The organism is Mesorhizobium sp. M8A.F.Ca.ET.218.01.1.1 (assembly GCF_004791165.1).
GTDB lineage: Bacteria > Pseudomonadota > Alphaproteobacteria > Rhizobiales > Rhizobiaceae > Mesorhizobium.
In genome coordinates, this window is record NZ_SRUZ01000004.1 from 171807 (window position 1) to 561170 (window position 389364).

The 389364-nt window shown below is 62.3% G+C and carries 377 protein-coding genes, 3 tRNA genes and 7 pseudogenes; 211 read left to right on the top strand and 176 right to left on the bottom strand.

The genetic code is table 11. The features are described 5' to 3' along the window. Positions 1 to 91 precede the first annotated feature (91 nt). From EN861_RS16815 to EN861_RS16825, 3 genes are all read left to right on the top strand, one after another. The gene (locus tag EN861_RS16815; RefSeq protein ID WP_189343655.1) at positions 92 to 1081 is read left to right on the top strand and encodes an AraC family transcriptional regulator; all 990 of its coding nucleotides are present in this window, start codon (positions 92 to 94) and stop codon (positions 1079 to 1081) included. A 60-nt stretch (positions 1082 to 1141) separates the two neighbouring features. Next, the gene (locus tag EN861_RS16820) at positions 1142 to 2350 is read left to right on the top strand and encodes an MFS transporter (RefSeq protein WP_127279122.1); all 1209 of its coding nucleotides are present in this window, start codon (positions 1142 to 1144) and stop codon (positions 2348 to 2350) included. A 179-nt stretch (positions 2351 to 2529) separates the two neighbouring features. Next, on the top strand, positions 2530 to 2796 hold the full coding sequence (locus tag EN861_RS16825; protein WP_027029131.1) for a hypothetical protein: 267 nt from the start codon (positions 2530 to 2532) through the stop codon (positions 2794 to 2796). 123 nt (positions 2797 to 2919) lie between these two features. On the opposite strand, the gene EN861_RS16830 is transcribed toward EN861_RS16825, so the two are convergent. The 4 genes from EN861_RS16830 to EN861_RS16845 all read right to left on the bottom strand — a co-directional run bounded on the left by EN861_RS16830 (position 2920) and on the right by EN861_RS16845 (position 6736). Then, complete coding sequence (locus EN861_RS16830; protein ID WP_127279123.1) at positions 2920 to 3471, bottom strand: hypothetical protein; 552 nt, start codon at positions 3469 to 3471, stop codon at positions 2920 to 2922. A gap of 124 nt (positions 3472 to 3595) precedes the next feature. After that, positions 3596 to 4681 (bottom strand): TIGR01620 family protein, encoded by a 1086-nt coding sequence (locus EN861_RS16835; RefSeq protein ID WP_127279124.1) that lies wholly within the window; start codon positions 4679 to 4681, stop codon positions 3596 to 3598. Continuing rightward, complete coding sequence (locus EN861_RS16840; RefSeq protein ID WP_135864441.1) at positions 4678 to 6156, bottom strand: YcjX family protein; 1479 nt, start codon at positions 6154 to 6156, stop codon at positions 4678 to 4680. The genes EN861_RS16835 and EN861_RS16840 overlap by 4 nt, the downstream gene beginning before the upstream one ends. A 76-nt stretch (positions 6157 to 6232) precedes the next feature. Further along, on the bottom strand, positions 6233 to 6736 hold the full coding sequence (locus EN861_RS16845) for a histidine phosphatase family protein (protein ID WP_127281061.1): 504 nt from the start codon (positions 6734 to 6736) through the stop codon (positions 6233 to 6235). Between the two features lie 277 nt (positions 6737 to 7013). Here EN861_RS16845 and dksA point away from each other — a divergent pair, with 277 nt between their 5' ends. Then, positions 7014 to 7430 (top strand): RNA polymerase-binding protein DksA, encoded by a 417-nt coding sequence (gene dksA / locus EN861_RS16850; RefSeq protein WP_006202025.1) that lies wholly within the window; start codon positions 7014 to 7016, stop codon positions 7428 to 7430. 127 nt (positions 7431 to 7557) lie between these two features. Here dksA and EN861_RS16855 read toward each other — a convergent pair whose 3' ends face one another. Continuing rightward, the gene (locus tag EN861_RS16855) at positions 7558 to 8295 is read right to left on the bottom strand and encodes a flagellar biosynthetic protein FliO (protein WP_135864443.1); all 738 of its coding nucleotides are present in this window, start codon (positions 8293 to 8295) and stop codon (positions 7558 to 7560) included. Positions 8296 to 8624: 329 nt separating this feature from the next. Between EN861_RS16855 and EN861_RS16860 the strand changes: the two genes are divergently transcribed. Continuing rightward, positions 8625 to 11201, top strand: coding sequence for an ATP-binding protein (locus EN861_RS16860; protein ID WP_135864445.1), 2577 nt, complete (start codon positions 8625 to 8627; stop codon positions 11199 to 11201). 87 nt (positions 11202 to 11288) lie between these two features. Then, positions 11289 to 12002 (top strand): DeoD-type purine-nucleoside phosphorylase, encoded by a 714-nt coding sequence (locus EN861_RS16865; RefSeq protein WP_127278244.1) that lies wholly within the window; start codon positions 11289 to 11291, stop codon positions 12000 to 12002. A gap of 379 nt (positions 12003 to 12381) precedes the next feature. Here EN861_RS16865 and EN861_RS16875 read toward each other — a convergent pair whose 3' ends face one another. After that, entirely contained in the window at positions 12382 to 12789 is a 408-nt protein-coding gene (locus EN861_RS16875) for a hypothetical protein (RefSeq protein ID WP_127278245.1), read from the bottom strand. Positions 12790 to 13132: 343 nt separating this feature from the next. Between EN861_RS16875 and urtA the strand changes: the two genes are divergently transcribed. From urtA to EN861_RS16905, 6 genes are all read left to right on the top strand, one after another. Next, entirely contained in the window at positions 13133 to 14413 is a 1281-nt protein-coding gene (urtA, locus tag EN861_RS16880; protein ID WP_245512064.1) for an urea ABC transporter substrate-binding protein, read from the top strand. A 107-nt stretch (positions 14414 to 14520) separates the two neighbouring features. Further along, positions 14521 to 16137 carry an urea ABC transporter permease subunit UrtB gene (urtB, locus tag EN861_RS16885; protein ID WP_135864449.1) on the top strand — a complete coding sequence of 539 codons (1617 nt, stop codon included), beginning with the start codon at positions 14521 to 14523 and terminating at the stop codon, positions 16135 to 16137. Beyond that, positions 16134 to 17369, top strand: coding sequence for an urea ABC transporter permease subunit UrtC (gene urtC, locus EN861_RS16890; RefSeq protein WP_135864451.1), 1236 nt, complete (start codon positions 16134 to 16136; stop codon positions 17367 to 17369). The genes urtB and urtC overlap by 4 nt, the downstream gene beginning before the upstream one ends. Positions 17370 to 17375: 6 nt before the next feature. Next, positions 17376 to 18122 carry an urea ABC transporter ATP-binding protein UrtD gene (gene urtD, locus EN861_RS16895; protein ID WP_135864454.1) on the top strand — a complete coding sequence of 249 codons (747 nt, stop codon included), beginning with the start codon at positions 17376 to 17378 and terminating at the stop codon, positions 18120 to 18122. A 69-nt stretch (positions 18123 to 18191) separates the two neighbouring features. Then, positions 18192 to 18887, top strand: a complete 696-nt coding sequence (gene urtE / locus EN861_RS16900) for an urea ABC transporter ATP-binding subunit UrtE (protein WP_127278250.1) — start codon at positions 18192 to 18194, stop codon at positions 18885 to 18887. Positions 18888 to 19147: 260 nt separating this feature from the next. Further along, positions 19148 to 19324 (top strand): hypothetical protein, encoded by a 177-nt coding sequence (locus tag EN861_RS16905; protein WP_084636783.1) that lies wholly within the window; start codon positions 19148 to 19150, stop codon positions 19322 to 19324. A gap of 39 nt (positions 19325 to 19363) precedes the next feature. On the opposite strand, the gene EN861_RS16910 is transcribed toward EN861_RS16905, so the two are convergent. The 8 genes from EN861_RS16910 to EN861_RS16945 all read right to left on the bottom strand — a co-directional run bounded on the left by EN861_RS16910 (position 19364) and on the right by EN861_RS16945 (position 27425). Continuing rightward, positions 19364 to 20512, bottom strand: coding sequence for a GGDEF domain-containing protein (locus EN861_RS16910; protein ID WP_127278251.1), 1149 nt, complete (start codon positions 20510 to 20512; stop codon positions 19364 to 19366). A 182-nt stretch (positions 20513 to 20694) separates the two neighbouring features. Then, a complete protein-coding gene (locus EN861_RS16915; protein ID WP_127872541.1) occupies positions 20695 to 21501 on the bottom strand; it encodes a DUF72 domain-containing protein in 807 nt (268 codons plus the stop codon). Between the two features lie 28 nt (positions 21502 to 21529). Further along, the gene (locus tag EN861_RS16920) at positions 21530 to 22036 is read right to left on the bottom strand and encodes a GNAT family N-acetyltransferase (RefSeq protein ID WP_135864456.1); all 507 of its coding nucleotides are present in this window, start codon (positions 22034 to 22036) and stop codon (positions 21530 to 21532) included. Beyond that, positions 22036 to 24957, bottom strand: coding sequence for an excinuclease ABC subunit UvrA (gene uvrA / locus EN861_RS16925; protein ID WP_127872539.1), 2922 nt, complete (start codon positions 24955 to 24957; stop codon positions 22036 to 22038). Before uvrA ends, EN861_RS16920 begins: the two co-directional genes overlap by 1 nt. A 702-nt stretch (positions 24958 to 25659) precedes the next feature. Further along, on the bottom strand, positions 25660 to 25911 hold the full coding sequence (locus tag EN861_RS16930; RefSeq protein ID WP_245512065.1) for a hypothetical protein: 252 nt from the start codon (positions 25909 to 25911) through the stop codon (positions 25660 to 25662). A 113-nt stretch (positions 25912 to 26024) separates the two neighbouring features. Beyond that, entirely contained in the window at positions 26025 to 26630 is a 606-nt protein-coding gene (locus EN861_RS16935; protein WP_135864461.1) for an ATP-dependent Clp protease proteolytic subunit, read from the bottom strand. 22 nt (positions 26631 to 26652) lie between these two features. Then, a complete protein-coding gene (locus tag EN861_RS16940) occupies positions 26653 to 27114 on the bottom strand; it encodes an SRPBCC domain-containing protein (protein ID WP_135864464.1) in 462 nt (153 codons plus the stop codon). Beyond that, positions 27111 to 27425, bottom strand: coding sequence for a metalloregulator ArsR/SmtB family transcription factor (locus EN861_RS16945; protein ID WP_135864466.1), 315 nt, complete (start codon positions 27423 to 27425; stop codon positions 27111 to 27113). The genes EN861_RS16940 and EN861_RS16945 overlap by 4 nt, the downstream gene beginning before the upstream one ends. Before the next feature lie 226 nt (positions 27426 to 27651). On the opposite strand from EN861_RS16945, the gene EN861_RS16950 reads away from it, so the two are divergent. Both EN861_RS16950 and EN861_RS16955 read left to right on the top strand, forming a co-directional pair. After that, positions 27652 to 28176 (top strand): single-stranded DNA-binding protein, encoded by a 525-nt coding sequence (locus EN861_RS16950; protein WP_023773877.1) that lies wholly within the window; start codon positions 27652 to 27654, stop codon positions 28174 to 28176. Positions 28177 to 28291: 115 nt separating this feature from the next. Further along, complete coding sequence (locus EN861_RS16955) at positions 28292 to 28717, top strand: OsmC family protein (protein ID WP_135864468.1); 426 nt, start codon at positions 28292 to 28294, stop codon at positions 28715 to 28717. Between the two features lie 17 nt (positions 28718 to 28734). On the opposite strand, the gene EN861_RS16960 is transcribed toward EN861_RS16955, so the two are convergent. The 3 genes from EN861_RS16960 to EN861_RS16970 form a co-directional block, all read right to left on the bottom strand. After that, entirely contained in the window at positions 28735 to 29364 is a 630-nt protein-coding gene (locus EN861_RS16960; protein ID WP_127280359.1) for a MarC family protein, read from the bottom strand. Between the two features lie 123 nt (positions 29365 to 29487). Then, entirely contained in the window at positions 29488 to 29937 is a 450-nt protein-coding gene (locus tag EN861_RS16965) for a hypothetical protein (protein ID WP_135864470.1), read from the bottom strand. A 166-nt stretch (positions 29938 to 30103) separates the two neighbouring features. Next, on the bottom strand, positions 30104 to 30637 hold the full coding sequence (locus EN861_RS16970) for a hypothetical protein (protein ID WP_135864472.1): 534 nt from the start codon (positions 30635 to 30637) through the stop codon (positions 30104 to 30106). 85 nt (positions 30638 to 30722) lie between these two features. Here EN861_RS16970 and EN861_RS16975 point away from each other — a divergent pair, with 85 nt between their 5' ends. Then, positions 30723 to 31553, top strand: coding sequence for an AraC family transcriptional regulator (locus EN861_RS16975; protein ID WP_135864474.1), 831 nt, complete (start codon positions 30723 to 30725; stop codon positions 31551 to 31553). Between the two features lie 24 nt (positions 31554 to 31577). Here the strand turns inward: EN861_RS16975 and EN861_RS16980 are convergent, their stop codons facing one another. Further along, positions 31578 to 32198, bottom strand: coding sequence for a ParB-like protein (locus EN861_RS16980; RefSeq protein ID WP_135864476.1), 621 nt, complete (start codon positions 32196 to 32198; stop codon positions 31578 to 31580). Beyond that, on the bottom strand, positions 32195 to 33889 hold the full coding sequence (locus EN861_RS16985; RefSeq protein WP_245512043.1) for a SulP family inorganic anion transporter: 1695 nt from the start codon (positions 33887 to 33889) through the stop codon (positions 32195 to 32197). The genes EN861_RS16980 and EN861_RS16985 overlap by 4 nt, the downstream gene beginning before the upstream one ends. 210 nt (positions 33890 to 34099) lie before the next feature. Between EN861_RS16985 and gyrA the strand changes: the two genes are divergently transcribed. Further along, on the top strand, positions 34100 to 36901 hold the full coding sequence (gyrA, locus tag EN861_RS16990) for a DNA gyrase subunit A (protein ID WP_135864480.1): 2802 nt from the start codon (positions 34100 to 34102) through the stop codon (positions 36899 to 36901). 59 nt (positions 36902 to 36960) lie between these two features. On the opposite strand, the gene EN861_RS16995 is transcribed toward gyrA, so the two are convergent. Then, complete coding sequence (locus EN861_RS16995) at positions 36961 to 37113, bottom strand: hypothetical protein (RefSeq protein ID WP_015317717.1); 153 nt, start codon at positions 37111 to 37113, stop codon at positions 36961 to 36963. A gap of 194 nt (positions 37114 to 37307) precedes the next feature. Between EN861_RS16995 and coaD the strand changes: the two genes are divergently transcribed. The 8 genes from coaD (at position 37308) to EN861_RS17035 (ending at position 43442) form a co-directional block, all read left to right on the top strand. Then, on the top strand, positions 37308 to 37808 hold the full coding sequence (coaD, locus tag EN861_RS17000) for a pantetheine-phosphate adenylyltransferase (protein ID WP_127872530.1): 501 nt from the start codon (positions 37308 to 37310) through the stop codon (positions 37806 to 37808). A 17-nt stretch (positions 37809 to 37825) separates the two neighbouring features. Beyond that, positions 37826 to 38413 (top strand): peptidylprolyl isomerase, encoded by a 588-nt coding sequence (locus EN861_RS17005; protein WP_135864483.1) that lies wholly within the window; start codon positions 37826 to 37828, stop codon positions 38411 to 38413. A 26-nt stretch (positions 38414 to 38439) separates the two neighbouring features. After that, positions 38440 to 38952, top strand: a complete 513-nt coding sequence (locus EN861_RS17010; RefSeq protein ID WP_135864486.1) for a peptidylprolyl isomerase — start codon at positions 38440 to 38442, stop codon at positions 38950 to 38952. 12 nt (positions 38953 to 38964) lie between these two features. Beyond that, positions 38965 to 39414, top strand: a complete 450-nt coding sequence (locus tag EN861_RS17015; RefSeq protein ID WP_127872528.1) for a DMT family transporter — start codon at positions 38965 to 38967, stop codon at positions 39412 to 39414. A gap of 6 nt (positions 39415 to 39420) precedes the next feature. Further along, the gene (queA, locus tag EN861_RS17020) at positions 39421 to 40509 is read left to right on the top strand and encodes a tRNA preQ1(34) S-adenosylmethionine ribosyltransferase-isomerase QueA (RefSeq protein WP_127872527.1); all 1089 of its coding nucleotides are present in this window, start codon (positions 39421 to 39423) and stop codon (positions 40507 to 40509) included. After that, the gene (locus EN861_RS17025) at positions 40499 to 40768 is read left to right on the top strand and encodes a hypothetical protein (protein WP_127872526.1); all 270 of its coding nucleotides are present in this window, start codon (positions 40499 to 40501) and stop codon (positions 40766 to 40768) included. The genes queA and EN861_RS17025 overlap by 11 nt, the downstream gene beginning before the upstream one ends. Then, positions 40761 to 41891 carry a tRNA guanosine(34) transglycosylase Tgt gene (gene tgt / locus EN861_RS17030; RefSeq protein WP_127279993.1) on the top strand — a complete coding sequence of 377 codons (1131 nt, stop codon included), beginning with the start codon at positions 40761 to 40763 and terminating at the stop codon, positions 41889 to 41891. Before EN861_RS17025 ends, tgt begins: the two co-directional genes overlap by 8 nt. 153 nt (positions 41892 to 42044) lie before the next feature. Further along, complete coding sequence (locus EN861_RS17035) at positions 42045 to 43442, top strand: hypothetical protein (RefSeq protein ID WP_127872525.1); 1398 nt, start codon at positions 42045 to 42047, stop codon at positions 43440 to 43442. Between the two features lie 15 nt (positions 43443 to 43457). Here EN861_RS17035 and EN861_RS17040 read toward each other — a convergent pair whose 3' ends face one another. After that, complete coding sequence (locus tag EN861_RS17040) at positions 43458 to 43877, bottom strand: DUF4864 domain-containing protein (RefSeq protein ID WP_127872524.1); 420 nt, start codon at positions 43875 to 43877, stop codon at positions 43458 to 43460. A gap of 270 nt (positions 43878 to 44147) precedes the next feature. Here EN861_RS17040 and EN861_RS17045 point away from each other — a divergent pair, with 270 nt between their 5' ends. The 16 genes from EN861_RS17045 (at position 44148) to glpK (ending at position 60696) form a co-directional block, all read left to right on the top strand. Next, entirely contained in the window at positions 44148 to 44384 is a 237-nt protein-coding gene (locus EN861_RS17045; RefSeq protein ID WP_010909609.1) for an Lrp/AsnC family transcriptional regulator, read from the top strand. A 171-nt stretch (positions 44385 to 44555) separates the two neighbouring features. Further along, positions 44556 to 45968 (top strand): circularly permuted type 2 ATP-grasp protein, encoded by a 1413-nt coding sequence (locus tag EN861_RS17050; protein WP_167531426.1) that lies wholly within the window; start codon positions 44556 to 44558, stop codon positions 45966 to 45968. Positions 45969 to 46103: 135 nt separating this feature from the next. Then, positions 46104 to 47045 (top strand): alpha-E domain-containing protein, encoded by a 942-nt coding sequence (locus EN861_RS17055; protein WP_127280446.1) that lies wholly within the window; start codon positions 46104 to 46106, stop codon positions 47043 to 47045. A gap of 7 nt (positions 47046 to 47052) precedes the next feature. Next, a complete protein-coding gene (locus tag EN861_RS17060) occupies positions 47053 to 47847 on the top strand; it encodes a transglutaminase family protein (protein WP_135864489.1) in 795 nt (264 codons plus the stop codon). Between the two features lie 31 nt (positions 47848 to 47878). Continuing rightward, positions 47879 to 48610, top strand: a complete 732-nt coding sequence (locus EN861_RS17065; RefSeq protein WP_127280448.1) for a peptidase — start codon at positions 47879 to 47881, stop codon at positions 48608 to 48610. 115 nt (positions 48611 to 48725) lie between these two features. Then, positions 48726 to 50138 (top strand): aspartate aminotransferase family protein, encoded by a 1413-nt coding sequence (locus EN861_RS17070; RefSeq protein ID WP_127872520.1) that lies wholly within the window; start codon positions 48726 to 48728, stop codon positions 50136 to 50138. A 128-nt stretch (positions 50139 to 50266) separates the two neighbouring features. Next, positions 50267 to 51034 (top strand): DeoR/GlpR family DNA-binding transcription regulator, encoded by a 768-nt coding sequence (locus tag EN861_RS17075; protein ID WP_127281059.1) that lies wholly within the window; start codon positions 50267 to 50269, stop codon positions 51032 to 51034. 137 nt (positions 51035 to 51171) lie between these two features. After that, a complete protein-coding gene (gene glpD / locus EN861_RS17080) occupies positions 51172 to 52698 on the top strand; it encodes a glycerol-3-phosphate dehydrogenase (RefSeq protein WP_127872519.1) in 1527 nt (508 codons plus the stop codon). 41 nt (positions 52699 to 52739) lie between these two features. Next, positions 52740 to 53819, top strand: a complete 1080-nt coding sequence (locus tag EN861_RS17085; protein ID WP_135864491.1) for an ABC transporter ATP-binding protein — start codon at positions 52740 to 52742, stop codon at positions 53817 to 53819. A gap of 10 nt (positions 53820 to 53829) precedes the next feature. Next, positions 53830 to 54897: an ABC transporter ATP-binding protein gene (locus EN861_RS17090; protein WP_135864493.1), complete on the top strand. Its 1068-nt coding sequence runs from the start codon at positions 53830 to 53832 to the stop codon at positions 54895 to 54897. Further along, positions 54898 to 55764, top strand: coding sequence for a sugar ABC transporter permease (locus EN861_RS17095; RefSeq protein ID WP_127280974.1), 867 nt, complete (start codon positions 54898 to 54900; stop codon positions 55762 to 55764). Between the two features lies 1 nt (position 55765). Further along, entirely contained in the window at positions 55766 to 56683 is a 918-nt protein-coding gene (locus tag EN861_RS17100; protein ID WP_135864495.1) for a carbohydrate ABC transporter permease, read from the top strand. Continuing rightward, on the top strand, positions 56683 to 57021 hold the full coding sequence (locus EN861_RS17105) for a hypothetical protein (protein ID WP_135864497.1): 339 nt from the start codon (positions 56683 to 56685) through the stop codon (positions 57019 to 57021). The genes EN861_RS17100 and EN861_RS17105 overlap by 1 nt, the downstream gene beginning before the upstream one ends. Beyond that, positions 57018 to 57305: a DUF2160 domain-containing protein gene (locus EN861_RS17110; RefSeq protein ID WP_127278379.1), complete on the top strand. Its 288-nt coding sequence runs from the start codon at positions 57018 to 57020 to the stop codon at positions 57303 to 57305. Before EN861_RS17105 ends, EN861_RS17110 begins: the two co-directional genes overlap by 4 nt. Positions 57306 to 57385: 80 nt before the next feature. Continuing rightward, entirely contained in the window at positions 57386 to 59113 is a 1728-nt protein-coding gene (locus tag EN861_RS17115; RefSeq protein ID WP_127278378.1) for an ABC transporter substrate-binding protein, read from the top strand. Positions 59114 to 59205: 92 nt separating this feature from the next. Continuing rightward, entirely contained in the window at positions 59206 to 60696 is a 1491-nt protein-coding gene (gene glpK, locus EN861_RS17120; RefSeq protein ID WP_135864499.1) for a glycerol kinase GlpK, read from the top strand. Positions 60697 to 60768: 72 nt separating this feature from the next. Here the strand turns inward: glpK and EN861_RS17125 are convergent, their stop codons facing one another. Further along, on the bottom strand, positions 60769 to 61236 hold the full coding sequence (locus tag EN861_RS17125) for a BA14K family protein (protein ID WP_135864501.1): 468 nt from the start codon (positions 61234 to 61236) through the stop codon (positions 60769 to 60771). A 258-nt stretch (positions 61237 to 61494) separates the two neighbouring features. Here EN861_RS17125 and EN861_RS17130 point away from each other — a divergent pair. Further along, a tRNA-Lys gene (locus tag EN861_RS17130) sits at positions 61495 to 61570 on the top strand. Positions 61571 to 61689: 119 nt separating this feature from the next. On the opposite strand, the gene EN861_RS35465 is transcribed toward EN861_RS17130, so the two are convergent. Beyond that, complete coding sequence (locus EN861_RS35465; protein ID WP_189343656.1) at positions 61690 to 61851, bottom strand: hypothetical protein; 162 nt, start codon at positions 61849 to 61851, stop codon at positions 61690 to 61692. Between the two features lie 389 nt (positions 61852 to 62240). On the opposite strand from EN861_RS35465, the gene EN861_RS17135 reads away from it, so the two are divergent. Next, a complete protein-coding gene (locus tag EN861_RS17135; RefSeq protein ID WP_135864503.1) occupies positions 62241 to 62444 on the top strand; it encodes an Arc family DNA-binding protein in 204 nt (67 codons plus the stop codon). Here the strand turns inward: EN861_RS17135 and EN861_RS17140 are convergent. The 10 genes from EN861_RS17140 to EN861_RS17175 form a co-directional block, all read right to left on the bottom strand. After that, positions 62410 to 62694: a hypothetical protein gene (locus EN861_RS17140; RefSeq protein ID WP_135864505.1), complete on the bottom strand. Its 285-nt coding sequence runs from the start codon at positions 62692 to 62694 to the stop codon at positions 62410 to 62412. The genes EN861_RS17135 and EN861_RS17140 overlap by 35 nt on opposite strands. A gap of 57 nt (positions 62695 to 62751) precedes the next feature. Further along, the gene (locus tag EN861_RS35470; protein ID WP_189343657.1) at positions 62752 to 62919 is read right to left on the bottom strand and encodes a hypothetical protein; all 168 of its coding nucleotides are present in this window, start codon (positions 62917 to 62919) and stop codon (positions 62752 to 62754) included. Beyond that, complete coding sequence (locus tag EN861_RS17145) at positions 62916 to 63224, bottom strand: hypothetical protein (RefSeq protein WP_135864507.1); 309 nt, start codon at positions 63222 to 63224, stop codon at positions 62916 to 62918. Before EN861_RS17145 ends, EN861_RS35470 begins: the two co-directional genes overlap by 4 nt. Beyond that, complete coding sequence (locus EN861_RS17150) at positions 63221 to 63466, bottom strand: hypothetical protein (RefSeq protein WP_135864509.1); 246 nt, start codon at positions 63464 to 63466, stop codon at positions 63221 to 63223. The genes EN861_RS17145 and EN861_RS17150 overlap by 4 nt, the downstream gene beginning before the upstream one ends. Continuing rightward, entirely contained in the window at positions 63463 to 64821 is a 1359-nt protein-coding gene (locus EN861_RS17155; protein ID WP_135864511.1) for a hypothetical protein, read from the bottom strand. The genes EN861_RS17150 and EN861_RS17155 overlap by 4 nt, the downstream gene beginning before the upstream one ends. Before the next feature lie 58 nt (positions 64822 to 64879). Next, positions 64880 to 65086, bottom strand: coding sequence for a hypothetical protein (locus tag EN861_RS17160; RefSeq protein WP_135864513.1), 207 nt, complete (start codon positions 65084 to 65086; stop codon positions 64880 to 64882). 170 nt (positions 65087 to 65256) lie between these two features. Then, the gene (locus EN861_RS35475) at positions 65257 to 65400 is read right to left on the bottom strand and encodes a hypothetical protein (protein ID WP_189343658.1); all 144 of its coding nucleotides are present in this window, start codon (positions 65398 to 65400) and stop codon (positions 65257 to 65259) included. Beyond that, entirely contained in the window at positions 65397 to 65678 is a 282-nt protein-coding gene (locus tag EN861_RS17165; protein ID WP_135864515.1) for a hypothetical protein, read from the bottom strand. Before EN861_RS17165 ends, EN861_RS35475 begins: the two co-directional genes overlap by 4 nt. Further along, complete coding sequence (locus EN861_RS17170; protein WP_135864517.1) at positions 65675 to 65959, bottom strand: hypothetical protein; 285 nt, start codon at positions 65957 to 65959, stop codon at positions 65675 to 65677. The genes EN861_RS17165 and EN861_RS17170 overlap by 4 nt, the downstream gene beginning before the upstream one ends. A gap of 232 nt (positions 65960 to 66191) precedes the next feature. After that, positions 66192 to 66806 carry a hypothetical protein gene (locus EN861_RS17175; RefSeq protein WP_135864519.1) on the bottom strand — a complete coding sequence of 205 codons (615 nt, stop codon included), beginning with the start codon at positions 66804 to 66806 and terminating at the stop codon, positions 66192 to 66194. 109 nt (positions 66807 to 66915) lie between these two features. Between EN861_RS17175 and EN861_RS17180 the strand changes: the two genes are divergently transcribed. From EN861_RS17180 to EN861_RS17325, 31 genes are all read left to right on the top strand, one after another. After that, positions 66916 to 67143: a hypothetical protein gene (locus tag EN861_RS17180; protein WP_135864521.1), complete on the top strand. Its 228-nt coding sequence runs from the start codon at positions 66916 to 66918 to the stop codon at positions 67141 to 67143. Then, complete coding sequence (locus EN861_RS17185) at positions 67136 to 67381, top strand: hypothetical protein (RefSeq protein ID WP_135864523.1); 246 nt, start codon at positions 67136 to 67138, stop codon at positions 67379 to 67381. The genes EN861_RS17180 and EN861_RS17185 overlap by 8 nt, the downstream gene beginning before the upstream one ends. After that, on the top strand, positions 67381 to 67758 hold the full coding sequence (locus EN861_RS17190) for a hypothetical protein (protein ID WP_135864525.1): 378 nt from the start codon (positions 67381 to 67383) through the stop codon (positions 67756 to 67758). Before EN861_RS17185 ends, EN861_RS17190 begins: the two co-directional genes overlap by 1 nt. Beyond that, entirely contained in the window at positions 67691 to 68218 is a 528-nt protein-coding gene (locus EN861_RS36305) for a hypothetical protein (RefSeq protein WP_245464491.1), read from the top strand. Before EN861_RS17190 ends, EN861_RS36305 begins: the two co-directional genes overlap by 68 nt. After that, a complete protein-coding gene (locus tag EN861_RS36310; RefSeq protein ID WP_245512044.1) occupies positions 68215 to 68478 on the top strand; it encodes a DUF2312 domain-containing protein in 264 nt (87 codons plus the stop codon). The genes EN861_RS36305 and EN861_RS36310 overlap by 4 nt, the downstream gene beginning before the upstream one ends. After that, positions 68478 to 68918: a hypothetical protein gene (locus EN861_RS17200; RefSeq protein ID WP_135864526.1), complete on the top strand. Its 441-nt coding sequence runs from the start codon at positions 68478 to 68480 to the stop codon at positions 68916 to 68918. The genes EN861_RS36310 and EN861_RS17200 overlap by 1 nt, the downstream gene beginning before the upstream one ends. Continuing rightward, the gene (locus EN861_RS17205; protein ID WP_189343659.1) at positions 68915 to 69745 is read left to right on the top strand and encodes a hypothetical protein; all 831 of its coding nucleotides are present in this window, start codon (positions 68915 to 68917) and stop codon (positions 69743 to 69745) included. Before EN861_RS17200 ends, EN861_RS17205 begins: the two co-directional genes overlap by 4 nt. After that, entirely contained in the window at positions 69742 to 69921 is a 180-nt protein-coding gene (locus tag EN861_RS17210; RefSeq protein WP_135864528.1) for a hypothetical protein, read from the top strand. Before EN861_RS17205 ends, EN861_RS17210 begins: the two co-directional genes overlap by 4 nt. Further along, positions 69918 to 70601, top strand: coding sequence for a DNA cytosine methyltransferase (locus EN861_RS17215; RefSeq protein WP_135864530.1), 684 nt, complete (start codon positions 69918 to 69920; stop codon positions 70599 to 70601). The genes EN861_RS17210 and EN861_RS17215 overlap by 4 nt, the downstream gene beginning before the upstream one ends. Continuing rightward, a complete protein-coding gene (locus tag EN861_RS17220; RefSeq protein WP_135864532.1) occupies positions 70598 to 71755 on the top strand; it encodes a toprim domain-containing protein in 1158 nt (385 codons plus the stop codon). Before EN861_RS17215 ends, EN861_RS17220 begins: the two co-directional genes overlap by 4 nt. Then, positions 71755 to 72339, top strand: a complete 585-nt coding sequence (locus EN861_RS17225; RefSeq protein WP_135864534.1) for a Gp49 family protein — start codon at positions 71755 to 71757, stop codon at positions 72337 to 72339. The genes EN861_RS17220 and EN861_RS17225 overlap by 1 nt, the downstream gene beginning before the upstream one ends. Continuing rightward, the gene (locus EN861_RS35480) at positions 72299 to 73558 is read left to right on the top strand and encodes a hypothetical protein (RefSeq protein WP_135928192.1); all 1260 of its coding nucleotides are present in this window, start codon (positions 72299 to 72301) and stop codon (positions 73556 to 73558) included. Before EN861_RS17225 ends, EN861_RS35480 begins: the two co-directional genes overlap by 41 nt. 82 nt (positions 73559 to 73640) lie before the next feature. Next, entirely contained in the window at positions 73641 to 75539 is a 1899-nt protein-coding gene (locus tag EN861_RS17235) for a hypothetical protein (RefSeq protein WP_135864536.1), read from the top strand. Further along, on the top strand, positions 75539 to 75805 hold the full coding sequence (locus EN861_RS17240) for a hypothetical protein (RefSeq protein WP_135864538.1): 267 nt from the start codon (positions 75539 to 75541) through the stop codon (positions 75803 to 75805). The genes EN861_RS17235 and EN861_RS17240 overlap by 1 nt, the downstream gene beginning before the upstream one ends. Before the next feature lie 672 nt (positions 75806 to 76477). Beyond that, positions 76478 to 77125: a hypothetical protein gene (locus EN861_RS17245; RefSeq protein ID WP_135864540.1), complete on the top strand. Its 648-nt coding sequence runs from the start codon at positions 76478 to 76480 to the stop codon at positions 77123 to 77125. A gap of 302 nt (positions 77126 to 77427) precedes the next feature. Further along, positions 77428 to 79041, top strand: coding sequence for a hypothetical protein (locus EN861_RS17250; protein WP_135864542.1), 1614 nt, complete (start codon positions 77428 to 77430; stop codon positions 79039 to 79041). A gap of 76 nt (positions 79042 to 79117) precedes the next feature. After that, the gene (locus tag EN861_RS17255) at positions 79118 to 79483 is read left to right on the top strand and encodes a hypothetical protein (RefSeq protein ID WP_135864544.1); all 366 of its coding nucleotides are present in this window, start codon (positions 79118 to 79120) and stop codon (positions 79481 to 79483) included. Next, positions 79437 to 79631 carry a hypothetical protein gene (locus EN861_RS17260; protein ID WP_135864546.1) on the top strand — a complete coding sequence of 65 codons (195 nt, stop codon included), beginning with the start codon at positions 79437 to 79439 and terminating at the stop codon, positions 79629 to 79631. Before EN861_RS17255 ends, EN861_RS17260 begins: the two co-directional genes overlap by 47 nt. A gap of 3 nt (positions 79632 to 79634) precedes the next feature. Beyond that, positions 79635 to 81242, top strand: a complete 1608-nt coding sequence (locus tag EN861_RS17265) for a portal protein (protein ID WP_135864547.1) — start codon at positions 79635 to 79637, stop codon at positions 81240 to 81242. After that, a complete protein-coding gene (locus tag EN861_RS17270) occupies positions 81239 to 81607 on the top strand; it encodes a hypothetical protein (RefSeq protein WP_135864549.1) in 369 nt (122 codons plus the stop codon). The genes EN861_RS17265 and EN861_RS17270 overlap by 4 nt, the downstream gene beginning before the upstream one ends. Continuing rightward, positions 81604 to 82566, top strand: a complete 963-nt coding sequence (locus tag EN861_RS35485; RefSeq protein WP_189343660.1) for a hypothetical protein — start codon at positions 81604 to 81606, stop codon at positions 82564 to 82566. The genes EN861_RS17270 and EN861_RS35485 overlap by 4 nt, the downstream gene beginning before the upstream one ends. 161 nt (positions 82567 to 82727) lie before the next feature. Continuing rightward, positions 82728 to 83642, top strand: coding sequence for a phage capsid protein (locus EN861_RS17280; protein WP_135864551.1), 915 nt, complete (start codon positions 82728 to 82730; stop codon positions 83640 to 83642). 67 nt (positions 83643 to 83709) lie between these two features. Then, entirely contained in the window at positions 83710 to 84390 is a 681-nt protein-coding gene (locus EN861_RS17285) for a hypothetical protein (protein ID WP_135864553.1), read from the top strand. A 66-nt stretch (positions 84391 to 84456) separates the two neighbouring features. Beyond that, a complete protein-coding gene (locus EN861_RS17290) occupies positions 84457 to 85101 on the top strand; it encodes a hypothetical protein (RefSeq protein ID WP_135864555.1) in 645 nt (214 codons plus the stop codon). Beyond that, the gene (locus EN861_RS17295) at positions 85095 to 87581 is read left to right on the top strand and encodes a hypothetical protein (RefSeq protein WP_135864557.1); all 2487 of its coding nucleotides are present in this window, start codon (positions 85095 to 85097) and stop codon (positions 87579 to 87581) included. Before EN861_RS17290 ends, EN861_RS17295 begins: the two co-directional genes overlap by 7 nt. Continuing rightward, entirely contained in the window at positions 87581 to 88150 is a 570-nt protein-coding gene (locus EN861_RS17300; protein WP_135864559.1) for a hypothetical protein, read from the top strand. Before EN861_RS17295 ends, EN861_RS17300 begins: the two co-directional genes overlap by 1 nt. A gap of 94 nt (positions 88151 to 88244) precedes the next feature. Further along, positions 88245 to 91100 (top strand): phage tail tip lysozyme, encoded by a 2856-nt coding sequence (locus EN861_RS17305; RefSeq protein WP_135864561.1) that lies wholly within the window; start codon positions 88245 to 88247, stop codon positions 91098 to 91100. Beyond that, positions 91100 to 93340 (top strand): hypothetical protein, encoded by a 2241-nt coding sequence (locus EN861_RS17310; protein WP_135864563.1) that lies wholly within the window; start codon positions 91100 to 91102, stop codon positions 93338 to 93340. Before EN861_RS17305 ends, EN861_RS17310 begins: the two co-directional genes overlap by 1 nt. A gap of 3 nt (positions 93341 to 93343) precedes the next feature. After that, on the top strand, positions 93344 to 93622 hold the full coding sequence (locus EN861_RS17315; protein ID WP_135864565.1) for a hypothetical protein: 279 nt from the start codon (positions 93344 to 93346) through the stop codon (positions 93620 to 93622). Next, entirely contained in the window at positions 93622 to 96159 is a 2538-nt protein-coding gene (locus EN861_RS17320; protein WP_135864567.1) for a hypothetical protein, read from the top strand. Before EN861_RS17315 ends, EN861_RS17320 begins: the two co-directional genes overlap by 1 nt. Positions 96160 to 96216: 57 nt before the next feature. Then, complete coding sequence (locus tag EN861_RS17325; RefSeq protein WP_135864568.1) at positions 96217 to 98670, top strand: hypothetical protein; 2454 nt, start codon at positions 96217 to 96219, stop codon at positions 98668 to 98670. On the opposite strand, the gene EN861_RS17330 is transcribed toward EN861_RS17325, so the two are convergent. Further along, complete coding sequence (locus EN861_RS17330; protein ID WP_189343661.1) at positions 98667 to 99491, bottom strand: methyltransferase domain-containing protein; 825 nt, start codon at positions 99489 to 99491, stop codon at positions 98667 to 98669. The two genes, EN861_RS17325 and EN861_RS17330, sit on opposite strands and share 4 nt — an antisense overlap. Before the next feature lie 182 nt (positions 99492 to 99673). Between EN861_RS17330 and EN861_RS35850 the strand changes: the two genes are divergently transcribed. The 3 genes from EN861_RS35850 to EN861_RS17345 all read left to right on the top strand — a co-directional run bounded on the left by EN861_RS35850 (position 99674) and on the right by EN861_RS17345 (position 101166). Further along, a complete protein-coding gene (locus tag EN861_RS35850; RefSeq protein WP_135864572.1) occupies positions 99674 to 100468 on the top strand; it encodes a phage tail tip lysozyme in 795 nt (264 codons plus the stop codon). Further along, the gene (locus tag EN861_RS17340; RefSeq protein WP_135864574.1) at positions 100465 to 100755 is read left to right on the top strand and encodes a hypothetical protein; all 291 of its coding nucleotides are present in this window, start codon (positions 100465 to 100467) and stop codon (positions 100753 to 100755) included. Before EN861_RS35850 ends, EN861_RS17340 begins: the two co-directional genes overlap by 4 nt. A 96-nt stretch (positions 100756 to 100851) precedes the next feature. Continuing rightward, the gene (locus EN861_RS17345) at positions 100852 to 101166 is read left to right on the top strand and encodes a hypothetical protein (RefSeq protein WP_135864576.1); all 315 of its coding nucleotides are present in this window, start codon (positions 100852 to 100854) and stop codon (positions 101164 to 101166) included. An 824-nt stretch (positions 101167 to 101990) separates the two neighbouring features. On the opposite strand, the gene EN861_RS35495 is transcribed toward EN861_RS17345, so the two are convergent. Next, complete coding sequence (locus EN861_RS35495) at positions 101991 to 102476, bottom strand: hypothetical protein (protein ID WP_189343662.1); 486 nt, start codon at positions 102474 to 102476, stop codon at positions 101991 to 101993. A gap of 177 nt (positions 102477 to 102653) precedes the next feature. Between EN861_RS35495 and EN861_RS17360 the strand changes: the two genes are divergently transcribed. The 5 genes from EN861_RS17360 (at position 102654) to EN861_RS17380 (ending at position 108832) form a co-directional block, all read left to right on the top strand. Then, entirely contained in the window at positions 102654 to 103715 is a 1062-nt protein-coding gene (locus EN861_RS17360; protein ID WP_135864578.1) for a glycosyltransferase family 4 protein, read from the top strand. Between the two features lie 45 nt (positions 103716 to 103760). Further along, positions 103761 to 105923 carry an amylo-alpha-1,6-glucosidase gene (locus EN861_RS17365; RefSeq protein WP_135864876.1) on the top strand — a complete coding sequence of 721 codons (2163 nt, stop codon included), beginning with the start codon at positions 103761 to 103763 and terminating at the stop codon, positions 105921 to 105923. Positions 105924 to 106029: 106 nt separating this feature from the next. Then, positions 106030 to 107820, top strand: a complete 1791-nt coding sequence (locus tag EN861_RS17370; RefSeq protein ID WP_135864580.1) for a trehalose-6-phosphate synthase — start codon at positions 106030 to 106032, stop codon at positions 107818 to 107820. Further along, a complete protein-coding gene (gene otsB / locus EN861_RS17375; protein WP_135864878.1) occupies positions 107820 to 108623 on the top strand; it encodes a trehalose-phosphatase in 804 nt (267 codons plus the stop codon). The genes EN861_RS17370 and otsB overlap by 1 nt, the downstream gene beginning before the upstream one ends. Then, complete coding sequence (locus EN861_RS17380) at positions 108620 to 108832, top strand: hypothetical protein (RefSeq protein WP_127278356.1); 213 nt, start codon at positions 108620 to 108622, stop codon at positions 108830 to 108832. The genes otsB and EN861_RS17380 overlap by 4 nt, the downstream gene beginning before the upstream one ends. A gap of 7 nt (positions 108833 to 108839) precedes the next feature. Here EN861_RS17380 and dprA read toward each other — a convergent pair whose 3' ends face one another. From dprA to EN861_RS17400, 4 genes are read right to left on the bottom strand one after another with little or no spacing between them, the layout of a single operon-like run. Beyond that, on the bottom strand, positions 108840 to 109973 hold the full coding sequence (gene dprA, locus EN861_RS17385; protein ID WP_135864582.1) for a DNA-processing protein DprA: 1134 nt from the start codon (positions 109971 to 109973) through the stop codon (positions 108840 to 108842). Continuing rightward, the gene (plsY, locus tag EN861_RS17390) at positions 109970 to 110557 is read right to left on the bottom strand and encodes a glycerol-3-phosphate 1-O-acyltransferase PlsY (RefSeq protein WP_135864584.1); all 588 of its coding nucleotides are present in this window, start codon (positions 110555 to 110557) and stop codon (positions 109970 to 109972) included. The genes dprA and plsY overlap by 4 nt, the downstream gene beginning before the upstream one ends. Before the next feature lie 54 nt (positions 110558 to 110611). Continuing rightward, positions 110612 to 111898 carry a dihydroorotase gene (locus EN861_RS17395; RefSeq protein ID WP_135864586.1) on the bottom strand — a complete coding sequence of 429 codons (1287 nt, stop codon included), beginning with the start codon at positions 111896 to 111898 and terminating at the stop codon, positions 110612 to 110614. After that, the gene (locus EN861_RS17400; protein WP_135864588.1) at positions 111895 to 112875 is read right to left on the bottom strand and encodes an aspartate carbamoyltransferase catalytic subunit; all 981 of its coding nucleotides are present in this window, start codon (positions 112873 to 112875) and stop codon (positions 111895 to 111897) included. Before EN861_RS17400 ends, EN861_RS17395 begins: the two co-directional genes overlap by 4 nt. A gap of 170 nt (positions 112876 to 113045) precedes the next feature. Here EN861_RS17400 and EN861_RS17405 point away from each other — a divergent pair, with 170 nt between their 5' ends. From EN861_RS17405 to EN861_RS36315, 3 genes are all read left to right on the top strand, one after another. Further along, on the top strand, positions 113046 to 114674 hold the full coding sequence (locus tag EN861_RS17405) for a DNA alkylation response protein (protein WP_127278351.1): 1629 nt from the start codon (positions 113046 to 113048) through the stop codon (positions 114672 to 114674). Between the two features lie 122 nt (positions 114675 to 114796). Next, the gene (locus tag EN861_RS17410; RefSeq protein ID WP_135864590.1) at positions 114797 to 115345 is read left to right on the top strand and encodes a hypothetical protein; all 549 of its coding nucleotides are present in this window, start codon (positions 114797 to 114799) and stop codon (positions 115343 to 115345) included. Next, positions 115345 to 115686, top strand: a complete 342-nt coding sequence (locus EN861_RS36315) for a DUF6105 family protein (protein WP_127278349.1) — start codon at positions 115345 to 115347, stop codon at positions 115684 to 115686. The genes EN861_RS17410 and EN861_RS36315 overlap by 1 nt, the downstream gene beginning before the upstream one ends. Here the strand turns inward: EN861_RS36315 and ruvX are convergent. Continuing rightward, on the bottom strand, positions 115604 to 116110 hold the full coding sequence (ruvX, locus tag EN861_RS17420; protein ID WP_135864592.1) for a Holliday junction resolvase RuvX: 507 nt from the start codon (positions 116108 to 116110) through the stop codon (positions 115604 to 115606). The genes EN861_RS36315 and ruvX overlap by 83 nt on opposite strands. A 123-nt stretch (positions 116111 to 116233) precedes the next feature. Between ruvX and EN861_RS17425 the strand changes: the two genes are divergently transcribed. The 6 genes and pseudogenes from EN861_RS17425 to EN861_RS17450 all read left to right on the top strand — a co-directional run bounded on the left by EN861_RS17425 (position 116234) and on the right by EN861_RS17450 (position 120695). After that, positions 116234 to 116941, top strand: coding sequence for a metal-dependent hydrolase (locus EN861_RS17425; protein WP_135864594.1), 708 nt, complete (start codon positions 116234 to 116236; stop codon positions 116939 to 116941). A gap of 24 nt (positions 116942 to 116965) precedes the next feature. Then, positions 116966 to 117384: pseudogene (locus EN861_RS17430) on the top strand (hypothetical protein). Positions 117385 to 117472: 88 nt separating this feature from the next. Beyond that, positions 117473 to 117760: an Asp-tRNA(Asn)/Glu-tRNA(Gln) amidotransferase subunit GatC gene (gatC, locus tag EN861_RS17435; protein ID WP_127280125.1), complete on the top strand. Its 288-nt coding sequence runs from the start codon at positions 117473 to 117475 to the stop codon at positions 117758 to 117760. A 7-nt stretch (positions 117761 to 117767) separates the two neighbouring features. After that, positions 117768 to 118223, top strand: coding sequence for a GNAT family N-acetyltransferase (locus EN861_RS17440; RefSeq protein ID WP_127280124.1), 456 nt, complete (start codon positions 117768 to 117770; stop codon positions 118221 to 118223). Continuing rightward, positions 118223 to 119788 (top strand): amidase family protein, encoded by a 1566-nt coding sequence (locus tag EN861_RS17445; protein WP_135864596.1) that lies wholly within the window; start codon positions 118223 to 118225, stop codon positions 119786 to 119788. The genes EN861_RS17440 and EN861_RS17445 overlap by 1 nt, the downstream gene beginning before the upstream one ends. Before the next feature lie 109 nt (positions 119789 to 119897). Then, positions 119898 to 120695 carry a YdcF family protein gene (locus EN861_RS17450; RefSeq protein ID WP_135864598.1) on the top strand — a complete coding sequence of 266 codons (798 nt, stop codon included), beginning with the start codon at positions 119898 to 119900 and terminating at the stop codon, positions 120693 to 120695. On the opposite strand, the gene EN861_RS17455 is transcribed toward EN861_RS17450, so the two are convergent. Continuing rightward, positions 120668 to 121387 carry a DUF599 domain-containing protein gene (locus EN861_RS17455; RefSeq protein ID WP_135864601.1) on the bottom strand — a complete coding sequence of 240 codons (720 nt, stop codon included), beginning with the start codon at positions 121385 to 121387 and terminating at the stop codon, positions 120668 to 120670. The genes EN861_RS17450 and EN861_RS17455 overlap by 28 nt on opposite strands. Positions 121388 to 121560: 173 nt before the next feature. On the opposite strand from EN861_RS17455, the gene EN861_RS17460 reads away from it, so the two are divergent. The 3 genes from EN861_RS17460 to EN861_RS17470 all read left to right on the top strand — a co-directional run bounded on the left by EN861_RS17460 (position 121561) and on the right by EN861_RS17470 (position 124420). Next, entirely contained in the window at positions 121561 to 122964 is a 1404-nt protein-coding gene (locus EN861_RS17460) for an L-serine ammonia-lyase (RefSeq protein WP_135864603.1), read from the top strand. A gap of 76 nt (positions 122965 to 123040) precedes the next feature. Next, entirely contained in the window at positions 123041 to 123478 is a 438-nt protein-coding gene (locus EN861_RS17465) for a DUF1489 family protein (protein ID WP_135864605.1), read from the top strand. Between the two features lie 240 nt (positions 123479 to 123718). Beyond that, positions 123719 to 124420 (top strand): DnaJ domain-containing protein, encoded by a 702-nt coding sequence (locus EN861_RS17470; RefSeq protein ID WP_127280383.1) that lies wholly within the window; start codon positions 123719 to 123721, stop codon positions 124418 to 124420. A 46-nt stretch (positions 124421 to 124466) separates the two neighbouring features. Here the strand turns inward: EN861_RS17470 and EN861_RS17475 are convergent, their stop codons facing one another. Then, on the bottom strand, positions 124467 to 125915 hold the full coding sequence (locus tag EN861_RS17475; protein WP_135864607.1) for a D-alanyl-D-alanine carboxypeptidase: 1449 nt from the start codon (positions 125913 to 125915) through the stop codon (positions 124467 to 124469). A gap of 285 nt (positions 125916 to 126200) precedes the next feature. On the opposite strand from EN861_RS17475, the gene EN861_RS17480 reads away from it, so the two are divergent. From EN861_RS17480 to EN861_RS17495, 4 genes are all read left to right on the top strand, one after another. Then, positions 126201 to 126530, top strand: a complete 330-nt coding sequence (locus tag EN861_RS17480) for a phasin family protein (protein ID WP_095774324.1) — start codon at positions 126201 to 126203, stop codon at positions 126528 to 126530. Positions 126531 to 126808: 278 nt separating this feature from the next. After that, entirely contained in the window at positions 126809 to 127138 is a 330-nt protein-coding gene (clpS, locus tag EN861_RS17485) for an ATP-dependent Clp protease adapter ClpS (protein ID WP_010909565.1), read from the top strand. A gap of 6 nt (positions 127139 to 127144) precedes the next feature. Next, positions 127145 to 129613 (top strand): ATP-dependent Clp protease ATP-binding subunit ClpA, encoded by a 2469-nt coding sequence (gene clpA / locus EN861_RS17490; RefSeq protein WP_127872496.1) that lies wholly within the window; start codon positions 127145 to 127147, stop codon positions 129611 to 129613. Positions 129614 to 129677: 64 nt separating this feature from the next. After that, positions 129678 to 130319: a chloramphenicol phosphotransferase gene (locus EN861_RS17495; protein WP_245512045.1), complete on the top strand. Its 642-nt coding sequence runs from the start codon at positions 129678 to 129680 to the stop codon at positions 130317 to 130319. On the opposite strand, the gene EN861_RS17500 is transcribed toward EN861_RS17495, so the two are convergent. The 5 genes from EN861_RS17500 to EN861_RS17520 all read right to left on the bottom strand — a co-directional run bounded on the left by EN861_RS17500 (position 130274) and on the right by EN861_RS17520 (position 134681). Next, positions 130274 to 131533 (bottom strand): phosphatase PAP2 family protein, encoded by a 1260-nt coding sequence (locus tag EN861_RS17500; protein WP_135864609.1) that lies wholly within the window; start codon positions 131531 to 131533, stop codon positions 130274 to 130276. The genes EN861_RS17495 and EN861_RS17500 overlap by 46 nt on opposite strands. Positions 131534 to 131640: 107 nt before the next feature. Continuing rightward, on the bottom strand, positions 131641 to 132075 hold the full coding sequence (locus tag EN861_RS17505) for an HIT family protein (protein WP_127278897.1): 435 nt from the start codon (positions 132073 to 132075) through the stop codon (positions 131641 to 131643). Positions 132076 to 132203: 128 nt separating this feature from the next. Further along, positions 132204 to 133418 (bottom strand): GNAT family N-acetyltransferase, encoded by a 1215-nt coding sequence (locus EN861_RS17510; protein ID WP_135864611.1) that lies wholly within the window; start codon positions 133416 to 133418, stop codon positions 132204 to 132206. Between the two features lie 55 nt (positions 133419 to 133473). After that, positions 133474 to 134202, bottom strand: a complete 729-nt coding sequence (locus EN861_RS17515; protein ID WP_127872564.1) for a glycerophosphodiester phosphodiesterase — start codon at positions 134200 to 134202, stop codon at positions 133474 to 133476. A gap of 14 nt (positions 134203 to 134216) precedes the next feature. After that, positions 134217 to 134681, bottom strand: a complete 465-nt coding sequence (locus EN861_RS17520) for a RidA family protein (protein ID WP_135864613.1) — start codon at positions 134679 to 134681, stop codon at positions 134217 to 134219. A gap of 138 nt (positions 134682 to 134819) precedes the next feature. On the opposite strand from EN861_RS17520, the gene EN861_RS17525 reads away from it, so the two are divergent. From EN861_RS17525 to tsf, 5 genes are all read left to right on the top strand, one after another. Further along, entirely contained in the window at positions 134820 to 135650 is an 831-nt protein-coding gene (locus tag EN861_RS17525; RefSeq protein WP_135864616.1) for a cell envelope integrity EipB family protein, read from the top strand. A gap of 36 nt (positions 135651 to 135686) precedes the next feature. Continuing rightward, the gene (locus EN861_RS17530; protein ID WP_127277856.1) at positions 135687 to 135965 is read left to right on the top strand and encodes a DUF4031 domain-containing protein; all 279 of its coding nucleotides are present in this window, start codon (positions 135687 to 135689) and stop codon (positions 135963 to 135965) included. Next, a complete protein-coding gene (locus EN861_RS17535) occupies positions 135962 to 136573 on the top strand; it encodes a LysE family translocator (protein WP_135864618.1) in 612 nt (203 codons plus the stop codon). Before EN861_RS17530 ends, EN861_RS17535 begins: the two co-directional genes overlap by 4 nt. A gap of 177 nt (positions 136574 to 136750) precedes the next feature. After that, positions 136751 to 137533 (top strand): 30S ribosomal protein S2, encoded by a 783-nt coding sequence (gene rpsB / locus EN861_RS17540; RefSeq protein ID WP_023777441.1) that lies wholly within the window; start codon positions 136751 to 136753, stop codon positions 137531 to 137533. A gap of 110 nt (positions 137534 to 137643) precedes the next feature. After that, on the top strand, positions 137644 to 138564 hold the full coding sequence (gene tsf, locus EN861_RS17545; protein ID WP_027142611.1) for a translation elongation factor Ts: 921 nt from the start codon (positions 137644 to 137646) through the stop codon (positions 138562 to 138564). Positions 138565 to 138577: 13 nt separating this feature from the next. On the opposite strand, the gene EN861_RS17550 is transcribed toward tsf, so the two are convergent. Continuing rightward, positions 138578 to 139513 (bottom strand): LysR family transcriptional regulator, encoded by a 936-nt coding sequence (locus EN861_RS17550; RefSeq protein ID WP_135864620.1) that lies wholly within the window; start codon positions 139511 to 139513, stop codon positions 138578 to 138580. Positions 139514 to 139629: 116 nt separating this feature from the next. Between EN861_RS17550 and EN861_RS17555 the strand changes: the two genes are divergently transcribed. From EN861_RS17555 to lpxB, 13 genes are all read left to right on the top strand, one after another. Next, positions 139630 to 140157, top strand: coding sequence for a nuclear transport factor 2 family protein (locus tag EN861_RS17555; RefSeq protein ID WP_127872489.1), 528 nt, complete (start codon positions 139630 to 139632; stop codon positions 140155 to 140157). A gap of 35 nt (positions 140158 to 140192) precedes the next feature. Next, positions 140193 to 141302, top strand: a complete 1110-nt coding sequence (locus tag EN861_RS17560) for an aldo/keto reductase (RefSeq protein ID WP_127277851.1) — start codon at positions 140193 to 140195, stop codon at positions 141300 to 141302. 153 nt (positions 141303 to 141455) lie between these two features. Next, entirely contained in the window at positions 141456 to 142178 is a 723-nt protein-coding gene (gene pyrH / locus EN861_RS17565; RefSeq protein WP_027142616.1) for a UMP kinase, read from the top strand. A gap of 108 nt (positions 142179 to 142286) precedes the next feature. Further along, positions 142287 to 142841, top strand: a complete 555-nt coding sequence (gene frr / locus EN861_RS17570) for a ribosome recycling factor (protein ID WP_027142617.1) — start codon at positions 142287 to 142289, stop codon at positions 142839 to 142841. A 32-nt stretch (positions 142842 to 142873) separates the two neighbouring features. Then, on the top strand, positions 142874 to 143608 hold the full coding sequence (locus EN861_RS17575) for an isoprenyl transferase (protein ID WP_127277852.1): 735 nt from the start codon (positions 142874 to 142876) through the stop codon (positions 143606 to 143608). Further along, entirely contained in the window at positions 143605 to 144420 is an 816-nt protein-coding gene (locus EN861_RS17580) for a phosphatidate cytidylyltransferase (RefSeq protein ID WP_135864622.1), read from the top strand. The genes EN861_RS17575 and EN861_RS17580 overlap by 4 nt, the downstream gene beginning before the upstream one ends. A 97-nt stretch (positions 144421 to 144517) precedes the next feature. After that, entirely contained in the window at positions 144518 to 145660 is a 1143-nt protein-coding gene (gene rseP, locus EN861_RS17585; RefSeq protein WP_127277854.1) for an RIP metalloprotease RseP, read from the top strand. 217 nt (positions 145661 to 145877) lie between these two features. Next, positions 145878 to 148253 carry an outer membrane protein assembly factor BamA gene (gene bamA / locus EN861_RS17590; protein ID WP_127277855.1) on the top strand — a complete coding sequence of 792 codons (2376 nt, stop codon included), beginning with the start codon at positions 145878 to 145880 and terminating at the stop codon, positions 148251 to 148253. A gap of 73 nt (positions 148254 to 148326) precedes the next feature. Then, positions 148327 to 149382, top strand: a complete 1056-nt coding sequence (lpxD, locus tag EN861_RS17595) for a UDP-3-O-(3-hydroxymyristoyl)glucosamine N-acyltransferase (RefSeq protein WP_135864624.1) — start codon at positions 148327 to 148329, stop codon at positions 149380 to 149382. Next, positions 149375 to 149842 carry a 3-hydroxyacyl-ACP dehydratase FabZ gene (gene fabZ, locus EN861_RS17600; protein WP_015317790.1) on the top strand — a complete coding sequence of 156 codons (468 nt, stop codon included), beginning with the start codon at positions 149375 to 149377 and terminating at the stop codon, positions 149840 to 149842. The genes lpxD and fabZ overlap by 8 nt, the downstream gene beginning before the upstream one ends. Positions 149843 to 149855: 13 nt before the next feature. Then, positions 149856 to 150689, top strand: coding sequence for an acyl-ACP--UDP-N-acetylglucosamine O-acyltransferase (gene lpxA, locus EN861_RS17605; RefSeq protein WP_135864626.1), 834 nt, complete (start codon positions 149856 to 149858; stop codon positions 150687 to 150689). Further along, the gene (gene lpxI, locus EN861_RS17610; RefSeq protein ID WP_245512046.1) at positions 150676 to 151578 is read left to right on the top strand and encodes a UDP-2,3-diacylglucosamine diphosphatase LpxI; all 903 of its coding nucleotides are present in this window, start codon (positions 150676 to 150678) and stop codon (positions 151576 to 151578) included. Before lpxA ends, lpxI begins: the two co-directional genes overlap by 14 nt. Continuing rightward, on the top strand, positions 151568 to 152740 hold the full coding sequence (gene lpxB, locus EN861_RS17615; RefSeq protein WP_127279456.1) for a lipid-A-disaccharide synthase: 1173 nt from the start codon (positions 151568 to 151570) through the stop codon (positions 152738 to 152740). The genes lpxI and lpxB overlap by 11 nt, the downstream gene beginning before the upstream one ends. A gap of 42 nt (positions 152741 to 152782) precedes the next feature. On the opposite strand, the gene gltA is transcribed toward lpxB, so the two are convergent. Together gltA and gltX are read right to left on the bottom strand one after the other, a co-directional pair. Further along, entirely contained in the window at positions 152783 to 154105 is a 1323-nt protein-coding gene (gltA, locus tag EN861_RS17620) for a citrate synthase (RefSeq protein WP_015317794.1), read from the bottom strand. Positions 154106 to 154288: 183 nt separating this feature from the next. Beyond that, on the bottom strand, positions 154289 to 155713 hold the full coding sequence (gene gltX, locus EN861_RS17625) for a glutamate--tRNA ligase (RefSeq protein ID WP_127279455.1): 1425 nt from the start codon (positions 155711 to 155713) through the stop codon (positions 154289 to 154291). A gap of 103 nt (positions 155714 to 155816) precedes the next feature. Here gltX and EN861_RS17630 point away from each other — a divergent pair, with 103 nt between their 5' ends. Beyond that, positions 155817 to 158273 (top strand): ComEC/Rec2 family competence protein, encoded by a 2457-nt coding sequence (locus EN861_RS17630; RefSeq protein WP_127872483.1) that lies wholly within the window; start codon positions 155817 to 155819, stop codon positions 158271 to 158273. Here the strand turns inward: EN861_RS17630 and lexA are convergent. Together lexA and EN861_RS17640 are read right to left on the bottom strand one after the other, a co-directional pair. Continuing rightward, positions 158267 to 159010, bottom strand: coding sequence for a transcriptional repressor LexA (gene lexA, locus EN861_RS17635; RefSeq protein WP_127280511.1), 744 nt, complete (start codon positions 159008 to 159010; stop codon positions 158267 to 158269). The genes EN861_RS17630 and lexA overlap by 7 nt on opposite strands. 410 nt (positions 159011 to 159420) lie before the next feature. Next, the gene (locus EN861_RS17640; protein ID WP_127280510.1) at positions 159421 to 160194 is read right to left on the bottom strand and encodes a GntR family transcriptional regulator; all 774 of its coding nucleotides are present in this window, start codon (positions 160192 to 160194) and stop codon (positions 159421 to 159423) included. Positions 160195 to 160347: 153 nt separating this feature from the next. Between EN861_RS17640 and EN861_RS17645 the strand changes: the two genes are divergently transcribed. The 4 genes from EN861_RS17645 to kynU are packed head-to-tail and all read left to right on the top strand — an operon-like array spanning position 160348 to position 164385. Next, positions 160348 to 161334 (top strand): ABC transporter substrate-binding protein, encoded by a 987-nt coding sequence (locus tag EN861_RS17645; RefSeq protein WP_127280509.1) that lies wholly within the window; start codon positions 160348 to 160350, stop codon positions 161332 to 161334. Between the two features lie 60 nt (positions 161335 to 161394). After that, positions 161395 to 162174, top strand: coding sequence for an ABC transporter ATP-binding protein (locus EN861_RS17650; protein ID WP_127872482.1), 780 nt, complete (start codon positions 161395 to 161397; stop codon positions 162172 to 162174). A gap of 5 nt (positions 162175 to 162179) precedes the next feature. Next, entirely contained in the window at positions 162180 to 163103 is a 924-nt protein-coding gene (locus tag EN861_RS17655) for an ABC transporter permease (protein ID WP_127279653.1), read from the top strand. A 34-nt stretch (positions 163104 to 163137) separates the two neighbouring features. Then, positions 163138 to 164385 (top strand): kynureninase, encoded by a 1248-nt coding sequence (gene kynU / locus EN861_RS17660; RefSeq protein ID WP_127872563.1) that lies wholly within the window; start codon positions 163138 to 163140, stop codon positions 164383 to 164385. A 58-nt stretch (positions 164386 to 164443) separates the two neighbouring features. On the opposite strand, the gene kynA is transcribed toward kynU, so the two are convergent. After that, complete coding sequence (gene kynA / locus EN861_RS17665) at positions 164444 to 165280, bottom strand: tryptophan 2,3-dioxygenase (RefSeq protein WP_127279652.1); 837 nt, start codon at positions 165278 to 165280, stop codon at positions 164444 to 164446. Then, positions 165277 to 166902 carry an AMP-binding protein gene (locus EN861_RS17670; RefSeq protein WP_127279651.1) on the bottom strand — a complete coding sequence of 542 codons (1626 nt, stop codon included), beginning with the start codon at positions 166900 to 166902 and terminating at the stop codon, positions 165277 to 165279. Before EN861_RS17670 ends, kynA begins: the two co-directional genes overlap by 4 nt. A 310-nt stretch (positions 166903 to 167212) precedes the next feature. Between EN861_RS17670 and EN861_RS17675 the strand changes: the two genes are divergently transcribed. After that, positions 167213 to 168043 carry an alpha/beta hydrolase gene (locus EN861_RS17675; protein ID WP_127279650.1) on the top strand — a complete coding sequence of 277 codons (831 nt, stop codon included), beginning with the start codon at positions 167213 to 167215 and terminating at the stop codon, positions 168041 to 168043. 46 nt (positions 168044 to 168089) lie between these two features. On the opposite strand, the gene glp is transcribed toward EN861_RS17675, so the two are convergent. The 5 genes from glp to EN861_RS17700 are packed head-to-tail and all read right to left on the bottom strand — an operon-like array spanning position 168090 to position 173492. Then, a complete protein-coding gene (glp, locus tag EN861_RS17680; RefSeq protein WP_127872480.1) occupies positions 168090 to 169295 on the bottom strand; it encodes a gephyrin-like molybdotransferase Glp in 1206 nt (401 codons plus the stop codon). Continuing rightward, positions 169295 to 169777: a cyclic pyranopterin monophosphate synthase MoaC gene (moaC, locus tag EN861_RS17685; RefSeq protein WP_127281213.1), complete on the bottom strand. Its 483-nt coding sequence runs from the start codon at positions 169775 to 169777 to the stop codon at positions 169295 to 169297. Before moaC ends, glp begins: the two co-directional genes overlap by 1 nt. After that, entirely contained in the window at positions 169777 to 170589 is an 813-nt protein-coding gene (trpC, locus tag EN861_RS17690) for an indole-3-glycerol phosphate synthase TrpC (RefSeq protein ID WP_127872479.1), read from the bottom strand. Before trpC ends, moaC begins: the two co-directional genes overlap by 1 nt. Before the next feature lie 3 nt (positions 170590 to 170592). After that, positions 170593 to 171603: an anthranilate phosphoribosyltransferase gene (gene trpD, locus EN861_RS17695; RefSeq protein WP_127872478.1), complete on the bottom strand. Its 1011-nt coding sequence runs from the start codon at positions 171601 to 171603 to the stop codon at positions 170593 to 170595. Then, the gene (locus EN861_RS17700; RefSeq protein ID WP_135864631.1) at positions 171600 to 173492 is read right to left on the bottom strand and encodes a peptidyl-prolyl cis-trans isomerase; all 1893 of its coding nucleotides are present in this window, start codon (positions 173490 to 173492) and stop codon (positions 171600 to 171602) included. The genes trpD and EN861_RS17700 overlap by 4 nt, the downstream gene beginning before the upstream one ends. 143 nt (positions 173493 to 173635) lie before the next feature. Here EN861_RS17700 and tpiA point away from each other — a divergent pair, with 143 nt between their 5' ends. The 5 genes from tpiA to EN861_RS17725 all read left to right on the top strand — a co-directional run bounded on the left by tpiA (position 173636) and on the right by EN861_RS17725 (position 178848). Beyond that, positions 173636 to 174406, top strand: a complete 771-nt coding sequence (gene tpiA / locus EN861_RS17705) for a triose-phosphate isomerase (protein WP_127281035.1) — start codon at positions 173636 to 173638, stop codon at positions 174404 to 174406. 167 nt (positions 174407 to 174573) lie between these two features. After that, the gene (secG, locus tag EN861_RS17710) at positions 174574 to 175050 is read left to right on the top strand and encodes a preprotein translocase subunit SecG (RefSeq protein ID WP_127280483.1); all 477 of its coding nucleotides are present in this window, start codon (positions 174574 to 174576) and stop codon (positions 175048 to 175050) included. Positions 175051 to 175262: 212 nt separating this feature from the next. After that, positions 175263 to 176393: a L,D-transpeptidase gene (locus EN861_RS17715; RefSeq protein WP_127280484.1), complete on the top strand. Its 1131-nt coding sequence runs from the start codon at positions 175263 to 175265 to the stop codon at positions 176391 to 176393. A gap of 269 nt (positions 176394 to 176662) precedes the next feature. Continuing rightward, complete coding sequence (locus tag EN861_RS17720) at positions 176663 to 178300, top strand: CTP synthase (protein WP_127280485.1); 1638 nt, start codon at positions 176663 to 176665, stop codon at positions 178298 to 178300. A gap of 8 nt (positions 178301 to 178308) precedes the next feature. Further along, positions 178309 to 178848: a DUF1697 domain-containing protein gene (locus EN861_RS17725; RefSeq protein ID WP_135864633.1), complete on the top strand. Its 540-nt coding sequence runs from the start codon at positions 178309 to 178311 to the stop codon at positions 178846 to 178848. Positions 178849 to 178884: 36 nt separating this feature from the next. On the opposite strand, the gene EN861_RS17730 is transcribed toward EN861_RS17725, so the two are convergent. Beyond that, positions 178885 to 180342 (bottom strand): NCS1 family nucleobase:cation symporter-1, encoded by a 1458-nt coding sequence (locus EN861_RS17730; protein WP_135864635.1) that lies wholly within the window; start codon positions 180340 to 180342, stop codon positions 178885 to 178887. A 251-nt stretch (positions 180343 to 180593) separates the two neighbouring features. Next, a complete protein-coding gene (locus EN861_RS17735) occupies positions 180594 to 181496 on the bottom strand; it encodes a LysR substrate-binding domain-containing protein (RefSeq protein ID WP_135864637.1) in 903 nt (300 codons plus the stop codon). A 260-nt stretch (positions 181497 to 181756) separates the two neighbouring features. Between EN861_RS17735 and EN861_RS17740 the strand changes: the two genes are divergently transcribed. The 9 genes from EN861_RS17740 to EN861_RS35500 all read left to right on the top strand — a co-directional run bounded on the left by EN861_RS17740 (position 181757) and on the right by EN861_RS35500 (position 190768). Then, entirely contained in the window at positions 181757 to 183271 is a 1515-nt protein-coding gene (locus tag EN861_RS17740) for a leucyl aminopeptidase (RefSeq protein ID WP_127278962.1), read from the top strand. A 38-nt stretch (positions 183272 to 183309) separates the two neighbouring features. Further along, positions 183310 to 184215 (top strand): proline iminopeptidase-family hydrolase, encoded by a 906-nt coding sequence (locus EN861_RS17745; protein WP_135864639.1) that lies wholly within the window; start codon positions 183310 to 183312, stop codon positions 184213 to 184215. 18 nt (positions 184216 to 184233) lie between these two features. After that, entirely contained in the window at positions 184234 to 185895 is a 1662-nt protein-coding gene (locus tag EN861_RS17750; RefSeq protein WP_135864641.1) for an ABC transporter substrate-binding protein, read from the top strand. Positions 185896 to 185951: 56 nt separating this feature from the next. Beyond that, positions 185952 to 186968, top strand: a complete 1017-nt coding sequence (locus EN861_RS17755) for an ABC transporter permease (RefSeq protein WP_135864643.1) — start codon at positions 185952 to 185954, stop codon at positions 186966 to 186968. Beyond that, positions 186968 to 187939, top strand: a complete 972-nt coding sequence (locus EN861_RS17760; protein ID WP_135864645.1) for an ABC transporter permease — start codon at positions 186968 to 186970, stop codon at positions 187937 to 187939. The genes EN861_RS17755 and EN861_RS17760 overlap by 1 nt, the downstream gene beginning before the upstream one ends. Next, entirely contained in the window at positions 187936 to 188895 is a 960-nt protein-coding gene (locus EN861_RS17765; protein ID WP_135864647.1) for an ABC transporter ATP-binding protein, read from the top strand. Before EN861_RS17760 ends, EN861_RS17765 begins: the two co-directional genes overlap by 4 nt. Positions 188896 to 188903: 8 nt before the next feature. Continuing rightward, on the top strand, positions 188904 to 189890 hold the full coding sequence (locus EN861_RS17770; RefSeq protein WP_135864649.1) for a dipeptide ABC transporter ATP-binding protein: 987 nt from the start codon (positions 188904 to 188906) through the stop codon (positions 189888 to 189890). Positions 189891 to 190031: 141 nt separating this feature from the next. Beyond that, positions 190032 to 190334, top strand: a complete 303-nt coding sequence (locus EN861_RS17775; protein ID WP_127276844.1) for a DUF982 domain-containing protein — start codon at positions 190032 to 190034, stop codon at positions 190332 to 190334. Between the two features lie 266 nt (positions 190335 to 190600). Then, entirely contained in the window at positions 190601 to 190768 is a 168-nt protein-coding gene (locus tag EN861_RS35500; protein ID WP_189343663.1) for a hypothetical protein, read from the top strand. Between the two features lie 62 nt (positions 190769 to 190830). Here the strand turns inward: EN861_RS35500 and EN861_RS17785 are convergent, their stop codons facing one another. The 6 genes from EN861_RS17785 to EN861_RS17810 form a co-directional block, all read right to left on the bottom strand. Continuing rightward, positions 190831 to 192021, bottom strand: coding sequence for a hypothetical protein (locus EN861_RS17785; RefSeq protein ID WP_245512049.1), 1191 nt, complete (start codon positions 192019 to 192021; stop codon positions 190831 to 190833). A 31-nt stretch (positions 192022 to 192052) separates the two neighbouring features. Then, positions 192053 to 192997, bottom strand: coding sequence for a DUF2950 family protein (locus EN861_RS17790; protein WP_135864653.1), 945 nt, complete (start codon positions 192995 to 192997; stop codon positions 192053 to 192055). Between the two features lie 23 nt (positions 192998 to 193020). Next, positions 193021 to 194361, bottom strand: a complete 1341-nt coding sequence (locus EN861_RS17795) for a DUF3300 domain-containing protein (RefSeq protein ID WP_135864655.1) — start codon at positions 194359 to 194361, stop codon at positions 193021 to 193023. Between the two features lie 116 nt (positions 194362 to 194477). Then, positions 194478 to 194849, bottom strand: a complete 372-nt coding sequence (locus EN861_RS17800) for a response regulator (protein ID WP_135864657.1) — start codon at positions 194847 to 194849, stop codon at positions 194478 to 194480. A gap of 61 nt (positions 194850 to 194910) precedes the next feature. Continuing rightward, positions 194911 to 195516 (bottom strand): response regulator, encoded by a 606-nt coding sequence (locus EN861_RS17805; RefSeq protein ID WP_135864659.1) that lies wholly within the window; start codon positions 195514 to 195516, stop codon positions 194911 to 194913. Continuing rightward, a complete protein-coding gene (locus EN861_RS17810) occupies positions 195513 to 197345 on the bottom strand; it encodes an ATP-binding protein (RefSeq protein WP_189343664.1) in 1833 nt (610 codons plus the stop codon). The genes EN861_RS17805 and EN861_RS17810 overlap by 4 nt, the downstream gene beginning before the upstream one ends. A gap of 317 nt (positions 197346 to 197662) precedes the next feature. On the opposite strand from EN861_RS17810, the gene EN861_RS17815 reads away from it, so the two are divergent. The 8 genes from EN861_RS17815 (at position 197663) to EN861_RS17850 (ending at position 206068) form a co-directional block, all read left to right on the top strand. Then, positions 197663 to 199993, top strand: coding sequence for an arylsulfatase (locus tag EN861_RS17815; RefSeq protein ID WP_135864663.1), 2331 nt, complete (start codon positions 197663 to 197665; stop codon positions 199991 to 199993). 141 nt (positions 199994 to 200134) lie between these two features. Continuing rightward, the gene (locus EN861_RS17820) at positions 200135 to 201031 is read left to right on the top strand and encodes a Na+-dependent transporter (RefSeq protein WP_135864665.1); all 897 of its coding nucleotides are present in this window, start codon (positions 200135 to 200137) and stop codon (positions 201029 to 201031) included. A gap of 50 nt (positions 201032 to 201081) precedes the next feature. Next, complete coding sequence (locus tag EN861_RS17825) at positions 201082 to 201990, top strand: formylglycine-generating enzyme family protein (protein WP_127276828.1); 909 nt, start codon at positions 201082 to 201084, stop codon at positions 201988 to 201990. Between the two features lies 1 nt (position 201991). Continuing rightward, positions 201992 to 202390 (top strand): DUF1622 domain-containing protein, encoded by a 399-nt coding sequence (locus EN861_RS17830; protein WP_135864667.1) that lies wholly within the window; start codon positions 201992 to 201994, stop codon positions 202388 to 202390. Between the two features lie 52 nt (positions 202391 to 202442). Continuing rightward, complete coding sequence (locus EN861_RS17835) at positions 202443 to 203198, top strand: transporter (protein ID WP_245512050.1); 756 nt, start codon at positions 202443 to 202445, stop codon at positions 203196 to 203198. Positions 203199 to 203327: 129 nt separating this feature from the next. Continuing rightward, positions 203328 to 204290, top strand: coding sequence for an HAD family hydrolase (locus tag EN861_RS17840; protein ID WP_245512051.1), 963 nt, complete (start codon positions 203328 to 203330; stop codon positions 204288 to 204290). 78 nt (positions 204291 to 204368) lie between these two features. Beyond that, on the top strand, positions 204369 to 205037 hold the full coding sequence (locus EN861_RS36320) for a DUF202 domain-containing protein (protein WP_135864669.1): 669 nt from the start codon (positions 204369 to 204371) through the stop codon (positions 205035 to 205037). 221 nt (positions 205038 to 205258) lie between these two features. Then, positions 205259 to 206068 carry a transporter gene (locus tag EN861_RS17850; RefSeq protein ID WP_127277768.1) on the top strand — a complete coding sequence of 270 codons (810 nt, stop codon included), beginning with the start codon at positions 205259 to 205261 and terminating at the stop codon, positions 206066 to 206068. Positions 206069 to 206322: 254 nt separating this feature from the next. Here EN861_RS17850 and EN861_RS17855 read toward each other — a convergent pair whose 3' ends face one another. Continuing rightward, positions 206323 to 207039: a hypothetical protein gene (locus tag EN861_RS17855; RefSeq protein ID WP_245512066.1), complete on the bottom strand. Its 717-nt coding sequence runs from the start codon at positions 207037 to 207039 to the stop codon at positions 206323 to 206325. Between the two features lie 1425 nt (positions 207040 to 208464). Between EN861_RS17855 and EN861_RS17860 the strand changes: the two genes are divergently transcribed. Further along, positions 208465 to 209562 (top strand): polyamine ABC transporter substrate-binding protein, encoded by a 1098-nt coding sequence (locus EN861_RS17860; RefSeq protein WP_135864673.1) that lies wholly within the window; start codon positions 208465 to 208467, stop codon positions 209560 to 209562. 44 nt (positions 209563 to 209606) lie between these two features. Here EN861_RS17860 and EN861_RS17865 read toward each other — a convergent pair whose 3' ends face one another. From EN861_RS17865 to EN861_RS35865, 4 genes are all read right to left on the bottom strand, one after another. Next, positions 209607 to 211352 carry an adenylate/guanylate cyclase domain-containing protein gene (locus tag EN861_RS17865; protein WP_189343665.1) on the bottom strand — a complete coding sequence of 582 codons (1746 nt, stop codon included), beginning with the start codon at positions 211350 to 211352 and terminating at the stop codon, positions 209607 to 209609. 101 nt (positions 211353 to 211453) lie between these two features. Next, entirely contained in the window at positions 211454 to 213238 is a 1785-nt protein-coding gene (locus EN861_RS17870; protein WP_135864677.1) for an adenylate/guanylate cyclase domain-containing protein, read from the bottom strand. Between the two features lie 485 nt (positions 213239 to 213723). Further along, positions 213724 to 214707, bottom strand: a complete 984-nt coding sequence (locus EN861_RS35860; protein WP_210235188.1) for a hypothetical protein — start codon at positions 214705 to 214707, stop codon at positions 213724 to 213726. Positions 214708 to 214754: 47 nt separating this feature from the next. Continuing rightward, positions 214755 to 215447 carry an adenylate/guanylate cyclase domain-containing protein gene (locus tag EN861_RS35865; RefSeq protein WP_210235189.1) on the bottom strand — a complete coding sequence of 231 codons (693 nt, stop codon included), beginning with the start codon at positions 215445 to 215447 and terminating at the stop codon, positions 214755 to 214757. Between the two features lie 373 nt (positions 215448 to 215820). On the opposite strand from EN861_RS35865, the gene EN861_RS17880 reads away from it, so the two are divergent. Both EN861_RS17880 and EN861_RS17885 read left to right on the top strand, forming a co-directional pair. After that, positions 215821 to 216453: a tyrosine-type recombinase/integrase gene (locus EN861_RS17880; protein WP_135864679.1), complete on the top strand. Its 633-nt coding sequence runs from the start codon at positions 215821 to 215823 to the stop codon at positions 216451 to 216453. Positions 216454 to 216675: 222 nt separating this feature from the next. Further along, positions 216676 to 218400 (top strand): adenylate/guanylate cyclase domain-containing protein, encoded by a 1725-nt coding sequence (locus EN861_RS17885; RefSeq protein ID WP_135864681.1) that lies wholly within the window; start codon positions 216676 to 216678, stop codon positions 218398 to 218400. A gap of 287 nt (positions 218401 to 218687) precedes the next feature. Here EN861_RS17885 and EN861_RS17890 read toward each other — a convergent pair. From EN861_RS17890 to EN861_RS17900, 3 genes and pseudogenes are all read right to left on the bottom strand, one after another. After that, positions 218688 to 219513, bottom strand: a pseudogene (locus EN861_RS17890) (aldo/keto reductase). Positions 219514 to 219584: 71 nt separating this feature from the next. Next, on the bottom strand, positions 219585 to 220466 hold the full coding sequence (locus tag EN861_RS17895; protein ID WP_135864683.1) for an NmrA family NAD(P)-binding protein: 882 nt from the start codon (positions 220464 to 220466) through the stop codon (positions 219585 to 219587). A gap of 33 nt (positions 220467 to 220499) precedes the next feature. Next, the gene (locus EN861_RS17900) at positions 220500 to 221783 is read right to left on the bottom strand and encodes a serine hydrolase domain-containing protein (protein ID WP_135864685.1); all 1284 of its coding nucleotides are present in this window, start codon (positions 221781 to 221783) and stop codon (positions 220500 to 220502) included. A gap of 188 nt (positions 221784 to 221971) precedes the next feature. Between EN861_RS17900 and EN861_RS17905 the strand changes: the two genes are divergently transcribed. Together EN861_RS17905 and EN861_RS36325 are read left to right on the top strand one after the other, a co-directional pair. Beyond that, positions 221972 to 222871, top strand: a complete 900-nt coding sequence (locus EN861_RS17905) for a LysR family transcriptional regulator (protein WP_135864687.1) — start codon at positions 221972 to 221974, stop codon at positions 222869 to 222871. Positions 222872 to 223620: 749 nt separating this feature from the next. Continuing rightward, a complete protein-coding gene (locus EN861_RS36325) occupies positions 223621 to 224112 on the top strand; it encodes an NAD(P)-dependent oxidoreductase (protein ID WP_281041219.1) in 492 nt (163 codons plus the stop codon). A 25-nt stretch (positions 224113 to 224137) separates the two neighbouring features. On the opposite strand, the gene EN861_RS17915 is transcribed toward EN861_RS36325, so the two are convergent. The 3 genes from EN861_RS17915 to EN861_RS17925 all read right to left on the bottom strand — a co-directional run bounded on the left by EN861_RS17915 (position 224138) and on the right by EN861_RS17925 (position 226917). Beyond that, entirely contained in the window at positions 224138 to 225010 is an 873-nt protein-coding gene (locus tag EN861_RS17915; RefSeq protein ID WP_135864688.1) for a DUF1194 domain-containing protein, read from the bottom strand. Positions 225011 to 225091: 81 nt separating this feature from the next. Further along, the gene (locus tag EN861_RS17920; protein WP_135864690.1) at positions 225092 to 226225 is read right to left on the bottom strand and encodes a helix-turn-helix transcriptional regulator; all 1134 of its coding nucleotides are present in this window, start codon (positions 226223 to 226225) and stop codon (positions 225092 to 225094) included. Between the two features lie 293 nt (positions 226226 to 226518). Further along, on the bottom strand, positions 226519 to 226917 hold the full coding sequence (locus EN861_RS17925; protein WP_135864692.1) for a hypothetical protein: 399 nt from the start codon (positions 226915 to 226917) through the stop codon (positions 226519 to 226521). A gap of 51 nt (positions 226918 to 226968) precedes the next feature. On the opposite strand from EN861_RS17925, the gene EN861_RS36330 reads away from it, so the two are divergent. Both EN861_RS36330 and EN861_RS17930 read left to right on the top strand, forming a co-directional pair. Next, positions 226969 to 227259 carry a helix-turn-helix transcriptional regulator gene (locus tag EN861_RS36330; protein WP_245512053.1) on the top strand — a complete coding sequence of 97 codons (291 nt, stop codon included), beginning with the start codon at positions 226969 to 226971 and terminating at the stop codon, positions 227257 to 227259. Positions 227260 to 227395: 136 nt separating this feature from the next. Next, the gene (locus tag EN861_RS17930; RefSeq protein ID WP_245512054.1) at positions 227396 to 228319 is read left to right on the top strand and encodes a hypothetical protein; all 924 of its coding nucleotides are present in this window, start codon (positions 227396 to 227398) and stop codon (positions 228317 to 228319) included. 229 nt (positions 228320 to 228548) lie between these two features. Here the strand turns inward: EN861_RS17930 and EN861_RS17935 are convergent, their stop codons facing one another. Both EN861_RS17935 and EN861_RS17940 read right to left on the bottom strand, forming a co-directional pair. After that, the gene (locus EN861_RS17935; RefSeq protein WP_135864695.1) at positions 228549 to 228851 is read right to left on the bottom strand and encodes a YdhR family protein; all 303 of its coding nucleotides are present in this window, start codon (positions 228849 to 228851) and stop codon (positions 228549 to 228551) included. 85 nt (positions 228852 to 228936) lie between these two features. Further along, complete coding sequence (locus EN861_RS17940; RefSeq protein ID WP_135864697.1) at positions 228937 to 229644, bottom strand: helix-turn-helix domain-containing protein; 708 nt, start codon at positions 229642 to 229644, stop codon at positions 228937 to 228939. Between the two features lie 456 nt (positions 229645 to 230100). Between EN861_RS17940 and EN861_RS17945 the strand changes: the two genes are divergently transcribed. From EN861_RS17945 to EN861_RS35505, 3 genes are all read left to right on the top strand, one after another. After that, on the top strand, positions 230101 to 230553 hold the full coding sequence (locus EN861_RS17945; RefSeq protein WP_135864699.1) for a DUF4440 domain-containing protein: 453 nt from the start codon (positions 230101 to 230103) through the stop codon (positions 230551 to 230553). Positions 230554 to 230638: 85 nt separating this feature from the next. Then, on the top strand, positions 230639 to 230857 hold the full coding sequence (locus EN861_RS36335; RefSeq protein WP_245512055.1) for a hypothetical protein: 219 nt from the start codon (positions 230639 to 230641) through the stop codon (positions 230855 to 230857). Between the two features lie 967 nt (positions 230858 to 231824). Then, on the top strand, positions 231825 to 231974 hold the full coding sequence (locus EN861_RS35505; protein WP_189343676.1) for a hypothetical protein: 150 nt from the start codon (positions 231825 to 231827) through the stop codon (positions 231972 to 231974). A gap of 334 nt (positions 231975 to 232308) precedes the next feature. On the opposite strand, the pseudogene EN861_RS17955 reads toward EN861_RS35505, so the two are convergent. Beyond that, positions 232309 to 232623 (bottom strand): annotated as a pseudogene (locus tag EN861_RS17955) (transposase domain-containing protein); the annotation flags it as partial. Between the two features lie 21 nt (positions 232624 to 232644). Between EN861_RS17955 and EN861_RS17960 the strand changes: the two are divergent. From EN861_RS17960 to EN861_RS17980, 5 genes and pseudogenes are all read left to right on the top strand, one after another. Then, positions 232645 to 232899: pseudogene (locus EN861_RS17960) on the top strand (IS110 family transposase); the annotation flags it as partial. 1042 nt (positions 232900 to 233941) lie between these two features. Then, complete coding sequence (locus EN861_RS17965; RefSeq protein ID WP_245512056.1) at positions 233942 to 236680, top strand: caspase family protein; 2739 nt, start codon at positions 233942 to 233944, stop codon at positions 236678 to 236680. A gap of 17 nt (positions 236681 to 236697) precedes the next feature. After that, complete coding sequence (locus EN861_RS17970) at positions 236698 to 236967, top strand: hypothetical protein (protein WP_135864701.1); 270 nt, start codon at positions 236698 to 236700, stop codon at positions 236965 to 236967. A 141-nt stretch (positions 236968 to 237108) separates the two neighbouring features. After that, positions 237109 to 238206 carry an OmpA family protein gene (locus tag EN861_RS17975; protein WP_135864703.1) on the top strand — a complete coding sequence of 366 codons (1098 nt, stop codon included), beginning with the start codon at positions 237109 to 237111 and terminating at the stop codon, positions 238204 to 238206. A 41-nt stretch (positions 238207 to 238247) separates the two neighbouring features. Continuing rightward, positions 238248 to 239453 (top strand): caspase domain-containing protein, encoded by a 1206-nt coding sequence (locus tag EN861_RS17980; RefSeq protein ID WP_245512057.1) that lies wholly within the window; start codon positions 238248 to 238250, stop codon positions 239451 to 239453. A gap of 53 nt (positions 239454 to 239506) precedes the next feature. Here EN861_RS17980 and EN861_RS17985 read toward each other — a convergent pair whose 3' ends face one another. After that, positions 239507 to 239974 (bottom strand): hypothetical protein, encoded by a 468-nt coding sequence (locus EN861_RS17985; protein ID WP_245512058.1) that lies wholly within the window; start codon positions 239972 to 239974, stop codon positions 239507 to 239509. A gap of 283 nt (positions 239975 to 240257) precedes the next feature. On the opposite strand from EN861_RS17985, the gene EN861_RS17990 reads away from it, so the two are divergent. Further along, positions 240258 to 240761, top strand: coding sequence for an OmpA family protein (locus EN861_RS17990; protein WP_135864711.1), 504 nt, complete (start codon positions 240258 to 240260; stop codon positions 240759 to 240761). Positions 240762 to 240844: 83 nt separating this feature from the next. On the opposite strand, the gene EN861_RS17995 is transcribed toward EN861_RS17990, so the two are convergent. From EN861_RS17995 to tagH (EN861_RS18030), 8 genes are all read right to left on the bottom strand, one after another. Further along, positions 240845 to 242077 (bottom strand): caspase domain-containing protein, encoded by a 1233-nt coding sequence (locus EN861_RS17995; protein WP_135864713.1) that lies wholly within the window; start codon positions 242075 to 242077, stop codon positions 240845 to 240847. Positions 242078 to 242307: 230 nt separating this feature from the next. Then, positions 242308 to 244737, bottom strand: a complete 2430-nt coding sequence (locus EN861_RS18000; RefSeq protein ID WP_135864715.1) for a M23 family metallopeptidase — start codon at positions 244735 to 244737, stop codon at positions 242308 to 242310. After that, positions 244734 to 245234 carry a DUF1036 domain-containing protein gene (locus EN861_RS18005; protein ID WP_189343667.1) on the bottom strand — a complete coding sequence of 167 codons (501 nt, stop codon included), beginning with the start codon at positions 245232 to 245234 and terminating at the stop codon, positions 244734 to 244736. The genes EN861_RS18000 and EN861_RS18005 overlap by 4 nt, the downstream gene beginning before the upstream one ends. A gap of 12 nt (positions 245235 to 245246) precedes the next feature. Beyond that, on the bottom strand, positions 245247 to 247943 hold the full coding sequence (locus EN861_RS18010) for a serine/threonine-protein kinase (RefSeq protein ID WP_135864717.1): 2697 nt from the start codon (positions 247941 to 247943) through the stop codon (positions 245247 to 245249). Next, positions 247940 to 248719 carry a protein phosphatase 2C domain-containing protein gene (locus EN861_RS18015; RefSeq protein WP_135864720.1) on the bottom strand — a complete coding sequence of 260 codons (780 nt, stop codon included), beginning with the start codon at positions 248717 to 248719 and terminating at the stop codon, positions 247940 to 247942. Before EN861_RS18015 ends, EN861_RS18010 begins: the two co-directional genes overlap by 4 nt. Before the next feature lie 135 nt (positions 248720 to 248854). Continuing rightward, a complete protein-coding gene (gene tssM, locus EN861_RS18020) occupies positions 248855 to 252385 on the bottom strand; it encodes a type VI secretion system membrane subunit TssM (RefSeq protein WP_189343668.1) in 3531 nt (1176 codons plus the stop codon). Continuing rightward, complete coding sequence (gene tssL, locus EN861_RS18025) at positions 252385 to 253899, bottom strand: type VI secretion system protein TssL, long form (protein WP_135864724.1); 1515 nt, start codon at positions 253897 to 253899, stop codon at positions 252385 to 252387. Before tssL (EN861_RS18025) ends, tssM (EN861_RS18020) begins: the two co-directional genes overlap by 1 nt. Positions 253900 to 254191: 292 nt before the next feature. Beyond that, the gene (gene tagH, locus EN861_RS18030) at positions 254192 to 255256 is read right to left on the bottom strand and encodes a type VI secretion system-associated FHA domain protein TagH (protein ID WP_135864726.1); all 1065 of its coding nucleotides are present in this window, start codon (positions 255254 to 255256) and stop codon (positions 254192 to 254194) included. Positions 255257 to 255504: 248 nt separating this feature from the next. Here tagH (EN861_RS18030) and tssI point away from each other — a divergent pair, with 248 nt between their 5' ends. From tssI to EN861_RS18045, 3 genes are read left to right on the top strand one after another with little or no spacing between them, the layout of a single operon-like run. Further along, a complete protein-coding gene (gene tssI / locus EN861_RS18035; RefSeq protein ID WP_135864728.1) occupies positions 255505 to 257832 on the top strand; it encodes a type VI secretion system tip protein TssI/VgrG in 2328 nt (775 codons plus the stop codon). Between the two features lie 7 nt (positions 257833 to 257839). After that, positions 257840 to 258265: a DUF6484 domain-containing protein gene (locus EN861_RS18040; protein WP_135864730.1), complete on the top strand. Its 426-nt coding sequence runs from the start codon at positions 257840 to 257842 to the stop codon at positions 258263 to 258265. Between the two features lie 39 nt (positions 258266 to 258304). After that, the gene (locus EN861_RS18045; protein WP_135928193.1) at positions 258305 to 259438 is read left to right on the top strand and encodes a hypothetical protein; all 1134 of its coding nucleotides are present in this window, start codon (positions 258305 to 258307) and stop codon (positions 259436 to 259438) included. Positions 259439 to 259472: 34 nt separating this feature from the next. Here the strand turns inward: EN861_RS18045 and EN861_RS18050 are convergent, their stop codons facing one another. The 18 genes from EN861_RS18050 to tssA form a co-directional block, all read right to left on the bottom strand. Next, complete coding sequence (locus tag EN861_RS18050; protein ID WP_135864734.1) at positions 259473 to 260519, bottom strand: hypothetical protein; 1047 nt, start codon at positions 260517 to 260519, stop codon at positions 259473 to 259475. Next, positions 260507 to 261598 (bottom strand): DUF2169 domain-containing protein, encoded by a 1092-nt coding sequence (locus tag EN861_RS18055; protein WP_135864735.1) that lies wholly within the window; start codon positions 261596 to 261598, stop codon positions 260507 to 260509. The genes EN861_RS18050 and EN861_RS18055 overlap by 13 nt, the downstream gene beginning before the upstream one ends. A gap of 3 nt (positions 261599 to 261601) precedes the next feature. Then, complete coding sequence (locus tag EN861_RS18060; protein ID WP_135864746.1) at positions 261602 to 262087, bottom strand: hypothetical protein; 486 nt, start codon at positions 262085 to 262087, stop codon at positions 261602 to 261604. Positions 262088 to 262099: 12 nt separating this feature from the next. Further along, positions 262100 to 262549 (bottom strand): hypothetical protein, encoded by a 450-nt coding sequence (locus tag EN861_RS18065; RefSeq protein WP_135864748.1) that lies wholly within the window; start codon positions 262547 to 262549, stop codon positions 262100 to 262102. Positions 262550 to 262552: 3 nt separating this feature from the next. Continuing rightward, positions 262553 to 263419, bottom strand: coding sequence for a DUF4150 domain-containing protein (locus tag EN861_RS18070; RefSeq protein WP_135864750.1), 867 nt, complete (start codon positions 263417 to 263419; stop codon positions 262553 to 262555). Beyond that, positions 263419 to 263961 (bottom strand): type VI secretion system-associated protein TagF, encoded by a 543-nt coding sequence (gene tagF, locus EN861_RS18075; RefSeq protein ID WP_135864752.1) that lies wholly within the window; start codon positions 263959 to 263961, stop codon positions 263419 to 263421. Before tagF ends, EN861_RS18070 begins: the two co-directional genes overlap by 1 nt. Then, positions 263943 to 267485 carry a type VI secretion system membrane subunit TssM gene (tssM, locus tag EN861_RS18080; RefSeq protein ID WP_135864754.1) on the bottom strand — a complete coding sequence of 1181 codons (3543 nt, stop codon included), beginning with the start codon at positions 267483 to 267485 and terminating at the stop codon, positions 263943 to 263945. Before tssM (EN861_RS18080) ends, tagF begins: the two co-directional genes overlap by 19 nt. A 1-nt stretch (position 267486) precedes the next feature. Further along, positions 267487 to 268815 carry a type VI secretion system protein TssL, long form gene (gene tssL / locus EN861_RS18085; protein WP_135864756.1) on the bottom strand — a complete coding sequence of 443 codons (1329 nt, stop codon included), beginning with the start codon at positions 268813 to 268815 and terminating at the stop codon, positions 267487 to 267489. 4 nt (positions 268816 to 268819) lie between these two features. After that, positions 268820 to 270154 (bottom strand): type VI secretion system baseplate subunit TssK, encoded by a 1335-nt coding sequence (gene tssK / locus EN861_RS18090; protein ID WP_135864758.1) that lies wholly within the window; start codon positions 270152 to 270154, stop codon positions 268820 to 268822. Positions 270155 to 270194: 40 nt separating this feature from the next. Next, the gene (gene tssJ, locus EN861_RS18095; protein ID WP_135864760.1) at positions 270195 to 270647 is read right to left on the bottom strand and encodes a type VI secretion system lipoprotein TssJ; all 453 of its coding nucleotides are present in this window, start codon (positions 270645 to 270647) and stop codon (positions 270195 to 270197) included. A gap of 3 nt (positions 270648 to 270650) precedes the next feature. Further along, positions 270651 to 272102 (bottom strand): type VI secretion system-associated FHA domain protein TagH, encoded by a 1452-nt coding sequence (tagH, locus tag EN861_RS18100; RefSeq protein ID WP_135864762.1) that lies wholly within the window; start codon positions 272100 to 272102, stop codon positions 270651 to 270653. Further along, positions 272099 to 273166: a type VI secretion system baseplate subunit TssG gene (gene tssG / locus EN861_RS18105; RefSeq protein WP_135864764.1), complete on the bottom strand. Its 1068-nt coding sequence runs from the start codon at positions 273164 to 273166 to the stop codon at positions 272099 to 272101. The genes tagH (EN861_RS18100) and tssG overlap by 4 nt, the downstream gene beginning before the upstream one ends. Continuing rightward, positions 273130 to 275004, bottom strand: a complete 1875-nt coding sequence (gene tssF, locus EN861_RS18110) for a type VI secretion system baseplate subunit TssF (RefSeq protein ID WP_135864766.1) — start codon at positions 275002 to 275004, stop codon at positions 273130 to 273132. The genes tssG and tssF overlap by 37 nt, the downstream gene beginning before the upstream one ends. A gap of 1 nt (position 275005) precedes the next feature. Further along, positions 275006 to 275758, bottom strand: coding sequence for a type VI secretion system baseplate subunit TssE (gene tssE, locus EN861_RS18115; protein WP_135864767.1), 753 nt, complete (start codon positions 275756 to 275758; stop codon positions 275006 to 275008). Further along, positions 275745 to 276194, bottom strand: coding sequence for an Hcp family type VI secretion system effector (locus tag EN861_RS18120; RefSeq protein WP_027047140.1), 450 nt, complete (start codon positions 276192 to 276194; stop codon positions 275745 to 275747). The genes tssE and EN861_RS18120 overlap by 14 nt, the downstream gene beginning before the upstream one ends. Positions 276195 to 276276: 82 nt before the next feature. Further along, complete coding sequence (tssC, locus tag EN861_RS18125) at positions 276277 to 277782, bottom strand: type VI secretion system contractile sheath large subunit (protein ID WP_135864770.1); 1506 nt, start codon at positions 277780 to 277782, stop codon at positions 276277 to 276279. 3 nt (positions 277783 to 277785) lie between these two features. After that, positions 277786 to 278322: a type VI secretion system contractile sheath small subunit gene (gene tssB, locus EN861_RS18130; protein WP_010910843.1), complete on the bottom strand. Its 537-nt coding sequence runs from the start codon at positions 278320 to 278322 to the stop codon at positions 277786 to 277788. A gap of 5 nt (positions 278323 to 278327) precedes the next feature. After that, positions 278328 to 279503 carry a type VI secretion system protein TssA gene (gene tssA, locus EN861_RS18135; RefSeq protein WP_135864888.1) on the bottom strand — a complete coding sequence of 392 codons (1176 nt, stop codon included), beginning with the start codon at positions 279501 to 279503 and terminating at the stop codon, positions 278328 to 278330. A 331-nt stretch (positions 279504 to 279834) separates the two neighbouring features. On the opposite strand from tssA, the gene tssH reads away from it, so the two are divergent. Next, a complete protein-coding gene (gene tssH / locus EN861_RS18140) occupies positions 279835 to 282672 on the top strand; it encodes a type VI secretion system ATPase TssH (RefSeq protein ID WP_135864772.1) in 2838 nt (945 codons plus the stop codon). A 506-nt stretch (positions 282673 to 283178) separates the two neighbouring features. On the opposite strand, the gene EN861_RS18145 is transcribed toward tssH, so the two are convergent. Then, the gene (locus EN861_RS18145) at positions 283179 to 284240 is read right to left on the bottom strand and encodes a site-specific integrase (RefSeq protein ID WP_135864773.1); all 1062 of its coding nucleotides are present in this window, start codon (positions 284238 to 284240) and stop codon (positions 283179 to 283181) included. Positions 284241 to 284355: 115 nt separating this feature from the next. On the opposite strand from EN861_RS18145, the gene dusA reads away from it, so the two are divergent. Then, positions 284356 to 285354 (top strand): tRNA dihydrouridine(20/20a) synthase DusA, encoded by a 999-nt coding sequence (gene dusA / locus EN861_RS18150; protein WP_135864775.1) that lies wholly within the window; start codon positions 284356 to 284358, stop codon positions 285352 to 285354. 2 nt (positions 285355 to 285356) lie between these two features. Here dusA and EN861_RS18155 read toward each other — a convergent pair whose 3' ends face one another. Both EN861_RS18155 and EN861_RS18160 read right to left on the bottom strand, forming a co-directional pair. Continuing rightward, complete coding sequence (locus EN861_RS18155) at positions 285357 to 286061, bottom strand: TIGR02281 family clan AA aspartic protease (protein ID WP_135864778.1); 705 nt, start codon at positions 286059 to 286061, stop codon at positions 285357 to 285359. Positions 286062 to 286071: 10 nt separating this feature from the next. Next, positions 286072 to 286302, bottom strand: coding sequence for a DUF1289 domain-containing protein (locus tag EN861_RS18160; RefSeq protein WP_135864890.1), 231 nt, complete (start codon positions 286300 to 286302; stop codon positions 286072 to 286074). A gap of 197 nt (positions 286303 to 286499) precedes the next feature. Between EN861_RS18160 and EN861_RS18165 the strand changes: the two genes are divergently transcribed. Next, on the top strand, positions 286500 to 287498 hold the full coding sequence (locus tag EN861_RS18165; protein ID WP_135864780.1) for a nicotinate-nucleotide--dimethylbenzimidazole phosphoribosyltransferase: 999 nt from the start codon (positions 286500 to 286502) through the stop codon (positions 287496 to 287498). Positions 287499 to 287518: 20 nt separating this feature from the next. Here the strand turns inward: EN861_RS18165 and EN861_RS18170 are convergent, their stop codons facing one another. Both EN861_RS18170 and EN861_RS18175 read right to left on the bottom strand, forming a co-directional pair. Continuing rightward, positions 287519 to 288046, bottom strand: a complete 528-nt coding sequence (locus tag EN861_RS18170) for a GNAT family N-acetyltransferase (RefSeq protein ID WP_135864782.1) — start codon at positions 288044 to 288046, stop codon at positions 287519 to 287521. Positions 288047 to 288098: 52 nt separating this feature from the next. Continuing rightward, the gene (locus tag EN861_RS18175) at positions 288099 to 289619 is read right to left on the bottom strand and encodes an ATP-binding protein (protein ID WP_127277774.1); all 1521 of its coding nucleotides are present in this window, start codon (positions 289617 to 289619) and stop codon (positions 288099 to 288101) included. A 76-nt stretch (positions 289620 to 289695) separates the two neighbouring features. Between EN861_RS18175 and EN861_RS18180 the strand changes: the two genes are divergently transcribed. The 4 genes from EN861_RS18180 (at position 289696) to EN861_RS18195 (ending at position 292177) form a co-directional block, all read left to right on the top strand. Next, positions 289696 to 290319, top strand: a complete 624-nt coding sequence (locus EN861_RS18180) for a thermonuclease family protein (protein WP_127277775.1) — start codon at positions 289696 to 289698, stop codon at positions 290317 to 290319. A 32-nt stretch (positions 290320 to 290351) separates the two neighbouring features. After that, a complete protein-coding gene (locus tag EN861_RS18185; RefSeq protein ID WP_127277776.1) occupies positions 290352 to 290963 on the top strand; it encodes a glutathione S-transferase in 612 nt (203 codons plus the stop codon). Next, positions 290903 to 291577, top strand: coding sequence for a uracil-DNA glycosylase family protein (locus tag EN861_RS18190; protein WP_127277777.1), 675 nt, complete (start codon positions 290903 to 290905; stop codon positions 291575 to 291577). Before EN861_RS18185 ends, EN861_RS18190 begins: the two co-directional genes overlap by 61 nt. Positions 291578 to 291685: 108 nt before the next feature. After that, entirely contained in the window at positions 291686 to 292177 is a 492-nt protein-coding gene (locus EN861_RS18195) for an Lrp/AsnC family transcriptional regulator (RefSeq protein WP_006205209.1), read from the top strand. A 9-nt stretch (positions 292178 to 292186) separates the two neighbouring features. Here the strand turns inward: EN861_RS18195 and EN861_RS18200 are convergent, their stop codons facing one another. From EN861_RS18200 to moaA, 14 genes are all read right to left on the bottom strand, one after another. Further along, the gene (locus tag EN861_RS18200) at positions 292187 to 292750 is read right to left on the bottom strand and encodes a DUF3299 domain-containing protein (protein WP_127277778.1); all 564 of its coding nucleotides are present in this window, start codon (positions 292748 to 292750) and stop codon (positions 292187 to 292189) included. 46 nt (positions 292751 to 292796) lie between these two features. Next, positions 292797 to 293372 carry a GNAT family N-acetyltransferase gene (locus EN861_RS18205; RefSeq protein WP_127277779.1) on the bottom strand — a complete coding sequence of 192 codons (576 nt, stop codon included), beginning with the start codon at positions 293370 to 293372 and terminating at the stop codon, positions 292797 to 292799. Further along, positions 293332 to 294036: a DNA alkylation repair protein gene (locus tag EN861_RS18210; RefSeq protein ID WP_135864785.1), complete on the bottom strand. Its 705-nt coding sequence runs from the start codon at positions 294034 to 294036 to the stop codon at positions 293332 to 293334. The genes EN861_RS18205 and EN861_RS18210 overlap by 41 nt, the downstream gene beginning before the upstream one ends. Before the next feature lie 6 nt (positions 294037 to 294042). Then, positions 294043 to 294912, bottom strand: a complete 870-nt coding sequence (locus EN861_RS18215; protein ID WP_127279905.1) for an NAD(P)-dependent oxidoreductase — start codon at positions 294910 to 294912, stop codon at positions 294043 to 294045. A 124-nt stretch (positions 294913 to 295036) separates the two neighbouring features. Then, positions 295037 to 295861: an ABC transporter permease gene (locus EN861_RS18220; protein ID WP_127279906.1), complete on the bottom strand. Its 825-nt coding sequence runs from the start codon at positions 295859 to 295861 to the stop codon at positions 295037 to 295039. Then, positions 295858 to 296574 carry an ABC transporter permease gene (locus tag EN861_RS18225; RefSeq protein ID WP_127279907.1) on the bottom strand — a complete coding sequence of 239 codons (717 nt, stop codon included), beginning with the start codon at positions 296572 to 296574 and terminating at the stop codon, positions 295858 to 295860. The genes EN861_RS18220 and EN861_RS18225 overlap by 4 nt, the downstream gene beginning before the upstream one ends. Positions 296575 to 296649: 75 nt before the next feature. Further along, positions 296650 to 297435: an ABC transporter substrate-binding protein gene (locus EN861_RS18230; RefSeq protein ID WP_127279908.1), complete on the bottom strand. Its 786-nt coding sequence runs from the start codon at positions 297433 to 297435 to the stop codon at positions 296650 to 296652. 158 nt (positions 297436 to 297593) lie between these two features. Next, a complete protein-coding gene (gene mobB, locus EN861_RS18235) occupies positions 297594 to 298103 on the bottom strand; it encodes a molybdopterin-guanine dinucleotide biosynthesis protein B (protein WP_127279909.1) in 510 nt (169 codons plus the stop codon). After that, a complete protein-coding gene (mobA, locus tag EN861_RS18240; RefSeq protein ID WP_127279910.1) occupies positions 298100 to 298732 on the bottom strand; it encodes a molybdenum cofactor guanylyltransferase MobA in 633 nt (210 codons plus the stop codon). The genes mobB and mobA overlap by 4 nt, the downstream gene beginning before the upstream one ends. Positions 298733 to 298917: 185 nt before the next feature. Beyond that, entirely contained in the window at positions 298918 to 299289 is a 372-nt protein-coding gene (locus EN861_RS18245) for a hypothetical protein (protein ID WP_135864787.1), read from the bottom strand. A gap of 167 nt (positions 299290 to 299456) precedes the next feature. Then, complete coding sequence (locus EN861_RS18250; protein ID WP_135864790.1) at positions 299457 to 300377, bottom strand: DMT family transporter; 921 nt, start codon at positions 300375 to 300377, stop codon at positions 299457 to 299459. Between the two features lie 179 nt (positions 300378 to 300556). Continuing rightward, positions 300557 to 300916, bottom strand: coding sequence for a hypothetical protein (locus tag EN861_RS18255; RefSeq protein ID WP_127279947.1), 360 nt, complete (start codon positions 300914 to 300916; stop codon positions 300557 to 300559). Between the two features lie 137 nt (positions 300917 to 301053). Then, positions 301054 to 301506: a hypothetical protein gene (locus tag EN861_RS18260; RefSeq protein WP_245512060.1), complete on the bottom strand. Its 453-nt coding sequence runs from the start codon at positions 301504 to 301506 to the stop codon at positions 301054 to 301056. A gap of 76 nt (positions 301507 to 301582) precedes the next feature. Next, the gene (moaA, locus tag EN861_RS18265) at positions 301583 to 302578 is read right to left on the bottom strand and encodes a GTP 3',8-cyclase MoaA (protein WP_127279945.1); all 996 of its coding nucleotides are present in this window, start codon (positions 302576 to 302578) and stop codon (positions 301583 to 301585) included. A 192-nt stretch (positions 302579 to 302770) separates the two neighbouring features. Here moaA and EN861_RS18270 point away from each other — a divergent pair, with 192 nt between their 5' ends. Together EN861_RS18270 and EN861_RS18275 are read left to right on the top strand one after the other, a co-directional pair. After that, positions 302771 to 303124 (top strand): DUF971 domain-containing protein, encoded by a 354-nt coding sequence (locus tag EN861_RS18270; protein ID WP_127872450.1) that lies wholly within the window; start codon positions 302771 to 302773, stop codon positions 303122 to 303124. Positions 303125 to 303187: 63 nt separating this feature from the next. Next, entirely contained in the window at positions 303188 to 303799 is a 612-nt protein-coding gene (locus EN861_RS18275; protein ID WP_135864793.1) for a pyridoxamine 5'-phosphate oxidase family protein, read from the top strand. Between the two features lie 23 nt (positions 303800 to 303822). On the opposite strand, the gene EN861_RS18280 is transcribed toward EN861_RS18275, so the two are convergent. Next, positions 303823 to 304275, bottom strand: a complete 453-nt coding sequence (locus tag EN861_RS18280; RefSeq protein ID WP_127279942.1) for a MarR family transcriptional regulator — start codon at positions 304273 to 304275, stop codon at positions 303823 to 303825. 47 nt (positions 304276 to 304322) lie between these two features. Between EN861_RS18280 and EN861_RS18285 the strand changes: the two genes are divergently transcribed. After that, positions 304323 to 305234 carry an alpha/beta fold hydrolase gene (locus tag EN861_RS18285; RefSeq protein ID WP_127872448.1) on the top strand — a complete coding sequence of 304 codons (912 nt, stop codon included), beginning with the start codon at positions 304323 to 304325 and terminating at the stop codon, positions 305232 to 305234. 7 nt (positions 305235 to 305241) lie between these two features. Here EN861_RS18285 and EN861_RS18290 read toward each other — a convergent pair whose 3' ends face one another. After that, positions 305242 to 305640 carry a rhodanese-like domain-containing protein gene (locus tag EN861_RS18290; RefSeq protein WP_135864795.1) on the bottom strand — a complete coding sequence of 133 codons (399 nt, stop codon included), beginning with the start codon at positions 305638 to 305640 and terminating at the stop codon, positions 305242 to 305244. Between the two features lie 59 nt (positions 305641 to 305699). Then, positions 305700 to 306314, bottom strand: a complete 615-nt coding sequence (locus tag EN861_RS18295; protein ID WP_135864798.1) for a TetR/AcrR family transcriptional regulator — start codon at positions 306312 to 306314, stop codon at positions 305700 to 305702. Positions 306315 to 306414: 100 nt separating this feature from the next. Between EN861_RS18295 and EN861_RS18300 the strand changes: the two genes are divergently transcribed. Then, positions 306415 to 307161, top strand: a complete 747-nt coding sequence (locus EN861_RS18300) for a 3-oxoacyl-ACP reductase family protein (protein WP_127872445.1) — start codon at positions 306415 to 306417, stop codon at positions 307159 to 307161. Positions 307162 to 307372: 211 nt separating this feature from the next. Continuing rightward, positions 307373 to 309259, top strand: coding sequence for a murein L,D-transpeptidase (locus tag EN861_RS18305; RefSeq protein ID WP_127872444.1), 1887 nt, complete (start codon positions 307373 to 307375; stop codon positions 309257 to 309259). A 3-nt stretch (positions 309260 to 309262) separates the two neighbouring features. On the opposite strand, the gene EN861_RS18310 is transcribed toward EN861_RS18305, so the two are convergent. The 5 genes from EN861_RS18310 to EN861_RS18330 all read right to left on the bottom strand — a co-directional run bounded on the left by EN861_RS18310 (position 309263) and on the right by EN861_RS18330 (position 312145). Then, on the bottom strand, positions 309263 to 309739 hold the full coding sequence (locus tag EN861_RS18310) for a hypothetical protein (RefSeq protein WP_135864800.1): 477 nt from the start codon (positions 309737 to 309739) through the stop codon (positions 309263 to 309265). A gap of 115 nt (positions 309740 to 309854) precedes the next feature. Then, positions 309855 to 310598 carry a lysozyme inhibitor LprI family protein gene (locus EN861_RS18315; RefSeq protein ID WP_135864802.1) on the bottom strand — a complete coding sequence of 248 codons (744 nt, stop codon included), beginning with the start codon at positions 310596 to 310598 and terminating at the stop codon, positions 309855 to 309857. A 121-nt stretch (positions 310599 to 310719) separates the two neighbouring features. Then, positions 310720 to 310977, bottom strand: coding sequence for a PepSY domain-containing protein (locus EN861_RS18320; protein ID WP_127280102.1), 258 nt, complete (start codon positions 310975 to 310977; stop codon positions 310720 to 310722). Between the two features lie 272 nt (positions 310978 to 311249). Then, positions 311250 to 311324, bottom strand: a tRNA-Val gene (locus tag EN861_RS18325). A 137-nt stretch (positions 311325 to 311461) separates the two neighbouring features. Next, positions 311462 to 312145, bottom strand: a complete 684-nt coding sequence (locus EN861_RS18330) for a phosphoglycolate phosphatase (protein WP_127280103.1) — start codon at positions 312143 to 312145, stop codon at positions 311462 to 311464. Between the two features lie 248 nt (positions 312146 to 312393). Here EN861_RS18330 and rpiA point away from each other — a divergent pair, with 248 nt between their 5' ends. From rpiA to gor, 3 genes are all read left to right on the top strand, one after another. Further along, the gene (gene rpiA, locus EN861_RS18335) at positions 312394 to 313125 is read left to right on the top strand and encodes a ribose-5-phosphate isomerase RpiA (protein ID WP_127280104.1); all 732 of its coding nucleotides are present in this window, start codon (positions 312394 to 312396) and stop codon (positions 313123 to 313125) included. Beyond that, a complete protein-coding gene (locus EN861_RS18340) occupies positions 313112 to 313738 on the top strand; it encodes a DUF2059 domain-containing protein (RefSeq protein WP_135864805.1) in 627 nt (208 codons plus the stop codon). The genes rpiA and EN861_RS18340 overlap by 14 nt, the downstream gene beginning before the upstream one ends. 119 nt (positions 313739 to 313857) lie before the next feature. Continuing rightward, the gene (gene gor, locus EN861_RS18345) at positions 313858 to 315249 is read left to right on the top strand and encodes a glutathione-disulfide reductase (RefSeq protein ID WP_127872437.1); all 1392 of its coding nucleotides are present in this window, start codon (positions 313858 to 313860) and stop codon (positions 315247 to 315249) included. Positions 315250 to 315305: 56 nt separating this feature from the next. On the opposite strand, the gene mgtE is transcribed toward gor, so the two are convergent. From mgtE to EN861_RS18365, 4 genes are all read right to left on the bottom strand, one after another. Then, on the bottom strand, positions 315306 to 316670 hold the full coding sequence (gene mgtE / locus EN861_RS18350) for a magnesium transporter (protein WP_127872436.1): 1365 nt from the start codon (positions 316668 to 316670) through the stop codon (positions 315306 to 315308). Positions 316671 to 316940: 270 nt separating this feature from the next. Then, a complete protein-coding gene (locus EN861_RS18355) occupies positions 316941 to 318833 on the bottom strand; it encodes an ABC transporter ATP-binding protein/permease (RefSeq protein WP_167531431.1) in 1893 nt (630 codons plus the stop codon). A gap of 491 nt (positions 318834 to 319324) precedes the next feature. Further along, positions 319325 to 320005, bottom strand: a complete 681-nt coding sequence (locus tag EN861_RS18360) for a DsbA family protein (RefSeq protein WP_135864810.1) — start codon at positions 320003 to 320005, stop codon at positions 319325 to 319327. A gap of 16 nt (positions 320006 to 320021) precedes the next feature. Continuing rightward, positions 320022 to 321842 carry an extracellular solute-binding protein gene (locus tag EN861_RS18365; protein WP_135864812.1) on the bottom strand — a complete coding sequence of 607 codons (1821 nt, stop codon included), beginning with the start codon at positions 321840 to 321842 and terminating at the stop codon, positions 320022 to 320024. Between the two features lie 232 nt (positions 321843 to 322074). On the opposite strand from EN861_RS18365, the gene EN861_RS18370 reads away from it, so the two are divergent. After that, the gene (locus EN861_RS18370) at positions 322075 to 322704 is read left to right on the top strand and encodes an invasion associated locus B family protein (protein WP_135864814.1); all 630 of its coding nucleotides are present in this window, start codon (positions 322075 to 322077) and stop codon (positions 322702 to 322704) included. Between the two features lie 85 nt (positions 322705 to 322789). Here the strand turns inward: EN861_RS18370 and hspQ are convergent, their stop codons facing one another. Beyond that, positions 322790 to 323113: a heat shock protein HspQ gene (gene hspQ, locus EN861_RS18375; protein WP_189343674.1), complete on the bottom strand. Its 324-nt coding sequence runs from the start codon at positions 323111 to 323113 to the stop codon at positions 322790 to 322792. Positions 323114 to 323261: 148 nt separating this feature from the next. Further along, on the bottom strand, positions 323262 to 324476 hold the full coding sequence (locus tag EN861_RS18380) for a UbiH/UbiF family hydroxylase (RefSeq protein WP_135864816.1): 1215 nt from the start codon (positions 324474 to 324476) through the stop codon (positions 323262 to 323264). Positions 324477 to 324548: 72 nt separating this feature from the next. Here EN861_RS18380 and EN861_RS18385 point away from each other — a divergent pair, with 72 nt between their 5' ends. The 8 genes from EN861_RS18385 (at position 324549) to EN861_RS18420 (ending at position 332887) form a co-directional block, all read left to right on the top strand. Continuing rightward, the gene (locus EN861_RS18385; protein ID WP_127280771.1) at positions 324549 to 325478 is read left to right on the top strand and encodes a DUF2182 domain-containing protein; all 930 of its coding nucleotides are present in this window, start codon (positions 324549 to 324551) and stop codon (positions 325476 to 325478) included. Between the two features lie 14 nt (positions 325479 to 325492). Beyond that, complete coding sequence (locus EN861_RS18390) at positions 325493 to 326107, top strand: DUF1326 domain-containing protein (protein ID WP_135864818.1); 615 nt, start codon at positions 325493 to 325495, stop codon at positions 326105 to 326107. Further along, entirely contained in the window at positions 326080 to 326922 is an 843-nt protein-coding gene (pcsA, locus tag EN861_RS18395; protein WP_127280773.1) for a phosphatidylcholine synthase, read from the top strand. The genes EN861_RS18390 and pcsA overlap by 28 nt, the downstream gene beginning before the upstream one ends. A gap of 27 nt (positions 326923 to 326949) precedes the next feature. Then, positions 326950 to 327927: a quinone oxidoreductase gene (locus tag EN861_RS18400; protein ID WP_135864821.1), complete on the top strand. Its 978-nt coding sequence runs from the start codon at positions 326950 to 326952 to the stop codon at positions 327925 to 327927. 216 nt (positions 327928 to 328143) lie between these two features. Beyond that, positions 328144 to 329721, top strand: coding sequence for an ABC transporter ATP-binding protein (locus tag EN861_RS18405; protein WP_189343669.1), 1578 nt, complete (start codon positions 328144 to 328146; stop codon positions 329719 to 329721). Next, positions 329718 to 330848: an ABC transporter permease gene (locus EN861_RS18410; RefSeq protein WP_135864825.1), complete on the top strand. Its 1131-nt coding sequence runs from the start codon at positions 329718 to 329720 to the stop codon at positions 330846 to 330848. Before EN861_RS18405 ends, EN861_RS18410 begins: the two co-directional genes overlap by 4 nt. Then, the gene (locus EN861_RS18415; protein ID WP_135864827.1) at positions 330848 to 331768 is read left to right on the top strand and encodes an ABC transporter permease; all 921 of its coding nucleotides are present in this window, start codon (positions 330848 to 330850) and stop codon (positions 331766 to 331768) included. Before EN861_RS18410 ends, EN861_RS18415 begins: the two co-directional genes overlap by 1 nt. Positions 331769 to 331819: 51 nt before the next feature. Then, positions 331820 to 332887 (top strand): BMP family ABC transporter substrate-binding protein, encoded by a 1068-nt coding sequence (locus EN861_RS18420; RefSeq protein ID WP_127277286.1) that lies wholly within the window; start codon positions 331820 to 331822, stop codon positions 332885 to 332887. A 76-nt stretch (positions 332888 to 332963) separates the two neighbouring features. On the opposite strand, the gene rimO is transcribed toward EN861_RS18420, so the two are convergent. The 6 genes from rimO to EN861_RS18450 form a co-directional block, all read right to left on the bottom strand. After that, positions 332964 to 334277 (bottom strand): 30S ribosomal protein S12 methylthiotransferase RimO, encoded by a 1314-nt coding sequence (gene rimO / locus EN861_RS18425; RefSeq protein WP_127277288.1) that lies wholly within the window; start codon positions 334275 to 334277, stop codon positions 332964 to 332966. Positions 334278 to 334435: 158 nt separating this feature from the next. Further along, complete coding sequence (locus EN861_RS18430) at positions 334436 to 335122, bottom strand: TerC family protein (protein ID WP_127277290.1); 687 nt, start codon at positions 335120 to 335122, stop codon at positions 334436 to 334438. Between the two features lie 180 nt (positions 335123 to 335302). Continuing rightward, positions 335303 to 335710, bottom strand: coding sequence for a DUF930 domain-containing protein (locus tag EN861_RS18435; RefSeq protein WP_167531434.1), 408 nt, complete (start codon positions 335708 to 335710; stop codon positions 335303 to 335305). 56 nt (positions 335711 to 335766) lie between these two features. Next, the gene (locus EN861_RS18440; protein ID WP_127277292.1) at positions 335767 to 336465 is read right to left on the bottom strand and encodes a DUF2161 family putative PD-(D/E)XK-type phosphodiesterase; all 699 of its coding nucleotides are present in this window, start codon (positions 336463 to 336465) and stop codon (positions 335767 to 335769) included. A 101-nt stretch (positions 336466 to 336566) separates the two neighbouring features. Further along, positions 336567 to 337373, bottom strand: a complete 807-nt coding sequence (locus tag EN861_RS18445) for an alpha/beta hydrolase (protein ID WP_127277294.1) — start codon at positions 337371 to 337373, stop codon at positions 336567 to 336569. 119 nt (positions 337374 to 337492) lie between these two features. Further along, the gene (locus tag EN861_RS18450; protein WP_127277296.1) at positions 337493 to 338359 is read right to left on the bottom strand and encodes a sterol desaturase family protein; all 867 of its coding nucleotides are present in this window, start codon (positions 338357 to 338359) and stop codon (positions 337493 to 337495) included. Positions 338360 to 338685: 326 nt separating this feature from the next. Between EN861_RS18450 and EN861_RS18455 the strand changes: the two genes are divergently transcribed. Beyond that, positions 338686 to 338922, top strand: a complete 237-nt coding sequence (locus EN861_RS18455; RefSeq protein ID WP_127277298.1) for a hypothetical protein — start codon at positions 338686 to 338688, stop codon at positions 338920 to 338922. A gap of 53 nt (positions 338923 to 338975) precedes the next feature. Here EN861_RS18455 and EN861_RS18460 read toward each other — a convergent pair. After that, a pseudogene (locus EN861_RS18460) lies at positions 338976 to 339904 on the bottom strand (LysR family transcriptional regulator). 133 nt (positions 339905 to 340037) lie between these two features. Between EN861_RS18460 and EN861_RS18465 the strand changes: the two are divergent. Continuing rightward, a complete protein-coding gene (locus EN861_RS18465) occupies positions 340038 to 340751 on the top strand; it encodes an SDR family NAD(P)-dependent oxidoreductase (RefSeq protein ID WP_135864829.1) in 714 nt (237 codons plus the stop codon). A gap of 99 nt (positions 340752 to 340850) precedes the next feature. Here the strand turns inward: EN861_RS18465 and EN861_RS18470 are convergent, their stop codons facing one another. Together EN861_RS18470 and EN861_RS18475 are read right to left on the bottom strand one after the other, a co-directional pair. Next, a complete protein-coding gene (locus EN861_RS18470; protein ID WP_127872417.1) occupies positions 340851 to 341084 on the bottom strand; it encodes a hypothetical protein in 234 nt (77 codons plus the stop codon). A 182-nt stretch (positions 341085 to 341266) separates the two neighbouring features. Next, positions 341267 to 341356, bottom strand: a tRNA-Ser gene (locus EN861_RS18475). A gap of 265 nt (positions 341357 to 341621) precedes the next feature. Here EN861_RS18475 and EN861_RS18480 point away from each other — a divergent pair. The 4 genes from EN861_RS18480 to EN861_RS18495 all read left to right on the top strand — a co-directional run bounded on the left by EN861_RS18480 (position 341622) and on the right by EN861_RS18495 (position 345911). Next, complete coding sequence (locus tag EN861_RS18480; RefSeq protein ID WP_127277302.1) at positions 341622 to 342845, top strand: septal ring lytic transglycosylase RlpA family protein; 1224 nt, start codon at positions 341622 to 341624, stop codon at positions 342843 to 342845. A gap of 94 nt (positions 342846 to 342939) precedes the next feature. After that, on the top strand, positions 342940 to 344103 hold the full coding sequence (locus EN861_RS18485; RefSeq protein WP_189343670.1) for a D-alanyl-D-alanine carboxypeptidase family protein: 1164 nt from the start codon (positions 342940 to 342942) through the stop codon (positions 344101 to 344103). A gap of 81 nt (positions 344104 to 344184) precedes the next feature. Then, the gene (tmk, locus tag EN861_RS18490; protein ID WP_127277306.1) at positions 344185 to 344859 is read left to right on the top strand and encodes a dTMP kinase; all 675 of its coding nucleotides are present in this window, start codon (positions 344185 to 344187) and stop codon (positions 344857 to 344859) included. Beyond that, positions 344856 to 345911 carry a DNA polymerase III subunit delta' gene (locus tag EN861_RS18495; protein WP_127277308.1) on the top strand — a complete coding sequence of 352 codons (1056 nt, stop codon included), beginning with the start codon at positions 344856 to 344858 and terminating at the stop codon, positions 345909 to 345911. The genes tmk and EN861_RS18495 overlap by 4 nt, the downstream gene beginning before the upstream one ends. A 64-nt stretch (positions 345912 to 345975) precedes the next feature. Here EN861_RS18495 and EN861_RS18500 read toward each other — a convergent pair whose 3' ends face one another. Together EN861_RS18500 and EN861_RS18505 are read right to left on the bottom strand one after the other, a co-directional pair. Further along, entirely contained in the window at positions 345976 to 346839 is an 864-nt protein-coding gene (locus EN861_RS18500; protein WP_135864831.1) for a hypothetical protein, read from the bottom strand. After that, positions 346836 to 347882 carry an aminotransferase class I/II-fold pyridoxal phosphate-dependent enzyme gene (locus EN861_RS18505; protein ID WP_135864833.1) on the bottom strand — a complete coding sequence of 349 codons (1047 nt, stop codon included), beginning with the start codon at positions 347880 to 347882 and terminating at the stop codon, positions 346836 to 346838. Before EN861_RS18505 ends, EN861_RS18500 begins: the two co-directional genes overlap by 4 nt. A gap of 408 nt (positions 347883 to 348290) precedes the next feature. On the opposite strand from EN861_RS18505, the gene metG reads away from it, so the two are divergent. Genes metG through EN861_RS18525 form a run of 3 tightly spaced genes read left to right on the top strand, consistent with a single transcriptional unit; the run spans position 348291 to position 351462 of the window. Then, positions 348291 to 349844, top strand: a complete 1554-nt coding sequence (gene metG / locus EN861_RS18515) for a methionine--tRNA ligase (RefSeq protein ID WP_135864834.1) — start codon at positions 348291 to 348293, stop codon at positions 349842 to 349844. Continuing rightward, the gene (locus tag EN861_RS18520) at positions 349844 to 350644 is read left to right on the top strand and encodes a TatD family hydrolase (RefSeq protein WP_135864835.1); all 801 of its coding nucleotides are present in this window, start codon (positions 349844 to 349846) and stop codon (positions 350642 to 350644) included. The genes metG and EN861_RS18520 overlap by 1 nt, the downstream gene beginning before the upstream one ends. Continuing rightward, positions 350641 to 351462 carry an MBL fold metallo-hydrolase gene (locus EN861_RS18525; protein WP_127280979.1) on the top strand — a complete coding sequence of 274 codons (822 nt, stop codon included), beginning with the start codon at positions 350641 to 350643 and terminating at the stop codon, positions 351460 to 351462. The genes EN861_RS18520 and EN861_RS18525 overlap by 4 nt, the downstream gene beginning before the upstream one ends. A gap of 219 nt (positions 351463 to 351681) precedes the next feature. On the opposite strand, the gene EN861_RS18530 is transcribed toward EN861_RS18525, so the two are convergent. Next, entirely contained in the window at positions 351682 to 352341 is a 660-nt protein-coding gene (locus tag EN861_RS18530; RefSeq protein ID WP_127280978.1) for a DUF1629 domain-containing protein, read from the bottom strand. A 457-nt stretch (positions 352342 to 352798) separates the two neighbouring features. After that, positions 352799 to 352876: pseudogene (locus tag EN861_RS18540) on the bottom strand (PhnA domain-containing protein); the annotation flags it as partial. A gap of 309 nt (positions 352877 to 353185) precedes the next feature. Between EN861_RS18540 and EN861_RS18545 the strand changes: the two are divergent. Together EN861_RS18545 and EN861_RS18550 are read left to right on the top strand one after the other, a co-directional pair. Beyond that, positions 353186 to 353458: a helix-turn-helix transcriptional regulator gene (locus EN861_RS18545; protein ID WP_127280787.1), complete on the top strand. Its 273-nt coding sequence runs from the start codon at positions 353186 to 353188 to the stop codon at positions 353456 to 353458. 137 nt (positions 353459 to 353595) lie between these two features. After that, positions 353596 to 354336 (top strand): annotated as a pseudogene (locus EN861_RS18550) (YoaK family protein); the annotation flags it as partial. A gap of 76 nt (positions 354337 to 354412) precedes the next feature. Here EN861_RS18550 and EN861_RS18555 read toward each other — a convergent pair. Next, positions 354413 to 355138 carry a fused MFS/spermidine synthase gene (locus EN861_RS18555; protein WP_135864836.1) on the bottom strand — a complete coding sequence of 242 codons (726 nt, stop codon included), beginning with the start codon at positions 355136 to 355138 and terminating at the stop codon, positions 354413 to 354415. Between the two features lie 293 nt (positions 355139 to 355431). Between EN861_RS18555 and EN861_RS18560 the strand changes: the two genes are divergently transcribed. From EN861_RS18560 to EN861_RS18605, 10 genes are all read left to right on the top strand, one after another. After that, a complete protein-coding gene (locus EN861_RS18560; RefSeq protein ID WP_127872387.1) occupies positions 355432 to 355746 on the top strand; it encodes a helix-turn-helix transcriptional regulator in 315 nt (104 codons plus the stop codon). Further along, positions 355746 to 357764, top strand: coding sequence for a hydrogenase 4 subunit B (gene hyfB, locus EN861_RS18565; RefSeq protein ID WP_135864892.1), 2019 nt, complete (start codon positions 355746 to 355748; stop codon positions 357762 to 357764). The genes EN861_RS18560 and hyfB overlap by 1 nt, the downstream gene beginning before the upstream one ends. Then, positions 357755 to 358711, top strand: a complete 957-nt coding sequence (locus EN861_RS18570) for an NADH-quinone oxidoreductase subunit H (protein ID WP_127278786.1) — start codon at positions 357755 to 357757, stop codon at positions 358709 to 358711. Before hyfB ends, EN861_RS18570 begins: the two co-directional genes overlap by 10 nt. After that, on the top strand, positions 358711 to 359373 hold the full coding sequence (locus EN861_RS18575; RefSeq protein ID WP_135864838.1) for a hydrogenase-4 component E: 663 nt from the start codon (positions 358711 to 358713) through the stop codon (positions 359371 to 359373). Before EN861_RS18570 ends, EN861_RS18575 begins: the two co-directional genes overlap by 1 nt. Beyond that, positions 359370 to 360821 (top strand): hydrogenase 4 subunit F, encoded by a 1452-nt coding sequence (locus tag EN861_RS18580; RefSeq protein ID WP_127278784.1) that lies wholly within the window; start codon positions 359370 to 359372, stop codon positions 360819 to 360821. The genes EN861_RS18575 and EN861_RS18580 overlap by 4 nt, the downstream gene beginning before the upstream one ends. 11 nt (positions 360822 to 360832) lie before the next feature. Further along, on the top strand, positions 360833 to 362350 hold the full coding sequence (locus tag EN861_RS18585; protein ID WP_127278787.1) for an NADH-quinone oxidoreductase subunit C: 1518 nt from the start codon (positions 360833 to 360835) through the stop codon (positions 362348 to 362350). Positions 362351 to 362362: 12 nt separating this feature from the next. Further along, entirely contained in the window at positions 362363 to 362902 is a 540-nt protein-coding gene (locus EN861_RS18590; RefSeq protein WP_135864840.1) for an NADH-quinone oxidoreductase subunit B family protein, read from the top strand. Positions 362903 to 363272: 370 nt separating this feature from the next. Further along, a complete protein-coding gene (locus EN861_RS18595) occupies positions 363273 to 363809 on the top strand; it encodes a DUF983 domain-containing protein (RefSeq protein WP_135864842.1) in 537 nt (178 codons plus the stop codon). A gap of 94 nt (positions 363810 to 363903) precedes the next feature. Next, positions 363904 to 364176 (top strand): helix-turn-helix transcriptional regulator, encoded by a 273-nt coding sequence (locus EN861_RS18600; RefSeq protein ID WP_127278781.1) that lies wholly within the window; start codon positions 363904 to 363906, stop codon positions 364174 to 364176. Positions 364177 to 364726: 550 nt separating this feature from the next. Then, positions 364727 to 365638, top strand: a complete 912-nt coding sequence (locus EN861_RS18605; RefSeq protein ID WP_135864844.1) for an agmatinase — start codon at positions 364727 to 364729, stop codon at positions 365636 to 365638. 49 nt (positions 365639 to 365687) lie between these two features. Here EN861_RS18605 and EN861_RS18610 read toward each other — a convergent pair whose 3' ends face one another. From EN861_RS18610 to EN861_RS18630, 5 genes are all read right to left on the bottom strand, one after another. Continuing rightward, the gene (locus tag EN861_RS18610) at positions 365688 to 366572 is read right to left on the bottom strand and encodes an aldose 1-epimerase family protein (protein ID WP_127280957.1); all 885 of its coding nucleotides are present in this window, start codon (positions 366570 to 366572) and stop codon (positions 365688 to 365690) included. Positions 366573 to 366762: 190 nt separating this feature from the next. After that, on the bottom strand, positions 366763 to 367479 hold the full coding sequence (locus tag EN861_RS18615) for a Bax inhibitor-1/YccA family protein (RefSeq protein ID WP_135864846.1): 717 nt from the start codon (positions 367477 to 367479) through the stop codon (positions 366763 to 366765). Positions 367480 to 367503: 24 nt separating this feature from the next. Further along, on the bottom strand, positions 367504 to 368277 hold the full coding sequence (locus tag EN861_RS18620; RefSeq protein ID WP_127281243.1) for an anti-sigma factor: 774 nt from the start codon (positions 368275 to 368277) through the stop codon (positions 367504 to 367506). Next, positions 368274 to 368792, bottom strand: coding sequence for a sigma-70 family RNA polymerase sigma factor (locus EN861_RS18625; protein ID WP_245511781.1), 519 nt, complete (start codon positions 368790 to 368792; stop codon positions 368274 to 368276). Before EN861_RS18625 ends, EN861_RS18620 begins: the two co-directional genes overlap by 4 nt. Positions 368793 to 368894: 102 nt before the next feature. Next, positions 368895 to 369506, bottom strand: coding sequence for a histidine phosphatase family protein (locus EN861_RS18630; protein WP_135864848.1), 612 nt, complete (start codon positions 369504 to 369506; stop codon positions 368895 to 368897). A 129-nt stretch (positions 369507 to 369635) separates the two neighbouring features. Here EN861_RS18630 and EN861_RS18635 point away from each other — a divergent pair, with 129 nt between their 5' ends. Together EN861_RS18635 and mazG are read left to right on the top strand one after the other, a co-directional pair. After that, positions 369636 to 370820: an amino acid aminotransferase gene (locus tag EN861_RS18635; RefSeq protein WP_135864894.1), complete on the top strand. Its 1185-nt coding sequence runs from the start codon at positions 369636 to 369638 to the stop codon at positions 370818 to 370820. 89 nt (positions 370821 to 370909) lie between these two features. Further along, entirely contained in the window at positions 370910 to 371734 is an 825-nt protein-coding gene (gene mazG, locus EN861_RS18640) for a nucleoside triphosphate pyrophosphohydrolase (RefSeq protein ID WP_127872376.1), read from the top strand. Positions 371735 to 371796: 62 nt separating this feature from the next. Here the strand turns inward: mazG and hflX are convergent, their stop codons facing one another. The 8 genes from hflX to dusB all read right to left on the bottom strand — a co-directional run bounded on the left by hflX (position 371797) and on the right by dusB (position 381926). Further along, positions 371797 to 373185 carry a GTPase HflX gene (hflX, locus tag EN861_RS18645; protein ID WP_135864850.1) on the bottom strand — a complete coding sequence of 463 codons (1389 nt, stop codon included), beginning with the start codon at positions 373183 to 373185 and terminating at the stop codon, positions 371797 to 371799. Beyond that, a complete protein-coding gene (gene hfq / locus EN861_RS18650; protein ID WP_006202172.1) occupies positions 373186 to 373431 on the bottom strand; it encodes an RNA chaperone Hfq in 246 nt (81 codons plus the stop codon). Between the two features lie 144 nt (positions 373432 to 373575). Continuing rightward, the gene (locus EN861_RS18655) at positions 373576 to 374439 is read right to left on the bottom strand and encodes a D-amino-acid transaminase (RefSeq protein ID WP_127279996.1); all 864 of its coding nucleotides are present in this window, start codon (positions 374437 to 374439) and stop codon (positions 373576 to 373578) included. Positions 374440 to 374535: 96 nt separating this feature from the next. Continuing rightward, positions 374536 to 375897, bottom strand: a complete 1362-nt coding sequence (locus EN861_RS18660; protein WP_015317919.1) for a sigma-54 dependent transcriptional regulator — start codon at positions 375895 to 375897, stop codon at positions 374536 to 374538. Then, entirely contained in the window at positions 375887 to 378172 is a 2286-nt protein-coding gene (locus EN861_RS18665) for a PAS domain-containing sensor histidine kinase (RefSeq protein WP_167531435.1), read from the bottom strand. Before EN861_RS18665 ends, EN861_RS18660 begins: the two co-directional genes overlap by 11 nt. Before the next feature lie 129 nt (positions 378173 to 378301). Beyond that, positions 378302 to 379762 (bottom strand): nitrogen regulation protein NR(I), encoded by a 1461-nt coding sequence (gene ntrC, locus EN861_RS18670; RefSeq protein ID WP_027142746.1) that lies wholly within the window; start codon positions 379760 to 379762, stop codon positions 378302 to 378304. Next, the gene (locus tag EN861_RS18675; RefSeq protein WP_127872374.1) at positions 379759 to 380901 is read right to left on the bottom strand and encodes a nitrogen regulation protein NR(II); all 1143 of its coding nucleotides are present in this window, start codon (positions 380899 to 380901) and stop codon (positions 379759 to 379761) included. The genes ntrC and EN861_RS18675 overlap by 4 nt, the downstream gene beginning before the upstream one ends. Then, positions 380898 to 381926: a tRNA dihydrouridine synthase DusB gene (gene dusB / locus EN861_RS18680; protein WP_135864852.1), complete on the bottom strand. Its 1029-nt coding sequence runs from the start codon at positions 381924 to 381926 to the stop codon at positions 380898 to 380900. The genes EN861_RS18675 and dusB overlap by 4 nt, the downstream gene beginning before the upstream one ends. Before the next feature lie 140 nt (positions 381927 to 382066). Between dusB and EN861_RS18685 the strand changes: the two genes are divergently transcribed. Then, positions 382067 to 383296 carry a bifunctional 2-C-methyl-D-erythritol 4-phosphate cytidylyltransferase/2-C-methyl-D-erythritol 2,4-cyclodiphosphate synthase gene (locus tag EN861_RS18685; protein ID WP_135864854.1) on the top strand — a complete coding sequence of 410 codons (1230 nt, stop codon included), beginning with the start codon at positions 382067 to 382069 and terminating at the stop codon, positions 383294 to 383296. Then, positions 383293 to 383784, top strand: coding sequence for a CinA family protein (locus EN861_RS18690; RefSeq protein WP_135864856.1), 492 nt, complete (start codon positions 383293 to 383295; stop codon positions 383782 to 383784). The genes EN861_RS18685 and EN861_RS18690 overlap by 4 nt, the downstream gene beginning before the upstream one ends. A gap of 37 nt (positions 383785 to 383821) precedes the next feature. On the opposite strand, the gene EN861_RS18695 is transcribed toward EN861_RS18690, so the two are convergent. From EN861_RS18695 to EN861_RS18730, 8 genes are all read right to left on the bottom strand, one after another. Next, positions 383822 to 384607, bottom strand: coding sequence for a putative phage abortive infection protein (locus EN861_RS18695; RefSeq protein WP_135864858.1), 786 nt, complete (start codon positions 384605 to 384607; stop codon positions 383822 to 383824). A gap of 144 nt (positions 384608 to 384751) precedes the next feature. Beyond that, positions 384752 to 385210 carry a type II toxin-antitoxin system RatA family toxin gene (locus tag EN861_RS18700; RefSeq protein ID WP_127872369.1) on the bottom strand — a complete coding sequence of 153 codons (459 nt, stop codon included), beginning with the start codon at positions 385208 to 385210 and terminating at the stop codon, positions 384752 to 384754. A gap of 36 nt (positions 385211 to 385246) precedes the next feature. Further along, positions 385247 to 386212 carry a lipoyl synthase gene (gene lipA, locus EN861_RS18705; RefSeq protein ID WP_127872368.1) on the bottom strand — a complete coding sequence of 322 codons (966 nt, stop codon included), beginning with the start codon at positions 386210 to 386212 and terminating at the stop codon, positions 385247 to 385249. Between the two features lie 137 nt (positions 386213 to 386349). Continuing rightward, on the bottom strand, positions 386350 to 386607 hold the full coding sequence (locus EN861_RS18710) for a GlsB/YeaQ/YmgE family stress response membrane protein (protein WP_027142753.1): 258 nt from the start codon (positions 386605 to 386607) through the stop codon (positions 386350 to 386352). A gap of 99 nt (positions 386608 to 386706) precedes the next feature. Beyond that, positions 386707 to 388152 carry a dihydrolipoyl dehydrogenase gene (gene lpdA / locus EN861_RS18715; protein ID WP_127872367.1) on the bottom strand — a complete coding sequence of 482 codons (1446 nt, stop codon included), beginning with the start codon at positions 388150 to 388152 and terminating at the stop codon, positions 386707 to 386709. Between the two features lie 15 nt (positions 388153 to 388167). After that, the gene (locus EN861_RS18720; RefSeq protein ID WP_127872366.1) at positions 388168 to 388803 is read right to left on the bottom strand and encodes an SGNH/GDSL hydrolase family protein; all 636 of its coding nucleotides are present in this window, start codon (positions 388801 to 388803) and stop codon (positions 388168 to 388170) included. A gap of 4 nt (positions 388804 to 388807) precedes the next feature. Further along, the gene (locus EN861_RS18725) at positions 388808 to 389221 is read right to left on the bottom strand and encodes a hypothetical protein (RefSeq protein WP_127872365.1); all 414 of its coding nucleotides are present in this window, start codon (positions 389219 to 389221) and stop codon (positions 388808 to 388810) included. Between the two features lie 14 nt (positions 389222 to 389235). Next, a partial coding sequence (locus EN861_RS18730) for a 2-oxo acid dehydrogenase subunit E2 (RefSeq protein WP_135864863.1) occupies positions 389236 to 389364 on the bottom strand: 129 nt, incomplete at its 5' end.

Here is a 389364-nt window from a genome sequence, read left to right on the forward strand (position 1 = left end):
CAGGGCCGGCAGGGGTGCCGTCGAAGCGATTCCCCTGGTGGAACAACGGTCTCCGCTTGCCTGTCGGACGATTGGTGTCTATATCTGCCCAATGCCTGACCATTCGTCCCGGTCGTCTTCGGCGCCACATATTCCGATGGATGCGCTCAGCGAAGTCCTGCAAGACTTTCGCTTGAGTGGCGTCAACTATGGCCGATGCGAGCTCCGACATCCGTGGAGCATCGCCTTTCCGGAGCAACCGCTCCTTCGTTTTCACTTTGTAAGTCAGGGTCCATGCTGGATCCATACCGAAGCGCAGGGATGGCATGAGTTGCGCAATGGCGATTTGGTGCTGCTGCCGCAAGGCATCGCCCATCGGCTGGCTAGCGCGCCGGACGTCGCAGGCGGCTCGCTCGATGATTGCCAGGTGACCAAGTTGGGGGGCAACGTCTGCGAAGTCGTGCGGGAAGGCACGGGCGCGACAAGCACCCTGTTCTGCGGCTCCATGACCTTGGGCGCCTGTGCGCTTAACCCATTGATCGCGTTGATGCCACCTCTCATCAAGGGTTGCGACGTTGCCGGCAATGACCCGGTCGTTGGTCCTTTGCTGGCGGCAATGACCGCGGAGGCCGCGCAACCGCAGATGGGCAGCGCCACCATCTTGTCGCGTATGGCGGACTTGCTGACAGCCCGGCTCATTCGTTGCTGGGTCAATTGCACGGGAACTTCGACCACCGGTTGGCTCGCGGCCATCCGCGACCCTCATATCGGCCGCGCTCTGGCAGCCATGCACCGAGACCCCGGCCATAACTGGACGCTCGAAAGCCTCGCCGGCCTGGCGGGCCAATCGCGCTCGATTTTCGCGGAGCGCTTCAGCGCCGTATTGGGAGAAGGCGCGGCACGCTATCTCGCCCGTCTGCGCATGCAGCTTGCCCGCGAGTTGTTGGGACAAAACGGCTTGTCGGTGGCCGAGGTTGCTACCCGCTTGGGCTATGATTCCGAGGCATCCTTCGCTCGCGCCTTCAAGCGCATCACCAATGTCTCGCCGGGCGTTGTGCGTCGCACAATTCCTGGACGAATAGACATGAATTTCGGATTTTGAGATACATATCATCCGAAAAGACTCGTTTATGAAAGATCTCCAAACTTTGGAGATCCTTCCGTGACTGACACAACATTACAGCTTGAAGACGCGGCGATAGACCTTGATGCCGCCGCGCCGGCGACGTGGAGCGCAACCACATGGTTCGCGGTCCTTTCGTTGGCGGCAACCAGCTTTGCGCTGGTGTCCGCCGAATTCCTGCCGGCAGGTCTGTTGACGCCGATGGCGCGCGATCTCGGCATCAGCGAGGGGACGGCCGGGCAGGTGGTCACCGCCACCGCTTCCGTCGGCGCCGTGACGGCCATGTTGAGCAATGTCCTCATCGGCCGATTGAACCGCAAGACGGTGCTTGTCGGCCTCATGGCCCTGGCGGTCGGTTCCAACATTCTTGCGGCGCTGGCGCCCAATTTCTGGCTGTTATTGTTGGGCCGGGCCGGACTGGGGATCGCTCTCAGCGCTTTCTGGGCACTTTCGGTCGCCGTCGTGGCGAGGCTGGTTGGCGCCAATGCGACGGGGCGGGGCATGGCGATCGTCACCCTCGGCGTCTCGCTCGCAACAATTGCCGCACCGTCGATGGGCGCGTTGATCAGCGATTGGCTGGGTTGGCGCAGCGCCATGGCCATGACGGCGGGGTTGGCCTTGCTTGCCATGCTGCTGCAGTTGCTCAGCCTGCCGACCTTGCCTGCAACGGCAAGCAATAGTCTTGCAGACGTCTTTCGGCTGACACGGCGGCGTGGCATTCAACTCGGTATGCTCGCCATCCTTTTGCTGATGACGGGGCATTTTGCCGGCTCGGTCTATGTGCGTCCCTTTCTCGAACACGTGACGCTCCTTGCAACCGGGCCAATTGCCCTGGCATTGCTCGGATTTGGCATCGCGGCTGTGATCGGCAATATTGCCGGTGGCCGCATGGCCGACGCCAATATCCACGTGGCTCTCGTGGTTACGGCCGCATTGATGGCGTTCGCGGCGCTGGCATTGGTGCTTTGGGGCGTGCACATCGGCGTTGCCTTTGGGTTCGCCACCCTGTGGGGTTTCGCCTTCGGCATGGCGCCTGTGGTGCTGCCGACAAATCTGTCTCGCGCGGCGCCTGACGCGCTGGAAGCAGCCGGCAGCCTGATGGTCGCCTCCTTTCAGGTCGCCATCACCACCGGTGCGGTTGTCGGCGGTTATGTTGTGGACACCTATGGCCCGACAGCGCCTTTGACCGTGACGGCCATCCTTGCCGCATCGACGGCCGTCTTGGCGCTGCTACAACCGCGTAGCTGAACTTTGCCGCCGCCGACACAGCAGCCTGAATCCGGCCGTTGGCGATATTGCAGGCGCGCTACACAAGTTAACGTCGGTAACGCGTTGCATCTTGCCACAATCGAAGGCTAAGCACGCTCGGCTTCGGCCATTGGGGGTGAGCGGCGATCAAGTCGCGCCCTTTTGAGGAGATGACTGACATGAAGAAGTTTTTGCTCGTTGCCGTCGGGCTGGCGGTGCTTGCCGGTTCGGCCTGTTCAAAGGCGCCGGAATGCACGACCGAGATCGCAACCAAGAAAGCGCAGGACATGGCCGCCGCGCTGCAGGAGGCGATCACCAAGGACCCGTCCAAGGCGGCTGACCTGACCGCCAAGGTCCAGGCGGTGACGACCAAGTATCAGGGTTCCACGACCTTGGCCGACGCCTGCAAGGCCTATGACGAGGTGACCGCCGCGATCAAGGGCTGACGCCCGGTTCGTTTGTTTCAAAGGAGGCGGTGGCGATGGGCTGCCGCCTCTTTTGTTTGGGGGTATCCCAGCAATGCCAAGAACCATCCGGAATTGCTTAAAGAAATGGAGGCGGGGTGCGCCTCAGTTCGGCGTGATGGAGCCGACTTCGACGGCATCGACTCGCTTAAGGCTCATGCCGATCACCGGCACCAGTTGGTCCTGAACGCGCACGGCGACCGTCACCGTCATCGAATTGTCGTCGGGAATGCGTGCCTGCATGACGCCGCGCAGCTGGTTGCGGTTGATGGTGAAGACCACCTTGCGGGCGTCGACGACATTGCCGCCGATGATATCGAGCCCGGCACCGGCCGAGCCGCCCATGAAGGAACCCTTGTAGTCGCGGCCGTTGCGCTCGATCTTGGCCGACATCGGCTGGGTGAACATGCCGACCCGGCAGCCGCCGTCAAGCGTCATGCCCGTCTTGCCGTCGGGGGTGGAGCCGGTGAAGCTGCAGTTGAATTTCGTGCCCTTGTACTTGCCGGCGACGATTTCGCCGGGGCCGACCCACTTGCCTTCGGCCGACTGGAAAAACTGCTTGTCCGGCTCTCCGGCGCAAGCCCCGGAGGCAATACCGGCGACTGCTGTGATCGCCGCCGCCAGGGGCAAGATGCTGGACAGAATTACGCTTTTCATCGACGACACCCGGCAACAACGAGGCTGTTTGAAACCGGTTTGACCATGAAGAAGATTGGTTAATGCTTCGTCACCTCAGGGGCCTCGAAAGCGCAATCCCATCGTGCCGCGAAAGAGGCGCTCGTCATTTGTCGGGTGCGTTTGTTTCGGCGTCTTTCCTTGTCGCAAACGACGTCAGCGCGGCGAGGAAATCGCCCAGTCCCGGGCGCTTGGCAGCGCTGAAGGGCAGGGGGCGCGCCGTCTCCATGGCGGCGATGCCGATGCGCGCCGTCATCATGCCGTTGACGACGCCTTCGCCGAGCTTGGCCGAGAGGCGCGCCGCCAGGCCGTGGCCGACGATCTGTTGGACAAAGCTGTCGCCGACGGCAATCGAGCCGGTGACCGCCAGATGCGCCAGCACACTGCGCGCCAGGCGGAAGAAACCCAGCGTTCCGGGTCGTCCGCCATAGAGTTCCGACAGCCGGCGGATGAGGCGCCCGGCCTCAAAGACGACATAGGCGACGTCGACGAGCGCGCGCGGGCTCACCGCCGTCACCAGCGAGACGCGCTTGGCGGCCTCGAGGACCATCACCTTGGCCCTGGCATCGAGGGGGCCGAGGATTTCCGCTTCCGCCAGGCGTACCAGACTGGCGCCGTCGATGATCTCGCCGCGCAATTCGGCCAGCGCGCGCCGGCCGGCCGCGGTCTCGGGTTTGGCCGCGACAAAGGCCGACAGTTCATCGACCACAGATCGCGCCGCTTTCGGATCGTCACGCGCGATGGCGTCGAGGGCTCGCTTTTGCAGCTTTTCGACCTCGGCGAGCCGGGCGATCGCCAGGGATTCGCGAATCAGGATCACCAGAAGCGCCAGCAACGCTGTCGCCGCCATGCCGGCGGCGAGCCAGCCCAGCCATTCGGCGCGGGCAAAGAGATCGCGTATCAACTGGTCGGTCCACAGGCCGACAGCCAGCGAAACCAGCACGCCGAAGGCGCCAAAGAAGATGCTGCCGAGAACCGAGCGTTTTCGGGGGGCGACCGACGGCGACGGCTCGGCGGCAATAATGTCCGGTTCGTCGAAGACGTCGACCTCCGCCGGGATGACCAGCGCCACATCGGCCTTCACCGAGCGTGGTTTGCGCGACGGTTCGGCCTGGCGGGCTCGTGGCGCGTCTTGTTTCGCCGCGGCTTCCGGCTCGATACGGAATGCCGCCGGTTTGCGGGGCGCTGTCATGCCAAATGGTCTCCGATCAGGAACTGCAGGGCACGGTCGAGCCGGATATGCGGCAGCGACAGCGTGACGCCTTCGGCCGTGCGTTCGAGTTTGGGCGGACGGAACCGGACGAAGCGGATTGCCGGGTCTGTGGAGTCCTGCCTGTGGTCCGGTCCCGAAAGATCGAAAACAGCATCAATTTTTTCCGGTAAATCACCAGGAAATATAGCTGTTTCCGTCTTTCCGTCGAAGGTTTCGCCATTGATCTTCTCGCCGGCGATCGGCGTGCCGATGATAACAGGCAATGTTTCCCGGCCCTGCTTGACGGTGCCTTCGCGGGTCGCGCGCACGGCCGCCATCGCGACCACGTCGACATCGGCGCCGGTGAAATTCGCCCGCGCCACGGCGCGGTCGGCCAGGCGCCGCACGATCGCCTGCAGCCGGTCATGGCTTTCGTGGTGCAGATGATCGGCCTTGGTCGCGGCAACCAGGATGCGGTCGATACGCCGGGAGAAAAGGTCGGTGAGGAAGCTGCCCCGGCCGGGGCGGAAGCAGTTGAGGATCTCGGTGACGGCGCGCTCCAGGTCGGCCATCGCGCCAGGCCCGGCGTTCAGCGCCTGCATCGCGTCGATGAGTACGATCTGGCGGTCCAGACGCGTGATATGCTCGCGGAAGAACGGTTTGACGACATGTGTCTTGTAGGCCTCGTAGCGCCGTTCCATCATGGCATGCAACGACCCGTTGCGCGCGCGCCTGTCGCCGAGGCCGGCCAGCGGCGCGAAAGTCAGCGCGGGCGAGCCTTCAAGGTCGCCCGGCATCAGGAAACGTCCTGGCGGCAAGGTCGAAAGCGCTCGCTCGTCGAGCTTGCATGCCTTGAGATAGGCGGCGAAGCTCTCAGCCAGCCGGCGTGCCGTCATTTCGTCGGCGTCGGCATTCGGGTCGATTTCCGTCGAGATCGCCCGCCAGGCCCGCGACAGGTCCTCGCGCACCGGCAACGTGGCCATTTCGAGGGCTTCTCGCGAAAAATCGGCGAAGGATTTGCCGAGCAGCGGCAGGTCGAGCAGCCATTCGCCGGGGTAATCGACGATGTCGACCGACAGCTTGCCCGACGAGAACATACGGTTCCAGCCGGAGGCCGATTCATATTCGATCGTCAGCCGCAGTTCAGAGATGGCGCGGGTCGAGTCCGGCCAGACGCGATCGTTGACCAGAGCGGCGATGTGGTCCTCGTACTGAAAACGCGGCACGGCGTCGTCGGGCTGCTGTTCGAGGAAGGCGCGCGCGATACGCCCCGATTTCTGCGCCTCGAACAGCGGCAGGCGTCCGCCGTGGATCAGATTGTGGACGAAGGCCGAGATGAAGACGGTCTTGCCCGCGCGGGATAGACCCGTGACACCCAAGCGCAGCGATGGAGAAAAAAGTCCGGTGGCACGTCCCGACAATGTGTCGAGGGCAATTCTTGCCTCGTCGGTGAAGGTGGTCAGCGATGATGCCAAAATATGCTCTCTCGGACTTGCGTCCGCCCGATATAGGCGGTGGAACCCGGCTTTGAAATGGCGCTGGACATCGGCATCAGAGATCGGCCGGTGTCAGGAAGGCTTCGAGATAGCCCGCTCCCTGGGCCGCTTTCGCCAGATTGCCGGGGAAACGGACGACGGCGAGGCCCGAGGTCGGAAAGCCATGATTGAGCATTGCCCGCTCCGTCTCGCCACCATCGCCCGACACCGCCATGGCGAGATCCTCCGTCATCGGGTTGTGGCCTATGACCAGCAACGAGCCGGATCCGCCATGATCCCGGACGAGCCGGAGATAGCCGGCCGCGTCTTCGCTGTAGAGTGTGTCGAAAAACAGCACCTTGCCCGTGTCCGTCTGACCGGCCAGTCCCTCGAGCGTTTCCCTGGCGCGTTTGGCGTTGGAGCACAGCGTCAGGTCCGGCACATAGGAACGGGATCGCATCGCGGCCCCCATCTTTTCGGCATCGGCGCGGCCGGATGCGTCGAGCGGACGATCGAAATCACGCATGCCCGGCAAGGCCCAGCCGGCCTTGGCGTGTCGCAACAGATAAAGCCTGCTCACTCAACCTCCAATGACGCCCGAAAGCCGAAGTCCTGCCGCGATTAGCCACGAGAAAAGCATCGCGCACAATGGTGCACGTTCTTCGGCGCGGCGAATCACTTGCGGGGGCAAGCGGCGAAGATCGTCCTACTTTCGCCATCGAAACAGATCTATCCCGCTCCGGGGAAGGCTGCGGGCGCACTTTAACAATTGCGTGAGCCGGTGGCTGATTGCGCTTGTGCAGGCGTCTGGCGGCGAATATATAGGCGCCAAATTTGGGGCTGTTTGGGTGAGTCGAATGAACGACATCGTTACCGCCGATTACGTACCCTCCGAAGACGAGCCGTTCATGAACGAACGGCAGAAATCCTACTTCCGCCTAAAGCTCGTCACCTGGAAAAATGACATTTTGCGCGAAGCGCGCGAAACCCTCGAAATCCTGCAGCAGGAAAACGCCAACCATCCCGACCTCGCCGACCGCGCCTCTTCGGAAACCGACCGCGCCATCGAGCTCAGGGCCCGCGACCGTCAGCGGAAGCTCATCTCGAAGATCGATTCGGCACTACAGCGCATCGACGAAGGCACTTATGGCTATTGCGAGGAGACCGGTGAGCCGATCGCGTTGAAGCGGCTCGACGCCCGCCCGATCGCTACCTTGTCGATCGAAGCGCAGGAGCGGCATGAGCGCCGTGAAAAAGTCTATCGCGACGACTGACAGTAGCGCTGCATCGATTTCCAAATGGCCGGTTTTCCGGCCATTTTTGTTCGATGTCGCCGCGCATGCCAAAGCGCGCTTGAACATCGACCGGTTCAATTCACCGGCAGGCCACCCTGGGCGCAAATCATCTCTTCTGGCTTGAGAGTTCGCCCAAAAGCCTCGTCATTTCATCATCGAGCGACGGCGGCGCCTTGGCTGCCGGTTTGGCCGCCGGACCGCCGGACCGTGGTTGGTCCAGCGAAACCTCGAGTTCCTTCATCAGCGTGTCGTCGATGCTGTCCTGCGGCGGCGGTGGCGCGTGCCTGACGGCATTGGCATTGGCGGAGCCGTAGGCGGGCAGCGGCGTGACATTGGTCGACTGATAGATTTGCGCCGCCGGTTTCGCTGCGGGAGCCGGTGGCGGTGCCGCCGGGCGCTGGCGGGCGGGCCCTGCCACCGGCTGCGGAGCGGGTGGTTGTCTGGGAGGCGCGGGAGCGGGCTGCGGCGGCCGCGGCTTCGCGACCGGGGTCCCGGCCGCCGGGACAGGCTGCGGGCCGCCATCCCCGGTCAATGCCGGACGGCGCGGCGCGGCGAGGCGGATGTCGCGTTCGACAACGACGTCGGTCGGGCCGCCGATCAGGAGCAGATGTTCGATGTCGTCGCGTCGCACCAGCACCAGTCGGCGATGGCTGTCGACGGCGGTGGCGTCCATGACGGCGAGCCGCGTCTTGCGGTTGCGGCCACCGGCGACAAACGTCCCGAAGGTCAGGTTGCGCACGAGCCTGACGATGATGAGAACGATGACCAGCAGGATCAGCGCCGCGAAGGTCCACAGGAGTGCCGCCGCATAACCGGGGCCCGCCACGCTATCCAGCCACTGCATTGGTTTCCCCTGATCGGTTTTGGAAAGTGACGCGACACTAGACCGTTGCGACTGGCCACCGCAAGTTGCCTTTCACGCATCGTGAACAGCTTGAAACACAGGGAAGGCCGCTCGACATCATTTTTATCTGACATTTGCCGCCCGGGCCTTTTCCGGACTAGGAGAATATGATTCAACCGGCTAAAGCGCGTCGCGCTGAAACGGATTCATGCGACGCGCTTCAGGTCCTTGTTTTTCATGCGTGACGTTTTCCCAAAACCGAAGTCACTTTTGGGCGACATGCATTAGGGGCGGGTGTCGGAACCTCGGATTTCACGAGCAGGGGGCATATGGCCAAGGAAGCGCGCGGCGATTTCTATCCGGTACCGATCGTCGACCAGAATACGCGACCGGGCGCGGTCACCCGGCTTATCATCTTCATCGTCGTTCTGACGGGCGCGGCCATCGTCTTCGGCCTTTTCCGCGAGCGCCTCGGCGATCCCTTCCTGCTCGGCATGCTCGGCGTGCTGGCGATGATCGGTGTCGGCTTCCTGTTCGCGACCGCGATCGGCTTCGTGCAGATCACACCGCGCTCGACGGGCGACGAACTGTCCAAGGCTTTCGTCGATTCGATGGGCCAAGGCCTGCTGGTCACGGACACCAAGGGTCGCGTCGTCTACGCCAACCGGGCTTATGCCGATATGACCGGGGCCACCTCGGCCGCCGATCTGAAGACCGTCGAAGGATTGCTCTCGGATGTCCCCGAGGCCTCGGTGACCATTTACCGGCTGGCGTCCGGCTTGCGTGACGGGCAGCCGGGCGATGGCGAGTTCAGGCTGGCGCAATCGATCCGGCCCGGCGCTGAACCGGGCGCCCGCTGGTACCGGGCGCGCGCCCGCGCGTTCAGCGTTCCGGGCCAGCGGTTGCCGATGCTGGCCTGGCAACTCGCCGATATTTCGCAGGAGCGGGCCGAGCAGGAGCGTTTCTTCCTCGATCTGCAGAAGGCCATCGATCACCTCGACCACGCGCCGGCCGGTTTCTTTTCGGCCGATCAGGACGGCCGCGTCACCTACATCAACGCCACGCTCGCCGGATGGCTGGGCATCGACCTTGCCAGCTTCACGCCCGGCGCCGTCACCTTGCCCGATATCGTTGCCGGCGACGGCATGGCGCTGGTGCGCTCCGTCAAGGCGGATCCCGGCACGACGCGCAATGCGGTCATCGATCTCGACTTGACGACGATGACCGGCGAGGCGCTGCCAGTGCGCTTCATGCACCGCGTTTCGGCAAGCCGCGAGGGCGTCGGCGGCCCGACGCGCACCATCGTGCTCAACCGTACGCAAGGCGAGGATGCCTCGGCCGATCTGCGCGCTTCGGAAGTGCGCTTCACCCGCTTCTTCAATTCGACGCCGATGGCGATCGCCGGTGTCGATGCCAGCGGACGCATCCTGCGCACCAACGCACCTTTTCTGTCGCTGTTTTCCTCGGTCGTCGACCGCGATGCCGTGGATCGCCGCGTACGGCTCGACACGGTGATCCATGACCGCGACCGGCCGGCCTTTGCCGCGGCGTTCGAGAAAGCCCGGCAGCGGCAGGCCGATATCGAACCGATCGACACCGTGCTGCCCGGCAACGAAGAACGGCACATCCGCTTCTACGTCAATGCCGTCGCCGACGGTACCGGCGGCGAAGGGGCCGAGGAATCGGCCATCGTCTACGCCGTCGAGACGACCGAGCAAAAGGCGCTCGAAGGGCAGATGGCGCAAAGCCAGAAGATGCAGGCCGTCGGCCAGCTCGCCGGTGGCATCGCGCACGACTTCAACAATGTGCTGACCGCCATCATCATGGCGTCGGACCTGCTTTTGACCAATCACCGGCCGTCGGATCCGTCCTTCCCCGACATCATGAACATCAAGCAGAACGCCAACCGGGCCGCCTCGCTGGTCAGGCAGTTGCTGGCCTTCTCGCGCAAGCAGACGCTGCGGCCGGAAGTGCTGAACCTCACCGACGTGCTCGCCGATCTCAGGATGCTGCTTGCCCGGCTGGTCGGCAACGACATCAAGCTCAAGGTCGACCACGGCCGCGACCTGTGGCCGGTCAAGGTCGATATCGGCCAGTTCGAGCAGGTGGTGGTCAACCTGGCGGTCAACGCGCGCGACGCGATGCCGGCGGGAGGCGATCTCACCGTGCGCACACGCAACGTGACCGCCGAGGAGTCCAAGACCTTCCCGTATCGCGAACTCGCGGCCGCCGACTATGTGGTGGTCGAGGTCGAGGACACCGGCTCAGGCATCGCGCCCGACGTGCTGAAGAAGATCTTCGAGCCGTTCTTCACCACCAAGGAGGTCGGCAAGGGTACGGGCCTCGGTCTGTCCATGGTCTACGGCATCATCAAGCAGACCGGCGGTTTCATTTTCTGCGATTCCGAAGTCGGCAAGGGATCGACTTTCCGCATCTTCCTGCCACGTCACATCGCGGAAGCGAAAAAGGCGGCCGAACCCGGTGAAGCACCGGCCGCCGCGGCAGTCAAACTGGCCGATAGCATCAAGGACCTGTCCGGGTCGGCGACGGTACTGCTGGTCGAGGATGAGGACGCCGTGCGCATGGGCGGCATGCGGGCACTGACCTCGCGTGGTTACACCGTCCACGAGGCGTCCTCCGGCGTCGAGGCGCTGGAAGTGTTCGAAGCGCTCGGCGGCAAGGTCGATATCGTCGTTTCCGACGTAGTGATGCCGGAAATGGACGGGCCGACGCTGCTCGGTGAATTGCGCAAACGCCAGCCGGACATCAAGTTCGTCTTCGTCTCCGGCTATGCCGAGGACGCATTCGCCAGAAACCTGCCGGCGGAGGCGCATTTCGGCTTCCTGCCAAAACCGTTCTCGCTCAAGCAACTGGCTACGATCGTCAAGGATGTGCTTGAATCTTAGGTATTTCCAATGCCGCGCCCCTTGCACAACGCGGTAACAACGCCATGATTATTGGCAATATAGCAGGCGGGCTTGGGGGAGCAGCTGTTGACGCCACACATCGAGGCAAGCAAGGGCGACTACGCCGACACGATTTTGTTGCCGGGCGACCCGCAGCGCGCGGAGTGGATGGCCGGCACGTTCCTCGACACGCCGCGTTGTGTCAATCGTCGTCGCGGTGCGCTTGGCTTTACCGGCTCGTTTCGAGGCAGGCCCATCAGCATTCAGGCGACGGGTATCGGTGTTTCATCGTTCCTGATCTATGCGCATGAATTGCTTGATTATTATGGCGCTCGGACACTGATCCGCACCGGTACCTGCGGTGGCCTGAGCGCCGAGGCAAAGCTGCGCAGCCTTGTGATCTCGCAATCGGCACGGCCTGAAGACACTGAGAACGGCCGGGTCTTTGGCCTTTACGAGGCTGATGTCGGCCCGGATCCGGCGCTGCTCGCTTGCGCATTGGCCAAGGCAACCGAACTCGGCATCGACCACCACGCCGGCCTGACAGCCTGCACCGACATATTCTACCATCCCGACCCACGTGCCCGCTATGCCGACGCCAGGGCGCTCGGAGCGCTGGCCGTAGACATGGAAACCAGCGCTCTCTATCGCATCTCGGCGCATTTCGGCGCGAGGGCATTATCGCTGCTGACCGTGGTCGACAATCTGCTCACCGGCGAACAGACCGACTATTCCGAACGCCAGGAGCTTTTCACCGACATGAGCCGCCTGGCGCTCGAAATTGCCACGGAAGCGCGCTAGGCGGCCTCGCGCAACGATCGTTGTTTCATAGCCATCGGCGGCGGCGTGGGTCTTGTCGTAGACGCGTCATCGCCGAGCGCGTTTCGCGCCGCACGCTCCTGAAAGGCAGCCTTGCATCCAGCGCATTGATCGCCGGCGGCAGCTTTGTCGGCTCGTTGTTTGCCGGCGAAACACATGCGGTCGCCGCTCTTTCGACACTCGGCTTTCCCGAGTTGAAGCGTCGCGAATGAAGGGGGAGGATGAAGACGGGGAATTGGCCATGGTGTCGGCCTCTCGAGGTGGATGTGACGGCGCACCGCTGCCTATCCAGTTTCGGCAACATCCAGATGACACGGCAGACGTGCAGACTCCCAAGGCAGCCCCGATGGGAGGCGAAGGCCTACTGATTGCCTCCCTTGGTGCAGGTCGAGGCGGTGAAGGCCCCGTCGGGTTGCTTCATGATGATGTCGAAGGAGGGCGGGTTCTGGCCGTCCAGGGTTGCCTGGGTCATCGAGAGCGCGTTGCCGCCGGCGGTATAGCCGCCGAGCGGGCCCAGCCACGAAATCACACCGTTTGCATCCATCTGATAGTTGTAAGCCTGTTGGGCGGTACCGAAGGTGACGGGGCCTGTGTAGGCGTTTCCCTTGATGGTGATGTCGCCGAGGTTGAGGAACAGGCCGAGCAGATAGACTTCGCAGTGATAAGTGCCATCGGGCATCTTGCCATCGCTGAAATCGGCTCGTGCCGCTCCGGTTGCCGCCGCCACAGACAAAATGCCGATGAATATGCGTGAAATGCCTGATGTCATGACGTCGTCCGTTTGAACGACAAGCTTGCCCTATTTTCGTGCCGCGCCGCAACATTTGTCGTCCGCGACACGTGCGCCAAGGTCAAAATATAGGCACGTGTCAAAAATGAGCTAAAATTAGGCATACGCCTCGTGCGCTGCGCAAATTTCCCTCAATCATTTTTTAACCGGCTCTCTTATCTCTGTTCATTCTAATGTATCAACTAACTGATAACGTTCGGTTAGTTTGCTATTTTCAGCAAGCCGGCAGCGGTTGGCACGGGGGTTGCATCGTAGTGTTGCGGTGCAATCAACCAGCTTGGGAGTCTTCGGTATGAGGGGTAATTTCTCGACAATAACAAAAATGGTCTCGGCGGGCGTGGTCGCCGCCGGTTTGATGATATCCGCTCCGGCCAGGGCTGCCGACGACACGATCAAGGTCGGCATTCTCCATTCGCTGTCGGGCACAATGGCGATTTCGGAGACGACGCTGAAGGACGCCATGCTGATGCTCATCGACGAGCAGAACGCCAAGGGCGGCCTGCTCGGCAAGAAGCTTGAAGCCGTCGTCGTCGATCCGGCTTCCAACTGGCCGCTGTTCGCCGAAAAGGCGCGCGAACTGATCTCCAAGGACAAGGTCGCGGCGGTGTTCGGCTGCTGGACCTCGGTGTCGCGCAAATCGGTGTTGCCGGTGTTCTCCGAGCTCGACAACATCCTGTTCTATCCCGTCCAGTATGAGGGCGAGGAAAGCGAGCGCAACGTGTTCTACACCGGTGCGGCTCCAAACCAGCAGGCCATTCCGGCCGTCGACTATCTGATGAGCAAGGACGGCGGCTCGGTGAAGCGCTGGGTGCTGGAAGGCACCGACTACGTCTATCCGCGTACCACCAACAAGATCCTCGAAGCCTATCTGAAGTCCAAGGGCGTCGCGGCCGAAGACATCATGACCAACTACACGCCGTTCGGTTTTTCCGACTGGCAGACCGAAGTTTCGGCGATCAAGAAGTTCGGTTCGGCCGGCAAGAAGACCGCCGTCGTCTCGACCGTCAATGGCGACGCCAATGTTCCGTTCTACAAGGAACTCGGCAACCAGGGCATCAAGGCCGAAGACATCCCGGTCATGGCCTTCTCGGTGGGTGAGGAAGAACTTGCCGGTCTCGACGCCAAGCCGCTGGTCGGCCATCTTGCGGCCTGGAATTATTTCGAGAGCGTCAGCACGCCCGAGAACAAGAAGTTCATTGCCGACTGGCACAAGTTCATCAAGAACAACAAGCGCACCACCAACGACCCGATGGAAGCCCACTATATCGGCTTCAACATGTGGGTGAAGGCGGTTCAAAAGGCCGGCACCACCGATCCGGACAAGGTCATCGATGCCATGGTCGGCGTTTCGGTGCCGAACCTGACCGGCGGCTATTCGACGATGATGCCGAACCATCACATCACCAAGCCGGTGCTGATCGGTGAAATCCAGGCCAATGGCCAATTCGAAACGGTTTCGAAGACACCGGGCCTGGTGATGGGCGACGAATGGTCCGACTACCTGCCCGACTCCAAGGACCTGATTTCCGATTGGCGCGCGCCGCTCAGCTGCGGCAACTTCAACGTCAAAACCGGCAAGTGCGGCGGCAAGGGCACGAACTGATCCTCCCCGGGCTGGACCTTCGGGTCCACGCCCAAGACCGCGCGCGTCCGGACAGTTCCTCCACTGTCCGGACGCCAACTTCAACCTTCAATGGTCACCGAAAGCCGATGAAGATTCTCCACGCGATTGGCCTGACGCTTCTGTTCCTGCTGACGACGCTGTCGTCTTCGGGCGCTGCGGAAGCCGATCTGCGTGCCATCATCGCCAAATTCGCGACAGTAACGGACTTTTCCGAAACAGGAGCTGTCGTTCAAGAGTTGACGGCCACAGGCGATCCGGCTGTCGAACGGCCGCTTGCTGCATTGGCGGACGGCAATCTTTACGTTCGTACGGCCGACTCGATGGTGTTTGTCGGCAAGGAAGGCGACGAAAACGTCCAGCTTTTCGACCCGCTGAGCGGCGAGCCAGCAGGCGAGGCCTCCGAGGACGACATAACCAAGATCAGCGTCAACAACACGTTGCGCCGCACGATCCGCGATGCATTGGGCACGTTGACGCTTGGTTCCAAGGATCCGACGGTCCGCATCGCCGCCGCGGACACCATGTTCAAGACACCGGACGCCGCCAATATCGGCCCGCTCGACGCAGCCATCGCCAGTGAAAGCGTGGCAAGCGTCAAGGCTTTGCTGGAACAGGCGCGTGCCGCTTCCATTCTGGTTTCAGACAAGCCCGACGCAGACAAGCTCGCCGCAATCGCCCTGATCGGTGCGCGCGGCGACCGCGATGCTGTTTCGCTGCTCACCTCGGTCGAGGCCAACGCCTCTGGAGCGGTCAAGGACGCGGCGACGGCTGCGATCGCAAACATCAATTCGACGCTGGCCTTGTGGGATGCCGGCCAGAACATCTGGTATGGGATATCGCTGGGTTCGGTGCTGCTGCTGGCAGCGATCGGGCTTGCGATCACGTTCGGCGTCATGGGCGTCATCAACATGGCACATGGCGAGATGGTGATGCTCGGCGCCTACACGACTTTCGTCGTCCAGCAGGTGATCCGCACGTCCTTTCCCGGCCTCTTTGACTGGTCGCTGGTGATCGCGCTGCCGCTTGCCTTCCTGGTTGCGGCATTCGTCGGTCTCATCATCGAGCGCGGCGTCATCCGCTTTCTTTACGGCCGGCCGCTGGAGACGCTGCTGGCGACCTGGGGCGTATCGCTGATCCTGCAGCAGGCGGTGCGCTCGATCTTCGGACCGACCAACCAGGAGGTCGGCAATCCGTCCTGGATGTCCGGCTCATTCGACGTCGGACAACTGGCCATCACCTGGAACCGGCTGTGGATACTGGTGTTCGCGCTCACGGTGTTCGGCATGTTGGTCTACGTGATGAAGCGCACGCCCTGGGGCCTGCAGATGCGCGCAGTCACCGCCAATCGGCGCATGGCCGCCTCGATGGGCATCAGGACGCCGTGGGTCGACGCGCTGACTTTCGCGCTGGGGTCCGGCATTGCCGGTATTGCAGGCGTCGCGCTCAGCCAGATCGACAATGTTTCGCCCAATCTCGGCCGCGGCTACATCATCGACAGTTTCATGGTCGTCGTCTTCGGCGGTGTCGGCAATCTCTGGGGCACGCTGGTCGGCGCCTTCTCGCTCGGCATTGTCAACAAGGTTCTCGAACCCTATGCCGGCGCCGTGCTCGGCAAGATCGTCGTGCTGGTGCTGATCATCCTTTTCATCCAGAAGCGCCCGCGCGGCCTGTTCGCGCTCAAGGGCAGGGCGGTGGAAGCATGATGTCAGGACGCTTCTTCGCCGCGGGTGCCAACCGCCGCATCGCCATCACCATTTTCGCCCTGCTGGCGGTGGCCGTCATCGTGCCGCTGCTCAACCTGGCTGTTTCGCCAACCAGCGCCTTCTACGTGCCGTCCTACATAGTCGCGCTGACCGGCAAGTATCTCTGCTACGCGCTGCTGGCGCTGTCGCTCGATCTGGTCTGGGGCTATTGCGGCATCCTTTCGCTTGGCCACGGCGCCTTCTTCGCGCTCGGCGGCTATGCGATGGGCATGTATCTGATGCGCCAGATCGGTTCGCGCGGCGTCTATGGCAATCCGATCCTGCCTGATTTCATGGTGTTCCTGAACTACAAGCAATTGCCGTGGTTCTGGACCGGGTTCGACCATTTCTGGTTCGCGGCAATCATGGTGCTGGCGGTGCCCGGCCTGCTTGCCTTCGTCTTCGGCTGGTTCGCCTTCCGCAGCCGCGTCACCGGCGTCTATCTCTCGATCATCACCCAGGCGATGACCTATGCGCTGCTGCTCGCCTTCTTCCGCAATGACATGGGCTTCGGCGGCAACAACGGGCTCACCGATTTCAAGGATATTCTGGGCTTTAACGTGCAGGCCGACGCGACCCGTTCGGCGCTGTTCGCGGCCAGCGCGGTAATGCTCGCGCTCGCCGTTTTCATCACCTGGGCGATCGTCGGCTCCAAATACGGCAAGCTGCTGATGGCCGTGCGCGACGCGGAGAGCCGCACGCGGTTCCTCGGCTGGCGGGCGGAGAACGTGAAACTGTTCGCCTTCACCGTTTCGGCCGTCATGGCAGGCATTGCCGGCGCGCTCTACGTGCCGCAGGTCGGCATCATCAATCCCGGCGAATTCGAACCGTCCAATTCGATCGAGGTGGTGATCTGGGCGGCGGTGGGCGGACGCGGCACCATCGTCGGGCCGATCATCGGCGCGCTGCTCGTCAATGCCGGCAAATCCTGGTTCACCGGTGTGCTGCCGGAATTCTGGCTGTTCGCGCTGGGCGGCCTGTTCGTCGCCGTCACCTTGCTCCTGCCGAAGGGCATAATCGGCATGTGGGACAGTTGGCGCGGCAATGCCAGGGCATTGCGCGTAGCTTCCCTCGCTGACGAAGCCGGCACCGAGGTGAGAGTCGCATCCGCCACCTCGAAGCCTGCTCGATCGCCGGCGAGAAATCCAGGCGAATGGTCCTGGTCTGATCCCGAACCGCAGGCTGCGGAGTAAGCGGCCATGAGCAAGTCCAACACAATCCTCTATCTCGACGGCGTCTCGGTATCCTTCGACGGCTTTCGCGCCATCAACAATCTGTCGCTGGTGCTCGACAAAGGCGAGATGCGCGCCATTATCGGCCCCAACGGCGCCGGCAAGACGACGATGATGGACATCGTCACCGGCAAGACGCGACCCGACGAAGGCGAAGTGTTCTTCGACGGCCAGGTGGACCTCACCAGGCATGACGAAGCCGAGATCGCCATGATGGGCATCGGCCGCAAATTCCAGAAGCCGACCGTCTTCGAAAGCCACACGATCGAGGAAAACCTGATGCTGGCGCTGAAGGGGCCGCGCTCGATCTTCCCGGCGCTGTTCCACCGCCAATCGCCCGCCGAGACGCGACGGATCGACGAGATTCTTGGCATCATCCGGTTGGGCGACAAGCGTCATGACCTGGCGGCCAATCTTAGCCACGGCCAGAAGCAGTGGCTTGAGATCGGCATGCTCTTGGCCCAGGATCCGAAGTTGCTTCTGGTCGACGAGCCGGTCGCCGGCATGACCGATGCCGAGACCGAGGAAACCGCGCGGCTGCTCAGGGACATCGCCCGTGACCATTCGGTCATCGTCGTCGAGCACGACATGCATTTCGTGCGCGAACTCGGCGTCAAGGTCACCTGCCTGCATGAGGGCTCGGTGCTCTCCGAAGGGACGCTCGATTTCGTATCGGCCGACGAGCGCGTCGTCGAAGTCTATCTGGGGAGATGAGCATGGTCTGGCGGGTGCAATTCCATCACTTCGACATGTCGTTTCTTCGGTTCTGGAGAAGGCGCTGACATGCTCGAAGTTTCCAATGCCACGCTCCATTACGGCGCCGCCCAGGCGCTGCGTGGCGTGTCGCTGAAGGCGGCTGCCGGCCAGATCACCTGCGTGCTCGGCCGCAACGGCGTCGGCAAGACAAGTTTGATGAGATCGATCGTCGGCCATCACCGGCTGACGAGCGGAAGCGTTGCCTTCGAGGGGAAGGCGCTCGACCGGAGCGCGGCGTATGACCGCGCCCGGTCGGGCATCGCATTCGTGCCGCAGGGCAGGGAGATCTTTCCGCTGCTCAGCGTGCGCGAAAACCTCGAATCCGGCTTCGCGCCCTTGAGGCGCGCCGACCGCGACGTGCCGGCGCACGTCTTCGAGCTGTTTCCGGTGCTGAGGCAGATGCTTGGCCGCCGTGGCGGCGATCTTTCCGGCGGTCAACAGCAGCAGTTGGCCATCGGCAGGGCGCTGGTAATGCGGCCGAAGCTGCTGGTGCTCGACGAGCCGACCGAAGGCATCCAGCCCTCCGTTATCAAGGACATCGGCCGCGCCATACGTTATCTGCGCGACCAGGCCGGCATCGCTGTGTTGCTGGTCGAACAGTATCTCGACTTCTGCCGAGAGCTTGCCGACGAGGTCAACATCATGGATCGCGGCCAGATCGTCCACACCGGCCCGGCGCAAGATTTAGACCGGGCTGATGTTCGCAAATTCCTCACGGTCTAGAATCGGCACTGGACTTCAGTTGAAGATTTGAAGTTCTTGGCAAGTCCAATATTTCTTCCATCCATCATCCGCGTCTCTGGCACACGCGATGTCGCATGCTAGTCTTTTCCAGGCTTTGTGAGTCGGCCGCTTCCGTATCAGTCTGGTTATCGCAGATCGAGGCGCGGCGAAGGTTCTGCAAGTTCCACGCAAGCAAGGCTTCCTAGCTTCCCGATCTCTGTCGTTCAAACGCGTTTGGGCACACAGGCTAAGGGACAGCCATGGAACGTTACGTCGAGGACTACCAGAAGCGGCGGCTTACCGAACGTGTCGACATCATTGCCGCCATCAATATCTTGAGGTCACAGGGCTGCGACTACGATGATCTGATCGAGGAGATCACCAAGGTCTTCTACGTCGACCTCGATGCCTTCAATGAAATCGTCATGGCCGCCTAGGGGCAGTCTTCGATCACAGACTCGCCATGATGCGAGTGATTAGCTCGCGCGCCGGAATGGCGAGGCGATGACGCGGTTGCGGCCTCCGCGCTTGGCGTCGTAGAGCGCCTTGTCGGCGGCGCTGAGCACCTTGTCCAAGCTGAGGCCCTCCTTGCTGCCAAACGCAAATCCGGCGCTGACCGTGCAGGTGAGCGAGCCGGTTTCGGTTTCTATCAACCGCATCGCGAAAGCCGCCCGGATGCGCTCAGCTGATTCCTCGACCGTCTCCGGCAGAGTGCGCCTCAGCACCAGTGCGAATTCCTCGCCGCCCATGCGCGCGGCGACGTCGGCCGATCGAAGGTTGGCTGCCAACTCTCTGGCGAACACCTTCAGCACCTCGTCGCCCGCCGCGTGGCCGAATTCGTCGTTGATGGCTTTGAAATTGTCGAGGTCGAAGACGACCACGGCGGTAAAGGCGCCGACCGGAATATGGCCATGCATGTCGAACAGGGCGCGCCGGTTGAGCAGGCCGGTCAGGGGATCCGTCAGGGCGTTGCGGTGGTGGTGCCGCGCCAGACGCCCCTGGTTGAGGGCAAGCGAAAGTGCCCCAATACCCGTCATGCTGGCGATCACCACGATCAGGCTGAGCTCTTCCGCCCAATTGCTTGGCGCGTGGCCGAGCACTAGTTTTCCGTCCCAGGCGAGAACCATGGCGCAGAGCGAGAAGGACGTGGCCGTGGCCGAATAGAGCGTGGTGATGCCGATCGTCAAGGCGGGCGCCTCATCGCGGCCTCTCCAATATTCGAACGCCGTGGCGAACAGGAGCAAGGCGGCGAACATGTTCTCGAACATGAAGCCGAGGCCGTCATAGCCCAAAGCCATGGGAGGCAGCGCTATCGCCAGGGAAACGCAACCCCACAGCGCCCGCGGCAGCGGCGAGCCGCCGGTGCGGAACTGATAGGCGGCACCCAGCATGGCCGAAAAGCCGATCAGCAGGAACGCCGAGGTGGCGATGCCGAGCAGGCGCCCGGGCATGTCGATATAGGCGTCATAGATGAAAATATCGCCAACCACGAACACCAGGCTGATCGCCCATGTCAGCAGGAACTTTTCCGAGCGGGCGGTCAGCCACATGCCGAACAGCGTCAGGCTGAGGCAAGCGGCGGAGAAACCGACAGCGAGCAGAAGTGAAGTGTAGTCGAGCGACATGCCCCTCTTTCCCTGCCGGCGACGGCTCCAGCTCTGCAGCTTGGCGTCGGAGTATTCATGCGGCAAGGAAGTGTCGATAAGGTTACGATCACGGCGAAGATGCCCAGGAATAGGCGCTTTGCTGCGCCCAAAACGCATGGGCGACGCACTATAGTGGGTGCTGGAAACCGACTGATGCTTTTTCAGTCGCTTACGCGCTTCATCAGCGCCATTGCCCCGAACGGCGCGCGCACCTTGCCCTCGGTGATGAAGTAGAGGAAGACGTCGCGCGGCTGGACCGGGGCGTCGGTAGCGGGGTCGGCGCGCCGCAGATCGGCCGGCTGCTTGCCTTCCGCCCAGATTTTTGCGCGCGCCGCCCATTCGTCGATGCCCTTTGGCGTGTAGCAGTCGGGATTGTCGTCGCTGCCGGTCTGCAACCGCGCATAGACGAAATCGCCGGTGATATCGGCGATGTCAGGATATTTGGCATGGTCGGCATAGACGATCGCCGCCTTGTATTTGCGCGCGAGTGCGGCGAACTCCGGCACGATGAAGCTGTCGTTGCGCACTTCGAGCGCGTGGCGCAGCGCGACGCCGTCCTGCTTTTCCGGCAGCAGTTTCAGAAACGCCTCGAAATCGTCAGGGTCGAATTTCTTGGTCGGCGCGAACTGCCACAGGATCGGGCCGAGCTTGTCGCCGAGCGCGGCCACGCCGGAACCGAGGAAACGCATCATCGATTCACCGGCTTCGCCCAGCACACGCCGATTGGTGACGAAGCGGTTGCCTTTCAGCGAATAGACGAAACCGTCTGGCGCCTCGTTGGCCCATTTGACGAAGGTCGGCTCCTTGAAGCTCGAATAATAGGTGCCGTTGACCTCGATGCTCGGCACTTGCCGGCTGGCGTAGTTCAGTTGCTTGGCCTTCGACAACTTGTCCGGATAGAAGGACGTGTCCCAAGGCTCGAAGGTCCAGCCGCCCATGCCGGCGCGGATTGTTCCCGATTTGCTCATCGTCGTCCTCCCAGATTTCTAAAAGCGATCAAGCCGCGGTGGGCCTGTCGACGGGTTTGGCCATGTCGACCAGTACCCACCCTGGCCGATAGGGATTGGGTCGGCGACCCGTTTCGTGAAAACCATAGGCGAGATAGAGCGCGATGTTCCGTTCCATCTTGGCGTTGGTGTAGAGCCGCACCTCCGGCAGGCCCCACAGACTTGCCTGTTCATCCGCGTGATTGAGTAACGCGATGCCAAATCCCTTGCCTTGGGAGCCGGGGGCGACCGCGACGGAGAAGATCATGACGTGGTCGGGATGGCGCTCCAGCGTGATTAGCCCGGCAAGCGTGGCGTCCCTCTCCAGCAGCCAGACCTCGCCCTGGGCGACGCGCGGTGCGTAGTCCTCGGTAACCGGGATCGGTGGCGCGTCGAGTATCGCGTTGTAGGGGGCATAGGCCGCTTGAGTCAGCGCGACGATCGCGGCGAGATCTTCTGGGCGGGCAAGCCTCACGCCAAAGCTGCTCTGGACCGTGATGCGACCATCCCTACCCATCACTCCGCCGCTTCGCGCTTGCCCCCCGGGCGCCGTTCCAGAAGCTCCTTGAGGAACTGGCCGGTGTAGCTGCGCTTCTCCCGCACGATTGCTTCCGGCGTTCCAGACGCGACCAGCTCGCCGCCGCCATCACCGCCTTCGGGACCGAGGTCGAGCACCCAGTCGGCGGTCTTGATCACTTCGAGATTGTGCTCGATGACCACCACCGTGTTGCCCTGGTCGACCAATTCGTGCAGCACTTCCAACAGCTTGGCGACGTCGTGGAAATGCAGGCCAGTGGTCGGCTCGTCGAGGATGTAGAGCGTCTTGCCCGTCGCCTTGCGCGACAGTTCCTTGGCCAGCTTGATGCGTTGCGCCTCGCCGCCCGACAGCGTCGTCGCCTGCTGGCCGATATGGATGTAGCCGAGGCCGACCTGCTTCAGCGTGTCGAGCTTGTCGCGCACGCCAGGCACGGCGGCGAAGAAATCGACGCCTTCCTCGACGGTCATGTCGAGCACGTCGGCGATCGACTTGCCCTTGAACAGGACGTCGAGCGTCTCCCTATTGTAGCGCTTGCCGTGGCAGACATCGCAGGTGACGTAGACGTCGGGCAAGAAGTGCATCTCGATCTTGATGACGCCGTCGCCCTGGCAGGCCTCGCAGCGGCCGCCCTTGACGTTGAACGAGAAACGTCCCGGCTGGTAGCCGCGCGCCTTGGCTTCCGGCAGGCCGGCGAACCAGTCGCGGATCGGCGTGAAGGCGCCGGTATAGGTAGCGGGGTTCGAACGCGGCGTCCGCCCGATGGGCGACTGGTCGATGTCGATGACCTTGTCGAGGAATTCCAGCCCCTCGATGCGGTCGTGTTCGGCCGGATGCTCGCGCGAACCCATGATGCGGCGCGAGGCCGCCTTGAACAGCGTCTCGATCAGGAAGGTCGACTTGCCGCCGCCCGACACGCCGGTGACGGCGGTGAAGGTGCCGAGCGGGATTTCGGCGGTGACGTTCTTCAGATTGTTGCCGCGCGCGCCGACAACCTTCAGGCGCCGGTTCTTCTTCGCCTCGCGACGCACGCCGGGCGTCGCTACTTCGAGCGCACCCGACAAATATTTGCCGGTGATCGAATTGGGGTTGGCCATCACCTGCTGCGGCGTGCCCTGGGCGATGATCTCGCCGCCATGGATGCCGGCGGCCGGACCCATGTCGACGACATAGTCGGCATGCAGGATGGCGTCCTCGTCATGCTCGACGACGATCACCGTGTTGCCGATGTCGCGCAAATGCTTGAGCGTGTCGAGCAGACGCGTGTTGTCGCGCTGGTGCAGGCCGATCGACGGCTCGTCCAGAACGTAGAGCACGCCGGTGAGGCCCGAGCCGATCTGCGAGGCCAGCCGGATGCGCTGGCTTTCGCCGCCCGACAGCGTGCCGGAATTGCGCGACAAAGTGAGATAGTCGAGACCGACATCGTTGAGGAAGCGCAGGCGCTCCCGGATTTCCTTCAAGACGCGGACAGCGATCTCATTCTGCTTGTCGTTGAGCTGCGCCGGCAGGTCGGTAAACCAGCGATCGGCATTGCGGATCGACTGTTCCGTCACTTCGCCGATATGCTTGCCGCCGATCTTCACCGCCAGCGCTTCAGGCTTCAGCCGATAGCCCTTGCAGGCCGGGCAGGGCGTTGCCGACATGAAGCGCTCGATCTCCTCGCGCATCCAGGCGGATTCGGTTTCCTTCCAGCGTCGCTCGAGATTGGGGATGACGCCTTCGAAGGTCTTGGTCGTCTTGTAGGAGCGCAGGCCGTCATCATATTGGAAGGTGATTTCGCGCTCGCCGGTGCCGCGCAGGATCGCCTCCTGGGCCTCGGCGGAAAGATCCTTGAACTTGTCGCCGAGCTTGAAGTTGTAGGCCTTGCCCAATGCCTCGAGCGTCTGCGAGTAATAGGGCGAGGTCGACTTCGCCCACGGGCTGACGGCGCCGTCGCGCAGCGACACGTTCTCGTCGGGCACGACGAGGTTGGGATCGATGGCGCGCTGGCTGCCGAGACCGTCGCAGGTCGGGCAGGCGCCGAACGGGTTGTTGAAGGAGAACAGCCTGGGTTCGATCTCCGGAATGGTGAAGCCGGACACCGGACAGGCAAATTTTTCCGAGAACAGGATGCGCTCATGCGTCTCGTTCTTGGATTTGTTGACCGAATCCTCGCCGGTCTGGCTGGCGTCGAGCGGCTTGTCGGCGAACTCGGCCACCGCCAGCCCCTCGGCCAGCTTCAATGCCGTCTCGATGGAGTCGGCGAGACGCGTGGCAAGGTCGCCGCGCACGACGATGCGGTCGACGACGACGTCGATGTCGTGCTTGTATTTCTTGTCCAGCGCCGGCACGTCGGCGATTTCATAGAAGACGCCGTCGACCTTGACGCGCTGGAACCCCTTCTTCTGCAACTCCAGCAGTTCCTTGCGGTATTCGCCCTTGCGGCCGCGCACGATGGGCGCCAGCAGGAACAGGCGCGTGCCTTCCTCGACCGCCAGTACCCGGTCGACCATCTGGCTGACCGTCTGGCTCTCGATCGGCAGGCCGGTGGCCGGCGAATAGGGCACGCCGACACGGGCAAACAGAAGCCGCATATAGTCGTAGATCTCGGTGACGGTGCCGACCGTCGAACGCGGGTTCTTCGAGGTGGTCTTCTGCTCGATGGAGATGGCCGGCGAAAGGCCGTCGATCTGGTCGACGTCGGGCTTCTGCATCATTTCGAGGAATTGCCGTGCATAGGCCGAGAGGCTCTCGACATAGCGGCGCTGGCCCTCGGCATAGATGGTGTCGAAGGCGAGCGATGATTTGCCGGAGCCCGACAGGCCGGTCATGACGATCAGGCTGTCACGCGGCAGGTCGAGATCGACATTCTTCAGATTGTGTTCGCGCGCCCCGCGAATGGAAAGGAATTTATGGTCGGCCATCGCCGGTCGCCGCCTCAGATCTGGAATTCATGGGATTGGCGGGTTTTTCCCGGCCATCCCCTATGTAGGTCTTTTTGCCGCCACGTCGAGAGACGCCACAACTCCCGACAGAAGTCGTTTAACCGTCTTTCGCGCGAAGGGGCAAGCGCAAAGAACAAAGACCGAACACGCTCCTGACAAAGCTGTGCGGAAACTGACCCTGACGTAACCTCCCGGCGATCACATTTTTCCGTAACCGGCTATTGATGGTTGACGCGACCGGCTCACGGGGGCAGTCTCCAGAGGTCAGCGAAGCCGGCCGTCTTTCGATGGCCTCGCCGCCCCAAGGCGGCCTGCGAGACGCCGCAGGCATTTGCGATTTGCGCTTCGCGATGGCAATGTCGCAACGGACAAAAGGAGCGGAGCATGACGCCACCGGACAGTCCCCCAGGGCTCCACGTCTCGTTGGAGCCGAGGCAGGCATAAGTGCCAGGGTATAGCGTTTGCGCCACCAGACAAACCGTGACCTGCCATATCCCCCAAAATTAGAGACTGTTAGTCGGATCGTCGGCTGAATGCCGCGAAGCATCCGAAATCCAACGCCGGCAGTACACTCCCGGCAAAAAATGGATTTGAGATCCAGAAAAGCCCCGTCCGTTTGCCCCAGGCACGGCGGGGCTATTCTTTTGGGCGGGCTCGAGTTTGCAGGACCGATCTTTTGCCCTACCTGGGCGGCTTGATCCCGCCAACCCCGACATCGACCGTGATGCTGCCGGAAATCCTGACATCCGTATCGCCGATCTTGAACTGCCCGTTGCCGCTGCTAGGGAATGCGTCGTCGGGTTCGGGCACCGGGGCTGGCTTGGCGATGCGATAGTCGCCGCTCACGCCGGGCAGGGCGCCTTTCCGAGCCGACGACGAGGCGCCGTCGGCAAGTGCCGCACAGGAGAAAAGGCCGACGATGGCGAGCACCATGGTGGCTGTGACACGGTGCAATGGTCTTGATCGATGTGCGTCGGTCATCCCCCTGTTATAGGGACCTGCCGCCACTTGAACCAGACCGGTATCGTCAAATCTTCGTTCTCGGGTCACGCCGCCTTTTTGCGGGTGTCGAAAACATGGTCGACAAGGCCCCATGCCTGGGCCTCGCGGGCCGTCATGAAATGGTCGCGGTCGAGCGTGCGTTCGACCTCTTCATAGCTGCGGCCGCAATGCTGGGCGTAGAGTTCGGTCATGTGGCGCTTGGTCTGGCCGATGCGTTCGGCATGCCGCTGGATGTCGGAAGCTTGGCCCTGGAAGCCGCCGAGCGGCTGATGCAGCAGGATGGTGGCATTGGGCAGCGCGATCCGGCGCCCGGCCGTGCCCGCCATCAGCAGGAACGATCCCATCGACGCGGCAAAGCCCATGCACACGGTCGACACCGGGCAACTGATATATTGCATCGTGTCGTAAATGGCGAAGCCGCTGGTCACCATGCCACCCGGCGAGTTGATGTAGAGCGAAATCTCCTTCTCGGGATTGTCCGACTCCAGCGACAAAAGCTGCGCGCAGACTAGCGCTGAGACGCCGTCGTTGATCTCGCCGTTGATGAAGACGATGCGCTCGCGCAGCAGCCGCGAAAAAATGTCAAATGCACGTTCGCCGCGGCTCGATTGCTCGATCACCATCGGCACAAGACTGGCAACACCGCTCATTTTTCTTCTCCAATTTCCGTGTTCAGGCCGCGCGCAGCAGAAGATGCGGCGTGTTGCTCGCGGCGATGAGCTTTCCGGCTCCGCGCAGGGAAAGCCGGCAGCCGGCGCTCGTCATGGTAACGGCCGCCTTGCGAGCAAAGCCGTCATGGACGATGCGCAGATGCGTGCCGCCCGAAACGGTGCGGGCGAGTGTGAAGGTGACGGTGCTGTCGAGCGGGTGCTGTCGCGCCGCATCGTCCGACTGTTCCCGCCAGGAATAGCGCAGCAGACGCTCAGGCTCGGCGTCGAGGATCTCGCACTCGATCGCCGCGTCGGGCCCGGCGAAGGCAAAGCGGCTGCCGGTCTGTGGCCTGATATCATTCGGCATCATCCAGGCGGCGAGCAGTTCCGGCACGGTCAGCGCCCGCCACACCTTTTCCGGCGGCTCGGCTAGGTCATATTCGAATTCGATCGCATCCGGTGCGACTTCGCGTTGGCTCTTCATTGATCCATGTCCTTCAAAACCGTCTTCAGCCTTTCGATGCGCTCCGGCCAGAACGTCCGGTAGCGTTCAATCCAGGAGAGCAGCGGGGCAAGCCCCTGCGGATCGGCGCGGTAATAGGCGTTGCGGCCGGCCCGCCGCTCGACCACGAGACCGGCACCGCGCAGCACCGCCAAGTGCTGGGACACGGCCGGCTGCGACACAGTCAGGCCGCAGCGCAGTTCCGACACGCTCATCTCGCTTGTCGCGAGCCGCTCGAAGACGGCACGGCGTGTCGGGTCGGCCAGGGCGCGGAAAATCTCTGCTTCGATCATGGCAAAAGCATAAGTCGATACTTATTGATTTGGCAAGCGCTGTTTTGCAACCCATATGAAGGCCTTGGCCATTGCTGCCATTCCTTGACAATCAGCGGCGGTGCATATAGGAACGAAAAGGGAACAAAAACCTTGTGGGAAAAGCCAGCCTTGGCAGGCGGCTGACGTCCGTAGCCTGTAAGGTGCTGCGACAAAAATTTGTTTCGGATGAGCGCGGAGAAATATCATGGCGGGTAGCGTCAATAAGGTCATTCTGGTCGGCAATCTCGGCGCGGACCCTGAAATCCGCCGCCTGAATTCGGGCGAGCCGGTCGTCAACATCCGCATCGCCACCTCGGAAAGCTGGCGCGACAAGAATTCCGGCGAGCGCAAGGAAAAGACCGAGTGGCATAACGTCGTCATCTTCAATGAGGGCATCGCCAAGGTGGCGGAGCAATATCTGAAGAAGGGCATGAAGGTCTATGTCGAGGGCCAGTTGCAGACCCGCAAATGGCAGGACCAGACCGGCGCCGACAAATACACGACCGAAGTCGTGCTGCAGAAATTCCGTGGCGAGCTGCAGATGCTTGACGCGCGCGGCCAGGGTGAGGGCGGCCAGGTCGGCGGCTACAGCGGTGGCGGCAGCAGCCGCGGGTCGGATTTTGGCCAGTCGAGCCCGAATGAAGGGTTCAACCGCGGTGGCGGCAATGCTCCCAGGGGCGGCGGTGGCGGCGGTTCGTCGCGCGAACTGGACGACGAAATTCCGTTCTGATCGGGAGCCGCACCAAACGGCGAATGCTTGTGCTTGATATGCCCCGAGGGTCCTGCATGGACTTTCGGGGTTTTGCATTGTTGATTTGGGAACAAAGGACTGAAAGGACAGGGCGATGAAGGCACGGGTAAAATGGGTCGAGGAGCGCACCTTCGTCGGCGAATCCGGCAGCGGCCACAAGGTCGTATTGGGAACCGCGTCCAGCCCGGACGGCAAGACCCCGGGGCCGAGCCCGATGGAACTGGTGCTGATCGGCACCGGCGGCTGTTCGGCCTATGATGTCGTCCACATCCTTGAAAAGGGACGCGAGGCGATCGAGGACTGTGTCGTAGAACTCGACGCCGACCGGGCCGAGACCGACCCGAAGGTGTTCACCCGCATCCACATGCATTTCATCGTCAAGGGCCGCGCGCTGTCGCGCGACAAGGTCAAGCGGGCGATCGATCTGTCGATCGACAAATATTGCTCGGCTTCCGCCATGATGGCCAAGACGGCCACGCTTACGCATGACTTCGAGATCGTCGATACGACAGCGCAGTAGGGCCGCAGGGATACCGTTCAACTAGCCATCAGCGCCTTGATGCCGTCGGCGACAAACTGCACCGCCAGCGCCGCCAGAATAACGCCGAGCAGGCGGGTCAGGATCGAGCGGCCGGTCTGGCCGAGGATGCGGTCGATGCGCTCCGACAGCACGAACACCAGATAGGTGATGGCGAGGCAGACGAAGATGATGCCGACCAGCGCCGCCTGTGCGGCAAAGCCCTGAAACGAGCCGGAGAGCAGCACAGTCGCCGAAATCGCACCGGGACCGGCGATCAGCGGGATTGCCAGCGGGAAGGCGGCGATGTTGTGGATCATGTCCTTAGTGATGGCGACGTCGCCGATCTTCTCCTTGCGGTCCTGGCGGCGCTCGAACACCATTTCGAAGGCGATGAAGAACAGCAGAAAACCACCTGCTACGCGGAAGGCCGGCAGCGTGATGCCGAACACCGACAGGATCGAGGCACCTGCGATCGCGAACAGCGCCATCACCAGGAAGCCGATGATCGAGGCGCGTACGGAGACCTGCTGGCGCTCGTCGCGATTCATGCCGCGTGTCACGGCGAGGAACAGCGGTGCCAGCCCGGGCGGATCGATGGTCACGAGAATGGTGACGAAGGCATTGAACAGGCTGTCGAAACTCGGCATCGCTGACCCCTCCCGCCGGGCCGAGCCCGCACTCCGATATTGGTAGCGCAAAGCCCGGTCGATGGGAACTGTCGGAGGGGCCGGAGACTTCGATGCGGTAGGGCGCGTCGCGGCGAAACGGATTCAGGCGACGCGCTTTGTCCGGTGGGCTAAATGTTCATAGGTGATTTGCCAGGGGTGGCTCTCGGAAGGTCTTTCCTCGCCGATCCAATGGAAGCTGTTGGCAGTGATCTCGGTGAAACGCCATCGAGTTTGCAGACCGCGCGAGTCATCGCCGATCTGGACAATGTCCTTACCCTCGGCCCGCCCGATCTGGCGCGAGTAATCTTGGTTGAGCGGATCATTCCAGATGATGTGCCAGCCACCGATCCCAGGATCGAAGATGCGCAAAGTCGTGCCATACATGGTGGACCGCGCAGGGCGCCTGGGCCTGATCCAGATGTCCTGAATCGCGCGGCCTTCGAGTACCCAGCCGAAATGGCATTCTCCGGTCCATTTCTGGATCGTGCCGTCGTCAAAGTGGTGGACCGTGTCCATTTCCCAGCTTCCGATCAACCATCCATAGAGGTCCATGTCTTTCGCTCGGTCGGCTGGGGGAGCCTCGGATACGAGAGCAGTGAGAAACGAAGAAATGGCCATTGTCACGAGGCCGTTTCGCATCCGGCACATTGGGCGTCGCGGATGCCGATCGAGACATGATCGAACATGTTTTTCTCCATTCTTACAATGATGTGCTGCTTCAGCTTGTAGTTACTCGCCGCGCCAGGAATTCGACCTCGAGGTGCCAGTCCGCGCCATCGTGCGAGCGCTCGCCGAGCCAGCGGAAGGAATTCTCGGTGATCCGCGAAAAGCTCCAGCGCACCGATGACCCGGTGCCGTCGGCGCCCACTTGTACGATGGTGTCGCCCTCGGCGCGGCCAAGCTGGCGGCTGTAATACTGGTTGCGCGGGTCGCTCCAGAAAATGTGCCAGGCATCGGCGCTTGGGTCATAGACCCGCAATGTCGTGCCGTAAAAAGTCCATTTGCCGAGCGAAGGCGAGGGGCCGGCGTCGCGCGCGGGCAGGATCCAGACATCCTGGATCGCCCGGCCTTCCAGCACCCAGCCGAAATGCACCTCGCCGCGGCCGGTCAGCACCGTGCCGCCCTCGAGATGCCGAGAGGCGTCAAATGTCCAGGCACCGACGAAGCGGCCGTAGAGGGCCAGTTTTTCAGCGAGCCCTTCGATCGGTCCGGGACTGTGCAAGGCTTCGGCAAATGAGGATTGGTCGACCATGGCTGCGGCCTCTTCTTGTCAGGAGACCGCGAGGAATAGGCGCTGGCAGGGTTCTGGGCTTGGGAAAAGTTGCTATATTTCGGTCATGACGGCGACCGCGAATACCCTTGCATCCGGACCTGACTGGCATGTGGCGGATGTCATCTGCACGGCCAGCGCCGGCGATCGGCCGTTCGAGGAAGCACATCGGGATTTTTGCGTCGCGGCGGTCACCGGCGGCTCGTTCCGCTACCGCGCGCAGCAAGGCACGGCAATGCTCGCGCCAGGCAGTCTCCTGCTCGGCAATTCCGGCACCTGCTACGAATGCGGGCACGAGCATGGCAGCGGCGACCGTTGCCTCTCCTTCCATTTCGGGCCGGCCTATATGGACCGGATCGTGGCTGATGTGCCGGGCGCCAGGACGCTCACCTTCGCGGCGCCACGCCTGCCGCCGTTACCGGCCCTGGCGCCGTTGCTGGCCGAGGCGGAAGCCGCACGCGACCTGGCCGACGCGGACGCCTTCGAGGAACTCGCCTTGCGCATCGCGGGTGCCGCCATGGCTACAATCTCCGGCGCCGCGCATGCCGGGTGCGGCCCAAGCCGCCGCGATCAGAAAAGGGTTGCCGAGGCGGTGCGGCGGATCGAACTGGGTGCCGACGGACCGATCTCGCTTCCAGCGTTGGCGGATGAGAGCGCGACCAGCCCCTATCATTTCCTGCGCACCTTCCGGCAGGTCGCCGGCATGACGCCCTATCAGTACCTGCTCAGGACCCGGTTGCATCGCGCGGCAGTGCGATTGCGCACGTCGAACGATGCCATCTCGGCAATTGCTTTCGAGACCGGCTTCAACGATCTGTCGACCTTCAACCGCCGGTTTCGGCGGGTCATGGGCGAGACCCCGGGCCGCTATCGCGCCATGCGCGCGGGCAGCGGCTGAAAAGTTGCGTCACCACCCGTGGCATCAGTCCATGGTCGGCCCGCACCAGCCGGGCAGATAGTCGGCGTCCTTGCCCCTGGCCAGCACGAGTGCATCCTTCATCGCCTGGTCGAAATTTTTCGCCACCGCGCCTTTGTCGATGCGCCGGCGCAGGAAATCCGCCCACAGGAATTCGCTGAACGGCGTGGTGTCCTTGGCGTAGCCACCCAGCCGGCGCAGTTCGCCAGCCATGCTCCGGTAAGGGTCGTCGACCAGTTCGCCGATGGTCTTCGGCAGGGCGGCATAAGCCCGGCGCTGGCCGTTTTCATCGAATGGATGCATCCAGCCGCGGTTGTCGAGCATGAAAAGGAACGCGTCCTTGTCCAGTGCCGACAGGTCGCTGATCACCGTCACGAGCACATCCTTGACGCCTTCCTCGATCAGGGCGCGGGCGAGATGATGGTGATCGGTGACGTAGTTGCGGTTTTTCGGGCCCAACACGACCGGGATCATGTGCTTGCCCAGAAAGGCGCCTGTGTTCGCGGCGCTCTGCGAGCGGACCATCTGGCGCTTGAGATCCACCTCGCGCATCCCGACCGTAATTTGCGTTGGCCGCAGTTCCTTGACCGGGACCGGGGTCACCAGCGGCTCTCTCAGGACGATCATGGTGTACTCTCCTGGTTTTCCGGCGGGCCGGAATGCAGAGCCCTGATGGCGGCATCGACGCTGTGGAAGATCCGCTGCGGGCCGACGAGATCGATGATGCCGAACCGCGCAAGGGCTGCCTGGGCACGCACCGATTCCATCCGAGCAATGGCGAATATTGCGCCCGCATTGCGGCAATGGGTGATGGTTTCGATCAATGCCTGGGCGGCGGTGTAGTCGATTTCGACAATGTTACTGGCCTCCAGCACGACGAGTTTCACATCGCCCTTGCGGGCGTCGACCAGATCACAAAAGCCGCGTTTGAAACCGTCGGCATTGACGAAGGACAATGGCGCCTGGAACGCCGCGACCAGCACGCCGGGGAGTTGTTCGCCAGCGCTCGGCTTGCCCGGCGGCCACCAGACGGAGGTTCCCGGGACCTGTTCAAGTTCGATCGGCAGCGTCTGGGTCGCGCTCCAGATTCCGTGCAGCAGCGACAGGCCGATGCCGACCGCCACGCCGGTCTCGATGGGCAGCACGACGATGGCCGCCATGGTGATCAGGATCAATGCGAATTCGACCGGCGCTTGCCGGTAGACACTGGCGAAAACCTTCCAGCGCAGAATGTGCTGGGCGACGAACATCAGGACCCCGGCGAGGGCGGCCTGCGGAACATCGGCGAGCAGGCCGCCGCCAAAGGCGCCCAGCGCCACAACGAGCGCCGCGGCAATGAGGCTCGAGAGTTGCGAGCGGCCGCCCGACTGGGAGACGATTGCCGTGCGTGGTGGGCTGGCGTTGACGGCGAAGGCGCCGAACAGGCTCGACGCGATGCTGCCGGCGCCGGCACCAACGAAATCGCGATTGACGTCGGGCGCGTCGCCCTGCGGAGCGAAGGAACGGGACGTGGCGGCCGTCTGCACCATGACGACGATGGCGATCAGCAATGCCAGCGGAACGAGCGCCTGCACGTCGTCGAGACCGGCCAGTGGCAACCCTGCCCGCGGCAGGCCATTCGGCAAGGCACCAAGCACCTCGACGCCATGATCCTTGAGGCCGAAAATGGCGACCGCTGTCGTGGCAAGCACCATGCCGATCAGCGCGCCGGGGATGCGGGCGCTGATAAGCTCGGAAAACAACACGATTGCGAATACCCCAAGGCCGAGCGTCAGGCTCCAGGGGTTGGTGAGATGGAGGCTGCTGGCGATTTCGCCGATGCGCTGCACGGTTTCGCCGCTTTCCGCCGGCAGGCCGAGCAGTCCAGGCAATTGTGAAACGATGATATGGACGGCGATGCCTGCCAGAAAGCCAGTCGTGACCGGCACCGAGAGCAGGTCGGCAATCCAGCCGAGGCGAAAGACGCCGCTCAGCATCACGATCAGCCCGACCATCAGCGCCAGCGTGGCGGCCAGCGCCAGATAATGCGGTGAGCCTGATGATGCGAGCAGCGCCAGGCTGCCGGCAAACAAAGGCGTGATGGTCGAATCCGCGCCGGACGAAAGGTGGCGATTGGCGCCGAACAGCGCAAACGCCACCGAACCGGCGACAAAGGCGAAAAATCCAACCTCGGGCGCAAAGCCGCCGAGCCTGGCTGTCGCCATCTGCTCGGGAATGGCGATCGCGGCCAGTGTCACGCCCGCGATCAGATCGCCATTGAAATCCCGGGGCGTCCAACCGTGCAGCGCCCGCAAAGGCAGCCATGAGCTCCAATTCATGGTGATCGCGGCTTTTGCTTGGGGAGTTGGTCCATTACAGGCTTTTGCCTTGGTGGCGGCGAAAAGCGTAACGGCCATATCGTCGCAATTAGCGGTATCCTTTTGAAATTACCACTAAAAATGACACTGGAAAAGTGCCGTGAACATTGGAGTTTCGGCCGTGCTTCCTATATAAGCGGTCAGTGATTCCTGATTAGATTGTGATCCGATTTGACCGACCAAAAGACACCGCGCGGCGCCGACGGCGGCCCCACCGGCATCGAACCCATCTCCATCATCGAGGAGATGCAGAGTTCCTATCTCTCTTACGCCATGAGCGTGATCGTCAGCCGTGCGTTGCCAGATGTGCGCGATGGCCTGAAGCCCGTGCACCGCCGCATTCTCTACGCGGCGCATGAGAGCGGCTACCACTGGAACCGCAAATACGTGAAGTCGGCGCGTCCTGTCGCCGACGTGATGGGTAAATACCATCCGCATGGCGATGCCTCGATCTATGACGCCTTGGTGCGCATGGCGCAGGACTGGTCGCTGCGTGTGCCCTTGATCGACGGGCAAGGCAATTTCGGCTCGATTGACGGCGATCCGCCGGCGGCGATGCGCTATACCGAATCGCGCCTGACCAAGGTCGCGCATGAGCTTCTGGAGGATATCGACAAGGACACCGTCGATTTCCAGGACACTTATGATGCGTCGGACACCGAGCCGAAGGTTCTGCCGGCGCGCTTTCCCAATCTGCTGGTCAACGGCTCGGGCGGCATTGCCGTCGGCATGGCGACCAACATCCCGCCGCACAATCTCGGTGAGGTCTGCAACGCCGCCATTGCCGTCATCGACAATCCGGCGATCGACCTGCCGGCGCTGATGGAGATCATTCCGGGCCCTGATTTCCCGACCGGCGGCATCGTGCTTGGCCGCTCCGGCATCTACAGCGCCTATTCCACCGGCCGTGGCTCAATCGTCATGCGCGGCAAGGTCAACATCGAACAGCGCGGCAATGACCGTGAATCGATCATCATCACCGAGGTTCCCTATCAGGTGAACAAGGCCTCGATGATCGAGAAGATGGCCGAACTGGTGCGCGACAAGCGCATCGAGGGCATTTCCGACATTCGTGACGAAAGCGACCGTCAGGGTTATCGCGTCGTCATCGAACTCAAACGTGACGCCGTTGCCGACGTCGTCCTCAACCAGCTCTACCGGTTCACGCCGCTGCAGACGTCTTTCGGCGCCAATATGGTGGCTCTGAACGGCGGCAAGCCGGAACTGCTGAACCTGACCGACATGCTGACGGCATTCGTCACCTTCCGCGAGGAGGTGATCAGCCGGCGGACTAAGTTCCTGCTCCGCAAGGCGCGCGACCGCGCCCATGTGCTGGTTGGTCTAGCCATCGCCGTCGCCAACATCGACGAAGTGATCAAGCTTATCCGCACCGCGCCGGATCCGCAGTCGGCGCGCGAGCAGTTGATGGAGCGGCGCTGGCCCGCGGGCGACGTTGAATCGCTGATCCTGCTGATCGACGATCCACGCCATCGCATCAACGAGGACGGCACCTACAATCTGTCCGAGGAACAGGCGCGCGCCATCCTCGAACTGCGCCTGCAGCGCCTGACAGCGCTGGGCCGCGACGAAATCGCCGATGAGTTGAACACGATCGGCGACGAGATCAAGGACTACCTCGACATCCTGTCGTCTCGCGCGCGTATTCAGCAGATCGTCAAGGACGAACTCGCCGCCGTGCGCGACGAGTTCGGCACGCCACGCCGCACCGAGCTCACCGACGGTGGCGCGGACATGGAAGACGAGGACCTGATCCAGCGCGAGGACATGGTCGTGACGGTGAGCCATTCCGGCTACATCAAGCGCGTGCCGCTTTCGCTCTACCGGGCGCAGCGCCGCGGCGGCAAGGGTCGCTCCGGCATGTCGACCAAGGAAGAGGATTTCGTCACCCGGCTGTTCGTCGCCAACACGCACACGCCGGTGCTGTTCTTCTCCTCGCGCGGCATCGTCTACAAGGAAAAGGTCTGGCGCCTGCCGATCGGCAACCCGCAGTCACGCGGCAAGGCACTGATCAATATGCTCCCGCTGGAGCAGGGCGAGCGCATCACCACGATCATGCCGCTGCCCGAGGACGAGACGAGCTGGGGCGAACTCGATGTGATGTTCGCCACCACGCGGGGCACCGTGCGCCGCAACAAGCTTTCCGACTTCGTCCAGGTCAACCGCAACGGCAAGATCGCCATGAAGCTGGAGGAGGAGGGCGACGAGATCCTCGGCGTCGAGACCTGCACCGACAATGACGACGTGCTTTTGACCGCCAGCTCGGGACAGTGCATCCGCTTCTCGGTCGGTGACGTGCGCGTCTTCCAGAGCCGAAACTCGGTCGGCGTGCGCGGCATCACCATGGCTGACACCGACCGCATCATCTCAATGTCGGTGATCGAGAATGTCGATGCGCCGCCGGCTGAACGCGCCGCCTACCTTAAGCGTGCCGCGGCCGAACGGCGGCTTGCCGCGGGCATCGCCGCCGGTGAAGAGGAAGAGATCGCGCTGACCAATGAAGAGGTCGGCGAGGAGACGGAGCTTTCCGACGAGCGCTACGAGTTCCTCAAGGCGCATGAGCAGTACGTGCTGACGGTCACCGAATACGGTTACGGTAAGCGCTCTTCGTCCTATGATTTCCGCCTGACTGGACGCGGCGGCAAGGGCATCCGCGCCACAGACGTGTCGAAGACGGCCGAAATCGGCCGTCTGGTGGCAACTTTCCCGGTCGGCAATGACGATCAGATCATGCTGGTGTCGGACGGCGGCACCGTCATTCGTGTGCCCGTCAATGGCATCCGTTTCGCTAGCCGCGCCACCAAGGGCGTGACCATCTTCAACACGGCTGAAGGTGAAAAGGTGGTTTCGGTCGAACGGATTTCGGAGCCACAAGCGGACGAGGAAGCGGAAGAGGTCGAGGGTGGCGCGGAGCCCGGTTCGACGCCTGACGGCAGTCCGGATAACAGCGAATAGTCGTTGGTTAGCATAGTAACGCCGGCCTGTGGCCGGCGCGGCAGCAAGTCGACAATAGCTTAGTAGTGACGATACGGCTTGCGCAGGCCGAAGCCTTCGAAGCGTTTGGTGGTTGCCTTGACGCGAATGCGCTGCGCCTCCTGATGCAGCCCGAATACTGTGGCGATCAGCATGGCGACGGTCATTGCGGTGGCGAGCATGTAGATCAGCATGTGCGTGTTCTCCTGCGCCTTACAACGGATATATGGGGCTTTGGTTTCATCTTATTAAGGGTGCAACCTAGTGAACGCTGCGTGAAGGCTTCGTGATCAGCGTATTCATCTGTCGTTCATGTGCCGGAAAAGGTTCACGGGCCGCCTGCCGATCGGATTTGCCTTTGTGAGAGAGGCTCGCTAGAAGCTCCGGCATGACCGAACGCATCGCCCTTTACGCCGGCTCCTTCGACCCGCTGACCAACGGCCATCTCGATGTGCTGAAAGCGTCACTGGCGGTTGCCGACACTGTCTATGCGGCGATTGGCATTCATCCGGGCAAGAAGCCGCTGTTCTCCTTCGACGAGCGGGTGCGGTTGATTGAAGCCGCCACGAAAGCCGAATTCGGCCGCGATGGCGCCCGCATCAAAGTGGTCGCTTTCGATGGGCTGGTGATCGATGCCGCCAGAAGGGAAGGCGCCTCGATCATGATCCGCGGTCTGCGCGATGGCACCGACCTCGACTACGAAATGCAGATGGCGGGCATGAACGAAACCATGGCGCCGGAGTTGCAGACGGTTTTCCTGCCCGCCAGCCCGTCGGTGCGAACCATTACCGCCACACTTGTGCGCCAGATAGCCTCGATGGGCGGCGACATCCGCCCCTTCGTGCCGGCGGCCGTGGCCGGTGCGCTCACCGCAAAATTCGCGAAATAAGCTCGGAGAAAATCCTCATGCAGCTCAAAAGGCTCGCCTCATTCCTTGTTGTGCTCGCCGGTCTCTTGACCGCGTCCGTTTCCGCCTATGCTGCAGACCCGGAAAACACCATGATCATCACGCTGAAGGGGGGCGACGTCACCATAGCGTTGCGCCCCGATCTGGCACCCAAGCATGTCGCGCAGATCAAGAAGCTGGTGCGCGATCATGCCTATGACAATGTGGCTTTCCATCGCGTCATCGACGGCTTCATGGCGCAGACCGGCGACGTCAAGTTCGGCAACATGGAAAAGGGATTTAACGCCCAGGCCGTCGGCACCGGCGGCTCGGACCTGCCCGACCTGCCGGCCGAATTCTCTCAGACCGAGCGCTACAAGCGTGGCGTGGTCGGCATGGCCCGCTCGCAGGATCCGAACTCCGCCAATTCGCAGTTCTTCATCATGTTCGCACCGGCACCGCCGCTCGATGGCCAATATACCATCGTCGGCAATGTCGTCAGCGGCATGGAGCTGGTGGACAAGATCAAGAAGGGCGACGAGGCGGACAATGGCACGGTTGCCGATCCCGACCGGATGATCAAAGTGCGCATTGCCGCCGACAAATAGTTCCATTTTACAAAAGGATATCTGACATGGCTGAGATCAAGGACCGCGAGAACGCGCTCATCATGGAAACGACCAAGGGCGAGGTCGTCATCGAACTGTTTCCCGATTTGGCCCCCGGCCATGTCGCCCGCATCAAGGAACTGGCGCGCGAAGGCGCCTATGATGGCGTCGTCTTCCACCGCGTCATCGAAGGCTTCATGGCGCAGACCGGCGACGTCAAGTTCGGCAACTCGAGCAAGCCCTCGTTCGCGCCTTCCCGCGCGGGCATGGGCGGCTCGGAAAAGCCTGACCTGAAGGCAGAGTTCTCCAACGCGAACCACGGTCGCGGCACCTGCTCGATGGCCCGTTCGCAGAACCCGAACTCGGCCAATTCGCAGTTCTTCATCTGTTTCGACGATGCCGCGTTCCTCAACCGCCAGTACACGGTCTGGGGCCAGGTCATCGAAGGCATGGAGAATGTCGACAAGATCAAGCGCGGCGAGCCGGTGCAGGATCCCGACAAGATCGTGTCGCTGAAGGTCGCGGCAGACGTCAAGTAAGGCGAAACGACAATGATGGGCGTCGTCTGGTCGCTTCTCGGCATCCTGTCCGGCGCCTTCATTGCGATTCAGGCGCCGATCAATTCGCAGCTGGCGCGCGGCCTGGGTCTCCCGGTCGCGGCGGCCGCGTTTTCGTTCCTGTCGGGCGCGGTCGTGCTCGGCATCATCTCGGTAACGGTGGTGAAGCTGCAAGGCATTTCGCTTGACTGGAAGGCGCCGGCGCCGTGGCTGTTCGTCGCCGGGGGCATGCTCGGCGGCTTCTATGTCACGCTCTCCACCATCTTGACGCCACGCATCGGCGCCGCCGCCCTTATGGCGTTCCTGGTGGCCGGTCAGTTGCTCGCCGGCATGCTCATCGACCGCGTCGGCTTCCTCGGTGTCGCGGTGCGTGAAATCTCGCTCGGCCGCATCGCCGGCGCCGTGCTTCTGCTGGCCGGAGCGCTGCTCGTTCGGCTGTTTTGATTCCCGATGCGCGTCGACCTCTTTGATTTCGACCTGCCGGAAGAGCGCATCGCGCTTCGCCCGGCAGAGCCGCGCGACAGCGCCAAAATGCTCGTCGTCGAGCCGGGCAAGGGGCTGGAGGACCGGACGGTTGGCGATCTGCCGTCGTTGCTCCGCGCCGGCGACGTGCTGGTCTTCAACGACACCAAGGTCATTCCAGCGCAACTGAAAGGCATCAGGCGGCGCGGTGAAGCGGCTGCGCAGGTCGAGGCCACGCTGCACATGCGCATGGCTCCAGACCGCTGGCTGGCGTTCATGCGGCCGGGAAAGCGCATCGCCGCCGGTGACCGCATCCATTTCGGTCATGACGGCAATTCCTGTTTCCTTGGCCAGCTCGATGCCACGGTGATCGAAAAGGGCGAGGGCGGCGAAGCGTTGCTCGGCTTTGATCTATCCGGGCCCTTCCTCGACGAGGCGCTGCACGCGGTCGGCCACATTCCGTTGCCGCCCTACATCGCCTCGAAGCGCGATGACGACGAGCGCGACCATGCCGATTACCAGACCATCTATGCCCGGGAAGAAGGTGCGGTAGCGGCGCCCACCGCTGGCCTGCATTTCACGCCCGAGCTTTTTGCGGCGTTGGACGCCAAGGGGATCGAGCGCCGCTTCGTCACGCTGCATGTCGGCGCCGGCACGTTCCTGCCGGTGAAGGCGGACGACACCGCCGACCACAAGATGCATGCCGAGATCGGCTCGGTCAGCGAGGCGACCGCCAGCGCGCTCAACGCCGCGAAGGCGAGGGGTGGGCGCATCATTGCCGTCGGCACCACCTCGCTGCGTCTGCTGGAAAGCGCGGCGCGTGACGACGGTACGGTGGCGCCATGGTCCGGACCGACCGACATCTTCATCACGCCCGGCTACCGCTTTCGCACCGCCGACATGCTGATGACCAATTTCCATCTGCCGCGCTCGACACTGTTCATGCTGGTTTCGGCCTTCAGCGGTCTCGATACGATGCGTGCCGCCTATGCGCATGCCATTGCGAACCGTTACAGGTTCTACTCCTATGGCGACGCAAGCCTGCTTTACCGAGCGGAGATGAGCGATGGACGATGATCTGCAAACCCTCGATCGCGAAAGCCTCGTCGCGGAAGTGAAAAAGCTGCGCGCCGGTATTCGCGCGCACCGCGATACATCAGGCCATGATCTGTGCTGGCATCACCCCGATCTGTGGGATCTGCTGCCTGAAAAGACCGAGCCGGCGATCGCCGTGCCACCCTGGCCCAAATTCATGCGCGGCTGCATCCAATACCGCCAGTCGCTCGACAGGCAGGCGCCGGGTGCGCCGGTCCACGACAAGGAATTCAATGGCTGAGACGTTCACCTTCAAGGTGCTGGCGACCGATGGCAAGGCGCGGCGCGGCCTGATCGACATGCCGCGCGGCGAAATCCGCACGCCGGCCTTCATGCCGGTCGGCACCGGTGGCACCGTGAAGGCCATGTACATGGACCAGGTGCGCGGCGTCGGCGCCGACATCATCCTGGGCAACACCTATCACCTGATGCTTCGCCCTGGCGCCGAACGTGTCGCGCGGCTTGGCGGTCTGCACGAATTCGCCCGCTGGCCGCACCCGATCCTGACCGACAGCGGCGGATTCCAGGTGATGTCGCTGTCGAAGCTGAGGAAGCTGACAGAGAAAGGCGTCACCTTCCGTTCGCACATCGATGGCGCGGCTTATGAGATGTCACCCGAGCGTTCGATCGAGATTCAAGGCCTGCTCGATTCCGATATTCAGATGCAGCTTGACGAATGCACGGCGCTGCCGGCCGAGTTGAAAGAGATCGAGCGCGCAATGGACCTGTCGCTGCGCTGGGCGGAGCGCTGCAAGACGGCGTTCGGCGACCAGCCCGGCAAGGCGATGTTCGGCATCGTGCAAGGTGGCGACAACGCCGCGCTCAGGGTGCGTTCGGCGCAGGCGCTGAGCGCGATGAACCTCAAGGGTTATGCCGTCGGCGGCCTGGCTGTCGGCGAGCCGCAAGCGGTGATGCTCGACATGCTCGACATCACGTGCCCGGAACTGCCTGACAAAAAGCCGCGCTACCTGATGGGCGTGGGCACGCCGGACGATATCCTGAAATCGGTGGCGCGCGGCATCGACATGTTCGACTGCGTGATGCCGACGCGAGCCGGCCGGCATGGTCTTGCCTATACCAGGCGCGGCAAGGTCAATCTGCGCAACGCCCGTCACGCTGACGATCCGCGCCCGCTCGACGAAGAGAGTGATTGCCCCGCTGCGCGCGACTATTCGCGCGCTTATCTGCACCATCTGGTGCGTTCGCAGGAGGCGCTCGGGGCGATGCTGCTGACCTGGAACAATCTTTCCTACTACCAGAAGCTGATGCAGGACATCCGGGCCGCGATCGAGAGCGGCACCTTCGAACTGCGCTCGGGCGAGATATCCGAGGGTTGGGCCAAAGGCGACCTGCCCGTACTTTGAATTGGGATCCGAGCACACTCTTTCTAAACATAACCAAGAGTAATTGTTCCGAGCTATATTCAGGCAAGGGGCAAGAAACTGTCCGCAACAGCAGACCCATCTGTCGACAATTCTAAATTAGCACTGCATAATTCGCATGCTAGTGTCCTGCGTTTGGCAACGCGCAAGCATCGTGGTGTCGGCCCGGCGATTGCCGCGATCGCAGCAATCGGCCTTTTCTTGCGATTGATGGGTGCGCGCGGCGATCTCTGGCTGGACGAGATCTGGAGCTTCTTGCTGCTCGAGCCGCTTACCTCGATCGATCAGATATTCTGGCGCGTAAACCACGACAACAATCATTTCCTCAATTCGATCTACCTGTACCTGATCGGTCCTTATGCCTCGCCATTGCTTCAGCGCGGCTTGTCGATTGCGCTCGGCGTCGGCACAATCATTGCCGCAGCCGTGGCTGCGCAAGGCCGATGGGCTGGTGTCATCACAAGCATGCTGTTTGCGGTGAGCTATCCGATGGTCCATTACGGCTCCGAGGCGAGAGGCTATGCCGGGCTGGTGCTGTTCACGCTCCTCTCGGTCGTGTTCCTGGAACGCCGGTTCGACACAGGCCGTTCAGGCATCGCATTCGCGGTCATCGTCCTTCTCGGGTTTTTGTCCCACCTCACGATGGTAGAAACGGTGGTGGTTCTGGTGGCCTGGAGCGCCTGGCTCATCTGGCGGCGCACCGGCAGTCTGGGTCGCGTCAATGTCGAACTGGGGCAGATTTTCACGCCGGCATTCCTTGCTTTGCTGCCGCTAGCCGCCTGCGTAACGATCGGCAGCCAGACGTTTGGCTTCAAGGTCGGCGGCGTTTCGCCGTTCTCGCTCCAGGCCTTCGTCCAAGGCTACGGCGGAATGATCCGCTGTCTGTTCGGCTTGCCGCCTTGGATCAGCAACTTGGCCTGTATTGCCTTGGCCTGCGGCCTTGTCTGCGTCTTTGCCGGTATTCGGCGCGATCGGCGGGCCAGTCTCTATGTCATCGGGATTATCGGACTGCCTATTCTGATGGCGGCAGCACAGCTGCCGACCCTCGATTTCCCGCGCTACTTTCTGGTCAGTGCAACATTGCTGTTGCTTTGCGCGGGCGAGTTGCTTGCGCTCGGGTTCGCCGCCGCTGGCATATATCGGCTTGTTGCCGTCGGGGGGCTGGTGGCAATCCTAGCCGGCACGATGACGTTTCTGTTGCCATTCTACGAAAAGGGACGCGGATCCTATGCTGTCATCGTTGAGGAGATGACGCGCAATGGCGCAACGAGCTACGCCAGCAATCAAGATTTTCGGATCGCGGTGATTGTCAACTATTTTGCCAAACGGCTGGGACGCCAGTCATTGCTCGTCGCGGCCGACAAGATATGTGACGAGCGTCCGTCCTGGCTGATCCTCGAGGGCGCCGTGGACCAGCAGCCGGAGCATGTCGCCGCCCCGTCCGGCTGCCTGTTGACCTATGATCGCGTCGATGCCTCGACGAGTTGGGGACTGTCGGGGCAGGGCTGGACGCTCTATCAACGCCAGGATTGAAGTGAGCGAACTGGTTCAGGAGCTCAGCGAATTCGAGGCGCGCAGGCTGCAGCCGGTGATCTGGAATGTGCCGTCGGGCTGCTGCTGAAGCGTGTAGACCGCCTCATAGTCCTTGCCGTCGGGGCCAATGATCAGCACCTGCTGGACGATCGAACCCGGGCCCGTCTGCTCGACCTTGCCGAAAGAGTAGGACCGTGGCTTGCGCACAGGCGGGTAGCCGTTGGTCACCATGTTCATGAAAGCATCGACGGTCGGGAATACCTGCTTCACGTTCGGAGCGGCGAAGCTGTAGGCCTTGGCGCCGTCATCGGCGATGAGGGCCTTCAATTGACCGTCGATGACGGCTTGGCCAGCCTTGATCTCGGCATCGCCGGCAAACGCCTGGGAAGCCAGCATGAGCGAAACGAACGCGAATGCGAAAAAGCCGCGGCGCATGGCCTGTCTCCACCGTCCCTCGAAAAGCCGCCTCCAGAAAAGCTGTTGCGGAGGCATCCTAACATACGGGTGACGGCGCTTCACGGTTTCAGCGGCCGCCAATATTCGTCCCGGCTAGGCGGATTCCTCGAGCGCGGCATGCCGGTTGCGAAGATGCGCGAGGCCGTGGCCAAGGCCCGCGCCGGCTAAGTGCGCATTCCAGCGCTTGAAAGCCCGCCTCCAGTCTGCCAGAAGGGCCGCTTGAACGTGGACGTTTAGCGGGACGAAGCCATGAAGGCGTTTTTCGTGCAGATCAAATGCGAGCTGGGCAAATCCTACGAGGTTGCCAGCGCGCTTGCCGACGCCGAGATTGCTTCGGAAATCTACTCCACCGCCGGCAATTACGATCTGCTCGCCAAATTCTATGTCGATGATGAGGAAGACGTCGGCCATTTCGTCAACGAGAAGGTGCAGATTCTTCCCGGCATCAAGGACACCTTCACCGTCGTCACCTTCCGCGCCTTCTAGTCGCGAAGCGGATTTGCCCGGGCACGAGGCAAAGCCTGATCAAGCGCATATTTCAGCTGCCTCAATTTTAGGCAGCCGCGACATACTCATCGTCAGGTTCTTCCAAATCGCCGATTGCGCTTGATTTTCTCCGGCGACGCCAGTGAAATGGCGTCACAGGGGAGTATGCGATTGGCAGCGTTCGATGAAATGCTTCCGGAGGTCTCCGGACTTAGAAGACCGTATTCGGCTTACGATCGCTGGCTGAAGGAGCAGGATCCAGCCAGACTTACCGAAAAGATGCAGGACGCCGAACGCGTCTTTCGCAAGACCGGCATCACTTTTGCCGTTTATGGCGAGCAGGAAGCATCTGAGCGATTGATCCCGTTCGACATCGTTCCCCGCATCATTTCAGGCAATGAGTGGCGCCGCCTGACGCAAGGCATCGAGCAGCGCGTACAGGCGCTGAACGCCTTCCTCGACGACATCTACCATCGCCAGGAAATCCTTCGCGCCGGCCGCGTCCCAAGGGACTTGATTGCCAAGAACGAGGCTTTCCTGCCGGAAATGATCGGCGTGCGGCCACCGGCCGGCGTCTACACCCACATTATCGGCGTCGACATCGTGCGCATCAGCGAGGACGAGTTCTACGTGCTGGAAGACAATGCACGCACGCCGTCCGGTGTCTCCTACATGTTGGAGAACCGCGAAACGATGATGCAACTGTTCCCCGAGCTGTTCCAGAAGATCAAGGTGCGGCCGGTGGAGAACTACCCGCAGCTGCTGCGCCAGTCGCTGGCGGCGGTGCGGCCGCAAGGCACCAAGGGGGCGCCGACCATCGCGGTGCTGACGCCCGGCAGTTTCAATTCTGCCTATTTCGAACACGCCTTCCTTGCCGACCAGATGGGGGTGCAGCTTGTGGAGGGACAGGATCTGCGCGTCGTCGACGGCCATGTCGCGATGCGTACGACCGAAGGCTACAAGCAGATCGACGTTCTCTACCGCCGCGTGGATGATTCTTTCCTGGACCCGCTGACCTTCAGGCCGGATTCAGCTCTTGGCATACCCGGCATCATGGATGTCTACCGCGCCGGGAACATCACCATCGCCAATGCGCCGGGAACCGGCATTGCCGACGACAAGGCGATCTATTCCTACATGCCGGAGATCGTCGAATTCTACACCGGCCGCAAGGCGATCCTCGGCAACATCCCGACCTGGCGCTGTTCGGAACCAGACAGCCTGAAATATGTGCTCGAACACATTGATGAGCTCGTCATCAAGGAAGTGCACGGTTCCGGCGGCTACGGCATGCTGGTCGGCCCGGCTGCAACCAAGAAGGAATGCCAGGATTTTGCCAAGAAGCTGCAGGCCAAGCCGTCTAATTACATCGCCCAACCGACGCTAGCGCTCTCGACCTGTCCGATCCTGACTGACAAGGGCCTGGCGCCGCGCCACGTCGACTTGCGGCCTTATGTGCTGGTTTCCGATCGCATCCAGATCGTGCCTGGTGGGCTGACGCGCGTTGCGCTGAAGGAAGGCTCGCTGGTGGTGAATTCCTCGCAAGGCGGCGGCACCAAGGACACCTGGGTGCTGGATGATTGAGATGGGTGAGTAGGGGATAGTCAGTCGTGAATAGTGGAAGCAGAGGGGACAGGGAAATGCCATATTCCGTTGAGATTCAGTCGCTTGCCATTCCCTACTCGCTATTCCCTGCTCACTAGCCCGAAGGGCCATTCCATGCTTCTCGGCCGCACCGCCAACGGGCTCTACTGGATGAACCGCTATATCGAGCGGGCCGAAAACATGGCGCGGTTGGTCGATGCCGGCCTGCGCATGGCGCTGACCCGCACTCAAAGCGCCTCGGAGGAGTGGAACTCCGTGCTGCTCAGCGCCGGCTCCGACGCTGCCTTCACGCAGAAGTATTCGGACTATTCGGCGGCGAATGTCGCTGATTTCCTGCTGCGCGACACGTCGAACCCTTCAAGCACGATGTCGTCGATCGAGACCGCCCGCAACAATGCGCGCATGGTGCGCACCGCGCTGACGCGCGAGACCTGGGAGAGCATCAACGAAGCCTGGATGGCGCTGAAACGGATGCTGGCGAGGCCGATCGACGAGCGCGACCTGCCCAATGTGCTCGATGCGATCAAGCGCGAGACAGCGCTGATCCGTGGCTCGTTCTACGGCACCATGCTGCGCAACGAGATTTTCGACTTCTCGCAGCTCGGCACCTATGTCGAGCGCGCCGACAACACGGCGCGCATTCTCGACGTGAAATACTACGTGCTGTTGCCGTCGATTTCATGGGTCGGATCGAGCCTGGACAACTACCAGTGGGAATCGATCCTGCGTTCGGTGTCAGCGCATCGCTCCTATCGCTGGGTCTACGATGCCGACTACAAGCCCACCAACATCGCCGACTACCTGATCCTCAATGTGCGCATGCCGAGGTCGCTGACCTTCTGCTATCGCTTCCTGGCCGAGCATCTGAAGTTCCTCGGCGACGACTATGGCGAGCGTCATGCCTGCCACGCGACCGCGGAGAAGACCCAGACGATGCTGCGCGCGGGATCGATCAAGGACATATTCGACGCGGGCCTGCACGAGTTCCTGGCCGGGTTCATTCGCGACAACACCAGGCTCGGCGACGAGATCGCGCAGGACTACAGGTTTTATTGAGGAAGCCATGCGGCTGAAAATCACTCACCGGACCGAATATCGCTATGACGCGCCGGTGCAATATCTACTTCAGAGGCTGCGGCTGCTTCCCATGAGCGGGCCGACACAGACAGTGCTGTCCTGGGCGCTGAAGGTCGAAGGCGCGCGCGAGGAAGTGCGATTTACCGACCATTACGGCAACGACAACAGGCTGTTGAGCGTCGAGGGTGACAACGACGTGATCACGGTCGAGGCTTCGGGCGAGGTGGTGACGCGCGATACGTCAGGCGTTTGCGGGCCACACCAAGGTTTCGCGCCACTCTGGTTGTTCGCGCAGGAGACCGCTTTGACCACCATAGGCGGCGGCATCCGTGATCTTGCCGAGGCGGTGGGCAAGGGGACCGATCTTGAAAGGCTGCATCGGCTGATGGCCGCAATCGGCGAACGCGTCGCCTACACGCCCGGCACCACCAATGCGACGACCGCAGCCGAGGAAGCCTTGGCGCTGAAGACCGGCGTTTGCCAGGACCATAGCCACATCTTTGCCGCCGCCGCGCGCGCCATGGGATTTCCGGCCCGCTATGTCAGCGGCTATCTGATGATGGATGCTGCGGTGGAACAGGCGGCGAGCCACGCCTGGGCCGAAGCCCATGTCGCGGGCCTCGGCTGGGTTGCCTTCGATCCCGCCAACGGTATTTCTCCCGATGAACGCTATGTGAAGGTGGCTACCGGCCGCGACTACCGTGACGCTTCGCCGGTGTCGGGAATTCGGCTGGGACAGGCGGAAGAACTGCTTGCGGTCACCGTCACGGTAGAGCAGTAATCCCCTCAGGATTGCTGCCTCAAGAGATTCTATGACCTATTGCGTCGGCCTCAAGATCGATCGCGGGCTCGTGTTCATGTCGGACACGCGCACCAATGCCGGCATGGATTCGATCTCGACCTTCAAGAAGATGCATGTGTGGGAGCAGCCGGGCGAGCGCGTCATCGTCTTGATGTCGGCCGGCAATCTGGCGACGACACAGGCCGTGGTCAGCCTACTCGACGAGCGCACCAAGGCGGTGACCGACCGCCACGAGAAGCTGCTCGAAACGCCATCCATGTACCAGACGGTGCGGCTGGTCGGCGACACGGTGAAAGAGGTGATCGCGCAATCGTCGCCCGCCGGCGAGAAGGCCGATTCCTATTTCAATGCCTCCTTCATCCTCGGTGGGCAGATCAAGGGCAGCCCGCCACGCCTGTTCATGATCTATCCCGAAGGCAATTTCATCGAGTCGACCGACGACACGCCGTTCTTCCAGATCGGCGAGACCAAATACGGCAAGCCGATCATCATCCGCGCCTATGAAAAGACGATGAGCCTCGCCGAGACGGTTAAACTCTTACTGGTGTCGTTCGATTCGACGTTGAAATCGAACCTGTCGGTCGGCTTGCCGCTCGACCTGCTTTTCCTGGAACGGGACGCCTTTCAGGTCGGCCTGAAAAAGCGGATCGGCCAGGACGATCAGTATTACCGCACAATCTCCGATGGATGGTCGAATGCCCTGAAGACGGCGTTCGCCAGCCTGCCGGATTTCCCCGGCTAGTTTTGCCTATCTCGCCATTCGACGGCGGTTGCAAATATTTCACATGTTAATTAATATGATCTTGAAGAGCGGGCGGCTGCCGCCGGCCACGAAAGATCATGTCGGGAGGAACAAGATGAACAATGACGATTTCCGGCAATGGTCGCAACGCGCCGCCGACTGGGGTGCCGACTATCGCAACAATTTGCGTGAGCGGCCGGTGCGGCCATTGGTCGAGCCGGGCGACATTTTCAGGAGCATCGAGGCGTCGCCGCCCGAAGACGCCGAACCGATGGACAGAATCTTCGCCGATTTCGAAGCCAAGATCGTACCGGGGATGACACATTGGCAGCACCCCCGCTTCTTCGCCTATTTCCCGGCCAACGCGGCGCCGGTTTCGGTGGTGGCGGAATACCTGGTGTCGGCGATGGCCGCGCAATGCATGCTTTGGCAAACGTCACCGGCGGCGACCGAGCTTGAAACCCGCACCGTCGACTGGATGCGCCAGGCGCTCGGCCTGCCAGAGGGCTTTTCCGGCGTGATCCAGGATTCGGCCTCGTCGGCGACACTCAACGCCGTGCTGACCATGCGCGAGCGGGCGCTCGGCTGGCAAGGCAACAAAAAGGGTTTGGCCGGGCAGGGGCGGTTGCGCATCTATTCTTCCGACCAGGTGCACACATCGATCGACCGGGCGATCTGGGTCTCGGGCATCGGCGAGGACAATCTCGTGCGCGTTCCGGTCACCGGCCGTTTTCGCGCCATGGACACGGCAGCCCTGGAAGCAGCCATCATCGCCGACCGGAAAGCCGGCATGCTGCCTGCTGGTATTATCGCCTGTGTCGGCGGCACCAGCACCGGTGGCACGGACGATATTGCAGCGGTTGCGGAGGTTGCCAGGCGGCACGGGCTCTACCTGCATGTCGATGCCGCCTGGGCCGGGTCGGCGATGATCTGCCCGGAATACCGGCATTTCTGGTCTGGCGTCGAAGGCGCCGATTCGATCGTCTTCAATCCGCACAAATGGCTGGGCGCGCAGTTCGATTGTTCGATCCAGTTCCTGCGCGACCCCTCGAGCCATGTCAGGACGCTGGCCATCAAGCCCGACTATCTCAAGACGCACGGCCATGACGGCATCATCAACTACTCGGAATGGTCGGTGCCGCTCGGCCGGCGCTTCCGCGCGCTGAAACTGTGGTTCTTGCTGCGCGCCCATGGACTGGAAAACCTGCGAACCATGATCCGCAACCATGTCGCCTGGAGCGAAGGCCTCGCCACGCGTCTGGCAAGGGAGGTGGATTTCGAGATCGTCAGCGAGCCGATGCTGTCGCTGTTTTCGTTCCGGCACAAGGCGGCTTCGGACACCGATGCCGACGAGCACAATCTGCGGCTGGTCAATGCGATCAACGACGATGGCCGCATCTACCTGACGCAAACGAAAGTCGATGGAAGGGTGGCGATCCGCTTCCAGGTGGGCCAGTTCGATGCGACGGCGGAAGACGTCGACGCGGCTTTCACCGCCATTACCGAAATTGCACGCGCCGTGGCCTGAAAAAGGCTGGATCAAGGTCGCGCCGAGGTTCCCTCGTACAATCATCGGATTTCGTTAGCCGGCTTGTGCCTTTTCATCGGTTTCGTTTTCGACTATAAGCAAGAAAAACGAAAACGGGAGCTTGCTTGATGTATCTGTCGCCGCGCCATGCCGAGATCATCCAGATGGCTAAGGACAACGGCCGCGTGCTGGTCGACGATCTGGCCACGCATTTCAATGTGACGCCGCAGACCATACGCAAGGACCTCAACGATTTGTGCGACCAGCGGCTGCTTTCGCGCATCCATGGCGGCGCCTTGTTCCCGTCCGGCATCGAGAACATGGAGTATGAAGCCAGGCGCAAGATCGCGGCCGACGAGAAGGAAGCGATTGGCCGTGCGGCGGCGAGGCTGATCCCCGACAACGCCTCGCTGTTCATCAACATCGGCACCACGACGGAGGCGGTCAGCAAGGCGTTGCTCGATCATAACGGCCTGATGGTTATCACAAATAACATCAATGTTGCCAATAGGATGCGCATCTATCCTTCGATCGAGGTGGTGATTGCCGGTGGTGTGGTGCGCGGTTCGGACGGGGGTGTCGTCGGTGAGGCGGCGGTCGATTTCATCAGGCAGTTCAAGGTCGATTATGCTGTCATCGGTGCCTCCGCGATCGATCATGATGGAGCGCTGCTCGACTTCGATTTTCGCGAGGTGAAGGTGGCGCAAGCGATCATCGCCAATGCCAGGCATGTCATCCTGGTATCCGACCAGACCAAATTCGAGCGTACGGCGCCGGTACGCATCGGTCATCTGTCGCAGGTCAACACGTTCATCACCGATCGCTGCGAGATCGCTTCGGTGCGCAAGATCTGCCAGGAGGCCGAGGTTCAGCTGATCGAGACGTCGCCTGCCTGAGGTCTTTTATCGTCTTCTCGCCGCTTGTTCACCGGCTTGTGATATTTCGTTTGACATTCGTTATGAGTTCGAAATAATTCCGCTACGGTTTCGCAAAAGACCCAAAATGGTGCAGTGCGAAATCGTGGAGGAATTAAGTGGACCCATCTTCAGTCCGGGACATTTTCGTCATAGGCGGCGGTATTAACGGCTGCGGAATCGCTCGTGATGCCGTTGGCCGCGGGTTTTCGGTCTTTCTCGCCGAGATGAATGACCTCGCCAGCGGAACCTCGTCCGGTTCGACCAAGCTGATCCATGGCGGGCTGCGCTATCTCGAATTCTACGAATTCCGCCTGGTGCGCGAGGCGCTCATGGAGCGCGAGGTTCTGTGGAAGAACGCACCGCACATTATCTGGCCGATGCGCTTCGTGCTGCCCTACGCCAGGGGCCTGCGACCCGCCTGGCTGATCCGGCTTGGCCTGTTCCTTTACGATCACATTGGCGGGCGCAAATTGCTGCCGGCGACCAGGACGCTCGACATGGCAAGCGACCCGGCGGGCAAGCCTTTGAAGCCGCTGTTCAAAAAGGCCTTCGAATATTCCGATGGCTGGGTCAACGATGCGCGGCTGGTGGCGCTGAATGCACGTGACGCTGCTGACCGGGGCGCAACCATCCGGACCCGCACGAAAGTGGTTGGAGCCCGCCGCGAAGGCGGGATCTGGACGATAAAGATCGAGAACCTGCAAACCGGCGAGACCGAAGAGGTCAAGGCACGGTTGCTGGTCAATGCGGCGGGGCCCTGGGTAGACCACGTGCTGTCCGGCGTCGTCGGGCAGAATGACGTTCACAACGTGCGCCTCGTGCAGGGCAGCCACATCGTTATCGCCAAGAAGTTCGACGATCCGCGCGCCTATTTCTTCCAGAACAGGGATGGCCGCATCATCTTCGCTATTCCCTACGAGGACGAGTTCACGCTGATCGGCACCACCGACCGGGATTATCCCGGCGATCCGCACGATGTGAAGATCAGCGACACCGAAATCGACTATCTCTGTGCCGCGGCGAGCGAGTATTTCGCGGTTCCCGTCAAGCGTTCGGACATTGTCTGGACCTATTCGGCCGTGCGTCCGCTCTATGATGACGGCGCCTCCAAGGCGCAGGAAGCGACGCGCGACTACGTGCTGAAGGCCGATGGCGGCGAGGGCGCCGCACCGCTGGTCAACGCGTTTGGCGGCAAGATCACCACCTACCGCCGGCTGGCGGAATCAATGCTGGAGAAGATCGAAGGTTTTCTCGGCAAGCGCGGCAAGCCGTGGACATCTGATGCGCCGCTGCCTGGCGGCGATTTTCCGGCCACCGGTTTCGATGCGCAGGTGGCGAAGCTGAAAAGCGCCTACCCTTTCCTCGACCAGCGTTTGGCGCGCCGGTTGACCAGGCTTTACGGGACGCGTGCGCAGGTTCTGCTCGGCTTGGCCAAGTCGATTGCCGATCTCGGCCGCAATTTCGGCGGCGATCTGCACGAGGCCGAGGTGCGCTATCTCGTTGAAAACGAATGGGCCGTCACGGCGGAAGATGTGCTGTGGCGACGGACCAAGCGCGGTCTGCATCTTAGCCGCGAGCAGGTCTCGGCACTCGATGAATTCATGCGTGGCATAAGCCGGCAGCATGTCGCGGCCGCCGAATGAAGAGGTTTTGAGCTGATGCGGAAAGCCTGGGAGGAGGCGTCATGCTGGAACTGAGGAACGTCACCAAGACGGTCGGTGCGGTCGAGCACATCCGCGACGTGTCGCTGACGCTTCAGCACGGCTCGCTCAACGTTTTGCTCGGGCCCACGCTTTCCGGCAAGACCAGCCTGATGCGGCTGATGGCCGGCCTCGATGTGCCGACTTCCGGCTCGGTCTGGTTCGACGGCCAGAATGTCACCGGCACGCCGGTGCAGAAGCGCAAGATCGCCATGGTCTACCAGCAGTTCATCAACTATCCGGCGATGACGGTCTATGACAACATCGCCTCGCCGCTCAGGGTGGCCGGTGTCGAGCAGGGCAAGATCGACAGCCAGGTGCGCGAGGCGGCAGCTCTCCTCAAGCTGACGCCCTATCTCGACCGCACCCCGCTCAGCCTGTCGGGCGGCCAGCAGCAGCGCACCGCGCTGGCGCGCGCCATCGTCAAGAATGCCAGCCTGGTGCTGCTCGACGAGCCGCTTGCCAACCTCGACTACAAGCTGCGCGAGGAATTGCGGGCCGAACTGCCGAGGATCTTTGCCGCTGCCGGCACAATCTTCGTCTACGCCACCACCGAGCCGCATGAGGCCCTGCTGCTCGGCGGCAACACGGCAACGCTGTCGGAAGGCCGCATCACCCAGTTCGGGCCGACCATCGACGTATTCCGCAAGCCGGTTGATCTGGTGACGGCCAGGACGTTCGCCGATCCGCCGCTCAACAGCATCGTGCTGGCCAAGAAGGGCGCGGACTTTCTGCTCGAGGGCGGCGTCAAGCTGCCGGTGCCCGCCGAACTCGTCGGCATCGCCGATACGAACTATACGATCGGCTTTCAGCCGCACCATCTTTCGCTCGACCGGCCCAATGCCGCCGCGGTGCCGGTACGGGCAAAGGTCACCATCACCGAAATCACCGGGTCCGAGAGCTTCATCCATCTCGACTTTGCCGATGCCCGCTGGGTGATGTTGACCCACGGCATCAGGGATTTCGAGACAGACGCGGTGGTCGAAGTGTTCATCGATCCGCGTCACATCATGGTCTTCGACGAGCACGGCCGGGCTATGACCGCGCCGAAGCTGGCGGCTTAGGAGGGGCGATATGGCACGCATCGACGTCAACCACGTCAGGCATTCCTATCTGCCGAACCCGCGCACGGATGCCGATTTCGCGTTGCGCGAAGTGCATCACACGTTCGAGGATGGCGGCGCCTATGCGCTGCTTGGGCCGTCCGGCTGCGGCAAGACCACGCTGCTCAACATCATTTCAGGGCTGCTTCATCCCTCGCATGGCCAGTTGCTGTTCAACGGCAGGGACGTGACCAATTTGTCGACGCAGGAGCGCAACATCGCGCAGGTGTTCCAGTTCCCGGTCATCTACGACACCATGACGGTCTACGACAATCTGGCGTTCCCGCTGCGCAATCGCGGCGTGCCGGAGGCCGACGTCGACCGCAAGGTGCGCGAGACGCTGGAGATGATCGACCTGGCCTCATGGGCGAAGAAGAAGGCGAGGGGCCTGACCGCCGACCAGAAGCAGAAAATCTCGCTCGGCCGTGGCCTGGTGCGCTCGGACGTCAACGCCATCCTGTTCGACGAACCGCTGACCGTCATCGATCCGCACATGAAATGGGTGCTGCGCTCGCAGTTGAAGCAGCTTCATCGCCGCTTCGGCTACACGATGGTCTATGTCACGCACGACCAGACCGAGGCGCTGACCTTCGCCGACCAGGTGGTCGTCATGTATGATGGCGGCATCGTGCAGATCGGCACGCCGGCGGAACTGTTCGAGCGGCCGCGTCACACTTTTGTCGGCTATTTCATCGGCTCGCCAGGCATGAATGTCGTGCCGGTGGCAATCGAAGGCAGGACGGCGACGCTCGGCTCGCAACGGATCGAATTGCCTGGAGTGCCCAAGGCCAGCGCCGGGGCCGTCGAGCTTGGCATCCGCCCGGAATATGTACGGCTCGGCAGCGACGGCATGGCCGTTTCAATCACCAAGGTCGAGGATGTAGGCCGCCACAAGGTGGTGCGCGCCAAGCTGGAGGGCCGCGAGATCGCGGCCGTCATCGGGGAGGACGAAACCGTTCCGGCCGAACCGAAGGTGCGGTTCGATCCGGCCGGCATCAACATCTATGCCGATTCCTGGCGTGTCGAGATGGGGGCATAGATGGACAAGACCTGGAATAACAAGGCCTGGTTCCTGGTGCTGCCGGTGCTTGTGCTGGTGGCCTTCACCGCCGTCGTCCCGCTGATGACGGTCGTCAACTATTCGGTGCAGGACACATTCGGCAACAACGTCTTCTTCTGGGCAGGTACGGAGTGGTTCGAGGAACTGCTTTCATCCAGCCGATTCTGGGAAGCGATGGTCCGCAACCTGGTCTTTTCCTTCATCATCCTTGCGATCGAGGTGCCGCTTGGCATCTTCATCGCGCTCAACATGCCTAAAAAGGGCTGGGGCGTGCCGGTGTGCCTGGTGCTGATGTCGCTGCCGCTGCTGATACCGTGGAACGTGGTCGGCACCATCTGGCAGGTGTTCGGGCGCAGCGACATCGGCCTGATGGGCTACTACCTCAACGCCATCGGCATCGACTACAATTATGTGCAGGATCCGTTCGACGCCTGGGTCACGATCATCGTCATGGACGTCTGGCACTGGACCAGCCTTGTCGTGCTGCTCTGCTATGCCGGCCTGGTCTCGATCCCCGACGCATTCTACCAGGCGGCCAAGATCGACGGTGCGTCGCGCTGGGCGGTCTTTCGCTACATTCAGTTGCCGAAGATGCAACGCGTGCTGCTGATCGCCGTTCTGCTGCGGTTCATGGACTCGTTCATGATCTACACCGAGCCCTTCGTCGTCACCGGCGGCGGTCCGGGCAACTCGACGACGTTCCTGTCGATCGACCTCGTCAAGACGGCACTCGGCCAGTTCGACCTTGGCCCGGCGGCGGCGATGTCGCTGGTCTACTTCCTCATCATCCTGTTGTTGTCGTGGGTGTTCTACACCGTGATGACCAACTACGACGCGGAGCGCTGAAATGGCTGGCGCCAACGAACGCACCGAGCGCAATGCAATGAACGGGACCGCCGCCGAAGGGCTCGCCAGTTCGCTCTCACAGAGCGAACTCGACAGGCGGATGCGCCGGCGCGGCGAGGAGTCGCGCTGGTGGTGGATCGTACCGACGCTCTACATCATCGTTCTGCTGCTGCCGATCTACTGGCTCATCAACATGAGCTTCAAGACCAATGCCGAGATCGTCAACTCGCTGACGCTTTATCCGCACGCGCCGACGATCGCCAACTACGTCACCATCTTCACGCAGAAGGCCTGGTATTCCGGCTACATCAACTCGATCACCTATGTCGTCATGAACACGGTGATTTCGGTATCGGTGGCTCTGCCGGCGGCTTACGCTTTCTCGCGCTATCGTTTCCTTGGCGACAAGCATCTGTTCTTCTGGCTGCTGACCAACCGCATGGCGCCGCCGGCCGTGTTCGCGCTGCCGTTCTTCCAGCTCTATTCGGCTTTCGGCCTCATCGACACGCACATAGCGGTGGCGCTGGCGCACTGCCTGTTCAACGTGCCGCTGGCGGTGTGGATCCTGGAAGGCTTCATGTCGGGTGTACCGAAGGAAATCGACGAGACCGCCTATATTGACGGCTATTCGTTCCCGCGCTTCTTCCTCAAGATCTTCATGCCGCTGATCGCCAGCGGCATCGGCGTCGCCTGTTTCTTCTGCTTCATGTTCTCATGGGTGGAATTGCTGATCGCGCGCACGCTGACCACCACCGACGCCAAGCCGATCGCCGCCACCATGACCCGCACGGTCTCGGCCGCCGGCATGGATTGGGGCCTGCTCGCCGCCGCCGGCGTGCTGACGCTGATCCCCGGCGCGCTCGTCATCTGGTTCGTCCGCAATTACATCGCCAAGGGCTTTGCCCTGGGGAGGGTATAATGGTCGCGGGTGACGTCAAAATCTCCGAGCTGCGCCAACTGACCAACAGTCTGTTTGATGGTCTTGAAGATCAAGGCATTGACAGCATCCATGTGGCGCAAAGCCAATACTGGAAGGTCTATTTCACCGATGCGTTCCAAGCCGAAACTCCGACTTGTGTCATGGGGGACGTGTACGACGACCTCAACGATGTACGTGCGGAAGTCGACAAAGCTCGAGAAGACGAAACGATCTCGTGGCACGCATTCATGCACCTCGCCGGTTTGATCAACTTGGTCGCTTATGCCGCTGAAAACGGTGAGTTCGTGAAGTCTGCGGCAATGGAGGCGCGGCAATGAATCTAGACCTCTCCTGGATGGCCTGGACGTGGCCGACCGCGGCTTTCTTCGCGACCATTCTGCTACTGCTGTGCGGCATGGCCGCCTGGGAATACGCCTCGCCGGGCGGCAATCCGCGCGTCGGCATCCTGCGCTTCGAGACGACGCGCGGCGACCGTCTTTTCCTGTCGCTGCTTGGCAGCGCCTTTATCCATCTCGCTTGGCTGGGTCTTGTCGGATCCAACCTGTGGTGGGCTCTCGCTCTCTCCGTGGTCTACGCCATCGGCGTGTTCCGCTACGTATAGAGGGGGAAACTGTTGGAGCGGCCGCGTGCCGGCGACCGCTCCAGATCGCACTTGAAACCTTGAAACTGTGGAGGAAACTAATGCGACGTCAATTTTTAACATCAACGACCGCCATTGTCCTGTTGCTCGGGGCAGGCAACGCCTATGCCGGGATGGACGAGGCGAAAGCGTTCCTGGACAAGGAGATCGGCCCGCTGTCGACGCTCTCGCGCGCCGACCAGGAAGCCGAGATGCAGTGGTTCATCGATGCCGCGAAGCCTTTCGCCGGCATGGACATCAAGGTGGTGTCGGAAACCATCGCCACCCACCAGTATGAATCGCAGGTGCTGGCGCCGGCCTTTACCGCCATCACCGGTATCAAGATCACGCACGACGTCATCCAGGAAGGCGACGTTGTCGAGAAGATCCAGACCCAGATGCAGACCGGCCAGAACCTCTATGACGGCTGGGTCAACGATTCCGACCTGATCGGCACCCACTGGCGCTACCAGCAGGTGCGTAACCTGACCGACTGGATGGCGGGCGAGGGCAAGGATGTCACCAATCCCAACCTCGACCTGAAGGATTTCATCGGCACCTCCTTCACCACCGCTCCCGACAAGAAGCTCTACCAGCTGCCCGACCAGCAGTTCGCCAACCTCTACTGGTTCCGTTACGACTGGTTCAACGACGAGAAGAACAAGGCCGACTTCAAGGCCAAATACGGCTACGACCTCGGCGTGCCGGTCAACTGGTCGGCCTATGAGGACATCGCCGAATTCTTCACCGGCCGCGAGATCGACGGCAAGAAGGTCTATGGCCACATGGACTATGGCAAAAAGGATCCGTCGCTCGGCTGGCGGTTCACCGATGCCTGGCTGTCGATGGCCGGCAATGGCGACAAGGGCCTGCCGAACGGCCTGCCCGTCGACGAATGGGGCATCAAGGTCGACGAGAATTCGCGTCCTGTCGGCTCCTGCACGGCGCGGGGCGGCGACACGAATGGACCGGCGGCCGTCTACTCGATCCAGAAGTACCTCGACTGGCTGAAGGCCTACGCGCCGGCCGAAGCGCAAGGCATGACCTTCTCGGAATCCGGCCCTGTGCCGGCGCAGGGCGCGGTCGCGCAGCAGATCTTCTGGTACACCGCCTTCACCGCTTCGATGGTCGACGCCGGCGCCAAGGCGGTGCTGAATGACGACGGCACGCCGAAGTGGCGCATGGCCCCGTCGCCGCACGGCGTCTACTGGAAGGACGGCATGAAGCTCGGCTATCAGGACGTCGGTTCCTGGACGCTGATGAAGTCGACGCCGACCGACCGCGCCAAGGCCGCATGGCTCTACGCGCAGTTCGTCACCTCGAAGACCGTGGACGTGAAGAAAAGCCATGTCGGCCTGACCTTCATCCGCGAGAGCACGATCCACGACAAGAGCTTCACCGAACGCGCGCCGAAGCTCGGCGGCCTGATCGAGTTCTACCGCTCGCCGGCCCGTGTCCAGTGGTCGCCGACCGGCACCAACGTGCCTGACTATCCGAAGCTGGCACAGCTCTGGTGGCAGGCGATCGGCGATGCCTCGTCCGGCGCCAAGACGGCGCAGGAAGCGATGGACTCGCTCTGCGGCGAGCAGGAAAAGGTCATGAGCCGCATCGAGAAGTCGGGCGTTCAGGGCGATATCGGCCCGAAGATGGCCGAAGAGCATGACCTCGCCTACTGGAATGCCGACGCGGTCAAGAAGGGCAATCTCGCGCCTCAGTTGAAGATCGAGAACGAGAAGGAAAAGCCGATCACCATCAACTACGACGAACTGGTGAAGAGCTGGCAGAAGTGAGACTGTCCATGCGGGCGTTCGCGCCCGTGTGAAATTGGGGGAGGCGGCGCGTTGCCGTCTCCCCTGTTTGTGTCGAGGCGGAGGACTTCGGAATGAGTGGTTTTGTGCTGGCGATCGACCAGGGCACGACATCGACCCGGGCGATACTGTTCGATGACCGGATGAAGGTCGCGGGCACCGGCCAGAACGAATTCAGCCAGCATTATCCGGCGTCGGGCTGGGTCGAGCACGACCCGGAAGAAATCTGGGCAAGCGTCGTGACCACCGTGAAGGCCGCACTGAAAAAGGCCGGCCGTACGGCTGCTGATGTCGTGGCCATCGGCATCACCAACCAGCGCGAGACCGTCGTCGTCTGGGACAGGGCGACGGGCAAACCGGTCCACAACGCCATCGTGTGGCAGGATCGGCGCACCGCACCGCTGTGCCAGAAGCTCAAGAAGCAGGGGCTCGAGAAGAAATTCACCCGCAAGACAGGGCTGCTGCTCGACCCCTATTTCTCGGGCACCAAGATCGCCTGGATGCTGGACAAGGTGAAAGGGGCAAGGCGGCGCGCCGGGAGAGGCGAATTGCTGGCGGGTACCATCGACAGTTTTTTGATCTGGCGGCTGACCGGCGGCAAGGTTCATGCCACCGACGCCACCAACGCCTCACGCACGCTTGTCTACAATATCGAGAAGAATGCCTGGGATGAGGAACTGCTTTCCATCCTGCGCATCCCGGCCGCGATGCTGCCGGAGGTCAAGGATTGTTCTGATGATTATGGAATCACAGAGAAAAATCTGTTTGGCGCCGAGATAAGAATCCTCGGCGTTGCCGGCGACCAGCATGCCGCAACCATCGGGCAGGCCTGCTTCGAGCCGGGTATGATGAAATCCACCTACGGCACCGGCTGTTTTGCGCTGCTCAACACCGGCAGCGATCTGGTGCGCTCGAAGAACCGGCTGTTGACGACCATTGCCTACCGGTTGAACGGCAAGACCACCTATGCGCTGGAAGGCTCGATTTTCATTGCGGGTGCCGCGGTGCAATGGCTGCGGGACGGCATCAAGGTGATCGGCAAGGCCGAGCAGAGCGGCAAACTGGCTGCCGAGGCCGATCCGACGCAGAACGTCTATCTGGTTCCTGCTTTTGTCGGGCTTGGCGCGCCGCATTGGGACGCCGAGGCACGCGGCGCCATCTTCGGGCTGACCCGAAATTCCGGTCCTGCCGAGTTCGCCCGAGCGGCTTTGGAATCAGTCGCTTACCAGACCCGCGACCTGCTCGATGCCATGCACAAGGATTGGAAGGGCGCCAAGGCAAAGACCGTGCTCAGGGTCGATGGCGGCATGGTGGCGTCGGACTGGACCATGCAGCGCCTCGCCGACATCCTCGACGCGCCGGTCGATCGGCCGACAATCCTGGAGACGACCGCGCTGGGGGCGGCCTGGCTCGCCGGCTCGAAGGCGGGCGTGTGGCCCGCGGCGCAGGAGTTCGCGAAAAGCTGGGCGCTCGAGCGACGGTTCAAGCCTGATATGGACGCATCCAATCGTGCTGCGAAACTAGCAGGCTGGCGTGATGCAGTGCGCAGGACACTGAGCGCATAAAGGAAGGCCCGCGCCGTTTCCGACGCGGGCCTGGAGCTCACACTTTCAGGCCACTCATACTCACTTTGGGGATCAGTAAGGCGAACGGCACTCCCGACGAGGGCCATTGTTCGGCTGGAAAGAGTTGTCCGAAGCGCGGTAGCTCCGATAATGATTGTAGCACCACTGCACATGGGCATTGCCTTCATAGACGCGGTTGTTCTCGTTGACGATCGCGCCGGTGATCAGGGCGCCAGTCGCGAAGGCAGCGAGCGGGAACCAGTAATCGCCATGACGGCGGTAGCCGGGGTGATATTCCCGATAGCCGCGATGACCATTCCAATACATGTCACCGTTGCGACTGAAGCTGCGATTGCGCGAGAAATTGCGGTCGAAGGAGCGGTTTCTCCTCCACTCCCGATATTGCACTGTCTGCACCTCCGGCGTTGCCGCCTGGGACAAAGGCACGTAGGCGGGCTGGGCGTTGACCGGAACCACCTCCGCCGCGACGAATGTGGCGGAAAGCGTGGCGGCAAGCAGGCCCGTTGTGATTCTATTCATTGGTCTTCTCCTCGGGGGTTTGGCGTACGTCCCTTTGGCGAAAAACGATGGTGCGTCGGATTTGTTCCGCCGTGTTGGCAGCCGCTGCCCGACCGAAACCAAATCCGCCGGGCTGCTCACCTCAGCCCGGGGAACAAAAGCAAGGGGCAGCGACTTAGGGCAAAGAGCGGGTTTGGAACCCATCTTTTCCGGTTGACCGGTCGCGGCACTCTCCCTATGTTCCGCGCAATTTCGGGGGCGGCCTTTTCGAGCCCGCGGGAGCGCGTAGCTCAGCCGGTAGAGCAACTGACTTTTAATCAGTAGGTCTCGGGTTCGAACCCCGACGCGCTCACCACAGTTTCACGTGGAACATCAAGCACTTGGCATTTTGGCTGATAGAACAGAGCCGGAACCGTGCGAGAAAAAAACGGCCGTGCGAGATATTTTTCTCGCACGGCTGTTCCGCTATCGTTCCTATGCCGCGTGGCGCAGGATTCGGGTGACGTCTCGATCCGCGTCCCTGATCTTGTCCAGGGCGGTGTAGCAGAGCGTCACCGCCGAGTGGCGCAACAGCTCGTGCTGGTGGTCCTCGACGTTTTCGGAAATGAAGATGAGGGCGTTTAGTAGGTCTCTCATCTCCGCTAGCTGCTGGTCGATACGGTTGACCGCATCTTCTTGATGTCTATGCACTGCACTGGCTTCCCGTGATGTTGGCGCACGCCGGCCTCTCTGACGGCCGGCGCTGGCTGGTTGGGGGAACCGAACTTAAAACCTCCTTGCGAAATATTTGCCGCTCCTTCCCGTCCCTCACAGGAAGCCGCATGACCCCGCCGCTGGTCTTGCCCGGCCCGCTTCTGTGGCGGGTTGCCCATAGGGTAACGACATAACCGGTTGTATCAATCACCTAAGTGTTACCGGGTGTTGCGCCATGTGATTAGCGGGGATAAGCAGGCCCACATGTGGGCCATCCGGCCCATGCGTGGCCGCATTTCTCGCTGTTAAGGATTGCGCCATAAGAGCGGGCAATGCCCGAACAGACCATCACCTTGCATGCCCGCATTCCGGCCGCGCTGATGAAGCGGCTGAAGATCGCCGCCGCTGAAAACGGCCGCAGCCAGAACGGCGAATTGCTGGCTCGCCTGGCGACGTCCTTCGAGCTTGACGGACCCGACCGCGCCCAGGCGCTGGCGCTGGTCAACCAGTTGGCGGCGCTGCTGGAAAAGCCGTAGCGAGATAGCAGCCGACGACAGTGAAGTGGTTGCGCACGGTGTTGCCGCAAGGCATGCAGCGCAGATGCCGCTGGCCGACAAAGCGCAGCTGCTCGCCGCCGCCCCAGCGCCGCTCGATGCGGTGGCGATCGACCGGGCCGACATGGCCGCAGACCAGGCAGCGGCCGCCGAGAATGTAGGCCGGCGGGATGTCGCGAAAGCTGATCGCATAATAGGCCTTGCCGGGCACGGCATCGAAGAGCGGATCCATCGTTCCGATTTCGTTCCGCGCGGCGATGGCGTCAAGCGGGCAAGGAAAATATTCCGGCTAGCTCCCCTGGCTGATGGCGAGGAAGCGGGCAAGGTCGGCCTGCTTCTTCGGCAGCTTGCGGGCCTTGCCGTCCTTCCAGAGGTAGACGGTGTGCCAGCCATCGGTGGAATAGTAGACGCGACCGTCGACCATTTCGACCGTCTCGGCGCCAGCGGGGATTTTCATTTGCTGATTTTCACCGATGACGACATGGGAACGATGACGTTCATCATGGCATCGAGCCGCAGCTGCTCGAGCACGAAGATTTCCTCGGCTGTCCAGCCATCAGGTCCGCGCGGCGGCAAGCCCATGTCCCGGCGGTCGCGATCGGTGATGATCTCCACCCCATGCTGATGAAACACGTTCAACATGCGGTCAAAAGCTTCATGCTGGCAGTTGTGAGGGATGAAGTCGCGGATCTCCCTCCACACGGTATTGGCGACCGACATAGCGCGATTCATCCGGTGTTCTAGGCGCGGTTCCTCGCTCATAGTCCAATCTCCGTTTCGCCGATGTCGCGGCGCGCCTGCGCGATCGTACGGCGATAGGACTCAACCATCTCGGTGTTGAGTGTCGCAGCAACCACCTTGGCGGCGCCTTCCGTCGAAAAGCTCTGGTCGATCTGCTCAATGTGTCGCCCAGCCGGATGACTGTCGTCTAGGCGTCGCGCCAGCACAAAGGATTTGCGATCGGCTGACGGCATCACCTGCCAAAGCGGAACATCGATTTTCACAGCCCAATCTCCGTTTCGCCGTCGGCTTCGTGCCAAGCGATCATCTTGCGGATCGCCTCGTCGGCCATTTCTGGGTGCCGCGCCAGATAGTGTTTCAGGATGCGCGTGGCGCTGTCGAAGCTGTGCCCGGTGATCGAGCAGATTTCGGGCACGGTGGCGCCGGCCAGCGCCAGCCAGGTCACGGCGGTGTCGCGCAGGTCCGGCTCGATGAAATCCTTGAGCGTCGGGCAAGGCTTGATCAGCCAGTCGACGCCGTTCTCCGCGCGGATACCGCGCACGGCCATGTCGCGCACCTCGGCGAAGCGGTGGCTGTAGACCTGGCCCTGATAGGTCTGCCACAGGCATTTCTCAAAACGCTTGTCGACCAGCTCGTTGAGGATGATGCGGGCAAAGCGGCGCTCGATCGCGGCGCGTTCCTCCGGCGTCTCGGCGCCCAGCAGGGCTTCGGCGCGCGCGGCGGCGCGGCGCAGTTTCGAGGCGGCAAGCCGCTTTTCCAGCTCGGGCGCCTCGCGGATGGCGACGACGGCGCCGGTCTTGGCCTGGCGGAACACGCGGCGCTTGTTCAACAGGCCGCGATCCTCCAGCGCCAGCCGGTCGCCCTGGCGCTGGCCGGTCCAGACGCCAAGCAGCGTCATGTCGCCGACCTCGTGCCAGCCGACATGGTCGGCAACGGCCACAAGCGTCTCGATCTCGGTGCGGGTGCCGAAGCGCACGCGCGGCGGCGGCGTCGCCATGCCGAGATCCTGCGCCGGGTTGACGCCGCCGTTCATGCGGAATTTCGTCTTGCCGCGCCGCTTGGCCCAGCCCAGCGCCACCGACAGCGTGGCGATCGTGCCGCGCGCCGTGGCGAGGCCGCGCGACGCGACCAGCTCTTCATAGACGCCGAAGACGATGGCCTGCTCCAGCGCGTCGACCGGCGAGGCCCACAGGTCCGGGTGGTCGTTCTCGATGACGCGTGCCTTCTGCTTGAAATCCACGATCGACTTCGGCGCATAGACGATGCGCGCCGCCACCTGGCGCCGGCGCAGTTCGGCATCATGCGGCAGCTTGAACTTTGGCGAGCGATACCAGTCCTCGAACATCTGGCCGACCGTGAACAGCGCCGGCCTGCCGTAGCGGGGTGCTGCGATCGCGGTTGCCGTCTTCGGCTTCTCCTGCTCGGCCTTGCGGGCGGCCGCCAACGTCTTGCAGAAGGCATCGGACCAATCCACGGCCTCGCCGCGGCTGAACCAACGGCCGTCCGCGTGGCGCAAGTCATTGGCCTGGTGGCCGGCGGCGCGCAGCTGCGGCCCTGGCGAAAAGCGCGGCCGGCCATCGCGCCATGCGACGTGGGGATGCGATGTGAACTTGGGCATGGTGTGGCTCCTACACGCGCGAGGGTGAATCGCGCCGGCGGGTTTGTCAAAGGCGGCTTCAGTCCGGCTCGTAAGGGAACGTCGTCACCGGACCGTCGCTCGGCTCGCCTGTGTCGAGATAGACCACGGGCGCGCCCTCCAGGCAGGCGGCATGGCAGGTGCCTAGCTCGATGTCCGTGGCGCAGCTGTCACCGGCCGAAAATCCAACCAGGCAAACCGGGCAAAGGTCCAGCCTGTGCAATGCGATCCGCGTTCCCGATTTCATACTGCTCTCCTGAAAAAAATACGCCGGGCGCCATTCACGGCCGCCCGGCAGGTTGCGCCCTCGACCGACAGGAAGGGGCGGTTCGTGAATTCAGGCCCGGCGGGTACGCATGGGGAGGGAACAATCCCGCCGGGCTTGGCCGGCCGCTGGGGGGAAGCGGCCGGCGGGGTTCAGTGATCGTCACGGACATCGAAGCCGAAGCGCTTGGGGCGCGGCAGGAGGTAGCCGACCAGCAGGAAGACGCCGGCGAGGCCGACCGCGCACAGCGCGCCAAGGCCGATCATCGCCCAATAGGCTTGTTCGGTGGTCATCATGTCCGCTTCCTTCCCGCGCGCTGTTCGATGACGCCATGGAGGTTGAGGCCCGAGCCGGTCAGCACCGGGCAGCTGGCATTGTCGAGGCGCACGAGGCCGAGGCCCTGCAGCGAGCGCACGATGTCGAGGCTGACAGAGGCCGGCGGGCGGCCGTAGCCGTTCGGCCGGCGGTAAAGCCGGGTGGTCTTGATCAGGTTGACGGCGCGGCGCTGCTGCGATGACAGCGTGGCCGGGTCGATCTGCGTGTTGGCGGCAAGTGCCGCCATTGGGGCCGTCATGTGTTCACTCCATTGTAGCGGGCGCGCAGCGCGGCGGCGGCGTTCGCCACCAGATCGGCTGCGCCCTCGTTCTGGTTCGCGGGCAGCGGCTGGGGTGCGACGACCCCGCCCGAACGCAGCCACACTTCAACCGCCCGACGCGGCCAGACATCGCCGGTCGAGATCTTGCGCGGGAAACCCTGCTCGAGGTGCAGCCGCAGCCAGCGGCGCTTCAGCCAGGACGGCTTGCGGCCGAGCGCGGCGGCAACCTCTTCGAGGCCGGCTGTTTCGTTGGAGAGCATGGCAGGCGTCCCGCTTGAGTCGCTGCCTACAATAAGCAAATTCGCTTATCTTGCAATATGGAATGTTGAAGCGCGCTTACATGCGCTTATCGGCGTCCAGCGATGCCGCATAAAAAGCCATGGCTTTTGTCAATTGCCCGATTCGCGAAAAGCCATGGCTTTTGTAAAGTGCGCGACTCGCGAAAGGCCATGGCTTTCGTCAACTGCGAAAGGCCATGGCTTTTGTTAAGTGCTAATGGCGGGGACGGATGACGCCGACTTCAACGCCCATGATGACGACGCGGTCGTCGTCTACCTGCTCGGGCCGAGACGGGCCGAGCTTGGAAGAATGGGTGGTGATGAATGGCGCCTCATAGCGCCGCATTACCGTTTCGGTGCGCTGTGTCACCAGGTCGGTGAGCTGGGCAAGCACGATATCGCCAGCCTTTGGCCGGCGGTTCTGGTCGATCAAGACGATATCGCCCGGCAGAATGCCAAGCAGATCAAGCGCCCAGCCCTTCATGACCCAGGCATCAACGCCATTTCGGTTGCCCTTGTGCGCGGCGATCGCGGTGGCCACCCATGAGGGGAGCGGTTCGTCGCGCTCCATGTCGTGGGGTAGCGTCTCGCTTTCGCCGAAGCCGGGAAGCCGGCGTTGGCCGGGCATCACGTTCTTGGGGATGCCGGAATAGGTGGCGATCGCGTCAAGCGTGCGGTCGGTAACCGTAAGTCGTCCGGACTTGTCGTTCATGTAGCGGGTGACGGTCGACGCCGCCATGCCCGAATTCAGCGACAGCTCCGACAACGACAGGTTCATGTATCGGGCGACCGCCTCGATCCATGCCTTCGTGTCGTGCTGCTGGCTCATGCCGCGCACAATAGTTGGGGAACTCGCTACAACACGCACGCACACACGCCTTGCATAATCAGCATATTCGCTTATCACGATGAGCAAGTTAACGGCAAGGTGATTCGCGGTGTTGGAATTTTCGGACATCGAAACGCGTCGGGCGGCTGCTCGTATCGATCAGAACGAACTGTGCCAGCGGGCCAACGTTCACTTCATGACCTATTCGCGGCTGAAGAACCGGCCGGGCAAGCACGGCGCGACCGAACGCACACTGAAGCGGCTGCATGTCGCGCTCGATGCGCTGGTGGTCGAGCGGAAAAGCGCACTCAACGAAGAGGTACAAGGCAATGGATGATCCACGGGAGATCGCGCGGCGTCGTGCGATGGCCGCGCAGCTGGTGCGTGACCAGGTGCTTGCGCAATCCTTCGCCGACATGCCGGCGCCGACGGCGCGCCAGAAGCTGACGGCTAGTCATTATCAGCTGTCGTCCAGCGCCTCGCCGCTGGTGCTGGCCGGCGCCGGACGCAACGCGATCACGGCGGCCGATCTGGCCCGCGCCGCGCAGCATCGTCCGCGTTTCGGGCAAAGCTGATGCGCGCCATGGCCGTGTTCGTCGACGTGCCGAACCGGGAGCTTCCGGTGGGGGCACGGCGCGTGGTCGGCCTGATGGAAGACAATGCCACGGTCGGCGTGTGCGCCATGCGCGACGGCGACCGCATCGTCAACACCGAGATCGAATTCAACCTGGCCGAGGCCGCGCGCCTGGCCGAGCTGATCCTGTCGGGCGACCAGCGGGCCAAGACCACGCCCGGGCTCGCGCGCATCCTTTCCGCCTCCGTCGCCATGTTGTTCCGCGTCTCGATCGCGGCGGGGGCTCTTCAACGCCAGCAAGAGGCATTCGATGGCGGAGACGCTGGACATCTGGACGATCAACAAGAGGCGGGCGGTGAAGAAGATCCCGATAGCTGATCTCTGCCAGCAGGCCGGCATCGGGGTGACCGCGTGGTTTCGCGCCATGAAGGGCACCACGGAAATGCGCCCCGAGACGCTGGCCAAGCTCAATGCGGCGCTCGGCCGGGGCAAGATGGCCTTTGCCGGCGAGCCCGGCCCGGCGACGACGCATGGCGCCTACAAAATGTGCCTGGCCTATGCCGCGCGCGAGCTGAACAGGAACCCGAAGGTGGTGCTGGCCAGCGACCCGGCGCGCAAGGCGACCAGCGACCCGCAATGGCTGGAAGCGGCCGAGGTGCGGCGGCTGGCCTTCTGGCTGGCGACGCGCCTGCTGGGCTTCGCGCAAGCCGATGTCGGCCGCGCCGCCGGCGTGACCCGCGCCGCAGTCTCCACCGCCGTGCAGGCGCTGGAAGACGAGCGCGACCACGACAAGCAGCTCGACAAGCTTTTGAACCACATCGAGGAGGTTTTCGCGTGACCACAGGCGACATCACCGACACCACGCAGACCGTCGCCGCCGGCCAGCTGCGCGCCATCATCGAGCGGATCGAGCGGCTGAACGAGGAAGCCAAGGCGATCGGCGACGACAAGAAGGAGATTTTCGCCGAGGCGCGCGGCAGCGGTTTCGACACCAAGGCTATCAAGACCCTGATCCGCCTGCGCGCCATGGACCCGTCGCAGCGGCAGGAAGAGGAAGGCATTCTCGACCTCTACATGGCCGCGCTGGGGATGCTGTGATGGGCGCGGCAGAAACAAGTGCGACATTCGGGATAGTTTTCGACGCGCTGGCCGTGTTGTTCAGCGGCGGTCATTGCCCAAAGCCCGGTTGCATAGGTGAGGTCGCCGCCGGCGACTATGTGCTGTCACACGACGACGGTACCAGCCTTTATTCGATCGCTGCCTATGTCTGGCACGATGACTTCGATGATGTGGGTTTGGTTGCGGATACTGCACGCGTTGCCGGGGCGTGCGATGTCGTTATTTCGCATATTCTTCACGACACACTCAATGACGAAACTGGCGGGCGAACGATAGACAATACGCGCGCTTGGAACATTGATGTTTGGATCGCCCCGGCCGAAGGCCGCAAGCCCGACCGGGCGTCGGCCGGCCAGGCCGCCCAACCGGAGGGCCAGCCGCCGGCAGGCGGCGATGCGGCCCGTGAGGCCAGCCAGTGAACGCCCGCACCAGCTCGACGGCTGTCATGGCGCGGCGGGTCGAGCCGGCGGACAGTCTGGATTTCTTCCCGACGCCGCCTTGGGCGACGCGGGCGTTTTGCGCCCATGTGCTGCCGCGCTTCGAGCTGCGCGACCCGGCGACGGACAAATTCCCGATGATGGCGGCCGACCCGTGCTGTGGCCAGGGGCACATGGCCATGGTGCTGCGCGAGAATTTCCCGGTGGTGACGGCGACCGACATCTTTGACTATGGCTTTGGCGGGGTGACCGATTTCCTGCATCCCGACCATGCCCAGGCGCCGCGCGACTGGTTTTTCTTCAATCCGCCGTTCAATCTCGGCATCGAGTTCGTGCTGCACGGGCTGGAGCTGGCGACGCGCGGCGTGGCCGCCCTGGTGCGCACGGCTTTCCTCGAAGGCGAGGGGCGGCACGAAAAACTGTTCAAGCGGCGGCCGCCGAACCTGATCGCGCAGTATAGCGAGCGCGTGCCGATGCATCGCGGCCGCTGGGTGGTGAACGGCAAGAGCGCAACCGCCTATGCCTGGCTGGTGTGGCACAAGCCCAGCCCGCGCGTGACCGACCCGGCCTTCATGTGGATCCCGAAAAGCCGGGTGGCGCAGAGCCGGCCCGACGACTGGCTGAATTTCGGCGGCTGCTGGGACCTGCCGAAAAACCATGCCGTGATGCGCGCGATCGAGGCGCTGAAGAAGCCGAAGCCGTATCGCGAACCGGTGCTGACGCTGGCGCAGGTCCGCGCCGAAATGGAACGCGAGCGCCACCCGGCCAGTATGGGCGATATCGCGCGTGAGCTGGGGGCGATGTTGTGAACGACAGGCCGAGCGTCTTTCAGCTGTTCTCCGCATTCGATGAAGCCGCCCAGGCGTGGGGGTATCAGGCGGACCAAGGGACGGGCGAGCAGCTGCAGCGCGCGCGGCTCGAATATGAGCAAGCCAAAGGCGAACTTCTCCAGCGACTAATGGAAACGCGGGAGGCGCAGCCGTGAAAGCTCTTGACCTGTTCTGCTGCGCGGGGGGGGCATCCGACGGGCTTGTTGCCGCCGGCTTCGATGTAACCGGCGTCGATATCAAGCGGCGCCCGAACTATCCGCACAAGTTCATTGAGGCCGATGCCGTGACACTCGACATCGACCTTTCCGAATTCGATTTCATCTGGGCCTCGCCGCCTTGCCAGCGCTACAGCGTGGCGACCAAATCGCAGGGCGAAAAGTTCAACCCCGACGACTATCCCGACCTTGTCGACCCGATCCGCCAGAAGCTGAAGGGGCACCCCTTCACCTGCATCGAAAACGTGATGGGCGCGCCGCTGCGGCGCGATCTGATCCTGACCGGCCCGTCTGTCGGCCTGACCCGCATCGAGCGCAAACGCGTGTTCGAACTCTCGTTCCTCTGCCTCAATCCCGGCGCGCCGGGCTTGCCGCGATCGGTGTGGAAGAGCGGCGAGGCCATCACCATCACCACGTCGCTTTCCTGCAAGAGCCATTTCTACCCACGCAAGCGGGCCGGCAAGCCCGGCCGCGTGCCGGCGTGGGAAGCCTGCGAGGCGATGGGCATCACGCGGCCGATGACGGCGCATGAAGTCGGCGAGGCCATCCCGCCGGCCTACAGCGAGTTCATCGCCCGCGAGGCCATTCGGCAGGGTTGCGGCCAGCGGATGGCGGCATGACCGGCGACCTCGACGTGATCAAGGCCGGGCTGATCGACCGCATGGAAGAGGTGTGCGCCAAGCTTCTGCCGCATGGCAAGGTCGAGGCCGGCCAGTGGGTGAGTTTCAACCCGGTGACCGGGGACCATCGCGCCGGGCGCGTGCCGGCCTTGAAAGTGCGGCTGCGCGGCGGCGTGGTGGGCGCCTGGAAGGATTGGCGCAGCGGCGATTCGGGCGATGCGCTGCGCCTGGTGGCCTACATCCTGGCGACCGACACATCGGGCGCCATGGTGTGGGGGCGCGACTTCCTCGGGCTGCGCACCATGACCCGCGCCGACCGCGAGAACATGCGCAAGGTGGCGGCGCAGAAGGCGCAGACGCGCGAGCGCGACGATGCCCGCCGGCGCGAGGAAAAGCTGCTCAATGCCGACCGGCTGTTCAACGCCCGCCAGGGCGAGAAGGATATCGGCCCGTGCCAGATCCCGTTCGGCGTCCACAAGATCGGTGAGAACACCACAGCCGAGACGCATGCGCTGGCCTATTTCGCCGCCCGAAACTGCGCGCTGGAAGACATCGAGACGTTCACGGCCTATTCGACGCGCGTGGCGCCGGCGGTGGAATGGTGGAAGGGCGCCAGCTGGAAGCGCGACAGCGGCGGGCGCCAATACAAGGCCGAGCGCGGGCCGCTCTATCCCGCCATTCTGTCTGCGATGCGCAACCGCATGGGCATCGTGACGTGCTGCCACTTCACCTTCCTCGACCCGAACCGGCCGGCGAAAGCGCCGGTGGAGCCGGCCAAGCTGATGTATGGCGAGGCGCTTGGTTCAGTGATCGAGATCGCCACCGGCCCGAGCGGCAAGCCGTTCTGGATGACGGATGAACCGCACCCGCTGATCATCGCCGAGGGCCGCGAGACGGCGCAGAGCTTTGCGGCCGCCGGCGTGCCGGCGCGGATATGGGCGGCCGGTTCGCTCGCCGGCGTCGGCAAGGCGCCGGTGGATTTGCCTTGCGTCTCCTGGGTGCTGTTCGCCCGCGACAACAACGCCGGCAATCCCCAGGCGCAAAAGCAGTTCGAACAGGCACTGGCCGGGCTGGAAAGCCACGGCAAGCGCGTCGTCGTGGAAGCCAGCCACGTCGGCGACGATTTCAACGACCTGGCCAAAGGAGAAGAGTGATGACTACCGGAAGCCTGGAAGCTGGCGACGCGGCCGCTGCCGCCGTTGCCAAGACCGATCGGCGGGTGACGCTGGCAGCGATGGAAGCCAAGGTCGAACACGTGCAATATTTTCATCCCGATATCGCACCAGAGCTGACCATTTGCGTGATGAAGCTGACCAATGGCTTCGTGCTGGTCGGCAAGAGCGCGCCGGCCGACCCGGCCAATTTTAACCAGGAGCTGGGCCGAAAATTCGCCCGCGAGGACTGCATTCGCCAGATGTGGCCGCTGGAAGGCTACCTGCTGCGCGAGCAGCTGTCCGAACCAAGCCACCACGATGGCGAAGCCTACATCGCAGGTGATCAAATCCGCGTCGGAGTGAACATCGCTAATCTTCCCAAGATTATCGAAGCAAACCCCGCCTGGTCGGATGAGTTCGTCGTCAGCGATGTGGGCGAAGCGGCCAGATCAATTGTTCGCCGCCTCAACGACGAAGAAGAGGACGGCACAACGCTTATCCATCGCGCGTTCGACAAAGCTGCTGAAACCGCCCTTGAACAGGGTGACGACGGTTTCGACGAACAAGCAAACGAGGAGGATTGAAATCATGGCACGCAACAAGGGAAAGAACCGCAATGCATCCAATCAGCGTTCCCCAAACCAAGCCGTTTCTGGCGCCGCAGACGAAAATCGAGCCGGTGCACAGACTCGCATGGCTGTGGATACCGCCGCTGAAAATCAAGGCGATACAGGGGCTCCGGAAGCGGGCGAGGCGGCAAGCGCTGGAACGGCTGCTGGAGTGGCCGGCGAACAAGATGCGGCTGCAGCTGCTGGCACGGCTGGCGCGGCCGCAACGGAAGCATGGGACCCCGCGCTCGGCTCGATCAACGATGCCGTCAAACACAGGTTCGATGAAGCCGGCGAGATCAACAAGGCGTTGAAGGAAAAGAATGATGGCGGAGCGACGCAACAGGCTGTTGAAGGTGCAGAAGCAGCCGCCACACAAGGGGCCAGTCTATCTGACGGGCAAGCAGGCGGCGGTGAGCCGGCTGTTTCGGACGCTGGCGGTGATCAAGATGCCGCCGATGACGGAGCAGGACAGGGAGCGGATGCGGGCGCTGGCGGCGAAACCGTCGCGCCGCTCTACCAGTCTCACAAGCAGGTCCGCGCTCTCAAGCTGACCGACATCGAGCGCAACAACGATACCGGCCAAGTGCTGTTGACGCCGGAAGACAAGCGCTATGCGCCGTTCGAAGTGTCTGCGGGCTGGTACGCGCGATACGGCGGCGACGATACCGACACTGGGTATTATGTCCTGTACAGCGACGGCTTTTCGTCGTGGTCGCCGACCAAGGCTTTCGAGGAAGGCTATACGGCAATGCAGGAAGCTGGCGCTTCCGACGCGGCACTCACCCTCGACGGCACATTGCGGACCGAGCTACTGGCGCGGCGTTGCGCCCGTGCTGCGCGAGAGTTTGCCGGCGGCGTCGAACCCGGCCAGTTGTTCGACCGGGACGAAGCCGCCATCATGGCCGCTTTCGTGCGCGCCAATCCCGACGCGCCGGTGCTGGCCATGCTCAACCAGCTGACGCTGGTCAAGCGTTATCCGCGCACGGTGCCGAACCGGGCGGATGAATTCGTGCTGTCGCTGTTCCATGCCGCTTGCCTGGGCGCGCACCGCTTCGAGGCCGAAACGGCAATGGACGAACAGTATGCGCTTGACGCCGAGGCAGCGGCCAAGGCCGCCGGTGGCTGGCCCGGCGAGCAGTCCTACAAACCGCAGGATGCTGGTTTTGCGCCGACGGGCTTTTCCCCGCGCTAGGTCTGCCCCGGACCTCGCGCCTTTGCCCGCCGGTGGGTGAATACGCCGGCGGGCTTTTTTTCTCCGCAAGCATGGAATGACGATGGCAAAGGCGCAGACACAGACGGGCTCCAAGGCAATCCGCGCGATTTTCGCCGATGCCAAGGCGGCGGCCGAGGATAGCGGCCAGTTCCTCGATCCCGATCCCAACCTGCCGCGCGACGGCATCAAGCCCGGCCAGTGGGAAGGCGCGCCGCACGATCGCCTGCCGCCGGCGTGCCCGGTGACGGTGATTGGCCGCGACGCCGAGGGCACGGTCTACTGCACCACGGCCACCAACGATTTTCGCGCGATCGAGCGCTGGGACGCACCGACGCTGACCGGGCTATTCGCGCCCTACCTCAACACCATGATGTGGGCGTGGCCGGCCTTCGGCGAGGCAAAGGTGTTCGACCCCGATACCGGCGAGGAACGCAAGATGCTGGTGGTGAAGCGCATCGAGATCCAGAAGGTGATGATGGCGCTGCAGGCGGAAGCCGCGCGCCGGCCGCTGTTCGACCCGGCCAAGCAGCGGCGCGGCCGTGGCGGCTGGCGCGACAAGCAGGACGGCTTCATCTGGCATTCCGGCAGCTGGCTGTGGAGTTCTGTCGGCAAGGGCACGCACACCAAGCTGGAACGGGCCAAGCCGGGCGAGCATGAGGGGTTTTTGTACACGCGCCAAGCCAGCGCGATCGAGCCCTGGCGCGAGCATGTCACGCAGGAGGAAAGCCCGGCGCGCAGGATCCTGGCCGATGTCGACACATGGAACTGGCAGCGCAAATATCTCGACCCGATCCTGCTGGTTGGCTGGATCGCCACCGCGATCATGGGCGGCGCGCTGAAAGCCCGGCCCGTCGTGTTCACCACGGGCGGCAAGGGCGTCGGCAAGTCGACGCTGCAGGAGCTGCTGCAGAACGCGCTCGACCAGGTGGTGACGACTTCGGTCAACACCACGGCGGCCGGCATCTATCAGCGCGCCAAATGGGATTCGCTGCCGTTCATGGTGGATGAGTTGGAAAGCAAGCCCGGCTCGACCAGGGCGGAAAGTGTCATCGAGCTTGCCCGCGTCGCCTATACCGGCGGGGATATCAGCCGCGGCGGGCAGGACCACGAGGCGACCAGCTTCAAGGCGCAACAAAGCTTTCTGTTTTCGGCCATCAATGCGCCGCCCATGGGTAGCCAGGACAAGAGCCGGATGGCTGTGCTGAACCTGTCGCAGCTCGACAAGAAGAACGGCATTGGCAGGAAAGTGGTGCTGAAGGCCGAGACGGACGGGCGCATGATGCTGCGCCAGATCATGGACGGCTGGCAGGATTTCAACGAAAGGCTGCTGCCGAACTATTGGGAGGCGCTGGCCGCCCAGGGGCTCGATGCCCGCGCGATCGACACGTTCGGCACGCTGCTGGCGGCGGCCGAGCTGCTGTGCGGGCCGGCGGCGCTGGAAGATCTCGGCCTGCCTGTCACCGACCATGTGCGACTGGGCGAGATCGTGGCGGCCGCGACGGCCGTCGAGCGAGCCGAAACGATGGACAACTGGCATGCCTGCGTCGACCATCTGTTCCAGTCCTCGATCGAGGCGTGGCGCGATGGCGTCAAGCCGATGATCGGCGGCATTGCCGAGGCCATGCTGGCCGACAACAAGCCTTATCCCGAGGGGATGACGGCGAGCGATGCCCGCGCCCGGCTGTCGCTGGTTGGCCTCGGCGCGATCGACAGGCGCAAGGTGGCGCCCGATGTCGGCCCGTGCATTGCCGTGCCGGCCGACAGCCCGCAGTTGCGCAGGATCTTCGCCGACACCGACTGGCACAAGGGCGTGTGGTTCTCGGCGCTGAAACAGGCGCCGGCCGACATCGTGCTGCGCGACAAGGGGAACCACCAGGTGGTGAAGATCAACGGAAGCGCCAAAAGGTGCCTGCTGATCGATCTGGAAGCGTTCATGAAGTTCGCGCAAGGGGTTGAGTGATGGCGCGGCCTCGCCTTTGCGAGGATTGGGGCTGTCCGTCGAAATGGTCATGCGCCAAGGCGCTGTGCCGATCGCGCGAATATTGGGCGATGTCCGAACGGCCGCTAGAGCTGTTCAAGGGCGACCGCCGGCGCCATCAGGATGCTTGCGCAGAGTATGAGCGCGACAAAGCCCGCGCCTGGTTGAAAGACGCGTTCACGGCCCGAGGCGGGCCTATGCGGCCAGAGATTCCCGAGGACTATCAGGGGCTGAAGCTCGTCCAGTAGCTGGCGCGCGACCAGCGCGCCTTGCAGCGCGCCCACGCCCGCTAGCGAGGCTGTGAGCGCACCCCAGCGCCTCCCGAACGATCAAGCGCCGCCCTGGTGCGCGTGCCGGTGCCACGCGTCGCGCCTCAAATGATCAGCAGCCCGGCAGGGCTGCACCGCTTTAGTCTCTCCCGCCCACTGGAAAATGGATGATCCCGCGCCCCGACACGCGCGCGTCATCGATCGAGATTCGCGCGAATTTTTCGCCAGCATCTGCCGCTGTTTCCAGCCATTCGCGCGTCCGCATTTGACGCCCAAAGCCCCCGCCCAATCAGGCGCTAATCAGGTTCCGCCGCGCGTTTCCATGCTGGCAGTTGACGCACGTGGCGACCGGCGAGGTTTGAAGCGCCGCCGATGGGTTCGGGTGGCGTTACCGGGTTACATCCGGGTTGCGTATTTCGTAACCGGAAAACACCAAGGAAATCAAATACATGACTGCGACGGTTACGGGTTACCCTAGGAATGCCACCTCGCTACGCGCGCGCGCGCATGCGTATATATGAACGTAACCATGTAACATGTAACCCGAGGTGTATATCCATTTGAAAAGCCTATCGAAAAGCCGGTTGCAAAGCGGTTACCTCGATGCCGGATCGGCAACCGGAATAAAAAATTGCCCTGGGAGACATTCGCATGGCCGATGCAGCTGAAAAGGGGCATCAAGACGCACGCACACCGGGCTCCGGCGGCGACCAGGCGCCGCCGGCCGATCTGCCCGGCGCCGATCCGCTCGACCTGATCGCTGGCTTGCCCGATGGCGAGGGCGATGACGTTCTGGCGCTGGCGGCGGAACTCGTTGCTGCGCCGAGTCGGGCGCGGGGGAGGCCGCAAGGTGCGGCAAACCGCAAGAATGGCGACATGATCCGCTACCTCCAAGCGCGCGGCCATCGCGACCCGATGGTGACGCTCTCGATGATCCAGTCGGCGGACTTCGGTGCGCTGTGCAAGGCTGTCGGGGCCGAGACCGCCAAGCACAAGATTGCGGTGCTGGGCATCATGCGCGGCGCGGCGGCCGACCTGCTGCCATACCACCACGGCAAGAAGCCGCAGCAGCTGGAGCTGATCGGCGACGGCAGCAAGCGGCCATTGATGGTCATTGGCGAAATGAATGTGGCCGTCGCCGGAGATCTCGGGTTCATGAGCGCTGGCATTCCGCCTGATGCGAAGATCGTGGAAAATCAACCACTTAGCCCAGCGCCTGCCGTGCGACAAAACGAGGACGTGTCGCACGATGAGGCTAACGCATTGAATGCGCTCGATAAAACCGGGATAGACAACTGATCGCAAATCAGTTGCGGAATTGAAAACCGATATCGTTCCGGCCTCTCACGTGCACGTGCGCGAGGCCGGCGGATCGCCTGCCGTGGTGCCTCGACCCCGCCCCCTGGTCGATCGGCAGGCGAGGGCGGCGGCTTCGAATTTCGAAAACCGCACCCCCCACCCACCCCCCACGGGGGTGCGGTCGCACACACACCGCCAATTCCGGCGGCTCGCACTGGACTCGCTGGCGGCGGAAATAAATTCGCTGCGGTGAAATCGGGACGCGGGCGCGTGGGCGCCGGCCATTGCGAGGGTCGAGGGTCATGGGTCAGGGTGCAGGTTTCGATCTCATCAGGCGCTACAAGGAACCGGGTCCAGTCGCCGCGGCGTACATCTTGAGCCAAGGCCCCATCGACCTGATCATGGGTCCGTGGGGTAGTGGCAAGACCGTCGCCAGCATCTTCAAAATCGTGCGCCACGCGGGCGTGGATTTCCCGATTTGCCGCGACGGCATCGTGCACGTGCGCTGGGCGGCCATCCGCGACACCTACCGCGAAATGGCCAAGACCGCGCTGGCATCGTGGCTCGAAGCTTTTCCGAAGGGCGGCCCCTACACGGCCTCCGACAAGGATGCGTTCTCCGGCGGCCAGGACCGCCCAGTCAAGCACATCCTCGAATGGGAGATCGCGCGCAAATGGTACTCCGGCCGGGGCCAGTGGGATTTGCGGGCCACCAAGGTGCGGCTGGAAATGGAGTTCGGCGCGATCGGCGAGCAGAACCTCGACAGCTTTTTCAAGGGTTATGAAATCTCGGGCGGCTGGCTGAACGAATGCGACCTGGTGCATGAGGATGCGCCGGGCCGGCTCTACGGCCGAACCGGCCGCTACCCGCCGCGCGCCGAGATCATGGAATGGGAGGGCGAGCGGCTGGGATGGTCGAAAGACCCCGACAGCGGCCGCGAGACGATCAATGTGCCGCGCGTCGTTTGCGGTGACTACAACCCGCCCGACGAATCGAACTGGACCTACAAGCGCCACATCGAGGAGCCCGAGAAATGGTCGGGGCACCACTTTTTCCAGCAGCCATCGGGCCTGTCGCCGCAGGCTGAAAACCGCGTCGGCAAGACCCGGCATCAGTATGAGGAAGAGGAACGCCAGTTCGGCGGGCCGGATGCGCCGGAAGCGCGCCGCAACGTGCATGGCATGTATGCGCCAAAGGCCGCCGGTACCGTGATCTTCAGCCGGTTCAATATCCTGCGCAACAAGGCAGGCGAGCCGCTCCCGATCGTGCCCGAGCTGCCGTTCTACATGGGAATGGACGCCGGCGGCCGGCCGGCCTGCGGGCTCGGCCAGTTCATGCCGAACGGCCAATTCCGCATGCAGCGCGAGGTGGTGTCCGACCCGAAGATCGTAACCGGGCCGGCACGCTTCGCCGCCAACATCCAGGAAGTGCTGCTGCGGGACTATCGCGGCATGCGTTGCGGGGGCGCCTGGGCCGATCCGTCGAGCTGGTACGGCGCCGACAAGGCAGCGGGCGAGCTGGCTTGGGTCGAGACGGTGCAGATGGCGCTGCAGATCCCGATCCTGCCGACGATAAGCAACGACCTCGGATCGCGCTTCGAAGCGGTTGATTGGTATCTCGCCGACATAGACGCCAACACGCCGCGCCTGCTTGTCGACCCCGGCTGCAAATATACGCTGCGTGGTTTCGTCTCGCAGTATCAGCTGACGAAACACTCCACGCTCGGCAAGACTGACGGCCTGCAGGTGGAGAAGAACGAATATTCCCACATCATGGAGGGGTGGCAGTATCTGTTCTTCGGCTATCGTGGCCCGACCGCTGTGCGGAAGGAAGCCGCCCAGATGGGCAGGCCTGCCAACGTCGTGCCGCTGCGCTCCATCACGGCCAAAACCGATTTCGATGTCTTCAGCCGTTGAATGGCGCCTGGTCTCGCCGGCGTCTCGCGCGGCCACGCTGTCCCTCGCGGGCGCAGGTGCGCGTGTGAGGCGGTTGGTGCTGGCGCAGGTGCGCAGCTCGCAGGTCGAGACGGTCGGGATCTATCGCGGGGAAGAGTGTCTAGCGGTGGCCTATTTCGGGCGGCATGGCTGGCGCCGGCGCGAATTCGCTCTGTCGATCGCGCCCGAGGCGGCGCCGCACATGCGCAAGCTGGTCCGCATCGCGCAATTGACGCTTTTTGCCATGGCCGAAACTCACCTCATCGTCGCCAACGTCCATCCGGCCAACCTCGCCGGCCAGCGCATGGCGGCTCTGGTCGGCTTCCGCGCGGCCCGGCTGAAACAGCCCGGCGTGTGGGTTTTGAGGAAAGAGCGACATGGGCAATCTGTTGAACCCCGGCAAGGCGGCGGCCAAGGCCGCTGAAGAACAGAGGGCGACGCAGGCGGTGGCCAATGACCGCCAGCTTGCCGAGCTGCGCAACCAGGACGCCAACAGCGGCGCGACCAGGCGCAACCCGCGCGGCCGCCGGCTGTTCGTAGGCGATGCCGCCTCGAAATCCGATTTGAGCTGATCCATGGCCGAGGCCGCGAACGACGACGGCACGCCGGTCGAAAAGCAGCGCCAGCGCTCGAAGAAGCTCTGGGAAGGCCGCGCCGCATGGGATGCCATGTATTGCGAGGCCTATGATTACGTGCTGCCGAACCGGCGGCCGGGCGGCATGGGCAAGACCAAGCGGCCGACCCAGCAGATTTTCGACATGACAGGGCCGAACTCGGCCATGCATTGCGCCGGCGAGATCCAGCGCCAGATTTCGCCGGCGCAGACGCCGTTCAACGTCGAGTGCGGCCCGCTGGTGGCGCAGAAGCTGACGGCGGCGGAAAAGACGCTGTGGGATGGCCAGCTGCAGGGCGTTGCCAATTTCGTCTATCCGTTCTTCAAGACCGGCGACTATGACACCGCCATGCACGAGGCCTGCACCGACCTCACGGTCGGCACCGGCTTCGTCATGCCATTGCGCGGCCCGTCGATGGACCAGCCGTTGCGCTTCGTGTGCATTCCGGCCGACGAATGCGCGATCGGGCAGGACGCCTGGAGCCGCGTCAACTTCGTCTCGTGGAAACGCATGTTGGGCCGCGAGGCCATACTCGAGGCGTGGCCGAATGGCTCTCACACGCAGGAGTTCAAGGAAGCGGCGAAAAGGGACCCGTACACGGAAATCACCGTCTACCAGGACTTTTACCGTCTCCCGGACGGGCGCTGGCGGTTCTGCGTCTATCTCGACCGCGAAGGCGGCTTTATCGAGCAGGAAACCTACCGTACCCAGCCGGTGGCGGCGATGCGCTTCTATCGCTGGCCGGGCGAGGCCTATGGGCGCGGCCCGGTGCTGTTCGCGCTGCCGACCATCAAGACGGTCAACAAGGCGCAGGAACTGACGCTGAAGGCGGCCGCCATCCAGCTGCTTGGCATCTGGGGCTTTCGCGCCGGCGGCACCTTCAACCCCGACACGGTGCGCGTCGGGCCGGGCGAGTTCTGGCCGATGCAGTCGACCGGCGGCATCCTCGGCCCCGACGTGCAGCGGCTGGACACCGCCCAGGCGCGCTTCGACGTCGCCAAGATGATCATCGGCGACGGCCAGCGCCAGATCCGCGAGGCACTGCTCGACACCCGCATCTACGACGACGGCGGCACGCCCGATTCGGCCAGTCAGGTGGCGGCCACGGTGGCGCAGAATGCCAACGTCCATGTCGGGGCCTATGGGCGCCTCAACCTCGAAGGCACACAGGTCATCGTGCCGCGCGCGATGGAGATCCTGGCCGAATGGAGGATCCTGCCGGAGCTGATGAGCTTCAATGCGCTGATGACGTCCATGTACATCAACTCGCCGATGATGGCGGCGCTGAAGGCCGATCAGCTCAAGGCCAGTGTCCAGTTTTATCAGATTGTGGCGGCGGTGCGCGGCGTCGATCGCGTCAACGAAGAGATCGCGATTGATCGCTACCTCGATCGCACCCGCAACGGCCTGCTTGTGCCGACCGACATCCTGACCACGTCGCAGGAACGCGAAGCGGCCAAGCAGCAGAACGACGCGCGCGAGCAAGCGGCGGTTGCCGCCCAGGCCGCCATCAAGGCCGCGCCGAATGTGGTCGACGCCCTCGCACAGCCCGAGGCGCAAGCAGCATGACCAGCGGACCATTCCCGTTTGGCCGCCAGATGGCGGCCGTCGACCAGTTGCTTGCCGGCGAGCCGGATTGGGAAGGCCTTAGCCAGGCGTTTTACCCGGCCAAGACGGCGGATAATTTCGACCCCGGCGCCGACATCAAGCAGGTGCTTTACCACCTCTACAACACGGTGGACGGCCGCCGGATCATCGAATGGCTGGCCGATCTCACGGTGCGGGCGCCGTATCCGCATGTCGGCCAGTCCAAGGACAGCGTCATGATCGCCGCGGCTAAACACGAAGCCCGCGTCGGCGTCGGCCTGGTGCTGTTCCGCGCGATCGCCGATGGCGAAGAGCTTTACAAGCAGAGCAAAGGAGCCACGACATGAAATCTCTACTCGAAAAATATCTGCCGCTGCGCAACACCGATGGCGGTGGCGCGGGCGGTGCCGGCGCTGGCGCCGGTGGGACTGGCGGCGGCGCTGGCGGCGCCGATGCCGGGGCGGCGGCGGGCGCGGACAAGGATGGCTCCAACGCGGCCGCCGCCGCTGCAGCTCCCGCAGCTGCGGCAGCAGCCGGGCCATATCGGCCGCAAGGCATGCCTGACACGATGTTCGGCAAGGACGATCGCGAGACGATCGACAAGATGCACACCGCCTTGAACGGCTACCGCACGCGCGATGCCGAGCGCCAGGTGCCCGACAAGGTCGACGCCTACAACGCTTTCGACGCCGCCCAGGCGCCGGAAGCCATCCGCGCCTATCTGCCGGAAGCCGCCAAGAGCCCGGCATTCGCCGCCGCCGCCAAGGTGGCGATGGAACATGGCGTGCCGGTCAAGACCATGCACGCCATCACCACGGCCGCCTATGCCGGCCTGCAGGAAGCGGGCCTGCTTGAACCGCTGGTCAACATCGAGGCCGAGCGCACCGCGCTGCTGCCCGACAGCGCCAAGAACCTGCCGAAGGCCGACCAGGACAAGGCCATCGATGCGCGCATGCAGGCCAATGAGGATTATATCAACCTCCTGACCAAGCCGCCTGTCGATGCGGCCGGCAAGCCCATTCCAGGCGGCAAGCCGCTGCTCGATGCCAAGGTCGGCGAACACGCGCTGTTGATGCTGATGGACACCGCGCAGGGAAACCAGTTCCTCGAAGCGATCCGGGGCCAGATGACCGGCGAAGGCCGCGCCCAGCCCTTCGGCGGCAGTGGCAGCAATCCCGCCGCGCAGACCGCGCGGGATGCGCTCAAGGCACGCTCGGCGCTGCCTGAAAACACAGTCGGCAATGCGAAGTTCGATCGTGCCTCATGGGATCAGCTCATGGCCGACTATCAGAAGCTGGGTTCCTGATAGCCCCCGCAATTGACGCGCGTGCCGCGCCCGCATGCTCGGCACGCGCAACCAAGGGAGCGACCCGGCGGCGGCGGGCTATCCTTCACCGGACCCTGCAAGAGCCGGCTCCATCGGCCCCGAGGCTGCTTTGAACAGCAACCTAATGAAGGGGTTTTCCCATGGCAGACATTCAGGCTTGGTACCGCGAGGTCATCAAGGACAAGGTTACAATCAAATTCCAGGCGCATGGCGGGCTGCTCGACGGCACCATGATGGCTGGCGACACCCAGGCCAACACGGTCAAGTTTCCGATCGCCGGCCGCACCACGGTCTACGAGCTGACCGGCGCCATCGAGCCGGTTCCGACCGGCACGCTCGACCTGACCACCGTGCAGCTGACGATGCGCGATTTCGAGGCTTCCGGCTGGTGGCGCACGCAGGACGCCTACAAGGCGGGGCCGAGCGAACAGAACACGCTCGCCAACCTCATCACCAAGGCGGTGCGCCGCAAGCGCGACGGCTTGAAGATCGACGCTCTGACCACCTTCTGCAACGCCAATGCCGGCGGCGAAATCATCACCATCGGCACCGGCGCCGAGATCCCCGACATCGTCCATTTCGAGACGGGGCGGGCGCAGATTGCCGGTACCGGCGCGGATGACGATGAAAACGGCGCCGGCATCTTCTGCATGCTGCCGGCGATGTGGATGACACAGCTGTGCTTCTACAGGGAATTCGCTGACGCACAGTGGGTTGGTCTGGAAAACGCGCCGTTCTCCAAGACCCAGCGCATGCGCATGAAGACGGTGCGCAGCGTGAACTACATCGAAGGCCCGGACGAGTATTTCACCGAATACACGCCCGGTTCGCTCGAAGCCTTCATGTGGCATCACGATTCCATGGGCGCCGAAATGCCCTGGAACCAGGAAAACACCGATATGACGCAGGACAAGACCAAGCAGGGCTCGCCCTACTTGATCAAGGCCGGCCTCGGCGGTGCAGCGCTGGGCGTGCAGGAAAAGGGCGTCAAGCGCTTCCGTCTCGCCAAGATCCTGGCGCCGACCCGTCCGGTCACCAACACCCACGCGGTCTAATCGGCCAGCCGGCGGCGCTTCGGCGCCGCCCGCTTTCACGGAACAACTCAACCAAGGAACAAAGCAAATGGCTGGTTTCAACATTCGAGCGCTGACGCTGCTCTCTTCGATGAACTACTTCCCGCAGGCGGGATCGAACCCGAACATCTTTACCTACGGCACCACCGACGCCTTGGCCACCATCCTGACGGACGGCTATTTCAACACCGCCCGCGACAAGGGCAAGATCAAGGTCAACGACATCATCATCGGCATGGCCAATGCCGGGGGCGTCGGCGTGCCCTTTTCGATCAAGTTCACGACCGTGCCGGGGTCCGGTAATGTCGTCTCGGCGCTGGTCGACCTCGCCAGCGGCGCGGCCGGCGGCGCGGGCCATGGCATTCAGGTGCTGCCGTTCTTCTTCAACCTGGCCGAAATCGCGGCGAACGGCGACCTGCTGACCAACTATGTGCCCGGCTACAACTTCAAGATCGAAAAGGTTGACTGGCGCCAGTCGAAGGCGGTGACCACCACCGCCAAGCTGGCGACCATCAACATCGAGATCAACACCACCGACCTGACCGGCGGTGTTGTCGCGCTGACCTCGGCGGCCTGCACCCCCGCCGGCGTTGCCGTCGCGGGCACTGCCGTCACCGCCAACAATGTCGGCGGCCCGACCGACAGCTTCTCGATCGAGGCCAGTGGCGTCACGGCCTTTGCCGAGGGCTCCGGCTGGTTGCTGATCTCGCTGCGCAACCTCGACGGCTAACCGCCGCCGCTTCCAACGGGCCGCTTCGGCGGCCCGCTTCGTCCAAGTCCGCGCAGAGGGAAAGTCATGGCCGATACGGCGATCGACAAGGCACAAATCGTCAACTGGGCGCTGGTCGAACTCGGGCTGGCGCCCAATTTCTCGATCGACGATCAAACGCCGCTCGGCGGCTTTGTCGACATCTTCTGGCCGCGCGCGCTGGCGCGCTCGTTCGGCCTGCATGACTGGACCTTCTGCCGGCGGACTGTTCAGCTCACCCGGCAGGCGGCCACGCCGGTGACCGGCTATACCTACGGCTTCGATCTGCCGGGCGATACCGTTGGGCCGGTGCTGAAGTTTTTGTCAGATCCACGCCGCGATACGCCGATCCGCGATTTCACCATCGAGGGCAAGACAGTGTTCTGCGATGAACCTGTGGTCTATGCCCGCTGCAAGGTGATGGTCGAACCCGAGGATTGGCAGCCGCAATTCGCCGATGCCTTTGCCCTGCTGCTCGCCTCCTACCTCGCCATTCCGCTCACACAGGATGTCGACCTGAAAAACGACAAGCTGGCGGAAGCGGTCGGCACCCGCTCGGAAGGCGGCACCGGCGGCATCTTCGGCCGCATGATCGCCCAGGACCGCGCCGCCGCGCCCGTCGCCACGCCGGCAACGACCGACATGCTGCAGGGCGGCCGCACCGGCGGCGGTGATTGGTACGGCAAATGGTAGCGCGGCCGGCATCGCCCACGCGCTCCTGCAATGCCGGCGAATTCACGCCGGAAGCGAAAAGCCGCGTCGACATCAAGCAGTATTATTCGGCCGGGCTGGCGTTCAAGGGCGTCGAGCCCGTGCCGCAGTCTGGTTACCGCCGCATGGGTGGCTCGCGCCGCAAGGGCGAATGGCGCCGGGCGCTCTCCGCGCGTGCCATCACCAGCCCGACGCCGACCTTCGGGCCGCACACGGGAACGCAAACCATCTGGACCGGCACGGTGGCCGGGACCGTCGCGACGGTGCTGATGTCGGCGCTGGCGATCGACAAGGGCACCGCGACCTTTGTCTGCGAAGCCTTCGTCGGCGGCGTCTGGGTGCAAGTGGCCGGGCCGTTCGCGGTCAAGACCGGCACGCCAGTGACGCGGCTGGCGGCGTTCGCGCCGGGCGCGCAGAAGGCCGCGACCTCGATCCGCATCCGCGCCACCTTTTCACTCGCCGCCACCACGGTTTCGGGCCTGACCGTCGCGGCCTCCTTCGAGAGCGGCACGGCCGAACGCCCGCGCTTTGTCGACCTGACCACCGACCAGGGCGATGCCCTGGCCTGTTTCGTGACGGCCGGGATTGCCGATTTCTTCACCGAAAGCGCCGGCTATGTCGGCTCGGCTAGCCTGCCGACAGTGACGGCCGCGATGCTGCCCGACCTCGGCTTTTACGGCGAGGCCAGCACGATCGGCATTTTCCACGCCACGCTGGAAACGGTGCGGCTGTTCCTGGCCACGCCTGGCCAGTTGCAGGACTGGCGTGCGGATCTCTGGCCCTATGATCCGGTGCCCAGCGCCGATCTTGGCGGGGACTATGCGAAGACTGACGACAAGTGGGACTTTTCGATCCGCTGGGATAGCAGCGTCGGCTATGTCAGCTTGAGCGTGACGGTGAACGGCGAAACGACACCGGCGGTGTTCGTGCCGCGCACAGGCGACGGCGCGCCTGCCGATATCGACCCCGACACGCCCGACTGGCCGCTGTTCGCGACGCAGGTGCAGACCGCGATCCGTGCGCTGCCGACCATGTCGAGCGGCCTCACCGTCGCCGCCGGCACCGGCTTTTCCGGCTTCAAGAATTTCAGCGTCACCTTCGGCGGCGACCTGTCCGGCGAGGAATACGAGTTTTCCGCCATCATCGCCAACACCGCCGACGCCTCGGTGCTGCCCTATCACACGCAGATCGGCAAGACCGAGACCGAGGCGGTGTTTTCGACCGCGCGCGGCTGGCCTGGCGGCGCTGTGCTGGTGCAGGACCGGATGGACTATTTCCGCATTCCGGCGGTGGGCGGCGCGATGGCGCTTAGCCGCATCGGCGAATATTTCGATCTCAACATCGAGGGCACCACGGATGCGGCTGCGCGGCTGGACAAGCTGCGCTCGCAGACCTCGGAAGCCATCCTGCACGTCAAGGAATCGACGTACATGTTCGTGTTCACCGATCGCGGCGTGTACTTCATTTCCAACCGCACGATCGAGCGCAACACGCCCTTGAATTTCGTGCTGGCCAGCGAGATCGGCGCCCAGCCCAATTGCCGGCCGTTCACGCTCGAAGGCGAAGTCTATTACGTCGCCATCACGCCCAAGGGGCTCGCCTTCGCCTCGAGCGGCGGCAAGCAGGTGCTGCGCGTCTCGGAAACGGTGACATCGGCCAGCGCCAGCTTCAACGCCGACCCGATATCGCTGCTCGCCTCGCATCTGGTCGACCAGGTCATTCGCGCGGCATCGCAGCGGCCGGAAACCGACCTCGACGCCTCGAAGGGCTGGCTGATGCGCGGCGACGGCCGGCTTGTCGCCGGGCAGATGATCCGCAATCAGGAAATCGTCGGCTTCTGCGAATGGCTGGCGGCGGCCGGTGGCCTGGTGCGCGAAATCGGCGTCGACGGCAAGAACCGCCTGTGGGTGGCAATCGAGCGCACCGGCCGCACCTCGATCGAGATCTACGACACCTCGATCTACCTGCAGGACGCGATTGATGTGACGCCCGACCTTGCCGGCGTGATTTCCGGCCTGCCGTATGAGGAAGGGGCAGAGCTGTGGGCCAAGGCCGATGGCTACGTGCTGGGGCCGTTCACCGTCGCGGGCGGCTCGATCGCGCTTGGCGATGCCTATGCGGCCGCGCTCGTCGGCCGATGGGTGCCGCCGCGCTGGGAATCGATGCCGCAGGTGCTGGTGACCGGCAATGATGACGTGATCCTGCGGCCGGGCCGCATCCACACCATGCACGTCAACATCGCCGACACCGACTCGATCGCCATCGGCGCCAATGGCCAGACGCCGCAGGACGTGCCGCTGCATGACACCAACGACCCGACCGACACGCCGATGCCGCTGAAGACGAAGCTGGTCACAGCCGCCGGCCTTCTCGGCATGGTCGAGGGCACAACCGCCGTTATCACGCAGGTTCGCCCCGGCGAGCTTCGCGTGCGCGACATAGCCATGGGGACGAAACTCTGATGGTCGCTCTTCTTGCCGGTGGACTGACAAGCCTGTTTGGCGGTGGCGCGGCCGCTGCCGGCACCACGGCCGCAACAGCCGCGACCACGACGGCGGCGGCCGGCACCACGGCGGCGTCGGGCATTTCGCTGGCCTCGCTGCTGCAGGGCACGGCTACGGTGCTTGGCATCGTGTCAGCGGTCGGCGCCGGCAATGCCGAGGCGGCGCAGAACGAAATGGCGGCGAACGACGCCGAGAGCGAACAGAGCCTGGAGACGTTGCAAGGCATCAGCAGGCGCACCTCGATCCGCAAGCAGATGGCAGACGCGCTGGGCGCCGAGGACGTGGCCTATGCCGCGTCGGGCGTCGACCTGTCGTTCGGCACCGCCAAGGCGGCGCGCACCGATGCCTACCGCGAGGCCGACCTTGGGTTGACCACGTCGACTGGCACCGAACAGACGCGGATTTCGCGCCTAGTCGAGCGGGCGAAGAACTATCGCGCCATGGCCAAGCAGGCCAAGGCCGGCGGCATCCTCAACGCGCTGACTGGCGGCGCCGACACTTTGCTTTCCTTCAACCAGCGGGGCTGACCCATGTTTCTTTGCCTCACGCGCCGCAGGCGCTCCGGCGGGGCGGCTGACGACAGCCGGGCCGCAGTCGCGGCCGCCATTTCGGAGGCCCTCAATGGTTAATCGTCAACGCGAGCCGGTTTCCTATCGCCCGTTCCGCACCGAACCCGTGCTTGCCGATGGCCTGCTTGCCGTCGAGCGGCCGGGAGGCGGCCTGCTGCAGCGCGCCAGCGAGGGCTTGTTTCGCCTCGCCGGTCAAGCGGGCCAGATCGCCGATCGCCAGGCCGAACGGCAGGGCGCCATGGCCGGCGAGCAAGCGGCGCTGGCAGGGCGGCCGACAGCGGATTTCCAGCCCGGCAGCGACGGCAGCGAAGTCTCGGTCGGCGAGACCGGCGCCAAGGCCGCCGGCGGTTCACGCTCGGGACTTGCGGCGCGCGGCAAGGCCTATCTGATGAGCAAATACGGCGTGTCCAACGAATACGCCTCGGGCCTGATCGGGCAGTTCGCCGCCGAAAGCAATTTCAACGTCGACGCCATCAACCGCAATGACGGCGCCGACGGGTCGCACTCGATCGGAATTGGCCAGTGGAACGGCCGCCGCGCGCGCAATCTGAAGGCATTCGCCGCCAATGCCGGCAAGCCGGTCAACGATTTCGAAACCCAGCTCGACTTCGCCATGCACGAGCTGAAGACATCGGAAGCCGGCACCGGCCGCCGCCTTGCCGCCGCGCGCACGGTCGAGGAAGCGACCGCCGCGGCTGTCGGTTTCGAACGGCCCCAGGGCTGGACGCCGCAGAACCCGACCGGCGCGCTGGGCTGGAAACACCGCCTGGCGGCGGCAAGGTCGGTCTACGGCACGGCGGTGGCAGCGGCCGGTGGCGCAGCGCCGGCGCCCGACACCACGGCGAGCGTTGCCGCGTCCACCAATCCGGCGCCGGCGACGCCGGACAAATTCACGATCGGCGGCGGAACTTTCCGGCCGACCGGCACCGACACGATTCGTGGGCGGGCGTTCGATGAGGCCGGCACCAAGACCTATCTGCAGATGGTCGACAGTGAAATGCGCTCGACCACGCAACAGGTTTTCCAGAAGTATCGCGACGATCCAGTAAAGCTGCAGCAGGCGCTGGGCGACCTCAAGGGCGCGCTGGCCAAGGATCACGTCTTTCCCGAGATCCAGGCGGATTACGAAGTGGGCTTCGACCGCCTGGCCGGCAGCTACATGGGGCAGGCGCGCGAAAATCTGGCGCGCAAGGTGGAAGCGCAGGACCGCGCCTCGTTCATCGATCGCACCAACGAGCTGGAAACCAACCAGCAGCGCCGGCTGGCCGACTTCGACCCCGGCAGCGCCGACGCCGCCAATGCCGTGGCGGCCGACCAGGCGGCGATTGACGATCACTACGACGACGCGGTGCGGCGCGGCATTCTGGCGCCCGACGACGCCGAGAAGGCCAAGATTGTCAGCCGCCGCAATTCGGCGCTGTCCTACTACGCCAAGCAGGCCGAGACGCTGGACGCCGACGGCATCGCCACGATGAAAAAGGAAATGACCGCCGACTTCGCCGATGGCGGCATTGCCGGGCTGGACGGCGATGGCTGGTCGACGCTGTCGACCGGCCTCGACAAGTTGGAAAAGCAGAAGCGCAGCCTGGCCAAACGGCAGGAGACCGATTTCCGCAAGCGCGGCGATTCGATGGCGTTGCGCCTGCAGCAGGGCCTTGAGATCGACCCGGCCGAGCTGTCGCAGATGATGCTCGACACGTCGGCCACGCCGGGCGGCAAGGCGATCATGCAGGAGACGTTTTCGAAGATTTCCGCCGCGCGCGCCATCAACGACATGAGCCTTGCCCAGGCAACGGCCCATGTCGCCGGCCTGCGCAAGCAGTATGGCGACAATGCCACCGCCGAGCAGGGGCGCACGCTGGCCTTTGCTGAAAAGATGCTCGACGCCAAGCGCAAGGCCATCACCACGGACAGCGTCAGCTACGCCGAAAAGCAGGGCATCGTGCCGCCGACGCCGCCATTGACCGACGCGCAGACGCCCGACGACATGGCCTCGATCGTCTCCCAGCGGGCGCAGTCGGCCGAGGACGCCGCCAAGGAACTCGGCGTGACGCCGCGCTATCTCAAATCAGGCGAGGCGCTGGCGCTGTCGAAAGCGATCAAGGCCGACCCGAGCAAGGGCGCCGCCATGGCTGGCGCGATCGTCGCCGGCGCCGGCAATTCGGCGCCGCAGGTGCTGTCCGAGTTCGGCAAGGATGCGCCAATGATCGCCGAGGCCGGCGCCATCATTGCCGTCAACGGTTCGCAGCGGGCGGCCGAGGATGTCATTGCGGGCTACGGCAAGAGCGCGGACGGCAAGCAGATGAAGGGCCTGAAGCCCGACGCCGCGCAGCAGCGCTTCAATGGCGTGGTCGGCTCGGCCTTGGCCGCCCAGCCGGAAGACGCGTTGCAGATCGGCCGCGCCGCCGCCTCGATCGCGCGCAAGCGCATCACCGAGGAAGGGCTTGACCCGACGTCGGACGAAGCGGTTGCCGTGCAGGACCAGGCGCTGCAGGAAGCCGCCGGCGCTGTCTACGATCGCGGCGTGCAGTATGGCGGCTTTACCGACACCGGCGCCGGCTGGTTTTCGAGTGGCGCCAAGGTGTGGGTGCCGAACGAAATCCGCGCCGACATGTTCGACCAGGTGCTTGGCGCGGTGACCGATGACGATCTTGCCGCGCTGAAGGTACAGCCGAAGGGCGGCATCGCCGCCGGCCGGTTCGGCAATGTCCGCGTCCAGCAGGGCGGGGCAGCGACGTTGCGCGGCGCGCGGCCGGTCGCGGTCAATGGCGGCTTTGCTTTCGCGGTCGGAGATCCCGGCGGCAACGACCCGCAATGGATCATGGGCAGCGACGGCAAGCCCTACGTGCTCGACATCGTCGCCTTGCGCGACCGGCTGGCGCCGCGTGTCCCGGGAGCGTTTCGCTGATGTTCCTCTACAAGACGCAATTCGGGGAAAACCCGACCTTCGCGCCGAATTTCACCGACACGATGGCGCATGAGGACGAACAGCGCCAGGCGGCCGACGATCTTTGGAACACCACGCGCGAGCTGCAGCGCTACAAGGAAAACTCCAACGCCGAGGATACGGCGCTTGGCGAGGCCTACGATCGCCGCAACAAGGCGATCTTCGACGCCACCGGCGTGCAACTGCCGAACCCGCGCCGCGATTTCTCGACCGAAGATTTGCAGGAAGGCGCGCGAATCTCCGACGCCGGCGGCGATCCGTGGGCGGTAATGCAGCGCAGCGAAGCCGCCTGGCAGGAGAAGGCCACGGCGCTGGCGCGCGAACGGCCGCAATTCGCCGACATCATCGGCGCCGATCGCCCGATCGGTGATGACGCAGCGGCGATCGCGCGCGGGGCGGAAGCGGCGGCCGGCAAGGCGGCCGCGCGGGCGGATGCCGCCGGCGTCGGCGGCTTGCGCCAGCTGGGCGCCAATCTGGGCGGCGGCATCGCCGGTTCGATCCGCGACCCCATGCAGATCGGCGCCATGTTCCTGGGCGGTGGCATTTCCTCGCCGGCGCGCTCGTTCGGCTGGCGCTTGCTGGAATCGGTGTTCACCGAAGGCGCGGTCAATGGCGGCATCGAGGCCGGCGTGCAGGCGTCCAGCTGGGACTGGAAGCAACGCGCCGGGCTGGAACACAGCGTCGGCGGCTCGCTCGGCCAGGTCGGGCTGGCGACGCTGTTCGGCGGCGGCCTGGGCGGCCTGCTGGAAGGCGGGCGCACCGTGTTCCGGCTGTTGGGCAAGGCCGCGCCCGAGGAAGCGCTGCAGCGGGCCGCTGCGGGCACGCCAGAGGCAGGCGACACCAAGGCGATTGCCGACGCGCTCGGCGTCAAGCTCGACGCCGACAGCGCCCGTGCGGCCGAGCTGGCGGCCGAACAACCGCACCTCGATGCCGAAGCCTTCGGCCCGCCACCGGCCGGCATGGACGCAGGCGAGGCCGAGCGGCTGGCCTCGCAGGCCTTGCGCGAGGCGGACGGGCCTGACGCGCAGCTGCGCGCCGAGGCGACCGACCGCATCGTGCAGTCGGAATTTCCGTTTGGCGCCGCGCCGCCGCGCCCTGTCAGCCTGATGCAGTTTCTCGCCAGCCGATCGGTCGGAGGAGTCAAGGACGAAGGCGGCGCGATAGCCTCGCTGGGGCTGTCGCGCAAATTCGTTCCCGGCGGCGGCTCGCTGGTGCGCAAGACCGGCAAGAGCCTTGACTACGCCCGCGAGGCGGCGGCCGAAGCCGGCTATTTCGATCACCTCTATGGCGACCCGGCCACGGCCGTGGCGCGCTCGACGCCGGACGATCTGTTGCGCGCGATCGAGCGCGAGCATGGCGGCGAGCCGGTGTTTTCGCCGCGCAACGACGGCGGCCGGATTTTCGACTGGCAGGAGTACCAGGCCGGCCGGCAGCGGCAGGACGCATTCCGCCGCGTGGTCGATGAAGTGCAGGGCGCGGCCGATGAACTCGGCATCGATCACCAGATTGACGATTCGGTGCTGACCAGGGCGGCCGCCCTTGTGGACGATGAAACCGACGCGGTGACGGCGCTTGAGCGCGCGCTTGATGAGGATTATAGGAATTATGCCGACGCGCTTTCGGAGCGCGGAGAGGAACCGATCGATGCCACAGACATCCCATTCTTTGACCAGGCCGGGCAAGACAGCGGCGCAATCGCTGGCGCTGGCCGAGCGGCTGGAGAAACGGGCGGCGACGGCGCACCCCGAGGACGCGGCGCAGATGCAGCGCATGGCCAAGAGCTATCGCGTGCTGGCGCAAATGAAGAGCCGCAAGGCCTAAGACAGCCGGGCTCTACGCCGGAGCCGGCCACGCCGGAAGCGGCCGACACCGCTGCCCTGGTGCTGCAGGAAGCTCGCAAACCCTCCGACAGTGAAGCCACGGCCGCCGGCGAACAGACGCTGCTCGACGGCGTGAAACCCGTTTCGACCAAGGAAAAGCTCGAAGCGCAGGGCGCCAAGCCGTTGAAAGGCGGCGACAAGGCTTTGCCCGAGGGCGGCCTGTTCGATCTGGAATCGCGCAAGCAGCTCGATATCTGGGACGCCATGCCGGCGGCCAAGGAAGCGGACGGCACCACTTTACACGCCACGCATGAAACCATGATCGCCGATGCCGACAGGACCGAGTTTTTCGGCGACCTCATTGCCAGTTGCAAGGATTGAGCCATGGCCAAATATCGCAAGAAGCCCGTCGTCATCGAAGCCATCCGGTGGCTAGGCAAGGGTGACAACAACCGAGTGATGAACTGGCTCGCCCAGCAGAAAGCGAATGTCGATGGCTGGATTTTCCACGATACCGACATCACCATCCCGACGCTAGAAGATGGGGCCGACCGCCGCGCCAAGCACGTTGCTTCCCCCGGCGACTGGATCATCAGGGGCGTTGCCGGCGAGTTTTACCCTTGCAAGCCTGATATCTTCGACGCGACTTATGAGGCAGTTTGATGGGCCTGAAAGACTGCCTGATTTCCGCCGTCGACCAGAAGGCGATCACCAAGGAAGAGGCGGCCTATCTGTCGGATGAGTTCGACAGCAAGTTCGCGCAGCATCGCAACGGCATGAGCGAGGACGCGGCCAAGGCGCGGGCGCGCAAGGATCTCGAAATGCAGCTGATGGCCGAGGCGCGCGAGAAGCGCCGGCGGGCTGACCTGACCGAGGCGCGGCGCATCGGCATCAAGACCTATCTGCAGGGCTACCGCGACCGCGCCGGCAACGCCAACGTGTTCGAAGGCGCGATGGCGCTGCTCTCGCATTACGGCTTTCGCGGCGCATCGAGCGTGCGCGGCCGCACCGAAGCCATCATCGCAGGCGCGCAGAAGAACCTAGACGAAGTGATGTTGACCTTCGAGCGCAAGGGATTTCTCGGCAAGCGCGCCAACCGGGCGATCGAAGGCGACCTGGTGAAGGAACTGCACGGCGAGGCGTCAGGCGATGCCACCGCCAAGCAGCTGGCCCGCGCCGTGTCCCAAGTGTTCGAGGACCTGCGCCAGCGCTTCAACGCCGCCGGCGGCGCGATCGGCAAGCTCGAAAACTTCGGCCTGCCGCACAGCCACGATCGGTTGCTTGTCAAGGCCGCCGGCCGCGAGGGCTGGAAAGCCGCGATCCGGCCGCTGCTCGACGCGGACCGCATCATCAACCCGCTGACCGGCCAGCCCGTGGGCGCGGCCGGCATCGACGCTGCGCTTGACCATGTCTATTCGACCATCGTTAGCCAGGGCCGCGCCGACATGACGCCGCAAGCGGTGCGGCGCGGCCTTGGCGCGATTGCCACCCAGCGCCAGGAAGAGCGGTTCCTTGTGTTCAAGGACGCCGCGAGCTGGGCGGAATACAACAAGAAATTCGGCCGCGGCGACGTGGTGCAGGCGATCTTCAACCACGTCAACGGCATGGCCCGCGACATTGCCTCGATGGAAATTCTCGGGCCGAACCCGGCCGGCATGGTCGAATATCTGAAACAGGTGGTCGGCCACGAGATTGGCAAGAAGGAAGCCGGCCTGCCGAACCTCGCCGCCGAGGCCAGGGTGTTCAAGAACAGTCAGGCCAAGGTGGCCGAATACCGCATCGACAGCCTGTGGCAGAACATGCGCGGCCGGGGCGAAGTGGCGAGCGGCCTTGCAAATTTTTCCTCCAGCCTCAAGAACGCGCTGACCGGCACGCAGCTGGGCAGCACGGTGTTCCTTGCCGCCGGCACCGATCCTTTCGTCGCGCGCGCTTCGCGCAAGCTGGCCGGCCTGCCGGTGACCGTGACCATGGGCAAGATGCTGCAGCAGATTTCGGGGCAGAGCCGGCGCGAGATCTACCGATCGGGCATCATCTGGGAAGATTACCTGCACGTGATGCAGGATGAATTGCGCTTTGCCGGCCCGGCCGTCGGCGCCGAGTGGTCGCGCTGGATTGCCGATCGCGGCGTGACCTGGTCGGGGCTGCAGCCGCTGACGGTCGGCCGCAAGCTGGTCGAGGCGCGCGCCTGGCAACAGCACATTGCCGACATGGCCGACAAGAATTTCGCCCAGCTCGACCCGCGTTTTCGCACCGCGCTGGAAGGTTTCGGCGTTACATCAGACCATTGGGAAATCTGGCGCCAGTCGGCCGACCCGGCCGGCTTCGTCACCCAGCGCCAGATCGAGCTGAATGGCGGCGCGGTGACCTATCTCGACATGGCGGGCGGCGCACTGCAGTCTCCGGCGCACATGGCCGAGGCCAAGGCGCTGGCTCACCGGGCGGCGGCCGAGAAACTTTCGGAAGTGATCACCAGCTGGTCGGAACGGTCGGTGCCAGCAGGCACGCCGAACGCCCGCTCACTGATCACCGGCAAGGCAGAGCGCGGCACGCTGGGCGGCGAGCTGCTGGATTACTTCCTGCAGTACAAGAGCTTTGGCCTTTCCTTCACAGCGCTGCAGCTCGAGGCGATCGGCGAAATGGCGGCCTTGCGCGGCGGCGGCAAGGGCCGGCGCTCCGGCCTGGCCTATTTCGCCGCCATGGCCGTGCCGCTGACGCTTGGAGGCGCGTTCTACATGCAGCTCAAGAGCCTGCTCGATGGCAAGAAACCGGAAGACATGAACCCGGCGACCAACCGCAGTTTCTGGATCCGCGCCGGCCTGCAGGGTGGCGGCTTCGGCCTGTTCGGCGATTTCGTCAAGGCCGGCGAAAACCGCTTCGGCCAGACGATGACTGAAGCGCTGGCCGGTCCGGTGCCGGCGTTCCTGTCCGACACGCTGGGGCTGACGGTCGGCAATCTGCAGGCCGTGGCATCAGGCGAGAAGGCCAATGTCGGCCGCAACGCGGTGCGCTACCTCGGCCGCTACACGCCTTTCCTCGCTTCGCATTGGGCGACGCGCGGCGCGTATAACCGCCTGGTGCTCGACAATCTGCAATGGCTGCTCGACCCCGAGGCCGACAAGAGCTTCAAGGCCAAGATCGGCCTCGCCAAAAAGAACGGCACGCCGTATTTCGTCAAGCCCGGTCGATACACGCCGCAGTGAGCAATTGACGCGCGCGCGCGCAAGCCATGCTGCAGCCTCATTTCATGAGGATTTGCCATGGCCGCGACCCCCTACATTCTGCCGCGTGAGAAGCGCGAATCGGCCGTTGCCGTTGGCAATGGCACGGTCGGCCCGTTCGGGCCTTCGCTCTACAAGATCTTCGACACCGCCGACGTGACGGTGTGGGCCAAGGCGACCGGCGAAACGGTTTACACCGATGTGACGGCGAGTTGCACGATCGCCAAGACCAATCCGGCCGCCGCCTACGATACGTTCTCGGTGACCTTCGGCGCGGCCGTGCCGGCCTCGACCAGCTGGTACCACCAGGCGCGCCGCACGGCCGAGCGCAGCGTGGCGGTGACCAAGGCCGGCGTGCTGGTGGCAGCCGAGCTGGAAAAGGAACTGTCCAAGCAGGCCAGCGCGCAGAGCGAATTGCGCAGGGATGTCGACCGGGCGGTGCGGGTGAATGTGGGCGCCGATCCGATCACGATCGTCGGCGGTCTGGCAGGGCAGGTACCGGCGTTCAATGCCGGCGGCGATCTGGTGCCGATGACGCCGGATGCCGCAACGGTCGCATCCGTGGGTCTGCCGCCCGGGCCGGGCGCCGACACCTTCCTGCAGCGCAACGGTGCCGACACCAACTGGATTTCCCGCACTGCCGCCCAGGTGCTGCAATCGCTTATTCCCGGCTTTGCCGCGTTGTGGGCGAGCGTGCTTGCACTTGCGACCTTTGCCGAGGCGTGGGTAGCCCTCCGGCTCAATGGCTCGCTGTCGACGCGGGCGCTGATCAAGGCGCTGGTGCCGCAAGCCGGCCTATCGGTGCTGCTTACGGAGGCGCGGCGCAGCGGGCAGTTCGTCTGGACGCTTGGCGACTTCTCGGCGCAGATTGCCGCCGATACTGTGGAAGGGATGTTCCTGAAAGCCGACAGCGTCGCGGCGACGGTCGGCGCTTGGGTGCGGCAGACGGACTACCTTAACCCCGGCATGTTCGGCGGCGTCTCTGACTGGACCGGCGTCGCCGGCACCAGCACAGACAACGTGGTCGCGTTGCAACGCATGATCGACATTGCCAAGCTGACCGGCCTGCCGATGGTTATTTCGAACGGGCCTGGCTTCTACTGCAATGGGACGCTGTCCGCCTCGAACATGGATTTTATCTTGGCGGCAAACTTCGGCACCGGTCGTATTGTATTCGGCACCGGCGCGACCGATGGCCTGGTGATATCGCAGGATAATTTCGAGCACGCCACACACATCACGTCGCCGACACTCACGACGATCGGGCAGGAAACCGGGGCGGCGCTCAAGCTCACCTACGGGACAGTCGACAGCACCAACAACCGAAACCAGCCGCGGTGCCGGATCATCGATCCTGACATTCGCGGCGAGGTTCTGACGTCCCATGGCTGGCAGGATGGCATCGTGCTGACGGACGTTCACCGGCCTGAAATCGTTCGCCCTTCCGTGACGGGCCGCCGGGATACCGGTTTCACCGATTTTCGCAGCTTCAACAAGATGCGCTATGGGATCCGCGTCGTTGGCTCGGTAGGCGCGATCCCCAGCGATATTCGCATCATGCAGGCGCGGGTCGATCATGCGCAGGAAGGTGTGTCTGCGTCGGGCGAAGTTGAAGGCTTACTGGTCACCGAACCGGTGATGGTGGGCGTCCTGGCCGGCGTCAAGGTGCGCTACACCTCACAGCGCCCGTGGGTGCGGATCGAGGGCGGTCATATCAACTGCTTTGAGTTCGGCGTGGACATGCAGAACGCTCCACAGGCGAAAATTCTCGACATGCTGATCTACAAGTATCAGACAGCAACGCTGGCAACTGTGGGTGTGAAACTTGACGGTTGCCATTACTCCAAGGTCCGCGACCTCACTCTGATCAATAATGCCTCCACCAGCGCCGTGGTCAACGGCGAGTGGGATGGCGTGCAGATTGTCAATTCGGACTCGTGCACGATCGACGACATCACGCATGACAAGCCATCGCGCACCGTGGCTATTTCTGGCACGGCGGCCAATTGCGAGACGCGCAATATCCGCCAGAATGGTGCGTTCACCGGCGCCACAGTGGCCGAATATCTGGACACATCCTCGAACGCCAACCGGCGCATCGGCGATGGTCGCAAGATCTTCTCTGCCGGGAACAACGCCATCACCGTCACGGCGGCACAGACGACCGTCGTTACGACGCCGTCGCTCAACGTCAACAAGGGTGAGCGCTACCTTGTGACCGGCATGATCAACACGACGAAGGGAGGCACGGCCGGCGACTTCCTGACCATCCTGGCAAAATCGGGATCGGCCACGGCGGCGTTTGGCGGCAACCGTTCCAGCTGGGTCGAGCGTACGGCTCAAGCGGTCAGCGCCACCGTCTCGCATTCGGTATCCGCCGAGGTCGAGGTGACGGCCAGCGGCACGCTCACGATCGCACTGGCCGGGCAAGCCTCGGGCAGCAACTCCGACGTGCTTGCGGGCGACGCACAGCTGACTGTGGAAATGATCTAGGCGGCTTCCAGCACGGCCGTGAATTCCAGGTCGCCAGGGGCCGTGTCGTTGACTTCCACGACATTGAAAGCAAGCTCCCCTTTCTGCCGCAGGCCTACAACGATGTCGCGAAAACTCGCCGGCGTGAATTGCCAGCGATGCACATCGATATACCCGCCCTGGGCATCCTGGTATTCTTTCAACGCTTTGGCGGCAAACGGAATGATGGCATCGAAATAACTGGGGCTTGCGTGATCGCCAGCCCAGTGGCGCCAGGCTTCGCTGTGGGTGGTAAAGGCTCGATGCTCAATGACTTTCGTCAGCGGGTGCCTTGTGTCTCCCTTGGCCTCGATGATCGAATGCAGGCTGCTTTCGGTCAGGAAGTGATCGCAGCAATAGCGCTTGTCCGGTATGTCGAGGAAGTACTTGCCGCCCGGCCGCAGTATGCGGTGAACCTGTCTGAAATGGGCGATCAAGTCGGGCTGGTGCTCGATACAGTGGCAACTCACGACGGCGTCGAACTGATCCGCCACTATGCCAAGGTCGCCAACCGGTGAGACGTAGCGAATGTGGGGAACGGTTGAAGGATCGTATCCGACCTGCATGGCGCGCGCGCGCAGCTGCTCGGTGGTCATGACATCGAAGTAGCTTACGTTTTCCCCTCGCACGCAAGGATTGTTGAAAGGGCCGATCTCAAGGACGGAAGTAACGGCATTTGGGACAGACGCAAAATCGCGCTTGTTTTTAAAGGTCGCGGCTAAGGGACTTGGTGAGGCCGACAGGAAAGCCCATGCCGGAAATGGAAAATGGGAAAGGATCGAGGTCAGACCAGCGTGCCACACTTTTTTTGTGCCTCCCAAAAGTAGAACAGTGCCGAATGCCTAGACCATAGCTCGCTACTCTTCCAGCGCAATTGACGATTCACCAACAGCCTTAGCCTCCGGCTCACCAACAACAAAGGTGGGCCACGATGGCAAGCAAGGGCAAGGCACAGGATCTGTTTCGTTCGAAGGCGCCGTGGATCATGGCGCTGCTGATCAGGGACTTCAAAATCGGGCTGGACGATTCCGCCGCAATCCTCGGCAATCTCGGCCATGAAAGCGGCGGCTTCGCCTCGCTGCAGGAAGCCAAGCCGACCGTGCCTTCCTCGCGCGGCGGCTATGGCTGGCCGCAGTGGACCGGCCCGCGCCGGCGCAGCTATGAGGCCTATTGCCAGCGCGCCGGCCTGCCAGGCACCAGCGACCAGGCGAACTACGGTTTCCTGTTCTCCGAGCTGAAAGGCCCGTACCGCGCGGCGATCGGCAAGCTGCAGGCGGCGCGCACGCTGAATGCCAAGGTCAAGGCCTTCGAGCTGGCCTATGAGGCGGCCGGGGTGAAGCACTACGAGAGCCGCAACCAGTGGGCGGCCGTCGCGCTCGATGCCTGGCACCAGGCGGGCGGCGCTCCGTCTCTGCCGGATTGGGCCTTGCGCGCCGCAGGCAGGCCCGCCAGCACGCAAGAGCAGGCTCCGGCGGATCCGCAGCCCGCGCCTGCCCCGCAAGCGCCTCCCAGCGCCCCGCCTGTGACCGAACCTGTGGTGGTGCAAAAGCCGGTCGTGGTCGACCCCGGCGAGCTGCACAAGCCGGTGACCAGGACCAAGACCTTCTGGACCTGGCTGCTGACCATTCTCGGCGCGCCGCTGGCCGCGTTCGGCGGGCTCGATTTCCGGGTGCAGCTGGTCATCATCGGCCTGATCGTGGCGTTCGGGATCTACGGCATCGCCAGGCGCGCCCAGCTCGCCCAGGCGGTGCGGGATCTGCGCACGAGCATCGAGGGATGATCGCGGCACTGCTCAAGGCGGCGCTGTCGCCGGCAGGGAAGGCGCTGGGGGCGCTTCTCCTTGCCGGCTCGCTACTGGGCGGGCTCTACGCCTGGGCCTATTCCAGCGGCCGCGCCGCCGGCCGCGTCGAGCAGCTGCAGGACACGGTCAAGGCTTACGAGAAACGAACGGGGATCGACAATGAAACTGACAGTCTTGGCAGGGTTGATCTGTGCATTGAGCTTGGCGGGTTGCGCGACGAGTGCGAGCAACTGCGCGGGCTGGACGCCACCGCCAAAGCCCAATAGCCCGGCACGCCTGGCGGCCGAGGAAGAACCTTTGTCGCGCTGGGTCGTTTCAACCAGGCGCTATGGCGTGGCGCAAGGCTGCTGGAAGGCGATCTGATGACCGGGTCCGACCTTGCGGCGCTGATCGGCATTGCCGGCACGATCGTCGGCATCATCGTGGCGATCGTCGCCTCGCACCGCACAACCGGCGACAAGATCCAGAAAGGCGATGATGCGCTGCACGAGCGCATCAACCGCGTGCGCGACGAATATGTGCGGCGCGTCGACCTCGACAGCCACATGGTGCGCATCGAAACCAACGTGAAGGAACTGCGCGAGGAAGGCCGCGAGGGAACCCGCGAAATCAACCGCCGGCTCGACCAGGTGCTGACCACTTTGCAGCCCAGGCCGACGCCGCGCGGCCGGTCATGATCCGACGCGATCGTGCGAGAAATCGAAAGGCCTATTTTATAACATATTGATTTTGTTTGTTTAATCACGAACTTTTAATCAGTAGGTCATGGGTTCGAATCCCATCGCGCTCACCAAATGCATCTGGTCTCAGTATCCGTAAATCTGTGTCCGCTCGGTATTCGCAAATTTGAGGCGGGCAGGCCCAAGGCTTTCCGCGATCACACCATAGGCTAACGCGATCACACAGTTCACAATAAAACTACAAGCGGTCGATTCCTTCAGGGATGTAGCCACTCCAAAAGCCCGTCGCAGGTCGCTCCTGTGGCGGGTTTTTCATTAACCAGGGACTGAGGGGCCACGGCGTACGGCATTGTGACCGTCAGCGCCCCGTGCAGCCTTGCACTAGTCGCTGGGGGACAAGCAATTGGCTGTCGCGCATTTGAACCCCGTCCATGTATTTTAGCATCTGCTTGAATTTCTTCTGAAGCAGGATCATGATGCAACAGGTTTGAAGGGGGTAAAGCGTCATGGAATTCGCAAGCTGCTATGACCAAAGCGCGAGCATCTTTGCGGCAACGATGTTCTTGAACATCACGGCGTTTTTCATAATTCTGGCCGCGTTTGCCGTTGCACGGCTGGTTGTAATATCCGGCGAAGGTTCCGTGAACCGGCTTCAGATCGCGTAAAGCCCCCGGAGGCATATGGCCGGAAAGAAGGTGATCGCGGTCAAGGACTGGACTTGCGCTATAAGCGACGAGCTTGGCCGTGTGGTCCTGACGATCAACCGACTTAGGGTGACGGGGTTTCGTTATGATGACGACGCCCCGACGAGCAGTGACCCCTTAGACGCTCCGTGACAGGTGCACATCCAGAACGGCAGCCTTCTTGGCAATCAGTCCTTCCAGATCCGCGTCGGATCGCTTGGTGCCGGTTCGTTCGCGCAGCAGGGAGATCACCGCGCTCATCGAAAGCTGGGCGGTACGACCGCTCAGGATGGCATCCACCGCGCCGGCAACATCCGGGGTGTCCGTCGGTGCTCGCATGATCGGTTCCTTTCTGTTCAGCTCGGCCTCGGCGCCGTCGGCCGGTCCCCGCACACCCCGGTCGAAGATGACGGCCAGGCCGTTCTTCACGGCGAGGGCGGCGACCATGTCGTCAAGTTCGTGATCGGAAAGTGCTGGCTCCGAAGGATCGGGTTTCAGGGTTCTGCGGATCACTCGGGCAGCCTGGTCCGTCGACACAAAGCCAAAGTGCCGTTTTCTGGCCTCGACATATTGTTCGACGATCATGCTCAGGCGCCGGGCTGCGATATCCCTGGGTTGCTGCATCTGGACCTCCTTCGGCTGCGGTAAGCGCAGGCCGGCATTACCGACAGGAAATAGGGCGGCTGGTCGAATCAAACAGGGGACGGATCGATCATTCGACGCATCTTCCAATGATTCAGGAACGATCCCGGCCCTGATGCATTTTGGCTCTATGACCAGCTCATTGAGGGACGCCGGGACATGAAGATTGCCCACGTCGCACCACTCTACGAGTCGGTGCCGCCAAGACTCTACGGGGGCACCGAACGCATCATCTCATATCTTACCGAAGCTCTCGTCGGCCTCGGCCACGACGTGACGTTGTTCGCCAGTGGCGACACGAAGACCTCCGCCAGACTGGTGCCGTGCCGCGAAAGGGCGCTTCGTCTCGATCCCCGTCCGCTGAAGTCCGAGATCGCGGCGCATTTGTCGATGCTCGATGAAGTGAGGAAACGGGCCGACGATTTCGATGTCGTCCATTTCCATCTCAGCCATTTCCTGCATTTTCCGTTTTTCCGTGATATGCCGCAGCGCACGGTGACGACCCCGCATGGCAGGCTGGATTACGCGGACCTCGCGCAGGCCTATGACCGGTTTCCGCGGTTTCCCATGATTTCCATATCCCGCAGCCAGCGGGCGCGGTTCGCGTCCGCGAATTGGCTGGCGACAATCCATCATGGGCTGCCGCTTGGGCTTTATGAGCCCGATTTCGAGGCAGGCACTGATGGCGCCTATCTGGCGTTCCTCGGCAGAATGTCGCGCGACAAGCGGCCGGACCGGGCGATCGAGATCGCTCGCCGCACCGGCCTGAAACTGAAGCTCGCCGCCAAGATCGGCGATGGCGACCGCGCCTATTTCGAGGAAGTCGTGCAGCCGCTGATCGATGGCGACCGGGTCGAGTATGTCGGCGAGATCGACGAGGACCAGAAGGGCAGGTTTCTGGGCAATGCGGCCGCTTTGCTGTTTCCCATCGATTGGCCCGAACCCTTCGGGCTTGCGGTGATCGAGGCCATGGCCTGCGGAACCCCAGTCATGGCCTGGAGTTGCGGGGCCATGCCAGAGATCATCGATTATGGGGTCACCGGCTTTGTCGTCGAAACCATCGAAGATGCCGTCGCCTCGATGCCCGCTCTCCTGCAACTCGACAGGCGAAGAATAAGAGCGGTCTTCGAAAGGCGGTTTTCCGCCGACAGAATGGCCAGGGATTATGTCGCGGCGTATTCGCGGCTGAGCAATGGCGTCGAGCAGAGCAGAGCCTCGTAGACCTTCAACCCGTTCGGAAACCAGCACGGGACAATCTTCTTGACCATTACCCAACTCGACGAGCGCAAGCTCGATCCTGCCATAGCACTGGCTTCCCTGGACGAAACCGCCCCCAGGGAGCCGCATCGGCTTTATGCTCTCAAGCATGGCGATTGCTTTGCGGTCGCCGATGCCTATGGCGACATACGTGGCGCCGGCGACGGCTTCTTCCGCGACGACACGCGTGTGCTTTCGGAATTTCGCCTGACTGTTGGCGGGCGGTCGCTGTCGTTGCTTGGCGCATCGCTCAGCCAGGACAACGTCCTGTTCACCACCAACCTGACCAATCTGCCGATCGAGAGCACCGCGAGCCGCCAGATTCCGCAGGGTGCGATCCATATCGAGCGCGCCAGGCTTCTGTGGGAGGAAAGGCTGTATGAACGCATCACGCTCTCCAACTACAGCCGGGAGCATTCGACGGTCCTGGTGTCGCTGCGCTTTGGTGCCGATTTTCGCGACATGTTCGAAGTCCGTGGCTCGACCCGCTCCAAACGCGGCACCGCCCACACGGCCGAGATCGATCGGAACTCGGTCGTGCTCCGCTACGAAGGCCTGGACAAGGTGGTACGGACCTCCGCGATATCGTTTTCGCAGACGCCCGATCAATTGACCTCCGAGCGGGCGGATTTCTTCATCGCGATTACCAAGCGAAGCAGCCAGACGCTTTACGTGGAAGTGGGCGGCGAGACGCCAGACCGCCCCGAAAGCCGGCGGTTCCGGGCTGCCGCCGCCCGTGCCCGTTTCGGCATGCGCGCAAAGCGCCGGCACGGGGCGACACTGCACAGTTCGGGCCGCGTCTTCAACGATTGGATGGAGCGGGCCCGCGCCGATGTGGCGTTGCTCACGACGGAATTGGCGACCGGCCCTTACCCCTATGCCGGGATTCCATGGTTCTCCACCGCCTTCGGCCGGGACGGCGTGATCTCAGCTCTGCAGATGCTTTGGCTCAATCCCGGCCTGGCTCGTGGTGTGCTTGCCTTTCTCGCCCAGCACCAGGCGACCGAGACCTCCCCCTTCAGCGATTCCGAACCCGGCAAGATCATGCACGAGACCCGCAAGGGCGAGATGGCGGCGCTGAGTGAGTTGCCGTTCGGCCGCTATTATGGCGGCGTCGACACGACGCCGCTCTACATCCATCTCGCCTGCGCCTATGCGGACCGCACGGGAGACACGGCTTTCATCGATGGCCTTTGGCCATCGCTGTGCGCCGCCGCCGAGTGGATCGAGACAGCCAGTCGTTCGACAGGGTTCCTTACCTACCAGCGCGCCGCCGAGTCCGGCCTTGCCAACCAGGGATGGAAGGACAGTTTCGATTCCGTCTTCCATGCCGATGGCCGCATTCCGAAAGGACCGATCGCGCTGGTCGAGGTGCAGGGCTATGTCTTTGCAGCGTTCCAGGGATTGGCAAAGCTTGCACGGCTGCGCGGCGAAGAGGAGCGGGCCGAAAATTGGGAAATGCGCGCCGATGTCATTCGCCAACAAGTCGAACGCCATTTCTGGATCGAGGACCTCAGCTACTATGCGCTGGCGATCGATGGCGATGGCCAACCCTGCAAGGTACGCACGTCCAACGCCGGTCACCTGCTGTATGTCGGCCTTCCCGATCCGGATCGCGCACGCATGGTCGCCGACCAGCTGCTGTCGGCTTCATTCCATTCCGGCTGGGGGCTGAGGACGCTGGCTGACGACGCGATCTTCTTCAATCCGATGTCGTATCACAACGGGTCCATCTGGCCGCACGACACCGCGATCTGCGCCGCCGGACTGGCGCGCTACGGCATCCGCGACAGCGTGGTGCGGTTGATGAGCGGGACTTTCGAATCCGCGGTTCATTTCAACATGCGGCTGCCCGAACTGTTCTGTGGGTTCACGCGCGCGGCCGGCGAAGCGCCGATTGCCTATCCGGTGGCTTGCCTGCCGCAGGCCTGGTCCGCAGGCTCCGCCTTCATGCTCATGCAGGCCTGCCTCGGCCTTCAGATCGACGGTGGGACGAACGAAATTCACGTGACCCAGCCGCGCTTGCCGATCGGTATCGACAATCTCGTCATTCGTCATCTCTCGGTAGGACATGTGGCGGTGGATCTGACGTTTCAACGCGTGGGAGATCGTGTCGGCGCCTTCCTTGCGGATGCGCATGAGGGACTGGTGCCTCTGGTGGTCAGGAGTTGAAAAATCGGAACCATCATGTGTGCGGAACGTTGGATCACCACGCCAAGGATGCCGGAGTTCCTGTCGGTGGATCTGCCGCATCCCATTGAAAGGTAATCAATTCGAAATGCCCGACAACAGTTCGTACCTGGTCGTCCCTTCGGCCGCACCGTGGCTATTCATTCTCGCAATTGTCGGTATCTTATGCATCGCGCTTGCGGTGGTGGTGTCACGGGCGCTTCGGGCCAGAAACACGAAGCGCGCCAGTCTCGAACCAGGACCCGTTCGCGGTCCATTGCCGGAATTCGAAAAGAACGGGCAATCCGCGACCGCCGCGCTTGTCCAATGGTCGCCGGAAACTCTGCGTCACATTTTGGCGAAGGAACTTCCCGATGCGCAGGTGATCGTGGTTTCAAATCGCGAACCCTACATTCATAACCGCAAGGGGGACGATATCCAGCTGGTCGTGCCTGCCAGCGGGCTGGTTTCAGCGCTGGAGCCGATTACGCGCGCCTGCGCCGGCACATGGATCGCCTATGGCGGCGGTTCGGCCGATGCGCTTGTCGTCGATGAAAATGACCGCGTCGAGGTGCCGCCTGAAAACCCATCCTACACGTTGCGCCGCGTCTGGCTGAGCGAGGAAGAACAGCAGGGCTATTATCTCGGCTTTGCCAATGAAGGGCTCTGGCCGCTCTGCCACATAGCCTTCACCCGGCCGATATTCCGCGCCTCCGACTGGGAGGCCTATGAGACGGTCAACCGCAAATTCGCCGACACCGTCGTGGCGGAGGCCCGCAACGAGCGGCCCATCGTGCTGGTCCAGGACTATCACTTCGCGCTGTTGCCGCGGATGATCCGGGAGCGCCTGCCGGAAGCGATCATCATCACCTTCTGGCACATTCCGTGGCCGAATTCCGAGGTGTTCAGCATCTGTCCATGGCGCGAGAAGATTCTCGAAGGACTGCTGGGCAGTTCAATCGTCGGCTTTCACACCCAGTTCCATTGCAACAACTTCATCGACAGCGTCGACCGCTTCCTGGAGAGCAGGATCGAGCGTGAGGATTCCGCCATCTCCTATGGCGGCCAGATCAGCCTGGTTCACGCCTATCCGATTTCAATCGAATGGGAGCCGCCGCATCTGAGCAAACTGCCTGCCGTTGCAGAATGTCGCCAGCTCATTCGCGAGAAATTCGGCCTGGCCGAGAACGTCAGGCTGTGCGTCGGCGTCGAACGCCTCGACTACACCAAGGGCATCCTCGATCGTCTCAACGCGCTCGATGAGCTGCTGACGCTGCATCCGGAATGGATCGGCAAGGTCGCGTTCCTGCAGATCGCCGCGCCCAGCCGCGGCACCTTGCCTGCCTATCAACAATTGTATGAGGAATGTCTGCGCCATGCCGAGGATATCAACCAGCGCCATGGTCGTGAAGGCTATACCCCGGTGGTGCTGGTGACCGAACATCACTCGCAAACGCAGGTGTACGAGATTTACCGGGCCGCCGACGTCTGCATGGTCACCAGCCTTCACGACGGCATGAACCTGGTTGCAAAGGAGTTTGTCGCGGCCCGCGAGGATGAACAGGGCGTGCTGATGCTCAGCATGTTCGCCGGCGCGTCGAAGGAATTGCTGGAGGCGCTGATCGTCAATCCCTACGACGCGGCGATGATGGGCGACGCCCTGCTGCAGGCCTTGACCATGTCACCGGAAGAGCAACGTCAGCGCATGCGACGCATGCGCGAGGTCGTGCGCGAAAACAATGTCTATCGATGGGCGGGCAGCATGCTGTTCGATGCGGCGCGCCTGCGCAAGCGGGATGCGGTCGATCGTGCCGTCAGCGCCGCCCCACGTTCTCCTGGTCCCAGTTCTCCCGGCAATGTGATATCGCTGCTCGACCGCAAGCGCGTGGCGGCCCTGTGATGTCGACATTGTCAAACTTGACCGTACCCAAAGTCCCGCAGGGTGCGTGGGCCTTGTTCCTCGATATCGACGGCACGCTTCTCGAACATGCCGCGCATCCCGATGCGGTGGTTGTCGGCGATGAGTTGCGGACGCTGTTGGTGGGGCTCGAATTGCAATTGGACGGAGCTCTGGCGTTCATCACGGGGCGGTCGATCGCTGCTGTCGATCATCTTTTCCAGCCCCTCAGATTGCGCGCCGCCGGGCTTTACGGTCTTGAGCACAGGCTCGCGCGTGATGGGCCGGTCGAGGCGGCGGGAGAGCCCGCCGACATCGCCGCACTTGCCGAGGAGATCGAAGCGGAGCTGGATAGTGCGGACGTCTATATCGAGCGCAAGGGTCCGATCCTGGCAATCCACACACGAGCGGCACCGCACTTGTTGCAGCGCGCGACGCAACTGGTCGAGCAGGCGCTGGACAGGTTGCCCGCGGGGTATCGGGTGCTGGCCGGCAATGCCGGCGTCGAATTGATGCCGTTGGAGGCGGCGAAGGGAGCGGCAATCAGGCGCTTTTTGGATCTGCCAGCTTTCGAGGGGAGGCGGCCGGTGTTTCTGGGCGACGACACATCCGACGAGAATGGTTTCGAGGCCGTCAATGAGATGGACGGCATTTCGATCCGGATAAAACCGCGCGGACCGACAGCGGCGCGCCATGCGCTGGCCGACGTCGGCGAGGCTTTGGCTTGGCTGGGTGCGGTGAGCCAGAGCAAGTTGGATGGATCGACCGGTCTGGTCCATCCCTTGAACCGAAGGAGTCGGCGATGACCCAATTCACCAGTCTCATCCAGGAGATGATGCCTGCTTGGCTACGCCGGCGCTCGGTCCCGAATGCGCACGAGAGCGAGCCGAGTTTGGATCCGTCGCGCCCGCGGGACGCGGACGAGGTCTGGCGCCAGTTTGTCCAAAAGGATCTCTTTGGCGCCGACACACAGGATCACGCCGAGGCGGAGGATAAAAAGACCGACCGCCACTGAGGGCGGATTAGCCGTCCCCGAAAACCAGCGATACATTGCCGCCGGCGTGGCGTTCAAGGCGGCCGGCGAGGTCGAGTTCAAGCAGCACCATGAAAACCTGGGCCGGGTGCAGGCCGGTGTGACGGATGATTTCGTCGACCGGCACCGGCGTCGGCCCCAGCGCTTCGATCACCTTGGCCCGGTCGCTCTCGCCTGGTGGCGCCGTGGCCGAAAAGTCGGGCGGGTCTTCAAACGGCGGCGGATCAGGTGTTCGCATGCCGGTCAGCGGAAGGATCGCCCTGGAAATGTCCGAAGCCTCGGTGACCAGCGTGGCGCCGTCCTTGAGCAGGCCGTTGGTACCGGCGGCGCGCGGATCGAGCGGGGAGCCAGGCACGGCAAAGACCAGTCGGCCCATCTCGCCGGCAAGCCTGGCGCTGATCAGCGAGCCTGAGCGCTGCGCGGCCTCGACCACGACCAATCCAAGGGCGGCACCGGCGACAAGGCGGTTGCGGCGCGGGAAATCCTGGGCGCGTGGCTGCCAGCCGAACGGCATTTCCGAGATGATGGCGCCACGCTCGGTGATGTTATCGCACAGGCCGGCATTTTCGGGCGGGTAGGGCAGGTCGAGGCCACCGGCGAGCACTCCGACCGTGCCGGTCAAGAGACTGCCCTGATGCGCCGCCGTGTCGATGCCGCGCGCCAGGCCGGAGATGATGCCATAGCCGTCTCCTGCGAGATCGGCTGCCAGCATGCGCGCCATCTTGATGCCGGCAAGCGACGCGTTGCGGGCGCCGACGATCGCAATCCCCGGCAACCGGAACACCGCGGCGTTACCCTTGACCGCCAGCAGCGGCGGCGGATTGTCCATGCTGCGCAGCAGCGGCGGATAGTCTGCCTCGCCGATGCCGACAAAGCGTGCACTGATCCGCCGCGCGGCCTCCATCTCGGCCTCGGCTTCGGCCAGCGAAGGGATGCGCACCATCCGGTTGGCGCCACCGGAAATCATCAGTTCCGGCAGCATTTCCAACGCGACCTCGGCCGAACCGAAACGGTTGATCAGGTCGCGAAAGGAGGCCGGGCCGACATTCTGGGTGCGGATCAGCCGCAACCAGCTCAGCCGCTGGCGATCGGTGAGACGCGGCCCGGCGGCCGGTTCGCTCACCCCTTGGCTCCGATCTTGCCTTCGGTGCCGGCAATCAGCCGCGAAATGTTGGCCCTGTGCTTGATGAAAACGATGATGCTCATCACCACGAACAGCGCTGCAACCTGGGGTGTGCTCATGACGTAGAGGGCGATCGGGACGACGACGGCCGCCGTCAGCGCTGCCAGTGAGGAGAAGCGAAACAGAAAAGCCATCACCAGCCAGACAACGGCAAAGATCAGCGCCACCTGCCAGGCGAGGCCGATCAGCACGCCGAGATAGGTCGCGACGCCCTTGCCTCCTTTGAACCCCAGCCATGCCGGAAACAGGTGCCCCAGAAAAGCGCCAAGGCCGGCCCAGACCGCTGTTTCAGGCGCGAAATGGCCTGCTATCAGCACGGCGGCCGTGCCCTTCAGCGCGTCAAGCAGCAAGGTCGCGGCGGCAAGCCCCTTGTTGCCGGTGCGCAGCACATTGGTGGCGCCGATATTGCCGGAGCCGATCTTGCGCACGTCACCGAGGCCGGCCGCGCGGGTAAGCAGCAGGCCGAACGGAATTGAGCCCAGCAGATAACCGAACACCAACGCCAGGATCAGGCCATAAGTCATTGTTTCCCCCGCATTTCCCCCGGCCATGCTCCATGTCGCATGGCTATTGCCGGCTCAGGCGGAAAACACTGTGCGGCCCGCCACCAGCGTTTGCAAGACCTTGCCTTGCAGGCGTGCGCCTTCGAAACAGGTGTTTTTCGAGCGCGAGCGGATGCCGCTTTCACTGACGATCCAGGGTTCATCGAGATCGACAAGCGCCAGGTCGGCTGCCGCGCCCGGCTTCAGCGTGCCGCCGGGCAATCCGAACAGCCTCGCCGGCGCGGTGGACAAGGTTTCGATCAGCCGGAGCAAAGGCACATCGCCATTGTGGTAGAGCCGCAAGGCGGCGCCCAGCAGGGTTTCGAGGCCGATGGCTCCGGCCGCGGCGTCGGCGAAGGGCAGGCGCTTGGTGTCGACATCCTGCGGATCATGCGAAGAGACGATGACATCCACCGTACCGTCCTTGACCGCCTCGATGACAGCCAGCCGGTCTTCCTCGGCGCGCAGCGGCGGCGTCAGGCGGAAGAAGGTGCGGTATTCGCCGACGTCGTTTTCATTGAGCGACAGATTGTGGATCGACACGCCCGATGTCACTGCCGCTCCGTCGGCCTTCGCCCGTGCCATGGCGCTTGCCGCCATTGCCGTCGAGATCTTCGCGGCATGGTACGAACCCCGCGTCAGCCGCGCCAGCGCAAGGTCACGCTCGAGCGGGATGGATTCGGCTTCACGCGGAATGCCGGAAAGGCCGAGCCAACTGGCATACAGGCCTTCATTCATGACGCCCGATGACCCAAGGTCGGCATCCTGCGTTTCATGGACGATGGTGGCGCCGAAATCGCGCGCGTAGGTCAGCGCTCGGCGCATCACCAGCGCGCTCGATATGGTATGCCGGCCATCGGTGAAGGCGACCGCGCCGGCCTCGCGCAGCAGGCCGAACTCCGTCATCTCGCGCCCGTGGAGGCCCTTGGTGATGGCTGCGGCCGGAAAGATGTTGACGACGGCCGTATCCTTGGCGGTGCGCAACACGAATTCGACGAGCGCCACATTGTCGATCACCGGGTCGGTGTCGGGCATCATGACGATCGACGTCACTCCGCCGGCGGCCGCGGCGACACTCGCCGAAGCGATGGTTTCGCGATGCTCGCCGCCCGGCTCGCCGATGAAGACCCGGCCATCGATCAAACCTGGCATGATCGCCTTGCCGGCGCAGTCGATTGCCGTGGCGCCTTCGGGGACGCCCTGGTTCAGCGCCGCCTTGCCCGCGGCAACGATTTTCTTGCCATCGACTATGACGGAGCCGACTTCGTCGATGCCGCGCGAAGGGTCGACGATGCGAGCGCGTTCAAAGACAGTCGTGCTCATGCGCCGCGACCCTCTTGATTGCGGCCCTCTTGATTACGACGGGGATCAAGCAGCGCTTCCATCACCGCCATGCGCACGGCGACACCCATTTCCACCTGTTCCTGGATGACGCTTTGCGGGCCGTCGGCGATTTCGGAGGCGATCTCAACACCTCGGTTCATCGGGCCGGGATGCATGACCAGCGCGTCATCCTTGGCCGCCTTCAGCTTCTCGGTATCAAGGCCGAAATAGCGGAAATATTCGCGCACCGACGGCACGAAGGCGCCTTCCATGCGCTCGCGCTGCAAGCGCAGCATCATCACCACATCCGCGTCCTTCAGGCCTTCCGCCATCGAGCGGCAGACGATCACGCCCATCCTGTCGATGCCCGAGGGCAGCAGCGTCGAGGGTGCCACCACCCGCACCTGTGCGCCGAGGGCGTTGAGCAGCATGATGTTGGAGCGCGCCACGCGCGAATGCAGGATGTCGCCGCAGATCGCCACGATCAGCTTCGACAGCGGACCCTTGGCGCGGCGGATGGTGAGCGCGTCGAGCAGCGCCTGTGTCGGGTGTTCATGCGCGCCGTCGCCGGCATTGACCACCGAGCAACCGACCTTCTGCGCCAGAAGGGCCGCCGCGCCCGCCGACTGGTGGCGGATGATCAATATGTCGGGCCGCATGGCGTTCAGCGTCATCGCGGTGTCGATGAGCGTCTCGCCCTTCTTCACCGAGGAACTCGCCACCGACATGTTCATGACATCGGCGCCAAGCCGCTTTCCAGCCAGTTCGAACGAGGACTGCGTGCGGGTCGAGGCTTCGTAGAAGAGGTTGATCTGGGTGCGGCCGCGCAGCGTCGAGGTCTTTTTCTCGGACTGCCGCGAGATCGCGACCGCCCGATCCGCCCTGTCGAGCAACAGCTCGATGTCGGCGGGCGAAAGATCGCTGATGCCCAGAAGATGGCGGTGAGGATAGAGTGGCAGGGACGAAGCGTCGGTCATCTCAAGGGGCTGCTATAGGGTGCGGATTTCGCGCCCGCAAGCACCCGCTTTGCATTGACGCCGTTCTCCCCGGTATTTTCGTCGCGCGGGCAGCAACGCTTGGCTATATCTAGCCGATGGCCTCGGATTCGAGGCTTTCCGACGATAAGGCCTTTCTAGAAGGATTGGGCGTGACCGACGACGTAACGAACCAGCCGCCGCCGCTGACGGGCGGCAACGCCTGGCGAGGCGATCCGTTGCTGATCCAGCTTGCCGAGCGCTTTTCCGATCCGGTGCGCAAGGATCTCGACGGGCTTGGCCGTTTCGTGCTCACGCAAGAAGCGCAGGAACTGGCGCGCCTCGCCAATGTCGAGACGCCAAAACTCAGGACGCACGATCGCCAGGGACGGCGCATCGACCTGGTCGAATTCCATCCGGCCTACCACGCGTTGATGCGCCGTTCGGTGGCCAACGGCCTGCACTCCTCGGTCTGGGAAAATGGCGACGCCGAGATTGGCCGCCGCCATCAGGTGCGGGCCGCGCGTTTCTACCTGACGGCGGAACTCGAGACCGGGCACCTGTGCCCCATCACCATGACCAGCGCCTCGCTGGCGGCATTGATGGCCAGCCCAAAACTGTTTCGCGAATGGGCGCCGCGGGTGACGACGCGCAAATACGACCAGAGCCAGAAGCCGCCGGTCGAGAAGACCGGACTGACGCTCGGCATGGGCATGACCGAGAAACAGGGCGGCACGGATGTGCGGGCCAATGTGACCAGGGCGGAACGCGTCGGAAGCGGGTTCTACCGCCTGTCGGGACACAAATGGTTCATGTCGGCGCCGATGTCGGATGCCTTCCTGGTGCTGGCGCAGGCGCCGGAGGGGTTGTCGTGCTTCCTGGTGCCACGTGTGCTCGGCGACGGGTCGGGCAATGGCTTTCGCTTCCAGCGGCTGAAGGACAAGCTCGGCAACCGCTCCAACGCGTCTTCCGAGGTTGAGTTCGTCAACGCCATCGGCGAGATGGTCGGCGAGCCCGGCGCCGGCGTCAAGACGATCATGGACATGGTGACGCTGACCCGGCTCGACTGCGCGGTGGCGTCTTCGGCGATCATGCGGGCGGGGCTGGCCGAAGCGATCCATCATGCCCGCCATCGCCAGGTGTTCGGAACCAACCTGATCGAGCAACCGCTTATGCAGCGCGTGCTGGCCGACATGGCGCTCGATGTCGCCGCGGCGACCGCGCTGTCATTCCGGCTGGCGCGTTCCTTCGACGAGGCGGCGAGCGATCGCGGCGAGGCGGCCTTCGCCCGCGCCATGACGCCGGTCGTCAAATACTGGGTCTGCAAGATCGCGCCGCCGCTGCTTTACGAGGCGATGGAATGCCTTGGCGGCAATGGCTATGTCGAGGAAGCTCCACTCGCCCGCTATTACCGTGAAGCGCCTGTCAACGCGATCTGGGAAGGATCGGGCAATGTCATGGCGCTCGACGTGCTGCGCGTGCTTGGCCGCGCGCCCGGCCTTTTCGAAGAGGTGCTGGGCGGCATCGACCGCGACCTCGGCGCCGGCGGGCGCGGCACGATCGGTGTTCTGAAGGCGGCCATGCAGGTGGCTTCGACCGACGAGGGCTCGGCCCGGCTGCTTACGGAACAGCTTGCGCTGTCGGCGGCGGCCGCCGAGTTACGCCGACTGGGGGCAGGGCGGATCGCCGATGCTTTCGTCGAGACGCGGCTCGCGGGCCAGTGGCGCAATACCTACGGTATGCTCGATTCGCGTCACGATGCGCGCATGATCATCGATACGCTCTATCCGCCGGTGAATTGACGCGATGCCGGTCATCGGGGGCGTTGCCGATCCCCGCCGTCGCCGTTAACCTTAACAAATGGTTTCCGTTGCGGCGGCGAACCGCAAAGCCCACTGTCATTCCTGTCGAAGCAGGAATCACGATGCGACACGTATTGACCTCCTTTCTGTCGGTGCACTGGGCGATCGTTTTCGCTCTGCTCGCGCTGATCTGTATCGATGGAAATCGAGGCGTGGCGGCGGCTCTTGGCGTACTCGGCGTGACCGTCGAGAGCGCCCGATTGATCAATCTGGAGAACATCGTCGTGGTCGCTCCACTGGCGACCGCATTGCTGGTCGTGGCGGTGCTGTTCTTCTGGGCCTTTGTCGATACGCTGATCAACGACGCGTCCAGCCCGGGTGCCGACAGCGTCGTTCGCATCGCCTTTATTTCCGCTTCCGGCGTGATGTCGATGATCCTGATCGGCGGCGCTGCCCAAGGCATCAACGGTCTGTTCATGGTGGTGGCTGTGCAATTGGCCGCACTCCTGGCCTCCTATGTCGCGATGCTCGCCGAGCGGCGTTCGGTAGCCGCGTTGCATGAGGACGATTTCCACGCCACGGCGCACAGCATGGCGAAGGCCGCGGCGCATAATTCACTGCTGTCCCTGATATCGGGTCGGACTGGCTCGAACGGAAAGGGAGGCCGCTGATGCGTTACATCTTCGGAATGTGGGCCGCCCCGATGGCAATTTTCTGGGGCTGGTTCTATCTATCGGCCAACGACATCAATTTCGGCTACGTCATGTTCAGCCGGCAGACGCACGACTTCTTCTTCCAACTCTACGGCCAGATTCTGGGCATCGACCCATCGATCATCCCCGGAATGGTGGCGAAGACTTGCGTCTTCGACGGGCTTCTGCTGACGGCCTTGTGGGCATTCCGCAGGCGTCGCGAGATTTTGGGCTGGGTCAGCCGGCGCTGGACGGGTCCGGTTCGGTTCGACCGGCTGCATCGAGCGACTGAAGCCGGTCCAAAACTCCCTGCAGAATAAAGGCGGCTGCCGCCGAATCGATCTTGCCGGCGCGTTTGGCGCGCGAGAAGTCCATTTCGATCAGCGTCCGTTCGGCCGCGACCGTCGATAGCCGCTCATCCCAGAACACGAAGGGCAGGTCGCTCAGTTGCGCCATGTTGCGCACGAAGGCGCGCGATTTCTGGGCGCGTGGGCCTTCGGATCCGTCCATGTTGATCGGCAGTCCGATCGCCACCGCGCCGACATTCTCCTTCTCCAGCAACGCCAGAAGGACGGCGGCGTCGATCGAGAATTTCTTTCTGAGGATGACCGGGCGGGGATGAGCGAAGGAGAACCCCCGGTCGGAAACCGCGACGCCGATCGTCTTGTCGCCGAGATCGAGCCCTGCCAGGGTCCTGCCGTCGGCGAGGCGCGCCGGCAATTGCTCAATCGTGATGACAGCCAACGGTTTCCCTCGTCTTTTCGGTAGCACGCGTCTTTTCGAATGCGCGGCGGACACTATACCCTTTGATCTCGGGGCTAGCGGCGTTCTATCCTCTGGCTCGACAAAAATCGAGGAAATGCATTGATGAAATTGACCTGGTACGGCCACTCGGCGTTCCGCATCGAAACCGGTGCCGCGAAAATCCTGATCGACCCTTATTTGATCGGCAACCCGTCCTGGACCGGCGGTTGGGAAGAGCCTGCCGAAGGGATCACGCATGTTCTTTTGACACACGGGCACAGCGACCACATCAGCGGCGCGCTGGAAGTGCTCGGCAAGAGTGGCGCTCAACTGGTCGCCAATTTCGAAATCTGCATGTACCTAGTCGGCAAGGGCGTCAGCGACAAGAAGATCAATCCCGGCAACATCGGCGGCACGGTCGATTGCGGCGGCTTCACCACCACCTTTGTCCAGGCGCTGCACTCCTCCTCGTTTGGCGAAGATGGCGGCAGGAACGTCTATCTCGGCAATCCGGGCGGGCTCGTCCTGCATTTCCCGGATGACCGCACGCTCTATCATATGGGCGATACCGATATCTTTTCCGACATGGCGCTGATCAACGAACTGCACGAGCCGAAGATCGGCATTGTCCCGATCGGCGACCGCTTCACCATGGGCGGCGCGGTGGCGGCCCTTGCCTGCCGCCGCTTCTTCAAGTTCGACACGATTGTCCCTTGCCATTTCGGCACGTTTCCGATGATCGATCCGACGCCCGAAAAGTTCGAAGCCGGCTTGGAAGGGTCCGGCGTCAAGGTCGCGTTGCCGAAAATTGGCCAAGCGATTACCATCTAGAAACAACGAAAGCGGAACAAATCCATGGCGTTGGGGCGATCTCTTTGCGTTTCGATGGTTGTCGCGGCGTCGCCCGCGCTCGCCGCCGATGATTTCATCGACGGCGTCTATCTGCAGTCCGAGGAGCTTTTGTGGACAGGCCAGGAAGGAGACGCTGCAGACGCTTGTCGATGCCGGCAACAATCGTGCTTTCGGTGCATGGCCTGCAGGGCGTCGAGTATAGCTGCGAGTTCGTTCAAGTCAGCAAGGCGACGGGCTCGCCCAGCTGGGCGGTGACGGCCATCTGCCAGGAACCGGGCTACGTCTTTCCGGATGTCCTGTCGGTGACGCGGATCAGCCCGACGCAGCTCGATCTCGTCTCGGTCCGACCCATCGACGATGAGAGCGAGGCGAGCGGTAACAGCGGCAGCTATTATCTCTGCGAAGGCGTTGCCCTGCCATGAAGCTGTTTGCCCGATTGTCGGCCGGCGCATGTTGCGCGCCGCGCGCCGCGCCGCTATAGCGCGATCTGGTTTTTCCCGAGGCAAATACATGTCCGTTGATGTCAAGACAGTGAAGCGCGTCGCGCATCTCGCCCGCATCGCGGTGAGTGAGGAAGATGCCGAGCGCATGACCGGCGAGTTGAACGCCATTCTGGGCTTCGTCGAACAGTTGAACGAGGTCGATGTTTCCGGTGTCGAACCGATGACCTCGGTGACGCCGATGGAGATGAAGAAGCGCGCGGATGCCGTCACCGACGGCAACAAGGCGGCCGACATCGTCGCCAACGCGCCGGCGACCGACGAGAATTTCTTCCTCGTGCCGAAGGTCGTGGAGTAAGGCGCCGATGGCAATCGAGATCGCCATGGAGACGCCGCTGCAGGACGACGTGCGCGGCCTGGTGAGAGAGCTCAACGAAACCTTGCTCGAATTGACGCCGCCGGAGCATTGCTACCATCTGACTGTCGAGCAGATGGCGGGGCAGGACACGACGGTTTTCATCGCTCGCGACAATGGGATCGCCATTGGTTGCGGCGCGCTGAAGCGGCACGGCGACGCGATCGGCGAGGTCAAGCGCATGTATATCAGGCCATCGCATCGCGGCCGCAAGCTCGGCGCCGGGATCGTCGAGCGGCTTGAGGCGCTGGCGCGCGATGAAGGATTGAAGCGGCTGGTGCTGGAGACCGGTGACCGCCATCCGGCCGCCTGGACCGTCTATGAACGTGCCGGGTTCTCGCGCTGCGGGCCGGTGCTCGATTATCCCGATTCCGAGTGGTCGGTGTTTTACGAAAAGAGCCTATGATGAGCGACCTGACCCAACTAACGATTTCGCAGGCCCGCGCCAAGCTGCGCGCCAAGGAAATCAGCGCGACTGAGCTGACGGAAAGCTATCTCTCGGCGATCGATCGCGCCAATGGCACGCTCAATGCCTATGTCGCGGTGACCGGCGACAAGGCGCGCGAGATGGCCAAGGCGTCGGACGCCAGGCTGCTCAAGGGCGAGGGCGGTGCTCTGGAAGGCATCCCGCTTGGGATCAAGGACCTGTTCGGTACTGAAGGCGTCCATACCCAGGCCTGCAGCCATGTGCTCGACGGCTTCAAGCCGCGCTATGAATCAACCGTCACCTCCAATCTGTGGGCCGACGGCGCGGTCATGCTGGGCAAGCTCAACATGGACGAGTTCGCCATGGGCTCGTCCAACGAGACCTCCTACTATGGCCCGGTCATCAACCCGTGGCGGCGTTCGCGCCTCGATACGGTGGTGATGCCGACGACACATCAGGGGGATGGCGGCTTCGTGTCGGCCGGCGGCACGAAGACCCAGCGTAGCCTCGACAATGCACAGCTGGTGCCGGGTGGGTCTTCCGGTGGTTCGGCGACTGCCGTCTCGGCGTTTCTGTGTGCCGGTGCGACGGCGACCGACACCGGCGGCTCGATCCGCCAGCCAGCCGCCTTCACCGGCACGGTCGGCATCAAGCCGACCTACGGCCGCTGCTCGCGCTGGGGCATCGTCGCCTTCGCCTCGTCGCTCGACCAGGCCGGGCCGATCGCTCGCGACGTGCGCGACGCCGCCATTCTTTTGAAATCCATGGCCTCGGTCGATCCGAAGGACACGACGTCCGTCGACAGGCCGGTGCCGGACTACGAGGCTGCGATCGGCAAGCCGATCAAGGGCATGAAGGTCGGCATTCCCAAGGAATACCGCGTCGAGGGCATGCCGGAGGAGATCGAGGCCCTGTGGCAGAAGGGCATTGCCTGGCTCAGGGATGCCGGCGCCGAGATCGTCGACATCTCCCTGCCGCACACCAAATACGCGCTGCCGGCCTATTACATCGTGGCTCCCGCCGAGGCGTCGTCCAACCTCGCCCGCTATGACGGCGTCCGCTACGGCTTGCGCGTGCCAGGCAAGGACATCGTCGAGATGTATGAGAAGACGCGTGCCGCCGGCTTCGGCCGCGAGGTCAAGCGCCGTATCATGATCGGCACTTATGTGCTGTCGGCCGGCTACTACGACGCCTACTATCTGCAGGCACAGAAGGTGCGCAATCTGATCAAGCGCGACTTCGAAAACGTCTTCGCCGCCGGCGTCGATGTCATCCTGACCCCGGCTACACCGTCCGCCGCATTCGGTATCGCCGACGAGGACATGGCGGCCGATCCGGTCAAGATGTATCTCAATGACATTTTCACCGTCACCGTGAACATGGCCGGTCTGCCCGGCATTGCGGTGCCAGCCGGGCTCGACCCCAAGGGGTTGCCGCTCGGCTTGCAATTGATCGGCAGGCCGTTCGAGGAAGAGACATTGTTCCAGACCGCCGCCGTCATCGAGCAGGCGGCCGGCAGATTCCAGCCGGAGAAGTGGTGGTAAGGGTATCGCTCGTCTGACGCATGCCCCCGAAAATCGCGATCGATTTTAGGATAGGATCATGCATGAAACTGAAGCATTACGGCGTCCTTGACGCTGTAAGGGTTGAGCGATGTTCTACTATCTTTCCAAGGTCTTCTGGTTTTTCATCCAGCCACTCAACCTGACAATCTTCCTGCTTTTGGCGGGGCTGATCGCGGGGATGATCGGCCGGCGGCGACTTGCCGTCACCGGCAGTGTGCTGGCGTTTTTGATCCTTGCGCTGTCGGCCTGGACGTCGCTCGGCGCCATGATGCTCAATCCGCTGGAGGAACGCTTTCCAAAGCCGTCGCTGCCGGAGGAAGTGGACGGCATCGCCGTGCTCGGCGGCGGCTTCGAGGGCGCTATCAACCTCGTGCGCGGCGGCCATGAATTGAACAGCAGCGGCGATCGCATGGTCGAGACCGCAATCCTCGCCCGGCGTTTCCCGCAGGCAAAAGTGGTGGTCTCCGGTGGAAACGGCTCACTGTTCTTCGATGGCGAAGGTGATGCCGACACGGCGCCACGCCTGCTCGAGGCGCTGGGTGTACCGGCTGACCGTCTGATCCTCGAAGACAAATCCCGTAACACTTACGAGAACGCGGTCTTCAGCCGCGAACTGGTCAAACCCAAGCCGGGCGAGACATGGCTGCTGGTGACATCAGCCTTTCACATGCCCCGCGCCAAGGCGCTGTTCGACAAGGCCGGTTTTCCAACCGTTCCATGGCCGGTCGACTATCGTACCTCGGGCAAGGAAGGCATCGGCCTGTTCCGAGACAACCCGTCCGACTCGCTGCAGGCGACCACGATGGCGGTTCGCGAGTGGATCGGACTTTTGGCCTATTGGCTTTCCGGGCGCATCGATCAGCCGTTTCCGGCGCCGGGCGGCTGACCGATGACGGCGCGCCGCGCTGCCGAGAAGAACTGGCGCCGCACCAGGACGGCCAGCAGCAGAAGCGTCGACAGCACGAACACCAGGGGATCGACGAACCAGCCGAGATAGCCGATCGAGAAGAACACGCCGCGCAGGCCCGAGTTGAAATGCTTGCCGGCCAGCATGTTCATCTGCGTCGCGCGCCACACGGCCGTTTGCGTGACCGGATTGCGCGAGGCTTCGCCATGCGGGATCGGCACCGCGCCGATCAGGATCGAGCAATAGTTGAACAGCCGGTAGGCCCAGCCGAACTTGAAGAAGGAAAAGGCGAGAATCAGCACCAGGCCCAGCACCTTGATCTGAAAAGCGGCTCGATCCGGCACGCCGCCCAGCGGGAGGTCGCTGAGAACCTCGATGACGCGGTCCGACGCGCCAAGCAGGGCGAAACAGCCGCCGAGCGCGATCAGCGAACTGGAGGCGAAGAAGGCGGTTCCCTGCTGCAGGCCGCTCATGATGGCGGTGTCGACGATGCGGATCTCACGCTCGGCCATGGTGCGCATCCAGGCCTCGCGCTGCGCATTCATGGCGGTCGTCAGCGACATGCGGCTAACCAGCTTGCCATCGGACGCGAGCGTGTGCAGCACCCACGCAAGGAGGAAAAAGCCAAGCGCCGCGAGATCGGCCGCCGACAGATAGGAGGAATCGCCCATGGTTGAGTTTACCATATCCCGCGCGATCGCTTCGATCGCCGCATATGGCGACAGTTAATCAATGTCGCTGCCGGAGCAAACAAGGTCGGCAGGTGTTGCGCCGCGATTGTCAAAAGAGCGGAAACATCCCGGGAATTCCTATATGTAGTCCTCGACGTGACCCAGGAGACAGCGTGTTCCTTTCCGTTTTCGACCTGTTCAAGATCGGCATTGGCCCTTCGAGCTCGCACACGATGGGTCCGATGACGGCCGCGCGCCGCTTTCTCGACGAGGTCGCGGGCGACGACTGGCCGCGCCCCGCCGGCGCCAAGGTCGACCGCATCGGCGCCAGCCTGCATGGCTCGCTCGCCTATACCGGCATCGGCCATGGCAGCGACCGTGCCGTCATTCTCGGCCTTGCCGGCCAGACGCCGCAAACGGTCGACCCCGACCAGGCCGACGGCATCATCAGCCGCATCACTGCCGACGAGCTGATTTCACCGCCCGGTCACCCCTCCTACCATTTCGACCCGGCCACCGATCTGGTGCTCGACCGCAAGACGCCGCTCACCGGTCACGCCAACGGCATGGCGTTCCATGCCTACGACGCCGGCGGTCGCCTGCTGCTCAAGCGCATCTACTATTCGATCGGCGGCGGGTTCGTGGTTTCGGAAGAAGAGCTGCAGCGGATGAAGGTCAAGGGCTCGGTCACGACCGAGGGCAAGAAAGTGCCGTATCCCTTCAAGAACGCGGTCGAGATGCTCAAGATGGCGGCCAAGAGCGGCCTTTCCATCGCCGACATGAAGCGCATCAACGAGGAAACGCAGATGTCGCGCGAGGAGCTCGACACCGGCCTCGACGCCATCTGGGGCGCCATGAAGAGCTGCATCGACCGCGGCCTGTCGCAGGACGGAATCATGCCGGGCGGGCTGAAGGTGCGGCGGCGCGCCAGGCAGCTCCATGACAAATTGCAGGAGCAGTGGCAGCAGAACCGGCCGAACCCGCTGCTCGCCAATGACTGGCTGTCGATCTACGCGATGGCCGTGAACGAGGAGAATGCGGCCGGCGGGCGTGTCGTCACCGCACCGACCAACGGTGCGGCCGGCACTCTGCCGGCGGTGCTGCGCTACTGGCTGCATTTCCATCCCGAGGCCGACCAGCCGAGCATCCGCGATTTCCTGCTGACGGCAGCGGCCGTCGGCGGCATCATCAAGTCCAATGCGTCCATCTCCGGCGCCGAGGTCGGCTGCCAGGGCGAGGTGGGCTCAGCTTCGGCGATGGCGGCCGCCGGCCTGTGCGCCGTCATGGGCGGCACGCCCGAACAGGTCGAGAATGCTGCCGAAATCGCGCTCGAACATCATCTCGGCATGACCTGCGACCCGGTCGGCGGGCTGGTGCAGGTGCCGTGCATCGAACGCAACGCGCTGGGTGCCGTCAAGGCGGTCACGGCCGCGTCCCTGGCGATCAAGGGCGACGGCGTGCATTTCGTGCCGCTCGACGCCGCGATCGAGACCATGCGCCAGACCGGCCTCGACATGAACGAGAAGTACAAGGAAACCAGCCTTGGCGGTCTTGCCGTCAATGTCGTTGAGTGTTGAGATCTGGCCCAAACCGGCACTGTGGAGAAGTCCGCCAGGCCGTTGACGTCCTGGCGCCCCGGGCTAACCTTAGCGCATGGCTCTCAATCTCCTAAAGCTTTGCGTCGGCTGCGACAGTGTCGAGGATCTCGAAGACTGGATCGCCTTCCGTCTCGACGAGCGCCGCCTGGCCGGCGAACCAGCCGAACACTGGCACACCACCCGCATGGTGCCGACACGTGGCGACGAGGTCACCGATGGCGGCTCGCTCTACTGGGTGATCAAGGGCAGCGTGCAATGCCGGCAGTTGATCACGGAGATCCGGCCGTTCACCGATGACGATGGCATCGTCCGCTGCCATTTGATGCTCGATCCTGAGGTGGTGCGCACCGACTGGCAGCCGCGCCGCGCCTTCCAGGGCTGGCGTTATCTGAAGCCAACGGACGCCCCGGCGGATCTCGGCAAGGGCAAGGCGGGGCTGGTCGAGATGCCGCCGAAACTCAGGCGCGAACTCGCCGATCTCGGCCTGCTCTAGACATTTCTGGCCCTCAAACTTGCTTCGCACTGGACTTGCAAGCGACGCGACGACGCCACATCTTGAAATCCATGCGCGAGGAAGAACTGTCGAAGTCGACACAGGCCGCGGCGTTGGAGAACCAGCTCGTATGATGGTCCTCTTCCAGCGGGGTAAAGGCCATGATTCTGGCGCAGAAAAAGTGTTGAAGGACATCACGCGGCTGTCCAGGCGGACAGGATATCTGCGGGGCGATGGGAAATGTTAGGCGCAATTATCGTTGTGGTCGCGTTGTTGCTGGTGCTCCTGGGGTTGGCCATGGCCTTTCTCCGTGCGGATCCGGCGCAACTCGCAAGCGGGATGAGAACCTTGGGGCCGATCCTGCTGGCGCTGATCGGCGGCGCCGTGCTCGTGGTCGGGCGTCAAGGCATCGGCGGCATCATCCTGTTCGTGGCAATCGCCTGGTATGGCGCCACGCGTACCGGGCGCCCAAATGCCAGGCCAATTGCTGGAAAACGCTCAACCGTGCGGACAGCGGCACTCGAGATGGAACTCGATCACGATACGGGCGGCCTTGAAGGGCTGGTTCTTGCCGGCCGCCACGATGGCAAGATGCTTGGCTCGATGACCCAAGCGGAATTGCAGCATCTCTACCGCGAGCTCTCCGGCGATCCGGAGAGCCGCCAACTGCTAGAGACGTATCTTGACGGCAGATTTCCCGTCTGGCGCAAAAACGCTGAGACGAACGGTGGCGAAGGGCTGGGTGTTGCGCCAGGTCCGGGCGCCATGACTAAGGAGGAGGCCTACAAGGTCCTTGGTCTTGAAGCGGGGGCCGCCGCGGCGGATGTCCGCAAGGCGCACCGCCGCCTGATGCAGCGCCTGCACCCCGACATCGGCGGCACGTCTTTCCTGGCGGCGCGGATTAACGAAGCCAAGGACGTCTTGCTCTCCAATCACAACTAGTCTCCTTCGACGCAATATTCTTCCGGGAGAAATCTTCCACGCAGTCCTATTGCTGGACGGCGTAGCACTCGATTTTCTTCTTCTTCAAAGCGGTGCAGGCCTTCCAGGCGGCGTCCTTCGACCCAAAGCCGCCGAAACGGGCGCGGTAGTAAGTGACGCCGCCCTTGTCGAAAGCGGCGGTGAAGCCGGAAGCGTCGGCCAGCACCTTGGGAGCCTGCTTGGTGGTCTTGTCGAGGAAAGCCTGAGCTTCGGACTGGTTGGGCGAGGAGGCAACCTGAATGGCCCAGCCTGACGGAACCGAGGCGGTGCTGACCGGATCGACGGCGGCCGGGGCGGGCTCGGCATAGGCGGCCACGACCTGCGCGGTGGCAACCTTGGGGGCGGAGACGATGACCGTCTTCACCTTCTTTGCCGGAACAACCAGCTTGGGCGCCTCTGCCTCGGCTGTATCCTCGTCCTCGCTGTCGCCCTGGGCAACTGTGGCGTCGTCCGCGACAGCCGTGGTCGTGTCGTCCGCGACAGCCGTATCGGCTTCCGCGACGGCCACCGGCTTTTCGTCCGGGGTCGGCGCGTCGTGCTTGGGCAGGAGAACCTTCGCAAGTGCCTTGATTGGATTGCTGTCCGCCTTGGCGACCAGATCGCCGGCACCGCGGGTCGAGGCCCTCGGCAGGTAGGTGTTGATCAGGCCAGCCATCTGGTTGTCGCGGCTGCCGCCCGACGTGCCGCCCATGACAACGGCGACAAGGCGGCGGTTGCCGTCATTAACGGACGAGACGAGATTGAAGCCAGAGGCGCGGGTATAGCCGGTCTTGATGCCGTCGACGCCCTTGATGCGCCCGAGCAGGCGGTTGTGGCCATTGATGCGCTGGCGACCGTAGAGAAAGGACCGCTGCGCGAAATAGCCGTAGTACTGGGGGAAATGTTCCCGCAGCGCGATGCCGAGCGTGGCCATGTCGCGCGCGGTGGTGAACTGCCCCGGATCCGGCAGGCCGTTGGCGTTGCGGAAGACGGTGCCGTCCATGCCGAGCTGCCGCGCCTTGGCCGTCATCATGCGGGCGAAATTGGTTTCGTTGCCGCCGATCATTTCGCCAAGCGCGGTCGCCGAGTCGTTGGCCGACTTGGTGACTATCGACAGGATCGCCGTCTCGACCGTGACCGATCCGCCCGGCTTTACGCCCAGTTTGGTCGGTGCCTCGGCGGAGGCATGGGCCGAAAACACGACTGGCGAGTTTCTGCTGATCTTGCCCTTCGCCATCGCTTCGAAGGTCAGATAGAGCGTCATCATCTTGGTCAGCGAGGCAGGATAGCGCCGGCCATCCGCGTTTGCCGAATAGAGCACCTTGCCGGTCTTGGCGTCGACGACGATGGCCGCTGACTTTGCCGCGAGCGACGATGCCGCATCCGCGACGACGAATGTCATCGCCATGGCGAGGATCATGATCGTTTTGAGAGGGGACGCGGATTTGGAAACGATGCCCGACAACGCCTGACGCACTGGTAGTTCCTTTGAATTTCTCGTTGCGCTGGAGGCGGCAAAGGGATCCTGCCTCGCTTCCGGCCAAGCTAGCGGGGCAGCGTTACCAATCCGTTTATGGTAACCGCCGCGTTCACCATTTTCTGGTGGTTTGAGCCTTCCTTTATTCGAATTTTAGCCATTGCCGGTGCCGGCGGGGTGGCGAGCCCTTGAATTCTTGACTTTTGTGCGGCGCACAATGTATTATCATGCATTGCACAACGGCGCTCGGGGCAGGGCGCTTCAACCGTCCAGGGAGAGTATGAAATGACCCAGACCTATGAGGACTTCAGCAAGTACGGCAAGGAGTTCGCCGACACCGGATTGAAGAGCTTCGCCTCTTTGTCCAAGGGCGCGCAGGCGATCGCCACCGAGGCCGGCGAATACACCAAGAAGAGCTTCGAAGCCGGCAGCGCCGCGTTCGAGAAGCTGTTCTCGGCCAAGTCGCTGGACAAGGCGATCGAGATCCAGTCCGACTATGCCAAGCAGTCCTACGAGGCGTTCGTCGCCGAGGCCACCAAGATTGGCGACCTCTATGCCGAACTCGCCAAGGAAGCCTACAAGCCGTTCGAATCGATCGTTGCCAAGGCGAAGTAATTTTCGCCCGACAATTTTCAAGATCCGGCCCTTCGTGGGTGGGGCAGAACCCGGTCGTGGAAACGCGACCGGGTTTTTTCATGCCAGTTTCCGATCCGCGACAGCGTAGCGCTTCACGAATGCGAAAATCCGCCAAGTTGGTCACCTAGCCATATTGTCAGCTAACCAGAAGGGCTTAAAATCGTCCATCGAACACCTACATGTCGAACTCGCATGAGGATTCGAAGAGGCAGGATTACGTGACGATCGGTTTGACTGCCACGAGACGAGTGGCGCGGATGCAAAACGGCGGCGGCGACGGCAATGAGGCCGGCCGCGGGACGGCCGTTATCACGCGCACCAAAACCAAGACCAAGAAGCCCAGCCTTTACCGGGTCCTCATCCTCAACGACGACTACACTCCGATGGAGTTCGTGGTTCACGTGCTGGAACGTTTTTTCCAGAAGGACCGCGAAGCCGCCACACGCATCATGCTTCATGTTCACAATCATGGAGTGGGCGAGTGCGGGGTCTATACATTCGAGGTGGCCGAGACCAAAGTGTCCCAGGTCATGGATTTCGCCCGACAGAATCAGCATCCGCTGCAATGCGTGATGGAGAAGAAGTGAGGTAACATGCCGGCTTTCTCCCAAGGCCTGGAAAAGGCGCTTCATCAAGCGCTGACGCTCGCCAACGAGCGGCACCATGAATATGCAACCCTTGAACACCTGCTGCTCGCGCTTATCGACGACACCGAGGCGGCCGCCGTCATGCGCGCTTGCAACGTCGATCTCGACGAGCTGAAGCATACCGTTCTGACCTACATCGATACCGAGCTCGACAATCTGGTCACCGGCTACGATGAGGATTCCAAACCGACGGCCGGTTTCCAGCGCGTGATCCAGCGCGCGGTGATCCATGTGCAGTCATCCGGCCGCGAGGAAGTGTCGGGTGCCAACGTGCTCGTCGCCATCTTCGCCGAGCGCGAAAGCCATGCCGCCTATTTCCTGCAGGAACAGCAGATGACCCGCTACGACGCGGTCAACTACATCTCGCATGGCATCGCCAAGCGCCCGGGCGCGTCCGAGAGCCGCACCCCGCGCGGCGCCGACGACGAGCAGGGCGGCCAGAACGGCGCCGAGCCGCAGGAGGAAGGCGGCAAGAAGAAGCAGCAGCAGGACGCGCTGACGGCTTACTGCGTCAACCTCAACAACAAGGCCAAGGCCGGCAAGATCGATCCGCTGATCGGCCGCGAGAGCGAGATCAACCGCACCATCCAGGTGCTGTGCCGCCGCTCCAAGAACAACCCGCTCTATGTCGGTGACCCCGGCGTCGGCAAGACGGCGATCGCCGAAGGCCTGGCCAAGCGCATCGTCGAGGGCGACGTGCCGGAAGTGCTCCACAATGCCACCATCTTCGCTCTCGACATGGGCACGCTTTTGGCCGGCACGCGCTATCGCGGCGATTTCGAGGAACGGCTGAAACAGGTCGTCAAGGAGCTCGAGGATTATCCGGGCGCAGTGCTGTTCATCGACGAGATCCATACGGTGATCGGCGCCGGCGCGACTTCGGGCGGCGCGATGGACGCGTCGAACCTGTTGAAGCCGGCTCTGTCGTCGGGTGCAATACGTTGCATCGGTTCGACCACCTACAAGGAATTCCGTCAGTTCTTCGAGAAGGATCGTGCGCTGGTGCGACGCTTCCAGAAGATCGACGTTAACGAGCCGACCATCGAGGACGCCATCGAGATCATGAAGGGCCTGAAGCCCTATTATGAGGAATTCCACAAGGTGAAGTTCACCAACGAGGCGATCAAGGCCTCGGTGGAGCTGTCGGCGCGCTACATCAACGACCGCAAGCTGCCGGACAAGGCGATCGACGTGATCGACGAGACCGGCGCCTCGCAGATGCTGGTGCCGGAAGCCAAGCGCAAGAAGACGATCGGCATCAAGGAAATCGAAGCGACGATCGCTACCATGGCGCGCATCCCGCCGAAGACGGTTTCGGCCGATGACGAGAAGGTGCTGCAGGGCCTGGACATCGAGCTCAAGCGCGTCGTCTATGGCCAGGACACCGCCATCACCGCGTTGACCTCGGCGATCAAGCTGGCACGTGCCGGTCTGCGCGAACCGGAGAAGCCGATCGGCTCCTACCTGTTCTCTGGGCCAACGGGTGTCGGCAAGACGGAAGTCGCCAAGCAGCTGGCCGCCTCGCTGGGCGTCGAACTGATCCGCTTCGACATGTCGGAATACATGGAACGCCACACCGTCTCGCGGTTGATCGGCGCGCCTCCCGGCTATGTCGGCTTCGATCAGGGCGGCCTTTTGACCGACGGTGTCGACCAGCATCCGCACTGCGTGCTGCTGCTGGACGAGGTCGAAAAGGCGCATCCGGACCTGTTCAACATCCTGTTGCAGGTTATGGACCACGGCAAGCTGACCGACCACAACGGCAAGCAGATCGACTTCCGCAATGTCATACTGATCATGACCACCAATGCGGGCGCATCCGATGCGCAGCGCGCGGCGATCGGTTTCGGTTCGACCAAGCGCGAAGGCGACGATGTCGAGGCGATCAACCGGCTGTTCACGCCGGAATTCCGCAATCGCCTCGATGCGATCATTCCGTTCGGCTCGCTGCCGGTGCCGGTCATCCACCAGGTGGTACAGAAGTTCGTCATGCAGCTGGAAGCCCAGCTTTCAGAGCGTGGCGTCACCTTCGACCTGTCGCCGGACGCGATCGCCTGGCTCGCCGACAAGGGCTATGACGAACGCATGGGTGCGCGTCCGCTCGGCCGCGTCATCCAGGAGCACATCAAGAAGCCGCTGGCCGACGAGGTGCTGTTCGGCAAGCTGAAGAAGGGCGGCACGGTGCGCGTCACCGTCGAGAAGAAGGAAACCGGCGAGACCGGCCTCAAGCTCGAATCGCTTGCCGACGAGGCGCCGGTGAAGCCGAAGAAGGAAGAGCCGGAAGACGCGCCGAAGCCACCCAAAGCCGTGGCCAGGAAGCCCGCGGCAAAGAAGGTCGTGGCGCAGAAATCGGAGCCCAAGGGCAAGGACGGCGGCAAGCGCAGCCTTGTACCGCAACTGCCCAGAAAGGGCTGAGCCTGGCGAAAGTCAAAAAAGCCCCGGAAACGGGGCTTTTTTCATGGGAACAATGAGGTGGCGCGTGGCCGGGCAAATCATCATCCTCAACGGCGCGCCGCGTTCGGGAAAGTCGAGTATAGCCGAGGCCATCGGGGAGAGCTTTGACGGTCCATGGATGAATCTAGGCGTTGACAGCTATGAGCAGATCACGCCGCCGCGATATCGTCCCGGAATAGGCCTGCGCCCTGGCGGCGAGCGGCCCGATCTGGAAGTTTTCGTGCAGCGCTTCTATGCGGCCCTCTATGAATCGATCGCGGCGCATAGTCGATTGGGGCTGAATGTCGTTGCGGATGTCGGCCACCACGACGCTTATTCGAAACCGCTCCACATCCTGGCCGATTGCGCGAGGCGGCTCGCCGGCCTGCCGGTCCTGTTTGTTGGCGTTCGCTGCCCGATCGAGGTCATCATGGAAAGGCGCGCCGCCAGCGCCGCGGGCGGGAACTACGTTACCGGCGCGCCCGGTGATCCCGTGCCTTTGCCTGTACGCCTGTGGCAGGGAGAAGTGCACCGGCCTGGCGTGTATGATTTGGAAGTCGATACGTCACGCCTCGGTGCCGGGCAATGCGCGGATGCGATCCGCCAGCAGTTTCTGAAGGGAGTGGTGGCGCCAACGGCGTTTCAGAGGCTTTCGGATCCGGCTTTTGCGGCGCTCCGGTCTTCCTGATCCAATTGTCCCCAAATGATTTGGCGTGGATAAGCGCCGTCGTCCATGGCCAGGCCATCGGCCGGTTGCGGCGTTAAACAAATGAGTGGCAGCGCGCCGAGGCCGGACAGCTCTTCCAAAACGGTAATAGTTCTTGCGTCCGCCCGGGACAACGCCGCGCCGGTGATTTTCCAGATCGCAAGGGCAATAAGCGCGCCGGCGTAGCCGTCAATGGCATAGTGCCAGCCAAGGACCACCGAACCGAGCATGATGAGCACCGCGAATATCCACATCAAAGTGCCAAGGCTGACCGATAGCCTGGTCGCATAGAGGGCAATGAGCACGGCCGACGCGACATGCATGGAGGGAAATGCCGATATGCCCATGCTGCCCGAAGGCAAACCCTGATAACCGTCCCACAACCTGTCCTGCAGGGAAAGGGCCCAGATCGGATACTGCCGATTTGCCGATTGAAGTGCGTCCATCAACGGTTGATAGAGATCGCCAAGGCCGAGCCTGGCGTAATAGCAAGGGCCGGCCGATGAGAATATCAGGGCAATGCCGAAGCCGCCTATCAGCCAGACCAGCATGAAGCTGAGCAGAAACTGATGTCGCAGCAGGGAATCGCGAGCCGCCGCGACGCTTGAAAAGATCGCCGAGAGCAGCACCACGAACCAAAGATTGTAACAAAGATTGAGAAAATGAACGGCCAGGGGGCTTTCCACGATCCACCAGACCCATTGGTAAGTAGGGCGGCCGAAATGCAGGCCGACGCTGAATTGTGCAAAGGCTTGGTCCCAGGAGAAAGGCGCCAGCAACGCGATCGCTCCTTTCAGTACCGTGAAGCCGGATATAAAAGCCATGATCGCGACCAGCCCGTTCACGCCGTTGGCGATGCGCCTTCGATCAGACAGCAACTCCCAGAATGAATTCAGGAAAAGACGGAGCGGCGAGGTGGCGCCGTCGACAATGGCCAGCCATAACAGGCGGAATGCCGCGTAGACACATCCGACAACCCAGGAATACACCCCCAGGTAGAAGCCGTATTCGACAAGCAGTCCAAAATCCGGCCGGTTGCCGACCCGGGCGCCAATCATGAAACTTAGTCCGAGTGTAAACAGGGCGACCGCATGAATAGCGCGGTGGCGATAAAATGATTCGGCCAAAAGATGCACGAAGGCGCCGCTCGCGCTGGCGCCAGGCTGCCTGCCTAAAGTTTCCGAAATATCCCGCATCGCCCGTCCTCCGCGAAAACATGCCCCGGAAAGGCTTGCAAAGGTATGAACAAAGTAATCGCAGGCTGTAATACAGGCGACACCATGATCTGCCGGTTTATAAAGGATTAAAATCCGCTCTGGAGGGCGCCGCGGATCTTGTCTGCGTTCCGCGCCAGCACTTCCGGATTCTCCATCGGGCCCGTGTGCGGTTTCAGGGGGATGCCGTCGAAGCGCGGGATGACATGGACATGCAGGTGATAGACGGTTTGTCCGGATGCAGGCTCATTGAACTGCATGATGGTGACGCCGTCGGCATTGAAAGCCTTCCTGACCGCCTGTGCCACTTTCTGAACGACCGTGAAAAGGAGGGCGAATGTCGAGGGCTCGGCGTCGAGCAGATTGCGCGACGGCGCTTTCGGCACCACCAGCGTATGGCCTGGTCCTTGCGGCATCACATCCATGAAAGCCACGACAGCCTCGTCCTCGTACACACGGTGCGAGGGTATTTCGCCGCGCAGGATTTTGGCGAAGATGTTGTCGGTGTCATAGGCCTCAGTCATGGCGAACGCTCCGGAGTGTGCCTTTGCCGTCCGGTGTAACGAAGCCGCCTCCGAGCGGCAAGACGAAGCTGCGGGGAGATCGATCGAGATCGACCATGCCGGCCTCGACGAGCGCGCGATGAGGCCGGCTATTCCTCGAGATCTTTGCGGAACGGGGTATGCTCCTCCAGATACTCGCCCATCCGCTCCACCTCGCGCCGTTCGCGCCCGAGATAATCGGCGACCGCTTTGCGCAGGCCGGGGTGGGCAATGTAGTGCGCCGAATGCATGGTCACAGGCCGGTAGCCGCGCGCCAGCTTGTGTTCGCCTTGCGCACCCGCCTCGACCACCTTCAGCTTGCGTTCGATGGCGAAGTCGATGGCCTGGTGGTAGCAGACCTCGAAATGCAGGTAGGGGTGGTCCTCGATGCAGCCCCAATTGCGGCCGTAGAGCGCATCGGAGCCGATGAAGTTGATGGCGCCGGCAATGTAGCGCCCGTTGCGCCTGGCCATCACCAGCAGAATGTCGTCCGCCATGCGTTCGCCGATCAACGAGAAGAACTGGCGGTTCAGGTAGGGGCGGCCCCATTTGCGGCTGCCAGTGTCCATGTAGAAGGCGTAGAAGTCGTCCCAGGCCTTTTCGGTCAGGTCCTTGCCGGTGAGCCAGTCGATCGTGATGCCATCGGCGAGCGCTTCGCGCCGTTCCTTCTTCATCGCCTTGCGCTTGCGCGAGGCAAGCGTGGCGAGGAAGTCGTCATAGGTGGAAAAGCCTTCGTTGAAGAAGTGGAATTGCTGGTCGGTGCGATGCAGGAAGCCCGCAGCCTCAAGCGTCGCGACGTCGCTCTCCTGCGCGAAAGTGACATGTGCCGAGGATACGCCGAGCTTGTCGGTCACCATTTTGAGCCCGGCGGCAAGGCCGGCCTTCACTGCATCCTGATCCTCGCCTTTGCCGACCAGCAGGCGAGGGCCGGTGACGGGCGTGAACGGCACGGCACTTTGCAGTTTGGGATAGTAACGGCCGCCGGCGCGCTCGAAGGCATCCGACCAGCCATGATCGAACACATATTCGCCCTGGCTGTGCGACTTGAGATAGCAGGGAACCGCACCGAGCAGCCTGCCTTGCGCAGTCTCCAGCCGCAGGTGATGGCCTTGCCAGCCAGTGCGCCGAACGGCGCAGCCGGAATCCTCCAGAGCGCTCAAAAAAGCGAATGAAACCAGCGGGTTATAGCCGACTTCCGCGTCGCCGCGCGTGGTCCCGGCAAAGCCATTCCATTCATCGCAGGTAAAGGCGCCTATACCGGCGGCGATGCGGATCGCATAGTCCGCATTCGCCGTTTGTCCGTCGCCGTCGTCGCCCTGATCCATGAGGCTTATTTAAGCTCCATTCGGGCCGCTACAAGTCACGTTTCGGGCACCCTCTTCAGGCGACTTTGACCAAGTCGGGTTCGAAGCCTTCGAACGTCATCTGATCGGCATATCTAAAGGTCAGGTCGACCGCCGGCTGGTCATGCACCGTCCAGGTGATGACAGGCATTTTGAGCTTTTCGCGCACGAAGCTGACAAACGGGTTCGGCAGATCGCCGGCGGCGTAGGAGGTGAAGGAGAGCTCGTGCGCCAGCATGGAGAAATGCGCTTCGATCAGCTTGGCGTCCTTACCATAGGCGGTCAATCCAGCCGGAATGCCGGGCGCGTGTTTGGGGAAATCGCGGATCAGCCAGTGATCGAACGACATGATCGCAGCCTTGCCCTTGTAGCGCTTCAGCATCTTGCCGACGCGTGCCACCAGGCCTTCATCGCGACCGGGAGTTCCTTTCAGCTCGACGACCATAGGCACACGGCCGTCGACGAGGTCGAGCGTTTCCTGCAGCGTCGGCACGTGATCCGCCGTGCCGCCAACCTTGAGCGCGGTAAGTTCGGCGGCGCTCCGTTGCCAGACGAACCCGTCCTGCCCGGTCAACCTTTGCAGATCATCATCATGGATGACGATGGGAACGCCATCCGACGACAGATGCACGTCGCATTCGATCGCGTAGCCGCGTTCGGCCGCGGCTGCGAAGGCGGAAAGCGTGTTTTCCCAGCGCGTCTTGTTCATGTCGTGAAAGCCGCGATGGGCAACCGGCCGGGCAGTCAGCCAGGAGAGGTCGGTCATGTCTGCACCTTCACTCATTCGACTTCGAAGACCGCTTCGATCTCCACCGCGGCATTAAGCGGCAGGGAGGCGGTACCGACGGCGGAGCGTGCGTGCTTGCCGCCTTCGCCGAGCGCGGCAACCAGGAAATCGGAGGCGCCGTTGGCGACCAGATGCTGCTCGACGAAATCGGGGGCCGACGCCACGAAGACGGTGATCTTCACCAGGCGGCGGATCTTCTCGAGGTCGCCAAGTGCCGCCTTGGCTTGCGCCAGGATGTTGATGGCGCAGTATTTCGCCGCCTCCTTGCCGCTTGCCGTGTCGACGTCGCGGCCAAGCAGGCCGCTCGCCTGCAGCTTGCCGTCCTTGAGCGGCAATTGTCCCGCCGTGAACAGCAGATTGCCGGTCCTGCAATAGGGCACGTAGTTGGCGGCGGGCGCGGCGGCAACAGGAAGCGTCACGCCGAGATCACTTAGCCGCTTTTCGATTGTTTCACTCATTGCTTTTCCCTATTGCTGGAAGGTGCCGCGCTGGCCGGGCCGAAATTGCTATTTTTGCCTCGCTTCCGCCACGACTTTTTTTAAGCTGGACCATCTTTCCCTGCGGCCTGCCATCAGCCGCGACGATTGGAGTACCTCATGCGCGCAACGCGCCTTGCATTCCACGCCGTTCTGTTGTCGGCGCTGTTCCCCGTGGGCTCCGCTTTCGCCGTACCGGCGCTGCAGGCGCATCGTGCCGTCTACGATCTCACCCTCAAGAAGGCGGATGATCGCTCCGGCATCACCGGCATCACCGGCCGCATGGTCTACGAGTTCAACGGCTCGGCCTGCGAAGGCTATACGGTGAAATTCCGTTTCGTCACCCAGATCGCGACCAACGACAACACGAAGCTGACCGACCAGCAGACCACCACGTTCGAGGACGCGGAAGGCAAGATGTTTTCCTTCGTGACGAAGTCCTTCGTCGACCAGAACCTCGATAAGGAGGTCAAGGGCGTCGCGACAAAGAATGCCAAGGGCCTGAAGGTCGATATCGACAAGCCGGAGAAGAATAGTCTCGAACTCGCTGCCACCCAGTTCCCGACCCAACATCTGGTCGAGCTGATCGGCAAGGCCGAAAAAGGCGAAAACTTCTACCAGACCAACCTGTTCGATGGCTCGGAGGACGCCAACAAGGTGATGACGACCACGGTTGTCGTCGGCAAGAAGACCGAGGCCGACAAGGCCGATCCGGAAGCGCCGGCACTGGCGAAGCTTGCCGCCGACAAATATTGGCCGGTCGACATCGCCTATTTCGACGACAGCACCCAGAACGGCGAGGAAGTGCCGGAATACCGGATCAGCTTCAAGCTGCACGAGAACGGCATCACTCGTGATCTCGTCATGGACTATGGCGACTTCTCGATGACCGGCAAGCTGGTCAATCTGTCGCTGTTCGACCAGACAAAGCCTTGCCCGGTATCGAAATAGCGGCGATGCGCGAGTGAGCTGGCCGTGGCGGGCTTGATGGCGGTCTATGTCGATGCGGCGATCTGGAAGTGGGCCGGCCATCGCTGGTGCCACCTGATGGCCGACGACACCGACGAGCTGCACCGGTTCGCATCGCGGCTTGGCGTGAAGCGCTCGTCCTATCAGGGGCCGCCCAGGACATCGGCGCCACACTATGACATCACCGGTTTCGAGCGCGACCGCGCGGTACGGCTCGGCGCCATCGAATGCAGCCGCGAGGAGATCGTCGCGATCTTCCGGCGCGTGCGGGTGCCCAACGGAAAGGCCAAACTATGACACTAAAGGCATTTCTTGCTTATTGCGCCGCTGTCACGCTCGCCGCCGCCACACCGGGACCCGCGATGTTCGCCGTCATCACCAATGGCGTGTCGCGTGGTTTCCTCCGCGCCTTCATAGCCGGCGTTGGGGTCGCCGCCGGCGATGCCGTACTGGTCACCCTGGCCCTGCTCGGGCTGGTGGCCCTGGCCCAGACATTCGAATGGATCTTCCTCCTGCTGAAATATGCAGGCGCCGCCTACCTGATTTTTCTCGGCGTCAGGATGTGGAGGGCTTCGACCGCGCAAACGAACGAGCCGCAGGCGGCACCGACGAGATTGTCGCGGTTCTTCTTCCTTGGTGCGTCCATTGCGCTGGGGAATCCGAAGGCGATTCTGTTCCATGCCTCGATCATGCCGTTGATTCTCAATCTCGACACGCTGACATTTGTCGACGGCCTGCTGGTGGTGGCCGTGGTCATCAGCGTCAATATCCTCACCATGGGTGTCTATGCCGGGCTTGCTGGCCGGGCTTCGGGCTGGTTCAGGACGCCCTGGCGCATGCGGCTGATGAACAGGTTTGCCGGCAGCGCCATGATCGGCACCGGAGCGCTGATTGCCGCACGCTAGGCGTTAAAGCGCTACACGGCTTGCGTTTGCAGCACTTCCCCTCTATATGCGCGCTCATTCCACACACGGACTTTGGTGTCTGCCCGGGAGAAATCCGGCTGAGACCTCCGGTGGCGTTCGAGGATTTCGGTCCACAAATGCCTGTGTCCGTGGAGGCTAACCGGAAAGGAAATGAGAATGGCACTGCCTGATTTCAGCATGCGCCAGCTTTTGGAAGCTGGCATTCACTTCGGCCACCAGACCCACCGCTGGAACCCGAAGATGGCGCCTTACATCTACGGCGCCCGCAACAACATCCACATCATCGACCTCTCGCAGACGGTGCCTTTGCTGCACCAGGCGCTGAAGCAGGTTTCCGACACCGTTGCCAAGGGCGGCCGCGTGCTGTTCGTCGGCACCAAGCGGCAGGCGTCCGACATCGTCGCCGATGCGGCACAGCGTTCGGCCCAGTACTACGTCAATTCGCGTTGGCTCGGCGGCATGCTGACCAACTGGAAGACGATCTCGAACTCGATCCAGCGGCTGCGCAAGCTCGACGAGATGCTGGCCGGCGAGGCGCAAGGCCTGACCAAGAAGGAACGCCTGAACCTCGACCGTGAGCGCGAGAAGCTCGACAAGGCGCTCGGCGGCATCAAGGACATGGGCTCGACGCCCGACCTGATGTTCGTGATCGACACCAACAAGGAGGCGATCGCCATCCTCGAGGCGAAGCGTCTCGGCATCCCGGTCGTCGCCATCATCGATTCGAACTGCGATCCGGACAAGATCGACTTCCCGATCCCCGGCAATGACGACGCGGCCCGCGCCATCCAGCTCTATTGCGACCTGATCGCCAAGGCTGCGATCGACGGCATCGCCCGTCAGCAGGGCGCGCTCGGCGTCGACATCGGCGCTTCGGTCGAAGCTCCGGTCGAACCGGCGCTCGATCCGGCTCCGGCGTCGGAAGCCCCAGAGGCTTGATAATCGAAGGCCGGCTTGCGGCCTTCATCTTTCTCATATTTTGGCACGCTAAACAGACGCACCGTCGAGATTCGATGGTGCGTCGGCGCATTTGAAACAAAGAGGCGACAATGAGCATTTCGGCTGCACAGGTCAAAGAACTCCGCGACTTGACCGGCGCGGGCATGATGGACTGCAAGGCGGCGTTGAACGAGACCAACGGCAACATGGAAGAGGCCGTCGACTGGCTGCGCAAGAAGGGCATTTCCAAAGCCGACAAGAAGGCCGGCCGCACTGCCGCCGAAGGCCTGATCGGCGTCGACAATGGCGTGCGCGAAGCTGCCGTCGTCGAGGTGAATTCCGAGACCGACTTCGTCGCCCGCAACGCCGCCTTCCAGGAAATCGTCGCCAACGTCGCCAAGGTGGCGCTTGCCTACGGCACGACCGAGGCTGTGGCTGCGGCGAAGTATCCGGGCTCCGACAAGTCGGTCACCGACACCATCAAGGACGCTGTCGGCACCATTGGCGAGAACCTGGGCTTCCGCCGCTCGGCCAAGCTGACCGTTCCGCATGGCGCGGTTGCGACCTACGTCCACAATTCGGTTGCCGATGGCCTTGGCAAGCTCGGCGTGCTGGTCGCGATCGAGACCACCGGCAACGAGCATGCCGCCAATGCCTTCGGCCGCCAGGTCGCCATGCATGTCGCCGCCACCAATCCGATGGCGCTGACCGCCGAGCAGATCGACCCGGCAGCGGTCGAGCGCGAGAAGGCCATCTTCTCCGACCAGGCGCGCCAGTCCGGCAAGCCGGAAGCGATCATCGAGAAGATGGTCGAGGGTCGCCTGCGCAAGTTCTATGAAGAAGTCGTGCTCTTGAAGCAGGCGTTCGTGCTCAATCCCGATATCACCGTCGAGAAGGCGCTGAAGGATGCCGAAAAGGAAATCGGCGCGCCCGCCAAGATCACGGCCTATCTGCGCTTCGCGCTTGGCGAGGGCATCGAGAAGGAAGAGTCCGATTTCGCCGCGGAAGTCGCTGCGGCGGTCAAGAAGTAAGCGTCCTACCGCATTATTGCGACTGTGTTTTTCGGCCTGATGTCCGCAAGGATGTCAGGCCGATTTCGTTTGCGGTGTCGATAAAGGCCCTGAGCTTCGGCGCCATCGCGGCGCGGCGCGGGAAGTAGAGGAAAAGGCCGGGTTCCTCGATCGCAGATTGCGGCAGAACCTGCACCAGGCGCCCGGCCGCCAGATCCGCGCGCGCCAGCGGCTCGAACATATAGGCGAGGCCGACGCCAGCGAGCGCCAGATCAATGGCGGCCAGCGAGTCCGTCACGATGGCCGTACCGCTGGTTTCCATGACCACATCCTTGCCATCCCAGGTCAAATCCCAGCGATAGAGGGCACCCGAGCGGACAAGCCGGTACCCGATGCAATTGTGGTTCGCGAGATCGGCCACGCTGCGCGGACGCCCACGTCGTCCGATATAGGCGGGAGAGGCGACGACGACGACTTTGAAGGGCGGCGTCAGTCGGATGGCCACCATGTCCTGCGCGATCATCTCGCCGAGCCGGATGCCGGCGTCAAAACCTTCGCCGACGATGTCGACCAATCCCTGATCGGCAAAAACCTCCACCGTAATGTCGGGATAGCGCTCGGCCATCGCGGCGACGACCGGCGTCACCGCCAATGGGATCGCGATGTTGGAGGCATTGAGCCTGAGCAGGCCAGACGGCCTGCCCTTGACGCTGCGGATGCGGTCCATCTGCTCGGCAATGTCCTGGAGGGCAGGGGCGGCCGTTTCCACCAGCGCCTTGCCGGCCTCGGTGAGCGAAACGCTGCGCGTCGTGCGCGCAAACAGCGGCTGGCCGATCCGCTCCTCGACGAGGCGCACCGCATGGCTGACCGCCGACGGGCTCATACCGAGTTCGGCCGCCGCAAGCGCGAAGCCGCCGCGCCGTGCAACGGCGACGATGACAGGCAGATGAGAGAGCAGATCCCGATCCATTCATGAATGATATCGCATGGTCCTTGCGAACAATGCAATCTAATCGATGCCAAGACACCGATCCATATTGTCGCCGACACATCCGCGGTTGGCTGATGGCATTGAGGAGAAGAGACATGAATGCGTTGAAGCACGTAACTTTCGCGGCCGGCGTGGCGCTGTCACCGGTCGATGCCGGCGGGGCGGAACCATCCGGCTGGCAAGCGCTCGCGGACGAACGCGCGGTCATCCGCATCGCCGATGCCATCGACCGCGCCGTCGACGCGCAGGACTGGAAGCGCGCGCGCTTCTATTTCGCGGATCGGGTCACCGCCGACTTCAGCAGCCTGTCCGGGCAGCCCGCGGCCAACATTGCGTCCGACGATCTGATCGGCGCCTGGGCCGGCAATCTCAAGGGCAGCAAGACCAGCCTGCACCTGCGCACCAATCACCAGGTCGTTCTCGAGGCGGACAGCGCGACCGTTCTGTCGAACGGCTATGCCTGGAACCGGATGGAGGGCAATGGCGATCCGCTGTGGGAAGTCTGGGGCACGTATGAGCACCACCTGACACGTTCTGGCTCCGTCTGGAAAGTCGATGGCTTCACCTTCCGCATGACGCATGAACGCGGCAATCCCTGGGTCAAGGCGACCCCGGGCCAATGACGCCCGCACCAACCGGATCAGGATCGGAAAAGACAATGACGATGAGCTACTACACACTCGGCAACAGCGGCCTGCGCGTCAGCCGGCTGGCGCTGGGCACGATGACCTTCGGCACGGAATGGGGCTGGGGCGCGGACCGGGACACGGCGCGCGCGATGTTCGACGCCTATGTCGAGGCTGGCGGCAATTTCTTCGACACCGCAGACCTATATACCGGCGGCACGGCCGAGACCTGGCTCGGTGAATTCGTGGCCGAGCGAGGCTTGCGCGACAAGGCGGTGATCGCCACCAAATTCACCATGAACTCGAACCCCGGCAATCCCAACGCCGGCGGCAATGGCCGCAAGAACATCATGCGTGCCGTCGACGCCTCGCTGAAGCGGCTGGGCACCGACTACATCGATCTCTATCTCATGCATATCTGGGACAGGCTGACGCCGGCCGAGGAAGTGCTGCGGACCCTCGACGATCTGGTTCGGGCGGGCAAGATACGTCACATCGGCCTGTCCGACGTGCCGGCCTGGTATGCCGGACGGGCTCAGGCGATCGCCGAACTGCGCGGCTATGAGCCGATCTCGGCGTTGCAGCTCGAATACTCCCTGGCGGAGCGTGCCATCGAGCATGAATTCGTGCCGTTCGGGACACGCCATGGCGCCGGCATCATGGTCTGGAGCCCGCTGGCCAGCGGGCTGTTGAGCGGCAAATACCGCCCGGCGCAAGCGGGCAATGCCGGCCGGCTCGACGGCTTCCGCAACACCACCCATCCAGGCTTCCAGAAATTTACCGAGCACAACTGGGCTGTTGTGGCGGAGTTGGAGAAGGTCGCCGCCGAGCTCGGCCGCGGCATGGCTCAGGTGGCGCTCAACTGGGTGGCGACACAGCCAGGAATTGCCACCGTCATCCTTGGAGCAACGAGGCTTTCGCAGTTGCAGGACAATCTCGCGGCGCTCGATTTCTCCATACCGCCCGCGCTTCGCCAGCGGCTGGACAAGGTGAGCGGCACGCCGGCGCCGTTCCCGCATTCCTATTTCGGTCCCGAGATCCAGGTCCGTGTCGCCGGCGGTGTCGTGACCGGCGACAAGCCGTCCGGTTATGCATTGCCGGTGGTGGTCGAAGGCGAGGCCGTTGCCATCAGCAGCAATTGATCCAAAAAGCCTGGAATTTTGCACAAGGGCGCGGCGTGACATCGCTGCGCCCTTCGTGTATCCGGTCAACCCGTCATGACAGCACCGCCGGACGAAGCAGGAGGCCTTTTTTCGCCTTCGGAGCTTGCCGCGCCGGGATTTTCGAGGAACCAGATGACGGTGAAGCCCCTCTACCGACGTGTTCTGCTGAAAGCTTCGGGCGAAGCGTTGATGGGCGAACAGCATTTCGGCATCGACGTCTCGGTCGTCGACCGCATTGCCGGCGACATCGCCGAGGCGCGCGCGCTGGGCATCGAGGTGGGTGTCGTCATTGGCGGCGGCAATATCTTTCGCGGCGTGGCCGTCGCCTCCAAGGGCGGGGACCGCGTTACCGGCGACCATATGGGCATGCTTGCCACGGTCATCAATTCGCTGGCGCTGCGCACATCGCTGAACAAGATCGGCGTCGACGCCGTCGTGCTGTCCGCGATCGCCATGCCCGAGCTTTGCGAGAGCTTTTCGCAGCGCCAGGCGACCGCCTACATGAACCAGGGCAAGGTGGTGATCTTCGCCGGCGGCACCGGCAATCCGTTCTTCACCACTGATTCGGCTGCCGCGCTCCGTGCGGCCGAAATCGGCGCCGACGCGCTGTTCAAGGGCACGCAGGTCGACGGCGTCTATTCGGCCGACCCGAAAAAGGACCCCAGCGCGACGCGTTTCGAGCGCATCAGCCACGCCGAAGTCATAAATCGCGGGCTTTCGATCATGGATACGGCTGCGATTGCACTTGCGCGCGAAAACAACATTCCGATAATCGTCTATTCGATCCACGAAAAGGGCGGTTTCGGGGATATTCTGAGGGGCGGCGGCCGCTGTACGGTCGTCGCGGACGAGTGATCCGGGGCCTGATCCCGAAGAAGGGAAGCCGGGTTTCGAAATCAGGCTCGAACACGGGGCCTTGCCCCGAAGCAGTGAACCCGCGGCAGACGGGTCGAGGAGACTAAAATGAGTGGTGAGTACGACGATCTCAAGCGGCGCATGGATGGGGCAATCGCGGCGTTCAAGCATGATCTGGCCTCGCTGCGGACCGGCCGCGCGTCCAGCAACCTGCTCGACGCGATCCAGGTGCAAGCCTATGGCACCACCATGCCGATCAATCAGGTGGCCAACGTCACCGTGCCGGAGCCGCGCATGATCTCGGTCTCGGTCTGGGACAAGTCGATGGTCGGCGCGGTCGACCGCGCGATCCGGGAATCCAATCTGGGCTTCAACCCGATCGTCGACGGCACCAATCTGAGGATTCCGCTGCCGGAGCTCAACGAACAGCGCCGCAAGGAGCTGGTCAAGATTTCGCACGGCTATGCCGAGAACGCGCGTGTCGCCGCGCGCCATGTGCGGCGCGACGGCATGGACTTCCTGAAGAAGGCGGAGAAGGACGGCGACATCAGCGAGGACGACCAGCGCAAGCGTTCCGACCAGGTCCAGAAACTTACCGACGAAACCATCAGCACCATCGATCATCTGCTTTCCGACAAGGAAGCTGAAATCATGCAGGTTTAGGGTTGGCCCTTGGCTGATCCGAAAGCGAGATCATGACAACGCCCGCGCATGTCGCGATCATCATGGATGGAAATGGACGCTGGGCCAAGGCGCGCGGCATGCCGAGGCTCGCGGGTCATCGCGCTGGCGTCGAGGCGCTGCGCAAGGCGGTGCGCGCCGCCCCCGGTCTCGGCATCTCCTTCCTGACCGTCTATGCTTTCTCGTCGGAGAACTGGTCGCGGCCGAAGTCCGAGGTCAGTGACCTTATGGGTCTGTTGAAGCTGTTCATCCGTCGCGACCTTGCCGAGCTACACCAGAGCGGCGTGCGGGTCAGGATCATCGGCGACCGGGCAGGGCTGCAGGCGGACATCAGGGGACTGCTCGAGGAAGCCGAATCGCTGACGATCAACAACACCTCGCTGACGCTGGTGATCGCCTTCAATTACGGCGGGCGCGACGAGATCGTCCGCACCGCGCGCAAGCTTGCCCTGGCCGTGGCGCGCGGTGAAATCGATAGCGAGGCGATCACCGCCGAAAGCTTTGCCGGCTCTCTCGACACGCAAGGCATTCCCGATCCGGAGCTGGTCATCCGCACCAGCGGCGAGCTTCGCCTGTCCAACTTCCTCTTGTGGCAGGCTGCCTACAGCGAACTCGTCTTCCTGCCCTGCTACTGGCCGGACTTCAATCGCGAGCACCTCGCCGAGGCCTTGCGCGAATATGCCGGCCGCGAGCGCCGCTTCGGCGGACTGGACCCGCAAGACGTCGCTTCGCGACCGGCCGCGGGATGAGCAACCTTCAGCTGCGTGTGATTTCGGCGGTCGTGCTCGCCATTGTCGCCCTTGGCCTGACCTGGCTTGGCGGCCTGCCTTTCCGGCTGCTGTGCGCGGTCATGTCGGCAATGATCTTTTATGAGTGGACACGTATGTCGCGGCCCGCCGCGGCCGACGGGCTTGGTTTGCTGCCGGAAGCGCTGATGGTCATTTTCGTCGGCGCCTTGATCGCTGGCCTGTCCGCATTGTGGCTGCTGCCGCTGGTCGTGATTCTGGTTGCGATAACGGCGACCAGCGCGGGAATTCGCAAAATCGGCCAGTGGGACGCTGGCGGCCTTGCCTATGCCTGCGCGTCGGGCCTGTCGCTTGCCCTGCTGCGCGATGGCGACCATTCGGGCCTCGTCGCCATTCTGTTCCTGTTCGCGGTCGTCTGGGCAACCGACATTTTTGCCTATTTTGTCGGACGCGCTGTCGGCGGGCCTAAACTGGCGCCGTCGATTTCGCCAGGCAAGACGCGTAGCGGCGCGTTCGGCGGGGCGGTCGGTGGCGTCGTCGCGGGACTTCTGCTGGCAGCCATTGCTGGCGCCGGCAACCTGGCGTTGCTCGGCCTTGTGGCGCTGGTGCTGTCAGTTGTCGCCCAAGCCGGCGACCTGTTCGAGTCCTGGGTCAAACGGCGGCACGGTTGCAAGGATTCCGGCGTGCTCATTCCTGGCCATGGCGGCATCATGGATCGCGTCGACGGGCTTGTCGCGGCCGCTCTTGCCCTATACGTCATCGGTTGGATTTCTGCGGGTGCCGACCATCCGGCACAGGGGCTGTTTCCCATTTGAATGCTGTCATGCCACGATCTGGCGCCGACGTGCCTTGGATTCGCCTGGATTGATGTCACAGTCACGCCGCGACCGCGGAAGAACTTGAGGGCCTGAGTTGAACGAGATTCTTCACGCGATTTTCAGCACCGAAGGCCTCTTTCTCGGCACGCTCGTGCCGTTTCTCTTCGTGCTCACCGTGGTGGTGTTCGTTCACGAGATGGGCCACTACCTCGTTGGCCGCTGGTGCGGCATCGGGGTCAAGGCCTTCTCGATCGGCTTCGGTCCGGAGCTCATCGGCTTCAACGACAGGCATGGCACGCGCTGGAAGCTTTGCGCCATACCGCTCGGCGGTTACGTCAAGTTTGTCGGCGACATGAGCGCCACCTCCAGCCAGCCGACATCGGAAGAGCTCGAAACGCTGACCGACGAGGAACGCAAGGTTGCCTTCCACACCCAGGCGATCTGGAAGCGCGCGGCAACGGTGGCGGCCGGGCCGCTGTTCAACTTCCTGCTGGCGATCGTGGTCTTTTCCGTGCTGTTTGCCTCCTATGGGCGTTATGTCGCGGAGCCCATGGTGGCGGAGGTTACCGCCGACAGCCCGGCGGCCAAGGCCGGCATTTTGCCTGGCGACCGATTCGTCAGCGTCGACGGCAGCAAGGTCGAAACTTTCGGAGACGTGCAGCGGCTGGTTTCGGGCCGGGCCGGCGACACCATCACCTTTGTCATGCTGCGCAACGGCAAGGAGGTCACGGTGACCGCGTCGCCGCGGCTGATGGAGCAGGAGGACGCGCTCGGCAACAAGGTCAAGGTTGCGGTGATCGGCGTCGTCAACAACAAGGAACTCGGCCAACCCCGTCTCATCACCTACACCCCCGTTGGGGCGGTCGCGGCGGCGGTTGAGGAAACGGGCCACGTCATCGAGCGCACCGGACAGTTCCTGCAACGCTTCGCGGTCGGGCGCGAGGACAAGTGCCAGCTGGGTGGCCCGGTCAAGATCGCCGACATGGCCGGCAAGGCTGCCAAACTCGGTTTCGAGTGGCTGGTGCAGCTTGTCGCGCTGCTGTCCGTGGGGATAGGCATTCTAAACCTTTTGCCGATTCCCCCCCTCGACGGCGGCCATCTGTTGTTCTACGGGGTGGAGGCCGTCATCCGCCGGCCAGTGTCGGAACGGATGATGGAAATGGCCTATCGGGCTGGTCTGCTTGTGGTGCTGTGCTTCATGGGGTTCGTGTTCTGGAACGATCTCTTTGGGTGCTGAAATCATGAAGGAATTTGGCCTGGGCATGGGCGATGTTGAGACGCCGTTTACCATGCACGGGGATATGAGTGACGCGAAAGCCACGCAACAGGGTTAAGTAAATACAAATTAACCAGAAGCCTTGCGTGTAGGGAAAATCCGGTTAATACGGTAGGGGAAATGACCGCACGTCCGGTTTTCTCGCCGTGGGGACTACGAGAAAAGGTTATTAAGCCCGATGAAGGCAGCATCCAAGTTTCTAAACGCCGCGTCAGCGGCGGCACTGTCCGCCGCTCTGGTCGTACCAGGTGCGTTCGCAGTGCAGTTCGTTGCCACATCGGCGGCCGAAGCCGCTGTCGTAAGCAGGGTTGAGGTGAGCGGCAACCAGCGTGTCGACGCCGATACCATCCGCAATTACATCACCATCAAGCCGGGCAAGGCTTTCTCCAGCTCCGATGTCGACGCCGCGGTCAAGGCGCTGTTCGGCACCGGCCTGTTCTCGGATGTCCAGATCAATCAGGTCGGCTCGACCCTGGTGGTCAAGGTTTCGGAATACAAGGTCGTCAACCAGGTGCTGTTTCAGGGCAACAAGAAGCTCAAGGACAACGCGCTTCAGGCAGCGGTTCAGCTGAAGCCGCGCGGCACGTTCTCGCAGGCCACGCTCGATTCGGACGTCGAGGCGGTCAAGGCCGCTTACAGGCGCATCGGCCGTGACGATGCCGGCGTGACCGCGCAGGTCATGGAGCTCGGCGACAACCGCGTGAACGTGGTCTTCCACGTCACCGAAGGCGATCGCACGCAGATCGCGGCAATCAATTTCGTCGGCAACAGCGCCTATTCCAGCCGCCGCCTGTCGGATGTGATCAACACCAAGCGTTCATCCTGGGTCTCGTTCATCCTGCGCGATGACGTCTATGACGAAGACAAGCTGCGCGCCGACCAGGAATTGCTGCGCCGTTTCTACTACAATCACGGCTATGCCGATTTCCAGGTCGTGTCCGCCGTCGGCGAACTCGACAATGCGACCAACAAATACACGGTCACCATCACCGTCCAGGAAGGCGATCGCTATAATTTCGGCGACATCAGCGTCGAAAGCACGATCCCGGAAGTGGACTCCAAGTCGCTGGAATCGGTGGTCGAAACCCGCAAGGGTGATGTCTACAACGCCAAGGATGTCGAAGACTCGATCATCGCGTTGACGGAAAAGGTAGCCGGTTCCGGCTATGCCTTCGCGCAGGTGACGCCGCGCGGCGACCGCAACTTCGAGAACCACACGATCTCGGTTGTCTACACGGTGGACCAGGGCACCAAGGCCTATGTCGAGCGCATCGAGATCCGCGGCAACGATCGTACGCGTGACTATGTCATCCGCCGCGAATTCGATGTCAGCGAAGGCGACGCGTTCAACCAGGTGCTCATCCAGCGCGCGAAGAAGCGCCTGGAAGACCTGAATTATTTTGACAAAGTCGACATTTCGACCGTGCCTGGCTCGGCCCCTGACCAAGTCGTGCTGGTCGTCGACGTGGTCGAGAAGTCGACCGGTGAGTTCTCGATCGGCGCCGGCTATTCGACCGGTGGCGACGCGGCCGGACCGTCGGTCGAAGGATCGATCACCGAGCGCAACTTCCTCGGCCGTGGCCAGTTCATCAAGCTGTCGGCCGGCGGCGGCAAGAACTCGCGTGACTACAGCCTGTCGTTCACCGAGCCTTATTTTCTCGGGCGGCGCATCGCTGCCGGTTTCGACATCTACAGGTCGACGCGGGAATACAACAACAACTACGACAGCGACACCACCGGCGCGACGATCCGCTTCGGGCTGCCGATCACCAACAGCATCACGACCCAGTTGGCGTATAATATCTCGCAGGAGAAATATAAGGTCGACGATAGTTGCGGTCCTACCTCCATCGGAGATCCCGACGGCAGCTGTAACATCTCACAGGCCATTCTGGACGGCATCGAGCAGAGTCCGTGGATCAAGTCTTCGGTCAGCCTGGGGCTGGTCTACAACACGATCGACGACATGAAGAACCCGCATGAGGGGATCTACGCCAACACGACCGTGGAGGTCGCGGGTCTCGGTGGCGATGCCAAATTCGTGAAGATCACCGGACGGGGCAGCATCTATCAGACGCTGTCCGAACAGCTTGACCTTGTCGGGCTCCTTTCGGGCGGGGCCGGTCATGTCGAGGGATATGGCAACGGCGACCTGCGCATCTTCGATCACTTCCAGAGCAACGACCGCATGATCCGCGGCTTTGCCTATGGTGGTATCGGCCCGGTTGCCAGCGACACCAGCGGTGACCACCTGGGTGGCACGACCTACTTCAACGCTTCGGCCGAAGCCCAGTTCCCGCTGCCGGTTGTTCCGGAGAGCTTCGGCTTGCGTGGCGCGGTGTTCGCCGATGCGGCGACGCTCTATGGCAGCAAGCTTGCGACTGGGCTGGTCGATCAAGATTCTACCGGCATGAAGTTGCGCGCCTCGGTCGGTCTCGGCCTGATGTGGGCCTCGCCCTTCGGCCCGATCCGTATCGACTATGCGATCCCGGTCAGGAAAGAGGCGAGCGACGACGTGCAGGAATTCAACTTCGGCATATCGACCCGCTTCTGATCGGCGGCCAACGATGCTCCCGGGTTTTGGATCCGGGAGAAATGTTCCGACCTAGCTGGATATAGCTTCTGGAATGACCGATCCGGTGTTCTTCGCGCCATCACGCCGGTATACGGCGGCCGAAGTCGCGAATCTGACTGGCTCGGTGCTTGTCGATTCGGGCCAATCCGACGTTTCGATCGAAGCGTTGGCGCCAGCCAGTGAAGGCGGCGCCAACGCGCTCGTCTTCGTCGATGGCAGGCGTAATTCCGCGCTGATGCCGTCGCTGCGGGCGGCTGCGGTGCTGTGTCCGGCGGAATTCGCGAACAAGGCGCCTCCCGGCATCGCCGTCCTGATCCATCCGCGGCCGCAACAGGCTTTCGCGCTGGTTGGGCGCCTGCTGTTCCCGACAGCCGCCACGCCGGGGCCGATGACTGGCGAAACCGGCGTTTCGCCGCATGCCCATGTCGACCCGACCGCGCATGTCGAAGCCGGCGTCGTCATCGAGGCCGGCGCCGTCGTCGGGCCTGGCGTCTCGATCGGCAGCGGCACCGTCATTGCGCCGAACGCCGTCATCGGACAGTCCTGCCAGATCGGCCGTGACGGATATGTCGGCCCGGGCGCCAGCATCCAGTACGCACTGATCGGCAATCGGGTCATCATCCATGGTGGGGCCAGGATCGGCCAGGACGGCTTTGGCTTTGTCGGCGGCGCCAAGGGCCCGGAACGGGTCCCGCAAATCGGACGCGTCGTCATCCAGGATGATGTCGAGATCGGCTCCAATTCCACAGTCGATCGCGGCGCGATGTCCGATACGATCATTGGGCAAGGCACAAAGATCGACAATCTCGTGCAGATCGCCCATAACGTCCGCATCGGTCGCAATTGCATAGTGGCCGGGCTTTCGGGTATTTCCGGTTCCGTGGTGGTGGGTGACAATGTCACTATGGGCGGCGGCGTCGGGCTTGCGGATCATCTGACGATTGGTACAGGTGCCAAGCTTGCCGCCAGAAGTGGATTTATGAGCAATGTTCCCGCCGGCGAGATATGGGGTGGCTATCCGGCACAGCCGATGGCGGAAGCCATGCGAGAGATAGCCATGTTGCGCACGATGGCCAGAGCACGCAAGCAGGGCAAGGACAATGGCTGACATGGTGGCGGCGACAACGCTGGAAGCGGTTGACATATTGGGGCTGATGAAGCTCCTGCCGCACCGTTACCCCTTCCTCATGATCGACCGCATCGTGGACATCGATGGTGACGACTCCGCTATCGGCATCAAGAACGTGACCATAAACGAGCCGCATTTTCAGGGGCATTTCCCGGAGCAGCCGGTGATGCCGGGCGTGCTCATCGTCGAGGCCATGGCGCAGACGGCCGGCGCCATCTGCATTCGCAGCCTCGGGGCGTCGAAACCGTCGCTGGTCTATTTCCTGACCATCGACAACGCAAAATTCCGCAAACCGGTCGTTCCCGGCGACCAGTTGAAGATCCATGTCAAGAAAATCAAGAAGCGCGGCAACCTGCTCAAATTCGCCTGCGAAGCCCTGGTCGAAGGTACCAAGGCGGCCGAGGCCGAGATTTCAGCCATGATGGTCACCGGCGACTGACGATCGAGTGCCTATGAAAATCAAGACGTCAATCCATCCTTCCTCCGTCGTCGAAGAAGGCGCCCAGATCGGCCAGGGGGTACGCATTGGGCCGTTCTGCCATGTCAGCGCCGATGCCGTGATCGGCGACGGTGTCGAACTGGTCAGCCATGTCTCGGTGATGGGCGCTACCACTATCGGGGCGTCGACCAAGGTCTATCCGATGGCGATCCTGGGCGCGCCGCCGCAGAATACCAAGCACAAGGGCGGCCGCACCACACTCGTCATCGGCGCCAACTGCACCATCCGCGAAGGCGTGACCATGCATGTCGGCACCGACACCAGCCGCGGCGAAACGACGGTGGGCGACAATGGCAATTTCCTTGCCTACGCCCATATCGCCCATGATTGCGCCGTCGGCAAGAACGCCACCTTCGCCAACGGCGCGACGCTGGGCGGACACTGCGAAATCGGTGACAACGTCTATATTGGCGGCCTCAGCGCCGTCCATCAATTTGTGCGCGTTGGCGACAACGCCTTTCTTGGCGGGTGCTCGGCTTTTGTTGGTGATGTCATTCCCTATGCCATCGCGGTCGGCAACCGCGCCAGCTTGCGCGGCTTGAACATCATCGGCCTCAAGCGCGCCGGTTTGCCGCGTTCCGAAATCTATCTGCTGCGCAAGGCCTACAAGACGATCTTCGACCGCTCCCGCACCGTCGGTGAGAATATCGAGTTCGCCAAGGCCGAGTTCGCCTCGTCACCAACTGCAATGAAGATCATCGATTTCATCACCAGTCGCGGCAAGCGGCACTATGCGGTGCCATCGCTAAAGGGCGGCGATGGCGACGTCACCGATGACGAAGGCTGAGGCCAGCTCGGCAGGCTTCGTTCTCGCGCCGGGCGCCAGGGTCGGCATCATTGCCGGCGGCGGCAGCCTGCCGGTCGAAGTCGCCGAAGGGCTGGCGGAGGGCGGACATCCGCCCGTCATCATCTTGGTCGAAGGCCAGGCCGACCGTCAGTCCGAGCTCACGGTCTATGAGCATGAAAGCCTTGCCCTGGAAGACATCGGCTCGCTGGCTGCCTTGCTGAGGCGCCGGCGGATCAGCCATCTCGTGCTTGCCGGCGAGATCAGGCGCAGGCCGCGTCTGATCGACATGCGCCCGAGCTTCGGCCTGCTGGCTGTGATATCCTCCGCCGCCATGGCGCTTGCGCGCGGCGATGACGGCCTGTTGAAGATATTGACCCGAGGCCTGGAGGCGCGCGGCATCAAGGTCGTCGGCGCGCACGAAGTCGTGCCGAAACTTGTCGCGACTGAGGGGCCGCTGACCAAGGCAGTGCCGCGAAAGTCGGACTGGCGCGACATCGAGGCGGCGCATGCGGCGGCAAAGGCCATCGGCGCGCTCGACATCGGCCAGGCCGCTATTGCGATCGGCGGTCGCGTCATTGCCCTGGAAGGCATCGAGGGCACCGGCGGTCTGCTCGAGCGGACGCAGCAACTGCGTGGCCATGGCAGGCTCGCCGGCAAAACGCGCGGCGTCCTGGTTAAATGCGCCAAGCCCGGCCAGGAACTGCGCGCCGATCTTCCCTCTATCGGCCCGCAAACGGTCGAGGCGGCGCATGAAGCCGGCCTTGCCGGCATTGCCGTCGAAGCCGGCCGCTCGTTGATCCTCGAAGGGCCGACTGTCGTTGCGCGCGCCAATGCGCTCGGTCTGTTCGTGATCGGCCTGCCGGCCGCGGGGCCTGCCCATGGCAGCTGAGAAGCCGCTGAAGATCGCGATCGTCGCCGGCGAAGAATCCGGCGACCTGCTTGGCGCCGACATCGTCCAGGCCCTGAAACGCATGACCGGGCGCGAGGTGCGCCTCGTCGGCATTGGCGGGCGGCATCTGCGGGCGCTTGGGCTGGCGCCGCTGTTCGACGGATCAGAGATCGCACTGATGGGGCTCAGCGCCATCCTGCGCGACCTGCCGCGCCTGATGCGGCGGATCAGCCAGACGGCAAGTGCCGTCGCCGCTGAAAAGCCCGACTGCCTCATCACCATCGACAGCCCTGACTTTTCGCTGCGCGTCGCCAAAAAGGTTCGAGCCGCCGATCCGAACATCCCGATCGTCCACTATGTCTGCCCGAGCGTCTGGGCGTGGCGGCCGGGCAGGGCGGCGGCGATGAAGCCCTACGTCGACCACATACTGTGCATCCTGCCTTTCGAAGTGAAGGAACTCAGCCGCCTCGGTGGCCCGCCCGGCACCTATGTCGGACATCGCCTGACGCATGATCCCGGCGTACTTGGCGCGGCCAAGGCGCAAGGCCAGCCGCGCGATCTCTCGGGCGATCGTGTCAAGACGCTGCTCGTCCTGCCGGGATCGCGGCGCGGCGAAGCGAGCCGGCTTATTGGTCCGTTTGGTGAGACGGTCTCGGCATTGCGGGCGCGCGGACATCGCTTGCGCCTGCTGTTGCCGACGGTGCCGCATGTCGCTGACCTGATCAAAACATCGGTCGCTCGCTGGGATGAAAAGCCTGAGATCATCCTTGAGCCTGAGCGCAAATGGCAGGCCTTCGGCAAAGCCGATGCGGCACTGATCGCCTCGGGAACAGTGTCGTTGGAACTGGCGCTGTCCGGCGTGCCGATGATCTCGTGCTACCGGCTCGATCCGGTGATGCGCATGGCCCAGGGGCTGGTCACGGTGTGGAGTGCGGCCCTGCCCAATCTGATTGCCGACCAGATCGTGGTGCCGGAGCACTACAACCAATATGTGCGGCCGCGCTATCTGGCGCGGCAGCTCGAGGCGCTGTTTTCAGACACCGGCTACCGAGCCTGGCAGAAGGACGGCTTTGCGGAAGTGGCAAGGCGGATGGCGACCGACAGGCCCTCCGGCGATATCGCTGCGGAGGTGGTGATGGGGTGCATCAAGAGCAATCAGTAGGCAGTGGGCAGGCCTATTCCCTACAGCCCAATCCCTATTGCCTCATCTCTTCGCAATCGGTACGTAGTCGCGCTCCGGCGCGCCGGTGTAGAGCTGGCGCGGGCGACCGATCTTCTGGCGCGGATCCTCGATCATTTCCTTCCACTGCGCGATCCAACCGACCGTGCGGGCGACCGCGAACAGCACGGTGAACATGGTGGTGGGGAAGCCCAGCGCCTTCAGCGTGATGCCGGAGTAGAAGTCGACGTTCGGATAGAGCTTCTTCTCGATGAAATAGGGATCGGTCAGCGCGATCTTTTCCAGCTCCATCGCGATGTCGAGCAGCGGATCATCCTTGATGCCGAGCTCGCCCAGGACCTCATGCGCCGTCTTCTGCATGATCTTGGCACGCGGATCGTAGTTCTTGTAGACGCGGTGGCCAAAGCCCATCAACCGGAACGGATCGTTCTTGTCCTTGGCACGGGCGATGAATTCCGGGATATGATCGACATGGCCGATCTCGCCCAGCATGTTGAGCGCCGCTTCGTTGGCGCCGCCATGGGCCGGGCCCCACAAGCAAGCGATCCCGGCGGCAATGCAGGCGAAGGGGTTGGCGCCCGAAGAGCCGGCGAGACGAACGGTCGAGGTCGAAGCGTTCTGCTCGTGGTCGGCGTGCAGGATGAAGATGCGCTCCATGGCGCGCGCCAGCACCGGGTTGATCTTGTATTCCTCGCACGGCACGGCAAAGCACATATGCAGGAAGTTTGCCGCGAAACCGAGATCGTTCTTCGGGTAAATGAAGGGCTGGCCGATGTGGTACTTGTAGGCCATGGCCGCGATCGTCGGCATTTTGGCGATCAGGCGCATGGACGCAACCATGCGCTGGTACGGGTCGGAGATGTCGGTCGAGTCGTGATAGAAGGCCGACAGCGCGCCAACCACGCCGCACATCACCGCCATCGGGTGCGCGTCGCGGCGGAAGCCGGTAAAGAAGCGCGACATCTGCTCGTGCACCATGGTGTGGCGCGTCACGCGGTAATCGAAATCGTCCTTCTGCGCCTTGGTGGGCAGTTCGCCGTAGAGCAGGAGATAGCAGACTTCGAGGAAATCGCCATGTTCGGCCAATTGGTCGATCGGGTAGCCGCGGTGCAGGAGGATGCCGGCATCACCATCGATGAAGGTGATTTCCGACTCGCAGCTTGCCGTCGAGGTGAAGCCGGGGTCATAGGTGAAAGCGCCGGTGGTGCTGTAGAGCGAGGCGATGTCGATGACGTCAGGTCCGACCGAGCCGCTTCGCACCTTGAATTCGTGGGTCTTGCCGGCGAATTCGAGCGTTGCCGTGGCCTCTTGGCCGCCCACATCCAGTTTTTTCGCAGCTTCGGTCATTGCAAACTCCTTCTTGTTTCCTCATGCCGGCAAAGGCAAATTCCGCAGAGCGACACGTCGAAATCACCGCAATGCGCGTCTTCGCCACCGCATTCTAGGAGGTGCGTGCCAGATTGGGCCAAGACATAATGTTGCACTGCGAAACGCGCCTTTCAATGCCAATCTTCTTGGGCCAGTTTGCTGCTAATCGATTTGATCCGCTATGCGGGCCAGGCTTTCCTCACGCCCCAGCACGGCCAGCACGTCGAATACGCCCGGTGAAGTGCTTTTGCCGGTCAAGGCAGCACGCAACGGCTGGGCCACGGCACCAAGCTTATGGCCGCCAGTCAGGGCGTACTCGCGGATGGCGGCCTCAGCCGTGGCCGCCGTCCACTCACCCGACAGCGACTTCAAAGCTTCGTGAGCGCCGCGCAGGATCTTGCGGGCATCGTCATTGAGCAGGAGCGCCGCCTTGTCGTCGATCGGCAGCGGCCGCGCGGCAAACAGGAAGGCAGCGCCGTCGACGAGCTCGACCAGCGTCTTGGCGCGCTCCTTCAGGCCCGGAAGGGCTGCCAGCAACTGCGCCTTGTTCTTCTCGTCGAGGCGCGCCGCCATCGCCGGGCCGCCCTCCAGATAAGGCAAGGTGGCGATGAAAATGTCGAACAATTCGGAATCGGCCATGCGGCGCATATGGACGCCGTTCAACGCCTCGAGCTTAGCGAAATCGAAGCGCGCCGCGCCCTTGTTGACGTCGCCGATGTCGAACCACGAGATCATGTCCTTGATCGACATGATCTCGTCGTCGCCATGGCTCCAGCCGAGACGCGCCAAGTAATTGAGCAGGGCCTCCGGCAGATAGCCCATGGCGCGATAGGCCTCGACACCAAGCGCGCCGTGGCGCTTCGACAGTTTGGCGCCGTCGGCGCCATGGATCAGCGGGATATGCGACATCGAAGGCACGTCCCAGCCCATGGCGTTGTAGATCACGGTCTGGCGGGCGGCGTTGGTCAGGTGATCATCGCCACGGATGATGTGGGTGACGCCCATGTCGTGGTCGTCGACGACGACGGCGTGCATATAGGTCGGGTTGCCGTCCGAGCGCAGGATGATGAAGTCGTCGAGATCCTTGTTGGGGAAGCGCACCTCGCCCTGGACCCGATCCTGCACCACCGTCTCGCCCTCGGTCGGTGCCTTGATGCGGATGGCGCCCCTGACGCCGGCGGGTGCCTCCGACGGATCGCGCTCACGCCAGTGGCCGTTATAGCGTGGCGGCAGGCCCTTGGCGCGTGCTGCCTCGCGCATCGCCTCGAGCTCGGCTGAAGTCTCGTAGCTGTAATAGGCCTTGCCCAGCCGCACCAGTTCCTCGGCCACCTCACGATGGCGCGGCGCCCGCTCGAATTGGGAAACCGCATCGCCGTCCCATGACAGGCCGAGCCAGGTCAGGCCGTCGAGAATGGCTGATGTGGCCGCATCGGTCGAACGCTCCCGATCGGTGTCCTCGATGCGCAGCAGCATCGTACCGCCGGTATGCTTGGCATAGAGCCAGTTGAACAGTGCCGTGCGCGCGCCGCCGATGTGCAGATAGCCGGTCGGCGAGGGGGCAAAACGGGTGATGACCTTGTCGGACATGGAACTCTCGGAAAACGTCTGAAGCTGGGTGCGGAGGGCGCGGACTTTCGCGCTTCGCGCGTTCATGTAGCATAGGGTGTCGAGGGCGCAAGGGGCAGACCCGATGACTGGACGAGGCCGGGGCTCGGATCGGGGCGAGGGCGCCATTGTCGGCGTCAGCGAACGGTCCTTGTTTGCGACGCCTCCGGCGATCCCGCTGCCATCGCCGCTCGTGGCTGCGCCCGCAACCCAGCCGTTGCAAGCGGGCTTGCCGGCGCCAACTCCGTCTCCTGCCGCACGCAGGATCGTGCGCGCGCGCCGGCAAATCGGCCGGATATCCTTGCTTCGCCTGCGCCACGGCTTGGCCAAGGCGGCGGAGCTGGAACTTGACCGGGGCATCGCCTTCCTGCTGGTGCCGGTCTGCCTGGCGGTTGGGGCGATCGGCTACTTTTCGCTGGCGACCGAGCCCGATTTTGCAAAGCCTGTCGCGGTCATGGTGCTGGCGGCGACCTGTGCATTCGTCTCGCGTTCCTGGCCGAAAACCCATCTGTGTTTCATGGCAGTGCTGTTGTGCGCGCTGGGCCTGCTCGCGGCGAAGGTCGAAACATGGCGAGCAGGAACCCGGATGCTGGGTTCGGAAATCTCGACTCAATTGACCGGCCGCGTGGTCTCGCTCGAGGAGATGGAGAGCGGCCGTATCCGGTTGACCATGGACGTGATTTCGACCGCCCGGCCGAAATTGCGCTATGCGCCGGAAAGGGTCCGGCTTTCGGCACGCAAGATACCGCCGGAAATGACCGCTGGCTCGCTTATCACAGGCTACGCCAAACTGCTGCCGCCGACCGGTCCGGTGCGGCCGGACAGCTACGACTTCTCCTTCGACAGCTATTTCGCAGGCATCGGCGGCAGCGGCTTCTTTCTCGGCAATCCAACGGTTGTCGCTACCGACGATGGTGAGATGTCGCTGCCAGCCCGTCTTTTTTCAAGCATCGAAAACGCCCGCGAAGCCATCGCCGACCACATCAGGGGCAGCATCGGCGGCGCCGAAGGCGAGATCGCGGCGGCGCTGATCGTCGGCGTGCGCGCCGGCATTCCCGATGAAATCAACGAAGCGATGCGGCGTACCGGCATCTATCACATCATTTCCATTTCGGGACTGCATATGGCGCTGGTCGCCGGCACCATCATGGGTCTGTTGCGCGGTGCCTTCGCGCTGTTTCCAGACTTTTCCGCGCGCCGGCCGGTGAAGAAATATGCGGCCGCCGCCGCACTTTTCTCGATCGCCGCCTATCTCGTCATTTCCGGTGTCGTCGTTGCGGCCGAACGCAGCTTCATCATGCTGGCGGTGATGCTGATTGCCGTCTTGTTCGATCGCGCGGCGCTCACCATGCGCAACCTGGCCATCTCGGCGATCGCCGTTATCCTGGTTTCCCCGCACGAGGTCGTCGGCCCGAGCTTCCAGATGTCGTTCGCGGCAACCGCGGCCCTTGTTGGCGCCTATGCCGGCTGGGCGGACCACCGCGCTGGTAAGACGAGGCCACCGTCGCCAAAGCGGTCACTACCCGGGTTCCTGACGCGAAAATTCCTGCTGGCGACAGGTGGATTGGCCATGACCTCCATCATTGCCGGCAGCGCGACGGCGCTGTTTGCCATCTGGCATTTCCAGCGCGTATCGCCGCTCAGCCTGTTCGCCAATCTGGCCGTCATGCCGATCGTGTCGGTGGTCGTCATGCCTTTTGCGGTCCTCAGTTCGCTGGCGATGCCCTTCGGCGCCGACGGCCCGTTTCTCTACGTGATGGGCAAAGGCCTGACAGCGATGATCGCCGTATCGTCATGGATATCGGAGCGCTCGCCAATCGATGGGGTAGGTCTGATCTCGCAGCAATCCGTGCTGCTGGTGGCCGTCGCGCTGGTCATCGCGACGATGGCGACGACCTGGCTGCGGCTCGCGGCACTGCCATTCGCACTTGCCGGTCTGTTGACTGTGTCGGACATACGCACGCCCGACGTGCTGATCTCGGAAGACGCACGGCTGGTCGCACTGCCGATCGGCAATGGCGAACTGGCCGTCAACCGGGAACGTCCGAACGAATTCGCGGCCGACAACTGGAAACGCGCTCTGGTCTCCGAAACAATCGTCAAACCGGAAATGTTCGACAAGGCGGACGGGCAATTCGATATTGCCGCTCCCACCGACCTGCCGCAGGGATCGCCGTTCTATTGCCGCGAAGGCCTTTGCCTTGCCAGGCACCCTTCCGGCGCGATCGTCGCCTATGTCGAGGATCGCAAGAACACCTGGAAAGCCTGCGCCTTCGCCGACCTGATCGTCGTCAATGACGCGACCGCCTATGACGCCTGCCACAATCCGCTGGTTGTCGTCGTCACGAAACGGCAGCTCGCCCGCAAGGGAAGTGCTGCCGTCTTCTTCGATCCCCAGTCGGCCACAACCCCGGCTGTGATCGAATTCGCTGTCGACGGACCATACCGGCCCTGGCACGAGCAGCGAAAATTCTCACGCGAGGCGAGGGGGCTGCCGCCCTATAAAAAGCCAGACAAGTCCGATGGCAAACCGGCTCAGTAGCGCCTGATCAGCCCGACCAGCTTGCCTTGTACCTTGACTCTGTCCGGCCCGAAAATACGCGTTTCGTAGGCTGGATTGGCGGCTTCGAGCGCGATCGAGGCGCCTTTACGGCGGAACCGCTTCAGCGTCGCTTCCTCCTCGTCGACCAGCGCCACGATGATTTCGCCCGGACTTGCCGTGTTCGCATTGCGGATGATGACCGTGTCGCCGTCGAAGATACCAGCCTCGATCATCGAGTCACCCTTGACCTCCAGCGCATAGTGCTCGCCGCCCATGATCATATCCGGCGGCACCGAGATCGAATGCGTCTGATGCTGGATGGCATCGATCGGCACACCGGCGGCGATACGGCCCATGACCGGGATGGACACGGCTGAAACCACATCGTCGTCATTGCCGGCCGCGGGCAGACGCGAAGGCGCCGTCGCCGGCTTGAGCTGGCGGCCAAGATTGTTTTGACCAAGGCTGCCCTGGATGACGCTGGGCGAAAATTTCTTTGCCGCGTTCAGGCCGGGCGCGATCGAATCCGGCAGCCGCAGCACCTCCAGCGCGCGCGCCCGATTGGGTAGCCGGCGAATGAAGCCGCGTTCCTCCAGCGCCGTGATCAGGCGATGAATCCCGGATTTGGAGGCAAGATCGAGCGCTTCCTTCATCTCGTCGAAGGAGGGCGGTATCCCGCTTTCCTTGAGCCGTTCGTGGATGAACATCAGCAGTTCATGTTGCTTGCGTGTCAGCATGGCGGCCCCCAAGGCATTGAACGAAGGTCTGAACCAGAATCGAAAAAACAAACCCAGAACAAACACTATCTGTTCCAGTTGTGTTCCGCAACCGTTTAAAGTTTAATGAATTTGTTAAGGCTGCGGATGTTTTTTGTCCGCTACGGCGGGCAGAAGCCGACCTTTTCCGCCATCGGCAGGCCCATTGAAATCGTTATGGTTAATGGCCTGTGGCCCATCCGCTCCCGAGTTTGGCGTCAGCCGTTCGGAAGGCTTTCCCCGGGCGGATTGTATAATTTATCGGTCCGTTATTCGCGGAACGAAACGAAACCAAAACGCCAACGACTGGCAGCTTCGGGGCAGCGATGGACCCAGGCGTCCGGCCCCACTCCGACCAACGCGTGCGAATAGGTGTCGCGGAAGCGCCGGAGTCATCCCGAACCAGCTTTCAAGCTGCCGGCGCGGGCGGCGTATTTGGTCGGGCCGCTGTCTTCGCTGTGGACATAGACGTGCAGGGTGTAGCCGATATGGGCCACCATCAGCGCCTTGGCCCGCTCGACGTCACGATCGAGTGCCGCTTCCATGATCGCGGTATGGTGTTCGATCGCAATCGCTTCGCGCAGCGCCTCCATCGCCTCTTCGTAGCCATCCTTGAGGCCGGCCGCGGCCCGCAATGTCGGCGCCAGACCAAGAAAGCGATGATGCCGGCGCAATTGATCCGAGATCGTCGAGCGGAAACGCAACAGCCAATCGCATGTGGCGGCACTCAGCAGCGCCGCATGGAAAGCCTCGTGATTCTCGTCCCATTTGTCGACCGCCGCATCCGAGGGATCGTCGACCGCGGTTTTGCAACGGGAGAGCCGGTAGTGGGCGGTGACCACGGCATCTTCCCATTCCTTGCCGCCTTTCTCCATCGATTCGAGGAACAGGGGGATCTCGACCACCATCCTGGCGCGCGCCAGGTCCTCCAGTTCGGCCCGCGACACCCGAGCCACGGTAAAACCGCGATTGCTGATGGCGGTGACCAGGCGTTCGGCCTCGAGCCGCGACAAGGCTTCGCGCAATGGCGTCCAGCCGACTCCATAGGTGCCGCGCAGTGCACTCAGTTTGAGCGGGGCGCCGGGCATGAGGCGCGTGGTCAGGATATCGCGCCGCAACAGCTGATAGGCTGCCTCCGTCTTTGTGGAGCTCGTTTGATCCTGCATCGCGGTCCATCCGTCGTCTGGCAGGGAAAATTATATATGATGTAGGGGCATGGCAAGAATTATATATAATGTTTGACACAAGCCGGCGGACTGACCATGATCGTTTGCAGTAGCCGCGCTGCAAGCGGCGCTGATCAAATCTGGGAGGAAATGATGTTGAAGTCGAAATCCGCTTGGTTGTCGGGTTTGTTCATGGCTAGCGCGTTGATGGTGAGCGCCGGCAGTGCCGCCGCCGACCAGATACGCATCGGCATTGCCAATTTCGGCGAGCACCCCCAGCTCAATGCCGCCATAGCCGGCTTCAAGAAGGCGCTGACGGACAATGGCTTCGTCGAGGGCAAGGACGTCGTCTATACGGAAAGCCATACCAATTTCGATGCATCGCTGGTGCCGCAGATGATCGCCAAGCTGCAGGCGGAGCAGCCCAAGCTGATCTACACCATCACCACGCCGGTCTCGCAGATCGCCAAGAAGGCGCTCGCCGGTTCCGGCATTCCAATCGTCTTTGCCGCGGTCACCGATCCAGTGGCGGCCAAGCTGGTGCCGTCGTGGGATTCAGGTGACGAAGGCATGACCGGCGCCAGCGATCTGCAGGACGTCGCCGCGGTGATGGCCTTCACCAAGAAGCTGCTGCCGAACGCCAAGCGCTTCGGCGTGCCTTACAATCCGGGCGAGGCCAATGACGTTGCCTTGGTCGAAAAGATCAAGGCGGCGGCGCCCGCCGCTGGCTTCGAGGTGGTGGAGGTCGGCATCGACAACGTCAATGACATCCAGCAACGTATCGCTTCGCTCGCCGGCAAGGCCGACGTCATCTACGGCCCGGCCTCGAACCTGATCCAGCCGGCGATCGCCGCTGTCTCCGCCGCCGCCCGCCAGGCCGGTATCCCGGTCGTCAACTCCGATGACAGCGCGGTCCGCAACGGCACTGTGCCGGCGAGCTTCGCGGTCAATTACACGCAGGTTGGCATCAACGCCGGCGACATCGCCGCAGAGATACTCAAGGGCAAGGATCCCAAGACGATCGCGCCGTCGCGCCCGGCCTACAAGGATCACATGGCAACGATTTCCCGCAAGGCGATGGCCGCGTTCGGCATCGAGATACCGGCCTCGATGGCAGATTGCGGCTGCATCGTCGACTGACATCAGGCTGCATGAAGGTGACGGCGCGGGCGCCGTCACTTTTCATGTCAGGGAGGAACGATGCTCGAGATCCGATCCGCGCGCAAAGTATTCTACAGGGGCCAGGCCGACGAGAAGATCGCGCTGGACGGCCTCAGCCTGTCATTGGCGACTGGCGAGTTCGGCATCGTCATCGGCTCCAACGGGGCGGGCAAGAGCAGCATGCTCAACGCCATTTCCGGCGCTCTGATCCTCGATTCCGGCCAGATCCTGATCAATGGCGCCGATGTGACTGATATGCCGGTGCACAAGCGCGCCGCGAAGCTGGCCCGCGTCTTCCAGGATCCGATGCGCGGCACCGCCGCCAGCATGACGGTCGCGGAAAACATGCTGCTGGCTGATTTGCGCAGCAGCAAGCGCACCTTGCGCCAGGGGCTGAACGCCACCCGGCTCGCGTCCTACAAGGAACGCCTGTCGATACTGGGCCTCGGCCTTGAAAACCGCATGGACACCCGCGTCGACCTGCTTTCGGGTGGGCAGCGGCAGTCCCTGTCGCTGATCATGGCGGTCGGCGGATCGCCCGACTTGCTGCTGCTCGACGAGCATACCGCGGCGCTCGACCCGCGCACGGCCGAGATCGTCATGCAGGCAACGGTGCGCGCCGTCAGCGCGCTGAAGCTGACGACTTTGATGGTGACCCACAACATGCAGCATGCCGTCGACTACGGCAACCGGGTGATCATGCTCGACGCCGGCCGCGTCCTCCTGGAGGTCACAGGCGAAGAGAAGGCGAGGATCACGGTTATCGATCTGATCGGCCATTTCTCAGTCAAGACCGACCGCATGTTGCTGGCGAGCTGATCATCATGGGCTTCATTCAGGACGTTCTCGCCAGCTTCGTCGCGATCATGCCGGTCACGCTGGCGCAAAGCCTGATCCTGGCCTTTGTCGTGCTCGGGATCATGATTCCGTTTCGCATGCTGAATTTTCCCGATCTCACCAGCGAGGGCGCCTTTCCGCTGGGCGGCTGCATCTGCGGCGTCCTCCTTGCCGCCGGCGCATCGCCGTTGGTCGGCATCGCCGCCGCCCTCGTTGCCGGCTTCGCGGCGGGCTGCTGCACCGCCTTCATCCATCTGCGCTTCCGCATCCACACGCTTCTGGCGGGCATCCTGATGATGACGATGCTCTACAGCATCAACCTTCGCATCATGGGCAAGTCCAATCTCTCGGTCTTCGGCTCGCCGACGGTGTTCGACTGGGTGCCGTTCGCGCGGCCGGGTTTTCCCGCCAGCAAGATCGTCGTCGCCGGCCTTCTCGCGCTGATCGCCTTCATGCTGCTCCACATGTTCTTCAGGACCGAGAAGGGGACGGCCGTGCGTGCCGTGGGCGCCAATCCCGACATGGCCGAGGCGCAAGGCATCAATGTCTGGGCCGCGACCATAGGCGGTGTCGGGTTGGCGAGCGCTTTTTCGGCTTCAAGCGGCGCGCTGATGGTGCAGTCGCAGGGATTTGCCGACGTCAATATGGGATTGGGGATCCTCATCAACGGCCTTGCCGCGCTGATGATCGGCGAGGCCGTCGTCGGCAAGCAGACGGTCTGGCGCCAGCTGCTGGCGCCCTTCGCCGGCGCGATCATCTACTACCAGCTGGTGTCGTTCTGCCTTGCCGCCGGCATGCCGCCGCCCGACCTGAAGCTTGCCACGGGTCTGTTCGTGCTCGCCATGCTTGCCTTGCCCAGCCTCAAGCGTAGCCGCGGGTCCGCGCCGGCACGCGAAGCGATCCGTGAATAACCAGGGCATGAATAACCAGGGAATGTCACAAATGATGCGTGCACCGCTCGATTTCGCAGCCGTCGAGGCCATGGATGCGGCGGACCCGCTGCGCGCCATGCGCGACCGGTTCATTTTGCCGGAAGGCGTCATCTATCTCGACGGCAATTCGCTTGGGGCCGCGGCACCCGCCGTCTTCAACGAGCTGCAGAAGGCTGCCACCCAGGAGTGGGCGCAGGATCTCATCCGCGCCTGGAATACTGCCGGCTGGTTCGACATGCCGCTGGCACTTGGCGACCAGCTCGGACGGCTGATCGGCGCCGCGCCCGGCCAGACCGTGGTGTGCGATACGACCTCGATCAATATCTACAAGGTGCTGCATGCCGCACTCGGCATGCGGCCGGACCGGTCGGTCATCGTCGCCGAAGGCGACAGCTTTCCGACCGATCTCTATATGGCCGAAGGCGTGGCCTCGACGCGACCCGGCACTGTCTTGCGGCTCGAGGGCGTCGACGCGCCGACCATTGAGGAACTGATCGACGAGCGTGTCGCCGTCATCCTGGTCAACCATGTCAATTACAAATCCGGCCAGCTGCGCGACATGGCGGCACTGACATGCAAGGCCCATCAGGTCGGCGCGCTGATCGTCTGGGATCTCTGCCATTCCGCCGGCGCCTTGCCGGTCGAACTCGACAGCGCCAATGCGGATTTCGCCATCGGCTGCACTTACAAATATCTCAATGGTGGTCCGGGCGCGCCAGCCTTTATCTACGCCGCCACGCGTCATCACGACAAAGTCCAGCAGCCGCTCAGCGGTTGGTGGGGCCACGCGCGGCCCTTCGCCTTCGAGCAGGGTTATGCGGCCGGCAGCGGCATCCGTCGCTTCCTGTGCGGCACGCAACCGGTCTTGTCGATGCGGGCGCTCAAGGGGGCGCTGGATATCTGGGACGATGTCGACATGGCGACAGTGCGCAACAAGAGCATCGCGCTCACCGACCTGTTCATCCAACTCGTCGAGACCAGATGCGGCGCTTACGGCCTGGAGCTGGAAAGCCCGCGCGATGGCAAGCAGCGCGGCAGCCAGGTTTCGTTCCTCCACCCCAACGGTTACCAGGTGATGCGGGCGCTGATCGAGCGCGGCGTGATCGGCGATTTCCGTGCGCCATCGACGATCCGCTTCGGCTTCACGCCGCTCTATGTCGGTTACGCCGATGTATGGCAGGCGGTCGGGGTGTTGGAAGATATCCTGCGCACCGGCGCGTGGAAGGACGCGCGCTTCGCGGTCAAGACCGCGGTGACCTGAAGCGTCGGCGCAATTCCAGGAAAAGTGCCGCGCCGCTTTCCAGTCCGCACCAAGGAGCTCAGAGCCGGGTACGGACGTTCCAGAGTTCCGGAAACAGGACGACCTCGAGCATCTTCTTGAGGTAGGAGGCACCGGATGTGCCGCCGGTGCCGCGCTTCAGGCCGATGATGCGCTCGACCGTGGTGACGTGGTTGAAGCGCCATCGGCGGAAGTAGTCCTCGAAGTCGACCAGTTTCTCGGCCAGTTCATAGAACATCCAGTAGCGCTGCGGATCGCGGTAGATGGTCTGCCAGGCGACGAGGACCTCTTCGTTCTCGCTGCGCGTCTCTCGCCAGTCCGTGCGCCTGGCATCGGCGCCGATGTCGAATCCGTTGCGTGCCAGAAGCAGCAGCGCTTCATCGTAGAGCGACGGCTCGGTCAGGATTGCCTCCAGCCTGCCCGTGAGGTCCGTCCGGTGCTTGTGCGGCCCAAGCATGGCGAGGTTGCGATTGCCGGCCATGAATTCGATGGCGCGATACTGCCAGGACTGGAAACCCGAGGACTGGCCGAGCGCGTCCCGGAATTCGGTATATTCGCTTGGAGTCATCGTGCGCAGCACGTCCCAGGCGTTGTTCAGCTGCTCGAAAATGCGGGCGACGCGCGACAGCATCTTGAAGCTCGGCTCCAGCCGGTCGGCACGGATCGAGCGGATCGCGGCGCCAATCTCGTGCAGGGCGAGCTTCATCCAGAGTTCCGATGTCTGGTGCTGGATGATGAACAGCATCTCGTCATGCGCCGACGACAGCGGCGCCTGCGCGTCGAGTACTTTCTCCAGGTGCAGATAGTCGCTGTAGGACATGCGTTCTTTGAACGACATCTGTGCGCCTTCGGACGCCGGATCGTAGGGTTCGCTCAATTGATTTTCTCCGTGCGCAGGCGGAAGCGCTGGATCTTGCCGGTCTGGGTCTTGGGCAGCGCGGCGATGAATTTGACCGATCGCGGGTATTTGTAGGGCGCGATGGTTGCCTTGACGTGGTCCTGCAGGCGCTTGACGGTCATCGCGTCCGGCGCCACGCCTCGCACCAGCACGACATGCGCCTCGACGATCTGGCCGCGCTCGCCATCCTCGGCGCCGATGACAGCGCATTCGGCGACATCGGGATGCGAAAGCAGCGCCGCCTCGACCTCGGGTCCGGCGATGTTGTAGCCGGCGCTGACAATCATGTCGTCGGAACGCGCGGCAAAGTGAAAGAAGCCGTCCTCGTCCTGCGTGAAGGTGTCGCCGGTGAGATTCCAGCCGTCGCGCACATAGTCCTTCTGCCGGTCATCGGCCATGTAGCGGCAGCCGGTTGGCCCGCGCACCGCCAGCCGTCCGGTCTCGCCACGCGGCACTTCGCGCATGTCGTTGTCGACGATGCGCGCCTCGTAGCCGCCGACCGGCTTGCCGGTCGAAGCGGGCTTCCTGTCGTCAAAGCGGTTGGAGACGAAGATGTGCAGCATTTCCGTGGCGCCGATGCCATCGAGGATCGGCTTGCCGGTCTTTCGTGTCCACTCTTCGAAGACCGGAGCCGGCAAGGTCTCGCCGGCGGAAACGGCAACACGCAGCGATGACAGGTCGGCACCCTCATCCATGGCCTTCAGCATGGCGCGGTAGGCGGTCGGCGCGGTGAAGGAAATGGTGGCTTTGTAGCTCTCGATAATGTGGATCATGTTGGGTGGCGTCGCCTGTTCCAGCAGGGTCGCCGCCGCGCCGAAGCGCAGGGGAAAGATGGCCAACCCGCCAAGACCGAAGGTGAAGGCGAGCGGCGGCGAGCCGACGAAGATGTCGTCCGGCGTCACCTGCAGGACTTCGCGGGCGTAGGCATCGGCGATGATCAGCAGGTCGCGGTGGAAATGCATCGTCGCCTTCGGCACGCCCGTCGTGCCCGAGGTGAAGCCGAGCAGGGCGACATCGTCGCGGCCGGTGCTGACGGCGGTGAAGGTGACGGGCTTGTCGAGGGCGGCGCGGTCGAGCTCGGCATCATGGTTGGCGGTGCCGTCGAAGCCGATCACCTGCTTCAGGAACGCGCTGTCCTTGGCGCAGGCGGTCATCTCGTCCATCAGCCTGGTGTCGCAGAGCGCGATCGTGATCTCGGCCTTGTCGACGATCTTTGTGAGTTCGCCGGCACGCAGCATCGGCATGGTGTTGACGACGACGGCGCCGACCTTGGTGGCGGCCAGCCAACAGGCGACCATGGCTGGGTTATTGGCGGAGCGGATCAACACCCGGTTGCCCGGCTTGACGCCATAATTCTCGACCAGCGCGTGGGCGAGCCGGTTCGTCCAGTCGGACAGTTCCTTGTAGGTGCGGCGGCGGCCATTGCCGATCAGGGCGGTGTGGTCGCCGAGACCCTTCTCGACCAGCCGGTCGGTCAATTCGACACCGGCGTTGAGATGTTCGGGGTAGTCGAAGCCGTCGAGCAGGAAGTCGGGCCATTGTTCGGGCGGCGGCAGATGATCGCGCGTGAACGTGTCGGTATGCGCTGAAGGCCCAAGCATGTCGCCGCTGTCCCTGTCTGCTGCCCGGCCAGCGTGGGGGCACCTGGCCGGAGGCGGTGGATCTGAATTCCCATCTTTCGCGGAAGGCTTCGTGCAGCCGGCTACACCTTGTCGACCATGTCGCCGGAAAGGTGACGATTGGCAGATTCGGACAGCACAGCGGACCTCCCATTGTCGACTGTTCCGCAGGCAGGATCGCACCAGTCGAAATTTGTTTCAAGCCTAAAATGTTTTTGCCGGAGCATTGACGCATGACATGGCGGCGGCCATTGCTAGTGCAGAAACGATGCCGCTTCGGGGGAGGGTGCCGATGCCAGACCATCGCATTGCCGACTGGGACAATGCCTACGCCAACGGCGCCAATATCGCCGGCAGTGACCGTTGGCCGGCCGCATGGGCGGAACCCGCGCAGGCGTTCCGCGATGCGCTATCGGCACAGGGCCGGGCACGTATCGACATTGCCTATGGCGATCGTCCGCGCAACCGCTTCGACCTCTTTCTGCCCAAGGCCGCGCCGAGGGGCCTAGTGGTGTTCATCCATGGGGGCTATTGGATGGAGACCGACAAGAGCTTGTGGTCGCACCTCGCCGGCGGCGCGGTCGACAGCGGTTTTGCCGTGGCGATGCCGTCCTACACGCAGTGCCCCGACATACGCATCGCCGGCATCGTCACCGAAATCGGGACGGCTATCAGCAGGGCCGCGGCAATGGTCGACGGGCCGTTGATTCTGACCGGACATTCGGCCGGTGGACATCTCGCCAGCCGCATGGTGACGGTGACCACGCCTTTGGCTGCCGATGTCGCGCGGCGTATACGCCATGTCGTTTCGATTTCAGGCTTGCATGATTTGCGCCCGCTGATGTGCACGGACATGAACGCGACGCTGAAAATCGATGAGCATGAGGCGCAGACGGAAAGCCCGGCACTGCTGCGCCCCCTGGATGGTATCCGCATCACCTGCTGGGCCGGCGGTGGGGAGCGATCCGAATTCCTGCGCCAGAATGCGTTGCTGGCCAACATCTGGACCGGACTTGGCGCAATTACCAATGCCGTGGTCGAACCTGATCGGCATCATTACGATGTTGTCGATGGCCTTGCCGATCCAGCGCACGCCTTGACGCGGACTTTGATCTCGGAATAGCCGAGATCATTTTTGTCCTGTTATCAGCTATTTGTAAGATAATTCTTCAACGCAACATCAGAACGCTGCAAGCGTCTCCGGCAACAGATGCGGGAGCAAAAGGCGCGCGCACGACCAATCCGTTGGCATCGGCGAGCATCCTCAGCATCGAAGAATCCTGGATGCCGAACGGCGTCGCCACCAACCCGCTGCCGTCCTCCCGGACCACCGCCCGCACATAATCCTGGCGCAGATCGTTGGCCGCCATTGCGGCGCCCAGCCGTGCCTGGCGGATATCCTGACGATGATCGCGGCCGCCGAGCCTCGCCAGAAGCGGCTTCAGGAACAATTGCGAGCAGACCAGGCTTGCCACCGGATTGCCGGGCAGGCCGATGCATCTGACATCGCCGAGGCGCCCGAACATCAGCGGCTTGCCAGGACGCATGGCGATCTTCCAGAAGCCGAGGGTCATGCCTTCGCTGGTCAGCACGTCATGGATAAGGTCATGGTCGCCCACCGAGGCACCGCCCAGCGTGACGATAACATCGGCGCCGGCGGCCACCGCTTTCCTGACCAGGGCGGCGATGGCGTCCTTGCGGTCGGCGGCGATTCCGAGATCGAGCGCGCGGGCACCGACCGACTGTGCTGCCGCGGCGACGCCATAAGCGTTGGACGAGATGATCTGGTCCGGCCCGAGTTCGCTGCCGGGCTGCAACAGTTCGTCACCGGTGGCGATGATGGCGACCAACGGCCGTTTCACCACGCTCACTCGGGGGTGGTTGGCCGATGCCGCCAGCGACAGTGCAGCCGGGTCGAGCAAACGCCCCTTCTCCAGCAGCACGTCGCCCTTGGAAAAATCGAGGCCGACGCGGCGGATGTTGCGCCACTCGGCGGTGGGCTCGAACACTTCGATGTTGCCACCGCCGAGATCCCTGACATTCTCCTGGATGACGATGGTATCGGCACCATGAGGCAGCGGTGCGCCGGTGAAGATGCGCACGGCTTGTCCTTGGCCGACCGCGCCGTCAAAGCCACGCCCGGCCGGCGCTATCCCGATCACCGAGAGTTTCGACGGCACCGACGCCACGTCGGCGACTCGCACCGCATAGCCGTCCATGGCAGAAGCGTTGAAGGGCGGCTGGGTGCGAAGCGCCACCACCGCTTCGGCCAGCACACGATCGACAGCCTCGATGAGGGGGACGCTTTCGCCGGCCAGCGGCACGGCGCCGTCGAGGAGGCGTTCGAGCGCCTCGGCGACCGGAACCAGCACCATCAGGCACCTGCCTTGTAGTCGCCGGACTTGCCGCCGGTCTTTTCGGCCAGCCGGATACCGGAGATGACCATGGCGCGGTCCACCGCCTTGGCCATGTCGTAGATGGTCAGGCAGGCCACGGACGCGGCGGTCAATGCTTCCATCTCGACGCCGGTCTTGCCGGTAACGCGCGCCAGCGCCGTGACCCTGAGGCCGGGCAGAGCATGGTCCGGTTCTATGTCGACGGAAACCTTGGTCAGCAGCAGAGGGTGGCAGAGCGGGATCAGCTCATGCGTCTTCTTGGCCGCCATGATGCCGGCGATGCGCGCGGTGCCAAGCACGTCACCTTTCTTGGCGTTGCCGGCGAGAATGGTCTTCAATGTCTCGGGCTGCATGGAGACGAAGCCTTCGGCGATCGCGGTGCGCGTCGTCTCTTCCTTGTCGCCGACATCGACCATGTTGGCCTCGCCCTGCGCGCCAAGGTGCGTGAGGTTGGCCACGATCAGATCGCCTCGGCTACTGCCTTGCCCGTCAGGAGCAAGCGCGTCGCGGCGGCGACGTCCTGTTGCCGCATCAGACTTTCGCCGACGAGAAAGGTGCCGATGCCGCTCTTTTGCATCCTGAGACAATCGTCATGGGTGAAGATGCCGCTCTCGCTAACCAGCAGGCGATCGGCAGGTACCATGGCCGCCAGCCGCTCGGAGGTCTCAAGGCTGGTCTCGAACGTTCTCAGATTGCGGTTATTGATGCCGATCAGCCGCGACGACAATTTCAACGCGCGCTCCGTCTCGGCCTCGTCGTGGACCTCGATCAGCGCATCCATGCCGAGTTCGAACGCGGTCGTTTCCAGCTCATGCGCCAAGTCGTCGTCAACACTGGCCATGATGATCAGGATAGCGTCCGCGCCCCAGGCGCGAGCTTCATGGACCTGGTAGGAATCGAACAGGAAATCCTTGCGTAGCGCGGGCAGGGCGACGGCTGCCCTTGCCCTGGTGAGGAATTCCGGCGCCCCCTGAAAGGACGGCTCGTCCGTCAGTACGGAAAGGCAGGCGGCGCCGCCTTTCTCATAGGCCTTCGCCAATGCCGGCGGATCGAAGTCCGCACGGATCAGCCCTTTGGAGGGACTTGCCTTCTTGATTTCGGCGATCAGGGCGAAATCGCCGGATTTGCGTTTCGCGTCGAGCGCCGCGAGAAAGCCGCGCGGTGCGTCGGCGTCTTTTGCGTGCGCCTTGATCTCTGCCAGCGGTACGCGTGCCTTGGCGGCGGCTATCTCGTCGCGCTTGTAGGCTTCGATCTTGCGCAGAATGTCAGACACGGTTCACCCGTTCGAAATTTCGACCAGCCGGTCGAGCACCTGCAGCGCCCGGCCGCTGTCGATCGCCTGCGCGGCGATGGCGATGCCGTCACCCAGCGTCGTCGCCTTGCCCGCAATCACCAGTCCGGCGCCGGCGTTCATCAACACTGTGTCGCGGTAGGCGCCGGCGGCGCCGCCCAGCATATCGCGCAAGGCCTTGGCATTGTAGGCGGCGTCACCGCCGCGCAGCTCGTCCTTGGTATGGCGCTTCAGTCCAACCTCTTCAGGGGTCAGCGTAAAGCTGCGTATCTCGCCGCCAACCAGTTCGGCAACCTGCGTCTGCCCGGTGGTGGTGATCTCGTCATAGCCGTCGCCATGGGCGACCCAGGCGTGCTCGGTGCCGAGCGCCTTCAGCGTCTCGGCCACCGGCATGATCCATTCCGGCAGGAACACGCCGACCATCTGCCGCTTCACCCCCGCCGGATTGGACAGGGGACCGAGCAGGTTGAAGATGGTGCGGGTGCCGAGCTCGACGCGTGTGGGGCCGACATGTTTCATCGCCGGATGGTGTGCGGGGGCGAACATGAAGCCGACGCCTGCCTCACGAATGCAACGGCCGATGAACTCGGGCGAGAGGTCGATCTTGACGCCGAGCGCGATCAGGACATCGGCCGCACCGGTCAGCGAGGACAGGCCGCGATTGCCGTGCTTGGCGACCGGCACGCCACTGGCCGCAATGACGAAGGCTGATCCTGTCGAGATGTTGACCGAGTGCGAATTATCGCCGCCGGTGCCGACGATGTCGATGGCGCCGTCAGGGGCATCGACGCGCAGCATCTTGGCACGCATCGTGGCGACGGCGCCTGAAATCTCGCTGACCGTCTCGCCGCGCACGCGCAGCGCCATCAGGAAGCCGCCGATCTGCCCTGGGGTCGCATCGCCCGACATGATGATGTCGAAGGCCTCGCACGCCTCCTCGAAGGACAGGGCGGTGCCGGTCGCGACCTTGGCGATATGGGTTTTCAGCGCGCTCATCTTGTCGAGGCTTGGGCAACGGCGGCCTGGTCGATGCGGACATCGTATTGCGTCTGCAACTGCGCCACCAATTGGTCGAGCAGGTCGTCGGACATGCCGGAGGTGAATGATTTCTGCGCGTCGTCCGGCACCGAGCTGGCGTCGGCGCCGGCCGGTTCGAACACTTCGGCGACCTTGAACAGGATCTGGCCGTCGCCGGTGGGCGAGGGGATCAAGCCGGTGCCGCCTTCGCCGACGCCGAACATCACGGCGGCGCCCTCCTTGCCGAAATCGGCATCATCGGCTTCGCGCTTCAGGCCGCGCTTGGTCTGCTTTTCCAGCTTGAGTTCACTGGCGATGACATCGAGCGTGGCGCCGGCCTTGAGCCGCTTCTCGAGTTCGTCCGCCTTGGCGGCGAGCCGCTTGGTGGTCTCGGCAGCCGTCCAGTCGGCGACCACCCTCTGGCGCACCTCATCAAGAGTGCGGTCGCGAGCCGGTGTGATCGAACCAACCTCATAGAAGACGAAGCCGTTGTCCGCCGTGGTCAGCGCTTCGTTTTCGGTGTTGGGTTCGGCATCAAAGACGGCCTTGATCAGCGACGGCGATTCCGGCAGGTCCTTGACGATGGTGCCATCGGGCCTCAGGCCATTGCGATCGATGGCGTCGATGGTGATGTCCTTGAGCTTCAATTTGGCGGCCGCGTCGGCCAGCGAACTGCCCGATGCACGGGTGTCCTCATAATTGTCGTGCACATCCAAAAGGATGCGGCTTGCCTCACCCAGCGCCAGGTCCTTGCGGATCTGGTCGGACACTTCGGCAAGCGGCTTCACCACCTCGGGCTTGATCTCGGTCACGCGCAGCAGCACTGGACCGAAGGTGCCCTGAACGACCTGGCTGACTTCATTGGCATTGAGCGCGAAGGCGGCATCGGCAACCGCCTTGTCGGCGATCTTGTCCTTGGCGAGCGTGCCAAGCAGGATATCGGCCGGGGTCTTGCCTTCGGCGGTCACCAGCTTGTCGAAGGTGGCACCTGCCTTGAGCGAATCGAGCGCTGCCTTCGCGGCATCCGGCGTCTTGAACACAAGCTGCTCGATGGTGCGCATTTCGGGTGTGGTGTAGCGCGCCTTGTTCTTGTTGTAGTCGTCACTGACCTGCTGGTCGGTGACCGCGGTCGTATCCATGATGTCCACCGGTTCCAGGCGGACATAGGAGAATTTGCGGTACTCAGGTGCGGCGTAGGTTTTCTTGTTGGCCTCGAAATAAGCCTGGAGCACGCTGTCGCTCGGCGCCTCGATCGGCTCGACCAGCGTCTTTGGCAATGTCAGATAGTCGACGGTGCGGTCTTCGCCGCGGTAGAGCGCGACCGCCTTGAAGAACGTGTCGGGGGCTTTGAGGCCGTCCGAGACAGCCTCGACGATCTGCTGGCGCACCGCCACCTGGGCGCGGTTCTTCAGGTAATCCTCGGGCCGCATGCCGACCTCGTGCAGCATGTAGTCGAATGTCCGCCGGTCGAACTGACCGCCAGGGCCCTTGAACGCCGGATCTTCGCGGGTGAGTTCAGCCAGCCGGTCCTTGGAGAGGCCGAGGCCCAGCTTGCGTGCCTGTTCGTCGAGAACGGCACCGGAGACGAGTTGCGCCAGCACCTGATTGTCGATGCCGAGCGCCTTTGCCTGTTCATGAGTGAGGCGCTGACCGAACTGCTGCGACATGACGGCGAGCTGGCGGTCATAGGCAAGGCGGTATTCGTTGATCGATACCTTGGTTCCACCAGCGGTTATCACCGAATCGTGGCCCGCAAAGCCGCCCATGAGCTTTCCGGAGATGCCCCAGGCAGCGAAACTGACCACCAGCAGCGAAAGCAGCGTCTTCGCGACCCAGGTACCTGCCGCGCTTCTCAATATACCAAGCATGGTTACTTCCGATTTATGCGCATTTTCGCATGCGCCGAGTCTGAAACAAGCGCAATAGCGCCCTTCCGGTCCACTGTCGATTGCTTTGTGGCCTGATTTTGGTAGTGAGGGCCAGAGCCTGATATCGCCCGGAGAAGCACACCATGACGCCAGGAATTCGCCCGCTTGTCGCCGGCAACTGGAAAATGAACGGCACCAGCGCCTCGCTGAACGAACTCAGGATGATCGGCAACGGTTTCATGAGCGGGCTCGACGCCGAGACCGAAGCACTGGTCTGTGTTCCCGCGACGCTGCTTTCCCATGCGGCGGAGATCCTGTCGCGCACGCCTGTCCATGCCGGCGGTGAGGACTGCCACCCCAAGGAAAGCGGCGCCTATACCGGCTGCATCTCGGCGGAGATGCTGAAGGACGCGGGCGCGAGCCATGTCATTGTCGGTCACTCCGAATGCCGCGAACAACGCGGCGAGGACGATGCGACGGTCCAGGCCAAGGCCACCGCGGCCTGGCGTGCCGGACTGGTGGCCATCGTATGCATCGGCGAGACGCAGCAGCAGCGTGAAGCCGGCGCCACGCTGGAGGTGCTTTCGCGCCAGGTTGAAGGCTCGGTGCCGCCGAGCGCCACGCCGTCCAATACCATTATCGCCTACGAGCCGGTGTGGGCGATCGGCACCGGCCTGACGCCAACGGCGGCCGATGTGGCCGAGGCGCATGCGCATATCCGCGAAAAGCTGTCGGAAAAGCTGGGGACCGCCGCTGCCAGGATGCGCATTCTCTATGGCGGCTCGGTCAAGCCGTCCAACGCGGTCGAACTGCTGGGCGTCAGGAACGTCGATGGCGCGCTGGTCGGCGGCGCCAGCCTGAAAGCGGCTGATTTCCTGGGTATCGCCGAAGCCTATCGCAGCATTGCAGGCTGAGATCCACGACGATTGGCGGGTCCCATCTCGTCCAAATTCGTTGCAAAGGGCACGTTGCTTCCCATATTCCGGCCACGGGCTTGGAAATGCCGTGAAAGCATTGTATTGAGCCGCCTCCAATTCACCGGTCGTGTCCGCGGCCGGGCAAGGCCTTGCCAGGATAAACTATGCAAACCGTACTGATCGTCATCCATCTCATGGTCGTGCTCGCCCTTGTCGGCGTGGTGCTGCTGCAGCGTTCCGAAGGCGGCGGCCTCGGCATTGGTGGCGGGTCGGGCTTCATGACGGCGCGCGGCGCGGCCAACGCGTTGACCCGGGCGACGGCGATCCTGGCGGCAGCGTTCTTCGTGACGTCGCTGACCTTGTCGATCATTGCCCGCTACGGCGAGAAGCCGATCGACATTCTCGACCGGGTTCCCGTGACCTCGGACGGCGCCGGCAAGGGCGTGCTCAACCAACTGCCCGGCACCACCACCCCGGCTCCCGCCGGCACCACCACGCCGACGCCGCCATCCGGAAACGACGCCGCGGCAAAGCCTCCGGCAACGGCCCCGGCCACTGCCCCCGCCGCAGGCTCAACGCCGCCGGCCACCAACGGAACCACCAACACAGCGCCGGCGGCGCCCCAGGTTCCGAACCAGTAAACCTCGACGTTTCCAAACCGCGATCTGTGATCGTTTGAACACAGTCGCGGCAAATGCTGCGCGATCACGAAGATTCGACGGGCAGCAGTGCGGTCTCGCGCTTGAGGCATCCGCGCTTATTCGACTATAGATTGCACGCGGCATTTTCGGCGTCCTTGGGGGACGCCGGGCGACGCCGTGGGCAACAAGCATTGAACGATCGGATCTTCGCCATGCAGCTTCGCAGCTTCATTTTCCTGGGACTTTGCGCCGCAATCGGCATGAGTTCCCCGGCCTTCGCCGCCATGCCGGCAAACATGGCCGCACAACAGCCGGTGTCGCTTGAGAAAACCGACGCCATCCCCGTCGCGGCCAAAAGCGATGCGGCGCAGTTGAAGCTTCTCAAGAAGAAGAAAAACCCGACGCCGGACGATCTTGCCCAGATCAAGAAGATCGAGGCCAAGATCGTTGCCGACAAGGAGAACGCCAAGGCCAAGGCGCTCGAGGCCAGGAAGCTGGCGATGCGCGAAGCGGCGAAAGCCAGGGCCGATGCCGCACGGCAGGCCTTCCTAGCCCAGAAGGGCAAAAGCGCTCCGGCGGCTGAAGTGGCCGAGGCCAACACAGCCAAGAAGACCACCAAGATCATCGAACCGATTGAACCCGTCACGCCGATCCAATCGGCTGAGCCTATCCCGGCCGAAGCGATGAATGTCGCTTTGACCGGCAACAATGGCGAACTGCGCAGCGAGGTCGTCGGCGGCCAGAAGCAGTCGAGTGGCGGCCTGTTCGCCGGCCTGTTCGGTGGAACTTCATCGGGCTCATCGATCAGCTATCTGCCCGAGACCCGCGCGCTCGATTCGGCACTTGCCCAGAGAAACGCCAAGAAGCCGTTCAAGGTGAAGCCGGAATTCGTGCCTCAGGACGTGGAATTTACGGGCTATGATGCCGGCACGATCGTCATCGACACCAGCGCTCGCCGGCTCTATCTCGTCGAATCGTCCACGACCGCGCGTCGCTATGCCATCGCGGTCGGCCGCGAAGGCCTGCAGTTCAAGGGCACGGTCGCGGTCGGCGACAAGCAGGAATGGCCGCGCTGGATCCCGACACTCGACATGCAGAAGCGCGAGCCAAAGCACTACGGCCAGTACAAGGACGGCATGGCCGGCGGCGGACAGAACCCGCTCGGTGCCCGCGCCATTTATCTCTATGACGGCAAGAAGGACACGCATCTGCGTATTCACGGCACCATCGCGCCGCAGTCTATCGGCACCAGCGCCTCCAATGGCTGCTTCCGTATGATGAACGAGCACGTCATGGATCTCTACAGCCGCGTCCGGGTCGGCACCAAGGTCGTCATCATCTGACGTTTCCATCATCATGCCGAAAGGGCCGGCTCAGCCGGCCCTTTTGTTTTGCTTGGAGCGGTTCAACGTTTGATAGAATCGCCGACCTGCTCTAAGTCTTTGTTTTTACGCCAATTCCGGACGGAAGGTCTCGATCAAAACCCGTTTTGGTCGGGATCCTGTCCAAAAAACCGGATTCCATTTTAGGGATCATGGTCCGAGCGCCTTCTTGGGAAAAAGCCTTCGCGGCGGTTTTTTCTCTGGCGGAATCAATCCGGCCGCGTTAAGCGATGACTCCCATGGCGCGATATGTATTCATCACAGGCGGCGTGGTTTCCTCACTTGGAAAAGGCATTGCCGCAGCGGCCCTTGGGGCTCTCCTGCAGGCGCGAGGCTATCGCGCTCGCATCAAAAAACTCGATCCCTACCTCAATGTCGACCCCGGCACGATGTCGCCGTACCAGCATGGCGAGGTGTTCGTCACCGATGACGGTGCCGAAACCGATCTCGATCTTGGTCATTACGAGCGCTTCACCGGCCGTTCCGCCAATCAGCAGGACAACATCACGACCGGGCGTATCTATAAGAACATCATCGAGCGCGAGCGGCGTGGCGACTATCTCGGCGCGACCGTGCAGGTCATCCCGCACGTTACCGACGAGATCAAGAACTTCGTCCTCGACGGCAATGACGACTATGATTTCGTGCTGTGCGAGATCGGCGGCACGGTCGGCGACATCGAGGCGATGCCGTTTCTCGAGGCAATCCGCCAGCTCGGCAACGATCTGCCGCGCAACAATGCCGTCTACGTGCATCTGACCTTGATGCCCTATATCCCGACAGCAGGTGAGCTGAAGACCAAGCCGACCCAGCATTCGGTCAAGGAATTGCGCGGCATTGGCATTGCGCCCGACATACTTCTGGTGCGCGCCGACCGCGCCATTCCCAAGGAAGAGCGCCGCAAGCTGTCGCTGTTCTGCAATGTCAGGGAGAGCGCCGTCATCCAGGCGCTCGACGTGCCGCACATCTACGACGTGCCTATGGCCTACCATAAGGAAGGTCTCGATTCGGAAGTGCTGGCCGCCTTCGGCATCGACCCGGCGCCCAAGCCGCGCATGGAACCGTGGCAGGCTGTCTCCAACCGCATCCACAATCCGGAGGGCGAGGTCACCATCGCCATCGTCGGCAAGTATACCGGCCTCAAGGATGCCTACAAATCGCTGATCGAGGCGCTCTCGCATGGCGGGTTGGCCAACCACGTCAAGGTCAAGCTCGACTGGATCGAATCGGAAATCTTCGAAAAGGAAGACCCGGCGCCTTGGCTTGAGAAGGTGCACGGTATCCTGGTGCCCGGCGGCTTCGGCGAACGCGGCTCGGAGGGCAAGATCCTGGCGGCGAAATTCGCGCGTGAGCGCAAGGTGCCATATTTCGGCATCTGCTTCGGCATGCAGATGGCCTGCATCGAGGCGGCGCGATCCCTGGCCGGCGTCGAACATGCCTCCTCGACCGAGTTCGGCCCGACCAAGGAACCGGTCGTCGGTTTGATGACCGAATGGCTGAAGGGCAACATGTTGGAAAAGCGCCGGGCGACCGGCGATCTCGGCGGCACCATGCGGCTCGGCGCCTATCAGGCCGAACTCGCCAAGGGCTCGAAGATCGCCGACATCTATGGCGACACCCAGATTTCCGAACGTCACCGGCACCGCTATGAGGTCAATATCGACTACAAGCAGCGCCTTGAGGATTGCGGGCTGGTCTTTGCCGGCATGTCGCCTGACGGCGTGTTGCCTGAGACGGTCGAGTATCCCGACCATCCCTGGTTCATCGGCGTGCAGTATCACCCCGAGCTGAAGAGCCGGCCGCTCGATCCGCATCCGCTGTTCGCCAGCTTCATCGAGGCGGCGGTGGAGCAGAGCCGGCTGGTCTGACTGATTCCATGCGGACCTATGTCGCGCTCCTCTACAGCATCATCCTGGGAGAGGGGCGGCGGGTCGTCATGTCCGACCTCAAGGCGATGGCGGAAGGCATCGGCCTAAAGAATGTCCGCACCTTGGTGGCGACCGGCAACCTGGTGTTCGAGAGTGAAAAGATTTCGGTCGCCACGCTTGAGACACGCCTTGAGGTCGCCTTCGAAAAGGCCTTTGGCCGCCACGTCGACATCATTGTCCGCAGTGCCGGGGATTGGCTGACACTCGCAACCAGCAATCCATTCCCGGCTGACTCGGTGGAAGCCGGCGACCAGGTCGCGGTGCGCGTAATGCGCAAGCCTGTAGCCGGAGATGCCATATCGGGTCTTCAGACCCGTGCCGCCGGGGACGAAAAGGTGCTTCTGGTCGGTGGCGACATATGGCTTGTGTTTTCGCGCGAGAGGCCAAGTTCGCGCCTGCTTGCGGCCGCCAATCACAAGCGCCTCGGCATTGGCACCTCGCGTAACTGGAATACGGTGCGCAAGCTGGCTGAAATGGTCGCAGAATAGAGCGGGGCGGCTCGAGGCCGCCCCGGTTTCAATCCATCATGCTTTGGCCGTCTTGGCGCCTGCGCCCACGGCCGCGGTCCGCAGCACGTAGTAGATGACGCCGGCGATCGCCACGCCGAAGAACCAGCCATAGACGCCCCACCAGGACGGCAGCCAGTTGGTGAAGTTCGGCAGGATCGAGGAGAAGACGGCGCCGATCCCGGCGGCGATGAAGGCATTGACGTGCCAGCCGCCCTGGAAGCGGAATTCGCCGTCCTCGCGGTAGAGTGCCTCGACGTCGACCTCGCCCTTCCGGATCAGGTAGTAATCGACCATCATGACGCCGAAGATCGGTCCCATCGTCGCGCCGATGATGTTGACGAAGGACGCGGCGCTGCCTTCCCACGGCGCGAAGGGATAGAGCACGAGCGCGATCAGCGCGGCGATGTAGCCACCCTTCTTGAAGTCGATCTGACGCGGGAAGACGTTGGAGAAGTCGAACGCGGGTGAGACGAAGTTGGCCACCACGTTGATTCCCAAGGTCGCCACCGCGAAGGTCAAGGCCGCAAGGGCAGCCAGGAACCAGCTGTCGAACTTGGCCGAGATCTGGTCGGGATGCAGCAGCACTTCATGGTAGACGTCGTAGGCGGCGATGGTGGTGACGCCGGCGACCAGCGAGAACAGGATGAGGTTGACCGGCAGGCCCCAGATATTGCCCTTGCGCAGCGCTGCCTGGTCGGGCGCATAGCGGGCGAAATCGCAGAAATTGAGATAGAGCGCCGAAAAATACGTCACCCATATCGCCGCCACCGCGAATAGCGACGTCCACGAGCCCGGGGTTCCAGGCACGCCGGCATCCTTGGTCTTCTCCAGAAGCACGTCCATCGGTATGTCGCTGGTGAAGGCGAAGGTTCCGGATTTGACGCAGAGATAAATGGCCAGGAGCAGCATCATCACCCAGACGGCGGGTCCTGCCCAATCCTGGAAGCGGCGCACCGTTTCCATGCCTTTCTGGATGATCAGCAGTTGCAGGGCCCATATGACCACGAAGCAGATCACCTCCAGGCCGGAATGGCCGAGGAAATGGGTGTTGGCGTTGAAATCGGCGAACCATTGCGAGCGGATGAGCAATGCGACGATGGCGCCGGAGGCGGCGGCAGTCTGCGCGCCATACCAGAAGCAGGCGACGATGGCGCGCACCAGTGCCGGAATGTTGGCGCCCCAGATGCCGAAGGAGGCTCGGGCCAGCACGGGGTAGGGCACACCGGTTTTCACACCGGCATAGCCGACCATGTTCATCAATGCGTAGATGATCAGCGAGCCGATGCCGATGGCGATGATGAAATTGACGAAGCCGCCGCAGAACAGAAAAAGGCTGGCGGCGAGGTAGTAGCCCCACAGGCTATGGACGTCCGAGGTCCAGACATTGAAGATCGAGAATGGTCCCCAGTTTCGAACCTTGGCGGGAGCGAGATCTTCATTATAAAGGTCAGGCGATGCGCCTTGTATCGTCATTGCAATATCCCCTTCTTGCAGCACGCGCCCTCACGCGTTGACCGCAGAGGTTACGCCTGACGCAGGGGAACCGACAAGCAACCGATTTGCCGGCTTTGGCCTTAAAGATATTCAATGCGAACCGCGATTATCGACAGACGGTAATGGTGAGCCGCTTTGGAAAAGCGCCCGTCTGTCGATTCGAATTTTCGATCCACCGCGTCAGGCTGGATGAATCCGCCCTGCCAACTTCTGCCGGCAAGAGCGGCAGCCTAGGCGATGGCCATCACCCGCTTGTGGTCCTCGACTTCGGAAAGCAGCCAGTCCTGAAACATGCCGGTACCCGGCTTGTTGCCGATACTGCGGCGCTGATGCAGGTAGATGCCGGCCGGATAGGTATGGCGGGCGCCGAATGGGGCGACCAGCTTGCCTTGCTGAAGCAAATCCTGCGCCATCATGGTGTCGGCAAGCGCTATTCCAGCGCCATTGATGGCCTCGCGCATGATCAGCGTGCAGTCATCCAGCGTCGTGCTGGATTTCGGCGTGGTGTCCAAAACGCCTTCCTGCTCCAGCCAGCGCTTCCATCGCATGGTCTCGCATTCGTGGATCAGGTGGTGATTGACCAGATCTGCGGGCGACAGTAGCGGCATCGGCCCTTCAAGCAACGAGGGTGCACAGACCGGCGTCAGAACCAGCGGGATCAGAAGCGTCAGCGCCGGGCCGGCCTTGTAGACGAACTCGTCGACAATGGCCAAATCGAAATTGGCCCGCTTGCCCGATGTCGAGATCTCCAGATCCACGGTCGGATGCTGCCGGCGAAAATTCGGCAACCGGTCGGCCAGCCAAAGGTTCAGGACAGCCGGCACGCACAGGACCCGGACACGCTGGGTCCTGCCGTGGCTCGGGCCGTCGGCGAGACTGACATCGTCGGTGGCGCGCCAGATGGCCTCGAACGCCTCCGAGAGGCTGCGCGCATAGTATGAGCCCCGGATGGTCGGTGTTATCTGGCGAAAGCCGCGCTCGAACAGGTCCTGACCGAGATTGCGTTCGAGTGCTCGGATGTGGCGGCTGATCGCCGAGGGCGTCAAATGCAGCTCCTCCGCCGCATCCTTGATGCTGCCGAGACGTGCTGCGGCCTCGAAAGCGCGCATGCCGTTGAGTGAGGGTAGGGCCATTGGCCGATCATGAATTGTCAGTTGAGTTTTTGTCAATCGACATGGACAAAATTGGCGTTTGATCGCTTGGCCCGTTCAGGGATACCCAAGAGGCAAGAGCAACTAAGTCGTCTTACGAAAACGGCTATTCGGGAACTTCGGCACCATTCCACCAACGGCGGCGACCGGTTTGACCGGCTTCCACCGGTGGCGGGCGAAGCATTGCACGAGCTGCAAGCGACGCCTCGGCCAAAGCCCCGCAATGAGGAGAACGCCCGCCTATGCCTCAATCGCCAGTGCCGGTCTTTGAAACGGCGGACGAGATTTCCGCGGAAACCTCCGTCGTCGTGATCTTGCAGACTGCCCAGACGGGTTTTGGCCCTCGGGCGGCGGCACTGGACACGGAAATGAGCGGGATACTCTCCCGAGCCTGTTCCGATGCAGCCGTACTGGCTGAATCCGGCACTTGCATCGATGTCATCGCCCCTAAAGCGGTATCGGCCCGGCGCGTGATTGTCCTTGCCCTGGGCAAGGCCGAGGCCGTCACCGCGCTCTCCCTGACGCGTGCCGGCGGCCTCTTGGCCGCGCATCTGGAAGGCAAAGGGGAATGCGCGGCTACCCTGGTCCTGGATCCCATTGCAGGCATAGGTCTGACGGGAGCGGAAATCCTGGCAAGGGTCGCGCTTGGCATGCGGCTGCGGCGCTATCGTTTCGACATGCGCAACCGGCGCGCGGGAGCGGGGGCCGATCGGACCCTGCGGGTACAACTGGTCGGGGCCGGCGGTCCGGCGCTGAATTCGGCGCTGGCGCGGATCAATGCGATCGCGGATGGCGTCGAATATGCGCGTACTCTGGTCAACCTGCCGCCGAACCATCTCCATCCCGACAATTTCCACGATCATCTGGAGCCGTTGCGCGAAGCTGGCATCGACGTCGAGATACTCGATACGGCAAGGCTCGGGGAACTCGGCATGAACGCGATCCTGGCTGTGGGATCAGGCTCGGTGCGTCCCCCGCGCGTCGCGGTCCTGCGCTATCGCGGCAAGGGTGCCCCCGCACAACCGCTGGCCTTCGTCGGCAAGGGTGTCTGTTTTGACTCCGGCGGCCTCTGCATCAAGCGCGGCGAGCAGATGTTCGATATGAAGGCTGACATGGGCGGCGCGGCCGCGGTGGTCGGCCTGCTGATCGCGCTCGCCCGGCAAGGCAGTCCGGTGCACGTGGTCGGCGTGCTCGGCATCGCCGAGAATATGCCGTCGGGCACCGCGCTGAAGCCGCGCGACATCATCACGACAGCGTCCGGCCAAACCGTGGAAGTGTTCGACACGGATGCGGAAGGACGCCTGATCCTGGCCGACTGCCTCTACTATGCCGCCTCGCGCTTCAACCCGTCGGTGATCGTCGACCTCGCCACTTTGACCTATTCGGTGATGCGCGGTCTCGGATCGGTATTCGCCGGCCTCTTCAGCACCGACGACGCCATCGCCTCGCGGATGATCGCGGCCGGAGAAGCGGTCGGCGAGCGGTTTTGGCAGCTGCCACTCGACCGGGCTTACGACGAGGGGCTGCAATCGCCGTTTGCGGACCTGCGGCATCACGCCAAGGACATGGAAGACGGTGACGCTCCCTACGCCGCGGCATTCCTGCGTCACTTCACCGAGGATCGGCCCTGGGTGCATCTCGACATTGCCGGCAAGGAACTGGCCGATGCGGATCGCCCCCTTGGCAGGCAAGGCGCCACGGCATTCGGCGTGCAGATGCTGGAAGAATGGGTTCAGGCCAGCCGGGTCACGAACTAGGACAAAGCAACATGTCTTCAATCACGCATGGAGCGGGGATGTCATCGGAAATCGCCACCAGGGAAGGGCGGGCCGGCTTTGGCGACTACGAAACCTGGTATCGGGTCAGCGGCGAACTCGACGCCGACAAGGCTCCGGTCGTCATCCTGCATGGCGGGCCGGGTGCCGCCCACAACTACGTCGATGCGTACAAGCTTCTTGCCCGAACGGGCCGTGCCGTCATCCACTACGACCAATTGGGCTGTGGCAATTCCACCTTGCTGCCTGACAGAGGCGCCGATTTCTGGACGCCCAGGCTGTTCATCGATGAACTTGAAAACCTCGTCGACCATCTCGGCATCCGCGGCGGCTTCCACGTGCTCGGACAGAGCTGGGGCGGCATGTTGGGCGCTGAATATGGGGTGACGCGGCCAAAGGGTCTGAAGTCGCTGACCATCGCCAACTCACCGGCTTCCATGAAGCTGTGGGTGGAAGAGGCCAACCGGTTGCGCGCCGCCCTGCCGAGCGATGTGCAGGAGACACTGGCAAGGCACGAACAGGCCGGCACGACGGACGATCCGGCCTATCAAGAGGCGACGATGGTGTTCTACGAGCGGCATGTCTGCCGGGTCGTTCCGTTCCCGCCCGAGGTGACGGAAACCTTCGCCCAGGTCGTACGCAATCCGACCGTCTATCATCTGATGAATGGTCCGAACGAATTCCACGTCATCGGAACGCTGAAGAGCTGGAGCATCATCGACCGATTGCCCGCCATCGATGTTCCCACGCTGATCATTTCCGGCCGTTACGACGAAGCCACGCCCGCGACCGTGCAGCCCTTCAAGGACGGCATCAAGGGATCGCGCTGGCAGGTATTCGAGCATTCCAGCCATATGCCGCATGTCGAAGAGCAGGATCTATGCATGCGGGTGGTGGGAGACTTCCTGGACGACAACGACAACTGAGAAAAGGGGAACTACGACATGAAGAAACTGCTTCTCGCGGCATCGGCCGCGGCATTGCTGGCCGGCATGTGGCTGGCTCCGGCGCAGGCCGAGTACCTCAAGGAACATCGCGGCGGCACCATTCGCCTGCTGGCGCGCTCGGCGGCCGGAACGCTCGATCCGCACATCAATTACACCGACCAGGGCTGGCAAATGTATCAGCCGATCTATGACGGGCTGGTCGCCTTCCGCAAGGCCGAGGGCATGGACGGCTTCACCATCGTCCCCGATCTCGCCGAGGCGCTGCCGCAGGTCAGCAATGACGGCAAGACGTTTACCTTCAAACTGCGCAAGGGCATCAAGTTCTCCGACGGCAAGGATCTCGGTGTGAAGGACGTCGTTGCTTCCTTCCAGCGCATCTTCAAGGTCTCCGGACCGACGTCCGGAACCTTCTATGCTGGCATCGTCGGTGCCGACAAATGCCTTGCCGACACCAAGAGCTGCACGCTGGAAGGCGGCGTTGTCGGCGACGAGGCGGCCGGCACGATCACCGTCAACCTGACCAAGCCGGACGCCGAGATTCTCTACAAGTTTGCTTTGCCGCACGCCGTCGTCCTGCCGGCGGACACGCCCGCGGAAGACATGGGCTCCAAGCCCATCCCCAGCACCGGCGCCTACATGATCTCCGCCTTCGACCCCAACAAGGGCATGACGGTGACCCGCAATCCGAACTTCAAGCAATGGAGCGAGGAAGCCCAGCCGGATGGTTATCCGGATGTCGTCCAGTATGATTTCGGCCTCTCCGAGGAAGCCGCCGTGACCGCGATCCAGAACAGCGAAGCCGACTGGATGTTCGACGCGCTGCCGAGCGACCGCCTTGGCGAACTCGGCACCAAGGCCATGGACCAGTTGCACATCTCGCCGCTTTCGGCGTGGTGGTATGCGCCGCTCAACAATCGTCTGGCGCCGTTCGACAACGAAAAGGCGCGTCAGGCCGTTGCCTATGCGATCGACCGCAACACGCTGGTCAAGCTGTTCGGCGGCAAGGTGCTCGCCTCGCCGGTATGCCAGGTTCTGCCTCCGGATTTCCCTGGCCACGAGGACTACTGCCCCTTCACCAAGAACCCCGGCGCCAAATGGTCGGCGCCTGACCTCGACAAGGCAAAGCAACTCGTCGAGGAATCGGGCACCAAGGGCCAGAAGGTGACCATCATCGTCGAGGACACGGCCATTTCCCGGTCCATCGGCGTCTATCTGCAGAGCGTGCTGACCACCATCGGCTACGTCGCCGACGTAAAGCCGATCTCGTCCAACATCCAGTTCACCTACATCCAGAACACCAACAACAAAGTGCAGATGTCCGTCACCCAGTGGTACAAGGACTATCCTGCGGCCTCGGACTTCCTGAACATCCTGTTCAGCTGTGCCTCGTTCCGCGAGGGTTCGGACGCTTCAATCAACATCGCCGGCTTCTGCGACAAGGATATCGACGCCAAGATGCAGAAGGCATTGGACCTCGGCGTGACCGACCAGAAAGCCGCCGACAAATTGTGGGCTGAAATCGACAAGCAAGTCACGGACAAGGCGCCGGCCGTCGGCCTCTTCACGCCCAAGCGGCTCGACTTCGTCAGCAAACGCGTTGGCAATTTCAAGTTCAACCGGCAGTTCAACTGGATGATCACCCAATCCTGGGTACAGTAATGGCCTTGGTACAGTAATGGCCTGGGTAAAGTAACGAACCGCGGAGGGGCACGTCCGTGTCGAACGAAGCTGTCGCCATGCCGCGCAAGACGCGAGGGCCTTGGGCCGTCGCGTTTGCGAAGCTGGCAACGGACAGGGCCGCCATGGCGTCCCTGGCCGTGTTCCTCCTCATCGTTTTCGCCTGCCTCAGCGCGCCTCTCTACGCGCAATGGGCAGGAACGGACCCATTCGCCTCGACGCTCGACGCCGTCATCCAGATCGACGGCGCCGACGTTCCTGTGATGGAACAATCGACAGAGGGGCTCGGGCTCGGCTACACGCCGCTTGGGCCGACCTGGCGGCTCGGCAATTATTTCCTTGGCGCGGACAGCCAGGGACGCGATGTCATGGCCCGGATGCTCTATGGCGGGCTGAGTTCGCTGCTGATCTCCGGTGCGGCCACTATCTTCACCCTGATCCTCGGCACGGCGGCGGGATTGATCGCGGGGTATTTCGGCGGCGTCACCGACACGGTGCTGTCGCGCTTGCTGGATGTGCTTTGGGCGTTTCCTATCTATCTCCTGGCGATTTCGCTTTCCATCGTCACCATCGCGCAAGGCATCTCGATCGGGCCGATCGAGATCGAGTCCGGCAGTCTGTGGCTGCCGGTCATCATCATCGGTATCGTCTACATACCCTATGTGGCGCGCCCGATACGCGGGCAGGTCCTGTCGCTGCGCCACAGCGAGTTCGTGCTCGCCGCGATCAATCTGGGGGTGCCGGGGCCGCGGATTTTGTGGCGCGATATCCTGCCCAACATCACCACCACGCTGATCGTCTTCGTGCCGCTGATGATGGCACTGAACATGCTGACGGAATCGGCGCTTTCCTTCCTTTCGATCGGCGTGCAACCACCAGCCGCGAGCTGGGGCACCATCATCCAGGACGGCCAGGCGCTGCTTTACACCAGGCCATTGGTGGCGCTGGTACCGGGCCTGGCGATCGCGGTTTCCGTCATGGCGCTCAACGTCTTCGGAGACGGCCTGCGCGATGCGCTCGACCCGCGCTCCAAGGTTCGGCTGGGGCGCGACTGATGATCTATGCCATCCTGCGCCGTTTCGGTCAGATGCTGTTCGTGATGTTCGGCATCTCGGTCATCGTCTTTTTGATCTTCTTCGCGACACCTGGGGCCGACCCTGCGGCGCGCATCGCCGGCCGCAATGCATCGCCCGAGGTGCTGGAGGCGGTGCGCCACAGCTTCGGCTTCGACCGGCCACTCTACGTTCAATATGTGAAAATGATGGAGAAGATCTTCGTCACTGGCGACCTGACCTCCTTCGTCAATCGTGGCTGGAAGGTGGTGCCGGCAGTCATGGATTCGATCCCTGTCACGCTCTCGCTGGTGTTCGGAGCGGCGATTCTGTGGGTGGTTGTCTCCATCGCCATCGGCATCGTCGCCGCCGCCACCCGCGACAGCTGGCTGGACAAGCTGCTGATGGCGTTGGGTCTGCTCGGCATTTCCATGCCAGTCTACTGGCTGGGGGAGGTGATGAACCTGATCACCCAGAGCCGCTACCACGACAGCTGGGCGTTCTCCTGGGTGCCCCCGCTCGGCTACAAGAATTTTTCCGACGATCCGAAAGGCTGGTTCCTGACGCTGGTCATACCTTGGATCACGCTGGCCATTCTCTACATCGGCATCTACGGGCGGGTGTTGCGCGCGGCAATCATCGAATCCATGCAGGAAGACTATATCCGCACGGCCCGGGCCAAGGGCCTGTCGGAGACGCGTATCCTGCTGCGCCACGCCTTGCGCACATCGCTCATCGCCTTCGTCACCCTGTTCGGCCTCGATTTCGGCGCACTGGTGGGCGGCTCGGCCCTGCTGACCGAGGTGGTGTTCGGGCTGCATGGTATCGGCAAGCTCACCTATGACGCGCTGCAGAACCTGGATCTGCCGATGATCATGGCAACGGTGATGTATGCGTCCATGTTCGTGGTCATCGCCAATGCGGTTGTCGATTTCGTCTACATCCTTCTCGATCCGCGCCTGAGGACATCATGATATTGTCGGTGCGCGACCTTAGAGTGTCCTTCCGGACCGACGACGGCCTGGTGAGGGCCATCGATGGCGTTTCCTTCGATCTCGCGGAAAGCGAAATTCTCGGTGTCGTCGGCGAGTCCGGCTCCGGCAAGACAGTGTCGCTGCTGGCGGTGATGGGGCTGATCACCGACCCCAACGCGATCATCGAAGGCTCGATCCGCTACAAGGGCCGCGAGCTGGTTGGACTGCCTCCGCGCGAACTCAGGCGCCTGCGGGGCAACGAGATCGCGATGATCTTCCAGGATCCGATGACGGCTCTGACGCCGGTCTACACGATTGGCTGGCAGATCGCCGAGCAGATCCGTGCCCACCGCAACATCAGCAAATCCAGGGCCATGGAGCGGGTCGAGGAACTGCTGGCGGAGGTGAATTTTCCCAACCCCCACGAAGCGATGTCGCGCTACCCGCACCAGCTCTCCGGCGGCATGCGGCAGCGGGCGGTGATTGCGATGGCGTTGTCCTGCAACCCGGCGCTGCTGGTGGCGGATGAGCCGACCACCGCGCTCGACGTAACGGTGCAGGCCGGAATTCTCGATCTCGTGCGCAAGCTGCGCTCGACACACAAATCGGCCGTCGTCTTCATCACGCATGACATGGGCGTGGTCTCCGAACTCGCCGATCGGGTCATGGTCATGTATGCGGGCCGCATCGTCGAACGCGGCAGCCGCACGGAGTTATTTTCCGACCCGCGACATCCTTATACGCGCGCATTGCTTGGTTCGATCCCGCCGCTGACCGGTGCGAAACCCCGCCGCCTGCCGGCTATTCCCGGGTCACCGCCGTCGCTGCTGCGATTGCCGCAAGGCTGCGCCTTCGGGCCGCGTTGTCCGGTCCGGTACGAGCGTTGTCTAACCGACAAGCCCGATCTTGGCGCCGCCACGCACGCTGCGGCCTGCTTTCGGGTGGCGCAGGTATGAGCGGACCGATGATCGACAAAGACCGTCCAATCCTCGAAACACGCTCGCTCGGCAAGCGCTTCTCGATCGGCACCCGTTTTTCCGCCGAAGGCAGGCGGACCGTTCACGCGGTCGACAATGTCTCGCTGACGGTGCGGCGCGGCGAAACCGTCGGATTGGTCGGGGAGTCCGGATGTGGCAAGTCCACGCTGGCGCGCTGCCTGGTCAGGCTCTACGACATTTCGGACGGTGAGCTTCTGTTCGAAGGCGACGACATCACGTCGAAGTCGCTGCCTGAACTGAGGCCGCTGCGGCGGCGCCTGCAAATGGTGTTCCAGGACCCGTCGGCCTCGCTCAATCCGCGCCGGCGCGTCGGCGATCTCGTGGCCGAACCGCTGCGTATCCATGGCAAGCTTTCATCGCGCGAGATCACCAATCGCGTCGCGGAACTGTTCGACCTCGTTGGATTGTTGCCGGACCATGTCATGCGCTTCCCCCATGAATTCTCGGGCGGGCAGCGCCAGCGTGTCGGCATAGCGCGCGCCATTGCCCTCAATCCCGATCTCGTCGTTCTCGACGAGCCGGTCTCCGCGCTCGACGTGTCCGTACAGGCGCAGATCGTCAACCTGCTTGCCGACCTTCAGGAGAAGCTGGATCTCACCTATGTCTTCATCGCCCACGACCTGTCCGTGGTGCGCCAGGTCTCGACCCGCATCGCGGTCATGTATCTCGGCTCGATCGTGGAGGAGGGACCAGCGGAAGAGGTGTTTTCAGCCCCCGCCCATCCTTACAGCCAGGCGCTGATCTCGGCGGTTCCCGTGGTGGAGACGACGCCCAACGGGATGCGCAAGCGCATTGTCCTCACGGGCGATGTACCGAGCCCGCTCAACCCGCCATCCGGCTGCCGGTTCCATCCCCGATGCCCAATAGCGGCGGAGCGGTGCCGCACAGAGCGGCCTGAGTTGAAAGAGTATAGGCCCGGCCGCAAGGTGGCGTGCCACTTTCCGACGGTATAAGCAAACATCGCGCCTTGTACCCGGACGGCCGCATCCGGTCGGAGAATTCTTCAAAAATTCAGTTGCCCGCATGGAACCAACCGACGTGCGGCGCGTTTGATTGGGTTCGATCGAGCGCATCTCGATCGACGGGAGGAAACAATGGACTACCTGCATTTCTTTTCGCCCGTGCGGATATCGCGCGGGCAGGGGCATCCTGTAGAAGAAGTGGATAGCGTCGCCGAGGCGATGGTTTTCTTGCGCAAATGGCCGACGGGACGACGTGGGCCAGTGTATCAGTGCGCGTTGAATTGCTGTTCGGCCGCCCTGTCGGGCCAGATGTCGGCAGAGGAAGCAAGGAAGGCCTTCACAGGCTTTGCCCGAATTACGCGGCTTCTCGACGACGACATGGCATTGCCGATGGGCGGCGACAGCATGGCGAGCGTACACGCGCTACGGCGCTAGCAGCCCCCAACCCCTTTGTTGCTGGTCCGCGCCCGCTGCGGGGAGCGGCAGTGGTGGTGCTTGCACCTACCCAGGTCATCAGTCGCCAATCGACACAGTCGCCAGGGTCCATCTGCTTGCCGAGGGGCGCCTTGGTGTGTCACGCCGCCATCCGGAAAGCGAGCCGACGTCAGGGTCAGATCACCGCAGATCAGCGACACACGCTGCTCACCGACGGCAAACCTGCGGCTGGAGGCAGCCACTTCGGCATAACCGCGAATGGCTTCATGGCCGCAGAATCCGTCCCTTCCGCCATCGATCACCGCATCGGGCTCAAGCAGCGCTATCATGCCGTCGATCTCGCCGGCATGTTGCAGCGCAGCCATCCCACTCGTTCCCAGGCCGGCCGTACTTTCTTTATCGTGGCCGCTCCGGTGCTCAGGGTCAGCGATTAGTGAGTGTGCAGGCTCCGGATCACCGCATCGTATTCCCAGCACTGAGATCCACGTCACGGCCTTCAAACAAGCAGAAGTTTCTTCAGCACGGAGAAGACTTCCTTGTACGGCAGCTTGGTTGCGCCAGCGACTGCGAACGGAATGAGGGCTGCCGCCGCCACTGGCAGCAGGGTTTTGCGGTTGACCAGCATCGACGACAACTTGCGCGTCAACTCGTACTGCTTCGTAACGTCAATGGGGTCGACTGCTTGCTCGGCTTCTTGCGGATCGGGTGCGGCAATGTTGCTGCCGATCATCTTTCGTTCTGCAGCTCTCTGCTGTGCAGTTGCATGTGCCGCCAGCGCCAGAAGCGTCTTGTCCTTCAGCGTCAAAAGCGGCTTAGAGAAGGCGGAGAGCGGGTAGGCGAAGAATCCAATGACGAGTGCCAGCCAGCACGCCATGATGGTCGTCAGCGTCGTCGCCGATAGCCCGCCTAGCGTCAGGTGCTTCGCGACAGCGGCCGCTACGCCGCAACTGACACCGAACACGAACAGGACATAGGCGTTGGGATAGGCCGCCAGAAAAGAAAGCCCGCCGTTGCCATCGGGATGTGTCGCCACCAGGCGCAAATTAAGCTGCGCGACCGTGCGAAGGAGCTTCGCCCACACGAGATGCCGCCAGACACCGCGAAAGAACAGAAATACGAACAGCGGAATGCTGACCAGCACGCACCACCAGCCGGCGGCCGTGAGTTTGTAGCTGTCAGCGATGACAGTGGCCGCCCATGTAGAGGTCGTGGTTTCGCCGAAGGTAGCGTATGCAATGAGCGCCGATATGGCGGCAAGCGCCAGGCACACAAGCTCTGCCCATTTCGAGTCGCGTTGACGCAGAGCATATGTCAACGCAACTGTCGCATCGCCAACAGATTCGGGCGCGATCAGTGAAGCTCGAGCGAATTGCGCCAGTGTGCGGCGAAGGCCGGTTTCGACATACTGCTCGGCCGCCACGAAAGCGGCGATCGCGATCAGGAACCGAGCCCACGGACCTGGGTCCGTGAGGTAGCGCCACACGGTCGGATCATCGGAAAACAGGGTCGAGAGCGTCAGCAGGAGAGGCGCGCCCCACGCGAGGGAGACGAACAGAAGGACTCGCCTCCCTGTTTTTAGACTTCTGTCATGGAGAAGATTGAGCCGCTGCTGAAGTTCGAAGAACGGGCCGCCGTGAAAGGCGAGAAAATCCAGGCTGATGCCTCCTGCTGGCCTGCTTTCAGTCATGTGCGGGACGGTGCGAGCTTGGTCCCCCATATCAATCCTCGGTCACGGTCCATCGATCTCCGGGATTGAATTGCTTCATGCCGCGCGCGATTTTGTCCGTGGCATCCCCGAGATCTGCCTGATAAACGATGCCATTGCGGTTGACCACGAAGGTGTTTACTCCTGTCTCACCGTACTTGACTGGCCACGCGACCAAGGCAAAGCCCGCGATCATGTTACCGTTGATGACGTAGTCATAGGGTCCCCCGGCGATATTGCTGCCCTGGCTGGTAAGAACCTTAAAGCGGTAGCCGAAGTACCCCTTGTCCTTCGCCTTGTCGAACTGGACGTAGTCGAGATACGGCGCGGCTGGACTGTCGCCCAGGTTCTCATTCTCCGGCCAATAGAGGCCGTCGGCTCTGCCGGGTTTGCTGACGAGCCTCTGGGCATATTCCAGTACCCCATCGCCATCGTGATCCGTGCTGGCGTACTCTTCCTGAGCGTCGACATATCCACGGACGGTTTCGATCGTCTGAATCTCGTTTTCACCTATGCGACGGTTGATGATTTCCTCAACGCCGACAACGGGATCGAAGGCGAACTTGCCGTTATCGGTCTTGTTGATCGGGAAGGGGAACGGCCACATGACTTCGCCGACGTCAATGATGCTCCGGCCGTCTTTCGTCTCGACCGCGATGCGTTTTCCTACACCTTGCTTAATGGCAGCGAGCGTTTCCTCAACCCCTTCGGTCGCTTTCAGACGACCGGCGTTGACGCCGAGGATGGAAGCCAGCTTATCGAGGTCGGATGCGGTCACGGCCTCCTTGAACGCGGCTGTTGCGGCATCGAGCGTGTCGAATTCGGTTGGCGGCTGATTGGCGACCAGAACGGCGAGGTTTGCCTCAGCCGCAAATGCAACCTGGCCAGCCGAAAGGAAAAGTCCCAGCGCGGTAGTGGCTATCAAACGAAATTTCATGCAGCGCGTGTTCAAGCTCATGACAAAAGCTCCATTTGTTCGATCTAGCGATGGCGCCCACGATGTGGGACGCGTGCATGTCCCCCGCCGCCACCAGGACGTCCGCCACGGAGGTGAGCACCGCCGCCCCGCGGTCCGCTGAGTTGCGGCCGGCTTGCGTGATGGCCGCCTCCCATTGCACTACCGCCACGTTTGGAGTGAAGATTGGCAGCGCTGCGGGGGCGGACTTCTCCGAGCCCCGAAGGGCGGCTGGGACGGGCGTCACGTTTTCCCGCCATCGCGTGATGGCCGATTTTGCTGTCCGCATTCGAACGGCTTCCAATCCCGCCCTGATGCGTTCGATCACCCGCTATCTTATTGGCCCTAACGTCCTTGATAGCTGAGGGAGTCACCCTGGAGCGGTCGACATTCGCGGCGTTGGATCGCACGGACTTCGCCTTGGTGCGGATGTCGTTATTGCCGCCCGTTTCGACCCGGTTGCGGATGTTGGTCTTGTCCATGTTTGCGAACTGGTTGTGGTCAAACTTGATCTTGCTGCGGTCGACGTTCTTCCAGTCGACATCATTGAAATTGACTTTGCCGTTTCGATCCATGCCGTTGAAGCAATGGTCGCAATCAATATTGATGTCGTTGCCATCAAATCGACCGCCCCAGACGCCCCATCTGTCCCAATCGACGACCGCTCCAAACACGGCACCGGTCACGAAGCCCGCGAAGTAGGGTGCTGTCGGGTAGTAATAGTTGGGGTAGGGATCCGGATAGTAGCGGATCGGCGCGGTTGCGTAGCCTTCCTCGTAAAGCATTCGCGGCTCGTATTGCGGCACATAGATCTTCTCGGGGTTGGCTGCTTGGATGACGACATTGTCGTTCTGCTGGACGACCGTGACCTTGTCATCGCTCTTGATGATGCCATCCGCGACCGCCTTATCGCGCAAAGTCTGAATGGCGATCAGCAGGTCCTTCTGCTGGTCGGCGACCGCACCGCCGAGTTGCTGCGTCCAGTCGAGGTCATTGCTCATCATCTTGACGATATCGGGGTAGTTCAGGAGGGATATCACGCTGCCGTCCCAATCGTCCTTTGGCTTCAACGAGGAATTTCCCTTGGCCTGCTCTAGAAACCGGGATGCTTCGACGATCTGAAGCGGATAGAGAGAGGCCGAGGTAATCAGCGCCACAAGATCGTCGGGATAAAGAGCGATCCGGGCGACGAGCACTTCCATCTCATCGGCGCTCAGTTGCCCGGGTGCGCTCGCGCCTTGCGGAGCGGCTGCCGCCGTTTGTTCCTGGGCACAGACTACCGCTGGCACACCGGCGATCGCGAACACAAGCATCGTGGTGGCCGTCAAGATAAATTTGCGGATGTTCTTTCGTGGTTGTGTGCCCATCTGGTTCTTGCCTCCTTGGACCAATCCTTCACCGCTTCCCCTCGCAAACTCTCGCCAATGCGATGCTGCTCGAGAAAGGCATGCCGCGCGGACACAATGGTTCATTCGTCGCTCCGTCAGTCCGCGATTGTGCTCTGTATCGCCGAGAGCATCCCCTCGCGCCCTAGCGGCTTCGACAAATAAGCCACTGCGCCGGCGGCAATGCTGCGCTTGCGCATCTCTGGTTGCGGGTTGGCCGTAATCACGATCACTGGAATGTTTTTGTTCCTGGAGCGCATGGCCTCAATTACCTGCAGACCGTTGAGGCCTGGCATATGTAGGTCGAGAAGAACGCAGCTCGGCATAGTAATCTCTAAGCTTTCGAGGAAGGCTTCCCCGGATGAAAACGCGATCGAGTCATAGGAGAGCGAAAATAGGAGACGCTTGAGAGCGCGTCTTACAGAATCGTCGTCATCTACGATCGCTATGATTGGGTTGGCGGTCGCCATCACCGATCTGTACGCCAATTGACCATGGCCGCGTAGTTGGCCTTCGGTCTAACTTGGACGATCAAGCGTTAAAGTGCTCGACGATCCTTACCAGATCGGCAACCGTGCGCACGCCCATCTTGTGCATCATCCGACCACGGTGCACCTTGACCGTTTTCTCGACGATCCCAAGATCACCCGCGATCTGCTTGTTGAAACGTCCAGCCACCACTTGGTCCAATACCTGGCGTTCCCGTGCCGTCAGTCGCGCGACCCGCTTCTTGAGATCTTCCTGATCCTGAAAGTTCCGACGTCTCGCGACGTCCACCAACCTTGCCTGTTCAACGGCAGCGAGCAAGGTTTGAGTATTTACCGGTTTTTCGAGAAAATCCTGCGCGCCCGCCCGCATCGCCCGTACGCTGGCAGGAACATTGCCTTGGCCTGTTAGGAAAACAACCGGCCGGCCGCACGCATCCAGTGCCTCCTGAATCTCGAAGCCGCTCTTCCCCGGTAGATGCAGGTCGACCACCGTGCAACCAGGAAGAAGTGGGTCATGTTCGTCAAGGAATGTTTCGGCGTCGGTGAAAGTCTGAACCTGATATCCGGCAATGGAAAGCACCCGCGAAAGGGCTTTGAGAACCTGGACGTCATCGTCGATCAGGCTGACTTGAAACATCGCATCAGTCATGAGGCACTCCTTCGAAGTGGCAGCGAAAGGATAATGCGGGCACCGGCTAAATATTCGGGATCGAATTCGAGAGCGCCACCATGCGCTTGCGCAATGGAGCGGCAAATTGCCAGGCCCAGTCCCAGTCCGTTGGATTTTGTGCTCACGAACGGCTGGAAGGCACCCTCCATGAACTCGGGCGTCAGTCCGCAGCCATTGTCGGTCACCGTAACCTCACCCGTCCGTCCGTCCGTCCGAACGGCGACCTCGATCATTCGGGCCGATGGCGGCAAATGCGAGGTGGCATCAACGGCATTGACAATAATATTCAGGACTACTTGTTGAAGCTGCGCGGCATTGCCAAGAATCCGAACACTCGAATTCGCCCGTTTGAACGCCACCGCTGTTTGCTTAATTAGAAGTTCACTTTTGACGAGCGCCAGCGTGGCGACAGTAATGTGATTAAGATCAACAGGTTCTAGTGCTACCTCATGCGTCGTCAGCAAGCGCCTGAGCTGACGAATGATTTCCGCTGCACGCTCATCATCCGCGATGATATCCGAAAGAATGTCGCTCACCTCCGTGAGGCTTGGATCGCTGCTTTCGAGCAGCTGTTTGCCGACCTCCGCATTGGCCAGAATAGATGTGAGGGGCTGGTTCAGTTCATGCGCAAACGCGCCCGACAGCTCTCCGAGGAGCGACGTGCGAGACAGGTGTACCAGCTTGGTGTGCCCGGCGTTGACCTCCGCCTCCGCCTTCTTGCGCAGATGGGCTTGTATGCCAAGAGCGACTATCGTGCCAGACTGGAGAAGCAGCATCGCGATCGATACCAGTATCGCGGTTCGATGCTCATCCCACAGTGAAGGCGCCCGGAACCGTATCTCGGCGTCAGGCGGCAGCAGGCCAGGATCGATCAGGAAGCGCCGGATCTCCCTCCAGTCGACGATTGGCCGGATGACCAGGGGGGTGATCTGCGGTAAGTTCGCTTCGCCTGCGATTTGGCGAGTGACAAGGGCGGCAAGCTGCTCGCCTTGCTCTTGGAATGTGCTCATGTAGCCACCCAGGACGCCATGATCGAGGTATGTGTCGTAGACGGCGTAGACTGGCGCAGCCGATACCCGCGCAATCTCTGCCGTGGCATTGCGCGGGACGAAGTTCCGGCCATCCGGATCTTGAAAGATCGTCAGGATGAGGACGGCAGTGTCGGGAGATAGTCTTGCAACAGCATCCGCGAAGCCGTCGAGCCTCAGACCGGACAGATAGCGGATGTCGAAGCCGTCGTACCTGTCGCCAAGATCAGCTCTGGCGGTAGCTTCCCATCGCTTGTCGAACGCCGACGAGCCGGAGATGACAACCGCATGTCTGGCATTCGGCTGCAGGCGGCGCGCCAACGTCATTGTCTGTTTGAGATCGAACCTGGTGACGATACCTTTGACGTCGGGCGGCAATGCCAGCTGGGTGACCGTATCTGCTGCGACAGCCCCGAACAGCAATGGAACTCCCGGAGCGATCTCCCTGCGATGGTCGAGCATGAAGCGCAGTGCCGTGGGGCCGGCGGCAATTGCGACATCCGGTTTCATGTCGCGGTATTTGGCGCTCAGTTGGGCCGCAATGCGAGGGAGATTTCCCGGATCGGGAAAGCGGGCATTGTCGAGATACTCAGAGTAAATTTCGAACTGCGTTGGATCGCGATCGGCAAGGTCTTTGTGGAGTCCACGTGCGATCTCGACCGCCGCAACCTGGGTGCTTTCGTTCTCGTAGACGATCAGGACGCGATGCATCCCACTAGATTCTCGAGCAAAAACTAGGCTTGGCTGGTCAGCAATGCCGATTGCCAACCAGAAAACCATTGACCATCGCCAACATACTTCTCGGCGAATTCGCTTCGCCAAGACAGATGATACCAAAGATCCCATTTCAGCGCACCGCATGTCTGAAAAATCATAGCCGAGGTCGTCCTACTCGGCCAGCGTGTTGCAGTTACAGCGCACTTTCTAACTGTAACCTAGTTCAGCTCATTCAATGTAATTTTCATCGCTGAATTCATCTTTTAGCCGACACGCATATAGACAGCGGTACCACGCTCTGTGAGTCCTAGGTCCCACTATCCTTAACCAGAATTTTCGGAACAATTATGTGAGATCATGGCGAACAACGGAGATAGATCATGTCGAAGAAGCCGTTCAAAGGCGTCATCAAGCTCGACGTCCGAGACTCAAAGGCCGACTGGGAGCCGTACCTGCCACCGCGCGCACCGAAGAATGCGCCGAATGTTCTGATCGTCCTGTACGACGACACCGGTCAGGCAGCATGGTCGCCCTACGGGGGCGCCATCAACATGCCGACCCTGGACAGACTTGCGAAAAGCGGTCTCACCTACTCGCAATGGCACACCACAGCGCTGTGCTCGCCGACGCGCTCCACCTTTCTGACGGGCCGCAATCATCATCTGAACGGCATGTCGTGCATCACCGAGGCATCGAACGGCTTCCCCGGCTGGAGCGGCCGCATACCTGAAGATTGCATGACGATCGGCCAGATGCTGCAGGAAAATGGCTATAGTACCTTCTGGCTGGGCAAGGACCACAACGTGCCCGAGCAGGATATTTGCTCGGGCGGCCCCAAGTCGGAATGGCCGGTGCAGAAAGGTTTCGACCGCTATTATGGTTTCCTCGGTGGCGAAACCAATCAGTGGTATCCCGACCTCGTCGACGACAACAAGTTCATCGACCAGCCGTACAGCCCTGAAGAGGGGTATCACCTCTCCAAGGATCTGGTCGATCAAGCAATGCAGATGATCCGCGACCAGAAGGCTTCCAATCCGTCGAAGCCTTGGTTCACGTGGCTGTGTCCGGGCGCCAACCACGCCCCGCACCACGCGCCGAAGGAATATATCGACAAGTACAAGGGCAAGTTCGACGAAGGCTACGACGCCTATCGCAAATGGGTCCTGCCACGGATGATCGAGAAGGGTCTTCTGCCAAAGGGCACCGCGCTCACGCCGTTCAATCCGCTTCCCGAGGCGGTTGCCAACCCCGGCGACATGGTACGGCCGTGGGACGAGTTGAATGCCGACGAGAAGAAACTGTTCTCGCGCATGGCGGAGGTCTATGCCGGCTTCTCTGAATACACCGACGTCCAGATCGGCCGCTTGATCGACTATCTGGAGCAGAGCGGTCAGCTCGACAACACGATCGTCTTTTATTGCTCCGATAACGGTGCTTCCGGCGAAGGCAGCCCGAATGGTTCGGTCAACGAGAACAAGTTCTTCAACAACTACCCCGACGAACTGTCGGAGAACCTGCAGTATCTCGACGTGCTCGGCGGACCCGAAACCTACAATCATTATCCGACCGGCTGGGCCGCAGCGTTCTCGACGCCTTACCAGATGTTCAAGCGTTATTCCGAATATGCCGGCGGCACCTGCTGTCCGCTGGTTATCTCCTGGCCGAAGGGCATCAAGGCGAAGGGCGAGGTGCGCAACCAGTATCATCATTCGACCGACATCGTGCCAACGATTCTGGAATGTATCGGCATGGAGATGCCTGCTACATATCGCGGCGTGAAGCAGCATCCCCTGTCGGGCGTGTCGATGAAATATAGCTTTGACGCAAAGCCGGACGCCCCAACGAAAAAGAAGCGCCAGTATTACGCGATGCTTGGTTCGCGCGGGATATGGGAAGACGGCTGGAAGGCTGCCGCTCTCCACGCTCCGCTGACGGGCAAAGGCCACTTCGACAAGGACGAGTGGGAGCTTTATCACGTCGACGCGGATCGTTCGGAAGCCAAGAATGTTGCGAAGGAGAATCCCGAAAAGCTCAAGGCGCTCATCAAGGTTTGGTTCGACGAGGCGGACGCCAACAATGTGCTCCCCCTCGACGATCGCAGCGCTGCCGAAGTCCTCGGCATCGAACGGCCCTCCACCGAACCGCCACGCGAACGCTATATGTATTATCCCGACACTTCGCCGGTGCCGGAAGGCGTTGCGGTCAATGTGCGGGGTCGTAGCTACAAGATCCTCGCCGATGTGGAGCTCGGGGACAAATGCGAGGGTGTGATCTTCGCCCATGGCTCACGCTTCGGCGGCCATAGCTTGTTCATCAAGGATATGAAACTGCACTACGTCTACAATTTCCTTGGCATCAAGCCGGAACAGACCTTCGTCTCCAAGCAACTCAAGCCTGGCAAATACACGTTTGGAATGGAGTTCATCCGGGACAAGAAGCCGGGGCCGCACGGCGAGTCGCTTGGCAAGACCACCCTGTACGTCAACGATGAGGTCGTGGCACAGGGCGATATGAAGAGCCAACTCGGCAAGTTCACGCTCTCCGGCGACGGCCTCTGCATCGGCCGGGACAGCGGCGACGCGGTGAGTGAGAAATACAAGTCTCCTGGCCAATTCAAGGGCGGTACGATCAAGTTCGTCGGCGTGACTGTCGAGAAGGGGCAATACCTTGATCTCGAGAAACTGGCGGCGGCGGCCATGGCTGTCGATTAGCCACCGAGTTGCGGACATGGAGGTCGGCGGAAAGGCGCCGTCGACCTCCAGAAGTCTATCCCTAACGACATCAGAACAATCTGAGGCAGCGATGCACCAGAAATGGACTGACGCTCCGCAGTTTCGGAAACGAGCAGATCGATGACCGTTCAAGAGCTAATTAAACTAGGCATCACAGTCAGTCTCGTGGCGCTGGTGTTTGCACTGGGTCTGAAGGCGGCGACAGGCGATCTGCTCTATCTGGTCAAGCGGCCCGGCGAGATGATCCGATCGATCATCTCCATGAACATCATCATGCTGATCTTCGCCGTCGGTGTAGCCTTGCTCTTTCCCCTCGCTATCGAAATCAAGATCGCGCTGATCGCCTTGGCGGTTTCGCCGGTTCCGCCGATCCTCCCAGGCAAGCAGACCAAGGCGGGCGGAACGCAATCATTCGCGCTTAGCCTCCTCATCGTAGCGTCCATCGCGGCGATTGCGCTGGTGCCCATCTCGATCGGGATTGTGGGAAGCATATTTCACGCTGAGTATTACATGCCCCCGACACGCGTGCTGCGGCCCGTTCTCGTGACGGTGATCGCTCCCCTGCTTGCAGGCGTGCTCGTTCGCCGCCTGCTTCCGGCACTGGCGGCGCGAATAGCCGGGCCGATCTCGCTTTTCGCGGTCATCCTCCTCGTGGTCGCAGCTATTCCAGTCGTCTTCACCAGCGGCGTGACCTTCTGGGGGCAGGTCGGCAACGGTGTGATTGTACTCCTGGCACTGTTCACGGCCCTGGGGCTTTTCGTCGGCCACTTGCTTGGCGGGCCAGATCCCGACGATCGAACCGTGCTCGCTCTCGCCACGGGCACCCGTCATCCGGCCGTTGCGATGGCGATCGCAAGCCTGAATTTTCCGGACGAGAAGGCAGCCTTGGCGGTGATGCTTTGGCATCTGGTCATCGGGGCGATCGTGTCTATTCCGTATGTGCGGTGGCGCAGGGCGCTACATGACAAAGCCGCCACCGTCGAATCGGACCGGCAGACGAATAGGGTTGGCCGATGAGTGCCGCAATCCGCCCGCGCGCTTCCGAAAGCAGTCCCGCGGGAAGGGACATGGTGTGGATACCTGCCGGGACGTTCCTGATGGGGTCCGATGCCCACTACCCGGAAGAGGCGCCGGCGCATCGTGTGAAGGTCGACGGCTTCTGGATCGGCCGGTTCGCGGTGACCAACCGGGATTTCGAAAAATTCGTCTCGGAGACCGGCCATGTCACGTTGGCCGAGAAGTCTGCCAATCCGGATGATTATCCTGAAGCGCTACCGGAGATGTTGTCACCGTCCTCGACCGTCTTCCGCAAGCCCGCGGGCCCGGTCGATGTCCGCAATCAGTACAATTGGTGGACCTACGTACCCGGTGCGAACTGGCGCCATCCGCGTGGACCGGCCAGCTCGATCGCCAAGCTCAAGGACCATCCCGTCGTCCATATCGCCTATGAGGATGCCGAGGCGTATGCCCGATGGGCCGGCATGCAGCTGCCGACCGAGGCGGAATGGGAATTCGCTGCTCGCGGTGGGCTGGAAGGCGCCGAGTTCACATGGGGCGACGAACTAACGCCCGGCGGCGTGCACATGGCCAATACGTGGCAGGGCGAATTCCCATATCGCAACACGGTGGAAGACGGCTTCGAATACACAGCGCCTGTGGGCTCCTTTCCAGCAAACGGCTACGGCCTCCACGACATGGCGGGCAATGTCTGGGAATGGACGTCCGACTGGTATCGGGATCACCGCAGGATCGATAGCCCATGCTGCACGGTCTCCAACCCGCGGGGCGGCGACCGTGAGGCGAGCCGGGATCCGCGCGATCCCGCCGCGATACCGCGCAGGGTGACAAAGGGGGGCTCACATCTATGCGCCCCGAACTATTGCAGGCGATATCGGCCAGCGGCACGAATGGCACAGCCGATAGACACCTCGGTCTCGCATCTCGGCTTTCGTCTCATTCGTCGCCTGGATGATTGAAATGGAGGCTGTTCGAGAAACCTTCGCGCAGCTCACCGAGGTCTCGATCCTTCTGATCGACTTTATGGCTCTGCTGATTGTCGTCTACGGGACATTGGAGGCTTTTTGGGGGGCCTGTCGGGCGGCCGTCACTAAACGGCGGCAGCTATATCACCAAATCTGGATGCGCTACGCGCGCTGGCTTGTCGCCGGCCTGACCTTTCAACTCGCCTCGGATATCATCGAGTCGGCCTTGACTCCGAGTTGGGAAGACATCGGGCGTCTGGCGGCGATTGCGGTCGTCCGTACTTTCCTCAACTATTTTCTTGGACGCGACCTCTCGGAGGAGACGGAGCAAGCGATGACCGCAGAAGAGGCAAAGGCGGTTGATCCCAGGTCACCCGGTGCCGAAAAAGGATAGTGCGATGGCAAAACCCTTCCGATTTCTTGCGGGCGTTGCGATGGTAGTTGCCATGCTGCTGCCGGTGCAAGCCCTGGCAGACGATGCTGATCTTGCAAAGCAACTTAGCAATCCGATTGCTTCACTGATCAGCGTACCGTTCCAGTTCAACTACGATTCCGGGTTCGGACCGGACGACGGCTACCGTGCAACGCTCAATATACAGCCGGTGGTTCCGATTTCTCTCAATGACAACTGGAACCTGATCTCGCGAACGATCCTGCCGATCATCACGCAGGATGACATCGCCGGACCGTCGGGCTCGCAATCGGGCCTGGGCGACGTCACCCAGAGCCTCTTCTTCTCGCCCAAGGCGCCGGGACCCGGCGGCGTCATATGGGGGGTCGGGCCGGTGATGCTGTTGCCGACCGCAACCGACGACCTTCTCGGTGGAGGGAAGTGGGGAGCTGGTCCGACAGCCGTGGCCCTCAAGCAGGCCGGCCCTTGGACCTTCGGCATGCTCGCCAACCAGATCTGGTCCTTCGCCGGCGATAGCGATCGCAGCGAAATCAATGCGACCTTTCTGCAGCCCTTCCTCTCTTACACCACCGCCGATGCCTGGACATTCGGCCTCAACACCGAAAGCACCTATGACTGGGCCAGCCACCAATGGTCGGTGCCGATCAACCTGTCCGTCGCGAAGCTTGTGAAGTTCGGCAATCAGCCCGTTAGCCTCAGCGTTGGCACGCGCTACTGGATGACAAGTCCAGAGAGCGGCCCGGAGGGTTGGGGTTTTCGTGGCGTCGTCACATTGCTGTTCCCGAAGTAGCTGAAGGAGTCGAGAGCAATGCTGCAGCGACTTGCCATGGCATTAACCGGACGTAGGGGACCCTTGGTCGAGTTGTCGAGAGCCACGCACCCACAATTCGGCCGGTTACTGAAAGCACTGGCCGCGTCGTTGCTTCTGCTAACAGCGTTGGCTGGTGCCACCTGGGCGCAATCAGATCCGCTGCCGTCCTGGAAAGACGGCCCGGTCAAGGTGGCCATCACGCAGTTCGTCGCCAAGGTCACGCAGGACGGTGGCGCCGATTTCGTCAAGCCGGCTGAGCGTATCGCCGTGTTCGACAATGACGGCACGCTGTGGTCCGAGCAGCCGGTCTATTTCCAGCTTGCCTTCGCGCTCGACCGCATCAAGGCCATGGCCCCCGATCACCCCGAATGGAAGGAAACAGAGCCCTTCAGGTCGGCATTGAAGGGCGATCCGAAAGGCCTCATGGCGTCTGGTGAGAAAGGCCTGATGGAAATCTTGGCTGTGACCCATGCCGGCATGACGACCGAGGACTTTTCCAAGATTGTGGCCGGTTGGCTAGCGAGCGCACGCCATCCGCGCTTCGATCGCCCCTACAATCAGCTTGTCTACGAGCCGCAACTGGAGTTGCTCACCTACCTGCGGGCCAACGGCTTCAAAACCTTCATGGTCTCTGGCGGCGGTGTCGAGTTCATGCGGGTCTTTGCCGAGGAGGCCTATGGTATTCCGCCCGAACAAGTCGTCGGCTCGTCCGGCGTCGTGAAGCTAGAGGACAGGGACGGAAAGCTGGTGCTCGCCAAGGAGGCCAAGGTCGAGTTCGTCGATGATGGTCCGGGCAAGCCTGTCGGGATCAACCGCTTCATCGGGAGGCGGCCGATCCTGGCCTTCGGCAATTCGGACGGCGACCAGCAGATGCTTGAATGGACGGCGGCGGGCGACGGAGCTCGCTTCATTGGACTTGTGCATCACACGGATGCCGAACGTGAATGGGCCTACGACCGCCAGTCCAACATCGGAAAGCTCGACACCGCGCTCGATGAAGGCGTCCGAAGAGGCTGGACCATCGTCGACATGAAGAGTGACTGGCAGACGGTCTATCCGGCGGTGAAATAGATCGGCTGGAAGGTAGAGGCGGGAAGAATCGATCTTGGTGAGGACGGCCAAGATCATTCAAGCTGAAAGGAAGTTGTCATGAGCGAAACGACCAGCAAGGCACCTACCAAGACGAGCCAACTTGTCCGTCCCGAGCGGCTTCCCGTGACGCCGGTCCCACCGATTCCCAAGGTCGACGAATCAAGATCGGATCTGGCCTCCACCAAGTACTCTCATTACCGAACCGAATTGTCCAATCACAGGACCGGCCTTTCGGAGCACCGGACCTCGCTGTCCGAATTCAGAACAGACCTGTCTATCCATCGAACGGACTTGTCGACCGACCGCACCGAGATGTCCATGCGGCGCACCGGCATGTCATTTCAGCGCACGCGCATGAGCGCGGAGCGCACGCTCATGTCGGTGATCCGCACCTCGCTTTCTCTCATCAGTTTCGGGTTCACAATCTATCAGGTGTTCCAGAAGCTGAAGAATGCCGGGACGCTCACCCAGGCTGGCGCACCGCTCAATTTTGGCATTACACTGGTGCTGCTTGGCATCGTCATGCTGATCTTCGGCATATTCTACCACTTGCAGTTCATGATCGGCTTGCGCCATGAGAGAAATGCGATGCGGGCCGAAGAGTTGATCCATGGCGAGAGCCATTTCCCCCCATCGGTCACCTTGATCACAGCCGTGATACTGCTCGTCGTCGGGATAGCTGCAATCGTCAGTATGCTCTTCCAGATCGGTCCGTTCCAGGGATGACGCCCGGCGCGGATAAGGAGGCGAACTGACTGCCCGCCCGGATTGCACGGTCTCGCTCTACATCCGCGCCTATTGGGGCAAGGAACCTGTCCTCGACGGGTCTTGGAAGGCGCCGGCGATTGAATTGGTCCAGCGACTCAGGTTTCATGCGATGTCATCAAGCGCCGCCCAATGTCGGTGACAGTTGAAGCTAGGCCGCGGCTTTGTAATGGGAGAATTTCATGAGCCGAAAGGCAGCCTCGAGAACAGTGCTTCTCTTGTTCGCTATCGTGCTCTTGTCGACTGGTGAAGTATTTTCTCAAGACGCCGATCTCGCAAAGAAGTTATCGAATCCGATCGCCTCGCTCATCAGCGTGCCCTTTCAGTACAACTACGACAGGGGCTATGGGCCTGATGATGGGTCCAGGTCGGTGATCAACATCCAGCCGGTGATCCCAATATCATTGAACGACGATTGGAACTTAATCTCACGCACCGTACTGCCGGTCACGTGGCAGGACGACATCGCTGGCGATTCAGGCAGCCAGTTCGGACTTGGGGATACAGTCCAGAGCCTGTTCTTCTCGCCCAAGGCTCCTGGTCCGGGCGGTCTCGTCTGGGGCGTGGGTCCGGTCCTTCTGCTGCCAACCGGCACTGACGCGATGCTGGGCGGTCAGAAATGGGGAGTTGGCCCGACAGGCGTCGTGCTTAAGCAGTCAGGTCCCTGGACATATGGCATGCTGGCCAACCACATCTGGTCGTTTGCAGGCGACGAGGACAGGAGCGACGTCAACGCAACCTTCCTCCAACCTTTCCTATCATACACCACGGCAGATGCTTGGACGTTCGCTCTTAACACCGAGTCGACTTATGACTGGGTCAAGGAAGACTGGTCGGTGCCGGTCAATTTTACAGTTAGCAAGCTGGTGAAGTTCGGCAGCCAGCCAGTCAGCCTGCAGGCGGGAGTGCGGTACTGGGCTGTTAGCCCGGATGGGGGAGCGGAGGGATTCGGCTTCAGAACAGGCATCACATTCCTGTTTCCGAAGAAATGAATGACCGGGCAAGCACAGTTTCGACGAACCATGAACTGTGAAACCCGCGCGATAGCCGCAAGGCATTGATGACAACATGATTGCCCAGGAGGACGGGACCGGCAAGTTCCTCTCCCCGCCAGTTCTACGAGCTGCAGCGGCGGCCGGGCGGCCGGTGGCCGCCAGCGGTTACGCGATGGGGCCTGTGGCCACCAGGAGCCCGAACAAGAATCTCAGCCGGCTACGCCGTTGTCTCAGTTGCCGTTGCCGCACGCCTAGAAATGCATGACAAGTCCCATTATCGGGCCCTGCTGCACCACGTCGAATTCGAAGCCGTTGTTGCTGTAGTTGACCCCAAGTGCGCGATAGCCGGCAAGAGCCGAAAACCGATCGTTGAACCGGTAGCCCAGCGCGGCCGCAACGTCCCAATCGACATCGGCTCCGCCTGCGCCAACCATGCTCCAACCCGTCAGATAGACTTCGGGTGTGAGCGAGTAATTCGCGCGAAGGCCGACGAGCCCGTCCACCCAAGTCGCCCCGTCGCTGGCAGACACACCGTCAAGGATACCGCCATGAAACCCGATGTCCGTGTTTACAGACCAAACCCTCATGCCGCCCACAATATCGAGATATCCGGCGTCACCCTGGAAGACCGAGTAGCCAGCTCCGATAAGCCCTGAAAATGTCTCGGAGGAGACATCCACATCATTGGCGATGACGCCTCTCGACGTTCCGCGGCCGGTTGATATCTTCACATACATCAGGTCGCCGAAAACGCTGTACCGATCGTGGCGTGCCTCGGCGACGGCCATCGCAGCGAAATCGAGATTCTTCAAGATATCGCCGAAATTCGCATCCAGGTGGACTGTCGGCAGTCCGAATTGCGTCACGTCGCCCGAGAGCCCGGCTGCCCAGAAATACGGGGCAATGGAGTACGTCCAGCCTTGCTCGGTCACCACCGGTTTCAGATCCGGCGTCACGGGCGAGACCATATCGGCGGCGCGCAATGGTTGAGCAAGGAGGACGCCAGACAGAACGGTCACGCCCCAAATGCTCTGCGGATTAAGGTCAGCATGGTTTCCCCTCTGGATGACGGTACAGATCTAGTTTTCTCGGCAACAAGCTACAATCGTGACGGTTCTCCCCCGACCATGCTCGCTAGGGTATTCATACCGGCGACGCACACAAGATACCAAATATTCCTACCCCGATTCTGCTGGATTCGTATCTCCGTTCTCACATGATCTCCCAGTTCCGGCGACCTCATTTAAACTCTCCAAGGTCTATTCGCTTGTTCCTGCGGGCGCTGTGCGAAAGCGGACAGCGATGAGAATATTCTCTCACTTCGCATGTGGAGTATCCCCAGAAGAGCGCAGCCTTACCGCCCACAAAGCCGAAACGCGCGGCGATGGCGGAGACCAATTGCCTGAAACCCCTGAGTACTTTTAACGCAATTTGCAAAATCGCCCAGTTGGCCAAGGGTCCAACAAGGCGGGTGCCTCTGGTCGCGCTTGACGCCGCGAGACGCACGGTAGAGAACGGTGCTTTTACCGCGCCAGCGGTCGATCACCCAGAGTCAGGAGCCGTCACCTTGCCTATTGCATTGTGAAATAGATTATGACTCTAAACCGATTCAAACTAAGTGCAAAAAAAACCGCAGATTACCGGTCGCCGAAGTTGGATAGATCCAGCTCGCCGAAGGAAACGAATAAAATCAGTATGTTGAACAGGCTCGCCATTGCGCCGATGATGGATCGGACGGACACTTAAGCAAAACCAGCCACTTGCGAGATGTCGTGTGCAAAAATCGCACACGAAAGTTCTGCTTCTCTTCTTTTTTCGTTCCCGCGACGGAGCCGCCGACAGTCCCATTCGGACGCTCTTTTGCCGACGATATTGGCCTCTCCGTCGCTGACGTTCGCTGCAATATCCATGGGCATTTATGTCCGATGCGGCGTCCAGTTTGCCTGGGGTTCTTGGAAGCTTTTCGAACTTCTTGGGTCGCTCAGCAGCCCGAACTTCGGGGGTTGATGGGACAAATTGGGACGCAGGTTCGGTAGGCGCGTCGACTTTCTCGCGCAGGCCTCTTTGTCGGAGCCCCACACCAAAGGCACGCTATTCTCGTAGCTGACCGGCGGCTATGCGCCCCATATCGGTCGTCGAGCAAATCCTAGCCGCTTCCCGAAAGCGGACATCCGAGCGAACAGCTGATGCGCTACGTTTGCCAGTTCCCGGCATTGGCACACCAGTCCGCAAGCGGCCTTGCAGGTGGTTTCCTCCGGAGACGATCCGCATTCAACGATCGAGTTTGCCCATTCGACTCTTATTCTTTTCAGCATGTGCTAATATGAAACTGTGCACGGTCGCCGACAGTGTGGCCCGTTCGCAGTTTGGCAACTGCGGCCAATGGTGAGGACATGATCCGCAAGGCGTTTTTTTGGTTGGCTGCGTCTTTACTCGCCGGCGCCATGACCCTGTCCGCGCAAGCTGCCGATAAGGTGGTCAACCTTTACGACTGGTCGGACTACCTGGATCCCACGGTCATCCACGACTTCACCAAGGAAACCGGTATAAAGGTCGTTTACGACGTTTTTGACTCCAACGAGATCCTCGAGACCAAGCTGCTTACCGGCGGCTCCGGCTACGACGTGGTCGTACCAAGCGCCAGTTTCCTGGCCCGCCAGGTCGCGGCCGGCGTCTTCCGCAAGCTTGACAGGTCGAAGCTGCCCAATATTGCCAACATGTGGGACGTCATCGAGCAGCGCACCGCCAAGTACGATCCGGGCAACCAATATTCGGTGAACTACATGTGGGGCACGGTGGGTTTGGGGTACAACACCTCGAAGATCAAAGCTGCACTTGGTGTCGATAGACTCGATAGTTGGGACGTCGTCTTCGATCCCGAGAAGTTGAAGAAGCTTGCCGATTGTGGTGTCTACATGGTCGATTCGCCCACCGAAATCCTGCCCATCACGATGAACTATCTCGGGCTGAACCCCGAGAGCACCTCGCCGGCAGATTTCGACAAAGCCAACGAGGCGTTGATGCGTATCCGGCCCGACATCCGCAAAATCGAGTCATCCGAGTACGTCAACGCTTTGGCTGACGGGGATATTTGCCTCGCGATTGGCTGGTCGGGCGACGTCCTGAAGGCGCGTGATCGCGCCGCTCAAGCCGGTGGCGGCATCACAATTGCCTACTCGATACCTCGGGAAGGCACGGTCATGTGGTTCGACCAGCTGGCAATCCCAAAAGATGCACCGCACGTGGACGAAGCGACTGCCTTCATCAACTACCTGATGAAGCCTGAAGTCGCCGCCAAGAACACGAATTATGTGTTTTTCGCCAATGGCAACACATCTTCACAAAAATTCGTTGCAAGAAGCATTCTTGGCGACCCGGCGATCTATCCTGACGATGCCACGTTGCAGAAGCTTTTCACCGTTTTTCCCTACGATCAGAAGACGCAGCGCGTAGCGACGCGCACCTGGACCAAAATCATCACAGGTCAGTAGGGCGGTTGCGCCTTCCGACGAACAGCTGAATGTTCACGGCTTCGTCAATCCGCAATACCTGCTTTCCGCAGGCCATCCAGCCAGTGCTCCAAGTCCTCCTGGCGGCGATATGGAGAGTCGCGCTTGTAGTCGGATAGAGTGAAACCTGGTTTGCATTCAAGGCATCTGCCCCAGGCCGATCGTGCCTCTTCGGCGCGTCCTAGCTGGCCTAAACACGCAGCCAGATTGGCAAATCCCCGATCATAGTTGTTGTTATCCCAGCGGCGGAACGACCGTAGTGACGCCTCATAGTCGCCGAGTAGATAATGCGTAAAGGCGAGCAGTTCGTGGATATCGCGGTCTTCTAGTGGATTGAGCCGTTGCAGCCGCTCGCCTACCTCGCGAGCCTTTGCGAGCTGACCGTCCCAAAGAGAGATGTAGCCGACCCAGTTGAGTGCCAAAGCATTTGTAGGTCCGAGCACGAGCGCGCGTTGTCCGTGGGTCTCCGCAGTCTCGAAGTCGCCCTTCCATGCATATAGAGCAGCAACAACCGACTCTGCGAGCCCGCTGGCGTCGCCGAGTTCAATCGCTCGCAGGGCCGACTGCATCGCCAACGCCTTGAGACCTCCGTCGGCCCTGAAAGCGGAGAGCGTCGCGTAGGCGTCAGCTAGGCATGCATGCGCCCGCGCCGAATCGGGCTGCCCGCGAAGAGCCAACTTGAAAAACTCAATAGCGGCGATGGTGTCATCTTCCGTAAAACGGTGCGCGGCCTCGATCCCGCGCAAAAATGCGTCATAGGCACCCAGGCTTGTTTTCGTCTGCCTGGCCCGGGCGATTTCTGCGGTTCCAACCTTGCCGACCAGTGCCCAGGCGATTCGTTCTGTCACCTCGTCTTGCACGGCGAAGAGGTCGTCGATGCTTCGATCATAACGTTCAGCCCACACGTGATTTCCGGACGAAGCCTCTATTAGCTGCGCCGTGATCCTTACCCGTGCTCCAGCCTTCCGAACGCTCCCCTCAACGACGTAGCGTACCCCGAGCTTCCTTCCCACCTCAGTAGTGTTTACGGATCTTCCTTTGAAGACGAATGAGGAATTGCGAGCAATCACAAACAGGCTTTGGCTACGGCTCAGTTCCGTGATCAGGTCCTCAGTTATTCCATCCGAGAAATACTCCTGTTCAGGATCTGCCGACATATTGGCAAAGGGGAGGACCGCGACCGACGGCTTGAACGGAAGTGGCAAATCATTCGCCGATTCGATAGCGATCGAACCTTCTTGTGCCTGCTCTCCCGTGCCTACCCGGTAGGCACGAACCGCCCCAGCTATGTTCTTCATCGCTTGATCGCCAAGGTCGACGATCTCGTAAGGAAGTTTGCCATTAACCTGATCGTAAACGCTGCGCCCAATAACGACGCCCCCGGGCTCGCTGACCTTTTCCAGCCTCGCAGCAATGTTCACGCAGTCGCCGTAGATGGTCGTCTCATCCAGGATGACCTCACCAGCGTTGATGCCCATTCTGAAGGCCATGCGCCGCTCTGAGGGAAGATCTGTGTTGCGCAACGTTATGCGCTCTTGCGTCTCGACGGCGAATTGCAACGCATCGACGGCGCTGGGAAACTCGATCAGCAGACTATCGCCCGCAGTTCCGACCAGCCGGCCTCTGAATTGCGCTACCTTTGGGTCGATCACTTCGGCTCTCAGTGCCTTTAGATGAGAGAGCGTCCCGGCCTCATCTGCCCCCATCAAACGCGAGTAACCAGCTACATCGGCCGCCAAAACCGCCACAAGCTTTCGTTCCGGGCGCGCCAAGATGCCTCCTCGCTACAAGCACGTCACTTGGTTTTGGTATGAGGGTAGCACTCGTATCAGCGCCCAACCAGCGGCGTGAGAACGGCCGCTTTGGTCCGCATTCAGTCCGGCAAGCCCGCCATGCGCAAACCGTCCATCAGATGATCGTGATCCTTTTGATGCTGATACCAGGCTGCGCCGCGCCAGAACTCATCCCAATCCTTGAGTCGGCGGCCCGGGAAGACCACCATGTCATCTTCGGCAACGCGCAGAAACTCTTCCAGCGTGGCATTCGCTTCGCCTAGCCGTCCGGCGTACGCATAGCTTGCTGCCAAAATTCCTCGAATTTCATTGATCGGCTCTGGAATCGAGTTCAATGACGCAACAGCGTCATCATAGCGGTGTGCGGTGAAATAGGCCCAGCCCATGCCCCATGGATACCAGGCGAAATCATAAGGGTTCTGCCGCCTCGACAATTCGAACTGCTCAATCGCCGCTTCGGGTCGTCCAATGGTGTGGAGGAAATACGCGTAGTAGCCCCTCGCTTCCGTGTCATTCGGATTATTCTGAAGGGCTTTTTCGAGATGGAACCGCGCTTCATCATATTCGCCCCTGGCATTATGCACCATGCCAAGGATCCAGCGAGCGTTGTTGTCGGTATCGTCGAGCTTGACCGCCCGCCTCGCAAAATCGATCGCTTCAGCGCGCAGTCGATCGCGATGCTCCGACCAATAGGCCATTTGGGCCACAAAACAACAATACGCGTAGCAGGCGTGGGCTTGGGAACTGGCCGGGTCGGCCTCAACCGCTCGGCGCGCCAGTATCCGGGCCTGTTCGCCGTCACTTCTCGTAAACTTGATGATGCACGCCCTTGCACGCAAAACCAGGTCATAGGCTTTGAGCGCATTCGGGCTGAGGCTGACCGCGCGCTCGCGCCAAGCCGCCTCTACCCGACCGCCCACCGTGGCGGCTACCGCCCGAGCCAGTTCGTCTTGGATGGCAAATAGGTCCAGCAGGTCGCGGTCATAGCGCTCAGCCCAAACATGATTGCCGGTGGCAGCATCCACGAGTTGCGACGTAACGCGGATTCGTCTGCCCGATTTCCTCACGCTTCCTTCTACGACGTAACGCGCTCCCATCTTGCGGCCAAATTCTTTTACTTCGATCGCCTGGCCCTTAAAGGCAAAGCACGAATGGCGGGCGATGACGAACAGCGAACGGAAGCGCGACAGTTCCGTGATGATATCCTCGGTGATGCCGTCTGAGAAATACTCCTGTTCCGGATCGCCGCTCATATTGTTGAAGGGGAGTACGGCGATCGACGGCTTCTCACTTTGGACGGGCGCCACACTGACCAATTGCGAGTGCTTCGCGTCGGGAAAGAGGTTGACGTTGTAGATGCGCACCGGCCGCTCAATGTTCTTGAGATTCTGCTCGCCCGTATCTTCAAACTCGAGTGCGAACCTGTTGCCCAGACTGTCCCGGACCGAGCCGGATACCGCAACGCCGCCCGGCCTAGCCATGCTTTCGATCCGTGCCGCGATGTTAACGCCATCCCCAAAGATGTCGTCGTCCTCGATGATGATATCGCCGAGGTTGATGCCGATGCGGAATTCAATGCGCCTGTCGGCGGGCACTTCTGCGTTACGCGCCTGCATATTGTGTTGAATCTCGGCGGCACAGGCCACCGCATTTAGCACGCTCGGAAACTCTACCAGAAAGCCATCACCTGTTAGCTTGACTATCCTTCCCTGATGCTCCGCGATCTTCGTGTCCACCAGTTCGCGGCGATGAGCCTTGAACATCGACAGCGTTCCGTTCTCGTCGAGGCCCATGAGCCTGGAGTAACCGACCACATCGGCTGCGAGGATGGCGGCAAGGCGGCGCTGACTGCGTTCTTTGGCCATTTGGCAACGCGTTGACCTAGAGCGAAGAAATCACAAGGATTGTATGTGCCCTAAAGTATGAAGTCTATCGCGCCCCTTTGGCGGCCATTCAGCAGCCGCCTATCCCCTTAGGGTCAGTCGTGGAAAATTGGCCACGAATGTGGGTGCCAGCCATCACCTTTCTTGCAGCACTCGATCATGGTGCGCCGTTTAATTAGCCACACCATCAGCATGGCTGACCCGCCGGATAAAGATTCAGGGTTACGCGGGCTCGGTTCGACGGCAGCTTTGCGCCTCGTTGTCAGTCTGTCGGACCCCATGATCGCCAATCCCAAAGCGGCCAATCGCTCGACCAATCTGTCCTAGCCGCCCGCCCTTCGGACGGAGGACCGTGCTCGAAAGCAAGTGGGCGACTGCTGGAAGAATTAAGAAGGCGAAGAGATATCTTGCAGGACCAGCATCCTAGCCTTTACGGGGTACAGCCGTTCGAACGGCGACGGCCCATTTCACTCCGACAAGCCTGCCTTCCGCAATCCGTTGAACAGGGGATCACCCGCTTCGCTGTCCGCATACGGGCTCATCGCGGCGACATCTCGCAAAGAGAGGTCCGGCTGGAGCTCCCGCGCCATCTCCACCGCCCGTGCCGCCTCGGATAGATGGCCAAGTTGGGCGTGAGCGGCCGCGAGCTGGAGCCACGCGCCATATTCCTTCTGTGGGACATTGCAGAGGGCGGCAATGGCTTCATCGTACCTCTCTAGGTCGATCAATATTCCGCCGCGAATCCACCAAAACCAATGCGGTGGGAATTTGCTCCTCTGCAGGGCATCGTCGATCTCGATCAACGCCTCTTCTGGCTGGCCGGCAAATCGCATCGCTTCCGCCCGGTCGGCGCGAATCTCCGCGTCAGCGGGATTGAGATCGACGGCACGGTTGAAATGCATGCTCGCACGTTCGTGCTGTCCCAGCCAGAGCGCGACCATTGCGTTGGCCTGCTGGACGATTGCGTCGTTGCCGTCCAGTTCCAGGGCCCTTTGCGCGGCAAGGCGCGCCTCGTCTAGCGTTGATGGCTGGGCGTCGAACCAGTAGCTGCCGAGGTGCGCGATTGCCAGCATAGCGTGAGCCTGCGCAAAATCGGGATCGATGGAAATTGCACGATCAAAAAAGGGCGCAGCTGCTCTGTCGCTGGCCCGCCGGGCGACTTCTCTTCCTTGGAGGAAGAAGTCGTAGGCGGTCCAGCTCGACGTTGGCTTCTTGCGCAGTTGCGCTACGGCGGTGCTCATCATGTGCCCTTCGAGCGTCGCAACTATCGCCGAGACGACCTCATCCTGCACCGCGAAAATGTCGTGTGTTTCGCGGTCAAATCGTTCGGCCCAAATGTGGCTGCCGGTGCCGGCGTCGATTAGCTGCACGGTTATGCGTATCCGCTCGCCCGTTTTTCGCACGCTACCTTCGACAACAAAGCTCACCCCGAGATCGCCAGCGGCCAGCACAGGGTTGACGCCTTTGCTGCCAAGTTGAAACGAGGCATGACGAGCCGCTACGGAAAGGTTCTTGAACCGGGACAGCTCGGTAATGATGTCCTCGGTGATGCCGTCTGACAGATATTTCTGGTCGGATCGCCGCTGAGATTGTCCAGCGGCAGGATGGCTATCGACGGCTTGTTAGAAACGGGTGAGATCGTCTGGGGTGCCATAGGCACGGCTCTAGGTCGGGAACGATAGACCCGAACTGGCGTGGCGATATTCTTGAGCTGTCGTTCGCCCGCGTCCTCGAAGGCGGCGTCGACCTTGCCTCGTACCTCGTCGTGAACCTTGCCGGAAATGCATATGCCACCGGGCTCCGCCAGGGTCTCGAGGCGCGCGGCGATGTTGACGCCCTCACCATAGATGTCGGCACCTTCGCCGATGACGTCGCCGAGATTGATACCTACTCGGAGCACAATGCGACTCTGATCTGGCAAGTTCGCGTTCGCTCCTACCATCTTTCGTTGCAGCTCGATCGCCGCGGCCACCGCGTTTACCGCACTGGCGAACTCCGTCAGCACGCCGTCACCCAAAAATTTGACGATGCGGCCGCCGTACTCGCGCACTGTAGGCTGCAGGATCAAGGTCCGACGCTTCTTAAGCGCCGCAAGTGTGCCCACTTCATCGGCCTCCATCAGCCGCGAATATCCGACTACATCCGCAACGAGGATGGCGGCCAACCGGCGGAGCACGCGTTCTTCGGCCACCTGTGTAGGCCTCCTGCTACCAGCTGCGGTTGATGGTATTTGTGACTGTACGCAAAGTCCATTCCGGAGGACTAAGGGCCGAGCGCCCTCCTATAGCTCGACATCCGTCAAAAAGGGTGCCTTGAGGGGACAGCGGCGATCCACGGAGCGATGGGCGAGCGAGACATCGCCGCTATCCCTCCAGTTCAATTCCGCTGACCTTGGCGATGTCATAGGTGAGGGCGATGACATCATGACAATGCCCACGCCACCTGAAGGTCCGCTTTTGAAGATTCGTAGACCGATGCTACCCGTCTCTTATCGGCCCAAACTTCAACCGAGCCAACACCTGGGCGTTTCTCCCGTGGCCAATCATGGCCGAAGGAGAAATGAAATGGGACATTCTCATTACGAGCTCACCGCTCCTGATCGCCGCGCATGGAATGCGGGTAAAAAGGTCGGAACGAAACGCCCGCTGAAACCTCGACAGATATGGGCGATCCGGTTCTTTCTAGATCGGGAGCGGCGCCTTCGTGATCGAGCCTTGTTCGATCTGGCAATCGACAGCAAGTTGCGCGGGTGCGATCTCGTTAAGATCAAGATTAGCACCTTGGTTCTCGGAGCGGAAATTCGGACCCGCGCGATGGTCGTGCAACAGAAGACTGGCCGACCGGTGCAGTTCGAGTTGATGAGCGACGCGCGATCCAGTCTTCTCGCGTGGCTGGAAGCGCGCGGCGGTACGGTCGATGACTATGCATTTCCGAGCAGCGTCGATCCAAAGGGTCATATGAGCACGAGACAGTATGCCCGCCTCGTCGATCAATGGGTTGTAGCAATCGGACTTCGACCTCAGGAATACGGCACGCATTCGCTGAGGCGTACAAAAGCGTCCCTTATCTACAAGGCGACCGGTAACCTGCGCGCGGTCCAGATCTTGCTGGGCCACACCAAGATGGAGAACACAGTCCGGTATCTCGGGGTCGACGTAGAAGATGCCCTCGAGCTAGCCGAAGCGACGGAGGTCTGACTATCTGACTAAATTAGAAGCGGCTCTACTGTCTCGGTGGGGCCGCGAAGCGCCTCATGTCGGCCGCAGACACCAGCTCTGCCACTTCCTGGAAACAGACATTGGCGGCAACGACACTTCTGGACTTTTGCCTGCGACCCCGCGAAGCAATATCTCGACTTTCAGACACCAAGAATAGCTCGTACAGTCTCCCATGCTCAGCCCATCGACTGTGGGATTGGTATGGCGGAACAGACGACGCGCCGGCTTTCGGCCATCCTAGCGGCCGACGTTGTCGGCTACTCCAGCATGATGGGTATCGACGAGGCAGGTACCGTTGCAGCACTGAGGGAGGTTTGGCAGGAGATCTTCAATCCCGCCGTAACCGCTCGTCACGGCCGCATCGTAAAGATTATGGGCGACGGAGCGCTGGTCGAATTTCCAAGTGTGGTGAGCGCTGTGGAATGCGCAGCGGCGATCCAGCGTTCGATGGGGCAGCGCAATCTCGCCGCTCGGGCCCCAATTCAGTTCCGTATTGGTATCAATCTTGGCGACATCATCGTTGATGGCGATGACATTTTCGGTGAGGGCGTGAACATCGCGGCGCGTATCGAGGCCATCGCCAAGCCAGGTGGCGTGTCGGTGTCCGCTTCTGTTCGTGAGAATGTCGGCAACAAGCTCGAACTGGCCTATGACGATACCGGTGAGCACAGCCTTAAGAACATCGGGCAGCCGATACGCGTGTACGATGTCGTTTTGGACGCTGCGTTGCCCAAGACTGCCACCATGGCGCGCGCTTCGGGGACGCGGACCAAAGGCAGCGTAGCCGTGCTGCCGTTCTCCAACATGAGAGGAGATCCGGAGCAGGACTACTTTGCTGAAGGCATAGCGGAAGACATTCTGACTGAGCTCTCGCGCTTCCGAAACCTTTTCGTGATTGCCCGAAATTCATCTTTCTCATTTAAGGGCAAGGGCCTGAGTACTCAGGAAATCGCGAAGGCATTGAATGTCGAGTACATCGTAGCTGGTGGCGTGAGGCGTATCGGCAAACGCGTCCGCGTCGCGGCACAACTTATCCATAGCGCTACCGGTCAGGAAGTCTGGGCTGAACGCTATGATCGCGAAGTTGAAGATATCTTCGCCGTCCAAGACGAAGTAGTCCGGACTATCGTTGTCACGCTCGAATCGCGCCTTCAATTGGCCATAGCCAATGATGCCAGCAAGCGGAACCTCCCGAGCCTGGCGGCCTATGAATGCGTTCAATTGGCAAAAAAGTATGTTGCCCTGCACGATGCTCCACGAGCAATGCCATTTGTGGATAGGGCTCTTCAGCTAGATGCTGAGTACGCCGTTGCTTATGCTATGCGAGCCGCCACGTCCTACGTGCAGTACCTCGAAAGCGCGCAAGCGAGCACGCTCGACGAAATGGCGGCCGCCGCTCGAACCGCCATTGGCTTGGATGAAGGCGACTCCAATGGGCACGCGCTACTCGGAATGGCCCTGGTCCTCAAACAGCAATACGAGTTGGCAGCCTCTTATCTGGAACGGGCCATCAGCCTAAATCCGGCCAATGCCGTTGCGATAGCATACCAGGCAGAGCTGCTCCTGCGAAACGGTGACTTCGCTACAGCGCTCAAGACGATGGATGAGTTGCTTCAACGCGATCCAATTCCTGCGACATGGCACTGGGAAATCCGAGGCATGGCTCTGCTGATGCTGCGAAGATATCAAGAAGCGATCTTGGCATTTTCTCGGCAAGTCCGCCCTTTCTGGTACATTCATGGCGACCTAGCGATGTGCCATGCACGCCTCGGTCACTTAGGTGAGGCGAAGGCGGAAATTGAGAAACTCATGTCAGTAATGCCTCAGATGACGATTGGCCGGTATGTCGAAATCGAACCATTTCGAAAACAGGAGGATCGCGACTTTATGGCCGAGAGCCTTCGGCTGGCTGGACTTCCTGAGTAGCGATGCCGGATTGGCGCGAGTGTTGGCGATGTCGTCGTAAAGTCAAATCAGGAACCTCGGCCTACCGGATCGAATGTCCGCTATCGCTTTTTTGGACGCCAGAAACTGCCGGTCGGCAAACGGCCCAGATTCGGTCGCACTGCAAGGCGCCTCATCTCGGTCATTCCCTCCAATAGCCGTGGCTCCAACAAGCGGACATCGCACGGTTGATCAAGGGGTGTCCTTTGAAGGTAGTGTCTTGAGACACTACCCCTTTGAAGCTCGCCCGTGGATTGACGCCCTGCGTTTCAGGACGTTGCAGCCTCCCAGTTTGGAGCAAAAGGCGGGTCCACGTAACGTAGGTTCTTCGGCAACGCCGCGATGGCCGCGCGGTCGTGATCGTCGAGGCGAATGTTGAGCGCATCGAGATTGGCTCGCTGGCTCGAGGGGCGAGCGGCTTTGGGAATCGCGATGACTTGTTCCTGGTCCAGAAGCCAGGCGATGGCGATCTGGGCGGCGGTGGCGCTGTGCTTTTCACCGATCCTGGCGAGGACGGGATCCTGTGCGGCCCGGCCCTGGGCAAGCGGCGCATAGGCGGTCATCGGAATACCCTTGCCGCGAAGATAATCCAACATCGGCGTCTGCGACAGGAACGGATGATATTCCACCTGATGAACGGCGATGGGGGCGCCGATATCCTCGACAGCGTGCCGGATCATGAGCAGGTTGAAGTTGCAGACGCCGATGGCGCGGGCCAGCCCTTCTTCCTTCAGTTTGGTGATCGCTTCCAACGTCGCGCCCATCTTCATGTTCGCCGACGGCCAAAGGACGAGGAAGAGATTAACATGGTCGAGACGAAGCTTGCTGAGGCATCGAATGATCGGCGCAGGGCGTCGGGGGCGAGCTTGTCGTGCCAGACCTTGGTGGAGACGAAGAGATTCGCACGCTTCAAGCCGGAAGTGGCGAGTGCCCTCCCGACGGCGGCTTCGTTATCGTACATGGCTGCCGTATCGATATGGCGGAACCCGAGGGCAAGCCCGCTTTCGACTACCGGTCGGGCGCATCGCCTGGCATCCGGAATGTACCAAGCCCCAGACGGGGGATGGCGACACCGTGAGTTTCAACCGTTTCCATGATCGTTCCTTTCAAGTTGCGAGGGACTTGGCGGCAGAGGCAGAAGCCGTCCGCCCGTTCTCCCGGCGGGCTCAGGCGGTCTCGCTCGCGGCCGCCTGCCGGACCAGCGCTTCGATCACCTGCTCAAGTGACGTCGTGCCCATGGCACGGTTTTCGCCGTTTGCCTTGAAGTCGATCCAGCCTTCGTTGAAGCCGTCGAGCATGCGCATGCGCGGCTGTGGGTTACGCGTACCCTGTGCACGGAACAGGCCCTCCCAACTTTCCCGCGGGATGATCTCCACCCGCACCGGGTGCCCGAGCACCGACGCGAAGGCATTGGCGAGATCGTTGGGCGAGACCCGTGCGGGGCCTTCCAGTTCCACGACCCGCTTACCGATCCATTGCTCGCGGATCAGATCTGCGGCAAGCTGGCCGATATCCTGCGTCGCCACCATGGCGAAGGTCTTGTCGGCAGGCTGGAGGAAGCTGTGCAGCACGCCTTCGACGCGGGCCGGCGCGATGTCCCAGGCCGCATTTTCCATGAACCAGCCGGGCCGCAGGAAGGTGACGGGAAGATCGAGCTTGCCGAGTGCTTCTTCCAGCATCGTCCGCTGGCTCAACAGATTGTCCACTTCCGCGTCGGCGCCGACGGTGGAAAGGCAGACGACCCTTTCCGGACGGGCAGCAAGGAGAGCGGTCGTCAGCACCTCGTTCTGCTTCGCCGCTTCCGGATAGCCGGGCGCCGGATCGAATTCCGACGGCGGCAGGATGAAGACGCCAGTGGCGCCCTTGAAGGCGGCAGCAAGCTGCGCGGCGGTGTCCATCTCGGCAAAGGCGATTTCGCAACCGCGCTTGTGCCAGATTTCCGCCTTGGCGGGGTCGCGCAGCACCGCACGGACCGGTTCTCCGGCATCGATTAGGGCTTTAGCCAGCGCGCCGCCGACCTTGCCAGTAATTCCTGTAATCGCATACATGATATGTCTCCTGGTGTTGAGGTCGGGAATTGATCAGGCGAGGCTGTCGTAGAGGCCGCGCTCGAATGTGCCGTAAAGCTCCACGACCTTTTTGTCGTAGAAGGGCAGAAGCTGGGTGAAGATGGCTCCGGTCACCTTCCTGACCGGGTCGAGCCAGAAATAGCAGTTGAGCAGGCCGGCCCAGGAAATGCTGCCTGCCGACCGACCGTTCGGACCGGGCAGCGTGTTGATGTCGAACGAATATCCCCACTTGTGGGGCTCGCCGGGAATCTGGTCGAAGCTCTGCGAATAGGCAGGCTGGGCGGTCCTCATGGCCTGGACATCGAGGTCGCCGATCTGGTTGCGCATCATCGACGCGACCGTTTCCGGCTTCAGCACCCGTACGCCTTTATGAGTGCCTCCGTTCAGCAGCATCCGCAGGAAGGCCATGTAGTCGCGCGGCGTACTGAAGCCGCCGCCGCCGCCCATGAAGAATTCCGGCCGCTGGGGCATTTCGAAGGGCGCGGGTGTCAGGCCGCCGTCTTCACGACGGTTATGGAAGGTGGCGACCCTGGCCTTCTGCTTGCTTCCGATCAGGAAGCCTGAATCGGTCATGCCGAGCGGGGCGAAGATGTTCTCGCGGAAATAGACCTCCAGTGACTGGTGGCTGACCGCTTCCACCAGCTTTCCGACCCAGTCCATGCTGATGCCGTATTGCCAGCGTTCGCCGGGGTCGAATTCGAGCGGTGCTAGGAAGGCGCCGTTCTTGCACGTGGCGATGTCCGGCATGCCGGTGGCGTTCTCGTAGCGGGTTAGTGCATCGCTCCAAATCGAATAGGTATAGCCGGAGGTGTGTGTGAGCAGGTGACGCACCTTAATGGCCCGCTTGGCCGGACGCAGCCGCGGCTGGCCGTCGCTGTCGAAACCCTCCAACACCATCGGATTTGCGAGTTCCGGCAGATATTTCGCCGCATCGTCCTCGGGATTGATCCTGCCCTGCTCGATTAGCTGCATGCAGGCCGTGGCGGTGAAGGCCTTCGTCATGGACAGCAGCCAGAATACCGTATCGGTGCGCATCGTTGCTCCGGTGACGGTATTGGCCTTTCCGAAGGCTCCTTCGTAGATCATGCTGTCTGGTCCTGCCGCGGTGGCAACGACACCGGCGACGGTACCGTCCCGCACCGCCTGATCCATGGCCATGTCGATGGACTTGAAGTTGCCGGACCGCGCTTGCGGGTTGGCCGCCAGTACGTGGACTGGCGTGTTCACGGCGGCCGCACCCGCCGCCAGCAAAAGGCCGCCGCGCGCCAACAGGCTTCTGCGTGAGATCGCATTCATGGATGATTTCCTTCTCGCAAGGCCGGAGACTTCCGCGGTCCGGTGTGCCGCTGCGCCGTCCGGGCGCTCAAAAATCATCTATGGAAAGCGATGCGATGATTCACCCGCAATAAAATCAAAGATAAGATGACTCAGAATCATCATGATGGGACGGTTGACGATAACCGACCTTGCGACGGAGAGAGGGCATGAGTTTCGACACGCGATTGTTGACCGGGGTCGGCGTTTTCGGGGCGGTGATGGAAGCGGGCAATTTCGTGCGGGCCGCGGATATCCTCGGTCTCACGCCGTCGGGGGTCAGTCGTGCGGTGGCGAGGCTCGAAGAACGCGTCGGTGTCAGGTTGTTCGACCGCAATCCGCGCGAGGTCACGCTGACGGAGGAGGGCACGCGCTTCCATGGCCGGATAATGCCGCTGCTGGCCGGACTGGAAGAGGCGGCCTCCGAAGCCGCCGGTTCGGCGGCATTCGTCGGCGGACGGCTGAGGGTTTCGATCGATCCTTGGTTCGCGCGAATGGTGCTGGCGCCGAGGATCGGTGAATTCCTCGCACGCTACCCCGCACTGTCGCTCGATCTGACCACCAGCAACTATCGCGAAGAGATGATGAGCGGCGCGGATGTCGCCGTGCGCTTCGGTCCGCCGAACGAATCCTCGCTGATCGCGCGCAAACTACTGGAGGTACCGGTGCTGACCTGTGCCGCCCCAGGCTATCTCGACCGTCACGGCGTTCCAGCCACGCCCCACGACCTGATGCACCACGATTGCATCCTCTTTCGCGACCCGCAGACCGGGCGGCCGTTCACCTGGGAGTTCCAAGGGGATAACGGGGGCATCGAGATCAAGGCGGCGGGGCGGTTGGTCATGGACGATCCCTCCGCTGCCGTCGAGGCCGGTCTCGCAGGGCAAGGCATATTCCAGAGCCTTGCCATCGGCCTCGACGAGTGGCTTGAGAGCGGGGCGCTCACGACGATCCTGGCGGAATGGTCCAACGAGCAGTTTCCGCTTTACGCCTATCATCCGTCACGCCACATGCCGCCGGCAAAAGTGCGGGCTTTTCTGGATTTTGTTCAACGGATCGTGGCGACGTAGCGCGGGGCATTCTTGCCGCGCACAGCCCTGGCTGTCCGCCGGCAAAAATGCTGCCGCCTTGCATGATGGTGTTGCATATCGGTCATCCCAGATCGATCCGCCCTCAGGAAGCCAAGACAGGCAAAGGCCCGGAAGCCCTGAACGCGTGCGGACCTTCGCTTTGACGGCGCGCGCCTGGGCTGTGGCTTGCATCGGCAGACACCCAAGCTGTGAAATAAGGCCATCGTGGACGGTGTCGCGAACTCGGAAATGTAGGCCTCCTCTTCAGCGATGCTGTGCAATGTAGCTGGGGAACACGAACTTCTACAAACGGCTGATTCTGGTGTCCGAGATCACTGATTGGCACCATCTGATTTTTCAGAAGGTGGACCAACTCCTCATGACAATCAGCTGCCACAGGGCCCAGAACCATTTCCCCATCGTCGGGCCGTTTGCGTCAAAGGATCACTGGGGTCGACAGGTCGCATACCAATCTCAGTTTCTCGACCAGAGGGGTAGCGCATCAGGGACAAGCCAAGATCAAAAGGCGCCTTTGCTCCATCGGCTCGTTCGATACCGAAGAGTGGGATTTTTTCACCAAAGCCGAGATGGATGCGGCAGAGAACGTATGACAGAGCAGGGGTGAAGTTCGACCACTACGAACACATTCTGGAGACTGGCACATGCGAGCTGATGGCCCGGCTGACAGGCTGATTTGAGACACAGACGCCCAAAAGGTATCTGCCGGCCTCGCTCCTCTGCGAGCAGCGCTGGTCCATGGACAAATCGCGGGTGCGGCGCTCGACGTGTTCGACCAGGAGCCGCCGAAGACCGACGATCCGCTGTTTTCGCTACCTAACGTCTTGTGCACGCCGCATGTCGCGGCGTGGACGACTGAACGAACTCAGGCCGTCGGATGGCATGCGGCCAAGAACCTGTGGGCCATGATGAGCGGCGAAGGACAAGCCGATATCGTCAACCCGCAAGCCAAGCAGCGTAGGACTTCGGCCTCGCCTCGCTCAGCGAGGTGTGATTTCGGAGGCTGCGTGAATGCCAGCACCGACAACGTCACACTTTATTGCGTCGCCTGCTTCCATGTTTCAGTATCGGATCCACGTCTCCACGATGCCACCACAATGTTAGCAAAGGCTGCCCGCGGGATTTTGCAGTTTAACCCGCCCAATTCGTGCGGACATAAGGTGTGGCCATATCAACTGGAGGGTCGGCAGTTGGCGGTCCGCCGAGAATTCCGACATCCTTGACGATCAGGAACAGATGGCGGTCGCGCTATCGCGCCGTAGTTCCGATCATGGAGCAGTCGAACATCGGGCCGCCCACAGGATTATAGGACACCGGCTTAGCTAGCGGGGGCATGCCCGCGATCTCCAGAAGCAGCTTTCGGCGGATAGCTGCTTCGAACAAAGCAAGATCATCAACGCCGATCACGAATGCTTCCGGTCCGCCAATGACGCAATGCTCGTAATAGAGATTGAGATAGTCTGCACCAAAGGACTGAAAGCCGTTGGAACGACCATGCGGCAAGGACAGCGGTAGGCCATTTATGGTAACTCCGGAAATCGTCAGCCGGTCTCGTATCGAAGCGACCGGCAGGCCGGCATTGTTGGGGCCATCGCCCGATATATCAATCACGTGGCGCGCGGCCGTGGTACGGCTCTTCGCAAACAGGGCGTCGGCCGACAAAAGAGCGCCCGAAATGGAAGTGCCTGGCTGCGCGCAAATAGGCTGTATCGCAAGGGCATCGGCGAACCGACTTGCGTCGGCGTAGCTACCAATAATCGTCCAGGGCACTACCACGTGCTGGTAGTTTGGGCCGGCCCATTCGAGATACAAAACCGCGACCCTACCGCGTGCACCCGATCCTATGGCCCTCGCCAGGCTAGGGTTCCTGAAAGCGTTGACGTAACCGTCGCGCTGAACCCTCTGCTCGTAAGGGCTCATCGAGGATGAGACGTCGACCGCGAGGACTAGTTTGAGATCGACGCCAAGCGTACCTGGCTCGGTCCTCGACGATGGTGTGCAGGGACTGCTGGTGAAGAGTGCCAATGCTATGAGGCACGATCTTGCCAGCCGCCTCATCTTGGGTGGGCCGGTTCGAATTTTCGGGCCAGGTTTTGCCATACCGCAGGGCCTCGGCGCCATTAGCGCCTCTCAGCGTTCCGAAGGGGAAGTTTGAATTGACAAAGGGCCGCGCGCTTCACCCGATTGGGTGAGGGACCCTACTCAGTGTCGTGAAGGCAGGCGCGATAGGAGTGCCGTGAGTTCGGCTTGGCGATGCGTTCCGGTTTTGGCGAGGATCGCCCGGAGTTGAGTGCGCGCGGTTTCGCGGCCAATTGCCAATCGGGCGCTCGCGGCGTCGACGCCGTCGCCGGCTGTTAGGCTAACGGCCAGCCGCGCTTCGGCCGCTGTGAGTTGGAATGCTTGACCAAGCAACTGTGCAGATAGGGGCCGGTCCCCAACAAGGACGGTGAAGTAAAGCAGAAGGTCGCCGCCACTGAACAGGTCGCGCACGAACGAAGTCATCGGTACGACCTCGGCAAGGAGCCAGAACGATCCGTCGCGGGCGATAACTTCAGGCTCGACTGGAATCGCGCCGTTGAGTGCGCTTGAGACGGCAGCACCGATCATCCGCTGCAGACGGGTATCGCTCTCCCGATCTGCTGCGTGGACGCGGCCGTGACGGACCACAAGGCCGGAGCCGAACAAAGCATCCGCATGCTCGTTGCAACGCTTCAGACAGCCACGATGATCAAGCAGGGTCGCGCCAAAATTGAATTGGTCAAGGATGGCCAAAGTCGGGTCCAGCGAAATCTCCCAGATCTTCTCGGCGAGGCTGATGATCTGGGTCAGTTCCGGCACGACACGGAGGAAATGGTCGGCCTCGGACAGATCAAAGGCGCCGCTGCGGGCATCGCGGAACATCGACAGGAACCACTTGTGCTTCTTCACCATAAAGTAGACGGCTGCCCACCACTCACGGTGCCCCGGGCGAGCTATCTCCTGATAGTAGGGAAGGAACCTTCTCTCCTCGGGGGTGGTGAGTTCATCCTCGATGGTGAAGCAGGTTGCCGGCTTTGCCAGCAGCCTCAACCTTTCGCAACGCGGATCAGGAGCCCCTTCGATCTTCTCGAACCAGAGAGCCGAAAATTCGGCATGCTCCGTCGAGTCCGGCGTTGGTGTGGTCCGCTTGCGCTGGTCGCTCCGGAAAGGGTGTGTGTCATCACAGGCGCGGATGACACAACTCGTGGCGCCCAGGGCATTTGCGAGCTTTTGAAGCGCGGCCGGCCAGCGCCCGAATTCGAACGCGGCGTCGTAGCAATTCTCGATCGCGGACGCGATTGCCCGATTGGCAGCCATACGGTCTACCCTCTTGATGCATGGGCTACGACACGCTTTCAAAATACCACAGAACCGGCAGAACCAGGAATGGCCGGCCGGATCATCCTTCGTCGCCCCCTACGGGTGTGACGGGCTTGTGGCCGCGCTCTCGCTGCTCGATTGGCTTGCACTAAATTTGCGCAAGGACGATGGAAGGCTGTCATCCTCTTATCTAAACTGCCACAGGTTCGAACGATCTCCAGATGCCGGCTAGCCAGCGAGGCCGATAAAATGTCATCAATTCTTGACCGAGCATCGACACGACTTGGGGATCAGCCTGAGATGTCGCATTGAATTCGGCGGCCGACCGGTACGATTTCGTAGCCGACGTCGATTAATCGGAGTTTCAGCTCGTCGAAATGCCGCTTAGAGCCGCTGACGATCAACTCGGGTGAATAGTTCCAGCCGTTGTGGGCAGCATTGGCCAGGATATCGGCATAGAGGCGCATGCTGACGATTTTCACGTCCGATTCGAGCAGTTGCCTGCATCCGCTTGCGAACGACGGCGGTGGTGAGTGGGACAAACCCAGGATCGCGGATACGAGCACGATCGAAACAGCGCGCATGAGAGTCTCCTTGTTGGCCATTGCAACCAGTTTTTGCTGTATGGGAGCTTGCATCGCGTGCGCCTGAGTTGGGATCAGGCAGATGCTGTATTCGGCCTCCTGCATTTGTAGTATTTTGCCTCGGCAACAGTTGAAACCGTGCCGATCGGGTCCGCCATGAGCCGCATCGAGACATCCTCACCGGGTCACGACACGCTGTCCGATCGGGAGCGGTCGGTGGCGGAAAAATTCGCTGCCGGACTGACTTATCGTGAGATAGGCGAAGCGCTGTTCATCGCCCCGTCGACCGTGCGCACCCATCTCGCCTCGATTTACGACAAGCTCGGCGTGCGCAACAAAGTCGCGCTTGCCTCGCATGTCAATGGAGCTATCGGCGCGGGGGTGGACGGACTGCCGCCTTTGCCAGAGGTCCCCCCTTGCTCGCCATGTTCCCCATCGAATGCTTGAATTCGGAAGAACGATGGCGCCGCTTTGATGGCAAGGCACTTGGCGCCACCTACATCATGTCGGGCCAACTGCGCGCCGACGAGAAGCGGGTCCGGTTATCGATCGAGCTTGCCGACGCGGGCAACGGCCTAAGCCTGTGGAGCGAGCATACGACCGCCAGGTCGAGGACATCTTTACCCTGCAGGACAGCCTGACCGAAAGCGTTATCAATGTGATCGCCGGCAGCTACGGAGCGCTTGCGGCGGTTGGCCGTAACGCGATCCGCCGCAATCCGCCAGCCAGCCTGCGGGCCTATGACTGTTATCTGCTTGGCGTTGAACAGCAGGACACATTCAGCCGCGCCGGCACCGCGGAAGCGATACGCCTGTTTTCACGAGCGTTGGAGCTTGACCCCACCCTGGTCAGGGCCTGGACCGCGCTTGCCTATGCCTATTCGATCGAGGGCGCTCACGGCTTCGGCGACGATGCGCAGGTCTCGATCGAGAACTGGCGGACCGCCGTTGAAAACGCGATTCTGCTCGATCCGATGGACAGCGTTGCCTGCAATTGCCTTGGCGACCTCAGGGGTTGTCTCGGCGACGTCGCAGGAGCGGAGCGCGCGTATCGCCGCGCGTTCGAGTATGGCTCCAACCATGCCGATACGCTGGCGCTGCTGGCCGGCAGCAAGGCGCTGGTCGCTGGCGATCCAGCTGAGGCGATGCCCCTGATCGAACGCGCTATGCGCCTCAATCCGCTGGCCCCACCTTGGTATTTCGGCATGCTGGGCCGCATCCTGTTTGCGGCCGACAGGCACAGGGAAGCCATCGCGGCACTGCGCAGAAGTACGCTAAACTCACCGAATTTGCTGATGTTTATCACGCTGGCGCATTCGGCCGTGGGAGAGGCCGGGGAGGCGGCCAGGATCGAAGCCCGCTTGAAAGCTGAATTCCCGGACTTTTCCGTCGAACGCTTCATCACCAGCTATCCCGTGACCAACCCTAACGCGGTTCGCGCCATTCGCCATGCCGCCCAACTGGCAAGGGACGACGGAGGCCTTCAGAAGATGCCCGACCCGAGCTGACGGCAATCGCAAGCCAAAAAGGCCCACCTGCCGGAACGAGGCGCTCCACCAGTCAGCGCCTGCTTTCGCAGGACAGTTCCTGAAAGCCGCCTGACTGGAATCGGCCCCGTTGCCGACAGCTGTGCGCCTCATGCCAGCCATTGAGGTCAGGTTTGGTGCCTCCTGAAGGCAGACATTCCCGTGGCCAAACTGGAGAGTCGACGCTGCGCCATCGTAGCCTCCAAGAATACTACTTCACCGGGCCACGTGTAATGGTTGTGAGGTCCGCGATCACGTCAAACGCCTTGATACTCAACGTTGGATCACCCTTCATCTCCGCAACGATTGGCCCATCCATGAACGTTTTCACTGCTGCGTCATCGTCGAATAGGTAGATCCCGCCGGCATCGTTTTGGGCCTCGTTTATGATCCAGACCTTCCAGCGTAGGCCAGGTAGGTCCGCGATTGGTTGAGCATATGGCAGGTTTTCTTGCTCATACTCGGCCCTCGGCCCGTTTAGCTTGTAGTTGATTTGCAAAATTTTAGCTGACATGCCTTTCCTCCCTTATTCTCTCTAATTGGCGTTGCACGGCTACGAGTGATCCTCCAGGCGTGATGCTGCAGCCTCAGTATGATTTTCAAGAAAGCTGGACGATTCCATCGAGCCTTGCCCAGACCGCGGTCCGCAGCCAACGGTCCATGCTGCGGGCGAGCACGGGGTCGCCGCTCAGGAAAAGGCGGCCCCTTTCTTTCTCGCGCTCGATGCTCGAATGGCCCTCGATGATGGCCCCCAGCGAAACAACGCCGGTCTCGACGTAAAGGTTGACCTCCCGGCCGGGGTCGAGCCAGCATACCTCGGGGAAGTCCGCGCCTGGCTCGACCACCATCCAGCAGTTGGGACACTTCGGTGAGGGATCGTCGCGAAAATGGAAGCGGATGACGGCGCGCCGCTGCGGCAGTTCGATGAGGTCGATCATTCGCCGCACGACCCACATGATGGTCGAAGCATCCGCACCGCTGAGCGCAATCTCCGCCTCGATGTTGCATAGCGCCCACTGCGCCAGCGCGTTCATCGCCGGCTCCAGTTTGATCGCCTTCTCGGTGCGGAAATAGTCAACGGTGCCCGCCGCCTTTTCCTCGACGCGCTCGACCAGGCCCAACGCCTCCATTTCTTTGAGCCGCCTCGACAGGATGGCGGACGAGATGTTGCCCAACCCCTTGCGAATGTCGTTGAAGCGGGTTGAGCCGTTCCAGAGCTCGGTCAGGATTTGGATCGTCCAGCGCGGCTCCAGAATCTCGCAGGCGAGCGAGATCGGGCAGATCAGTCCGAAAGGCCGACGTGTCATGGCCGGGCACTCCCTTTCCGCAACTTAATCTTTGCGGAGATCTGAGGCCAGTTCACAATCTGAAGCGGAGCACTTCCGAACTTGCACTTGCACCTGCCGGCCTTCCTCCTCGCGTTTGCTTTGCATATTAGTGAATGCTAAACTGGAAGCTGAGCTCGTCGTCCAGCGCAAAGTCCAAAGGGCCATTTGGCATGTCCGGTGCTCTGCGTGATGACGACTGCGATTACCGTTTGGGGCACCTTCGGTGCACGACGATGCGCAGGGCTGGCAAGCGTGATGGCCACGACTGCAGCCCGTCATGGCGACGCGGTCACCGGGGATGCGCCGGGATGCCTGCCAGCACTGTGACACCGCGACCAGATCGACGTCATGATCTTGCGGCCGGGCGACCACCAGAAAGTCTGTGTGATGACCTCAAACGGGGAATAGCTAGAGACCGGAGCACGGGAGGATGAAATGACTTTCAAGCATTGTCTGCTGGTCGTTGCTGTTTCATCGCTCTGCCTTGGATCTGCCAAGGCCCAGTCTGCGAAAGAAGCCATTGAGGCCGCTAATGCCGAGTTCGTGAAGGCGTACAACAGTAACGATGCGGCCGGGGTCGCATCGAATTACGCCGATGATGCGGCCGCATTCCCCCCAGATATGGCGCGGGTCGACGGCCGCCAAAATATCCAAAAGCTATGGCAGGGCGCGATCGATATGGGCATATCGGAGCTCACACTCACCACGCTTGAGGTCCAGGAAAGCGGCAATTTTGCATACGAGTCCGGGACTTTCTCCCTCAAGGCACCGGGCAAGGATTCGAAGCTGGTGGATGCCGCCGGGAAGTATGTGGTGGTCTGGAAGAAAGCACAGGACGGCAGCTGGAAGCTCTATCGGGACATATGGAACTCCGATCCCGGGAAATGAAGGTTAGCATTGGATGGCGGGCACCTCATGATCACTCGCCAATTTCGTGGAGTTCATTTGCAACTCGGTACTTGCCGAAGAGCACATGGCAAAACTCACCGTTGATCAATACCTGGCGGCGGCGGCCGCGCGACTTGCCCATCTGACGCAGACATATGCGATCATTTTTTTCGCCAGTATCGCGACGTTGTTTGCGATCCTTGCGTACGCACCATCAGCGGGACGAGCCGCCAGGTTCGCGCTCGCGACGATCGTGGTCGCAATCACCGTTTATGGGGTCTTAGCAGCCAAGCCGCCATGCTGACGATGCGGTCGACTACTTCTCGGGCAGCCGCTTCGGCGCTCACCTGAAGCAGATATCTACGGCGCTGTTCATCGGAGTAAGCGCCATCCTCGTTCTTGCGATGGGGGTGACGCAGCTGTGGGCGATCATTTCGGCCTGACGGGCTGATCTTGCTGGCGATAGCTACAGGAGCATGCTGATATGAGTCAGCGCTCCGGCGATGGGGTTTGTCATGGCGTTGGCGATTAGCATTTTTGGAGTGCTCTATGCATTGGTGGGCATCGTAGGCCTACTGGGTACGGCATATGCCTCTACCATGGCGCATGAGTCTAAAGGGTTCATCTCGTTAGCCGGCAGCGCTTTGAACCTGATACGCCGTCAGGTTTGTCGACGCCTTGACCAACAGTCTGAAAGGATTTGCAATAGACGTCGCCATCTAAGGCAAATTGGGGGGCAAAAAATGAGATCGGCAACACTATTCTGTTCATTATTCCGGCATTGGCATTCACTATTGGTCTGCCCAAGCCCTCTAACGCCGATGCCAAATCGGCTGCGTATGAAGGCGGGTACATAATGGCGGCATTTGGTTTGTGTCCAGTTACGAACATTTATTCATCTATGGGCAAGTTCATTAAGTACCAAGGCACAAAAGGCTATGACCGTGGGTTTGCCGCCTTTAAGGCCGCGCTGAAAGGCCCTCGACCAAGCAGAATCTGCTTTGACGCAGCGCGTGAGAGCGCTTTCTTCACCGTACGCTAATGCAGCATATTTGATGGTCCGTCAGGTGGGCCGCTGCTGCGCATAGCGCCAGTCGAGGACAAAACGCAAGCGGGCGGACTGACAGCGGTGGCCGCTGGGCCCAGCCGACTTTGATGCTTCCTTCGGGGCAAAGCCGGCTATTGCTTTCGTCGGCCCACGTTCATCGTCAGCGGCCGCGTCCGCACCAAGCGGGAAGGCTGCGGGTCTACGCCCGCGAGCAGAGGCCGCTGTGGCGACGGTACTGCCGCCCAAGCGCTCCTGCCACCGCAAGGCTTGTGTTGCGGTGGCGCGCAAGCTGGCGGTGATGATGCATGCCGTCTGGAGCGACGGCACGTTCTACGTCGGCGATCCGGTCGCGGGCCTGGGCCGAGGCCGCTGAGCGCGCACGGCAAGGCCCGCAAGCTTCTCGGTGTACATCGCTGGCCGGCGTGGCGGCAGTTGAAACGCATCGCGTCGGCACTGTGAAGGACGCCATCTGAGCTCGGAGATCCGCCTCGGCGGATGAGGGATCGATGCAGACCAGGAACGACGGAACGCTCGTTATCCCGCCTGCGGCCGCGCCGATCGACAGACGGCCGGACCGCGCTCGATTTGCCTGTGATGCTCCGTCAGTCCGATGGAAAGGTGCGCCACGACGGTTCGAGCGCTGCAAATAAGCAGCGAAACTGCCCCGTCGCAGAGCGCGGAAGATTGCACAGCGCATCGGGACTCGCCCAAGGCAGGAGTTCATCGAGTCGGTTTACCGGGTGACCGTCGACCATGCGGATGAGTACATCGCGCAGCCAGGCATACGGTTCGACGTCGTTGAGCTTGCATGTTTCGATCAACGCACAGCACCGCCCACCGCGTGCCGCTACCGTCGCTTCCCGCCAAGAGTTGGTTCTTGCGGCCAAGACTGACCGGACGGATCGCGCGCTCGACCGGGTGGTGTCGAGCTCGATGCGGCCGTCGTGCAGGAAGCGGGTCAGTCCGTCGCAGCGCGAGAGCGCATAGCAGGCGGCTTCAGCGAGGGTGCTGCGACCCGGCAACAACGGACGCGGACGTGCGGCGCGCTCTACGAGGCGGCGTCGGGAATGCTGACGCGCTACAAGGGCAGGGACAAGGTCAAGGGCTGCGGCCAGCTGATCGCCAAGGGTTCCTGCCACCGCAAGACCTGGGTCGCGGTGGCGCGCAAGCTGGCGGTGATCATGCATGCGCTCTGGAGCGACCGCACGTTCTACGTCGGCGATGCGGCGGCAACCGCGACCGACACCGCGCAGCGCGCGCATGGCAAGGTCCGCAAGCTTATGGGAGCGCATCGATGAGCGGTGCGAGGGCAGTTCAAGCGCATGGCGCCCGCAGTTTGACGGACGCCATCTGAGACGAAGGAGATCTGCCCCGGCGGACGAGGATCGATGCAAACAAGGAACGACGGAACGCACGTTATCTCGCCTGCGGCCGCGCCGAGCGAAAGATGGCCGGACCGCGCTCGATTGCCTGTGACGCTGCTCCGTCAGTCCGATGGAAGAGTGCGCCGCGACGATTCGAGCGCTGCTTTCGTGCAGCCAGAACAGCCGTCGCAGAGCGCGGAAGACTGCACGGCGCATCGGAACCTGGCGCCAGAACGCGGGATCGTATCGTAGCGTATAGATTCGTGTATTATCGCAAGCGAGAAGAGCAACGACGATGGCAAGAAAATCTCGCAAAGCACAACCGATTAAGACGGCTAGATAAAAGCCCGCACATTGTGCGTCGGCCGGTCGGTTGTTTTTCAAGGGGTTAGACACTGATCTCGCAATGTGTAAACGTTCACTGCACATTGCCGCAATGGCAGTTTCTGAGCGAGATCCATGGCTTAATGCAACGTACGCCGGCTTAGGCGGCCCTTGAGGAGGTTGGGACCGGGAAGGGGGAGTGATCAGAAACTGCCGTTGAGATGGTCTCTCGTCGGCAATAACGAGCTGTGGATAGTCAACGCCAGAACCTCCTAGACCGGTGGTTCGCGATGGGTGGTCGGCACGGCCGTGGCGGTCTTCGCCTCGGCCCCGAGAGCCGCCGTCGCCAGCGTCGGCCGTAGTATGGCGGCCGCGCGCAAGCTTGCCGGCTGGCGCCATCCTCCGCACTGCGGCTGTATGGGCTTCTCGGTCCCAGTGGAACAGTCCCGGTCGCGACACGCCCGCCAAAACGGCGGAGCTGCCAGGTGGAGCTAAAGCCGGAGCGCATCACTGCGTTGTGAGGCTCGGGCAGGAGATCGGATACCGGAACAGGACTCGGGACAAGCTTGGGATTCAGTGGCTCCCAAAGCGGGTATGACAGCAGGTCCCGGCCGTGCAGCAACCAGCCTTGCGGGGTCAATACCGCTGCAGGATGGGTCGCAATCGCCCTAGCTTATTGCGGTGCCCACGTCACTGGGCTATTTTAGCAGTTGTGGGAACTGCATCTCCCATCCATCGCGGGTGCGACCTTGCCGTTTCGGCAGATTGTGAAGTCTTTAACAGACCAGGTGTCGCAAGCTATGTCTTGTGCCCTCCAGGTCATGAGCAGTTAAGGATGGCCATGCTGCGGTGTTTTGCGTTCATTGCGGCCCTGATGCTCGCGAGCTTCACGGCGTTCCAAGCTTGTGCCGATCGAAGGGTGGCCCTAGTCATCGGCAATTCCGAATACCGCGAGATTCCGGCCCTCAAGAATCCGGACAAGGATGCCGAGGACGTGTCGAACACCTTCCGGCTGGCCGGATTCGATGTGTTCGTCGCCAAGGACCTCACCAAGATCGAATTCGAAAAGCAGTTTCGCAACTACCTCGCGGCGGCGGACGGCGCCGATCTGGCGATCGTGTACTATTCCGGCCATGGCTTTCAGATCGGCGGTGAAAATTTCCTGATCCCGGTCGATGCATCGCTCAAGAACGCGGCCGACATTGAGGTCCAGGCCGTCAAGCTCGATGATGTGCTGCAGCAATTGAGGACGAAATCGAAGATCCAGGTGATCATCCTCGACGCTTGCCGCAACAACCCGTTTCCGCGCAAAGATTATTGGTTGCGAGACCAGCTAATCGTTGCTGGGAACACCGGCCTTGCGCAGGTTAAAAGTTCGCTGAACACGCTTATAGCCTTCGCCACCGAGCCCGGTGCCGTCGCCTATGACGGAAGTGGCGACCTCAGTCCTTTTTCCTCCGCCTTCTCCCGTCGCGCGCTGGCGCCGAACCAGGAGATACGCTCGGTCATGGCGGCCGTTCGCCGGGATGTGGTCGAGGCTACCGCCGGTAAGCAGGTGCCTTGGGAAAACTCATCGCTGATCGACGAGGTCGTCCTCATGCGTCGCGCCAGCCGGCCCGCACTGCCGCCCGTGTTGGAAAAGGTCGTGCCGTCCGGCGTCGGCCCTGTCGCGCTCGACCTGCCGGAGCCGCTGGATGTCGATGGCGGCCCGGTCACCGTCAGCATCGAGAGACCGCCGGCGCTCGGGCGTCTGATTTTGGACGGCAATCCGGTTGCGGCAGGTGAGCCGATCGCCGGCAAGGATCTTCCGCGATTGCAAATGGACGTGCCCAAGGGCACCGGCGTCCAGGAACAAGTCGACATGCTGGCCTATGCCACACGCGACGATTGGGGCGGCGAATCCCAAGGCATCCTGGTCTTCCGGGTCAAGAATGGTGAGGGGGCCGATGGCCAGCAACTCATGGCCTCGCTCGAGTCCGAGCAGAAGCAGCAAGCGGTGGAACGCGGCATTCACGTTGCCGGCGCCGCCGAAGCGATCGAAAACCGTGAGGTCCGCGTTCCGGTCGGCGTCGGCCCGGTTCCGTTGCAGCTGGACTTCCCAACCACGGATCCGGCGGTCAGCCTGAAACTTGCGGGCTATCCGGCAACGGGAACTCTGTCGCTGCCGGATCGGACCTTGTCGCCGGATTCGAGCCTGATGGCCGATGAAGTCGACCACTTGCGCTACGAACCCCAGATCGGCGCCGTCCAGCCACTGATAGTCGGCTTCGAAATCAGGGCCGACAACGCGTCGTCAAAGCCGGCGACGATGAAGCTTTCGCCAAGCGTCGACCCCTGCGACAGGGAGGCCGGTGAGCCACTTGACCTGCAGGGCGTAGTCCCCGGCTTGTTGCCGAATGAGATCAGCAGCAACGCCGTGGAGGTCTGCCGGGCGGCGGTGAAAGCCTATCCGGACGTCGCTCGCTTCCACTATCAACTCGGTCGGGCATTGCTTGCGGTTGGTAAGGTCGATGAGGCCAAGAAGGCGATCCAGGAAGCTGCCGACAAGGGGCATGTGCGAGCAGTGTTCGAGCTGGGCTACCTCAATGCGACGGGAACGGGAATGCCGGTCAATCGCAAGCAGGCCAATGACTTCTACGCTGTAGCCTCCGAAAAGGGCGATCCCTATGGGATGACCTCGTGGGGTCGCGCCTTGTTCAACGGCTACGGCGTCGAGCGTGACACCACCAAAGGGCTGGACCTGCTGCTCAAGGCGGCGGCGATGGGGCACACTTATGCCATGAACGATCTCGCCGCCATCTTCACCGAAGGCCGTAATGGCGTGCCTGTCGACGCAACTCGGGCCGTGGCTTTCCTCAAGGCGGGCGTCGAGCGGCAGGACATGTATTCGATGAACCTGCTCGGCCGCAATTATCTCGCCGGCACGGGGGTCGAGAAGGCCCCCAAGACAGCGCTCTCGCTTTTTCAGAAATCGATGGATCTCGGCCAGCCATACGCTCCCGGCAGCCTGGCGCGCATGTACAGGGACGGTGTCGGCGTGCAGCAGGATTTCTCAGAAGCGCAAAGGCTGTTCGAGTTGGCGACGGCGCGCGGCGATCAGTCGGCTGCGTATGATCGCGCAGCTCTGGAGATGCAAAGGGGTGAAAAGGCGGACCAGGCCGTGGCGGCGCGCTACCTTGCTTTGGCGGCGGCGCTCGATCTTCATAACGAAATTCCCGATGCCCGGAATACGCTGGCGAAGTTTGGCGTCAGGGCGAAGACGGCGGCTCTGAAGCAGATGCGTAGGGACCTGAAGTCCAAGATTTCGGCGAACGGCTCATTGGACGATCAACTGATCAAGACAGCCAGGGCGGTCTGGGAGCAAGCCAACCCGCGCCGGGACTTGTTCTGACAACATGGAGGCAACAGATGGGCTCGGCACTAAAACAGGTAATCGTCGCAACGGTCCTATCCCTTACGATGGCAGGGTGCACGACCATTGCACCCCCGCTCGAGCCGACGACGACGAAACATCATACGAAGTCGGTTCGCACGACGACCGCGCCAAAGGTGGTCAAGCAGAAAAATGTGACCGCCAAGAAACTGCTCACACCGGTCAAGAACGAAACCACGCCTGTCATTGCACCCTTGGGCGGTGGTGGTGGCGGTGGTGGTGGCGGCGGCGGTGGCTGGGGATAGCGCCTCTACAGCGCACGACGCAGTACAGGGCTATCGTAGGTGACTTTCGCAACGCGCTGGAACTGCTCGCCAAGCAGGAACAAGTGCTCTATGGTTGCGCCGTGCCGTTAGCAGGATCGGGTTGCCTGGCGGGGGCGTTCCATGTTCGAAGTCGTTGCATTCTGGCGAGCGCAAGCAAAAGCGCAGCGTCCTGGCCTGATCATTGCAGCCATATTGGGATTGCTGGTCTTCGGACCGCAGACAGCGAATGCCGCGCCGAACTGGACGCTCGATCCAGACGCTTCGGTGCTTACCTATCAGTCGGTCAAGAAGAACACGATCGTCGAAACCAACAAGATCAGGAATATCACCGGCACGCTGAATTCCGCCGGTGATGCCAAGGTCAGCTTCGATCTCAATTCCGTCGACACGGGCGTTGACCTCCGCAATGTGCGCATGCGATTCCTGTTCTTCGAAACATTCAAGTACCCGACGGCCGAGCTGACGGCAAAGGTGGACCCGGCAGCCTTTGCCGACTTGCCGGCCAAACGCCGGATCAAGGCAACCTTGCCGTTCCGGCTCAGCCTACACGGCGTCGACAAGGACCTGGAGGCGAGCGTCGTCGTCACCATGATCAGTGACACTCAGGTCTCGGTTGCTTCCGAGGCTCCCGTTGCGGTGCATGTGGAGGACTTTGGCCTGCTGCCGAACGTTGACAAGCTACAGCAGGCCGCCAATGTGACGAACATAGTGCCTACCGCCTCAGTGTCCTTCGATTTCGTCTTTACTGCTGACGGCAGCAAGCCGGCCGCGGTGCAGACCGTCGCTGCCGGCACCGCCGATGTCGGTCCCGTGGCCACTGACGCCGCGAAGGCCAATTTCAGCGATGAGGAGTGCCTCAACAGGTTTGCCGTGCTGTCCCGTACTGGTGCCATTTACTTCCGCTCGGCAAGCGCCAAGCTTGATGCCAAGAGCAAACCCTTGCTGACGGAGGTCGAAGGCGTCGTCGGCAAATGCCCGACCCTCAAGGTAGAGGTGTCCGGTTACACTGATTCCGATGGATCGCCCGATGCAAACAAATTGCTGTCGGAACGGCGCGCACAGGCGGTTGCCAATGCTTTGGTCGTCGACGGCGTGCCGCGCGGCCAGATCAGTGCCGCCGGCTATGGTGAGGATAGGCCGGTTGCCGCCAACGACACGCCAAAGAACAAGGCGCTCAATCGGCGCATCGAATTCTCAGCCACGAAGCACGCGAACTGAGGTCGGGGGTGGGCTCCCGTCCATTCGCGTTTTGCGCTGGCTTGGTTCTCGACGCTGGCCTTGTTGCGATTGTCCTGCTTTTGACTTTGACCGCCGCCACCGCCGAGCGCCGTATCGCGCTGGTGCTCGGCAACTCGCAATATCAGCACGCAGCTCCGCTGGCCAATCCTGCACGCGATGCCCAGGCGATAGCCGAGCGCCTGCAGAACCTTGGTTTCGAGGTGGTGTCTGGCTTCGATCTCACCAAGCAGCAGACGCAGGCCACAGTCGCCCAGTTCGCCAAGCAGGTGCGCGGCGCCGATGTGGCGCTTTTCTTCTATGCCGGCCATGGCCTGCAGGTTTCAGGCAAGAACTACCTGCTTCCGGTGGATGCCGCACTCGAGGACGAGACCTCGCTCGACTTTGAGGCCGTGTCGGTTGATTTCATTTTGCGCCAGATGTCTCGCGAGACAAGCATAAGGCTGGTGTTTCTGGACGCATGCCGGGACAATCCTCTGGCCGATGTGCTGGCAAAGACCGCCGGCATCAAGGGTGCAAGCAGTGGCCTTGCGGAAATTCCGATCGAGAATGGCGGCGCCGGAACGCTCGTAGCCTTTGCCGCAAGTCCCAACCAGCTCGCCTATGACGGGTCTGGCGACCACTCGCCCTTCACGACGGCATTGCTCCAGCACATTGGGGAATCCAATGTCTCCATCACCGAAGCGATGGACAGGGTGACAAGTGACGTCTTCAAGACGACCGCCGGCAAGCAACGCCCCTGGATCAATGTCTCTTTGACCACCGAGGTTGTCCTGCACAAGGTCGATCTCAACGCGCCGCTGATCGTCGGCGAGGCGAGCACCCCGCAAGCTGAAGCCGGCTCCGAGACACGCAACACCGGCGCTTCGCCAAGCCAGAATGCCGATCAGCTTGCGCTTGATACTCTGCGTGCGAAAATCCCGAAGCTGGCTACCGACGGTCCTATCCTTTTCGACCGTCCTATCAAGTTCGGCGACCCGGCGATCGACGGCAAGAGCATCGCCCAACTGATCAAGAGCGAACCGCTTTTCAGTCCGGTGGAGGGCCTCGACAAGTCGGTGTGGGAAGGCAAGCACTGCGATAGCTGCCACGAGTGGAATGAGGTCCGGCTCTGCGAGCAGGCGAAGAATTTCGCTGCCAACGACGTCTCGGTCCTGCGCCTGCAGCATCCGCTTGGTACCCGCTTCAAGGTAGCGCTGGCAAGATGGGCGCAAGGCGGCTGCCAATAATGCCGGACTGATGCCGGCGATGGTGGATGGCGGGTAGGGATCGGCGAGTGGCGTTACGCTTCCATCTCCGCCATCCGAATGCCCATTTCGACAAAGGCCGAAAGCACGGCAAAGCGGTCCGCCAGCGAGGCCCGGGCCAGCCCGGCCAGAATTCCGGCATTGACGGCATGGGCGGCAGGAAATCCGGTCGACACCATGTCGAGGGTCGGGTCGCGCCACATCGCTGCCAGAGCGATCCAGGCGGCCGGCGTCGCCGGCGGCAGGTCCAGGGAATTGCTCAAGACCGCTTGATGGTCGGGATTATCAGGTTCGCCGACGCGGTCGTGGACAAGCGCCAGCAATTCGAGATCCCGGTCCGCCAGGAGCTCGGCGAGATTGCTCAGGCATTCATGTCCCCACCAGACGGCGGCTCGCTCAGGCAGGAGGTAGGCACAGAACGTGACTGCTTCTTCCGGCACGCGCCCGGCAAGCAGGGCTCGGCAAAAATCAAGCGGCGGCTGGCCGGTGGCCAGCGATTTCATGTCCCTGGCGATGGCGGGACAAGCAAGAAACAGATCCCGTGCCGTTCTGTATCCGAGTTCATTGGCCATGGCTGCCACACCCCGAGAGCCACCAGAACAGCACTCAAGCCTGTGGCCGAGCGCCGGTCAAGCGCGTCAGTCGTTGGCAGGTGGTGACGAAGGGCGTCATGCGTTTGTTCACAGACAATCGCTTCCCGATTTGATACGATGCGCGCCAGCGAAATCCTCTCAGACAGGAGTGACGGTCATGCGATGGGGCAGTTCAGCCTTGGCATTGGCGGCCATGCTTCTTGCAACGCACGTCCTTGCCGATCCGCTTCAGAAATCGGAAGACATCGTCAAGTTCTTCGCCGGACAGACCGGCAATCTCGGTGCCGCGCGCGGCATCTGCGTCGGCTCGGAGGAAGAGTGCAAGAGCAAGGCCGAGAAGACTGGCTCAGCTCAACAAAAGACCGGTCTCGACATGATGATCAATTTTGCCCTTGATTCCGCGCAACTTGACCAGACGGCGCGCACCGAACTCGACGAGTTCGCCAAGGCGCTGAAGGACAATCGGCTGAGCACGTTCAGCTTTGTCGTTGAAGGTCATACCGATGCAACCGGCACGGATCGCTACAACCAGGACCTGTCGCAGCGGCGGGCCAAGTCGGTGGCCGCGTTCCTCGAAGCGAACGGCGTTGAATCGGCGCGGCTCGAAGCGATCGGCCTGGGCAAGTCGCACCCGCGTGTCGCCAATCCCTACGATCCGGTCAACCGGCGCGTGGAAATGCGCATCAGGACCGAGTAGGCGGTTGCCGCCAGGCTGATCTTTAACAGCGACACTGGCAAGGGATCTCGTCCAAACGCCGGTCACCCCTTGATGCCTTCTGATCAATGTTTGAGCGCGCTGCCGATCATAACGCCGGTGCCGAAAATGAGCGCCCTGGCCAGGAAGTCATTATTGTCTCTCGGCGGCGGTTCGTCGCGCACGATGATCTCGCTGCTGCGCCTGCGCTGGACAACCTGCTGTTGCTTGTGTGGCACCGGCTTCAGGGTACGGGTCTTCTGCACGACCCGTCCCTTCGGCGGCGCCGCAGTCTGCTTGCCCGCCTTCAGCTGGTCGATGTCGAGCCTTGCCACGGTGGCGAAGCGGCCGCCCGGGAACTGGTCAAGATACGCCTCGTAATAGGGAATGGCGTTGTTTTTCGAGGCCTCATCCCAAAGGCGTTGCTCGACCTCCCAGGATGGGGGATCGGTGGCCACCGGCTCAGGGGCGGGCGAGGCCGACGTCTTGGCTGCATCGGCGATTGGCGCCGCCGCCGCTTGTGCCGCTGGCTTGCCAAGGAAAACCTCGCGCCCCAGCGATGCGTTGTGCCATGGGCGCTGCCGACCTTGCGTGGCTTCTGTCACGTCGCCGCGCACGCGCGTCAGCGCGCTCTGGATCTCGACCCCGGGCTCGGTGAGGTGCTTGGCCAACGCCAGCGAGTAGGGGCTGTCGACGCCGTTGCCGTCGAAAGCGACAGCACCGGGATCGGCCGCATAAGCAATCAAGACACCGCCGGCGCCGACGCCGTCTGCCTTTGCATCCACCGGCGCGAGGCCGGCACCGAGCGAGCGGCTCTTGGGCAGCGCCGTGGCCAGCGTGCGAGCCAGCGGATTGTCGCGGCAGGCATCGAGGATGATGATGCCGACGGCGGGATCGGCAGGCAGCGCCGCCATGAACTCGTCGATCTGAACTGTGCGGGTCTTGAGATAGGCGGGTGAGGTCAGGTCGGCGTCGACCGGTATGAGATAGTTCTTGCCGTCGACCTGCATGCCGTGGCCGGCGTAGAAGATGACCGCGAGGTCCGCGTTGTAGGATTCTTCGGTGAATTTGCTGATCAGGCCATGCATGCCGGCATTGTCCTGGTCGACGCCTTCGATCACTTCGAAGCCGGCGTTGCGCAGCGTCGACGCAATCAGGTGGGCATCGTTCGCTGGGTTCGGCAAGGCAACGGCGTTGACATATTTGCTGTTGCCGATGACCAGCGCGACACGCTTGCTCTCGGCTGTTGCGGCCTGGACGCCGAAGGCGGCAAGGATGGAAAGGACAAGTCCGCTCAAAAGGTTGGCAAACAGTTTCATGGATCAGCCCTCCGGCCCGTCGGGGCACACTATTGATCTCTGCGCATGCTCAATTCGTCAGGGACAATGTCGCCTCGGCCAAAATGGCTCTCAGCTTATGTCGCCCCGACGACAGTTTAGGTTCACCGGGTGCACTCTGGCCTCTGCAAATATTTGCCGACATACCAGCCGCCAGTGTCAAAACCGATCGACCAGGCGATCGTTGTGTCGCTTTTGAGCCGGGACGGTCACTAACCTGGCTCAAGCGTCTCTTGGATTGAATTGAGCAGCGCGGTTATCGCCTGTTTGTACTTCTCGAACTCCGGCGACGTCTGCCGGACCTCGGTCGTGGTTGTCGCCGGCTGGGTCTGATCGGTCACCACGCGCGGCACTTTCTGCCCCATTTTCCGCTCGGCCCACTCGATGACGTAGCCGACGGTCTTGCCGGTCAGGAACGGGTTGGCCTGGATCACCGCTGCGCCCAGAACGGCGCTCAATTGCGACGAACCCGGCGCCGCCAGCACCTGGTGCGCCCCCTCCATGCCGAGGAAATGGCAAAGATACAGGCGCCCGGCGGTGATCTGGTGGCCGCGGGCGCGCAGATAGGCCTCCCCTTCGCGCGCCAGGTTACGCACCATTTCGCGCGACAGCGTCGCGTCATAGCGAAGCGCGAGCAGGTCGGCGGTCGAAAGCGATCGGGCAAGGTCGGGACGATAGGTGTTCATCATCCGGATCCAGGTCTTGGTGATGAACTGGCCGGCGCCGGTTGCCGACGAGTTGGGGTTCTTGGCGCGGGCGCTGCCGCCGCTTTCGACGTGAACGATCCGGTCGGTCAGCGTCTCGACCGCGGAATCGCCGGGCCCGCCGGAACTGACGGAAACGGCGGTGGCGACTGCGGTGACTGTCCCGAGCGGGTCGATCGCCTCGCCGTTCTCGTAGAGCTCGAAATGCAGATGCGGGCCGGTCGAAAGCCCTGTAGTGCCGATATAGCCGATGACGTCGCCAGCCTTCACCTTGGTACCGACACCGCCGGCGATGGCGAATTTTTGCATATGCGCATAGCGCGTCTCGCGGCCGTTCGCATGCGTGATCTTCACCAGATTGCCATAGCTGCCGCCATCGCCCTGGAACGAAATCTCGCCGTCGAAAGAGGCCATGACAGGCGTCCCAACCGGAGCCGCCCAGTCGACACCCTTGTGGATCCGAACCGTGCCGAGGATCGGATGCTTGCGTGGGCCGAAGGTCGACGTCATCACCCCGGCGACCGGCGTGACCATGCCGTGGGCTATGGACAGCGAACGGACCTGATCATCGCCCGTCACGCAGGCATACTGGCCGTCGCTTTGCTGATAGACGAAGCAGTCGAGGTTCTTGTCCTTACCGAGGACGCCGACGTAAAGCACCCGTCCGGATATCTCGCCTTGGCCGCGCGGAGTCTGCGAGTAGATCAGCACCAGGCGCTGGTCCTCGCTGGCGAAAGCGTCGAGATCCTGTCCCCTCGACAGATACGTGATCGCTTCGCCGATCACGCTGGTCGGCACCTTGTTGCGTGCCGCGGTCGAGTAGATTGCGTCGAGCAGGCGGTACTGCCGCTTGGGCCCCCCCTGGTCCGAGGCACCGGAATAGTTGAAGAGGTCCTCGCGAACCCAGGGGTCGACCCCTGAAACGAAGGCGTCCGCGGCGTTGCGCGTCAGCGTACCGACATAGACGTTCCTTGCATAGACCGAGACCTGCATCAGCGACAGCGTCGTCGTCTCGCGGTTCGGCCGGAAGCCTCGCATGGCGACCACAAAACCGGCCTCGAGCCCATCGCGCTTGAACAGCGCTTTCAGCGCCTCGCCCGCAAGCCTGGCGTCCTCCTCGGAGAAATGCGCGTCGAGCGCCACGCTTTCCAGGCTGCGGTCGTTGAGGATTTTCACGAAAGTGTCCTCTGTCGCCGCGAAGCGCTGATATTCGCTGGTGACGGTCGCGGCTGTGGTGTTGTTCTCGATAGCGGTTCTCTTGAAGGCGGGGAGCGCTGCCTCTCCCTGGTCGATGGTCTCGCCCCAGCCGGCCTCGGGGTCGTCTGAGTCGGCTTTGGGCGCCGAACCGGCGGGGATATCGCCCGCATCCGGCGGCGCCTGCAGGTCGTTCGCCAGATCGCCCGGTTGGTCGTTGGGCGCAGGTGCGGGCGAGGTCGGTTGCTGATCGTCTGGTGCTGCAGCGGAGGACTTCGGAGCAGTCTGCCGCTGCGCCTGGAAGAAGGCAAAATCCTCCTGCGTCGACGGGATCGTCGTCATGAACTTTTCGCTGGCGCTCAGCATCACGTCGGACAGAATCTCGATCTGCGGCGAGGCCCCGGAACTATCGAGTTCGGCCGGGCGCGCAGCCGTGTGGCCCTTCGCGGCGCTGTCCGCATCAGGCGCCAGCGTGATCCACATCGGGTCACCGGCAAGGTCAATGATGGCCGGCACATAGACCGAGGCGTCGGGCGGCACGTCTTCCATACCTTCGACGGGATGCAGTTCCTCATCCTCGTCGCCGAACGACCAGTTGTCCTTGGTGAGATAGAAGCCGGTGGCGATCGCGATGACGGTGAGCGTTGCAACGCCAGCAAGAACGTGGCGCCAGAGTTTGCGTCTGCGCTCGGCCAAGCGCGCCAGCTTCTTCTGTTTGAAGCTCCTGTCGATGCTGTGCGTCACGGGCTGTTTCCGGTCAGGAAATAAGTCCAGCGCACCTGCTCCAGCGTATCGACCTCGACGAAACGCGCCGCGATGTGACCGCGCTGCCAGCACTCCTCAATGCCACGGATGGAGAAGCGGCGCCGATCAACGCACATCTCGGTCGATCCGTTGAGGATGGCGTGGCCGAACACGTCGGTCGCGTAGAGGTAGATGTAGCGGTTGGCCAGTTCCTCGCGGATGATGTTCACGCAATGGTTGGCGCCGATGGTCCACCAGCCATCGGTCTGATCGGCATTGTCAACCTTCTGTCCGACGGCGAGGTTGACTACGTCGAGCGTCTGGTTGCAGACAGTGAATTCGGCATGCGCCCTGCTGGTCGAGAGGACAACGAGCAGCGCCGCGCCGAACAGCGCGGAAAATGCCAGGCGGTGGGAGAAGTCCGGCAATAATCGAAACCAACTACGCTTTGTGCGTGACGAGGGCTGGCAAAATGAATGCGAGGGGCGAAGGTCCATCGGCGTTCATATCTATCCGCCGAGCCGGAAATATTTGGCGCTGGCGGAGAACCGCGAGCCGTCGGAGCCGATCTCCTCGAGGATCTTTGGCAAAAGCTCGGAGACCGGTGTCGGTCTCGAGAACATCGCGGCCTGGATGTCCTTCGGTCCGGTGATCACCAGCATGATCTGCGGCAGGGCCTTGCCTGCCGCCTTGTCGGCGGCGCCTAGACCGATCGGGATGTTGAAAGTCGCCTTGTCGGCTTGTGCCACGATGCGATCGTCGAGGTTGAAGGCGATGCCCCTGTGGTCGATCAGCATGACGTTGGAAACCAGCCCGCCATGCGTTACCAGCGTGCCGCTGATCGGCGCGCCATCAGGCACCGATGTCCGGTCGAGAACGAGCTGCGGACTTTCCACTCGGTTCCGGTCGATGAAGCGCAGGAAGTTTGTCACTTCACACTGGGGTTGCTCGATGAGACGGACGCTGATGTCCGGCTCGACATGGAACCTCGACCGAAAATCATTGAGCATCCGCTCAAACGGCTGCACGGTGGTTGCGAAGCCCTCGATTGCGCCGGCGTTGTCCGGTGCCAGCGACGCGTAGAAGCAGTCGCCGCCGCTGAAGTCGCGCACCCATGAGGCGTGTTGCGCCGTCTCGTCGACCGCCTTCGCCGGCGGGACCGCCGGCTTGGGCACATTGATCGCGACTTCGGTATTTTCGGGCTGTGTGGTTACCGGCAACTGCGGTTGTTGGGACGCCTGCGCCGTCTGTGTTGGCTCTGATGGCGCGGTTGGTGGCGGCTGGCTGGCGGTCGGGGTCGCCGGCTGTTCAGCCGGCGGGCTGGTCGGCTGCGCCGGCACGGGGCTCTGCGCAATCGGAGGCGAGGAGGCGTTCGGCTTGGCCAATTTGGACAGCGTGTCGACGAGGTCGGTTGCGCTTGGTTTTGTCGCCGGCGGGGTTGCCTCCTGTGCCGGCTTGCCCTCTGCCACCACCTGGCTTGCCTTCGGCGGCGCGCTGGCTGGTTTTGACGAGTTCGCACTCTCCTCAGCCTTTGGCACCGGCACTGACGTTGGCGGGCTCGCGGCCGGCGTCTGGACAGGCTTGATCTCGACCGGCGGCACTTGTGCTTGATTGGTGTTGGCCGTGAATTCGGGCTGAGCCGTAGTCGGCGCCGGCTTGCCTTTGGGCGACACTGGCGGCTCCTGCTTGTCGGTCGTCATTGGCTGCGCTGCCGTCTCCTGCTCTGCGGGCTGCTGTGATTTTGTTGCCTGCCGCACCTCCGGCCTGGGGGTCGGCACCGGGGTTTCGGCGGCCTTGGCAGGGTCCGGTTTCTGCTCGCCTGCCGCGTCCGCCTGGTTCCCAGCCGGCATTGCGCTCTTCATCTGTACATCCGGCAGGGCAGGTGGCTTTACCGTTTCGACGGTGGCAGCGCTGTCAGATTTTGACGGCTCCGGCTGAGGCTGCACCGGTGATTGTGGCTTAGGTTTCGATGCTTCCGCTTGCGGTGTTTGGGCCACCGGCTTCGGTATCAAGGGCTTGAGTTCCTTTTCGGCCGGCGGTGGCGCCAGCATGCCACTGAAGTAAACGCCGCCCCCCAACAGGACCGCCAGCGTCACAAGGCCGCCAGCGACAGCCGGCATCCGCGACGATTTTCGCGGCGAAGCCGGCATGGGCTTGCTGGCCGGCGCGGGCGCGGGCGCCGGCCGTGGTTGTGACAGATGCGCCGGTCGCACATGTTCAACAAAGTGCTTTTCGCCTGCGGACGTCGAAGGCCGCGGCCCCGACTCGGCCAGCGCCGTCCAGCCGGCGCGCGGCAAGCCCGAGCGGTCACGCGGACCATACGATGCCGGCGGCGACGTCACGTCGACATCCTCGCCACGCGTTTCCCTGGCGATGTCGGCCATGCTGGCCGGCCGATCGCGCGGATCCGGCTGCAGCATCGCGCCGACGAGCTCGTGGAAATCGGGGTCGATGTCTGACAGGTCCGGCACGGTCCGGCGTTTCTCGATCACCTCGTACTGCGTACCGCTCATATCGAGAGGCTTCCCGCGCAGCGCGGCGGCGAGCACCAGGCCAAGGCTATAGATATCGGACTGCTCGCTGACCTCGCCGCCGTAGAGGCCGAGCTGTTCGGGCGAAACGTAATTGTATTTGCCGGCGAACTTGCCGCCGATCAGCGTTTCACCACCTGCGGTCGCTGACCGGGCGATGCCGAAATCGATGATCTTGGCGCTTTCCACCCGCCCGCCAGGCAGGATGATGTTGTCCGGCGACAGGTCCCGGTGAACCGCGCCCGCCTGGTGCACCGCGGCGAGCCCCGATGCCAGGCGATGGCAAAGCCGCCGCACGTCTTCCCCCCGCATCGGTCCGCGACGCATCACGTCGAACAGGGACTGGCCGTCCACGAACTCCATCGCGAGATAAGGGCGGCCGATCCTCGGATCGATGGTGAAGACGTGATAGCGCACCACCGCGTCATGCGACAGATGATTGAGGATCGACGCTTCCTTACGGAAGAGCGACAGGATCGTCTGATCGCGGGCGAATTCTGGCAGTACGATCTTGATCGCCACATGGTCGCCGGTTTGGATGTTGTGGCCGCGATAGACTTCTCCCATGCCGCCGGAGGCTATCCTTTCGTCGAGTTCGTAAATGCCGCTGAGCTGTGTGCCGACGCCGGCATAGATGTCGTTCGTCGATATCCGGGTCTTGTCGTCGTCGCTCATCTCGCCAGGCTCTCCGCTTCGGACCGATCCGAATGGAGCGCACCGTTGCGCCCGCCGCCGATCTTCACTAGTACGATGGTCACATTGTCGATTCCGCCGCGCGCCAGCACCGTCTCCAGCAGGCTTCGGCACGCCGCCTGGGGCGTTGCGGATCTCACCGCGGCTTCGATCTCGGCGTCGCTGACATGTGCCGTCAGTCCGTCGGTGCTCAGGACGAAAACATCTCCCGGCATCAGCTCGCCCTGCTGGAAATCGATCTTGAGTTCATCGCTGACGCCGACGGCATGGGTGATGACATGGCGGCGCGGCCAGGTAAGCGCTTCCTCCGCGCTGATCATGCCGCGGTCCAGCAACTCCTGGACCTCGGTGTGATCCTTTGAGACCTGAAAGATCGCGCCGTTGCGGACCAGATAAATGCGGCTGTCGCCGGCCCACAGGCCAGCGAACCGTCCGTCCATGGCAAGCAAAGCCGCGAAAGTCGAGCCGATGGTGATGCCGCGGGATCGCGAGATGTTACGGATCTCGGAATTGGCGCGGCTCAGCCGGTCTTCGAAGCGCGCACGAAGGTCCGGTGCCGAGCTCGCAATGCCGATCGTCGCCAGATGATCGACGATGCTGGCCGACGCGACCTCGCCGGCCTCGTGGCCGCCCATGCCATCGGCCACCACCCACAGGCCGGTCTGCGGCTCTATCAGGTAGTTGTCCTCATTGTGGTCGCGCACGCAGCCCTGATGGCTCACGCCGAAGCTTTCGATGGGAAGGGCGACAGAGCTCAATTTGCCACCAAGCGCTTCGCGAGCGTCCTCTGTGACCAAGCATGGGCAGGGTGCCCAAGCCACTTTGCCACAAGCGCATACGTTAGAGTACCGAAATGAGCGCTGTGGCTGGCGGTGCGCTGGAACACAGCCATGTCAGAACGCCTTCGGACAGCTGAAGCCGGACAGGGCCGGCAGCAGCAAGGGGTTAGGCCCCGGTCCGATCTGCATCGTGTAAGCGACGTCCCGTCCGCCGATCACGAAACGGGCTTCGGTGTTGGCGCCTTTGGCGGTGATGGTCGCCTTGTCCAAAAGACGCCTAAAGGCCCACGGTCCTTCGAATTTGAGAGCGGAGTCGCGGCCTGGCATTTCCGGCATCAGGCTGAGGCTGGCGGAACCAGAGGCAGTGCTGTTTGGCCAGGTCACTGTGCTTGGCGCGCTCCCCGCCTGGCTACTCTGGACGGTCTGGCCGTCGATGTTGAGAACCGCGTTGTTAGCGTCGCTATTCAGCGAAAATGGCGTGACGGTAATCGAAACCGACGGCACCGAGCCGCCGGAAGGGAAGAAGGCGCTGCGGATCTCGGCGGCCGCCTGAAATGATCTCAAGGTCGACTTCGCCAGGTCGCGGCTGGAGCGGACATCCTGCCTCCAGGTCCATTCCTGGCCGGTCATGTCGATCAGCGGCGCAAGGTTCTGCGCGAAGAATCGGTCCATCAGCCCGCCCGGCGCGAAGAGCTTGGCGAAATCCGCTATCGAGATATCTTCGGTGCCGTCACTGGCGAAGGGATAGCGACCGTTGACCGCCTCCTCGCAGGCTCGCGTGACCGTCTGGTCGAGGTTCTGGTTGAGGTTGGCCACCGAGGCTTCGGCGACATTGCCTTCAAACTCGTCCGCTGCCGCGTTGACCATGCGCGCCAGCGGCTTCGGAAGGCGGGAGGCATTGGCGCGCAGCGTGGAGATCTGCAACTGCAGGTTGGCGTTGACGCGTTCGGTCTGGGAAGGGACATCGGCCGAAAGCTTGAGGTTTTGAAAGATATCGCGGAAATTCCGCGTCAACGCATCGAGCGGCCGCCGTCCACTGACGCCGCTAACCAGGGCCTGGAACGATCGAAACTGTGCCTCGACGCCCGCGCCGGCATTCTGCGCGACAGCCGAATCCAGTCCGGCTCGGCTCTGCGACTTGCCGCCGGCGATCTGCAGGCCGATGCGTGCCAGACCTTTGGCCATGCTGGCTGGGTCCTCTTGGGCTGCGCTGCTCTCGCCCTCGGCCGTGGTGTTCTGCTTCGTCAATGCAGTCTCATCGGCGATCGCCGTGAACAGCTGATCGAGAGGCGAGTCCGGCGCGGCGAGGGCGGAAAGCGCGAGATATTGCGGCTTGTCCTTGAGCAACGCCTTGAACTTCAGCTGGTCGAGTACGCGGTGCCATGCGGAGGAGAATTCCTCGCCGTAGCGGTCGATCAATTCTGGACCGAGCTTGGGCAGGTCCTGGTCGATGCCGCCCTGTTCGCCGCCTCCGCCGAGCACCCACCGGTCGTTGACGAGCAGTTGCGCGATGCGCGAAAGCTGTGGCAGGAAGAAGCGGTTGAAGCCGGCGCGCGTGTAAAGTCCGGGAACGTTGAGATCGGCGAGATCGCTGCCGTCCATGCGTTCGAACAGCAGCTGCGCCTCGGGGCCGGCTTTCGCTGCAACGGAGAGGTCTTCCAGCCTTGCGGCGTAGACCGCTGACTTGATCAGCGCCGAAGCGCGGTCGGCAAGGCTCATGCGCCCAAGCGAGCGTTGCGCGGCTTCGATCAGCGGCTGGTTGAGTTCAAAGACGGGATCGTAGGCGTCGTCGAGCGCGAGCATGGCGCGCAGATGCTTTTCGAGCTGCGCGCGGCCCTCGCTGTTGCTTTCGCCGGGATAGCGGTTCTCTTCCCAATCCTGCCTCATCCAGGAAACGATCAACTCGTCATCGACCTTCGGGGCCTTGCCGCCCAGCATCAGGTAGATCTTCAGCGGCTCATAGAGCGCGATCGGATCGGCCATCTTGGCCTGGATGGTGCGCTCGGCCTGCACCAGGAGCCGGGAGCGGAATGTCCGCTCGAGGGCTTGCCGATAGGCAGTTCTGGAGGCTGACAGCAGCCTCTCGTGCTGGCTAAGCCCGAACGACTCCTCGATCGGGTTTGCCTGGTCGCCGTTCTCGAAGCCGGCCGGCAGGTTGCGCAGCTGGTCGAGCGGGCCGATGACGTTTTCCAGGTCGACGTCGGTCACCGTCGTGCTCTTGAGCAGCGAATCCGCGCTGTCGCGATATTGTGCCATCGACTGCCTGGTGGAGGCGATGAGTGACTTGTTGGCGAAGAAGCTGAGGCCAAGCACGCCGAGAGCCGCCAAGGCCGCGAGCGCAATCGCGGCGAGGCCGCCAAGTCTCGCGAGCCTAGTGCGCCGTTCGGCCGCCCGGTCGAAGGATACCCAGCCCGATTCCGGGAAGATCACCTTGGTCAGGAGATCGTGCAGGAAGAAGCTCTTGCCTGTGCCGGAAAGATGCGCTTGCGAGGTGGTGCCGAAGCTGCGGCCGATCGAGCCCAGCACCTGATCGAACGGTGTTCCTTCCTGAGTACCAGAGGAGAAATAGAGGCCCCGTAGGCTGACATTGACATGCGATCGAGAGGTATCGAACAAGCTGGCGATGAAATGAGTTATCCGGTTCCTGAGGGCACCGAACTGTGCCGGGAAGCCGAAGATGGCGATGCGCGCTACCGGGTCGGCCTCTTCCTGCAAGCGATCGACGACCTCTTCCGCCAAGCGCTTCGCCAGACCGTCGAATTCGGCCGGCGCCTCGCCGGCCATGTTCCTTGTGCGATCGACGGTCTGGAACGTCGTGCCCCACACCTTGCGCCTGCGCGCTTCGTCGAATTCACCGAAATAGTCCATGAAGCCGGAGACGAGATCGGCCTTGGTGAAAAGCAGATAGACGGGAAACTGTATCTTCAGCGTCTCGTGCAATTCGCGCAGGCGGCTTCTTATCTCGGTGACATGTGCCTCGATATGCTGGTCGTCGAGGCCGATGAGATCGGCGAGGCTGATGGCGAGGATCACGCCGTTGATCGGTTGCCTGGCGCGGCTTTTCTTGAGCAATCCGAGGAAGGCGAGCCAGCTTGCCTTGTCGCGCTCGCGGTCCGATTCCTGCGTCGTATAGCGGCCGGCCGTGTCGATCAGCACTGCCTCGTCGGTAAACCACCAGTCGCAGGACCGTGTGCCGCCGACGCCAGCCACCGGCTGGGCATTGCCGGAGCCCGCAAGCGGAAATGTCAGCCCGGAATTGACCAACGCCGTCGTCTTTCCGGCGCCGGACGGGCCGATGATGATATACCAGGGAATATCGTAGAGGAAATTGCGCTTGCCGCTCGTCCGTTTCAGCGTCGCGATGGCTTCGCTCATTCGCACTTCGAGCACCTGGGCATCGTCGTTCCGCTCATCGCTGAACACAATGGCCGTTTCGAGCACCTTTTGCGCCTTGCGCCTTTGCCAGAAGCGAACGCCGTAGAACAGCGCAAGCCCCGCCACGGTCGCGCCGATCATGGCCGCCCTGAGCCAGATGGACCCGAGCGGGCGGGTGTCGGCGAAGCGGATCAGCGGTCCGGCATACCAGACAACGGCCGAGAAGCCGGCCAAGGCAAGCATGCTGAAAATCCGCGACATCCAGCGCATCAGTCGCCGTTCCCCGCTGGGTCGGTCTGCAAGGTTTCCTGTTTCGGGATCATCACGTCGACGCGGCGGTTCTTGGCGCGGCCCTCCGCTGTGGCGTTATCAGCGATCGGCTCGTCCTCGCCCTTGCCGTCGATGCTCAGGCGCGATGGATCCTTCAATCGCTTGGCGATCATGGCCTGCACCGCTTTTGCACGCGCGACGGAAAGATCGAAATTCGACTTGAACGTGCTCGACTTCTTCGGCTTCACATTGTCGGTGTGGCCGACGATCTTGATAGGCCCCGTTTCGGCATCGAGCGCCGTGGCGATATCCCCCGCGACGGGCTGGAACTGTGCCGTCAACTCGGCCTGGCCGGATACGAACAAAAGCTGGTTGCTGATCGCGACAACGATGAAGTCGCCCTTCGTGCCGACGCTCAGTCCGCCGCCGGCGATCTCCTTGGCGAGTGCAGTACGGATGCGGTCGATCTGCGTGGTGTGTGGAGGAGCGGGTGGCGGCGGGTTGGCTTGCACCGGTTCGGCGGATGTCGCCACGCTGGCGCGTTCAATGGTGACCGGGGTGGAAGGATTGAGCGCCAGCAACGCGCTGGCGGTTGCATCGCCTTCATCGGTGATCAGGATCCGTAGCCCGAAAAAAGCCGCCGTCACCAAGGTCGCGGCGGCGGCTGCGATCGCCGACAGAGGCAGCCGCCCTCCTGGCCTGGCCATTGCCGCCGCCATGCCATGCCACCGGGGCGAAATGTCCTCAGCGGCGCGCGGCCTGAAATAGCGCAGCGTGTCGTAGACGTCGCGCCGAACGCGATCGAGTTTGTTCCGTTCGCCGGACAATCCCCGATACTGGCCCTCGAACCCCAGCGACAGGCAGGCATGCATCAATTCGAGCAGGTCGTAATGCGCTTCAGGCTTGGCGAGGATGTTGTTCAGCGCTTCATAGAAGCCGGTGCCTGTCGGTTGTGTGTGGAAGAACTGCACCACCAGACTGTGCTGAAGCCAGGTTTCCTTGTTCGGCCAGGGCAGGTTGCCGACGAGATCGTCGGCGGTTTCGCAAAGCGCAAATTTCGCGATCCGTGCGTCTTCTTCCCCAATACCGGCTTTGGCAATGGTATGGTCGAAGGTCTCGATGGCATCTGCGATATGCTCCGCCAAGGCTGCGGCCTGCCGTTCGACCGGTATCAGCCGCAGCTGACCGAACAGCATGAGCAAGGGGGCTGCGGCGGCAAGGATAGGATTTGTCGCGGCATACTTCACGCCAGCAGTGGCGTCGAGCAAGGCGTCCTGCTGCAACGCCGGTGCCGCCGCGGGCTCAGCTCCGTGGCTGGCCCCCTGAAAGACCATGGTTCCGGACGACCAGCCGGGGGGCATTTGTCGGCCGAGGCCCGGGTCGAACACCGTCGATTCCCTGGCGGGTGATGGAGCAGCGGAACTATCGGGAGCCACGCGCGGCTTTTGCCTTGGCCGTGGCGCGCGGATGACGGTTTTGTCCGGCGGCTCAGAGGGATCGTCCTTCGAGCTCATCGGCGCACCACCGTCGAGGTGCTATGGGGATATTCCAGGTGGGATGAGAGGCGCCTACCAGGCAGGGTATCAACAGCGAGCCGGATGGAAAGACTTATCTTGCCGAAACATGACATTCCTGCACACGCCCCAAGCCACGCCGCTTTGCCAGCAGGCAAGCACCCATGCGCTATCCTAGTCGCACCAGAAGCCGATTGAAATCGGAAAGCAGGATGATCAAGGAAGCGGCTTCTTCCACGGGGTCCCTCACACAGCCCGTAAGAGCGTTGCTGACGACATTTGCCGAGCGCGGCTATTTCTGCTTGCCAGCCTTCGCGTAGGCTTCGGCGAAATAGGCGAGGAAGACGTCCAGCATACCGTTTTCGTGCTTGTCCTCCATCGTCCGCCACGTTGCGACCAGCGCATCCCAGGCTTGGCTTTTCCTGGATGAAAAGGACGCAGGCGGGATTCTTTTGGCGATCACCTCCGGCGACAGGTCGTCGAGTAGCCTCGAGAGCGCGGCCTGCATGGCGGCGTAGGTCGCGATTTCGTGGGTCTTCAGGTCGCGGAACGCATCCTCGATGCTATGCCTGGCGTCGAGATAGCCGGCCCGGCGCTTGGCAAACATGATCTCGAGTATGTCGTCGGTGCCCGGCACGAATTTCAGTGGGTTGTTGTCGTCGGCGCCGATCATCGTGCGGTGCGCGCTTTTGGCGAGCACCTTGGCCGCCGCGCGCGCCTTGAGCAGCAAGGACAGTTGCTCAACCGTGGTTCTCAACACCGCACCGATCTCGGCAGCGACGTCATTCGGGTCGCGCGACTGCAACAACTCAGGCGATAAGCCGGCCGCCCTGGCGATATCGCGCAGTATCTCGTCCGCTTCCCCTGGCTGCCTGGCCGGGACAGCGGGGCTGGACTGCAGCACTGAAGACGTTGACACCGGCGTTGCCTCCGCCGGCTTGTGGAACAGTGCGCTGCCGAGTTCCAGCGGCGTTCCCGTCGAGGGCGGCAACTCGCGTTGCGTCGAACCGGTCCTGGCTTGGGGATGACCGGTGACGACGCGCTCTTCGTCGACCGAAACGGCGACGACATAAGGGCCGATCAGCAGCCGGTCGCCTTGGGCCAGCCGATGCGGCGCATTCATGCGCTGGCGGGAGCCGTTCACGAAAGTGCCGTTGCGCGAGACGTCATGAAGCCAGAACGAGCCCGCCTGATAGTGGACTTCGCAATGCCGGCCCGAGATGAACTTGTCGGGGTCGGAAAGTGTCCAGTCGCAATTTTCGCGCCCGATTTCGAAGCTGCGGTCGCGGGCGGCATAGCTCGTCGCGATGCCTGGCGGCAGTCTGTCAACATTGCTGATCTGGAGCGAAATGAACATTCGACGCCACTGGCAACCCTGAAATCCTAGACATTCTAGCATCTTGCCAGCGCAGTGGCACAGGTGCCCTTCACATGAATGCATGCCACGGTTTAGCCATTGCTTCTGTTTGGCCTCCATCAAACATATGCTAGGCTCGCAACGGTCCGATGCGGTGAATTCGAAAACTTCCCGAACGTGATGCAGTTTACGCATGCGGGGTCTTCAATCCATCACACTGGCGGCCGCGTCCAGGAGGGGCACGACCCATGCCGAACGAACGTGCCACGGTTGTGCAGACCCCGGTTGGCGCCGATGTGCTGACCTTTACCCATCTTGTCGGCCGTGACGAGATCAGCCGAAGCTTTGCCTATATCGTCGGGTTCGTCAGCAAGAGCCGGGACGTTGATCCGCTGAAGATGCTGGGCGGCATCGTTTCAGTCGAAGGTGAATCCAATCCAAAGCGCTGGTTCAGCGGCCTGGTGTCGGATTTCAAGCTAAACCGCATCGAGGACCGGCTGGCGTTCTACGAGGCAACTGTCAGGCCATGGCTCTGGTTCCTCGGCAACACCACCGACTGCCGTATTTTCCAGAACATGACAGCGGTCGAGATCATTGAAAAGATATTCTCGAAGTACGGCATCGCCAAATTCGAGAAGCGGCTGCAGGGGTCTTATCCCTCGCGCGAATATTGCGTGCAGTACGATGAGAGCGATCTCGATTTCGTGCAGCGGCTGCTCGAGCACGAAGGCATCTTCTATTTCTTCGAGCACGACGAGGGCAAGCACACGCTGGTGCTGTGCGATGCGATTAGCAAGCTGAAGCCGGCGCCAGGCTACGAGAAGGTGCTCTTTAATTTCGAAGGCCACGGCTCGCGGCGCGACGTTGAATACATCACCGAATGGATCCCAGGCAGCGCGGTGCGACCAGGCGCCTATGTCCATACCGACTATGATTTCGAGAAGCCTGGCGCCGATCTGATGGCGAAATCGGCCCAGCCCTTCAGCCACAAGGAAGCTTCGGGCGAGAACTATCGCCAGCCCGGCGCGCATCTCGATGTTGGGCGGGGCGATAAGATTGCGGGTATCCGGCGCGAGGAACTCCAGGCGGTGCACCAGCACAGTACGGCGGTGGGCACCGTGCGCGGCCTTTTTTCTGGCTGCAAGTTCACCCTCGAAAGTTTTCCGCGCGACGACCAGAACCAGGACTATCTGGTGATCAGCGCCGAATACCGGCTGTTCGATCCGGGCTACCGGACCCAGAACGAAGCCCACAGCGAGAACTTCAAGGTGGTGCTGGGCGTTGCGCCCGCCAAATTGCCCTACCGGCCGCCGCGGATCACACCGCGACCGGTCATGCGCGGTCCGCAGACAGCGACTGTCGTCGGCCCGTCGGGCGAGGAAATCTTCACCGACAAATATGCGCGGGTGAAGGTGCAGTTCCATTGGGACCGGCTCGGCAAGAAGGATCAGAACAGCTCCTGTTTCGTGCGAGTGTCGCAGACTTGGGCTGGCAGCGGCTGGGGCTTCATCCAGATCCCGCGTATCGGCCAGGAGGTCATAGTCGATTTCATCGAGGGCGACCCTGACCTGCCGATCATCACCGGCCGCGTCTACAACGCCGCTGAGATGCCGCCCTACGCACTGCCGGCCTATGCGACGCAATCGGGCTGGAAGTCCAACTCGTCAAAGGGTGGCGGCGGCTACAACGAGCTGATGTTCGAGGACAAGGCCGGCTCCGAGCTGGTCAATTTCCAGGCGCAGAAGGACCACCATTTGCTGATCAAGCACGACCGCAACAAGACGGTCCATCACGACCAGTCCGACCGCATCGACCACGACGCCAAGCACTCCGTCGGACACAACCTCGACGAGGATGTCGGCAACAACAAGACGGTGAAGGTTGGCGTCAATCAAACGACCAATATCGGCAGCAACGACACGGAGACGGTGGCCGCCAACCGTTCGCTGACGGTCGGCGCCAATGAGGCCATTCATGTCGGTGCCAATTCGTCGGAAACAATCGGCTCCAACCATTCGCAGACGGTCGGGCTGGTACAGACGGTGACAGTGGGCGCGGCGCGCATCGACACCGTGGGCGCCACCGAGACACGGAGCGTCGGCGCGGCGCAGACGAACACGATTGGCATAAGCCGATCCGTCAGTGTGGGTACCAATCAGAGCCATGATATCGCTGCAGCCGACAGCTGGAATATCGGGGCGGCCCAAACCGTCAATGTTGGCGCCGATCAGAGTTTTTCCGTCGGAGGGGCTCAGTCGTCCCAGATAGGCAAGGCACGAACAGCCAAGATCGGGGCGGATGATGGAACCGATGTCGGCGGGGGGCATGCTCTCAAGGTCGGGAAGAGCAGCGGTATCGACATTGCCCAAGACAGTTCAATCAAGGTTGGCAAGAATCTGACGATCGAAGCGGGCGACTCGATCACCATCAAATGCGGCTCAGCGTCGATTACGATGAAAAAGGACGGCACCATCGTCGCTGACGGGAAGGATATTATGCTCAAGGGCAGCGGGAGGATCACCGTCAAGGCCGACGGCGAAGTGATCGTCAAGGGAAGCACCATCAACAACAATTGAGGGCGTCATCATGGAAGTGCTGGATCGCATCGACGGCGTCGTTATCGGCCTGCTCATTGGCTTCGAAGGTGGAGCGCCACTGGTGGTCTTCGTCGGCAATCCGCGCGATACGGCGATTGCGGCGCGCAGCCTGACGGAACTGGGCGTTTCCGCGATCGGCTCGGAACTGGCCCTGCTGTTCGAGGAGGGCGACCCGACACGACCGCTGGTCGTTGGGCGCATCGTCGATCCGGCTCACAAGAACAGGGAGTTGCAAGTGGTCCGCGAAGGCGATCGTGTCGTCATCACGGGCGAAGAGCGGATAGAACTGCGTTGCGGCCTGGCATCAATCATTCTGGAGAAGGATGGTCGTGTGACCATTCGCGGTAGCCAGTTGACAAGCCAGGCGAGTGGGACCAACCGTATCCGCGGCGGGGCCGTGCATCTCAACTGAGGCGCTGCCGTGCACCGCGTTGCAACCATCGCTGCCATCGTGGATCAGCACGCCGAGGATGCGGCTTTCCTGTGGCTTCGCCGTCGCCGGGAGATCGATGGTCCCGTCCTCGATGCGACGGGTATCGGCCGTATCGATCAGCGTCTCGAAGCCAATCTTGAAGGGCTCATGGCTGCCGGTAAAGCTGGCTGGGAAGCTGCTCAGGCTAGATTCGCGGACTACGCCGAGCCGGGTGAACTTTTCGTGCTTGGCGTATTGGCATTGCGTTGGGGCGACACCGACCTGACAGAGGTCGCGATCAACGCTGCGGCGCGCCTGGGCGAGCCTGGTTTGTCGAGCCTTTCCGCCGCGATTGCGCGCACGCCGCGCGAAAATCTGCGACCGCTCGTGGTGAAATGGCTGGACACAAGCGATGCACGACTACGCTGCCTTGGGCTGTCTGCTCTCTGGCATCATCGCGTCGATCCGGGACCGCGCCTGCATGCTCTGGCCAGTCATTCCGACGCGAACGTGCGCCGGCGCGCCATCCGGCTCGCCGGTGGGCTCGGGCGGCGCGACCTGCTTCCGACAGTCCTGGGCGGTCTTGATGGCAAGACGGCGAAAGAACGTCTTGCGGCCGCCTTCGCCGCTTGCCTGCTTGGCGAGGCGCGGTCTGCGCACCCAGTGATCGACAAGATCGTGCTGACGGAGACGGATCAGGCGGAAGCGGCGATCGAGATACGCATGCTGACGACGCCGCCCAAGGCCGCGAAAGCCTGGCTGCAGACGCGCCTTGGCCAGCCCCTGCTGCGCGTGCCGGCAACGGCGTCGATCGGCCTGTTTGGCGATCCGTCGGTAATGCCCTGGCTGATCGAGAAGATGCGCGAGCCGGAACTTGTCTTTGCCGCAGGGCTGGCGATGCGCGATCTGTTCGATGTGGACTTCAACGACACCGACCTGTTCACGATAGACCCGTCCGATTTGGGGAAGGCGTTTGAATCTCTGACCGACAGTCCCTTGCCTGTCGCCGATCGCGTTGCCGCATGGTGGGACGAGGGACCGGGCAGGCGCAACCACACGCTTTTCCATTCGATGCGCAGGCTCAGGCTGGATGCGTTGCGTGTGGCAATCGCCACGCCCGAGGCGCCGCTGGCAAACTGGCGCATGACGCGAAAGTTCCCGGCCTGGATGTGATCGCCTTCGCCGAGGGGGCCGTGTTCCCTTCTGTTCAGCGTTGGCGGACGCTGGTAAGCGCGATCGCCGACCGGTTGCCACCCTCGGACGCGAGCTCGCAGGCCGCGACGCGGCCCGGCGCGTAACCGCTTATGAAACTATCGGCCGCCAGCATCAGAACAAGTGCCGCGCTAGCGGCTCCAATGTCGCCGACCGTCATCGCCGGGTAGGCTGTCGGGAATATCTCGCGGTGCGTGCGGTAAAAGCGCGCGCGACCGACTAGTTGTTCGAGCCCGCTGTACCGTTCCCCGTTTCCATTGCTGACGAGGAACTCGATATCGGATTCCTTGAGCCCGGATCTGCTGAAGGCAGCAAGCAGCGAAGCCACCATCGCATGGCCCTGACTCTGGCGTTCGGAAAGAACGCTGTCAATCTCTTGCGCCAGGCCCACCCCGCAAATCATGGCAGCCGGGCCGCTCCCCGGCGCCCGCGTCAGGCGCACGAAGGCAGCGCCCTCACCAGGGACTGCCCCTTGAGCATTGTTTTCGGATTTCAGGCGATTGGCTCGCATCAAGCGCGCAACGTCGGTCCCGTTAACGAGGCTGTCCACACCGCCGAGTAGCACCTGCGCGACGGTCCCGGATTCCAGCATGTCGCCGGCATAGTCGAGCAGTCCGGCGCTGGCTGCGGCACCGCCGTCAAATGCGCGCGAGCCGGCATTGAAGCGAAGGCCGCATCGCTCGAAAATGACATCCAAAAGGCGCTCCCGCTCGACATTTTCATACGCCGGATGGTCGCGAAAACTCTCCGGCAACGCGAGCAGGACAGCGGTCTGGTCCGGCGTTGCCTTGTCGCCAAGCATCGCCTCCTTGAGAGCGCGGGCACCCATGCTGGCGAGCCATATCCCCTCGTTGCGTCGCAGGCCAGCCTTGGCTGGAATGCGTGCCACGATCTGTGTGGCGGGAAACGGCTCTGAAAGAGGCACTTCCTGAAATGCAGACAGGTTTGCGCGAATGGCTGAGGTGGTCTGTCGCGCGTTCAATCCAGCAGGCGTGACCGCGCCACCGACCGAGATATAGAGCGGGCGCTTCAAGGCTGCCACGCCGGGCGATCGCGCAGGGTTCCGTCGCCGCCTAGAAGATTGAGATAGAGTTTTCGTTTGCGGCGCGCATTGATCCAAACGGGAGAAATGTGGCCGAAGGCGATTTCCCGCAGCGCCGGCACATTGCGCCGGATCACCACTGCCAGGCGAGCCTTGAGGGTCACGCGTTTGAGGTCAGGCTCGATGAGCACGGTGTCAGGCTTGAACGCGTTTTCCTCTACACGATCGTCATAAATGAGCCGCAGCGGGGCGGTAATGCGCGGCACGCGGAAATCCCACCTGCCCGAAGCCGTCATGCCGATCACCGTGATATCCTCGCCGTCACCGATGCCCGCCAACTGCTGGTCGGCTGGGGCGCACATATAATGCCGCGTGTCGAAGTCTTTAGGAGCGAGCGGCCATTGGGTTTCGAGCCAAGCCTTGTCATAGGTTCCGGCGAAAGCCAGCCGCGGTCGCCAGCCCCGGCCAATCGTCCCAAATCCCGCTGGCCTCAGGGATTCCCCAGGTCGGGCCTGTGCCTCGCCCGGATACATGACGTTGGGCGCCTCGGTTCTGACCGCAGGATCTGCAGACCGGGCGTTATGAAACCCCACGCCGACTGGGTTGCGCTGGTCCGTGCGCAAGTCTTCCAAAGTGCCGCCATAGGCGCGCTCATAGACAATCGGCATGGTCCGGAACGGTGCTGGCGCGCTGTAGCGGCCGGAGTCGTAGATCCGGTCCCCGACCACCTGCAGGACCTTGCGGATAGAGCTGCCTACACGCAGGCCGACCTGCATCTCTCGTACCGGCTTGCCATTCGGCGCGTGCGCGGCGCCATTCACGATCACCTCGGCGCCAGGCTTGATGGGAGCGATATCCGCTTCGTAACGGATCGATGAAAGGGACGGATTGCCAAAAGGCTCATCGCCAAAGGTCACAGGCATCTGTTCGGTCGCTGGCTGGAATTCCTTTCCCTCACCAGTTGCCGCGAAACTTGCCGACAACATCACAACCAGCGTCTCTTGGCCGTCGGCATTCAATTGGACGTGGGTCGCGGTGGCGAAGGGGGTCCTGTTTTCCAGCCAGACATCGAAGGCCATCGCTCAGCACCACCGGTCGTTTTCATCAAGCCCGATAGGCCAGTAGGGCATGGCTGTCAGTAGTTCTAAATATTCCTTGTGGCCTTCATCGGCGACCCATTGCAGCAGGAACACCTCGGGCGCTATGCGGTCGGCCGCGGGCAATGTTTCTCCCACCGCAACGCATCGCAGCCAGTATTCCCGCACGAGCCATACGACCGCCGGATGATTCGCCGGGCCGGCCGCTGCGTAATCCAACTGGGCCGTGATCGCCTGATTGACGGTCAGGCCGCCATCGACCAGTTCGTCGAGGCCAGCTTCCCAGATTTCGGAGGCCACGTCGAACGTCTCCGCCAAGTCAGCGAGGTAGGCCTTGAATAGGGGCCTATATGCGGCAGAGGCCTCGCGGCGCGAAAGGCGGATTCCATGATCGGGACCGACAACGTCCCCGGGTGCATTGAGAAGTCGGCTCAGGCCGAGTTCGACACTATGGGCAATACGAATTGCCATCTTCCTTTAGCCTCAGCATATTTCGAGAGATGGATCCTCGCCAATCGGGACATAGACGAAGTACTTGAAGTGCTTGAATAGTTCTGTGTCGTATTCGGACATCATTTCGACCAGCAGCAGATTGGGCGGCACGGGGCCACTGGCGCTGTGTTCGTCGCCATCCTCGCCCCAGTTCGATTCATCGTCCTCGTCGTCATCCTCAGTTTGCTGAGCGTACCGTTTAAGGTTCAGGCCGTGAACCTTGAAGTAGTGCTTGCGGTAGATCGCCAGAACCCGTGGATGGGCCACCAGCCCGGCGGGCCAATGCAGATTGGCTACGTTCTCACCGGAGGCATTCAGGCGTTGCTGCAGTGCGCCCCACCATGCCTCGATCGCGGGCATGACGGCGTGGAGCTCGGCGGTCCATGCATCGATTATCGCCGTATAGTCAGCGTCGAGACCGGCAAAACCCGCTGCGCTCATCGCCTAGATCCCCCGAGCCTTCATGAAGGCCGTGACCGCCTTGTTGTCCACCTTCGACTGCCGGCCAGGCTGGCTGTTGCTATGGCTGGAGCAATGCGGCCTGACATAAAGCGCTTTCATCGCATCCTTGAAGCCTTGTGGGACGACCTCTATGTTGCATCCGCCCGCGTACCACGCTGCCTTCTGCGTCGGCTGGTGATCGGCGATAAGCGGGGCTTCCTTACCCGCAATTTGCCGGTTGACCTTGGCCTGCATCCGCTTGATCGCGGTCTTGTTCTTGCCGGTCGTGCGTTTCATCAACCTGTCAAGGTTTCGTTTGCACTCCCAGCATGGCCGGTTCTGGACTTTGGCCTTTTGTGGGCCTGTTGGTTGGGTGTAATGATCGTCGTAGCAATAATCGGTCGTGCATTTCTTCTTCTCTTTCACCAGAAGGGAGTTGCGGAAGTTGACCAAGGCGGCGGTATCGATGGTGTTCGGGAGTGGACTTGCGGCGTTCTGCTCCATGGTGTCGCCATGACGGCAGACACCCTTGCCCTCCACCTTGACGACGAACGACCAGAGCTTGAACACCCCCTTGCCCTTGATCTTGTGCGTTACGACCCCTGCGCCGAGGCCTTGGGTGGCTGGCTCGTTGCCGGTGCTGGTCGCAACCTCCGACGAGCTTTCGAGCGCAGTCGGATTGCCTTCGATCTTCACGCTCGTGCTGCCTTTGGTGAGATCGCTGGAAGACAGCATGTTGACATATGGAACCGGGACCGGGCCTGCCGGCGGGGAAGGCGGGCTCAGGCACACATCTCCTGGCGCCACGCCCTTGCCGCCGCTTCCCTTATGGAAGAAGCCCATGCCTTCTGCGAAGACGGTGCTGCCCATCAGAGATGTTCCGTCTCAGGGCGCGGGGCGCGCATTTTCGGCAGGGCGTTGGCCGCCAGGTCGTGAATATCCGAGAACGCGAACTCATGCACCGACCAGTCGTCGACCCAGAAGCCAATCCGGTTCGGATCGCCATGGCTGTCGCTGGGCGCGGCGAGGTGGGCCAAGCTTTCGGCGATCCAGGACTGCGTCCTCTGCAATTCGACCGCTGCATCAGCGATTGACGCAACGCCGTCGAACCATGCATCGTCAGGCGTCGGCGTAGACCCAATCCCGATGATTGCGAAGGGATAGCGGCGGCCAACGCGGTCCTCGCTCATCCGCCAGACACCGGCGCAGGGCTGGCCACCAAAAATCCCGGCCCGGACAACAAAGCGCCAGACACGCGAATCCAATTCCCCCTCATCGGGCCTCTGGCGCAACTCCATCGACATCCACCTGTCCCAGCGGTCGATGAAGGTTCGCGGCAAGTTCGCGGCGACGAAATCTCCGCTCGCCGGAATCTTGCCGAAAAAGCCGGTGTTCATATCTGCGGCGGACATGTGAACTTCTTGAACATTTCGAGCGTGTAGGGGTTCTCGACGCTGGCGGCCTTGAGTTCGAAATCGGCCCACATCCCCTTGGTGCCGAGCCGCAGGCTGTAGACGTCGGTGAGCTTGGTCGCGGCGAAGTGGCCGCCGCGCAGCATTCTAAGCCAGGCCCAACTGCCGGTCTCGTTGAGCATCACTTCGGGCGAGCCGTCGACCGGCTGGAAGGCGAGCGAGATCACGCCGGTTCCGTCCTTACCGGGCCATGTCATCGGCTGCGGCCTGGTGGCATTGTTGTAGTAGACGAGGTTCTGGCCATCGAGGTTGAGCGTGACCCGCGCCGCGCCGGGCGCGAGGTCCTTGGGTTCCAGAGTGAAGATCATCACCGGGCCGGTGCCGCCCGGAAACAGGTCGTCGCGGATATGCCTGGCCTGCTCGAACGCTGCGAGCGCCGCCGGGTCGAGGCCGAAATCGGCCCGCCATTTCCATGGCTCGCTGGCGGTGTCGACATAGTTGATAAGATGGTCGTTGATGAACGCATCGATCATGCCAGTGGGTCCGAACAGACGCTGAAAGTCGCGCACATTGACGTCGACCGCGCTGTCGGCGCTGAATGGATAGCGGTTGTTGAGCGCCGCCTGGCAGAAGGGGAGTATGTCGGCCCGCCAGATGGCGTTGAGCTCGTTGGTCACGGCCTTCTGCGACAGGCCGCTGGTGTCGCCGGCGATACCGCCCAGCCAGTCGTTGATCGGCGAGGGCAGGATCTGCGCCTGCCTGGCGACCGCGCCTGTCAGTTCGGCAAGGCCGCCCTGTTTCTTGATCGCATCCTGCGGGTTCGGATTGGCGGTGACCGTCTGCAGCACATTCGACAGCGCCGTCAGCGCCACTATCGCCGCGTCGAGCGCTGGCGGCTGGCCGTCGACCTGGGCGATGGTGCCTTTGAGGGGCTTGAAATGCTCGGCAACGAGGCTGCCGGTCATGTCCACCTGGCTGGCGGAGCCGGCGCGCGGCAGGAGCTTCGCGCCTGTGGTCACGACCTTGCCCAGCTTGCCGAGTTTGCTGAGCAGCTTCGAGCCCGTGCTGGCGGCAGCGCCGCCTTTGTCGCCTGCTGGCGCATCGTCGGAGCGGGTGAGGTCGGTCTCCTGTACCACTGCCATCAACAGGCGCTTCAGCGCGGAGTCGGCGCTTGAAAGATCCTTGAGGTTCTCACTGGCGATGTTGAGATCGGTAAGCGGGGCAAGCCGCATGTCACGCAGGAAAGAGTCCCACTGCGCGATATAGTCGTCATAGTAGAGCTTCAAGATGTCCTGCGAGAGTGCTGAAACCGACGTCTCCGAATTCTCCGCGCAGCCACCGGCAAACACCGCGCGATCGAGCGCCGCCCGTCCCGCTACATCCTCGACCCGATCGAGGATCGCGTCGTGGAAGCCGGCATAGGTATAGGGGCCAGGAACACCGACGCGCAACGTCTTGTCGGAGCGGCGCGCGAACACTTTAGCGCCGTTCGGCCCGGCGAAATTGGCCGGCACCCATTCCTTGACGGCCGCCACCTCCGGGTCAGCCAGGAGCTGCTTGTAGGCGCGCTCCGGCAGTGAGATCGTGCATACAGTCTTCAGCGCCTCCGCGACCAGCGCCTTGTCCGGAGCGATGTAGCTGTCGTCGATGGCCATGCGGCGGATGGCTGCAAGCTGGTGCTCTTCGGCGTCGGTCGTGGGGAAGGGGGGAGCCGGCGCGAATTGCGGCAGGCTGTTCACCCACCAGTTCTGGACGAACTCGGTGTCCATCTGCGACAGGCCTGTCATCATCCGGTAGGTCTTCAGCGCGCCGAGCATGAAATCCGGGTCGCGGATCTGCCGCCACATCGTGGCCTCGAGCAGGGCGACCATATGCGGCTCGAGCACATTGCCCAGCGCATGGTCGTAGGTATCGGTCTGTGCCCGCACCAGCTCCGCCGAGGCGGTCGGGCCCAGCAGGTTATGGACGGCATCTGGCGGCGCCGTCCGGGCGGTCGCCACCGCGTCCATCGCCGCCAGCGCGCCATCCATGGTCGGTTGCTCGACCGCGGCCGTCGTGGCGGCGACTTGGGTGAGCGGCCCTTGCAGGGCTTCGAACTGGCCGGCCTGTTCGGTGATCGCATTGCGGTTGTCGAGGTAGGACCAGGTGAACAGTCCGCCGGCCAGCAAAGCCGCGAGTGCGCAAGCGGCGGCCGCTCCGCGCCAGATCCAGGCGCGGCGACGCTGCGCCAGCGGATCGAATGTGCCGAGGCCGGCCTCCTTGAAGATCACCTCGGTGAGAAGGTTCCTGAGGAAGAAGCTGCGCTTCTCGACACGCGCCGCCGGCATGGCGCGGCGCGGTGGAAGGCCGAAGGACGACGACAGCGCCGCGGTCAGCCGGTCGATGGGAGCGCCTTCCTGTGTCGCCGATGTCAGGTAAAGGCCACGCAGCCAGGCTGCCTCCTCGTAGCGACTTTCGCCGAACATCGCCTCGATCAGTGTCCTGATCGGCTCGCCAAGGCTCGCTAGCTGCGCCGGAAAGCGGAAGATCTCAGCGCGTGAGCCGAGCTTGTCTTCATCTTCCAGGCGCGGTACCAGCCGCCGCTCCAGCTCGGTGGCAAGCCCGGCAAGTTCCGCCTGGATTGTTCCGGCGTCGACACGGGCGTCGAGCGGGAAAGTCGTCCCCCACACCTGCTCGCGCGCCGTCGTCGACAAGCCGCCGAAGAAGGTTTCGAAGCCTTTGATCAGGTCTGCCTTGGTTAGCATCAGGTAGACAGGCAGACGGATCTCCAGCCGATCGTTCAGCTCCGCCAGCCGGCGACGGATTTTGCGCCCATGCGCCTTGATCGCTTCGTCGCCCTCCGAGAGCGCATCGATCGACAGCGCGACAATGACCCCGTTGAGCGCGCGGCGGCCGCGGTGTTTTTTTAAAAGGTCAAGGAAGCCCAGCCATTCAGCCGCGTCGACGTCCGGCTGGCTCTCCTGCTGAACGTAGCGGCCAGCAGTGTCGATCAGCACCGCGTTTTCGGAGAAGAACCAGTCGCAATTGCGCGTGCCGCCGACGCCTTGCAAATCATCGGTGAGATCAATTGGAAAATTGAGGCCTGACTGCCGCAATGCCGTGGTCTTGCCGGTGGCCGGCGGCCCGACGATCACATACCAGGGCATCTCGCGCAGGAATTTTCTGCCGCCGAGCTTGCGGCGCTTGAGCTCGGCCATCACCTCGCCGAACTTGGCGCCAACGGCTGCAACGCTCTCCTCGCCGGGTGTGAGCTGCTTTTCCGCCACCGGTGCCGCGATCTCGGCGACAAACATGCGGTTGGCGCGGACGGCTCGCCGCTGCGCGAGGATCAGCCAGATCAGCCACAGGATGATCAGCCCCGCGATCATTGCGATGCGCACATTGTCGGATTCGAATGGCGCGTAAGGCCCGACCTTTACGATCGGGCCGAACACCCAAATCAACAGCGAAAGCAGCGCAATGCCGAGCAGCGTCCACAGGAGACGCGAGGTGATGACAGCCCAAAAGAAGCGCAGGATGAACATCTCAGAGCCTCTTCTCGACCAGGACCTCGACGCGCCGGTTGAGCGCGCGGCCCTCGCGCGTCGCGTTGTCGGCCACCGGATCGGTGTCGGCGCGGCCTTCGGAATGGATGTGCTCTTGTGGCACGCCAGCCTGAACCAGGAGGTCCGCTATGGTTTGGGCGCGCGCCTCCGAGAGCCGCTGGTTGCTCGCGAGTGGGTTGGACCGTTGCAGTCGCACATTGTCGGTATGGCCGATGATCGTGATGTTTCCGATCAGCTCCTTGTTGTCCAGGATGACCTTGGCGATGGCGGCGATCAGCGGCTCATAGCCTTGGGACAGCGTCGGCCGCGAGGACTGGAACAGCTCGGGGTTGGAAGACTGGATGATCAGCTTGGCTAGCGAGACGCTCTCGGTGCCGCTGAGCGCGCCCTTGAGGCTGGCCGGCGCTTCGGCCTTGAACGCGGGCAACAGCGCGAAATCGACCGACTGTGGCGGTTCAGGTTCGGGCGCGTCCTGCTTGGGGGCGGCGCGGGTAACGTCGCCGCGTGAAGCCGGCGGCAGCGTGCGCACGAGTGCGGAGAGTTCAACCGCCTGGCTGCTCAAGCTCATCGACAGACCGATGTAAGCGGCGGCGGCGGCGGCAATTGCGGCAAGTGCCATCACCCAGATCGGGACGATGAAGCGCTGCGGCTCGTCGGAAGCGATCACGCCCTTCCAGTGCGGCGACAGCGGGGCGTCTTCGGCGTCGGCGTTACGCAGCAAGCGCGCCGCAGCGACGCGCACGGCGTTGAGCGACCGGTCGCCGGCACGGCCAGGCACGCGATATTGGCCGCGGAAGCCGAGCGCCAGGCAATAATACTGAAGCTCCAGCATCTCGCGGTCGCGGTTCGGGTGACGCTCCAGCTCGTCAAGGCGCGTGAAAAACTGGGTGCCGGCATCGACGTCGCCACGCAGCATGACCACCAGCGGCTGGCGTGGCCAGGCGCTGGCGCCGCCCCAAGGCGTGTTCAACGCGAGGTCGTCGAGCAACGCCGCCACGGCCCAGGCCGCCTGGTCGGCGCGCTCCAGCGAGGAGCCCGCTACCATCGCGGCGTCGCGCGCCTGAACCAACTCGTCGAGCAGGCGCGTGCGCATCGCTTCCGGGTTCTCCGGCGCCAGCGCGCTTTCGAGCTCCGGCGCGAATTCAAGCAATGGCGCGAAGATATTGATGAGCGTGTTGGGATGGGCGCGCGCCATTTTGACCGGGACGCCCAGTGCCCGCGGCGCCATCGGCCGTGGCGCAGCCCCCGCCAGCCTGATCCGTGTGCGTTCGCGATCCTCCGACAGTCCGAAAGGATCATCCCGGCTCATGGCGTCACCTGTTCACTGAGTAGCAGTCGACCTGCGGCTCGCTCGGCAGGACACCGGAAACGCCGATGACGAAGCCGGGGGCGTCGAGCAACGAGGCCCAATGCTCGCTCTTCTGGTCAAGCTCCAGGCACAGCCGGTCGCCATCGTAGGGAATCTCGCGTGGCTGCGAATGAAGCGGTTTCAGCGGAATTCCTGGCAGGCGGGACTTCCAAAGACCTTCGAACTGGTCAGCGGCGCCGACGGTCGCCTGGTTGACGAAGATCTTGCGCAGCGCGTCTTCCGACAGTTCCGATCCGACGCGGATGACGATGCGGCTGGCGACCAAGAGCTTCGGGTTGTCGATGCGCACTTTCCAGACATTGGTCGCGTGCCGCATGACCGGCAGCGCTCGCGATTTCGGCTCGATGTAGCGCAGGCTGAGAATGAGCGAGCGCAGGGCGTCGGCCAGCGCCATATAGGCGGGGCCGGGCGCCATGTGATCGTAGGCCGGCAATTCGCCGAGCCGCCGCGAGCTCGAGCCGTAGGTTGCCATCTCGCCGGCCACTCCGGCCAGTTCGAGATAGAGTTCGGCCGGATGAAAGACATCCTGCGCGAGCATATGGGCAAGCCGCGGGCGAGCGGCATTGGCGAGGTGCAGCATCAAAAGGTCTTCGACGCTGCGACCGGCACCACCCATCACCATCTTGCCATGCGCTTCGGCGATCTGGTCGAGGCCGGTGACGACCTCCTGCAGCAATTGCCGGTACCAGTGGATTGCGCCGGTGATCAGCGTCGGCGGCAGGAACGTCTCATCGAGCGAGATGCCGCCGTCGGCGCGCACACCTTTTATGTCGGCGATCGGCAAGGCGGTATAACCGCCGACCGACTTGCCGGGCGCAAGCAGGGCGGCTTGCGGCCGGGCGATCTCGATCTCTTCCGGATCGGCGCCGCTCTGGACGGCGTCGCGCACCGAAACGATCTTGCCGTGGTAGCGCGCGCCCGTCGATGCCGCATGCGCCGGATCGAATCCGACCCCACCGGGTGGCTCAAGCGGCAATGCGACCAGCACCGGCCCGGCGCCGGTGTCCGCCGTGACCGGCAGCGGCTTGGGCGCATCCATCAGTTCCGGGATGGAGAAAGGCGTGCCGTCCGGGAAAATGCCCCGGGCGGACACGATCGAGACCTGGCCGGCATCGAGCAGCGACTGGTCGAGGGTCAGTTGCTGGAAGCCGAAAGTATGGAGCTGGCCGGCCTGCAATGCGCCGCGCACCATGCCCTCGAAGAACCGATCCTGCTGCTGGAAGTGCTGGGTCCTGAGAAACAGGCCCTCCGACCACAGCACCCTGTTTGCATCGCTCATGCCACTACTTTCTGCACACAACCATCCGCGGCCCCTGTCGCTAGGCGGAAATACCGCCCTTGCCGAGGCTGACATTGATGGTGAATTTCGACCCTGGCGATACCGACTTGGTCGTGCGCCAGTTGCGTCCGCCTGGCTCGCGGATCAGCGCCACGAAGCCGAGTGCCGTGGCGTTCGGCTCGACCGTGATGGTCTTGGCCGCCGTCTTGCCTGGCGCGACCGAGATCGTGTCGGAGCCGATGAGGTCGGCACCGAGCGCCGAGCTCGCGTCGCCCTGCAGCGCGAAATAGTCGGCCGAGTTGAACTTGCCGGTGCTGGCAAGCCGCATCACCAGGACCGTCACCGGCCTGTCGCCGCCGCCCGGTCCTGGATTCATGCCGGCACCCCCGGTCACGTTGACCGAGATAACCGATGGTTTCGGCGGGCCGCTCTGGCAAGCCGCAAGCAGCCCCGTAGCGCCGAGGGCAACGACGAATTCGCGTCTGTCGATCATGTCCTACTCCTCCTCTTCATATGCGTCCCTGAAGTCTGCGCCGATCTCGCCGAGGAAACTCGATTCCGCGCTCTGGGCGATGTCGCGATGGCGTTTCTGGTAGAGCTCCCACAGCTTGGCATTACGTCCGCCGGACAGCAGGTTGCCGATGGCGGAATTTGATTTGAGCTCTTCCTCGATCACGGCCGGATCGAAACGGTCGATCATGCGCCGAAGCGCGGCCTGAACGCCGCGCCAAGCACGTACGTGATGCTGTGCAAGGTCCTTTACCGCATCGTCGATCGCCGCCTCGCCGGAGAGAAAGCCCGGACTGCGTTCCGAGATGATGGTGACGATGACATCGTCGGCCGTCGGCAGGAATTTAAGCGGGTTGACCTCGGAAGCGCCGACCACCGTCTGGGCGACGCGCGCGCTTCCCTTCTCCTCGGCGCGCTTGCGCAGCAGTTGCATCAAGCCATCCAGCATCAGCCGGTATTCACGCCCGAATTTTTCCATTTCGGCGATCGAATCGCGGCCGAGAAAATCGGCCTCCTCGACGCCCATCCCGCGCAGGAATGCGGCACGAAGCGCCATATCGCTGGATGCGGGCTGCGCCGGGCGTGCCGGCCCAGGCGTTGGAGCGGCGCGTCGCGGCGGCGGTGGCTCGGCTGCCTGCACCGGCACATCCCAGGGATGCCCGGCGCGCGGCTTTTCAGCCTGATGCTGCACACGTCCTGCCGGGTCGGCTCCGTTGGCGAGAGGCGGGGTCGCCGCCGGCCCAAAGCTGAAATCGTCATCGAAGCTGGCCGGCTTTGCCGCATGCCCTGACGCATCGTTGCGCGAAGGCATTTCGCCGAACCCGAACGGATCTGGCTGACTTCGAGCAGCGACATCACCGGATTGCGACGTCGCCACCGGGTCGAGGCTGAACGGGTCGTCAAAGGCAGGCGAACTGCCTTGGCTCGATGCGCGATCATAAGCCCCCGGAACATGCTGCTCGAACGGGTTCGGCAGGTCCGCCGGGCGTGGCGGGCGTGGTTCTTCCTCGACCTTGGCCGAGAAGAAGTCGTCGCGGGCAGGCGTTCGCGCTCCCGGCGATGACCACGCAGGTGCGGGTTGGCTCGCGACCGGAACCGGGCCTACTGACGTCCGGTTCGCTTTGGGTTGAACCTCGACATAGAACACATAGTCGCCCATGCGCAGCCGCATGCCGCTCTGCAGCCGCATCGACCTGCCAGGTCCCAGGGGGCTGTCGGAGTCATCGACGAACAATCCGCTGCTGGACGTGTCGGTAATGAAATAGCCATTCCGGTCGCCGCTGATCTTGCAATGCGCGCGCGAGACGAACATGTCCGGGTCGTCGATCTGCCAGCCGGCGTCGGCGCTGCGCCCGACTACCAATTCGCCCTCCTCCAGCCGGCTCTGCCTGACTAGTTGCGAGCGCGGGCCTTGTTCCAACGTCAGCAGCAGGCTCATACGGCTGCCTCCGCCATTTCCGGCCGCCAGCCGACGATGGTGTGCAACCTGAGATCGTCGGCGTCACCCTTTTCGGCGGGACGCGCCAGCCACGTCGTCCGGCCAAGCTGGACAGTCCCGACCCGTGGCGGCGGCACGGCTTTGCGCGCGAGCACGATGCGCAAATCGACGTCGAGCGTCTCGCCGATCATATCGCGTACCGCCTTCTTGAACAGGCCAAGACGCCGTTCGCCGGGCAGGAACGACCTGAAGGCGTCTAGGCTCAGCGGACCGACGCGCAGTTCGATCCTGCTTTGGCGGCTGAAGACCCGCGGCCCGATCGTCGCGCCGCGTCCGAGCCCGGCATGGGCCTTGCCGAGACGCGTCTGCAGTGCCGTCGGTATGGTGGTCCAAGCGGCAACGAATTCTTTGACCTGCACCGGCACCTTGAAGGCGGTGGCGAGAAACAGCGTCAGCCGCTCCACGCCGTCGACCTGGCTGGCGAGCGATCCAGCCTGTCGCAGTCGCACGGTGTCAAGTTCGGGATCCTGGGTGCCGGGGAGGCCGATCCCCGACATTGCCTCCAGCATGGCGCGAACACGCCCGCCGACGGACCGCTCGACCTGCACCGCCGGATGCGCGTCAGCCCAGGCGCGATAGTAAAGGGCCATCATGCGGTGCTGCAGGATGTTGACGAAATCGACGAAGGTCGTGTCGCTGGTCTGCGCGGCGTCGGCCCCGGTGAACCAGCGCTGGGACAGCCGGTCGAGCACCCAGCGTGTCAGATGCAATGGCATCGGTCCTTCCGGTCCAAGCAGCCCGAGATTGGCGACGGTCACACGGGCGGGGGCCTTCTCACCGGCGTCCTGGTGCTTGACGACGTCGCGGGCCGAGAAGCTCAGGCGCACATGCTGGCCAAGTCTCGCCGGCTCGCGGTCGGCCGTTCCGGAATGGCCGAACAATCCACGGCGCTGCTCCAGGCGCCGCAGCAGTTCGAAAAAGTCGAAGCTCTCCAGCAACGGTTCGGCCGCGACCGTTGCGGGCCCCGCTAGATCAGGTAGCGATTGCCGGGCGTCATCGGCCATGGCACGTCCTCCTGCTTCTGCAGCAACCGGGTACGGGTCCGCACAAATCCGTTTATCCCTGCATGGCGGGCGAACAGCCGCGAAAGCAGAGCCGAAAGCAGCAGCGAACTTTGACCCGCCAGCACGGACTGGTCGACATGCAGTGTCACTTCGGTGCCGCGTCCGAAACACATTGGCCCGTCGATCTGGAGCCGCTCGATCACCGGGCGTGAATCGATACGCACGATCGAATGCACGTTGCGGGCAAGGCTGGGATCGCCCCGATCGGCATAGAGGTCAAGCAAGGCATGCAGCGGATCCACGCCACGGCCTTCCTGGGCAAGGCTGAGGAAGTTGAGAGAGAGTTGCGCCACCAGTCGCCAGGCGAGATTGTCGGCGCGGGATTCGCCCGCCGCGCTGGCCGGGAGGGATGCCGGGATGGCCGCCTGTGGCGCCCGCAGCGCTCCAAGCAAGCGCACCGCTTCGACCGGATCGGCCGTTTCCAGCGTAAGCGTCGGCGTGTCGTCCAGGATAGGCAGGTCGCGATTGGTACACAGCGCCGAGATGTCGAGACGCTTCAGCGGCCGGTTTGGCACGCTTCCTGCCGGCCGCGAGACGGCGATAAAGACGTCGTCGCCCGTGTAGGAGGTGCGGGTCAGACCTTCGCGCCGCTCATCTTCGGTGGCTCGGCGCGGGCGTCGCTCGGTCGAATAGACCCAGCCGCTGCCGCGATTCTGCCCCAGGCTGAACAATTCGGGAATTGTCGCCTCGCCGCTCTCCGCATCGGCGTCCTCGACCCGGGTGACCCGGAAGATCTCGAAATCCCGCGCCCGGGTGCGGTCGGCGTGCAGCACCTGGCGCGTTTTGCGCGGATCGATCTCGATGACGTTGCATTCGCGTTCGAACAGATTGATGACCGGCGTCACGAACAGCTCGAAATCGGCAACCGTCACATCGGCGAGTTCGGGTACCAGACGCCGGAACACGAAGATGATCTCGATCCCCGCATCGCACGTGCGGACCACGGGCTGGAGGCCGGCGACCCGTACATAATGGAAGCGCTCCGGGATCATGAAATATTCGCGCAGCAGCCGGTATCCCTCGAAGGTCGGACGGGTGCGTGGCATCAGCGCTTCGTCGTCGCGGATGCCGATCATTTCGGGCTCGGGCAGCGCCGTTAGCGGATTGGTCTTGCCTTCCGCCCGCGCGCCGAGAGCCGAGCAGGCGCCGAAGATCGCATCGAAAAGCAATGGTGCCCTGGCACGCCCGGCGAAATAGAGGTCGAGACGGTCGAGCGACAGTTCGCTGAGCTTGCCTTTTCCCGTCCGGGCAAGGGTGACGCGAAATGCCGCCTCGCCGCGCGCGTCGCCGATCGGCGCGATTCCGGCGGCGGCGAGCGCGCTGCGATCCTGGAAATAGCTGACCGAGGCGATCGCGATCGGCCACAGCGTGACCTCCTGCGCGGAGGTGAAGGTCGAACGTGTCGAAAGCCCTGGATTGAGGCTGGAGACCAGTCGTGTGCCGCGCGCGACGGCGTGGCCGGCAATCATCGACTGCACCTGCTGGCCGGGTTTCAGCACAGCCATCGCCGTCGCCGGCGCCGGCGTCACCAGATCCGGGTAAAGCACATCGAGCACGGCGCGCGAGAAGCGCGAGCGCTCCGCGTCGACCTTGAGACGGGTGCGCGCGGCCAGGAAGGCCACGCCGTCGAGCAGCCGTTCCACATAAGGGTCGGGACATGGGGCCGTGTCGAGGGAAAGATTACGAGCGACCGCAGGATGCATGTCGGCGAATTCCGCGGCCAAGGCCCGGATATGGGTCAGTTCTTCTTCGTAATACTCCACGAAGACCCGATCCATCTCAGGTCTCCCGGAATTCGGTTCGTGCCAGGCCGTTGTCGAGATTGATCGTGGTGCGCAGCCGCATACGCTCCGGTGTAGGGGCCATGATCAGCACCGCGTCGATCTCGATCTTGAGGCCGACGCTTTTGTCGCCGAGCGTGACGTTGACGGTCGTGGCGCTCTCTTTCAGGCGTGGCTCGAAGGTGGCAAGCACCGCGCGGATTTCGCGCGCCAGCGCATCGCGGTCGAAATCCCGCGAAGAACGCCCGGAAAAGGACGGCACACCATAATTGACCACGCTGCGGCGCACCTCCGGAAAGTCGGAGAGCGACGGCAGTTCGTCCAGGGGCTGTTCGTGTTCGGTATCGGAAAGCATCGGTTCGGATTCGAAGCGCTCGGTGTTGAACAGGGCCTCGATGTCGCGCCGCACGGCTTCTCTCAACACGCGTGCCGAAACCACCACGCCGCGGCTTTCGATTTCGGCGCGATGCTCGGTCTGGAATACCAGCAGGTGCAGGCGCCGTTTCTGCTCGGGCGTGAGTTCGGCGTCGGCATCGATGGCGCGCGCGCTGCCTGTAAGGAGAGCCTCGACGCGCTCGGCGCCGAGTTCTTCATCCAGCAGACGGCGCAGCCCGTCGATCTCCGATGCCAGCCCCGGCAAGTCGTTGACAAGGCGGTCCCAGAGCGAGGGCTGGACCGCCTCGCGCTTTGCCCGCGAACTGCCGGCAAGCTGCGGCTTCGCGCCAGGCCGCTTGGCCTCACTTGCCGACATAGACGTCCATTTCGATCTCGTCGTCCTTGTCGTAGACGAACTTGATCTTCTTGTAGGCGAAGCTGACTTCTTCCTCGATAAGATCGGCCTCGTCGGCGGCCTGCCGCATATCGTACTCCATGACCGAGGCGTCGGTGAGCGTCACAACCAGATAGTCGCTGGTCTCGCCGTCAATGGTGCGGCGTGCCGAGAACACCACCTCGTCGAGCGCCTTGTTCTCGAACAGCGCCTTTTTCAGATAAGGCGACGACTTATCGTAGTGCTTGATGAATTTGATCATTCCCATCGACACACGGCCGCGTCGCGAAAGCGAATTCGGGTCGTAGGGCGCTATCATCTTGTAATCGACGCCATGCACTTCGATCTCGTCCTCATGGCCGTCGCGCTTGCTCGGGCCCTTGATGTCCGGAACTTTCAAAAATCCATCGATCTTCATTGAAGGAGCCTCGCTTCTCTCTGTGGTAGGCATTGTCTTTCTCCACCGCTTTCAAACGAAACAGGATGACCTCGCTGCGACTTCAGCCCTTCACTGACGGCAGTTCCGATACCAGCCGGAGGGAGGCGTTGATCCCTTCCAACTGGTAGTGCGGACGCAGATAGAAACGGGCATTGTAGTAACCGGGCCGGCCTTCGACGCTGTCGACCTGAACCTCGGCCGCGGCAAGCGGACGCTTGGCCCGCGCCTTGTCGTCGGCGAAGGCTGGATTGGCCAGCACGTACCGGTTGATCCATTCGGTCAACCAGATCTCCATATCGGTGCGTTCCTTGAACGATCCGATCTTGTCGCGGGCGATCGCCTTGAGGTAATGCGCGAAACGCGACACCGGGAAGAGGTAGGGCAGGTTGGCGCTCAGCCTTTCGTTTGACTGGGCGTCGGGGTCGACGAGGCGCCCGGCGCGCGTCTCGTCATCCTGGAGCGAGTGCGCGCCGATGAAGGCTGCGAGATCGGTGTTCTTGCGGTGCAAGATCGGCATCAGGCCGAGCTTCGCCAGTTCCGCCTCGCGCCGGTCGTCGATGGCGACCTCGGTCGGGCATTTCATTGCGATCGAACCGTCGTCCGTCGGGAAAGCGTGCACCGGCAGGTTGAGCACCGTGCCGCCATTCTCGACGCCGCGGATCTGCGTTCCCCAGCCATAGAGCTTGTGGCTGCGATTGATGTTGACGCCCATCGGGAAGGCGGCGTTCATCCAGACATATTTGTTGTGGTCGCCGCCCACTTCTTCCTCGAAGGTGAAGCCCTTGACCGGAACGGTTTCCGAGCCGTAGGGCAGGCGTGCCAGCACGCGTGGCATGGTGAGCCCGATGTAGCGGGCATCCTCGCTCTCGCGGAGCGACTGCCAGGAGGCATAGGCCGGGTTGTTCACGATCATCTGCAGGTCTTGCGGGTTCGGCAGTTCCTGCCAGCTGTCCATGCGGAACAGCCGCGGCGAGGCGGCCGCGATGAATGGCGTGTGCGCCGAGGCACAGACACCCGAGATGTTGCGCAGCAGGCCGACGTCGCGCGGATGGTTGGAGAACTCGTAGGCGCCGATGATGCAGCCGATCGGCTCGCCGCCCAGCATCGAATACTCGTCCGTGTAGACTTTCTTGAAGATCGGGCTCTGGTCCCACATCTGGCCTTCGTAGTCTTCCAGCGTGTCGGCCAACTGCTCCTTGGAGATGTTCATCACCCGGATCTTCAGCTTGGTGTCCGTCTCGGTGTTGTTGATGAGGTACCAAAGGCCTCGCCAGGTGCCTTCCATCTCCCGCACTTCCGGGGCATGCAGGATCTCGTTGACCTGCGTCGTCAGCATCTTGTCGATGCCCGCGATCAGCGACTTGATCGACTTGATCGCGTTGGACGAGATGGTCGTCGTTTCGGAACGGGACTGAGCGGCCAGCGCCAGGTTGCGCACCAACTGCTGCAGTTTCTCGCTGTCGTCCTTCTTGACCTTGAAATCCTTTTCAAGGAGGCCGCTGAATTCGCCAAGATCGATGGCTTCGGCCTCGGCGGGAGCGGCTGCGGTCTTTTGCTGTTCGGCCATGACTTACTCCTCGCCCTTGCCGTCAGAAATCGCCTGGCTGGCGATCTTGCTAAGCAGCGGCTCGTTGTTCAGAAGCTGCGCGATGCGCTTTTCGGCGTCGACCCGGCCATCCATGAAGCCCAGCAGTTCCTCGAGTTGACGCCGCATCTTGAGGATCTCGGCCAGTTGCGGCACCTGCTCGGCGACCTTGTCCGGGGCGAAATCGCCCATTTTGGAAAAGGTGAGATCGATCGCCAATTCCTCGTCCCGCTCGGCGCCTTCGGCTTGGGGCAACGTGTTCTTCACGCGCGCCTTCACGCGTGGTCCCATCGCTTCCATGAATTTGGGGAAGCGATTGGCGTCGGTTTCGACGAAATTGCGGTCCAGAACCGACTTCGACGCCTCCTTGGTCTGCGAGGCGCCGGAAAGGTCGGCCATGACAGCCATGACGAACGGCAACTCGATCGTCGTGGGGCTGCCGTAGGTTTCGACGTCGTAGGCGATCTGCACGCGCGGGGCGCGGTTTCTTTCTATGACCTTGGCTTTGCTCTCTGCTGGCATGCTTGTTACCTTTCATCCTTCTGGGCCGGCTTCTTGGGATCGGGGACGCCGGCAAGCAGCCGGAATTCCTTCAGCCCCGACGGGGCGAGATCTTCCATCAGTTCGACGAAATCCATGTGCACCATCCTGCGCACGCGCCGGGCGAGATGCGGGATTGGGCTCGACGGTTCGGTGCGGTCATAGAAGGCGACCACGAGATCGAGGCATTTGACGACCTCGTCGCGCGAGTTGATCCGGTCAGGCAGGCCGGCGCTGGCTTCCACACGGCTTGCCACACTTGCCATCGTCTCGGCTCCATGACCGTTTTGGGTGGGCGTCGGTGCCGGTTGAGCCGGCTGCGGTGCAGGGTTTGCCGCACCGTTGGCCATTGCGCCGGTGCCGGAATTCCGCTCCAGCGTCGTCAGCAAGCGCTGCAGGAACTTCTTCAGATCCGGAACGGCCGCGCCGTTGCCGTCGATGCGGGCATTAAGCGCGGTATCCACTGCCTCCAGCGCCGAAATCGCTGCGTGCGCATCGGCCAAAAGTGTCGTGACAGCGTCCGCGGCCTGATCGATCTGTGCCGCGCATCCTGTGCGCACCCGGTTCAGCAACTGGTTGTGAGCGGCCGTCAGCGCCGCCTTTTCGGCGGTCCCCAGCCCAGAGGCAGCTTCCTGGAGCATGACGCGCTCGTCGAGCGCTGCCTGTTCCAGGTCTCGCCCGCTGATCGGCCCGATGGCGCGCGGTGAGAAGAAGACGGTCTGCCTGATGTTCGCCAGCAGGCCTTCCTTGCCGTTCTGGAGGTCGAGCAGCGCATTGATGCGTCGTAGCGCTGCGTCGCGGGGCGTGGCACTCGTCCGCAAAGCCGGATGCATCGTATCCCAATACTGGTCGAAAGTTCTTGCGATCAGGGTTAGCCCCTGGGTGAGGCCGGCGAGTTTCTCTTCATTGGCCAGCGCGCGCGTGACGATGACCAGAAGGCGCAAATCCCGGCCGCGCGACCGCAGTTCTTCTGATTTTTCGAGGACGGCCGCCCAGTCGACTGAGCTGGTTGATTGCGAAGCCTTGTTGCCACCGTCGTGGACGACCTTGAGCTGGGCTTCCGTGAGCCGCTCCAGCTCTTGAAAGGCCGGGTCGTTGCGTAAATCCTCTCCCGACGGGTTCGCACCGTTCAGAGGATTCAGCCAGAGTGCGAGATCAATCACACCTACCCCCAGCAAAGGGCCCTGTGACCCATGTGACGCAACGTTATCATCGGTCCCATGCCACGACAATTGAGCACTTCCTCAAAAACTAACAGAAGCTGAATGCTCCAGTAATCTTTCGACCAACCCATTGCGCGGTTGGCGGGCCGGGTAAGTAAAATGGCTCGCGTGGGTCAGACCGCAATCCGGGTTTGTTGCAGGAGTTTGCAAGGCTTGTGTAACCACGAGGTGCCGCCTGAACCGAGCCGGAAGGCCTCGTTCGTCACACGGCTTTGTCAAGCAGCCGCTTCTATGGCAGGGTACGTTCAGCAGATCTCGGGGGCAGGTTCAAATGGAACAGCGCCGATCGTCGCAGAGTTTCAAGCGCAAGGAACTCGTTGCAAAGCTCAATCCCACGGGGGTGCGCGCCTTCAAGGCCGCCGCGGACACGGCCAAGCTGCGCGGCAACCCTTATGTCGAGCTCGTCCATTTCGTCCAGCAACTGGTGCTGTCCGAGCGCTCGGATGTGCAGTTGATCGTTGCCGATGTCGGGCTGGATGTCAGCCGGCTGGCGGCGGATATGACCCGCGCAATCGACAAGCTGCCCTACGGCGCGACCTCGGTGGAGGAATTTTCCGATCACATCTTCCATGCCATACAGGAAGGCTGGAGCTTGGCCACACTGGAATTCGGTGTCGACGAGGTGCGCAGCGCGCACATTCTTCTCGCCTGCCTGAAGATACCGGTGCTGGAAGGGCTGGTTTCGAAAATCAGCGCCGAATTCGACAAGATCGATGCGGACGGGGTCATTGCCCGCTTCGCCGAGGTCACTGAGGGCTCGCTCGAAGCCGGCTCACCTCCTGCTGTAACTGCGGCCGAAACACCCATGAAACGCGGCCCGGGCGGGGATTCAGCGCTCGCCAAATACGCCACCGACCTGACCCAGCGTGCCCGCGACGGCAAGATCGATCCGGTCGTCGGCCGCGACCCTGAAATCCGCCAGATTGTCGACATCCTGATGCGGCGCCGGCAGAACAACCCGATCCTGACCGGCGAGGCGGGTGTCGGCAAAACGGCGGTCGTCGAGGGCTTTGCCTTGCGCATCGCCCAGGGCGACGTGCCGCCGACGCTTCAGAATGTCAGCGTACGCATGCTCGATGTCGGGCTGATGCAGGCGGGCGCCAGCGTCAAGGGCGAGTTCGAAAAGCGGCTGAAGGCCGTCATCGACGAGGTCCAGTCCTCAGAGACGCCGATCATCCTCTTCATCGACGAGGCGCACACGCTGATCGGCGCCGGCGGCGCGGCGGGAACCGGCGATGCGGCCAATCTCCTCAAGCCCGCGCTCGCGCGCGGCGAGCTTCGCACCATCGCCGCCACAACCTGGGCCGAATACAAGCAGCATATCGAGAAGGATCCGGCGCTGACCCGTCGGTTCCAGGTAGTCAAGATCGAAGAGCCTTCCGAAACGGTGGCCGTGCTGATGTTACGCGGTGTCGCCGGTGTTCTTGAGCAGCACCACAAGGTGCAGATCCTTGACGAGGCCATCGAGGCCTCGGTTTCGCTTTCGCACCGCTACATTCCGGCCAGGCAGCTGCCGGACAAGGCGGTCAGCCTCCTCGACACCGCCTGCGCCCGCGTTGCGGTCTCGCAACATGCTACGCCGGCGGAGATCGAGGACATTCTGCGCCGCCGCCAGGCGCTCGAGGTCGAGGAAGGCATCATCGGCCGCGAGGCAGCGATCGGCATCGAAGTGGCCGACAGACAGGCTCGCGTGGAGGCCGGGTTGGCGGAAACCGAGACCACGCTTGCGGCAGCGCAAGCGCGCTGGGATCGGGAAAAGGCGCTTGTCGCCGAGATACTCGACCTGCGCGCCAAACTCCGAGGCGAGGGCGTGCCACTCGACACGATGGAGGGCGGGGAAGACGCTCCGGGTGAGGCCGTCGATGCGCCAGCTGCCACGGCGCATGAAAGCAAGGCACCTGAGGCCAAAACGCCGAAACCCGAGACGGCCGAACCCAAGGGCTCGAAGACCGAGTCCACGAAAACAAAGGCGGCAAAGATGGAGGCCGCTGCTACACATGAGCCTGTTGCCGCCACTGATTCCACTGCTGATCTGGCACGACTGCGCGAATTGATGGCGGAACTTGCCGAGGCTCAGGGCGAGACCCCGCTGATCCTGCCGTCGGTCGATCGCAATGCCGTGGCTGCCGTCGTCCAGGACTGGACCGGCATCCCGACGGGACGGATGCTGTCCAGCCAGACCGAGAAGGCGCTCAAGCTCGCCGCCACTTTGTCTGAGCGCGTTGTCGGTCAGGACCATGCGATGGAGATGATCGCGAGACGTGTGCAGACCAGCCGCGCCGGTCTCGGCGCGCCGGAGAAACCGGTCGGCGTGTTCCTGCTTTGCGGACCCTCCGGCGTCGGCAAGACCGAGACAGCCCTGGCGCTTGCCGAAACGCTGTATGGCGGGGAGCAGAACCTGATTTCGATCAACATGTCCGAATTCCAGGAGGCTCACACGGTCTCGACGCTGAAGGGCGCGCCGCCCGGTTATGTCGGCTATGGCAAGGGCGGCATCCTGACCGAGGCCGTGCGGCGCAAGCCTTATGCGGTAATCCTGCTCGACGAGGTCGAGAAGGCGCATCCGGACGTGCACGAGATCTTCTTCCAGGTCTTCGACAAGGGCATGATGGACGACGGCGAAGGCCGTCGGATCGACTTCAAGAATACGCTGATCCTGCTCACCTCGAATGTCGGCTCCCAGGTTATCATGGACCGCACGAAGAACGGCACCTTGCGCACCGGCATGGACGATCTAGACACCGCCTTGCGCGGTCCACTGCTGAAAGTGTTTCCGGCCGCTTTCCTCGGCCGCGTGGTGACAATCCCTTACTATCCGCTCTCGGACGCGATGATAGAGGCGATCACCAGACACCAGTTCGACAAGATAGCGCGGCGCCTCAAAGCAACAAACGATGCCGAGCTGGTGATCGGCGACGGTGTCATGGACATGGTCAAGGCGCGCTGCACCGAGATCGAATCCGGCGGGCGCATGATCGACGCAATCCTCACCAACACGCTCCTGCCGGAACTCAGCCGCGGCGTGCTCAATCGCTCGCTGGAGGGCAAGAAGATGACGAAAGTCATCGTCGGTGCCTCGTCGACAGGATTTACCTACTCTTTCGAATAGAGCCCGATCGGGATCGGCCATCACGCGTTCGCACGCCCACAAAGCGCATTACGATGGCTGCACGCAGAATGGCTGCTTTCCTGCACCGTACCCCGCGACGTGACCGAAGTTCACAATCGAGGAACCAGGATTGCTTGTGTCGCTGCCTTGGAGCGGAGACTGGACTTGCCGCGTTCCTGGGGTGTGAACCCCGAGCCGCGATGGCTCGCCGGCGCCATGCAAGCGCCAGGGCCTGAAGCGAACATGACTTTGAAGGGCGAGAGAACCTGCTGGACGCGGAAGGATCAACAGTGGCCATGGCTAAGGAGCGCATCAGCTGGACGGGACTGTGGTCGCCAGAACGTCTGCTTGCATAGGCGTCGCGCAAAAAAACCCGGACGCGGGAAATCAGTTGGAAGGGAGGGCGCGCCCAAAGAGATTCGAAGTCCTGCCCACGGTTTTGTAGTCTGGTTTAAAGTTTTGGCTCACCACTGCAATCGATCGAATACGGTGGCCATCATCGCGTTTTATGCAGCACGGCTCGCCAGCACTGCGTGAAGAGCCTCGGGCTTAAGGTGGGTGTACCGTTTCAGCATTTTCCAGTCCTTGTGCCCCGTTACCAGAGCTACCTGTTCAATTGTGAATCCAGCCTCGAAAAGGCGGCTTGTCCCTTCGTGCCGTAAGTCATGAAAATGAAGGTCGTGGATGTCCAGGTCAGCGCACCCTCGGCGAAAGGCGGTGCCGACTGACCGATGGTTGAACGGGAAAATTCGATCATCGTCGTTGCTTCGCTTAGCGCGCTGCTCCTCGACAATGGTCCACGCGTCGTAACCGGTCGCCGCGAACAGCGGTATGCGCTGATTATTGCCGCTCTTGTTCCGAGGGTCTTTGCGGTCACGGATGAGAAGCATCCGCGTGCGAGTTTCCAAATCAGACCAACGTGCCGTGCAGATTTCCTCCTGGCGCATGGCGGTTGCGACGGCGAAACGTATGATTTGGCTAACTGGCGCCATTTGACGAGGGTTTGCATCGAAGTGAGCGATCAGTCTATCGAGTTCATCCTGCGTCGGTCGCCTGTCGCGCTGATGGCCTTTCCCAACGAGACCAAGCCTCTTCAGGGCGATACGCGCCAGATCAACCGGCTCGACCTTGACCGGTAGACCGTGAACGGCGGCAGCATGACACAGGACAAGTTTTACGAAGCCGATGTCGATACTGAGAGTCATCGGACCGGCACCTTGGGCGGCCCGGTCGCGACCAAAACGAATGAGTCGTTCGCGATCGAGAGCCGCAATGTTGCACTTCCCTAGATGTCTTTGCAGCATATCGAGGGCTGCGGCCTTGGAGCGGCGAGGGGACTTGCCTACATCGCACATGTCGTCGATATGAAGGTCGATGAGTTCGCCGAAAGTTTTCAGGTGCGCTATACGCGACTTAGTCGGCGTCTCGCCGCGATCGACTTGGCGCTCGGTTTCTGTCGCCCAGCGCCGTGCGTCGTCTCGGCGCAGGAAGGTCTCGCTGACGTAGCGGCCTTTGCGACGGACTTGGACGCGCCAGGAACCGGACGAGAGCTTTGTGTAGGTGGCCATTTCTTCGTGTGCGCTCCGTGTGCACTGAGAGATCGAAACGTGGCGAAAAGGGTCGTATTCTGGCGTGAATTCGTGTGCACTCGGCAGGTTCTAACGATTTGATGTTAAAGAAAAAATGCTGAAAAATCAAGATCATAGAGTGGCCGTGGCACCCATGATGGACTGGACGGACCGGCATTGCCGATTCTTCCATCGCCAGTTGACGAGCCGTGCGCTGCTTTATACCGAAATGGTGGTGGCCGACGCCGTCATCCACGGCGCACGCGAGCGGCTGCTCGGCTTCGATGAGGTGGAACATCCCGTCGCCCTGCAACTTGGCGGCTCGGATCCCGCAAAACTTGCAGAGGCGGCGCGCATTGGCGAGGCCTTCGGTTATGACGAGATCAATCTCAATGTCGGCTGCCCGTCCGACCGCGTCCAGTCCGGCACGTTCGGCGCGTGCTTGATGAAAGTGCCCGATCTTGTCGCCGATTGCGTCGCCGCGATGAAAGCGGCGGTGACGGTGCCGGTCACGGTCAAATGCCGCATCGGCGTCGACGAACAGGATCCGGAGCCGGCGCTCGATGCGCTGGCGAATGGGGTTTTCGATGCCGGCGCCGATGCCTTGTGGGTGCACGCACGCAAGGCGTGGCTGGAAGGGCTCAGCCCCAAGGAAAACCGCGACATCCCGCCGCTCGACTATGACAGAGTGTATCGGCTGAAGGCCGGAAAACCGAGCAAATTCATCGGTATCAATGGCGGTATTCAGTCCCTTGACGAGGCGCTGACGCAGCTCGATCATATCGATGGCGCCATGCTTGGCCGCGCCGCCTACCACACACCGGGCATTCTGGCTGGTGTTGACGCCGCCTTTTACGGAGCGCGGCCGGAAGTGTTCGATTTCGCCGCGCTGATCGATGCTATGGCGGACTACGCGGGGCGCCACATCGAACAGGGCGGGCGGCTTGGCCATGTCACGCGTCACATGGTCGGGCTGTTTCACGGGCTGCCCGGCGCGCGCCGCTACCGCCAGATCCTGTCAACCGACGCGACGCGGCCCGGAGCTGGGCCGGATGTGCTGAAGACGGCTTTCGCGGCGGTCGAATTCGGTGGGGCCGCCGCCGAAGCGGCCTGATCTCAGTCCCTGAGGATCATACGGTCGCCCCGCACGTCGAAACCCGACAGCGAGCCGATGAAGTTCATGCCGAGCAGACTTTGGCTCAGCATGCCCGGGGCGGCGACCATCACCGGCATATTCTTGCGCACGATGCCGCCGATTGCCAGCTCGTCGGTCTTGACCGCCGCGGCGCGCGCCATGCCGTTGGCGGTCGAAACCGGTATGGTGTAATTGAGCACCGCCGGATTGAAGCCGGAGGCCTGAGCGTCCTCCGAAGTCAATACGGTGCTGGTCGCGCCGGTGTCGACAACGGCCCGCACCGGATTGCCGTTGACCAGGATGCGCGCCTCGAAGTGACCGTTGTCGGCCTTGTCCAGGGTCACCGTCGCATGACCATCTTCGACGCCGAGCGCAAGCGGACTGCCAGGAACGAGGCCCGCGGTCACGCGGCTGGCGACGTCCTGCAGCTCGTAACGATATTGGTAGCCGGCGATCAGCGCGAGCACGATAGCCGCCCATGCACCGAGGCTGCGGGCCATCACTCCTAGCGGAGCCGACCGCAGCAGGCCGGCGCCGATAAGGGCGCCGAAGGCCCCAAGCCAGATCAGCCGGCCAAAATCGTAGTTCTCCACGCCAAGCGTGCTGCCGGCGGAATCGTTGAGCATGAGCAGGGCTGCCCCCACGCCGATCACCGCCATCACAGTCCAGAACAGCCGGCCGCTCATCCGTCCCTCGCTAGAGTGCGTCGCGTTCGCGCGCCATGCGGGTACGGCGCGTTTCGCGGCGCGGCCGGCGCTCGACCGTTTCCAACCGGGCCGGCAGTTCGGCCATCACATTGCGGCGCGTTTCGGGCGTCATCCCTATCCAGGCGCCGATCTCCTCGCGCGTGCGGCCGCAACCGAAGCAGAAGCCGGTTTTCATATCGATCGAGCAGACCAGGATGCAGGGAGATTCGATGGCCGTCATGACTTTCTCTGGAGGAATCCCATTCGGAATCCGCTCTTCCATCTCCACATGGTGCAACGGCAAAGCCAATGCAAGCCCTCGCGATAGCGCCTTCCGTGGCCGCCTTTGCGGCAAGTCAGGAAGGACGATCGGGGAGGTTGTGCCGATCACGCAACGCGGCTATGCCGCTCCTCCACTCCAGGAACGATTGTCACGACATGACCAGTGCACTGCCTTTCGACGATTTCCGCAATCTGCTCGACAATTTGCCGGCGGCCGACCTCAAAGCTGAAGCGCGCGTGCGCACGCTGTTTGCCAAGGCGGACAAGCCTCGGAATTCGCTTGGCCGCGTCGAGGACATCGCCGCATGGCTCGCCGCATGGAGTGGCCGGGCTCCGCCTGCGGTGACAAGGCCCTTGATGGCTGTCTTTGCCGGTAACCATGGCGTGACCCGACATGGTATTTCGCCGCGTCCGGTTGCGGCCACCGCCAACGCGGTCGAGCTTTGCGCGGCCGGCGGTGCCGCGATCAACCAGATCTGCATTGCCTATGATCTGGGGTTGAAGGTGTTCGATCTTGCCCTGCACATCCCGACCGGCGACATCACAGAGGATGCGGCGCTTGACGAGCGCGGATGCGCGGCCACCATGGCCTTCGGCATGGAAGCGATTGCCGGCGGCACCGACCTGCTTTGCCTCGGCGATCTCGGCGTCGGCAATTCCACCGTCGCCGCCGCCCTGTTCGCCGCGCTGTTCGGCGGCAGGGGCGCCGACTGGGTCGGCCCGGGATCCGGCGCCGACGCGGCGATGCAGGTGCGCAAGGCAGAGGTGGTCGATGCGGCGTTGGCCTTTCACGGCCACCATCTCGAAGATCCGCTGGAGGCCCTGCGCCGGGTTGGCGGCCGCGAGTTCGCGGCGATAGCTGGCGCAATCCTCGCCGCGCGGATGCAGCAGATACCGGTACTGCTCGATGGCTTCGCGGCAACGGCAGCCGCGGCTGTGCTGCATGCAGCAAACCCCGCAGCGCTTGATCATTGTCTTCTCGCCAGCCTGTCGCCGGAGCCCGCGCATGCAAGGGCCGCAGAGCACCTCGGGCTGCGTCCGCTGCTCGATCTCGGCATCGGTCATGGCGAAGGTGCGGGAGCGGCCCTGGCGGCCGGGCTCGTCAAGGCAGCGGCACTGACCAGTTCAGGCATGGCGGCGGCTGTTCGGGGCTAGAGCGTTCGCGCCTCGACGTCTCAACGTCTGAGATTGGGGATACGGTAGACGACCGAGATGTATTTCGAATTCGAGCGTGTCTCGACTATCGAACCGCCAAGGCCTTCCGCGATCCTTCTGCTCGCGACGTTCTCTTCTGCGACAGGATACTCGAAGCAATCCGGATTGAATTCCTCAGACGCCCATGCCGCAACGGCGGCAACGGCCTCACGGCCGATGCCGTTTCCATGTACATCCTCCCTTATCCAAATTCCGATCTCGGGACAGGCAGTCTTGGCCGCGTGAAGGCCGACAAGTCCCAGGCAGCGACCGTCCGCCAACGAACGCGCGACGAAATGCAAACCCGATCCGTCAAGGATCGGGGCAAGCCAGGATCGCCATACCTCGGCAAAGGCCGCTGGTGATCGAGGTGGTTCCCACTGCATGAAACGAGTGATCGCGGGAGTGATGGCGGCAAAGACTTCCGCGGCATCGTCGGACGTGAACAGCTTCAGACGAAGTCGCTCCGATTTGATTTCGACGCCACTGGCATCCCAATCTGCCGTCATTGCGGTCTGCGTGCCTTCTTCCAGTCCTTGTCGACGCAGCTTTGCAGGGGTACTACCGCCGCCGCGCGGCCACCGCCGCGGTCGGCAGCGCCGGCAGTTCCTCCATCACCCGGCTTAGCGGGAAGATGGCGATCGCTTCTGTGCCCTCGCGCAGCTTGGAGTGAAGCTCGAACTCGCCGCCATGCATGGCGAGCAGCCCTTGCACGATCGGCAGGCCAAGCCCGGTGCCTTGCTCGGCGCTCTTGATGGCGATCGAACCCTGGCCGAAGGCTGAAAGCACGACCGGAATCTCGTCCTCGGGAATGCCGGGGCCGTTGTCCTTGATCGAAATGTATTGGCCGCCGCCCGCCGTCCAGCCGACCCGCACGCGGATCTCGCCGCCGGTGGCGGTGAATTTGATGGCGTTGGACAGAAGGTTGAGCGCGATCTGGCGCACGGCGCGCTCGTCGGCGAACAGGCGCGGCAATGTCTGTTCGAAATCCTGGACGACGCGGATGTCCTTGTTGCGCGCCTTCAGCTCCATCATGTGGCAGCAATCCTCGACGATGTTGAGCAACATCACCGGCTCCTCGTTGAGCTGGTAGCGGCCGGCCTCGATGCGCGACAGGTCGAGGATCTCGTTGATCAGGTCAAGCAGGTGCTGGCCTGAATCATGCACGTCATGGGCGTAGTCGCGATAGGTGGGATTGCTCATCGGCCCCAGCACCTCGTTCGCCATCACCTCGGAAAAACCGAGAATGGCGTTGAGCGGCGTGCGCAATTCATGGCTCATCGAAGCGAGGAAACGCGATTTTGCAAGGTTGGCGTCCTCGGCCCGCCGCCGCGCCTCGTCCGACATCGATTTCGCCGTCTCCACTTCGGCGATCAGCGCGTCCTTTTCGGAGCGGAACGACAAGAGTAGCAGGGAGAAGCGATTGAGGTGACTGGCGATATAGGTGAAGAAAGGCAGCGACAGGACAAGCAGCCCGGCCATGATCGCCTCGACCGGCATCCACGATTTGGCCGCGGCATAGGCGTAGAGCGCCACCGGAACCGCGAAGGTCGCCAGCAGCGCTCCGCTCAGGGACGAGGCCATCAGAGCGGTCCCTGCCATGGCAAACAGCAGCACCACCGCCTTGAGCACCTGGAACTGGTCGACCTCGCAGGCGCCGCAGCCCAGCCAGACGAACCAGGCCCAGCCCAGACCGCAAAGGAAATGGCCGACCAGGAATTCCCTTCGCGTTTGCAATGAGTTGAGCTCGGAAGCTTCCGTACGCTCGATGCGCCGCGCCATGAAGACGACTGTCGTATAGCAGGTGAGCGTAAACAACGCCCAGAGCCCGATCTCATTGCCGATGCCGGCCAGACGGCCGGCCGCGGCGATCGCCAGGACGAGCAACGGGATGACCACGGCGCCGCTTGTCATGGCTCGGGCGTGCAGCTTCAGCAGTTCACGGTCGAAATCGGGATTGCCGGCCTGCTGCGAAAGACGGTCGCGCGTCTTGCGCACCGCGCGCGCGACATCGCTGTTGCGATGCCGTTTCCTGCGGTCCACTATGAACTTGTCCGCTGTGTTCGAGCGTTGCAAGGGCATCAAGAGCTTCAATTTATGCGCGCAGCGATTTCAAGGTGTTAAGCTACGTTCGAATGATTAACCAACCGTTTGCCATATGAGCCGTTCCTGGTCGCCAAGGTCGCGCCCGCGGTACGCGGCGCCGCGCCCGACAAGCCCGTGGCGCAAGCTGCTGGACTACGGGCTGGCCGTCATCATTCTGGGGCTGCTGATCCTGCTTGCGGCGCGTCTCGATCGAGTGGAGACGCGCAAGACGCAGGGTGGCGCCATCATCAATGACGGCGACTCGATCACGCTCGGCACCGAGCGCATCCGCATGCGCGGCATCGACGCCCCGGAATACACCCAGACCTGCCGCAAGAACGGCGCCGATTATGCCTGTGGCACGCTGGCGCGCCAATCACTGGTGCGCCTGATCGGCGGCAGGCCGGTCACCTGCAGCGGCTGGCAGCGCGATCGCTATGGCCGGTTGCTCGGCGACTGCAAGGCAGGCGCCACCGACCTCAACCGTGCCCAGGTCGAAGCGGGCTGGGCCGTCGCCTATGGCGACTTCGAAGGCGTGGAAGCGACCGCCCGCGCGGCAAAAGTCGGTATCTGGGCGGGCACGTTCGACCAGCCGCAGGACTGGCGCGACAGCCACCACGGCGATGTCGTGGAGCGAAAACATGGCACGCTGGCGTCGATCGGCGACGCGGCGCGCGAGATATTTCGCTTCTGGTGAAGCGCGTCAGCGGAAAGAAAAGGAGGATCGAAATGAAGCTGTTCGACGGCGGTCGTGCGCCCAACCCACGCCGGGTTCGCGTTTTCCTCGCCGAAAAAGGGATCACGGTTCCGTTGGTGCCCGTCGACATGGGCGCTTTGGAACACAAGCAGCAGTCAGTCAGCTCGCGCAATCCGCTGCGGCGCCTGCCGGTTCTGGAGCTCGATGACGGCACCATCCTCACCGAATCCGTCGCAATCTGCCGCTATTTCGAGGAGCTTTACCCCGAGCCGGCATTGTTCGGGCGCGGCTCGCTTGGCAAGGCACAGGTCGAGATGTGGCAGAGGCGGATGGAGTTCAACCTGCTCAGCAGCGTCGCGCAGGCTTTCCGCCACATCCATCCGGCCATGAAGGAATGGGAAATCCCGCAGATTCCCGAATGGGGCGAGGCCAACAAGCCGAAGGCGGTGGAGTTTCTCAGGCTGCTGGACGCTGAACTCGGCAACCGTGAATTCGCCGCCGGCGACAGCTATTCGATCGCTGACATCACCGGCCTGATCGCGATCGATTTCATGAAGCCGGCACGCATCAAGGTGCCGGAGGAATGCACCAATGTGCTGCGTTGGCATCAGGCTGTCTCGAGCCGGCCGAGTGCCGCCGCTTGAGCGTCGAACTCGACAGGCTCGCCGCGACGGTCCGCGCTTGCCGCATCTGCGTCGACAATCCCGTCGGCAAACCGCTGCCGCATGAGCCGCGTCCGGTGCTGCGACCCTCGTCCAGCGCCCGCATCCTGATCGCCAGCCAGGCTCCGGGGACCAAGGTGCATCTGTCGGGCATGCCATTCACCGACGCTTCCGGCGACCGGCTGCGCAACTGGCTCGATGTGAGCAGCGACGAATTCTACGACATCGAGAAATTCGCCATCGTGCCGATGGGCTTCTGCTTTCCCGGACAAGACTCCAAGGGCGGCGATCTGCCGCCGAGGCGTGAGTGCGCTCCGGCCTGGCGCTCGCCCTTGATGGCGCTGATGCCGCGGATCGATCTGGTGCTGACGATCGGCATCTATGCGCAGACCTGGCACATGGGCGCGGCGCGCCGCCCCTCGCTGACGGAAACGGTGATGAACTGGCGCGCCATCTGGGAGAATTCTGTCGGCCCCAAAGTGCTGCCGCTGCCGCATCCGTCCTGGCGCAACACTGGCTGGTTGAAGCAGAATCCGTGGTTTGAAATGGATTTGCTGCCTTTCCTGCGGTCGGAAATCCGCTATCGCCTCGGCTAGGCATTAAGCAAGAAATCACTCGCTTTTGACGCGAGTGGCAGAATTTCTTTCTTGTGAATGGCCTAAACAAAAGGGAATATAGCGAAACCATTCCACCAGGAGCTTCCGATGGATCGCCTTGACCGAAAAATTCTCCGCCTCCTGCAGGAGGACGCGACGCTTGCGGTCGCCGACGTCGCCAAGAAGGTCGGCCTGTCGACCACACCGTGCTGGCGGCGCATCCAGAAGCTCGAGGAAGAGGGCGTCATCAAGCGGCGCGTCGCCATTCTCGACCACGAAAAGGTCAATGTGCGGGTCACGGTCTTCGTGTCGATCCGCACCAATTCGCACAGCCATGAATGGCTGCGCCGGTTTTCCGAGGTCATCCAGGAATTTCCCGAGGTGGTCGAATTCTATCGCATGAGCGGCGACGTCGATTATCTCTTGCGCGTCGTGGTGCCCGACATCGCCGCCTACGACGCCTTCTACAAACGGCTGATCGCCAAGATCGAGATCCGGGACGTGTCGTCGTCCTTCGCCATGGAGCAGATCAAGTACACGACCGAAATCCCGCTCGACTATATGGTGCTGGACAAGGAGTCGGGCGCGAACGCGGCCTGATCGCGCCGTTCAATTCTTCTTCTTGTTGAGGAAACTCCAGGGCGAGTTCACCGGCAATATGACGGAGTCCGGAACCGTGTCGACGCCCACGACATCGGCTTTGCGTACGGTATAGCCGGACTGGATGACGCTGACGCCGTCGAGAATGAACAACTGGCTTTTCTCCATGTCCGGCTTCAAGTCACCGGTCACGGCGACAGGCTGGTAGGCTTGCGACATCTTGTAGGGATGGGCAGGCGTGACCAGCACGATCTGGTTGGGAGGAGGCGTCGGCATATGGCTGCACGCGCCGGTCCAAGGCACCAGCAGGAACTGATAAACGAGATCGCCGTCGCGATCGACCGGCAATGCATAGCCGGCTAATTGTATCGTTTTGTCCTGCAGGACGACCGACAGCGTCTCGCCGTGATCCGGCAGTTTCGCCGCGATCATCGGCAGGCCGGCGTCTTCGGCGACCGCCTGGGTGACCGGGCGCAAATCCTTCCAGAGGATGTGCGTGGCCTCGGCCGAGGCGCCGGCGGTGGAGCGGGCAAGCGCGGCCGCAAGCGCTATGATCGACTTGAAATGGTTCATGGCCGCATCCCTTTGCGGGCAAGTAAAGACACTGCTGTCGGCGGCGTCAATGCTCGAGCCGCATCACATGGCGGCGAGAACCGGCCATGCCGGTCTCGTGGAAACCGCGGCTGGCAAACATGTCGTGAAAGCCCATGAAACGGTAGCTCGGCGAGGCCTCGTCCACCGGATAGGCTTCTATGATGCGCGCACCATTGGCGAAGGCATGGTCAATGGCAGCATCGAGCAATGCCGTAGCAAGGCCACCGCCGCGCAAGGCCCTTGGCACATAGAAGCAGACGATCGACCACACACCTGTGTCGCCGTCGTCCTGCTGCTTCGATAGCTTACGATAGGTCTCTCGCGGCGCGACCGAGCACCAGGCTACGGCCTTGCCGCCGACATGGGCGAGGATGCCGACCGGCGTGCCAGCATCGATGAGCGCCATCATCTGGCGTTTCTTCTCGTCGGTCTGGGCGGGCTCGGGGCTGTGGCGCCAAGCCATGCACCAGCAATATTTTGGCGCACCCGGCTGCTCGAACAACGTTTCGAAGCTGGCGCGTGTTGCCCGTGTCACCTCGGTGAAAAGGATATCGGCGCCGTCAAACTTTCCTGGCGGCGAGGCGTTCAAGCGTTTTGGCATCCGACAGTTCCTTGGCGGCGTCCTTGCCGATCCAGCGGGCGGTCTTGTCCAGGGAGGTCGCAAGTTTCCGAGCCAGGGCAAGGGCGGGGGCATGCAGGCCCATCGATCGCTTGCCGATCTGCCGCAGCGCCCAATTGACCGCTTTGCGGACGAAGTTTCGCTCATCGCCGGCATAGGATTCGATCAATGGCAGGTAAGGCAGGAACGTCGCGTCCGATTCCTTCTTCAGATGCACGGCTGCCCATGCCAGCATGGCGAAGGCTGTACGGCGGACGAATTCGCGCTCGTCGGCGGCGAACTCTTCGACCAGCTGGCGCCAGAACGGGGTGTCCACGAACAGGTCGGAGACGGTGTCGACGATCTCCCATGAGTCGAAATCGCCGGCCCAGCGGCGGCACTCTTCGATGGCGATCTTTTTCGGCTCGCCGGTGAAGGCCGCCATCAGCCGCGCCTCGCGAATGCCTGTGTCCCATAGCGCGAGGGACCGTTCATGGTTGCGCTTCACCTTGCGCGCCAAGGGCCGCAAGTCCGCATTGCCGATGCCGAGCGCGGTCGCGTTGTTGATGCCGAACCGCGCCATGCCGGCGCGGTTTTCCTCGGTTCCGATCGAACGCAGATGAGCGACGATATCCTGCGCGGTCCAGCCTGGAGCGGGCAGGGACATCGTCGCCTACTTCTCCAGCCGCGCCAGCAGCGAGGACGTGTCCCAGCGCTTGCCGCCCATCGCCTGCACATCCTTGTAGAACTGGTCGACAAGCGCTGTCACCGGCAGCCTGGCGCCGTTGCGGTCGGCCTCCGCCAGGCAGATGCCGAGGTCCTTGCGCATCCAGTCGACGGCGAAACCGAAATCATATTTGCCGGCATTCATGGTCTTGTGCCGGTTTTCCATCTGCCAGGAGCCGGCCGCACCCTTGGAAATCACCTCGATCACCTTTTCGATGTCGAGCCCGGCCTTCTTGCCGAAATGGATGCCTTCCGACAGGCCCTGCACCAGTCCGGCGATGCAGATCTGATTGATCATCTTGGTGAGCTGGCCGGCACCCGCCGACCCCATCAGCCCGACCATGCGGGCAAAGGCGTCGATGACCGGCCTGGCCCTGTCGAACGCAGCCTCATCGCCGCCGACCATCACGGTCAGCACGCCATTCTCGGCGCCGGCCTGGCCACCGGAGACCGGCGCGTCGAGGAATGAGAACCCGCTCGCCTGCGCGGCTTCCGCCAGTTCGCGCGCGACTTCCGCCGAAGCCGTGGTGTTGTCGATAAAGACCGAGCCTTTCTTCATCGCCTTGAAGGCGCCTTCGGACCCTGTGGTCACCGAACGCAAATCGTCGTCATTGCCGACGCAGGAAAAGACGAAATCCTTGCCCTCGGCGGCCTGCGCCGGCGTCGCGGCAAGGTTGCCGCCATGTTGAGCGACCCATTGTTCGGCTTTGGCTTGGGTGCGGTTGTAGACGGTAACGTCGTGGCCGCCCTTGTTCTTCAGGTGTCCGGCCATGGGATAACCCATGACGCCCAGACCGAGAAATGCCACCGATGCCATGCCTTGTCCTTCCGGAGAAACAGAGATTTCAGTTGCGGAAGCTCTAGGCCATGCGACGAATTCGTCAAGGCGCGCACCGTCGCATCGACTGGCACAGGTCGATCAGGAACGGTTCGGCGATGCGTCAGCGATGCAGATGGATGGTGATCCGGCGCTCGATCCATTCGACGCCATGGCGCAGGATCTCGACCATCACCAGATAGACGATGGCGACCCAGACATAGGCCTGGAAGTCGAAGGATTTGGCGTAGGCGAGCTTTGCATTGCCCATGAGATCATAGACCGTGATGATGGCGACGATGGCCGAGGCCTTGATCATCAGAACCAGTTCATTGCCATAGGGCCGCAACGCCACGATGAAGGCCTGCGGCAGGACAACCTTGCGCAGCGTCTGCAGCTTGTGCAGGCCGAGCGAAGCAGCTCCTTCCCATTGGCCCCTGGGCACGCTTTCGATGGCGCCGCGCAGGATCTCGGCCTGGTAGGCCGCGGTGTTGAGCGCGAAGGCGAAGACGCCGCAGTTGAAGGCCTCGCGGAAGAACCACCACAGCCCGACGGATTCAAGCTGCAACCGGAAAGAGCCCAAGCCATAGTAGACGAGGTAGACCTGGACCAGTAGTGGCGTGCCGCGGAAGAAGTAGACGTAGCAGTAGGCAATGCCGGACAGGAAGCGGCTCTTCGACATGCGGCCATAGGTGACGGGCAACGAAAAGATCGCGCCGACCACCATCGAAATCGCCACGAGCGACAGCGTCGTCCACAGGCCCTGCAGATAGGCTGGCGCATATCTGGCAAAGAACTCGCCATTCCAGGCGTAGATGAGATAGGCGAGGATACCGAGGCCGAAGAGTATCCAGAGGCCGACGAGCGCGTACCCGACGATACGGGTGCGCGGCCAGCCGCGTGCCCGCGGCGGCGGCCGGTCGACGGAGATGGCTTGGCTGACGCTCATCGTGCCTCCCTCCGTCCCAGCGAGCGCAAGATGAACCCGGTCGCGATCGATGACAGGATCGCCAGAGCGAGGAAAACCAGCGCGGCCACGCTGTAGAACAGGAAGGCGTGTTTCGTGACACGCGCCGCCACGCCGGCGTTGCGCAAGGTTTCGGCGAGGTTGACGACAGAGACCAGTGCGGTGTCCTTGAGCAGGCTGAGCCAGCAGTTCTCGAGGCCGGGAAAGGCGATGCGCAGCAGCTGAGGCAGGATCACCTTGCGCATGGTCAGCCATGTCGACAGGCCGATCGCGTAGCCGCCCTCATACTGGCCCTTGGGAATGGCGCGAAAGGCGGAAAGAAACACCTCGCTGGCATAGGAGGAAAAGATCAGCGACAGCACGATCATGCCGGCGATGAAGCTGTCGACGTCGATCGTCGCCTCGGGCTTGAAGAGGCGGATGACGTATTGCAGCAGGATGGGCATGCCGAAGAAGAACAGGAACAGCGTCACCAGTTCCGGCAGGCCGCGAAACACGGTGGTGTAGATGTTGGCGGCCACCCGCAGCGACGGTTCTTCGGATTGCTTGGCCCAGGCTACGAAAAAGCCGATCGTCAGGCCGATCGGCAGCGTGGCAAGGGCAAGCACGATGGTGACCAACGCGCCATAGGCAATATCGTCACTCCAGCCCTCGGGTCCCCAACTCAGCAGTGTCCATATGCTTTGGGCTGGCATTGACTGGTCTTACCCCACGGCGCACCCGAGATGAACAAGGCGGCAGGGGACCCCTGCCGCCTTGGCAACAGACTATCAGGACTCGGCGCCGTAGACGTCGAACTTGAAGTACTTGTCGTTGATTTCCTTATATTTTCCGTTGGCACGGATGGCGTCTATGGCGGAATTCAGCTTGTTGACCAAGTCGGTATCGCCCTTGCGAACGGCGATGCCGGCGCCGGGTCCGAAGATTTCGACCGGTTGCGGCGAGGGCTGGCCGAGGATCTTGCAGCAGGCGCCGTCTGGCGAATCAAGCCACTGCTGCAGCACGACGATATCGTCCTCGATGGCGTCGAGACGGCCATTGGCAAGATCTGCCTGCTCCTCGGGGCTGCTCGGATAGCCCTTGACGGTGCTGTCGGTGTAGGTCTTCGAGGCATAGTTGAAATGCGTCGTCGTGGTGGCCACACCGATGTTCTTGCCGGCGAGGTCTTCCTTGGTCACGCCCTTCAGAGGCGAATCCTTCGGCACGGCGATTGCGGACGGCGTATTGTAGTATTTGTGCGAGAAGTCGACCTTCTCCTTCCTCTCCGGCGTGATCGACATCGAGGCGACGATGGCGTCGAACTTGCCGGCCTGAAGTGCGGGAATGATGCCGTCCCAATCCTGGGCCACGAAGGTGCACTTGACCTTCATCTCATCGCAAAGCGCCTTGGCGATGTCGATGTCGAAGCCGACAAGCTGGCCATCGGCGGTGAGGTTGTTGAATGGGGGGTAGGCGCCCTCGGTGCCGATCCTCAGGGTCTTTTCCTGGGCCTGGGCTACGCCGAGCGTCAGCAGCGCAGCCGATGCGGCGAGCGCGATACGCAGTGTAATACGCATGATAGTCCTCTCTTTATGGTCCCGGCCGTCGTTCCGAAACGGCTCTGAGGGGCGGTGCTTTTGACCGCCCGCTGGGCCGATACTCCCACTCTTTCCAAGAAAAAAGCAACTGCAAAACCGCCAAAATCGGCAATGGGCTTCTGCCGTTACGTTACTTCTCAAGCAACGAGGTCGGTCGTTCGCTCGATGAAGTCGGCTATGGATTTCGTGTCGTCGAGGTCGAACACCGGCAAGCTCTGGCCGGTGATGGCGAAATCCGCGGCGATGGCGACGATATTGGGATCACCCGCCGCAAGCGGCGTCCGCTCCTTTGCTTCCAGTCGCCTCGTTTCGATCTTGCGGTGGGGTTCGCGCTTGTAGCCTTCCACCAGCACGATGTCGCATGGGGCGAGCCGCGAGAGGATGGCGTCCAGCGGCGGCTCATCCTCGCCGCGCAACTCGTGCATCAACGCCCAACGATTGCCTGACACGATCGCAACCTCGGTGGCGCCGGCCTGGCGATGGCGGAAGCTGTCCGCGCCTGGCTTGTCGATGTCGAAATCATGGTGGGCGTGTTTGACCGTCGATACCTTCCAGCCGCGCCGCACGAGCTCGGCGACCAACTTCTCGGTCAGTGTGGTCTTGCCGGAGTTTTTCCAGCCGGTGATGCCGAAGACGCGTCTGTTCATGACGTCATGCTCTGCAACAGGCGCGCGGCCTGGGCAAGATCGTCCGGCACATTGATGTTGAAGAAAGGATCGATGGATTGTCCGGCGGATTGCAGGATCGGGAATTCGACCTCGACATGGCCGTGCCGTTCGATGAAGGCCGAAACCCGCTTGTTGTGCTCATCGACCAGGAAATGCCGCAAGGCGTCGCGGCATCCGACCGGCCATAGCGCGAAGGTCGGGTGCAGCCTGCCTGCCGAGAAAGCGACCGCGATCGAACCGGGACGTTCGCCGGCCGCCGCCTCCAGACGATCGACGAGATCCAGCGGCAGGAAAGGCGTGTCGCCGGCAGCGGTGACGATCGCCTTGCAAGGCGTGCCGGCAGCGGCCCATTCGAGGCCGGTAAGAATTCCGGCAAGCGGCCCGGCGAAGCCCTCGACGGTATCGGCGAGCACCGGTAGCCCGAAACGGGCGAACCGCGCCGGGTCGCCATTGGCGCTAAGCGCCAGGGTCTCGAACTGCGGGCCAAACCGCGACAGGATCTGGTCAAGCACACAGCCGTCGCCAAGCGGCAAAAGGCTTTTATCGCCACCGCCCATCCGTCTCGATTGGCCACCCGTCAGAATGATCCCTGCGACATCCCGATTCATTCTGCCCAGCCTGTACGCCAACCCGTGAAATCGCAAGCGACTTCACGGGCGGGTAGTGCATCAGTTTGAAATCCGGCGCTTTACGCGCGCGAGGCCTTCAACCAAGCCAATGATGAGCTAGCCACGCGAGGTACAATCCGGCTATGGCCGCATAGATAAAGCCGACCGGACCTTTGGGCATGGGCTTATGGTGCGCCACGCGTAGCCGTGGCGGCCGATAACATTTGCCGTTGTGAGACGATTAGCTTTTGCTCCAACTCGCGGCGCCCTTCCTCCCTTGCCCGCTTTGAATCCAGGCGCTCCTGAGCGTAGAGTTGTCTCGCATGTTCCGAGGCCGAGAGTGAGTTTTCGTCTAGCCACGCTTTGAACTTGCCGGGTCTTATGAGGACTTTGGCGTGGGTGAAGCCGCGGCGGTGTAGCCGTTCCGCCTTGGAAGCTTCGAAATCGGCGTGCCACTCTTCCCAAGTCGCCCGCATGTCATCGGCACCAGGAAGCTGGCGGATGCGAGGATAATCCTTGGCAGTGTAAGCTGAGATAGCCCTGACTTTGCTGGCCATTGCAGATCTCCCCCTTGTTCCAAGAAGAGGGTGCGACATCCTAGGGCTTGATGTCCAGATGGCGTATCGAGCCGCATCGCCCCGCCAGAGCTAGGGATAACTGCCTTTTTCACACAACATATTCAAGGCCCGCCATTTTCAAACTGATGCACTACCCACGGGCGCGGCTAGATTCCGTCCGGCGCCATGGCCGGCCCAGTGCTTTCGGCGACGATCCTTCGCCGACCGACGATGCGCTCGCGATAAAGCGCATAGAGACCCGAGCCGACGACTATTGCCGCACCGGCGATCATCGGCATGTCCGGCACGTCACCGAAGATGATCAAGCCAAGCAGGATCGACCAGAGGAGCGCGGTGTAGCGGAACGGCGCAATGAAGGAGATCTCGCCCGAACGCATCGCCATGATGATGAATTGATAGCCGATCAGCACCAGCACCGCGGCCAATGCCAGCAGCGCCGTGCCTTTGCCGGTCATCGGGGTCCAGCCACCCATCGGCGTCAACAGGAAGGCGCCGACGACGGTCATGGCAAGCGCTGTGGCGGTCGAGACCAGCATCGTCGGGATGGCCTGGGGGATGCGTTTGGTGGCGAGGTCCCGCACCGTGCAGCACGCGACGGATGCCAGCGCCACCAGCGAGTAAACGCTGAAGCCCTCGAAACCCGGCCGCACGATGATCATGACCCCGGCAAAACCGATAGCGATCGCCAGCCAGCGCCGCCAGCCGACCGTTTCGCCGAAAAACAGCGCCGCGCCCATCGTCACCGCCAGGGGCAGCGCTTGCAAGACGGCCGAAACACTGCCAATCGGCAAATGCGCGAGCGCAACCAGGAAGGACACGGTAGCGCCCGCTTCACTCAGCACACGGATCGCCACCAGTGGCTGCAGCATCAGGCGAGGCTGGAAAAGCGCGCCACGTTGCCAGGCCAGCAGGCCGACGAAGAGCGAGGCGAACGCCCCTCTGATCAGCATGACTTGCGCCATGTTCATCGACTGTGAAGAGTATTTGGTAATGGCGTCGTTGAGCGTGAAGCCAACCATCGCCACCACCATGAACAACGCGCCGCGAAGATTTGGGGAAAGGGGCAAGACACCTACCGATTGCCTGAGCAAGCAAGCCTGTAACAGCCCGCCACGAAACAGCAATGGCAAAGGGCTGGGCCAGCACCGGATACACATCGTCGCCGGCGTGAAATCATCCCGGATCAGGCACGAATTCGGTCGGAAGGCGGCGTCGTCTCCCGACACTTGTACAGCCGAGGCGACGTCTATTTCTTCGGCGTCAGCACCTCGGTGCCGTTGCCGTCCTTGCCGGCGATGGTCCACAGGCCATGCAGCGACCCGTCATCCTCGACCTTGTAGACGACGAGGCCGATATCCTTGCCCATGACGTAGCCGGCGGAGAATGCATTGTCGTTGCGCATGCAGATGCCATCCGAAGACGAGCCGCCCGTCTCCCAATGGATCGCGCAGGTGGTCCCGCTGGTCAGTGTGATGGTGGCTTCGCCATCATAGGCCGAACCGTCGAAATTGGTGCCGGCGACGGTGTAAGTGCCGCCGATCGACTGGGCAGCCGCGGGCAGGGCGGCCAGGCCGAGCAGGGCGAAGGAAAGAAGAAGTTCGCGCATGATGTAATCCCCCGAGAAAGCGAAGAACCGCTACGGAACGGAGGCTAGGCGGGAAACCGTCACCAGTAAATCAGACCGATATTTGCGGACAAAGATTTGTTTGCGGTGTGGCTAAAATGCTGATGGCCGCCTACGGCTCATGGCCCCTTGAGGCTGCCGGCGATGACGCCGACCAACAGGTCATATTTCGATTTCAGCGCCGGCGGATAATCGATCCAGACCGTGCGGATGACGCCATCCCTGCCAAACAGCCGCCGCTCATAAAAGATCTTTCCATCCTTCACGCCCGACAGCACCGCCCAGTCCTTGCCCGCTTTGCTGTAGGTGACTTCGTACCCTGGTTCATTGCTCGCCTTTTCGCCGGCAATGAACCCCTTCGGCGTGTCGTCATCGACATTGAATATGCCGGAGCAGGTCAGGCTGGCGCCGTCCGCGCTCAGCCACATCTGGCCGTCGCCATTTTCAGGCTCGGGCTGGCGATCGGTGAAGATATCGCCGGGAAAGGTGCAGACGGTGCCGAAGCGCTCGTTCACATAGGTGGATTGCGCGGCAATAGCGGTGGTCGCCGAGACCACGGCTAGCGATGCCACGATTGAATAGAGCCACCGCATGTCTGACCCGAAGCCGATGATTGCGGGGCAATTCTTGCACAGACAGACGAGAAGGTCAGCCGCCCGTGACACTCATATGGCGTGACACCGAAGGGCGGCTGGTGCGGCGGTCGATGATGAAGTCATGACCTTTCGGCTTGCGGCCGATGGCTTCGTCTATGGCGTCAGCGACAAGTTCGTTGCCTTCGGACGCGCGCAACGGCGCGCGCAGATCGGCCGCATCCTCCTGGCCAAGGCACATATAGAGCGTGCCCGTGCAGGTCAGCCTGACCCGGTTGCAGCTTTCGCAGAAATTATGCGTCATCGGCGTGATGAAGCCGAGTTTTCCGCCGGTCTCGGCGACATGGACATAACGGGCCGGGCCACCGGTCTTGAAGGGGATATCGGTCAGCGTGAACTGGCGCTCAAGCGAAGCGCGCAGCAGCGACAGCGGCAGATACTGGTCGGTGCGGTCGGCGTCGATCTCGCCCATCGGCATGGTCTCGATGACGGTCAGGTCCATGCCGCGGCCATGCGCCCAGCGCATCATCTCGGGCAGTTCGACGTCGTTGAAATCCTTCAACGCCACCGCATTGAGCTTGACTTTCAATCCGGCCGCCTGAGCCGCGTCGATGCCGGCCATGACCTTGCCGAGATTGCCCCAGCGCGTGATGGCGTGGAATTTGTCGGCATCGAGCGTGTCGAGCGAAACGTTGATGCGCTTGACACCACGATCGGCGAGTTCGGCGGCGAAGCGCGAAAGCTGCGAGCCGTTGGTGGTCAGCGTCAGCTCTTCCAGCGCGCCGCTTTCGAGGTGCCGCGAAAGCTGGCGCACCAAGTGCATGATGTTCTTGCGCACCAGCGGCTCACCCCCGGTGAGGCGCAACCGCTTGACACCCTTTTCGATGAACACGGTGCAGAGCCGGTCGAGTTCTTCCAGCGACAACAGGTCCTTCTTGGGCAGGAAGGCCATATCCTCGGCCATGCAATAGGTGCAGCGGAAATCGCAGCGGTCGGTGACCGACACTCTGAGATAGCTGATCGTGCGACCGAAGGGGTCGATCATGTTCATGTTCGAGCGTTTCCGTGGCCGTTAACGGCGTCGTTATATACAGCTATGTGATACGATCCAGCCCGCCATTCAAGATAGCTTGCCTTGATCTTTGGTAACATTCCCCGACCGACATTGCGTGTCGGACGCCGTTGACGCCTTTGCGTACGGAGCGAAGCAGCGTAGGGAAGGGGAATTCAAGCAGGATCGACCATGACGGCGCCGAAAGAACTGAGGGTCTCGAAGGACCGCAAGCTGCTCACCGTGACGTTTCCGGGCCACCAGCCGTTCGAGCTGCCGGCGGAGTTGCTGCGCGTGGCGTCGCCTTCCGCGGAAGTGCAGGGTCATTCGCCGGAACAAAGGGTGACGGTTCCCGGCAAACGCAATGTGGCCATCCTGAACATCGAACCGGTCGGCAATTACGCCGTGCGCATCACCTTCGATGATTTCCATGACACCGGCATCTTCACCTGGAATTACCTGCACACGCTCGGCCACGAGAAGGACGCACGCTGGAGCGTCTATCTCGCGGAACTCGCCGAGAAGGGCCTGAGCCGCGATCGTTAGCCGCCATTGCGTCGTCAAAACGTCACGTGTCGGGAGTAGGGGCGGCGGATCGGGAGACGGAAAATGTCGGTCATCACCACAATCGAACAACTCGAAGCCCTTTACGGACTGCCCGGCGAAGCCTCCGTGGTCAAGGAACTCGACCATGTCATTCCCGAATACGCCGCCTTTATCGAAGCGTCCCCCTTCGTCGCTCTCGCGACCAGCGGCCCAGAGGGGCTGGACTGTTCGCCGCGCGGCGATCTCGCGGGCTTCGTGCGTATCGTCGATGCGAAAACGCTGATGATGCCGGACCGGCGCGGCAACAACCGTGCCGATTCGTTGAAGAACATCATCCGCGACCCGCGCGTCGGCCTGCTGTTCCTGGTGCCGGGCTCCGGTACGACGCTGCGCATCAATGGCCGGGCGCATATCACCACGGATGCGGCGTCGTGCGCGTCGTTCATGGTCGACGGCAAGCCGGCGCGTTCGGTCACGGTGATCGATGTCGATTCGGTCTATTTCCAGTGCGCCCGGGCGATCGTGCGGTCGGAACTGTGGAATCCGGAGAGGCATGTCGATCCGAAATCGCTGCCGACACCCGGAAAGATCCTGGAAATCACCAGCCGCAAGAATATCGACGGCGAAACCTACGACAGGGAATGGCCGGAGCGGGCTAAAAAATCGATGTGGTAGTGAGTTGAGGGCGGAAAGGCCGATCACGCCTCGTTCAGCACGTCATAGATCTTGCGCATCTGCTCGCCGATCATGTCGCATTGTTCCGGCGTCGACTGGCTCATCGCCTTCTCGATCAGCGCCATATGCACTTTCAGCGCCTGCATCAGCAGCGCCTCGCCGCCTTCGGTCAGCGTAAGCCGCAAGATGCGCTTGTCCTTCTCATCGCCTTCCCGCCGCAGTAGGCCACGCGCCTCGAGCTGCGGCAACAGCATGGTGATGTTGGAGCGGCCGACGAGCAGCTTGCGGGCAAGGTCGTGCTGCGACATGCCGGGATGGCGATAGAGGTTCATCAGCACGTCGAGTTGCGCTGGCTTCAGGTCGAGCGGCGCGAGTTTCACCGCCAGCGTGCGCTCCAGCACATGGCACGCGCGCGCCACCGCGACCCAGTTGCGAAAACGCGGGTTGTCCCAGGGTAGCTCTTGTTTATTGTTCATCTTTGAACTATTATGTTCATGCTTGAACGTATGGATGGATTCTGACTATGGCATCATTCGGGCTGAAGGTCATCCGCGGTGTGTTTGGTGCGGCCGAACATGTCGCGCCGCGCATCACCGGACGCGCGGCTTTCGAATTGTTCTGCCGTACGCCAAGCATCAGGACATTGACTGACGGCGAGCGCCGCGCCATCGACCGCGCCGCGGAGTTCATGGCCGAGGCGCGGCATCACCGGCTGAAAACCGCGACCGGCTGCGTCATGGTTCATGAATTTCGTCCCGAGCCCGGCCGCGAGCCTGCCGGCAGCGTCCTTGTCATCCATGGCTGGCGCTCGCGCACCGAATATATGCGCGCCCTGATCGAAGGTTTTCGCGCTGCCGGCTATAGGGTCGTCTCGCTCGACCTTCCCGGTCACGGCCATTCGCAGGGCAGGCACCTGAACATGGTCAACGCCGTCGAAGCCGCCAGAGTGGCCGGCGAATGGTTCGGGCCGTTCGTGGCCGCCGTCGGCCATTCCTTCGGCGGCGCCGTCGCCACCAACGCCGTTGCCGGTTCCGTCAAGGATATCCCGCCGCTGGCGGCCGCACGCCTCGTGCTGATCGCGGCACCGAGCTCGCTGCCGGCAATCTTCGCCGACTTCAGCCGCATGCTTAATGTCGGTCCCCGCTCGCAGATCGCCATGGCCGACCGTGTTGAATATCTCTCTGGCCGGCCATTGCATGAATTCACCGGTGACCGCCAGCTCGCCCAGGCGCCCGTGCCGACGCTGGTCATTCATGCTCCCGATGACCGTGAAGTGCCGGCTGAACACGCACGACGCTATGCTGGCGCAGGCGACCATGTGCGGCTTCACTGGGCCGATGGGCTTGGCCATCGCCGCATTCTGGCCGACAAGGGCGTGGTCGAACGCGCCGTCGGCTTCGTGACCACGCAGCGCGGGGCGTCGCTGGCCCACTGAGCGGCATTCAGGCTTTCTTCTTTTCCCCGGGCTCTACGGGCAATCCGGCTGCCTTCCAGGCCGTGTAGCCGCCGAGAATATGCTTGACCGGCGAAAGCCCCATGTCTTGCGCCGTTTTGGTGGCCAGCGCCGAACGCCAGCCGCCGGCACAGAAGAAGACGAAGCTTTTTCCGGAAGCGAAGAAGGGCTTGTGGTAGGGACTTTCGGGATCGATCCAGAACTCCAGCATGCCACGGGTGACATGCTTGGCTCCGGTTATTCTGCCGTCACGTTCGATCTCTCGAGGGTCGCGGAGATCGACGAAAATGGTGCTTTCGTCTTCAAGCAGTCCTGCCGCTTCCTCGGGCGAAACCACTTCGATCTCGGCGTTGGCCTCATCCAGCAGTTCGCGATACCCTTTTTTCACGTCGTCCCTCCCGGCCGCAGGTTTGCAAGTCGAATTTCGAGCACAACGAACGGTGTTTGTCACGCCTCGGCGGTGTCGGCCATGGTCTTCCAGGCGGCCATTGCCCCGGCCACCGTCGCCAGCAGGGCGGCACGGGAAGCACCGTCGCGCGCCTGGATCGACATGCCGTGCTGGACCGTTGCAAAAAAGGTCGCGGCGGCACGGCAATTGAAGTCGGCAGGCAGTTCACCCTCGGCCACGCCGCGCTCGAGACGCTTCTTCAGGGCGGTTAGATTCTCGGCGCGGCGGCGCCGCAAATCCGCGCAGATCGCGCCCCGGCTCGAATCTTCGTGCAGCGCACCCAGCGCGATCAGGCAGCCCTGCGGGCGATCGGTCTGCGAATAGGCCTTTGCGGTCCGACGCAGGAACCGCTCGATCGCAAGGCGCGCCGTTGGCGCCTCTTCGAGCGCGAGCCAGATATCGGCACCTTCCACGCGGGAATAGAGATCCGTCGCCTCGAGGAACAAGGCTTCCTTGCTGCCGTAGGCGGCATAGAGGCTCGGCGAATTGATGCCCATCGCCGCCGCGAGGTCGCTGATCGACGCGCCTTCATAGCCCTTGGCCCAGAACACATCCATCGCGCGCCGCAGGGCCGCGTTTCGATCGAAGGTGCGGGGACGGCCTCTTTCCGACATGACGTTCATTTCTGTGTTGATCGATACATAAATGAGTTGACGCAATCAGGCAAGGCTGGCAGATATTTATGTATCAATCACTACATAAATGGAGAAACCGATGGCATCCAGGAATTTGAACGGCAAGGCGGCACTCGTCACCGGAGGCAGCCGCGGCATCGGCGCGGCAATCGCGCGAAGGCTCGCGGCGGAGGGGGCCGATGTCGCGCTGACCTATGTGCATGGCGAGGACCAGGCCCGCTCGGTCGTCGCCGAGATAGAGACCAAGGGCGGTCGCGCGATCGCGATCAAGGCCGACAACCGCGACGCCGAAGCCATAGACCAGGCGGTTGCCGATGCGATGACCGCCTTCGGCCGGCTCGACATCCTGGTCAACAGTGCCGGCATCTGGCGCGCCGCACCCATCGATATGCTGTCGCTTGCCGATTTCGACGAAACCATGTCGGTCAATCTGAGGGCGCCGTTCATCGCCTCGAAAGCGGCGGCAAGACACATGGGCGAGGGCGGCAGGATCATCTCGATCGGCAGCAATCTGGCCGAACGGGTCACCGACACCAACCTGGGAGCCTACTCGACCAGCAAGGCGGCGCTGGTCGGCCTGACCAAGGCATTGGCCCGCGACCTCGGGCCACGCGGCATCACCGCCAATGTCGTCCATCCCGGCTCGACGGATACCGACATGAACCCGGCCGACGGCCCGCATGCCGAACATCAGCGAAAGAAGATGGCAACTCCGCGATTCGGCAAGGCGGAGGACATCGCCGGCATGGTTGCCTGGCTCGCAGGTCCAGAGGGCCGTTTCGTCACCGGAGCCGCGCTGACCATCGACGGTGGCGCAAACGCCTGAAGACGCAGGGATCCCCGCGGCCGGGGCGACCCAAAGGTCGCCCCGGCCGTCACGATCTTGTGAAACCGTTCTGCAACAGGCCCGCCGAAATTTATGAAAGCTTAACGAAATCGGTATGAATCGGTATAGTCGCGCCTTACATCCGCCATGCGGTTAGCGGGACGGTCTAGCGTGCGGAACGGGAACCGGTTGCGGCCGGAGCGGGTGATCCATGAACTTCCTCGGTAAAAAAGCAACCGTGATGCCGCTGGTGGCGATTACGGCGACGCTGGCTTTCGGCACGCCTCAGGCAGGTGCCCAAGGGCTTTTCGACATGCTGTTCGGCGGCGGCATCAGGCATGAGCCGAACGGCGAGTTTCCGCCTCCTCCGCCAAAGCACAAGCCGAAGGCGCCGGCCGGTGGCGACGGCGGCGGTGCGAGGATCAGCAGTCCGTCTTACTATACTTACAAGGCCGACAGACTGGTGCGCGTCGACTTCTCGACGCTGGCCACCGCGCCGCAGCCGGCGGCGCCGCAAGATGCCGCTTTCGTTCCCTCGGCCACGGGTGCTGCTTTCCACGATGCCATTGCCGGCCTCAGCGACTACGAACTCTATGCCGAGCCCGACATCGCCAAGGCGCTGATCGCCTACTACTCTGCCAACCCGGATTTCATTTGGGTAGGCGGGACAAGCCCCAACAACCGTGCGCAAGATGCCGTGCGGGTGCTTGGCGAGGCTGCCAGCTACGGCCTCACGCCCGCCGACTACACGGTCGATGTGCCAGCGCTCGGTTCGACCTCGGCGGACGACGCAGCCAAGTTGAAGGAACTCGTCCGTTTCGAGATGGCGCTTTCCGCGCGTGTCCTGCGTTACGCCCATGACGCCCAGAGCGGCCGTGTCGAGCCCAACCGCATGACCGGCTACTACGATTTCCCGGCCAAGCCGCTCGACATGGTGGGCGTGCTGAAAACACTGGCGCATACACAGGAAGTTCGCACCTACCTCGAATCGCGCCATCCGCAGAATGCGGAGTACCAGGCGCTGCGCGTCGAACTGGAATCACTGCAGGCGAGCGCCGAGAACGAGATCGTCGTCGATCCGAAACTGCTGCTGAAGCCGGGCGAAACCAGCCCCGAACTGCCGAAGCTCCTGTCGCTGATCGCGCGCAATCTCGATGACGAGATGGGCGGCACCTATGGCGAGGTGCTGTCGCGGCTGGCAACCAGCGAAGTCTATGTTCCCGAACTTGTCCCGCTGATCAAGGCGGTGCAGCAGAAGGAGGGCATGAAGGGCGACGGCGTCATTGGACCGCGCACCGTCGCCTTGCTGGCGGGGACGTCGAAGGCCGACAGGCTGCTCAAGGTTCAGGTGGCGCTGGAGGAACTGCGCTGGCTGCCTTCCGATCTCGGCAGTCCGCGTGTTTTCATCAACCAGCCCGCCTTCACCGCGAGCTACATCGACGACGGCCAGGAAAAGCTGAAGACACGCGCCGTCGTCGGCCGTGTCACCAACCAGACGGCCTTCTTCTACGACCAGATCAAGCAGGTCGATTTCCATCCCTACTGGGGCGTGCCGCAGTCGATCATCGTCAACGAAATGCTGCCGAGATTGCGTGGCGATCCCGGCTATCTCGACCGTGCCGGCTATGAGGTGACGGATTCACGCGGCAAGCGCATTCCGTCGTCGGCGATCAACTGGGGCGATTATGGCGCCAACATTCCCTACAGCGTGCGCCAGCAGCCGAGCGAGGCCAATGCGCTGGGAGAATTGAAGATCCTGTTCCCCAACAAGCATGCGATCTACATGCATGACACGCCCCAGAAATCATTCTTCAAGCAGGACATGCGCGCGCTCAGCCATGGCTGTGTACGCCTGCAGGATCCGCGCGGAATGGCGGCGGCGGTGCTTGGCACCTCTGTCGACTATATCGCGGAGAAGCTGAAGCACGGACACTCGACCGAGGATGTGACGCGCAAGATCCCGGTCTATGTCGCCTATTTCACCGCCTGGCCCGACATGTCCGGCAAGGTCGAGTATTTCAGCGACGTCTATGACCGCGACTCGCGGCTGAAGCAGGCCCTGGACGCGACCGAGGCGGTGCGCTCACCGTCGAGCTAACAGTCAACGCTCCGACAGCGGGCGCCGGAAACCGGCGTCGCGCCCGGCGATCAGCCAATAGACCAGCCCGGCCACAAGACCAGCGGCGGCTATGATGCCGATGTCGGCCCAGCGCTCCAGATCCACGTCCTCCGCCGCGCTCGGCCAGATCAGGAAGAAGCCGCCGGCCGCTGCCGCGGCGCCGAAGAACATGTGCAGCAGGGCGTTGCGCAGGGAGAAGAACTCGGCGATCAGCGCGAAGATCAGCGTCTGCGGCGCCGTCACCACAACCGTCAGGAAATAGATGAACATGCCGAGGGGCGGTACCACCAAGGCCGCGATCGGCGAGACGCCCATGAGGTCGAAATAGGCCGGCGCGTTGGGCAGGGCGCTCAGCGCGGCATAGATCGCCACCACGGCGATCAGGCCAACCAGTATCGCGACAAAATAGCCGGCGAGCATCATCAGGACGCGCTTCATCAAGTGCTTCGCAGTCGACATGCCCACCCCCGTGAAGCCCGGTCACTCCACAATCAGCCATCAATGGCGAATTGACGCAAGGGGAGACAGAGACTGTCAGCGTCTTGGCCCGACGCGGACGGACGAAACCCGCCGTTCAGGCGCCGCCGCACATATGCTGCGAATCCGGCAGAGCCCAGGAGCCTTTCGAGACGAGGTCGACGGAATAATAGACCCGGCCACGGTCGTCGTCCTTGGGGCAGTCCCTGGGAATCGAGATCAGGCATATGACGACCGGTTCTCCGACCTTCGAGGCGGCCAAGCCGGCCTCGCGATCATAGGAGACAGCCCCGCCGCCATTGGTGAACGTGGTCGCGCTGCCCGCTTCGGGACTGGCCGTTTCCAGCGGATCGTCGCCGAGCCGGGCGCTAAGCGTCTTGATGTGCGTCGATGCGCATTGGCCGATAGCCGAAGGCAGGGGCTGATCGACGTGCCCGGGGTTTCGCCCGGCGGCTTCGAGCGCCTTCTTGCCAATCAGCGCGATGTTGTAGTCCTGGATCCAGGAAGGCGCATTGCCATAGGTCTGCAAGGCGTTGTTGAGGGCGCTGACGATACAGGCCGTATCGCTCTCGCAGGCATTGCGGTCGGCGATCAGCCCGCGGGCAATCCTGCGCTTGTCGCCGCCGAACGCCGGCTCGAATCCCTTGAACGCCTTCGAAACCAGCAGATCGATCGCCGACAGCCGCGGGTCGGCACAGATCGCTTTTTCCGCGGGCAAAGCAGCCTTGGCGCAGTCGAAGGACGGGCCATCGGCCCACGCGGGAGAAACGCCAAGGAAGCTGTCGGCTGTGACGATGGCGAGTACAGACAGAAAATAGGTTCCAGCGAAACATCGCATCATAGCCCCCGAGCCAACAGGTTTGTCCAAGGCATATCATACCCCAGGATGGACAATGTGGGCGCGCGTTTCGTCGCTGAGAATGCTCGGAGGCAGCGCATTGGCGACGAGGTCCCTGCGAACCTTATTTTGGTTCGGCCGTCACAGGATCGAAGTCGATTTCGACTTTTGCCTTGTCCGAGGTGTAGTAGGTGACGGTGTAGCCGTCTTTGTCCCAATCGACTTCTTTCACGTAGCGAAAGCCGTCGCGTTGCTCGACCTTGGCGATGATCTCCGACAGCTTCTTGGCATTGGGTGGCGGCAGGGGGGCTTCATCCGCGGCAAAGGCCGATCCGCTGGTAAGAAGAACGGCGACGCTGGTCGCCAGCAGAAATCTGGACATGGTTTTCCCTCAGGTTTCGACGGAGGGAAACTCGCTGGTGTATTGGTTGGTTCCGGAGGCAGGGAACTGTTGGCCCAAAAGAAGCGTGACCGCGCCGACGAAAGACATCTAAACCCGTCGTGTTTTCGGACGACTTAGAACGTCGAGTTTCCGACCATGATTTTGCACTGGCCTGCATTTGCTTACGCGCCAGCAAGCCTTGTCCTACGCGCCAGTAAGCTTTCAAGAGAATTTGATTGCGGCCGAACATCCAACGATTTCTTCAGGTTGGATGGTGGGCGATGCAGGGATTGAACCTGCGACCCCACCCGTGTGAAGGGTGTGCTCTCCCGCTGAGCTAATCGCCCGCTCGTTGCCCGAAGGCCAAGCGAGCCGCGATATAAGGGAGGCCGGCCGGTTAAGTCAAGGCAGTGTCTGGTGTTCTCACACAGATCGGATTTGCGGTCCCGGCTGGCCCGTTCCGGAGAGATTTCGTCCCCGGCGCTCAGTGTGCGGCGGCGCCGATCAGCCCTTGTGCCAGATCGAGCGTCAATGCATCAAAATGCGATATCACCGCCGAGGGCTCGAACTCGCGCACATGACGATCGGTGTAGCCGAAATCGACGGCGACGACAGGAATGCCGGCGGCCTTGGCAGTGTCGATATCGGTTTGCGAATCGCCGACCATCAAGGCGCGGTGCGGATCGCCACCGGCCAGTTTGATGGTTTCGATCAGGTGGCGCGGATCGGGTTTGCGAAACGCGAACGTATCCTGTCCGGCAATTGCCGCGAAATGCCTGGTCAGGCCGAGCGCCTCGATCAGCGCCAGCGAATTGGCTTCGTATTTATTGGTGCAGATGGCCAGCAGATAGCCGGCCTTCTCAAAGCGGGCAATCGCCTCGATCACGCCGGGGTAGGGGCGGGATTTGCCCGGAATGTTGTCGGTGTAGTGATCAAGGAACAGTTTCAGCAGCCGGTCGTGCTCCTCAACCTTGAGGGATCGTTGCTGCGCGGCATGCGCCCGTTCGATCATCACCCGGCCGCCATGGCCGACGAAGCGTTTGAAGCCGGCCTCGTCGACGGCCGCCAGTTCGCTGGCCGCCAGGCTGTGGTTGAGGCTGTCGAGCAAGTCCGGCGCCGTGTCAATCAGCGTTCCGTCGAGGTCGAACACGATGATCGGGCGACTCATGATCCATCCTGAGCAGGTTTGCGCATCGGCAGGCGATAGCGGCTACGACGCTTTAAGGCAAGCAAACTGGTGGCGCAGCCGCCAAGGGCTTTGACCCGGCCAGCAAAAATGCTAGGAGCCCAAACGCCAAAGCGCGTCGCATCGAAACGGACCCATGCGACACGCCTTGGGTTTTGTTTCATGCATGTCGTTCCCAAACCGAGGTCACTGTTGGGCGACGTGCATCAGGATTCGGGGCAGCAAGCAGCATGGATGCGAGGCAATTGAAGGTCGAGGCCGCGCGGGCGGCTCTTGCCCATGTCACCGACGGCATGCGGCTCGGCATCGGCACCGGCACCACTGCCGAGGAATTCGTGCGGCTGCTCGCCGACAAGGTTGCCTCAGGCATGACCATTATCGGCGTGCCGACCTCGGAACGCACCGCCGCGCTGTGCCGCGAACTCGGTGTGCCGCTGTCGACGCTGGAGGAAACACCCGAGCTCGATCTCACCGTCGACGGCGCCGACGAGGTCGACGGTGAGCTGACATTGATCAAGGGCGGCGGCGGTGCGCTGCTGCGTGAGAAGATCGTGGCCGCGGCTTCGCAGCGCATGATCGTCATCGCCGACCGTTCGAAGATGGTCGAGACGCTCGGCCGGTTTCCTCTTCCCATCGAAGTCAATCAGTTCGGCCTGCGCTCGACCGAGATCGCCGTGGCCGTGGTGGCCGGAAATCTCGGCCTTTCCGGTCCGGTGACATTGAGGATGACGGGAGGCCAGCCTTTTGTTACAGACGGCGGCCATTTTATCCTCGATGCATCTTTTGGCCGCATTCCGGATACAAGAGCGCTTTCGAATGCTCTCCACGCCATTCCTGGCGTGGTCGAGCATGGTCTTTTCATCGGGCTGGCGTCAGCGGCCATCATCGCCGGCGGCGACGGTATCCAAACCGTCCATGCCGCCCGAAAACCAGGGAGTTCTACCGATCATGATGTTGCATAACCGGGTTCGCCGTCTTTCAGTTCTCGTGGCGGCTTCGGCTGTCTTCGCGTTCTCCTCGCCTGTCTTCGCGCAGGACGTCACGGAATCGCATCTGAAGGCCGCACGCGCCGCGGTCGCCGCGATCCACGCGACCGACCCGTTCGACAACATCCTGCCGCAGGCCGCCGCGGCGCTCGAATCGCAGCTCATCCAGAAGAACCCTGACATGCAGGAGCTGATCGGCAAGACGATAAACGAGAAGGCGCTGGCGCTGGCCTCGCGCCGCGCGGACCTCGAGAAGGAAGCGGCTCTTGCCTATGCGAAGGTGTTTTCCGAAAAGGAGCTCACCGACATCGCGGCCTTCTACAGTTCCGAGTCCGGCAAGAAGCTGCTCGACAGCGGCCCGACCGTGACGCGTGACCTCGTCAAGGCCGCCGACATCTGGCAGAACGGCGTAGCCCGCGATCTTGCCCAGCAGGTCGGCGAAACTCTGGCGGCGGCGGCAAAAGCGAAGGCGGTGGCTGCGCCTACGCCCGCGCCCGCCGATGGCGCCGCTCCGGCAGACAATGCGGCCCCGGCGGATGGCGCCGCCCCCGCGGACGGATCGGCTCCCGCCGACGGCACGCAGAACTGATCCTGCATTTCAAACGCGGCCCTTGCGGCCATCTGTAAAGCCCGGCCTGTCCGGGCTTTTCTTTTGATGGTTTGCGGCCTACCTGTCACTCACATTTTCGACGTTCAAGGAGCCGCTTCATGGCCGGTTACGACTACGACCTCTTCGTCATCGGCGGCGGCTCCGGCGGGGTGAGGGCGGCGCGGGTCGCGGCAGCACTCGGCAAACGCGTCGGTATCGCCGAAGAATACCGTTTCGGTGGCACCTGCGTCATCAGGGGCTGCGTGCCGAAGAAACTCTATGTCTATGCCTCGCAGTTTCCCGAGCATTTTGCCGACGCCGCCGGCTATGGCTGGACGGTGCCGGAAGCCAGCTTCGACTGGCAAACGCTGGTCGCCAACAAGGACCGCGAGATCAGCCGCCTGGAAGCGATCTACAAGAGGAATGTCGAGGGCTCGGGTGGCGAGACCTTTCATTCGCGGGCGATGATCGTCGACCCGCACGTGATCCATCTCCTGGGCGAGGACCGCACCGTCACCGCCGATCAGATCCTGATCGCCACCGGCGGCCGTCCGGCTGCCCATCCGGCACTGCCCGGCCACGAACACTGTATCTTTTCCAACGAGGCTTTCGATCTCAAGGAGCTGCCGAAGGCGATCATGATAGAGGGCGGGGGCTATATCGCGGTCGAGTTCGCCAACATCTTTCACGGCCTCGGCGTAGACACCACGCTGGTCTATCGCGGTAAGGAAATCCTTGGCCGTTTCGACATGGACCTGCGGCGCACGCTGCATGAGACGATGGAAAAGAAGGGAATAAAAATCCTTTGCCATGCCGTCTCCGAATCGGTCAGCAAGCGGCCGGACGGGCGGCTCGACGCGCAGCTCACGAGCGGGCAGGTGCTAACGGTCGACCACGTGATGCTGGCCATCGGCCGCATCCCCAACACCGAGAATATGGGCCTGGAAGGCGTAGGCATCGAGATGACCGCCGCGACGGGTGCGATCAAGGTCGACCGGTTTTCCCGCACCAACATCGACAATATCTGGGCGATCGGCGATGTCACCAACCGTGTCCAGCTGACGCCGGTGGCGATTCACGAAGCCATGTGCTTCGTCGAAACGGCGTTCAAGAACAATCCGACCGCGCCCGATCACGACACGATCGCGACTGCCGTCTTCTCGCAGCCGGAAATCGGCACGGTCGGCTTGTCAGAGGACGAAGCCGTCAAGCGCTTCGCCGATATCGAAATCTACCGCGCCAGTTTCCGGCCGATGCGGCACACGCTGTCGGGCCGTGACGAAAAGATGCTGATCAAGCTGGTCGTCGACGGCGCTTCGCGCAAGGTTCTCGGCGCCCACATACTGGGGCCGGATGCCGGCGAAATGGCGCAGCTGCTCGGGATCCCACTGAAGGCGGGGCTGACCAAGGACGATTTCGATCGCACCATGGCCGTGCATCCGACCGCGGCAGAAGAGCTCGTCACCATGTACAAGCCGACCTATCGGGTGAAGGACGGCGAGCGCATCTGACGCCTCGCCTACCGGCGCGCCGCCACCAGCCCTGGCCGGCGGCGGCAGTCAAACCGCTATAGCAACGTGCCGCGCAGGATGACGAGCGCCACCGAGAAATAGATCACCAGTCCGGTGACATCGACCAGCGTGGCGACGAACGGCGCTGACGCACTGGCTGGGTCGAAACCGATCCGTTTCAGGGCGAAAGGCAGCATCGACCCCGAGAGCGAGCCGAACGTGACGATGCCGACCAGTGCAGCACCAACCGTTGCGGCAATCAGCGGCCAGTGCGGGCCATAGTCGTAGAAGCCCATATATTGCCAGAGCGCGATCCGGCAGACGCCGACCACGCCGAGCATGGCGCCGAGCACGAGACCGGTGGGCAATTCGCGCAACGCCACCCGCCACCAGTCACGAAGGCCGATCTCGCGCAACGCCAGCGCCCGGATGACCAACGAGGTAGCCTGTGAGCCGGAATTGCCGCCGGAGCTCATGATCAGCGGGATGAACAGCGTCAACACGATCGCTTTCTCCAGCTCGCCCTCGTAGCTTTGCATCGCATTGGCCGTCAGCATCTCGCTGATGAACAGCGCGCAAAGCCAGCCGCCACGCTTCTTGATCATGGCGACGAAGCTCATCTTCATATACGGCTCGTCCAGAGCCTCCATGCCGCCGAACCGATGCACGTCCTCCGTGGTCTCCTCGATCATCGTGTCGATGATGTCGTCGATGGTGACGATGCCGAGGATCTTGCCGTGGTCGACGACAGGGACGGCGAGCAGATCGTATTTGGAGATCGTCTGCGCCAGGTTTTCGCGATCGGCCAGCGGGCTGACCGTCACCGGCATGCGGTCGGGCGCAACCGACAGGATCGAGTCGCCCGGCTCACCGGTGATGAGCCGCCGCAAGCCCGTCGACCGCACCAGGAGGTGTGTTTGCGGATCGACGATGTAGATTGCGTAGATGGTCTCGCGCGTCCGCTCGACCTTGCGGATGTAATCGAGCGTGCGCCCGACGGTCCAGTCGGAGGGAACGCTTACGAACTCCGTCGTCATGATCGAGGCGGCGCTGCCTTCGGGATAGCCCAGAATGGAAAGCAGGGTCGCGCGCAGTGGCGGGGCCAATGCGCCGAGCAGTTCGGAGCGTGCCGGCTCGTCGAGTTCGCGCAGAATGTCGGCCGCGCGGTCGACGGACATGGCGGTGAGCAGCTTGCTCGCCTTGGGGCGTGGCAGGGCCTCCGCCAATTCGGGCGCGCTTTCGAGCTCAGGCTGGTCGAAAATCTCGACCAGCCGTTCGAAGGGCACGGCGCAAAGCAGCTCCGTCGCGGTTTCGCGCGACTCATGATTGAGCGCCTCGACAACGTCGGCGACATGGTCGTTGGCAAGGATGCGGGCGATTGCGACGGCCTCATCGTCCGCTACGGGGAAAAAATCGTTCATGGTTCACTCCTTGCCGTCCGGCAGGACGTGAACCATTCAGGTCACGTCTAGGCGGACGGCGGTTGCGTTCGACTGTGACTATCGCCAGGCATGGCGCGGTGACCTTTCTGCTTGCGGGTTCGCTTTTGACTGTCTGCAAGCCGGCGCAACATAGGAGCGAGCCTTGCCGAGTCAATCGCGGTGAGGGGGGAAAACAGTCCCGAACGGCCCTGATCGCGAGACTGTGATCACGGCGCGCCGGTTGACGCGGAAGTTCCCGTTACGTCGTCGTTATTTCTGCTTCAGCCGGCGCGAGAACCGCGTCCATTTGTCCTCGACCGGCCTTGGTTGGACCAGGATCGTGGTGAGTTCGACGGGCAGGCTCGGGGCGAGCGGCTTCTTGGTGGCGACACCGTCGGCAATCAAGACCATCGAGTGGTAGAACTCGGTCCCCGCAGCCGATCTCGGCGCCACGGCTTCGTGCATGACACTGATCACCGTCACATCGGGGCAGTTGTCCTTGATGGCCTGGTGGAAGGCAATCTTGCCGTCAGGATCGAGAGCACCGGTCGCTTCGTCGAGGAACAGCAGCCCCGGCTGCTGCAGTATGATACGAGCCACCACAAGCTTCTGCTTCTGGCCGCCCGACAGAACCTGATCCCAGCTTTTACCCTCGCGGCTTTCATTGGCCATGTGTTCGATGAAATCGCCAAGGCCAGCCTTGTGCAGCGCGGACGCAACCTGGGCATCGCCATGGTCGCGCTCGGAGCCGGGCAGGCAGACCAGCTGTTTCAGCGACACCTGCGGCAGCTTGACCTCCTGGGCGGCATAAAAACTCTTCACGCCCTCGGGGAACACGATGGTGCCGCGGCCGTAGGGCCACAAGCCGTTGATCGCCTTGATCAGCGAGGTCTTGCCGCAACCGGATTCGCCTTTCAGGAAGGTCCATTCGCCGCGCCGGAAGCGCAAGTTGGCGGAACTGAGGAATGGCGTCGCGTCCTCGCCCTGGTGCGCCAACTCCAGCTTCTGGATGGTCAGGCCGAAAACCGGATTCTGGTTGGCGTAGTGGAAGTCGGAACGGCCGCTCTGGCTGTAGAATTCCTGCGGGTGCTGGACATTCTCGATCGCGTTGGCGAGCTCAGTCACACGCTGGCTGTTGGCGCGAAGCGTGGCGATGGCGGGCATGACATGGATGAACCACGAACACTGGCTGATGAGCTGGGCAACCATTTCGGAGCCGGTGATATAGCCTTTATAGTCCAGGCGACTGTGGATGAACGGCACCAGGCCCGGAGCATAGGCTACCATGCGGGCGCCGATGAAATTGTAGATTAGTTCGAACGACATATAGCTGGTGTTGACGACATTCAGCCGTCCCCAGGTACGATCAATGTCGACATAGAGCCGGTCGTGCATCGCTTTCTGCACGCCTTCGCCATGTGAGGCGGCGACATGGAAGCTGCGGCGCAGAAATGTCGTAAGTTCGCTACGATAGCTCCCCTCGGCCTTCTGCATGCGAATATTGAGACGTTCCAGCAGGCTGCCGAGCTTGACGGCGATCCAGGTGTTTAGGGGCACGTAAGTGGCAACGGCAAGAAGGGCGAGAACGGCGCTGCCATAGCTGCCAAGGAACTCCAGACCTTTGACCTCAACTGACGACTGCAACAGGTTCTGGCCGATAAAGTAGAGCGAGGTCGCCAGCCCCAACACGCCCATGGCGAGGCCGATCGCACCGCCGGTCATGTCCTTGATCGATTCCTGGATGCGCTGGTCAACGTTGTCGGGCGCAACGATGCCGCCGTCCGCGGAACCATGTTGAGCATGGAAATGGGTATGGTTGCCGTCGAGCAAGGCCTGGTTGAACTGGTCGTTCAGCCAGCCGCGCCATTTGCGGTGCAAGGTTGCCGAGACGAGATTGCGTATACCGGTGAAGCCGGCATCCTTGAGCAGGACCAGCAGCACCAGCACGCCGGCGTTGGTCAGGATTGTCTCCAGCGGGCGGGTGTTGGCGGCGTCGTGCAGGAAGGCGATCGAATTCACCAATTCGCCCGAAGCCATGGCGAACCACACGCTGGCCTTGCTGGACAGCGCGGTGAGCAACGCGATCACCAGCGTCAGCGTCCAGGCTTCCTTCCAGCGGTCCGAGACCCAGTAGGCTCGCACGAGGCCCCAAAAATTGCGCATCGAGGATACCGGCGTCAGATGCGACCGCCCTGAGGCATCGCCTTGTAGTCCATCCGGTACTGACTCTTGCGATCGTCTGCCGATCCGAATCACGATCCCGCCCAAACCTTTTTTGTTTTGTTACGGATGGTAACACCAATTGATCATTTTCCATTAATTTTTAAAGTGGGGATGCGAGATTGCGTCCGCAGCCGTTGCCCTGAGGCAACATATCGATGGCTGGATCGCCACCCGAATGCCTGACAAAACCCATAAAATCTCTATTTATTTCAATCTATTAGGCTCTAGGCAGATGGCCGCGAGAAACCTTCCCCTAGGGAAGCTCCGCACACGGTTTTGTGACTCAAAAGTCCTTTGGGCCGGCCGAATTTCTTATCGGGAACTGACCAGAATTCCCGAAACAGGCCGTCCTTGATGTCCGATTCATGGCGTGCGGAGCTCAGTTTGCTCACGCAACGCCTGCTCTTGCTATCGGCGCGGGGATGGCTGGATCAGCCGGCCTTTTCCAACTCGCCACGCGCCTTGGCGGCCGCTACCTGACGGATCGCATCAGCCAACGTGTCCGCGTCCTGCGCGCCCATCACCGCATATTTGCCCTCGAGCAGGAAGCACGGCACGCCTGTGATGCCCATGCGCGACGCGGTGGCGATTTCCGTGCGAACCGCTTCGACATCGGCATCGCTCGGCAACAGCGTTTCAACAACAGATGCATCCATGCCGGCCTCGCGGGCAGCTTCGACCAGCACGGTGTGGTCGCCGATGTTGGCGCCTTCCTCGAAATTCAACTGGAACAGGCGGCGCACCAGCCGGTTCTGGACGTCCTCGCCGGCGGCCCCGGCCCAGCGGATCAGCCGATGCGCGTCGAGCGTGTTCGGCGCCACCTTGATGGCATCGAACGCAAAGGAAATGCCCTCGGCTTCGCCAAGCGGTTCGATGCGGGCGTGAATTTCGCGAATGCGCCCGTCGCTGCCGAACTTGGCCAGCATGTATTCGTGGCGGTCCTTGCCTTGCGGCGGAATGGTCGGATCGAGCTGGAACGGCCGCCACCGTATGTGCACTTCGACATCACCGGCAGCCGCCACCGCCTTGTCCAGCCGCTTCTGACCGATGAAGCACCACGGGCAGACGACGTCCGACACCACATCGACGGTTATGGCGTTCGCTTCGCTCATCTCTATCTCCGGATTTTCAGTTCGGTTTGCGCCACCAGGTCGGCAGCTGATAACCGAATATGGGCGTCTTTCGCGGATGTTCCAGATAATTCCAGTAAGCAAGCCACAGTTGCGTGTTGTACTGCATCGGCACCAGGTAATTGCCGGAGATCAGCAGCCGGTCGAGCACGCGGACAGCAGCGACATAATCCTCCTTCGAACGGGCTCGTAGCATTGCGTCGATGGCCGCATCGATCGCCGGATCGGCGACGCCGGCGAGATTGAACGATCCTTCGGTCCTGGCCGCCGCGGACGACCAGCGCCCGATCTGCTCGATGCCAGGGGACAACGAATTGTTGAAACCGCTGGAGCCGATCAGCACCTCGAAATCGAAACGCTGCTTGCGCGACTGGATCTGGTCGCCGTCCAGGCTGCGTATGCCGACGTTGATGCCGATCTTCTCCAGTGTACGCTGATAGATGCCGGCCAGGCGCTCTTCGTCCTGCGATGCGGTCAGTATCTCGAAGCCGAAAGGTTTGCCGTCGGGATCGAGCATCGTGCCATTATTCACGTGGTAGCCGATGCTTTTCAGAAGATCGAAAGCGGTCTTCAGCACCTTGCGGTCCTGGCCAGAACCGTCCGTCACCGGCGGTTTCCAGGTGCCGTCCATGACGTCGGCCGGCACGCGGCCGGGGTAGGGGGCCAGAAGCGCCTTTTCCCTGTCGTCAGCCGGATGGCCGAGCGCTGAAAGCTCGGAATTCTGCCAATAGCTCATCGTGCGGGTGTACTTGCCGCCGAACAGATTCTTGTTGGCCCATTCGAAATCATAGAGCATGCCGAGTGCGCGCCGAACCACCGGGTTGGAAAATTTCGGCAGTCTCGTGTTGAACAGGAACCCGGTCACGACGGGCGGGATGCCGGTGTCGAAGGTTTCAGAGATCACGTCGCCTCTATGGAAGGCGGGAAAGTCGAGATCGCGCTCGCGTTTCACCGGGTCGCCGTCGTCGTCGATGGCGCAAAGCCCCTTCTTGAAGGCTTCGAGCTTGGCGTTGGCGTTGAGAAAATACTCGATGGTGATCTGGTCGTAGTTGTCGAAACCGCGCTTGGCGGGAACGTCCTTGCCCCAGTAGTCGGGGTTGCGCTTGAAGACGATGCGCTGGCCGGGCGTCACCTGTGCGATCCTGTAGGGACCGCTGCCGATCAACGGCTTCAGTGTCGTCTTGTCGAAAGTATCGATGTCGAAAGCGTGCTTGGGGATGATCGGCGTCAGCGCGATGATCAGGGGAAACTCACGATCGGCCTTGTCGTTGAAGGTGAAGCGCACGCTATGGTCGCCGGTCTTTTCGAGCTTGGCGATCCTGGCCATGCGGTCGCTGTAGGGTGGCCGGCCCTTCTGCGTATAGGCATCGTAAGTGAACAGCACGTCTTCCGGCGTTACCGGCTGACCATCCGACCATTTGGCATTCGGGTTGAGGTGGAACTCGATGCTTCTGCGCTCGGCATCCATGTCGGCGGTGTCAGCCAGAAGTCCGTAGAGAGTAAAAGCCTCATCGGCACTGCGCTGCAGCAGCGGCTCGAACACCAGATTGCCGAAGATCGTGTCCATCATGCCGCGCGCCGTCGTGCGCAGGCTTTTGAGGATGAAGGGGTTGAGATTGTCGAAGCTGCCGACGACGCAATAGGTGATGCTGCCACCCTTCGGCGCGTTGGGATTGACGTAGCTGAAATGGGTGTAGTCCGGCGGCAGGGCCGGTTCGCCCTGCATCGCAATCGCGTATTTCGGCTCCGACAACGCCGGTGGCGACGACAGGGTGAAAAACGATAGTGCGGTGACCAGCCAAACAAGAACGCGGCCCATGACCGTCTCCTTAACAGGTCGGCTTGATGATTCGATCCGCACCCTAGCATGGGGCAACTGCGTGGCGGCCAATGGCGTCGTCAAGAATTACAAGTGAGCGGGCTGGATTCGACGCCGCTTGCAGTGTAACACGCCGTCCGAAGTCATTCTGTTGCCTCATTTTGGCAACAGGTAGCTGGACCACACGGCACGAAAAAGCCGGTCCCGGGATCATTGAGAGGAAGTGCACGACATGACGAGCCTGAACAGCAACGCGTACCGCCTGTCGGTCATGGCCGCAGGCGTGGTTGGCTTTCTCGGCGCAGGACTTCCCTCTGCTTCCGCCCAGCAGCAGCAGCAGATACCGCAGGGCTGGTTCAAGGCCTGCACCAAGCAGGAAGACGTCGACATCTGCAACGTCCAGAACATCGTCACCGCTGGCAATGGCCAGCTTGTCACCGGCGTCAGCCTGATCGAGCTCAAGGGCAAGGTGAACCGCAAGGTGTTCCAGGTGACGGTCCCGACCGGTCGCCTCGTGCCTCCCGGCATCGGCTTGCAGATCGACACCGGCAAGGCGCAGAAGCTCGACTATGTCATCTGCTTCCCGGATCGTTGCGTGGCGGAAGTGCCGCTGACCGACCAGCTCGTCGCCTCGTTCAAGAAGGGTCAGGGGATCACGCTGACCTCGATTAATTTCCAGAACCAGGCCAACCCGATTAAGATCGCGCTGCAGGGCTTCAGCGGCGCCTATGACGGCCCCCCGCTGCAGCAGTCGGACATCGAGGACCGGCAGAAGAAGCTCCAGGATTTCGTCGCCAAGAACAACCAGGACTTCGCCAAGAAGCTCAAGGACGAGCAGGATAAGGCGAAGACCGCCAACTGATCCGGCGTCGACTCATTATCGTGTCAAAAAAAGCGGGGTCATGCCCCGCTTTTTTCATTTCTGGCTGTACCCGGCATGCCGGAAGTCAGTGCTTGGACTGCCGTTTCGGCGCGTAGCGCCCGTCCGGCTTCTTGTCGAACATTTCCTTGATCTGCGGATGGCGGACGGGTTCTCCCGACTGATCCTCGAGCAGATTCTGCTCGGACACATAGGCGATGTATTCGGTTTCCGAATTCTCGGCGAGCAGGTGGTAGAACGGCTGGTCCTTGCGCGGCCGTACGTCGGCGGGGATGGCGTCGTACCATTCGTCGGTGTTGGCGAATTGCGGATCGACGTCGAAAATGATGCCTCGGAACGGGAACAGCCGGTGACGAACCACCTGTCCGATCGCGAATTTGGCCGTTTTCATCGCACTCACCACTGAATTCCTTGACTTTATTTGGCGCAGACTCCGCATCAATTCAATCCCAAGCGTCTGAGCGCCTCAAAAATACGTGGAATGCGCAACAAAGGTTTTTGATGAACGTCGCGATACCGCGGCAAATTCCGCAGAATCGCTACCGCTGCCGCGTCGGCTTCCGAGGGCCACCTGCAAGCGCCGCAAAGCCGCTGCCAGGACGAAGCCCTTCGCGCATGAAGAAAGCGCGCAGAGGTGCAAAGCCGCCGAGCACGCCGAGGCCGGCGCCGCGCGCCATCTGTGCGGGCAACATGTCCGAAAGCAGCGATATGTTGAGCAGATTGACCGCGCTGCTGCGCGCCAGAATATCGGGCCGGCGCTTGAGATCGTATACAGCAAGGGTAGCGGCAGCCCCCGGATCCTCACGATTTTCACGCGCGATTCCAACCAGATCGTCGATATCCCTGATACCCAGGTTGAGGCCTTGCGCGCCGATCGGCGGGAACACGTGCGCCGCTTCGCCGACAAGCGCCACCCGCTGCGCCGCGAAACGCAGGGGGGTCACCGTCGACAAAGGATAGATCTGGCGGCCCGGCTCCACGGTTACCCGCCCCAGCATCGACTGCATCTGCCGTTCGACCCGCAGCGAGAGCATTGCGTCGTCCAACGCGGCAAGCTCCTTCGCGGTCTCAGGTTTGACCACCCAGACAAGGCTGGAACGATTGCCCGGCAGCGGCACCTGCGTGAAAGGGCCGGTCTCGGTATGGAACTCCGTCGAGGTGAAGCCATGTTCGCGGCTGTGGCCGAAATTGAGGACGAGCGCCGCCTGAGGGTAGGCGCGCGCCGCCGTCGAGATGCCCGCGGCCTCGCGGGCCGGCGACAGGCGGCCATCGGCAGCGACCGCAAGCGACGCATCGATCTCGCTGCCGTCGACCAGCGCGGCATGAGCTTTGGCGGCGCCGAGATGCCAGGCCTTCACCATCGATCTGCGCCATTCGATCCCGGAATGCGCGGCCACCTTGCCGGCAAGCGCGGGTCCAAGGACGCCGTTGGGCAGGTTCAGGCCGAACCGTTCCTCGTCGATCTCGCTGGCGCGGAAAATGACGACGGGACTGCGGATCAGCCTGCCGGTCGCATCGACAATACGCATCACCTTCAAGGGGGCGGCCTTGGGCTCGATGTCCTCGAGCACGCCCAGCCGTTCGAGCACTTTCAGGGCAGGCGTCATGAGCGCCGTGGTGCGACCGTCGGGAGCCGAAACCTCAGGCCCGGCAATCGTCACCGGAAAGCCGGCATCGGCGAAGGCAAGCGCGGCGATCAATCCCGCCGGCCCGGTGCCTGCGATCAGTATCCGCGCTGTTTCCTGATGCTCCAAGATCGGCTTCCGGCTTGCTGTGCGAGGCGGCCATCAGGCCTGCCCAGTCGAGAGACGCATATAGGGCAGATCATGCGGCTTGATCAACGCGGCGATTCGGCCCATTCGAGTGTCATGACCGGCCAACAGGACGATTTCAGCCACCTCGACCGCGCCGGCCGCGCCACGGCAAACGTCGCGCGCAAGCCGCGCTGGACGGTCAACGTCGTCGTCGGTGCAAGCATCGCACTGGCCTGGCTGCTGCTTGCCGCGATGGCGATTCGCGGCGCCGAGGCCCAGATCGGCGCGCCAGGCGACACTTTGTTGCGTAACTTGCCGCAACTGCCGTTACCGGCCGTGCTCGAACGGTTCTTCGTACTCTGCCTTTCACCTGCGCCGCTGGACGCTAGCATCGGCCCGCGTACCCTGGCGCTCATCCTCATGTGGTTTCTCATGGCGATCGGCGCGATGCTGCCATCCGCGGCGCCAATGATCCGCACCTATTGCGAGATCGCCGATACGGCGCGGATCAAGGGGGAGCCAGTCGTCCATCCGCTGGTGCTGGTTGCCGGCTACCTCAGCGTCTGGCTTGCCGCCTCGATGCTGTTTGCGGCAGTGACACTTGCCGTCCACGCATTCGCCGCCACGGGAGGGATATTCGATCCGCTGCTTGGCGCTGCCGGTGGGCTCGCCTTGCTGGTTGCCGGCCTCTACCAGTTCAGCGGCCTCAAGGAGGCCTGCCTGAAGAAATGCCGGAATCCGTTCTCGATCCTGTTTTCGAACTGGAGCGCGAGAACCGTCCGCGTCTTCCAGCTCGGCGTCGCGCAAGGCATCTGGTGCCTCGGCTGCTGCTGGGCATTGATGCTGGTGATGTTCGCAGTCGGCGTGATGAACGTCTTCTGGATGGCGCTGATCGGCGTGTTCACCCTGATTGAAAAACAGACGACGGGCAGTCTTCCAACCCGGCTGGCTGGTGCGATACTGCTTGTCTGGGCAGCCGCGCTGCTAGTAGTCTCGCTATGAGTGGGGGAAATTCGATGGCAGATCAGAGCTGGGCAATGAAAGGAGAGCTCGTACTCTCCTGCAATTGCACGGTTTTTTGCCCTTGCGTGCTGTCGCTTGGCAACCATCCTCCGACCGAAGGTTACTGCCAGACCTGGGCGGGTTTTCGTATCGACGCCGGCCATTTCGGCGAGGTCGACCTCTCCGGTCTCAATCTTGGGCTGATCATGGAAATCCCCGGTTACATGAGCCGTGGCAACTGGACCGCGGGCCTGTTCATCGACGTCAGGGCCTCTGTCTACGCGGTCAAGGCCTTGACCAAGATATTCACCGGCAAAGCCGGCGGAACGACGTCGCTGCTCTCGATCCTGGTCGGCAAATTCCTGGGCGTCGAACAGGTGCCGATCACCTACGAGACGCGCGACAAGACGCGTATTTTCCAGATACCCAGGATTATCGACGGGGCGGTCACACCAATCGCGGGCAAGGACCGCGAGAAGGATACGGTGATCACGAATTCCGAATACTGGATCGCGCCGGAGATCATCGTGGCCAGGTCCGACAAGAGCAAGATGCGGGCCTTTGGCCGCAACTGGAATTTCGCCGGCCGCTCGGCCGAGATATGCAAGCTGGATTGGCGGGGCCCGTGAGGAAGAACACAAAGGCCCGCAAGATCGCCGAGAAGATCACGGAACGGATTCCGCGACCGAAGAAGAAGGTCACTTGGCCGCAGGCGCGCGCGTTTTCGGTGCATCTGCTGACCGCTTCCGGTTCGTTCCTGGCTTTCCTGTCGCTGGTGGCGGCGAGCGAGGAGCGCTGGACGGCCATGTTCTGGTGGCTGGGGCTGGCGCTGTTCGTCGACGGTATCGATGGGCCGATCGCCCGAAAGCTGGAGGTCAAGGAAATCCTGCCGACCTGGTCGGGCGAACTTCTCGACAACATTATCGACTATGTGACCTACGTGCTGATCCCGGCCTTCGCGCTCTATCAGCGCGGTTTCATGGGCGAAGGCCTGTCGTTCCTGTCGGCGGCGATCATCGTGGTCTCAAGCGCGATCTACTACGCCGACACCGGCATGAAGACGAAGGAGAATTTCTTCAAGGGATTCCCGGTGGTCTGGAACATGGTGGTGTTCACGCTGTTCGTTATCGAGCCGGGACAATGGGTTTCGTTCGCCGTGGTGGTGGTGGCCGGCATTCTGACTTTTGTGCCGATAAACTTCATCCATCCGGTGCGGGTGAAGCGGCTGCGGCCGATCAATCTCGGCATGACGCTGTTGTGGTGCGCCTTCGGCGCGCTTGCGCTTGCGCAGGCGGCGCTCGCCGCCTTCTACGACGAGATCGGCGTGCTGGGTGAGCAGGTCAGCACTTTTACCAAGATCGGTATTACCATCACGGGGCTCTACCTGGCCTGCATTGGCGGCATTATGCAGTTCTTTCCAAAACTCGGCGCCAAAAAGGCCTGATCAGCCGCTCTTCAAGGAATCCTGTCCATGTCCAAAGCCATCCGAATCCACGCCAATGGCGGCCCCGAAGTCCTGACTTACGAGGACACCGATCCCGGCCAGCCCGGTTCGGGGCAGATCCTGATCAAGCATACCGCGATCGGTCTCAACTTCATCGATGTCTATCATCGCTCGGGCCTCTATCCGCCGCCCGGCGGATTTCCGCTCATTCCCGGCAGCGAAGCCGCCGGCGTGGTGCTGGAAGTCGGCCAGGGCGTCGACTGGTTGAAGCCGGGCGACCGGATTGCCTACGCCGTGACGACGGGTGCTTATGCGCAAGAGCGCGTCATCGATGCCAGCAAGGTCGTCAAGGTGCCGGACGGCATCAGCGACGAACAGGCCGCCGCCATGATGCTGAAGGGCATGACCGCGGAATATCTCCTGCGCCGGACCTTCAAGGTCAAGGCAGGCGACACGATCCTGTTTCATGCCGCGGCTGGTGGCGTCGGGCTCATTCTAGGCCAATGGGCAAAACACCTCGGCGCAACGGTCATCGGCACCGCCAGCTCCGCCGACAAGATCGAACTGGCCAAGGCACACGGCTTCGACCATGTCATCAACTACAAGGAGCAGGATTTCGTCGCCGGCGTCGCCGCCATCACCGGCGGCAGGAAATGCGACGTCGTCTACGATTCCGTGGGTAACGACACATTCCCGGCCTCGCTCGACTGCCTGAAGCCGCTCGGCATGTTCGTCAGCTTCGGCCAGTCCTCGGGACCCATCCCGCCGTTCTCGATGTCGCTGCTGGCGCAGAAGGGCTCGCTGTTCGCAACGCGGCCGACACTGTTCGTCTACAATGCAAAACGCGAGGACCTCGATGCCTCCGCCGCCGCATTGTTCGAGGTCGTGCTCAGTGGTGCCGTCGAGATCAAGATCAATCAGCGTTATGCGCTGAAAGACGCGGGCAAGGCGCATCAGGATCTTGAGGGACGCAGAACGACAGGCACGACCATCCTGGTTCCCTGACGATAGTCTGCCTTGGTTTTCAGCGTCCCGCCGCAGCCGCGGGCTTGGTTTGCACGAAAAGTCGGCCAGCCACATGCTTGTGCGAGGCAGGCTGATCTTTGCCCTTGAGTTTCCGCTGAAATTCTTGAAGCTCTTTCAAGTCGGGTGCTGCTTTCGCACGAGAGCCGGCCGCGCATACGATGCTTGCGGGAACACAGAACATGTCCGGCAATCCGGATGGGAGGCACTGTGAGTGCAAATCATGATGGAGCGAACCTGCTCGAGGTTCGTGGCCTGACCAAGATATTCGGCACGCTGACGGCGTGCGACCATATCGACCTCAACATCGCCAAAGGTGAGATCCACGCTTTGCTCGGCGAGAACGGCGCCGGCAAGTCGACGCTGGTCAAGATGCTGTTCGGCTCGCTCGAGCCCAATTCCGGCGAGATTTTCTGGAACGGCCAGGCGGTGCGGATCACCAGCCCGGGCGTTGCCAAGAAGCTCGGCATCGGTATGGTGTTCCAGCATTTTTCGCTGTTCGAGGCGTTGACGGCCGCCGAGAACATCGCGCTGTCGCTGGATGACGGCTCGCCGATCAGCAGCATCGCGGCCAAGGCGAGGGCGCTTTCCTACAGCTATGGCCTGCCGCTCGATCCGGAATCGCTGGTCGGCGACCTTTCGGTCGGCGAGCGCCAGCGCATCGAGATCATCCGTTGCCTGCTGCAGACGCCGCAACTCATCATCCTGGACGAGCCGACATCGGTGCTGACGCCGCAGGAAGCCGACAAGCTGTTCGAGACGCTGGAGCGGCTACGCGCGGAAGGCAAATCGATCCTCTACATTTCGCACCGGCTCGAAGAGGTCAAACGCATCTGCGACCGCGCCACCGTGCTGCGGCACGGCAAGGTGGTCGGCCACTGCAACCCGCGCGAGGAGACCGCCTCATCGCTCGCCCGCATGATGGTTGGCAGCGAGGTGCAGGCTGTGGTGCGGGCGCCGGTCGAGGGGATCGAGACCGCGCAGCCGCTGCTCGAAATCCGCGGCCTCGGCCGCAAGCCGGCAACGCCGTTTTCCATTCCTCTCAAGAACATCAGCCTCAATGTCCGCGCCGGCGAGGTGATCGGCATTGCCGGCGTCGCCGGCAATGGCCAGGGCGAGTTCTTCGAATCCGTCTCCGGCGAGGTTTTGCAGCAGGATGCCGCCTCGGTGCGCATCCGCGGCAAGGACGCCGGCGGCCTCACCATCACCGGGCGGCGCCTGCTGGGAGCGGCGTTCGTGCCGGAAGAGCGCCTTGGCCATGGAGCGGCACCGCGCATGAAACTCTCGGAAAACCTGCTGCTGTCGCGCCATGCCACCGACGGCAAGGCTTTTGTCGGCACCGGCGGCATGGTCAAGAGCGGCGCCGTCTACGCGGCATCGCAACGCATCATCGAAGCGATGGATGTGCGCAAGAGCGCGCCGGATCCCGAAGCGGCGGCACTTTCGGGCGGCAATCTGCAGAAATTCATCGTCGGCCGCGAGCTCGACCGCCGCCCAAGCGTGATGGTGGTGAACCAGCCGACATGGGGCGTCGACGCCGGAGCCGCGGCGCACATCCGCCAGGCCTTGATCGAGCTCTCTCGCAGCGGATCGGCCGTACTGGTGATCAGCCAGGATCTGGACGAGCTGTTCGAGATATCGGACGCGATCGCGGTCATGCACAATGGCGAGCTCTCGAAGCCGATGCCGATCGCCGAAGCGACTTTCGAGAAGGTCGGCTTGCTGATGGGCGGCGCCGAACCCGGCCACGCCGAACATACGTTGGAGACGGCATGATGCGCCTCGAACTCGTCAAACGCCCGCAGCGCTCGGCGCTGTTTTCGATGCTGTCGCCGTTCATCGCCTTCGCGCTGACCATCATTGCCGGCGCCATTATGTTCGCGCTGCTCGGCGTCAACCCGCTCAACGCGTTCCATATCTACTTCATCGAGCCGATCAGCCAGGTCTGGCAATTGCACGAGCTGGCGATCAAGGCAGCCCCCCTGATCCTGATCGCGGTCGGCCTGTCGGTCTGCTACAAGGCCAACATCTGGAACATCGGCGCCGAAGGCCAATTCATTTTCGGTGCCATCTTCGGCTCCATCATTCCGGTGCTGTTTCCGCAATTCGAAGGCCCGCTGGTGCTGCCGCTGATGCTTCTACTCGGCATGGTCGGCGGTGCGGCCTACGCTGCGATCCCGGCCTTGCTGAAGACCCGGTTCTCCACCAACGAAATCCTCACCAGCCTGATGCTGGTCTATGTCGCACAACTCTTCCTCGACTGGCTGGTGCGCGGGCCGTGGCGCGATCCGCAGGGACACGGCTTTCCACAAACGATCCAGTTCGGCGACTCGGCGGTGCTGCCGGAACTGATGCCCGATGCCGGGCGTGCCAATTGGGGCTTCGTCTTCGCCCTTGTGGCAGCGGTGCTGATCTGGATCCTGATGGGCCGCATGCTCAAGGGTTTCGAGGTCCGCGTGCTGGGCTCCAGCCCGAGAGCAGGGCGCTTCGCCGGCTTTGGCCTCAACCGCATGGTGTTCTTCGCCTTCCTGCTGTCGGGTGCGCTGGCCGGCCTTGCCGGCATCTCGGAGGTCTCCGGCGCCATCGGGCAACTGCAGCCCGTGATTTCGCCCGGCTATGGCTTCACCGCCATCATCGTGGCCTTCCTCGGCCGCCTCAATCCGCTCGGCATCGTCGCCGCCGGCCTGGTGCTGGCGCTGACCTATCTCGGCGGCGAGGCGGTGCAAAGCGCGCTCGGCATTTCCGACAAGGTGGCGAGGGTGTTCCAGGGCATGCTGCTGTTCTTCGTGCTCGGCTGCGACACGCTCATTCATTACCGCATCCGATTGATCGGCCTGGCGCTGACCAAACAGGAAGCCCCCGCGAAGCTCGAGGCCGCGCCAAAGTTGAAGGAAGCCCGCTGATGGACATTACCGTCAACATCCTCTTGACCATTGCCACGGCGGCGACGCCGCTCTTGATCGCGGCGATCGGCGAACTGGTGGTCGAACGTTCCGGCGTGCTCAATCTCGGCGTCGAAGGCATGATGATCATGGGTGCCGTCGGCGGCTTCGGGGCCGGCTACCTGACCGGCTCGCCCTGGATCGGCCTCCTGGCGGCAATCATCATGGGAGCAGTTTTCTCGCTGCTGTTCGCCGTCATGACGCTGTCGCTGGCCACCAACCAGGTGGCGACCGGATTGTCGCTGACGCTGCTCGGCCTCGGCCTCTCCGGCATGATCGGAACGCGCTTCGTCGGCCAGCCTGGCGTCCGGCTCCCCAACCTTGATATTCCCGGCCTCAGTTCGCTTCCGATCGTGGGCAGACTGCTGTTTGGCCAGGACCCTGTGTTCTATATTTCGATCGCGCTGACGGCCGCGGTGATGTGGTTCCTGTTCAAGACGCGTACCGGGCTGACGCTGCGCTCGATCGGCGACAGCCATACATCGGCGCATGCGCTTGGCATCAAGGTCATCCGCTATCGCTACCTCGCGGTCATCTTCGGGGGCGCCTGCGCCGGTCTTGCCGGCGGGCATCTGTCGCTCGTCTATACGCCGCAGTGGGTCGAGAACATGTCCGCTGGCCGCGGCTGGATCGCGCTCGCCCTGGTGGTGTTCGCATCCTGGCGGCCGTGGCGGGTGCTGGCCGGCGCCTACATCTTCGGCGCGGTGTGGATCGGCCAGCTTCATGCACAGGCTTTTGGCATTCCGGTGCCCTCGCAGATGCTTTCTTCTCTGCCCTATCTGGCAACCGTCGTGGTTCTCGTTCTAATCTCGCGCGACAAGCGTCTGACGATGATGAACACGCCGGCATCCCTGGGGCAGCCATTCGTTCCGGATCGTTGACAACAAGAACAAGACGGGAAGCTCCAAGGCTTAACTCAGAGAGGTAACACAATGAAAAAACTGCTTATTGCCCTGATGACCACGACTGCCGCAATGTCGCTGGCGGCGTCCGCGCAGGCCGCCGACAAGTTGAAGGCGTGCTGGGTCTACACCGGCCCGATCGGCGATTTCGGCTATTCCTACCAGCACGACCAGGGCCGCCTCGAGGTCGAGAAGGCGCTCGGCGACAAGGTCGAGACCGCCTATCTGGAGAACGTCTCCGAAGGCCCAGACGCCGACCGTGCTTTCGAGCGTCTGGCGCGCGAAGGCTGCAAGATCATCTTCGGCACCTCGTTCGGTTTCATGGACGCCGAAGTGAAGGTCGCCAAGAAGTTTCCCAAGGTGATGTTCGAGCACGCCACCGGCTACAAGACCGGGGATAATCTCGGCATCTACAATGCGCGCTTCTATGAAGGCCGCTACGTGCTCGGCCAGATCGCCGCCAAGGAATCGAAGTCCGGCGTCGCCGGTTACATCGTCTCCTTCCCGATCCCGGAAGTGGTGATGGGCATCAACTCCTTCATGCTCGGCGCGCAATCGATCAACCCGAACTTCAAGGCCAAGATCGTCTGGGTGAACTCGTGGTTCGATCCGGGCAAGGAAGCCGACGCCGCCAAGGCACTGTTCGACCAGGGCGCCGACATCATCGTCCAGCACACCGACTCGACCGCTGCCCTGCAGGTGGCCGAAGAGCGCAAGCTGCACGGCTTCGGCCAGTCGTCCGACATGATCAAGTTCGCGCCGAACGCGCAGTTGACGTCGCTGACCGACGAATGGGGCCCGTATTATATCAGCCGCGTACAGGCAGCCATCGACGGCAGCTGGAAGCCGGACAATGTCTGGCTCGGCATCAAGGACGGCGCGGTCAAGCTCGCGCCCTACACCAACATGCCCGACGACGTGAAGGCGATGGCCGAAGCGAGCGAAAAGAAGATCGCCGGCGGCTGGAACCCCTTCACCGGACCGATCGCCAAGCAGGATGGCTCGGCGTGGCTGAAGGATGGCGAGGTCGCCGACGACGGCACGCTGCTCGGCATGAATTTCTACGTCAAGGGCGTCGACGACAAGCTGCCGCAATAAACGGCAGAACACATTTCGATCTGCAGAGGGCGCCGCGAGGCGCCCTTTTCATTTGGATGGAGAAGCTGGCGGGAGCTCAGACGGCCGAGCCGTAGAGGTCGTAAGCGTCGGCGCGCTCGATCTTGACGGTGACGATGTCGCCGGCGCGCATCGGGCGGCGCGACTGGATGTGGACCGAACCATCGATCTCGGGCGCGTCATATTTGGTGCGGCCCTTCGCAGAGGTGCCCTGCGCCTCGTCGATCAGCACCGGCAGACGCTTGCCGACCTTCCTGGCAAGCTGCGTCGCCGAGATCTTCTGCTGGCGCTGCATGAAGCGATGCCAGCGCGCTTCCTTGACTTCCTGCGGCACCTGCTCAAGGCCGAGATCGTTGGAACGGGCGCCTCTGACCGGCTCGTATTTGAAGCAGCCGGCGCGATCGATTTTCGCTTCATCCAGCCAATCGAGCAGCATCTCGAAATCGTCGTCCGTTTCGCCGGGGAAGCCGACGATGAAGGTCGAGCGGATGGCGAGATCCGGGCACACATCGCGCCAGCCGCGAATGCGCTCGAGCGTCTTCTCGCCATGGGCCGGCCGGCGCATGTTCTTCAGCACCTGCGGCGAGGCGTGCTGGAAGGGGATATCCAGATAGGGGAGGATTTTTCCATCGGCCATCAGCGGGATGACGTCGGCGACATGCGGGTAGGGGTAGACATAATGCATGCGCACCCAGATGCCGAGCTTGCTCAGTTCCTCCGAGAGATCGAGGAACTTCGCTCGCACTTCGCGATCGCCGAACATGGACGTCTGGTATTTGATGTCGATGCCGTAGGCGCTGGTATCCTGCGAGATGACGAGCAGTTCCTTGACGCCGGCCTTGGCGAGTTTCTCGGCTTCACGCAGCACATCGGCCGCCGGCCGCGAGACGAGATCGCCGCGAAGGGCTGGAATGATGCAGAAGGTGCAACGGTTGTTGCAGCCTTCCGAGATCTTCAAATAGGCATAGTGGCGCGGCGTCAGCTTGACGCCCTGCGGCGGCAGGAGGTCGATGTAGGGATCGTGCGAGGGAGGGGCCGCCTCATGGACGGCGGCCATCACGCTCTCATAGGCCTGCGGTCCGGTGATCGCCAGCACGTTGGGGTGCTTCTCGCGGATCACGTCCGGCTCGGCGCCCAGACAGCCGGTGACGATGACCCTGCCGTTTTCCGAAAGCGCGGAGCCGATGGCGTTGAGTGACTCGTCGCGGGCGGAATCCAGGAAACCACAGGTGTTGACGACAACGAGATCGGCGCCGTCATGCTTGCGGGCGATCTCGTAGCCCTCGGCCCGCAGACGCGTGATGATGCGCTCGGAATCGACAAGGGCTTTGGGACAGCCGAGACTGACGAAGCTGACGCGTGGGGCGGACATGGGCAATTTTCCAATGGACGCGAACCGGAAACATCGATCCGGCCCGCAGTCTCGACATATAACGGTTTGCATGGCTCCTAGCAGGAGCTCAATTCGGGCGGCGCAATAGCACGGCTTCCTCAATCAGGCAAACGGAGCCCTGCGGCTCCGCCTGTGCGTCAGTGCCCGCTTGACCCGAACCAGGGTGACAGGAAGGCGAAATGATCGGGGAATTGCTGCACAGCCCCATCCAGCAGCATCTTGACCGCGACATAGAGGATGATGACCAGGCCGATATAGGCAATCCAGCGGTATTTGTGCAGCAGGCGCGCGACGAACGACGCAGCAAAGCCCATCAAAGCGATCGACAGCGCCAGCCCGACAATCAGCACCGTCGGATGGTTCATGGCCGCGCCCGCCACGGCCAGGACATTGTCGAGGGACATCGAGACATCGGCAATGACGATCTGCCAGGCGGCCTGCGAGAAGGTTTTGCTCGGCCCCTTGCCGCCAATGGCACCATCCTTGTTGAAGTCGCCGTTCGACAGCGCTTCGGTGGCGTCGCGCTCCTCGTCGTGGGTGACACGCAATTCGCGCCACATCTTCCAGCAAACCCACAGCAAAAGCAGGCCGCCACCGATAAGCAGCATGGGACCAATGGTCAGCAGCCATTGCGTGATCAGGGCGAAGAAAATGCGAAGAACGGTGGCCGCCGCGATGCCGACCAGAATGGCTCGCTGGCGTTGGCTGGCCGGCAAGCCTGCAGCGGCGAGGCCGATGACGATGGCATTGTCGCCCGCGAGCGCAAGGTCGATGGCGATGACCTGAAGGAGAGCCGAAAAGCCGGCGGCGGTAAATATTTCCATCGACCTGGAAGCCCTTCGTCGAGTGTTCGTCGTCGATCGTCCGAACGGGCCTAAAGGCATGGTCTGCTGGCGTCAAGCCGCAGCACCGGACAACGCTGGAAAACCATTTTCGTGGTGGTGGAATTACGGAAGATTCTCAACATGCGCCGGCGGCAAGCCAATGCGGCAAGCCCGCGAGAACTAATCGTAGAGATTGTACTTCGGCCAGTCGGCTTCAGGGATCTCATCCCCGATCCGATAGCGGAGCTGGAGAACTTCCATATGATCCGGCCCCGTCTGGCATTTGAACTTCAGCCGATACCACTGTCCCTTGCTGCGGAACGCCGCACCGGGGCTCCGGATGGCGTCGGCGCTCATCTCTGGCGTCGCGAAGGCGTAGGCGACGACGCGGTCGGCCTTGAACTTGCGATCATCATGGGTGATCCGGTCCAGGACTTCGGCATCGCAACGCTGCTCGAGGCGGGTCTGCGGATCAAGTTTCATCAGTCCGGAGCGCAAGGCGTTGTCCATCGCACTGGCCGGAAAAGCCAGCGTCAGGGACGCAATGGCCATCATGCATAGTGTCTTCATGGGCGGGACAAGCAGCATGTTTTGTCTGAAAGATCAACCAACAGGGGCGGTTCATGCTCGGCAAACCCCGGTATTCAGAGGCCCGGCGCAATCAAAATCTCGTGTCGGGCTTCATCATGCGGGACCTGCGGCCAACGAACCAGCGAGGCGCGGCCGGCATCCGTGAGATCGTAAAGACCACGCTCGACCCTTGCGAACCAGCCATAGACATTGTGCTGCAGAATCTTCGGCGCGATCGGCGTCAAGGCTTTCAGATCGCGCGGCCGTTTGGGGCCGTCCGAAAGCGCGGCGGCGCAGGCGAGGGCGCTCTGCCGGTAGGCGGTCATGATCGGAGCGCGCGATCCGCCGCCGGCGACAGGATCGCCGCGGCGGCGCTGGTGCTCGTCGACAAGGCGAGATCGCCGTCGCGCATTCTTGCGCGGCGCCACGGCGATCGGACTGAGAAGCAGTTCGACCCGATCACTGGCGGTTACGCCAATCAGGCCGAAGCCGAGCCGACGGCAAAGGTTGCGGAACCTGGCATCGCTTTCGCGCCCCTTGCCTCGCGCCGACATGCGCGCCGCCAGCCACACTTCATCGCAAGCAGCCGCACGGTCGACGCCCTGCAGAACCAGTTCGAGATTGAACTGCAGCTTCAACTCGCAGATGACGACGATCTGCGGCTCCCCTTCGCGCAACGCGACGATATCGCAGCCGCCGATTTCCCCCTTCACGACGAAGTCGAGATTTTCGAGGAAACGCTTCACCGGCGCATAGAGTGAGGTCTCGTTCATATCGCAAGGTCTAGCCGATTCGACATGAAAAGCCTCGCAGGCGAAATGGTGTGTCGCGTGCCTGGGCCAGAGCGGGGATTCCGGAAGCGGCGAGGCAGGGCTCAGGAATGAAGTTCTGCGAGGAAAGCCAACAGCACGCGGTTGAACTGGTCGGGACGCTGCAAGGGCGCGAAGTGACTGACCTCGGGCAGCATCACCAATTCCGATCCCGGTATGCTGCTGGCCAGATAGGTGGCGTGCTCGTCCTTGATAAACTCGTCGTGCTCGCTTTGGACGACCGCAACGGGCACGCGGATCTCTCCCAGCTCGGTGGCGCCATAATTGGGTTCGCTCTTCATCATCAGGCCGACAGCTTTGACAAATGCATCGAATTGATCTGGCGTGGCCGACAGCTCGGCATAGTCCTTTTTGTGCCGGCTGAAACACCGCTCGATGACCGGACTGGCCTCGAAGTCCTTCGTGCCGCTGGGATCCATATTGCAGCCGAAGAAGAACACACCGGCGATGCGATCGGCGGCCTTCATGCCAAGGATCAGCGCAACGCAGGCGCCATCGCTCCAACCTACAGCGATGGCCTTGTTCAATTGCAGGCGATCCATCACGGCCAGGACATCCGAGGCCATCAGCTCGTATTTGCATGGCCGTTCGTCGCGGGTGCTGCGTCCATGGCCACGGCTGTCGATGGTGACGACCTGATAGCCGCGCTCGACCAATGATGGGACCTGAAATCCCCAATTGCCGCTATGGCCAAGGCCGCCATGCAACAAGATCACGGGAAACCCCGCCCCAAAGGTGGCGTACCAGATTCTCGCACCCTCATGCTCCACATGGCCTTCGTCCGCCGCGGCCGGCAAAGGAGCGGCACCATGCGCTTCGAATTTGGTGAGGTCGTCATCGCGATAGTCCATGCCGAAACAGCCTCTTGGCAAATGCGCAGGGCTTATGTTTATCGCCGGCCCCCACCGAGACCAACCCGCAAGGCAATTTCTGCTGCCATCAGGCGACACGACAGGGGAGATTGCATTGCCTAAGGGCCGATATTGACCGCACCTGTTGCCGTTCGATCCTGCTTGTTTCGCGCCGGCTGATTTTCGTGGAGGGCTTCGCCGTCACGCACTGCCCGATCCGATCGTGTCCTGCGGCGCCGCAGCGGATAGCCGATCTGTCCGAAGTAGCTGGAGGGGACTGGATCGTCGACGCCATATTTCTCAGGCACTTTGTTGCCAGTCGCATTGTACGTGCCGAACACCACGTCGAGGAAGGGCAACTGTCCGGCGAAGTTCTTGTCGTAGGCTTCGCGCTGGTTGGCATGGTGCCAGCGATGGAACTGCGGGCTGGCGATGAGCCACTTCAAGGGGCCGAACGGAATCCGCAAGTTCGAATGAACAAGCAGCGTGTGCCAGAAGTAGATGATGGAAAAGACAGCGATCGAGGCTTCGGAGAATCCGAGAAAAAAGATCGGTGTCAGCGAAATTGCCTTCGTGACGATGGCGTCGACGGGATGAGAGTGGAATGCGCCGAGCCAATCCAGTTCCTCAATGCCGTGATGAACCGCATGGAACTTCCACAGCGCGGGGATTTCGTGAAACGCACGGTGTGCCCAATAGACGCCTATATCGGAAATCACGATGATTTCGGCGACCTGCAGCCAGATGGGCTGGCCGCCGACCGCAAGCGTTACCGATCGCGGGATCAGCATCGCAGCGGCTTCGAGTGCGTTGGCCGCTATCAGAATTATTACTGCCTTTACCACGAGGCCGTTGAACAGCACGTAGATCAGGTCGACACCCAGGCCCTTGCGCAGGATCTTCTGCGGTCGCTCGGCAAACAGATGCTCGAACGGAATGAAGATCAGCGCGCAGATCAACAGCCCCTTGATGCCAAAGATATCCATTCGACCGCTATCGCCTTGCCTTTGGTCAGCGCACCCGGCGCTTCAGCTCCCGAACAGAACCACATTTCTCCTTTCCAAAGGCTTGATGCCGACCGCTTGCATCGTTCCTCGCTTGTCATGTGACAAACGCGCTCGCCGGGTGTCACATCCGTGTCGCAAGCTGGCGCTACCTGGTCGGCGCGCGCTTGTCGAACGCAGCGCAACGCGCGTCCTCCCAGGACTAACCCCTCCGGTCCCTGCCGGCGGGGTTTTTCATTTCCAGAACCATATTGTCGGTCGCGAGTTGTCCTTGCTATTATGGCATTACGGTCAGCACAGGGACGCCCATGACGGACGCGAGTGAAATGAGTGCGATCGGCGACACCCTCATGAGGATCGTCACGCCCGGCATGTCTCCCAAGCAGCTTGTCAAAGCCGCCCGGAAGGCCCACCCCAAGGCCTCGAAGAAGGATATTGCCAGAGCAGCCTTCTTCTCGATCATCGCAAACGCGGATCAGGACATCGGCAAGGCCAGGAACCTGCAGGCATTTGCCATCGCGGAGCGCACACAGCAGTCGGACTGAGCAGGTCGCCGCTTGGCATGGCGTGGGCTTGCCGTCGTTGCGTGATCACGCCTTCATCGCCGCGCATATGCCGCCCGGCAGGCCGACATCACGGTATCGCGCAGCCAACGATGGGCCGGGTCGGCGTCCATGCGAGGATGCCACATCGCCGATATCTTGAACTGAGGAATGGGAAGCGGGAGCTCGAAACTCTCGAGACCTGCCGTGATGGCGTGGTCGCCTGCACTTGTGCTGCCGAAACACGAGCCCGGCACGGTCGCGACCAGATCCGACTGTCGCACAATCCGTATCGCATCGGGGTAGCCGGGCACGACAACCACGACGGTGCGTCCAAGGCCGAGCTTCTGCAAGGCGCCATCGATCGGCTCGGCGACATTGCCTTCCCGTGACGCCACGACATGCTTGCAGGCGGCATAGCGTTCGGGCGTAACGCCGGCGTCTGTCAGAAGCGGATGTCCAGCCCGGGCCACGCCGACATATTTGTCGTGGAACAGGAACTGGGTGCGTATCTCGGGCGCGGACGTTCCAAGCAAACCGATCTCCAGATCGATGAGGCCTTCCCGAAGCGGGCGCGCGTCCTTGTCGGGCTTGGGTGCGAAGCGTAGGCGGACACGAGGCGCCGCACGGGTGACCGCATTCACGACCGGGCCGGCAAGGAATTCCAGGAACGCTTCGCTGGCGCGAATGGTGAACGTCAATTCGAGCCCGGCCAGGTCCACGCGCATGTTTTGCGGCCGCAGGACTGATCTTACATCCCGGGTAACTCATGGACGCGATCGCGCAATTCCGTAGCGTGCGGCGTGGGCACAAGTTCGCGTCCGGCTCGCACGAGCAGCGGGTCGCCGGTGGCAGCGCGAAGTCGTGCGAGTGTCCGGCTCATCGCCGAGGTGCTCAAGCCGAGCCGGCGGGCCGCCCCCGTCACGCTGCCTTCGGCGAGCAAGACGTCGAGCGCTACGAGAAGGTTCAAGTCCACATTGTCCATGGCACACAGCCTTATCGCAGGTGTTTTGCCAGACATAGCGTCGGATGCAACCATAGTTTGAATCTGGCGCGCCTGGCGCATGGCTTCCGCTTGCCCATATCTGCGGTCACCAACCAACGAAAGAGATCGCCCAATGCCCGCAAGCGTTTTGAACACCCCGTCAGGTACAGTCCTCATCATCGGCGCGTCGCGCGGCCTCGGCCATGCAATGGCGGCCGAGTTCCTCGGGAAAGGCTGGAACGTCATCGGCACGGTCCGGGAAGGCGGCCGGACCAAGCTGCACGACCTCGCGGACGCGTTCGAAGGCCGGCTCGAAATCGAGACAGTCGACATCTGCGAACCCGATCAGGTCACGGCCTTGCGCGACCGGCTGTCGGGCAGGGTGTTGGACATGGTGTTCGTCAATGCCGGCGTGAGCAACAACCCCGCTGAGACGATCGCCGATGTGACGACCGACGAGTTCGTGCGCGTGATGATCACAAATGCACTCAGCCCGATGCGTGTTCTCGAGAGCCTGGCGCCATTTGTTCCAGCTGCCGGCCTGATCGGCGTGATGTCGTCCGGGCAGGGGAGCATCTCCAACAACGAGACAGGTCAACGTGAGGTCTACCGGGGCAGCAAGGCGGCGCTGAACATGTTCATGCGAAGCTTCGCCGCCCGCCATGCCGCAACATCGCGTGCCATGGTGCTGATGGCGCCCGGCTGGGTCCGTACGGAGCTGGGAGGGCCGGATGGAAGGCTGAGCATCGAGGAAAGCGTGCCGAGCCTCGTCAACGTTCTGCTTGCCAGGAAGGGAAGCCAGGGATTGCACTATGTCGACTATCTCGGACGCACCGTCCCCTGGTAAATCCCATCGCGATGCCTGCGCGGCGACGAGCGCCAGCTTGTCCGCGGCCACACGAAATAAAGTGGTACCGCGACCGCTGGCGGCTTCTGCATCTGGCCCTTATTGAGCCGCCGTCATGGCGATGAGCTTTCGGACCTGGACGTACTCTACGCAGTGAACAGGAAAATCCGGCCGGGTGGCCTTCGCGCAGTCTTTCGCGGTGGCGACAGGTTCATTCAGCGGAACGCTCGATGCCTGCGTGGACGCTGATGAAAAAAGCAGCGTTTGGGTGGTCAATGCCGAGACGGCAGCGACTTGTATGAGAAGCGCGGCGAAGGCGATATTTTTGAGCATGCGCGACAACGCGCCTACCTGCTACAACGTTCCAGTTAGTCGGGCCGCTTTGGGGGCTTTCTTACTTCAACCGCCCATCTTGCGGCGGCGTCCCACGTTATTTCGGGCATTTTGCTCCCCCACGTCACCTGGTCGAAACCGATTTTCCGGGCAGGGGTCACAGGCGTACATTGCCGTCGTTCTGGCGGAGGGAGTGGGATTCGAACCCACGGTGAACTTGCGCCCACGCCGGTTTTCAAGACCGGTGCCTTAAACCGCTCGGCCATCCCTCCGGTGACTGCCGGCCACTGCTCTAGTGTGCCCGGCAAAGGCCTGTCAACCGGCTTGCGTGAAGCGGCGCTTCTCCAAGCCCCGGGACAGGACAAGCCGCGTCACAATCTTGCCCGGTTCCGGCCACAATCGGTTAATACCGTGATAAACAATTCCTGCGCACAAAGGATCGGGGTCCGAGACGTCGTTGGCATTGTCGAGTGAGCGCGTGGCTCTCTGATGGTCGGACACGATGTTGTTGGTCGAGACTTTAGGGGGCAATCAAGAATGCAGGCTGTGACGCACCCGCGTCTTCGTCGCGTTGCCACGGTTGCGTTGCTTGCGGCGTCGGCTGCATTGCTTGCCGCTTGCGCGTCGCAGCCCGAGCCGAAGGGCATGGTCTACAAGAAGACCCGCTCCAAGGAATATTTCGCCGAGACCGAATATGGGGTGAAGGCCAGTCCGCGCGCTGCCTTCATGCGGCGCGGCGGCGGCCGCGACCAGCTCGGCAAGCCGTATCAGGTGCGCGGCAAGTGGTATTATCCCAAGGAAGAGAAGCGCTACGCCAAGGTCGGCCTGGCTTCGTGGTATGGCGACGCCTTCCATGGCCGGCTGACCGCCAACGGCGAAGTCTACGACACGGCGCAACTAACGGCGGCGCATCCGACGATGCCGCTGCCCAGCTATGCCCGCGTCACCAACCTCGAAACCGGCAGTTCGGTCATCGTGCGCGTCAATGACCGCGGCCCATACCATGAGGGCCGCATCATCGACGTCTCGGAGCGTGCCGCGCAGATGCTCGACTACGACAAGGTCGGCACCGCGAAGGTGAAGGTCGAATATGTCGGCCGCGCGCCGCTCGACGGCAATGACGATCAGTACCTGATGGCCTCTTACCATCCCGGCAACCGCATACCGGATCCATCGGATGGCCTGCCGACCGGCGTCATGGTGGCCATGAACGGACCGTCGCCGAGCCTTCCGGTGGGTTCTGCCGCCGTGCCGTTTCCAGGTCAGCTGACCGATGCCGCGATCCCGGTCCAGGCGCAGATGTCCGCGCAGTCGCCGGCCTTCGGCGATCTGGCGCTGCCCGATTTCGGACCGATCGTGCCGGAACGTCCCGAGATCGGCTTGCCGCCGCAATCGCCGTTCGCCATGGCCTCGCTGTCCTATGCGGATGAACGCGTCCATCGCGCGGATGTCTTTGCTGCGCTGGACGACAGCGGCATGTCACCCGCAGACATCCTGCGGTCCTGGAAAAAGACCGATCGCCAAGCGACGCCGTCCAGCTCCGACTATGTCGCCGCCGGCACGTTCGACGATGCCACCGAGGCCAAACGTGTGGCCTCGGCGCTAAAGTCCTTCGGCAGAATAGAAATCCAGCGCTCCGATCTCGACGGCAATGACTGGTATGCGGTCAACCTCTATCCGGACGGCCATGGCGACCTGGACGAGTTGCTGAAGGCGGCATGGTCCCACGGCGCGCCCGACGCGCTGGTCGTGCGCGACTGATCCGAGAGCCGGCGTGCCGCCGGCAGTTGATCCCTCGCCGAAAAAGCCCGATAGTTTCGGCACGCCGGAGGGGCCGGCCAACGGGTCGCTTTTCATGCAATTTCGCTTGCTACAGCCTTTCGCCGGGTTTGTTCTCCTTGGCCTGCTGCTTATGCTTTCGCCGGCCCAAGCGCAGCTTTTCGAAACCAAGGCCGCACAGGCCTTCATGATCGATGCCGACACCGGCACGGTGCTGTTTTCGAAAGATGCCGACAAACCCATTCCGCCGGCCTCGATGGCCAAGCTGATGACGATGGAAGTGGTTTTCAACGCCCTCAAGTCCGGGCGCCTGAAACTCGACGATACGTTCGTGGTCAGCGAGAACGCCTGGCGCAAAGGTGGCGCGCCGTCGGGGACCTCGACGATGTTCGCCAAGCTCAAATCGGCGATCCGGCTCGAGGACCTGATCCAGGGGGTGACCGTGCAGGCCGCGAATGACGGCTGCATCGTCATCGCCGAAGGCATGGCCGGGTCGGAGGATAATTTTGCCGAAGAGATGACCGAACGCGCGCGCCAGATCGGCCTCAAGACTTCGACTTTCGTCAATTCGACCGGCCTGCCGGCCGATGGCCAGCAGACAAATGTGCGCGAACTGGCGCAGCTCGCGCTCCATCTGCGGCGCGAATACCCCGATTTCTATCGCTACTATGGCCTGAAGGATTTCACCTGGAACAAGATCTCGCAGAGGAACCGCAACCCGCTGCTGGCGATGGACATCGGCGCCGACGGCCTGGCTGTCGGCGCAAGCGAGACATCCGGCTTCGGCATCGTCGCTTCGGTCAGCCACGACGGCAAGCGGGTGATCGCTGCAATGAGCGGGCTGGTCAATGACAAGGAGCGTGCCGAAGAGGCGCGCAAACTGCTCGATTGGGGCGTTCGTTCGTTCGAGAAGACCGAGATTTTCGCCAAGGACGAGGTGGTCGGAGAGGCCCAGGTCTTTGGCGGTGCGAAATCCGGTGTGACGCTGAAGGCAAAGGGTCCGATCGACATCTTCCTGCCGATCACCAACCGCGACAAGCTGACGGCGAGAATCGTCTACACCGGGCCGGTCGCCGCTCCGGTGGAGGAGGGGCAACCGGTGGGCGCCCTGCGCGTCTGGATCGGTGACACGCTGAGCCAGGAGACACCGTTGTTCGCCGCCGAAACGATCGGCGTCGGCACGTTGCCGCAACGCGCGCTCGATGCCGTCAAGGAACTGGCTATCGGCTGGCTTCGATAACACCGACGGCATGGACGTTTTCCCGAACGCGGACTATCTAGAGCGCAACAATCCACTCGAACACGAACAAAGGCCCTCGGTTTGGCGCGCGGATTTTTCATCACCTTCGAAGGCGGCGAAGGCGCAGGCAAGTCGACACAGATCGAGCGGCTGGCCACAAAGATGCGCGCCAAGAAGTATGATGTCCTGCGCACGCGTGAACCGGGCGGCTCGCCGGGCGCCGAAGCGGTCCGGCATGTGCTGCTTTCAGGTGCTGCCGAACCGTTCGGGCCGAAGATGGAAGCGCTGCTCTTCGCCGCCGCGCGTTCCGACCATGTCGAGCAGGTCATCCGTCCGGCCGTCGAGCGCGGCTCCATCGTGCTTTGTGACCGCTTCCTGGATTCCTCGCGTGTCTATCAGGGCGTTACGGGCGGGATCGATCCGGCGTTCATGACCATGCTGGAACAGGTCGCCATCAACGGCATGATGCCCGACATGACGCTGATCTTCGATATCGACCCGGCCGAGGGTCTGAAGCGCGCGACCTTGCGGCGCGGCAGCGATGCCGCCGCCGACCGCTTCGAAAAGGAGACGGTGGCCATCCACCAGGCCCGCCGCGAAGCGTTCCTGGCGATCGCGGCGGCAGAGCCGGAGCGCTGCATCGTCGTCGATGGGTCCGCCGATCCGGACACGGTGGAGGACGTCGTCACCGCGGCCGTGTTCGCGGCACTGGAGGCAAGGGCGCCCGAGCGCAACAGGCAGGTCGCACCGGTATGATTTTCGAACGCATCGCGCCGGAACAGCACGATACGCTGGACGGTGTGCCGGAACCCTCCGAAACGCCGCGTCTGGTGGGGCACGGGCAGGCCGCCACCATGTTGGCCGCCGCCTATCGGGCGGGAAAGCTGCCGCATGCGCTGATCTTCGCCGGACCTGTCGGAATCGGCAAGGCGACGTTTGCCTTCCACCTTGCCCATCATCTTTTGAAGCACCCGGCCTTCGACCAGGCACCCGGCAACCTGGCGGTTCCCGATCCGGCCTCGCCGCTGTTTCGCCAGATCGCCACCGGGGCGCATCCCGGAGTGCTGCACCTGACCCGCCCCTTGAACGACAAGACCAAGAGCTTCAAGACCGTCGTCACCGTCGACGAAATCCGCAAGGTCAGCCGCTTCCTGTCGCTGACGTCGCACGACGGCAGCTACCGGGTGGTGATCGTCGATCCGGCCGACGACATGAATGCCAATGCGGCCAATGCCTTGCTGAAGAATCTTGAGGAACCGCCGGCACGAACCCTGTTCATTCTCATCGTCCATGCGCCGGGCAGTCTGCTGCCGACGATCCGCTCGCGCTGCCAGGTGGTGCGGCTGACACCGCTCGACGCCAACGAGCTGATGGCGGTGCTGGAGACCGCGGAACCGCCGCCGCCGGACGATCCGGCCGCGCGAGCCGCGCTGGTCGAGCGGGCAGGGGGAAGCGCCCGCAGCGCGATCCTGTTGACGCAATATGGCGGGTTGGAGATCGCACAGACGCTCGATGGCCTGGTGGCGAAGGGAAAGAGCGATATTGGCGGCGCCTATCGCCTGGCCGAAGCCGTCGCGGGCCGAGATCAGGCGATCCAGTTCGACATCTTCAACCGCCGGGCACTGGACCTTCTGTCAGACGCGGCAAGCCAGGCGGCGCTGGCCGGCGACCTTGCGCGGGCCAAGACACTGTCGGACAGCTGGCATGAGGCGCTGGACGCCATATCGGAAACCGATACCTACAATCTCGACAAGAAGCAGCATGCCTTGACCATGATCGATCGACTGAATTCGGCTATGCGCGTGTGACGGTCATCTGGGGCGGCAATCGCCACCCGTTGGCAGCCGTTGGACCGGATCGCGGCCGGGCTATTCAGATCGTCATCCGCGCCGGCTTGCTCGCGGCACCGTTGAGCGCGGCATCATATTTGGCGCGATTGGCCCAATAGATCGTGGCGAACAGCAGCGCCTGGTCGCGGAAAGGAATGTGGTCCACGGCATCGCTGGCGGCCTCGGCTTCGATCCAGTCGACATGGAAGTCGGCGGCCCCCTTCCTGTCGCCGCCATGTGCCATCTGCTGGAACCGATGCATATGGTCCTCGATGTCGGGATAGCGGTCGGCCCAGACGATCGACCATTGCCGGTTCTGCATGGTGAATTTGCGGATCCAGCGCTCGCTCAGGTCCATGTCGCCTTCGGGCTTCGAGTACATGACGTTTCGCCGCGCTTCGAGCAGCGTGTTGGTGGCGACGACTTCGTTCTCGCGCCATAGAAGCCGCATGGCCGGATCATTGAGAAACCGGTCCGCATAAATGGGATGCGGAAACGCGCTTTCCCTCAGTCCATCGATCTTGAAATAGACCAGCAGTTCGGAAGCGACGCTCGCTTCCAGCTCGTTGCGCTCCATCTTGCCGTGGAACGCCTCGAACCCGATGCCCGGTATGAAGGGCATGTGCGCGGCGTGCCAGATTTCATGCAGAATGTAGAGATCCTCGACGGCCGCGGCGGCATAGTCGTCCCGGCGCATCGTCAGCCCCCACCAGGTGCAGAAGTGCGCGCGTTCCAGGCGGTCGTTGGTGGTCTCGCAGGTGAAGCGCGGCAGGCGGGCGTACTGATCGACGACGTCGTAGATGTAGCCGCCCTCGCGATGCGAGGATCGGAATGCATCCGTTTTCCAGTGAGCCAGGCAGTGGGCATGGACGTCATCGCGGGTGACCAGCGGGATTAGATGCTTCATGAAACCGGTCCAGGAGGGGCCATGCCGATCCGCTCCGCCATGCCTGGCGTGAGACACAGGCGGGGCCGAGCACCGATCGCGCCAGGGGCGCGGGTAAGGTAGGAGGCCATGTCCGAATCCCCGTCCGCCCCTGCCGATGCCTGGGCAAGAATGAAGACGTCCGCCGGCACCAGGGCGAGGCCGAGAGCCTGGCCGGCATGTTCTGCAGCGCCATGTTGAACCGCGCCGTAGCGGCGCGCCATGGCGAACACGTCAAACCGCTCCATCAGCCGGATTCCCAGTTGCAGCGACGTCAGGTTCTTGAACCATTGATTGCCGAACAGGCCGAGATTCTCCGATCGGCAAAACACACCGCCTATGCGGTCGTAATAGGTGCCGAACGGTTTGGACAGGCTGATCACCACGGCACTCACGCAAGGGGCGTCGGCGAGGATCGTTTCCGACGGTGGCTCGGCGGTTGCCCCGACATAGGTCAAATCCAAGACGACCTGGGCCGGGTTCGCGCGCCCGCTGAGCCGGCGAAGAAATGCGTTGGCTTCGGGCCATACCATTCCGTCAATGGCCGAGGGTTGGCTGAGACACAGCAGATGCTGGGGATCGATGGTGTCGGCCGTATCGCGCCAGTCGTGGCGGTCATATTCCGTCACCGGAATGCCGCAGGCTTCAGCATAGGCTCTGTAGCCCTCATACTCGCCACGAAAGATTGCAAGGCGAGGGGAGAACCCATCGAGGCGCGCGCGGTTGCCGTAATCGGCAATCAGGTGAAAAAGCGGCTCGCTTGCACCCGCGGTCGGATAGCTGAATGGAAAGTCAGCCGTGTTCAACGGCGCCATCGGCTTCGCCCAACCGAGCCAGGTGTCGAAGAACCGTTTGTGCAGCGCGTTCTGCTTTCCGGTCCAGGCATGGCGAAACTGATCGAGATAGGCCGCACGGACCAGGTCCGGGCCATTTCCGGTATTGTTGCCGAGCAATTCGGCCTTTACCGCCTCGATCTCGGGGGTGACGAGGGCGTAGACGGTTTTGCTCGCGCCGGCCTGGCGCAAGCGCAGATCGAGATTCGGTCGCGGATCATATTGTGTGGTCGTGGCCATGCGGATCTGCCTTTGCCCGTCACGACCCTAAGGGAACGTGGCCCGACTTTGCAACGGCCTGCCGCCAGACCATGGTGATGAATGCGCAGGTCAGGCAAGCGGTCTGGACTTGGCATGAGGCCCTGGACGTTATATCTGAGGCCGACACCCTGCAATCTCGACAAGAAGCAGCACGCCCCGACCATGACCGACCGCCTGAATTCTGCAATGCGAATGTGACGGCCTTTTTTGGTGCATGCCGTTGCCCCCAAAACCGGGGCAGCTTTTGGGCGGCATGCATTGGTCTCGGGATGGCAATCGCCATTCCGATGCGATATCCACCGCCACGGCTCCCATTCAGACATTCATGACGGTTCATTCATGTCACGCAACACATTCTACATCACGACCGCGATTTCCTATCCGAACGGCAAGCCGCATATCGGCCATGCCTACGAGCTGATCGCCACCGACGCGCTTGCCCGCTTCCAGCGGCTTGACGGCAAGCAGGTCTTCTTCCTCACCGGCACCGACGAGCACGGCATCAAGATGCTGCAGACGGCCAAGCGCGAAGGCATTTCGGCGCGCGAACTGGCCGACCGCAACTCGGCTGAGTTCAAGCGCATGGCGACCGCGCTCAACGCCTCTAACGACGATTTCATCCGCACCACCGAGGAGCGGCATTACGCGGCTTCGCAGGCGATCTGGAAGGCGATGGCCGCCAATGGCGACGTCTACAAAGGCGGCTATGCCGGCTGGTACTCGGTGCGCGACGAAGCCTATTACGGCGAGGAGGAGACCGAGGTCCGTCCCGACAATGTCCGCTACGGGCCGCAGGGAACGCCGGTCGAATGGGTCGAGGAAGAGAGCTACTTCTTCCGGCTGTCGGCCTATCAGGACAAGCTCATTGCGCTTTACGAAGGCCAGCCCGACTTCATTGGCCCGGCCGAGCGACGCAACGAGGTGATGAGCTTCGTCAAGTCGGGACTGAAGGACCTGTCGATCTCGCGCACCACATTCGACTGGGGCGTGCCGGTACCTGGCGACGAAAAGCATGTCATGTATGTGTGGGTCGACGCGCTGACCAACTACATCACCGGCGTCGGCTATCCCGATGAAAAGGCTGATAATTGGCGTTTTTGGCCGGCCGATGCGCACATCATCGGCAAGGACATTGTGCGCTTCCACGCGGTTTATTGGCCGGCCTTTTTGATGTCGGCCGGCATTCCGCTGCCGAAGCGTGTCTTCGGCCACGGCTTCCTGTTCAACCGCGGCGAGAAGATGTCGAAATCGGTCGGCAACGTCATCGACCCGTTCACCATGGTCGACCATTACGGCCTCGACCAGGTGCGCTACTTCTTCCTGCGCGAAGTGCCGTTCGGGCAGGACGGCAGCTACAGCCATGAAGCGATCGTCAACCGCACCAATGCGGATCTGGCCAATGGTCTCGGCAATCTGGCGCAGCGCTCGCTGTCGATGATCGCCAAGAATTGCGGCGGCGTGGTGCCGAAGCGCGGCGATATGGCGGAAGCCGACAAGGTGATCCTGGATCAGGCGATCGACGCCCTCGTCACCGCGCGCAAGGCAATGGCTGAGCAAGGCATCCATCTGGCACTGGCGGCGATCTTCGGCGTGGTTGCGGAAGCGGACCGGTATTTCGCCGGGCAGGAACCCTGGGCGCTCAAGAAAACCAATCCGGAGCGCATGGAAACGGTGCTGTGGACGACGGCCGAAGTGGTCCGGCGCGTGGCGGTTCTATGCCAGCCCTTCATTCCGGGCTCGGCCGGCAAGCTGCTCGACCTCCTGGCGGTGCCGGCGGACAGCCGCGATTTCGTGCATGTCCACGCCGACCATGCGCTTGTGTCCGGCACGCAGCTGCCTGCGCCGGAGGGCGTGTTTCCGCGCTATGTCGAACAGACGGACGCGAACGCCTGATGCTCGTCGACAGCCATTGTCATCTGGACTTTCCGGACTTTGCCGAGGAGCGGGCGGCCATTGTCGCCCGCGCCAAGGCGGCCGGTGTCGGCCGCATGGTGACGATCTCCACGCGCGTGAAGCGGTTTCAGCAAATCCTTGAGATCGCGGAGACTTTCGACGAAGTCTATTGCTCTGTCGGTACCCATCCGCACAATGCCGCCGAGGAGCTCGACGTCACCACGGCCGACCTTGTCCGCCTGTCTGCTCACCCGAAGGTGGTGGCGATCGGTGAAGCGGGGCTCGATTTTTTCTACGACAAGGCACCTCACGAGGCGCAGGCGCAGGGTTTTCGCGCTCATATCGCCGCAGCCCGCGAGACCGGGCTGCCTCTCGTCATCCACTCGCGCGATGCCGACGATGACATGGCCGCCATTCTCGAGGACGAGACGGGGAAGGGCGCCTTCCCGTTCATCCTGCATTGCTTTTCGTCGGGACGGCGGCTCGCCGAAATTGGCGTGTCGTTAGGCGGCTATGTGTCGTTCTCGGGCATCCTGACTTTCAAGAACTCAGCCGAATTGCGCGCCATCGCCGCCGATGTGCCGCATGACCGGCTGCTGGTCGAGACGGACGCGCCATATCTGGCGCCGGTACCGTTTCGCGGCAAGCGAAATGAGCCGGCCTATGTCGCGCAGACCGCCAAGGTGCTGGCTGATACAATTGGCATCAGCGAGGCTGAAATCGCAGCGTTGACGACCAACAATTTCTTTCGGCTGTTTGGAAAAATGCCACGCCCGGACCAGCGGGCGCCAGAGGCATGAGCGACCGGCTGCGCCTGACCATTCTCGGCTGTGGATCGTCGCCAGGCACGCCACGCATCACCGGCGACTGGGGCAATTGCGACCCCACCAATCCCAGGAACCGGCGCATGCGCACGGCCGCGCTTGTCGAGCGCATTGCCGCCGATGGCGGCCGCACCACGGTCGTCATCGACACCGGGCCGGATTTCCGCGAGCAGATGCTGATGGCTTCAGTCAGGCGCATCGATGGCGTGATCTACACGCATCCGCACGCCGACCACATCCACGGCATCGACGATTTGCGCGGCTATGTGCTGGAACAACGGCATCGCATCGCCATCCATGCCGACGAGCCGACCATGCTGCGGCTGCGCGAGGCGTTCGGCTATTGCTTCGAGACGCCGCCAGGCAGTTCCTATCCGCCGATCGTCGACGCCCACATCATCGACCATGCCAGGCCGGTTGTGATCGAAGGAGAGGGGGGTGCCCTCACCTTCGAGCCGCTGCCCCAGATCCATGGCGACATCATTTCGCTGGGTTTCCGCATCGGCGGGCTCGCCTACTGTCCCGATATCAGCGACTTTCCGGAAGCCACCGCAGAGCGGCTGCACGGTCTCGACATGCTGGTCATCGACGCGCTGCAATACCATACCCATCCCAGCCATCTGTCGCTTAGCCAGGCACTTACCTGGATCGAAAAGCTGGCGCCCAGAAATGCCGTGCTGACGCACATGCATGTGCCGCTGGATTACGCCACGGTGATGACCGAGACTCCCGACCACGTGGTGCCGGCCTATGATGGCATGGTGATCGAAATTCCTTACGAGTCAAAGCGATAGAGAAAGCTGCTCAGTCGGCTTATCCAGTCGCCGTTCGAACGTTGGGCGATGGGTTCGAGGTCGTGAAGTGCCGCTAGAGTGCCGTCCACGATGGTTGCCCGCCAAGGGCCGAAACCGCAGCAATTCCGGGGTTACGCCCCGTACGCTAGTTCCATAATCTATCTTATGCGACTTTTGTCGCAACGTGAAAGCGTCTCGAATCCATCTCGCAGCCCTGCCTTACAGACCTGCCTTCCGACGCAGACCGGCCCAAAAACTTCTGAGCGAATTCGCGGATGAGACAGGTGCACGCTCCACGCCGCGGTATTCGATCCTGTCGCGACCGACCGTTTCGTCATTCCAGACCAACTCAAAGGCGATGCCTTTGAGCCCGAGTTCTCCGATCTGACGCACGATGGTGTCTTGCAGATAGATATTGGATACTCGCACGCCATCGGCACGCTCCGGCAATTTGAATATCTCGGCCCCGCCGATAGCCTCCGCCCGAAGGACGAGGTTTTCGATCGTCATGATGCCGCCATCGTCAAAGCGGACGATTCTTGAACGCTCTTCGTCCAGCGCATCGACCACAGTGGTGACGTTGAAGAGCCATATGGGCTCGTCACCACGAAGCGACAGGAATTCGCCATACCGTTCGAGAATCGGCCGTAGCGACTTCAACGCCGTGGCCCTCAGAATGAGCACATGCTCGCCAAGCCAGGGAAAATCCGAATATAACCGGGATGTTCCGTCTTCTTGCTCGTGCAGGAATTTCATCCGGGGCGAACGCCATCGCTTCTGGCTCCGGCCGCCGAGGGTCGCGAATAGCCGGTAGTCGTCGGTTTGTTCGGGAAGAACCCATTCCTGCCCCTCCACTACACTCGGAACATAGATCTTCACCCGACCTCCCGACCCTCGCACGCTTCCAGGCAGTGAAGCCCCCCTAACGCTGCGCACAGCGGCCTCGCAGCGGATTTTCGAGCACGCCGCCGATACCGACGCGTCGATCGAGACTATACATCCGTTTTGCGGACCGCCCGCACCCAACATATCACTGTAGATGACGCGGCGGTGCCGCGCGATGCTCTGTTCCTGTATCCGGGTCGGATCAGCGCACCTCCGCCGGTCGCAGGATGCGATGGATCTGGATGCGCTCGATGGAATCCGGCATACAAAGCAACTACCTGCCCCAATCCGTTCATCACGCGTCGGCGGGACTGAAGGCCATCAGAATGACCACTCGATCTTCCTTTCTAGGCTTGCCCGATCGCCTCGCCGATGGCACGGTGCCCCGCGCGGTAATCTTCGGAACTGGTCACGGCAGCACCTATCCCGGCAAAGACAGCAATGGTCACGCCTTGACCTTGAGATCCTTAATGAGCGTCACGGAATCTCCGTCACTCAGAGGTGTGCCGTTGCTGTCTTTGACCTTCATGGTTTCACTTCCTGCCTTTGTGCATTCAGCCCGTTGAGGAGATCGGCGAGTTCCTCGGCATCGGGTCGGTTCATTCCAACGATGGTCCGACTCCCCATCTCGGCGGGCCGCCCGGTCCGAGCATCATTGACGGCCCAGGTGCCAGTCGGCTCCTGAAAAGGTTCGTAACGATGAGTCATTGGCACAGGATAGTCGCCAAGGCTCTCCCTGCCAAGATCAAATCATTATTTTTTCGCCCTGTATTGATGTTTTATGCATCAATGATACGATAGAGGATATCATTTCTCATACCAAGACGATGATTCCTCGATGATCACGGCTTCCCAGCTTCGCGCCGCTCGCGCCCTTCTCAACATCGACCAGAAAACCCTGGCGGAAATGGCAGGCGTCTCGCTGCCAACGATCCAACGAATGGAGGCCAGCCAAGGCAATGTGCGAGGCGTTGTCGACAGTTTGATGAAAGTGATCAACGCGCTGAACCGCGCCGGCGTTGAACTTCTCAGCGAACATATGCGCAGCGACGATGGAGGTCGTGGCGTGAGGTTCCGGCATCCGGACACGCTATTGGGCAAGCCGAACTAGACCATACAAAGTGGACCTCCGGCGCCCGCGCAATCACCGTCTTTCGTCTCCTTTTCCTTCCAGAAACACCCAATGAGCCTCTCCCTGCACGTCAACTTGTGGTTCCGCTTTTCCACACGGAAAGGCAGGGTTCGCCCATGATCCTCTATCTGCGTCGGCTTGCCGGGAAGGAACGGAGCGACAGGACCGATCGACATCTCGCCCGTTTCCTGACCTTTGTCGCGGGGGCGGCCAATGCTGGAGGATTTCTGGCGGTCCAGCAGTATACGTCCCATATGTCAGGCATCGTTTCGTTGATGGCTGATCACTTGGCACTCGGCAACGTCGAGCTCGCGCTTTCCGGATTCGGAGCCTTGCTGTCGTTTGTCTCTGGCGCGGCCTGTTCAGCGATGCTGATCAATTGGGGGCGACGGCAGCATCTGCAGAGCGAATATGCGTTTCCGCTTGTCCTGGAAGCGATCTTGCTGATCTGTTTCGGCCTTCTCGGCGGCCATCTCGCGCGTCATGAAGCGCTTTTTGTACCAATGACGGTGATGCTGCTTTGCTTCATCATGGGGTTGCAGAACGCCATCATTACAAAGCTATCGGAAGCCAGAATCCGGACGACGCATATCACTGGCCTGGTGACGGACATGGGCATCGAACTCGGCAAGCTGCTTTATTGGAACATCTCAAGAAGTGACTCGGACGAGCTGTTCGTGAAGGCAGATCGAAGAAAGCTGAGACTGCTTGCATCGCTTGTCGCATTGTTCTTTGTCGGCGGTGTCATCGGCGCTGTGGGTTTCAAGCACATTGGCTTTGCAGCGACGCTGTTTCTCGCAGCCATTCTCCTCGTGCTGGCCTCCATGCCAGTCCTGGAAGATATCTCCGTTCGCATGAAGCAACTCTGGCAGTAGCTCAGCGGAGTTTTTGCACCTGCCCGGTCGCACCCCAAGGATTACGCTGTCTGTTGCGCTAGCGCCAAGGCCTGAACACCAATTGGCTGAGGTCATTTGCGATCTCGTCGGCTCCGACCGCCGGCGGTATCAACAATATTGGCTGGACGAGGTCCCGCACCTTACCCGCCATGACGAGCGCGTTGCGATCCGGAATACCGCGCGTGTCGAGCAGTCTCACGTTCTCCCAGATATTACTGAGTTTGGCAGCAACACGATCCGGCATGATGTCAAGGTCGTGTCGAGCATGAACGTTCCCGATCAGAATACCGGACGAGCTGAGACGCGTCTGCGCCAAGCCGAAGAATGTCTCGGCACACAAGTGGTCTGGAATGCGCCTCCCGGAATATGCGTCCAGAACAATCGCATCGTAGCGATGACGGCCGGCGCGCAGAAAATCCCGCCCGTCGGAGATGCAACAGCGAACTCCACGGGGTAGCCCAAAATATTTCTGGGCGATCTGGAAAGCCTTCGGGTTGATGTCGACGATCGTGACACGCACGCCAACCCTATCCAGCATCGTCCCCAGGCTGCCGCCGCCACAACCGATCATCAAGACATCGGACGCCTGCGCTTGCGCGAGGAGGCCAAAGATCGCGTGGATGTAGGGCACGACGCTGACGCCATTCGGATCGCACTCACTTTGATAGCAGCCACCTTGGCGATAAATGAACGAACCGGAGTCCTTGGCCCGCAGAACCTCGATGTTGCCGAAATCGGTATGATATTTCGCAACCCGGATCATGCCTTGTCACCACAGCTGAGTTCCTAAGTCCGCTGTACCGCCGGTTTCACGAACTTTCTTTCTGTCAGCACTCACGCGGAGCCCAGGGATTCCTCCCTCATCGCAGCAGGCTCCGCTTCCAGTTGCAGGGCAACCAATCGGCGAGGCTCAGCGCCTCCCAACTCGTATCTCCCAGTTTTCTACAACTTCGAGACAGATGCGTCACGCATCATTATTTGAATGCGCCGCATTTTAATATATGCTGCAGCGCTTAGAGATAATACGTCAAAGCTGATCGAAAAGGGGATGCGACCGTGATAACTGCTCCACAGTTGCGTGCCGCGAGGGCGCTCCTTGGCATCGACCAGCGCAGGCTTGCCGAATTATCAGGCCTTTCGGTGCCGACAATTCAACGTATGGAAGCCAGTGAGTCGATTATCCGAGGCAACGTCGATTCCCTCATGAAGCTGATTGGGGCTCTTGACCTTGCCGGCGTGGAATTGATTGCTGAAGGCGCCTCCAGCCAAATCGGTGGGCGCGGCGTGCGACTGAAAGCAGATTTTGATCCCGCCAAAATTCTGGGCGGGATCGATACGGACGCCAAACTCCCCGTGAGGAGCGTGGCGTGATTTCGAGCGCCGCGGTCCTCCTGTGGGGCGTTGCTGCGCTCTTGGGGACCGCGGTGCTTGCGGTTTCGGAAAGCCGTAGATCTGGCTCGGGAACACGCCTGATCTACGGCTTGACGCTAGGCATATCGGCGGCCGTGCTCCTGGTTCTCGCGAGCCGCATCGCCAATGATCCCGTCACCCCGTCGACTGCCGCGCTGCCTCTTGGGTTGCCATGGATTGGCGCTCATTTCCGCTTGGATGCGCTCTCGACTTTCTTCCTTGCCGTCGTCAATTTCGGCGGCGCCATGGCCAGTCTTTACGGCCTCGGCTACGGCAGGCACGAGTCCGCGCCGCATCGCGTGCTGCCGTTCTTCCCGGCCTTCCTTGCCGCAATGAACCTTGTCGTGATGGCAGACGACGCCTTCACCTTTCTGCTGTCCTGGGAATTCATGTCGCTCGCCTCCTGGGCGCTCGTCATGGCGCACCATCGCGAACAGGACAATGCGCGGGCGGGCTACATCTATCTCGTGATGGCGAGTTTCGGAACGCTCGCACTGCTGCTTGCGTTCGGTCTCCTGTCAGGCCCTGGCGGGAACTACACGTTCGAAGCGATGCGTGCCGCCTCCCCCACCCCGCTCGCCACCGCTTTCGTCCTGGCTCTTATGCTGCTGGGCGCAGGCTCCAAGGCTGGCCTCGTACCGCTGCATGTTTGGCTGCCACTCGCTCACCCGGCCGCGCCGAGCCACGTCTCGGCTCTGATGAGCGGCGTCATGACCAAGGTCGCCGTCTATGGCTTCATACGCGTTATTTTCGACCTCCTCGGCGAGCCGGCATGGTGGTCAGGCGTTGTTGTGCTTTTCCTCGGCGGCCTGACGGCGGTTCTCGGCATCCTCTACGCGCTGATGGAAAAGGACCTGAAGCGGCTGCTTGCCTATAGCACCATTGAAAATGTCGGCGTCATCTTCGTGAGCCTTGGCCTTGCGCTAGCATTCAGGGCGAATGCCATGCCATCGGCCGCGGCGCTGGCGCTCACCGCCGCGCTGTTCCACGTCCTCAATCATTCCTTCTTCAAGAGCCTGCTGTTTTTTGGCGCGGGCGCCGTGCTGACGGCAACCGGTGAGCGTGACATGGAGAAGCTGGGCGGCCTCATCCATCGCATGCCCCTTACAAGTTTTGCCTTTCTCGTCGGCTGCGTCGCGATCTCGGCTCTTCCACCCTTCAACGGGTTCGTCTCCGAATGGCTAGCCTTCCAGGCCATATTGCAGAGCCCCGACCTGCCAGAATGGGGACTGAAGGTCATGGTGCCCGCCGTCGGTGGTCTGCTGGCACTCTCGGCGGCGCTGGCCGCGGCCTGCTTCGTGAAGGCGTTCGGGATCACATTCCTCGGCAGGCCGCGCTCGGCCGCGGTGGAACCGGCGCACGAGGTCGACCGCTACTCGCTGACTGCAATGTTCAGCCTCGCGGCCCTGTGTCTGCTTGCCGGCATCGTTCCAGGTCTTGTAATAGACGGCCTATCATCGGTGACTCTCCCGCTGATTGGCAGCCGGATGCCCGTGCAAATGGCGCAGCCCTGGCTGTCGATCGTGCCGATTGCGACAAGCCGCAGTTCCTACAACGGCCTGCTGGTGTTTCTGTTCATCGCGTTTTCAGCAGCCGCAGCAGCATATGCCATCCACCGTTTCGCGTCGCATGCAATCCGTCGGGGTCCTGCCTGGGGTTGTGGCTTCGCGGATGTGACCCCAAGCTCGCAATACACGGCCGTCAGCTTCGCACAGCCTATCCGCCGCGTCTTCGGCACGTTCGCTTTCCGTGCGAGGGAAACCGTCGAAATGCCGCCCCCCGGCCAAACCGGTCCGGCTCGCCTGGATGTCGAAATGCATGATGTGATCTGGGAGACGCTGTATCTGCCCATCGGCAAGGCCCTCGACTTTGCGACCGACCACCTGAACCATCTCCAGTTCCTGACGATCAGGCGCTACCTGACCCTCGTCTTTCTCTTTCTCGTTGTCTTGCTCCTGGTGCTCGCACTATGGCCCTGATCCTTGAGTTGGCCGTTCAGGGCGCACAGATGATCCTGGTGCTTTTACTGGCGCCACTCCTGACTGGCTTCGTGCGCAAGGTGAAGGCGAGACTTCTGCGGCGCCAGGGTCCCTCTCTCGTCCAGCCCTATCGCGACCTCCTACGGCTCATGCGCAAGGAGGTCGTCCTGGCGGATAACGCCTCCTGGCTGTTTCGCGTGACGCCCTATCTGATCTTCGCCACGACCTGGGTCGCGGCTGCGCTCATCCCGACATTCGCTACCGGGCTCACCTTCAGTTGGACTGCGGATCTCATAGCCATCGTTGCACTGCTTGGGAGCGCTCGGTTCTTCCTGGCGCTGGCGGGGATGGACGTCGGCACCAGCTTTGGCGGCATAGGTTCGAGCCGCGAGGTCATGATCGCTTCCCTGGCCGAGCCCGCAATGCTTCTGATCGTGTTCAGCCTGGCGCTTGTTGCCGGAGCGACGCAGCTGTCCACGGTCGCCGCCTTCATGGGCTCGCCGCAAGTTGGGCTGCGGGTATCGCTCGGGATGTCCCTCATCGCCCTGGTGATGGTGGCGGTCGCCGAAAACGCCCGCATACCAGTGGACAACCCATCGACCCATCTGGAACTCACCATGGTTCACGAGGCGATGGTGCTGGAATATTCAGGTCGCCATCTGGCGATGATCGAGTTCGCGGCCTTCCTCAAGCTCCTGCTCTATATGTCGCTGATTTGCTGCGTCTTCCTACCTTGGGGACAGGCGACCGCCGAGGCAGGACCGGAATCCCTTGCTCCAGGTGTCGTTGCCTATATCGGCAAGCTTGCCGTCTGCGGCATTCTGCTCGCCGTGTTTGAGACTGCCATCGCCAAGATGCGCGTCTTCCGCGTCCCGGATTTTTTGGGCGCCGCACTCATGCTGGCGCTGCTCGGCACGCTCCTGCTGTTCGTCTCGCGGAGTCTGTGATGAACGGTCTCACCTTCGACATCGCTCATTTGCTCGCCGGCGGCCTGGTGCTGGTCAGCTTCATGATGCTCTATCAGGATCGCCTTTTCGCGCTGATCAACGTCTTTGCGCTGCATGCCGTCGTGCTTGCGCTGTCGGTAGCCTGGCAGGCATACATTCAGGACGCCCATCATCTCTACGTCACCGCGGCGATCGCTCTCGTTTTCAAGGCGATCGTCATTCCCGTCGGGCTTCATCGCATCATCCAGCGGCTCGGTATCCATCGCGACATCGAGACAGCCGTCGGGATCGGTCCGACGATGCTTGGGGGAATAGGCCTGGTGGCCCTGTCCATGGTGTTGATGCTGCGCGTCACGCCCGAAGCTGACCCCCTCGCCCGCGAGGACCTGGCCTTCGCGCTGTCCATCATACTGCTGGGCCTTCTGGTGATGGTCACCCGCCGGAATGCCGTGAGCCAGGTTGTCGGATTCATGTCGCTCGAGAACGGTCTGGTCCTTGCCGCCACGGGGGCAAAGGGCATGCCGCTGGTCGTCGAGATAAGTGTCGCCTTCTCGATCCTAATCGCCTTCATCGTCATCGGGGTTTTCCTGTTCCGTATACGCGAGCGGTTCGACTCGGTGGATGTCGGCGCGCTCGACGATTACAGGGGAGAACACCGTTGACCGCGTTATCCCTCGATGCGGTGGCTGCCGTTTTGCTGATACCAGCCAGCGCGGCCGCACTTCTGGCGTCGCTGCCGAACTACCGGATATCGGCGGGCCTCAATGTCGGCGCGAGCTTGCTGACCTTGCTCGCCGCGGTGTCGCTCTTCGTCACGGATCGGCCGCTGCCGGGCCAATACCTGCTCGTCGACGATCTCAATATCGTCTTCATCGTGCTCAACGCATTCGTCGGTTTCACGACGAGTGTCTTCAGCGCCTCCTACATTGCGCACGAGCTCGAGACAGGGCGGCTGACCGTACCAAACTTGCGATTTTATCACGCTATGTACCAGATCATGATGTTCGGCATGAACCTGGCGTTCGTGTCGAACAATATCGGCCTGATGTGGGTGGCGGTGGAGCTTGCTACACTGACCACCGTGCTCATGGTCGGGATCTACCGCACGCACGAAGCGCTGGAAGCCGCCTGGAAATATTTCATTCTGGGAAGCGTCGGCATCGCGCTTGCGCTCTTCGGTACCATCCTCGTCTATATGGCCGCCCAGCCGGTTGTCGGCGAGGGCACGAATGCCATGGTCTGGACGGTGCTCATCGAGCATGCGGCGCGCTTCGACCCGGCCTTGCTGAATGTCGCCTTCGTTTTCCTGCTGCTCGGCTACGGTACGAAGGTTGGCCTTGCGCCCTTGCATGCCTGGCTGCCGGATGCGCACGCGGAAGGCCCGACGCCGATTTCCGCGGTGCTGTCAGGCCTGCTGTTGAACGTCGCGCTCTATGCAGTGCTGCGCTTCAAGCTGCTGCTTGCGGCTAGCCCCGAAGCGATCGCGCCTGGGCCATTGATGATCACGATGGGGCTGACGTCGCTTGTTTTCGCGGCCTTCATGCTCTACCGCCGTCGCGACATCAAACGTCTGTTCGCGTACTCTTCGATCGAGCACATGGGCATCATCGTGTTCGCTTTCGGCATGGGTGGCCCGCTCGCCAATTTTGCCGGTCTGCTGCACATGGTCATGCACAGCCTGACCAAGTCGGCGATCTTTTTTACGGTAGGCCACATTGCCCAGGTCAAGGGAACACAGAATATAGCCGAGATCCGGGGGCTGACGGAGACGCATCCGGGGCTCGGCTGGGCGCTCGTCATCGGGGTCGTTGCCATTGCCGGCCTCCCTCCGCTCGGCATCTTCATGAGCGAATTCCTGGTAGTGAGCTCGACATTCGCCAGACACCCTCTCTTGGCGATGCCGTTGGTGTTCGGGATTCTGCTCGCTTTTGGAGCCCTGCTGCTCCGACTGACCGGTGTCGCTTTCGGCGAACCGCGCGGCAGCACCGCACCCGCCGAGGCGTCCTATATACCGATGTATTCCCACTTGGCGCTGGTATTTGCCGCCGGCATCTATCTGCCGCCATCGCTGGTCACATGGTTCCAGCATGTCGCAAGTATCCTGGGATGAGAAAAAAAACCGTGCCCGAGCTGATCGATCTCATACTTGATGGCCGACGTGTAAAAAAGCATCTCCCCTGGCCACGCGCCGTGGTGCCCCCCCAAATATGGAACTTTGCTGTTGAAAAGCTGGTCGTGAGTCACTGGAGCTTGCTCGGTCTTTGGGGTGAGCCAAGCGTCGTCCACATGGCGCTTCTTGACGAAACGGCCGGGAACATCGGCGTTATCAGCCTGAAATGCCCGGACGGCCGCTACCCATCGGTCGGTCGGCTGCATCCGCCGGCATTGCGTCTCGAACGTGCGGCCGCTGACCTTTTCGGCCTCTTGCCACAAGGCGCGCCTGATACGCGACCGTGGCTTGATCATGGCCACTGGGGTGTCAGCTATCCATTGAATACCCACGTCCGGACGTCTGCTGCAACGGTGTCCCCGTACCCTTTCCTGTCAGCCGAGGGGGAAAGCCTGCATCAGATCCCGGTCGGGCCCGTGCATGCCGGCATCATCGAGCCAGGGCATTTTCGATTTACAGCGAGCGGCGAAACGGTCGTCCGGCTGGAGGAGCGCCTCGGATACACGCACAAGGGCATAGAAGGCTTGATGGCGGGGTCCGATATCGACCGTGCAGCCAAACTGGCGGGCAGGACCTCTGGCGACAGCACCGTGGCGTATTCACTGGCTTTTGCCCGCGCGGTCGAAACGGCGCTGGGTGTCGAGATTCCCTCACGAGCAATCTGGTTGAGAGCGCTCATGGCCGAGTTGGAGCGCCTGGCCAACCATCTGGGCGACATCGGAGCCATTTGCAATGACGCCGCCTTCGCCCTGATGCATGCCCACTGCGGAGTGCTGCGTGAGCGTGTGTTGCGGGCAAGCGATATAGCCTTCGGCCATCGTTTGATGCGCGACCGCATCGTGCCGGGAGGGGTGGCAAGCTTCCTCAGCGATGAGGGGGCGACAGCGGTCAGGTCTCTGATCGCAGAGATCAGGCGGCGGTTTCCCGCACTGGTCGAACTCTACGACAACACGGCGTCGCTCCAGGATCGGACAGTCGCAACTGGCCGGCTGAAGGTGGAGCTTGCTCGCCAATATCGTGCTGGAGGGTATGTCGGGCGGGCCTCCGGCCGGGACTTCGATGCCCGCCGCAATGTCGCCTATCCACCCTATGACAAGCTCGCCTTCGATGTGCCTGTCCTCCAGGAGGGCGATGTGAACGCCCGTGTCTGGATTCGTATCCACGAGGTTGAACAGAGCCTATCCCTGGTCGAGCAAATCCTGGCACAACTGCCAGATGGGCCGATCCGTGTCGACTTCGCGCAGACAGGCGGGCCGCATGAAGGCATGGCGCTTGTCGAAGGTTTCCGGGGCGACATTCTGGCCTGGCTGCGCATCGGCAAGGGCGGCTTGGTGGAGCGCTGTCACCTGCGTGATCCGTCGTGGTTTCAATGGCCGCTTCTTGAGGCTGCGATCGAGGGAAACATCGTCGCCGACTTCCCGCTGTGCAACAAATCGTTCAACTGCTCCTATTCCGGCCACGATCTCTGAAGGCACGTCGTCATGCGCAAGCTTCTCTTCGAAAGCCTGATACGCCCCCCTCTCACCGAGCGTCCACCGGTGGCACGCGACTCGGCAGTCGAGGAATTGGCGCGTGCCCTCAACGGGTCCGCTCGCAAAAGGCTGGGGAGAAGCCTGGCCATTCGGGCTGTCGACGCCGGTTCCTGCAACGGTTGCGAACTCGAGATGCATGCGCTCAACAACGCTTTCTACGACATCGAGCGTTTTGGGATCCGGTTCGTCGCATCGCCGCGCCATGCCGATGTGCTGCTCGTCACGGGTCCGGTCACAAAAAACATGCGCGAGGCATTGAAGCGGACATACGACGCAACTCCTAATCCCAAATGGGTGGTCGCGCTCGGAGATTGCGCGAAGAACGGCGGCTGTTTCGCCGGCGGCTATGCCGTGATGCGCGGAGTGTCGGAGGCGCTGCCCGTCGACCTGCATATTCCAGGCTGCCCACCGCCGCCCATCGAAATTCTGAAAGGCCTGCTCGCCTTGCTTGAGGGAGTGAGTTCAAAGGCTGGCGTTGCTCGAAGTTGACTATCGATGTGGAGGGCTCTTCCGCCACAAGGGGAGCAAAAGCCTCCAGGCCTAAAATGGCATCCCGACTAACCAGGTTTCGATGTGAAAACGGAGCCTTGAACGATCGCAGCGTGAAGCAGAAGCAGGGCAAACTGGTCGACGGGCTGCTGCAGATTGCAAGGGAGCAGGCCGAGATCAGGAAGTGATGAGCGCGCTGGACTGCATCAGCCAAGCGGGCAGGAACCATCACCCGACGGGCAGCTAGCTTCCGGTGTTCCTCACGGAACCGATGCCCTCCGCCGTGAACAGTCGGCGAGATAGCCGCGGCAGGCTTGAGTGCAACGCTCAGGCGTCCTAGTGGGCCTTACGAGTTGGCCGATCATCTGAAATGACAGTCCGCAAGCGCGCATGGTCAGACAGTGTCCATCTGATGGCGCAGCAGCCCCGCAACCTAACGCTGGACCCGTGCAGCATCATGTCAGACAGTGTATATCTAGGTGTTGAACCATTGAGTGTCATGTATTATACATTATCATTGATGGACAAAGGAAGCGACATATTTGCACGGCCGACTCTGCCAGTCGCCCTTTCACGAGGCTTGGTGGGCCGATGCCCTAACTGTGGTCAGGGGAAATTGTATCGCACCTACCTGAAGCAGGTGGAGCGTTGCGCAGTTTGTGGAGAACACTTTGGTGACATAGAATCTGACGATGCGGCGCCTTGGTTCACTATCCTCATTGCGGGCGTATTTGCAGCCCCCTTGTATTTCTTGTTCCAAGGGCTTCTTCTGTCATACTTCGCCGTCACAATGGTATTGATCTCTCTTATTATTGTAGCGCTGATACTGCTTTTGTTACCCCGCATAAAAGGCGCTTTGATCAGCGCGTTCTGGTTTTCGCGGCTTAAAAACGACGAGCCGGGATGATCCCTTTACTGATCACAATTGCCGTCTTTCCATACGCCGTCGCGTTGGTCGATGACTGTTTCAATGCGGAGCAGCGTAGCCTGGAGACCAAAATGTGATTAGCGCTTCGCAGATTCGCGCAGCCCGGGCATTGCTTGGAATCGACCAGAAACGCCTAGCTGAGCGTGCCGGCATTTCCCTGTCAGCCATCCAACGAATGGAGGCCGGCGAGAGCGATCTACCCGGCGCGTTTGACATGCAGAAGAACGTCGTAATCGCCCTCAGAGCAGCAGGGATCGAGCTGATTGGCGATCATGAGCGCAGTGGCGGCGGAGGCCGAGGCGTGCGCCTGGCGCATCCTGTCGGTCTGGCAGGCCGGACGCATTGATTGCCCCGACGGCGTCGTAAGGACGGCACCGATCAATCGGCGAGGTCTCGACCTGAGAAGCAGGAAAGATGAACACGTATCATCCAATGGGCCAATGAAGCGACGATACACAGAACATCAGGAGCCAACTGGTAGCTGGTCGGTCGGTTTGTTCGGGAAGAACCCATTCCTGCCCCTCCACTACACTCGGAACATAGATCTTCACCCGACCTCCTGACCCTCGTCCGCTCCAGGCAGTGAAGCCCACTAATGCCGCTCACCTCCTGAGGTCTTCGGCCTCGCAGCGGATTTTCGAACACGCCGCCGATACCGGCGCGTCGATCGAGACAATACATCCGTTTTGCGGACCGCCCGCACCAACATATCACTGTAGATGACGCGGCGGTGCCGCGCGATGCTCTCCATGTGTGTTCCTATATCCGGATCGGATCAGCGCAGCTTCGAGCAGGATGCGATGGATCTGGATGCGCTCGATGGAATCCGGCATACAAAGCAACCACCCTGCTCCAATCCACTCATCATGCGTCGGCGGGACTGAAGGCGATCAGAAATGACCACTCGATCTTCCTTTCTAGGCTTGCCCGATCGCCTCGCCGATGGCACGGCGCCCCGCGCGGTAATCTTCGGAGCTGGTCACGGCAGCACCTATCCCGGCAAAGACAGCAGCGGTCATGCCTTGGCCGCCGAGGCCATCCGCTTTGCGAGCCAGGGTGATGCCGCGCTCGTCGAGCACTGGGATTTCGATCTCGGCGGCCCGCTGTTCGACGGCAGGCCGATCTGCTGCGTCGACGCCGGCGACATCCTGACCATCATGCATGACAATGCCGGCAACCGTGCCCGGATCGAGGCGAAGACGCGCGAGATCCTGTCATCGCCGGCCGTGCCCATCCTGCTCGGCGGCGACGATTCCGTGGTCAGTCCCTTCCTCGCCGGCTTCGCGGATCACGGGCCTGTCTGGATCCTGCAGATCGACGCCCATATCGACTGGCGTGACGAAGTGCATGGCGAGCGCTACGGCTACTCCAGCCCGATGCGCCGGGCGAGCGAGATGGCGCATGTCGCCGGCATGGTGCAGGTCGGATTGCGCAGCGTCGGCAGCGCACGCCTCGCGGAAATCGAAGCGGCGCGGCACTATGGCAGCCGTTTCGTCACCGCCCGCGAGGTTCACGCCCTGGGTGTCGAAGCCGCCCTGCGCCATATTCCGGAAGGCGCGCGGGTCGTCGTCACCTTCGACTGCGACAGTCTCGACCCAGGCATCATGCCTGGCGTGGCCGCGCGTACGCCCGGCGGCCTCACCTATACGCAGATCATCGATCTCATCGCAGGCCTCGGCAAGCGGGCGAGGATCGCCGGATTCGATCTTGTGGAGCTCTATCCGCCAGCCGACATTGACGGCCTGTCGGCGCTCACCGCCGCGCGCCTTCTCATCAATGTGATCGGCGCCGTGGTCCGGCAGGTTTGAACCTCGACCTGATGTCGAATACGGCTCCGGTCCGCGGCTTGCCGGAACCTTACCGAGGCCCCTGCTCCAGCCTGATCCGGTAACTCAGCGAACGCTTCGCGCCCGGCGCGATCAGCATCAGGCCCGGCTTGTCGGTGAACTCGCCATCGAAATCCAGCGGGCTGGCAATGCCGTGCCAAGGCTCGATGCACAGGAACGGTGCGCCGCCAGGTTTGGACCAAATGCCCAGTTCTTGAAATCCCTGCCATGAGACCTCGATCGCCGGACCGCGATCGGCGCTGTAGCGAACGCTGCTGCTGGCCGGCTGGTCCAGGATCACGGCGTCCCCATCAAACAGCCGTTCGGACAGCTCGAGGATATTGCCTTTGACAGGCGTTGGCTGCGGCGTCGCGGTGAGCAGGCCATCCTTCAGCCGGCGGATCGGAGCGCGCTCTGCTTCGGCGAACGTCAGGCGATAGGCGTCCTTGGCTACATCGGGCAGAAGCGGCCAGTTGAATGCCGGATGCGCCCCGATCGAGGCCGGCAACGGGTCGTCGCCAGTGTTGGTGACCTCTAATCCTATGTCGAGCTGCCCCTCGCCCAGCGTATAGGTCACGGCCAGGCGAAATGCGAACGGGTAGTGCGTTCGGGTTTCCATGTCATCGGTGAGCACCAGCGTGCAGGACCGGGGCCCCCTCTCCGCCCACGCAAAAGGCTTATCGCGCGCGAAGCCGTGCTGCGTCATCGGATAGGTCTGGCCGCGATGGCGCAGCTGATCGCCCTTCAGCCGGCCGACGATCGGAAACAGCACCGGCGAATGGCGTCGCCAGGCCGGTCCGGCCTGCCACAGGAACTCAAATCCTCGTGCATCCCGCAGCGAAACCAGTTCCGCGCCATCCGCGACGATGGTTGCCGATATGCCGTCACCGTCGAGCGTCAGGCTGTCCTGTCCCATATGTCCTCGCGGTTTGTCTGGTGTGGCCAGCAGGCTAGCAAATGGCCGGGCTCGAACTCAAGGCCGCCGACCCATTTGCATTTATGAACATCGACGGCGCCGCGGGCCAAGCGTCGTCTCGAATGAAAAAGTGGCCTGAGGTTTCCTCCGGCCACGGCAGAATGCCAGGTGTTGCCTGCTACGGTTCGGACTATTCCCGCTCGCCGGTGAAATTCAGCAGCAGCTGGAAGATGTTGACGAAATTCAGATAGAGCGAGAACGCACCGAAGACGGCGAGCTTCTGCCGCGACTCCGCATCGAAATTCTCCGCATACTGCTCCTTGATCGTCTGCGTATCCCAGGCGGTCAGGCCGATGAACACGGCGATGCCGATCACCGAGATGGCGAACTGCAGCGCGGTCGAGCCGAGGAAAATGTTGACGATGCTGGCGATCACCACACCGATCAAGCCCATGATCAGGAAGGACGAGAACTGCGTCAGGTCGCGCCTGGTCGTGTAGCCGTAGAGGCTGGTGGCGCCGAACATGGTGGCGGCGATGAAGAAGGTGCGCGCGATGCTGGTTCCGGTGAAGACCAGGAACACCGAGGCCAGCGACAGGCCCATGACGGCACAGAAGGCCCAGAACATTGCCTGCGCGCTTGCCGCCGACATGGTCTGCATCTTGAACGAGAACAGCAGCACGAAAGCGAGCGGCGCCAGCATCACCACCCATTTCAGCGGGCTGGAAAAGATCGGCACGTAGAGAGCGGGCGTCGACGACACCAGCAAGGCGACAAGGCCCGTAACCACCAGGCCGAGGCCCATGTAATTGTAGACGCGCAGCATGTGCTGGCGCAGGCCCTCGTCGTAGACGGCTCCGGTCCGGGCGCCTGTGCCCACCCGGTATCCAAGATTGGGCGTATTCATTTTCAGGTCTCCTTTGTGGATCGGTCAGTAAAGCGTTCTGGCGAGCGTTTCGGCGGCGCGGTCGAGATCATGAACCTCGCTCTTCGCGACAACCGCGTAGGCGACATCGCCGATCTGGAAGTATGCCGAGGAGATATCGCCGGAGGGCGCGACGGTCGGTTTGACCACATCGAAAGTGCCCGGCCGGATTGCGAACAGCGACACCAGGCCCATCTCCTTCGTTTCAACAGCAATCTCGACACTCGGGCCGAAGCGCGACGGATAGATCTGCACGTCGCGGACTTTCCAGTCCGTCGGCAGCGATGGCATGACAATGGCGGTGGCGGCGCGGATCTCGCCGGCATTGTAATTGGGCGCCTCGGTCTGCGAGGGCATGTTCTCGCGCAGCAGCGTCGTCCTATGTGCCTGTACCGCCTCGTCGACATAGGCGGGCGGCTGCGGCGAAGCGACGACCTTTGTCACCGATATCGGCCCGATGATGCCGTTGGCCAGCCAGCCGGCGGCAACGAAAGCAGCAACCGCCGCCGCGCGTTGCAGCACGCCGAAGATACGGCCCCGGCCAAGTCCCCTCTCCAGCCGCCGTGCGGCATCGGCCGTTGCTGGCCGCGCCATGCCATCGGAGCCAGCCAACGCCACGCGCAGTTCGTCGCGGGTGCGCAGATCGGACATCACGCGCGCGGCCGCCGCCGGACGCGCGGCCAGGAAAGCCTCGACCTCGATGCGGCGGGTGACGTCGAGCTGGTCGTCGACATAGGCGTCGAGATCGGCGTCCGTAACCGGGTCGACAAGAGCGGTCATGAGTCGCCTCCCACGATCCTGAGATGATTTTTGCCACGGGCGGGCGCCTCTTCCATCTGGCGCAAAGCCGCGCGCGCCCTGCCGATACGCGACATCAGCGTGCCCAGCGGCACGCCGCTGGCATTTGCCGCCTGCTGGTAGGAGAGGCCCTCGATGGCGACCAGATGCAACGCCGAGCGCTGCTCTTCCGGCAGGCTGAAAAAGGCTTCGCGCACCTGCGCCAGGCGCACGGAATGTTCCTGCGGCGCCGGCGTGCTGCCGTCGGCCAGATATCCGGCCTGTTCCAGCCGCGCCGCTTCCGAACGGCGCGAACGCACGCGGTCGATGAAGGTGTTGTGGACGATCGACAGCAGCCATGCCCGCAGGTTTCCTCCCGAGCGGAAGGTGCCGCGCCGCTCATAGGCGCGCACCAGCGCGTCATGCACGAGATCCTCGGCCTCGACGCCGTCGCGCGTCAGCGAGCGCGCATAGCGCCGCAGCGACCCGAGCTGTCCTATGATGTCAAAGCGTGGCATCGACGGTTTCATGCCCTGTTTACGGAGCATGTGGGGACTTTAATCCCGCTGGCGCCATTTTTTCTTCGCTGGAGGATATGTCGGCGGCTGCCCTCACCTCGCTCAGTTGTCGTAGGCGCCCTCTGGTCCAAAGTGTTTTGCCGGTTTGGGAAGCGTTACGCCGCAGGCGCGGAGCATCCACCTGTGGCCATCGCTGCGAAAATCCGTGATGCTCAGCGGCTCGACGTCGATCTTCCAACTGGCGGCAAGCGGCGCGCCGAGAACATGCAGGATCGCGGCGCGGATGAAGCTGGCATGCGTCACTGCGATCGTGTGACCACGTTCGGCGATTAATCGATCCATCAATCCAGCCGCCCTTTGGGCAACCTCGGCCAGCGATTCGCCACCATGCGGGGCCGCATTCGGATCCGTGCGCCAGGCGCCGATCTCGTCGGGCTGTCGCGCCTCCACCTCGTCAAGGCTCTTGCCTGCCCATCGTCCGTAGTTCTGGTCCGCCAGCGTCGGATCGACAGATGCATCCAGCGATAGCGCCTGCGCGGTCTGACGGGCGCGAAGCGCCGGCGCTGTCCACACACGGTCGGCGCGACGCAGCGTCCCGCCCATCGCGTTTGCCAATGTCAGCGATCGTGGCTCCAGCGGTTCATCCGAAGGAAACGATCCTTTCCGGGTCGCCGCCGTGGCGCCGGCGCAGATCATGGTCAGACGGACGAGCATGGAGCATGCTTTCTCTGAAGTGGGTGGAAGCTGTACCAACAGTGCCGCCTTTCATGCCGGCGCACCGAAACCGCTGGTGAAACGTCGCCAATTTGCGTATCACTCCGCCGCGCCAACGGAACCATAATGATGTTCGAAGACCTGCAGCCAGCTCCCGCCGACAAGATTCTTGCGCTGATCGGCCTCTATCGCGCCGATCCACGCCCTGGCAAGGTCGACCTCGGCGTCGGCGTCTACAAGGATCGCGACGGCAAGACGCCGGTCATGCGCGCCGTGCGCGAGGCCGAGAAGCGGTTGCTGCAGGGACAGGATACCAAGACCTATCTCGGCCTTGCGGGCGATACCACTTTCAACACGGTGATGGCCAAGCTCGCCTTCGGTCCGGGTGCCGACCTGTCGCGTATCCGGGCAGCACAGGCGCCTGGCGGCTCCGGCGCGCTGCGGCTGGTGGCGGAACTGCTCAAGCGCACACGGTCGGACGCGACGGTCTGGGTCTCCGACCCGACCTGGCCGAACCACATGCCGGTGATGCGTGCCGCCGGCCTGCAGATCCGCGAATATCCCTATTTCGATGCGGCCTCGGGCGCGGTTCGTTTCGACGATATGCTGGCCGCGCTACGGGGCGCCAACAACGGCGACGTGGTGCTGCTGCATGGCTGCTGCCATAACCCGACCGGCGCCAATCTCGACGCGGCTCAGTGGGAGCGCGTCACGGATCTGGTCGTCGAGCGCGGCCTGCTGCCATTTGTCGACATCGCCTATCAGGGCTTTGGCGACGGCCTCGAGGCGGACGCGCTCGGCTTGCGGCTGTTGGCCGCGAAGGTGCCGGAAATGGTCGTGGCGTCGAGCTGTTCGAAGAATTTCGCCGTCTACCGCGACCGTGTCGGGGCGGCGATGGTGCTGGCCAGGGACGGCGCGCATGCCGACGTGGCGATGAGCCAGATGCTGTCGGCGGCGCGCGCCATGTATTCAATGCCGCCGGACCATGGCGCGGCCGCGGTGCGCATCGTGCTGGAAGACGCCGCGCTGCGTGCCGACTGGGAAGCCGAGCTCGAAGAGATGCGCCTGCGTATGCTGCGGCTTCGGGTCGCGTTCGCCGAGGCATTGCGCCGGCAATCCAATTCCGATCGCTTCGACTTCGTTGCCAGCCATCGCGGCATGTTCTCACGGCTTGGCCTCACGGAAGCGCAGGTCGAACGGCTGCGCGCCGAGCACGCCGTCTACATGGTCGGCGACAGCCGCATCAACGTGGCCGGCCTGCCCGAGGACGGCATGGATGACCTCGCCAAGGCGATCGTTTCCGTGCTGGACTGATGAAACGGGTACGGTGCAGCTGTGGACAAAGTCCCCTCGCCGGCTGACAGCGTTGGCCGCGCGGCGGTCGGCGCGATAGCATCCGCCGCATGACGCCATCGAAAGATATTTCACGCCTGATCGAGATCATGGCGGCATTGCGCGCGCCGAAGACCGGCTGTCCGTGGGACATCGAGCAGGATTTCTCCACCATCGCCCCTTATACGATCGAGGAAGCCTATGAGGTGGCGGACGCCATCGCGCGCGGCGATCTCGACGACCTGCGCGACGAACTCGGCGACCTCCTGCTGCAGGTCGTCTACCACGCGCAGATGGCGCAGGAGGCCGGAGAGTTCGCGTTTGGCGACGTGGTCCAGGCCATCACCACCAAGATGATCCGCCGCCATCCGCATGTCTTTGGCGACGAGAAGGCTCGCAGCGCCGGCATGGCCAAGGGCATGTGGGAGAAGATCAAGGCGCAGGAGAAGGCCGAGAAGCGGCAAGCCCGCCTCGCGCGTGGCCTCGACCCCGAGGATAATGGCAAAGGCTTCCTGGACAGTGTTCCGGTCGCCCTGCCCGCCTTGACGCGAGCGCTGAAACTTCAGGAAAAGGCTGCCCGTGTCGGCTTCGACTGGAGCGAGGCCGTTCCCATCCTGGACAAGATCGAGGAAGAGATCGGGGAGTTGCGCGAGGCTCTAGCCAAGGGCGAAACGGCTGACATCAAGGACGAGTTCGGCGACACGCTGTTTGCCGTCGTCAATCTCGGCCGTCACTTGAAGCTCGACTCGGAAGCGGCGCTTGCCGGCACCAACGAGAAATTCCGCTCACGCTTCCACTACGTCGAGCAGGCCGTGGAGAAATCCGGCGGCACGCTGGAGGAAGCGACCCTGGAGGAAATGGAAGCGCTCTGGCAGGAAGCGAAAACCGCGACGTAAGCCTATAGCTCGGCAATGCCGGGCGAAAAACCGCGATACACTTTTCCTGGAGTTGCTGCGCGTTAGCCGTTGTTCTTGCGCCGCAATCGGCTTTCGATCTCTTCGCGAGCGCTTTGCGTGGCCTTCAGTGAAATGGTGGCGCTGCCGTCGTCATTGTCGGTCCGCGAAACGACGTCACCATTGCGATAAAGCCAATCGACCACGCCAAACTGGGCCGGCTCGATCGTCACCGTCAGGTCTTGCAGCTCGCCGGCCATTCGCGTTTCGATGACCGCTTTCAGCACATCGATGCCTTCGCCTGATACCGCCGATACGGCGATTGGCGGTTCCTTGCTGCCGTCGGCGCCGTCGGCAAGCAGCCGGTGCCTGTTGCCTTCGTCCAGAAGGTCGATCTTGTTCCAGACTTCGATGACGCGCTTGGTGTCGCCGGCATCGACGCCGAGGTCGGCGAGGATGCGCTCGACATCCTCGGCCTGAGCCGCCGTATCGGGATCGGAAATGTCACGCAGATGGATGACGAGATCGGCCTCGACCACCTCTTCCAAGGTCGCGCGGAAAGCAGCGATCAGATGCGTCGGAAGGTCCGAAATGAAGCCCACCGTGTCGGAAAGTATAATCGGCGTGCCATGCGGCAGGCGTACGCGGCGCAGTGTCGGGTCAAGCGTGGCAAACAGCATGTCCTGCGCCAGCACCCCTGCCCCGGTCAGCTTGTTGAACAGCGTCGACTTGCCGGCATTGGTGTAGCCGACGATCGCCACCACCGGAAACGGCACCTTCTTGCGCTTGGCGCGATGCAGGTCGCGGGTGCGGCGCACGGTTTCCAGCTCGTGCTTCAGCTTTATGATCTTTTCCTGCAACTGACGCCGATCGGATTCGATCTGCGTTTCACCGGGGCCGCCGAGGAAGCCGGCACCGCCACGCTGACGCTCCAGATGGGTCCAGCTGCGCACCAGGCGGCCCTTCTGGTAGTTGAGATGGGCAAGCTCGACCTGCAGCGTACCTTCCTTGGTGCGCGCCCGCTCGCCGAAAATCTCCAGGATCAGGCCGGTGCGATCCAGCACCTTGGCGTTGAATTCCTTCTCGAGATTGCGCTGCTGCACCGGCGTCAGCGGATGGTCGACGATGACCACTTCCGCATGGCCCTCCTTGACGATTTCGGCGAATTCCTCGACCTTGCCGCTGCCCAGCAATGTCGCCGGACGCGGGTCGTTGACGGTCACGACGGCCGTATGGATCAGATCAAGATCGATGGCGCGGGCAAGGCCGACTGCTTCGTCGTGGCGCGCCTCGGCCGAGCGCGTCAGCCGGGGACGGCTCGTGTCATCGTCATTACGCGGTTGGCGGGTAAGCACCGGTACGATGACAACGGCCCGGGTCGGGGCTTCGGCCGCCCCGGGATGATGCGCTGGTTTTCCGCGAACCGTGCCGTCCGCGTCCTTCTCACGTGCCAATCAGGCGCCCTGGCTTTCCTCGCCATCGAACATCTGAACCGGCTGGCTCGGCATGATCGTGGAAATGGCGTGCTTGTAGACGAGCTGGGAGTGGCCGTCGCGGCGCAACAGGACGCAGAAATTGTCGAAGGAAGTGACCACGCCGGTCAGCTTCACGCCGTTGATGAGAAAGATGGTGAGCGGGTTCTTGCTCTTGCGAACTGAGTTCAGGAACAGGTCCTGAAGGTTTTGCGATCGTTCCGCCATTGTTTTTGTCTTTCGCCGATCCCCTTCGGTTTGCAGCCAATGCGCCAAATTAGCGGGCACATGTCAAGCGCGCAAACACCCTCTTGCCGTCAGTAACGACAAGCAGAACGAGATATATTGATGTTCATTCCACCTGTGCGGTTATCAGGCTGGACTTTTTTCCGCAATGTCAAAAAAGGCTTGCCGCAACGAAAGTGTTATTGAGCCGGGGTGTCCATTGGCTATGGGATCACCGTCAATGGCCACGATTGGCATGGCAATAGTCGTCGCCGAACTGATGAATGCTTCGCGAGCCGCCTTGGCCTCGGCGACAGAAAATCCACGCTCCTCGATCTTCAGGCCGAGCTTTGCGGCGACTTCGAACATGGTGGTGCGCGTGATGCCGCGCAGAATGCCATGTTCGGCCGGCCTGGTGACCAGAACGCCGTCCCTGGTAACGATCCAGGCATTCGACGAGCCGCCTTCCTTGACGTTGCCATCCGTGTCCACGAACCAGGCTTCCTGGGCGCCGGATTCCTTGGCCTTCTGCTTGGCCAATACATTGGGCAGCAGCCCGACGGTCTTGATGTCGACACGGTCCCAGCGGTTCTCCGGCACGGTAATGACCGCGATACCGGTCTCGGCTCGTTTCGTGCCGGCGGCAGGATCCGCCTTCCTGGCGGTCACCACCAAAGCCGGCTTCGTGTCCGCCGACGGAAAAACGAAATCGCGGCTGGCGACACCGCGCGTCACCTGAACATAGACCAGACCGTCGACGACATGATTGCGGTTGACCACCTCGCGCAGGATCAGCGGCAACACATTGCGTGTCACCGGCCAGGCGATCGACAGCTCGGTCAGCGAGCGGTTCAGCCGGGCAAGGTGGCGCGGCATGTCGACGATGAAGCCGCGCGCCACCTCGCAGACCTCGTAGACGCCGTCGGCGAACTGATAGCCGCGATCCTCGATATGCACGGAAGCGTCAGCATGAGCGACGTAGCGCCCGTTGACATAGGCAATGCGCGGCATTGGCGACCCCTGGAAAATTCTCGGGCTTTCTTATGCGATTCCGCCGCCGCCGTAACCGGCAAATGCTTGGCCCAGGCGCGGCTGATGGACGCCGCGTCAGACGCCCAGCGACTTCAGCTTGCGATGCAAGGCGGAACGCTCCATGCCGATGAACTCGGCCGTCTTCGAAATGTTGCCACCGAAACGGTTGATCTGGGCTATCAGATAGTCCTTTTCGAACTGTTCGCGCGCCTCGCGCAGCGGCAGCGCCATGATGTGCTGGTCCGACTGGTTCGGCGTGCGCGGCATGACGTCGCCGATTTCGGACGGCAGCAGATCGGCGGTGATCGGCGCGTCGACGTCCTCGCCGCGCGCCAGGATCATCAGCCGCTCGACATTGTTGCGCAGCTGGCGCACGTTGCCCGGCCAGTTGTGCGCCTGCAGCACGGCCAGCGCGTCATCGCCGATACGGCGCGGCTTGATGCCGGCCTGGCGGGCGATCTGCTTCATGAAATTGTCGACGAGATAGGGGATGTCCTCGCGCCGCTCGGCCAGCCCCGGCACCATGACCGGAACCACGGCGAGCCGGTGGTAAAGATCCTCGCGGAAACGCCCGTCGGCGATCATTGCCTCCAGGTTCTGCGAGGTCGAGGAAATGATGCGGACATCGACCTTGACCCGCTTCGTGCCGCCCACCCGCTCGAACTGCTGTTCGACCAGCACGCGCAAGATCTTGTTCTGCGTCTCGCGTGGCATGTCGGCCACTTCGTCGATGTAGAGAATGCCGCGATGGGCCTCCTCCAACGCTCCCACCTTGCGCTCGACCCCGTTCGATTCGGTGCCGAACAATTCGATCTCCATGCGCTCGGGCGTGATGTTGGCGGCGCTCAGCGTCACGAACGGCCCGCCCTTGCGGGTCGACAGCGTATGGATGGCGCGCGCCGCCAGTTCCTTGCCCGAACCGGAGGGGCCAACGATCATCACGCGGCTGTTGGTCGGCGCGACGCGCTCGATGGTCTGGCGCAACTGGCTCATCGCCGACGACATGCCGATCAGGTCGAAGGTCTCGCCGCTGCGCAGCTTGAGGTCGGAAACCTCGCGGCGCAATTTCGAGGTCTCGAGCGCGCGTTCGGCAATGAGGATCAGCCTGTCGGCCTTGAACGGCTTCTCGATGAAGTCATAAGCGCCGCGACGGATGGCGGAAACCGCCGTTTCGATGTTGCCATGGCCTGAAATCATCACCACGGGCAGGTTGGGGTGCATGGTCTTGATCTCGTCGAGCAACGCCAACCCGTCCAGGCGCGAACCCTGCAGCCAGATGTCCAGGAAGATCAGCCTCGGCGCTCGATCGGCGATGGCCGCCAGGGCGCTGTCGGCATCGAATGCCGTACGGGTTTCATGACCCTCGTCACTCAGGATGCCCGCGACGAGTTCACGGATGTCTTCCTCGTCATCGACGATGAGAATATCAGACGCCATTACCGACCTTTTCAGTTTCTCTTTCGTGGTCCGCCCTGCTTTCGCCGCGCGGCGGCGCGCCGGTCGCGGGCGGCAGGACGATGCTGATCATCGCGCCGCGCCCGCCATGGAAATCCGCGGGCGCGTCATGGAGTTCCAGCCTGCCGCCATGGTCCTCCACGATCTTCTTGACGATAGCGAGACCAAGCCCAGTGCCCTTTTCACGTGTGGTCATATAGGGCTCCAGCAAGCGTTGGCGATTCTCGCGCGGCAGGCCTTTGCCATTGTCGATGACGTCGATGCGAATCGCGCCATTCTGGCGGCCGGCTTGAATCCGGATTATGCCGTGCGAACCGTCCTTCTGTTCCAGCCCGTCGATCGCCTCGGCGGCATTCTTGATCACATTGCCGAAGGCCTGAGCCATCAACCGGCTGTCGAAAGTGCCCTTGAGCGGTTCGTTGCCGAATATCCGCTCGAAGGTGATGTCGGCACGGCTGACTTCGACCAGGAAAGAGGCCTCGCGCAGCGATTCGCGCAGGTCGATGGCTTTCATCTCGGGCTTTGGCATGCGCGCGAAGGCCGAGAACTCGTCGACCATGCGGCCGATGTCCTCCACCTGCCGGATGATGGTGTCGGTACACTGGTCGAAAACTTCGCGGTCTTCGGTGATGACCTTGCCGTAGCGGCGCTTGATACGCTCGGCGGAAAGCTGGATCGGGGTCAGCGGGTTCTTGATCTCGTGGGCGATGCGCCGCGCCACATCTGCCCAGGCGGACGAACGCTGGGCCTGAACCAGATCGGTGATGTCGTCCACCGTCACGACATAGGATTTTTCCTCCGAGCCGTCATCGCCTGCCTCGATGGTGACCTGCACGTTAAAGGTCCGCTCGGCGCCGGCTCGATAGAAAGTCACCTGCTCGCGATAGACAGGTTTGCCGGACTTGCGGCCGATCTCGAAGACACGGCCGACATGCGGGAGGACCGCGGAAAGGTTTTGCCCGAGCGCCGCGCTGGCGGAAATGGCCAGCATCGATTCGGCAGAACGGTTGACGATGGTGATGATGCCGTAAGGGTCGACGCCAATGACGCCGGCGGTGACACCGGCAAGCACGGCTTCGGAAAAACGCCGCCTCTCGTCGATCAGGTCCTTCGCCGACAGAATCTCGTTGCGCTGTGATTTGAGCTCCAGCAGCATCTTGTTGAATGTATCGCCAAGCGAGGCGACATCGCCATCGGATGGCCGCACCGGCACCGCAACGTCGAGATTGCCGGTCGCGACTTCGTCGGCAGCGCCGATCAGCTGACGGATTGGCCGCACCAGCCGGTCGGCAACAGCGATGCCGGTCCAGATCGCCGACAGGATGATGATCAAGGTGAGTGACAAATAGGGCAGCGCAAATGCCACTTGCGAGGTGCGCCTGTTATCCTCGAGATTGCGATACTCGTCGGTGTTGGACCTGACGATCTGCCGCGCCTTGATCACCTCGGGGTCGACAAGTCGGATAGTGTAGAGATAGAGGCCCTCGATCTCCCGCAGCTTGACGATGGCGCCCATGATGTTGCGCGTGCGCGGCTCGATCAACACCGGCTTGCCGTCTGTGGCGGTGGCAACCGCTCCTTCCGGCGGTTCCGGCATGGCGAAATCGGCATCGGTCTTGGCGCTCATGACGAAGGAGCCGTCGGGCTTGATCAGCGCGGCATGCGCCAACGAGCGGCCCACGGCTTCCTTGTTCATGAGGTCGAGAAAGCCGGTGCGATCGAGGCCGTAGAGCGTGCGGGACGAATCGAGATCATAGGCCATCGACAGCGTCGTGCCCTGCAGATTGCGGGCGTTCTCCTGCACATAGGCGTCGGCGATCGACAGTGAAGAATTGACGATCGTCTTGGTGCGAATCTCGAACCAGCGATCAAGGCCGATATCGAGCGTTATCGAGGCGATGATCGCCACCATGATGGCGGGAATGGCGGCAACCAGCGCGAACATGGCAACGATGCGCACATGCAGCCGAGAAGCCGCCTTGCCATGGCGGCGCGCCATGACGATGCGATGCACCTCCCGCCCGACCAACGCGATGAGAACGAGCACGAAGGCGGCGTTGAGCGCGATCAGCGCCCAGGTCGTCTTGGCGTCAGGCGCAATCGGCGTCGCTCCGACCAGGATGGCGAACGAGATAGCCGCCATGACCAGGGCACCGACGACCGCCACCACGCCGGGCAGGGCCAGCAGCCGGCGCCCGTCGCGCGCGCCAGGTTCGCTGAAAAGCGGTTTGTTGAGTACAGGTGCCTGCGGAGCCATGTCGCCGTCTAGAGCCAGTGATTGCGTCGGATCTATGCAATGCATTGTGGCGATTATGCAACAAGTGTGACAGCAGCGGGACTCTTTCCCCGTTCGGTCCCCTGAAAAGATCGTGTGCTTGGCGCGGGCTCAGGTCTGGCGGGAGGACTTGTAGACGTTGACGCCCAACTCGCGAATCTTCTTGCGCAGGGTATTGCGGTTGAGGCCCAAAAGCTCCGCGGCCTTGATCTGGTTGCCGCGGGTTGCCGTCATCGAAGCCAGCACCAAGGGATATTCGACCTCGGACAGAATGCGCTCGTAGAGACCGGCGGGCGGCAATTCGCCTGCAAAGGAGGCGAAATAGCGCTGCAGGAAGTGCTCCACCGCCTGGCCGATGGAAAGATCGTCGGGAATGAGGTTGCCGGCGCCCGGTACCACCGGGCGCTCGCCTGTCTTGAGTTCCGCCTCGATGATCTCGGCGGAGATCTCGTCCTGCGAATAAAGCGCGGCGAGCCTGCGAACGAGGTTTTCCAGCTCGCGCACATTGCCTGGCCAGGGATAGCGCTTCATCAGCTCGATGCCGCCGGAAGAGATGCGCTTGGTCTGCAGCCCCTCCATCTCGCCAAGCTTGAAGAAATGGCGCACCAGGTCGGGCACATCCTCGGAGCGTTCGCGCAGCGCCGGCAACCTGAGCGGCACGACGTTGAGACGGTAGAAGAGGTCCTCGCGGAAGAGGCCCTGGTTGATCAGCGTGCGCAGGTCCTTGTTGGTTGCGGCAACGATGCGCACATCGGTCTTGATCGGCGTGCGGCCGCCGACCGTCGTGTACTCGCCCTGCTGCAGGACGCGCAGCAGGCGCGTCTGCGCCTCCATCGGCATGTCGCCGATCTCGTCGAGGAACAGCGTGCCGCCCTCTGCCTGCTCGAAGCGGCCGGTCGAGCGGTTCTGCGCGCCGGTGAAGGCGCCCTTCTCGTGGCCGAACAATTCCGATTCGATGAGATCGCGCGGGATCGCCGCCATGTTGATGGCAACGAATGGACCGCCACGACGGCGTCCATATTCATGCAGCGCGCGCGCCACCAGTTCCTTGCCGGTGCCCGATTCGCCCGAGATCATCACCGTCAGGTCGGTCTGCATCATGCGCGCCAGCATGCGGTAGATGTCCTGCATGGCCGCCGAACGGCCGACCAGCGGCATCGTTTCGGGCTGCTCTTCCTGCCGGGCATCGATCTTGGGCCGCCGGGGCTCGGACAGCGCGCGGTTGACGATGTTGAGGAGTTCGGTCAGGTCGAAAGGCTTCGGCAGATATTCGTAGGCACCGGTTTCGGAAGCGCGGATCGCCGTCATGAAGGTGTTCTGGGCGCTCATGACGATGACAGGCAGTTCCGGCCGCGCCTTCTTGATGCGTGGCAGCATGTCGAAGGCGTTCTCGTCCGGCATCACGACGTCGGTGATGACGAGGTCACCCTCGCCAGCCGCCACCCAGCGCCACAGGGTCGAGGCGTTGGAAGTGACGCGCACCTCGTGACCGACACGCGAAAGGGCCTGATTGAGCACGGTGCGGATCGCCGCATCGTCATCGGCGACGAGAATGTTGCCGCGAACGGTCATTTGCGATCTCCTTCGCCGTCTTGATCGGCGCCTAGCGCCGTTTCCTTCCAGGCCGGCATCAGCACCCGGAACGTCGTTGCGCGCGGCGTCGAATCGCACTCGATGATGCCGCCATGTTCACCGACGATCTTGGCGACCAGCGCAAGCCCCAGCCCCGAGCCGTTCGGCTTGGTGGTGATGAAGGGATCGAACAGGATCGGCAGGATATCTTCCGAGACGCCCGAACCATTGTCGCGCACGCAGAACTCCAGCGGCAGCGATACGCGGTCCTGCGTGCCGGGAACCGAAACGCGAATGCCGGGCCGAAAGGCGGTGGACAGCACGATCTCGCCGTGGGGATCGCTACCGATCGCCTCGGCGGCGTTCTTGACCAGGTTGAGGAACACCTGGATCAGTTGATCGCGATTGGCGAACACTGGAGGCAATGATGGATCATAGTCCTCCAATATCTTGATTTTCTTCGCGAAACCGTTCTTTGCGATTGCTTTCACGTGATCGAGCACGACGTGGATGTTGACGGGATAGCGATCGATCGGCCGCTCGTCGGAAAACACCTCCATTCGATCGACCAGCGACACGATGCGGTCCGTCTCGTCGGTGATCAGCCGCGTCAGCGCGCGATCCTCATCGGAGGCGGACAGTTCGAGCAGCTGGGCCGCCCCCCTGATACCGGACAGCGGGTTCTTGATCTCATGCGCCAGCATCGCCGCCAGGCCGGTCACCGAGCGCGCCGCGCCCCGATGCGTCATCTGCCGGTCGATCTTGTCGGCCATCGACCGCTCCTGGAACATGACCACGACGGAGCCCGGAAATTCCGGCACCGGCGCGACGTAGAGATCGACGACCTTTTCGATGCCGAGGCGCGGTGACGAGACGTCGACCCGATATTCGTTGACGGGCGCGCGGCGCTCGCGCACCTGGTCGACCAGCGTCAGCAACGGGCTGCCGAAAGGTATGAGTTTGGACAAGGTGTTGCGCGCCAGCATGGTCGCGCTGGAGCGAAAGAAATCCTCGGCATCGGCGTTGGCGAAGATGATGAACCCTTCCTCGCTGATCATGATCACCGGGCGACGGATCGTATTCAGCACGATCTGGGCGGCATCCGCTATTTCGGTGCCTTGGCCAGCAGTGGCGGTCATGCGGCGCTCCGCAGGTTCATGGTTTGCGGATCGCGCGGAAACACATCGCGCAGCAAGGCAATGACGCGAGCGGGTTCGAACGCAGTCATTATCGCTTTTCTACTGTCGCCAGCGACACCCCTGGCATGTCGATCGAGATACCAGCCCAGATGCTTGCGCGCCTGGCGCAGGCCGCTCTCGATGCCGTAAAGCGCCAGCATGTCCTGGTAATGAGCAATGATATAGTCGGAGAGCGCCTGGCGGGTCTCGGGAACGCCGGGCGAAAATGTCCCGGCGGCGGCCGTAGCGATGCTGCCGGCGACCCACGGCGCGCCATAGTGGGCGCGGCCGACCATCACGGCGTCGGCGCCGGACTGTTCGAGAATGACCGAGGCTTCAGCCGGGGAGCAGACATCGCCATTGGCGACGACCGGGATGGAAACGGCCTCCTTGACGCGAGCAATGGCGCGCCAGTCCGCCTTGCCCTGGTAGAACTGGCAGCGTGTGCGGCCATGGACCGTGACCATCCTGACGCCAGCCTGCTCGGCACGGCGCGCAAGGACGGGAGCATTGAGTGCCGCCTCGTCCCAACCCAGCCGCATTTTGACCGTCACCGGCACCTTGACGGCGCCGACCACGGCCTCGATCAGCGAGAGCGCGTGGTCGAGGTCCAGCATCAATGCCGAGCCGGCATAGCCGCCGGTGACCTTCTTGGCCGGGCAGCCCATGTTGATGTCGATGATGTCGGCGCCTTCGCCGGCGGCGATCCGTGCGCCTTCGGCCATATGCATCGCCTCACGGCCGGCAAGCTGAACCATATGGACGGGCAGGCCGGAATGACGTATGCGCAGGTCGCAGCCAGCCCTGCCCTTGGCGAGTTCGCCGCTGGCAACCATTTCGGATACGACCAGGCCGGCGCCGTGCGAATGGGCGCGCTGCCTGAACGCCTCGTCCGTAATCCCGGACATCGGCGCGAGGAAGACGCGGTTGCGGATTCTCACGCCGCCGACGTCGAGAGGCGCGGCCAATCTGATCAAGTTAACCATGCACAAAAACCAAGCATGTCCATTCGTTGCACATTCTCTAGCCAGATCGAGAGAAATGTGCAACGCGGAATGACGCCACATTGAGGCGCAATTGGGAAAATGCTGGCCTTCGGCCTTGGCCGCGACTAGGACCGGACTGCATGACGGGCGCAACTGAAAATCAGGCTTCGGATCCGGGTGGCAAAGTCGCGGTGGTTATCGTCGCGGCCGGTCGCGGCGCGCGCGCCGGACAGACCGATGGCCCGAAGCAATATCAACGAATTGGCGGGCGCGCCGTCATCGCGCGCGTCATCGATATCTTTCTCGCGCACCCGCTCATCGGCCGGATCGTCGTGGCCATTCATGCGGAGGACCGCGAGCTTTTTCGGCAAGCCGTGGGCACCGATGCCGATCGGGTGACGGCAATCGCCGGAGGCGCGACCCGGCAGGATTCGGTTCGGCTCGGGCTGCAGGCGCTGAGAAGCTACGCGCCCGACAAGGTCCTCATTCACGACGCGGCGCGCCCCTTTGTCGACATGGATCTGATCGACCGCACCATCGCGGCGATCGGCGAACGCGAGGGCGCGCTTCCCGCCCTCCCCGTCGCCGACACGCTGAAACGCGAATCGGCCACCGGCACCGTCGGCGAAACAGTCCCCAGGAGCGGGCTGCACGCGGCGCAAACGCCGCAAGGCTTTCCCTTCCTCGCGATCATGACCATGCATGAGGAAGCCTACAACAGAGGCAAGACCGACTTTACCGACGACGCATCGATCGCCGAATGGATGCAAATGCCGGTAAAGCTCGTTCCCGGCTCGCCGGACAATGTCAAACTCACCTGGGCACGGGACATCGCCATGGCACACCAGCGGCTTTCCAGCGAACGGGCACACTTCCCCGATATCCGCACCGGCAATGGCTACGATGTCCATGCTTTCGAGCCCGGCGACCATGTCACGCTCTGTGGCGTCGCCATCCCGCATGACAGGAAATTGTCGGGCCATTCCGACGCCGATGTCGGCCTGCACGCTCTGACCGACGCGTTGCTCGCGACCTGCGGGGCCGGCGACATCGGCACGCACTTTCCGCCCTCCGATCCGCAGTGGAAAGGCGCCGCGTCGCGGATATTCGTCGAACATGCGGCAAGGCTTGTGCGCGAGCGCGGCGGGCGCATCGCCAATGCCGATATCACGCTGATCTGCGAGGCACCGCGCGTCGGCCCGCACCGCGAGGCGATGACGTCAGTCCTTTCGCAGATGCTGGGCATTTCCGCCGACCGCATCTCGGTCAAGGCGACGACCAACGAGAGGCTCGGCTTCGTCGGCCGCGAGGAAGGCATCGCGGCGATCGCCACTGCCAGCGTGGTGTTTCCCGGCGAGGTTCCGGAATGACCAACAGCGACCTGGCAATCGCCCTGTTTGAGGCCTGCCGCGAGCGCGGCATCATGCTGGCGACGGCGGAAAGCTGCACCGGGGGCATGATCATTGCCGCGCTGACCGACATTGCCGGCTCCTCCGCCGTGGTCGATCGCGGCTTCATCACCTATTCCAATGAGGCCAAGATGGACATGCTCGGCGTTCGCGTCACCACGCTCAACAGGCATGGCGCGGTGTCCCGCGAGACGGCGATCGAGATGGCAGCCGGTGCGCTTGCCCGATCGCGCGCAGGGTTGACCCTGGCGGTTACCGGGGTTGCGGGACCTGGCGGCGGTTCGGCAGAAAAACCGGTCGGCCTGGTGTGGTTCGGCGTCGGCCTGGCAGGCCAAACGGTGACCGCCGAACGCCAACTGTTTGCCGACAAGGGCCGTGCTTTCATCCGTGGCGAAACGGTCAGGCACGCGCTGGAGTTGGGTTTGAAGACCTTAGGGGGAGCAGAGTAGGCACGACCAAGACTGTAGATTGCAATCAGCCGATCCGCTAATCAGGACGATCTTCAAACGCCTGCTGAGAATAACATTTTGTAAGATAGTTACGACCAAATTCGTCAGGGAGATATTTCAGAAGTCGAAACTCAGTGATCAAATTTGCGAGGTCCTTCGAAACAGGGTTGAGCCCATTGTAGCCGGCTAACGCGACTTCATGGGATGAGAGCTGGCTACGAAATAGGTTGGCGTAACTTCGTTTTTCAGCAACGGTAAGTTGTTTGTCATTCCTGATACGGAACAAGACTGTATATAGTAGCCGAAAATATGGTCCGGTCGTGCTTTCGTAGCGATCAATAACAACCGCCCTGTAGACATTGCTTACATAATCAGACGTTATTTTTTTACTATCAACACCTTCTAACTGCCATAACATTTCGAAATTCGCCCTGCGTATTGCCTCTATACCTTCACAGAGAGGGTTTTTTCCAATGAGATTCTTCGATGCCACATACCCTCCCCCATACTTAAATTGAACAACATCGCGAGCTTCTCGAAACAATTTCAGAATTTCAAAATACGTGCTCTCAAAGCGCTGAATATGTTGGTCGCGCTGCGCCTCATTAATTTGGCGCTGCTGTAACCGAAGGGTGTAAAAGACAGCTGCAAAAGCAAGTGTCGACATTAACGCGTTGAGCGCACCAAAGCTGTCGCCCCATTGGCCAACCAAAGTGGCCTCCCATGGGATTAGCATCCTCCGAGCCAGAAATGGATGCAGCGCCCAAACTAACCATAGAATGAAAGCGCCGATTGCGACGTTGCGTACAGTTTTGTCTTCCATTGCCTCCCCCGGCAGGCTGGAAACTTCATGCCACGCAACTCACCGACACTTTAACCGTCGCGGAAATGCGTTGGACAGTTGTGGGCCACTTTATCGCAATATTGTCAAGTTCGCCCCAACATCGAAAGCTTGGGTTGACTAACCTCAGCCTGACGGCGCAACCCCATAGATGACGTCGGCGCGCTTCTCAAAAGCCTCGGCGAACATGCGGAAGGCACGGTCGAACATCGTGCCCATCAGCGCGCCCAGGATACGGCTCTTGAATTCGTAGTCGATGAAGAAGCGCACGGCACAGCCGGCACCGTCTGGCTCGAAACGCCAGACATTGCTCAGATATTTGAACGGGCCATCGATGTACTTCACATCGATGGCGTTTTCGTCGGGCTTCAGCAGCACCTGGGTCGTGAAGGTCTCACGGATCGCCTTGTAGCCGATGCTCATGTCGGCGACGAGGATGGTGCGCCCATCCCGTTCCTTGCGCGAGCGGACCGTCAGCGCCTCGCAAAGCGGCAGGAATTGCGGATAGGTTTCGATGTCGGCGACCAGCGCGAACATCTGCTGCGGCGTGTGAGCAACGCGGCGGGTGGCTTCGAATTTCGGCATGAACCCGGCTCTAGAGGGCGTCGCGTCGAAGACGCATCAGAGCGATTTCGCGAGCTGTGCTTCGCGCGCCGCGCGCAGCCTGGCGAAATCGTCGCCGGCGTGATGCGACGAGCGCGTCAGCGGGCTCGACGCCACCAGCAGGAAACCCTTGGTCTTGCCGATCGTCTCGAAGGACTTGAATTCCTCCGGCGTGACGAAGCGGATCACCGGGTGGTGCTTCTTCGACGGCTGCAGATACTGGCCGATGGTCATGAAGTCGACATTGGCCGAACGCAGATCATCCATCAACTGCAGGATTTCGTTGCGCTCCTCACCCAGTCCCACCATGATGCCGGACTTGGTGAAGATCGAGGGATCGAGTTCCTTGACCCGCTGCAGCAGCCGGATCGAGTGGAAATAACGGGCGCCTGGCCGGACCTTCAGATAGTTCGACGGCACGGTTTCGAGATTATGGTTGAAGACGTCGGGCCTGGCCGCCACGACGATCTCCAGCGCCCCGTCCTTGCGCAGGAAATCCGGCGTCAGGATTTCGATCGTCGTCAGAGGCGTTGCCGCCCGGATCGCACGGATGACATCGGCGAAGTGCTGCGCGCCGCCATCGGCGAGATCGTCGCGGTCGACCGAGGTGATGACGACATGGGTAAGGCCCATCTGCTTGACGGCATGCGCGACGCGGGCCGGCTCGTCCGGATCGAGCGCGGTCGGAATGCCAGTGGCGACATTGCAGAAGGCGCAGGCGCGCGTGCAGATCTCGCCCATGATCATGAAGGTGGCGTGCTTCTTTTCCCAGCACTCACCGATGTTCGGGCAACCGGCCTCTTCGCATACAGTCACCAGCTTGTGGGATTTGACGATCTCGCGTGTCTCGGCATAGCCTTTCGATACCGGCGCCTTGACGCGGATCCAGTCCGGCTTGCGCAACACCTCCTGGTCGGGCTTGTGCGCTTTCTCGGGATGCCGCAGCCGCGGCGCGTTGGCGATCGTGTCGAGGACAGTGACCATCTGAACCCTGGCTTTTCTCGCGACCGCCCGTCGGCGATCGTCACGTTTACGTCATCTAGGACTTTTCAACACAAAGAAAAAGGCTGCGGAGGCGCATGCCGCCACAACCGTTTTCGCATAGCCGGGAAGGATATCGACTAGCGGCGCACCAGGCGACCGACCCAGATCAGCAGGCAGGCACCGATGAAGCCGGTGATCAGATAGGCGGTCCAGCCGACGCCGAACACGCCGATGTTGAGCGCCTGTAGGATGGCATTCAGCACCACCGCGCCAACGATGCCCATGATAATGTTCATGAATATGCCGGTGTTGCTCTTCATGACCATTTCGGCGAGCCAGCCTGCCAGGCCGCCGATGATGATGGCTGCGATCCAGCCCACGCCGTTCAGGTGCATATGCCTTCTCCTTGCGCGCGTAAAAATGCATCCGGAAACGAACTGCCTCGCCGTCGCGATCTCGCGGCCTTCGAAGCTGAGTCTCCTGCGGCGAATCTATCATGCGTTCAAGGCGCGACCATAGGCGTCGAGCACGCTTTCCTTCATCATCTCCGACAGCGTCGGATGCGGGAAGATCGTGTGCATCAGCTCTTCCTCGGTCGTTTCAAGGTTTATCGCCACGACAAAGCCCTGGATCAATTCGGTGACTTCGGCGCCGACCATATGCGCGCCGAGCAACTGACCGGTCTTCTTGTCGAAGATGGTCTTGATGAAGCCCTGGTCCTCGCCAAGCGCGATGGCCTTGCCGTTAGCGGCGAACTGGAAGCGGCCGACGCGAATATCCCGGCCTTCGGCCTTTGCTTTCGCTTCCGTCAGGCCAACCGAGGCAACCTGCGGGTTGCAATAGGTGCAGCCGGGAATCTTGAGCTTGTCCGTCGCGTGAACACCGGGAAAATTGGCGATCTTTTCGATACACACGACGCCCTCATGCTCGGCCTTGTGGGCAAGCATCGGGGGACCGGCGACATCGCCGATGGCGTAGATGCCGGGCACATTGGTCTTGCCATAACCGTCGATGACGACGCAGCCGCGCTCGGTCTTGACGCCGAGGGCCTCAAGGCCGAGATTCTCGATATTGCCCTGGACGCCGACGGCCGAAATCATGCGATCGGCTGATATCTTCTCGACCTTGCCGTCCTTCATCTCGACATGCGCGGTGACGGAGTTCGCCCCCTTCTCGACCTTGGTCACCTTGGCCTCGAGGATGATCTTCATGCCTTGCTTCTCGAACTGCTTTTGCGCGAATTTCGAGACTTCGGCGTCCTCGACCGGCATGACCGCCGGCAGCAGTTCGACCACCGTCACCTCGGCGCCCATGGTGCGGTAGAAGGAGGCGAATTCGATGCCAATGGCGCCCGAACCCATCACCAGCAGCGACTTCGGCATCTCCTTCGGCACCATGGCTTCAAAGTACGTCCAGATCAGCTTGCCATCCGGCTCGATGCCGGGCAGCGCGCGCGGCCGGGCGCCGGTCGCCAGGATGATGTGCTTGGCCGTGTAGGTGCCCTCGCCCTTGACGCCTTTCGGCACCGGCGGCTGCGGTTCCATCGGCTTCTTGGCCGTCTTGGAAACAACGATCTCACCGGGCTTCGAGAGCTTGGCCTCGCCCCAGATGACATCGACCTTGTTCTTCTTCATCAGGAACGCGACGCCGCCATTGAGCCTGAGCGACACTTTCCGCGACCGATCGACCACGGCCGCGGTGTCGGCGCTGACCTTGCCGTCGAGCTTCAGGCCATAATCCTTCAGGTGATCCGAATAGTGCATGATCTCGGCCGACCGCAGCAGCGCCTTGGTTGGAATGCAGCCCCAGTTGAGGCAGATGCCGCCGAGATGTTCGCGCTCGACGATCGCCGTCTTGAAGCCGAGCTGGGCGGAACGGACCGCGGTGACATAGCCGCCGGGACCGGAGCCGATGATGATGACGTCGTAGTTCTCAGCCACGGTTTTCTCCTTCAATCACAATTCCAGCATGACGCGCACGACTGGTGTCAGCGCCTTGCCGATGTTTCGCGTGTTTTCGGCGTCGAGGTGGACGCCATCGAGAGGTGTTGTTTGCGCCACCGTGCCAGCGTCGAAGAAGCCGCAACCGACTTCGTCGGCGAGTGCTGCGTATTGCGGTGCAAGCTGCTTCGAGGCGTCGTCGCCACCGGCGAACATCTCCTTGAAATCGGCATTCTCCGTGCGGCTGATAAGAGGAGGCGAAACGATCAGGATCTGCGGCGCCGGCCAGTCGAACGGATAGTCGTGGCCACGCACGATGTCGATCAACCGCTGGATGCCTTGCTTGGCGGCAACCGGGTTGCCATGGATCCATGGTTTCATGTCATTGGCACCGAGCATGATGACGATCAGGTCGATCGGCGCATGCGTCGTCAGCACCGTCGGCAGCAGCCGCGCGCCGTTGCGGTCAGCTCCGGCCAGATGATCGTCGAAGGCGGTGGTGCGGCCATTGAGGCCGTCGGCGATGACCTGAACGCCTTCGCCGAGGCCGGCCTGCAGCACGCTTGGCCAGCGATCCGGCAGCGCATGACGCCCGCCTTCGGCATTGTAGCCCCAAGTCAGCGAGTCACCGTAACAAAGAACCGTCTTCATCCGTTCAACCCGCCTTTATGTCGGCCACGCCGCGCTTCACGCGCCAGCGCACGAACAACCAATGGATGATGATCGTCACCAAGCCCGGCAGACCGAGACCGGCAACTATCGGCATGTCTTTCCTGACCAACGCGGCGCTGCCGTCGCTGTAGAGGATCAGCGCGACCAAGAGGACGAGCAGCACCACAAAAACAATCAGCGTCGATTTGCCCGCCCTCGCCACGACCGCGACCGGATCATTCGTCAATTGCGCCACGAAGAAGACGAAGGTGACGACCAAGGTCACCAGCACCGAGAACATGAAAACGAGGATGTATTCTTCCTCGGCGACTGTGGCGACAGCCAACCATTGCGCGATCAGACCGCCAGCCAACCCGGAAATGAAAAAAGCGAAAAGGCTGGTGAAGAATATTCGCACAGCCCTTCCCTTTCCTAGACCAGCATGCCCATCGGGTTCTCGATCAACTTCTTGAAGGCGACCAAGAGTTCGGCCCCCAGCGCTCCGTCAACCGCACGATGGTCGGTCGACAGCGTCACCGACATCACGGTGGCGATCTTGAC

Bases quoted from the DNA above. Each gene is read 5' to 3' on its own strand.
- EN861_RS18275 (WP_135864793.1), top strand. From the start codon at position 303,188: ATGTCGGTCATCACCACAATCGAACAACTCGAAGCCCTTTACGGACTG.
- EN861_RS16950 (WP_023773877.1), top strand. From the start codon at position 27,652: ATGGCGGGTAGCGTCAATAAGGTCATTCTGGTCGGCAATCTCGGCGCG.
- EN861_RS17745 (WP_135864639.1), top strand. From the start codon at position 183,310: ATGTCATCGGAAATCGCCACCAGGGAAGGGCGGGCCGGCTTTGGCGAC.
- tagH (WP_135864762.1), bottom strand. From the start codon at position 272,102: ATGAGCCTGCTGCTGACGTTGGAACAAGGCCCGCGCTCGCAACTAGTC.
- EN861_RS17110 (WP_127278379.1), top strand. From the start codon at position 57,018: ATGAATCTAGACCTCTCCTGGATGGCCTGGACGTGGCCGACCGCGGCT.
- EN861_RS17880 (WP_135864679.1), top strand. From the start codon at position 215,821: ATGGGACATTCTCATTACGAGCTCACCGCTCCTGATCGCCGCGCATGG.
- EN861_RS36330 (WP_245512053.1), top strand. From the start codon at position 226,969: ATGAGCCGCATCGAGACATCCTCACCGGGTCACGACACGCTGTCCGAT.
- EN861_RS17240 (WP_135864538.1), top strand. From the start codon at position 75,539: ATGGCGCGGCCTCGCCTTTGCGAGGATTGGGGCTGTCCGTCGAAATGG.
- EN861_RS17470 (WP_127280383.1), top strand. From the start codon at position 123,719: ATGTTAGGCGCAATTATCGTTGTGGTCGCGTTGTTGCTGGTGCTCCTG.
- EN861_RS18575 (WP_135864838.1), top strand. From the start codon at position 358,711: ATGAACGGTCTCACCTTCGACATCGCTCATTTGCTCGCCGGCGGCCTG.
- EN861_RS17515 (WP_127872564.1), bottom strand. From the start codon at position 134,202: ATGACCGACCTCTCCTGGCTGACTGCCCGGCCGGTTGCCCATCGCGGC.
- EN861_RS17700 (WP_135864631.1), bottom strand. From the start codon at position 173,492: ATGCTTGGTATATTGAGAAGCGCGGCAGGTACCTGGGTCGCGAAGACG.
- EN861_RS17725 (WP_135864633.1), top strand. From the start codon at position 178,309: ATGCGGACCTATGTCGCGCTCCTCTACAGCATCATCCTGGGAGAGGGG.
- EN861_RS17220 (WP_135864532.1), top strand. From the start codon at position 70,598: ATGACCGGCGACCTCGACGTGATCAAGGCCGGGCTGATCGACCGCATG.
- tsf (WP_027142611.1), top strand. From the start codon at position 137,644: ATGAGCATTTCGGCTGCACAGGTCAAAGAACTCCGCGACTTGACCGGC.
- EN861_RS17720 (WP_127280485.1), top strand. From the start codon at position 176,663: ATGACTCCCATGGCGCGATATGTATTCATCACAGGCGGCGTGGTTTCC.
- EN861_RS18070 (WP_135864750.1), bottom strand. From the start codon at position 263,419: ATGGGCAGCACCGTCTTCGCAGAAGGCATGGGCTTCTTCCATAAGGGA.
- EN861_RS17070 (WP_127872520.1), top strand. From the start codon at position 48,726: ATGAACAATGACGATTTCCGGCAATGGTCGCAACGCGCCGCCGACTGG.
- EN861_RS17855 (WP_245512066.1), bottom strand. From the start codon at position 207,039: ATGGTCTCGCCCGTGACGCCGGATCTGAAACCGGTGGTGACCGAGCAA.
- EN861_RS17765 (WP_135864647.1), top strand. From the start codon at position 187,936: ATGATATTGTCGGTGCGCGACCTTAGAGTGTCCTTCCGGACCGACGAC.
- glp (WP_127872480.1), bottom strand. From the start codon at position 169,295: ATGGTGCTGGTTCCGGTCGCCGAGGCGCTCGAACGCCTCCTCGACGGC.
- EN861_RS17935 (WP_135864695.1), bottom strand. From the start codon at position 228,851: ATGTCAGCTAAAATTTTGCAAATCAACTACAAGCTAAACGGGCCGAGG.
- EN861_RS18545 (WP_127280787.1), top strand. From the start codon at position 353,186: ATGATCACGGCTTCCCAGCTTCGCGCCGCTCGCGCCCTTCTCAACATC.
- EN861_RS17115 (WP_127278378.1), top strand. From the start codon at position 57,386: ATGCGACGTCAATTTTTAACATCAACGACCGCCATTGTCCTGTTGCTC.
- tagH (WP_135864726.1), bottom strand. From the start codon at position 255,256: ATGTTCATTTCGCTCCAGATCAGCAATGTTGACAGACTGCCGCCAGGC.
- EN861_RS16935 (WP_135864461.1), bottom strand. From the start codon at position 26,630: ATGAGCGGTGTTGCCAGTCTTGTGCCGATGGTGATCGAGCAATCGAGC.
- EN861_RS17480 (WP_095774324.1), top strand. From the start codon at position 126,201: ATGACCCAGACCTATGAGGACTTCAGCAAGTACGGCAAGGAGTTCGCC.
- EN861_RS17305 (WP_135864561.1), top strand. From the start codon at position 88,245: ATGGTTAATCGTCAACGCGAGCCGGTTTCCTATCGCCCGTTCCGCACC.
- bamA (WP_127277855.1), top strand. From the start codon at position 145,878: ATGAAGGCAGCATCCAAGTTTCTAAACGCCGCGTCAGCGGCGGCACTG.
- EN861_RS17505 (WP_127278897.1), bottom strand. From the start codon at position 132,075: ATGACTGAGGCCTATGACACCGACAACATCTTCGCCAAAATCCTGCGC.
- EN861_RS16960 (WP_127280359.1), bottom strand. From the start codon at position 29,364: ATGCCGAGTTTCGACAGCCTGTTCAATGCCTTCGTCACCATTCTCGTG.
- clpS (WP_010909565.1), top strand. From the start codon at position 126,809: ATGCAAAACGGCGGCGGCGACGGCAATGAGGCCGGCCGCGGGACGGCC.
- tssE (WP_135864767.1), bottom strand. From the start codon at position 275,758: ATGTCGGCAAGTGAGGCCAAGCGGCCTGGCGCGAAGCCGCAGCTTGCC.
- EN861_RS18470 (WP_127872417.1), bottom strand. From the start codon at position 341,084: ATGCTCAAAAATATCGCCTTCGCCGCGCTTCTCATACAAGTCGCTGCC.
- EN861_RS18230 (WP_127279908.1), bottom strand. From the start codon at position 297,435: ATGCGTATTACACTGCGTATCGCGCTCGCCGCATCGGCTGCGCTGCTG.
- EN861_RS17945 (WP_135864699.1), top strand. From the start codon at position 230,101: ATGACTTTCAAGCATTGTCTGCTGGTCGTTGCTGTTTCATCGCTCTGC.
- urtB (WP_135864449.1), top strand. From the start codon at position 14,521: ATGAAGATTCTCCACGCGATTGGCCTGACGCTTCTGTTCCTGCTGACG.
- EN861_RS18590 (WP_135864840.1), top strand. From the start codon at position 362,363: ATGCGCAAGCTTCTCTTCGAAAGCCTGATACGCCCCCCTCTCACCGAG.
- dksA (WP_006202025.1), top strand. From the start codon at position 7,014: ATGAACGACATCGTTACCGCCGATTACGTACCCTCCGAAGACGAGCCG.
- lipA (WP_127872368.1), bottom strand. From the start codon at position 386,212: ATGGTCACTGTCCTCGACACGATCGCCAACGCGCCGCGGCTGCGGCAT.
- EN861_RS17970 (WP_135864701.1), top strand. From the start codon at position 236,698: ATGGGCTCGGCACTAAAACAGGTAATCGTCGCAACGGTCCTATCCCTT.
- hfq (WP_006202172.1), bottom strand. From the start codon at position 373,431: ATGGCGGAACGATCGCAAAACCTTCAGGACCTGTTCCTGAACTCAGTT.
- EN861_RS18255 (WP_127279947.1), bottom strand. From the start codon at position 300,916: ATGCGCGAACTTCTTCTTTCCTTCGCCCTGCTCGGCCTGGCCGCCCTG.
- EN861_RS18695 (WP_135864858.1), bottom strand. From the start codon at position 384,607: ATGGAAGACAAAACTGTACGCAACGTCGCAATCGGCGCTTTCATTCTA.
- clpA (WP_127872496.1), top strand. From the start codon at position 127,145: ATGCCGGCTTTCTCCCAAGGCCTGGAAAAGGCGCTTCATCAAGCGCTG.
- EN861_RS18405 (WP_189343669.1), top strand. From the start codon at position 328,144: ATGGGAGGCACTGTGAGTGCAAATCATGATGGAGCGAACCTGCTCGAG.
- urtD (WP_135864454.1), top strand. From the start codon at position 17,376: ATGAGCAAGTCCAACACAATCCTCTATCTCGACGGCGTCTCGGTATCC.
- secG (WP_127280483.1), top strand. From the start codon at position 174,574: ATGCAAACCGTACTGATCGTCATCCATCTCATGGTCGTGCTCGCCCTT.
- EN861_RS17740 (WP_127278962.1), top strand. From the start codon at position 181,757: ATGCCTCAATCGCCAGTGCCGGTCTTTGAAACGGCGGACGAGATTTCC.
- EN861_RS17145 (WP_135864507.1), bottom strand. From the start codon at position 63,224: ATGAGCGAGGAACCGCGCCTAGAACACCGGATGAATCGCGCTATGTCG.
- EN861_RS16940 (WP_135864464.1), bottom strand. From the start codon at position 27,114: ATGAAGAGCCAACGCGAAGTCGCACCGGATGCGATCGAATTCGAATAT.
- EN861_RS18440 (WP_127277292.1), bottom strand. From the start codon at position 336,465: ATGAACGAGACCTCACTCTATGCGCCGGTGAAGCGTTTCCTCGAAAAT.
- EN861_RS18660 (WP_015317919.1), bottom strand. From the start codon at position 375,897: ATGGCGTCTGATATTCTCATCGTCGATGACGAGGAAGACATCCGTGAA.
- EN861_RS18205 (WP_127277779.1), bottom strand. From the start codon at position 293,372: ATGCCAAAACGCTTGAACGCCTCGCCGCCAGGAAAGTTTGACGGCGCC.
- EN861_RS17165 (WP_135864515.1), bottom strand. From the start codon at position 65,678: ATGACGGCCCCAATGGCGGCACTTGCCGCCAACACGCAGATCGACCCG.
- EN861_RS17075 (WP_127281059.1), top strand. From the start codon at position 50,267: ATGTATCTGTCGCCGCGCCATGCCGAGATCATCCAGATGGCTAAGGAC.
- EN861_RS16970 (WP_135864472.1), bottom strand. From the start codon at position 30,637: ATGGTCGACCAATCCTCATTTGCCGAAGCCTTGCACAGTCCCGGACCG.
- dusA (WP_135864775.1), top strand. From the start codon at position 284,356: ATGCTGAAAAATCAAGATCATAGAGTGGCCGTGGCACCCATGATGGAC.
- EN861_RS17085 (WP_135864491.1), top strand. From the start codon at position 52,740: ATGCTGGAACTGAGGAACGTCACCAAGACGGTCGGTGCGGTCGAGCAC.
- EN861_RS17810 (WP_189343664.1), bottom strand. From the start codon at position 197,345: ATGGTTTTCTGGTTGGCAATCGGCATTGCTGACCAGCCAAGCCTAGTT.
- EN861_RS18480 (WP_127277302.1), top strand. From the start codon at position 341,622: ATGCAGGCTGTGACGCACCCGCGTCTTCGTCGCGTTGCCACGGTTGCG.
- EN861_RS17895 (WP_135864683.1), bottom strand. From the start codon at position 220,466: ATGTATGCGATTACAGGAATTACTGGCAAGGTCGGCGGCGCGCTGGCT.
- gltX (WP_127279455.1), bottom strand. From the start codon at position 155,713: ATGTCCGACAAGGTCATCACCCGTTTTGCCCCCTCGCCGACCGGCTAT.
- tssM (WP_189343668.1), bottom strand. From the start codon at position 252,385: ATGCGCTGGATGTCGCGGATTTTCAGCATGCTTGCCTTGGCCGGCTTC.
- EN861_RS17125 (WP_135864501.1), bottom strand. From the start codon at position 61,236: ATGAATAGAATCACAACGGGCCTGCTTGCCGCCACGCTTTCCGCCACA.
- EN861_RS17100 (WP_135864495.1), top strand. From the start codon at position 55,766: ATGGCTGGCGCCAACGAACGCACCGAGCGCAATGCAATGAACGGGACC.
- EN861_RS18215 (WP_127279905.1), bottom strand. From the start codon at position 294,912: ATGGCATCGGTGGCATTTCTCGGTCTGGGCGTCATGGGTTATCCCATG.
- EN861_RS18625 (WP_245511781.1), bottom strand. From the start codon at position 368,792: ATGCCACGCTTTGACATCATAGGACAGCTCGGGTCGCTGCGGCGCTAT.
- EN861_RS18435 (WP_167531434.1), bottom strand. From the start codon at position 335,710: ATGCTGCTTGTCCCGCCCATGAAGACACTATGCATGATGGCCATTGCG.
- EN861_RS18055 (WP_135864735.1), bottom strand. From the start codon at position 261,598: ATGGCCTTCGATGTCTGGCTGGAAAACAGGACCCCCTTCGCCACCGCG.
- EN861_RS18710 (WP_027142753.1), bottom strand. From the start codon at position 386,607: ATGCACCTGAACGGCGTGGGCTGGATCGCAGCCATCATCATCGGCGGC.
- EN861_RS17535 (WP_135864618.1), top strand. From the start codon at position 135,962: ATGACACTAAAGGCATTTCTTGCTTATTGCGCCGCTGTCACGCTCGCC.
- EN861_RS17005 (WP_135864483.1), top strand. From the start codon at position 37,826: ATGCAGCTCAAAAGGCTCGCCTCATTCCTTGTTGTGCTCGCCGGTCTC.
- EN861_RS17310 (WP_135864563.1), top strand. From the start codon at position 91,100: ATGTTCCTCTACAAGACGCAATTCGGGGAAAACCCGACCTTCGCGCCG.
- EN861_RS18340 (WP_135864805.1), top strand. From the start codon at position 313,112: ATGATGTTGCATAACCGGGTTCGCCGTCTTTCAGTTCTCGTGGCGGCT.
- EN861_RS18620 (WP_127281243.1), bottom strand. From the start codon at position 368,277: ATGACCGCTCTTGTCGACCCGGTTACGGACGCCGATCTCGACGCCTAT.
- EN861_RS17915 (WP_135864688.1), bottom strand. From the start codon at position 225,010: ATGGCGCCGAGGCCCTGCGGTATGGCAAAACCTGGCCCGAAAATTCGA.
- EN861_RS17770 (WP_135864649.1), top strand. From the start codon at position 188,904: ATGATCGACAAAGACCGTCCAATCCTCGAAACACGCTCGCTCGGCAAG.
- EN861_RS18685 (WP_135864854.1), top strand. From the start codon at position 382,067: ATGACGGGCGCAACTGAAAATCAGGCTTCGGATCCGGGTGGCAAAGTC.
- EN861_RS17155 (WP_135864511.1), bottom strand. From the start codon at position 64,821: ATGCCCAAGTTCACATCGCATCCCCACGTCGCATGGCGCGATGGCCGG.
- EN861_RS17140 (WP_135864505.1), bottom strand. From the start codon at position 62,694: ATGGATCCGCTCTTCGATGCCGTGCCCGGCAAGGCCTATTATGCGATC.
- EN861_RS18315 (WP_135864802.1), bottom strand. From the start codon at position 310,598: ATGATGCGATGTTTCGCTGGAACCTATTTTCTGTCTGTACTCGCCATC.
- EN861_RS17650 (WP_127872482.1), top strand. From the start codon at position 161,395: ATGCTCGAGATCCGATCCGCGCGCAAAGTATTCTACAGGGGCCAGGCC.
- EN861_RS17170 (WP_135864517.1), bottom strand. From the start codon at position 65,959: ATGCTCTCCAACGAAACAGCCGGCCTCGAAGAGGTTGCCGCCGCGCTC.
- EN861_RS17135 (WP_135864503.1), top strand. From the start codon at position 62,241: ATGCCCGAACAGACCATCACCTTGCATGCCCGCATTCCGGCCGCGCTG.
- EN861_RS18195 (WP_006205209.1), top strand. From the start codon at position 291,686: ATGGATCGCCTTGACCGAAAAATTCTCCGCCTCCTGCAGGAGGACGCG.
- EN861_RS17640 (WP_127280510.1), bottom strand. From the start codon at position 160,194: ATGCAGGATCAAACGAGCTCCACAAAGACGGAGGCAGCCTATCAGCTG.
- EN861_RS16980 (WP_135864476.1), bottom strand. From the start codon at position 32,198: ATGATCGTCCTGAGAGAGCCGCTGGTGACCCCGGTCCCGGTCAAGGAA.
- EN861_RS18525 (WP_127280979.1), top strand. From the start codon at position 350,641: ATGAGCGACCGGCTGCGCCTGACCATTCTCGGCTGTGGATCGTCGCCA.
- mobB (WP_127279909.1), bottom strand. From the start codon at position 298,103: ATGAACAGACGCGTCTTCGGCATCACCGGCTGGAAAAACTCCGGCAAG.
- EN861_RS17525 (WP_135864616.1), top strand. From the start codon at position 134,820: ATGCGCGCAACGCGCCTTGCATTCCACGCCGTTCTGTTGTCGGCGCTG.
- EN861_RS17735 (WP_135864637.1), bottom strand. From the start codon at position 181,496: ATGGCCCTACCCTCACTCAACGGCATGCGCGCTTTCGAGGCCGCAGCA.
- EN861_RS18010 (WP_135864717.1), bottom strand. From the start codon at position 247,943: ATGAGCGACGACGACAAGACCCGGATATCGACGAACGACATCTATGCC.
- EN861_RS18320 (WP_127280102.1), bottom strand. From the start codon at position 310,977: ATGTCCAGATTTCTGCTGGCGACCAGCGTCGCCGTTCTTCTTACCAGC.
- frr (WP_027142617.1), top strand. From the start codon at position 142,287: ATGAGTGGTGAGTACGACGATCTCAAGCGGCGCATGGATGGGGCAATC.
- EN861_RS18120 (WP_027047140.1), bottom strand. From the start codon at position 276,194: ATGAAGATCGATGGATTTTTGAAAGTTCCGGACATCAAGGGCCCGAGC.
- gor (WP_127872437.1), top strand. From the start codon at position 313,858: ATGGCCGGTTACGACTACGACCTCTTCGTCATCGGCGGCGGCTCCGGC.
- rimO (WP_127277288.1), bottom strand. From the start codon at position 334,277: ATGTCCGCCCCACGCGTCAGCTTCGTCAGTCTCGGCTGTCCCAAAGCC.
- EN861_RS17805 (WP_135864659.1), bottom strand. From the start codon at position 195,516: ATGACTGATGCGATGTTTCAAGTCAGCCTGATCGACGATGACGTCCAG.
- lpxB (WP_127279456.1), top strand. From the start codon at position 151,568: ATGGCAGCTGAGAAGCCGCTGAAGATCGCGATCGTCGCCGGCGAAGAA.
- EN861_RS18410 (WP_135864825.1), top strand. From the start codon at position 329,718: ATGATGCGCCTCGAACTCGTCAAACGCCCGCAGCGCTCGGCGCTGTTT.
- EN861_RS18295 (WP_135864798.1), bottom strand. From the start codon at position 306,314: ATGTCGGAAAGAGGCCGTCCCCGCACCTTCGATCGAAACGCGGCCCTG.
- tssC (WP_135864770.1), bottom strand. From the start codon at position 277,782: ATGGCCGAACAGCAAAAGACCGCAGCCGCTCCCGCCGAGGCCGAAGCC.
- EN861_RS17260 (WP_135864546.1), top strand. From the start codon at position 79,437: ATGGGCAATCTGTTGAACCCCGGCAAGGCGGCGGCCAAGGCCGCTGAA.
- EN861_RS18665 (WP_167531435.1), bottom strand. From the start codon at position 378,172: ATGGCTCCGCAGGCACCTGTACTCAACAAACCGCTTTTCAGCGAACCT.
- EN861_RS17455 (WP_135864601.1), bottom strand. From the start codon at position 121,387: ATGGGCGATTCCTCCTATCTGTCGGCGGCCGATCTCGCGGCGCTTGGC.
- EN861_RS18280 (WP_127279942.1), bottom strand. From the start codon at position 304,275: ATGAACAATAAACAAGAGCTACCCTGGGACAACCCGCGTTTTCGCAAC.
- EN861_RS17835 (WP_245512050.1), top strand. From the start codon at position 202,443: ATGCTGCTGCCGGTGCAAGCCCTGGCAGACGATGCTGATCTTGCAAAG.
- EN861_RS18145 (WP_135864773.1), bottom strand. From the start codon at position 284,240: ATGGCCACCTACACAAAGCTCTCGTCCGGTTCCTGGCGCGTCCAAGTC.
- EN861_RS18675 (WP_127872374.1), bottom strand. From the start codon at position 380,901: ATGACCGCCACTGCTGGCCAAGGCACCGAAATAGCGGATGCCGCCCAG.
- EN861_RS17010 (WP_135864486.1), top strand. From the start codon at position 38,440: ATGGCTGAGATCAAGGACCGCGAGAACGCGCTCATCATGGAAACGACC.
- EN861_RS18210 (WP_135864785.1), bottom strand. From the start codon at position 294,036: ATGTCCCTGCCCGCTCCAGGCTGGACCGCGCAGGATATCGTCGCTCAT.
- EN861_RS17045 (WP_010909609.1), top strand. From the start codon at position 44,148: ATGAAGGCGTTTTTCGTGCAGATCAAATGCGAGCTGGGCAAATCCTAC.
- EN861_RS18310 (WP_135864800.1), bottom strand. From the start codon at position 309,739: ATGTCGACTGCGAAGCACTTGATGAAGCGCGTCCTGATGATGCTCGCC.
- EN861_RS18615 (WP_135864846.1), bottom strand. From the start codon at position 367,479: ATGAATACGCCCAATCTTGGATACCGGGTGGGCACAGGCGCCCGGACC.
- EN861_RS17235 (WP_135864536.1), top strand. From the start codon at position 73,641: ATGGCAAAGGCGCAGACACAGACGGGCTCCAAGGCAATCCGCGCGATT.
- EN861_RS17015 (WP_127872528.1), top strand. From the start codon at position 38,965: ATGATGGGCGTCGTCTGGTCGCTTCTCGGCATCCTGTCCGGCGCCTTC.
- EN861_RS17800 (WP_135864657.1), bottom strand. From the start codon at position 194,849: ATGGCGACCGCCAACCCAATCATAGCGATCGTAGATGACGACGATTCT.
- EN861_RS17795 (WP_135864655.1), bottom strand. From the start codon at position 194,361: ATGGGCACACAACCACGAAAGAACATCCGCAAATTTATCTTGACGGCC.
- EN861_RS17530 (WP_127277856.1), top strand. From the start codon at position 135,687: ATGGCGGTCTATGTCGATGCGGCGATCTGGAAGTGGGCCGGCCATCGC.
- lpxI (WP_245512046.1), top strand. From the start codon at position 150,676: ATGACGAAGGCTGAGGCCAGCTCGGCAGGCTTCGTTCTCGCGCCGGGC.
- EN861_RS17270 (WP_135864549.1), top strand. From the start codon at position 81,239: ATGACCAGCGGACCATTCCCGTTTGGCCGCCAGATGGCGGCCGTCGAC.
- EN861_RS18160 (WP_135864890.1), bottom strand. From the start codon at position 286,302: ATGACGGCCATCGAATCTCCCTGCATCCTGGTCTGCTCGATCGATATG.
- EN861_RS17905 (WP_135864687.1), top strand. From the start codon at position 221,972: ATGAGTTTCGACACGCGATTGTTGACCGGGGTCGGCGTTTTCGGGGCG.
- EN861_RS17675 (WP_127279650.1), top strand. From the start codon at position 167,213: ATGCCAGACCATCGCATTGCCGACTGGGACAATGCCTACGCCAACGGC.
- EN861_RS18635 (WP_135864894.1), top strand. From the start codon at position 369,636: ATGTTCGAAGACCTGCAGCCAGCTCCCGCCGACAAGATTCTTGCGCTG.
- EN861_RS17920 (WP_135864690.1), bottom strand. From the start codon at position 226,225: ATGGCTGCCAATCGGGCAATCGCGTCCGCGATCGAGAATTGCTACGAC.
- EN861_RS16905 (WP_084636783.1), top strand. From the start codon at position 19,148: ATGGAACGTTACGTCGAGGACTACCAGAAGCGGCGGCTTACCGAACGT.
- EN861_RS18655 (WP_127279996.1), bottom strand. From the start codon at position 374,439: ATGCCGCGCATTGCCTATGTCAACGGGCGCTACGTCGCTCATGCTGAC.
- EN861_RS17315 (WP_135864565.1), top strand. From the start codon at position 93,344: ATGGCCAAATATCGCAAGAAGCCCGTCGTCATCGAAGCCATCCGGTGG.
- EN861_RS18430 (WP_127277290.1), bottom strand. From the start codon at position 335,122: ATGGAAATATTTACCGCCGCCGGCTTTTCGGCTCTCCTTCAGGTCATC.
- EN861_RS35470 (WP_189343657.1), bottom strand. From the start codon at position 62,919: ATGAAAATCCCCGCTGGCGCCGAGACGGTCGAAATGGTCGACGGTCGC.
- EN861_RS17560 (WP_127277851.1), top strand. From the start codon at position 140,193: ATGACGATGAGCTACTACACACTCGGCAACAGCGGCCTGCGCGTCAGC.
- EN861_RS17105 (WP_135864497.1), top strand. From the start codon at position 56,683: ATGGTCGCGGGTGACGTCAAAATCTCCGAGCTGCGCCAACTGACCAAC.
- tssM (WP_135864754.1), bottom strand. From the start codon at position 267,485: ATGTTCATCCTGCGCTTCTTTTGGGCTGTCATCACCTCGCGTCTCCTG.
- EN861_RS17500 (WP_135864609.1), bottom strand. From the start codon at position 131,533: ATGCGGGATATTTCGGAAACTTTAGGCAGGCAGCCTGGCGCCAGCGCG.
- EN861_RS35475 (WP_189343658.1), bottom strand. From the start codon at position 65,400: ATGATGACCACCGAACAAGCCTATTGGGCGATGATCGGCCTTGGCGCG.
- EN861_RS18005 (WP_189343667.1), bottom strand. From the start codon at position 245,234: ATGGACCTTCGCCCCTCGCATTCATTTTGCCAGCCCTCGTCACGCACA.
- EN861_RS17825 (WP_127276828.1), top strand. From the start codon at position 201,082: ATGGTGTGGATACCTGCCGGGACGTTCCTGATGGGGTCCGATGCCCAC.
- tssI (WP_135864728.1), top strand. From the start codon at position 255,505: ATGCCGAACGAACGTGCCACGGTTGTGCAGACCCCGGTTGGCGCCGAT.
- EN861_RS17965 (WP_245512056.1), top strand. From the start codon at position 233,942: ATGGGTCGCAATCGCCCTAGCTTATTGCGGTGCCCACGTCACTGGGCT.
- EN861_RS17655 (WP_127279653.1), top strand. From the start codon at position 162,180: ATGGGCTTCATTCAGGACGTTCTCGCCAGCTTCGTCGCGATCATGCCG.
- EN861_RS36305 (WP_245464491.1), top strand. From the start codon at position 67,691: ATGGCGGAGACGCTGGACATCTGGACGATCAACAAGAGGCGGGCGGTG.
- EN861_RS17730 (WP_135864635.1), bottom strand. From the start codon at position 180,342: ATGACGATACAAGGCGCATCGCCTGACCTTTATAATGAAGATCTCGCT.
- EN861_RS17060 (WP_135864489.1), top strand. From the start codon at position 47,053: ATGCGGCTGAAAATCACTCACCGGACCGAATATCGCTATGACGCGCCG.
- EN861_RS18500 (WP_135864831.1), bottom strand. From the start codon at position 346,839: ATGAAGCATCTAATCCCGCTGGTCACCCGCGATGACGTCCATGCCCAC.
- EN861_RS17410 (WP_135864590.1), top strand. From the start codon at position 114,797: ATGCGACACGTATTGACCTCCTTTCTGTCGGTGCACTGGGCGATCGTT.
- EN861_RS17465 (WP_135864605.1), top strand. From the start codon at position 123,041: ATGGCTCTCAATCTCCTAAAGCTTTGCGTCGGCTGCGACAGTGTCGAG.
- EN861_RS18200 (WP_127277778.1), bottom strand. From the start codon at position 292,750: ATGAACCATTTCAAGTCGATCATAGCGCTTGCGGCCGCGCTTGCCCGC.
- EN861_RS17290 (WP_135864555.1), top strand. From the start codon at position 84,457: ATGGCCGATACGGCGATCGACAAGGCACAAATCGTCAACTGGGCGCTG.
- coaD (WP_127872530.1), top strand. From the start codon at position 37,308: ATGACCGAACGCATCGCCCTTTACGCCGGCTCCTTCGACCCGCTGACC.
- EN861_RS17250 (WP_135864542.1), top strand. From the start codon at position 77,428: ATGGGTCAGGGTGCAGGTTTCGATCTCATCAGGCGCTACAAGGAACCG.
- EN861_RS18270 (WP_127872450.1), top strand. From the start codon at position 302,771: ATGACGGCGCCGAAAGAACTGAGGGTCTCGAAGGACCGCAAGCTGCTC.
- tssL (WP_135864724.1), bottom strand. From the start codon at position 253,899: ATGAGCTCGAAGGACGATCCCTCTGAGCCGCCGGACAAAACCGTCATC.
- EN861_RS35850 (WP_135864572.1), top strand. From the start codon at position 99,674: ATGGCGCTGCTGATCAGGGACTTCAAAATCGGGCTGGACGATTCCGCC.
- EN861_RS18570 (WP_127278786.1), top strand. From the start codon at position 357,755: ATGGCCCTGATCCTTGAGTTGGCCGTTCAGGGCGCACAGATGATCCTG.
- EN861_RS17850 (WP_127277768.1), top strand. From the start codon at position 205,259: ATGAGCCGAAAGGCAGCCTCGAGAACAGTGCTTCTCTTGTTCGCTATC.
- EN861_RS18170 (WP_135864782.1), bottom strand. From the start codon at position 288,046: ATGACGGCAGATTGGGATGCCAGTGGCGTCGAAATCAAATCGGAGCGA.
- EN861_RS17095 (WP_127280974.1), top strand. From the start codon at position 54,898: ATGGACAAGACCTGGAATAACAAGGCCTGGTTCCTGGTGCTGCCGGTG.
- EN861_RS18455 (WP_127277298.1), top strand. From the start codon at position 338,686: ATGACGGACGCGAGTGAAATGAGTGCGATCGGCGACACCCTCATGAGG.
- EN861_RS35500 (WP_189343663.1), top strand. From the start codon at position 190,601: ATGGCCGCAGAATCCGTCCCTTCCGCCATCGATCACCGCATCGGGCTC.
- EN861_RS17670 (WP_127279651.1), bottom strand. From the start codon at position 166,902: ATGCTTGGGCCTTCAGCGCATACCGACACGTTCACGCGCGATCATCTG.
- EN861_RS18330 (WP_127280103.1), bottom strand. From the start codon at position 312,145: ATGAGTCGCCCGATCATCGTGTTCGACCTCGACGGAACGCTGATTGAC.
- EN861_RS18385 (WP_127280771.1), top strand. From the start codon at position 324,549: ATGCGGCTTGATCAACGCGGCGATTCGGCCCATTCGAGTGTCATGACC.
- gatC (WP_127280125.1), top strand. From the start codon at position 117,473: ATGTCCGTTGATGTCAAGACAGTGAAGCGCGTCGCGCATCTCGCCCGC.
- EN861_RS17785 (WP_245512049.1), bottom strand. From the start codon at position 192,021: ATGACTGAAAGCAGGCCAGCAGGAGGCATCAGCCTGGATTTTCTCGCC.
- EN861_RS35495 (WP_189343662.1), bottom strand. From the start codon at position 102,476: ATGCAGCAACCCAGGGATATCGCAGCCCGGCGCCTGAGCATGATCGTC.
- EN861_RS36315 (WP_127278349.1), top strand. From the start codon at position 115,345: ATGCGTTACATCTTCGGAATGTGGGCCGCCCCGATGGCAATTTTCTGG.
- lpxD (WP_135864624.1), top strand. From the start codon at position 148,327: ATGACCGATCCGGTGTTCTTCGCGCCATCACGCCGGTATACGGCGGCC.
- EN861_RS36320 (WP_135864669.1), top strand. From the start codon at position 204,369: ATGAGCGAAACGACCAGCAAGGCACCTACCAAGACGAGCCAACTTGTC.
- EN861_RS16930 (WP_245512065.1), bottom strand. From the start codon at position 25,911: ATGGTGCTCGCCATCGTCGGCCTTTTCTCCTGTGCGGCACTTGCCGAC.
- EN861_RS16920 (WP_135864456.1), bottom strand. From the start codon at position 22,036: ATGGGTAGGGATGGTCGCATCACGGTCCAGAGCAGCTTTGGCGTGAGG.
- EN861_RS17775 (WP_127276844.1), top strand. From the start codon at position 190,032: ATGGACTACCTGCATTTCTTTTCGCCCGTGCGGATATCGCGCGGGCAG.
- EN861_RS18185 (WP_127277776.1), top strand. From the start codon at position 290,352: ATGAAGCTGTTCGACGGCGGTCGTGCGCCCAACCCACGCCGGGTTCGC.
- EN861_RS36335 (WP_245512055.1), top strand. From the start codon at position 230,639: ATGGCAAAACTCACCGTTGATCAATACCTGGCGGCGGCGGCCGCGCGA.
- EN861_RS18690 (WP_135864856.1), top strand. From the start codon at position 383,293: ATGACCAACAGCGACCTGGCAATCGCCCTGTTTGAGGCCTGCCGCGAG.
- EN861_RS18360 (WP_135864810.1), bottom strand. From the start codon at position 320,005: ATGAGCGAAGCGAACGCCATAACCGTCGATGTGGTGTCGGACGTCGTC.
- EN861_RS16995 (WP_015317717.1), bottom strand. From the start codon at position 37,113: ATGCTGATCTACATGCTCGCCACCGCAATGACCGTCGCCATGCTGATC.
- hspQ (WP_189343674.1), bottom strand. From the start codon at position 323,113: ATGAAAACGGCCAAATTCGCGATCGGACAGGTGGTTCGTCACCGGCTG.
- EN861_RS16825 (WP_027029131.1), top strand. From the start codon at position 2,530: ATGAAGAAGTTTTTGCTCGTTGCCGTCGGGCTGGCGGTGCTTGCCGGT.
- EN861_RS18370 (WP_135864814.1), top strand. From the start codon at position 322,075: ATGACGAGCCTGAACAGCAACGCGTACCGCCTGTCGGTCATGGCCGCA.
- EN861_RS18605 (WP_135864844.1), top strand. From the start codon at position 364,727: ATGACCACTCGATCTTCCTTTCTAGGCTTGCCCGATCGCCTCGCCGAT.
- EN861_RS18420 (WP_127277286.1), top strand. From the start codon at position 331,820: ATGAAAAAACTGCTTATTGCCCTGATGACCACGACTGCCGCAATGTCG.
- EN861_RS18415 (WP_135864827.1), top strand. From the start codon at position 330,848: ATGGACATTACCGTCAACATCCTCTTGACCATTGCCACGGCGGCGACG.
- EN861_RS16815 (WP_189343655.1), top strand. From the start codon at position 92: ATGCCTGACCATTCGTCCCGGTCGTCTTCGGCGCCACATATTCCGATG.
- EN861_RS17445 (WP_135864596.1), top strand. From the start codon at position 118,223: ATGAGCGACCTGACCCAACTAACGATTTCGCAGGCCCGCGCCAAGCTG.
- EN861_RS17630 (WP_127872483.1), top strand. From the start codon at position 155,817: ATGACTGGACGAGGCCGGGGCTCGGATCGGGGCGAGGGCGCCATTGTC.
- lpxA (WP_135864626.1), top strand. From the start codon at position 149,856: ATGAAAATCAAGACGTCAATCCATCCTTCCTCCGTCGTCGAAGAAGGC.
- ntrC (WP_027142746.1), bottom strand. From the start codon at position 379,762: ATGACCGTTCGCGGCAACATTCTCGTCGCCGATGACGATGCGGCGATC.
- EN861_RS17900 (WP_135864685.1), bottom strand. From the start codon at position 221,783: ATGAATGCGATCTCACGCAGAAGCCTGTTGGCGCGCGGCGGCCTTTTG.
- tssH (WP_135864772.1), top strand. From the start codon at position 279,835: ATGGAACAGCGCCGATCGTCGCAGAGTTTCAAGCGCAAGGAACTCGTT.
- EN861_RS17450 (WP_135864598.1), top strand. From the start codon at position 119,898: ATGTTCTACTATCTTTCCAAGGTCTTCTGGTTTTTCATCCAGCCACTC.
- lexA (WP_127280511.1), bottom strand. From the start codon at position 159,010: ATGCTGACACGCAAGCAACATGAACTGCTGATGTTCATCCACGAACGG.
- EN861_RS18495 (WP_127277308.1), top strand. From the start codon at position 344,856: ATGATTTTCGAACGCATCGCGCCGGAACAGCACGATACGCTGGACGGT.
- EN861_RS17265 (WP_135864547.1), top strand. From the start codon at position 79,635: ATGGCCGAGGCCGCGAACGACGACGGCACGCCGGTCGAAAAGCAGCGC.
- EN861_RS17510 (WP_135864611.1), bottom strand. From the start codon at position 133,418: ATGGATCAGGGCGACGACGGCGACGGACAAACGGCGAATGCGGACTAT.
- EN861_RS18630 (WP_135864848.1), bottom strand. From the start codon at position 369,506: ATGCTCGTCCGTCTGACCATGATCTGCGCCGGCGCCACGGCGGCGACC.
- glpK (WP_135864499.1), top strand. From the start codon at position 59,206: ATGAGTGGTTTTGTGCTGGCGATCGACCAGGGCACGACATCGACCCGG.
- rpsB (WP_023777441.1), top strand. From the start codon at position 136,751: ATGGCACTGCCTGATTTCAGCATGCGCCAGCTTTTGGAAGCTGGCATT.
- EN861_RS17715 (WP_127280484.1), top strand. From the start codon at position 175,263: ATGCAGCTTCGCAGCTTCATTTTCCTGGGACTTTGCGCCGCAATCGGC.
- EN861_RS17025 (WP_127872526.1), top strand. From the start codon at position 40,499: ATGGACGATGATCTGCAAACCCTCGATCGCGAAAGCCTCGTCGCGGAA.
- EN861_RS17760 (WP_135864645.1), top strand. From the start codon at position 186,968: ATGATCTATGCCATCCTGCGCCGTTTCGGTCAGATGCTGTTCGTGATG.
- EN861_RS18700 (WP_127872369.1), bottom strand. From the start codon at position 385,210: ATGCCGAAATTCGAAGCCACCCGCCGCGTTGCTCACACGCCGCAGCAG.
- EN861_RS16985 (WP_245512043.1), bottom strand. From the start codon at position 33,889: ATGAATTGGAGCTCATGGCTGCCTTTGCGGGCGCTGCACGGTTGGACG.
- EN861_RS17870 (WP_135864677.1), bottom strand. From the start codon at position 213,238: ATGGCCAAAGAACGCAGTCAGCGCCGCCTTGCCGCCATCCTCGCAGCC.
- mazG (WP_127872376.1), top strand. From the start codon at position 370,910: ATGACGCCATCGAAAGATATTTCACGCCTGATCGAGATCATGGCGGCA.
- EN861_RS17175 (WP_135864519.1), bottom strand. From the start codon at position 66,806: ATGAGCCAGCAGCACGACACGAAGGCATGGATCGAGGCGGTCGCCCGA.
- EN861_RS16975 (WP_135864474.1), top strand. From the start codon at position 30,723: ATGACGGCGACCGCGAATACCCTTGCATCCGGACCTGACTGGCATGTG.
- EN861_RS18175 (WP_127277774.1), bottom strand. From the start codon at position 289,619: ATGCCCTTGCAACGCTCGAACACAGCGGACAAGTTCATAGTGGACCGC.
- EN861_RS16965 (WP_135864470.1), bottom strand. From the start codon at position 29,937: ATGGACCTCTATGGATGGTTGATCGGAAGCTGGGAAATGGACACGGTC.
- gltA (WP_015317794.1), bottom strand. From the start codon at position 154,105: ATGACCGAAGCTGCGAAAAAACTGGATGTGGGCGGCCAAGAGGCCACG.
- fabZ (WP_015317790.1), top strand. From the start codon at position 149,375: ATGGCTGACATGGTGGCGGCGACAACGCTGGAAGCGGTTGACATATTG.
- tssF (WP_135864766.1), bottom strand. From the start codon at position 275,004: ATGGATCGGGTCTTCGTGGAGTATTACGAAGAAGAACTGACCCATATC.
- EN861_RS17550 (WP_135864620.1), bottom strand. From the start codon at position 139,513: ATGGATCGGGATCTGCTCTCTCATCTGCCTGTCATCGTCGCCGTTGCA.
- EN861_RS17065 (WP_127280448.1), top strand. From the start codon at position 47,879: ATGACCTATTGCGTCGGCCTCAAGATCGATCGCGGGCTCGTGTTCATG.
- EN861_RS18390 (WP_135864818.1), top strand. From the start codon at position 325,493: ATGGCAGATCAGAGCTGGGCAATGAAAGGAGAGCTCGTACTCTCCTGC.
- EN861_RS18155 (WP_135864778.1), bottom strand. From the start codon at position 286,061: ATGAGCGGCCGGCTGTTCTGGACTGTGATGGCGGTGATCGGCGTGGGG.
- urtA (WP_245512064.1), top strand. From the start codon at position 13,133: ATGGTCTCGGCGGGCGTGGTCGCCGCCGGTTTGATGATATCCGCTCCG.
- EN861_RS17055 (WP_127280446.1), top strand. From the start codon at position 46,104: ATGCTTCTCGGCCGCACCGCCAACGGGCTCTACTGGATGAACCGCTAT.
- EN861_RS17295 (WP_135864557.1), top strand. From the start codon at position 85,095: ATGGTAGCGCGGCCGGCATCGCCCACGCGCTCCTGCAATGCCGGCGAA.
- EN861_RS17520 (WP_135864613.1), bottom strand. From the start codon at position 134,681: ATGAGTGAAACAATCGAAAAGCGGCTAAGTGATCTCGGCGTGACGCTT.
- EN861_RS17400 (WP_135864588.1), bottom strand. From the start codon at position 112,875: ATGACCGACGCTTCGTCCCTGCCACTCTATCCTCACCGCCATCTTCTG.
- EN861_RS17975 (WP_135864703.1), top strand. From the start codon at position 237,109: ATGTTCGAAGTCGTTGCATTCTGGCGAGCGCAAGCAAAAGCGCAGCGT.
- EN861_RS17940 (WP_135864697.1), bottom strand. From the start codon at position 229,644: ATGACACGTCGGCCTTTCGGACTGATCTGCCCGATCTCGCTCGCCTGC.
- tssG (WP_135864764.1), bottom strand. From the start codon at position 273,166: ATGGCCGATGACGCCCGGCAATCGCTACCTGATCTAGCGGGGCCCGCA.
- EN861_RS17190 (WP_135864525.1), top strand. From the start codon at position 67,381: ATGCGCGCCATGGCCGTGTTCGTCGACGTGCCGAACCGGGAGCTTCCG.
- EN861_RS18180 (WP_127277775.1), top strand. From the start codon at position 289,696: ATGAGCCGTTCCTGGTCGCCAAGGTCGCGCCCGCGGTACGCGGCGCCG.
- EN861_RS17395 (WP_135864586.1), bottom strand. From the start codon at position 111,898: ATGAGCACGACTGTCTTTGAACGCGCTCGCATCGTCGACCCTTCGCGC.
- tagF (WP_135864752.1), bottom strand. From the start codon at position 263,961: ATGTCCGCCGCAGATATGAACACCGGCTTTTTCGGCAAGATTCCGGCG.
- EN861_RS35465 (WP_189343656.1), bottom strand. From the start codon at position 61,851: ATGAGAGACCTACTAAACGCCCTCATCTTCATTTCCGAAAACGTCGAG.
- EN861_RS17820 (WP_135864665.1), top strand. From the start codon at position 200,135: ATGACCGTTCAAGAGCTAATTAAACTAGGCATCACAGTCAGTCTCGTG.
- EN861_RS17360 (WP_135864578.1), top strand. From the start codon at position 102,654: ATGAAGATTGCCCACGTCGCACCACTCTACGAGTCGGTGCCGCCAAGA.
- EN861_RS17885 (WP_135864681.1), top strand. From the start codon at position 216,676: ATGGCGGAACAGACGACGCGCCGGCTTTCGGCCATCCTAGCGGCCGAC.
- EN861_RS17440 (WP_127280124.1), top strand. From the start codon at position 117,768: ATGGCAATCGAGATCGCCATGGAGACGCCGCTGCAGGACGACGTGCGC.
- EN861_RS17200 (WP_135864526.1), top strand. From the start codon at position 68,478: ATGGGCGCGGCAGAAACAAGTGCGACATTCGGGATAGTTTTCGACGCG.
- tssB (WP_010910843.1), bottom strand. From the start codon at position 278,322: ATGCCAGCAGAGAGCAAAGCCAAGGTCATAGAAAGAAACCGCGCCCCG.
- EN861_RS18520 (WP_135864835.1), top strand. From the start codon at position 349,844: ATGCTCGTCGACAGCCATTGTCATCTGGACTTTCCGGACTTTGCCGAG.
- metG (WP_135864834.1), top strand. From the start codon at position 348,291: ATGTCACGCAACACATTCTACATCACGACCGCGATTTCCTATCCGAAC.
- EN861_RS18555 (WP_135864836.1), bottom strand. From the start codon at position 355,138: ATGATCCGGGTTGCGAAATATCATACCGATTTCGGCAACATCGAGGTT.
- EN861_RS18445 (WP_127277294.1), bottom strand. From the start codon at position 337,373: ATGGACTATCGCGATGACGACCTCACCAAATTCGAAGCGCATGGTGCC.
- EN861_RS17245 (WP_135864540.1), top strand. From the start codon at position 76,478: ATGGCCGATGCAGCTGAAAAGGGGCATCAAGACGCACGCACACCGGGC.
- EN861_RS17380 (WP_127278356.1), top strand. From the start codon at position 108,620: ATGACCCAATTCACCAGTCTCATCCAGGAGATGATGCCTGCTTGGCTA.
- EN861_RS16830 (WP_127279123.1), bottom strand. From the start codon at position 3,471: ATGAAAAGCGTAATTCTGTCCAGCATCTTGCCCCTGGCGGCGGCGATC.
- EN861_RS18060 (WP_135864746.1), bottom strand. From the start codon at position 262,087: ATGGCAATTCGTATTGCCCATAGTGTCGAACTCGGCCTGAGCCGACTT.
- EN861_RS18485 (WP_189343670.1), top strand. From the start codon at position 342,940: ATGCAATTTCGCTTGCTACAGCCTTTCGCCGGGTTTGTTCTCCTTGGC.
- EN861_RS17325 (WP_135864568.1), top strand. From the start codon at position 96,217: ATGGCCGCGACCCCCTACATTCTGCCGCGTGAGAAGCGCGAATCGGCC.
- EN861_RS16835 (WP_127279124.1), bottom strand. From the start codon at position 4,681: ATGACAGCGCCCCGCAAACCGGCGGCATTCCGTATCGAGCCGGAAGCC.
- EN861_RS17815 (WP_135864663.1), top strand. From the start codon at position 197,663: ATGTCGAAGAAGCCGTTCAAAGGCGTCATCAAGCTCGACGTCCGAGAC.
- kynU (WP_127872563.1), top strand. From the start codon at position 163,138: ATGCGTGCACCGCTCGATTTCGCAGCCGTCGAGGCCATGGATGCGGCG.
- EN861_RS17575 (WP_127277852.1), top strand. From the start codon at position 142,874: ATGACAACGCCCGCGCATGTCGCGATCATCATGGATGGAAATGGACGC.
- EN861_RS17285 (WP_135864553.1), top strand. From the start codon at position 83,710: ATGGCTGGTTTCAACATTCGAGCGCTGACGCTGCTCTCTTCGATGAAC.
- EN861_RS17160 (WP_135864513.1), bottom strand. From the start codon at position 65,086: ATGAAATCGGGAACGCGGATCGCATTGCACAGGCTGGACCTTTGCCCG.
- EN861_RS17860 (WP_135864673.1), top strand. From the start codon at position 208,465: ATGATCCGCAAGGCGTTTTTTTGGTTGGCTGCGTCTTTACTCGCCGGC.
- EN861_RS17830 (WP_135864667.1), top strand. From the start codon at position 201,992: ATGGAGGCTGTTCGAGAAACCTTCGCGCAGCTCACCGAGGTCTCGATC.
- EN861_RS16955 (WP_135864468.1), top strand. From the start codon at position 28,292: ATGAAGGCACGGGTAAAATGGGTCGAGGAGCGCACCTTCGTCGGCGAA.
- EN861_RS17580 (WP_135864622.1), top strand. From the start codon at position 143,605: ATGAGCAACCTTCAGCTGCGTGTGATTTCGGCGGTCGTGCTCGCCATT.
- EN861_RS17340 (WP_135864574.1), top strand. From the start codon at position 100,465: ATGATCGCGGCACTGCTCAAGGCGGCGCTGTCGCCGGCAGGGAAGGCG.
- EN861_RS18245 (WP_135864787.1), bottom strand. From the start codon at position 299,289: ATGGCCAGCAAAGTCAGGGCTATCTCAGCTTACACTGCCAAGGATTAT.
- mgtE (WP_127872436.1), bottom strand. From the start codon at position 316,670: ATGAACGATTTTTTCCCCGTAGCGGACGATGAGGCCGTCGCAATCGCC.
- EN861_RS18305 (WP_127872444.1), top strand. From the start codon at position 307,373: ATGAACTTCCTCGGTAAAAAAGCAACCGTGATGCCGCTGGTGGCGATT.
- EN861_RS17345 (WP_135864576.1), top strand. From the start codon at position 100,852: ATGACCGGGTCCGACCTTGCGGCGCTGATCGGCATTGCCGGCACGATC.
- EN861_RS18400 (WP_135864821.1), top strand. From the start codon at position 326,950: ATGTCCAAAGCCATCCGAATCCACGCCAATGGCGGCCCCGAAGTCCTG.
- EN861_RS16945 (WP_135864466.1), bottom strand. From the start codon at position 27,425: ATGATCGAAGCAGAGATTTTCCGCGCCCTGGCCGACCCGACACGCCGT.
- EN861_RS18595 (WP_135864842.1), top strand. From the start codon at position 363,273: ATGACAGTCCGCAAGCGCGCATGGTCAGACAGTGTCCATCTGATGGCG.
- EN861_RS16875 (WP_127278245.1), bottom strand. From the start codon at position 12,789: ATGACATCAGGCATTTCACGCATATTCATCGGCATTTTGTCTGTGGCG.
- EN861_RS16910 (WP_127278251.1), bottom strand. From the start codon at position 20,512: ATGTCGCTCGACTACACTTCACTTCTGCTCGCTGTCGGTTTCTCCGCC.
- EN861_RS17555 (WP_127872489.1), top strand. From the start codon at position 139,630: ATGAATGCGTTGAAGCACGTAACTTTCGCGGCCGGCGTGGCGCTGTCA.
- EN861_RS17425 (WP_135864594.1), top strand. From the start codon at position 116,234: ATGAAATTGACCTGGTACGGCCACTCGGCGTTCCGCATCGAAACCGGT.
- rpiA (WP_127280104.1), top strand. From the start codon at position 312,394: ATGGATGCGAGGCAATTGAAGGTCGAGGCCGCGCGGGCGGCTCTTGCC.
- moaA (WP_127279945.1), bottom strand. From the start codon at position 302,578: ATGAACATGATCGACCCCTTCGGTCGCACGATCAGCTATCTCAGAGTG.
- EN861_RS17185 (WP_135864523.1), top strand. From the start codon at position 67,136: ATGGATGATCCACGGGAGATCGCGCGGCGTCGTGCGATGGCCGCGCAG.
- EN861_RS17090 (WP_135864493.1), top strand. From the start codon at position 53,830: ATGGCACGCATCGACGTCAACCACGTCAGGCATTCCTATCTGCCGAAC.
- EN861_RS18450 (WP_127277296.1), bottom strand. From the start codon at position 338,359: ATGGATATCTTTGGCATCAAGGGGCTGTTGATCTGCGCGCTGATCTTC.
- EN861_RS17750 (WP_135864641.1), top strand. From the start codon at position 184,234: ATGAAGAAACTGCTTCTCGCGGCATCGGCCGCGGCATTGCTGGCCGGC.
- dusB (WP_135864852.1), bottom strand. From the start codon at position 381,926: ATGGTTAACTTGATCAGATTGGCCGCGCCTCTCGACGTCGGCGGCGTG.
- tssL (WP_135864756.1), bottom strand. From the start codon at position 268,815: ATGAGCCGGGATGATCCTTTCGGACTGTCGGAGGATCGCGAACGCACA.
- EN861_RS35485 (WP_189343660.1), top strand. From the start codon at position 81,604: ATGAAATCTCTACTCGAAAAATATCTGCCGCTGCGCAACACCGATGGC.
- tgt (WP_127279993.1), top strand. From the start codon at position 40,761: ATGGCTGAGACGTTCACCTTCAAGGTGCTGGCGACCGATGGCAAGGCG.
- plsY (WP_135864584.1), bottom strand. From the start codon at position 110,557: ATGACTTATGGCCTGATCCTGGCGTTGGTGTTCGGTTATCTGCTGGGC.
- EN861_RS16915 (WP_127872541.1), bottom strand. From the start codon at position 21,501: ATGAGCAAATCGGGAACAATCCGCGCCGGCATGGGCGGCTGGACCTTC.
- EN861_RS17925 (WP_135864692.1), bottom strand. From the start codon at position 226,917: ATGCAGGAGGCCGAATACAGCATCTGCCTGATCCCAACTCAGGCGCAC.
- otsB (WP_135864878.1), top strand. From the start codon at position 107,820: ATGTCGACATTGTCAAACTTGACCGTACCCAAAGTCCCGCAGGGTGCG.
- urtC (WP_135864451.1), top strand. From the start codon at position 16,134: ATGATGTCAGGACGCTTCTTCGCCGCGGGTGCCAACCGCCGCATCGCC.
- mobA (WP_127279910.1), bottom strand. From the start codon at position 298,732: ATGAATCGGGATGTCGCAGGGATCATTCTGACGGGTGGCCAATCGAGA.
- EN861_RS18225 (WP_127279907.1), bottom strand. From the start codon at position 296,574: ATGCCAGCCCAAAGCATATGGACACTGCTGAGTTGGGGACCCGAGGGC.
- EN861_RS17320 (WP_135864567.1), top strand. From the start codon at position 93,622: ATGGGCCTGAAAGACTGCCTGATTTCCGCCGTCGACCAGAAGGCGATC.
- EN861_RS16860 (WP_135864445.1), top strand. From the start codon at position 8,625: ATGGCCAAGGAAGCGCGCGGCGATTTCTATCCGGTACCGATCGTCGAC.
- EN861_RS17990 (WP_135864711.1), top strand. From the start codon at position 240,258: ATGCTTCTTGCAACGCACGTCCTTGCCGATCCGCTTCAGAAATCGGAA.
- EN861_RS17790 (WP_135864653.1), bottom strand. From the start codon at position 192,997: ATGAGCTTGAACACGCGCTGCATGAAATTTCGTTTGATAGCCACTACC.
- EN861_RS18220 (WP_127279906.1), bottom strand. From the start codon at position 295,861: ATGAGCGTCAGCCAAGCCATCTCCGTCGACCGGCCGCCGCCGCGGGCA.
- EN861_RS18190 (WP_127277777.1), top strand. From the start codon at position 290,903: ATGCACCAATGTGCTGCGTTGGCATCAGGCTGTCTCGAGCCGGCCGAG.
- EN861_RS17985 (WP_245512058.1), bottom strand. From the start codon at position 239,974: ATGAAATCGCTGGCCACCGGCCAGCCGCCGCTTGATTTTTGCCGAGCC.
- EN861_RS18720 (WP_127872366.1), bottom strand. From the start codon at position 388,803: ATGAAGACGGTTCTTTGTTACGGTGACTCGCTGACTTGGGGCTACAAT.
- tssJ (WP_135864760.1), bottom strand. From the start codon at position 270,647: ATGATCGACAGACGCGAATTCGTCGTTGCCCTCGGCGCTACGGGGCTG.
- tpiA (WP_127281035.1), top strand. From the start codon at position 173,636: ATGACGCCAGGAATTCGCCCGCTTGTCGCCGGCAACTGGAAAATGAAC.
- EN861_RS17225 (WP_135864534.1), top strand. From the start codon at position 71,755: ATGACTACCGGAAGCCTGGAAGCTGGCGACGCGGCCGCTGCCGCCGTT.
- EN861_RS18300 (WP_127872445.1), top strand. From the start codon at position 306,415: ATGGCATCCAGGAATTTGAACGGCAAGGCGGCACTCGTCACCGGAGGC.
- EN861_RS16855 (WP_135864443.1), bottom strand. From the start codon at position 8,295: ATGCAGTGGCTGGATAGCGTGGCGGGCCCCGGTTATGCGGCGGCACTC.
- EN861_RS17645 (WP_127280509.1), top strand. From the start codon at position 160,348: ATGTTGAAGTCGAAATCCGCTTGGTTGTCGGGTTTGTTCATGGCTAGC.
- urtE (WP_127278250.1), top strand. From the start codon at position 18,192: ATGCTCGAAGTTTCCAATGCCACGCTCCATTACGGCGCCGCCCAGGCG.
- uvrA (WP_127872539.1), bottom strand. From the start codon at position 24,957: ATGGCCGACCATAAATTCCTTTCCATTCGCGGGGCGCGCGAACACAAT.
- trpD (WP_127872478.1), bottom strand. From the start codon at position 171,603: ATGAGCGCGCTGAAAACCCATATCGCCAAGGTCGCGACCGGCACCGCC.
- EN861_RS18355 (WP_167531431.1), bottom strand. From the start codon at position 318,833: ATGCGCAATTTTTGGGGCCTCGTGCGAGCCTACTGGGTCTCGGACCGC.
- EN861_RS18165 (WP_135864780.1), top strand. From the start codon at position 286,500: ATGACCAGTGCACTGCCTTTCGACGATTTCCGCAATCTGCTCGACAAT.
- EN861_RS18465 (WP_135864829.1), top strand. From the start codon at position 340,038: ATGCCCGCAAGCGTTTTGAACACCCCGTCAGGTACAGTCCTCATCATC.
- queA (WP_127872527.1), top strand. From the start codon at position 39,421: ATGCGCGTCGACCTCTTTGATTTCGACCTGCCGGAAGAGCGCATCGCG.
- pyrH (WP_027142616.1), top strand. From the start codon at position 141,456: ATGACGGTGAAGCCCCTCTACCGACGTGTTCTGCTGAAAGCTTCGGGC.
- EN861_RS17280 (WP_135864551.1), top strand. From the start codon at position 82,728: ATGGCAGACATTCAGGCTTGGTACCGCGAGGTCATCAAGGACAAGGTT.
- EN861_RS17995 (WP_135864713.1), bottom strand. From the start codon at position 242,077: ATGAAACTGTTTGCCAACCTTTTGAGCGGACTTGTCCTTTCCATCCTT.
- EN861_RS17300 (WP_135864559.1), top strand. From the start codon at position 87,581: ATGGTCGCTCTTCTTGCCGGTGGACTGACAAGCCTGTTTGGCGGTGGC.
- tssK (WP_135864758.1), bottom strand. From the start codon at position 270,154: ATGAGCGATGCAAACAGGGTGCTGTGGTCGGAGGGCCTGTTTCTCAGG.
- EN861_RS18285 (WP_127872448.1), top strand. From the start codon at position 304,323: ATGGCATCATTCGGGCTGAAGGTCATCCGCGGTGTGTTTGGTGCGGCC.
- EN861_RS18065 (WP_135864748.1), bottom strand. From the start codon at position 262,549: ATGAGCGCAGCGGGTTTTGCCGGTCTCGACGCTGACTATACGGCGATA.
- EN861_RS17370 (WP_135864580.1), top strand. From the start codon at position 106,030: ATGCCCGACAACAGTTCGTACCTGGTCGTCCCTTCGGCCGCACCGTGG.
- EN861_RS18610 (WP_127280957.1), bottom strand. From the start codon at position 366,572: ATGGGACAGGACAGCCTGACGCTCGACGGTGACGGCATATCGGCAACC.
- EN861_RS18365 (WP_135864812.1), bottom strand. From the start codon at position 321,842: ATGGGCCGCGTTCTTGTTTGGCTGGTCACCGCACTATCGTTTTTCACC.
- EN861_RS17040 (WP_127872524.1), bottom strand. From the start codon at position 43,877: ATGCGCCGCGGCTTTTTCGCATTCGCGTTCGTTTCGCTCATGCTGGCT.
- pcsA (WP_127280773.1), top strand. From the start codon at position 326,080: ATGCAAGCTGGATTGGCGGGGCCCGTGAGGAAGAACACAAAGGCCCGC.